Source organism: Acinetobacter sp. LipI_19 (assembly GCF_058242925.1).
On record NZ_JBZAYK010000001.1, the window covers coordinates 3,105,727 to 3,567,099 of the forward strand.

Annotated in this window: 416 protein-coding genes, 11 tRNA genes, 3 rRNA genes and 5 pseudogenes (2 of these 435 cut by a window edge); 202 read left to right on the forward strand and 233 right to left on the reverse strand. The window is 38.1% G+C overall.

The features are described from left to right. The 5 genes from AC4CVF_RS15015 to AC4CVF_RS15035 all read left to right on the forward strand — a co-directional run. Window positions 1-430 carry the 3' portion of a glutathione S-transferase N-terminal domain-containing protein gene (locus AC4CVF_RS15015; protein ID WP_419359144.1) on the forward strand. The gene continues 224 nt to the left of window position 1, outside the view, so 430 of the gene's 654 nt are visible here — the last part of the coding sequence; the start codon falls outside the window, past its left edge; its stop codon occupies window positions 428-430. A gap of 26 nt (window positions 431-456) precedes the next feature. Then, a complete protein-coding gene (locus tag AC4CVF_RS15020; RefSeq protein WP_004722950.1) occupies window positions 457-897 on the forward strand; it encodes a ClpXP protease specificity-enhancing factor in 441 nt (146 codons plus the stop codon). 15 nt (window positions 898-912) lie between these two features. After that, window positions 913-1,572, forward strand: coding sequence for a hypothetical protein (locus AC4CVF_RS15025; RefSeq protein WP_419359143.1), 660 nt, complete (start codon window positions 913-915; stop codon window positions 1,570-1,572). A gap of 457 nt (window positions 1,573-2,029) precedes the next feature. Further along, window positions 2,030-3,001 (forward strand): hypothetical protein, encoded by a 972-nt coding sequence (locus AC4CVF_RS15030; protein ID WP_490789657.1) that lies wholly within the window; start codon window positions 2,030-2,032, stop codon window positions 2,999-3,001. Between the two features lie 14 nt (window positions 3,002-3,015). Further along, complete coding sequence (locus tag AC4CVF_RS15035) at window positions 3,016-3,549, forward strand: GTP-binding protein (RefSeq protein WP_490789658.1); 534 nt, start codon at window positions 3,016-3,018, stop codon at window positions 3,547-3,549. A 743-nt stretch (window positions 3,550-4,292) separates the two neighbouring features. On the opposite strand, the pseudogene AC4CVF_RS15040 reads toward AC4CVF_RS15035, so the two are convergent. From AC4CVF_RS15040 to acnD, 8 genes and pseudogenes are all read right to left on the reverse strand, one after another. Continuing rightward, window positions 4,293-5,008 (reverse strand): annotated as a pseudogene (locus tag AC4CVF_RS15040) (DUF1003 domain-containing protein). Window positions 5,009-5,595: 587 nt separating this feature from the next. After that, window positions 5,596-6,063 carry a hypothetical protein gene (locus AC4CVF_RS15045; RefSeq protein WP_490789659.1) on the reverse strand — a complete coding sequence of 156 codons (468 nt, stop codon included), beginning with the start codon at window positions 6,061-6,063 and terminating at the stop codon, window positions 5,596-5,598. 247 nt (window positions 6,064-6,310) lie between these two features. Next, a complete protein-coding gene (locus AC4CVF_RS15050) occupies window positions 6,311-6,760 on the reverse strand; it encodes a hypothetical protein (RefSeq protein WP_336953335.1) in 450 nt (149 codons plus the stop codon). Between the two features lie 392 nt (window positions 6,761-7,152). Next, window positions 7,153-7,356 carry a hypothetical protein gene (locus tag AC4CVF_RS15055; protein ID WP_336953336.1) on the reverse strand — a complete coding sequence of 68 codons (204 nt, stop codon included), beginning with the start codon at window positions 7,354-7,356 and terminating at the stop codon, window positions 7,153-7,155. A 290-nt stretch (window positions 7,357-7,646) separates the two neighbouring features. Further along, window positions 7,647-8,222: a DUF4126 domain-containing protein gene (locus AC4CVF_RS15060; protein ID WP_151956807.1), complete on the reverse strand. Its 576-nt coding sequence runs from the start codon at window positions 8,220-8,222 to the stop codon at window positions 7,647-7,649. 126 nt (window positions 8,223-8,348) lie between these two features. Next, the gene (locus AC4CVF_RS15065) at window positions 8,349-8,483 is read right to left on the reverse strand and encodes a zinc ribbon-containing protein (protein WP_004722968.1); all 135 of its coding nucleotides are present in this window, start codon (window positions 8,481-8,483) and stop codon (window positions 8,349-8,351) included. A 170-nt stretch (window positions 8,484-8,653) separates the two neighbouring features. Continuing rightward, entirely contained in the window at window positions 8,654-8,806 is a 153-nt protein-coding gene (locus AC4CVF_RS15070; RefSeq protein ID WP_171287899.1) for a hypothetical protein, read from the reverse strand. Between the two features lie 173 nt (window positions 8,807-8,979). Continuing rightward, the gene (acnD, locus tag AC4CVF_RS15075; RefSeq protein WP_490789660.1) at window positions 8,980-11,586 is read right to left on the reverse strand and encodes a Fe/S-dependent 2-methylisocitrate dehydratase AcnD; all 2,607 of its coding nucleotides are present in this window, start codon (window positions 11,584-11,586) and stop codon (window positions 8,980-8,982) included. Window positions 11,587-11,824: 238 nt separating this feature from the next. On the opposite strand from acnD, the gene ygfZ reads away from it, so the two are divergent. Continuing rightward, window positions 11,825-12,547 (forward strand): CAF17-like 4Fe-4S cluster assembly/insertion protein YgfZ, encoded by a 723-nt coding sequence (gene ygfZ / locus AC4CVF_RS15080; RefSeq protein WP_490789661.1) that lies wholly within the window; start codon window positions 11,825-11,827, stop codon window positions 12,545-12,547. A 249-nt stretch (window positions 12,548-12,796) separates the two neighbouring features. On the opposite strand, the gene AC4CVF_RS15085 is transcribed toward ygfZ, so the two are convergent. Beyond that, a complete protein-coding gene (locus AC4CVF_RS15085) occupies window positions 12,797-13,981 on the reverse strand; it encodes a PQQ-dependent sugar dehydrogenase (protein ID WP_419328054.1) in 1,185 nt (394 codons plus the stop codon). A 363-nt stretch (window positions 13,982-14,344) separates the two neighbouring features. Continuing rightward, the gene (locus tag AC4CVF_RS15090; RefSeq protein ID WP_004722984.1) at window positions 14,345-14,590 is read right to left on the reverse strand and encodes a hypothetical protein; all 246 of its coding nucleotides are present in this window, start codon (window positions 14,588-14,590) and stop codon (window positions 14,345-14,347) included. Between the two features lie 175 nt (window positions 14,591-14,765). Here AC4CVF_RS15090 and AC4CVF_RS15095 point away from each other — a divergent pair, with 175 nt between their 5' ends. From AC4CVF_RS15095 to AC4CVF_RS15115, 5 genes are all read left to right on the forward strand, one after another. After that, entirely contained in the window at window positions 14,766-15,023 is a 258-nt protein-coding gene (locus tag AC4CVF_RS15095) for a hypothetical protein (RefSeq protein WP_239046415.1), read from the forward strand. Continuing rightward, complete coding sequence (locus AC4CVF_RS15100; protein WP_004722986.1) at window positions 15,020-15,340, forward strand: low molecular weight protein tyrosine phosphatase family protein; 321 nt, start codon at window positions 15,020-15,022, stop codon at window positions 15,338-15,340. Before AC4CVF_RS15095 ends, AC4CVF_RS15100 begins: the two co-directional genes overlap by 4 nt. A gap of 110 nt (window positions 15,341-15,450) precedes the next feature. Further along, window positions 15,451-17,190, forward strand: coding sequence for a DKNYY domain-containing protein (locus AC4CVF_RS15105; protein WP_490789662.1), 1,740 nt, complete (start codon window positions 15,451-15,453; stop codon window positions 17,188-17,190). Between the two features lie 102 nt (window positions 17,191-17,292). Continuing rightward, window positions 17,293-18,000 (forward strand): DsbC family protein, encoded by a 708-nt coding sequence (locus AC4CVF_RS15110; RefSeq protein ID WP_490789663.1) that lies wholly within the window; start codon window positions 17,293-17,295, stop codon window positions 17,998-18,000. Between the two features lie 222 nt (window positions 18,001-18,222). Continuing rightward, window positions 18,223-19,035: a tetratricopeptide repeat protein gene (locus AC4CVF_RS15115; protein ID WP_336953344.1), complete on the forward strand. Its 813-nt coding sequence runs from the start codon at window positions 18,223-18,225 to the stop codon at window positions 19,033-19,035. 38 nt (window positions 19,036-19,073) lie between these two features. Here AC4CVF_RS15115 and AC4CVF_RS15120 read toward each other — a convergent pair whose 3' ends face one another. The 4 genes from AC4CVF_RS15120 to AC4CVF_RS15135 all read right to left on the reverse strand — a co-directional run bounded on the left by AC4CVF_RS15120 (window position 19,074) and on the right by AC4CVF_RS15135 (window position 24,697). Further along, window positions 19,074-19,997: an AEC family transporter gene (locus AC4CVF_RS15120; protein ID WP_483770284.1), complete on the reverse strand. Its 924-nt coding sequence runs from the start codon at window positions 19,995-19,997 to the stop codon at window positions 19,074-19,076. Window positions 19,998-20,107: 110 nt separating this feature from the next. After that, window positions 20,108-21,235, reverse strand: a complete 1,128-nt coding sequence (locus AC4CVF_RS15125) for an NADH:flavin oxidoreductase/NADH oxidase (protein WP_419328057.1) — start codon at window positions 21,233-21,235, stop codon at window positions 20,108-20,110. A 19-nt stretch (window positions 21,236-21,254) separates the two neighbouring features. Continuing rightward, window positions 21,255-23,378, reverse strand: coding sequence for a TonB-dependent receptor domain-containing protein (locus AC4CVF_RS15130; RefSeq protein ID WP_490789664.1), 2,124 nt, complete (start codon window positions 23,376-23,378; stop codon window positions 21,255-21,257). Between the two features lie 20 nt (window positions 23,379-23,398). Beyond that, window positions 23,399-24,697, reverse strand: a complete 1,299-nt coding sequence (locus tag AC4CVF_RS15135) for a carbohydrate porin (RefSeq protein WP_419359122.1) — start codon at window positions 24,695-24,697, stop codon at window positions 23,399-23,401. Between the two features lie 389 nt (window positions 24,698-25,086). On the opposite strand from AC4CVF_RS15135, the gene mutM reads away from it, so the two are divergent. Together mutM and AC4CVF_RS15145 are read left to right on the forward strand one after the other, a co-directional pair. After that, window positions 25,087-25,938, forward strand: a complete 852-nt coding sequence (gene mutM / locus AC4CVF_RS15140) for a bifunctional DNA-formamidopyrimidine glycosylase/DNA-(apurinic or apyrimidinic site) lyase (protein ID WP_490789665.1) — start codon at window positions 25,087-25,089, stop codon at window positions 25,936-25,938. Further along, entirely contained in the window at window positions 25,935-26,219 is a 285-nt protein-coding gene (locus AC4CVF_RS15145; RefSeq protein WP_004819160.1) for a peptidylprolyl isomerase, read from the forward strand. Before mutM ends, AC4CVF_RS15145 begins: the two co-directional genes overlap by 4 nt. Here AC4CVF_RS15145 and AC4CVF_RS15150 read toward each other — a convergent pair. From AC4CVF_RS15150 to typA, 5 genes are all read right to left on the reverse strand, one after another. Further along, window positions 26,216-26,671 carry a hypothetical protein gene (locus tag AC4CVF_RS15150; protein ID WP_490789666.1) on the reverse strand — a complete coding sequence of 152 codons (456 nt, stop codon included), beginning with the start codon at window positions 26,669-26,671 and terminating at the stop codon, window positions 26,216-26,218. The two genes, AC4CVF_RS15145 and AC4CVF_RS15150, sit on opposite strands and share 4 nt — an antisense overlap. 29 nt (window positions 26,672-26,700) lie before the next feature. Continuing rightward, the gene (locus AC4CVF_RS15155) at window positions 26,701-27,132 is read right to left on the reverse strand and encodes a hypothetical protein (RefSeq protein ID WP_490789667.1); all 432 of its coding nucleotides are present in this window, start codon (window positions 27,130-27,132) and stop codon (window positions 26,701-26,703) included. A gap of 11 nt (window positions 27,133-27,143) precedes the next feature. Beyond that, window positions 27,144-27,782 carry a hypothetical protein gene (locus tag AC4CVF_RS15160; protein ID WP_490789668.1) on the reverse strand — a complete coding sequence of 213 codons (639 nt, stop codon included), beginning with the start codon at window positions 27,780-27,782 and terminating at the stop codon, window positions 27,144-27,146. Between the two features lie 141 nt (window positions 27,783-27,923). Further along, the gene (mscL, locus tag AC4CVF_RS15165) at window positions 27,924-28,355 is read right to left on the reverse strand and encodes a large conductance mechanosensitive channel protein MscL (RefSeq protein ID WP_004723003.1); all 432 of its coding nucleotides are present in this window, start codon (window positions 28,353-28,355) and stop codon (window positions 27,924-27,926) included. A 191-nt stretch (window positions 28,356-28,546) separates the two neighbouring features. After that, window positions 28,547-30,382 carry a translational GTPase TypA gene (gene typA / locus AC4CVF_RS15170; protein WP_336953352.1) on the reverse strand — a complete coding sequence of 612 codons (1,836 nt, stop codon included), beginning with the start codon at window positions 30,380-30,382 and terminating at the stop codon, window positions 28,547-28,549. Between the two features lie 174 nt (window positions 30,383-30,556). Between typA and AC4CVF_RS15175 the strand changes: the two genes are divergently transcribed. The 4 genes from AC4CVF_RS15175 to AC4CVF_RS15190 all read left to right on the forward strand — a co-directional run bounded on the left by AC4CVF_RS15175 (window position 30,557) and on the right by AC4CVF_RS15190 (window position 36,100). Then, on the forward strand, window positions 30,557-31,930 hold the full coding sequence (locus AC4CVF_RS15175; protein WP_004819155.1) for a uracil-xanthine permease family protein: 1,374 nt from the start codon (window positions 30,557-30,559) through the stop codon (window positions 31,928-31,930). A 69-nt stretch (window positions 31,931-31,999) separates the two neighbouring features. Next, window positions 32,000-33,031: a methyltransferase gene (locus tag AC4CVF_RS15180; RefSeq protein WP_490789669.1), complete on the forward strand. Its 1,032-nt coding sequence runs from the start codon at window positions 32,000-32,002 to the stop codon at window positions 33,029-33,031. Window positions 33,032-33,033: 2 nt separating this feature from the next. Further along, entirely contained in the window at window positions 33,034-34,500 is a 1,467-nt protein-coding gene (locus AC4CVF_RS15185) for an amino acid permease (RefSeq protein WP_419328062.1), read from the forward strand. 394 nt (window positions 34,501-34,894) lie between these two features. Then, complete coding sequence (locus AC4CVF_RS15190; protein WP_336953356.1) at window positions 34,895-36,100, forward strand: RtcB family protein; 1,206 nt, start codon at window positions 34,895-34,897, stop codon at window positions 36,098-36,100. 75 nt (window positions 36,101-36,175) lie between these two features. On the opposite strand, the gene AC4CVF_RS15195 is transcribed toward AC4CVF_RS15190, so the two are convergent. The 3 genes from AC4CVF_RS15195 to omp38 all read right to left on the reverse strand — a co-directional run bounded on the left by AC4CVF_RS15195 (window position 36,176) and on the right by omp38 (window position 38,386). Continuing rightward, a complete protein-coding gene (locus tag AC4CVF_RS15195) occupies window positions 36,176-36,706 on the reverse strand; it encodes a cysteine peptidase family C39 domain-containing protein (RefSeq protein ID WP_336953357.1) in 531 nt (176 codons plus the stop codon). Window positions 36,707-36,781: 75 nt separating this feature from the next. Beyond that, entirely contained in the window at window positions 36,782-37,237 is a 456-nt protein-coding gene (locus tag AC4CVF_RS15200) for an OmpA family protein (RefSeq protein WP_336953358.1), read from the reverse strand. Between the two features lie 117 nt (window positions 37,238-37,354). After that, complete coding sequence (gene omp38 / locus AC4CVF_RS15205; RefSeq protein WP_056514838.1) at window positions 37,355-38,386, reverse strand: outer membrane protein Omp38; 1,032 nt, start codon at window positions 38,384-38,386, stop codon at window positions 37,355-37,357. Between the two features lie 484 nt (window positions 38,387-38,870). Between omp38 and AC4CVF_RS15210 the strand changes: the two genes are divergently transcribed. Then, the gene (locus tag AC4CVF_RS15210) at window positions 38,871-39,293 is read left to right on the forward strand and encodes a GspH/FimT family protein (protein ID WP_419328063.1); all 423 of its coding nucleotides are present in this window, start codon (window positions 38,871-38,873) and stop codon (window positions 39,291-39,293) included. Window positions 39,294-39,409: 116 nt separating this feature from the next. After that, complete coding sequence (locus AC4CVF_RS15215) at window positions 39,410-40,585, forward strand: thiolase family protein (RefSeq protein WP_419359111.1); 1,176 nt, start codon at window positions 39,410-39,412, stop codon at window positions 40,583-40,585. Window positions 40,586-40,687: 102 nt separating this feature from the next. Here the strand turns inward: AC4CVF_RS15215 and AC4CVF_RS15220 are convergent, their stop codons facing one another. After that, entirely contained in the window at window positions 40,688-43,405 is a 2,718-nt protein-coding gene (locus tag AC4CVF_RS15220) for a DUF2339 domain-containing protein (RefSeq protein WP_419359109.1), read from the reverse strand. A gap of 162 nt (window positions 43,406-43,567) precedes the next feature. Here AC4CVF_RS15220 and polA point away from each other — a divergent pair, with 162 nt between their 5' ends. Next, window positions 43,568-46,330, forward strand: a complete 2,763-nt coding sequence (polA, locus tag AC4CVF_RS15225) for a DNA polymerase I (protein WP_336953362.1) — start codon at window positions 43,568-43,570, stop codon at window positions 46,328-46,330. Window positions 46,331-46,467: 137 nt separating this feature from the next. On the opposite strand, the gene AC4CVF_RS15230 is transcribed toward polA, so the two are convergent. From AC4CVF_RS15230 to ppx, 5 genes are all read right to left on the reverse strand, one after another. Then, a complete protein-coding gene (locus tag AC4CVF_RS15230; protein WP_004723028.1) occupies window positions 46,468-47,037 on the reverse strand; it encodes a YggT family protein in 570 nt (189 codons plus the stop codon). Between the two features lie 26 nt (window positions 47,038-47,063). Beyond that, window positions 47,064-47,894: a pyrroline-5-carboxylate reductase gene (gene proC, locus AC4CVF_RS15235; RefSeq protein ID WP_490789670.1), complete on the reverse strand. Its 831-nt coding sequence runs from the start codon at window positions 47,892-47,894 to the stop codon at window positions 47,064-47,066. 15 nt (window positions 47,895-47,909) lie between these two features. Then, window positions 47,910-49,271, reverse strand: a complete 1,362-nt coding sequence (gene tilS, locus AC4CVF_RS15240; protein ID WP_419359106.1) for a tRNA lysidine(34) synthetase TilS — start codon at window positions 49,269-49,271, stop codon at window positions 47,910-47,912. Next, window positions 49,208-50,032: an acetyl-CoA carboxylase carboxyltransferase subunit alpha gene (locus tag AC4CVF_RS15245; protein WP_336953365.1), complete on the reverse strand. Its 825-nt coding sequence runs from the start codon at window positions 50,030-50,032 to the stop codon at window positions 49,208-49,210. The genes tilS and AC4CVF_RS15245 overlap by 64 nt, the downstream gene beginning before the upstream one ends. A 102-nt stretch (window positions 50,033-50,134) precedes the next feature. Further along, complete coding sequence (gene ppx / locus AC4CVF_RS15250) at window positions 50,135-51,655, reverse strand: exopolyphosphatase (protein WP_419359104.1); 1,521 nt, start codon at window positions 51,653-51,655, stop codon at window positions 50,135-50,137. Between the two features lie 291 nt (window positions 51,656-51,946). Here ppx and trxA point away from each other — a divergent pair, with 291 nt between their 5' ends. The 3 genes from trxA (at window position 51,947) to AC4CVF_RS15265 (ending at window position 54,527) form a co-directional block, all read left to right on the forward strand. Next, window positions 51,947-52,273, forward strand: a complete 327-nt coding sequence (gene trxA, locus AC4CVF_RS15255; RefSeq protein ID WP_004723035.1) for a thioredoxin — start codon at window positions 51,947-51,949, stop codon at window positions 52,271-52,273. A 344-nt stretch (window positions 52,274-52,617) separates the two neighbouring features. After that, complete coding sequence (gene rho, locus AC4CVF_RS15260) at window positions 52,618-53,886, forward strand: transcription termination factor Rho (RefSeq protein ID WP_336953367.1); 1,269 nt, start codon at window positions 52,618-52,620, stop codon at window positions 53,884-53,886. Between the two features lie 380 nt (window positions 53,887-54,266). Then, window positions 54,267-54,527 (forward strand): hypothetical protein, encoded by a 261-nt coding sequence (locus tag AC4CVF_RS15265; protein ID WP_034609976.1) that lies wholly within the window; start codon window positions 54,267-54,269, stop codon window positions 54,525-54,527. 551 nt (window positions 54,528-55,078) lie between these two features. Here the strand turns inward: AC4CVF_RS15265 and AC4CVF_RS15270 are convergent. The 3 genes from AC4CVF_RS15270 to pheS form a co-directional block, all read right to left on the reverse strand. After that, window positions 55,079-55,375 carry an integration host factor subunit alpha gene (locus tag AC4CVF_RS15270; protein WP_004723042.1) on the reverse strand — a complete coding sequence of 99 codons (297 nt, stop codon included), beginning with the start codon at window positions 55,373-55,375 and terminating at the stop codon, window positions 55,079-55,081. Beyond that, window positions 55,372-57,753: a phenylalanine--tRNA ligase subunit beta gene (pheT, locus tag AC4CVF_RS15275; protein ID WP_490789671.1), complete on the reverse strand. Its 2,382-nt coding sequence runs from the start codon at window positions 57,751-57,753 to the stop codon at window positions 55,372-55,374. The genes AC4CVF_RS15270 and pheT overlap by 4 nt, the downstream gene beginning before the upstream one ends. 131 nt (window positions 57,754-57,884) lie before the next feature. After that, window positions 57,885-58,865 (reverse strand): phenylalanine--tRNA ligase subunit alpha, encoded by a 981-nt coding sequence (gene pheS / locus AC4CVF_RS15280; RefSeq protein ID WP_419328071.1) that lies wholly within the window; start codon window positions 58,863-58,865, stop codon window positions 57,885-57,887. 217 nt (window positions 58,866-59,082) lie between these two features. Here pheS and AC4CVF_RS15285 point away from each other — a divergent pair, with 217 nt between their 5' ends. Continuing rightward, window positions 59,083-60,111 carry a hypothetical protein gene (locus tag AC4CVF_RS15285; protein WP_419328072.1) on the forward strand — a complete coding sequence of 343 codons (1,029 nt, stop codon included), beginning with the start codon at window positions 59,083-59,085 and terminating at the stop codon, window positions 60,109-60,111. Between the two features lie 44 nt (window positions 60,112-60,155). Here AC4CVF_RS15285 and ybiA read toward each other — a convergent pair whose 3' ends face one another. The 7 genes from ybiA to rpmI form a co-directional block, all read right to left on the reverse strand. Next, window positions 60,156-60,704, reverse strand: coding sequence for a riboflavin biosynthesis intermediates N-glycosidase (ybiA, locus tag AC4CVF_RS15290; RefSeq protein ID WP_419328073.1), 549 nt, complete (start codon window positions 60,702-60,704; stop codon window positions 60,156-60,158). Then, the gene (locus AC4CVF_RS15295) at window positions 60,701-61,201 is read right to left on the reverse strand and encodes a GNAT family N-acetyltransferase (protein ID WP_419328074.1); all 501 of its coding nucleotides are present in this window, start codon (window positions 61,199-61,201) and stop codon (window positions 60,701-60,703) included. The genes ybiA and AC4CVF_RS15295 overlap by 4 nt, the downstream gene beginning before the upstream one ends. A 308-nt stretch (window positions 61,202-61,509) precedes the next feature. Beyond that, window positions 61,510-62,040 carry a P-loop NTPase family protein gene (locus tag AC4CVF_RS15300; RefSeq protein ID WP_419330041.1) on the reverse strand — a complete coding sequence of 177 codons (531 nt, stop codon included), beginning with the start codon at window positions 62,038-62,040 and terminating at the stop codon, window positions 61,510-61,512. Window positions 62,041-62,137: 97 nt separating this feature from the next. Then, a complete protein-coding gene (locus AC4CVF_RS15305; protein ID WP_490789672.1) occupies window positions 62,138-62,335 on the reverse strand; it encodes a hypothetical protein in 198 nt (65 codons plus the stop codon). Window positions 62,336-62,470: 135 nt separating this feature from the next. After that, complete coding sequence (locus tag AC4CVF_RS15310) at window positions 62,471-62,848, reverse strand: hypothetical protein (protein ID WP_490789673.1); 378 nt, start codon at window positions 62,846-62,848, stop codon at window positions 62,471-62,473. A gap of 227 nt (window positions 62,849-63,075) precedes the next feature. Then, a complete protein-coding gene (rplT, locus tag AC4CVF_RS15315; protein ID WP_004723060.1) occupies window positions 63,076-63,435 on the reverse strand; it encodes a 50S ribosomal protein L20 in 360 nt (119 codons plus the stop codon). Window positions 63,436-63,446: 11 nt separating this feature from the next. Then, window positions 63,447-63,641, reverse strand: a complete 195-nt coding sequence (rpmI, locus tag AC4CVF_RS15320) for a 50S ribosomal protein L35 (RefSeq protein ID WP_002054552.1) — start codon at window positions 63,639-63,641, stop codon at window positions 63,447-63,449. Window positions 63,642-63,865: 224 nt separating this feature from the next. On the opposite strand from rpmI, the gene AC4CVF_RS15325 reads away from it, so the two are divergent. Further along, window positions 63,866-65,116, forward strand: coding sequence for an MFS transporter (locus tag AC4CVF_RS15325; protein WP_419328076.1), 1,251 nt, complete (start codon window positions 63,866-63,868; stop codon window positions 65,114-65,116). 137 nt (window positions 65,117-65,253) lie between these two features. Beyond that, window positions 65,254-66,009, forward strand: coding sequence for a TonB family protein (locus tag AC4CVF_RS15330; protein WP_419819599.1), 756 nt, complete (start codon window positions 65,254-65,256; stop codon window positions 66,007-66,009). A 98-nt stretch (window positions 66,010-66,107) separates the two neighbouring features. Here the strand turns inward: AC4CVF_RS15330 and AC4CVF_RS15335 are convergent, their stop codons facing one another. The 10 genes from AC4CVF_RS15335 to AC4CVF_RS15380 form a co-directional block, all read right to left on the reverse strand. Beyond that, entirely contained in the window at window positions 66,108-66,533 is a 426-nt protein-coding gene (locus AC4CVF_RS15335; RefSeq protein WP_490789674.1) for a YqaA family protein, read from the reverse strand. A 4-nt stretch (window positions 66,534-66,537) separates the two neighbouring features. Next, window positions 66,538-66,960, reverse strand: coding sequence for a hypothetical protein (locus tag AC4CVF_RS15340; protein WP_490789675.1), 423 nt, complete (start codon window positions 66,958-66,960; stop codon window positions 66,538-66,540). Window positions 66,961-66,997: 37 nt separating this feature from the next. Beyond that, window positions 66,998-67,285 carry a hypothetical protein gene (locus tag AC4CVF_RS15345; protein WP_419359086.1) on the reverse strand — a complete coding sequence of 96 codons (288 nt, stop codon included), beginning with the start codon at window positions 67,283-67,285 and terminating at the stop codon, window positions 66,998-67,000. Between the two features lie 89 nt (window positions 67,286-67,374). Next, complete coding sequence (locus AC4CVF_RS15350; protein WP_336953380.1) at window positions 67,375-67,992, reverse strand: glutathione S-transferase N-terminal domain-containing protein; 618 nt, start codon at window positions 67,990-67,992, stop codon at window positions 67,375-67,377. A 180-nt stretch (window positions 67,993-68,172) separates the two neighbouring features. Beyond that, window positions 68,173-68,505, reverse strand: coding sequence for a DUF7709 family protein (locus AC4CVF_RS15355; protein WP_336953381.1), 333 nt, complete (start codon window positions 68,503-68,505; stop codon window positions 68,173-68,175). 88 nt (window positions 68,506-68,593) lie between these two features. Continuing rightward, window positions 68,594-69,145, reverse strand: coding sequence for a translation initiation factor IF-3 (gene infC / locus AC4CVF_RS15360; RefSeq protein WP_336953452.1), 552 nt, complete (start codon window positions 69,143-69,145; stop codon window positions 68,594-68,596). A gap of 5 nt (window positions 69,146-69,150) precedes the next feature. Beyond that, window positions 69,151-71,073, reverse strand: coding sequence for a threonine--tRNA ligase (thrS, locus tag AC4CVF_RS15365; RefSeq protein WP_336953382.1), 1,923 nt, complete (start codon window positions 71,071-71,073; stop codon window positions 69,151-69,153). Window positions 71,074-71,292: 219 nt separating this feature from the next. Then, window positions 71,293-72,453, reverse strand: a complete 1,161-nt coding sequence (locus tag AC4CVF_RS15370) for an alanine racemase (protein WP_490789676.1) — start codon at window positions 72,451-72,453, stop codon at window positions 71,293-71,295. A gap of 52 nt (window positions 72,454-72,505) precedes the next feature. After that, on the reverse strand, window positions 72,506-73,819 hold the full coding sequence (locus tag AC4CVF_RS15375) for a D-arabinono-1,4-lactone oxidase (protein WP_419328081.1): 1,314 nt from the start codon (window positions 73,817-73,819) through the stop codon (window positions 72,506-72,508). 12 nt (window positions 73,820-73,831) lie between these two features. Beyond that, entirely contained in the window at window positions 73,832-75,586 is a 1,755-nt protein-coding gene (locus AC4CVF_RS15380) for a neutral/alkaline non-lysosomal ceramidase N-terminal domain-containing protein (RefSeq protein ID WP_490789677.1), read from the reverse strand. A gap of 122 nt (window positions 75,587-75,708) precedes the next feature. Here AC4CVF_RS15380 and AC4CVF_RS15385 point away from each other — a divergent pair, with 122 nt between their 5' ends. From AC4CVF_RS15385 to AC4CVF_RS15405, 5 genes are all read left to right on the forward strand, one after another. Next, complete coding sequence (locus tag AC4CVF_RS15385; RefSeq protein WP_336953386.1) at window positions 75,709-76,764, forward strand: AraC family transcriptional regulator; 1,056 nt, start codon at window positions 75,709-75,711, stop codon at window positions 76,762-76,764. A 234-nt stretch (window positions 76,765-76,998) separates the two neighbouring features. Beyond that, entirely contained in the window at window positions 76,999-78,645 is a 1,647-nt protein-coding gene (locus AC4CVF_RS15390) for an acyl-CoA synthetase (RefSeq protein WP_490789678.1), read from the forward strand. Window positions 78,646-78,883: 238 nt separating this feature from the next. Then, window positions 78,884-79,402 carry a hypothetical protein gene (locus AC4CVF_RS15395; protein WP_490789679.1) on the forward strand — a complete coding sequence of 173 codons (519 nt, stop codon included), beginning with the start codon at window positions 78,884-78,886 and terminating at the stop codon, window positions 79,400-79,402. Window positions 79,403-79,739: 337 nt separating this feature from the next. After that, window positions 79,740-81,542 carry an acyl-CoA dehydrogenase C-terminal domain-containing protein gene (locus AC4CVF_RS15400; RefSeq protein WP_336953453.1) on the forward strand — a complete coding sequence of 601 codons (1,803 nt, stop codon included), beginning with the start codon at window positions 79,740-79,742 and terminating at the stop codon, window positions 81,540-81,542. A gap of 192 nt (window positions 81,543-81,734) precedes the next feature. After that, complete coding sequence (locus AC4CVF_RS15405; protein WP_336953389.1) at window positions 81,735-83,516, forward strand: acyl-CoA dehydrogenase C-terminal domain-containing protein; 1,782 nt, start codon at window positions 81,735-81,737, stop codon at window positions 83,514-83,516. A 521-nt stretch (window positions 83,517-84,037) separates the two neighbouring features. Here AC4CVF_RS15405 and AC4CVF_RS15410 read toward each other — a convergent pair. Together AC4CVF_RS15410 and AC4CVF_RS15415 are read right to left on the reverse strand one after the other, a co-directional pair. Then, window positions 84,038-84,664 carry an FMN-binding negative transcriptional regulator gene (locus AC4CVF_RS15410; RefSeq protein WP_490789680.1) on the reverse strand — a complete coding sequence of 209 codons (627 nt, stop codon included), beginning with the start codon at window positions 84,662-84,664 and terminating at the stop codon, window positions 84,038-84,040. 8 nt (window positions 84,665-84,672) lie between these two features. Further along, window positions 84,673-85,086: an ADP-ribosylation/crystallin J1 gene (locus AC4CVF_RS15415; RefSeq protein ID WP_336953391.1), complete on the reverse strand. Its 414-nt coding sequence runs from the start codon at window positions 85,084-85,086 to the stop codon at window positions 84,673-84,675. 176 nt (window positions 85,087-85,262) lie between these two features. On the opposite strand from AC4CVF_RS15415, the gene AC4CVF_RS15420 reads away from it, so the two are divergent. Further along, the gene (locus AC4CVF_RS15420) at window positions 85,263-85,757 is read left to right on the forward strand and encodes a phosphate-starvation-inducible protein PsiE (RefSeq protein ID WP_336953392.1); all 495 of its coding nucleotides are present in this window, start codon (window positions 85,263-85,265) and stop codon (window positions 85,755-85,757) included. Between the two features lie 161 nt (window positions 85,758-85,918). Here AC4CVF_RS15420 and AC4CVF_RS15425 read toward each other — a convergent pair whose 3' ends face one another. Continuing rightward, a complete protein-coding gene (locus AC4CVF_RS15425; protein WP_336953393.1) occupies window positions 85,919-86,413 on the reverse strand; it encodes an RcnB family protein in 495 nt (164 codons plus the stop codon). Window positions 86,414-86,582: 169 nt separating this feature from the next. Here AC4CVF_RS15425 and AC4CVF_RS15430 point away from each other — a divergent pair, with 169 nt between their 5' ends. Next, window positions 86,583-87,032: a hypothetical protein gene (locus AC4CVF_RS15430; RefSeq protein WP_490789681.1), complete on the forward strand. Its 450-nt coding sequence runs from the start codon at window positions 86,583-86,585 to the stop codon at window positions 87,030-87,032. Between the two features lie 76 nt (window positions 87,033-87,108). Here the strand turns inward: AC4CVF_RS15430 and AC4CVF_RS15435 are convergent, their stop codons facing one another. The 3 genes from AC4CVF_RS15435 to znuD form a co-directional block, all read right to left on the reverse strand. Continuing rightward, the gene (locus tag AC4CVF_RS15435) at window positions 87,109-87,855 is read right to left on the reverse strand and encodes a hypothetical protein (RefSeq protein WP_419328088.1); all 747 of its coding nucleotides are present in this window, start codon (window positions 87,853-87,855) and stop codon (window positions 87,109-87,111) included. A gap of 76 nt (window positions 87,856-87,931) precedes the next feature. Beyond that, a complete protein-coding gene (locus AC4CVF_RS15440) occupies window positions 87,932-89,395 on the reverse strand; it encodes a phospholipase D family protein (protein WP_336953396.1) in 1,464 nt (487 codons plus the stop codon). Window positions 89,396-89,745: 350 nt separating this feature from the next. Continuing rightward, entirely contained in the window at window positions 89,746-91,860 is a 2,115-nt protein-coding gene (gene znuD, locus AC4CVF_RS15445; RefSeq protein ID WP_490789682.1) for a zinc piracy TonB-dependent receptor ZnuD, read from the reverse strand. Between the two features lie 137 nt (window positions 91,861-91,997). On the opposite strand from znuD, the gene AC4CVF_RS15450 reads away from it, so the two are divergent. From AC4CVF_RS15450 to AC4CVF_RS15465, 4 genes are all read left to right on the forward strand, one after another. Then, window positions 91,998-92,759, forward strand: a complete 762-nt coding sequence (locus AC4CVF_RS15450; protein WP_336953398.1) for a DUF4184 family protein — start codon at window positions 91,998-92,000, stop codon at window positions 92,757-92,759. Between the two features lie 193 nt (window positions 92,760-92,952). Continuing rightward, window positions 92,953-94,737, forward strand: coding sequence for an aspartate--tRNA ligase (aspS, locus tag AC4CVF_RS15455; RefSeq protein ID WP_490773624.1), 1,785 nt, complete (start codon window positions 92,953-92,955; stop codon window positions 94,735-94,737). Between the two features lie 138 nt (window positions 94,738-94,875). Next, on the forward strand, window positions 94,876-95,094 hold the full coding sequence (locus AC4CVF_RS15460; protein ID WP_004723114.1) for a hypothetical protein: 219 nt from the start codon (window positions 94,876-94,878) through the stop codon (window positions 95,092-95,094). A 10-nt stretch (window positions 95,095-95,104) separates the two neighbouring features. After that, window positions 95,105-95,968, forward strand: a complete 864-nt coding sequence (locus tag AC4CVF_RS15465; protein ID WP_490789683.1) for a lysophospholipid acyltransferase family protein — start codon at window positions 95,105-95,107, stop codon at window positions 95,966-95,968. Window positions 95,969-96,023: 55 nt separating this feature from the next. On the opposite strand, the gene AC4CVF_RS15470 is transcribed toward AC4CVF_RS15465, so the two are convergent. Then, complete coding sequence (locus AC4CVF_RS15470; protein WP_336953401.1) at window positions 96,024-96,830, reverse strand: glycosyltransferase family 25 protein; 807 nt, start codon at window positions 96,828-96,830, stop codon at window positions 96,024-96,026. Window positions 96,831-96,971: 141 nt separating this feature from the next. On the opposite strand from AC4CVF_RS15470, the gene AC4CVF_RS15475 reads away from it, so the two are divergent. Genes AC4CVF_RS15475 through AC4CVF_RS15485 form a run of 3 tightly spaced genes read left to right on the forward strand, consistent with a single transcriptional unit; the run spans window position 96,972 to window position 100,819 of the window. After that, the gene (locus tag AC4CVF_RS15475) at window positions 96,972-97,877 is read left to right on the forward strand and encodes a glycosyltransferase (RefSeq protein ID WP_336953402.1); all 906 of its coding nucleotides are present in this window, start codon (window positions 96,972-96,974) and stop codon (window positions 97,875-97,877) included. A 54-nt stretch (window positions 97,878-97,931) separates the two neighbouring features. Then, on the forward strand, window positions 97,932-98,849 hold the full coding sequence (locus tag AC4CVF_RS15480) for a lipopolysaccharide biosynthesis protein (protein ID WP_419359071.1): 918 nt from the start codon (window positions 97,932-97,934) through the stop codon (window positions 98,847-98,849). 38 nt (window positions 98,850-98,887) lie between these two features. Beyond that, complete coding sequence (locus tag AC4CVF_RS15485; RefSeq protein WP_490789684.1) at window positions 98,888-100,819, forward strand: acyltransferase family protein; 1,932 nt, start codon at window positions 98,888-98,890, stop codon at window positions 100,817-100,819. A 98-nt stretch (window positions 100,820-100,917) separates the two neighbouring features. On the opposite strand, the gene AC4CVF_RS15490 is transcribed toward AC4CVF_RS15485, so the two are convergent. From AC4CVF_RS15490 to AC4CVF_RS15505, 4 genes are all read right to left on the reverse strand, one after another. Beyond that, the gene (locus AC4CVF_RS15490) at window positions 100,918-101,829 is read right to left on the reverse strand and encodes a glycosyltransferase family 32 protein (RefSeq protein ID WP_419328095.1); all 912 of its coding nucleotides are present in this window, start codon (window positions 101,827-101,829) and stop codon (window positions 100,918-100,920) included. Window positions 101,830-101,926: 97 nt separating this feature from the next. Beyond that, window positions 101,927-102,685, reverse strand: a complete 759-nt coding sequence (locus AC4CVF_RS15495; protein ID WP_490789685.1) for a glycosyltransferase family 25 protein — start codon at window positions 102,683-102,685, stop codon at window positions 101,927-101,929. Window positions 102,686-102,695: 10 nt separating this feature from the next. Beyond that, window positions 102,696-103,682 (reverse strand): Stealth CR1 domain-containing protein, encoded by a 987-nt coding sequence (locus tag AC4CVF_RS15500; RefSeq protein ID WP_336953406.1) that lies wholly within the window; start codon window positions 103,680-103,682, stop codon window positions 102,696-102,698. Window positions 103,683-103,720: 38 nt separating this feature from the next. Continuing rightward, the gene (locus AC4CVF_RS15505) at window positions 103,721-104,488 is read right to left on the reverse strand and encodes a glycosyltransferase (protein ID WP_336953407.1); all 768 of its coding nucleotides are present in this window, start codon (window positions 104,486-104,488) and stop codon (window positions 103,721-103,723) included. 237 nt (window positions 104,489-104,725) lie between these two features. Here AC4CVF_RS15505 and AC4CVF_RS15510 point away from each other — a divergent pair, with 237 nt between their 5' ends. Further along, window positions 104,726-105,895: a nucleotide sugar dehydrogenase gene (locus AC4CVF_RS15510; protein ID WP_490789686.1), complete on the forward strand. Its 1,170-nt coding sequence runs from the start codon at window positions 104,726-104,728 to the stop codon at window positions 105,893-105,895. Beyond that, on the forward strand, window positions 105,892-106,914 hold the full coding sequence (locus AC4CVF_RS15515) for an NAD-dependent epimerase (protein ID WP_483770305.1): 1,023 nt from the start codon (window positions 105,892-105,894) through the stop codon (window positions 106,912-106,914). The genes AC4CVF_RS15510 and AC4CVF_RS15515 overlap by 4 nt, the downstream gene beginning before the upstream one ends. 122 nt (window positions 106,915-107,036) lie before the next feature. Here AC4CVF_RS15515 and AC4CVF_RS15520 read toward each other — a convergent pair whose 3' ends face one another. From AC4CVF_RS15520 to AC4CVF_RS15540, 5 genes are all read right to left on the reverse strand, one after another. Next, a complete protein-coding gene (locus AC4CVF_RS15520) occupies window positions 107,037-107,963 on the reverse strand; it encodes a branched-chain amino acid transaminase (RefSeq protein WP_446083285.1) in 927 nt (308 codons plus the stop codon). A 26-nt stretch (window positions 107,964-107,989) separates the two neighbouring features. After that, window positions 107,990-110,740, reverse strand: a complete 2,751-nt coding sequence (gene glnE / locus AC4CVF_RS15525; protein ID WP_336953410.1) for a bifunctional [glutamate--ammonia ligase]-adenylyl-L-tyrosine phosphorylase/[glutamate--ammonia-ligase] adenylyltransferase — start codon at window positions 110,738-110,740, stop codon at window positions 107,990-107,992. Window positions 110,741-110,878: 138 nt separating this feature from the next. Then, entirely contained in the window at window positions 110,879-112,156 is a 1,278-nt protein-coding gene (locus AC4CVF_RS15530; RefSeq protein WP_419328098.1) for a sensor histidine kinase, read from the reverse strand. A gap of 440 nt (window positions 112,157-112,596) precedes the next feature. Next, complete coding sequence (locus tag AC4CVF_RS15535) at window positions 112,597-113,568, reverse strand: aspartyl/asparaginyl beta-hydroxylase domain-containing protein (RefSeq protein WP_336953412.1); 972 nt, start codon at window positions 113,566-113,568, stop codon at window positions 112,597-112,599. 538 nt (window positions 113,569-114,106) lie between these two features. Then, window positions 114,107-114,193: transfer RNA gene (locus AC4CVF_RS15540), tRNA-Leu, on the reverse strand. Between the two features lie 184 nt (window positions 114,194-114,377). Between AC4CVF_RS15540 and queA the strand changes: the two genes are divergently transcribed. The 11 genes from queA to secF all read left to right on the forward strand — a co-directional run bounded on the left by queA (window position 114,378) and on the right by secF (window position 125,852). After that, window positions 114,378-115,415 carry a tRNA preQ1(34) S-adenosylmethionine ribosyltransferase-isomerase QueA gene (gene queA, locus AC4CVF_RS15545; protein WP_336953455.1) on the forward strand — a complete coding sequence of 346 codons (1,038 nt, stop codon included), beginning with the start codon at window positions 114,378-114,380 and terminating at the stop codon, window positions 115,413-115,415. Between the two features lie 147 nt (window positions 115,416-115,562). Then, window positions 115,563-116,585: a hypothetical protein gene (locus tag AC4CVF_RS15550; RefSeq protein ID WP_490789687.1), complete on the forward strand. Its 1,023-nt coding sequence runs from the start codon at window positions 115,563-115,565 to the stop codon at window positions 116,583-116,585. Between the two features lie 88 nt (window positions 116,586-116,673). Then, window positions 116,674-117,699, forward strand: coding sequence for a hypothetical protein (locus tag AC4CVF_RS15555; protein WP_336953414.1), 1,026 nt, complete (start codon window positions 116,674-116,676; stop codon window positions 117,697-117,699). 19 nt (window positions 117,700-117,718) lie between these two features. Next, window positions 117,719-118,288, forward strand: coding sequence for a LemA family protein (locus tag AC4CVF_RS15560; RefSeq protein ID WP_336953415.1), 570 nt, complete (start codon window positions 117,719-117,721; stop codon window positions 118,286-118,288). A gap of 364 nt (window positions 118,289-118,652) precedes the next feature. After that, window positions 118,653-119,369: a nicotinamide riboside transporter PnuC gene (gene pnuC, locus AC4CVF_RS15565; protein ID WP_483770345.1), complete on the forward strand. Its 717-nt coding sequence runs from the start codon at window positions 118,653-118,655 to the stop codon at window positions 119,367-119,369. A gap of 11 nt (window positions 119,370-119,380) precedes the next feature. Then, the gene (locus AC4CVF_RS15570) at window positions 119,381-120,394 is read left to right on the forward strand and encodes an AAA family ATPase (protein WP_490789688.1); all 1,014 of its coding nucleotides are present in this window, start codon (window positions 119,381-119,383) and stop codon (window positions 120,392-120,394) included. A gap of 238 nt (window positions 120,395-120,632) precedes the next feature. Continuing rightward, entirely contained in the window at window positions 120,633-121,049 is a 417-nt protein-coding gene (locus AC4CVF_RS15575) for a hypothetical protein (protein WP_419361114.1), read from the forward strand. Between the two features lie 274 nt (window positions 121,050-121,323). Then, window positions 121,324-122,454, forward strand: a complete 1,131-nt coding sequence (tgt, locus tag AC4CVF_RS15580; protein ID WP_419361111.1) for a tRNA guanosine(34) transglycosylase Tgt — start codon at window positions 121,324-121,326, stop codon at window positions 122,452-122,454. A 134-nt stretch (window positions 122,455-122,588) separates the two neighbouring features. Next, window positions 122,589-122,918 (forward strand): preprotein translocase subunit YajC, encoded by a 330-nt coding sequence (yajC, locus tag AC4CVF_RS15585; RefSeq protein WP_004723156.1) that lies wholly within the window; start codon window positions 122,589-122,591, stop codon window positions 122,916-122,918. A 53-nt stretch (window positions 122,919-122,971) separates the two neighbouring features. Next, the gene (secD, locus tag AC4CVF_RS15590) at window positions 122,972-124,873 is read left to right on the forward strand and encodes a protein translocase subunit SecD (RefSeq protein ID WP_004723158.1); all 1,902 of its coding nucleotides are present in this window, start codon (window positions 122,972-122,974) and stop codon (window positions 124,871-124,873) included. Between the two features lie 7 nt (window positions 124,874-124,880). Continuing rightward, complete coding sequence (secF, locus tag AC4CVF_RS15595) at window positions 124,881-125,852, forward strand: protein translocase subunit SecF (protein ID WP_419329060.1); 972 nt, start codon at window positions 124,881-124,883, stop codon at window positions 125,850-125,852. Between the two features lie 593 nt (window positions 125,853-126,445). Here secF and AC4CVF_RS15600 read toward each other — a convergent pair. The 4 genes from AC4CVF_RS15600 to AC4CVF_RS15615 all read right to left on the reverse strand — a co-directional run bounded on the left by AC4CVF_RS15600 (window position 126,446) and on the right by AC4CVF_RS15615 (window position 130,197). Further along, window positions 126,446-127,153 (reverse strand): XAC2610-related protein, encoded by a 708-nt coding sequence (locus AC4CVF_RS15600; protein WP_483770347.1) that lies wholly within the window; start codon window positions 127,151-127,153, stop codon window positions 126,446-126,448. A 126-nt stretch (window positions 127,154-127,279) separates the two neighbouring features. Beyond that, window positions 127,280-128,734, reverse strand: a complete 1,455-nt coding sequence (locus AC4CVF_RS15605) for an NAD(P)(+) transhydrogenase (Re/Si-specific) subunit beta (RefSeq protein ID WP_151801647.1) — start codon at window positions 128,732-128,734, stop codon at window positions 127,280-127,282. Between the two features lie 3 nt (window positions 128,735-128,737). After that, complete coding sequence (locus AC4CVF_RS15610; protein WP_336953423.1) at window positions 128,738-129,058, reverse strand: proton-translocating transhydrogenase family protein; 321 nt, start codon at window positions 129,056-129,058, stop codon at window positions 128,738-128,740. Window positions 129,059-129,069: 11 nt separating this feature from the next. After that, window positions 129,070-130,197, reverse strand: a complete 1,128-nt coding sequence (locus AC4CVF_RS15615; RefSeq protein ID WP_490789689.1) for a Re/Si-specific NAD(P)(+) transhydrogenase subunit alpha — start codon at window positions 130,195-130,197, stop codon at window positions 129,070-129,072. A 931-nt stretch (window positions 130,198-131,128) separates the two neighbouring features. Here AC4CVF_RS15615 and AC4CVF_RS15620 point away from each other — a divergent pair. The 7 genes from AC4CVF_RS15620 to AC4CVF_RS15650 all read left to right on the forward strand — a co-directional run bounded on the left by AC4CVF_RS15620 (window position 131,129) and on the right by AC4CVF_RS15650 (window position 138,220). Continuing rightward, on the forward strand, window positions 131,129-132,055 hold the full coding sequence (locus AC4CVF_RS15620; protein ID WP_336953425.1) for a DMT family transporter: 927 nt from the start codon (window positions 131,129-131,131) through the stop codon (window positions 132,053-132,055). 24 nt (window positions 132,056-132,079) lie between these two features. Next, window positions 132,080-132,952: a S66 peptidase family protein gene (locus AC4CVF_RS15625; protein WP_336953426.1), complete on the forward strand. Its 873-nt coding sequence runs from the start codon at window positions 132,080-132,082 to the stop codon at window positions 132,950-132,952. Window positions 132,953-133,324: 372 nt separating this feature from the next. Further along, complete coding sequence (locus tag AC4CVF_RS15630) at window positions 133,325-133,756, forward strand: RidA family protein (RefSeq protein WP_004723174.1); 432 nt, start codon at window positions 133,325-133,327, stop codon at window positions 133,754-133,756. A gap of 22 nt (window positions 133,757-133,778) precedes the next feature. Next, the gene (locus AC4CVF_RS15635; RefSeq protein ID WP_490789690.1) at window positions 133,779-134,969 is read left to right on the forward strand and encodes an MFS transporter; all 1,191 of its coding nucleotides are present in this window, start codon (window positions 133,779-133,781) and stop codon (window positions 134,967-134,969) included. 826 nt (window positions 134,970-135,795) lie between these two features. Continuing rightward, window positions 135,796-136,212, forward strand: coding sequence for a lysozyme inhibitor LprI family protein (locus tag AC4CVF_RS15640; RefSeq protein ID WP_336953428.1), 417 nt, complete (start codon window positions 135,796-135,798; stop codon window positions 136,210-136,212). Between the two features lie 140 nt (window positions 136,213-136,352). Continuing rightward, window positions 136,353-136,700 (forward strand): hypothetical protein, encoded by a 348-nt coding sequence (locus AC4CVF_RS15645; protein WP_228270444.1) that lies wholly within the window; start codon window positions 136,353-136,355, stop codon window positions 136,698-136,700. A gap of 257 nt (window positions 136,701-136,957) precedes the next feature. After that, the gene (locus tag AC4CVF_RS15650) at window positions 136,958-138,220 is read left to right on the forward strand and encodes a mechanosensitive ion channel family protein (RefSeq protein ID WP_336953430.1); all 1,263 of its coding nucleotides are present in this window, start codon (window positions 136,958-136,960) and stop codon (window positions 138,218-138,220) included. A gap of 225 nt (window positions 138,221-138,445) precedes the next feature. Here AC4CVF_RS15650 and AC4CVF_RS15655 read toward each other — a convergent pair whose 3' ends face one another. Beyond that, window positions 138,446-139,315, reverse strand: coding sequence for a LysR family transcriptional regulator (locus tag AC4CVF_RS15655; RefSeq protein WP_336953431.1), 870 nt, complete (start codon window positions 139,313-139,315; stop codon window positions 138,446-138,448). A 173-nt stretch (window positions 139,316-139,488) separates the two neighbouring features. Here AC4CVF_RS15655 and AC4CVF_RS15660 point away from each other — a divergent pair, with 173 nt between their 5' ends. Together AC4CVF_RS15660 and AC4CVF_RS15665 are read left to right on the forward strand one after the other, a co-directional pair. Further along, window positions 139,489-140,199: an AzlC family ABC transporter permease gene (locus tag AC4CVF_RS15660; RefSeq protein ID WP_336953432.1), complete on the forward strand. Its 711-nt coding sequence runs from the start codon at window positions 139,489-139,491 to the stop codon at window positions 140,197-140,199. After that, a complete protein-coding gene (locus AC4CVF_RS15665; RefSeq protein ID WP_490789691.1) occupies window positions 140,196-140,510 on the forward strand; it encodes an AzlD family protein in 315 nt (104 codons plus the stop codon). Before AC4CVF_RS15660 ends, AC4CVF_RS15665 begins: the two co-directional genes overlap by 4 nt. A 580-nt stretch (window positions 140,511-141,090) precedes the next feature. Here AC4CVF_RS15665 and AC4CVF_RS15670 read toward each other — a convergent pair. From AC4CVF_RS15670 to AC4CVF_RS15720, 11 genes are all read right to left on the reverse strand, one after another. After that, window positions 141,091-142,239: an MFS transporter gene (locus AC4CVF_RS15670; RefSeq protein ID WP_005207011.1), complete on the reverse strand. Its 1,149-nt coding sequence runs from the start codon at window positions 142,237-142,239 to the stop codon at window positions 141,091-141,093. A 115-nt stretch (window positions 142,240-142,354) separates the two neighbouring features. Next, window positions 142,355-143,422: an ArsO family NAD(P)H-dependent flavin-containing monooxygenase gene (locus tag AC4CVF_RS15675; RefSeq protein ID WP_005207010.1), complete on the reverse strand. Its 1,068-nt coding sequence runs from the start codon at window positions 143,420-143,422 to the stop codon at window positions 142,355-142,357. Between the two features lie 101 nt (window positions 143,423-143,523). Beyond that, the gene (gene trxB / locus AC4CVF_RS15680) at window positions 143,524-144,477 is read right to left on the reverse strand and encodes a thioredoxin-disulfide reductase (RefSeq protein WP_005206995.1); all 954 of its coding nucleotides are present in this window, start codon (window positions 144,475-144,477) and stop codon (window positions 143,524-143,526) included. 17 nt (window positions 144,478-144,494) lie between these two features. Beyond that, window positions 144,495-145,199 carry an arsenical resistance protein ArsH gene (arsH, locus tag AC4CVF_RS15685; protein WP_000174605.1) on the reverse strand — a complete coding sequence of 235 codons (705 nt, stop codon included), beginning with the start codon at window positions 145,197-145,199 and terminating at the stop codon, window positions 144,495-144,497. 5 nt (window positions 145,200-145,204) lie between these two features. Further along, window positions 145,205-146,248, reverse strand: coding sequence for an ACR3 family arsenite efflux transporter (gene arsB / locus AC4CVF_RS15690; RefSeq protein ID WP_005206994.1), 1,044 nt, complete (start codon window positions 146,246-146,248; stop codon window positions 145,205-145,207). A gap of 7 nt (window positions 146,249-146,255) precedes the next feature. Then, a complete protein-coding gene (locus AC4CVF_RS15695; protein WP_005206993.1) occupies window positions 146,256-146,729 on the reverse strand; it encodes an arsenate reductase ArsC in 474 nt (157 codons plus the stop codon). Between the two features lie 6 nt (window positions 146,730-146,735). Beyond that, complete coding sequence (locus AC4CVF_RS15700) at window positions 146,736-147,056, reverse strand: metalloregulator ArsR/SmtB family transcription factor (protein ID WP_005206992.1); 321 nt, start codon at window positions 147,054-147,056, stop codon at window positions 146,736-146,738. A 59-nt stretch (window positions 147,057-147,115) separates the two neighbouring features. Continuing rightward, entirely contained in the window at window positions 147,116-147,550 is a 435-nt protein-coding gene (gene arsC / locus AC4CVF_RS15705) for an arsenate reductase (glutaredoxin) (protein ID WP_490789692.1), read from the reverse strand. A gap of 213 nt (window positions 147,551-147,763) precedes the next feature. Further along, on the reverse strand, window positions 147,764-149,593 hold the full coding sequence (gene feoB, locus AC4CVF_RS15710; RefSeq protein WP_016164803.1) for a ferrous iron transporter B: 1,830 nt from the start codon (window positions 149,591-149,593) through the stop codon (window positions 147,764-147,766). Continuing rightward, a complete protein-coding gene (locus AC4CVF_RS15715; protein ID WP_007481186.1) occupies window positions 149,583-149,840 on the reverse strand; it encodes a FeoA family protein in 258 nt (85 codons plus the stop codon). Before AC4CVF_RS15715 ends, feoB begins: the two co-directional genes overlap by 11 nt. A gap of 10 nt (window positions 149,841-149,850) precedes the next feature. Next, window positions 149,851-151,146 (reverse strand): cation efflux transmembrane domain-containing protein, encoded by a 1,296-nt coding sequence (locus AC4CVF_RS15720; protein ID WP_016164802.1) that lies wholly within the window; start codon window positions 151,144-151,146, stop codon window positions 149,851-149,853. Between the two features lie 86 nt (window positions 151,147-151,232). On the opposite strand from AC4CVF_RS15720, the gene cadR reads away from it, so the two are divergent. Continuing rightward, window positions 151,233-151,625, forward strand: a complete 393-nt coding sequence (cadR, locus tag AC4CVF_RS15725; RefSeq protein ID WP_004655749.1) for a Cd(II)/Pb(II)-responsive transcriptional regulator — start codon at window positions 151,233-151,235, stop codon at window positions 151,623-151,625. Between the two features lie 135 nt (window positions 151,626-151,760). Here cadR and AC4CVF_RS15730 read toward each other — a convergent pair. The 3 genes and pseudogenes from AC4CVF_RS15730 to AC4CVF_RS15740 form a co-directional block, all read right to left on the reverse strand. Then, window positions 151,761-152,559, reverse strand: a pseudogene (locus tag AC4CVF_RS15730) (recombination directionality factor); the annotation flags it as partial. A 130-nt stretch (window positions 152,560-152,689) separates the two neighbouring features. Beyond that, window positions 152,690-153,841 (reverse strand): YqaJ viral recombinase family nuclease, encoded by a 1,152-nt coding sequence (locus tag AC4CVF_RS15735; RefSeq protein WP_241334198.1) that lies wholly within the window; start codon window positions 153,839-153,841, stop codon window positions 152,690-152,692. 122 nt (window positions 153,842-153,963) lie between these two features. After that, complete coding sequence (locus AC4CVF_RS15740) at window positions 153,964-155,013, reverse strand: DUF932 domain-containing protein (RefSeq protein ID WP_241334199.1); 1,050 nt, start codon at window positions 155,011-155,013, stop codon at window positions 153,964-153,966. A gap of 801 nt (window positions 155,014-155,814) precedes the next feature. Here AC4CVF_RS15740 and AC4CVF_RS15745 point away from each other — a divergent pair. Next, a complete protein-coding gene (locus AC4CVF_RS15745) occupies window positions 155,815-156,450 on the forward strand; it encodes a DUF805 domain-containing protein (protein ID WP_486685673.1) in 636 nt (211 codons plus the stop codon). Between the two features lie 87 nt (window positions 156,451-156,537). Next, the gene (locus AC4CVF_RS15750) at window positions 156,538-157,272 is read left to right on the forward strand and encodes a hypothetical protein (RefSeq protein ID WP_486685674.1); all 735 of its coding nucleotides are present in this window, start codon (window positions 156,538-156,540) and stop codon (window positions 157,270-157,272) included. Window positions 157,273-157,372: 100 nt separating this feature from the next. Here the strand turns inward: AC4CVF_RS15750 and AC4CVF_RS15755 are convergent, their stop codons facing one another. Next, window positions 157,373-157,645, reverse strand: coding sequence for a hypothetical protein (locus AC4CVF_RS15755; protein WP_016542031.1), 273 nt, complete (start codon window positions 157,643-157,645; stop codon window positions 157,373-157,375). A 97-nt stretch (window positions 157,646-157,742) separates the two neighbouring features. Then, on the reverse strand, window positions 157,743-158,621 hold the full coding sequence (locus AC4CVF_RS15760; protein ID WP_486685675.1) for a YagK/YfjJ domain-containing protein: 879 nt from the start codon (window positions 158,619-158,621) through the stop codon (window positions 157,743-157,745). Between the two features lie 537 nt (window positions 158,622-159,158). On the opposite strand from AC4CVF_RS15760, the gene AC4CVF_RS15765 reads away from it, so the two are divergent. Next, a complete protein-coding gene (locus AC4CVF_RS15765; RefSeq protein ID WP_005206973.1) occupies window positions 159,159-160,091 on the forward strand; it encodes a hypothetical protein in 933 nt (310 codons plus the stop codon). 99 nt (window positions 160,092-160,190) lie between these two features. Here AC4CVF_RS15765 and AC4CVF_RS15770 read toward each other — a convergent pair whose 3' ends face one another. Beyond that, entirely contained in the window at window positions 160,191-161,168 is a 978-nt protein-coding gene (locus tag AC4CVF_RS15770) for a hypothetical protein (protein ID WP_005206972.1), read from the reverse strand. Window positions 161,169-161,362: 194 nt separating this feature from the next. Here AC4CVF_RS15770 and AC4CVF_RS15775 point away from each other — a divergent pair, with 194 nt between their 5' ends. From AC4CVF_RS15775 to AC4CVF_RS15785, 3 genes are read left to right on the forward strand one after another with little or no spacing between them, the layout of a single operon-like run. Next, the gene (locus AC4CVF_RS15775) at window positions 161,363-161,653 is read left to right on the forward strand and encodes a pyocin activator PrtN family protein (protein WP_005206965.1); all 291 of its coding nucleotides are present in this window, start codon (window positions 161,363-161,365) and stop codon (window positions 161,651-161,653) included. 20 nt (window positions 161,654-161,673) lie between these two features. After that, the gene (locus AC4CVF_RS15780; protein WP_005206964.1) at window positions 161,674-161,952 is read left to right on the forward strand and encodes a helix-turn-helix transcriptional regulator; all 279 of its coding nucleotides are present in this window, start codon (window positions 161,674-161,676) and stop codon (window positions 161,950-161,952) included. Next, window positions 161,949-162,221 carry a pyocin activator PrtN family protein gene (locus AC4CVF_RS15785; RefSeq protein WP_005206962.1) on the forward strand — a complete coding sequence of 91 codons (273 nt, stop codon included), beginning with the start codon at window positions 161,949-161,951 and terminating at the stop codon, window positions 162,219-162,221. Before AC4CVF_RS15780 ends, AC4CVF_RS15785 begins: the two co-directional genes overlap by 4 nt. Here the strand turns inward: AC4CVF_RS15785 and AC4CVF_RS15790 are convergent. After that, window positions 162,205-163,353 carry a tyrosine-type recombinase/integrase gene (locus AC4CVF_RS15790; protein WP_005206957.1) on the reverse strand — a complete coding sequence of 383 codons (1,149 nt, stop codon included), beginning with the start codon at window positions 163,351-163,353 and terminating at the stop codon, window positions 162,205-162,207. The genes AC4CVF_RS15785 and AC4CVF_RS15790 overlap by 17 nt on opposite strands. 133 nt (window positions 163,354-163,486) lie before the next feature. Between AC4CVF_RS15790 and dusA the strand changes: the two genes are divergently transcribed. Next, entirely contained in the window at window positions 163,487-164,503 is a 1,017-nt protein-coding gene (dusA, locus tag AC4CVF_RS15795; RefSeq protein WP_490789693.1) for a tRNA dihydrouridine(20/20a) synthase DusA, read from the forward strand. A gap of 71 nt (window positions 164,504-164,574) precedes the next feature. Here dusA and AC4CVF_RS15800 read toward each other — a convergent pair whose 3' ends face one another. From AC4CVF_RS15800 to AC4CVF_RS15845, 10 genes are all read right to left on the reverse strand, one after another. Next, window positions 164,575-165,468 (reverse strand): LysR family transcriptional regulator, encoded by an 894-nt coding sequence (locus tag AC4CVF_RS15800; protein WP_336953435.1) that lies wholly within the window; start codon window positions 165,466-165,468, stop codon window positions 164,575-164,577. A gap of 268 nt (window positions 165,469-165,736) precedes the next feature. After that, on the reverse strand, window positions 165,737-166,246 hold the full coding sequence (locus AC4CVF_RS15805) for a hypothetical protein (protein WP_490773605.1): 510 nt from the start codon (window positions 166,244-166,246) through the stop codon (window positions 165,737-165,739). Window positions 166,247-166,311: 65 nt separating this feature from the next. Then, the gene (locus tag AC4CVF_RS15810) at window positions 166,312-167,421 is read right to left on the reverse strand and encodes a DUF695 domain-containing protein (protein ID WP_419819631.1); all 1,110 of its coding nucleotides are present in this window, start codon (window positions 167,419-167,421) and stop codon (window positions 166,312-166,314) included. Window positions 167,422-167,520: 99 nt separating this feature from the next. Beyond that, window positions 167,521-168,282 carry a tRNA threonylcarbamoyladenosine dehydratase gene (locus tag AC4CVF_RS15815; RefSeq protein WP_490789694.1) on the reverse strand — a complete coding sequence of 254 codons (762 nt, stop codon included), beginning with the start codon at window positions 168,280-168,282 and terminating at the stop codon, window positions 167,521-167,523. Window positions 168,283-168,418: 136 nt separating this feature from the next. After that, window positions 168,419-171,178 carry an aconitate hydratase AcnA gene (gene acnA, locus AC4CVF_RS15820; protein ID WP_490789695.1) on the reverse strand — a complete coding sequence of 920 codons (2,760 nt, stop codon included), beginning with the start codon at window positions 171,176-171,178 and terminating at the stop codon, window positions 168,419-168,421. 113 nt (window positions 171,179-171,291) lie between these two features. Beyond that, complete coding sequence (locus AC4CVF_RS15825; RefSeq protein WP_419329067.1) at window positions 171,292-172,113, reverse strand: TatD family hydrolase; 822 nt, start codon at window positions 172,111-172,113, stop codon at window positions 171,292-171,294. Further along, entirely contained in the window at window positions 172,113-173,087 is a 975-nt protein-coding gene (locus tag AC4CVF_RS15830; RefSeq protein WP_490789696.1) for an RsiV family protein, read from the reverse strand. Before AC4CVF_RS15830 ends, AC4CVF_RS15825 begins: the two co-directional genes overlap by 1 nt. 226 nt (window positions 173,088-173,313) lie before the next feature. Next, entirely contained in the window at window positions 173,314-174,081 is a 768-nt protein-coding gene (locus tag AC4CVF_RS15835; RefSeq protein WP_336953456.1) for a hypothetical protein, read from the reverse strand. A gap of 140 nt (window positions 174,082-174,221) precedes the next feature. Then, window positions 174,222-175,811 carry a peptide chain release factor 3 gene (locus tag AC4CVF_RS15840; protein ID WP_336953444.1) on the reverse strand — a complete coding sequence of 530 codons (1,590 nt, stop codon included), beginning with the start codon at window positions 175,809-175,811 and terminating at the stop codon, window positions 174,222-174,224. A 964-nt stretch (window positions 175,812-176,775) separates the two neighbouring features. Continuing rightward, window positions 176,776-177,348: a recombinase family protein gene (locus AC4CVF_RS15845; protein ID WP_336953445.1), complete on the reverse strand. Its 573-nt coding sequence runs from the start codon at window positions 177,346-177,348 to the stop codon at window positions 176,776-176,778. 2,024 nt (window positions 177,349-179,372) lie between these two features. Between AC4CVF_RS15845 and AC4CVF_RS15850 the strand changes: the two genes are divergently transcribed. Genes AC4CVF_RS15850 through AC4CVF_RS15865 form a run of 4 tightly spaced genes read left to right on the forward strand, consistent with a single transcriptional unit; the run spans window position 179,373 to window position 184,441 of the window. Beyond that, window positions 179,373-181,061 carry a hypothetical protein gene (locus tag AC4CVF_RS15850; RefSeq protein WP_490789697.1) on the forward strand — a complete coding sequence of 563 codons (1,689 nt, stop codon included), beginning with the start codon at window positions 179,373-179,375 and terminating at the stop codon, window positions 181,059-181,061. Window positions 181,062-181,063: 2 nt separating this feature from the next. Beyond that, entirely contained in the window at window positions 181,064-181,828 is a 765-nt protein-coding gene (locus AC4CVF_RS15855; RefSeq protein WP_336953447.1) for a CatB-related O-acetyltransferase, read from the forward strand. A 31-nt stretch (window positions 181,829-181,859) separates the two neighbouring features. After that, window positions 181,860-183,401, forward strand: coding sequence for a glycosyltransferase (locus AC4CVF_RS15860; RefSeq protein WP_336953448.1), 1,542 nt, complete (start codon window positions 181,860-181,862; stop codon window positions 183,399-183,401). Next, complete coding sequence (locus AC4CVF_RS15865) at window positions 183,398-184,441, forward strand: peptidase MA family protein (protein WP_490789698.1); 1,044 nt, start codon at window positions 183,398-183,400, stop codon at window positions 184,439-184,441. The genes AC4CVF_RS15860 and AC4CVF_RS15865 overlap by 4 nt, the downstream gene beginning before the upstream one ends. Window positions 184,442-184,926: 485 nt before the next feature. Here the strand turns inward: AC4CVF_RS15865 and AC4CVF_RS15870 are convergent, their stop codons facing one another. The 6 genes from AC4CVF_RS15870 to AC4CVF_RS15895 all read right to left on the reverse strand — a co-directional run bounded on the left by AC4CVF_RS15870 (window position 184,927) and on the right by AC4CVF_RS15895 (window position 201,810). Beyond that, window positions 184,927-191,145, reverse strand: a complete 6,219-nt coding sequence (locus AC4CVF_RS15870; protein WP_490789699.1) for an Ig-like domain-containing protein — start codon at window positions 191,143-191,145, stop codon at window positions 184,927-184,929. 362 nt (window positions 191,146-191,507) lie between these two features. Next, entirely contained in the window at window positions 191,508-192,695 is a 1,188-nt protein-coding gene (locus tag AC4CVF_RS15875; protein WP_419328746.1) for an HlyD family type I secretion periplasmic adaptor subunit, read from the reverse strand. Then, a complete protein-coding gene (locus AC4CVF_RS15880; protein WP_490773594.1) occupies window positions 192,692-194,833 on the reverse strand; it encodes a type I secretion system permease/ATPase in 2,142 nt (713 codons plus the stop codon). Before AC4CVF_RS15880 ends, AC4CVF_RS15875 begins: the two co-directional genes overlap by 4 nt. Next, window positions 194,830-196,245 carry a TolC family protein gene (locus AC4CVF_RS15885; protein WP_490789700.1) on the reverse strand — a complete coding sequence of 472 codons (1,416 nt, stop codon included), beginning with the start codon at window positions 196,243-196,245 and terminating at the stop codon, window positions 194,830-194,832. Before AC4CVF_RS15885 ends, AC4CVF_RS15880 begins: the two co-directional genes overlap by 4 nt. A gap of 1,096 nt (window positions 196,246-197,341) precedes the next feature. After that, the gene (locus AC4CVF_RS15890) at window positions 197,342-199,417 is read right to left on the reverse strand and encodes a bifunctional diguanylate cyclase/phosphodiesterase (RefSeq protein WP_336954578.1); all 2,076 of its coding nucleotides are present in this window, start codon (window positions 199,415-199,417) and stop codon (window positions 197,342-197,344) included. Between the two features lie 209 nt (window positions 199,418-199,626). Further along, window positions 199,627-201,810: a carboxy terminal-processing peptidase gene (locus AC4CVF_RS15895; RefSeq protein ID WP_336954577.1), complete on the reverse strand. Its 2,184-nt coding sequence runs from the start codon at window positions 201,808-201,810 to the stop codon at window positions 199,627-199,629. A gap of 196 nt (window positions 201,811-202,006) precedes the next feature. On the opposite strand from AC4CVF_RS15895, the gene nagZ reads away from it, so the two are divergent. Both nagZ and AC4CVF_RS15905 read left to right on the forward strand, forming a co-directional pair. Then, the gene (gene nagZ, locus AC4CVF_RS15900; RefSeq protein ID WP_336954575.1) at window positions 202,007-203,026 is read left to right on the forward strand and encodes a beta-N-acetylhexosaminidase; all 1,020 of its coding nucleotides are present in this window, start codon (window positions 202,007-202,009) and stop codon (window positions 203,024-203,026) included. Between the two features lie 237 nt (window positions 203,027-203,263). Further along, the gene (locus tag AC4CVF_RS15905) at window positions 203,264-204,109 is read left to right on the forward strand and encodes a class I SAM-dependent methyltransferase (RefSeq protein ID WP_490789701.1); all 846 of its coding nucleotides are present in this window, start codon (window positions 203,264-203,266) and stop codon (window positions 204,107-204,109) included. Window positions 204,110-204,199: 90 nt separating this feature from the next. Here the strand turns inward: AC4CVF_RS15905 and AC4CVF_RS15910 are convergent. Continuing rightward, window positions 204,200-204,427: pseudogene (locus AC4CVF_RS15910) on the reverse strand (alpha/beta fold hydrolase); the annotation flags it as partial. A gap of 77 nt (window positions 204,428-204,504) precedes the next feature. After that, window positions 204,505-205,552 (reverse strand): annotated as a pseudogene (locus AC4CVF_RS15915) (alpha/beta fold hydrolase); the annotation flags it as partial. A 303-nt stretch (window positions 205,553-205,855) separates the two neighbouring features. Between AC4CVF_RS15915 and AC4CVF_RS15920 the strand changes: the two are divergent. The 3 genes from AC4CVF_RS15920 (at window position 205,856) to pta (ending at window position 211,117) form a co-directional block, all read left to right on the forward strand. Continuing rightward, entirely contained in the window at window positions 205,856-207,121 is a 1,266-nt protein-coding gene (locus AC4CVF_RS15920; RefSeq protein ID WP_336954572.1) for a glutamate-5-semialdehyde dehydrogenase, read from the forward strand. Window positions 207,122-207,539: 418 nt separating this feature from the next. Then, window positions 207,540-208,757, forward strand: coding sequence for an acetate/propionate family kinase (locus AC4CVF_RS15925; RefSeq protein WP_336954570.1), 1,218 nt, complete (start codon window positions 207,540-207,542; stop codon window positions 208,755-208,757). Window positions 208,758-208,975: 218 nt separating this feature from the next. Next, window positions 208,976-211,117: a phosphate acetyltransferase gene (gene pta / locus AC4CVF_RS15930; protein WP_336954569.1), complete on the forward strand. Its 2,142-nt coding sequence runs from the start codon at window positions 208,976-208,978 to the stop codon at window positions 211,115-211,117. A 149-nt stretch (window positions 211,118-211,266) separates the two neighbouring features. Here pta and AC4CVF_RS15935 read toward each other — a convergent pair whose 3' ends face one another. Both AC4CVF_RS15935 and AC4CVF_RS15940 read right to left on the reverse strand, forming a co-directional pair. After that, complete coding sequence (locus tag AC4CVF_RS15935; RefSeq protein WP_419361063.1) at window positions 211,267-213,453, reverse strand: TonB-dependent receptor; 2,187 nt, start codon at window positions 213,451-213,453, stop codon at window positions 211,267-211,269. A gap of 343 nt (window positions 213,454-213,796) precedes the next feature. After that, entirely contained in the window at window positions 213,797-214,237 is a 441-nt protein-coding gene (locus tag AC4CVF_RS15940; RefSeq protein WP_490789702.1) for a class I SAM-dependent methyltransferase, read from the reverse strand. A 756-nt stretch (window positions 214,238-214,993) separates the two neighbouring features. Between AC4CVF_RS15940 and AC4CVF_RS15945 the strand changes: the two genes are divergently transcribed. The 4 genes from AC4CVF_RS15945 to AC4CVF_RS15960 all read left to right on the forward strand — a co-directional run bounded on the left by AC4CVF_RS15945 (window position 214,994) and on the right by AC4CVF_RS15960 (window position 218,284). Next, window positions 214,994-216,520, forward strand: a complete 1,527-nt coding sequence (locus AC4CVF_RS15945) for a fumarate hydratase (protein WP_336954567.1) — start codon at window positions 214,994-214,996, stop codon at window positions 216,518-216,520. Between the two features lie 82 nt (window positions 216,521-216,602). Then, a complete protein-coding gene (locus tag AC4CVF_RS15950; RefSeq protein WP_490789703.1) occupies window positions 216,603-217,151 on the forward strand; it encodes a hypothetical protein in 549 nt (182 codons plus the stop codon). Window positions 217,152-217,161: 10 nt separating this feature from the next. Continuing rightward, entirely contained in the window at window positions 217,162-217,695 is a 534-nt protein-coding gene (locus AC4CVF_RS15955) for a DUF2059 domain-containing protein (protein ID WP_336954565.1), read from the forward strand. A gap of 55 nt (window positions 217,696-217,750) precedes the next feature. Next, window positions 217,751-218,284, forward strand: a complete 534-nt coding sequence (locus tag AC4CVF_RS15960) for a DUF2059 domain-containing protein (protein WP_419328736.1) — start codon at window positions 217,751-217,753, stop codon at window positions 218,282-218,284. A 60-nt stretch (window positions 218,285-218,344) separates the two neighbouring features. Here AC4CVF_RS15960 and AC4CVF_RS15965 read toward each other — a convergent pair whose 3' ends face one another. From AC4CVF_RS15965 to tig, 4 genes are all read right to left on the reverse strand, one after another. Further along, the gene (locus AC4CVF_RS15965) at window positions 218,345-219,094 is read right to left on the reverse strand and encodes a DUF2846 domain-containing protein (protein ID WP_336954563.1); all 750 of its coding nucleotides are present in this window, start codon (window positions 219,092-219,094) and stop codon (window positions 218,345-218,347) included. Between the two features lie 164 nt (window positions 219,095-219,258). Next, window positions 219,259-220,569 carry an ATP-dependent Clp protease ATP-binding subunit ClpX gene (clpX, locus tag AC4CVF_RS15970; RefSeq protein WP_336954562.1) on the reverse strand — a complete coding sequence of 437 codons (1,311 nt, stop codon included), beginning with the start codon at window positions 220,567-220,569 and terminating at the stop codon, window positions 219,259-219,261. A 36-nt stretch (window positions 220,570-220,605) separates the two neighbouring features. Then, a complete protein-coding gene (clpP, locus tag AC4CVF_RS15975) occupies window positions 220,606-221,217 on the reverse strand; it encodes an ATP-dependent Clp endopeptidase proteolytic subunit ClpP (RefSeq protein WP_004726532.1) in 612 nt (203 codons plus the stop codon). A gap of 188 nt (window positions 221,218-221,405) precedes the next feature. Further along, complete coding sequence (gene tig / locus AC4CVF_RS15980) at window positions 221,406-222,737, reverse strand: trigger factor (RefSeq protein ID WP_004726530.1); 1,332 nt, start codon at window positions 222,735-222,737, stop codon at window positions 221,406-221,408. Window positions 222,738-223,168: 431 nt separating this feature from the next. On the opposite strand from tig, the gene AC4CVF_RS15985 reads away from it, so the two are divergent. The 11 genes from AC4CVF_RS15985 (at window position 223,169) to rdgB (ending at window position 236,540) form a co-directional block, all read left to right on the forward strand. Beyond that, window positions 223,169-225,394: a TonB-dependent receptor gene (locus AC4CVF_RS15985; protein ID WP_419361059.1), complete on the forward strand. Its 2,226-nt coding sequence runs from the start codon at window positions 223,169-223,171 to the stop codon at window positions 225,392-225,394. Between the two features lie 418 nt (window positions 225,395-225,812). Next, window positions 225,813-228,152 (forward strand): TonB-dependent receptor, encoded by a 2,340-nt coding sequence (locus tag AC4CVF_RS15990; RefSeq protein ID WP_490789704.1) that lies wholly within the window; start codon window positions 225,813-225,815, stop codon window positions 228,150-228,152. Window positions 228,153-228,224: 72 nt separating this feature from the next. Continuing rightward, the gene (locus AC4CVF_RS15995; RefSeq protein WP_004726525.1) at window positions 228,225-228,908 is read left to right on the forward strand and encodes a Fe2+-dependent dioxygenase; all 684 of its coding nucleotides are present in this window, start codon (window positions 228,225-228,227) and stop codon (window positions 228,906-228,908) included. 62 nt (window positions 228,909-228,970) lie between these two features. Then, on the forward strand, window positions 228,971-230,071 hold the full coding sequence (locus AC4CVF_RS16000; RefSeq protein ID WP_336954558.1) for an alpha-hydroxy acid oxidase: 1,101 nt from the start codon (window positions 228,971-228,973) through the stop codon (window positions 230,069-230,071). A 279-nt stretch (window positions 230,072-230,350) separates the two neighbouring features. Further along, complete coding sequence (leuA, locus tag AC4CVF_RS16005; protein ID WP_490789705.1) at window positions 230,351-232,048, forward strand: 2-isopropylmalate synthase; 1,698 nt, start codon at window positions 230,351-230,353, stop codon at window positions 232,046-232,048. A gap of 450 nt (window positions 232,049-232,498) precedes the next feature. Continuing rightward, on the forward strand, window positions 232,499-233,659 hold the full coding sequence (metX, locus tag AC4CVF_RS16010) for a homoserine O-succinyltransferase MetX (RefSeq protein WP_004726519.1): 1,161 nt from the start codon (window positions 232,499-232,501) through the stop codon (window positions 233,657-233,659). Continuing rightward, on the forward strand, window positions 233,659-234,252 hold the full coding sequence (gene metW, locus AC4CVF_RS16015; RefSeq protein WP_004726517.1) for a methionine biosynthesis protein MetW: 594 nt from the start codon (window positions 233,659-233,661) through the stop codon (window positions 234,250-234,252). Before metX ends, metW begins: the two co-directional genes overlap by 1 nt. After that, window positions 234,249-234,845, forward strand: coding sequence for a tetratricopeptide repeat protein (locus AC4CVF_RS16020; RefSeq protein ID WP_004726515.1), 597 nt, complete (start codon window positions 234,249-234,251; stop codon window positions 234,843-234,845). Before metW ends, AC4CVF_RS16020 begins: the two co-directional genes overlap by 4 nt. 84 nt (window positions 234,846-234,929) lie before the next feature. Beyond that, a complete protein-coding gene (locus AC4CVF_RS16025) occupies window positions 234,930-235,307 on the forward strand; it encodes a nuclear transport factor 2 family protein (protein WP_105713372.1) in 378 nt (125 codons plus the stop codon). Window positions 235,308-235,334: 27 nt separating this feature from the next. Next, the gene (locus AC4CVF_RS16030; RefSeq protein WP_490789706.1) at window positions 235,335-235,832 is read left to right on the forward strand and encodes a hypothetical protein; all 498 of its coding nucleotides are present in this window, start codon (window positions 235,335-235,337) and stop codon (window positions 235,830-235,832) included. 84 nt (window positions 235,833-235,916) lie between these two features. Beyond that, window positions 235,917-236,540 carry an RdgB/HAM1 family non-canonical purine NTP pyrophosphatase gene (gene rdgB / locus AC4CVF_RS16035; protein WP_419328721.1) on the forward strand — a complete coding sequence of 208 codons (624 nt, stop codon included), beginning with the start codon at window positions 235,917-235,919 and terminating at the stop codon, window positions 236,538-236,540. Window positions 236,541-236,673: 133 nt separating this feature from the next. Here rdgB and AC4CVF_RS16040 read toward each other — a convergent pair whose 3' ends face one another. After that, window positions 236,674-237,549, reverse strand: a complete 876-nt coding sequence (locus AC4CVF_RS16040) for an AEC family transporter (protein ID WP_490789707.1) — start codon at window positions 237,547-237,549, stop codon at window positions 236,674-236,676. A gap of 174 nt (window positions 237,550-237,723) precedes the next feature. Between AC4CVF_RS16040 and tatA the strand changes: the two genes are divergently transcribed. From tatA to AC4CVF_RS16060, 4 genes are all read left to right on the forward strand, one after another. After that, window positions 237,724-237,948: a Sec-independent protein translocase subunit TatA gene (tatA, locus tag AC4CVF_RS16045; RefSeq protein ID WP_004726505.1), complete on the forward strand. Its 225-nt coding sequence runs from the start codon at window positions 237,724-237,726 to the stop codon at window positions 237,946-237,948. A gap of 17 nt (window positions 237,949-237,965) precedes the next feature. Then, on the forward strand, window positions 237,966-238,421 hold the full coding sequence (tatB, locus tag AC4CVF_RS16050; RefSeq protein ID WP_336954551.1) for a Sec-independent protein translocase protein TatB: 456 nt from the start codon (window positions 237,966-237,968) through the stop codon (window positions 238,419-238,421). Then, the gene (tatC, locus tag AC4CVF_RS16055; RefSeq protein WP_056514073.1) at window positions 238,418-239,200 is read left to right on the forward strand and encodes a twin-arginine translocase subunit TatC; all 783 of its coding nucleotides are present in this window, start codon (window positions 238,418-238,420) and stop codon (window positions 239,198-239,200) included. Before tatB ends, tatC begins: the two co-directional genes overlap by 4 nt. A 582-nt stretch (window positions 239,201-239,782) precedes the next feature. Continuing rightward, complete coding sequence (locus tag AC4CVF_RS16060) at window positions 239,783-241,948, forward strand: PhoX family protein (RefSeq protein ID WP_490789708.1); 2,166 nt, start codon at window positions 239,783-239,785, stop codon at window positions 241,946-241,948. 48 nt (window positions 241,949-241,996) lie between these two features. Here the strand turns inward: AC4CVF_RS16060 and AC4CVF_RS16065 are convergent, their stop codons facing one another. Next, complete coding sequence (locus tag AC4CVF_RS16065) at window positions 241,997-242,779, reverse strand: NRDE family protein (protein ID WP_336954549.1); 783 nt, start codon at window positions 242,777-242,779, stop codon at window positions 241,997-241,999. Between the two features lie 94 nt (window positions 242,780-242,873). On the opposite strand from AC4CVF_RS16065, the gene lgt reads away from it, so the two are divergent. From lgt to AC4CVF_RS16080, 3 genes are all read left to right on the forward strand, one after another. Then, window positions 242,874-243,692, forward strand: a complete 819-nt coding sequence (lgt, locus tag AC4CVF_RS16070) for a prolipoprotein diacylglyceryl transferase (protein ID WP_336954547.1) — start codon at window positions 242,874-242,876, stop codon at window positions 243,690-243,692. Window positions 243,693-243,778: 86 nt separating this feature from the next. Next, complete coding sequence (locus tag AC4CVF_RS16075) at window positions 243,779-244,165, forward strand: hypothetical protein (RefSeq protein WP_336954546.1); 387 nt, start codon at window positions 243,779-243,781, stop codon at window positions 244,163-244,165. After that, a complete protein-coding gene (locus AC4CVF_RS16080; protein ID WP_419328715.1) occupies window positions 244,165-244,536 on the forward strand; it encodes a hypothetical protein in 372 nt (123 codons plus the stop codon). Before AC4CVF_RS16075 ends, AC4CVF_RS16080 begins: the two co-directional genes overlap by 1 nt. A 107-nt stretch (window positions 244,537-244,643) precedes the next feature. Here AC4CVF_RS16080 and AC4CVF_RS16085 read toward each other — a convergent pair whose 3' ends face one another. Continuing rightward, window positions 244,644-245,171 carry a hypothetical protein gene (locus tag AC4CVF_RS16085; RefSeq protein WP_004726489.1) on the reverse strand — a complete coding sequence of 176 codons (528 nt, stop codon included), beginning with the start codon at window positions 245,169-245,171 and terminating at the stop codon, window positions 244,644-244,646. Window positions 245,172-245,578: 407 nt separating this feature from the next. After that, complete coding sequence (locus tag AC4CVF_RS16090) at window positions 245,579-246,376, reverse strand: YwqG family protein (protein ID WP_336954543.1); 798 nt, start codon at window positions 246,374-246,376, stop codon at window positions 245,579-245,581. A 174-nt stretch (window positions 246,377-246,550) separates the two neighbouring features. On the opposite strand from AC4CVF_RS16090, the gene thyA reads away from it, so the two are divergent. The 4 genes from thyA (at window position 246,551) to AC4CVF_RS16110 (ending at window position 249,597) form a co-directional block, all read left to right on the forward strand. Then, window positions 246,551-247,393, forward strand: a complete 843-nt coding sequence (gene thyA, locus AC4CVF_RS16095) for a thymidylate synthase (protein ID WP_151801587.1) — start codon at window positions 246,551-246,553, stop codon at window positions 247,391-247,393. Window positions 247,394-247,472: 79 nt separating this feature from the next. Further along, entirely contained in the window at window positions 247,473-247,985 is a 513-nt protein-coding gene (locus tag AC4CVF_RS16100) for a dihydrofolate reductase (protein ID WP_336954542.1), read from the forward strand. Window positions 247,986-248,016: 31 nt separating this feature from the next. Further along, window positions 248,017-249,078, forward strand: coding sequence for an Lnb N-terminal periplasmic domain-containing protein (locus AC4CVF_RS16105; protein ID WP_336954541.1), 1,062 nt, complete (start codon window positions 248,017-248,019; stop codon window positions 249,076-249,078). Between the two features lie 78 nt (window positions 249,079-249,156). After that, the gene (locus tag AC4CVF_RS16110) at window positions 249,157-249,597 is read left to right on the forward strand and encodes an META domain-containing protein (protein ID WP_234622392.1); all 441 of its coding nucleotides are present in this window, start codon (window positions 249,157-249,159) and stop codon (window positions 249,595-249,597) included. Between the two features lie 347 nt (window positions 249,598-249,944). On the opposite strand, the gene AC4CVF_RS16115 is transcribed toward AC4CVF_RS16110, so the two are convergent. Further along, window positions 249,945-254,402: a hypothetical protein gene (locus AC4CVF_RS16115; RefSeq protein ID WP_336954540.1), complete on the reverse strand. Its 4,458-nt coding sequence runs from the start codon at window positions 254,400-254,402 to the stop codon at window positions 249,945-249,947. 216 nt (window positions 254,403-254,618) lie between these two features. Here AC4CVF_RS16115 and AC4CVF_RS16120 point away from each other — a divergent pair, with 216 nt between their 5' ends. Further along, window positions 254,619-255,992: a dihydrolipoyl dehydrogenase gene (locus tag AC4CVF_RS16120; protein WP_419328697.1), complete on the forward strand. Its 1,374-nt coding sequence runs from the start codon at window positions 254,619-254,621 to the stop codon at window positions 255,990-255,992. Window positions 255,993-256,131: 139 nt separating this feature from the next. Here AC4CVF_RS16120 and rrf read toward each other — a convergent pair. From rrf to AC4CVF_RS16160, 8 genes are all read right to left on the reverse strand, one after another. After that, a 5S ribosomal RNA gene (rrf, locus tag AC4CVF_RS16125) occupies window positions 256,132-256,246 on the reverse strand. 182 nt (window positions 256,247-256,428) lie between these two features. Beyond that, window positions 256,429-259,319 (reverse strand): 23S ribosomal RNA (locus tag AC4CVF_RS16130). A gap of 336 nt (window positions 259,320-259,655) precedes the next feature. Next, a tRNA-Ala gene (locus AC4CVF_RS16135) sits at window positions 259,656-259,731 on the reverse strand. Window positions 259,732-259,775: 44 nt separating this feature from the next. Further along, window positions 259,776-259,852, reverse strand: a tRNA-Ile gene (locus AC4CVF_RS16140). Between the two features lie 59 nt (window positions 259,853-259,911). Beyond that, window positions 259,912-261,450 (reverse strand): 16S ribosomal RNA (locus AC4CVF_RS16145). Together the 16S, 23S and 5S rRNA genes with 2 tRNA genes alongside form the textbook arrangement of a ribosomal RNA operon. A 471-nt stretch (window positions 261,451-261,921) precedes the next feature. Beyond that, window positions 261,922-263,007 carry a DUF6670 family protein gene (locus tag AC4CVF_RS16150; protein ID WP_419358891.1) on the reverse strand — a complete coding sequence of 362 codons (1,086 nt, stop codon included), beginning with the start codon at window positions 263,005-263,007 and terminating at the stop codon, window positions 261,922-261,924. Window positions 263,008-263,041: 34 nt separating this feature from the next. After that, on the reverse strand, window positions 263,042-263,869 hold the full coding sequence (gene pssA, locus AC4CVF_RS16155; protein WP_004717950.1) for a CDP-diacylglycerol--serine O-phosphatidyltransferase: 828 nt from the start codon (window positions 263,867-263,869) through the stop codon (window positions 263,042-263,044). 164 nt (window positions 263,870-264,033) lie between these two features. Beyond that, window positions 264,034-264,891, reverse strand: coding sequence for a 23S rRNA (adenine(2030)-N(6))-methyltransferase RlmJ (locus AC4CVF_RS16160; RefSeq protein WP_004717951.1), 858 nt, complete (start codon window positions 264,889-264,891; stop codon window positions 264,034-264,036). Between the two features lie 116 nt (window positions 264,892-265,007). On the opposite strand from AC4CVF_RS16160, the gene AC4CVF_RS16165 reads away from it, so the two are divergent. Beyond that, complete coding sequence (locus AC4CVF_RS16165) at window positions 265,008-265,610, forward strand: 2OG-Fe(II) oxygenase (RefSeq protein WP_490789709.1); 603 nt, start codon at window positions 265,008-265,010, stop codon at window positions 265,608-265,610. Between the two features lie 104 nt (window positions 265,611-265,714). Then, on the forward strand, window positions 265,715-266,242 hold the full coding sequence (locus AC4CVF_RS16170) for a hypothetical protein (RefSeq protein WP_336952147.1): 528 nt from the start codon (window positions 265,715-265,717) through the stop codon (window positions 266,240-266,242). Between the two features lie 130 nt (window positions 266,243-266,372). Here AC4CVF_RS16170 and AC4CVF_RS16175 read toward each other — a convergent pair whose 3' ends face one another. The 4 genes from AC4CVF_RS16175 to AC4CVF_RS16190 all read right to left on the reverse strand — a co-directional run bounded on the left by AC4CVF_RS16175 (window position 266,373) and on the right by AC4CVF_RS16190 (window position 270,688). Next, window positions 266,373-266,627, reverse strand: a complete 255-nt coding sequence (locus AC4CVF_RS16175; RefSeq protein WP_490789710.1) for a DUF2789 family protein — start codon at window positions 266,625-266,627, stop codon at window positions 266,373-266,375. Between the two features lie 232 nt (window positions 266,628-266,859). Then, the gene (locus tag AC4CVF_RS16180) at window positions 266,860-267,846 is read right to left on the reverse strand and encodes a malate dehydrogenase (protein WP_004717959.1); all 987 of its coding nucleotides are present in this window, start codon (window positions 267,844-267,846) and stop codon (window positions 266,860-266,862) included. A gap of 170 nt (window positions 267,847-268,016) precedes the next feature. Then, a complete protein-coding gene (locus tag AC4CVF_RS16185; protein ID WP_419358893.1) occupies window positions 268,017-268,676 on the reverse strand; it encodes a ribonuclease T2 family protein in 660 nt (219 codons plus the stop codon). 38 nt (window positions 268,677-268,714) lie between these two features. Beyond that, window positions 268,715-270,688, reverse strand: a complete 1,974-nt coding sequence (locus AC4CVF_RS16190) for a lytic transglycosylase domain-containing protein (protein ID WP_151801732.1) — start codon at window positions 270,686-270,688, stop codon at window positions 268,715-268,717. 289 nt (window positions 270,689-270,977) lie between these two features. On the opposite strand from AC4CVF_RS16190, the gene miaB reads away from it, so the two are divergent. The 3 genes from miaB to ybeY are packed head-to-tail and all read left to right on the forward strand — an operon-like array spanning window position 270,978 to window position 274,074. Then, window positions 270,978-272,432 carry a tRNA (N6-isopentenyl adenosine(37)-C2)-methylthiotransferase MiaB gene (miaB, locus tag AC4CVF_RS16195; protein WP_004717965.1) on the forward strand — a complete coding sequence of 485 codons (1,455 nt, stop codon included), beginning with the start codon at window positions 270,978-270,980 and terminating at the stop codon, window positions 272,430-272,432. 37 nt (window positions 272,433-272,469) lie between these two features. Further along, window positions 272,470-273,579, forward strand: a complete 1,110-nt coding sequence (locus AC4CVF_RS16200; protein ID WP_490789711.1) for a PhoH family protein — start codon at window positions 272,470-272,472, stop codon at window positions 273,577-273,579. A 9-nt stretch (window positions 273,580-273,588) separates the two neighbouring features. Next, window positions 273,589-274,074 (forward strand): rRNA maturation RNase YbeY, encoded by a 486-nt coding sequence (gene ybeY / locus AC4CVF_RS16205; protein WP_004818840.1) that lies wholly within the window; start codon window positions 273,589-273,591, stop codon window positions 274,072-274,074. A gap of 122 nt (window positions 274,075-274,196) precedes the next feature. Here ybeY and AC4CVF_RS16210 read toward each other — a convergent pair whose 3' ends face one another. Further along, window positions 274,197-275,048, reverse strand: coding sequence for a PHP domain-containing protein (locus tag AC4CVF_RS16210; RefSeq protein WP_333666169.1), 852 nt, complete (start codon window positions 275,046-275,048; stop codon window positions 274,197-274,199). A gap of 44 nt (window positions 275,049-275,092) precedes the next feature. On the opposite strand from AC4CVF_RS16210, the gene AC4CVF_RS16215 reads away from it, so the two are divergent. The 4 genes from AC4CVF_RS16215 (at window position 275,093) to mnmC (ending at window position 278,590) form a co-directional block, all read left to right on the forward strand. Further along, a complete protein-coding gene (locus tag AC4CVF_RS16215; protein ID WP_004717972.1) occupies window positions 275,093-275,707 on the forward strand; it encodes an inner membrane-spanning protein YciB in 615 nt (204 codons plus the stop codon). A gap of 26 nt (window positions 275,708-275,733) precedes the next feature. Then, entirely contained in the window at window positions 275,734-276,036 is a 303-nt protein-coding gene (locus AC4CVF_RS16220) for a YciI family protein (RefSeq protein ID WP_004717974.1), read from the forward strand. A gap of 4 nt (window positions 276,037-276,040) precedes the next feature. Further along, entirely contained in the window at window positions 276,041-276,562 is a 522-nt protein-coding gene (locus tag AC4CVF_RS16225; RefSeq protein ID WP_336952150.1) for an SH3 domain-containing protein, read from the forward strand. Window positions 276,563-276,661: 99 nt separating this feature from the next. Continuing rightward, a complete protein-coding gene (gene mnmC, locus AC4CVF_RS16230; protein ID WP_490789712.1) occupies window positions 276,662-278,590 on the forward strand; it encodes a bifunctional tRNA (5-methylaminomethyl-2-thiouridine)(34)-methyltransferase MnmC2/FAD-dependent 5-carboxymethylaminomethyl-2-thiouridine(34) oxidoreductase MnmC1 in 1,929 nt (642 codons plus the stop codon). 49 nt (window positions 278,591-278,639) lie between these two features. Here the strand turns inward: mnmC and AC4CVF_RS16235 are convergent, their stop codons facing one another. Further along, window positions 278,640-278,954 carry a rhodanese-like domain-containing protein gene (locus tag AC4CVF_RS16235; RefSeq protein ID WP_336952153.1) on the reverse strand — a complete coding sequence of 105 codons (315 nt, stop codon included), beginning with the start codon at window positions 278,952-278,954 and terminating at the stop codon, window positions 278,640-278,642. 91 nt (window positions 278,955-279,045) lie between these two features. Here AC4CVF_RS16235 and AC4CVF_RS16240 point away from each other — a divergent pair, with 91 nt between their 5' ends. The 3 genes from AC4CVF_RS16240 (at window position 279,046) to AC4CVF_RS16250 (ending at window position 280,759) form a co-directional block, all read left to right on the forward strand. Beyond that, window positions 279,046-279,534, forward strand: coding sequence for a YajQ family cyclic di-GMP-binding protein (locus AC4CVF_RS16240; RefSeq protein ID WP_336952154.1), 489 nt, complete (start codon window positions 279,046-279,048; stop codon window positions 279,532-279,534). 28 nt (window positions 279,535-279,562) lie between these two features. Further along, window positions 279,563-280,066 (forward strand): DUF4442 domain-containing protein, encoded by a 504-nt coding sequence (locus AC4CVF_RS16245; protein WP_004717985.1) that lies wholly within the window; start codon window positions 279,563-279,565, stop codon window positions 280,064-280,066. Window positions 280,067-280,237: 171 nt separating this feature from the next. Further along, window positions 280,238-280,759, forward strand: coding sequence for a nuclear transport factor 2 family protein (locus AC4CVF_RS16250; protein WP_336952155.1), 522 nt, complete (start codon window positions 280,238-280,240; stop codon window positions 280,757-280,759). Between the two features lie 81 nt (window positions 280,760-280,840). Here the strand turns inward: AC4CVF_RS16250 and AC4CVF_RS16255 are convergent, their stop codons facing one another. From AC4CVF_RS16255 to AC4CVF_RS16265, 3 genes are all read right to left on the reverse strand, one after another. Then, a complete protein-coding gene (locus AC4CVF_RS16255; protein WP_419327076.1) occupies window positions 280,841-281,209 on the reverse strand; it encodes an acyl-CoA thioesterase in 369 nt (122 codons plus the stop codon). A gap of 74 nt (window positions 281,210-281,283) precedes the next feature. After that, window positions 281,284-281,715 (reverse strand): thioredoxin TrxC, encoded by a 432-nt coding sequence (trxC, locus tag AC4CVF_RS16260; protein WP_490789713.1) that lies wholly within the window; start codon window positions 281,713-281,715, stop codon window positions 281,284-281,286. Beyond that, window positions 281,716-282,612, reverse strand: a complete 897-nt coding sequence (locus AC4CVF_RS16265; RefSeq protein ID WP_336952157.1) for an alpha/beta hydrolase — start codon at window positions 282,610-282,612, stop codon at window positions 281,716-281,718. A 126-nt stretch (window positions 282,613-282,738) separates the two neighbouring features. Here AC4CVF_RS16265 and AC4CVF_RS16270 point away from each other — a divergent pair, with 126 nt between their 5' ends. Continuing rightward, window positions 282,739-283,077 carry a protein tyrosine phosphatase family protein gene (locus AC4CVF_RS16270; protein ID WP_151956787.1) on the forward strand — a complete coding sequence of 113 codons (339 nt, stop codon included), beginning with the start codon at window positions 282,739-282,741 and terminating at the stop codon, window positions 283,075-283,077. 252 nt (window positions 283,078-283,329) lie between these two features. Further along, complete coding sequence (msrA, locus tag AC4CVF_RS16275) at window positions 283,330-283,851, forward strand: peptide-methionine (S)-S-oxide reductase MsrA (protein ID WP_419327067.1); 522 nt, start codon at window positions 283,330-283,332, stop codon at window positions 283,849-283,851. Between the two features lie 431 nt (window positions 283,852-284,282). Here msrA and AC4CVF_RS16280 read toward each other — a convergent pair whose 3' ends face one another. From AC4CVF_RS16280 to AC4CVF_RS16300, 5 genes are all read right to left on the reverse strand, one after another. After that, window positions 284,283-284,687, reverse strand: a complete 405-nt coding sequence (locus AC4CVF_RS16280; protein WP_004717995.1) for an ExbD/TolR family protein — start codon at window positions 284,685-284,687, stop codon at window positions 284,283-284,285. Further along, the gene (locus tag AC4CVF_RS16285; RefSeq protein WP_004818829.1) at window positions 284,687-285,310 is read right to left on the reverse strand and encodes a MotA/TolQ/ExbB proton channel family protein; all 624 of its coding nucleotides are present in this window, start codon (window positions 285,308-285,310) and stop codon (window positions 284,687-284,689) included. Before AC4CVF_RS16285 ends, AC4CVF_RS16280 begins: the two co-directional genes overlap by 1 nt. Window positions 285,311-285,337: 27 nt before the next feature. Next, a complete protein-coding gene (locus AC4CVF_RS16290) occupies window positions 285,338-286,165 on the reverse strand; it encodes an energy transducer TonB family protein (RefSeq protein WP_336952160.1) in 828 nt (275 codons plus the stop codon). A gap of 219 nt (window positions 286,166-286,384) precedes the next feature. Next, on the reverse strand, window positions 286,385-287,251 hold the full coding sequence (gene purU, locus AC4CVF_RS16295; protein ID WP_336952161.1) for a formyltetrahydrofolate deformylase: 867 nt from the start codon (window positions 287,249-287,251) through the stop codon (window positions 286,385-286,387). A gap of 84 nt (window positions 287,252-287,335) precedes the next feature. Next, a complete protein-coding gene (locus AC4CVF_RS16300) occupies window positions 287,336-288,028 on the reverse strand; it encodes a TetR/AcrR family transcriptional regulator (RefSeq protein WP_034611676.1) in 693 nt (230 codons plus the stop codon). A gap of 111 nt (window positions 288,029-288,139) precedes the next feature. Here AC4CVF_RS16300 and AC4CVF_RS16305 point away from each other — a divergent pair, with 111 nt between their 5' ends. The 4 genes from AC4CVF_RS16305 (at window position 288,140) to AC4CVF_RS16320 (ending at window position 292,059) form a co-directional block, all read left to right on the forward strand. Next, complete coding sequence (locus tag AC4CVF_RS16305; protein WP_336952162.1) at window positions 288,140-289,588, forward strand: coniferyl aldehyde dehydrogenase; 1,449 nt, start codon at window positions 288,140-288,142, stop codon at window positions 289,586-289,588. 165 nt (window positions 289,589-289,753) lie between these two features. After that, on the forward strand, window positions 289,754-289,990 hold the full coding sequence (rpmB, locus tag AC4CVF_RS16310) for a 50S ribosomal protein L28 (protein ID WP_000048256.1): 237 nt from the start codon (window positions 289,754-289,756) through the stop codon (window positions 289,988-289,990). A 12-nt stretch (window positions 289,991-290,002) separates the two neighbouring features. Then, the gene (rpmG, locus tag AC4CVF_RS16315) at window positions 290,003-290,158 is read left to right on the forward strand and encodes a 50S ribosomal protein L33 (RefSeq protein ID WP_003654787.1); all 156 of its coding nucleotides are present in this window, start codon (window positions 290,003-290,005) and stop codon (window positions 290,156-290,158) included. 182 nt (window positions 290,159-290,340) lie between these two features. Continuing rightward, window positions 290,341-292,059 carry a cation:proton antiporter gene (locus AC4CVF_RS16320; RefSeq protein WP_336952164.1) on the forward strand — a complete coding sequence of 573 codons (1,719 nt, stop codon included), beginning with the start codon at window positions 290,341-290,343 and terminating at the stop codon, window positions 292,057-292,059. Window positions 292,060-292,294: 235 nt separating this feature from the next. On the opposite strand, the gene AC4CVF_RS16325 is transcribed toward AC4CVF_RS16320, so the two are convergent. From AC4CVF_RS16325 to AC4CVF_RS16345, 5 genes are all read right to left on the reverse strand, one after another. Continuing rightward, complete coding sequence (locus tag AC4CVF_RS16325; RefSeq protein WP_336952165.1) at window positions 292,295-292,573, reverse strand: hypothetical protein; 279 nt, start codon at window positions 292,571-292,573, stop codon at window positions 292,295-292,297. Window positions 292,574-292,681: 108 nt separating this feature from the next. After that, the gene (locus tag AC4CVF_RS16330; RefSeq protein ID WP_004718012.1) at window positions 292,682-293,185 is read right to left on the reverse strand and encodes a DUF6586 family protein; all 504 of its coding nucleotides are present in this window, start codon (window positions 293,183-293,185) and stop codon (window positions 292,682-292,684) included. Between the two features lie 221 nt (window positions 293,186-293,406). Beyond that, window positions 293,407-293,658, reverse strand: a complete 252-nt coding sequence (locus AC4CVF_RS16335) for an RNA recognition motif domain-containing protein (RefSeq protein ID WP_336952167.1) — start codon at window positions 293,656-293,658, stop codon at window positions 293,407-293,409. Between the two features lie 86 nt (window positions 293,659-293,744). After that, complete coding sequence (locus tag AC4CVF_RS16340) at window positions 293,745-295,736, reverse strand: ATP-dependent helicase (RefSeq protein ID WP_490789714.1); 1,992 nt, start codon at window positions 295,734-295,736, stop codon at window positions 293,745-293,747. A 187-nt stretch (window positions 295,737-295,923) separates the two neighbouring features. Next, complete coding sequence (locus AC4CVF_RS16345) at window positions 295,924-297,060, reverse strand: glycerate kinase family protein (protein WP_490789715.1); 1,137 nt, start codon at window positions 297,058-297,060, stop codon at window positions 295,924-295,926. 99 nt (window positions 297,061-297,159) lie between these two features. On the opposite strand from AC4CVF_RS16345, the gene AC4CVF_RS16350 reads away from it, so the two are divergent. Continuing rightward, window positions 297,160-297,609, forward strand: a complete 450-nt coding sequence (locus AC4CVF_RS16350; protein ID WP_336952579.1) for a carboxymuconolactone decarboxylase family protein — start codon at window positions 297,160-297,162, stop codon at window positions 297,607-297,609. 188 nt (window positions 297,610-297,797) lie between these two features. On the opposite strand, the gene AC4CVF_RS16355 is transcribed toward AC4CVF_RS16350, so the two are convergent. The 5 genes from AC4CVF_RS16355 to AC4CVF_RS16375 form a co-directional block, all read right to left on the reverse strand. Further along, a complete protein-coding gene (locus AC4CVF_RS16355; RefSeq protein ID WP_336952580.1) occupies window positions 297,798-298,361 on the reverse strand; it encodes an HdeD family acid-resistance protein in 564 nt (187 codons plus the stop codon). A 136-nt stretch (window positions 298,362-298,497) separates the two neighbouring features. After that, window positions 298,498-299,256 carry a hypothetical protein gene (locus tag AC4CVF_RS16360; protein ID WP_336952169.1) on the reverse strand — a complete coding sequence of 253 codons (759 nt, stop codon included), beginning with the start codon at window positions 299,254-299,256 and terminating at the stop codon, window positions 298,498-298,500. A gap of 70 nt (window positions 299,257-299,326) precedes the next feature. Beyond that, window positions 299,327-301,969, reverse strand: coding sequence for a type I DNA topoisomerase (topA, locus tag AC4CVF_RS16365; RefSeq protein ID WP_419327063.1), 2,643 nt, complete (start codon window positions 301,967-301,969; stop codon window positions 299,327-299,329). 26 nt (window positions 301,970-301,995) lie between these two features. Then, window positions 301,996-302,445, reverse strand: coding sequence for an ammonium transporter (locus tag AC4CVF_RS16370; protein ID WP_419819653.1), 450 nt, complete (start codon window positions 302,443-302,445; stop codon window positions 301,996-301,998). Window positions 302,446-302,551: 106 nt separating this feature from the next. Continuing rightward, window positions 302,552-302,887, reverse strand: coding sequence for a winged helix-turn-helix transcriptional regulator (locus AC4CVF_RS16375; RefSeq protein WP_336952173.1), 336 nt, complete (start codon window positions 302,885-302,887; stop codon window positions 302,552-302,554). 150 nt (window positions 302,888-303,037) lie between these two features. Between AC4CVF_RS16375 and AC4CVF_RS16380 the strand changes: the two genes are divergently transcribed. Beyond that, window positions 303,038-303,784, forward strand: coding sequence for an SDR family oxidoreductase (locus tag AC4CVF_RS16380; RefSeq protein ID WP_419819654.1), 747 nt, complete (start codon window positions 303,038-303,040; stop codon window positions 303,782-303,784). A gap of 103 nt (window positions 303,785-303,887) precedes the next feature. Here the strand turns inward: AC4CVF_RS16380 and AC4CVF_RS16385 are convergent, their stop codons facing one another. From AC4CVF_RS16385 to AC4CVF_RS16420, 8 genes and pseudogenes are all read right to left on the reverse strand, one after another. Beyond that, on the reverse strand, window positions 303,888-304,925 hold the full coding sequence (locus AC4CVF_RS16385; protein ID WP_419327074.1) for a hypothetical protein: 1,038 nt from the start codon (window positions 304,923-304,925) through the stop codon (window positions 303,888-303,890). Window positions 304,926-305,065: 140 nt separating this feature from the next. Beyond that, a complete protein-coding gene (locus AC4CVF_RS16390; RefSeq protein WP_419819655.1) occupies window positions 305,066-306,805 on the reverse strand; it encodes an acetyl/propionyl/methylcrotonyl-CoA carboxylase subunit alpha in 1,740 nt (579 codons plus the stop codon). Window position 306,806: 1 nt separating this feature from the next. Further along, window positions 306,807-308,387, reverse strand: a complete 1,581-nt coding sequence (locus AC4CVF_RS16395) for a 5-oxoprolinase subunit B/C family protein (protein ID WP_336952177.1) — start codon at window positions 308,385-308,387, stop codon at window positions 306,807-306,809. Window positions 308,388-308,406: 19 nt separating this feature from the next. Next, the gene (locus AC4CVF_RS16400) at window positions 308,407-309,213 is read right to left on the reverse strand and encodes a putative hydro-lyase (RefSeq protein WP_336952178.1); all 807 of its coding nucleotides are present in this window, start codon (window positions 309,211-309,213) and stop codon (window positions 308,407-308,409) included. Between the two features lie 19 nt (window positions 309,214-309,232). Next, complete coding sequence (locus tag AC4CVF_RS16405) at window positions 309,233-309,991, reverse strand: LamB/YcsF family protein (protein WP_336952179.1); 759 nt, start codon at window positions 309,989-309,991, stop codon at window positions 309,233-309,235. Between the two features lie 35 nt (window positions 309,992-310,026). Beyond that, a pseudogene (locus AC4CVF_RS16410) lies at window positions 310,027-311,278 on the reverse strand (NRAMP family divalent metal transporter). Between the two features lie 331 nt (window positions 311,279-311,609). Next, a complete protein-coding gene (gene mumR / locus AC4CVF_RS16415) occupies window positions 311,610-312,518 on the reverse strand; it encodes a LysR family transcriptional regulator MumR (protein WP_336952181.1) in 909 nt (302 codons plus the stop codon). Window positions 312,519-312,641: 123 nt separating this feature from the next. Continuing rightward, window positions 312,642-312,887, reverse strand: a complete 246-nt coding sequence (locus AC4CVF_RS16420) for a SlyX family protein (protein ID WP_004718047.1) — start codon at window positions 312,885-312,887, stop codon at window positions 312,642-312,644. A gap of 35 nt (window positions 312,888-312,922) precedes the next feature. Between AC4CVF_RS16420 and AC4CVF_RS16425 the strand changes: the two genes are divergently transcribed. Further along, entirely contained in the window at window positions 312,923-314,833 is a 1,911-nt protein-coding gene (locus AC4CVF_RS16425; protein WP_336952182.1) for an ATP-binding cassette domain-containing protein, read from the forward strand. 122 nt (window positions 314,834-314,955) lie between these two features. Here AC4CVF_RS16425 and AC4CVF_RS16430 read toward each other — a convergent pair whose 3' ends face one another. After that, a complete protein-coding gene (locus AC4CVF_RS16430) occupies window positions 314,956-315,405 on the reverse strand; it encodes a GNAT family N-acetyltransferase (RefSeq protein WP_336952184.1) in 450 nt (149 codons plus the stop codon). 365 nt (window positions 315,406-315,770) lie between these two features. Here AC4CVF_RS16430 and AC4CVF_RS16435 point away from each other — a divergent pair, with 365 nt between their 5' ends. Then, window positions 315,771-315,986, forward strand: a complete 216-nt coding sequence (locus AC4CVF_RS16435; protein ID WP_224964682.1) for a hypothetical protein — start codon at window positions 315,771-315,773, stop codon at window positions 315,984-315,986. Between the two features lie 127 nt (window positions 315,987-316,113). Here the strand turns inward: AC4CVF_RS16435 and AC4CVF_RS16440 are convergent, their stop codons facing one another. Together AC4CVF_RS16440 and AC4CVF_RS16445 are read right to left on the reverse strand one after the other, a co-directional pair. Beyond that, on the reverse strand, window positions 316,114-317,091 hold the full coding sequence (locus AC4CVF_RS16440; protein WP_419327058.1) for an acyltransferase family protein: 978 nt from the start codon (window positions 317,089-317,091) through the stop codon (window positions 316,114-316,116). A 37-nt stretch (window positions 317,092-317,128) separates the two neighbouring features. Then, window positions 317,129-317,680, reverse strand: coding sequence for an O-acetyl-ADP-ribose deacetylase (locus AC4CVF_RS16445; RefSeq protein WP_419327057.1), 552 nt, complete (start codon window positions 317,678-317,680; stop codon window positions 317,129-317,131). A 117-nt stretch (window positions 317,681-317,797) separates the two neighbouring features. On the opposite strand from AC4CVF_RS16445, the gene AC4CVF_RS16450 reads away from it, so the two are divergent. Continuing rightward, entirely contained in the window at window positions 317,798-318,733 is a 936-nt protein-coding gene (locus tag AC4CVF_RS16450) for an LpxL/LpxP family acyltransferase (protein WP_483770379.1), read from the forward strand. A 196-nt stretch (window positions 318,734-318,929) separates the two neighbouring features. Next, complete coding sequence (locus tag AC4CVF_RS16455; protein ID WP_336952189.1) at window positions 318,930-319,493, forward strand: PM1805 family lipoprotein; 564 nt, start codon at window positions 318,930-318,932, stop codon at window positions 319,491-319,493. A 37-nt stretch (window positions 319,494-319,530) separates the two neighbouring features. Here the strand turns inward: AC4CVF_RS16455 and AC4CVF_RS16460 are convergent, their stop codons facing one another. Further along, window positions 319,531-319,848, reverse strand: coding sequence for a hypothetical protein (locus tag AC4CVF_RS16460; protein WP_490789716.1), 318 nt, complete (start codon window positions 319,846-319,848; stop codon window positions 319,531-319,533). A gap of 331 nt (window positions 319,849-320,179) precedes the next feature. Further along, window positions 320,180-321,298 carry an endonuclease/exonuclease/phosphatase family protein gene (locus tag AC4CVF_RS16465; protein WP_336952192.1) on the reverse strand — a complete coding sequence of 373 codons (1,119 nt, stop codon included), beginning with the start codon at window positions 321,296-321,298 and terminating at the stop codon, window positions 320,180-320,182. A 185-nt stretch (window positions 321,299-321,483) separates the two neighbouring features. On the opposite strand from AC4CVF_RS16465, the gene asd reads away from it, so the two are divergent. The 5 genes from asd (at window position 321,484) to truA (ending at window position 327,438) form a co-directional block, all read left to right on the forward strand. Then, window positions 321,484-322,602, forward strand: a complete 1,119-nt coding sequence (gene asd / locus AC4CVF_RS16470; RefSeq protein ID WP_004718072.1) for an aspartate-semialdehyde dehydrogenase — start codon at window positions 321,484-321,486, stop codon at window positions 322,600-322,602. A 161-nt stretch (window positions 322,603-322,763) separates the two neighbouring features. Next, window positions 322,764-324,269, forward strand: a complete 1,506-nt coding sequence (locus tag AC4CVF_RS16475; RefSeq protein WP_490789717.1) for a FimV/HubP-related protein — start codon at window positions 322,764-322,766, stop codon at window positions 324,267-324,269. 47 nt (window positions 324,270-324,316) lie between these two features. After that, entirely contained in the window at window positions 324,317-325,609 is a 1,293-nt protein-coding gene (locus AC4CVF_RS16480; RefSeq protein ID WP_490789718.1) for a hypothetical protein, read from the forward strand. Between the two features lie 48 nt (window positions 325,610-325,657). After that, a complete protein-coding gene (locus AC4CVF_RS16485) occupies window positions 325,658-326,632 on the forward strand; it encodes an asparaginase domain-containing protein (protein ID WP_490789719.1) in 975 nt (324 codons plus the stop codon). An 8-nt stretch (window positions 326,633-326,640) separates the two neighbouring features. Next, complete coding sequence (gene truA / locus AC4CVF_RS16490) at window positions 326,641-327,438, forward strand: tRNA pseudouridine(38-40) synthase TruA (protein ID WP_490773572.1); 798 nt, start codon at window positions 326,641-326,643, stop codon at window positions 327,436-327,438. Window positions 327,439-327,526: 88 nt separating this feature from the next. Here truA and AC4CVF_RS16495 read toward each other — a convergent pair whose 3' ends face one another. Continuing rightward, window positions 327,527-328,537, reverse strand: coding sequence for an AraC family transcriptional regulator (locus tag AC4CVF_RS16495; protein ID WP_004718084.1), 1,011 nt, complete (start codon window positions 328,535-328,537; stop codon window positions 327,527-327,529). Window positions 328,538-328,765: 228 nt separating this feature from the next. Between AC4CVF_RS16495 and infA the strand changes: the two genes are divergently transcribed. Beyond that, entirely contained in the window at window positions 328,766-328,987 is a 222-nt protein-coding gene (infA, locus tag AC4CVF_RS16500) for a translation initiation factor IF-1 (RefSeq protein WP_004718087.1), read from the forward strand. A gap of 360 nt (window positions 328,988-329,347) precedes the next feature. Then, window positions 329,348-329,749 (forward strand): hypothetical protein, encoded by a 402-nt coding sequence (locus tag AC4CVF_RS16505; RefSeq protein WP_419327050.1) that lies wholly within the window; start codon window positions 329,348-329,350, stop codon window positions 329,747-329,749. Between the two features lie 144 nt (window positions 329,750-329,893). On the opposite strand, the gene leuB is transcribed toward AC4CVF_RS16505, so the two are convergent. The 4 genes from leuB to leuC form a co-directional block, all read right to left on the reverse strand. Further along, on the reverse strand, window positions 329,894-330,973 hold the full coding sequence (gene leuB / locus AC4CVF_RS16510) for a 3-isopropylmalate dehydrogenase (protein ID WP_336952198.1): 1,080 nt from the start codon (window positions 330,971-330,973) through the stop codon (window positions 329,894-329,896). A 42-nt stretch (window positions 330,974-331,015) separates the two neighbouring features. Continuing rightward, window positions 331,016-331,585 carry a hypothetical protein gene (locus AC4CVF_RS16515; protein ID WP_336952200.1) on the reverse strand — a complete coding sequence of 190 codons (570 nt, stop codon included), beginning with the start codon at window positions 331,583-331,585 and terminating at the stop codon, window positions 331,016-331,018. Between the two features lie 105 nt (window positions 331,586-331,690). Beyond that, the gene (gene leuD / locus AC4CVF_RS16520; protein WP_419358929.1) at window positions 331,691-332,341 is read right to left on the reverse strand and encodes a 3-isopropylmalate dehydratase small subunit; all 651 of its coding nucleotides are present in this window, start codon (window positions 332,339-332,341) and stop codon (window positions 331,691-331,693) included. A gap of 21 nt (window positions 332,342-332,362) precedes the next feature. Next, window positions 332,363-333,811 carry a 3-isopropylmalate dehydratase large subunit gene (gene leuC / locus AC4CVF_RS16525; RefSeq protein WP_336952583.1) on the reverse strand — a complete coding sequence of 483 codons (1,449 nt, stop codon included), beginning with the start codon at window positions 333,809-333,811 and terminating at the stop codon, window positions 332,363-332,365. A gap of 440 nt (window positions 333,812-334,251) precedes the next feature. Here leuC and AC4CVF_RS16530 point away from each other — a divergent pair, with 440 nt between their 5' ends. Beyond that, the gene (locus tag AC4CVF_RS16530) at window positions 334,252-334,494 is read left to right on the forward strand and encodes a DUF2061 domain-containing protein (protein ID WP_490789720.1); all 243 of its coding nucleotides are present in this window, start codon (window positions 334,252-334,254) and stop codon (window positions 334,492-334,494) included. Between the two features lie 28 nt (window positions 334,495-334,522). Here AC4CVF_RS16530 and AC4CVF_RS16535 read toward each other — a convergent pair whose 3' ends face one another. Then, window positions 334,523-335,146 (reverse strand): glycine-rich domain-containing protein, encoded by a 624-nt coding sequence (locus AC4CVF_RS16535; protein ID WP_490789721.1) that lies wholly within the window; start codon window positions 335,144-335,146, stop codon window positions 334,523-334,525. A 433-nt stretch (window positions 335,147-335,579) separates the two neighbouring features. On the opposite strand from AC4CVF_RS16535, the gene AC4CVF_RS16540 reads away from it, so the two are divergent. Next, window positions 335,580-336,437, forward strand: coding sequence for a LysR family transcriptional regulator (locus AC4CVF_RS16540; protein WP_004718104.1), 858 nt, complete (start codon window positions 335,580-335,582; stop codon window positions 336,435-336,437). A gap of 109 nt (window positions 336,438-336,546) precedes the next feature. Here the strand turns inward: AC4CVF_RS16540 and AC4CVF_RS16545 are convergent, their stop codons facing one another. Together AC4CVF_RS16545 and AC4CVF_RS16550 are read right to left on the reverse strand one after the other, a co-directional pair. Beyond that, window positions 336,547-336,789: a DUF2789 domain-containing protein gene (locus AC4CVF_RS16545; RefSeq protein ID WP_483770383.1), complete on the reverse strand. Its 243-nt coding sequence runs from the start codon at window positions 336,787-336,789 to the stop codon at window positions 336,547-336,549. Window positions 336,790-336,966: 177 nt separating this feature from the next. After that, window positions 336,967-337,617 carry an HAD family hydrolase gene (locus AC4CVF_RS16550; RefSeq protein ID WP_419327047.1) on the reverse strand — a complete coding sequence of 217 codons (651 nt, stop codon included), beginning with the start codon at window positions 337,615-337,617 and terminating at the stop codon, window positions 336,967-336,969. Between the two features lie 184 nt (window positions 337,618-337,801). Here AC4CVF_RS16550 and AC4CVF_RS16555 point away from each other — a divergent pair, with 184 nt between their 5' ends. Both AC4CVF_RS16555 and ptsP read left to right on the forward strand, forming a co-directional pair. Further along, the gene (locus AC4CVF_RS16555; protein ID WP_336952205.1) at window positions 337,802-338,305 is read left to right on the forward strand and encodes an RNA pyrophosphohydrolase; all 504 of its coding nucleotides are present in this window, start codon (window positions 337,802-337,804) and stop codon (window positions 338,303-338,305) included. Between the two features lie 77 nt (window positions 338,306-338,382). Next, entirely contained in the window at window positions 338,383-340,677 is a 2,295-nt protein-coding gene (ptsP, locus tag AC4CVF_RS16560; RefSeq protein WP_336952206.1) for a phosphoenolpyruvate--protein phosphotransferase, read from the forward strand. A 31-nt stretch (window positions 340,678-340,708) separates the two neighbouring features. Here ptsP and AC4CVF_RS16565 read toward each other — a convergent pair whose 3' ends face one another. Beyond that, complete coding sequence (locus AC4CVF_RS16565) at window positions 340,709-340,897, reverse strand: DUF7230 family protein (protein WP_004718115.1); 189 nt, start codon at window positions 340,895-340,897, stop codon at window positions 340,709-340,711. Between the two features lie 327 nt (window positions 340,898-341,224). Between AC4CVF_RS16565 and AC4CVF_RS16570 the strand changes: the two genes are divergently transcribed. Together AC4CVF_RS16570 and AC4CVF_RS16575 are read left to right on the forward strand one after the other, a co-directional pair. Continuing rightward, a complete protein-coding gene (locus AC4CVF_RS16570) occupies window positions 341,225-342,250 on the forward strand; it encodes an OmpA family protein (RefSeq protein ID WP_490789722.1) in 1,026 nt (341 codons plus the stop codon). A gap of 430 nt (window positions 342,251-342,680) precedes the next feature. Then, window positions 342,681-342,875 carry a hypothetical protein gene (locus AC4CVF_RS16575; protein WP_004718119.1) on the forward strand — a complete coding sequence of 65 codons (195 nt, stop codon included), beginning with the start codon at window positions 342,681-342,683 and terminating at the stop codon, window positions 342,873-342,875. A 212-nt stretch (window positions 342,876-343,087) separates the two neighbouring features. Here the strand turns inward: AC4CVF_RS16575 and AC4CVF_RS16580 are convergent, their stop codons facing one another. After that, complete coding sequence (locus tag AC4CVF_RS16580) at window positions 343,088-344,746, reverse strand: acyl-CoA dehydrogenase family protein (protein ID WP_490789723.1); 1,659 nt, start codon at window positions 344,744-344,746, stop codon at window positions 343,088-343,090. Between the two features lie 80 nt (window positions 344,747-344,826). On the opposite strand from AC4CVF_RS16580, the gene AC4CVF_RS16585 reads away from it, so the two are divergent. From AC4CVF_RS16585 to AC4CVF_RS16600, 4 genes are all read left to right on the forward strand, one after another. Further along, the gene (locus AC4CVF_RS16585; protein ID WP_490789724.1) at window positions 344,827-345,462 is read left to right on the forward strand and encodes a TetR/AcrR family transcriptional regulator; all 636 of its coding nucleotides are present in this window, start codon (window positions 344,827-344,829) and stop codon (window positions 345,460-345,462) included. A gap of 499 nt (window positions 345,463-345,961) precedes the next feature. Then, complete coding sequence (locus tag AC4CVF_RS16590) at window positions 345,962-347,482, forward strand: catalase (protein WP_004718136.1); 1,521 nt, start codon at window positions 345,962-345,964, stop codon at window positions 347,480-347,482. 102 nt (window positions 347,483-347,584) lie between these two features. Further along, window positions 347,585-348,031, forward strand: a complete 447-nt coding sequence (locus AC4CVF_RS16595) for a thiol-disulfide oxidoreductase DCC family protein (protein ID WP_490789725.1) — start codon at window positions 347,585-347,587, stop codon at window positions 348,029-348,031. Then, the gene (locus AC4CVF_RS16600; RefSeq protein ID WP_490789726.1) at window positions 348,018-348,416 is read left to right on the forward strand and encodes a DoxX-like family protein; all 399 of its coding nucleotides are present in this window, start codon (window positions 348,018-348,020) and stop codon (window positions 348,414-348,416) included. Before AC4CVF_RS16595 ends, AC4CVF_RS16600 begins: the two co-directional genes overlap by 14 nt. A 2-nt stretch (window positions 348,417-348,418) precedes the next feature. Here AC4CVF_RS16600 and AC4CVF_RS16605 read toward each other — a convergent pair whose 3' ends face one another. From AC4CVF_RS16605 to AC4CVF_RS16620, 4 genes are all read right to left on the reverse strand, one after another. Beyond that, entirely contained in the window at window positions 348,419-349,069 is a 651-nt protein-coding gene (locus AC4CVF_RS16605) for a hypothetical protein (RefSeq protein ID WP_483770387.1), read from the reverse strand. Between the two features lie 64 nt (window positions 349,070-349,133). After that, a complete protein-coding gene (locus tag AC4CVF_RS16610; RefSeq protein ID WP_419327043.1) occupies window positions 349,134-349,661 on the reverse strand; it encodes a hypothetical protein in 528 nt (175 codons plus the stop codon). A gap of 55 nt (window positions 349,662-349,716) precedes the next feature. Then, window positions 349,717-350,847, reverse strand: coding sequence for an MBL fold metallo-hydrolase (locus tag AC4CVF_RS16615; protein WP_490789727.1), 1,131 nt, complete (start codon window positions 350,845-350,847; stop codon window positions 349,717-349,719). Between the two features lie 2 nt (window positions 350,848-350,849). Further along, entirely contained in the window at window positions 350,850-351,788 is a 939-nt protein-coding gene (locus AC4CVF_RS16620) for a cation diffusion facilitator family transporter (protein WP_336952218.1), read from the reverse strand. A gap of 127 nt (window positions 351,789-351,915) precedes the next feature. Here AC4CVF_RS16620 and AC4CVF_RS16625 point away from each other — a divergent pair, with 127 nt between their 5' ends. The 3 genes from AC4CVF_RS16625 to AC4CVF_RS16635 all read left to right on the forward strand — a co-directional run bounded on the left by AC4CVF_RS16625 (window position 351,916) and on the right by AC4CVF_RS16635 (window position 354,634). Next, on the forward strand, window positions 351,916-352,374 hold the full coding sequence (locus AC4CVF_RS16625) for a GNAT family N-acetyltransferase (RefSeq protein WP_419358939.1): 459 nt from the start codon (window positions 351,916-351,918) through the stop codon (window positions 352,372-352,374). A gap of 558 nt (window positions 352,375-352,932) precedes the next feature. After that, complete coding sequence (hcaR, locus tag AC4CVF_RS16630) at window positions 352,933-353,841, forward strand: DNA-binding transcriptional regulator HcaR (protein ID WP_336952220.1); 909 nt, start codon at window positions 352,933-352,935, stop codon at window positions 353,839-353,841. A gap of 121 nt (window positions 353,842-353,962) precedes the next feature. After that, window positions 353,963-354,634, forward strand: coding sequence for a DUF1345 domain-containing protein (locus AC4CVF_RS16635; protein ID WP_336952221.1), 672 nt, complete (start codon window positions 353,963-353,965; stop codon window positions 354,632-354,634). A 137-nt stretch (window positions 354,635-354,771) separates the two neighbouring features. Here the strand turns inward: AC4CVF_RS16635 and AC4CVF_RS16640 are convergent, their stop codons facing one another. The 4 genes from AC4CVF_RS16640 to AC4CVF_RS16655 form a co-directional block, all read right to left on the reverse strand. Then, window positions 354,772-355,377 (reverse strand): glutathione S-transferase family protein, encoded by a 606-nt coding sequence (locus AC4CVF_RS16640; RefSeq protein ID WP_419358941.1) that lies wholly within the window; start codon window positions 355,375-355,377, stop codon window positions 354,772-354,774. A 57-nt stretch (window positions 355,378-355,434) separates the two neighbouring features. Then, window positions 355,435-356,136 carry a helix-turn-helix transcriptional regulator gene (locus AC4CVF_RS16645; protein WP_336952223.1) on the reverse strand — a complete coding sequence of 234 codons (702 nt, stop codon included), beginning with the start codon at window positions 356,134-356,136 and terminating at the stop codon, window positions 355,435-355,437. Between the two features lie 77 nt (window positions 356,137-356,213). Next, complete coding sequence (locus tag AC4CVF_RS16650) at window positions 356,214-356,882, reverse strand: HAD-IA family hydrolase (RefSeq protein WP_336952224.1); 669 nt, start codon at window positions 356,880-356,882, stop codon at window positions 356,214-356,216. A 153-nt stretch (window positions 356,883-357,035) separates the two neighbouring features. Next, window positions 357,036-357,974, reverse strand: coding sequence for an RluA family pseudouridine synthase (locus AC4CVF_RS16655; protein ID WP_336952225.1), 939 nt, complete (start codon window positions 357,972-357,974; stop codon window positions 357,036-357,038). Window positions 357,975-358,742: 768 nt separating this feature from the next. Here AC4CVF_RS16655 and AC4CVF_RS16660 point away from each other — a divergent pair. From AC4CVF_RS16660 to AC4CVF_RS16690, 7 genes are all read left to right on the forward strand, one after another. Next, a complete protein-coding gene (locus AC4CVF_RS16660; RefSeq protein WP_336952226.1) occupies window positions 358,743-362,162 on the forward strand; it encodes an Rne/Rng family ribonuclease in 3,420 nt (1,139 codons plus the stop codon). A gap of 207 nt (window positions 362,163-362,369) precedes the next feature. Further along, window positions 362,370-364,211 carry a long-chain-acyl-CoA synthetase gene (locus AC4CVF_RS16665; protein WP_336952227.1) on the forward strand — a complete coding sequence of 614 codons (1,842 nt, stop codon included), beginning with the start codon at window positions 362,370-362,372 and terminating at the stop codon, window positions 364,209-364,211. 194 nt (window positions 364,212-364,405) lie between these two features. Next, window positions 364,406-364,481: transfer RNA gene (locus AC4CVF_RS16670), tRNA-Lys, on the forward strand. A gap of 92 nt (window positions 364,482-364,573) precedes the next feature. Further along, window positions 364,574-364,649: transfer RNA gene (locus tag AC4CVF_RS16675), tRNA-Lys, on the forward strand. 93 nt (window positions 364,650-364,742) lie between these two features. Further along, a tRNA-Lys gene (locus AC4CVF_RS16680) sits at window positions 364,743-364,818 on the forward strand. A gap of 161 nt (window positions 364,819-364,979) precedes the next feature. Further along, window positions 364,980-365,055 (forward strand) — tRNA-Lys (locus AC4CVF_RS16685). A 789-nt stretch (window positions 365,056-365,844) separates the two neighbouring features. After that, a complete protein-coding gene (locus AC4CVF_RS16690) occupies window positions 365,845-366,039 on the forward strand; it encodes a hypothetical protein (RefSeq protein WP_490789728.1) in 195 nt (64 codons plus the stop codon). A 341-nt stretch (window positions 366,040-366,380) separates the two neighbouring features. On the opposite strand, the gene AC4CVF_RS16695 is transcribed toward AC4CVF_RS16690, so the two are convergent. Then, the gene (locus tag AC4CVF_RS16695; RefSeq protein ID WP_336952229.1) at window positions 366,381-367,052 is read right to left on the reverse strand and encodes a hypothetical protein; all 672 of its coding nucleotides are present in this window, start codon (window positions 367,050-367,052) and stop codon (window positions 366,381-366,383) included. A 325-nt stretch (window positions 367,053-367,377) separates the two neighbouring features. On the opposite strand from AC4CVF_RS16695, the gene AC4CVF_RS16700 reads away from it, so the two are divergent. After that, window positions 367,378-367,638, forward strand: coding sequence for a PspC domain-containing protein (locus tag AC4CVF_RS16700; RefSeq protein WP_004718168.1), 261 nt, complete (start codon window positions 367,378-367,380; stop codon window positions 367,636-367,638). 90 nt (window positions 367,639-367,728) lie between these two features. Here AC4CVF_RS16700 and AC4CVF_RS16705 read toward each other — a convergent pair whose 3' ends face one another. The 3 genes from AC4CVF_RS16705 to AC4CVF_RS16715 all read right to left on the reverse strand — a co-directional run bounded on the left by AC4CVF_RS16705 (window position 367,729) and on the right by AC4CVF_RS16715 (window position 371,292). Then, a complete protein-coding gene (locus AC4CVF_RS16705; RefSeq protein WP_336952230.1) occupies window positions 367,729-368,829 on the reverse strand; it encodes an HPP family protein in 1,101 nt (366 codons plus the stop codon). Window positions 368,830-368,951: 122 nt separating this feature from the next. Further along, window positions 368,952-369,368 carry a lysozyme inhibitor LprI family protein gene (locus AC4CVF_RS16710; RefSeq protein WP_419327036.1) on the reverse strand — a complete coding sequence of 139 codons (417 nt, stop codon included), beginning with the start codon at window positions 369,366-369,368 and terminating at the stop codon, window positions 368,952-368,954. Window positions 369,369-369,807: 439 nt separating this feature from the next. Further along, window positions 369,808-371,292 carry an FAD-binding oxidoreductase gene (locus tag AC4CVF_RS16715; RefSeq protein ID WP_490789729.1) on the reverse strand — a complete coding sequence of 495 codons (1,485 nt, stop codon included), beginning with the start codon at window positions 371,290-371,292 and terminating at the stop codon, window positions 369,808-369,810. 153 nt (window positions 371,293-371,445) lie between these two features. On the opposite strand from AC4CVF_RS16715, the gene AC4CVF_RS16720 reads away from it, so the two are divergent. Continuing rightward, window positions 371,446-371,964 carry an exonuclease gene (locus tag AC4CVF_RS16720; protein ID WP_336952233.1) on the forward strand — a complete coding sequence of 173 codons (519 nt, stop codon included), beginning with the start codon at window positions 371,446-371,448 and terminating at the stop codon, window positions 371,962-371,964. Between the two features lie 56 nt (window positions 371,965-372,020). Here the strand turns inward: AC4CVF_RS16720 and AC4CVF_RS16725 are convergent, their stop codons facing one another. After that, a complete protein-coding gene (locus tag AC4CVF_RS16725; RefSeq protein ID WP_490789730.1) occupies window positions 372,021-373,331 on the reverse strand; it encodes a tetratricopeptide repeat protein in 1,311 nt (436 codons plus the stop codon). 415 nt (window positions 373,332-373,746) lie between these two features. Between AC4CVF_RS16725 and AC4CVF_RS16730 the strand changes: the two genes are divergently transcribed. The 4 genes from AC4CVF_RS16730 (at window position 373,747) to AC4CVF_RS16745 (ending at window position 377,847) form a co-directional block, all read left to right on the forward strand. Continuing rightward, the gene (locus AC4CVF_RS16730) at window positions 373,747-374,139 is read left to right on the forward strand and encodes a hypothetical protein (protein ID WP_336952235.1); all 393 of its coding nucleotides are present in this window, start codon (window positions 373,747-373,749) and stop codon (window positions 374,137-374,139) included. Window positions 374,140-374,245: 106 nt separating this feature from the next. Further along, window positions 374,246-375,223 (forward strand): glycine--tRNA ligase subunit alpha, encoded by a 978-nt coding sequence (gene glyQ / locus AC4CVF_RS16735; RefSeq protein ID WP_004718182.1) that lies wholly within the window; start codon window positions 374,246-374,248, stop codon window positions 375,221-375,223. After that, window positions 375,223-377,292 carry a glycine--tRNA ligase subunit beta gene (gene glyS / locus AC4CVF_RS16740; RefSeq protein WP_490789731.1) on the forward strand — a complete coding sequence of 690 codons (2,070 nt, stop codon included), beginning with the start codon at window positions 375,223-375,225 and terminating at the stop codon, window positions 377,290-377,292. Before glyQ ends, glyS begins: the two co-directional genes overlap by 1 nt. A 171-nt stretch (window positions 377,293-377,463) precedes the next feature. Then, on the forward strand, window positions 377,464-377,847 hold the full coding sequence (locus AC4CVF_RS16745; RefSeq protein ID WP_419819669.1) for a hypothetical protein: 384 nt from the start codon (window positions 377,464-377,466) through the stop codon (window positions 377,845-377,847). 53 nt (window positions 377,848-377,900) lie between these two features. Here AC4CVF_RS16745 and AC4CVF_RS16750 read toward each other — a convergent pair whose 3' ends face one another. Next, window positions 377,901-378,293 carry a hypothetical protein gene (locus AC4CVF_RS16750; RefSeq protein ID WP_336952238.1) on the reverse strand — a complete coding sequence of 131 codons (393 nt, stop codon included), beginning with the start codon at window positions 378,291-378,293 and terminating at the stop codon, window positions 377,901-377,903. A 313-nt stretch (window positions 378,294-378,606) separates the two neighbouring features. Between AC4CVF_RS16750 and AC4CVF_RS16755 the strand changes: the two genes are divergently transcribed. Both AC4CVF_RS16755 and AC4CVF_RS16760 read left to right on the forward strand, forming a co-directional pair. Next, complete coding sequence (locus AC4CVF_RS16755; RefSeq protein WP_336952239.1) at window positions 378,607-379,320, forward strand: hypothetical protein; 714 nt, start codon at window positions 378,607-378,609, stop codon at window positions 379,318-379,320. 205 nt (window positions 379,321-379,525) lie between these two features. Then, the gene (locus AC4CVF_RS16760) at window positions 379,526-380,179 is read left to right on the forward strand and encodes a hypothetical protein (RefSeq protein WP_490789732.1); all 654 of its coding nucleotides are present in this window, start codon (window positions 379,526-379,528) and stop codon (window positions 380,177-380,179) included. A gap of 151 nt (window positions 380,180-380,330) precedes the next feature. Here AC4CVF_RS16760 and AC4CVF_RS16765 read toward each other — a convergent pair whose 3' ends face one another. Further along, window positions 380,331-381,287: a 2-hydroxyacid dehydrogenase gene (locus AC4CVF_RS16765; RefSeq protein WP_419819672.1), complete on the reverse strand. Its 957-nt coding sequence runs from the start codon at window positions 381,285-381,287 to the stop codon at window positions 380,331-380,333. Window positions 381,288-381,322: 35 nt separating this feature from the next. After that, a complete protein-coding gene (locus tag AC4CVF_RS16770; protein WP_056516975.1) occupies window positions 381,323-382,021 on the reverse strand; it encodes a TetR/AcrR family transcriptional regulator in 699 nt (232 codons plus the stop codon). An 82-nt stretch (window positions 382,022-382,103) separates the two neighbouring features. On the opposite strand from AC4CVF_RS16770, the gene AC4CVF_RS16775 reads away from it, so the two are divergent. Both AC4CVF_RS16775 and AC4CVF_RS16780 read left to right on the forward strand, forming a co-directional pair. Beyond that, window positions 382,104-383,207, forward strand: coding sequence for a fatty acid desaturase (locus AC4CVF_RS16775; protein ID WP_336952242.1), 1,104 nt, complete (start codon window positions 382,104-382,106; stop codon window positions 383,205-383,207). Window positions 383,208-383,328: 121 nt separating this feature from the next. Continuing rightward, window positions 383,329-383,772 (forward strand): hypothetical protein, encoded by a 444-nt coding sequence (locus AC4CVF_RS16780; protein ID WP_419819673.1) that lies wholly within the window; start codon window positions 383,329-383,331, stop codon window positions 383,770-383,772. Window positions 383,773-383,849: 77 nt separating this feature from the next. Here the strand turns inward: AC4CVF_RS16780 and AC4CVF_RS16785 are convergent, their stop codons facing one another. Continuing rightward, entirely contained in the window at window positions 383,850-385,139 is a 1,290-nt protein-coding gene (locus AC4CVF_RS16785; protein ID WP_336952245.1) for a hypothetical protein, read from the reverse strand. 89 nt (window positions 385,140-385,228) lie between these two features. Between AC4CVF_RS16785 and AC4CVF_RS16790 the strand changes: the two genes are divergently transcribed. Both AC4CVF_RS16790 and AC4CVF_RS16795 read left to right on the forward strand, forming a co-directional pair. After that, window positions 385,229-386,005, forward strand: coding sequence for a class I SAM-dependent methyltransferase (locus AC4CVF_RS16790; RefSeq protein WP_336952246.1), 777 nt, complete (start codon window positions 385,229-385,231; stop codon window positions 386,003-386,005). A gap of 29 nt (window positions 386,006-386,034) precedes the next feature. Beyond that, entirely contained in the window at window positions 386,035-386,592 is a 558-nt protein-coding gene (locus AC4CVF_RS16795; RefSeq protein ID WP_336952248.1) for a hypothetical protein, read from the forward strand. A gap of 81 nt (window positions 386,593-386,673) precedes the next feature. Here AC4CVF_RS16795 and AC4CVF_RS16800 read toward each other — a convergent pair whose 3' ends face one another. Both AC4CVF_RS16800 and AC4CVF_RS16805 read right to left on the reverse strand, forming a co-directional pair. Then, window positions 386,674-387,081 (reverse strand): protease inhibitor I42 family protein, encoded by a 408-nt coding sequence (locus AC4CVF_RS16800; protein WP_336952249.1) that lies wholly within the window; start codon window positions 387,079-387,081, stop codon window positions 386,674-386,676. Between the two features lie 78 nt (window positions 387,082-387,159). Next, complete coding sequence (locus AC4CVF_RS16805; RefSeq protein ID WP_336952250.1) at window positions 387,160-387,750, reverse strand: hypothetical protein; 591 nt, start codon at window positions 387,748-387,750, stop codon at window positions 387,160-387,162. A 183-nt stretch (window positions 387,751-387,933) separates the two neighbouring features. On the opposite strand from AC4CVF_RS16805, the gene AC4CVF_RS16810 reads away from it, so the two are divergent. Beyond that, window positions 387,934-388,557: a class I SAM-dependent methyltransferase gene (locus tag AC4CVF_RS16810; RefSeq protein WP_336952251.1), complete on the forward strand. Its 624-nt coding sequence runs from the start codon at window positions 387,934-387,936 to the stop codon at window positions 388,555-388,557. A gap of 446 nt (window positions 388,558-389,003) precedes the next feature. Here AC4CVF_RS16810 and AC4CVF_RS16815 read toward each other — a convergent pair whose 3' ends face one another. Beyond that, window positions 389,004-389,471, reverse strand: coding sequence for a Holliday junction resolvase-like protein (locus AC4CVF_RS16815; RefSeq protein ID WP_336952252.1), 468 nt, complete (start codon window positions 389,469-389,471; stop codon window positions 389,004-389,006). A 129-nt stretch (window positions 389,472-389,600) separates the two neighbouring features. Between AC4CVF_RS16815 and AC4CVF_RS16820 the strand changes: the two genes are divergently transcribed. The 3 genes from AC4CVF_RS16820 (at window position 389,601) to sodC (ending at window position 392,295) form a co-directional block, all read left to right on the forward strand. Further along, entirely contained in the window at window positions 389,601-390,245 is a 645-nt protein-coding gene (locus tag AC4CVF_RS16820) for a ParA family protein (RefSeq protein WP_336952253.1), read from the forward strand. Between the two features lie 100 nt (window positions 390,246-390,345). Next, entirely contained in the window at window positions 390,346-391,464 is a 1,119-nt protein-coding gene (locus tag AC4CVF_RS16825; protein ID WP_490789733.1) for an AI-2E family transporter, read from the forward strand. 276 nt (window positions 391,465-391,740) lie between these two features. Continuing rightward, entirely contained in the window at window positions 391,741-392,295 is a 555-nt protein-coding gene (gene sodC, locus AC4CVF_RS16830; RefSeq protein ID WP_336952255.1) for a superoxide dismutase [Cu-Zn] SodC, read from the forward strand. A 45-nt stretch (window positions 392,296-392,340) separates the two neighbouring features. Here sodC and AC4CVF_RS16835 read toward each other — a convergent pair whose 3' ends face one another. Continuing rightward, a complete protein-coding gene (locus AC4CVF_RS16835) occupies window positions 392,341-393,564 on the reverse strand; it encodes a DUF2252 family protein (protein ID WP_336952256.1) in 1,224 nt (407 codons plus the stop codon). 183 nt (window positions 393,565-393,747) lie between these two features. On the opposite strand from AC4CVF_RS16835, the gene yccS reads away from it, so the two are divergent. The 3 genes from yccS (at window position 393,748) to AC4CVF_RS16850 (ending at window position 396,936) form a co-directional block, all read left to right on the forward strand. Further along, window positions 393,748-395,898, forward strand: a complete 2,151-nt coding sequence (gene yccS, locus AC4CVF_RS16840) for a YccS family putative transporter (RefSeq protein WP_336952257.1) — start codon at window positions 393,748-393,750, stop codon at window positions 395,896-395,898. A 30-nt stretch (window positions 395,899-395,928) separates the two neighbouring features. Next, window positions 395,929-396,483, forward strand: coding sequence for a hypothetical protein (locus AC4CVF_RS16845; protein ID WP_419358968.1), 555 nt, complete (start codon window positions 395,929-395,931; stop codon window positions 396,481-396,483). Window positions 396,484-396,648: 165 nt separating this feature from the next. After that, a complete protein-coding gene (locus AC4CVF_RS16850; protein WP_490789734.1) occupies window positions 396,649-396,936 on the forward strand; it encodes a DUF3817 domain-containing protein in 288 nt (95 codons plus the stop codon). Between the two features lie 62 nt (window positions 396,937-396,998). Here the strand turns inward: AC4CVF_RS16850 and craA are convergent, their stop codons facing one another. Further along, window positions 396,999-398,240 (reverse strand): chloramphenicol efflux MFS transporter CraA, encoded by a 1,242-nt coding sequence (gene craA, locus AC4CVF_RS16855; protein WP_490789735.1) that lies wholly within the window; start codon window positions 398,238-398,240, stop codon window positions 396,999-397,001. Window positions 398,241-398,586: 346 nt separating this feature from the next. Between craA and AC4CVF_RS16860 the strand changes: the two genes are divergently transcribed. Next, window positions 398,587-398,979 (forward strand): hypothetical protein, encoded by a 393-nt coding sequence (locus AC4CVF_RS16860; protein WP_336952262.1) that lies wholly within the window; start codon window positions 398,587-398,589, stop codon window positions 398,977-398,979. 34 nt (window positions 398,980-399,013) lie between these two features. Here AC4CVF_RS16860 and AC4CVF_RS16865 read toward each other — a convergent pair whose 3' ends face one another. The 6 genes from AC4CVF_RS16865 to AC4CVF_RS16890 form a co-directional block, all read right to left on the reverse strand. Continuing rightward, the gene (locus AC4CVF_RS16865) at window positions 399,014-399,895 is read right to left on the reverse strand and encodes a pirin family protein (RefSeq protein ID WP_336952584.1); all 882 of its coding nucleotides are present in this window, start codon (window positions 399,893-399,895) and stop codon (window positions 399,014-399,016) included. A gap of 31 nt (window positions 399,896-399,926) precedes the next feature. After that, window positions 399,927-400,691 carry a nucleotidyltransferase domain-containing protein gene (locus tag AC4CVF_RS16870; RefSeq protein ID WP_419819678.1) on the reverse strand — a complete coding sequence of 255 codons (765 nt, stop codon included), beginning with the start codon at window positions 400,689-400,691 and terminating at the stop codon, window positions 399,927-399,929. 769 nt (window positions 400,692-401,460) lie between these two features. After that, the gene (gene ddlA, locus AC4CVF_RS16875) at window positions 401,461-402,558 is read right to left on the reverse strand and encodes a D-alanine--D-alanine ligase (protein ID WP_490789736.1); all 1,098 of its coding nucleotides are present in this window, start codon (window positions 402,556-402,558) and stop codon (window positions 401,461-401,463) included. 57 nt (window positions 402,559-402,615) lie between these two features. Beyond that, entirely contained in the window at window positions 402,616-402,987 is a 372-nt protein-coding gene (locus AC4CVF_RS16880) for a hypothetical protein (RefSeq protein ID WP_004818679.1), read from the reverse strand. A 77-nt stretch (window positions 402,988-403,064) separates the two neighbouring features. Continuing rightward, window positions 403,065-403,880 (reverse strand): DMP19 family protein, encoded by an 816-nt coding sequence (locus AC4CVF_RS16885; protein ID WP_490789737.1) that lies wholly within the window; start codon window positions 403,878-403,880, stop codon window positions 403,065-403,067. Window positions 403,881-404,032: 152 nt separating this feature from the next. Beyond that, window positions 404,033-405,442: an FAD-binding oxidoreductase gene (locus tag AC4CVF_RS16890; RefSeq protein WP_336952266.1), complete on the reverse strand. Its 1,410-nt coding sequence runs from the start codon at window positions 405,440-405,442 to the stop codon at window positions 404,033-404,035. A 373-nt stretch (window positions 405,443-405,815) separates the two neighbouring features. Between AC4CVF_RS16890 and serA the strand changes: the two genes are divergently transcribed. Then, complete coding sequence (gene serA, locus AC4CVF_RS16895; RefSeq protein ID WP_490789738.1) at window positions 405,816-407,048, forward strand: phosphoglycerate dehydrogenase; 1,233 nt, start codon at window positions 405,816-405,818, stop codon at window positions 407,046-407,048. A 281-nt stretch (window positions 407,049-407,329) separates the two neighbouring features. Then, the gene (locus AC4CVF_RS16900) at window positions 407,330-408,202 is read left to right on the forward strand and encodes an EamA family transporter (RefSeq protein WP_419358976.1); all 873 of its coding nucleotides are present in this window, start codon (window positions 407,330-407,332) and stop codon (window positions 408,200-408,202) included. A 41-nt stretch (window positions 408,203-408,243) separates the two neighbouring features. Here the strand turns inward: AC4CVF_RS16900 and AC4CVF_RS16905 are convergent, their stop codons facing one another. Then, a complete protein-coding gene (locus tag AC4CVF_RS16905; RefSeq protein WP_336952269.1) occupies window positions 408,244-408,963 on the reverse strand; it encodes a metallophosphoesterase in 720 nt (239 codons plus the stop codon). 14 nt (window positions 408,964-408,977) lie between these two features. Continuing rightward, complete coding sequence (locus AC4CVF_RS16910) at window positions 408,978-410,414, reverse strand: tetratricopeptide repeat protein (RefSeq protein ID WP_419358980.1); 1,437 nt, start codon at window positions 410,412-410,414, stop codon at window positions 408,978-408,980. A gap of 169 nt (window positions 410,415-410,583) precedes the next feature. Between AC4CVF_RS16910 and AC4CVF_RS16915 the strand changes: the two genes are divergently transcribed. Continuing rightward, entirely contained in the window at window positions 410,584-411,453 is an 870-nt protein-coding gene (locus AC4CVF_RS16915) for an EamA family transporter (protein ID WP_336952271.1), read from the forward strand. Between the two features lie 390 nt (window positions 411,454-411,843). Here AC4CVF_RS16915 and AC4CVF_RS16920 read toward each other — a convergent pair whose 3' ends face one another. The 3 genes from AC4CVF_RS16920 to truB form a co-directional block, all read right to left on the reverse strand. Further along, complete coding sequence (locus AC4CVF_RS16920; protein ID WP_490789739.1) at window positions 411,844-412,305, reverse strand: hemerythrin domain-containing protein; 462 nt, start codon at window positions 412,303-412,305, stop codon at window positions 411,844-411,846. 152 nt (window positions 412,306-412,457) lie between these two features. Beyond that, window positions 412,458-413,225, reverse strand: a complete 768-nt coding sequence (locus AC4CVF_RS16925) for a sulfite exporter TauE/SafE family protein (protein ID WP_490789740.1) — start codon at window positions 413,223-413,225, stop codon at window positions 412,458-412,460. A gap of 110 nt (window positions 413,226-413,335) precedes the next feature. Then, on the reverse strand, window positions 413,336-414,241 hold the full coding sequence (gene truB / locus AC4CVF_RS16930; protein ID WP_336952276.1) for a tRNA pseudouridine(55) synthase TruB: 906 nt from the start codon (window positions 414,239-414,241) through the stop codon (window positions 413,336-413,338). A gap of 138 nt (window positions 414,242-414,379) precedes the next feature. On the opposite strand from truB, the gene AC4CVF_RS16935 reads away from it, so the two are divergent. The 3 genes from AC4CVF_RS16935 to AC4CVF_RS16945 all read left to right on the forward strand — a co-directional run bounded on the left by AC4CVF_RS16935 (window position 414,380) and on the right by AC4CVF_RS16945 (window position 418,005). Next, on the forward strand, window positions 414,380-415,414 hold the full coding sequence (locus AC4CVF_RS16935) for a lipase secretion chaperone (protein WP_490789741.1): 1,035 nt from the start codon (window positions 414,380-414,382) through the stop codon (window positions 415,412-415,414). A 388-nt stretch (window positions 415,415-415,802) separates the two neighbouring features. After that, window positions 415,803-416,777 (forward strand): esterase/lipase family protein, encoded by a 975-nt coding sequence (locus AC4CVF_RS16940; RefSeq protein WP_336952278.1) that lies wholly within the window; start codon window positions 415,803-415,805, stop codon window positions 416,775-416,777. A 262-nt stretch (window positions 416,778-417,039) separates the two neighbouring features. Further along, window positions 417,040-418,005, forward strand: coding sequence for a lipase family alpha/beta hydrolase (locus tag AC4CVF_RS16945; RefSeq protein WP_336952279.1), 966 nt, complete (start codon window positions 417,040-417,042; stop codon window positions 418,003-418,005). Window positions 418,006-418,069: 64 nt separating this feature from the next. Here the strand turns inward: AC4CVF_RS16945 and rplS are convergent, their stop codons facing one another. The 12 genes from rplS to ispH form a co-directional block, all read right to left on the reverse strand. Beyond that, a complete protein-coding gene (gene rplS / locus AC4CVF_RS16950) occupies window positions 418,070-418,441 on the reverse strand; it encodes a 50S ribosomal protein L19 (RefSeq protein ID WP_234623337.1) in 372 nt (123 codons plus the stop codon). 275 nt (window positions 418,442-418,716) lie between these two features. Next, window positions 418,717-419,457: a tRNA (guanosine(37)-N1)-methyltransferase TrmD gene (gene trmD, locus AC4CVF_RS16955; RefSeq protein ID WP_419327023.1), complete on the reverse strand. Its 741-nt coding sequence runs from the start codon at window positions 419,455-419,457 to the stop codon at window positions 418,717-418,719. Between the two features lie 42 nt (window positions 419,458-419,499). Beyond that, complete coding sequence (gene rimM / locus AC4CVF_RS16960; RefSeq protein WP_336952281.1) at window positions 419,500-420,048, reverse strand: ribosome maturation factor RimM; 549 nt, start codon at window positions 420,046-420,048, stop codon at window positions 419,500-419,502. Window positions 420,049-420,075: 27 nt separating this feature from the next. Continuing rightward, a complete protein-coding gene (gene rpsP, locus AC4CVF_RS16965) occupies window positions 420,076-420,333 on the reverse strand; it encodes a 30S ribosomal protein S16 (protein WP_004718284.1) in 258 nt (85 codons plus the stop codon). A gap of 145 nt (window positions 420,334-420,478) precedes the next feature. Further along, on the reverse strand, window positions 420,479-420,946 hold the full coding sequence (locus AC4CVF_RS16970) for a type IV pilin protein (protein ID WP_490789742.1): 468 nt from the start codon (window positions 420,944-420,946) through the stop codon (window positions 420,479-420,481). Beyond that, on the reverse strand, window positions 420,940-421,398 hold the full coding sequence (locus tag AC4CVF_RS16975; protein ID WP_490789932.1) for a type IV pilin protein: 459 nt from the start codon (window positions 421,396-421,398) through the stop codon (window positions 420,940-420,942). Before AC4CVF_RS16975 ends, AC4CVF_RS16970 begins: the two co-directional genes overlap by 7 nt. 12 nt (window positions 421,399-421,410) lie before the next feature. Beyond that, on the reverse strand, window positions 421,411-425,103 hold the full coding sequence (locus AC4CVF_RS16980) for a pilus assembly protein (protein ID WP_490789743.1): 3,693 nt from the start codon (window positions 425,101-425,103) through the stop codon (window positions 421,411-421,413). Between the two features lie 13 nt (window positions 425,104-425,116). Next, window positions 425,117-425,884: a PilX N-terminal domain-containing pilus assembly protein gene (locus AC4CVF_RS16985; protein WP_490789744.1), complete on the reverse strand. Its 768-nt coding sequence runs from the start codon at window positions 425,882-425,884 to the stop codon at window positions 425,117-425,119. Continuing rightward, window positions 425,884-426,930 (reverse strand): PilW family protein, encoded by a 1,047-nt coding sequence (locus AC4CVF_RS16990; RefSeq protein WP_490789745.1) that lies wholly within the window; start codon window positions 426,928-426,930, stop codon window positions 425,884-425,886. Before AC4CVF_RS16990 ends, AC4CVF_RS16985 begins: the two co-directional genes overlap by 1 nt. A gap of 1 nt (window position 426,931) precedes the next feature. After that, a complete protein-coding gene (gene pilV, locus AC4CVF_RS16995; protein WP_490789746.1) occupies window positions 426,932-427,423 on the reverse strand; it encodes a type IV pilus modification protein PilV in 492 nt (163 codons plus the stop codon). After that, the gene (locus tag AC4CVF_RS17000; protein ID WP_490789747.1) at window positions 427,423-427,905 is read right to left on the reverse strand and encodes a pilus assembly FimT family protein; all 483 of its coding nucleotides are present in this window, start codon (window positions 427,903-427,905) and stop codon (window positions 427,423-427,425) included. Before AC4CVF_RS17000 ends, pilV begins: the two co-directional genes overlap by 1 nt. 142 nt (window positions 427,906-428,047) lie before the next feature. Next, window positions 428,048-428,998 (reverse strand): 4-hydroxy-3-methylbut-2-enyl diphosphate reductase, encoded by a 951-nt coding sequence (gene ispH, locus AC4CVF_RS17005; RefSeq protein WP_419358995.1) that lies wholly within the window; start codon window positions 428,996-428,998, stop codon window positions 428,048-428,050. A 134-nt stretch (window positions 428,999-429,132) separates the two neighbouring features. On the opposite strand from ispH, the gene gmk reads away from it, so the two are divergent. From gmk to bfr, 6 genes are all read left to right on the forward strand, one after another. Next, entirely contained in the window at window positions 429,133-429,753 is a 621-nt protein-coding gene (gene gmk / locus AC4CVF_RS17010; RefSeq protein ID WP_336952290.1) for a guanylate kinase, read from the forward strand. A gap of 110 nt (window positions 429,754-429,863) precedes the next feature. Then, window positions 429,864-430,145 (forward strand): DNA-directed RNA polymerase subunit omega, encoded by a 282-nt coding sequence (rpoZ, locus tag AC4CVF_RS17015; protein ID WP_004718302.1) that lies wholly within the window; start codon window positions 429,864-429,866, stop codon window positions 430,143-430,145. Window positions 430,146-430,357: 212 nt separating this feature from the next. Continuing rightward, on the forward strand, window positions 430,358-432,469 hold the full coding sequence (locus AC4CVF_RS17020; RefSeq protein WP_483770404.1) for a RelA/SpoT family protein: 2,112 nt from the start codon (window positions 430,358-430,360) through the stop codon (window positions 432,467-432,469). 93 nt (window positions 432,470-432,562) lie between these two features. Next, window positions 432,563-432,946: a RidA family protein gene (locus AC4CVF_RS17025; RefSeq protein WP_004718306.1), complete on the forward strand. Its 384-nt coding sequence runs from the start codon at window positions 432,563-432,565 to the stop codon at window positions 432,944-432,946. A gap of 186 nt (window positions 432,947-433,132) precedes the next feature. Continuing rightward, a complete protein-coding gene (locus AC4CVF_RS17030; protein ID WP_004718308.1) occupies window positions 433,133-433,327 on the forward strand; it encodes a bacterioferritin-associated ferredoxin in 195 nt (64 codons plus the stop codon). Between the two features lie 314 nt (window positions 433,328-433,641). Continuing rightward, window positions 433,642-434,106: a heteropolymeric bacterioferritin subunit Bfr gene (bfr, locus tag AC4CVF_RS17035; RefSeq protein ID WP_336952292.1), complete on the forward strand. Its 465-nt coding sequence runs from the start codon at window positions 433,642-433,644 to the stop codon at window positions 434,104-434,106. A 116-nt stretch (window positions 434,107-434,222) separates the two neighbouring features. Here the strand turns inward: bfr and AC4CVF_RS17040 are convergent, their stop codons facing one another. Continuing rightward, the gene (locus AC4CVF_RS17040) at window positions 434,223-435,872 is read right to left on the reverse strand and encodes a PglL family O-oligosaccharyltransferase (protein WP_490789748.1); all 1,650 of its coding nucleotides are present in this window, start codon (window positions 435,870-435,872) and stop codon (window positions 434,223-434,225) included. A gap of 560 nt (window positions 435,873-436,432) precedes the next feature. Here AC4CVF_RS17040 and AC4CVF_RS17045 point away from each other — a divergent pair. From AC4CVF_RS17045 to tfpZ, 4 genes are all read left to right on the forward strand, one after another. Next, window positions 436,433-436,867: a pilin gene (locus AC4CVF_RS17045; protein WP_490789749.1), complete on the forward strand. Its 435-nt coding sequence runs from the start codon at window positions 436,433-436,435 to the stop codon at window positions 436,865-436,867. A 161-nt stretch (window positions 436,868-437,028) separates the two neighbouring features. Further along, window positions 437,029-438,453, forward strand: coding sequence for a sulfatase-like hydrolase/transferase (locus AC4CVF_RS17050; RefSeq protein WP_490789750.1), 1,425 nt, complete (start codon window positions 437,029-437,031; stop codon window positions 438,451-438,453). A gap of 105 nt (window positions 438,454-438,558) precedes the next feature. Further along, entirely contained in the window at window positions 438,559-439,068 is a 510-nt protein-coding gene (locus tag AC4CVF_RS17055) for a pilin (RefSeq protein WP_490789751.1), read from the forward strand. A gap of 294 nt (window positions 439,069-439,362) precedes the next feature. Next, window positions 439,363-440,097, forward strand: coding sequence for a TfpX/TfpZ family type IV pilin accessory protein (gene tfpZ, locus AC4CVF_RS17060; RefSeq protein WP_490789752.1), 735 nt, complete (start codon window positions 439,363-439,365; stop codon window positions 440,095-440,097). Window positions 440,098-440,236: 139 nt separating this feature from the next. Here the strand turns inward: tfpZ and AC4CVF_RS17065 are convergent, their stop codons facing one another. The 13 genes from AC4CVF_RS17065 to tpiA form a co-directional block, all read right to left on the reverse strand. Next, complete coding sequence (locus AC4CVF_RS17065) at window positions 440,237-440,803, reverse strand: TPM domain-containing protein (RefSeq protein WP_490789753.1); 567 nt, start codon at window positions 440,801-440,803, stop codon at window positions 440,237-440,239. Then, window positions 440,797-441,900 (reverse strand): TPM domain-containing protein, encoded by a 1,104-nt coding sequence (locus AC4CVF_RS17070; RefSeq protein ID WP_490789754.1) that lies wholly within the window; start codon window positions 441,898-441,900, stop codon window positions 440,797-440,799. The genes AC4CVF_RS17065 and AC4CVF_RS17070 overlap by 7 nt, the downstream gene beginning before the upstream one ends. 85 nt (window positions 441,901-441,985) lie before the next feature. Then, window positions 441,986-442,576, reverse strand: a complete 591-nt coding sequence (locus AC4CVF_RS17075) for a LemA family protein (protein WP_151802279.1) — start codon at window positions 442,574-442,576, stop codon at window positions 441,986-441,988. Window positions 442,577-442,968: 392 nt separating this feature from the next. After that, the gene (locus AC4CVF_RS17080) at window positions 442,969-443,370 is read right to left on the reverse strand and encodes a ribosome-binding factor A (RefSeq protein WP_336952301.1); all 402 of its coding nucleotides are present in this window, start codon (window positions 443,368-443,370) and stop codon (window positions 442,969-442,971) included. Next, window positions 443,370-446,078, reverse strand: a complete 2,709-nt coding sequence (gene infB / locus AC4CVF_RS17085; protein WP_336952302.1) for a translation initiation factor IF-2 — start codon at window positions 446,076-446,078, stop codon at window positions 443,370-443,372. Before infB ends, AC4CVF_RS17080 begins: the two co-directional genes overlap by 1 nt. Before the next feature lie 10 nt (window positions 446,079-446,088). Further along, window positions 446,089-447,573 carry a transcription termination factor NusA gene (gene nusA / locus AC4CVF_RS17090; protein WP_336952303.1) on the reverse strand — a complete coding sequence of 495 codons (1,485 nt, stop codon included), beginning with the start codon at window positions 447,571-447,573 and terminating at the stop codon, window positions 446,089-446,091. Window positions 447,574-447,607: 34 nt separating this feature from the next. Next, window positions 447,608-448,132 carry a ribosome maturation factor RimP gene (gene rimP, locus AC4CVF_RS17095; RefSeq protein WP_490789755.1) on the reverse strand — a complete coding sequence of 175 codons (525 nt, stop codon included), beginning with the start codon at window positions 448,130-448,132 and terminating at the stop codon, window positions 447,608-447,610. 202 nt (window positions 448,133-448,334) lie between these two features. Further along, window positions 448,335-448,411, reverse strand: a tRNA-Met gene (locus AC4CVF_RS17100). A 100-nt stretch (window positions 448,412-448,511) separates the two neighbouring features. Beyond that, window positions 448,512-448,588: transfer RNA gene (locus AC4CVF_RS17105), tRNA-Met, on the reverse strand. Window positions 448,589-448,664: 76 nt separating this feature from the next. Then, a tRNA-Met gene (locus AC4CVF_RS17110) sits at window positions 448,665-448,741 on the reverse strand. 45 nt (window positions 448,742-448,786) lie between these two features. Continuing rightward, window positions 448,787-448,871 (reverse strand) — tRNA-Leu (locus AC4CVF_RS17115). 53 nt (window positions 448,872-448,924) lie between these two features. Then, window positions 448,925-449,266, reverse strand: coding sequence for a preprotein translocase subunit SecG (gene secG / locus AC4CVF_RS17120; RefSeq protein WP_490789756.1), 342 nt, complete (start codon window positions 449,264-449,266; stop codon window positions 448,925-448,927). A gap of 9 nt (window positions 449,267-449,275) precedes the next feature. Continuing rightward, entirely contained in the window at window positions 449,276-450,070 is a 795-nt protein-coding gene (tpiA, locus tag AC4CVF_RS17125; protein WP_490789757.1) for a triose-phosphate isomerase, read from the reverse strand. Between the two features lie 276 nt (window positions 450,071-450,346). Here tpiA and pilB point away from each other — a divergent pair, with 276 nt between their 5' ends. The 4 genes from pilB to coaE are packed head-to-tail and all read left to right on the forward strand — an operon-like array spanning window position 450,347 to window position 454,811. Then, entirely contained in the window at window positions 450,347-452,059 is a 1,713-nt protein-coding gene (gene pilB, locus AC4CVF_RS17130; protein ID WP_490789758.1) for a type IV-A pilus assembly ATPase PilB, read from the forward strand. A gap of 27 nt (window positions 452,060-452,086) precedes the next feature. Further along, window positions 452,087-453,313 (forward strand): type II secretion system F family protein, encoded by a 1,227-nt coding sequence (locus tag AC4CVF_RS17135; protein ID WP_490789759.1) that lies wholly within the window; start codon window positions 452,087-452,089, stop codon window positions 453,311-453,313. Beyond that, the gene (locus AC4CVF_RS17140) at window positions 453,313-454,185 is read left to right on the forward strand and encodes a prepilin peptidase (RefSeq protein ID WP_490789760.1); all 873 of its coding nucleotides are present in this window, start codon (window positions 453,313-453,315) and stop codon (window positions 454,183-454,185) included. The genes AC4CVF_RS17135 and AC4CVF_RS17140 overlap by 1 nt, the downstream gene beginning before the upstream one ends. Window positions 454,186-454,211: 26 nt before the next feature. Then, window positions 454,212-454,811, forward strand: coding sequence for a dephospho-CoA kinase (gene coaE, locus AC4CVF_RS17145; protein ID WP_490789761.1), 600 nt, complete (start codon window positions 454,212-454,214; stop codon window positions 454,809-454,811). Between the two features lie 394 nt (window positions 454,812-455,205). Here the strand turns inward: coaE and AC4CVF_RS17150 are convergent, their stop codons facing one another. The 3 genes from AC4CVF_RS17150 to ppnP form a co-directional block, all read right to left on the reverse strand. Further along, window positions 455,206-456,126, reverse strand: a complete 921-nt coding sequence (locus AC4CVF_RS17150; RefSeq protein ID WP_490789762.1) for a DMT family transporter — start codon at window positions 456,124-456,126, stop codon at window positions 455,206-455,208. A gap of 38 nt (window positions 456,127-456,164) precedes the next feature. Further along, entirely contained in the window at window positions 456,165-456,920 is a 756-nt protein-coding gene (gene rlmB / locus AC4CVF_RS17155; RefSeq protein WP_490789763.1) for a 23S rRNA (guanosine(2251)-2'-O)-methyltransferase RlmB, read from the reverse strand. 159 nt (window positions 456,921-457,079) lie between these two features. Further along, a complete protein-coding gene (gene ppnP, locus AC4CVF_RS17160; RefSeq protein WP_004718357.1) occupies window positions 457,080-457,403 on the reverse strand; it encodes a pyrimidine/purine nucleoside phosphorylase in 324 nt (107 codons plus the stop codon). Window positions 457,404-457,807: 404 nt separating this feature from the next. Here ppnP and AC4CVF_RS17165 point away from each other — a divergent pair, with 404 nt between their 5' ends. The 5 genes from AC4CVF_RS17165 to AC4CVF_RS17185 form a co-directional block, all read left to right on the forward strand. Further along, window positions 457,808-458,020, forward strand: a complete 213-nt coding sequence (locus AC4CVF_RS17165) for a hypothetical protein (RefSeq protein ID WP_490789764.1) — start codon at window positions 457,808-457,810, stop codon at window positions 458,018-458,020. A gap of 342 nt (window positions 458,021-458,362) precedes the next feature. Next, complete coding sequence (gene recN / locus AC4CVF_RS17170) at window positions 458,363-460,024, forward strand: DNA repair protein RecN (protein ID WP_336952316.1); 1,662 nt, start codon at window positions 458,363-458,365, stop codon at window positions 460,022-460,024. Window positions 460,025-460,287: 263 nt separating this feature from the next. Next, a complete protein-coding gene (locus tag AC4CVF_RS17175) occupies window positions 460,288-460,842 on the forward strand; it encodes a YqgE/AlgH family protein (protein ID WP_105714632.1) in 555 nt (184 codons plus the stop codon). Next, window positions 460,835-461,278: a Holliday junction resolvase RuvX gene (gene ruvX, locus AC4CVF_RS17180; RefSeq protein WP_336952317.1), complete on the forward strand. Its 444-nt coding sequence runs from the start codon at window positions 460,835-460,837 to the stop codon at window positions 461,276-461,278. The genes AC4CVF_RS17175 and ruvX overlap by 8 nt, the downstream gene beginning before the upstream one ends. Before the next feature lie 13 nt (window positions 461,279-461,291). Beyond that, a protein-coding gene (locus AC4CVF_RS17185; protein ID WP_483770417.1) for an SDR family NAD(P)-dependent oxidoreductase crosses the window boundary here: on the forward strand, window positions 461,292-461,373 show its beginning. The gene runs 632 nt beyond the window's last position; the window shows 82 of its 714 coding nt (coding positions 1-82); it begins with the start codon at window positions 461,292-461,294; its stop codon lies beyond the right edge, outside the window.

The window sequence follows — 461,373 nt, forward strand, 5'->3', positions numbered from 1 at the left end:
ATACTTAGATGACCGTTATCGACAAAACAAACTTTATGCGGATGCCCCAGCACCACGCGCAGAGCAAAGACAGTATATTTGGCGCTTTGAACAAGATTGGCTTAAACTTGCAGACATTATGCTACGCCACCCAGATACACTTAATGAAGCTGCAAAAAAGAATGCACAAAAACAATTAAAAGATACTTTGGTATCCCTGACCCCACTGTTTCAACATTATCCTTATTTTATGTCTGAAAACTTTACAATTTTAGATTGCATGTTAGCGCCAATTTTCATACGGTTAAAACATATGGGAATTGAATTACCGAAACAGCAATCTCGTCCAATTTTATTATATTGCCAACGGATTTTTAGCCGCCCTGCTTTTTTAAAGTCGATGACTTTTAAAGAGAAACACAGATATAGTGAATTTTTGGCAAAATTCTAGATCGCAAATCAATAGAGTATTTTTTAATGTCTGAACAAGAATTGAACTTAACCCCAACTCGACCATACCTTGCACGCGCAATATATGAATGGATTTGCGACAACAATTTAACGCCATACTTACTTGTTGACGCAACTAAACCCTATACCGATGTACCACAACAATTTGTACAAGATGGACAAATTGTATTGAACATCGCACCACATTCTGTACATATGTTAAATATGACCAATGAAGCAATTACCTTCTCTGCTCGTTTTAGCGGCGCATCCAAAGATATTTATGTGCCTATAAATGCGGTATTAGGCTTGTATGCACGTGAAAATGGACAAGGATTATTCTTTGATCCAGATGAATATGCCAATGTGCAAATTGATGAAGATGTTTTAGAATCAAATACAAGTGAAGAAGTAGAAACTAAAACTGAGGCACCAAAGAAAAAACCAAGTTTAAGAATTTTAGAATAGAACAAGGAGAACTGAATGGCTTTTGATCTCGTACAATACTTTGCTGAGCAGATAAAGATTCAAAAGCCTCAGCTATTATCTCAATTAGAGCCTGCCCAACGTATTGCACATATTGAAGAACTCAATGCTTTAACCTTGGGTAAACTCATTACGCTATGGCGTAAGGATGATGATGCTTTATATCAAGAAATTCTTTCGCAAGATCAGTTATACAGCCAAGAAATTTCTCGACACCTCACCACCTCTACTCAGAATAAATCCAGTTTAGATAAATCTATACTTGAACCTGTAACAACGGAAATTCTTGAACTACAGCTTGCTGAATTAAAGCAACTTGAAACAGCAGGAAGTTTAGGTAAGCGAGGTCTTCGAGAATTGGTGATTGGTCAAATTGAGCACCTATCGGGTCAGGCAAAAGATTGGGTTTGGTCAACAAACGAACTAACCGAACTGATTGGCTCTCAACCTGTGCCTGAAGAAGAGATATCATTAGATGAAACGATGAAGGAGTTTAATCAAATGGTCAATGTTCAAAAAGTAGATCTTCATGCTGATCACAAAGAAGTCATAGTAACCGAAACCGCAAATCCAACCTGGGCTAAAATTGCAGAACCTGTGGTAGCACTTGTAGTTTTATATATTCTTTTTGAAGCAGCGACAAAGCTTTTTGCTTAATTTAGTTTGATAATCAAAAATTATAAAAAGCGATCGAAATGATCGCTTTTTTTCATGTAAAAAATACTTTAGTAATTTTAATCATTTCATGTGATTAAAATCACAGTAATAATATTATAAATGATAAAACATGCACAAACATAATAAATATTTAATTCACTATTAAGTTAAGCTTTTATTGATAAAAATAACTAAGCAATTTATTTAACTTTGAGATAGATTTTTTATAATAACTAATGTTAATTTAAAGCAATGAAACTCTCTAAACTTTAAGAAAAATTAACAGTTTACACAGGAGGATAATAATGTAAGAAATATACTGATTAAATGCCAAGCAATTAAACATTAAAAAAATGATTTTACTGGAAAAAGAACAAATCTAGCGTTAACTTAAACTAATTACGACCGTTAAAAAACAGTTTACACTTTAATTTTTTAATATTAGATAAGTGATATTATGAACAATCAATGTATCAATATCGCAATTTCAGGCTTAGGTTTAACCACCTCTGACGATCTTAAAATAAGGCTTAGAAAAATTTTACCAACCAATATTGGTATAAATTGGACAAGTGTTTCAGATCAAAATATAAATTGTATTTTGATCAATGAGCAGTTTTTTGAAAATAATAATATCCAGAATATTATCCAAAATAAAAATATTCCTTATTTGAAAATTTCAAAACATAGTGAACATAAAGAAAGTGCTGAAGATAATTTACTCTGCATCCCTATTTATGACGAATTCACACTGAAAAACTGGGTCAACATCAAATTACTGCATAAGACTGAAATAGAACAATCTGAACTTAGCCAAATTTCAGATGATGAAGCTAATGATCAACTTGAAATCAAAGAAATTGATTTTTTTGCAGCGCTTTTCCATCACGACAGTCGTAAAGTCATTTTAAATGATCATCTCGGCACGATTGCGATTATCGACCATCATGCGCATCTGGCATGGCTTGAAGCAACTCGTGAAGAATACCAAACAGATCGCTCGATACACTATACGGCAGCAGTCACTGCGGATTTTATAAAAGTTTCACGTAAACGACAATTCAATTTAGAAAATTGGTTATTTAACCTGATTTGGACAAATCCCAATTTAATTACTGTACCTGCAGCTGATAAATATTATCGTCTCAAATTTTGGATTCAACCCATTGAGTTGGATAAGAAATTACTGCTACAACTAAGTGCATGCTTTATTTCTGGGGCAGAAATCCAACATGTCTCAGACAAACTCAACATTCCAGTCGCAACCGTGCAACACTTTGTTGCTGCGAATTTAGCCATCCATAACGCTGAACTGATTTCAGCAAAAGAAAGTCGATTTGATAAAACACCAAGTGATACTGAGCAAACGGAAGAAAAAGGGATTTTAAAAAGCTTTTTTAACAAATTAAAAAGTCGATTTAAATTTTAAGGGATAAATCTACGATGATTATTCAGAAGTACAAAATTGTTTTTGCTGGTTCAATGGGGGCAGGTAAAACTGAAGCGATTAAATCCTTATCAGAAATACCTGTATTAGCAACAGAAGCATTTAACACCGATGATCGTAGCCATAAAAAACTAAACACAACCGTGGGAATCGATTATGGCGAAGTAACGCTAGATGATGGCAGTAAAGTTGGGCTGTATGGCACACCAGGACAAGGTCGCTTTGACTTTATGTGGGGCGTGATATGCAAAGGCGCGATTGGTACGATTTTGTTGATTGATCATAGCTTAGCAACCCCCTTAGACGAACTGGAATATTACCTCAATATTTTTAAACAATATGGTGAAAACATTGTGATTGGAGTCACCCATATCGATGATGATATGAATAAGCCAACGCACCAATACCGTCAATGGTTGATGGAACGCAATCTAAATTTACCTGTGTTTTTTATTGATGCACGCAAGAAAACTGATGTGTTATTGCTCTTAGAAACCTTGATCACCACATTAGAAGTAAAATATTTATAGACTATTGATATGTATTCGCTTGCAGCAGATCTACTAATGGAATCCCCAAAAGAAGGTATTTAAGTAATGAAATAATTACAGATTAAAATTCTGCCGTGAGCGAATAAAATATTGAAACTTATCTCTATTCATACAATTGTATGAATTACCATTTATGGCTTGCTCTAGGTCGGTACATTAATGCATACCTATACTGCGACATCTTAACAATCTATATGATTTTTAGCTTCTTATCGATAATTTCTTAATTGCTTTGTCGGTAAGTTAATGAGATCAAATAAATGGAATTTTACGGTATAATTTTCATGGAATTTTTCAGGATGAGCGGGAAAACAACTCTGGTTTACTTCAACTATTAAAACTTTGTAAGTTTTAATCCTATTGCCTATAAACTTTTGATTTATAGCGTCCTAAGCCGAATCGAGACCTTGTGGGTAAGTACTACACTCACATTGTACGTAACTGGTAGCAATCTACTCTTTTCGATCCCTTACATCCTTGAGATAAATATTAACGAAATCGGTTCGGAATTATTTTCCTAAGATTAAGATTTTCTCGTGAAATTTAGAATTATTTTCCGAAATCAATCACAATCTCAGGATTTTTTATCTTTTATATTTCTAAAATGATTTTTTATTGCAAACTCATTTAAAAAATCGAGAATATATTTCTGTTCTTATCAACAAAGCCACCAACTCAAAAGAGCCGTAACGCTCAAAAGCTTTTTCTGTATTTTTAATCTTTCACTCGCCTTTTTTTACTTCTCTTTTATTCATTTCTGATAATAAATCCAATTGAATTTCCTGAATTTTTGCCAGTTTATCCCACTGATGAATGAGTAAATGATCTATTTTTTCATGTAAATGACGGATTTCTAATTCAGCTTTTAAATTGACTTGATAATCATTTTGGGAGCGTATACGATCTTTGGCTTCTTGACGGTTTTGACTCATCATAATAATTGGTGCTTGTACTGCTGCAAGACAAGATAAAATAAGATTTAATAGAATAAACGGATAAGGATCAGCAGGTTGTTTTACGATCACAACTGTGTTTAATAAAATCCAAACAACTAAAAAGAGCATAAAACAAATTAAAAACGTCCAACTTCCGCCAAAAGTTGCAATTTTATCTGCGAGCCTTTCCCCAATGGTCCATTTTTTTCAAGTTGTGTTTCAGTATTTTTTGTTATTAATTCATGCTGTTGCATACTATTAAGCACTTCATACTCTAGGTTTGACACCTCCCCCTGCTCCGATTGAAGCAAAGATTGCACATACTGCATACGATATTTGATTAAATCTACTTTACAAATATAATCCTGCGCAGAACAATTGGGAAAATCTCGTGCAATTTCTTCAGTAATAACCTTACGTATAGCCCCGAGCGGAACAACATTCGCATGTGAAAAAGTTTGATTACATATCAAGCAAATATGATTTTCATTTTTATCATTCATTACACTACTCTTTATCATTGTTTGGTTTCAATATCTTTCATTATTTGAATAAAGTATAGAACTTATTTTAATGGGATGCTGGGATGAAATCATTTTGCTTTAATGTATTTTTCTGATGTTTTGAATAGGCTTAATTGATGGATCTAATTTGAGATTTTCACATTATTTTTATCGAATTTTTCAGGATGAGTGGGAAAACAACTCTGGTTTACTTCAACTATTAAAACTTGGTAAGTTTTAATCCTATTGCCTATAAACTTATGGTTTATAGCGTCCTAAGCCGAATCGAGACCTTGTGGGTAAGTACTGCACTCACGTTGTACGCAACTGGCAGCAATCTACTCTTTTCGATCCCTTACATCCTTGAGGTAAATATTAGCCAAATCGACTCGGGATTATTTTCCTAAGATAGATTAATTTTTTTATTTTTTAGGAAAATTTTCCTTTAAAAGTTACTTAATAAAGAAAATTTTTCAACAAAGCTTATTTAATGATTTTTTATTGCATAAATTTAAAAAAAAATGCAAATTTATAAATTTGCATTTTAGTCATTCTATTTCAATGATCACACGCTTTAATCTGCTAACTTAAGGCACATCTTTTAGCGAGGTTGTTTTACTATCACGCAAAATATCTTCCAAGCCTTGGGTATCCTGATTTAAAAATGCGGTTAAACTCGCTTTTACCTGTTCAAGTGTACTGTGTTTAATTGCAAATACTTCTTTATTTTTTCGTGTCATCAAGCCAAACAATTCGCGTTGTGGGAAAATCAATTTGATATTGCTTTCTATCTTAAATTCAAAATTCTCACTTTTTGCATAAGCATTTAATGTAATTTTTAAAAATGCTTCTGACGCTGAGTTCAACACTGTAAAAATAGTGTTTCGACCATCCAATTGTAATTGCAAAACGCGTTGACGGCGCCAACTGATACTTTCAAATTTCGCCAATATCTCAGCAATGTCTAAATCGCTCTCTTGCTCCATCTCACACTCATCGGCGTGATTAGGATACTGAATTTGAATTTCAAACTTGTTCATTATTTTATAACGCATACCCTTAAAATCTATTTGTAGTGTAACAACACTCTTTAAAATTAATAGCGACTCCAATCAAAAAATTATAAATTAATCATTGATTTTAAATTACAAATTGTAAAATTTATCACTATATTTAATTTTTATATGCACTAGGTATATTTTATCTCTTGGTCAAACAATCAAGCCCGTTTATTCTTTTTTACAGATCAAGAAGGAAGCTCAAGCTTCCTTATTTTATATAGAAGATGTCAATCTCTAGTCGTTATGCCAAACGATGCTCTTGTAGCATTTTTTTATGCATCAATTGTCGATATTGTTCTGTCATCTCGTCGATTTGATCGTTTAGGAATAAGCTGAGCTGTTCTGAAACTTGTGATTGGTTTAAGTTTTTATACACCACATCATATTTCTTTTTACGTGTTAAAAGCCCCAAAAATTCTTTACTTTCAACAACCAGTTGAATATTGCTATCGATCTGAAAAACAGGGTCTGCTTTACTCGAGTGTGTATTTAACTGGATATGTAAATAAAGTTCTGTCTCCGTGTCCTGTACAGCAAAGGAAATATCAGAATTTTCAACTTGCCCCTGCGTCAGGAATAAACGGCGCCAATTGATCGCATAAAATTTTGCATGAATTTGCTCAATGTCCTCTGCCTCAAATGATACGATATCTTGTGCAGGCAAATTGATCTCGATCTCGAACTTTCTCATTGTTCTCACCTATCCATGTGATGTTTATATTATGAGCTATTAATAGCATTTATATTTTTGTTTTAAAACAAATATTTATGTTAAATCATTAAAATTTATTACTTTTTATCAAATACACATCACAAAAATCAGATTATTTATTGATGAAGTTTTTATTAATTTTTCTATTTTTATATCAAACAGTAAAAAGTATCAGCATACTTTTAATCCCCAAGTTATTTTTAAAACGATGAGTCAGCATAAGCTTTCATCGTGACTTCAAACAATTGACGTTTAAAATATACATTTCAATTGAATAGATATACGCTCTATTCCTTTTAATGTTATGCAGTTCCACCACATAAAGATGGAACTGCAGGTAAAATTGGTGATGGTTAAAGGCTATGAGCTTCTTAACAACAGCAAATACATCCTTTGATTTTTTCACGAGGCCAATTCATCTTTGCTCGTTTAATTGCCAGCTCACTTGTCGCAAAAAATCCCAGTAGATTTTGATTTTCCGCCTTAGGTAAATGCTCACAAGATTTGCTTGCATTGTGTACCTCGTATACACCATTGACTTGCGCATTTACATTGATAATAAATTTGTCCATCATAAAAGTTTCCCCCAATACTCTTAAAAAGACCTTGAGATTAAATCCATAAAAACGATGTTTTTATCAATCCCATAACAAAAGTATGCCTTTAAGGTGCAAAAATCAATCTCTCTTTTATTGATTTATTGTTGGGGAAATTTGTCTTTGTATTCGATTTAGAGTGAATCAAATTTTATGTCAAAAAACAGAAAACACTTAATCCAATTTAATGACTCAACCCAATTGAATTGAGTCATTATCCTCTTTGAATCTTGATAAACACTTGTTTCACAAATGCTAAAACACACTAACTACAATGGATGAACAACGCTTTCTTGTTTTTTCTTTCTTAACCAGCGAACCGCTAGCACCATCAAAATAATACCAACAATCACCACCAATACAGGAACGATAAGTGATAATACCGATACCACTATTGCCCCAATCCACTCACCTGTAGACACCAAAGGATTGGCTATTCCGCCTGTCGTTGCAGTAGATACACCACGAACCGCAACCGTGCCCATTTGTACAGCTGTTGCTGTACCACCACCAACGATAATCGCAGCCGCCCAACTTGCAAACTGTGACATTTCACCTGTACTGACCGCCATGGTGGTCAATGTTCCAGCTACCATTGCTGCTGGCGTGGCAATAGTATCTAAAGCATTGTCGACCCAAGGAATATAGTACGCGCCAATTTCACAAATAGTCGCGACAGCTAAACCAATACATACCGATGGTATCGCTAACCACTCAAAACCTTTCATTGGCTCAAACCAGCCCATCAGTGATGCAACACTCATCACCAATAACGGTACAAATACACGAAAACCGCAGGCGGCACTTAAACCAATGCCAATACATAGACTCAGGATTGTTTCCATAATGATTTATCTGCCTTTTTCTCGTTATCTTTTGAACTATTATTAAATTAACAAAAAGCCCTATCACTGGATAGGGCTTTTGCTTAAAACAGGGAGTATCTGTTTTATCTGTGCGGCTTAGCAATCTTATTTTTTAAATTGATTGCCAAGGCATTTGGTACACTGGGGTAAACGATCTGTACCAATTTCTAAGTAAGTGCGATGTCCGCATTGGACACAAAAATAGAAGCCTGTTCCGGGTTTTTCGCCAGCAGTAACCATTTTTGTTCTCCATAGGTTTTAGAAATGGTGAATAAAGTATAGCCATATTTTGATGTATGTCTACTGTCTATTTCTAAAAATGATGGTGTCATTTTTGCAAGAAATGATTTCAAAAGAAAAATTTATGGTTTTTGAGAGCTACTGCTTAATCATTAAATAGCGCAAACCATTTAAAGCTCTTCTCTTTCTTGAGGTGGTTCATCTGTTCTTTCTTCCTCATAAAAATCATCAGGCATCTGTGACAATACGTTTAAAAGACGCTCAGCTGTGATTGATTCATCAGAATTTACCGTATCACTTTGAGTTTTTCGTAATAAAGACATTTTATTCCCCAAATAAAAACCCCACTGAACAGTAGGGATTTTTTTCAACAATTTCAATTCCTTTTTTCCTTAATCGCCCCCCTTGCGAAGTAATACTTCTCATCTTTAAAAAGAGAAGAACTCCCTCCTTTTTCAAAGGAGGGTTGGGGGAGGATTTAAAGAATAGAATTCAATTAAGCCACTTGCCCTTCCAAGAAATCCTGTGCAAAGCGTTGTAATACCCCACCCGCTTCATACACATGCACTTCTTCTTCAGTATCCAAACGACAAGTTACAGGAACTTCAATCACTTCACTCTTACCATCAACCGTGGCACGCTCAATCACCAAAGTTAAGTCTGTACGTGGTGCAATATTACCAATCACACTATACAGCTCAGTACCATCAAGCTTTAAGGTTTTACGGTCGGTGCCCGCTTTAAACTCAAGTGGTAACACTCCCATACCAACAAGGTTAGTACGGTGGATACGTTCAAAGCCTTCAGCCACAATCGCTTCAACCCCAGCAAGACGAACACCTTTCGCAGCCCAGTCACGGCTAGAGCCTTGACCATAATCCTTACCAGCAATGATGATCAGTGGTTGCTTACGATTCATATAAATCTCAATCGCTTCCCACATACGCATCACTTCGCCTTCTGGCTCAACACGCGCTTTAGAACCTTGCTTAATGGTACCGTCTGAACGAACCACCATTTCATTAAACAGTTTTGGGTTGGCAAAAGTTGCACGTTGCGCAGTTAAATGGTCACCACGATGCGTTGCATACGAGTTAAAGTCTTCTTCAGGTACGCCCATTTTATGCAGATATTCACCCGCTGCCGAATCCATCATAATTGCATTCGATGGTGACAAATGATCCGTGGTAATGTTGTCAGGTAAGATCGCAAGTGGACGCATATTTGACAATGTACGTGGTGCAGCCAAAGCCCCTTCCCAATACGGTGGACGGCGGATATAAGTACTTTGCGGACGCCAATCATATAACGGACTTTCTGATTTTTCTGTCACACCTAAATCAAACATCGGGATATACACTTTACGGAACTGTTCAGGTTTTACAGATTCTTTCACCAGCGCATCAATTTCAGCATCCGATGGCCAAACATCTTTTAGGTAAACTGGATTACCGTCTTTGTCATTGCCCAATGAATCCGTTTCAATATCAAAACGAATTGTGCCTGCAATTGCATAAGCCACCACCAAAGGCGGTGAAGCCAAGAATGCTTGTTTTGCATAAGGATGGATACGACCATCAAAGTTACGGTTACCAGAAAGTACCGCTGTGGCATACAAATCACGGTCAATAATTTCTTGCTGAATCTTTGGATCTAAAGCACCAGACATACCGTTACACGTCGTGCATGCATAGGCCACAATACCAAAACCAAGCTTTTCTAAATCCTCAAGTACGCCAGCTTCTTCAAGGTAAAGTGCAGCAGCTTTAGAGCCTGGTGCAAATGATGATTTCACCCAAGGTTTACGCACCAAGCCCAATTCATTTGCTTTACGTGCCAACAACCCCGCGGCAACTGTATTACGAGGGTTAGAGGTATTGGTACAAGAGGTAATCGCAGCAATAATGATTGCACCATCAGGCATTAAACCATCAGTACGGTTTTCAACTACGCCTGCAATACCTTTCTCTTTTAAATCTGCTGTTGATACACGTGCATGTGGGTTTGATGGACCTGCAATATTACGTGTTACCGTTGAAAGATCGAAACGAAGTACGCGAGGATATTCTGCTTGTTGCATATCCGATGCCCAAAGACCAATTTCTTTGGCATAACTTTCCACCAATTTGATTTGGTCTGATTCACGACCAGTCAAGGTTAAATAATCAATGGTGTTCTGGTCGATATAGAACATTGCCGCAGTTGCGCCATATTCTGGAGTCATATTGGAAATCGTTGCACGATCTCCTACAGACATACTGTCCGCACCTTCACCAAAGAATTCTAAATATGCACCCACTACACGTTCTTTACGCAAGAATTCTGTCAGCGCTAAAACGATATCTGTTGCCGTGATACCCGCTTTACGCTGTCCCACCAATTCCACACCAATTATGTCTGGAAGACGCATCCAAGATGCACGACCCAGCATGACATTTTCAGCTTCCAAACCACCAACACCGATAGAAATTACACCCAACGCATCTGTATGTGGCGTATGTGAATCGGTACCGACACAAGTATCTGGAAATGCGATACCTTCACGGTTTTGAATCACTGGAGACATTTTCTCCAAGTTGATTTGGTGCATGATGCCATTCCCTGCTGGGATCACATCGACATTTTCAAACGCTGTTTTGGTCCATTCAATAAAGTGAAAACGGTCTTCATTACGACGGTCTTCTACAGCACGGTTTTTTTCAAATGCATCTGGATCAAAGCCACCGTATTCCACCGCCAATGAGTGGTCAACGATCAACTGTGTTGGTACAACAGGATTAACTTTAGCAGGGTCACCGCCTTGATCTGCAATCGCATCACGCAAACCTGCAAGGTCGACTAATGCCGTCTGTCCAAGGATGTCGTGACATACCACACGTGCTGGATACCAAGGGAAATCATGGTCTTGTTTACGATTAATCAGTTCTTTTAAAGACTGTTCGAGAATGGTTGGATCACAACGGCGTACCAGCTGTTCGGCCAATACTTTTGAAGTGTATGGAAGTTTTGCATATGCGCCTTGCTGGATGTCTTCTACGGCTTGACGCACATCGAAGTATTCGAGCTGGGTACCTTGCAGTGGTTTACGATAGTTGTTATTCATTAGTTTTGTGCCTCTTGCATCATTTTGTACTGCGTGTCTAATGATTGGCATAGTACACTGTCGAAAACCCATTTCCCAAATCGTTTATATTTCATAAGCTTAGATATAAAAACAGGGGTTTTTGAAATATTTAGTAACAACTTCATTAAAATATTTGCACTAAATCTGCTTTTTTTTGAAAAATAGCGGAAAATAAGATTAATTCTTTAGTATTAGATTTAAGATAAGCGAGCAATTCATGAGCGATCTAGCTTTCTCCTCATTTACCTTGATTGGTGTTGATGCAATCAAATTTCTACAAGGTCAAGTGACTGTAAACGTTGAAGCTTTGGCTGAAAATATCACCCAATACACTGCGATTTGTGATCTTAAAGGTCGTATCCATTTTGGCTTATGGCTTAAAAAAATTAATCCTGAACATTTAGAGATTGTTACGACTCAAGATCAAGCCGAAGAATTTGCCAAACATATTAAAAAATACGGCGCTTTTTCTAAAATGAAGCTTGAAGAAACTGGACGAGTTTTTCCAACATTGAATGGCTCAACGACTGATTTTTCTGCTACAGAAACGGATATTTCAGTATGGCAAATCGCTGCAATTCAAACTGGTCAGGCTTATATAAATCAAGCTATTGAACATGTATTTCAACCACAAGAATTACGCTTACACCAACGTGAAGGAATTAATTATGACAAAGGCTGTTATCTTGGTCAGGAAGTGATTGCACGCCTCTGGTTTAAGGCAAAACCAAAAGCATGGTTACATGTCATTCAAGGTACAGGTTCTGCCCCTGCTCAAGCTGAACAATTGAATAAAGGTGTTCAAGTGGTAAATAGTGCAGCATTTGAAAATGGTTATATTGCGCTTGTGGTTGCCCGTCCTGATGCTTTAGAAGAGTTAGATGTGACTGTTTTAGCATTACCTGAAAGCTTAAGTGGTGATGTGGCGAGACCGCAGTAATTTCTCAAAATTGTCTACAATAATAAACCTACAACCTTGTAGGTTTATTTAGAGAATAAAATGATTGAGTCAATCAAAACAACTTTAACATTAGCAATTGGTTAGCTTCATTTTCATAGATGAATACTTTCCGGTCTAATACTGCTTCCAAAGATTTATCGACAATTTATATTTTTACTTTCACCTGAATTTTTTATTCTCAGCCATGTTCTTTTAACTAACGCCTAAATTTTTAGAAAAGTTCAAAATTTAGGAAGATGCTTTTTGCCGAACATAATAAATCACACCGCTCTTATCATCAGAGAAATAAAATGAATTTTCATCTACTCGATAAATATCACAAGGGCGACCATAGATATTTTTGCCCACTAAAAAACCATCCATAAATGTCTGTAGTTTTTGCCCTTTACGCATAATGACAATTTTATAGCCATGACCAATTGTGGCATCGGTAGAACCATGTAAAGCAACTAAAAAAGAATTTTTGATGGTGTCATCCGTATCGGGATGATCAAAATAGTCAAAACCAAGTGCAGATGAATGCGCTGGGAAATAGGCATAAGGAGGCAATACATTTTTGCAAGCTGACGGACGTTTAAATTTTGGATCTGCCAAAATTTTTCCATTCGACGAATAACATGAAGCCCAGCCATAATCTGCATCACGTTTGAGTGCATAAAAAGTTTCATCAGGCTTATTTTTACCCAAATGATCCACACCTTGATTGGTGGCAAATAAAAAATTACCAACCCATTTCAAACCGACTGCATTGCGTAAACCTGTAGCAAAAATCTTTTGTTGCGAACCATCGGGATTCATTTCTAATACTGTTGCCCGAACTTTTTCTTTCTCGGTACAAGCATTGCAGCTTGAGCCGACAGAAACATAAATTTTCCCGTTCCCACCCACAGCAATTGTTCGCGTTAGATGCCAACCACCATATTTATAACTTAAACCGTAGTCAGGAAAAGTTACTAAAACTTCGGCTTTATCGGTTGGTTTAATTTCACCTTTGGTAAATTTTCGTCGGGTCAGTTGATTAGTTTCCGCTAAATACAACCAATCTTGTCCTGAAGAATCTGTATAAAATTGAACTGAATTAGGGTTCTTCAGCCCCGTCATATAAGGAATAATTTTGCCGAATTTTCCCGTTTCAGGGTTCCATTCATCCAAAATATAAACGATGCCTTTTTTATTATCAGTCAAATCGTGCATATCTGTTACAAACATTCTGCCATCAGGAGCTTTGCTAAAAAAACGAACTCGCTTTAAGCCCTCAGCCGCTGGAATAATTTCGTAATTTGCTGGAAGATTTAAAGAAAAGCGCTTCCCATTTTTTAACTTAACCTGCTGAGGCACAAGATTTGGCTGTTGAGCTAAAATCCCCATTGAACAAACTAAACTTATGAATAAGATTGACAGTACTTTCATCATAGATACGTCTCGATTAATCTTAGGAAAAACAGCCTTCTTTTTTATATTATATAACTTGAAGCACGAGTATATAGTCAAATAATTTTGCTAGAAAAATACAAAGACCATCCAGATACAAGCCATTATCTTATATTGTTTTTAGCCAAACGCCGAAAGTATTGTTGTAGTGGATTAATGCATTCACTCTCGTTTTATGGCACACAGCGCATCAAAAAACAGAACTAAGAAAATAAACAATGACAACATCAAAAATTATTACTTTAGAAAGCCCTAACCACCATCAATACATCGGTAGAGGGCTCATCCAAATGCTTAAAGTATTTTTATAGCACAATTGAACAGTTCACTAATTTTCAATGGATATTAAAACCCATGAAATAATTTATTCATGTCTTTACACAAATAATCCTTAAAATGAAATGCTCGTGCATGTTTTGCATCAAACTTTGCCGTCTGACCATCCTTTTCAAAAATATAAACACGGTCATCCTTACTGACAAGAAACTCACCACCCAGTTTGATCAACAAAGCATCTATCTTATCTTCATCAGCAATACTGTCATCTTGGCTGACTTTGTCATAATTACGTCTAATGCCTTTAATAAACATCATCTACTCGCACGTTCTATTTAGCCAGAATTATACCCTTTTCATTGCCTTTAAAATGGCTCTAAATAAACATTATCAAAATCATTCAGCTTGTTTACCCAGATAAATACTTATAAAATAGCCCAATCATGTGTTATCGCGGCTGCTGAACCCGATCAACTCATGAGTTTTATCTATGGACATTACACAACAATATTTTGAAAATGAATTAAACCGCAATCGCGCTTGGAGACGTAAGGTAAATTATTTACACCGTGGTCGAGATTGCAGACATACTTCAACCCTTTGGAAACCAGAAAAAGACTGGAAATTACTTTGGAACAGATCGTTAAAAAGATCTCGCTCGAAACAATTAAGAATTGAATATCCACGTATTTCTTCTGCCAAAAGACGAAAACAAGCACAATATGATTTTTGGAAGACTGCTGATTGAATACCCTTTTTATTTGTAGTCGTAACCAATGGCGTAGCCCCACTGCCGAGCGTGTCTTTGCAGTGGGCTATGGCATTTCCACACGTTCCGCTGGAACAAGTAAACACGCCAAACATCGTATTTCTGTCAAAGATATTGCTTGGGCAGATATGATTTTTGTCATGGAGCAAAAACATAAACAAAATATCAAAGAGAAATTCCCCAACCAGTTACAACATAAAAAAGTCATGGTATTGGATATTCCAGACGATTATCACTATATGGATGAAGAGTTAATTGAAATTTTAACAGAGGCTATGCAACCCTATTTGCCTTAAATGCTAAAGTCGTTGCCATCAATCTGTATGACCAATTCATAATCAAAATGATGACGAAACAACCTTAAATTGCCATAACTCAACCCGATCAATATTTAACAAAAAAATAAATGATGCAGAATCCACTAAAAGTATTTTCTATCCTTAAAACCTTCATGCTTATCTTAGTGATATGCGCGCTTCTGTTCAGCTTTAGTTTTATATTTAGATTTTCTGACTCAAATTCAGATGAGATTCCTTTTACTGCGACTACAGAAAAACTTGGGATATTTGAAAAATATAACAACCAAATCTATGCCGCTGTACCCAGCAATGGTGATTATTTGATCCCAGAAGCAGATATTCAAAGTTTTTATTTACCCAATGATAATTACCAATACCGACAACTAGGTGCAGATAAACTACATGTCTATTGTGGCAATATCATCCTAAAAGGTGTGCAACCTCAACAGGTGAAGACCATTGGCGATGGTTATTTTACTGCTGGAAAAGACACTTGGTATTGCTCCCCCTCCACCGAACGAAATAAGGATTTAGCTGCGCTTCGAGAAATTTGGCAAATCATGCAACAAAATTTTGCCCTAGGCTCAAAACCACAAAGCTATCTCTACCCCTATTTTAAACTTGAACGAGGCAACTGGCCTTATCGTGTTAATTCCGAAAATGATACGGCAAGTAATGGGACATTCACCTATTTTCAAGGGAAATTGCTTTCTGGAGCCAATCCAGACCAACTCAAACTTGTCTTAGGCGAACGTAACTATGCCTATCGAGCGGATGGTAAAAACGTCTATTACAACAACACTTTGCTCGATTTAAAAGACAATGGAAAACTTTATAGTATTGAAATAGATGGTTTAAATAACCAATATTATTTACTCAATCCTGTCGATGGTATGGTCTATGTCAACGAATTTGCCTTTGATCCCAAATACGCCCCCTATCATCTCTTAAGCGAACATGGCGATCACATTAACCATGCTTTGTTTTATAACGACACGGGGATTTACTATTTTGATCTGAATAAGAAAAAAATGCGTCGCGCAGGTGATAGTCCATTTTTAGGCAAAGCATTTAAAGAAATCGCACCGCTGATTTTTTCTGATGGCACACAACTACTCTATCTACAAGCCAGTGAATATCGCAGCAATAAAGGGTCAGCCTCTTCCAAATCCACCCATATTCTAAAATTAGCTGAGCCACTTCATTCCACATGGCAAAAACTTGGGGATGTAAATTACAACTATGGCACTGTATGGAAAAATGGCAATGCGTTTTACTATTTTGATCAGTTAGGAAATAGCCAACTGGTTAAGGCCACGATTTATCATATTCGCGACCCACAAACGATTCAAAATTTACTGAGAACTCAACCACGCACTGACGATATTCGACAATGGATTGAAGAGCAAAAAATGGTTGAAGCCAAACATGTAGAATTACTCGAAGTAGAGACAACTAACCGCTCAGACAAATATTGGGGCTTGTTGGTTCCAATCATTTTCATAGCATTTTTGAGTATGCTGATGTGGATATTTAAACGGTTTAATTTAAATTTTTCCCCATTTTATATACGCAATCATAAACTGATCGTCAGTAATTTGATGATGACCTCTTACCCATTAGATCAGGTCACATGCGTTGAATTTAGTACCCATAGGACAACAGCGAATGGTAGTCATATTGGGCACTTTCAAATTTTACAGCGTAATGGAAAACGCAGCAGAATCTTTAATTTTAGTACGCAATTACGCTTACGGAGTGACTCACAAGTAGAATTAAATCAATATATCCAACAACTCAGAAATGAGTTAACACGCCATGGTATCCAGAATACAATACGAAATTAAGCGTGGTATCAACTGAATATCGCATTGGCAATTACATGATCTCAATATATTTTTGATCTTTATTGAGTGCACAATATCCACATTATTATTTTGAGCTTTAACATGAAAATCTGGTTATCTCTTCTGACTTTGGGTCTTTTTACCTTTTCTTCTGCACATGCAGATATTCAGACTTTACAGCAAAACTTAAAAACCAAATATCCTGAGATTCAGGTGAAATCAGTACAAAACTCACCAATTAAAGATGTTTATGAAGTCTATATGGGTGGGCGTATTGTTTATACCAATGAAGAAGCAAAATATTTCTTTGTCGGCAATTTAATTGATCTTAAAGAACAAAAAAATCTGACCGAAGAACGTATGCAAGCGCTAAAAAGTATTGATGTAAAATCATTACCTTTGAAACAAGCCATTAAGCATGTCAAAGGTAAAGGTGAACGTGTAATCTACGTATTTAGTGATCCTGACTGTCCATATTGCCAACATCTTGAAAAAGAATTAAAAAATATCGACAACCTAACCGTTTACTTATTTTTATACCCAATCACCCGTTTACATCCAAATGCTGAAAGTATTTCACAGCAAATCTGGTGCTCTAAAAACCAGTACCAAGCGTGGGAAGACTATTTAATTGACAAGAAACAACCGAATTCAAACAAGTCATGTACGACCCCAATTGAGAAAAATATTGCTTTAGCAAAATCACTCGAAGTCGATGGTACACCAACATTCTTCTTACAAGATGGCACCCGTATTTCAGGGGCACGTGAAGCAGGCGAAATTGAATTACTCCTCAAAGCAGTAAAATAACAGCCCAAAGCCTAGAGAATAAAAAATTTCTCTAGGCTTTAATGTTGTTAAAATATCCTTAATTCTTTCTTATTTATAAATAAATTAAAATTTAAATACACTAACTTATACAATAGGCATGTTTACATTTATAATTTTCAAATTATGATAAAAACGTCCTCAACAATGTTCTCACACCATAAATGGAATTATGTTGAAATTAAAACAAGGTATATCGTCAAAATGAAAAAAATTCTATTCGCTACACTACTCAGCTTTTCATGTATTTCTGCATTTGCAGCAGATACAGCTAAAGCGAACATTGACCCTACATTTGCCAAAGCACAAGAGCTAATTCAAGCAAAAAACTATCCTGCGGCGTATCAAGAACTTGAACGTCTTGCAAAGGCTGGCAATGCGCAAGCATTATATAACTTAGGCTATTTAACCCAAACGGGACAAGGTACAACCAAAGACGATAAGAAAGCTTTGAAATATTATCAAGATGCTTCAGCAAAAGGCTATTCTGTTGCAAGCTATGTCTTGGCGCAAAGCTATGCAGTAGGTCAATTGGGCTTAGCCAAAGATGAAAAGAAAGTCCGTGAATACTTAGAGAAGTCCTCTGCTCAAGGATTTGATGATGCTACCGTGGAATTGGCTGTTTTATTATTTTCTGAAGGTACACCTGCATCTGATAAACTCGGCTTACAAAAACTTGATCCTTTAGTGAAAAAAGATTTTGCACCTGCAATTCATGCGAAAGCGCTGTATGACATCACCGATGGCTTAAAGAAGAAAAATGCATCAGCAGTTAATCAAGGTTTAAAATCAATCCAAGATTTAGCTAAAAAAGGATATATTCCAGCATTGATGGCTGTCGGAAATATGCTGACCAATGGCAATATCATTGATCAAAATCTGCCAGAAGCACAAAAGATTTTCTCAGAACTTGCTAAAAATAATGTGCCTAAGGCAAAAGAGTCTTTGGATGTTGTAAACAAACTAATTGCTGAAAAAGGCAAAACACCTGCTCCCAAAGCACCAGCAAAAAAATAAGCAGCTCTTAAAAAATACTCTCGCAAGAGAGTATTTTTTTACCACCAAACACCAATCAAAACACTCACCACAATAAAACTCAGTAAAGTACTAATCATCAATGGTGTCAGTGCTTTTTCATTTAAACCATAGACTTGGCCAAAAATTCCAAATATAGAGGGCATAGGCAAAGCAGCAATCAAGGTACCTGCATAAATCATCTTTTGATCCAAGTCGGTTAAATGAGTCAAGCCTAAATAGACCAATATCGGCATACAGATATTTTTAGAAACCACCAAATAAATGGTTTGTAGATTAAGTGATTGAATCGTAATCCCAACCATTCCACCACCAATAATAAATAACGCTAAAGGTGAGGCAGTCTGACCTAACAAGGCAAATACTTGGTCTAATACATGTGGAATTTGAATTTCGAAGATCGTACAGCTCATGCCAATCATCACTGACAAGAACAATGGATTTTTTAATAAAGCCAGAAATGTTGTTTTTAAAATAGCGGCTAAATTGGCTTGTCTTTGTCGCCCTATTTCTGCCAAGGTTAACATCAGCGGTACAAGAAATACGCTTTCAATGATAACAATCAGTGAAATATAAATCATGGCTTCACTACCCATCAGCAAAGTCAAAATTGCTGCGCCCAGTAACCCAGTATTGGACATTGATGCGCCAAGTGAAAACACAGAAGCATGGGTAAAATGATTGTTAAAAAGCTTTTGCCCTAAAATAAAGGCCAAAATAAATAGAGTAAAAGTAACCCCTGTATAAACAAAGAAATAGGCAGGATACCAAATCTCATGTAAATCTTTTGCAGCCAGTGCATGAAGTAATAAAGCAGGCAATGCAATTTTGATTACAAAAGCACCAATTGCAGTAATTTGCTCTTTAGAGATCAATTGGATTTTGACAGATATAAAACCCAAAAATAACAGGAAAAATACTGGAAAAATTACCGAAAAAATCATTCAAGCCGTTCCTTTTCCAGATCATACAAATAAAGATATATCCTAGAATATATCTTTATTAAGTTTAAATACGTTTAAAGAATAATGAGTGAATCAAAACTGTTATGCCATCAATATGCTGAGAACAGATCTTTGATTCCATGCGGCTGACAACGTAAATATTGTGGTGCAATCGAGATTTTTGCACCCAATTTTGCTGCAGCATGCCAAGGCCAGCGTGGGTCATATAAAATCGCTCTTGCCAATGCAATTGCATCTGCTTCAGCATCTTGAAGAATCTGTTCAGCTTGCTCAGCTTCGGTAATTAAGCCCACTGTTATTACAGGAATATTCACCTGCTTTTTAATCGCATTTGCAAAAGGCACTTGGTAATTTGCAGCCACTTTAATATCTTGTTGAATATGCAATCCCGCAGAAGATACATGGATATAAGCAGCACCAAGTTGCGCTAAAGCTTTTGATAAGCCAATGCTTGATTCAACATTCCAGCTATTTTCTGCATCCATCCAGTCAGTTGCAGAAATACGTACACCTACAGGGTAGTCAGTTGGCACAACTGCTCGAATGGCTTGAAAAACTTCTAATGTAAAACGAATACGATTTTCAAAACTTCCACCATATTCATCAGTTCGCTGGTTAGACAGTGGTGACATAAATTGATGTAGTAAATACCCATGCGCCGCATGAATTTCAATCAATGAAAAACCAGCATCTACTGCACGAATCGCCGCTTGCGCAAAGTCTTGAATAATTGTTTTAATTTCATCAATGGTTAATTCATGCGGTGCAATATCATTCGGGCTAAAAGCAATACCGCTGGCTGATACAGTTTGCCATCCGTGTTCATGGTCAGGCGCAATCTGACCTTTCCCCTGCTTCACCAACCAAGGCTTTTCAGTCGAAGCTTTACGACCTGCATGCGCAAGCTGAATAGCAAAAGGTGTGGGAGCAATGCTTTTTACCTTATTGAGTAAAGCTTTGATTTGATCTCGTTGGGTATCATTCCAAAGTCCCACATCAGCATAACTGATCCGCCCTTCGGCTTGAACCGCTGTCGCCTCAATAATACATAAGCTCGCACCTGACAAAGCGTAACTTGCCCATTGTTGTTCATGCCAATAAGTCACTTCACCCTGATCTGTTGCTGAGTATTGACACATTGGTGCAATAATAATTTTATTGCTGAGGGAGAGTGAACCAAATTGAATAGATTCAAATAACTTTGGTTGAGCAGACATAAATTATTTTCCCAATGAATTAGAACTGTTTAGTGATACTGAGTCCTGCACTCCAGTTAATACCATCAGCAGGTTCAAAGAATCGACTATTACCATCATTTACAATGACTGAACCAACATAATTTTTATCGAATAAATTATCGACTCGAGCAAAACTATGCACTTTCCAATCATTGTTTTTCCAGATATAACCGACATTCATACTGGTTACTGTATAACTTGGTGCAGTATCTGTATTGAGATCGTCTACATAGATTTTATCCATATAACGAACATCTACACCTGCGTTAAAGCCCAGCTCAGGCAACCAACCGAAAGATACAAAGGCTTGATTTTTTGCAATACCAGGAATGTAATTGCCACTTTGGATGACTTTTTTAGGATCACTGTTGGGAATGTCTGCATCAAATGTAGCATCAAGCAAGCTATAACTAGCTTGAGCCGTTAAATTCTTCCACAGCTTTTTATTCCATGACAGCTCTACACCTTGGCGCAGTGTTTTATCTGCATTTTGATAGGTTGCACGTCCATTGAGTGTCCCCGCAGAAACGATATCATCTTGAGTATTACTTTGGAAAACTGCAGCAGTAAAATTACCTAGGCGATTTTGTGCTTTTAAACCAAGCTCATAGTTATCACTGGTTGAAGGTTTAAGCGCAAAATTAATCCCTGCCGTGCCTTGTGTTGGATAGGCCATTTCGGTAAAGGTTGGTGTTTCAAAGCCTTTAGCATAACTGAGATAACTGCTGATCTCAGGAGTAATTTCCCATGTCAAAGCAGCCGATGGAATCAATTTGTTATAATCGGTTTGACCACTATCATCGCCATTCAAACCAATAATATAGTGATCTTTTGACTCATAATGAACATTGCTATAGCGTAACCCTGTATCTAGACGTACAGTCGGCAAAAACTGCCAAGATGCCTGAAGATAAGGATCTAAATTCCATAAAGTATTTCGTTCATCACGGCGCAAGTTGCCTTTTACCCCATATTGGCCATTGGCATTAAAATTCTCATACCCTTGGCGGTCTTCATTCATTGCATCATAAGCCACGCCTACACTGATCCGTGTATTCGGTAATAAGTCTTTGCCAGTCCAACGTAAATCAGTGCCATAAAAGTCTCGTTCGAAATCAATCACCCCACCAGCATGACGTGGATTCTTTTGAGCAGAACTTGGAATGGACTGGTATTGAGTCACTTCACGATGACCAATATAAGCCATACTATAAAGCTCTTGATGATCATTCAGGGGCTTAGTCCAATTGATACCTGTTTGTGTTTGATTAATATCTTTACGAACGTCATAGATATTTTTACTGTCATTGACCTGTTTAGGATTTTGCTTCCATTGCTCGCGTGTCAAACCTTGTGGATCATCAGCGGAAATATCCACATGATTGATCAGCCAATTGATCTTAGAACCATCATCTAAGTCCCACGTGAGTTTGGCATTGCTCAACACTTTTCTTGCGGCACTGTGATCACGATAGCCATCAGTATCAAAATAAGAAGAACTGATCACATAGCTTGGTTCATTGGCTTTATCTGCACCACCTTGTAAGGTGATGTCAGCACGGCCTTTATTGTTACTTCCACCTGAATAACCTAACTCTACCGAATCACGGCCTGTTCCTTCTTTGGTCGTGGTGAGAATCGTGCCCCCAGAGGAGTTTCCATACAGTGATGAAAATGGCCCACCTAGCACTTCAATATGATCTAAACTCGTTAAATCAATATTTGAAGTTTGGCCTTGTCCGTCTGGCATCGTCGCAGGAATCCCATCGACATAAAGACGTATCCCACGGACTCCAAAAGTTGAGCGTGCGCCAAAACCGCGCATAGACAGTTGTAAGTCTTGGGCATAATTTTCACGATTATTGAGCTGTAACCCTGGGATTCCCTTGAGTGTTTCAGTGAGGTTTACCCCAATATTATTTTGATTTTGTTGTTGATCGACTCTATATACCGATGCCGGGGTATTTAATATGTTGGTATCAGAACGTGTAGCTTCAATTTTGATGGTTGGAAGTTGCTGAGTGGAATCTTGAGATTCCACTTCAGCATATAAGCTCTGTGTGATACATACCGTTAAGCAAAGTAGTGTTGTATTAATTTTTAGATGTTTCACTCTTTGCATAAAGGTGTCCTCGAGTTGTATTAAAAAATAATTTTAGACCCCAAGCCAACGACAAATGCATTGTCCACCTGATTGGTTGCACCAGGATGTACCACATACTGCACTAAAGGACGAAGCATGAACCATTTGGCAGGGTAATATGAGTAGTTCAACTCAACATTATACTCTGCATCTTCATTCAACTGTCTTAAATTTGTTCCTGAACGAGCACTATTCACATAGTTAGTATACCGATCGTTCAAATGTACTCGATTTACAGCTAGACCTAGAATATCGTTTGGTTGACTATCAAACAGACCATAGTATTTTAGACCAAGTTGCTGTGAATCATTTACGGCTGTCGTCGTACGATCATGAATGGTGAAGTTACCAAAACTGTGTAAACCACGTTTTCCTATCCCAGTTGAAGTCAACTGCTGTTCAAACGCAAACCAACCGCCGTATGTACGATCTTCAGCCTTAGTTCCTGCTTTATAAGCAACATCGTACTGATTTTGAGCCTCATCAGCAGTATTGTAAAGCGTACCAATACGATAACTGCCTGGTAAATCATTCACACCCTGCTTAGGTGACCACACCACTTCAGAAAGAATATTTACACCATCGGCATGCTTTGTATCCAAATTCCAGCCTTGTCGCTCTAAAGCATTATCAGGGTTGTATTCAAACACCCCCACTTGTGCAAATAGTTCAGGATTGATGTGATATTTTAAGCGTGCGCCCCATTGTGAGACTGGTGTGTTATACCAAAGCTTACCTTGCCATTTCCCCATCTGTGCTGCACAAAATGCATTGCCTTGGAAATCACAAGCCATGGTATTGAATTCAGTACCTAAACCCATACGACCTAAACGCAGGCTTAGTCCTTGATCCTTAAAATTCTTTTCTATATATAATTCGCTGAGACGGCTCCCCGAATTACCACGGCCCCAATTGGCTTGCGAGTTTGCCCACTGAGGTGCATCTGGTGCTTGGATACCTCTGAGTGAAGTACTTTCACCTTGACGTGCTGTAACTAAAGCACGAATAGTCACATCATTCCAACCCGCCAGCTTCCCCATATCTAAAGTTGTACCCAGTCCGAATTGTGTCGCAAATGTTGGCGCTTGGTGCGCATCATAACCACCCTCAGCGAGATATGAACTGTCCATGGCAATCGTGCCATCAAATTTGATTCCCTTTTCTGCAAATTCAGTCCGACTCCCATTCCAGTCACCCGTCATGGTCGAGCCATGTAAATTAAACGCATCTTCAGCTGAGGCAAAAGACATTATGCTATATACAGAGATTGCCAATAAAGGATAAGCAATTTTTTTCATGGGAAAGCCTAATCAGGAACAAAACGAATAAAGATAAACCAGCCAACTCTCAATCACTTTAACTGTCTAAATTTAATAGAAAGTTCCAGCTTTAAAATGACTATTTTTCCTGAAATATCGAGATAAAAAGAATTATTTCAGCAAACAATTCACTAGAAATTTACACATTTTTTTACATATAACTATCAGATATTTTTTATCAATTGGAAAACTTTATTTTATTAATAAACTTTATATTATATAACAATGGCTTAGGAATAACATTTCAATCTTATTCAACGATCATCTCTATAATTTCAACCTAAAGTCGTAGGCTCAACAGAACCGCCCTTTAATGCAATCCAATTCTTGCATACAATATTCAGTCCTCACACCAATGTGACAAGTGCATGCCTGAATTACCAGAAGTTGAAACAACAAAAAACAGTTTACTCCCCCTGATTGACCAGAAAGTTCTTCATGTTCAAGTACGTGAGTCACGGTTACGCTGGCCAATTCCCGAAGATATTCAACGACTTCAAGGTCAGAAACTCGTTCGCTTAACACGTCGTTCAAAATATATTTTGGCAGAGTTTGAAACCCATAGCATGTTATGGCACTTGGGTATGTCAGGGAGTTTTAGAATCTGTGATGAACATGAAGCGCTTAGAAAGCATGACCATCTGATCATTCAATTTGAAGACACACAGCTGCGCTATCATGATCCCCGACGCTTTGGTTGTATCATTTGGCTGAATGAGGAAAGCCAAACAAAATTGATTGATACTTTAGGGCCTGAACCATTGAGTGATGAATTTCATGCCGAATATTTAGCAGAAAAGTTTAAAAATAAAAATGTCGGCACAAAAGTTGCAATCATGGATAATCATATTGTTGTGGGTGTAGGTAATATTTACGCAACTGAAAGCTTATTTAATTTAGGGATTCACCCTGCACAGCCTGCTTCGAGTTTGACGAAAGCGCAAATTCAAAAATTGGTCATCGAAATTAAACGAATTTTAAAGCAAGCGATTGATTTGGGTGGGTCAACCTTAAGAGACTATAGCAATGCCATGGGTGAGAATGGCTACTTTCAGCAGACCTTATTGGCTTATGGACGTGCGGGTGAGATGTGCATTAACTGTGAAACCACTTTAGAAAATTTAAAGTTAGGACAAAGAGCCAGTGTGTTTTGCCCACAATGCCAGCCATTAAAGATCGCGAAGAGCATCCCCCAAAAACCACGAGGAAAAAGTAAATGAAAACTGCAATCGTTCGACATATTCTCGTCAAAGATAAGGACTTGGCAGAACAACTTAAGAAGAAGATTCATGATGGTGCTGATTTTGCCAAAGTGGCCAAACAGCATTCCACATGTAATTCAGCAAAACGTGGTGGTGAACTGGGTGAAGTGAAAAAAGGACAGCTTGTTCCTGTGATTGATAAACTTGTATTTACCGCTGCTGAACGTGTACTCCATGGCCCAGTAAAAAGCCAATTCGGCTTTCACTTGGTTGAGATTAAATTTCGCATGGATTTTTAGTTTAAAGATTTACATTCTTGGTATGAAGTTGAAATGATATCCCCTTGTCTGGCAATTCCCATACTCGCACCTCGCTCAAAACTCATCCATGCCTTAGTAAGGGGCTGACTCGGTTGATTTATGTATCCATACAATCCTTTTCCTTGCCCTTGAATAATACAGATTGGCTGATTCATAAATAACTTCTGAGTATTTCCACTTAGAATTTGAACTGTTTGCTCTATTACTGTTTCGGAATCATCATTTCGCTCTAATGACTTAGAAATGTCTTCCGCAGACTTTATTGTCAAATGCAAAGGTTGCTCAAACACAAGCGCTTTAAAGCGTTCAGGTAATGCTTGATAAGATGGTGATGGTTCTTCATCACCTTTATAATGATGATAATCCTGAATATGACAATGAATCTTCTTAAATTGTGAACGTGCACTTCCCATCGTTTGTGACCATGACATTGAACTGGCTACATCCTCAATATCTTTAATTAAAAATGCACTCTGAGCGTTTTGCAAATATATAAAGTTTTCAAAATCTGCACTTTGATTTGCCAAGGGTCTGACTTATTCAATTTTTCCGTTTTTAAAATGATTTGGTCATTTCGTTTTATATATTGACCCGTTTGCAATTCAATATCTGAAACTTCATCTATAGGAGAGTACTTGACATCATCAAAGCTTAATATTTCAAATCTGTTGTTTTTTATTCCAATAAAGGTATATAAACCAAATGCATAGCGACCAAAATAAATCCCTTGAACCTGATCATTAGAATCATATTGTTCACATATCGAGATCACTTGAGGGCGTATTTCTGGGCTGAACTGCTTAATAAAATTTTCATCAACTTTAACTTGGGCTTGGCATCCATAGATTAGAAAACTCGCCAAAACAATAAAAATCTGAGCTGTTCTAGTCACTTTAAACCATCCTATATTTTTGAATCAATTTGCTCAGGTTTAAACTCATGGATAAACTTCGCATAATCATCAATATATGATCTAAATGCTTCTTCGCGAGTGGTAAAGTAAAATATTTCATTACCATTTCTAACGATGGTTTCAGGAGATTTACCATTACAGTAACCCCCAGCTGAATAGACAGCAGACTTAAGCATTTGAAAACTTTGCTCAGCAAGCTGTTCATCCTTAAAAGCAAAAACCAGCAAAACAAAATCTGGGCGATATTGTTTTTCATCACCTAACTTAACTTTACTGATTGCCTTATAAGAGCGGATGCCCTCACCTTTTACTTGAATCACCCTATTCAGAGAACAATCATTTTCAGACCAAGAGCTACCACTGTCTTTTTCTATAAACTCAAAATTGGCTTTTAATAAACGTGTTTGTAGTGCCAACAGTAATGTTTCATTTTTATCTACCGAGTCGGTTTCTATAGTGACGTAGCGGGTATCTTCATTTGGCATTTCATTAAAAGTTAAACCACTAGCAGGTCGGCTTTGGTGCGCTTGCGTAGATGTTGGAGTATCAGCGGATTGCTGCTCTTTTGGATGCTCTGAACATGCATACAAACTGATAAGTATTGCCATAATCCCTATGTTTTTTTTCATCAGCCCCATCTCTATTTTCTTGCTTGCATAAAAAACGGTACTAGATCGTACCGTTTCATTCAACTCTTTTACAATGATTTAATAGCTTTATCAGGCTTTAGACATATTAAAATACTGTAATTTGAATCAATTGGATGAAGATTAAGCTTCAGGGCGTTTCTTTAATTCATCACGAATTTCACGCAGTAATGCAATATCTTCTGGTGTAGCAGCAGGCGCTTCTTCAGCAGGTTTACGAATTTTATTGAGGAATTTAACCAACAAGAAAACCACCCACATTAAGATCAGGAAGTTCAATACAATTGTGATGAAATTACCATAGGTTAGTACGTTAATCCCAGCTTTGGTCAATTCATCCAATGATGAAAGGTTATTTGGGTTATCGCCCAGTACGACAAATTTTTGAGTAAAATCAACACCACCACCCGTAATCACTGTGATTAAAGGCATAATCACGTCTTTCACTAATGAGTCGATAATTTTATTGAAAGCACCACCAATGATGACACCAATTGCCAAATCCATCATATTGCCTTTAATGGCAAATTCTCTGAACTCTGAAAGAATACTCATACTTTAACTCCACGCCGATTTTGCGTATTTTTTATGTGACGAAGTATACATTATGTTTCAACATATATTTCCGCCTAATTTACTCGCTTTTTATTAAAAACCAATATCCTTTTACATTTATATAAAAAAACCGCAATTTATTAAAAAATTGCGGTTTTTTCTAGAAATTAAATTATTTCCAGTTTGAACGCTTAGCCACGTGAAGCACGTTTACGTTCATTTTCAGTTAAGAATTTTTTACGAATACGAACTGATTTAGGTGTTACTTCAACTAATTCGTCATCTTCAATAAATTCTAATGCTTGTTCAAGCGTGAATTTAATTGCAGGTGTTAACGTTAACGCTTCATCTGTACCAGATGCACGCATATTAGTTAACTGTTTCGCTTTCGTTGGGTTCACAGTCATGTCGTCTGAACGAGAGTTCATACCCACGATCATACCTTCATAAACTTCTAACTGTGGTTCAGCAAATAGACGACCACGGTCTTGTAAAGTGAACAATGCAAACGCTAAGCAAGTACCGTTAACCATTGAGATCAACACACCGTTTTGACGTTTCGCAACTGCACCTTGTTTAGCAGGCCCATAATGCGAGAAGCTAGAAGTCATGATACCAGTACCAGAGGTAATGGTTAAGAATTCAGAACGGAAACCAATCAAACCACGTGATGGAACAGTTGCTTCAATACGGATACGGCCTTTACCGTCAACTTCCATATTGGTCAACTCACCTTTACGGTTACCCATTTGTTCCATAACAGAACCTTGATGTTGTTCTTCAACATCAAAAGTAACGTTTTCGTATGGTTCTTGAGTTTCGCCATCCACTTCTTTCATGATCACTTGCGGACGAGAAACACCCATCTCGAAGCCTTCACGACGCATTGTTTCAATCAATACTGAAAGGTGAAGTTCACCACGACCAGAAACTTTGAAACGGTCTGGACTGTCAGTATCTTCAACACGTAAAGCAACGTTATGAATCAATTCGCGATCTAAACGCTCACGGATATTACGTGAAGTTACAAATTTACCTTCTTTACCAGCAAACGGTGAATTGTTTACTTGGAACGTCATCGAAACTGTAGGTTCATCTACAGACAATGCAGGTAATGCTTCAACATTTTTAGGATCACAGATTGTGTCAGAAATGTTCAATGCATCTAAACCAGTGATACATACGATATCACCCGCTTGAGCAGAATCTACATCTACACGCTCTAAACCATGGTAACCCATAATTTTCAAGATACGACCATTACGTGTCTTGCCATCTTTATCGATCACAGTCACTGGTGTATTGGTTTTTACTGAACCACGTTGAATACGGCCAACACCAATTACACCCACGAAACTATTATAGTCAAGTGATGAAATTTGCATTTGGAATGGACCATCAATATCAACTGCTGGTGGTTCAACGATATCTACGATTGTTTCAAACAACGGTGTCATATCTTCAGCTAATTCTTCAGGAGAAGGACCAGCAACACCACGTAAGCCAGAAGCATATACGATTGGGAAGTCTAACTGTTCATCACTACCGCCTAAGTTATCGAACAAATCAAATACTTGATCGATAACCCAGTCTGGACGAGCGCTTGGCTTATCTACTTTGTTGATGATAACAATTGGCTTCAAACCACGAGCAAACGCTTTTTGTGTTACAAAGCGAGTTTGTGGCATTGGGCCTTCTTGTGAATCGACAAGAAGAAGTACGCAGTCAACCATAGACATTACACGTTCTACTTCACCACCAAAGTCAGCATGTCCTGGGGTGTCGACGATGTTGATGCGGTATTCAGTATTTGTACGCTTGTCTAACCATTTGATCGCAGTGTTTTTTGCAAGAATGGTAATACCGCGTTCAGACTCAAGCGCATTCGAATCCATAACACGCTCAATCTCACCCGCGCGGTCACCGAGTGCACCTGATTGTTGTAAAAGTTTGTCGACAAGAGTCGTTTTACCATGGTCGACGTGCGCGATGATGGCAATATTACGGAGAGTTTTAATATCAGACATGTAAATTCGATACGCTTTAAATTTGAGGGCAAATTATACAGAAAAATCTTAACTTTTAGTAGTGACAGTTTATTGACAGTTACAAGTTTTTTTCACAACAGCAGGCTTTTTATTTTGTAATAGTGTGTAAAGCGATTAGAATAGCGCCATCTTGCCACTTCCAATTGCTGTGCCATGTCCAATTCTAACCCCTCTCCCAATCAGAAACAGGCTCAAATCGATCTTGTTTATGGTCTAGATGATCGCCCAAAACCACTCATCGCTTTTTTTGCGGCTTTGCAACATTTACTTGCGATTATTGTTCCAATTGTAACACCCGGTTTACTGATTTGTTTAGCTTTAGGTGTTTCTCCTCAAGATACCAATATGATTCTTTCCATGTCATTGGTGATTTCTGGAGTGGCAACATTCTTACAATGTAAAAAAATTGGACCATTTGGTGCAGGGCTACTGATTGTTCAAGGTACAAGTTTTAACTTTATTGGTCCAATGATTGGGATTGGTTCTGCCATGGTTGCTGCCGGCACACCAGTAGAAGCAGTTATGGCATCTATTTTTGGTGTGGTCATTGCAGGCTCATTTATTGAAATGGGTGTTTCTCGTATTTTACCTTGGGTAAAAAAGTTGATCACACCATTGGTTACAGGAATTGTGGTGCTGTTAATTGGTTTAACCTTAATTAAAGAAGGCTTAATCAGCATGGGCGGTGGCTACCAAGCCATGGAAAGTCATACGTTTGCCAGTGCCGACAATCTCATTATGTCATGTACAGTGTTGGCAATTATCGTTCTTCTCAATCGCTTCAAAGTAGTTTGGGTGAAAAGTTCTGCAATTCTCATTGCTTTAGTGATCGGCTATATTCTTGCGGGCTTTATGGGCTATTTGGATTTTTCTGGTTTAAAAGATGCCCCATTGATTCAAATTCCGACACCAATGCATTTTGGAATTAGCTTCTCATGGAGCTTATTTATTCCTATGGCGTTTATTTATCTTGTCACGTCATTAGAAGCAATTGGCGATGTCACCGCAACCTCTAAAATTTCAAATCAGCCTGTAGATGGCCCAGTGTGGATGGAACGAATTAAAGGTGGTGTATTGGTCAATGGTGCCAACTCTTTCCTTGCAGGGATCTTCAACACATTCCCAAGTTCTGTCTTTGCACAAAATAATGGTGTAATTCAGTTGACGGGTGTTGCAAGTCGTTTTGTTGGGATTTGGATTGCAATCCTGCTTATCATTCTGGGGTTATTCCCTGCTGTGGCTGGTATCATTCAGGCGGTACCGCAAGCGGTACTGGGCGGTGCGGTTATGGTAATGTTTGGTGCAGTTGCTGCTTCAGGCATTAACATTTTATCGGGAATTCAACTAGACCGTCGTGCACTACTAATTATTGCTATCTCTTTGGGTCTCGGCCTAGGGGTTGCGCAAGTTCCTCAAATTTTGGAACATTTGCCAGAATTACCGCGTAATATTTTTAGTTCTGGTGTCGCAACTGGCGGACTCGCTGCATTAATTTTGAATTTAGTTTTACCCGAAACTAAAAAATAATAAATCTATTCTTTATAATGCCCAGCTTAGACTGGGCATTGCGCTAATTTTTATTGATGGATGGTGAATATGGAGCCAAAAAGCGAAGTTGTCATTCGACAGCATGACTACCTTTCTGGACGCGTGCTATTTGTAAATGCAGCAAAGGATGATCTACTTTCAAATTTAGCTCATAACATCGAAGCAAGCATTTGGACTTGGAATTACAATGAGTTTCAATATTTTCAGAATCAGCAGGCAAAGGTACATTTTGGTACTGACCTGCCAGAAGCTGAATTTGATCAGGCTGTTGTTTTTGTTCCAAAATCAAAAGAGCTACTCAATTATATCTTGCACAATTTAGTCAGTCGTTTAGCCGTTGGCGCTTCGATTTTCTTGGTTGGAGAGAAAAAAGGTGGGGTAGAACGTGCTGCAAAACAACTCCAGCCTTATGGTCAAGCCATCAAGCTTGATAGCGCACGTCATTGTCAAATGTGGCAACTCACCACAGATAAAACTGTAACTGCAAAGCCATTAGCAGAATGGGCGCAAGTCTATAATGTTCCAACACCTGCTGGAGAACTTAGCATTTGTGCACTCCCTGGTGTGTTTAGCCAAAATCGTCTCGATATTGGAACTGGGGTTCTTTTACCTTATCTCAAGCAGGTCACTTCTGGAAAAATTGCAGACTTTGGCTGTGGTGCTGGCGTCATCAGTGCTTATCTCAGTAAACTTAATCCGAAAAATCGCATTTTTGCTTTAGATGTCGATGCTTTTGCTTTAGCATCAACACGAATGACCTTTGAAAAAAATAATTTACCTTTAGAACAACTTGAAATAAAAGCAGTCACAGGGATTGAGGATGCACCATTGTTCTTACATGCGATTGTGAGTAATCCTCCATTTCACCAAGGTATTCAAACAGATTACAATGCCAGTGAAACGTTATGTAAAACTGCTAGACGACATTTAAAATCAGGTGGTGAATTATGGATTGTGGCAAACCGCTTCCTAAATTACCCATTACTCATTGAGCAGAGTTTTAGTCAATGTACGACTAAAGCAGATCAACAAGGCTTTAAAGTGCTGTTCGCCAACACTCAAAAAAGTAGTAAGGAATAACGATGAGCGAAACAGATCATCCCCAACAACTCCAGCGGAAGCTAGGAGCACGACATTTAAACATGATCGCCATTGGCGGTTCTATTGGTACAGGGTTATTCCTTGCTTCTGGTCAAACGATTGCCACAGCTGGTCCTGGTGGTGCATTACTTGCTTATGTTCTGATTGGTATCATGATTTATTTCTTGATGACCAGTTTAGGTGAACTTGCAACCCATAATCCAACATCAGGTGCATTCTTTACCTATGGTAATAAATATGTAGAAGAAGGTTTTGGTTTCGCACTGGGCTGGAACTACTGGTATAACTGGGCCATTACTGTTGCATTTGAATTGGTTGCCGTTCAATTCATCATGAAATTTTGGTTTCCCGATATCCCTGGATTTTGGTGGAGTGCGCTATTCCTTGCGATTATCTTCTTTATCAATGCATTAACTGTAAAAGGTTTTGGTGAAAGTGAATTTTTATTTTCACTGGTTAAAGTGATTGCCATCATCTTCTTTATTGTCATTGGCTTATTCATGATTGGTAAAATCATGTTAGATCCAACAGATTCAATTAGCAAAAATTGGACTGTTGGTGAAGCGCCATTTGTCGGTGGTTTTCAAGCCTTAGTCGGTGTGGCAATGATCGCTGGATTCTCTTTCCAAGGAACAGAGATGGTAGGCGTTGCAGCGGGTGAATCTAAAGATCCGAAAAAAACCATCCCTATCGCCATTAAACAAATCTTTTGGCGTATTCTTTTATTTTATATCTTGTGTATCTTTATTATTGGTACATTGGTTGCGTATACAGATCCAAACCTTGCACTTGCTGCGGAAGGTGATGGAAACATTACCCTGTCACCATTTACCCTGTTATATGAAAAAGCAGGTTTAGCATTTGCAGCGGGCTTAATGAATGCCGTGATTTTGACTGCAATTATGTCTGCTGGTAACTCAGGTATGTATTCATCAACACGTATGTTGTTCGATATGGCACGTGAAGGTAAAGCACCACGAGTTTTCTCTAAACTCGATCTTCGCGGTGTACCCATGAATGCACTGTATGCAACCACTGCAATTGCAGCACTGTGCTTCTTAACCACCTTTATTGGTGAAAGTGTCGTGTTTACATGGTTGTTAAACATGTCAGGTATGTGCGGATTTATTGTCTGGTTAGGTATCGCAATCTCACATTATCGCTTCCGTAAAGGCTATTTAGCACAAGGTTATAAACTTGAAGATTTAGCTTATCGTGCAAAATTCTTTCCTTTTGGTCCGTGGTTTGCATTTGTTCTTTGTGCCATTATTATTCTTGGTCAAAATGCAGAAGCTGTGCTTGATGGAAAATGGATGAGTGTATTGTCTACTTATATTAGTATTCCCTTGTTCCTTGTTATTTGGCTTGGTTATAAATGGAAACACAAATCCAAATTGATTGCTTATGATCAAATGGATGTACAACCGATTCAAGTCGAAAAAGAGTAAATCATTTGATATGAATAAAGCAGCTTTTTAGCTGCTTTATTATTTTTACATAAGTAATTCCACCTGAATTAAAAATTAATTTACTATGTTTTATTGACAAAGTTTTTTTTATTTATAGAATGATGCCCATTGGATAGTGTTCAATCAGAATTTTCACCCTTGATTTTAAATCAAAAAATATAGGAGTACGACATGCATCAATTTGAGAAAACTTTAAAGTAAGATTAAGCAGTCGTCTACTCACGGGCACTGAATTAATCAAAGTGTCCGAATGTCAGTCAAACCTAGCATTCGCTAGGTTTTTTTATTGTCTTTAAAATCTGAATAGATCATTGCTTTGACAATAGAATTTTAACCACCTTCGGACAATAAAAAATTTGCTTCGAGAAAAAAAATGAGCATACAAATGATTTTAAACGCCAAAGCAGAATATGGCGTTCCTGTAAAAATTTATACAAAAGATGTGGATGAAGAAAGCTTAACGCAACTGCGAAAAATGGCACAATTACAATTTATTCATTCGCATATCGCAGTCATGCCAGATGTACATTTAGGTAAAGGTGCAACAGTGGGAAGTGTTATTCCAACCAAGAATGCCATCATTCCTGCTGCGGTTGGCGTGGATATCGGTTGCGGTATGAATGCATTAAGACTTAGTCTAAAAGCATCCCAGCTGCCCGATAATTTAAGTACTTTACGCAATGCTATTGAAAGAAAAGTACCTGTCGGCTTTGAAATGCACAAACAAATCAAAGCCAAGGCTTCTACACTTTCACCCTTAGATAAAAAGCTCCAGCGAATTACAGATAAACACCCTGCTTTAAAACGTATGTTGCGCAGTTTTGATGTTACATGGCAAAAGCAACTCGGTACCCTAGGTGGTGGTAATCACTTTATTGAATTGTGTTTTGATGAAAATGAAGATATCTGGATCATGCTACATTCAGGTAGTCGTGGCTTAGGGAATGTGATTGGTACTTACTTTATCGAACGTGCCAAGAAAGAAGCGCAGCATCGTTTTGGTCACGTGCCTGATAAAGACTTGAGCTACTTTGCAGAAGGATCAACGAATTTCGATGATTATGTGGAAGCTGTAGAATGGGCACAAGAATATGCTTTTGAAAACCGACGTGAGATGATGCGTTTAATTTTAGAAGCGATCCGCCCTTTATTACCAAGTTTTCAAATGACCAAAGAAGCGATTAATTGTCATCATAATTATGTACAGAAAGAACTTCACTTTGGTGAAGATGTCTTTGTTACACGTAAAGGTGCAATTCGTGCAGGGCTCGATGAATATGGGATTATCCCCGGTTCAATGGGCGCGCAATCTTTTATTGTTAAAGGCAAAGGTAATCCAGATTCGTTTTGTTCATGCTCACATGGCGCAGGACGTAAAATGAGTCGCTCTAAAGCCAAGCATTTGTTTAATCAGCAAGATTTAATTGCACAAACAGCAGGCATTGAGTGCCGTAAAGATAAAGGTGTGGTTGATGAGATTCCAAGTGCCTACAAGGATATTCATCAAGTTATGGCCAATCAAAATGATTTGATTGATGTGGTCCATACACTAAAACAAGTATTGTGTATTAAAGGCTAAAGCCGAAATAGCCCTCAATTTTTATCACAAATCTCAGTAAATTTCGATTTACTGAGATTCACATTTTTAATTGGATTAACAATAACGTACAGGTGGAATATCGGGATAAATTACAATCACTTGCTGACAGATTCCCTCAGCTAGCCGTTGTTGCTCAAAGACCGCTTTCGGCATGGCTTCAAAATTATCATAGAAACAAATTTCCTGATCATTTATCGAATAAACCAACGAATGATTTCCAATGCCTTCTAAAGTGTCATAAAAAACAATGATATTGCACCCTTGTTCAGTATAGTCTTGAATTTCTTCATAGCTTAGCGCTGGACTGATCTGCAACTCTAACCTTTTCGCGTCTTGATAACGGACTATTTCTTTTTCATGAATATTTGAGTCTTCATCTGTATAAAAAGCGAGATCAAAACCTAATTTTTTCAACCCAACAGCTAAGCCAATCGTAAAAGTACCATCTTCTGCATCGTGATGACAAAGTTTAACCAGCTGTTGAGTATCTAACTGAATTGAGTAATTTTGCAATAACATCCAAACAGCAAAAATACCGCAATTTGATTCTAGGTCTAATAAGGCTTTAGGCAGTTGTACACTCATTCAATTTTCAAACTTGTAGAAATCACAATCAACAATTATAACGTTATAAGATTGAATTATGATGCTTTATCAAAATTACTTAATTTTTAAAGTCACTGTTACCCGTCTATTTTTTACTCGACCTTCTGCCGTTTTATTATCAGCAATTGGCTTTATTGGTCCTAAACCAAGTGTAATCAATTGCTCTGGATTCACTTGATATTCATTTAATAGAAAATCTTTCACAATATTTGCGCGTGTTAACGATACTTTATTATTTGTAGCCAAAGAGCCTGTACTGTCTGTATGACCTTCAATGTAGAGAACAAAATTTTTATTGTCTTTCAATAATTTTGAAGCAACAGACAAAGCGGGTTTATACTCAGCTTCAATATCTATCGATTTCGGTTGAAAATATATAGACAGCCCATTTTTCAATGACTTCACTTCATTTGGATATTGTTTTTGGATTGAGACACGATTTGGATTTATTGATGTCGACGTACAGGCATTTAATGCCATGAGTACCAGTCCTAAAATGATATATTTCATCGTTAACCTGTAATTATTAATTTCTGATTCAGTTTTATTTAAATATTCTATAATTATAAGGACTTTAAATAAAAAAGCGACTCAATTGAGTCGCTTTTTTATTCACTAAATAAAGGATTATTTAGTTACAGTACGGCTACCAGTGATTGTCGCGAATACACGACGGTTCATAGCACGACCTTCTTTAGTTTTGTTGTCAGCAATCGGTTGATCCCAAGCGAAACCTTGAGTAGACAAACGAGATGCATCAATGTTGTACTCGCTTACAAGCGCTGATTTAACAGAGTTAGCACGAGCTAAAGATAAACGTTCGTTTAACTTACGTGGACCAGTGTTATCTGTATGACCTTCAATACGAGCAGTCGCATTCGGGAATGTAGTTAACGCATCAGCAACTTTAGCAACTTCTGGCTTGTATTGATCTTTGATGTTTGATTTGTTTGTATCAAAGAACACACGAAGTTCCATGTTCAAATCTTCAGTAAGAACTTGTGGAGCTGGTTCAACTGGAGTTGGAGCAACTGGAACCACTGGAGCAACTTCTACTACAGGAGCAGCAGGCTTCAAGTGACCACCAAGAACTACGTTAAGACCTGCAAGAGCAGTATAGTTCCAGAATTTTTCGTCAAAGTTATAAGTACCACGAGCTTCAGTACGAAGAGATAAAGCATCGTTTAAGCGCCAGAAAGCACCAACACCAGCATTACCTAAAGTACCTTCTTCGTTGTTATGGTAAGACATGTCATCAAGTTTATACTTGTAATGACCAGCACCTAACAATACATACGGTTTGATTTTACTGTCATAGTTTTTAGTGATCAAATCAGAAGTAGCATAAAAGTTACCGTTGATTTGAGTTTGCTTGTATTCAGAACCAGCTACGCCAGTACCGTCAAGGTCACCTTTAACTTGGTTATATTCAGCTTCAAAACCTAACCATGGAGTAAGTTCTACACCAAGTGCAGCACCAACGAATAAATCGTCTTGTAATTCAGGGCCGTTAGTTAACTCGCCTTTATCACCACCATTGTTGTGTTGAGAGTCTTGGAAAGTGTAACCAAGTAGTAAAGGTGTAACAGTTACACCAGCATTAGCAGCAGCGAATGGAGCAGCAACAAGCATAGCAAGTGCGATACGACTCAATTTCATGGATATCCTCCAGAGATAACAATTGTTGTTCAAGCTTAGCCTAAAATTTATTGGCTATCCTGAGATAAATTTTAATACCCCAGTATTATTTTTAAGCTACTCACGTTGAATCATACAAACACTTGAGGCTTTTTCCAAGTGCTTGATAACTTTAATCAAGTAAATTATTGACAAAATTACTTACAATTTCCGTTGTAATTCGGTAACATTTTACTCAATTTTTTTGCGTGGATCGCTTATCTTTTTGCTACATGCATTTTAGCAGTAAAAGAAACCGATAGTAATAAATATTTTACTACGTTAACATTTCAATTAAATTTAATAGAAAAATCATTATTTTTCAAATAAAAAACAAGACTTAACAGAAGACCTAATGATGTATTTTTATTGTAAAGAGCAAGGTCTTACCTTATTCGAACTAATTACCATAATCTGTATTATTGCAATTATCAGCTTAATCTGCTTACCGCATTATCATAATTGGATGCAGAAACAAGAGATTAGGGCTGTTTCAGCACAAATACAGCAACATGTTTCTTATGCAAGAAGTCAAGCTTTGGTCCGACATACAACTGTGGTCATTTGTTCATCTGAAGATTTAATTCAATGTGAAAAAGATAAATGGAATAAAGGATTACTTATTTTTACAGATAAAAATAAAAATAAACAGATTGATGCTGGAGACCACATACTCCTAAAAACTGAAAATAAAATTAAATATGGCACACTGAGCTGGATTGGAAGTGCAAGCAGTAGAGATGCGTTAACTTTACAAGGTGATACTGGCCTACCCAGAGGTTCACCTGGAAGTTTCTATTATTGCAGTCAATATGATGTCGAAAATAATAAACGATACAAAATCGGACGAATGGGAGCTATAAATTTAGGACCACGACCCGAATGTTAAAAACTGTTCTCTACGGTCAGCATATATTCAATACCTAGACTTTATTCTTACACTATTTTTTATATACTGCTTAGGTTTTGGATATATTCACAGAATAATCATTTGGAGATAGAACAATGACTGACATCGTAATTGTTAATGGTGCCCGTACAGCTATGGGTGGTTTTCAAGGAAGTCTGACCAGTTTGACTGCACCTGACTTAGGTGCTGCGACAATTAAAGAAGCCATTGCCCGTGCTGGATTACAACCAAACGATGTACAAGAAGTCATTATGGGGTGTGTATTACCTGCTGGTTTAAAACAAGGTCCTGCACGTCAAGCGATGCGCAAAGCTGGCTTACCTGATACAACGGGTGCTGTAACCATTAACAAACTGTGTGGTTCAGGGATGAAAGCAGTCATGCAAGCTGCGGATTCGATCAAAGCAGGTTCGGCAGACGTCATTGTTGCTGGCGGAATGGAATCTATGACCAATGCACCGTATCTTCTTCCTAAAGCCCGCAGCGGATATCGCATGGGACATGGTGAAGTAAAAGACCATATGTTCTTTGATGGTTTAGAAGATGCTGAAACGGGTCGCCTAATGGGTTCATTTGCACAAGATATGGCAAATACAAAAGGCTATACACGTCAACAAATGGATGATTTTGCGATTCGTTCTTTACAGCGTGCACAAAAAGCTATTACTGAAGGTTGGTTTAAAGATGAAATCGTTTCTGTGACGGTTTCAAGCCGTAAAGGCGATGTTGTTATTGATCAAGATGAACAACCATTTAATGCCAATATCGAAAAAATTCCTACCTTACGTCCTGCATTTGCCAAAGATGGAACTATCACGGCTGCGAATGCCAGCTCAATTTCAGATGGCGCATCTGCACTTGTATTAACTTCTGCGGATCATGCTGCTGCAAAAGGGCTCCAACCATTAGCAAAAATTGTTGCATATGCTTCAAACTCACAGCATCCATCTGAGTTTACCATTGCTCCTGTAGGTGCAATCCAAAAGGTCCTGAATAAAACCGGTTGGGATGTTCAAGATGTTGATTTATGGGAAATCAATGAAGCATTTGCGATGGTCACTATGTGCCCAATCGATGAATTTAAACTGGACGCTGAAAAAGTCAACATTCACGGTGGTGCATGTGCCCTAGGTCATCCTGTTGGTTCTACAGGTTCGCGCATTATTTTGACCTTAATTCATGCTTTAAAACGTACTGGCGGTAAAAAAGGGATTGCGGCCCTTTGTATTGGTGGTGGTGAAGCGACTGCTCTAGCAATTGAAATTCTTTAAGTATCTCAATACTTAAACTTAAAAAGAGGCATTTACTATATAGTAAATGCCTCTTTTATTTTGCTTTCAACTGAACAACCTAAATTATCACCCAATCCATAATTAATGATTTAAATTTTTCTGATCAGGAATCGGGGCAATATAAGCAATAATCAGCATCACAAAACCCGCCCCCAAGAAAGAAACCACTCGAGTTAATGTTCCAATATGTGATAAATCAAAAAGCACCAATTTTAAGGTGACAATCACCAAAATACTCCCCCCTAAAATCCATAAAGGACGTAAAAACTTACGACTGGCAAAGCTCATTGCGATAAAAGCTAAGCTCACCCAAAGCAAGGTTAAGCTCAGTTGTGTAGTGGCATCTTGCCATAGACTAAGTTGATTATAAGGAGTAGCAAAATACACATGTAAAGCTCTTAAAATGATATAGCTACTCAGCCACAACAAACTTAGAACACACAGAACAGCAAGTATCCCATGGTCTATTCCCTGCTTTATACCTTGCTTAAATTGAAGATACAGCATCCAGAAAAAACCAATTAACATGGCGATACTAACCAAATCAAATGGATTTAAGATTGGTAATAAATATCCTTGAAATGCTTGCTGTGAAAATAGCTGAGAACAAATCATCCAAATCAGCATCAGTAATAAACTACTTCGCGTCTGCCAGAACATCGTCCATTCTGATTTTTTCTGAAAGAAACACCATCCACAAAACACTAAAGGTAAAATGACTACGCTGATATAAGGCATCGTTGCAATCAAGCTAAGACTGCTTAGACTTAAACTAACTAAAACACCTAAACTCAGCCATTCACTTTCAAACTGTATCCCTTTTGCAGGTCTTAACCAGACTGTCGCTAGCACTAAACCTGAAACTGAGATACCCCATCGTTCAATATCACTGGTCCATAACAACATGCCATTTTTACTAATATCCAATAATAAAATGAGTGTGAATACATAGACGGGAATTACCCCAATCCATTTTGGAATCAACCATGTTGATCTGGCCTTTAGCCACAACATCAATTCATTCATCAACAGATAAGCGACAACCACAATCAATACAGTGTATATATATCGATTTTCTCCCTCTAGGTGATCAAGCAATAATGCAAGAATCATCGTGGTTGCAGAAATCATCAGCAGGCTTAAAAACAAGGTCGTTACTGAACTGATCTGTTTGCGAAAATCATCACGACTATTTGCCAATAACACCACAGCGATATAGCTTAAACTTAAGCACCAATACATCGTGGTTGGAAAATCAGGCAATTCAAATAAGTAATAAAGGCTTGAACAACCTGCAACAATCAACAAGGCTATCGCCATATAACGACTGATCACTGATTGTCGATATAAAGCAAAGCCAAAAATACATAAGCCTTCAACAGCCCAACCCACCACGCTCCACTGACCATGCAGAAGAATCGGTGGAATTAAAGCAATAAAGATCAATGCCAAACTAAAATAACTTTGAGAAATCAGTTGAATAGATTGATTACGTTTAGAAAGTTGGTAAATTCCTGCAAACACCACAGCAAAACCAAGGCTAAATCCAGCAAGGATAAGCTCTTGGTGAAAATACATTAAATATATAAATAAATAGCCAATTATCGGTGCCCCAAAAATCAACGCAACATCTAAACTGGGTTTAAGTTTAAATTGCTCCAGGTCCTGTTTGGCGATCAATTGACTGAATCGAAAACCAAGCCAAATGAATACGGAGAGATGTGCAAAAATGAGTATTGTGAGTAACTGTTTTTCTTGAATATATCCATAATAGAACGCATAACCACCACCAATGATGACTGTCACTAAAAATCCGATCTGATTTAAATATTTCCAAGGTCTTAAGGTACTAAGTACAGCAATTGCAATGTTAATCACTAAATAATAAGCCATCAGTTCCGCCACCGTTGCATTTCGCACAGGCAACGTAAATGGCGCAATATATGCGATAAGGACTGCCATCAATGCCAATTCCACGCTTTGCTGCTTTAAGCTTAAACTCAGTGTCAATGCCATAATTACAGCAAAACATAAACTTGCCAGATAAAGACTCGGAAGCAACTGATTGTAATAGGCAAAGAATAAGGTTAAAAATAATCCAGCAAGCCCCAACCCCTCTATTGCTAAGGCAAAACTACGATTTTTATTTTGTAGCAACACTCCCAATGTGGTGATTGCTCCACTGGACAAAGCAACGATTGAAAGTTTGACTGCTAAACTTAATTGCCAATGCTCTGTCGCAAAACGTAGCAATAACACAATGCCAATCACCAAAACCAAGATCGCAACTTTTAAAACAGGATTTCCTTGAAAAATCCATTGGCGAATTTGTCCCATTAAGTTCAGGGAAGAGTCTTTATTCATCGCTATACTTTGTTTAATCGATAGCGGATGGTTTAAATCTGGGGATGTATGTTCTGAAAAGTTCAAATGTTGAATTTGTAATTGTACTTGAGTTAAATAACGCTCTAAACGGCGTAACCAGCGTAAGAAAAAGAAAATCCAAGCTGTGAGACCTAAACCAACCATCCAGCTCAAATGCAGTGTTAGCCCTACAACAGCAACAATCGAAGAAATATACAAAGGCACTTTTGAAGTGCTTTGTAATGGAAATAATGTCTGCTGTGCAATCTCTTGCAATGGATCTTGAATCGCATCAACATACTGCATCACACTCATGACAAATGCTAAACCACTGATGTATGTCAATATTCGTGCATCCAAAAACCATGCACTGACTGCAATAATGATCAACATCATTAACCAAATGATACGAATTTCACTCTGCCCTTTGAGCATATTTCATCTTTCTCGATCCTGAGTAACTCGATAATACAACAGCCTTGCTTGATGATTATGTGAATTCATCAGATATTCAGTAACACAAGGATGACTGTTGCATCTTCGCAAGCGTAAAAAATCACGTACAATAAAGCGGTTATTTGAATTAGGAAAATATCAATGCCACCATTTGTATTGGTCGATGGGTCATACTTTTTATTTCGTGCTTTTCATGCACTCCCACCTTTAACCACATCAACTGGATTACAGACCAATGCGATTCGTGGGGCAATTTCTGCAATTCAAAAACTGATGCGTCGTGTGCAACCAACACATATGGCGGTTATTTTTGACACACCTGAACCCACCTTTCGTCATGTGCTGTCACCGATATATAAAGGTGACCGTCCAAGCATGCCAGAAGAATTGTCACAACAAATTCCTTATTTGCATGCCTTGATCCGTGCTTTAGGTATTCCATTACATACGCTTCCTGGTGCTGAAGCTGATGACATTATTGGAACCTTGGCAAAACGTGCTGAAAAAGCTGGTCATCAAGTTTTGATTTCTACGGGTGATAAAGACATGGCCCAGTTGGTCACTGATAAGGTTACCCTTGAAGACAGTTTTAAAGACAAACCGATGGATGTCGATGGTGTAATCGAAAAATTTGGCGTCCGCCCAGATCAAATTATTGATTATTTAACCTTAATGGGTGATGCCTCTGATGGTATTCGTGGCGTACCGGGTGTAGGTGCAAAAACTGCCGCTAAACTGTTAAATGAGTATGGTACGATTGCTGGTATTTTGGAAAATGTTGATAATATCAAAGGTAAAGTTGGACAAAGTTTAAAAGACAATGTTGAAGGAATTACGCTTGATCATCAACTAGCAAGTATTGTTATCGATCTCGATTTAAGTTTGACCTATGATGATTTAAAGCTGTGTGAACCTGATGTTGAAGCATTGCGTAGTTTGTATACTGAACTTGAATTCCGTAATCAATTACAATCGCTTGATCATCCCAATAATCCAAATAGCCCCGCCTATAAACAAACAACTCAAAGTATTAGTAAAACCGAACAACCTGTTGAAAGTGAAATTACAGATCAAGCCACAAGTTCAAGTGTTGATGACCGTCTTGGTGAAGCCACTTATCATACTATTTTAAGTCAAGAAGCATGGGATAAGCTCTTCCAACGCTTAAGCACAGAAAAACGTTTTGCAATTGACACTGAAACCACAAGCTTAGATTATCGTATTGCTGAAATGGTTGGTTTTTCAGTAGCTTTTGATGCCAATGATGCTTATTACATCCCCTTAGCACATGATTATGAAGGTGCTCCTGAGCAACTCAATCGCGATGCGATTATTCAGCAAATCAAACCGATTCTTGAAGATCCAAGTATTGAAAAAATTGGACATCATTTAAAATATGATGCGCATATTTTTGAAAATCACGGTATTCATTTACAAGGTTGGTATTTTGACACCATGCTGGCCTCTTATGTATTGAATGCAGTGACAACACGCCATGGTATGGATGATGTTGCGCGCGTTTATCTGAGCCATTTGACCACAACTTTTGAACAAGTTGCAGGTAAAGGTGCAAAACAAAAGACCTTTAATCAAATCGAGATTGAAACCGCTGGACATTATGCAGCAGAAGATGCACATGTCACATACCGCCTATATGAAGTTCTGGAACGTAAGCTGAAAGAAATTCCTGAACTGATCAATATTTTACATCACATTGAAATGCCTGTAGCCAGTGTTTTGGCAACCATGGAAGAAAATGGGATAGAACTTGATCTAAGCTTCTTGGATCAGCTCAGTGTAGACTTTGCCAATACCATTCAAAATCTTGAAAATCAAATTATCGAAATTGCAGGCGAATCTTTTAATGTCGGTTCACCCAAACAAGTCGGTGAAGTTTTATTTGAAAAATTAGGCTTAAAAGGTGGCAAAAAAACGGCAACGGGACAATACAGTACCTCTGAAGCAGTTTTAGAAAAAATCGATCATCCAATTACTGAACTAATCATTGAGTATCGTGGTTTAACTAAGCTTAGAAGTACCTATACCGAAGCCTTAGTGAAACAAGCCAATCCCGATACCCACCGCGTCCATACCAGTTACCATCAAGCATTAACAGCAACAGGACGCTTGTCATCAACCGATCCAAACCTACAGAACATTCCGATACGTGAGGAAATTGGTCGTCAGATTCGTAAAGCCTTTATCGCACCTCAAGGTCGTGTACTTTTGGCAGCCGATTATTCACAAATTGAATTACGTTTAATGGCGCATTTCTCACAAGATGATGCTTTAGTTGATGCTTTTCAAAATGGGCAAGATGTACACCGTCGTACAGCATCTGAGGTCTTGGGTGTCGCGCTAGAAAATGTGACCTCTGATCAACGCCGCCAAGCGAAAGCTGTTAACTTTGGTTTATTGTACGGTATGTCTGAGTTTGGTTTGATTCGTCAACTGGGCTTTACTCGTGAAGAATCGCAAAACTATATTAAGCAATACTTCCACCGTTATCCGGGTATCTATGAGTATATGCAACGTACCCGCCAAGTCGCACTGGAACAAGGTTTTGTAGAAACCATTACAGGTCGTCGCTTATATACACCAGATATTGATGCTCGAAATATGATGGTGCGTAAAGGTGCGGAACGTGCTGCGATTAATGCCCCACTCCAAGGCTCTGCTGCTGAAATTATTAAAATGGCGATGATTGAAGTCAATAAAATCTTACCTCAAAATCAGGCGAAACTTTTACTTCAAGTACACGATGAATTGGTGTTTGAAGTTGATGAGGCTATTGCAGATAAATTGGCTGCACAGATTAAAGATGTGATGCAAAAGGTCGTTACCTTATCGGTACCTTTAGTTGTTGAAGTCGGTCAAGGCAAGAATTGGGGTGAAGCACATTAAGCCTTTAGACTATTCCCTAACTTTCTAGAAAAAGTTAGGGAGAGATCATCTTTTGTTGAAAACATACTCAATATTATATTTTTAATACTCACAAAAAAAGGACTCTATTGAGTCCTTTTGCTATTTAAACTGGTAAGTTAAAGGCCTGTTAACAACGCAATCGCAGCATAATCCATAACTTTTTCAGCAATGATCAATGCCAAAATCGCTAGAATTGGAGAAAGATCAATCATTCCCATATTTGGCATGATACGGCGGAACGGCGCCAATAATGGCTCGGCAAGCTCTTGAATCACTTCAATATAAGGTGATCTCGACTGGGTAAACATCACCACCCAACTAAGAATAATGGTCGCAAAAATTAAATAGCGACAAAAACGAATCAGGTCTTGGATCATGGTTACAAAAGTTAGAATGATCAAATGTACAGGACTATTAGGTATTGCACCTTGCAAGTACATCATTCCAAAAATCTTAAGCAGATATAACACCACCAGCAAAACTAATGCAGCTGTATTTACTCGCCCTTTGGCTAAAGGCGGAAAAATTCGACCAAACATATCCACAATTTTTGTCGCTTTGACTGTCGACATCACCACTGGATTGTATGGACTCACCATGGCCAATTGCATTAAAAAACGAAAGAATACGAGCAAAATCGCTACGTTAATAATAATGCCAAAAATTTGCGCAGAATTTGCACCCATACTGGAACGTTCCTAAAAATCAATAATTATTTAATGCTGTCACTTAATTCTTGAGCCAGTTCCTGACTACGCTTCTGCGCAGCAGCTAAAGCTGTCTGAATATTTTGAGAAATTTGAGCACGATCAAATACTTCTAAAGCAGCTTGTGTAGTACCGTTTGGAGAAGTCACATTTTTACGCAATTCCGATGGCGCATTTGAGCTGGTAATTGCCATTTGTGCTGCACCAAGTGCTGTCTGTAAAGTTAAAGCGGTCGCAACCTTTTCATCTAAACCCATATTTTTTCCAGCGCGAATCATGCTTTCCATCATATAGAAGAAATATGCAGGGCCTGAACCAGAAACAGCAGTCACAGCATCAATTTGCGCTTCAGAAGTCACCCAGATCGTTAAACCTGTCGAAGCAAGTACTTGTGTTGCCAATTCGCGGTCTTTAACACTGACCTCTTCTTGAGCAAAAATACCATGTGCACCAGTTTGAACCAAAGCAGGTGTATTCGGCATAACACGAACAATACGCTCACTACCCGTTAAGTCTGAAATTGTTTGAATTTCAGCACCTGCAACAATTGAGATCAATAATTTATCTTCGAGTAAACCTTTTAATGGTTTAAGCACTCCACCCAAAACTTGAGGTTTTACAGCAAAAACAACGATATCGGCGTTTTTAATTGCTGCGATATTATCGTCAGTCACATGCACATCTTTTTCTTGTAGCAATTGTCGAATATTTTCAAAGGGGTCAGAAACTGTAATACGTGTTGCAGGTAATCCACGACTCAACAAGCCACCGATTAGGGCTTGTGCAATATTCCCACCACCAATAAAAGTAATATTACAATTTAACGCTGCACTCATGAATCACGCTCGACCTTAGTTTTTTAACTCAGAGATTAAATTTGGTTGCCATCCACCCACTTCACAATATTCAGATTGCGCCAACCAAAAACCATTTGGTGTAAACACACCAAGCATAACATTATCTACACTTAATATTTGAATTGTATGACGCATCCACGGAAAAATATGTGCTTCTTGAATAGCTTTTTTCAAAGGCCAAGCACCTACTCTGCCATAAAGATGAATTTTTTCACCACCTAAACGCGGCTTTAATGTTAGCTTATGATTGAACAGTGCAAAAGCCAGGCCCATTTTAGAGCTTTCGATCTGAAACACACCAGATGTGAATTGTAGTTGTTGATGAAGCTGAAATTGAACTTCCTGTTCTTGAGGCAATTGTTTAGATTTTGACGCTAAATATTGGTTTTGCTCAATTCGGTAAAGCTGATTTTGATAGCGTAAATAATAAAAATGATTCCAATGTAAAGCGGCTTGCGCATCTGTCTTAGATTCAATTACCTCATCTTGTAGCCTTTGCACCATGTCCAAAGCTGGGCGATATGTCCCTTCACCTTTCATCCACATTGAGAGAAGTTGCCGCTGTCTAGCAGGGGAAAGTGATGCCAATTTGGCTAAATCCAATTGTGTAGGATGACCACAGAACTTTAAATCCTGCTGTACTACCTCATTGAGAATTTCATCAGCATCTTGCATTAAATAGCTAGTACGTGCCAATGCTTGCTGCATTTTAGGATAACGACTTTGCAAAATATGCCAAAGTTCATGTCTACACCATGCACGGTCATAATGTATATCTAAATTGGAAGGATCATCCACATAATCGATTTTCAGTTGCTCAACCCATTGGCAAATCTGCTCACGGGAAGTATCAAGTAAAGGCCGCCAGATCAGCAATTGATCGCGCTGATCGATGGATTGCATTGCTGATAGACCTGTAACCCCCGCACCTGACAACAAGCGTAACATTAACGTTTCGGCCTGATCTTGCTGATGGTGAGCAAGAACCAATACCTCATTTTTATCTATATGCTGAAAATAAGCCTGATAACGCACTTCACGTGCTTGATTCTCAAGATTGCCTTGAGCGACTTGAACTGGCTGAAGAATATAAGGAATATTAAGCGCTGTACATTGTTGAGCAACAAAATCAGCCCACTCATCACTGACCTTTTGCAGTTGATGGTTGACATAAATTGCACGAATTCGCTCAGGAAAAAGCTGTGCCATCAGATGTAGCAATAGCATGGAATCCATACCACCGCTACATCCGATTAAGAAACGGGTATCTTCAGGAAATTGAGAATACTGTTTTAAGAAGCAAGACCTAAATTGTTGCTGCCAAACTTCATTAAACGTTGATAACGTGCTTCGCATCGTTCTTCCGCAGTCATTGGCTGTAATTCATCAAGCGCTTGTTTTAACACATCCTTAAGTTTTTCCATAACCTCAAAAGGATGCAAATGAGCGCCATCACCTTCATCAACCACATATTCAACAATGCCAATTTCTTTCAGTTTATTGGCAGTTAATGCAAGTGCTTCACTGGCTTGTTCAGCTTTATCCGCAGTTTTCCATAGAATCGATGCACAACCCTCAGGAGAAATCACAGAATAGATACTATGCGAAAGCATAATGACGCGATCAGCAACACCAATCCCCAAAGCACCACCAGAACCGCCTTCACCCAAAACTGTCGCAATCACCGGCACTTTAAGGCTTGAAAGTTGCGCCAAACTTGTTGCAATTGCTTCCGCTTGACCACGCTCTTCAGCACCAATACCAGGATATGCCCCCATCGTATCGATAAAAGTAAATACAGGAAGGTTAAAGCGTTCCGCCATATCAAGTAAGCGTTGAGACTTTCTGTACCCTTCAGGATTACACATCCCAAAGTTATGCTGTAATTTTTCACGCGTACTACGACCACGGTGTTGACCCACAACCATCACTGGTAGACCGTTAAAACGGGCCAAACCACCCACCATTGCACCATCATCACCATATAGACGATCACCATGCAAGGTATCAAATTCAGTAAAGATTTCGCCTACGTAATCCAAAAATTGCGGACGCTCAGGGTGACGTGCAATTTGAACCGTTTTCCAAGCTTGAGATTGAGCAGCTTTATTTTTCATAAGTCGAGTATTATCCCTAATTCACCGATGGATTACGCATCGGAAGTTTAGGTTTAAGTGATATGAAATGATTGATCATTCCATCATCACAAAACCTTTAAGTTAATCGATAAACTGTTCCGACTGAATATTCAATTCAATGTCCCAATGCTTAAATTGCACTTGCTCATCATGCAAATCTGCAACCAGCAATGGCCATTGTTTGGCATCACCAGAAACGCTAAGTTGCCATTGTTGCTCATTCTCTACCGCCAATTCAATGGCAGGAAGCATCTCATCGCTACGACTATGATTCAGTAAAACAGCAAGACGGAGTAACAAACACAAGTACACAAGCTTGTTGCCGCCCACTTTTAGCACTTCTAATTTGGCATCTACTCGCAATTTACGACGATGATGAGCGACCAAATGTGACAAATGGTTTTGATCAATTTGTGAAAAACCAGGAATGTCTGAATGTTGTAATAAGTAAGCACTGTGTTTTTGATAACCACTATGGCTAATGGCTAAGCCCATCTCATGCAAATAAGCAGCTCGACGCAAAAGATCACTATCATCACTGTTTAAATTTAATGTACTGGCCACGGCATTAAACAAATGTTGTGCTGTTTCTACGACACGCTCAGCTTGTTTTGCATCTGCACCATAGCGTCCCATCATTGCCTGTACACTACGATCCCGAATATCTTCATGTTGGAAACGGCCTAATAAGTCATACATTACACCTTCACGTAATGCCCCATCAGAATATACCAGCTTATCAATATTCAAGACTTCAAAAACAGCATAAAGGATCGCTAAACCCGCAGGTAATACAGCTCGACGGTCTTCTTTTAAGCCTTCAAACTCCATATCTGAAATATTTTTAAATTTCAGCAATTTATCTTTTAACTTTTCTAAACCTTCTCGAGTAAGATTTTCTTGCTCATCACTCCAGCCCATATTGACAGCAATTTGACGACACGCTTTGATGGTTCCACTAGAACCGACCACAGTATCCCAACCCGCAGCTTTATAGGTATTTGCAATCGAAGACAATTCTTTTCGTGCAGCAACCACAGCTTTATCAAAAGCCTTGTTATTAATATCGCCCTCGGCAAAATAGGCTTTAGTAAAAGCAACACAGCCCATTTGTAAAGATTCGGTATGAATCGGCTCAAACTCTTCACCAATAATCAATTCAGTAGATCCACCACCAATATCGATCACCAGACGACGACCACTATTGGCCATAGTATGCGAGACACCCAAGTAAATAAGTCGGGCTTCTTCTCGTCCCGCAATAATTTCGATGGGTTTTGGCAGGATCTCAGCTGCTTTTTGAATAAATTCATGCCCATTTTTAGCTTGACGTAGAGCATTTGTCGCTACAATTCTGAGGCGAGTGGGCTGTACTGAACTTAAACGTCCAACAAAACGCGCTAAGCAAGCCAAGCCTCGTTGCTGTGCAGCTTCAGTTAAGTTTTTATTTTCATCTAATCCAGCCGCAAGCTGAACCTTTTCTGACATAGAAGCAACTTTCTTAACTTCACCATGATCCACACGAGCAATTGCCAAATGGAAACTATTTGACCCCATATCAATCGCGGCAAGTAATTCTTCATCAATCAAAAAATCAGACATTATTTATACAAACTCATACTGAATTGTTGCTTAGATTAATTCACATACACGCTTTTTAAAAGCCATTTATTTAGACAATTTGATGAGTCATTATTTTTTCAGCATATATGACAATTATGTGACAGTTTCACTGATTTTCTAAAGATCCGATTGTAAATATCGTGAGCATCAATTGGACAAACTCACAAATTAGAATGAAAATTTAAGCATCCCCCTACATTGTTAAAGATGACTATGTAATACTTATATCCATAGATAGATTCATCTTTAAAATATTTTGGAGCAAAATCCATGTCTGGCAATATCGTAAATACCACTGATGACAACTTTGATGCAGATGTACTTCAATCTGATATCCCTGTAATCGTAGATTTCTGGGCTGGCTGGTGTGCACCGTGTAAAGCGATTGCACCAGTTCTTGAAGTACTTTCAACTGAATTTGAAGGTAAAGTTAAAATCGTTAAAGTTGATGTGACTGCATGTGAAGCAACTGCTGTCAACTATAACATTCGTAACATTCCAGCGTTATTGATGTTCAAAAATGGTGAAGTTGTTGCTCAACAGATTGGTGCAGTGCCAAAATCTAAATTAACTGCATTCATTGAAGAAAATATTTAATTTGCTGAATTTATACATTATTTGTATAAATCTAGGAAAATGAGAAATACGCTTGATTTTCTAGCGTATTTTTTTTCGACTATAATTTGACAAACTTGTTGATCTAACTTATATTCCATGCTCAAGGAACATTAGGATTCTCTTCCTGTTTCTTAAAGGACAACACATAAGATCGCCGTTCGGCAACAGAAATTGTTTTACATATTTCTCCTCGAAAGAACTACATAGATTCTGAGTTTGTTTTTGTGTCTATACAACTTCAACTCACCTATTACACTGCTGGCGACTTTTGCTTCTTTTCTCTTTATCTGTGTTCCACACATCCTTATTCAATCTGACCATTTATGAATTTAACTGAACTCAAGAAAAAACCGATCGGCGAACTCATTAAAATTGCTGAGTTTATGGGCCTTGAAGGAATGGCTCGTAATCGTAAGCAAGACATCATTTTTGCCATCCTCAAACGCCATGCAATGAATGGCGAAGAAATTTTTGGTGATGGTGTTCTTGAAATTTTGTCTGATGGTTTCGGCTTTTTACGTTCCGCTGCAGGTTCTTATCTTGCAGGTCCGGATGATATCTATGTTAGTCCTTCACAAATTCGTCGTTTCAATCTACGAACGGGTGATACGATTACAGGTACGATTCGCCCACCTAAAGAAGGTGAACGCTACTTTGCATTATTAAAAGTTAATCAAATTAACTATGACACTCCTGAAAACTCACGCAATAAAATTTTATTTGAAAACCTCACACCACTTTTCCCAACTGAGCAATTGGTTATGGAATTAGGTAATGGTTCTTCTGAAGATTTGACAGCGCGTGTAGTGGACTTAGTTGCACCCATTGGTAAAGGTCAACGTTCAATTATCGTAGCACCGCCAAAAGCGGGTAAAACAATGTTATTACAGAACATTGCTCAATCTATTGTGCGTAATAATCCTGAATGCTTCCTGATTGTACTTTTGATCGACGAACGTCCTGAAGAAGTGACCGAAATGGAACGTACTGTGCGTGGTGAAGTTGTTGCATCAACATTTGATGAATCTCCAGCTCGCCATGTACAAGTTGCTGAAATGGTGATTGAAAAAGCCAAACGTCTGGTAGAGCACAAAAAAGATGTTGTAATCTTACTTGACTCAATTACACGTTTAGCACGTGCTTATAACACGGTTGTTCCTTCATCTGGCAAGGTACTTACGGGCGGTGTTGATGCACATGCCTTAGAACGTCCTAAACGTTTCTTTGGTGCTGCACGTAATATCGAAGAAGGCGGTTCTCTCACCATTATTTCTACTGCCTTGATTGAAACAGGCAGTAAAATGGATGAAGTGATCTACGAAGAATTCAAAGGTACAGGTAACCAAGAAATCATTCTTGATCGCCGTATTGCTGAAAAACGCGTCTTCCCAGCAATGAATATCAAAAAATCGGGTACGCGTCGTGAAGAGCGTCTCATGAACGAAGAAAATCTTCGTAAAGTATGGATTCTTCGTAAACTTCTTCATCCTATGGATGAATTAGTGGCGATGGAATTCTTATTAGATCGAATGAAAGAAACCAAAACAAATGATGATTTCTTTGATCAAATGAAACGTAAAGCTGCGAACTAATTCGATAAGTATTTAAAAAGGCTACTTTAATAGTAGCCTTTTTATTTGGTTGACATTATTTACATAAATATACAATCACCGAGCTTCAACGTTACAGAACATTGCAAATATTTAAATATATAAATTGTTGACCAATATTTTTTATATTTATTAATAGCTTATTTATCAACAAACCAATCTAAAAGTGCAACTTGATTGTAAAATACTGTTAAAAAAACATCACTTTTTCATCAATTTGGTCAGTTTTTTTAAGATTAACAGTAGCAATTCAAAATGCGCAGTGATAGCATATTCGCATACCAGTTAGACTGCTCATGCAAAAAGCAAAAAACAGGCTAACTTGGGTTTTTTGTCTCAATTAAATTTATGAGAGTGATGCCATGTTATTCAAAAAAATCGCTATTGCTGCTGCAGTTGCTACTACTTTAGCTTTCGTTGGTTGTGCTAAAAAAACTGAAGAAGCTGCTGCTGACGCAAATGCTGCTGCTTCTCAAGCTGTAGAAGCTGCTTCTGAAGCTACTGCTGCTGTTGACGCTGCTGCTGCATCTGCTACTGATGCTGCTGCTGACGCTACTGCTGCTGCATCTGATGCTACTGCTGCTGCTGCAGACGCTTCTGCTGCTGCTTCAGCTGCTCAATAATAATCGCTTAGATTGTTATCAAGAAAAGAGAACCTTTTAGGTTCTCTTTTTTTTGCTATATTTTTTGTTAAAATTTGATTAATCAGAAACAAGCCATATTACCTTCAAGTTAAACCTCTTTAGACCGTACTAACACGAATCCCTTAGAACTATATTTTACTTTTATTATCATCCTTTAAAATAACCGATCTAATCGGATAATCTTAGCCAACACTATAATGTTTTTACTTATTTGTGTTTTTACAAAGACGCTTAGAGTTTTCTCAGATTATAGTTATTAGCCATAAGAGCTTTGCTTATCAACAATTGCAACACATTCTCCCGCCTTGTTTTAACTAAAACTTCGTCTACTTAAAAATCCAGTTGATCATTTGATATTATGATAAAACGATATCAATCCTTGCTACAATCATTCCAACAAAGCTAGTTTATACAACTCTAGCGGCATTTATTTTTGCAATAAAAAAACCCCAAGCATATTGCTCAGGGTTTTTATCTTACAAAACTTTTTAGATTACAGAGCTTTCATCTTACGACATAAAGAGCACCAATTAATCTTCTTGTTCTGTTCCCACACGTTGTCTAAATTTTTGACCTGCACGGAATGTTACAACACGGCGTGCTGAGATTGGAATTTCTTCTCCAGTTTTAGGATTTCGACCTGGACGTTGACGTTTGTCACGTAGCTCAAAATTTCCGAAACCTGAAAGTTTAACTTGTTCACCTGCAATTAATGCTTGGCTAATCTCGTCAAAGAACAACTCGACCATTTGTTTTGCTTCACGACGGTTTAAACTCGTAAGCTCACTTAAATGATCAGCCATTTCTGCTTTTGTTAATGCTGTCATGAGGCCCTCAATGTCGCTTGATAAGTGTCTTCTAACACTTGAATAATATGATCCATACCGGATTTAATCTCAGCATCTTCGAGTGTACGTGATGGATGTTGCCATAACAATGCAAATGCCAATGAGCGTTTACCTTGTTCAACACCTTGCCCTGTATACACATCAAATAACCAAGTAGAGTCTAAAAGCTCTCCACCCGTTTTTTCGATAAGTTGCTGAATTTCACTAACATTAATCTTATCACTAATTACAAGCGCAATATCACGTCTAACCGATGGAAATCGTGATAATTCTGTAAAATTAGATACATAAGTTTGCAAAACAGCCGATTGGTCGAGCTCTGCGATCCAAGTTGTGCTCAAATCCAGTGCATTTTCCAAAGATGGATGTAGGCGACCTAAATAACCTACTGACTTACCATCCACGAGAATTTCCGCAGACTGACCTGGATGTAACCATTCACGATCAGAACGAACATATTCAACTTGAACACGTCCAGCTGCTAAAATTTCTTCGACCTCGCCTTTGAGATCAAAGAAATCCATAACTTGAGCTTTTCCATGCCAAGATTCAATTTGTTTTGATCCTACGGCAATCATAGCCAAAGTTGGAATCTGTTTCAAATCTTCTATACTTTTCGCGTTTTGATAATCAAAACGTAGCCCTAGCTCAAAGAAACGTACACGACTTTGTTGACGATTGATATTGTACTGAACACACGGAATTAAGCTTGAAAGAAGAGTTGAACGCATTACCGCCAAGTCACTTGAAATGGGATTTGCAAGCGCTAATGGATTTACTTGTGAATTCAATTGTTTTTCAAGTTTTAAATCTGCAAAACTAAAACTAATTGCCTCTTGATAACCGAGTGTTACTAACGTTTGACGTAATTGAGTCAGTTCAAATTGATCCTGATGTTGAGCAAGTTTTACATCAATCACTGGCAGACTAATTTGAATATTGTCATAACCATGTATACGCGCAACTTCTTCAATTAAATCTTGATAAATTGCCATATCGTAACGGTGTGATGGGGGAACAACAATCCATTCACCTTCAGCTTTTACAGTCACATCACAACCTAAACGTTGCAGTGCATCTGTAATAAATACAGTAGGAACTTGATAACCCAGCAATTGATCGACTTGCGCTTGATTCAATTCAATTGCTTCACGTTTAGGCAATAATTCAGTTTTTTCAGATACGGTAATTGGACCGAAATCACCACCTGCAAGGGCTTGAATCAATTGTGAAGCGCGTTGCATTGCAATCATAGGCAATTCAAAATCCACACCACGTTCATAGCGTTGTGACGCATCTGTATGCAAACCATAACGGCGTGCACGACCTGCGATATGTAATGGTGCAAAGAATGCAGACTCAAGGAAAATCTCAGTGGTTTCATCTGTAACAGATGAAGACAAACCACCCATGATGCCTGCGATCGCCAATGCTTTTACATCATCTGCAATCACCATAACATCTTCGGTCAATTCAATTTCTTGTTCATTTAACAAAACAAGCTTTTCATTTGCACTTGCCTGACGCACATGCACTGAACCTTGAACCTCATCACCATCAAACGCATGCAACGGTTGACCAAGTTCCATAAGTACATAGTTGGTAATATCAACAAGAATACTGTGTTGACGAATACCTGAACGTGCTAAAGCTTGCTCCATCCACTCTGGCGTAGGTGCTTTGGTATTTACATTTTTAATTAAACGGCCTAAGTAACGAGGACAACCATCCGTTGTCACAACAACTTGCTTCTGGTCAGCAAGCGTAGCAGCAACGTCTTGAATCTCAGGTGCGGTTACAGGTAATTGGTTAATTACACCAATTTCACGTGCTACCCCAAGAATACTAAAGCAATCACCACGGTTTGGCGTGATGCTGATATCGATAACATGATCATCAAGATTTAAATATTCTCGAATATTTGTGCCTACAGGTGCATCAGCAGGAAGTTCTAACAGTCCATCAATTTTATCTTCAAGGTCAATTTCTGAAGCGCCACAGAGCATTCCTTGTGATTCAACACCACGAAGTTTGCCTTTTTTAATTTTAAAATCACCTGGGAGTACTGCACCAATGGTTGCAACTGGTGCTTTCATACCAACACGTACATTTGGTGCACCGCATACGATTTGCAAAGGTTCGCCCGAGCCAATATTCACGGTGGTGACACGTAAACGATCTGCATCAGGATGCTGTACAACAGTTAAAACCTCACCAATCACCACACCTGTAAATGGTTTAGCTGCGGGAACTAGTTCATCAACCTCGAGTCCCAACATGGTCAGTTGATCAGACAAAGTATCGCTATCAATTGCAGGGTTGACCCATGTGCGAAGCCAATTTTCGCTAATTTTCATTTCTAAAACCTATATTCAATATCTATGAATTCCTCTCTGACTCTTTTTTAAAAAGAATCAGAACCCTTCGTCTCGTTATCTTGGACATCCCCTCTCCTCATTAGGAGAGGTCAGGGAGAGGTATAAATTTGTTAAGCAAATTGGCGTAAAAAACGCACATCATTTTGGTAAAACATACGCAAATCATTGATGCCATAACGCAACATTGCGAAACGCTCTACACCAAGACCAAATGCAAAGCCTTTGTATTTTTCAGGATCAATACCCGCAGCTTGTAGAACATTTGGATGCACCATACCGCAACCCAAAACCTCTAACCAACGGCCACGCTCATCCATAATATCCACCTCAGCACTTGGCTCTGTGAATGGGAAATAAGACGGACGGAAGCGTACTTTTAAATCTTTCTCAAAAAATTCATTTAGCAGATTAATCAACAAACCTTTTAATTCTGCGAAGCTGGTATTTTCAGCAACGTATAAACCTTCGATTTGATGAAACATTGGAGAATGGGTTTGATCTGAGTCACAGCGATAGACACGCCCTGGACAAACGATACGAATCGGTGGTTGCGAGTTTTCCATTGTGCGTACTTGTACACCTGAGGTATGGGTACGTAGCAAATGGTTTGCATCAAAGTAAAACGTATCATGCATCGCACGTGCAGGATGATGTCCTGGAATATTCAATGCTTCAAAATTGTGATAATCATCTTCAACTTCTGGCCCTGTCGCAACAGTAAAACCCGCTTTGGTAAAGAATTGACAAATACGTTCTTGAACCTGAGTAACAGGATGAATACTTCCTACAGCTTGCCCACGTCCAGGCAAAGTAATATCGATTGTTTCACTTGCTAGCTTTAATTCTAATTCAGCTTTCTGTAATTCAGTTTGGCGTTCAATCAACGCTGTACTGATCGCTTCACGTACTGCATGAATTGCAGCACCCTGAACTTTACGCTCTTCAGGGTCCATTTTACCAAGTGCCTTAGATTGTTCCGCAAGCTGGCTTTTTTTCCCTGTAAATTGCACTCGTACTTGGTCGAGTGTAGTCAGGTCTTGAGCTGCTGCAATCGCAGCGAGCGCTTCAGTGGTCAGGGCTTCCAGTGACATAGTAACTCTCAAAGCAATATTTTAGAAAAATAATATAACTCTATATTCTAACAGTTTTTATGCAGTCGAATGAAGTTTCCGCTTTACAAAAAATACGATTAGTCACAACTTATTCTAAATAATTTGTATATTTCCCTGTTTGATTCCTGTTGAAATGCTAGAACTTTGATTTATAAAAAGTATAAAATGGATTTAATGTCGCTGAGATCTATAAAAAATGGCACTCGATCAAATCTGGAAACGTCAACTTACACTCGTCACTTATGGCAATGAGTATCTCACTCAAGGGATTAGTTTTTCTCGTTGGGTCAATCATGCCATTTTTAATCAGCATGCTTTTGGCTTCCGTGATTTAACCAACCAGCACCTATTGGCACAGCATTTTCAGATTTGGCTTGAAGGGCTGAAGAAACAAGGCGTGTATCGACTCAGTCTACATAGCTCTAGTATTTTAAATGATGAACAAAATCCAAATGCCAATGTTGAACTGTTAGCCATCCCCCACTTTATTGTTAGCCATGATCAACAAAAGAAAACCGCATGGATTTTTGGTAAAGAATTGGCTGAATGGTATAGCGCAGACAATGATTACGAAGCACCTGAAACGCAACGTCCCAATTTACGTACCGAGATTTTTTGGCGATATAATCTGAATGCAAAATTAATTAAACGAATTGAACAAGATTTAGTTCAACCCAATTGGGATGATATTCAAGTTTATACAGACAGTGAATTGTTCGATACCCAATATGCCAAAGGTTTTCCAGAACCTGTAAATAAAGATTTACCTTATTATGGATTAGATGAAACGCTATATACCACCGAGGATACAAGTCTTAAACTTGCGCTGTTACCCACTGACTATCAAGCTGATTACGCACACGAAACCTTCTGTCGTATCGATGCATTAGAATGTTTTATTTCTGCAAAATTAAAGCATCCCTATGATGAAAATGAGCAAATCATTAGTCCTGAAGAGCAAATGAATTTGCGCCATTTCCTCCAAAAAGTTGAAGATTTAAAATCAAAATTTATTGTTAAAGTTGCAAATCATTATAAATCTGCACGCTTAACGCCAAAACAAATTGCTTCGCCTTTTGACATGCATGACAATATCAAAATCGAGCAGCGTCAGGCTTTTAGCAACAAGACAAATCCTGAGCATAAACCAGGTAAAACAGGTGTTTTTGCATTAATTATTGTGACCATTTTAATCTGCCTTGCAGCTTATTATTTTGGACTATAATGTCTTATCTATTTGATAAAATGAATCTTAAAAAGAAAGCAACATTAAAGTTGCTTTCTCACTTCCATTAAGGCGAAACCCAAAAGATTTAAACCTTGCCATGCGTTTGGATTTGTCGCATTAACATGATCTGCTGCAAGTCCAATCCCCCAAATTTGATCTACAGGCGAGGCTTCAACAATGATCTGATCTGAGGTACTCAGTAGAAACGCTTTAAGATCATTGTCTTGAGAAAACTTAGCCAAATTACCTTGAACCACAATTTCATAACGATGAGCAATCCAAATCTCATCTTGATAATTTTTGACCAAACGACCTAATGCTTTTATTTTCTTAGGATCGTCTGTTTGTAAAATTTTCTGAAAAATATTCTCGTCATTAAATAGTTTGGCTTTCTGCGCCATCATATACTGTTCTGTACTTTGATAATTGACACCTTCAATTTCAAATTTTGCAGGAAACCATTGACTTAAACAGCTCTTGTCTATTTTTCCAGAAGTCTTTTGACTATGCCCCCAAAAACACAAATAACTATACTTTTGCCCGTTCTTTACTTGTTCTTGTAAAGTTGTTAAAAATTGAGAATCACTCATTTTATTGTCCTATGATTAATATCCCACTGATACGATACTTCTGTTATGCCATCACCATAATCAGAAAGAATCTCCTCTCCAAGTACATTTCCCCCTAATTTCTCATAGAAATGACGGCTTGGATTTTTATTGATCACGCCCAAGCGAATAAATTGATAATGCTTAGCTTGAGCATATTGATAAAAGCGCTCAAACATCTCACGACCAACACCTTGTTTTTGAATTTTCTTTAATAAATAAAAAGCATTAATTTCTGCGATATTATGCGTTGTATTAAAATAACCACTTAGAAAACCAACAATTTGGCCATCTTGCTCATATACCAGTACATGGTGATCTTGATGCGAAAAAATCTGTTGCCAAAGCTGTACTCGCTTTTCGATATCTGCGCGATCTATAATTTCTTGCTTAATCATACCAGTATAGGTTTCATTCCAGCTTTGCAAATGTACTTCAGCAATCTGCTGAGCATCACCTATAACAGCTAATCGAATCATATCATCCTCATTTAATTGGGACTTATCTCGAAACCAAACTTTATACCCTTCAAAAAATTAGGTAAAAAACTTTTTTATATTGTTTAATCTTACATGTTTGTATCTGTCGCGCGATGTCATGGATATCAGCAACGGGGAAATTACTGCACATACCCCACCCAATCCAAGATGTTTATCACTTTGTATGCTAAGTAAAAACACAGCTTTCTGTAGAGCAACTTAAGATATCAGCTACACAAATATATTCAATCAATACATGGTATAGCAAGATAAGTTAACTTTTAGAGGCACTAGTGAGTTATGACGCGTCAAATAGACGCTAAAAATTGATCAATATCTTTTCGCGATTTTAAATGGATAAATCGAATATGTGAATATTGAGGATCATTCATCATCGTTATATATTGCTGACGATTTTTTTGATGCGTTTTAATCATCCACCAAATAATCGAATCACGACTAAACATTTTACCAAAATTTTCACGATTATTTGAACTCTCCCAAAGTCTGTTTCTAAAAATAGCACGCCGAACAGCTCGTTGTATGGATTGGTAAAGATTGATGTAAAAAGGAATATCTAACCAAATTACGGTATCGATATCTTGCCATTTGATATGCGTGGTTCGCGTATAATTACCATCGATGACAAAGCCAGATTTAGCTTGATCTAATTTGGTCTGAATTTTCTGAAAAAATATAGTATCGGTAGACTCTTGCCAATCATCCAACCAAAATAAATCATCCATTTCAATGTAGATGAGTTTTAATTTTTGAGCCAATTTTATTGAAAATGTTGTTTTTCCTGACGCAGAAGTCCCCACGACATTGATGCGTTTCATAGATTTAAGAACTCTCTAGAAATAAAAAGTAGCCAAACAAGCTACTTTAAATCACGCAACAACCCACTCATGATTCAATCATTTTAGATGATGTATATCAAAATAAGGGGCGTATGGTGAGTATCACTTTATGTTCATTTGCATGTTGATTGATATAATGATCCACTGCTGTGACTTCACCTTTAACTTCAGCATCTGCACCATACATCACTTTTAAAACTTCCCCAACTCTGGGTAATAATTGCAACTCAACTTCAATTGCACCTTGTTGTAAACCTTCAATCTCAACACGCATATCTGCTCCATCATTTTCTATTGTTCATTGTTCTACTCTATGCGAGCTATTTCTAAAACAATAATGCTTTCACGTTGATATTGTGTAATGTGTATGCAAAGTTATTTGATTGTTTAAATCATTCACAAGGCCTGCTCAATCATCATAATCCAAATTATCCTCATCAATATTGATAAAATTTGCTGGTGGTGTAATTTCAAACCTGATGGCTTTAATCGTAAGATGATTGAGTAATTTTGCTTTTGCCACACGATGCATACCATCCATCACCTTGCCATCAGCAGATAGAATAATTGGATAACTTAAATCTGCCTGCTGTATCAATTGAAAATGTTCAATCATTTGCTGTGTTGTTGGATGTGTATCTGGAAACCAATACGCTTCATTGAGTTCTTGTATATTAGACAATAGAACTTTATCGATTGGGATGTCTCGGCTTAGTTCAACTAGATGATGTACATCCCAAATATAAGTGTCTTCACCAACTTGGCGAAAATGATATTGTTTACGCATAAGACTAGATTCACAATTTGGTCAATTCAGTGCCATAACAAAATAGTTAGAGCATTCATAATGACAGATTTTACTTCAACAGAAATTTCAATGATTAGTGCTGTATTTCAACAATCAAACTCAAAGGAAACTCAGCTCGAAAAGTTCCTGCAATAGTCTGAAAACAAACTTTTAGCTATAAAAAAAGACCGCTATAAAAGCGGTCTTTTTTTAATCATCAAAGATGATTAAGCAGCTAATGCGCCTTTAGCTTTTTCAGCTAAAGCAGCAAATGCAACTGAGTCATGCATAGCGATGTCAGCAAGTACGCGACGGTCGATGATCACTTGAGCTTTTTTCAAGCCATCGATCATACGGCTGTACGACAAACCATTTTGACGAGCACCAGCATTGATACGCGCAATCCATAAAGCACGGAATTGACGTTTCTTTTGACGACGGTCACGGTAAGCGTATTGACCTGCTTTAATTACTGCTTGGAACGCTACACGATAAACACGTGAACGCGCGCCATAGTAACCTTTAGCACGAGCAAGAATTTTTTTATGACGGCGATGAGCCTGTACACCACGTTTTACACGAGCCATTTATAATCTCCTTAGATGTATGGGCACATACGACGAACTGAATTCATGTCACTTACGTGAACCATGACACAACCGCGCAATTGACGAATACGTTTAGCAGATTTTTTGGTCAAAATGTGGCGTTTGAACGCTTGTTTACGCTTGAAACCGTTAGCAGTCGCTTTGAAACGCTTAGCTGCACCACGGCGAGTTTTTAACTTAGCCATAACAACCTCTTTAAACACCTGTTCGGTACGTTCGCACCATTGCGACAACGACCTGCAGGTAAGGGAGGCAGTATTCTAAATCATCTCTGTACAAAACAAAAGCAAAACATCCAACAATTTCACATTTCTCCAATGTAATTTTCGATATAAATTCCACCTAGTTTTATAAGAAAAATCAGGATTAAATCTTTATAATCATCACATCATGATAAAACTGGACAGTTATGACCCCTGCACAGGATGCTTTTGCTGCGCTTCGCTATCGAGATTTCTCAATTGTTACCATCAATCAATTTTGTTTAACACTCGCAATTCTAATTCAAGAAATTATTGTTGCCTATTCACTCTATCAAATTACCAAAGACCCACTCACCTTGGGTCTGATTGGACTAGCAGAAGCAATCCCGTTTATTGCACTGTCGCTTTGGGGTGGTTATTTTGCAGACAAGCTGAATAAACAAACTATTATGAAAGTTTGCTTATTTTTCTCCTTCCCTTTGCCATTGGTGCTTTGGTGGTTATTTCACAGTTATGATCATGGGCAAATTGGTGTGACTACACTGTCTTGGGGGATTTATGCGGTTATTTTTGGTTTGGGTACCATCCGGGGGTTCTACAATCCATCAGCAACCTCGTTAAAACCATTTTTAATTCCTCGTGAACTGTATGCCAATGGTGCAACATGGACCACGATTGGATGGCAAAGTGGCGTCATTATTGGCCCAATGCTGGGTGGTTTTATGCTGGCAGGAATCGGTCGTGAAAACAGCTTACTCTCGGTAGCGGTACTTTTATTTATTTGCTTCTGTCTGATTAACTTGTTAAAGAAGCGTACTTTTCCCACCATGGAACAAGACAATCTTTGGGGCAGTTTAAGTGAAGGCTTTCGCTTTATCTGGAAAACTAAAATTGTACTGTGGGCCATATCTTTAGATTTGGTTTCAGTCTTGTTTGGTGGTGTGATTGCCCTACTTCCTATTTTTGCAGAAGATATTCTTAAAGTAGGACCTGAAGGTTTAGGTTATTTACGTGCAGCCCCTTCTATTGGCGCGTTAATAACCATGATCGCTTTAACCAAATTTCCACCCACACATCATGCTTGGCGAAATATGCTGATTGCCGTTGCAGGTTTTGGGGTGTTTACCATTATTTTTGCATTCTCAAGCAACGTATGGCTTTCTTTATTTGCTTTGGCTATGACAGGTGCTTGTGACAGTATCTCAGTGGTTGTACGCCAAACCATTTTACAAGTTTACCCTCCTGAAAATATGCGTGGCCGTGTCGCCGCAGTGAATGGGATGTTTGTTTCATCGAGTAATGAATTGGGTGCATTTGAATCTGGGCTGGCTGCAAAATATTTAGGAACAATCACTGCCACAGTATTTGGTGGATGTATGACCTTGGCCGTCGTCGCAATAAGTTGGGTAAAAACCTCTGATTTATTTAAAGTAGACATTACCAAAGGCCAAGAGTAATGTGTTTGGCTGAATAAAAAACAGTAAAAAAATGCACCTTCGGGTGCATTTTCTATTGCGAGAATACAAAATTCGATAAATACTTTGCGCAATTAAACTACTCTCATGCGTATTAAACTGCATGGATTGCCAAACCTATGAATAAAGCTCTTTTTACCACTTGTTTATTGTGCCTTTCAACCTATAGCTATAGTGCGGATAAACTTCCTACAATAAAGGTCAAAGGGGAGCAATCTGAACAAAATGATCCTCAGCATTTAACTACACGTATACAATGGGTCAAATTTCCCCAAATTCACTATCAAATCGCTGAATTAAAAGATCAAGATCGTTCAGCGATCATTCGTGTAAAAGCCAATAATGTTGGTGAAGTCACAGATGCTGATATCCAAGAGAGTACAGGCATCCGTGCATTGGATCAGAAACTTGTAGATGCTGTGGAAAATGCAAAAGTTAAACCCTATTCAAAAAATGGAAAAGCCATTGCTTTAGTCGGTTATCAAACATTTACTTTAACACTAGAGAATGCAACGGATCATGTTCAGCGCGCTAAGCAATGTACCTATAGTTTTAATTCAAAGAATTGGAACAAACAACAACTCGATAAGTCGGTTCCCTTTGCTTATTTAAAACAACCACAACTTACATTGGATCAACCACTATTAAAGAATAAAGATCGTACAGTAAAGTTTAAATTTAAAGCCAATAAACAAGGCGAAATTACCCAAGTTAAGCTAACTCAACGTTCTGGTATTAATGCACTTGATCAACAAGTACTTGCAGCCGTAGAGCATGCATCAATCAATGTAAAACGTTCTTACCGGACTTTATGGATTTATAAACAATCTAGCTTCAATGATGTGATTCAATTTAAAATCAATGAATGTAAATAAATTCATAAAGATGCGTCTTTTAAGGTTAAAGATAGTTTTGTGTCTTTAGGGTCTGTTGACATTTCATAAATGGCTTACCAGCAGCCCCTAACTTTCTATTAAAATAATCCGATATACACCAAATAGATAAAAACATATCTACCAGCTTTTGCAATGGTTACGATCAAAAGAAAACGCCAAAAGTTCTCTTTCATTAGCCCTGCAATCAGTGTGATTGGATCTCCAATAATAGGTGTCCAGCTTAATAACAGAGACCAAAAGCCATACTTTTGATATATTTTTTCCGCTTTGAGCATATTCTTTTCAGAAACAGGAAACCATTTCTTATCTTTAAACTGCTCGATTTTAAGTCCCAAATACCAATTCACGCATGAGCCTAAAACATTGCCAATCATTGCAACAACAAGTAATAAATATTCAGAATGCTGGGGTTGTATCAATAATCCAAGCAATACCGCTTCAGACTGCAACGGGAGTAAAGTAGCAGCACCAAATGCTGAAAGGAATAGTAAAAAATAAGCCATAAAATTAGCTAAAGTTGGGTTTAGGTTTTAAGGTATAAGTCAAGAATGACAGGATAAAGGGAGCAAGAAAAGCCAACCAAAATGAAAGGTCTGATTTAAAAAACTTCTGCAACAATGTGAGTTGAGCTTTACCCTCTGAAATCGCTTGCCAATCGATTTTGATATGAATAAAGCCGTAGAATAAAACAATAAAATAAAGTGAAAGCAAAATGACTAAGATCATGGTATTCAAAATGCTTTGCTGTAATTTATTTTGAAAAATGCCAAAGAACATAGCAAAAACCAAGCCTGAAACACTCACGATGCTCAAAATAATAAACCAGAAGTAATCATATGCGGAGTGATACTGCAAGATGCTACAAAGCATTGCTGTGATTAGCATCACGGCAAAAGAGATGAGTAAATGCCAAACAAAGTTTTGCTTCATACTCACCTCCTTGTTCGATTTACTACTTACAATTCAATCATCCTAAATCTAGCATTTTTTTTGTTTTACGATACTGAAAATGTGCCCAAATAATCGCCAATAACATAAAGATAATCCGAGACCATTGATAACGTTGCGCAATCGGGTCTATCACACTTCTAATCAGGGCTGACGCTTGACCATTTAATTCCTCTAAAATATTTTGAATATGCACAATTTCCGCAATATAGAGCATTAAACAACCGGCAATACCAAAAATGATACTCCAGTAAATTTTTGGATTCGTTTCTAATATTTTCGTAAAGTTCAAAAAGAAATCTTTCATGACTAAAGCCTACCAACCATCCAAAAATCGATTATTTAAAAAATAAAAAACCACGTTACGTGGTTTCTCATCTTAACATAAAATACATTTCACACTTTTATTGATAGCGCTCTTTGTATCGCTGGGCGCGCAGTTAAACGCTCAATATATTCTTTAACATAAGGATAATCCTCTAGCTCTATTTGCTGCCACTCATAGCGTAATACCCACGGTAAAATGGCCATATCTGCAATCGAATATTCACCAGCCACATATTTTTGTCCAATGAGCTGCTTATTTAAAACACCATACAAACGTTGAGTTTCCGTAACATAACGATCAATTGCATAAGGAATTTTTTCTTTAGCAAATTTACCAAAATGATGGTTTTGCCCTAACATCGGCCCCAGCCCGCCCATTTGCCACATTAACCATTGTTCAACTTCAACACGATCTTGCTCATCGCTTGGATAATACAGGCCTGTTTTACGACCAAGATATTGCAAGATTGCGCCTGACTCAAATACTGAAATCGGCTCACCATTTGGGCCATCTTGATCGACAATAGCGGGAATTTTATTGTTCGGTGAGATACGAAGAAAATCGGGCTGGAATTGGTCATTCTCTAAGATGTTGATGGGGAAAATCTGATAATCCAAACCCATTTCTTCAAGTGCAATGGTAATTTTATGGCCATTGGGCGTACCCCAATAATAGAGATCAATCATATTTCATCCTTCTGCGTTTTCACGTATTTTCTGAATTTTATTGCGTTAATCGGTTACTTTTATAACATGAATTTGCTTAATTCAGTATGCTATAAAAAGAGATTATTCTAATAATCTATTCTAAAATTATGTTATTGCATTTTATAAAATACAGCACGTTCTCATATTATGATACTAATTTCAAATATCTACTTCAGCAATTGCATCTATATATGTTTTGGCCTTTTCACCCACAAATTTACGCCCAGCATTGTTTCCCAATATCCACTCATCGGGATTAAATAAGTCAAATAAACCGACTTTCACTAAGGTAGGGATAGCGAGTATCAATTCTTGCTCAATCTCTCCACGTAAACCTGAGTTATACAGATTGATATTATGCAACATGGTTGCCACTGTACCAGTTTGTACAGCACTACCATCCTTTAATTTAACCACAGGCAAGACCTCACCTGCTTGAATAATTTTTTGGTTAATACTCGATAATTCATTTGAATTTTGGATAGATGACATATCAATTCCACTCGATTCAGATTGATTTACTACCATTTTAACGTAAAAAAGCACTGCTTAATGCAGTGCTTTTTTAACAGATGAATAATTACTTTTTCTTTTTAGGTCCAAGTAACATACCCATTTGACGGCCTTCCATTTTTGGTGCTTGTTCAACAATACCAAACTCTGCTACGTCTGCTTCAATTTTTTGCAATTGTGCAAGACCCAACTGTTGGTGAGCCATTTCACGACCACGGAAACGTAGAGTAATTTTGACTTTGTTGCCTTCTTCAAGAAACTTCAGAATAGCACGCAACTTAACATTGTAATCACCAATGTCTGTACCAGGGCGCAACTTGATTTCTTTCACTTGAACTTGATGCTGTTTCTTTTTCGCATCTTTTTGCTTTTGCTTCAGATCAAATAAATGTTTGTTGAAATCCATGATTTTACAAACAGGTGGCTCTGCATTCGCCACGATCTCAACAAGATCAAGATCAACCTCTTCAGCAGCACGCAAAGCTTCAGCAAGTGAAACGATGCCTTTTTGCTCTCCATCTGCAGCAACGAGACGCACATCTTTCGCTTTGATCTCATCATTTAATGCAGGACGATTACTTTTAGCACCTTGTTGTTGGTTACGGTCAGGCTGTTTAATCTTTCTTACTCCACAATATACCGGCCGCGTTCGGCTACGGCTGCTTTCACTAGGTCAATAAATGCGTCTATTGACATAGTACCTAAATTTTTTCCAGAGCGAGTACGAACATTCACAGTCCCTTCTTCTACTTCTCGATCTCCAAGTACCAATAAGTATGGAATACGCTCTAGTGTACGCTCACGAATCTTAAAGCCGATTTTCTCATTTCTCAAGTCTGAAATTGCTCGAATTCCATTTTCTTTGAGTTTTGCGACGACTTGCTCACAAGCTTGTGCTTGAGAATCCGTAATATTCATGACACATGTTTGGATCGGAGCCAACCATGGTGGCATAAAGCCTGCGTAGTGTTCAATTAGTATACCAATAAAACGTTCAAAACTGCCAAGAATTGCACGATGTAACATCACAGGATGGTCACGATCGTTATCTTCTGTTACATATGAAGCGTCTAAACGTAACGGTAAGTTAAAATCACACTGGATTGTACCGCACTGCCAGATACGTCCTAAACAGTCTTTTAATGAAAATTCAATCTTTGGACCGTAGAAAGCACCTTCACCAGGTTGTTCTTCCCATTTAAGATTTGCAGCATCTAAAGCATCTGCTAAAGATTTTTCTGCAACATCCCAAAGTTCATCAGCACCCACACGTTTTTCAGGACGTGTAGACAATTTCATTTGTACTTCTTCAAAGCCAAAATCTTTATAAACATCTAAAGTCAGTTTAATAAAGTCTGCAACTTCTTTACCAATTTGTTCAGTTGTACAGAAAATATGTGCATCATCTTGAGTAAAGCCGCGTACACGCATAATCCCGTGTAACGAACCTGATGGCTCATTTCGGTGACATGAACCAAACTCTGCCAAACGAATTGGAAGATCACGGTAAGATTTTAAACCTTGGTTAAACACTTGAACGTGACATGGGCAGTTCATTGGTTTTACCGCATAGTTACGACTTTCTGAATGTGTCGTAAACATATTTTCTGCATAGTTGGCAGCATGACCCGATTTTTCCCACAAAGTGAAGTCTACAATTTGTGGTGTTTTAATCTCTTGGTAGCCATTGTCTTGTTGAACTTTACGCATGTATTGTTCAAGCACTTGGTAGATCGTCCAACCATTGGCATGCCAAAACACCATACCTGGCGCTTCTTCTTGCATATGGAATAAATCTAAAGCTTTACCAATTTTACGATGATCACGCTTTTCAGCTTCTTCAATGCGCTTGATATAAGCTGCTAATTCTTTTTTGTCTGCCCAAGCAGTACCATAAATACGCTGTAATTGTTCATTCTTCGCATCACCGCGCCAATATGCGCCAGAGATTTTAGTCAATTTGAATGATTTTAAAAATTTGGTATTCGGTACGTGTGGACCACGACACATATCTAAATAATCTTGATGATAGTACAAGCCCATTTGAGTTTCTTCAGGCATGTCAGCAATCAAACGTAACTTATAATCTTCACCACGTGCAGTGAATTCAGCAATCACATCATCACGAGGTGTCATTTTTTTAATGACATCATAATCCTGATCGATGAGCTTTTTCATGCGCGCTTCGATTGCAGCCATATCATCTAAAGTAAATGGACGGGGCATCCAGATGTCATAGTAGAAACCTTCTTCAATGACAGGGCCAATCACCATTTTTGCTTCAGGGAAGAGTTGTTTTACCGCATGACCCACCAAATGTGCACAAGAGTGACGAATAATTTCTACACCGTCTTGATCTTTTGGAGTAATGATTTGTAAGGTTGAGTCTTCGGTAATTAAATCACTTGCATCGACTAAGCGACCATTTACTTTCCCAGCAACTGTATTTTTAGCCAGTCCAGGTCCAATACTTTGAGCAACTTCCATAACGGAAACAGCTTGATCAAAACTTTTTTGATCGCCATTTGGCAATGTGATAATAGGCATATTTAAAAATCCTTAAGGAGTGATGCCCCGTACAATGGAGCATGTCACCGCGAGATTATGATCGAGGAAAATCCTCAAGATAAAATCGGTGGAACAAAATAAAAGTGTGTCAAATTTTACACCTTTACAGCATATTTATAAACCTTTGTCTTAAAATTATTCTTTATTCTGATTTAAATTGTACTTTTGATTATCCATCGACTCTCCCTTTTTAGCAAATTACTCTCTAAAGGTTTCCCACGCTTCAAAATCTCGATTTTTATAACAATATAATTTATGAAATTGAGGAATAATCGCTTCGCTTTGCGTGGGTCTTAAAAATACAAAATCATCAACAGCTATTTCAGTATTTTTAGGCACATTAACCATTTCTTGATTGGTACTTCGCCCATAAAGTGCATGCGGATGAATCCCCCGCGGATAAACATAATGGGCCATCCAATATCCACCATACACAAATAAGGCTTTAGAGCTATGTGGTAATTTATCTAAAACGGCTAATCCAGGTAACTGGGTAAATGGCAGCACTTTTAAAACAGGGGTTGAAATCCATAGTGCAGCTTGTAAAACACTTAAACCATCACTGTCAAAGTCACTTGGTTTGAGTAACATAGAGCCAAAAGAAAGATCATTACAGACACTTTGCTCCACGTGGAGGTAAAATGTAGGGCTACCGCCACCGTTAAAACAAAGATTAGCTCGCCATAAATGTGGAAATTGCTGTTGAATAATATTTTTATAATTTTGATAAATGTCTTGTGACTCTCGATAGGCAACATCAATCTTTTTAATCACTGAAGGCAGCTTCGTCACATGAGCATCATACCCCATCAAGCCAGCAAGTGCTAAATACTCAGGATGTTGCTCAATCAATCTTAATATTTCGATCAGTGCAAAATCAGAACGAACACCACCGCGATGTAAACCCACATCAATTTCAATATTGATTTTAAGCTTTAAACTAAACTGTTTTGCAACATCAAGATATTGTAATAAACGTGCTTTAGAATCAATTAACCATTGTATATCGGCTTGTCTGCAATTGTGATTCATCGCATAAAAATGCTGAACTATACTCACAGGCATCGGTTTCCCAAACAATACATCTGCATCCGAAAAGTTCTCAAGGATGGGGGAAAGCTGTGGCATGTGAAATAGCATAAATCGTTGAGTCGAAAGCTTTAGACTAATGTTTTTTAATAATGCTAAGCATGCCAAAGACTTTACCACGAGGCGTGGTTGCAAATGGCTAGCGTATTTAAGCTTTTTGGCAACGTACTGTAGATTTTGTTCAAGCGCCTGATCATCAACAATTAATCGAGGTAATGCACCATTTGACTGTTTTAAATCACGATTTAATTGCTCAAAAAAGTTGTTCATAGTCTACCTTTATGGTCTATTTTAGTTTTACCCATTCACTTAATTTTATCCATTATTCAGATAAGAATAGCTTTTCTAAATAAGGATTTAAAAACTTTCCGCTTGGATCAAGTCGTTCTCGCAACTGCATAAAGGCATCCCACTTAGGGTATAAGGTCTGAAGTTGTGTTGCTGTCATACTATGCATTTTCCCCCAATGTGGTCGTCCCTGATAATGTTGCAAAATCGACTCAACTTCATCAAATAATTGTCTAGGTGCTTGCTTATGATATTGGTGTACTGAGATGGAAATAGAGTCCCGCTGATAAAACGGACTCAACCAAATATCATCACCTTTGACAAATCGAAACTCCACAGGGAAAAAGGTTTGTATTTTTGAGTTTTTTAGCGCTGCTAGAACAGCTTGCAAACATTCCACACCCAATTCAACTGGAACCTGATATTCCATTTCATTAAATTTCGTTTCACGCGGTGTCGGGAAAATCTTGCCTGACCAATCAACAAATGTGCTTGGCTTAATAAAAACGCCTAAGAGCTTTTGTAGTTTTGGATTCAATGCCGGAAAAGATTTGGTTAACTCGCAACATAAGGTTAATAACGTATCTTCAGATGGCCATGATTCAGTTCTTGGTTGAATCTCATCTTCAGTAATATCTAAGGTTTTTAAAATCAACTTATCTGCATGAGAAAATGCAAAACACTCAATATGCCGATATTGTGCTTTCCATTGGTCAATATTTTGAATAAAGTCTTGGACCGCGCACAGTCTAACTTGCTCTTTGAGTTTATAACGTGGTTTATTTTGCATGGTGATTTTAGTCAAAATCCCTAAACTCCCTAAAGACACTCGTCCTGCAGCAAAAATATCTGGATTTTCATGGTGATTACAATGAAGTGTTTCTCCTGATGCTGTGAGTAATTCAAATGCTTGTACATAACCGGAAATGCAATATAAGCCTATGCCAGTACCATGGGTTCCTGTTGAAACAGCACCAGCTAAACTTTGCTGGTCAATATCACCCTGTTGCATTAATGACTGTTGCATCGGTTCTAAATATTGCCCTAAATTAAATAATCGTGTTCCCGCCCAAATACTGGCTTGAGCAAATTCAGTATTGACTTGATCCACACCAGAAAGACCATCCAAAGACAGCAATGTTGCATCAGTACACACCAAAGGTGTAAATGAATGACCTGCTCCCACCACCCGAATCTTTGCTTGGGTTTCGACAATGTGTTTTAACTCGTCAAGACTATCAGGCTTTAAAATCAGCTCAGGGTGAGACTGTTGATAGCCCGACCAATTGTTCCATTTTTGCTGATTTGATTTGTGCTTGTTTGGTGCTTGATTAATCAACTGATTCATAATGCTCATCCTTTAGCGTACAGCAGTTTTTAAATTGCCGTGATTTGTTCTTTTTTCTATTTCGTGTAGTGGAATCGTTGATGGGCGTGTGACTTGATCATATTCGCGTTGAGATTTATCTAGATTTAACTGCGCTGCTAATTGCCAAAATTTGTACTGAATTGCAGCATGTGTCCATTGGCCATATAAGGTATGTGCACCTTCATAAGCTTGTTGCTGATATTCTTCATTGGTGGTGATATAGCCCATATAATCATTGCAATAAGACACCAAACCAACCTTTGAAATACCCCGATAGATTGCAAACTGTTTTGTCACAGTCTGAATCACTCGTTGCCCTGCTGTTGTAGTTATTTCTCCGGGGCAACAAATCAAGGCCAATTGACCAATTTGGATTATCTGTAGCGGAATAACACTCGGAACCAGTGGGCTATCTTGAATGGCACCAGCTTTGACTTGGCGATTCATTTCTGCAATTAAAGGATCAAAAATACTTGGGGGAAAATCTAAATGTTGACCCAACAACTGATTGTCAGGACTTTCTAAAACAATCTCTTTCGGGAATTGTGAGTCATAGAGTGCTTTATATTTGCTGTAATGTGGAGAATTCGAGTTTACTAAACGTTGCTTACGTACTCGCTTAGCCAGTAAAGACATCACTTTAAGAATCGCTTTAGGTGTCCCCTTACCATCTATAGGCGTTCCCCCAAAGAAGCCGACACCATGACAAGCTGCACTGGTTTTAGCCCCTTGGATTCCCTGACTAAATTCACTTGGCACATCAACTTGACTCAGATCTACATAGGATAAAACAGCATCGATACCACCTTGGAGTAAACATGCTTCCATTACTATGTTGGTATTTTTTTCAATCGGTGTAGTCAGTGCTTTAAGCGCAATTTCACTTTGAAAACGCCCATTTTGCTCAGCATATTGATATTCTTTTTCACCCTTAACTTTCTTGCGAATCGCATCTTGTTTAGGACCATGAAAATGTGGCGATACATCACCTGCTGTTGCTTGTGCAAAAATTGCAACAGGTTGTTGAATGCCTTGTGTTAATAAGTATTGCTCACTTAATGCCGAAGCATAGCCTTTATTATCACCATCATGTGCTTTGAGTTGGCTACTCAAACATGTTGCATGCACCCCAAATAATGAAATAAAAGAACATAATTGATCGTCCCGATAAAAACCTATTAATTGCATTTCACGGTTTAAGGCGAGATGAGTTTCTGCTTCGGTTCTTTGAATCACATCTGGGTTACGATTATAAGCCTGTAAGGATCTATTCCATGCCACAGGAATATCGTGAGGAAATTGACAACATTGATAACGAATTTCAGTTTCTTTCTCTGTGCCTATAGCATTGGAAATACTGAGCATGACCGCATTAACCACAGTTTCGAGATGCTCTGCTACAAAACCCGGAGTCGGCATATTATATAACGCTTCATACGCACAACCGCCTGGCCCAGAGTGAGTATGCGTTGCCATCAATACCAAATGCTGTTCATTAAATTGGTCTGTAAATTTTTGCTTTAAGCGCTCAACAACGCCGCTTCTTATCGCATATGTAATACAACCAAAATCTAGACAACAAAAAATAATCGGCTGTTCTAAAGCTAAACTACGAATACTAAATGATCGAGCAAACAAAGCTGTACGCTTTTCATAAGCACGATGCGACCACATACCATAACCAAACATGGCATAACCTTGCGGCTGAATGTTTATTTCTTGCTTATCCCACCCCACCAAAAACATATGCGATCATCCTTTATCTTTTTTATATCAGCGAACACGAGAAGTAGATTGAATCTTAATCAAAAATATGCGATACCAACTAGGGTAAAAGCAACAATAATATGGGGGGCGAAGCGGACTTTATGAGCTTGCAGCAAAAGGAAATTGCCAATTCTCAATTTTATATTCCACCAATGATATTGACGAGTTTGATTCATTATGCCGAACAACGACACTGGCAATATGACATTTGGTTTACAGCACAAAATTTAGATTTGGAAAAAATTCGCCAAGGGCATGGTTTTGTTGGTTTTTCAGAACTATGTGAGGTTATTCATCTCGCAGTTAAAGATACTCAGCAACAAAATTTAGGTTTATTGCTGGGCAGTAGTGAAGGTCAGATTTCAATTGGTATTTTAGGCTTTGCCATGCAAGCCTGCAAAACAGTAGCTGAAGCATTGGAGACCGCACTGCACTATCATCCCATTTCAGGTAGTGTCTTAGATTTAACCGTCAATCTTGTTGATGATTATTGTGAAATTGAACTTTCTGAGCGAAGTAACTGTGGTGAGCTAAAAGCATTTTTCTGTGATGAAGTATTTGCCAGTATTATTACCTGTGTCAATATGATGCTAGACGATAGCTATGAGTTGGTGAGTCTGGAACTTAGCTACGATCATTCAGCATACCTCAATGATTATAAAAGAATTTTCAATTGCCCAATTTATTTTAAATCGACTAAAAATATTATCAGATTTAACAAAACACTCTTGTCGAGAAGACTCAAAAACTATAGCCCTGTCAATTATCAAAGCGCAATTCTGATTTGTGATCAAGCTTTAAAACAATTTGATCAAATGAATCAGCACAGTTTGGCAAAGGTATTAGCACATTTGATTGAAAGCCATCTACCTGAACGCTTTGATATGCAACTAGCAGCGCAATATTTTCATTTTAGCGAACGTCATTTACGGCGTTTACTACTCAATGAGGGGCTAAATTTTCAGTTATTAAAGCAACTGGTGTTAGAAAAAAAAGCCAAACAGTGGATTGAAGAAAATCAATCGATTAGTGAAATCAGTTTCAATCTTGGTTTTAGTGAGTTAAGGGAATTTCGTCGTGCATTTAAAAAATGGACTGGATCTTCGCCAACGGAATACAAAAAAGCGAAACTGATGGGTTCAGTTATTCGTATTTAAATGATGAGATTTTAAATAAGATTCTGAATAAAATCAGGATTAATATTTACATCAAATGTCCAAAATATTAATTTAATTCAATAAATTAAATATTACAAAATATTTAAACAATGGTAAAGATGTCTAACGATGCATATTTAGCTGAAATACTCGACTAAAGCCTAAATGAATTCTTATAGGCTTATGCATATCTTTTAAACACGGAAATTAGAACAAATATAGATGGAGCTAAACATGGTTAGTGCCTATGATCAATTACCACGTACCCCTGCAAACTTTGTAGCATTATCACCTTTACGTTATCTAGAACGTGCAGCCTACATTTATCCAAATCAAGATGCGATTGTACATGGCGCTCGTCATATCTCTTGGCGTGATACCTATACCCGTTGTCGTCAATTTGCCCATCAATTACAAAATCTTGGGATTCAAAAAAACGATACTGTTTCTGTTCTTTTACCCAATATTCCTGCGATGGTCGAAGCACATTTTGCAGTACCCATGGCTGGCGCTGTTTTAAATACCCTCAATACTCGTTTAGATGCCAAAACCATTGCATTTATGTTAGAACATGCTGAAACCAAAGTCCTATTGGTTGATCCAGAGTTTGCGGCTTTAGCTAAAGAAGCTGTAGCGCTTATTGATCAACAAATCTATATCATTGATGTTGCAGATGAGGAATACGAAAATAATGAGGCTACAGCGCGTATTGGTCAAATTGAATATGAGGAATGGCTAAAAGGTGGCAATGCAGATTTTGAGTGGCATTTACCTCAGGATGAATGGGATGCGATTAGTCTAAATTATACCTCAGGGACCACAGGCAATCCAAAAGGAGTGGTTTATCACCATCGTGGTGCTTATATCAATGCTGCCAGTAATATCATTGCCTGCGGTATGACGCCACGTTGTAAATATTTATGGACACTTCCGCTATTCCATTGCAATGGGTGGTGTTTTGCTTGGACTGTTGCCGCCAATGGCGGTACCAATATCTGTTTACGTAAAATTGATCCTAAGTTGGTTTATCAACTCATTGATCAATACAAAGTTGACTATTTCTGTGGTGCACCGATTGTCCTTTCAATGTTGATCAACACTCCAAAAGAGCAACAAATTAAATTTAAACATCATGTAGAAGTAATGGTGGCTGGGGCTGCACCGCCTGCGGCAATTATTGAAGGAATGCATCATATCGGCATTCAAGTCAATCATGTCTATGGTCTCACTGAAACTTATGGCCCTTCTGCATTATGTGCCTCTCAAGCAGGTTGGAGTGAACTGTCTATTCAAGAACAAGCTCAACTACACTCGCGCCAAGGTGTACCTTATCCATTACAAGATGGTATGCGTGTGTTGGATGCTGAAACGATGCAACCTGTGCCTAATGACGGCAAGACCATGGGAGAAATCATGTTCCGTGGCAACATCGTCATGAAAGGCTATTTAAAAAATACTAAAGCCACAGAAGAAGTCTTTAAAGGTGGCTGGTTTCATACCGGTGATTTAGCGGTTTGCCAACCTGATGGTTATGCAAAAATTATGGACCGTTCAAAAGACATCATTATTTCAGGTGGTGAAAATATCTCATCTTTAGAGGTTGAAGAGGTTCTTTATACTCATCCTGCAATTATGACAGCGGCAGTGGTTGCGCAACCCGATCCGCGTTGGCAAGAAGTTCCTTGTGCCTTTATAGAACTTAAACAAGGTGCAGAGACCACACCTGAAGAGGTGATTGAATTCTGTAAACAGCATTTGGCACGCTTTAAAGTCCCTAAAAGTGTAGTGATTTGTGAGATTCCAAAAACATCGACAGGTAAATTGCAAAAATTTATCTTACGTGACTGGGCAAAAGAGCGCTCCGTGGGCGAGTTTAATTAGCCTACCCGTTTGAATCATCCAATTTACCCTCCTCTTCCCAGTAAAAATAAACGACTGTTTTTATTTAGAAGATCATCTTGGAGAGAGAGGTAAATTGCTGAAAGAATAAAATAAATTGGTAAAAATGGGCTTAAAACTTTAATTTCTCATTTCTCGACTTCATTTTAGAAATTATGCTTTTCTTGTCGCTTATTGATAGCATCATTAAAACTTTTTGATCATTTAAACATAGTAAACGATGAATAAACTTCGTACAGAAATAGAACCCGATTTTGAAACAGCACAACAACTTTATCCAACTGTGTTCGAATTGATTACCAATTACATAGACTATTGCGATGAGTTTGGTGATGAAGATTCGCTTGAATATCAAAAACTCAGTGAAACACTTACAGAAATTACCAGTAAAGACATTTCTCAATATGAACTTTGGGAGTGGTGGGAAGCCGAAGGTATTGAAAATTTAAGCTTTGATATTTGCCTACCTGAGCCTAAAATCATCCACAATATTTCAAAACAAGAACTTACTGAAATTGTCCAGCGGATTAAAAGCTCAGATTTTAATACTCAACACGCAAATGATTTCATCAATGCTTTTTACCTCCGTACCATTTTCTCAGGCGGGTATTTTTATAACTTTTTAAAACTCAATTTTAAAGCATTTAAACATCAATTGTTTCAACGTAATAAAGATCAAGCAGGACGATACTTTGAATATTCGGTAGAAGACATTGTGGATCAGCTTTGGAGTCAATGATTGCCATAAAAATATCACCATCAACAAAACATGCAATTCGTCTATTGGTTTAAATCATTGAGAGGCATATTTTGACTGGCATTTTATTGGACACAAGTTTTTACGATTTTGACTATTTGTATCCTTATTTTTCAATGAAAAGTGTTTACACTCAATATACTTACAGCTTTCAAGCCTTTTTTCTTTGACTTTACAGTCACAGAGAATTAACCATGAAATACTTGTACGTCACTATAAGATGTTGCACGATGTAGCGGAACAAATATGTGTCATAGAAGACACACGTCGTATTTATGAAGATTATAAATCTGGTTTAACCAGTATTGAGGAAACCGATATGCCACAATACAAAGCACCCTTACGTGATATGCACTTCGTTTTGCATGAGTTATTAAATGCTGAAGAACATTACGCGAAACTCCCTGCATTCCAAGAAACCGTAAGCCGTGAATTGATTGATCAATATTTAGAAGCTGGCGCGGATTTCTGTGAAAATGAATTATCTCCACTTAACCAAATCGGTGACAGTGAAGGCTGTAAATGGAATGATGGTGTAGTCACCACACCTACAGGCTTTAAAGCAGCCTATGACAAATATGTAGAATTAGGCTTCCCTTCTCTTTCAGTTCCAGAAGAGCATGGCGGTCAAGGTTTACCTGGTTCTTTAGCAACAGCTATTTCTGAAATGGTGGGTGCGGCAAACTGGGCGTGGGGTATGTACCCAGGTCTTTCACATGGTGCGGTTCGTACGATTGAGCATCATGGTTCTGCTGAGCAAAAAGCAACATATTTACCTAAACTTGTTTCAGGTGAGTGGACTGGTACTATGTGCTTAACAGAATCTCATGCAGGTTCTGACTTAGGAATTATCCGCTCTAAAGCTGAGCCACAAGCAGATGGTAGCTATGCAATCTCTGGCGAGAAAATCTTTATCTCTGCTGGTGAACACGATATGGCGGAGAACATCGTTCACATCGTCTTGGCGCGTTTACCAGGTGCTCCTAAAGGTACTAAAGGTATCTCGTTATTCATCGTACCTAAGTTCAATGTAAATGCAGATGGTTCTATTGCAGACCGTAATGCAGTTCGTTGTGGTTCAATTGAACACAAAATGGGTATCCACGGTAACGCAACGTGTGTGATCAATTTTGATAACGCAAAAGGTTTCTTGATTGGACCTGAAAACCGTGGTTTACATGCAATGTTTACCTTTATGAACACTGCACGTATTGGTACTGCTGTTCAAGGTTTAACAGCATCTGAATCATCTTTCCAAGGCGCACTTGCATATGCGAAAGATCGTTTAGCAATGCGTTCACTTTCTGGTCCTAAAGCACCAGAGAAAGAAGCTGATCCAATCATTGTTCACCCAGCTGTACGTAACATGTTGATGACGCAAAAGGCATTTGCTGAAGGTGGTCGTGCATTGGTTTACTTCTTATCTCAATATGCAGATATCGTAGAGCAAGGTGTCACTGAAGAAGATCGTAAATTTGCTGACAACATCTTGTCATTATTAACACCAATTGCAAAAGCGTTCTTAACTGAAACAGGTTCTGAATCAGCGAAACACGGTGTACAAGTATTTGGTGGTCACGGCTTTATTTCTGAACATGGTATGGAGCAAATTGTACGTGATACACGTATCTCTTGCTTATACGAAGGTACAACTGAAATCCAAGCACTTGATTTGTTAGGCCGTAAAGTATTGGGTACGCAAGGTGCAATGTTGAAAGACTTCACCAAGATCATCCATAAATTTGCTGAAGCAAACAAAGACAATGCTGAACTGAAAGAATTTGTTGAACCACTTGCTGCTCTAAACAAAGAGTGGGGTGATTTAACCATGCAAATCGGTATGAAAGCAATGCAAAACCCGGATGAAGTTGGCGCAGCTGCGGTTGACTACCTATACTTCTCTGGTTATGTAACACTTGCATTCTTATGGGCTCGCATGGCGCTTGTTGCACAACAAAAGCTTGCTGAAGGTTCTACTGAAACTGGCTTCTATAATGCAAAAATTAAGACTGCGCGTTTCTACTTCAAGAAAATCTTACCACGTGTTCGCTCACATGTTGACGTGATCGCGGGTGGCTTAGATCCATTGATGTCATTAGACGCAGAAGACTTTGCATTCTAATTAGAATGTCGAGTTAGGCATTTAAAAAACTGTACTCAAGAGTGCAGAAATAGAGAAAGGACGGTCATAGCTTTGGCAGTCCTTTTTCTTTATAAATAGAGCGTTATTTACTTAGACCATCTAACAACATACATGTTTGTTGGTTAAACTGATCTAAGTCTACAGATTCAAACAATAAACAGGTGAACGAACATGCCAATTTATAATGCGCCACTTGCAGATATGAAATTCATTCTGAATGACGTTTTCAATGCAGAGCAATTCTGGCAAGCCAACGAAAAGCTTGCACATGTTGATGCGGCAACGGCTGAAGCAATTTTAGAAGAAATGGCTAAATTTGCACAAAATGTTACGCTTCCTTTAAACCGTACAGGTGATGAAGAAGGTGCTCATTATGAAAATGGCAAAGTCACGACACCTGCTGGTTTTAAAGAAGCATTCCAACAATATGCTGAAGGCGGTTGGATTGGCCTAGGTGCTGAAGAGGAATGGGGCGGCCAGGCAATGCCAAAAATGCTGACTGTACTTGCAGATGAAATGTTATTTGCTACCAATCCATCATTCATGCTCTACCCGCTTCTCTCTGTCGGTGCTGGTATGGCGTTAAACAGCTATGCATCTCAAGAGCAGAAAGAAACCTATTTACCTAAAATCTATTCAGGTGAATGGTCTGGAACGATGTGTTTAACTGAACCTCATGCAGGTACAGATTTAGGGATTATCAAAACTAAAGCTGAACGCAACCAAGATGGTACGTACAACATTACTGGTACTAAAATCTTCATCACTGGTGGTGACCATGATCTTGCTGACAACATCATTCACCTTGTTTTAGCAAAAACACCTGATGCACCTGCGGGTTCACGCGGGATCTCACTCTTTATCGTGCCTAAATTCCTTGTTAATGCTGATGGTTCATTGGGCGAACGTAATACAGCGGGTCCTGGTTCAATTGAACACAAAATGGGAATCAAAGCGTCTGCAACATGTGTCATGAACTTTGATGCAGCCAAAGGCTTCCTTGTTGGTAAAGAAAATGAAGGACTAGCAGCGATGTTCGTGATGATGAATTACGAACGTTTGTCGATGGGTATTCAGGGCCTAGGTGCTTCTGAATATGCATACCAAAATGCAGCACAATATGCGACTGATCGTGTACAAGGTCGTAGTGCAACAGGTGTTAAATCACCAAATAAACCTGCTGACAGCATCCTTGTACATGGTGATGTACGTCGTATGTTGCTCAATGCGCGTGCCAACAATGAAGCTTCTCGTGCATTTGCTGTTTACGTTGGTCAACAACTTGACATTACTAAATTTTCAACCGATCCTGAAGCTGTAGCGAAGGCAAATAATCGTGTTGCGTTATTAACACCAATTGCTAAAGCCTATTTAACGGATACAGCTTTTAATGCCACGATTGACGCGCAAATGGTGTTTGGTGGCCATGGCTATATTCGTGAATGGGGCATGGAACAATGTGTTCGTGACTTACGTATTGCACAAATCTATGAAGGCACCAATGGCGTTCAGTCACAAGATTTAATTGGTCGTAAAACAATTAAATGTAATGGTGAATTCATTGCTGAATATATTGAAGAAATCCGTGATTTTGCCAATGGTCTAGATACAGACTTAAACTTCATTAAAGATGCGACTTTAGATATTGCAACTGAAGTAGATATGATTACGCAGCATATTTTAGAACGGGCTAAAGAAAATGCTGATTTCGCAAATGCTGCGGCAGTAGAGTATTTACATGTCGTTGGGTTATTAAGCTTCTCTTATATGTTTGCTCGTATTGCCAATGCTGCAAAAAATAAGCAAGGTCAATTCTACCAAGACAAACTTGCATTGACTCATTACTTCATCCAACGCCTCTTGCCTGATTTAAATGCACGTGTTGCTAAAATCAAAGCAGGGGCAGAAGTTATTATGAATTTCAGCGAAGATTATTTTACGAATCAGGCTTAATTTCATCATCAACTGAAATAAGACATTAAAACGCCCGATCATTCGGGCGTTTTTTTATTTACAACTAATGCTTTTTTTTTAGAAAATTTACTGTTCTATAGTCAAACCACCTAATTATTCATACAAGTAATTTCTATCAAGTCATTGATCAGAAATGAAATTTACGTTTTTGTATCAACTTTTAGAAACTGTTGATTATCAATTCAATTTTGTACTTTTGAATCCTAGATGATTATCCTACCGTGGAGCGACATGGATGTCGCTGTTGGGTGGGGGTACAGGACGTACCCCTCGCCCATGAGCAAAAACAAAGCACTGCTTTGTTTGCAGCGCAAGGTTTGGCATCGCCTACGCAAAGCAATTTAAACTTTGGTTATAAGATGTGACATTGCAAGCTTTTTATACTCAAACAATTTTATTTTTCCATACAGTTGATTTAATTAAAAATATTAATTAAGAAAAATTATATCGTGTGGCTATAAAAGTTGACCGCAATATAAATCAAGTTGCATCAAAAAATCTTACTTTGGATAAAACTTCCGAATTGATTCAGCCATCTCTGAATTTTGGGTTTGCAAAGCATTTGCTGCACTTGTGGCATCCACAGCACTGCGATTTTGACTGACTTTAAATTTTCCTAAGATTGAATCTATTTCGATCTCAATCGCCACAATTTTTTCTAATTGCTCTTCGATATAATCATTCGGCGCATCCCCCATTTTCCAAGGTACAATCTGTGGTGCTTCATGCTGACGTGTCAATCGCGCCAAAATACCCCGCAAATATTTTTCATCATCTATTTTTCGAATTGTTCCCTTCACATGCACAACACGATAATTCCATGTCGGTACTTCCCGATGATGCTCAAATTTTCCTGGATACCAACTCGGTGAAATATAACTTTGCTCAGCATGGAAAATCACATAAGCCGATTCAACCTGTTCTAACAAGTTAAATAAAGGATTGGCTTTGGCGATATGTCCACGTAACAATCCAGACTTGCCAGCTGAACGATCCAATTCAAAAGGAATATGATTCGCTTCAATTTCACCGTCATAATTAACCATCAAACATCCCAATGGATTCTGTTCAATTAAATCGAAAAGTTCAGTGAGATTCTCTTGTTTAAAATGAGTAGGAAGATACATATTTTTTCCTAATACTCTTTCGAGCCATCTGGGCTGGTTTTAAATATTTCAGGTAATTCAGCATTTTCAGTAAAAGCTTCACCTTTAAAAATATTAACCACTTCAATTTCCCCTATAATTTGCTGATTAAACTCGTCTAGTCGCTCAGCTGGGATCCATAACTCCTGACAAAAATCATCACCAACCGTATGTACTTCAAACTGAGCCAGATACTCATCATTCAATTCAAACCGTGTGACATAGCCAATATAACCACTTGCTTGATCTTTGGTATTCCAATCTAAAGCAATTTTTTCAGCATACTTCTGATTTAAAACAGGATAGAAAATAGGTTGCCAATACAATCTTGGTGGGAAATTTTTAAAGCCACTCTTTTCAATCAATTGATATTCAAAAAGTCCAATTGGTCGGTACAAATACATTGTTATTCCTTTAATTGTATTGAAAATAATCTATCTATAGACTAATCAGGTGAAATGATCAATTTCTTAATTAAATAGTTGTTATTTATTCGCCATAAACATTTTACTTCACTTTTCATGTGCATGAAATTTGCATAGTGTTTAATGATAAAGAACACACGCAAATGGAGGATGTTATGAATAAAGATCCACGTATAGAAAAAATAGAAAACCTCCTCGATAAATTGGGCAATATTGCAGTAGAAGCATTTCATTATATTGCGTTGTTTATCATTGGCTGTATGATCGCTTGGTCAGCGGTACATACAATTATTGAAATTTTAACCATGAAACAATACGCCAGTATTGATGATATTTTGTTGTTATTCATCTATTTGGAATTAGGCGCAATGGTGGGGATCTATTTTAAGACCAATCACATGCCTGTACGTTTCTTAATCTATATCGCAATCACCGCACTCACGCGATTACTAATTTCAGATATTCAGCATGACCATAAAGCCGATATGGATTTAGTGATTATCACAGGGTCAGTTTTAATCTTAGCCATTGCAATTTTGATAGTGAGATATGCTTCTTGGACATATCCTTCTGTTATTCGTGATAAGCACACTGAAAAATCATTACCACACGGTAAAACACCGCGACCAGAAGACGATGAGTTGGCTTAGTCTGCCCCCTCTCCTCTTAATCTAAACCTAAGCCCTTCTTCCTAAGCAAAATCAAAACAATACTTTATTGGAGCGCAAAACAACAAGGAGAAGGGGCTTTTTAATATGTTAAAACTCTTGTATGCATTCATATTGATCATAATGACGTTTTTAAATCATGTTCAACGATTATTAGGCACTTGTAAATAACGACCATTTTGGAAAATCCAATGCATACCAACCTGAGGATCAGGTAAACCATAACGGCGCCAATCACTAATTAAGGTGTATTGTGAGCTTTCTATATGACCGCCCTCTCCATTTACATAACCATAGCTAGTACCGGAATACTCAGTCTGAGTTGGAAACTGGTGATTATAAATAATCGTCACACCATTTTGTGGTGGGTAACTTGGATATGGGGCATTTGGATGCGGATAGGGCCTATTTGGATAACTTGGGTACGTTGAGGAATGCTGGTATTGAGGTCGAACAGGAATCTCCTGTGACATTTGGCGGCCATATTGATCTGTATATTTATAGGTCGTTGTTGGATATTTCTTTTGAGGCCGCTCAACACTGCGATAATTCGCCCAATCTTTAGCGTCTGCCCATGTCATTGTTGAAGTTGCTGAAAGCATCAACATCAAGACACTTAAACTGAGTATCTGTTTCATTTCAACCTCCAAACTTGAACGTATACACAACAGCTTAATATATCATTCAAGATAAATAATGGATGAATTGCAGTCAAAATTTAATCTTCTTTATTGTTTATACATCAACTTAAGTAAATTCTGACATCAATCTGATAAAATATAATTTTAATCTAATGAGTGCTGTATTGTGGCTGAACTGAGCTTTGACCGTTTACATCAATTTTTTTGCAAAATCCCAAGTGTGCAAGAAGCATTTATTGATAGCTATGGTTCAGATGGCAAACAAGCATGGTGGTTTAAATTTCAAATCAATATTGACCACCCTTTAGCCTGGCAAACTGTGCAAGAACTTGGTCACGTTTTAAATTATATTTCTAAAAATGAACGTCTTCCGACTCAGTTTTTACCCGTATCTCCTCCTCCGTATATGAATGGTGAGGCGAAACAATTTTTAGCTTGGGTGATTCAATGTAACCATGCAGATTTTTCACCTGATGTGGTGTGTGACTGGTTAGAGGCACGTCTCCCAAAACCTGTAGATGATGAAAGCCAATGGAAAATCAAAACTGATTTACATGCGTTAGATCATATTTCAAATAAAGATTTGGATGAGTTAGTTCCACCAAATCCGCAGTAATTCAATCTACATGAATCTCAAAAATTTAGAATTATGCGGTAAGAAGCTCAAATATCGACTTGAGCTTCTTACTCACTTATATTTTTAATTTATTTTGCAAATGCAGTACTTCTGCTTTCAACCAATTGAAATACCAACTATCAAATTTTTGTCTACTTCCACTCTCATCCAATATAGGCGCAATCCCACCCCATAGATCTCGAGAATCGATCCATATCTCACCTTTTGATGGTCCAGTAATGACTAAAAAATAATATTCACCACAACCAATTCCACAAATAGGCAAAATCCCATTGAGCTCAAAGTTTTCATAATACTGATCACGTGGATTTTCACCATGATGCTGAATAAATCTTTCAAACTCTTCGGTTGTTGGTTCGATGCGCTGAAATAATTTATCTCTAAATTCAGTATTATACTTTTCTAACCACTGGTTAAACTGCTCAGCAAGTTCCTCCCAATTTTCCAAATTATATGCATCGACAAATGGAAATGGTGTTTGCAGGTCAATTAAAATATCCCCCAAAATTAGACATTGGTCCTTATGGAATATTACTTTTAAAATTCCCAGATCAGGTCCTATCCCAGCACTTTCCCAGGTATCCCCTGTACCATTACCAATTTCAGTTAAAAATCTTTTATATTCAATTGGTATTTCAACTTGATTGAGTGTTTCAAACTTAGAGAGCATGTCAATGTCAACCTGAGTGGCTAACGATTTAAAAATTAAATCTTTTTGCTGAATCGATAATTGTTCTTTTTCAATAAACTTTTCTATCAACTGCTGATAAATATTTAAGTATATTTTTATTGTTTCAATCATTTACTCTAACTCTGCTTATCTTTTTCTTATCCACCTAGACTCCCTCATTGATAAAGGAATCTAGGCAAAATAAATACTAAAACGTCGACAAACCACTCCATTCCATAAAATGGTAAACCCCGTATTTAAGTTTTGACTCATCAGCGTATTTGCTGTAATCCACACTCATTTGACGACCATTTAAGTTTGACCAAGCCGTATTAAAATACTGTTCAGCATCGATAAAGACTTGTTGTTGTGGATTGCCAACCACGCGTAAATCAGTTTCCAAATTATAATTTTTTAAATTACGTGCGGTAAAGTTGGCAGAACCTAAAATCATTTCCGCAGATTGCGCATTATGCTTTACGATCATCTTACTATGGCACTGCTCACCTTGGGTATTACACCAACGCACATCAATTCCTGCGTCATTTAACTCTGAAGCCACTTGACGGTTTGGGATACCATTTTTTTGACGACCAAATGCATCTTTATTGGGATCAAGCAAGATACGTAATTTCACTCCACGTTGCTTGGCAGCAACTAAACCTTTAATAATTTGGCGCTCTGACAAATAAAACATGGCTAAATCAATTTGATCATTGGCTTTTGCTGACGCCAACATGTTTAAGACTGCATCATAAATTGCTTTTTCAGTGAGTACTTGAACCTGAGGATCATTCGGATTTTCAGGTAGTTTGCCAAAGGCAACAAAAGGCGTATCTCCTCCCGACATATGCGCGACGGTTTGTTCAGTATTTAAAATATCTGTTGCAGTTGCCCCGTCAACCATTAATGCAATGTTAGAGTGACGTGAACTACCATCATGAGGATTGGCGGATGTGACGATGGTTTTCCAACCTTCCGCTGTATCGACCACGATGGTTTTACGATGATTGGCTTTAAAATTAAATAAATTTAAATAACTACGGACTGTAATTTTTTCTTTACCAAATGGATTATTCAGCCAGCCTTTATTTGGATTATTGCCAATATCCTGACAACATAAATACCATATTCCAGACCAAGTAGGATTAGATGCGCGGAGTGGTGTTAAATTCGTTTCAATCACATCAATACCGCCTAAACGTAATTGACGATATTGTTCAGGCTGAATTCCACCATAAACAGAATTGATAGGATCGGTAATAAACTTAATTTCTAAGCTTGGGTTTACAATTTTTTCATTAATCAAGGCTTGGGTTAATTGCTTGGTTAATTCTCGTTGCTGAACTTTAGAATCGCCGACTTCACTGTTAAATAGAAACATATCGATCACAATGGTGGTCTTGGCTTGCTTAATCAGCTGTAACACTTGATCAAAGATATGTTGATCAAGTTGCTGCTTCCCTTGCGCATCAATATAAGTTTCATCGGCAATAAATTTTACATTGGCATGACGCAATGGTCCGGTAAAATTCAGCCCTTTAGGAAGCGGTTTATAAACATGATAAATCGCAGATGAGAGATATCCTAAGGCCAATATGCCGATAATAATGCCGAAATAGCGACGTTTTGACCAATTCAGTTTGTTTTGAATTTTATTGAAGATACGCATAAGAAAAGACCTAGACCAATTTAGGATCTATCAACATTTCATATATAACTTGCGTTGTCGGCTAAAATTGAGCAAACGAGGCATGAAATGAAGAGAATAGCGAGACTATTTTCAAGTTTCATAACGATGTTTGAGATAATTTTAACAACAACCCTTGAGGGACTAGAGTGTTTTTTGATGCTACATCGTTATGACCTACTCATTTAGATCACTAAATTTCATAGATCATGCCTTGTATCCTCTAAAAAACACTCGTTGTCGCAAATACAGATGAAGTATTGGCAGACCCTTAGAGCCTAGGTCGAATTCCTTTATTTTTCAATAACGATTTGGTGAATGATTGCAAATAATTAGAACTTATAGTCCATACCTATGACAAAGTTACGTCCAATTTGTGGAATATTCGATAAGAAAGAAGTGTGTTCATAAATCTTCTCGTCCAACAGGTTGTTGGCTTTAAAGAATACTTTCGCTTCTTGTTTGTTGGCCAAAGGATATTGATAAGCAACACCTAGGTTCACCATGTTATAACCTTTGGTTTCTTGTTCATAAGACGCAAATTTATCTTGGTTAAACACATGTGAATATTCTGCTAAACCAGACCAACGCTCATCAAACTCAGCATTTACACGAGCGCCTAAACGACCAGCAGGAACACGTGGTGCATTTTCATCTTCAATTTTACCGCGTACATAGTCACCAAACAGGCTGGTTTTATACACATCATTCCACTGATAAGCGACTTCACCTTCTGTCCCGTAGAACTTGGCTTTATCTTGACTGTATTTGATCAAACGGAAGTTTTCGTATTGATCCAAAGTTTTGGCATAAATATAGTTATCAAACCAATTTTGATAGATATGTACATGATAGCTCAACTTGTCATTGTCATAATGAAGACCTAATTCCACATTGTTTGACTTCTCTTTATTTAAGTCTTGATTGCCCAATTCATAAGTATTGGTCGCATAATGCTTTCCATCAGCATAAAGTTCTTGTGCTAAAGGCAATCGCTCTTGATGAGAACCCATTAAAGAGAGCGTGTAATTTGGTGCAAATGCCCAATTCACAGCACCAGAATATGAGAATGCATTACCATCAAAGTCTTTTTGAGCTGAATCAACATCCACTGTTTGATGATCAAAACGAGTCCCTAATTCCACATGAAAATCACCAAATTGGCGATGCTCTAAGCCAAATACACTATATTTTTGGGTTTTATTTGGCGCAAGAACCGCTTCTTCACCTGTGATATCTAATTTTTGCTGGCTGGCTTGAACACCCCACACGCCTTCCCAAGCAGCAATCGGATTGTGTAACAACTCAACACGACCTTCATAACCTTTGCTCTTGAAGGTTGTCATTGCTGTACTTCCTTCAATTTCATCATGTTGATAGTCGGTATAACTTGCTTGTGCACGAAGTTTTTTAAAGCCAGCAAAAGGTTCATTGAGCTCAGAACGGAAATCATAACGTTCTGTTTTCATATCAATCCATGGCCCTGCTTCAGCATGATCATGCTCTTCCTCACCATGCCCATGTCCATGTCCTTCATCATGGTCATGGCCTGCATGATCATCATCGTGCCCACCACAGTGGAGTGATAAACCATGTAAATGGCATGACTCATATTCATGACTATGTCCAGGTAAACCGTATTGATCTTGGCGGTTGCTATAAGACACACCCGCAAAACCACGTTCACCGATCCAAGATAAGCCCACATTTACATTTTCAGACTCTGAAAATGTATTGCCAACTCGACGCTCTTTTGTACTATGTGCATGATCACCATGTTCTTCTGTTACGATATAGTTCGGGGTAATGTAATCATTGGCATCACGTTTTAAACCTTCTACACGTAATGCAACATTTGAACCTAATCCAACAGTCACCCCAGCATTTGCCATTTTTTCATCGTTGCCCGTGTTATAACGCAGACCAACATTGCCTTCATAACCATTTTCAGGCATCGCTGTCGGAATCTTGCTGTCAACCACATTGACTAAGCCACCCACAGACCCAGCCCCATATAATAATGTTGATGGTCCACGAATAACTTCAATTTTTTGTGCAAGTTGCGGATCTACAGTGACAGCATGATCTGGTGACAAGCTTGAAACATCCATGGTTTCTGTTGCATTCTGAGTCACTTTAACCCGCGCACCCTCTTGCCCACGAATTACAGGACGACTTGAGCCAGCCCCAAATGTATTGGAATAAATCCCTAGTTCATCTTTGAGTGCTTCGCCTAAGGTCGTGCCAGCCTGTTGTAGTTTTTCACGTGAAACAGTTTCATCTGCAACACCAAAATCTTGGCTTGAACGGACCAAGGGATGCCCAACAACTGTAATGGTCTCTAATTGTTGTGGATTTTTTTCAGTATTGATTTGATCTTCCGCCCAAATAGAAGTTGAAATAACTGCAGAAATGGAAAGTGTTAGGGCGCTTTTGGTAAAAGACATGGGATGCTCTCAAAGCTCAGTATTTTTGGATTACGTTATATTATAACATTTCAATATTTTTGCAATAAAAAACATTTGCTCTTTGGCTTTTTATATAGAATCAGATCAAAACCATTGCTTAACTTTTTAATATCCTAATGCCCTTCACACTTTCACATGCTATTTTAGCGCCGCCTTTGTCCAAACTTTCAGGAAATCGCTTACCGATTGCTGCACTCGCAATTGGCACAATGACACCAGATTTGTATAGAGTATTGGTTAAAACTGAAATTTATTTAAATCATCAATTCAAAGGAATCATCTATCCAGATTTATTGGTGGGATTATTGTTCTGCTTGCTTTGGTATAGTTTATATCGCCCATTATTATTTAAGTTTTTAGCCATTCAAAAACCATTAAACATTGCTTCTTTTTCAAATTTTTTTCAATTTCTAATTTGGATAGTGTTGGCGATTATCTTAGGTACAGCAACTCATATTATTTGGGACGGTTTAACCCATTTAGATTTTCGAACTTTCGCTTTTAAAGAGTTTTTAGCCCAACCTGTCAGTATGTTTGATCGTATTTATCCTATGCATAAAGTCCTACAAATCGGCTGTTCTGTTGTGGCTTTACCGTTTTTAATGTGGATGGGGTTACATTACTTTTTTAAATATAAAGTCAATCAAATACGAAATCCTAAAATACAAATATTCTGTATAGCCTTATTTACAACCTCTTTTTTTAGCGGTTGCATTTATTATGTTTACATTGCCAAAATCACAGGATTAGCTCCTCAAGACACTGATTTGTATGTACTGATTGGTTTCTTTATGAAAACCTTTACTCAAGCTTCTGTTCTTTGTTTTACTTTTGGCTGTCTACTATTTCATTATTTAAATTATAAAAAATATTTTTAATGATGCTCTATTTGCCGATTGAGTCACTTAAACTTTCTCGGAATTAGCTTAAATTTATTCTGCAATGTGGTAGTTTTTGCCCCAAGTCCTTGTGACTCACCTCTCAAAGAGGCATAATCTCACATTACATTTTTAGGCGATGCGCTGTTTACGTACTCGCTTCCTTAACCCATATAGTTGGATTTTTAACGCTATGATGCGAACTCATTATTGCGGTTCTTTAACCGAAGCTCAAATTGACCAGACTGTAACGCTTTGTGGCTGGGTACATCGTCGTCGTGACCACGGTGGAGTGATTTTCCTTGATATGCGTGATCGTGATGGTCTCGTTCAAGTCGTCATCGATCCTGATACTCCAGAAGCATTTGCAACTGCGGATAAAGCACGTTCAGAATATGTATTAAAAATTGTAGGACGTGTACGTCGTCGCTATGAAGGCACCGAAAATGCCAATATGGTGAGTGGTCAAATCGAAGTTTTAGGTAAAGAAATCGAAGTTCTTGCTGCATCTGAAACTCCACCATTCCCATTGAATGATGAAAATGCCAATATTTCTGAAGAAATCCGTCTGAAATATCGTTTCCTCGATATTCGTCGTCCAGAAATGATTGACCGCTTACGTTTCCGCTCTAAAGTGACCACGTTAATTCGTAACTACTTAGATGAAAACGGCTTCTTGGATGTTGAAACACCCATTTTGACACGTGCAACACCTGAAGGTGCGCGTGACTATTTAGTGCCTAGCCGTGTTTCAAATGGTAGCTTTTATGCGCTCCCTCAATCACCACAATTGTTTAAACAATTGTTGATGGTTGGTGGTGTAGATCGTTATTACCAAATCGCAAAATGTTTCCGTGACGAAGACTTACGTGCCGATCGTCAACCTGAATTTACTCAAATCGACATCGAAACATCGTTCTTAAACGATGACGATATTATGGATTTGATGGAAGGCATGACCGTTAAGATGTTCAATGAACTTCTTGGTGTGAAATTCGACAAATTCCAGCGCATGACTTATGCCGATGCAATGCGTGATTATGCATCTGACAAACCAGACTTACGTATTCCTTTGAAACTTGTAGACGTTGCGGACATGATGCAAGACGTTGAGTTCAAAGTATTTGCAGGCCCAGCAAAAGATCCTAAAGGTCGTATTGTGGCACTTCGTGTACCTGGTGCAGGCTCATTGCCACGTAGCCAAATCGATGAATACACTAAATTCGTTGGAATTTATGGGGCGAAAGGCTTAGCTTATATTAAAGTCAACGAACTTGAAAAAGGCATCGAAGGTCTTCAATCTCCAATCGTTAAATTCATCGAACCAATCGTGCTTGATTTGTTAAAGCGTGTTGGTGCTGAAAACGGTGACATCGTATTCTTTGGTGCAGATAAAGCCAAAGTTGTAAATGATGCAATGGGTGCTTTACGTATCAAGATCGGTCATGACATGAACATGTCAACAACCGAGTGGGCGCCACTTTGGGTCGTAGACTTCCCAATGTTCGAAGAAACTGATGATGGTAAATGGACATCTGTTCACCACCCGTTCACACTTCCAAAATCAAGTGTTGAAGAAGTGAAAAGCAATCCTGGTGCAGCACTTTCTGTTGCTTACGATATGGTATTGAATGGTACCGAAATCGGTGGTGGTTCATTGCGTATCTACACTTTAGAAATGCAAAAAGCAATTTTTGAAGCTTTAGGTATTGGCGAAGAAGAAGCTGAAGAAAAATTCAGTTTCTTATTAAATGCTTTAAAATTCGGTGCACCGCCTCATGGTGGTTTAGCATTCGGTCTAGACCGTTTAGTGATGTTGATGACAGGTTCATCATCTATCCGTGACGTGATTGCTTTCCCGAAAACCAAAACTGCTGAGTGTCCATTAACTCAAGCACCTGCACCAGTTGAACCAAATCAATTGCGTGACTTGGGTATTCGTTTACGCGAAAAACCGAAAACTGAAGAATCTAAATAATTTTTAATTGTTTCATCAAAAACCCTGCTTTATGCAGGGTTTTCTGTTTTTCATATGCATTTTATTTCGATAGGTTCTAATTGAGATAAGTTCTCATAAATGGCATACTATCGCTGTTAACTTTTGAGGTGAAAACCTATGGCTATGCGACCTAATGTACTTCGTCATACAATTATTATCATTGTATTTTCAGTGGTTCAATGGGGATTTATGCGTTATATCCTAAGCCATCAGTTGTTTAATTTAGATACTTATCAACGTATTCTATATTTCAGCATGAGCAGTTTTATTGCTGGTTTCTTTATTATTTCAGCACTAATTTATTTGGTGTTGAAAGGCAATGCTGATCGCGACTAATATTAATTAAATGTATAAGCTACTTAAAACTTTCTCTCGATTACCTCTAGGGATGATACAAAGTATTGCTAGAGGTGTGGGGAATTTATTGTTTATGAGTAATTCTTCAGCAAAACGTACCACTGCATTGAATTTAACAGCAGCGTATCCCGAGCTTGATGAACAACAACGCAATCAACTGATTAAGGCCAGTTTAAAAAGCCAATGTATGACTTATGCAGAGTCAATTAAAATTTGGGGATCTTCTCCAGAATTCGCCTTAGCCCAAATTAAAGAGGTTTATAATGCTGATATTTTTCTCAATGCCTTGAAGAATCCCAATGGCTGTATTGGTGTGGTACCCCATTTTGGAGCATGGGAGCTCATGAATGCGTGGATCAACCAACATACTCATCCTGTTATCATGTATAAACCAAGTAGAGATAAAGACTTAGATCGATTTATGTTAGAGTCTCGCCAACGCTTAAATGCAACATTAGTACCCACTGATGATACTGGTGTACGGGCCTTATTTAAACATTTAAAACAAGGTGGATTTACTGCCATCCTTCCCGACCATATCCCCAAAGAGTCTGGCGGTATTTATTCTGAGTTTTATGGGCAAAAAGCATTTTCATCAACTTTACTTTCAAAGCTTGCTGCAAAAACCCAATGTTCCGTCGTGGGTTTAACTTGTGTTCGCCGCTCTGATTTCTCAGGTTTTGATTTACATTTTACCGCACTATCACAAAATATTAATTCTAAAGATTTACAGCTTTCAGTCGATACCTTGAATAAAGAAATGGAACGAATGATTAGTATTGCTCCTGAACAGTATTTATGGGGCTATAAACGATTTAGGAAATTAGAGGGTGGCAGGAATTTGTATAAATAAGCAAATTCATGTCCACCAAACAGAACTTCAAAAATTAACAGCTAAAACATTAGTTTCAACGAAATTTTATTTTCACAGTCCGAATGCCTTGTCTAAATTTTGCCAGCTTAATCATCATTTTTTGAATTTGTCTAATAACTCTTGAACATTCTTTTTTCAATTTATCACTAAATTTCAATTTTTTCTTTTTCAGATACTTCCCTTTTCTAATATTTCTAACTTCTTCCAAGGCACTTGGAAACTGTGTATTACCATTCGTCAATATCATATCCTGAATACACAATGCGGGGCTAAGCTGATACACTTCTAGCTCTGGGCACTCTCTAAACAAAAAATGATCCACAGGGATTAATGCTTTCGATTCAACAATAAAATTCAGCAATTTTTTTGCTACATCTTGCGATATGATATATCCGCCACATCCCATATGCGCTTCACGTAATAACAATAGCTTACGGGCATCGGGAGCCGAGAGATTATGTTGTTTTAACGCTACACCAATTTTTTTATAAAAGACCTCTAACTTAATCACAGAACATTCTTTTGGAATCCATACATCATCCAATAAAAAATCTTTTGCATGATCACCTAAATAGATATCATCTTCAAATATTGCAATATAATCGAGTTGCTCATCTATTGCTTTTTTCCATAACAGCATATGGCTCAGCAAGCAACCGACTTCATTTTGGTGTAAAGCTGTTGTATACCCGACCAGGCCAAGTTTAGATGTCGCGATGTCTATATTCACAGGCGTAATCGCATCAAAAAATTCAAAATCTACTTCTTGTTTTGTAAATTCAGCTACAATATGCTTACGGCGCTCTTGAGCAGTTGATAAACTAATGACAAATTTTTTCATAAAAACTCTTACAACAATTACTCATAAATTTAATTTTGAGATCGACTCCACGATAAAGATCAATGTTCATTTAAATTAATCGCATTTAGCGATATACTATACGGCACCACTCTAATAAATGTGATTTAGGGGCTATAAATAATGATTAGTGAAAACATTAAAATTTTTGTAGGTTGCGATCCAAATAACTGTGATCTTGAACAACTCATGGTATTAGAACATAGTGTTCGTAAACATACACAGCATAATGTTGAATTTATTTGGATGCAACTTAGTCATGACATAAATAGTCCGTGGTATAGCGACCAAGAAACAGGTAATGGATGGTCTACAGAAAAATGGGCAACACCTTTTTCTGGTTTCCGTTGGGCAATACCTGAGTTATGTAATTTCACAGGTCGCGCAATTTATATGGATGCTGATGTGGTCGTACTCTGTGATATTGCAGAACTTTGGTCACACCCTATGAATAATGATGCAATCGTTATCGCTAAAGGCGGGAAAAGTACAGCGCGTTTATGTACTTGTGTATGGGATTGTGAGAAAGCCAAACAATACCTCCCACCACTTGATGAAATCCGCACGAATCCAGAGAGTCATAAAAATTTAATGCGTCTTATCAAAGACAAGCCTCAATTAGTTGAACCTTATCAAGATTCTTATAATAATATTGATGGTGAAGACTTAGCGATCGAACAAATTAAAGTATTACACTACTCGGACATGGGAACTCAATTTAGTCATAAATATGCAATTCCACGTCTTGCCAAAGCGAATCAAAAACATTGGTTTGATGGCAAAATAATGCCTCATCCTCGCCAAGATTTAGTTGAGTTATTTGATCAATATTATGCGGAAGCACTAGAGCTTGGCTATAAACCTGAAAATTATTTAATTGAACCTTTTGGAACTTTTTCAAAAGCAACTCAAATTAACTACCAAGGGAATAAAGTGACTCGCCCAGACCAAGAAACCAATTGGTTGAGTAAGCAAATCCGAAAAATTAAAGCTAAATTTAAAAAGCCCACATTTACTTTAGATGGATAAATTGTCGAATAGACATTTTATCCATCTTCAATCCTTTTCTCATTACGACTCTATATGAACCATAAAACACCAAAATCGATTCAATTATTCTTTTCAAATTTTGTTTTAAGAAATATCTATAAATTTATTTATAAACATAGCCATCCTAAAACACATCGACATAATCGTAAATACTGGCCTTATTATTCCGTTAAAAGGAATGAACTTGGTGGAATTGATCAGGTGTATTTTCGTAAGAAACTCATTGCTGACAATTCAGTTATGCCTACACGCTCTTGTAAAAAAAGCATGCTGGTTGCAACTGGTCCTTCCGTTCAAAAATGCCCAGAAGATGTTTTTAAAAGACAAGATATAGATTATATCGGAATTAATGGTTCAATCTCATTGGACTATGTTCAATTTAAATATTATGTCATTATCGACTTTAATTTTACTAAAAATCGTTTTGATTTAGTACTCAAAGTACTTCAAAGTCAATGTACTTTTTTCACCACTCATCGCTGTCTAGACATCATTCTAAGAAGAATCAATCCTGACCAAATTAAATGTCAGATCAAAGTCATTGAAACGATTACGGATGGTGTAACTGAACGATTTTTAGGTCCCCGTCTCACTATTAATCCCCATCAAGACTATTTTTATTTAGAAGATGGTAAAGGATTCTCTCTGCATATTCGTGATTCTATTTTTGATTATTTCACAGTGTCATATGTCGCATTACAAATTATTTATTCTCTGTCTTATGAAGAAATTTATTTAGCAGGTTTAGATATGAATAACTTTAATCAACCACGTTTTTATGAAAAAAGCGGTAACAAACAACCAACGATGCTTGACCAATACTTAACGGAAATATTTCCAGCATTTGAGGCCGCTTCTCACTATTTAAACAAGCAGAATATTAAAGTTTACAATCTTTCACTGAAAAGTGCGATAGAGTCTTTTGAGAAATTAGATCCAAAGCTTTTATAAAGTTTTGGATTCACCTTAGCTCTTAATTTGTTTTTAATATGCAAACCAAAAATTTCCGTGATGATATCAACGGGCTTCGCGCCTATGCTGTAATACTTGTTGTTCTATTCCATTTTGGGGTTTCAGGATTTTCTGCTGGATTCTTAGGTGTCGATGTTTTCTTTGTTATTTCTGGTTATCTAATGACCAAAATCATTATTGAGAACCTTGAAAAAAATAGTTTTTCTTTTATAAACTTTTATTTAGCAAGAATCACACGAATTTTTCCTGCACTTTTCTTTGTCATCTTAATCATGACAATTTGCGGATGGTTTTTTTTCATCCCAGAAGACTTCAAACTGTTTGCTAAAGATGCAAAATATAGTCTAAGTTTTTTATCTAATGACTTATATTATCGTCAAGCAGGTGATTATTTTGCAGTAAGTTCTCATGATAAGGCCTTACTTCATACATGGTCTTTATCAGTAGAATGGCAATTTTATATATTATTTCCTATTCTTGTTTATTTATATTTTAAAATTATTCAAAATAAAAAATTCTTAGGAATATTTTTAATTTTATTATGTATTTCATCTTTAAGCTTCTCAATTTATATCTCTTCTAAAGACTCAATCTATGCTTTTTTTAAGCTCACCTCTCGTGCTTGGGAGTTGCTTGCGGGTGGCTTGGCTTATTATTATTTTAGAACATATACGCCAACTCAACCCATAAAATATTTTTTTGAACTTGTTGGTTTTTCATTCATTGCACTAAGCTTAGTCCTGTTTGGTCAAGATACAATCTGGCCAAGTTATAACGCATTAGTTCCTGTAATTGGAACGATGCTTATTCTTATTGCTAACCAACAAAATTCAGTTTTCACCAAATTTAAATTTATTCAAAATATAGGCAGTGCTTCTTACTCTATTTATTTGTGGCATTGGCCAGTTGCCTTTTTACTTGGATATTTTTTCTTTGAAAAAAACATAGTCAATATTAGTCTAGGGATTCTGATCTCTTTTATTTTAGGCTGGTTAAGCTATAAATATATTGAAAGTTCAAGAAAATATTTAGTCAGTATTAAGGTATATTACTCCTATTTATTATTCTTTATCATCCTGATCTCTTCATCCGCACTCTATTCATATATAAATAAAGACGGTTTAAAAAATCGTGCCGATTCACTCTATTTAAAACACAATGAAAAACTTGAAATGCCAAAGGTTTCCAATGGCTGGTGTTTTTATAATATTAAAGATGATCACAGCCTTAAGGTAGGTCAACAAGGACTTGAATGCCATATTGGATCGAAACAAACTGATGCTCAAAAAGTACTTTTATTTGGTGATTCTTTTGCTGGACATAATATTCCCTTTTGGCATTATCTGGGTAAAAAACTCAACTTAAATATCCATGCAATTACTACAAATTGGTGTTATCCAAGTACGGATGATCAATTCACAGGGGATAAGAATTCAACGGCCTACCAGCAATGTATGATTAATCGAAATTACTTAAAAAACAATATAGATCGATATAGTGTATTAATTTTTGCAGGTCGCTGGTCCGATATTGTGCAACAGCATCAAGAACAAAGTTTTAAAAATTTGCTCGAACTAGCGAATCAATCACATAAGAAAGTGATTGTAATGTCTGAGCCTTATGCATTTGATGCAAACATTAGCATGTTATACAAACGGTCATTGTGGTTACATCGAAATTTCAATCTAAATAGTTATTTTGATAATGTTAAAGCTAAACAGCAAAAAAATACTTCACGGCTCATTACAGATACGACTCAGCACTATCCAAATACGTTATTGCTCACTCAAGCAGATTTGTTTAAACCAAATCATATGGCAAAAGAAAGTATTCCTTACTCTTTGGATGGTCGCCATTTATCTGTTTTTGGTTCATTGTCCTCTGAAGAGTATTTTACTCAACAGCCTAAATATAAAGTACTTAAACAGTTTTTATCTACTTCAAACTAGTTAAAAATTTGGGTCAGCTAGGATTTTAGTCTAAATAAGCTTTGATTTCAGAAAAGAGATCAAAGCTTATTTTTTAACATGATTGAATGAGTTCTAAGTTAAAAATCAATAAAAGATCCTTTAAAATACATTCCTTTATCATAATATTGGCATAAATAATTACGCTCTTTTCCTGCAAGTTTTATTAACTTAGGATATTCTTCAGCTGGATAATTAATTGCCATATCAATCAAAATCTTTTCTTTTACCCAGCGATTTTTCACTTGGTAGTAAAAGGCATTTTCATCACAATCGATTAAAGTAATGCTTGGGAAAGATCGTCTGAGCACTTTCTGACATGCGACATAAGCCACTAAATATTCCAAATTACTAATTCTTTGAAAAATATCTTTGCTATTTTTTTCAGTTTTTTGAATATTTTGTACATAGCATTTAGGCGTTTGTTGAATTGCTAAATATAATTCATCATACCAATGCTTAAAGAAAACATTTTTTTTAACACTTGCCAATAACCAATTCTCCAATACTGGATAATCGATATTCGTAGTATTTTTTTTTCGGTAATAAGAAAAACATTCTGTCTGATTATTTTGCATCAGTTCAGTAATCCAATCCAAATTATCATAAAGAATTATACTGGCATCTAACCAGATCCCACCATGCTGATATAAAAGATCAAATCTGAGTAGATCAGCCTTTTGTTGAGGCGTCGCATCCTTCAATAAAGAAAAGTCAATATCACTGTACTCACTTACATTTTTTGGGTTAAGTACATATACTTGATAAGATGGGTTTTTTTCACGAATATTTTCGACACATTTTTCTACAAACTCTGGGAAACGTCCTTCCCAATAAATCCAAATTTTTTTAGGTAACTCAATAGAAGTAGTAACAGGATTAAAAATGAGCTGTCCTGCATAATTATCAATTTTTTTATTGGTATGTCTAATTTTATAATAGTACATCATATGAAATTTAGCTAAATAAAATAATTTTTTAAAAATTTTCATATAATAGATCCACAACGTTTACCTAAAGCAATACTGATAAAAATACATTTTACACAGTATATTTAACCAACAATTATCCAATTACATCTTAATACAATTAAAAATAAAGATGTTTAAGAGCATATACCCGATCACGCCACATACGTTTTTGCTTCTTAAAACCATAAGAATGGTCACGATTTTCTTTCTCTTTACGAGATATTCCCTGTGTTGCAACTGTACCTAAAATATCGCTGTCCAAACCTGCTGGACGAACAAAAGCAGGCCAAACACCTAATCCTTTTCCACTCTTACTCAACCAAGTTTGGAAAAAGATATCAACAGGCATCGCAATTGTTTTACCTTGTGCAATAAACGCCTCAGCACCCTTTCGTGACCAAATTAACCCCAAACCACGAATAGGAAAATAATAAGCGTGCCACAATGAATAGTGATCAAACTGAGTAATGTCTTTGGCTAACTTTTTCTTCTTCGCAGCTAAATTAATCAGATACCAGTCTAAGTCTGGATGCGTATCTAAATAATTTAAAACTTGATCCATAGACTGTTTGAAATCAGCTGTAATTTTCATATCATCTTCTAGGACAACAAGATAATCTGCATCACTTGCTAAAAATTTCTGAGCACAGCCATAATGACTGAGATAACACCCTAGCTCAGAATTGAGTAACCGTCTTCCTAAAGTTTGCTGCGTCAACGCATCATCATAATCCTGAAAAGATGACAATCCTTTGCCACGTCCATCGTAAGCAGAAAAACGCTCAAACTCCCAGTTTACCGCCTGTAACTGTTCTGTTGCGCGAGCAAGTCGCTCATCACTACCATCTAAATTTATCAGATATGTTTTAACTTTCATGATGGGCTTCCTACGATAAAACTTTGGCTGAAATAACTGATTTAGGTAAATAATCATATAATTTATCGATCATCTTAAGACGTACCTGTTCAGCATTCTCAGAATTTAGTTGATCTAAACTTTGGATACAACCATATTTAATATTGCCTTGATTCAATGCTTCTACAAACTCAGGTAAGCTTTCAGCATTCTTCAAATAAGCCAAAGCTAAATCAGATTTTAAAACTGCTTCATTTTTTTGAATCTTTAAATGATTCATCAATGAAATCGGATTTAGCTGTTCGACACTTCTAAATTTATATTTAATCTGTGTTTCTAATAGGTCTGGATGATGCAATAAGTATTCACTTAAAATTTTACGATCTACGCAATGTGGATAATGGTGGATTTCAAAAAATTCTTTAAAGCCTAGAATATCAGCACCCAGCATTTGTGCAATCACATGACCAGGTTGAATCGGTTTATTAAATTTTCGATTTAAAAACTGACGATATTTCAGCTTAGCCTTGTAACTAAAACAACTTTTCCAGTGTCCATAGGTGACGATTTTATTGGCTTCAAGAAAATCTTCAATTTGAGCAGGTGAATTGAAAAAGAAGTCATCATTTAAGTAGATAAAATAATCTGAAAGCCCGTTAATATTCCATAACATGCTTTCAATTGACCGGGTGTTAAACGTGGGTAGAAATTGCGTATAACCAGCAAAAATCTCACGATGATCAACGACACGAATTTTATTTGCATCACAAAGACCTTGTGTTGCAAATTCATTTAAAAATTCAGGCTGCTGATTATCTGTAACAATGAAAATATGACGGCAAAAAGGTACATACTTCAATATAGATGCAATGTTGTAATAGATCTCATCATTACTAGCAAAACGTGTATCGCTCACAGCATCTGAGGCATCTCCACCTGTGAGGTATTGATGACGTTTACGTTTTAACTCAACATCATTGCCATCGACCCAAGCAATCACGATATCAAGGTTTTGCATCTATATTGTTCTCAAATTTTCTAATGATCTAAATAAAATTACTGCCAAGCGTCTTTAATCCAGTCTGAAGGCAACACATAACGATACCATTTACCACCACCGCCAGTCACAGCATCAGGTGGATTAATTTCCCCATGGAAAATAATAATTTTGGCATCTTGTGGCTTTACTGGTGGCTTAAAATAAGCCAATGGTAATTTTTGCAAGCAATGGTATTTATAACTCTTACACCAATCTTTTGGCCAGTAGCTTAGTTTTTGCTGCTGATCGACATACCACGATAAATACTCTTGTTCATTTCGGAATTTATGACTAATTTCTTTAAAGTTTTCACGAAAATACGGCAAAATTTCAGGAAAGGTGCCCAACTTAAAACGATAAACTGAGCTATTTCCGGTCACACGCCAAGGACGTTTCCAATCGTGAATAATTAGAAATTCACCGGGATAAGTAAAGAAATCATCAATATTGTCTACAATGACCACATCAAGATCTAGAAATAATAAATTGCCTTTTAAACCATATAAATTGGGTTCAAAAGTAGATAGTTTATTCCATCCTCGCTCAGGACTTCCTTCAGGTAATGCTAATGGCGGAATTGGAAAGCATTGAACTTCGGGATTAATACCTTCCGTACGATCAGTCAAACACACCATTTGGAAATCAATTGTGGTATGTCGTTTCACCATGTTATATAGGCGATTGACATACTCAGCACCATACTTGCTGCCCCACTTCATACACAAAACGATATTCTGTTCTGATTCAACTAAATTCGACTGTAAATTTGATTCATTGACCTGCATGCATCAATCTTCCACCTGAGCAATCGCCATATCATACCATTACCCTCGCCAAGTTACTGTATTCGATTGCATATGCTGAACAATTTGTTTCATGAGAATATGCTATGATGCGTTAACAATTCACATTGAGCATGATCATTTTAATTGTTCGATATTTTATTGAGCAATCTTTTTTGAATGAATGCACTGTGAAATTGAATACAACTTTTGCAAGCACATTTTCTATATTAGGTTTTTATGAAAATAGCAGTCGCTGGAACAGGTTACGTTGGCTTATCCAATTCAATGATATTTGCACAACATCATGAAGTTGTTGCAGTAGATATTTTAGAATCTAAGGTTAACTTGCTCAACAATAAAATATCGCCCATTCAAGATGCGGATATTTCATTATTTTTAAAAGAAAAATCATTAAATTTTACAGCTACGACAAATTACCAAGCAGCGTATTGCAATGCAGATTTTGTGATTATTGCAACACCAACGGATTACGACACCAAAACCAATTATTTTAATACGCAAAGTGTCGAAAGCGTAGTTCAGCAAGTCTTAGAGGTCAACCCCAATGCAGTGATGGTGATTAAATCAACTGTCCCTGTCGGCTTCACCAAGAGTTTAAAAGAAAAATTTCACACTGAAAATATTATTTTTTCTCCAGAATTTTTACGGGAAGGAAAGGCATTGCATGACAATTTATACCCTTCCCGCATTATTGTTGGGGAAAAATCTGATCGGGCAAAACTGTTTGCTGACTTATTGATCGAAGGGGCCATCAAAAAAGACAGCCCTGTTTTATTTACCGATTCAACTGAAGCTGAAGCAATTAAGTTATTTGCCAATACCTATCTCGCTATGCGCGTTGCCTATTTCAATGAACTGGATACCTATGCGCAAATTTTTGGCTTAGACACTCATCAAATTATTGATGGTGTTTGTTTAGATCAACGTATTGGTAATCACTATAATAATCCATCATTTGGTTATGGTGGCTATTGCCTACCCAAAGACACCAAACAACTTTTAGCCAACTATAATCACGTTCCAAGTAATTTGATTCAAGCCATTGTTGACTCAAACAGCACGCGTAAAGACTTTATTGCAGACTCAGTGATTGCACGTAACCCCAATAAAGTTGGTATTTATCGCCTAGTGATGAAAAGTGGTTCAGATAATTTTAGAGCGTCCGCAATCCAAGGTGTGATGAAACGCATCAAAGCCAAGGGTATTGAAGTGATTGTCTATGAACCGACTTTACAAGAAGACCAGTTCTTTAAGTCCAAAGTCGTCAATGATTTAGTACAATTTAAACAGCAAAGTGACGTGATTATTGCCAATCGGGCTTCTAATGACTTAAGTGATGTATTAGATAAAGTCTATACACGAGATATTTTCGGAGCAGATGAATGAAAGTCCTCGTCACAGGTGCAGCAGGTTTTATTGGCTTCAATGTTGCAAAAAAACTTTTAGAACGTGGTGATGATGTTGTTGGCTTTGACAATATGAATGATTACTATGACCCCGCATTAAAACAAGCCCGATTAGCGGTTCTCAAAGATACGGCGGCACAAACCCAGCAAATATTCACTTTTATTCATGCCAATCTTGCCGATAAAGCAATCGTTGATCAATGTTTTCAAGATCATCAATTTGATCGGGTGATTCATTTGGCTGCACAAGCTGGTGTCCGTTACTCATTAGAAAATCCATTGAGCTATGTCGAAAGTAATTTAATTGGCTTTACCAATCTTATTGAAGCATGCCGTTATGCCAAAACACCACATTTAACTTATGCCAGTACCAGTAGTGTTTATGGTGCAAATACCACCATGCCATTTAGTGAAAAACATGGCGTTAACCATCCTGTACAGTTCTATGCCGCAACGAAACGTGCCAATGAACTCATGGCGCACAGTTATAGCCATCTCTTCAATTTACCAACAACAGGCTTACGCTTTTTTACTGTCTATGGTCCTTGGGGCCGTCCAGACATGGCTTTGTTTAAGTTCACCAAGAACATTATTGAAGACCAACCTATTCCTGTTTTCAATCACGGCAACCATACCCGTGACTTCACTTTTATTTCAGATATTGTGGAAGGTGTGATTCGTTCAAGTGATCAAATTGCGCAACCTGATCCAAATTGGAACAGCAAAAATCCTGATCCATCGACCAGTTATGCGCCTTTCCGTATTTTCAATATCGGCAACAACAATCCAGTAAAATTGATTGAATATATTCATGCTATTGAAAAAGCCTTAGGCAAAGAAGCAATTTTAGAATTACTTCCATTACAACCAGGTGATGTGCCGGATACTTTTGCGGATAGCAGTGCTTTAGAACAGATGGTCGGATACAAACCATCGGTCTCTGTTGAAGATGGTGTTAAACAATTCGTAGATTGGTATCGAGATTTTTATCAAGTTTAATTAAGGCTTTTATTTAGTTTAAAGCTAAATTTTAGCCTTTGAATTTTTTTTCAATTATTACAACAGCCAGATCTAAGCAAAAAAAGGATTCCTCTAGGAATCCTTTTTTTGCATGCAGCCACTTATTTTACATAAGTCAGCCAATGTGCATATTTTGGATCTTTACCTTGAACAGCATCAAAGAATGCTTTCTGAATCTTCTCAGTAATCGGACCACGAGCGCCTGAACCAATTTCACGATCATCATATTCACGGATCGGCGTCACTTCAGCAGCAGTCCCAGTAAAGAATGCTTCATCACCAATATAAAATTCATCACGGGTAATACGACGTTCAACAACTTCAATCCCCATATCTTTCGCAATGGTGATAATCGTTTGACGCGTAATCCCATCCAATGCCCCGCCAGCAATGTCTGGTGTATGTAATACACCATCTTTTACTAAGAATACATTTTCACCTGAACCTTGGCATACATACCCTTGAGGGTCCATAAGCATCGCTTCATCATAACCAGAATGTGCCACTTCTTGGTGTGCAAGAATAGACAAAGTATAGTTACCTGAAGCCTTGGCTTTACACATGGTCACGTTAGGGTGATGGTGCGTAAATGATGAGGTTTTAACACGAATACCTTTCGCCATTGCTTCATCGCCAAGGTAAGCACCCCAGCTCCATGCAGCAATTGTCGCATGAATGGTATTATCAGTTGCAGCGATACCTAATTTTTCCGAACCAATGAAAATAATTGGGCGTAAATAGCATGACGCCAATTTATTTTCACGGACAACATCAATTTGAGCTTGTTCAAGAGTTGCTTGATCAAATGGAACTTTCATTTGATAAATTTTTGCAGAATTTAACAAACGTTTTGTATGGTCTTGGAGACGGAAAATCGCAGTACCGTTAGGTGTTTCATAAGCACGGACACCCTCAAAAACACCCATACTATAATGTAATGTATGAGTTAAGACGTGAATTTTAGCTTCACGCCAATCAACCATTTGTCCATCTTGCCAAATAAAACCATCACGATCAGCCAAATTCATGGCGCACACTCCAAATTTTTACACAATTATTCACTTTCCAAAGCGAAACTCGCTGTTGGATCAATTAATCTTTGCCATAACTTGCAAACGACCTCTCGGGTATCGTGCCAATCCGCAGCACTCACTTGCATATTATGATTTGCAAGTGCCAAACGGTGGCTCTCGGCGCGTTCACTGAGATAAGCTTGAATCAATGCGGATACATCGTCGCTGGATAAGCAACCTGCCTTTGCGGCATCTTCAAGGATTCGTACGTTGTCGGAATAATGGGCGAGATCAGGATTCGTCCCACTCCAGGCTAATACGACATACTGTGCCATAAATTCGATGTCAACGATACCACCTGCATCCTGTTTTAGATGAAAAATTCCATCTTTTTTCTGATCTTTTGAGGAACCCAAATGATCTTTCATCTTCTGACGCATGTTCAGGACTTCTTTGCGAACTGTCTCTTCTTCTCTTGGTAATGTGAGAACCCTACAGCGTAATTCTTCAAATTTTGCTCTTAAGCTTTGCTCACCTGCAATTGAGCGTGCTCGAACAATTGCTTGATGTTCCCACAACCAGGCACTTTTGAGTTGATACTGTTCAAATGCCTTTAAACTGGTGACCAATAAGCCTGCTTCACCAGAAGGGCGTAAACGGGTATCAATTTCATAGACTCGACCATCTAAAGTTTGTGTGGTCATCAGAGACATAAATTTTTGCGCAACACGCATGGCAAATTCAAAGCCACTAATGGCCTTTTGACCATCAGTATCTGCTTGTTCATCCATATAATGAATAAAAACTAGATCGAGGTCTGAACCATAGCCTAGCTCAATGCCCCCTACTTTGCCATAACCAATCACAGCATAGGCCATATGGTCTAATGAACAACGCAGGCCTTCTGCATCGACAGGATAACCATGACGCTTAGCAACTGTCTGATAAGCCAAGTTTAATGTTGCAATCACAGAAACTTCTGCAATATCTGTTAAAGCATCCGAAACTTTCATCAACGGGCTTTCTGCCAGCACATCGCTTGCAGCAACGGTAAGCACATTGGATTTTTTAAATAAGCGCAATACTCGCATTTGATCTTCAACTTGATCGATTTCAATACGCAGTAATTGCTGGCGGAGCGAATCTTCCAAATAATCTCGTCGAGGCAGTTCAAAATCCATGGATAAAAACTCATCCAGAAGAACAGGATAATGAGTCAACTCCTCACAAATCCACGGACTAACTGTCGCCATTTTGACCAAACGTTGCAACGCCCCTTTGCTTTCAATCAACATCACCAAATACACGGTACGGCGCATTACAGATTCGACCAACGGCATCAATCGCATTAAAGCCACTTGCGGACTATTCGACTGTAGGACTGCTTCAACCAAATGCGGCCAAAATTCTTTTAAACGCTGTACAGCTTTAGCAGGCAGTTTCTTGATTGCATGACCATACCAAAACTCATGAATCAGATTTTGTGCATTACGGTCTAAGATCTCATTGAGCTGGCTTTCCAACTGACTAAAACTTTCAATCGGAGAATCAAGTCCTTTTTCTTTAATCAAATGCTCAAATTGGAAAGTCACCTTGCTGCGCTTTTGGTTGAGAAAATCAATAAAAGCAGCCCAATCATCAAAACCCAAGGTATCAATTATTCGCTGACGAAGTTCAGGTTCTGTAGGTAAAGATTGTGTTTGCTGGTCATTCAAGGCTTGAATAGCATGCTCTACACGTCGTAAAAATAGATAAGCCTCTTCAAGATCCTCAACGGATTGATGATCGAGTAATCCCGCCTCACCCAAATGTTTTAGGCTAACAAGGCATTGGCGGTCTTGTAACTCTAATTTTGCTCCGCCATAAATCAGCTGAAAAACCTGCACAATAAATTCAACTTCACGAATACCACCTGCGCCCAGCTTAATATCGTCTGCAATGTTACGCCGAGCCACCTCACGTTCAATCATGGCTTTCATTTCACGCATGGCTTCAAAAGCGGTGTAATCTACATATTTACGAAAAACGAATGGGCGGGTCATATCCAATAAACTATCACCGTCTTGTCCACCTGTGATAATACGCGCCTTAATCCATGCATAACGTTCCCACTCGCGCCCATGCTGACTTAAATATTTTTCTAAAGCCACATGACTTATTGCCAGTGCTGAACCATCCCCCCAAGGACGTAGACGCATATCCACACGAAATACAAAACCATCTGCAGTAATATGATCTAATAAATAGATCAGCTTTTGCCCCCACAAGATGCAAAATTGCTGTACATCAATACACTTACGACCATTGCTTTCTCCTTGCTCATCAAAGGCAAAAATCAGGTCAATATCACTAGATAAGTTCAGCTCTTGTGCCCCAAGCTTGCCCATCCCAATGACGATCAAATCTTGAAGCTTGCCGTTATAACCTATCGGTTCGCCATGTTTTGCCAGCAAAGGAATCCGAGCAAAATCTTTTGCTGCAATGATACAGGCATCTGCAAAATCAGACAGTTCTCGTGTCAACTTCACCACATTGGTCAGTTGGTTAGCATCTTGCCAAATCCAACGAAACATTAAGCGTGCACGAAGAATACGTAAGACTTTCATCCACGTATTTTCATCTTGAATATTGACTAAATGATCGTAAACGAGTTGTTGAATTTGTGCTGTACTGAGCGATTGTTGAAATTGATCAATTGCATAATCATGTTCTAAAGTGGCTTGATGTAGACTTAATACTTGTTCTGCATACTGACTTGCATGTAATGTTTTTTGCAATTGCTCAATGTTCATTGAAAAGCCTGTACTTATGTTTTATCAGCTTATTTATAGCAGTTTGCTTTACATTTAGGGAGGTTTTTGTACTTTTCTTAAAAAACAAAGCTCAAAAAACCACCACTCACAATCAATCTAAATTATTCAAATATAAAATTATGAAATTTTTATTTTATCTTGCTTGATTTCAGGACAAACCAAAGCTTGATGGGTATTTTTTGCAGCAGGTAAAGCAACAATAAAAGTCGTTCCCTCACCTGTTTTAGAGCTTACTGAGATTTTTCCATGATTGAGATCCACAAACCGTTTACATAGAACCAGCCCTAATCCTGTTCCTCGCTCCCCAATCGTACCTTTTATACTGGCTTTGATCTGTGGTTCAAACAGCTGCTCAATTTGCGACTGAGTCATTCCCAAACCAGTATCATGAATAATAATTTCTATATCTTTTCCTACTGGATGCGCAACAATGGAAACTTTTCCAGAACCATCAGTACGGGTAAACTTCAAGGCATTCGAAACCAAATTCTGAATCACCGAGGTCACCATATTCATATCTGCAAAAACACTTAAATCTTCAGCAACATTTTCAATCAGTTGTATATTTTTATTCACTGCCAAAGGCTTAAGCACATCGTAAACAATCTTTGTGGTCTGTTTTAATTTAAAATTAATTGGGTGATAAACAAAGCGCCCACCTTCTGCCATCGCCCAATTGAGTAAGTTTTCAAGTAAGGAATAGGTCGATTGCAAGGTATCGTGCAAATAATCTGCAATATCCTGTACACCTTCTTCACTCAAAGTTTCACGCTCGTTTGCTAAGACATCTGAGAAGCCAATCAATCCATGAAAAGGCGCACGTAAATCATGAGCAATAACTTGGAAAAACTTAGTTTTACTAAAATTTAAAGCGCGTTCTTGTTCATATAACTCATAGTAATCTTGGGATTCAGATTTACGCTCTAAGATCGTCACCAAACCTAAGCTAAGTTCTTCTAATAAAGCCTGTTGCTTGCTTGTAAATGTTGTTTTTTTATTATCATAGAAATAAACATGTGCAATAGAGTCGTTATCTTCTAACTTAAAATCGTAGCACAATAAACGTTGGTGTTTTATCCCAATTTCAACCATATATTGTGAGAATTTTTCATAATTTTTATGCATTTCTGAAACGATGCACTGATTGCCAAAATATGGTGATAAGCTCAATTTACAAGCAATAGATGCTGCTTTAAAATCACTACTTTCATCGGCAACCCAAATATAAGGTTCATTATGAAAAGTAAAAAAAGCATTTTCTACATTGAGAACAGCACGAGCTACACGTAAATAACGTTCAATTTTATTGTCTGTGGTATAAACACCTAAAATCAACGATAGTTGACAAGCACTAAGCTGTTCAGTCTGATGAGCTTCTAAGAATTCTAATTTCATGTTTACCTCATTTGCACTTTCAGTTAACACGCTAGTTATTTAAATCGCCAACGTTTAAATATCAACTTCTTCCAAACACATACAAACTTGAAAACATCGCTTTAGAGAAACACTTACAAATGTTCACATAAAACAATATAACAGCAATACAATCAAATAAAAACAATGGGATGAAATTTTCGATAAATTTCACATTTTATTTAACATGCACAATCAGTTACTGCTTTATATATTTTTATGATTTAAATAGAAAAAACCAAGCTTTTGATAAAAACCTCTAATTTAAATCATCGCAATCAAACCATAAAGTATTTATCAAGCTATTGGCATGTATAAGTGACAGAGAGGTTGCAAAGATCAAAGACAAAATAGCGAAATTCAGCAACAACTTTACTAAAGTTATCTCTCAAATGATTGAGGAAATGAGTTATTTTAATCCCTTAAAAAAGCATTTCGAAAAAATAGATCATCCCATACAAGACGATAAAAATGATGGATAGCAGGCTCATATTTAAAATGAATTTGAGTATTTTATAAGTTTTGAAATGCTTTTCACGAAATTGTATTGAATACTGTCTAAATGGTGCAAAAAATTTAAAAATAGCACTATACACCCCTCTTTTATCTTCAGGTGTATTTGGAACAACAGTACCTTTAACAAGAATACGATAAGCGCTGTTAAAAATTCGTCCAAATATGTTCATTGGACGATCAACATCACACATCAGAATCAATCGCGCTGAATTCGCTGTATTATATGCAAAATGTGGATATGTTTCATCAAAGACAAAGTCTTTACCATTGAACCAAGTACTAGTTTGTCCATCAATATTAATTTGACAAGTTTCAGAGTTAGGTGTCACCAAACCGAGATGATACCTAAAGCTACTAGCAATCGGATCAGCGTGTAAGCTCAGTTCAGAACCCGCCGGTAACAGTGAAAACATGGCACCTCGAATAGCAGGAACTTGATTAAGTAACTCCAATGTCTTAGGACATAATCTTTGCGCAGAAACATGCGTTGTTCCGTACCATTTTAAGTAAAATTTACTCCAACCACGTTTGTAAAAAGTGCGAAAACCAACATCATAATAACCGTCTGCTCCAGGTGTCTTGATCACTTCAAATATACCCGATGACTCTAATGCTATTGCTTCATCTCTAATAATTATCCAATTGGCTCTAAGTACTTCAATATTTTCTAAAAAATCAGCATCCAATATCGGTTTTTTTGCAAAGCTGCGTGTCGTCATATAAAGAACACAGTTAAATGGTGCAAATATTGGCCAGCTTTTTCTTAAATATTGTGAGAGTGAGTCATAACGTACATTTCCTCGCCAACGGTATACATAAGTCATGGCTGCTATCGAATACACGATTAAACCAATGATGATCATAATACTTAGATTCATTATAATTTTACTCCGATTATGATTTATGAATCCCCATGATGTGTCCTTGATTTTCCTTAAATAAAGCCAATCTTCTTTGCTGAACAACCTGCATAAAGATCATTTAGATATTTTTTGAAATAGCGAGAAAAAATAAAATAGTTTCAAATTATTTAAAATACTTTTAACTATAATTAATTAATTTTCTTATAGGCAAGAAATATGTACACCTTTGGTTAAGTTTTAAATGATTGAAATTAAAAATTTTAACTGTTGTTGTTAAGTGATCAGGCGCTATTTCTCGCATACTGATACTTGTTATAAAAATGCGTCATTAAAGAGGGAGCGATGGAACACTAGAAATTACGTAATTTTAATTAAACATCGAAACCATCATTTAAATGCCAATCTATTAATTGGTCCATACTGATCAAAATCAGTTTTTTTCTTTTTAAAGCACTCATGTTCTTATTTGGTTTCTTAAGTTCTGATAGCACCAATTTCAAACAATAAAAAAAGCCCTCAAGTCTAAATATGCTTGAAGGCTTTTCATAATATATGGTCCCGAGGGTCGGACTCGAACCGACACGTCATCGCTGACAGTGGATTTTGAGTCCACCGCGTCTACCAATTTCACCACCTCGGGAGAGGTTGTGTGCGTATAATAGCGCGTTTCATTTTCTTGTCAACGACAAGTTTTCACATTTGTTTAATTTTAAGGCAGATCTGGTTTTTTTGGATTATAAAACATCAATTTCAGCCATTAATTTGAAAAACGACTATACTAGCGGCAGTTTTTAAATCCCAAATGTCAGTTTTTCTTCCTCATGATGCAACTCTCCGATTTTAATTTCGAACTTCCCGACGAACTCATTGCGCGCTACCCACTTGAAACACGTAGCGCTTCTCGCCTTTTACATCTCAATGCAGAGGGTTCATACCAAGATCTTCACTTCACCGATGTTTTTGATTTATTCAATGAAGGTGATTTATTGGTACTCAATGATACCAAAGTGATGAAAGCACGTTTAAAAGGTAAACGCGCCTCTGGTGGTGCTATTGAAGTTTTGGTTGAACGTATTTTTGATCAGACCATTGCACATTGTCATATCAAAGCCAGTAATTCGCCTAAAGCAGGTGCTGAGTTATTTATTGGCAAAGATGAAGTTAAAGTGACGGTAACAGGGCGTCATGAAAACTTATTTGTGGTGGAATTTTCTCAGCCTATTTTGCAAGTTTTAGATTTATATGGACAATTACCTATTCCGCCTTACTTTAACCGTGAAGCAGAAGCCATTGACACAGAACGCTATCAAACCGTGTTTAACGATCCAACCAAATTGGCAAGCGTAGCAGCACCGACAGCAAGTTTGCATTTCGACCAAGCCCTATTAGAAAAATTAGAGCAAAAAGGCGTAAATAAAGCTTTTGTAACCTTGCATGTGGGTGCTGGAACATTCTTACCAGTACGCACAGATCAGATCGAAAATCACATCATGCACAGTGAATGGTGTGATGTGCCTGAAGCAACTGCAAAATTGATTCAAGAAACCAAAGCACGTGGCAACAAAGTAATTGCCGTCGGAACGACAGCAACACGTGCCTTAGAAAGTGCAGCGCAAGCGTCTGGGGGAAAAATTGCCGCATGGACAGGCGATACACAAATCTTTATCTATCCAGGGTATCAGTTCTGTGTGGTTGATCGCTTGATCACCAACTTTCATTTACCAGAATCTACCTTGTTAATGTTGGTATCTGCATTATCCAACCGTGACAATATTATGAACGCATATCAACATGCTGTTGCAAGCAAATATCGTTTCTTTAGTTATGGCGATGCAATGTTGATTGAAAACGCAAATGGCTAAGGTCTAACGAAGCGCAACCTATTTAAAAGTTATTGCTTAGTCAGACTACCAATATGCAAAGTGTGGTTTAAACACGACACTTTGCATTCAAAATCATTTTTTCGTTACAATCAGGCATCTAAGCACTTGCCACAATAATGAATAAAGATGAATGATTTACTCACAAAAATTCAAAATGCTTTTAGCCAACAACACGCCAACAATGGCAAGACTCAGCACAATATACATGCGATCAATCAGTTACTCTCATCAAATCAAGATTTTGAACAGATCATTACAAGCTTAAAGAATTGGCAAGATGATCCGAGTCTGTCTATTCAAAATTATACTTTTTGGCTTTTTATCGCGATTGCGATTGGCTTATTTGTACTGGCTATTTTTACCCACCCGATACTCTTACTAGCAACAGTCGCTAGTGTGGCTTTTGCTTTCTATAAGCGCACTTCGACAAAAGCCCTCAATCAATTGATTGAGGATACTCATCAAAAGAACCTAGAAGTGAAATATCAAATTCGCTTCTATCCCAATGCCTTTGATGAAAATATTGAGTCTCCCTATAATTTCCCGTTATTTGGTTTAGGGGATCATGAAAATACCATTGGTCATTGCATTTATGGCGCTTGGCAGATCAACAGTATCAACTATCCATATATGCTGTTTAATTATCATTATGTGGATGAAGTCGAAACTCGTGATTCAGACGGTAAGAAAAAGATTGAATATCGTCATTATGATTTATGGGGGATCATCCTAGAGAACTTCCCTGCTCAAGGTATCAGTATTTCATCTAAACAAAATCGAGCCTGCCGTCTTGGCGTAAAATGGTCGAGTGGGGATATTCGTTTCGACAATCAGTACCAATTAAGTGGTACAAATGAAATGCAACTTGCCAAATTTTTCACACCAAATCATGTATTAATGCTTGAACAAGCCATGGCTTATTTTAAAGGTGATTTTTATGTTCAAGTCCAGCGCCCTACTTTGTGCTGGCTGTTTAAAACGGATATTACCAAACCGCAGATGCAAGTCGATAAAGTTCAAACTGTACATGATTTAGCTGCACAACTTGAAAGTATGAACATGCCTAATTATGAACAGCTAAAAGATTCAATGATCACAATTCTACAAGAAATCCAACCCCATTATGAGACAAATAAAGTTGAACAATAAACAATTTACTTTGTCGATACAATAATTTATCGCATACTTATCAATCTGGAATTTGAACTTTAATATCCTTTAATCATGATGATTTGCCATGCCTATAGAAACCGTTGAGCGATTACTTCACCTACGTACAAGAAAAAATAAACATGTGATGCGCAATATCGCTCGGCTTTGGGAAATTGGACAACAGGCTCAATCTGCACAAGATATTTTAGATGGGTTACATCCGTGGGGAGAATGTAGAGAATTATTTTTTCATAACCTCATCCCCAGACTGCTATTTATGATTGGGGTAATGACTGCACTTTTTGGTTGGCTGATTCATCACTATATTCCCTATCCACTGAGCCTATTAGCAGCCTTGTTATGCTGTTTTGGTGCTTATTTAATTTATGAGCAAAGCGATCCAATTGATGAAGTCATAAATTTTTTAGAACAGCGCATGATGTTTCTCCGCTACGAATTAGATTTCAATAAAACTCCAAGTCATATCTCCACAACAAGCAATACCTTTTTGGTCATGAGCAAGTTAAAACAAAGTTTTCCATTGTTTTCGCAAGGCAATGTGTTGAACGAGATTGAACAATTTGCATCCACCAAATGGTTTGATGGTGAACAAGAACATCATGTGATGTTGTTTCAGTATCATTATGTCGATGAGTTTTCACTGCCCAATACTCAGGGTGAAAAACAGAAAATTAAGGAAACCCATAAAAACCACTGGGGCGCTTTTATTTTTCAATTACCCGCCCTCGGCTTTGCTGCCAGTAATAAACACCATGAATTTATTCCGCCCTATACCCAAATATGGAAAACTGCGGATATTCTGGTCAATCAAAATTTATATATTTTTGGCTATGATCAACATCAACTTGCCCGTACCATTAGTCCAAGTATCACCTTAAAATTAAGTGATTTTTTTCAACACTATTCAGGTGATATTGTTTATCATTTTGAAGAAAATATGCTGTGCTATATGGGAGATCAAGATCTCTTTCGCATTCGTCGTAAAAAACAAAAGCTTCAGGATATTTCAGCACTTCGTGGACATTTAAGAACATTAACCATGCCTGAATATGAAAAATTTAAACAGTGCATGCTAAACTTGATTTCATAAATTAAAAGGAATAATCAAAATGGGTTTAATCATATTTATTGGGATTTTTATTGTTCTGATCGTTTGGGGTATTCTGGTTAGAAATAACATTGTGCGTTATTTCAATGCGACACAACGTGCATGGGCTGAGGTTGCCAATTTTGAACGCCAGAAAGTAAAAACACTGGAAACTTTAGAGCAAACTTTGGTGCAATATACACAGTTTGAAAAATCAACTTTAGAAAAAGTGACCGAGTTACGTCAGCAAATTTTGAATCTAAATCTAAACAATACCGATGTTTCTCAACTGCAACATGTTGAAAAACTCAATCAAGATTTAATGAAAAGTTTAAATGTGGTGGTTGAAAATTATCCTGAACTCAAAGCGGATACTTTGTATGCAAAAATGATGGATGATATTCAAGAACAAAATGAAAATGTCGGTGCAGCAATCACCATCTTTAACCGTAATGTTGAAGAATTTAATAACACCATCGAAATTTTCCCCAACAATATGATCAATACCATTACTTTGGCAAAGAAAACAATTCGTCCATTTTCAGACAATGTGGTCACTCAGAATTTTGATTACAAACCTAATTTTAACTAAGGTCTGTAGACAATTCGTCGAAGTTTGCGACTACGTGTGTTTTTTAAGCGATACTAGCTACGAAATACGAAATTTAGTTATTCTAAATGATGAAAAATATCGTTTCGCAAGGTAATACGTAGCGGTAAAAACATGCTAGTCTCAAAGAAATGTTGGGAAGATTCTTTGATCAAACATCCCTTGATTAAATACATTAAAAATGAATCATGATAATGCATATATAAAAGGCTTGGTAAAAAACAATAGGCAACAATCCAGTCCTTGCATACGATTAAACTGAAATTTCAAATCGTCTGTAAGATTTAAATCCGGTATAAATTACCAGCAAATAACACCAGCAGCATTCGTTAGAATTACAAACCCTATGTTGAAACTCTTTTTTCCCTCACCCTTTCGACTTCTTTTCAAAAATTGGAATGTATTTGAAATTGTTTGGCTTTTTAGTTTTATTTTCATCGGCTGTATCATTACCTTAGTTCAACAGGATACATGGTTTAATTTCGTGGTATTACTCAGCGGAATTCTCTGTGTGGTATTGGCAGCAAAAGGCAATATTCTCAATTATAGTTTTGGTTTATTCAATAGCTGTGCTTATGCATGGATTTGCTATAACAACGGGCTTTATGGCGAAATGGGACTGAATCTCTTGTTCTTTGTCCCAACTGCTTTGATCGGCATGCTACTTTGGCAGAAACATACCACAGAAAAACAATTACAGCAGGCGTATGTCCTTCGGCATGCTTATTTGATTTTGATCATCCTGAGCAATATAGGTTGTATTGCTATACTCGGTTACCTACTTGCCCAAATTTCCACTCAAAATACGCCTTATATAGATGCAACCACCAATATTCTTGCAATCTCGGCAACGATTTTGATGCTGCTGCGTTTTAAAGAGCAATGGTGGTTCTATATTGCATTAAATATATTCAGTATTTTAATGTGGGCGATCCGAACCCTTGATGGGAGTGGTGATGGTGCAATGATGTTATTGATGTGGTCGGCCTTTCTGATCAATGCCATCTACGGTTACTATAATTGGAATAAACTTGCACAAAACCATTCAAACTCATCCTATTGAATTTAACAACTATGAAAAAAATCGGACTGACACTTGGTAAATATGCCCCCTTACATGCAGGGCATGTACATGTATTTGAAACAGCATTACAGGAAGTGGATGAGCTATATGTATTGATCTATCAAAGTTCAATTACAACCATTCCCTTGAACATTCGCGCCCAATGGATCAGAGATTTATTTCCTCAAATTTATGTGATTGAGGCATGGGATGGGCCTGAGGGTTATTCCAATGATCGGGCTTTTGAAATAGAACAAGAAAATTACATCATTCAAAAGCTCAATGGTGTGAAAATTTCGCATTTTTATAGTAGTGAATTTTATGGTACGCATGTCAGCAGGGCACTCAATGCAATTGATCGTAGAGTGGATGAGCCACGTCTACAGGTGCCGATCTCCGCTACAATGATTCGAGCAAATGCCTTCCAAAATCGGAAGTTTATTCCCAACTGTGTCTATGCAGATTTGATTAGCAAAGTCGTCTTTGTTGGTGCTATGTCTACAGGCAAGTCTACCTTAGTTGAAGCACTTGCGAAAAAGTATGCAACAACTTTTGCCCCAGAATATGGGCGTGAATATTGGGAAACTTACCAAGTTGATCGTCGTATCGGTTTTGAGGATTTCAACATTATTGCAGATCGTCATATCGCCTACGAAGATCAGGCCACTTTAGATGCAAACTGTTATTTATTTGTAGACACCAACGCGATAACCACAGCGATGTTTTGTATGGATTATCATGGCCGACTACCGGAGCAGCTCAAACAACTTGCACTCGAAAATGCACAGCGCTATGACTTATTTTTCTTATGTGAAGATGATATTGCTTATGACGACACCTGGGATCGTAGTGGCCCACAAAAAAGAGCTATTTTTCATCAACAAATTATTGCAGATCTCAAACAACGTCGGATTCCATACATCGCTTTAACAGGAAGTTTAGAACAAAGGATTGCCAAGGTTGAACAAGTGTTAAATCAGTTTGATAAATTCAATAATTTTTTTGGGTCAGCTTTAAAGCCATGATCAGGAATAGATTATGGCGATTGAGCATAGTTGACTCGAAACATATTACCTAAATCACTACAGGGAAATTTGAATAAAAATTTAGCCATAATTGTGTTTATTTTCAACATAAAAAATGACATTTCGATCATTTTCTGATATTTTCAAACCGCTAAAAAATGACTATTTTTAGAACAAAACGATCAACTAAAAATGATCAACTTAATAAAAAGACAATCTAAAGATTGGAGTAAATCAAATGTTAAAAAAATTATTCATGATGTTATGTCTGTGTTTTCTCTGGCAAGCGCCTGCTCAAGCGAAAGGCCTGTTAGTTTTCAATACAGGCGATGAAATGTTTAAGGTTGGACCATTTCCACAAGAAATATTAAGTCAATATGATGATCTTAAAAGTTTAAATGCAGGATATAAATGTAGTCACTTTGGAGTCTTATGGGCAGATGTCAAAACTTGGGACTGCACCTTGGTCGGCATGACTGATGCAGAGCCAGATACTTTTTATGAATTGCCTGATGATGTCATTGCAACATTAGGTAAAAATCCTGAATACCAAGAAAATAAAATGCAACGTAATTTTTGGAATCATTATGGGATATTTATCATGATTCTGGGAATTATCGCCTTGATTATTATTGGTCGTAAGGCAAAAGACTAATTTTCTATCTTGTCCAAATCTAAGTTAAAAAGCGAACCACTCTTCGCTTTTTAATTGTATAAAAATAATACCTTGATATTCAAACAATAATTATTCAACTATAAAAAATGATTCTTGCATTAATCTATTGATGTTCACAGCGCTAAATCAATAATTTTAAATTTAACATTATGAAAAACAACATGACTGGTATTCGACCATAAAATCAGGGAAAATAGCCCCCTTTTGCAATTATCAATCAGCGAACTGTTTTTTCGCCAGATTTAGGTTATTTATGAAGTTTGAAAAATTAGGTCAGTCGGGGCGTGCTCGTCGTGGTCGTTTAACTTTAGAACATGGTGTAATTGAAACACCTGTGTTCATGCCTGTGGGAACTTATGGCACAGTTAAAGGCATGTTGCCACGCGATATCGAAGATATCAAAGCACAAATTATTTTAGGCAATACCTTCCACCTTTACTTACGTCCTGGACTAGATGTTATCCGTGAACACGGCGGTTTGCATGAGTTTATGAAATGGGGCAAACCGATTCTTACTGATTCAGGCGGCTTCCAAGTATTCAGTCTGGGTGCTATGCGTAAAATCAAAGAAGAAGGGGTTACTTTCCGCTCACCTATCGATGGTTCAAAAGTCTTTTTATCTCCTGAAATTTCAATGGACATTCAACATACATTGAACTCAGATATTGTGATGATTTTTGATGAATGTACGCCATACCCAGCAACCCATGAAGAAGCACAGAAATCGCTTCAACTGTCATTACGTTGGGCGAAGCGTTGTAAAACACAGCATCACGATGTTTTAAAAAATAGAAACGCATTGTTTGGAATCATTCAAGGCGGAATGTATGAAGACCTTCGTGAAGAGTCTTTAAACGGTCTTAAAGAAATTGATTTTGATGGCTTTGCGATTGGTGGTTTATCTGTGGGTGAACCCAAAGAAGAAATGATCAAAGTTTTGGATTATCTGCCTGCAAAAATGCCAGAAAATAAACCGCGTTATTTGATGGGTGTGGGTAAACCAGAAGATATCGTTGAAGCAATTCGTCGTGGTGTCGATATGTTCGACTGTGTCATGCCAACTCGAAATGCACGTAATGGTCATTATTTTGTTACCGATGGTCTGGTTCGAATTCGTAACAGCCAATATCGTCATGATCAAAGGCCACTGGATCCACATTGCGACTGTTATACCTGTACCAACTTCACCCGTGCTTATTTATTCCATTTAGAAAAATGTGGTGAAATGCTCGGTTCAATGTTGGGCACGATCCACAATTTACGTTATTACCAACGTTTTACCCAAGATATTCGTGATGCTTTAGATCAGGGAACTTTTGATGAATACGTGACTGATTTCTATCAACGTCGCGGTTTAGAAGTTCCTCCTTGTCCTGCTGACTAATGCCCCAATATAAAGTTGAATTGAAGATTAATTCAACAGTATTTGCGCTGAAACCCAAGACAAGGTAAATTGCTGAACAAGTCAATTTAAAAGCCATGAAAATGGCAGATAATTTTTAACATTAGGAAATTAGAATGAGCTTATTTATTTCTTCTGCTCACGCTGCAGCAGCGCCTGCACAAGGCCCAGGCATGATGGCAAACATATTGATGATTGTGGTATTTGTTGCAATCTTTTATTTTCTCATCTGGCGTCCTCAAGCAAAACGTGCAAAAGAACACCGTACTTTAATCGAAAGCTTAGGTGTTGGCAGTGAAATTGTCTTTGCAGGCGGCTTAATGGGTCGTATCCTAAAAATTGATGGCGACTTTGCAGTGGTTGAATTAAGCAAAGGAAATGAAGTCAAAGTTCAACGTGCAAGTGTTATTTCAGTACTCCCTGAAGGCACATTAAATAACCTTTAATCATAAAACGGTCGTGCACTTAGCACGACTTTTTCATTTTAAGAAGAAAGCGAATGCGTTACCCTGCATGGAAATATATATTGATTCTAGTGGTACTAGTGATCAGTACATTATATGCGCTGCCGAGTTTGTATCCTGACGAACCTGCTGTTCAAATTTCTGGTGCCAAGGCTGGTACCACAATTGATCAGTCTGTCATACAAAAAGCAGAGCAAATTTTAAAAAGTGAAAATATTAGCAGTCATGATAATACCTTCACCAACAATGCTGCCCTTCTGCGTTTAAATACGTCTGAAGCACAGTTAAAAGCAAAAGATGTCCTCAGCAAAGGTTTGGGTGAGAACTATACCGTTGCATTAAACCTTGCACCAACCACACCTGAGTGGTTGCAAAAAATTGGCGCTAAGCCAATGAAGCTTGGCTTGGACTTGCGTGGTGGTGTTCATTTCTTACTTGAAGTAGATATGGATAAAGCTATTGCACAACGTATGGAAACCTCAGCAACAGACTTACGTCGTGAGTTCCGTGACAATAAGATTAAATTTAATAGTCTTTCATTGAACAACAATACCATTACGATTCAGTTTGCAAATAATGATGACCGTGCAGCGGTAATGGACTTTTTACGTCGTGATGGGAATAAGTTCAATCAACAAGCTTTAGCAACGGATACAGGTTCTACGCTTAAGTTGACCTATAACGATGCGACCAAGCAAGACATTCAATCTTACGCACTCAACCAAAACTTAACGACTTTACGTAACCGTATTAATGAGTTAGGTGTGGCTGAAGCATTGGTACAAAGCCAAGGTAGCAACCGTATTGTGGTTGAATTGCCTGGTGTACAAGATACTGCCGAAGCTAAACGTGTCTTGGGGCGAACTGCAAACCTTGAATTCCGTTTAGTGTCTGATTTAAATGATCAATATATTGACCGTTTCACAGGTAAATATAATGGTCAACCTTTACCGCCAGGTACTGAAGTTTTTGCTTACGAATCTTTGGACAGTGGTCGTGAACTGTTATTAAATCGCAGCCGTATCCTTACGGGTGAACGTGTACAAAATGCATCAAGTGGTTTTAGCCAAGATAGTGGTGGCGCTGAAGTAAATATTACTTTAGATACTGCTGGTGGTAAGTTGATGTCAGATGCAACCCGTACTGCTGTTGGCAAACGTATGGCGGTTTTGTTTATTGAAAATAAACAAAAAATCACCTCTGTTGCTGATCCAGTTACAGGTGCGATGACAGAAGTTCGCACACCATATACTGAATCTGTGGTGATCAATGCTGCAAATATTCAAGCGGTTTTAGGTTCATCTTTCCGTATTACCGGTTTAGATTCTCCTCAAGAAGCGGCTGAACTTGCATTGATGTTACGTGCTGGTGCTTTAGCTGCACCAATGTACTTTGTAGAAGAACGTGTTGTTGGTCCAAGTTTGGGGCAAGAGAACATCGACAAAGGCGTATTATCAACTCAAGTTGGTTTCCTGCTTGTTGCAATCTGGATGATCGTGTTCTTCCGTCTATTTGGTTTAATTGCTGATGTAGCATTAGTGATTAACTTGGCAATGCTTCTCACTATCATGTCTTGGATCGGGGCTTCACTGACCTTGCCAGGTATTGCAGGTATCGTCATCACCATTGGTATGGCGGTCGATGCCAACGTACTGATCTGTGAGCGAATACGAGAAGAAATGCGCTGGGGGGCCTCACCCAAACAGGCCATTATTGCCGGTTATGATCGAGCCTATAACACCATTCTCGACTCAAACTTAACCACATTCTTGGTTGCATTTATTCTGTTTGCAATTGGTACAGGTCCGATCAAAGGCTTCGCTGTAACGCTGATGATTGGTATTATTTGCTCAATGTTTACTGCAATTACAGTAACACGTGCAATTGTCCAATTGGTATATGGCAGAAAACGTAACTTGAATAAGTTGAGCATATAGGAGATCGATGATGACTGATGTGACTCAACCGAAAAAGAAATATGGTCGCCCTGATGATGAGCATGTAATTAATTTCATGAAGATTGCCAAACCAGCGGCAATCATCTCAATCCTTTTGACCATTGCAAGTATCTTCTTTATTGCAACCAAAGGCTTAAATCTTGGTTTAGATTTCACTGGTGGTGTTTCTGCAGAGTTGAACTATCAATACGCAGCAAAACCAGCAGACGTTATTTCGAATTTGGATAAAGCAGGCTTTAAAGATGCAGTTGTACAAACCTTAGGTTCAAACAAAGACTTAATTGTACGTATGCCTGCGCAAGACCTCAAAGTTGAAGACTTAAGCAATACCATCACTAAAGCGGTTCAACTGCCGAATAACGCTGCTGTTGTTCATAAGGTTGACTCTGTCGGTGGTCAAGTCGGTAATGAGCTATATTTACGCTCTGCAGGTGCTGTAGCGCTTGCAATGCTACTTATGCTGATCTACGTGACCATTCGCTTCGAGTTTAAACTTGCAGTGGGTGCAGTGCTTTCATTATTGCACGATGTGATCGTAACGATTGGTATTTTTGCAATGATGCAATGGCCATTTGATCTTACTGTTTTAGCGGCTATTCTTGCCTTAATCGGCTTCTCGTTAAACGATAACATTGTTGTATCGGATCGTATCCGTGAAAACTTCCGTAAGATTCGTGGCGCGACACCGTTAGAAATTGTGAATATTGCGTTAACTGAAACCTTAAAACGTACCATTCATACCTCGATGACATTATTGCTGGTTGTACTTGCAATGATGTTCTTGGGTGGTGATGGCTTACACTGGTTCTCAGTTGCTATGTTTATTGGTGTATTTGTAGGTACGTATTCTTCAATCTATATCGGTACTGCATTTGCATTGTGGCGTGGTCTTAATCGTCAAGACTTTATCGTACAAGTTAAACCTGAATTTGAAGATGAAGAGCATATTCCTCATTAAGTTTCAGTTTTAATTAAAAAAGCTCATCTTTGGATGGGCTTTTTTATGTTTAAAATTTAACATCACACCGTAAAAGAAGTTGTTCTATTCATAAGACCTTACTCTGCCCCACAATTCAGCATCACGCTATAGTCAACCTATCAAAAAACTCATACATAAGAATATAATTTCTCTTAGTTAATATTTTTTAATTAAATCAATTATATGGAAGAATAATTTTTTGATTATAAAAAAGCTTGCAATGCCACACCTTACATTCAAAGTTTAAATACCTTTGCGCAGGCGATGCCTCACTTTTCAAAGATGACAAAAATCTTTCGTTTAACAGGGCTCTTGCGCTGCAAACAAAGCAGTGCTTTATTTTTGCTCATATACCCTCACCCAACGACGACATCCATGTCGCCCCACGGTAGGATAACCATCTAGGATCCAAAAGCACAAAAAACCAATTGATAACCAATAGTTTCTAAAAGTTCATACAAAAATATAAGCTTCATTTCTGATCAATGACTCGATGCAAGTCACGTGTATGAACAATTAGGTAGAGTTTGGCTATAGGTCAATACAAAATAGCGATACGAGGTAAATTGTGACTACTGAGCATAATATTTTGCAGTTGGATAATACTTGGTCTTTTCCTTCCATTTTCCATTGACCAGATTGCGATCTGTGACTTCAACTTGATCACCTCTTGGTGAAGTAGCATCCTCAATAAACTCTCGAACCAGCAATAAACCTTTTCTAGGTACAACTTGATACTCAGAACGAATATGGTAGCAACAGCCACTTTTATTAAAGGCGATGATGCGTTTGCGCTTTTTGTCTAGCTCGAACATGCCTAAATTTTCTTGAGTGAGTGCAGACAGTTCCTGACTCAAAACAAATTTATTCTTGCTTTGATTAAATACATAAATGTCATACACAGGACCGCCATAAGAACCATAATTACCGTTTCTAATCGCGAGGTCTTCTGTTCCATCGAAGTTAAAATCATCAAAAATCAAAGGACTTTGTTCACCATAAAGCTGTATAACATTGACACTCGGTTTAAACTTTTCGTCTAAATACATAGTCAACTCATCAGAGTGAAATGTTTGAAATACCGCTTTACTGCCCTTTTTTAATAGCTTTACTTCGGCCTTAGCCCCACATTCATCTTTTTCACATGCAATATCAATTACGGCATCATAGTGTTTCGAACCATCTTGAATTTCAAAAACTTGTGCATTCGTTATAGACAAGGAAAATGCCAAATAGATGCCTAAGCTGTTACAGATTATTTTAAATGGTTGATTCATCATTTTTTATTCAGTCGATTTTTATCAAAATCATAACATCAAACTGTGAATAATAAAAAACCGCCCGAAGGCGGTTAGGCTCCCTCCTTTCTCAAAGGAGGGTTGGGGTGGATTTAATCCAAGAGCAGCTTAGTGCCCACCACCATTGATTGCTTTCGTCATCTCTTCAACAACTTTCTTGGCATCACCAAAGATCATCATGGTTTTATCATTGTAGAATAAGTCATTGTCTAGACCCGCATAACCTGTTGCCATAGAGCGCTTGATCACCATAATGGTACGTGCTTTATGTGCTTCAAGAATCGGCATACCATAAATTGGTGAGCTTGGATCATCTTTAGCTGCAGGGTTAACAACGTCATTTGCACCAATTACCAGTACAACATCAGTCGCTGGGAAATCAGAGTTGATCTCGTCCATTTCCAAGATGTCTTCATAAGCAACATCAGCTTCCGCCAACAATACGTTCATATGACCAGGCATACGACCCGCAACTGGATGGATTGCAAAACGAACTGTTACACCTTGCTCTTTCAAGATTTCACACAATTCTTTCACTGCGTTTTGTGCACGACCTTGCGCCATACCATAACCCGGTACAATCACAACGCTGTCAGCATTTGACATCAAGAAACCCGCATCATCCGCAGAACCAGAACGGTAATTACGTTGAACTTGCTCACCTTTATCAACCGATGCTACAGCCGTACCACCCATCGCACCACCAAACAATACATTGATGATTGAACGGTTCATTGCTTTACACATGATGTAAGACAGAATCGCACCTGATGAACCCACCAATGAACCAGCAACAATCAACATGTTGTTTTCAAGTGTGAAACCAATACCTGCCGCAGCCCAACCAGAGAATGAGTTCAGTAGTGAAACCACAACTGGCATATCACCGCCACCGACTGGTGCAATCCAAACCCAACCAAATGCCAGCGCCAGTGCAGTCATCGCCCAGAATGCTTGCATGTTACCTGTGGTAAAGAAGTACACACCACACGCCAGCATAGCGAGGAAAATAATCGCTTGAACGGGTTTAACCCAAGCACCTGAAATGGTTTTTGCCCATTTCTTTGCAGCTAACTTACCATAAGCAAATACAGATGCAGTAAAGGTAATCGCACCTACGAAACAACCGACGAATAATTCAAATAAATGAACTTTACTCATATGTGCATGCTGTACACCAGCAGCCGTTAAAGCAGATTCATTTTGAGCAAACAAAGCAGTCAGTTGGTTATTATGTAAAATTGCAGCAATTGCAATCAGTACCGCAGCCAAACCGACAAGTGAGTGCATCAATGCCACTGTTTCTGGCATTTGTGTCATTGGAACTGTACGTGCACGAGCAATACCCACAATTGCACCCAACACCATGGCACCACCTATCATCCATACAACAGGATGATCTGCGACAAAGAATGTGGTGATTACTGCAATCGCCATGGCAATCATACCGTAACGGTTACCAGCAATCGCAGTTTTAGGACCTGAAAGACCACGTAAAGTTAAGATGAAAAGGACAGCACCTACAAGGTAGAACCAATCCGCATATTCTCGAATAAATTCCATAGATTAGCCCTCTTTTTTCTTTTGTTTTGGCTTAAACATTTCAAGCATACGTGCAGTCACTGCAAAGCCACCAAAAATGTTAATACTTGCCAAGAACACTGCAATTGCACCAAGTACACTAACAACATTCACGGACTGGAATTGTACACTTGCCTCTACAACACCAGGAATTCCAACAGTTTGTATCATCGCACCCACAACGATAATTGAGGACAATGCATTGGTTACTGCCATTAACGGCGTATGCAATGCAGGTGTTACACCCCAAACCACGTAGTAACCAACAAAGATGGCTAAGACGAAAATAGTAATAGTTTCAACCATGATGACTCTCCTTAACCACGCTTCAGCAGTACTTGACCGCCATGAGTTACTAGAAGTGCTTTTTGAATTTCGTCTTGTTGATTGATCGCAAAGTTTTTCTCTTGATCAAACAAAGTTTCTACGAAATTGAAAACATTACGTGCATACAGTGCCGAAGCTTCTGTCGATACTGTAGAAGGAATATTTGGAATACCTAAAATCGTCACGCCATTGTCAGTGACAACATTTTCACCATTCTTAGAGCCTTCAACGTTCCCGCCTGATTCAACCGCCATATCTAGGATGATTGAACCCGGTTTCATTTTGGCAACAGTTTCAGCTTTGATTAAGCGAGGTGCATCACGACCTGGCAACAACGCAGTGGTAATCACGATGTCTGCATTTGACACGGCTTTATCTACGATGATGGCTTGGTCTTGAATATATTGCTCACCTGGCATCCAGCCATAGCCATTTTTAGCGGCATCAGCAGCTTTTTGTTTTTCTTCATCAGACATCGGTACATCTAACCACTTACCACCAAGCGATTCGACTTGGTCACGTGCAGTTGGGCGTAAATCTGTTGCTTCAACAACTGCGCCTAAGCGTTTTGCAGTTGCAATGGCTTGAAGACCTGCGACACCCACGCCCATAATCACGATACGAGCGGGTTTTACAGTACCTGCAGCGGTCATCAGCATTGGGAACATACGTTGATATTCCGCAGCGGCCAGTAACACCGACTTATAACCTGCAAGGTTGGCTTGAGAAGACAATACATCCATATTTTGCGCACGAGACAGTGTTCGTGGCAAAAGCTCTAACGCAAATGCAGACACTTGTTGTGACGCAAATTGGTCAAGTTCAGTATTACGGTATGGGTCAAACATTGCTACCACAGCTGTTCCTGCGGCAAGCTTTTGAATTTCCTCACCTTGTGGTGCACGAACTTTCAAAATAATTTGACTACCTGTATAGGCATCATCTGTAATTTTAGCGCCGACTTGTTCATAAGCACTGTCAATATAAGCCGCATTTTTACCAGCGCCTCGTTCAATGACAATACTATGACCAGCACTAATCAACTTTTTTACTGTCTCTGGCGTAGCGGCTACGCGGTTTTCACCGACGACAGATTCTTTTGGGATTCCAATCTGCATGAGCGTTCCTCAAGCTAATTTTTCTTCAAGTAAACATCGTAAATAACCCGATGTTTCCCCCAGATGCGTTGTTATGAATTTTTGGATTCTAATTGAACTTTTTTAAAATACCACCCAATATTTATTTAATAAATACCCATATTTTGAACTGATGATTCATAAATATAATTGTGCGACATACCCTATATTTAATTTACTGTATTTTTCTTGCATTATCCTGCTCAGTTTTTTTGACATATCCTGTCTCCAATTTTTAAAAACGATGTTTTTTTAAGCTTATCTGGATGTTTTAAGCTGCTTACCCTACCCTACCGATTGGCATTTACAGCAGTATGATTCACTTTTAAGCATTCCAACTTGCTGTTTAAATACTCCATAAAACAATAGATTTAGCACAAAAAAGAACATCCCTATTGACCTTTCTGACAAATTACATGGTTTTTTTATCAGCTTATATTGGCCTTTTCTATCATTTTTTCCGTCAAAAATGTAAGTCGGTTTTTATAACATTTTTTAATTTCATTAATAAAAAAAAGTACTTGGGATAACCATTAGAATTACACTAGACCCGAGCCTAAAGCAATTACAAAAAATTTTAGTTTTTTTTTATTTGCCATTTTGTCAGTTAATAATACTCGAACAGCTTGAACCAGTCATGGTGATATTGCACCTTTTTTGTGCAAAAAAATAACATATAGAATTTGAGTAATTTATAAACAAGAATTTCAAGATTGATTTTTATACATTTTTTGTTTACATCTCTTTAAATGACACTTAAATCCACAAAGAATTAAGTAAGCAATTGTGCTTTATATTCCTTTTATTGCGCCAATTCATTCTTTTTTTGTATTTCCACTGATTGAAAACAACATTTATACTGCTTGTTCAAATTTACATGTCGTATAGCGACATTGTCAATGCAGTCAAATTCATGAAACTTTCGTTATCCAGTACTCAACTCGGTTCGATTTTCGCACTTGGTGCGGCTTTCTTATTTAGTACCAAAGCTATTTTTATTAAACAGGCTTACGCATTATCGCCATTAGTCGACAGCACCGTGCTCATGGCATTGAGAATGGCAAGTGCCCTGCCTTTTTTCCTTTTATTGTGTTGGTTCAATCGCCATCACAATAAAAATATGACAGGAAAAGACTGGGCCTTCTTAGTTGCTGCTGGTTTGATGGGCTATTACCTTTCAAGTTGGCTCGACTTCGCTGGTCTGATGTATATCAGTGCTTCGTTAGAACGTATTATTTTATTTCTCTATCCAACACTGACAGTCATTGCCACAAGCTTTATTTATAAGCAAAAACTCAACTTTAGAACCATCCTAGCGATTGCATTAAGCTATGGTGGTACAGTGATTGTGATGCTGCAAGAGCAAAGTACAGTACCCCATGAAGGAAATTTCTGGCTAGGCGTGAGTTTAGTCTTTGCCAGTGCGGTCTGTTTTGCGACGTATTTACTCATGACCCCGCGTTTAATTCAAAAATTTGGTTCATGGAATTACACTGGTTTGGCATTAAGCATTGCATGTTTTGGTACGCTAACCCATTTTATCATTGCAACTCCCCAGCCGATTCAACTGCTAATTCAACTTCCGACACAAGTCATTTGGTATGGTATCGCCTTAGGCTTATTGGTGACGGTTTTACCGACGATTTTGGTCGCGCAAAGTATTTCTCGTTTAGGTGCTGCACAAGCAGCTATGATTGGTTCGATTGGCCCGATCCTAACCATTATTTTGGCTGTGGCTTTGCTCGGTGAGCATATGAATGCGATACAATGGTTTGGTTGTTTACTGAATATCATCGGTGTCATGATGATTACTTTGTCTAAAAAGAAACTTGCACACTAAATTGTGCAGAAACTTGGAAGGAATATGCATTTTAAAATTGTATCGCCGAGTGCCTGTGTAGATGTTGAAAATATCCAGTTGGCACAGTCGCATTTGGAACAGTTAGGTCATACAGTCAGCTTAAGTGAACATGTATTTTCACAACATCGCTATTTGGCAGGTACAGTTGAACAACGTATTCAAGATTTAAAACAAGCATGTATAGATCCAGACATTGATGCAATTTGGTGTGGTCGTGGTGGTACTGGTGCTGCCATGTTATTGCCATTTTTAGATGAGTGGATTTTAAATAAACCCATTATTGGCTATTCAGATACAACGGTGTTATTAAACTATATCGCGATGCATCATGGACAATCTTTACATGCGCCTGTATTTCAGGAAATTGCCGTTAAAAATTTAGACAATAGCTCCCTGTCGTATGATGCTTTAAAAACCATTAGCCTGTTATCAGCGGATATAAACCAACACGGTCATTATCCCTTATCCAGCGCAAATGGTTTTGCTCAAGATCAGCACATTGAAGATGTTAAAATCTTAGGCGGGAATCTTACTGTACTGTGTACTTTACAAGGCACACCGTCTGCGTTAAAACTGAATCAGCCGAGTGTTTTACTGATTGAAGATGTAGGCGAACCGTATTATCGAATTGAACGTTCATTGACTCAGCTCCTACAAAGTATTGATACTTCAAACTTAAAGGCTTTGGTCTTGGGTGATTTTTATCAATGCCCACAAAAAAATGTCCCGCAAAGTATTGTTGAGATTGTGAAAGAACATCTCGATCCACTGCACATCCCACTTTACCAATGTGACTGGTTTGGTCATGGTGAAGTCAACCGTCCATTTTGGTTAGGGAAAACGGGCAAGATTGTAGATTCACAACTCATTATTTAACGGCTAGGTTATTTAATGACTGAGTTATTTAAAGTACAGTGCCATTTCAGCACATTGAATATAAAAAATAGCCAATAAATTGCACAAGATATGCCTCTATGGAATCCTAGTCAGTGCTTACTGGGATTTTCTAAGAGTATCAAAGCAAAGATAAACAACCTATATACTTTTAATACTGAGCAATACTTCACTTGTATGCCCTCTCTTCTGATCACTTTTCTATATGACGGTTTTCTCGTTTAACAGCCCGTTGAATGTCCATTCATAAATACGATCAGTTGCTTCGGTTTTTTCTAGGTATTTTTACTTGACCTTAAGTTAACTTGAGTTTTGATACTAACGGAAATTTCCAGTCAATCAAAAGAGTCATCCATGAATTCCAGATCAGAATCTGCACAGATCAAATCGTTCCAAATGATTAACCCAAATACACTTTATAATCCAACAGCATTTGCGTATAGTCATGTGGCCGAAGTACGCCATTATTTACGTATTTTGCATATATCTGGACAAGGTGGTGAAAACCAACAAGGACAATTATCCCAAGATTTTGCACAACAAGTTCATCAAGCTTTTGTCAATCTGCAACATGCCCTACAAGCGGCTGATGCATCATTATTGGATATTGCTGTTTTAAGAGTGCTTGTGGTCGATCACAGTACCAAAAAACATCAGTTTTTAATTCAGGAAATGCAACAACTTTGGAAAGATCAACCTTTCCCTGCGTGTACACTGATTCCTGTCCCGTGTCTTGCTTTACAAGGAATGCTCATTGAAATTGAAGCAACTGCCTATTGTATGTAACTCCAAGAACTAGGATATTTTTATGAATGCTCAACTCGATATTAGCCAAAATAAAGCATTACTTTGGCTGATGGCGATTGCCTGCGGTTTATGCGCAGGAGCAAATTATTATAGTCAGCCGCTGATTCACTCGATTCAACTCTATTTCAACATGCCAGAATCACAAGTGGCACTTACAGTGACCTTTGCTCAAGTGTCTTATGCACTTGGTCTTTTATTCATTGTGCCCATGGGTGATATCGTCAATAAAATCAAATTTATTCCGTGGTTAATGTTTTGTGCTGCGATTGGTTTATTGATGTGTGCTTTTGCAGTCAATTTACCCATGCTTTGGGTTGGCACAATTATTACAGGTCTATTTTCAGTTGCGGCTCAGGTGTTAATCCCTCTTGCAACGATGGCAGTTAAACCCGAAAAAACAGGAGAAGTTGTTGGCTTTTTAATGAGTGGGCTATTGGTTGGATTACTACTTTCCACCAGTCTTGCCGGTTTGTTGTCTAACCTGTTTAACTGGAAACTGATTTACTTTATTAGTGCGGTATTGATGTTAATACTTGCCTATTTATTGAAAAAACGTCTGCCGCATGTACCTGTGTTTAAAATGAGTTATGGCAAAATTTTCTACTCGATGGGTGTGCTGTTAAAAGAAGAACGTCGTTTAATCTATCGTGCAATTATTGGTGGCTTTGCATTTGCAGCCATGAGTATTTTATTTTCAACGATTGCTGTTTTACTAACTTCTGAACCGTTTAAATTACCTGATGTTTTGGTTGGTGTTGCAACGATCATTGGGGTATTTGGTGCTTTAGCCACTGCAAAAATTGGTAAAATTGCAGACCGTGGACATACCAGTATCCTGACATGGATTGGGGTAGCGTTGATGATCATCAGTTGGGCGCTGCTTTATTTCGGTGGAAAGTACCTCACCAGTTATATTTTAGGGTATGGCCTGATTAGCTTTGGACTCGCTGTGGTTCATACCAGCAATCAAAATATCATTTTCCGTTTACGCCCAGATGCGAAATCTCGGATTAACTCTATCTATATGACAGCCTATTTCACAGGTGGTGCATGTGGTTCTGCTTTAGGGGTTTATGCATGGCATCATGGAGGTTGGACCATGACTTGTCTTGTTGGTGTATGTCTGGTTATGGGGTCTGCACTATTTTCTCTGCTAGATCGTCTATATCTCAATAGAGCACAGACCATTTAAAGCATTCTAAAATCACAATCCTTCAAAATTTGAGGGATTTTGATTTTTTAAGAGACTTATTATTTTAATAAAAAAACGGATACCCAAATCATTCTATTTGAATAATATTCACTGTAACTATTGTGTGAAAAAACCGATCATAATATATTCATACAAATAATATTCTAACGTGGGTTTGACCTAGCTATATCTTTAACTTATTGAAAAAAATGATCTTGGCGGAGTCTTGTTTAACTCTCATCGAATTTCAGGATCAGCCTGCGGCTTGCCCTACTTTTCTTTTGGGAAAACTAGGCAAAACCATTGTCACCCGCAAAACTCGTCGACGACCAGCAATGCATTTAATAAATCACAGAAACAATACTTTATGAATGAAGTCCTGCCTCAGACAGTTGCGGATGACGTTTCCGAGTATCATATTTCATCAAGACTTTTATATCGAACTCAGGTTATTCTATAAAATTCAAAAAAATGCGATGTATACAATTTTAATTTAAATGGATATACGGGTTACTATCTTGAAGCTATATGAATAAATAGTTGAGGAGCAGAATTATACGGAAGATAAATTTTAGAGCTTTAAAGAAATTTGTACAGGGCAATCTATGTTTTTTGGAAAAAATATCCATGATTATTCAAGTTTAAAATTGGTACACTTTGGTCAAAATGATAACCCTGTTTGTCTTTGCTAAAGCGTGATTGACGATACTCAAGCAAAGTTTTATTTAGCTCGCACAGTAGCGAACATTGATCCTCAATCAATCATACAGCACAATAGTTTGCCTATAACATACATCCTGATAAATCAACCAAGAGCTTATCCCTTATGAAAAAAATACGATTAGCATGCTTACCGATTAGTTTTTTATGTACTTTTTCAAGTTTGGTCTTCGCTGCGCCAATAGGTAATGAAAACTTATTAAGCCAAGCTTTTATAAACTGTGACAACAGTGCCCAAGGTATCATTGAACAGGCAACTTGTCTAAAAGATGAGGCTAAACGTCAAGATGCGCGATTGAATAGTACCTATAAAAAATTACAATCGCATTTGAATGCTAACCAGAAAACAAAACTGGTTGCATCGCAACGCATTTGGCTACAATCACGTCAAAGTGATGCTGAACTGGAAACAACGCTGTATGGTCAATCACAGCCAGACAACTTGCAAACTGAACTTAATGATATACAGCGTATCGCAGGCCGTACTGCACAATTGCAACGCTATCTGAATTTACTTCAATAATGCGAATTAAAGCATAGAGATATTCAAGAACACATAGCGAGATCAATATAAAACTAAAGGTTAAATATATGAAAAAAATTAAAAGTATTACATTGTTGTTCATCTTTCTTCTGCCTTTTGCAACTTTTGCCGATGATGAAATGTCTCGTCCCCTTCCAGATGATTCTTATATTCATGCCAAATTAAGCAGCAGTTATGGCCAATGTATAAAACAAAGTGGTGCAGTAACATTTGAAATGCAAAGCTGTATGGACCAAGAATATGCTCAACATAAGAACCGCGTTCAACAGGCCTTTGCCAAAATCATCAGTCGTCCAGACAGTGTGAAAAAAGACCGGCAGATGGATGAAATCGCAGCATGGTGGGAAAACACCGACAAGTATTGTAATTGGGATCCGAAAACCGAAGGACAAGGACAAATGTTAGATGCACAGTCTTGCCGTCTGAACCGTATTGCCAATCTTGCGGATAAAATCAGCCACTATTGAGTCTCACAAATTAAAACTGAGCATCCCATCGTATTCAATAAAGTACTGTTGATTGGCATATTGTAATCCGTGATACTGGGCTTACCTATGCCCAACGGTTGCATACTTATCTTCACCTACTCACTTGGACTTTCTGAGAGTCTGTCAATCTTGTTGAGTAAGTAATTGATGCCCGAATGTAGCTAAAAAGTATTTTTATAAATTATTGTCATTCACAATCAATACAATAGCGTATCTGCTATTTTGAGGTTGTACTTTTGGATAAATTTGCCTTCTTAAAGAATATTCAGGAATGGTCTGATCAGTATCCATGGCTAGAGATGCTAACATCATTATTCATTCTAATTTTTTTCGCTTTTGTCGCAAATTATATTGCAAAACAAGTTGTTGTTCGTGGGATACGTAAACTTATTTCAAAAATGAAGTTTGCACATAGTGAAATTTTTTCTCAGCATAGTGTTATCCGCAGAGTGGCGAATATTGTTCCTGCCATTGTTATTTTAAATGGTATTTCCACAGTTCCACATTTGTCCTTAAAAGCGGTTGGCCTGATACAAATGGCTGCACAGGCTTTTATCTTCCTGACCATTGCACTGGCCATCAGTGAACTTTTAAATGTTTTCAATCTGCTTTATCAACGTAATCCAAAATCACTGAATAAGCCCATCAAAGGCTATCTTCAACTGATCAAGCTGATTCTGTTTATCGTTTGTGGTCTGCTAATCTTGGGTACTTTCTTAAAGAAAGATGTTTTTACCCTGCTTGCTGGTTTTGGTGCGATGGCAGCGGTATTGTTACTAGTTTTTCAAAATACGATTCTGTCCTTGGTAGCGTCGGTGCAAATCTCTTCCTACGATATGGTTCGTATCGGTGATTGGATTGAAATGCCAACATTAAATGCAGATGGTGATGTTATTGATATGTCCTTACATACCATTACTGTACAGAATTTTGATAAAACCTTTACCACAATTCCCACCAATAAGTTGGTCACGGATACCTTTAAAAACTGGCGTGGGATGAAATTGTTGGGGGCGAGACGAATCAAGCGCTCAATCTTTATTGATCAAACCAGCATTCATTTTATTACCCATGAAGAACAACAGAAATTAAAAGCTTTCCTGTTACTGGATCAGTATTTGGATAATAAACAATCTGAACTGGACAGCTTTAATCAGCAGTTTGAAGATCAGTCAGTCTATAACCAGCGCCGCTTAACCAATATTGGAACATTTCGGGCCTATGTGGAGTTCTACTTAAAACAACATGCTGGTATTGCTAAAAACCAATCCTTAATTATCCGTCAGTTACAACCGACGAGTGAGGGATTACCACTGGAAATCTATGCATTTGCCAATACAACGGTATGGAATGATTATGAGGCAATCCAGTCTGATATATTTGACCATCTGATGGCAATTATCCCTGAGTTTGGGCTAAAAATTTATCAAGCGCCTTCTGGTTCAGATCTACGCTCATTGTCAAAACATGCTGAAAGTAGCTCGGAACTTCTGTTCTGAGTTGTTGGTCAGGGGGTTCTGCCCCTGATCATTTACATTAAAAATGCCCATGCGATAAGCATGGGCTTGCTTGCAATGAACGAAGATTGCAAATAGAAAAGCTTTCCTCTATTGCTTTTAATGTATCTTTTAAAATTACTACCCCCCAATATTGGCAAGACTTAAAAATTAATTTTATACATAGATTTTTTCAAGTTTATGTGAAATATCTAAATAAAAACCTTCTTAATAGGTAATGGATTGCCTTAATGTCTTAATTAACAGTTCATATAAATGATCGACCGCTTTTGAATTAAGCGAGGCTCTACTTCTATATACAGATGCTTCCATGGGTGCTAATGGGCCTAGTCTATGCTCCGCTCCCAAAATTTCTAAATGCTGAGGGGCGCTACATTGTGTGAAAACTGCGACGGCCAAACCACTTTCAACTGCTGCAATTTGCCCGATTAAACTTGAACTATTATAAACCACACGATAACGGCGACCTTGCAATGCAAGCGAATTGATCGCACTTTTTTTGGCTAAACTGGTACTTTCATAAACAGCAATAGGTATCGGATCTTCACGCCATAATTCAAATTGGGGAGAACCTACCCACACCATTGGCTCATGAAACAATAAAGTGCCTTGACGGGGGTTATCCCTTGAAATCAAAGCTAAATCAATCTCGCCATTTTCTATACGTGGGATCAATGAAGTCGATTGTTCACAAATAAATTCTATTTCAACGCCGCTATGACGTGGTGCAAAACGCTTAAGCACAGGCGTTAGATATTTAGCAGCGTAATCATCGGGTACACCAAGTCTAATCCGACCAGTTAACTCTTCTCCATTAAAAGCCATTTGTGTTTCATGGTGTAGATCAAGTATCCGTCTTGCATAACCTAAAAGAAGTTGTCCTTCAGAAGTGAGTTGAATTTGTCTATGCGTTCGAACTAAAAGTTGGCATTTTAAAGCGCATTCCAGTTTTTTTAACTGCATACTGACAGCAGACTGTGAACGGTATAGCTCAGGTGCTGCATTTGAAAGAGAACCTGTATCAACAACTGCGACAAAACATTTTAACCAATCAATCTGTAGATTTTGTAGATTCATGATCACCCCCAAATTATTCGATTTTCGAATAGTATATGTAAGAATTATGCGCTTTTCATTCTAACTTTCTAAGTCCATAATTTATTAAGAAAAGAAGGAATTTCCCCTAATTTTCATCAGCGATCATTAGGTATATAGCTCACTAGAAAATTTAAAAAGATAAGGAAATTATTTTGTCGAATGTTGACCCAGATATTTACAGTTTAAGTTATTCCCAAGTTTGGTCAGGCTTTAAAAGCCTTCTTCCAATTTCATCTTTCGTGGTGATTTTTGGGGCTGCTTTCGGCTTAGCTGCAACGCAAACAGGACTAGACAATAGCTCTATCATGTTAATGAGTAGCTTTGTTTTTGCAGGAGCATCTCAATTTGCGACTTTAGAACTATGGGGTGCGCAAATATCACTGATTCCCTTAATAGTCACAGTTTTCTTTATCAATGCTCGGCATCTTTTAATGGGCGCATCTCTTTATCCTTGGTTACGTCACCTGCCTCCCATCAAACGATACAGTATCTTGCTGGTTATTTCTGATGCCAATTGGGCACTCTCACTACAAGCATTTAATCGTGGTGAATCAGGGATGGGCTTATTGTTTGGAGGGGGCATTGCGCTTTGGCTCGCGTGGGTTTTAGGCACAGGACTGGGTTTCTATTTTGGTAATGTCATTCATCATCCTGCACTACTGGGATTAGATATGGTCATGGCTTGTTTTCTACTGGCGATGGTTGTGGGTGGACAAAAAAATCTCAGAATACTCATCATCTGGGCAATCGCTGCCTGTAGTTCATTACTAGCCTATTGGTACTTACCAGAAAATAGTCATGTCGTTGTGGGTGCCTTATTTGGCGGAATTGTCGGAATTTTCTGGAAAGAGAAACGGGTATGAACCTAGAAATTAGCACTACTTATCCCTTGATTATTATTTTTATTATGGCCGTTGTGACATTAGCCACTCGCTGGGGTGGTGTTTTAATTATGTCTTATGTTCCTATTAGTGATCGTGTACAGCGATTTATTAACGCAATGTCAGGATCTGTACTGGTTGCACTTTTGGCCCCCATTGCGATTGAAGGTGATCATGGCGCTCGATTAGCATTACTGACGACATTGATCGTTATGCTATTGCTTAAAAACCCGCTGTTGGCGATTGCAGCAGGAATATTGGCAGCAGCTTTATTCCGTCAGTATTTTGTATGAAATGATAGAGAGTTCAAGAGATTTAGGGCATTTATAGCTCATGTTATTGCGTACTTGTAGTGCTAAGCCACACCGTATTTTGTTCAACCAATATGCTCTACCAACACACTAATTTTATTTTTAAGCGGTTTCACCAAGTTGATAACGCTTTAATCAAGCCCCATAAATCTTACTTTCTCACATTTAAAAATCACCATCATAATCAAAATTTTAATTCGATTTACAAATTCTATCTTTTGAGTATGGCTATTGATTTTAAAATAAAGCACGTATAATCCGCACTTGCTTTTTTTCTATCTTTTTCAGGTTGACTGTATGTCTGAGCTCCAATCTTTAACGCCTCGTATTTCGGTCGCCCCGATGATGGATTGGACATATTAAAAAAATAAAACGATACTAATCAAAAAGATAAATCAAAAAACAGAAACCGTGGTGTATATTTGGAGTAATTTTTTATTTTATGTATCCAAACATAACCACTACTGCATACCCGTTGCTGATACTACCTATATCATGCCTCTCCTATCGAAAGATTTAAAAGTTAAGCTTTGAGCCAGATGTTGCTTCCATTCAATTGAGCCTACTCTGTCACTTTCTCAGCCTGATGAACAGGTAGTTTCAGCGTACCAAGCAAGGTGATAAAAACTAAAGCAGTTAAAATTATTAATAAGATATTGATTCCCCACTTTTCAAGAATAAACGCAGAGATGAGAGGTCCGAAAGCCAAAGCAATCATGATAGGCCGCCCCAATAAACCCATTCTAATTGCATACCCCTCCTGCCCAAATAGTGCTAGAGGTAATGTGCCTCGAATAATTGTAAGAATACCATTCCCTGCGCCGTATAAAGCTGCACCAAGCAAAGCTAAGACATATCCATCCGCGAACAAAAAAAAGAGACCAAAGAAGCTAATCAATACACCCAAACGACTCGACCAACTAGGATGTAAGTTTCTAAACAAAGAAAACTCCAGCAATCTCGCTATGATCTGCGCGGGACCAATCATCATCCCAATCGCAAGGGCTGTTGATACACTAAAGCCAATTGTTTTTAGCATCGATAATAGATGGACTGAAATTGTCGCCACTACAAAAGATTGTACCGTCAAAATAGCGGCCACCAACATAAATAGTCGATTATCTTCTTTGTGTACCGTGGTTTGGTTATTGAGCTCTTTACCATGAGTTTCCGTGCCTTGCTCTTCTCTAGGAAGTAAAAAGTAATGCAACGGTAGACCTAGAAGTAGATGAAACAATGCCAGAATAAAACAACTGATTCTCCAACCGTATAAGCCTTCTAAAAATACAATTAGCGCCCAACCGATGGTACTGGCTAAACCGCCTAATAATGTCACACCAACAATCGCCGTTTTTGCATCGTTACCAAGTAATCGACCCAATGTTGAAAATGCGGCATCATACAGGCCAAATGCCATACCAATACCGAGCATTGTCCACGCAAAATAATAAATAAGTAGATGAGTAGAAAGCCCTAAACATATCAGCCCGACAGCAAAGAATATTGAACCAATAGACAGTGCTTTTCTTCCACCAAATTGCTCGATAAACCGCCCAACTTTTGGAGAACAAATACCTGTAACTATAAATCCCCAAGACAACCCAGCAATCACTAAAGTTAGAGACCATCCTGTGTCTTTGGCAATAAGATTAGCTAGTACTGCGGGTAAATAAAAAGTGGAACTCCACGCAAGAATCTGCGTGAAGCCCATGACAGCAATGAGTTTGTATTTTTTTGAATGAAGTAGCATCACAATAAAGAAATATCCATAAAGTATTGAGGGGCAATGCAAACCTTTCTATACACTGCCTTAAAATGCATAGCTCTTAAACATTAGCCAAATAAGCATCTATTTCATCTACCGTTGCTCTTGCTGTTCTAGAAACCCCAATTAATGTTGCAGATGCCATGCCTGTCCATTCCCCATAGCCAACCAACCAAAGGTTATTTACTTTTATTGAGCGTCCATCATTCACAGCAACTGTCTGATCAGGTTCTACTACATCAAGACTTCTTAAGTGATTCAATGAAGCTTTAAACCCTGTACACCAAATCACAGCATCTACAGCTTGTGTTGAACCATCAGCCCATATAACTGAATTCTCTTCAAATGCAGTAAAAGGTTCTCGGCTATGCAATACGCCACGTTCGCGTGCCTCTTTTACACTGTCAATCATGACAATATCACCTAGACCACCAACGGGCTGATCAATCACACGACCTTCCTGTTGGGCTTTTAAACGTTCAGTTGCCCGAAGAAATAAAACACGCCCATCAACATCATCAGATAAAAATTGAGGTGCTGTTACTGTGACCCAAGTGGTATCTGCAACTTTTGAGACTTCGGCAAGAATTTGTGCCCCTGAGTTACCACCACCAACTACGATCACTTTTTTATTAATAAAAGGCTCTGCATTTACATAGTGTGCTGAATGCGTTTGTAATCCTTCAAATCGTTCATGTCCTTCATAATGCGGAATATAAGGCTGACTCCATGTCCCAGTAGCACTGATCACCGCTTTTGCTCGCCAATATTGATCACCAGCATAAACATCTAAGTAACCAGCTTTTTGTTCGATATGATCGACATGAACTGGTCGAATAATCGTAAATTGATAGCGTTGCTCATATGCCGACAAGTAGTCAATCACTTCATTTCGCGTTGGGTAGGTTTGTTCAGTTGTTGGCATCATCCAACCTGACAACGAGCTCCAAGTATTTGGAGAAAAAAGACGAAGCGATTCCCAAGCATGTGACCACGCACCGCCCGCCTGAGATTGATCATCTAAAATAATAAATGGAATTTTCTTACGTTTGAGGAAATAAGCTGTAGCAAGTGCTGCCTGACCACCACCAATAATGACTACATCGACTTCAGCTTGTAATTGAGTCAAAGCATCTCTCCTATTATTTATTGTCATAATCAAAATTGAACGCCCAGTCTGCAACAGACTGGGCGTATTTCATACAATTTTCAAACATTTAAATGAGTCTTTCAATTACTCAATTGATCAAGATACTTTTCAGCATCCAAAGCAGCCATACAGCCTGAGCCTGCCGAGGTAATTGCTTGACGATAAATGCTATCAGCAACGTCACCCGCAGCAAATACACCTGCCACAGAGGTTGCTGTTGCATTTCCTGAAGTGCCACTTTGTACTTGAATGTAGCCATCACGTAGGTTAAGTTGACCGTCAAACATGCCTGTATTCGGTTTGTGACCAATAGCAACAAATAAGCCCTGAACTTCAACATCTTGTGTGCTTCCGTCCGAAGTTGACTTCAAGCGAACTGAAGTAACACCAGTGTTGTCACCTAAAACCTCATCAACTTGATTGTTCCAAAGAATACTAATTTTGCCTTCTTTTTCTTTGGCAAAAAGATGATCTTGTAGAATTTTCTCTGAACGTAAACTGTCTCTACGATGAACTAAGGTGACATGTTCAGCAATATTAGAAAGATAAAGCGCTTCTTCAACTGCGGTGTTACCACCACCCACGACCATAACTTTTTGGTTCTTATAGAAAAAACCATCACAAGTCGCACAAGCACTGACACCTTGACCCATGAATTTAGCTTCTGATTCAAGCCCCAAGTATTGTGCTGTCGCACCTGTAGCAATAATCAGTGCATCACAAGTGAATTCTTCCATGTCGCCTTTAAGCACAAATGGACGGACACTTAAATCAACTTCATTGATGTGGTCATACACAATCTCTGTGCCAAAGCGTTCAGCATGGGCTTGCATTCGCTCCATAAGTACAGGACCAGTTAAACCTTCTGAGTCACCCGGCCAGTTATCTACCTCAGTGGTCGTTGTTAATTGACCACCAAGTTGTATACCCGCAATCAATGTGGGTTTTAAGTTTGCGCGTGCTGCATATACAGCAGCACTATAACCCGCAGGTCCTGAACCTAAGATCACTAATTTAGAATGTCTCTTTTGCATTTCTAATCACCTAAAGTTTATAAGCTACGTTGATTGACACGCTTAGATAATTCTTCTGCCGACTCTTTTCGCTCTGAATAACGATCTGTGAGGTACTGACTTTGTCCACGAGTGAGCAAGGTGAACTTATATAGTTCTTCCATTACATCGACAATTCGATCATAGAAGGATGAAGGTTTCATCCTTCCATCTTCTTCAAACTCTAAAAAAGCTTTTGGAATAGATGATTGGTTAGGAATGGTGATCATGCGCATCCAACGGCCTAAAATACGCATCTGGTTTAAGCTGTTGAAGGACTGCGAACCGCCACTAACCTGCATCAATGCCAAAGTTTTTCCTTGCGTTGCTCGAATTGCACCGCCTGCTAATGGTATCCAGTCAATTTGTGATTTAAAAATCGAACTCATTGAGCCATGACGTTCAGGTGAGCACCACACCATCCCTTCTGCCCAAGCGAGTAAATCATGTAACTCTTTCACCTTTGGATGCTCAGTGTCCGCATCTTCAGGTAAGGGCAAACCTTTCGGATGAAAAATTTTTACTTCAGCACCAAACTGCTCCAAGATACGCCCTGCTTCCATCACCGCCAATCGGCTGTATGAACGTTCGCGGTTAGAGCCATACAGCAGCAAAATACGTGGTGGATGATCCAGCTCTTTAGCTTGCACTTTTTCTAAAGTAGGTTGATCCAAAAGATTCATATCTACATTCGGGAGAGTCATAGAAATTACACCTCTTCTTTAAAAAACTTTTTTCTGAGCCATAAAGACACGCTAACTAAAGCAATCAATACTGGCACTTCAACCAACGGACCAATCACTGTGGTAAATGCCACAGGTGAAGCTAAACCAAAGGTTGCAATCGCTACAGCCAGCGCTAACTCAAAGTTATTTCCAGCAGCAGTAAACGAAATTGCTGTTGTTTTAGGGTAGTCATTCCCCATCCATTTGCTCATAAAGAAGCTAATGAAGAACATCACGATAAAGTAAATCGTCAATGGAATGGCAATACGCAAGACATCTAGTGGCAAGCTCACTACATCGTTCCCTTTGAGGCTAAACATCGCCACAATCGTGAATAATAAAGCCAACAAACTCAGTGGACTGATCTTAGGTAAAAAGACATTTTGATACCAATCAAGACCTTTAGCTTTCACTAGAGTGAATCGTGTAATAAAGCCAAGGAAAAATGGAATTCCCAAATACACTAATACCGCATGGGTAATCGTCCAGAAATCGACATTGATCACTTGCCCTGCAACACCAAAATATGGCGGTAAGAAAGTCAGAAATAACCAAGCATAGGTACTAAAAAACAAAATCTGGAAAATACTATTGAATGCCACCAATGCAGCTACATATTGGTTATCACCACAGGCTAAACCATTCCACACCAAAACCATCGCAATACAGCGAGCTAAACCGATCAAGATCAAGCCTGTCATGTACTCTGGATAGCTATGCAAAAAAATAATGGCTAATGCAAACATCAGTACTGGTGCAATCACCCAGTTCTGTACCAAAGACAAAGTTAAAGTTTTTTTATCTTTAAACACTTGTGGTAGCGCTGCATAATCCACTTTGGCTAACGGTGGATACATCATCAGAATCAAACCAATCGCTATTGGAATATTGACAGAATCAATACTCATTTTATCCAAAGCGACGGAGGCTTGCGGAAAGAACACACCTATCGCAATCCCCAATGCCATGGCGATAAAAATCCATAGAGTGAGGTTACGATCTAGAAAGGATAATCTTTGTTGAGCCATGATGTTCTCATTCAATATGCGAAATTTGATTGATTGCTGCAATCAAATCTGGGCGAGACATATGAGTTGTATCTATTGCCAATAAAGCGTCTAAGCGGCGGTTGATATGATCAACAGTAACTTGGAATGCTTTTAATTTTTCTTCTTTCGGCAAATCTAAATGTGAAGGATCAGCCAAGCCCCAATGGGCCTTGATCGCTCCACCCAAATATAGTGGACACGCTTCCTGAGCTGCTGAATCGCAAACAGTAATCACCACGTCAGGTTGATATTGTTCACAATCATCAATGGTTTTGCTCCACAAACCATCTGTTGAAAGACCAAGATTCTCTAAAGTTTCTATGGTCAATGGATGTACTTGCCCTGATGGCTTACTACCTGCACTGTAAGCTATCCACCCTTCAGGCGCGCGGCTGTTAAAAAGAACTTCTGACAGGATGCTACGGCAACTATTTCCAGTACACAAAAAAAGAAATTTCATACTCTGTTACTCACAATAACTATTTATTTGGATATTTTGGGAAGCTTTATTCGCTATGGTTTGACTGCTTACCAAAAGATTCAGAACGTCATGGCACCACATTGGTAATTGCGGATTAATGCTGTAATACACCCATTGGCTTTGTCTTCTGTCCTGTAAGAGACCAGAAGAACGCAATAACGCTAGATGCCTAGAAATCTTTGGCTGACTCAGTTGCAACTTTTCAGTCAAATCACAAACACATAATTCTTTATTCTCAGCGACTAAAGTCACGATATTGAGTCGAGTTTCATCTGATAAGCATTTAAAAAAATTAACTTGGTCCATTCTTAACTCCCATTCACTTATTTGGATATGCGGATAATCACATACAAAAAGTAAAATTTTTAATTCACTCGTTGACCATTTTCATCAATCACTTTTTCACCATCCTCTTTCATGAAGGCACCCTTCTGAGGTAATGGTAGAATATCTAAGACAACTTCAGAAGGACGGCTTAAGCGAGTGCCTAATTCAGTAACAACAAATGGTCGATTAATCAATATTGGATGATCAAGCATAAAACTAAGTAACTGCTCATCACTCAAATCACTACGATCAAGGTCTAAATCCCGATAAGGATCTACATTCTGGCGAATGGCCTCTCTTACTGTTAATTTTGCATCCTGAATCAATTTAACTAATTCGTCATGACTAGGTGGTGTAATGAGATATTCAATCACAGTTGGCTCAATCCCTGTATTACGGATCAAAGCCAAAGCGTTGCGAGATGTCCCACAAGCTGGGTTGTGATAAATCGTCACAGTTGATGAAGTTGTCATCGAATTGAGCTCTTTTGATAATTTATAATATCTTTATATTCGAATTACCATATATATGCAATACCATATATTAATTTTTTAATAATGTCTTAGAAAATAAATAAACACCATCAAAAAATGCTTATCACTATCAATTGAATGGCAATCATACAACTAAATTAAAAGCCTCTTTAGAAGGAGGCTATTGATTTATGTCAATAGCCTCCTTCTAAATTAAAATCGACTTATGACTTGATAAGTTATAAAAGAGAATAGGTAAGCCAACGAAAATAGATAAACAGCCATTACGACTGGTTGTTTCCAACTCCCTGTTTCTCTTCGAATAGTTGCTAGTGTTGCTAAACAATGCGGGGCAAAGATAAACCAAACCAACAATGACATACCTGTCGCTAGCCCCCATCCATCTGGTCCAGATATTTGAGATAATAAGGTCTGGGTAACTGCATCTTCATCACCAGACATTGCATAAATCACTCCTAATGCAGCAATAATCACTTCACGAGCTGCCATTGCAGGAATCAAAGCAATACAAATTTCCCAAGTAAATCCAATCGGAGCAAATATTGGATGGATTAGATGCCCTAACTGTCCAGCAATACTATAATTGATTGGTGGCATTGTTGGATTATCAGGTGGTAATGGAAACGTTACCAAGAACCATAATAAAATAGAAAGTGCGACAATAATTCCACCAACTCTTTTCAAGAATATAGTCGCTCTATCATAAAGTCCCAAAGCTACATTTCGCACATCTGGAATACGGTATGTAGGTAATTCAAAAATGAAAATACTTTCAGTTTTATCTTTTCTTACTAATTTCAGAAATAAAGAAACCAATAAAGCAGATACAATTCCTGACATGTAAAGCCCGAACAGAACTAGACCTTGTAAACTGAGCCAACCATAAACCAACTTGTTTGGAATGAATGCAGCGATCAGCAAAGCATATACAGGTAATCGTGCAGAACACGTCATCAAAGGTGCAATCATAATCGTTGCTAAACGATCTCTCTCAGAGCTAATACTTCTAGTCGCCATGACTCCGGGAATTGCACAAGCAAAGCTTGAAAGTAGTGGAATAAATGAACGCCCACTTAAACCAGCTTTAGACATCAGCTTATCTAACAAAAAAGCAGCTCTAGGTAAGTATCCCGATTCTTCTAAAATTAAAATAAAGAAAAACAAGATCAGAATTTGAGGCATATATGCGAGCACACTACCAGCACCTGCAATTACACCATCAATGATCAAGCTTCTTAAAAGTGGATGAGTGATCAGTGGTCCTATTGCCCCACCAAACCATGCAATCGAATCCTCAACAAAGGAAATTAATGGTTGAGCCCAAATAAAGACAGCCTGAAACATTACAAACATGGTAAAGGTCAATATTAATAATCCAAAAACTGGATGTAAGAATATTTTGTCCAAGAAAGCCGTTCGTTTATCACCATTATCATTTTTCAAGATGACTTGTTTTGTAATATATTTGATTTGGTCAAAGTGACTCAGATCAGAATGATAAGGGGCAACAAACAAATTCTTTTGATCCAATTGTGTCAATAGCCCCTGAATGCCTTTTGTTTTTACAGCTACTGACTCAACAACAGGAATACCTAAAAGCTGAGATAGCTTCGTTGTATCAATTGCAATCCCACGCTTTCCAACCTCATCCATCATGTTAAGAACAAGTAACATTGGTCTGTTTAAAGCCCTGACTTCAAGTACAAGACTTAAATGAAGATGAAGATTCGTAGCATCGACAACACATACAAAAATATCAGGTATGACTTCGCCTTTTAATTCACCAAAGCATACTGCTCTAGTTACCTCCTCATCTAAACTGCTAGGTTTTAAACTATAAGTCCCAGGCAAATCCAATACTCGAACGGTATCACCAGAAGGTAGTTTAAAAAATCCCTCTTTCCGTTCTACCGTTACCCCAGCATAATTTGCAACTTTTTGACGAGTCCCTGTGAGGGTGTTAAAAAGTGATGTTTTACCGCAATTAGGATTACCAACCAGTGCAATATTTTTAGTTTCCATTGGTAATCTCTACAAAAATTCGTTCTGCTTCATTTTTTCTTAAGGCGAAACGTGAGGTTTCGATTTGAACCAACACAGGATCACCACCAAAAAGCCCTTTCGCAAGCACTTGTAAGGATTCACCTACTCTAAAGCCCAGCAGTTCTAAACGCTCCAGAACAGGATCATTTTTATCTTGATACTGTTCACCCTTTTTAAGATCAATGATTTTTACAGTCTGGTCTTCCTTTACTTGAAATAAATTCATTGTCTGCACCCTATTTCAACGCCAAAATCTTTCGAGCGCCATTCAGTACAAACAGTGAAACAAGAATACCAATAATCAAATCTGGGTAAGCTGAACCAGTCCATGCGACAAGTACACCTGCTAAAATAACCCCCATATTTACTATTACGTCATTAGCTGAAAAGATCCAACTCGCTTTCATATGGGCTCCGCCATCTCTATGCCCAGAAATGAGATACAAGCACGTCACATTGGCAATAAGTGCTAAGAAGCCAATAATGATCATCAAATCTGACTCTGGCTCACTACCGAACATGAAACGTCTGACAACATCAACAATAACGATCAAAGCTAATAAAAGTTGAATCCATCCTGCAAAATGAGCTGCTTTTAATTGGTATTTTGCCGCTTTCCCTACCGCGTAAAGTGCTATACCGTAAACCGCCGCATCAGCAAACATATCAAGAGAGTCCGCAATGAGACCCGTCGATGCAGCAATAATTCCACTTATGAATTCAATAAAAAAAAGAATACCATTAATCGCTAGTAATAATTTTAGGACTTTCGCCTGCTTAGTCGGATCTGGTGTTTCAGGCAATTCCCCAGTGGCTTTTACTGTTTCCACGAGCTTTGCACCAAAACCGAGGGCTTCAAGTTTTGTGGTAATTTCATTAATCCCATTTGTATGGAAAACAACTAACTGTCTTTGTGCCAAATCAAATGATAAACCTTTAACTTCATGCAAGGGAGAAAGAGCCATTCTGACCATTTGCTCTTCTGCCGAACAATCCATCTTCGGAATTAGAAAAGTACTGGCTTCTTGTGCGTGCTCTTTATTTTCATATGCTTCAGTTTTATTTAATTTTGCTCCAAATCCAAGAGCTTCAAGTTTTGCAGTGATTTCATTATTTTCACCATTATGCAGAACTTTTAGGTTTCGGTTTGGCAAATCAAATACCAGCCTCTTAACATCTACTAATGAAGATAAAGTCATCCGAACCATTTGTTCCTCTGCGGAGCAATCCATTTTCGGGATGTTATAGTCACTGATGAAAGTCGCTGTATCTTCACTCCCCCGAATCGGTTCAGGTGAAGTTATCGAATCCGAACCACAACATGAATTCGACTGCGTAGAACACGGCTGGTTACTACCGCAAGTATCTTTTTCATCAGAGTTAGCTCCTTGCTGTAACTCATTACCACAACAAGAGCTTTTACTTACTTCAGTAACTGAATCTTTACCTTTACAAGAATCTGTTTCTGATTCATTTTGTTTTTGCTTGGTATCGTCACAAGAACTTTCTTTATTACAACCGCAACCACTCATTGATGTGCCTATAGTCATATCTTCACTTGTTGCATATTAAAATCCCTATAGCTACTATAGAGTCAAGCTAGTTTTGGTTGATTACCATGTTCTTAAAAATAGGTGAGTTATCTGAGAAGACCTCTTGTTCAGTATTAACAATTAGGTTCTATGAAAAAGAAGGTTTAATCCCACCACCTGAAAGAAATCAGGGCAACTATCGACTGTATTCAGAAAACTATATTGATAGACTAAAATTTATTGTCAATTGCCGAACATTGAACATGAATCTTAGTGAAATCAAAAAATTATTAACTTATAAAGATACGCCTGCCCAAAATTGTTCTGAAGTAAATGAACTTATTGATTCTCATATTAGAGATGTACAAGATAGTATTAGAAACCAACAGAAACTCATTGAGCAGTTGTTAGAAATTCGGAAAACCTGTGACGGTTTATGTACTGCTGATAAATGTGGCGTATTAAAAAATTTAGCTTGAGCTAGTTATAGCGAAGGGAACTTTTAAGTTCCCTTCGCTATTAATTTAGTGCTTTAACACTACGAGATAACTCTTGTTCCATTGTCGTTACACACGATAAAGCGCCGCATTGGTGAGGCTCCTCTTTCTCATTTGAATGATAGAACTCCTCAACAATATCCAAGCCCTCTTCACCACCCACCTCAAAACTGGCATTGCCATAACCCTGTCGTGCCACATGATCCAAAGCCTCCTGATAAAACCCTGCTGCCTTACTCTGTTCATCGATCTGCTGAGCTGAGGTGATAGCATCATTTAAGTTCACTCCATCACGTAAAGTTAAGTCCACGTAATAGATCGGCGTACGATAACTCTGAGTTGTACTCTTACCTCTTAGAGTCAGTTGCAAAGGTAAGCATGAGAGTAAGTCACCTGATGCTGCATGGTAATAACGAAGCCGCGCTGCCAAAGTTCGAATACTATTATAACCTGTGGTTCTAAAGATGAATGTACCGAACTCATCCGATTCATCTAGATTGACGTAAAGTCTGCCATAAGGCTTGCACAGCCCACCCTGTGCCAATGGGCATAGATCAGGTGATGGGCATGGGTGTTGCTCAATGCCATTTTGTCCGAGTCGCTGACAAGTTTCCCCATTACCTGAGCAGATTAAGCGTCCTGTTTGTCTGTCAAACAAACTGTATTCAGCCCGTAGATTCAATTCTGGATCGTTAAAGATCATCCTGACTGGAATGCTTCTAAGTTTTTGGTTTTGTGCCTTGGCACGTAGTTGTTCATCAAATGGATGTTTGACCCATCCATCCTTATTCTGGATTTGGCTAGTAATGGTAAATTGGTCATCTTTTTCAGGGAGACGTTTACCGTTCTTTTCAACAACTTTGCCAATGCTGATACGACCAAGTACAGGTGGTGTGATGGCTAAGCCTTTAATCATGATGATCTCCTCAATATAGATGTATAAATAAAATTTTGGGCATAAAAAATCCCATACCTGTGAGGTATGGGATTAATTGATTTGATATGTTTGCTGGAGGAAATAAATGATGGATTAAGATAGATCTGCCTTATCCACCATTCGCATAAATCTGAAATCTTCGTGTTCCTGATTTAGTTTGAGGGAATTGCTGTAAATATTCAGGGTGCTGTTTCAGCAAAACTTTACTATCTAAAGTGATCGAGTCCTGTGACTTTTTCCAAGTGACTGAGCCACCTGTAAACACTGCCCGTTCCGCATCTTTCATCATCATTTGTAGTTGATGTTTAAGTTCATCAAAACACAGTTGGTGCTGTTCAACCTTGTGTCTCTCCTCAAGCAATTGGTTAAATAGGTAGTTGGCTTGTTCATTTTGGGTCAGGTCTTCCACCAATAAAGGAATCTGTTCTGGGTAAAGTTGCTGCAAGGCTTTGGCTGCTGAGTCGGATGCATCTACACTTGGAGGGATACCCGATTCCACACATTGCCAGAAATGCCGTTCAGCATTGATGATGTGCTGGATCACGGTTTCATTGCGAGTCACTTTATAGATTTTGGTTTCATGTCCACAGATCAAGGCACAGATATGAGCGGCTTGTTTACCTGTCACAGCCAATTGATGTTGTACTTGGCATAAGACATAAAGCGGTACACCATCCCGCCAAAGCTTAGAGCCGTACTCGCCTACAGTTTTGCATTCCAGAATTTGTACTTCATCACAGCCAACGACGGCATAATCCAGATTGGCGAGCATAAAGTGTTTATCGTCATCTGGATGCTGAAGTACTGCGTTGACTCGACGCACCTTATTGTTGGTGTGCATGCTGTAATATTCGGCAACAAGCGGTTCAAGTTGTTTGCCCCAGTACAAGGGTGCATAGCCTGCGCTTTCATCTTCGATGTTTTGTTGCATCCGTCCTGTTTTAATCATCCAAAGTTCTAGCATCGACATATAGGGATTTAGTCCACAAGCGGTTGCTGCATCACTACTACCAATACCCTGTTTTCTAACTTCCAGCCATTGCTGGTAATTCATCAGTTTGGTACTGGCGAGTCGTTTGGCTGTGGGTGGTTTGGATTTTCGTGGTGGCTTGTTTGCTGATATAAGTGATTGGCTGTTGGATGGGTTACGTTTAGTTCGGGTTCCCACTTCAACCTGTTGAGTCGGTTGGCTTAAATTAGGTAAATAGGGCAGTAGCGGTGGATTATTTAGGGTGTTTTGAATCTGGGTATTCGAGTTCATGATTATTCCTGCATATTATAAAAGTTAGGTAAAATTTGAATTGACGGCATAAAAAAGCTGCATCTTTGAATGCAGCTCAATAAAATTAAATTGGTGGGTATGTTCTGCTTAGGCTAAATCGTTTAAGCAACGAGTCTAAGGGCTTGTTCTAAAGCTCTCTGCTTGATGGCTGCACCTGCGCCAAACCAAGCTGAATCTAAACGATGATCTGTGCTCATAGCACGTCTTTCGTGATCGACGAACTCCGTCATAGAACAAAGCAATCCATAAGCAGTATCCTTAGCAGAACTGAGTTCAGCCCCTCGCCCATGTCCGTTAAACATGGTCATCACTTTAGACATAGCCCGTCCATTGGGTTCAGTTTTATTGTCTGCTTTGGATGGGCTTGTTTGAGTGGGCATGGCAACATTTCGATAAAATTGAATAATACTTTCATCCTGTTCAGCCATACTGAGGTTGGTATTGTTAAACACTGCATCAAAATAGGCTGCTGCTTCCTGCTGTGTCACTTTACGCTGACTGAGTTGCTTCATTTCATACATGTGTTCATCCCATGCACGTACTGAAATACCGAGTTGTTGTTTTACTTTCTCCGCATCAAACTTGGTGCTGTGTGGAACTTTGACCACACCAACATTGCCTTGTTGTCCCTTCAAGGCAATCGCCAAAGTGTTGTTGCAGACGACTCGAATGCTGGTGAATTGTGCGGTAGTTGCCAACGTTCCATCACAAGCGGTTGCCAACAAAATATAGCCATTGCTGACATCTTTTCCTTTTAAAGCTGAGCTTTGCCCTGTTCGAGCTAGTGCCCAAAACTTTTTGCCACCTTTGAGTACGCCTGCGGTTTCCAGTTCAAAGCCTGATTGTTCAGTTAGGTCTTTATAGAAATGTAGAATTTCCATTGGCTGGACTTCCTGAAAGCGTTGGCTCACTACCGATAGCGGTACATGGGTATCTGATCGATACAAAACCCGTTGTTCTTCAAATGGCAAAATGATGCTTTGCCCACGTTCATTTTGTGCCATATAGCTGACATCGGAAGATTCAATTCGCCAGTCCATACCCGCTTGTTGTGCCCACACTTCTAAGGGTTGATTTTGGGTCAGTTGATTCCCTAAACCATGCCAAGGTGTTTGCCCAACGAATGCCATTGTTTCGACTAAATGTGCCATAAACTTTTCCTTGAATAGATCAATCTTGAATTGTTTCAATTTCAGATTTTGTGCATAAAAAAAGGTCTGCTGGGGGAGCAGACCAAAGTGAGAAGTCATTGAGATGCATGTGAATGCATTCATTCACTTAGATGGTATATATCTGAAATTTATTTAAATTCTTTTGACTCATCATTTGATTTTTCTGAATCAGTAAATTGACGTGATCTTTTACAGGGATTATCATTCACTTGCTGGCCTACATTGCCAGTCGGTTTTGACAGACCGTTTACCCAAAGCACACTAAAAGGTTAATCTTTTTGGTGGGCGACCCTGCGTGTCCCCTCTGCGGCGGAACGGGAGGGGGACACCTTCGGGTGTGCTGATCTTTTTGGGTATCAGTCTGTCAACCCTCTTTCGTTTCGCCACCATTATTTGACAGTGATGCGGTGAAACTTCTTTATACCCAAAGGAGTCAACCATGACTAATCTCTATTCTTATTTCTGGGCATCAGCCCTATCCTTCGTTGATAAAATCCAAAACACTAAATTATTGAGCTATCACGTTTTTAATATTAAAGCGCTCAATTTATAACAGGACGTTTGGTACATCACAATTCCAGCTTTCAGCCGCCTTATCTATTGATTCAGGTCAGATTTGTGCTGCCATAAAAAAGAGATTCACTGTCTATGTGAATAAGAATAAAAGCTGCTTTGTGTTGTGAGGTTGAGCATGTTTGAACACTGACGGTAAATAACAATCAAGATCAATTTACCTGTAGGTCTACACATCTCTCCGATACATAAAATAAGGACACGAAGATGAAAGGCAAGATTTTAGATTTCACGATTCAAACCAATATGGGAATTATTCTGGGTAATGACCAAAAACGTTATAACTTTGTAGGTAGTGAATGGAAAGAACAGCACGGACCTGTTCGAGGCAATGAAGTTGACTTTGATGTAAATGCTGAAGGTCAAGCTACAGGTATCTACCTTGATTTCATGACAGCGTCTACATCTACCACCCAAATCAAAACATCTGCACCCTCTCCAACTTTTGTTTATGGCAATCCAAATGATTCAACAAAAGCAACCGCCAACAACATTGAAAGTATCCTTACAAACTATCAACAAGCCATTCTGACCTGCTTTAAAAAGTTTGCAGATTTTAAGGGCCGTGCTAGACGCAGTGAGTTTTGGTATTTCGAGCTATTTTGTGTACTGATGAGCCTAGCCTTTAGCTTTATAAGTGAAGATGCGGCAACCATCGTCATGTTACTCACGTTCATTCCAAATATTGCGGTCAGTGTCAGACGTTTACATGACATTGGACGTTCAGGTTGGTGGATGTTAATCGCCCTTGTGCCCATTGTAGGAATACTTTTATTACTGTTCTGGGCTGCTCAAGAAGGCGAACCTACAACAAATGCCTATGGTGAATCACCTAAAGCCTAGTCAATAAAAATCATTCCACCGTATCTAAATAGAATCTGTACATCCATGCCTGCACAGCCCATGCATGTACACGTTTTAGGAATCATCATGAATAAAAAAATCATCATTACCTTAATCACAGCTTGTTTAATGCAAGCTTGTACTAAAAATGAATCTACAGAAAACGCATCATCAAATAGCGCTCAAACAGAAGCTATTAACGCCAATACATCTGACTCTCAAAAGTTCATTGATCAAGGCAAAAATGACATTGCAACCTATGGTAAAGAGACCTTGCAATACCTTCTTGATCAAAAATACCCTGATCGCTATACAGCCTTTTCAGTCGATAATGTTAAATTCCTACGTCAGCAAACTGAAGAGCTTTTTCTTTATACATGGAACATCCGTTTTTTAGATAATCAATCGGATGATGTCTATGGTTGTGATAGCCAACAACTTTCATGGAGCAAGCAAACCACTGACATTGAATCTACTTTAAATGATGAGTGCTTTAATATCATTGAGCGGGGTAATACTCCTGCAAATCAAAATGAAACCACTTCGACAATTCCTGCAACCTCTCCAGTTAAAATTGCGTTAGAACAGAATCCACACCACTCTTTTATAACAATGATCAAAGTTCAATCACTCGTTGATGACGTATCCATTTCAAATGTCATAGTTAATCGTGGCAACTGTCCTTTATTGCAAAAAATAAATAATCCAATACGGCTTGGTTTTGGACAAATGATGTCAGTGGATACAAGCAACTGTGGTAGAAATAAAATTATTGAAGTGGTTATATCTACAAATCAAGGAGACTGGAAGTTTGGATCATAAGTATTGGAACATTTGAAATACTTCAATGCATGAGTTTAAATATTGTTAGCATGATGCATGGTTTAGGGAGGCGTTGCCTCCCTATTTTATATACTCTCCCTTAATAAAAAGAGTGCCCACAATGCTGACATTGAAAGCAAGACTGCACAGTTTGAGTTGAAGCAGAACCAAATACTGAACCTAACAAACCACCGACCACGGCCCCTGCTATCCCTCCAATGAGAGGTGACACAGGTAATGTTTTTGATAATGCTGCACCCATCGTGGCAAATGATGCTGATGATGCCAAGCTTGGGGTACCAGCCTGTGAATTACTGTTTTGTACAATACGGATCACATGCTCTGAATGGCAATACGGACAATTGATTTGCATAAGATACCTCTGGAATAAGAAAGACTTAGTACGATGCTAAGCCAATAAAGAGAAGATGTTTCTCATCTAGATGGTACATATCTGTTTATGATTTCAATTAACGCTGTGACATGCCAAAGGTACGCATCCTCCTAGAGGTCTTCACTCTAAGGTATTGCTCTTTTTCAGGTTTTGCTAAATAAGAAATTGTTGAACGCATCTTACTGGCTTGATAAGGCACATTGCTATAAATCACTCCTATGCCAACAATGTCCTGCTCTTCATATTGCTTTAGGTATCTACGATCATGGCAATTAAAATAGCTTCCTTTACCACCCGTAGTATCTTCCCAAAATTCACCTACGGCTTTGGCTATACTCCATGCACTCGTGCGCTTACGCTCATTTAAAACTAATGCCACATGGCAATGGTAGCCTTTTCTTTCCCCCTGCTCTAATGCCCATACCAGAAGTAATATGTCTTCTCCATAAACTGAACGATTGATTCTTCTCCGTAGTTTTTCTAAATCATGATCAACCTGTTCGATATCAGGATTTACTTTATAAGCTAAATCCACCCGTACAACCAACAATGCAGAATAATCCCTCTGCAACTCACATAACCGATCCTCTAACTTCTTAGCATTTAACCTTTCGTTATAACGATGCTGCCGCATTTCATTGAAGTGATCAGCTCTAGCTTGATTGAAATACCTTTGCCAGTCTCTAAATGAAGTTTGCTTTAAACGATTGTAAAGGGAACTTGATGTTTCATATTTCAGATCGTAGTCATGCAAAAGACTACAAATGAGATCGATTAAGCATGCGTAGCTAAAGTCAGGGTTATAGACGTGATGGAAGTCTAAAAGAAGGTCTGTGAAGTTTTCATAGAATGATCGTGGTTGTCGTGTTGAATCCATACCTGATAGAACAAACCTTTCAATTTCTATCAATAGTGATGCTTCATTAATTTGATTTTGGTTAGGTTCTACTTTCATGCTCACTTACCTGTAGTTTAGGACTACATGAAGTGGCTGATGTGTAATTAATTACTTAAAGGCTTGAATATCATTATTGAATGAATAAGAGGTATATAAGGATATGTTTGTTAAGTACTATGTTAGTATTATTAACTAAGTCATTACACCTACTCTATAATGTGTTCCGCTAGTATGGTTTTACACTTCTGATAGGTTTTTTAAAGTCAACAAGTGTGATATATAGATAGTTCAGTGAACATGATCAGTGATTTGTTTTATGTCAAGTTATCCGACGCTACAACACCTGTACTAGTTTTATATTCAAACTGATTAAACTTAAACACGTGCAGCAACCAAGTTAAAACAGATTCATCATTTACAGAGATTTAGTACGGATTACCAATACAAGTTAATAGCATAACCATTATATACGTTACTTGAAGCTTATCTAAAAATAATACGAAATCAACTGAAATCTCCCTAGAATCGCTCCTGAAACTCCCTCTACATTTGGCTAAACTCCTCGGAAAGCTTACTGTCAGAAGGAAATTAGCCATGTATCAAAGCTCTACCAACACAGAACTAAAACAGTTCATTAAGCAATGTTCCGATGCAGATATGATCTGGGTTCTACATGTGATGAATAAAGAAGATATGGAACGTCGTGCTAGACTGAGGATTACGAACATAGATCCTGATTTAGTCCAATTAGATATTCAGATGTTAAACACTCTGAATCATACTGATGAGATAAAGAATAAGGTTTTAAGATTATGTGATCGCATTAATGAAAGAGAAGCTTTCGATTTATTGGATATTTTAAAATCCTTTCTGAACACATTAGAAATACGAGGCAGAGACTTTTCAAAATATGAGAAAGACAAGCGTCTATTGTACTTTGCACTTAATAGAATCTCCATGAATGAGCGACTATATGATGACTTACTTAATATACATAATGAATATTTTAGATTCCTCTATGCGGTCTTTATACTACCCGACTATTACAAATATAACCGCCCTCTTGATAATCTCGAAACTCGTTTTAGTCAAATACTTAACACAAAGCTTCTCCACTTCAAAAACTTCGATAATGATGATTTCTATCTATGGGCTAAAGGTTATATGGATCAAGATAAAGAAAATGCCAGAGTACACAATAGCAGCAGCTATAAGCCATTGAATCCAAAGGAGTATAGTGTTGTCATCAATGCTATCTTTGACAGTCTATTAGATAAAGATACCAATATCTACAAAGCTATTAAAACTCAGATCTCAAATGCTTGGCATCAGAAACGCCATAGGGCAAAAAACAAAGGTCGAAAGCATCATTACCATCTGACTGATAAAGCTCATCGTAGCTTAGAGATATTGGCGGAGAAGAATGGTATAACCAAAGAAAAGATGATTGAAAGCCTAGTCAATGAGCGCTACACCAAAGACTGTATGGACTTTAACGGCAATGATCTTTACTCACTTACACGTTAAGTATCTCAGTGCATAAACATTCATGGATGGGACATCCCATCCATGATTTGCTTAAAGGAGGTCGCTCACCTTCAAAAATCTTGTATAACTAATGATTTATCAACTGGGTTCAATGCATTGCACTTTTATAGTCTTCTCAAGCCTCAAAACCTTCATTAACACATCGTCAAGAGAAGTAGTGTTGTATGGCAATATGTTATCTAACGTCTCAAAAGGATAACCGTGATTTAACCCATCCTCAAGCTGTTGCATAAAAGTTGATAGCTTAACAATTTCTTTTTCCATCTTCACTTTCCTTGATGCTGTTAATGCCTCTTCCTGCTTTTCTTCATTCAGTTTTATTATCCTAGCCATACTTAATTTCTTCTTTTTCTGGATCCATGCTTCATCATACATTCTAAACTGATACATGATTTCATCCATGTTCTTGCTAACCGCTTTCGATACATTCTTGTACTTACCATTACTCTGTACCTGTTTCACCAATAAATCAAAAAAAATTTTCTTCTTTTCCTTTACTGCTTTCTGATACTCACCTTGAGTGCTTCTGCCTTTAGCAATCCGTTGTCTTAAGGATGGATTCTTAATTCCATAAGTAAGTGTGTCTATACCAATATATTGATGAAGTATCTCTTTGTAAGCCTTAGACCCTTCTTTATCATTCAGATTACACAACTCTCCTCTCAATGCTGTTATTTGATCCAGCAGGCAAATCAATTCACGAATCGAATATCCAAATTTTAGATCTAAGAAGTCATATTTAGGATCGTTACAGCTCTCCTCCATCTCCCTATAGATAGAATTATATTCCTCCACTGTAAAATACAATTGTTGCTTGAAGTGTTGTGAACCAAGATTTTGCTTTCTTTTTATTTTTACTTCAATCCCAATAATAGGCGCCCCTCTCCAGTCTTCAATTGTTTTTGGCTCAGGTCTACCCTCCATATCAAAATTAATGACAAGCTCAACATGCTTCAAACCATTATTCAAATAATCTTCCAACCAGACAATATTAAGATATTGGTTCAATATCTCAGCTTCCAATTCATCCATTGAGCTTTTATCAAATACTTTCATAGCGACTTTGTTCGATTTAAACCATTAATCATACCTACCCGTGCAGATTGTACATTTTTATATTTTCAAAAAGTTATTTTTACGGCTGTTGATTCCTTATTTACACCAACCCTAAAGTGAATAATAAGAAACGTGATCACACACCTACACAACTTTAAACACTCTTGTCCATAGGACATGAAAGGAAATGAATCATGGTTATAGATTTAACAACCCGCGATTACCTATTTTTAAAATACCGATCAGTACACATAAAACTTGAAGATGTTGTAAAGGAATATTATCCGAATCTAAGCAAGGAGAACATGTTAGCAAGGGCCCGTGAAAAACGATTTCCATTTACATGTTACCGAATTGATGAAAGTCAGAAAGGGGCATTTTTTGTAAATCTACAGGAGCTTGCTGAAGCGATTGATCATATTTACCGTACCCAGTACTCGATCTTTCAAAACAAAGTACAAAAAGCGATCCAGTCAGTAAGTTGAAAAATGGTAGGAGAAATTAAATGTTAGAAGCTCGCTATCGTGTAAAGGACTTAGTGAACTATACTGAACGTCAAGCAAAGGACTATGTGGATCGTAGTGGACATAGACGCAGACTTTCATACAGGCCTGCTAGCAAAGGCTTGTTGAATATAGCAGAATCCACTTTTTGGAAAATGGTTCGTAGTGGAGATTTTCCTAAACCCACCTATTTAACATCTAGCATACCAACTTGGGCAGAAAGTCAAATCAGTATTTGGCTTAGGGCAAGAAGTAAAAAGGTGGAGGTTAATTTTAAATGAGCACATTCCAGATGAGTATGAACGAATACTTGTTTATAAAATATCGCTCCATAACAGTTGAGCTTATGATAATCGTCAAAGACTATTATCCACATTTAAGTAAAGCCGAAGCATTGAGAAAGGCAAATAACTGTGAGTTTCCTTTTTCAGTATTTAAACTGGATAAAAGTAAACGTGCCCCATTTCTAGTGCACGTTAAGGACCTAGCCAACTTTTTAGATAAACAATACTCTGAAGCCTCAAAAGATTTTGCTACGTTTCATCAATGAGGCGTAGCACCTCCTCAAACTGCATTACATTTCTTCTAGCCTTTACCGAAACATATCGTTGGAGGCTACTCCAAGAATCATGCAAACTTACTTTTTGAATTTCAGGAATCGTAAAGCTTTGTTCTGCAAGTCTAGTACATCCTTCATGTCTTAAATCATGAAAGCGCAGATCTTCAATCCCTAGCATTTTGCAAGCCTCTCTAAACTCTTTCCCCAAACTCTTGGCATTCAGAGGTAAGAGTAAATTTTCATTGTGACCTAATTTAAGCATTCTGCTACGAACCTCATGATCCATTAAACGGTCAATCATCGTTTTGCAGGGTTCTAAGACATCAAATGACTTGTGGTTTCCTTTTGAGCCATTAGGATTTTTCAAATCATGAACTTTCCAAGATGAATGATGCTGATCATAATCATCTAAGCTTAAACGGGTTAATTCCGCTTCACGTCTACAAGAAAAGATGGCAAACCAGATAACTAAATGCATCGGGTACTTCGTTCCATACCTATTAATTTTCCAACGCTCAACAAAATACTTTGTTAAAGCTATTAATTCCTCATTGGTTGGTAACCTATCTCTCTTGTTACTAGAAGAGATTTGACGAGTTTTTCTCAGTTGTGCCGTAGCTTTATCAAAACTGTTTAAATCAATATCTATATCCCACATCACGGCGGCATGAGCCAAGACACCACGAATATGCAGCAGCTCATGTTGCTGTGTACTTGTTGCAATTGGATCTAAATCTAAGTGAGTAACCCCAGCTTTTCTTAATGCAACATGATCTGCCAAATGTACTGACTTTATTTTTGTGATAATATTGCGTGCTATCGGAAACTTCTTAATTAAGAGTAGAGAATAGCGTTTCGTCCTTCCGTACTCGCTCCCAACTTCTTCCAAATATTTATCAATGGCATCTGCCAAAGTTAGGTCTATAAGTTTTTCTTTGCCTAACAGAATGTCTGGATTTTCTTGAATCTCAACTTCTCTTTTCTTAAGCCAGTTTTCCGCCATTTTCTTTGAATGGAACGTTTTGCTTTCAGAATAGACAGGATATCCCTTTCGATTAATACGGATAGCGGCACGGTAACTCACACTACCATCTGCCCCTTTTCTAACTGTAACAGACCCCATAATTTACACCGTGAACTATTTTTTCCATTATGGTGTAAGATTTGGTGTAAATGCAAACAGCAAAACCTACATTCACAGGTGTTACCATGCGTTTACGCAGATTCAAATACTAGATTTAAGGGTATGATTTTAAATGACTATTAACAAAAACCTTGAAACCATTAGTAATCCAAGAATCAGCGTAGCACCGATGATGGATTGGACAACTCGTGACTATCGTTTCTTTGCACGTTTGTTTAACCCCAATATTATCCTCTATACAGAAATGGTCACCACAGGTGCCATCATCTATGGCGGAGCAAATCGTCATTTGGACTATAACCATGAAGAACATCCAATTGTTCTACAGCTCGGTGGTTCAAATCCTAAAGATCTTGCAACGTGTAGCAAAATGGCTCAAGACTGGGGTTATGACGAAATCAATTTAAATGTGGGCTGTCCAAGTGACCGCGTGCAAAACAATAAGATTGGTGCCTGCTTAATGGCAGAGCCTGATTTGGTTGCAGAATGTATTGCTGAAATGCGTAATGCAGTTGATATTCCAGTTACTGTAAAACACCGCATCGGTATTGATGACATGCAATCTTATGAAGAGATGCTACATTTTGTCGATACAGTTGCGAAAACTGGATGTGATAATTTTATCGTACATGCCCGTATTGCCTTGCTTCAAGGTTTATCACCAAAAGAAAACCGCGATGTTCCACCACTACGCTACGAAGATGTTTATCGTTTAAAACAAGAGCGTCCTGAGTTGCTGATTGAGATCAATGGTGGGGTTAAGACTTTTGCTGAAACTCAAGCACATTTAAAGCATGTTGATGGGGTCATGATTGGGCGTGAGGCTTATCACAACCCTTACCTCTTGGCAGAATTGGGGCAACTCTGGAACTTAGACTTACCTGATCGCTTTGAAATTATCGATCAAATGCTGCCTTATATTGCCAAACGTATGCAAGAAGGCGCACCTCTATCGATTATTACGCGCCATATTTTAGGCTTATTTCAAAACCTTCCTGGTGCGCGTAAATGGCGTCAAGCTTTAAGTGGCGGTAATGCCAAAACATTTGCAGATGTTGAAAATGCCATTATCAATATTAAAGAAGCCATGAAGCGAACAGAAGATTATATTCGAGAACAGTCTGTCTGATCACGACTGAAAATTTCTACGATTCAATACAGTCTTAATCCACAGCTATCTTTTCAATCAAACGATGGTCTTTAAAATCGTTGAAACTGTTTGATCATGTATTCATTACATCGCTGAATGACACCATCTGCATTTTTACTCCAGACCATCACAACAGCAGACCATGCATTTTCAGCATCCAAAGCAATCAGTCGTACCTGTTTAGGTAGAATATGTCTAAATTCTTCAGGAACAATACAAATTCCAATTTCAGCAGCCACCAATTGCAATTGTGAAACTTTACGGGACTGAACCGCCGCTTTCTTTGGAGAAAAACCAGCACTTAAGCAAAGGTTTGCAACCAAATAACTTAAACCTCCCCGTTCTGCATGTGGTGTAGAAACAAAATTTTCATGCTTTAACTGTTGGATTTTGATACTGCGTTCTGAAGCTAAAATATGATTTTGATGTAGTGCAACGTATAAAGGTTCAGGGTAGAGCGTGGTTGTATATAACTCATCTAGGCGATTTAAAACAGGTGGGCGAATAAAACCAACATCAATATTTCCTTTCATCAGTGCAAGAATTTGGTCTTCAGATGACAAGGTGTTGATTTCGAAATTAACATTGAGATGCTTTGCGGTTTGATCAAATATTTTGACTTTTTCTAAGCTCATGCTAATGCTACTTGAGTGTGCAATTTTGATGAGTCGATTTTTTCCATCTGCAATATCTTTAGCATTTTCAATAATATGATCTAAGTTAAGCAAATTATTTTTAATTTGAGCATAAAAGAACTGTCCGGCTTGGGTGAGTTTTATTTTTTTATCACTGCGGTCAAAAATTTCAAATCCTACTTCGTCCTCCAAAAGCTTAATCTGGCGACTTAAAGCAGATTGGGCAATAAACAACTTTTCAGAAGCCGCAATAAAACCACCTTCTTCCACAATTCTAATCAAATAATTAAATTGTTTGAATGTCGCCATATCCATCTCAAAATTAGATCAATTCTGCTTTTTTCTATATTAGATTAGATTTTTTGATTTCACTAGACTTTACTTAAAGCGACTTACATCAGAGAGAAATAGTATGAGGACATCCAAACAATTACTGGTTTTTATTTGTATTATTTGCGCTGTTGTTTTACTCAATCTTTATGATGGTTTTATCGCAAAACAAACGGGCAAAGTGCCCCAACAGCATGAGTTTATTTATTTGCAGGACTGATTGAGCGGAACAGATAAAGTATGTTTTTTACAAACGCGTGCAAGATTTCACCAAAGCATACTTTTTTATATTGGTGACGCATGTTGTGGTGCTTTTTTTAAAATCATATTGGTAAGTAATATATTTGCCAGCAAGATCATCACTCACAAAGGCGTCTTTTCGAAAATGAGCACGTATAATACAGCCGTGTAAATCAGGTGCTGCATACACGTTTATACTTTCAACATATTTGCTGTGTTGTTGAATATTGACCTCCCAGCCCAACAGTTGCTTGATCTTTTGAAACTCTTCCTGTTTGCTGATCTGTTGGATATTTTGCAAATTACAGACTTGAATTGCATTTGCTTGAGGTTGAAGGATTGACCAGCCCAGCAAGTTCTGTATATCACGCATTATTGTTTTAGCTTCATCCAATTGGTTGACCGCCTGAAAATGACGAACCGTTGAATAAAGGTAATATGCAATCCCGCCAATCAACAAGATCGCCAATAGGGTTATTTTAAGATCGAGGATAGGTCGATTAAAAAGCCATTTCATTCTCTAAGCTGTCCATGTTTATGGTCTGAATGCTATAGAGCATTTCAAGCGACTTTTCAGCATAGTTAACAACCAAACTTATTTAAACAACGCCAATATTTATCTTTAAATAGGCTGACATCGATTTCAAAATTGTTCTGATATTTTTCAACCACCTGATCTATAACTTTGGCGGGTTTTCTAAACTCTTTACAAGCAAAATACATAGTTCTTAAGTTATTACCCGTTTCGCGTCCAATATTTAAATACCCTTCAAAATCTTTTAGCTCATTTAATAATTCTTCTTCAATCGTGTTAAGCAACTCATAATCTGTAGCAGATGGCATACCACTGGAGTTCTGACCAGCATAAGGTATTTCAACCAGCATCATCCAAGGGTGAGAAGCCTTTTGATCCCATGTTAAAAGGGTACTATTTAAGATCGCCACCAAGGGCAAACTTTCATTGGTCTCCCCCTCCAAACTGATATATTCATCTTCATCAGTACTTGAACGAGTTATTTTGTCTAAGCGAGAAATTTCACCGTTCTTTAAAATTAAAATATTCTTTAAACGATCGATAGGCATTAATTCTTTTTCAGCATCTTGTCTGAATTGCAGCGAAACTTGATCTAGTTTTGTAATCGAATCATATTCGCCCAAATAATTATCCAAAAAGATATAAACTGCTTGTAAGAATTCAGCTTTTTGAGCTTCATTATATTGATCATGCACAACCACGAGATCAATTTCATCTGGATATTCTTCATGGTCTTTTAAATAAAACGATAGCGTTTTTTGACTAAACTCATGACCATGCATACCAATACTGGTTTGCTGAATATCACTTGCGGGTTTAAGTGCGGTAAATTTCCAGCCGGGAATTTCAGGGGCTACTGCCACCAATTCCTCTACAAATACAATGTTTGCCACAACACCATCTGGCGTTAAAATTAATTCAGCTGTTTGTGAATCAAGCATCCCGGTAAGGAAAAAAATTCCACCATGAACTTTGGCCAATTCAGGCGATAATTTATCAAAGAAATCCGCCTGAATCGTATCTTGATTTAACTCATCCACAATACGGTGAAAATCCTCTTGATGCTGTTCAAACCATTGCCAAAATTCAGCATAGCGGTTTCGATTGATTTGTATTTGTTGTTGTTTCTTTCCAAATAACTTTTTGAAAAAACTCATTTTGATTGTTCTCTGTTATTGCGTTTATTTCAGATTAATTTAACTGAATTTTTATGATTTTTAAATGAACCTAAACTTTTACTTAAAAATACCAAGCGCTTATTTGATCCGATCTAACTTTTTCAACACTTCTGCAACGGCGACCATCGCAAAACTAGAAGTCACCACCACAGCCGAGCCATATCCACCACAGCGCAAGCCTGCACTCGCAGACACATCAGCACTGGAAAAAGGATTATCAATTGAATAAACACAAGTAATACCAAATTTTTCTTTTGGTTTCTTACAAATGCCTTTGGCGCGCAACTGACTCCGCAATTTAGCAAGCATCGGATCTTGTTCTGTTTTAGATAAATCAGCAACACGAATTTTTAGAGGATCTAGCTTACCACCGGCCCCACCCGAAACAATCAAAGGAATTTTATTAAAACGGCAATGTAGCATGAGTGCAAATTTTGCCTTAACGTCATCGATGCAATCTAAAATAATATCAGGAACATTTTCTAAAATTTCTTTCACATTGTCAGGGCTGAGATAATCATCAATCAAATTGATCTTGATCCGAGGATTAATTGAACGACAACGTTCCGCCATGACTTCAATTTTCTCATGACCTAAAGTAGAGGTCATTGCAGGCAGCTGTCGGTTGATATTTGAAGCAGCCACTGAATCCATATCGACCAGTGTTAACTCGCCAACCCCTGTACGTGCTAAGGCTTCGACCGCCCATGAGCCGACCCCACCAATACCGATCACCATGACATGACTTTTTTCATAGTGATTGAATGTCTCTTCTCCATAAATTTTGGCTACACCTGCAAAACGGCGCTCATATTCATCATTTTGGAAAAGTTCAGTCATGTCTAATATCAACTCAAAAATACCTCGTTATTTTACTCATTTATAAACAGCGTGTCTTGCTTCAACTCAATAAAAAAAGCCCTGCATTCTATACAGGGCTTGGAGAACTGAAATAAATCGTGATTTATTGATTAGGCTATGAAGCGATTAAATTACGCAGCACATAATGCAAGATACCACCTGCTTTAAAATATTCCACTTCATTCAAAGTATCAATACGGCATAACACTTTGAAACGATCTATTGAACCATCAACACGTTTAACCTCCACATCTAAACTTTCATGTGGTTGTATGTCATCAGAAAGTCCATAAATCGACAGTTGCTCACGCCCAGTTAAGTTGAGTGATTGACGAGTTTGACCATCCACAAATTGCAACGGTAAAACCCCCATACCAACCAGATTTGAACGATGGATTCGTTCAAAACTTTCAGTAATTACCGCTTTTACTCCTAAAAGATTGGTGCCTTTCGCCGCCCAGTCACGTGATGAGCCTGTACCATATTCCTTACCTGCAATGATGACCAACGGCGTACCATCTTGCTGATACTTCATCGCAGCATCGTAAATGGCTAACTTCTCATCTGTCGGGATATAGAGGGTATTGCCGCCCTCTTCACCATTGAGCATTTCATTCTTGATACGAATGTTGGCAAAGGTTCCTCGCATCATCACTTCATGATTGCCACGACGAGATCCATAAGAGTTAAAGTCCTTTTGATCGACACCCTGCGCTTCTAGATAACGACCTGCTGTACTGTCTTTCTTGATATTCCCCGCAGGAGAAATATGATCTGTTGTGACTGAGTCGCCAAGAACGGCCAAGATATTTGCATTGAGAATATCTTTAATTGGTTTCGCGGGTTGATCAATGCCTTCAAAGAATGGAGGATGACGAATATACGTTGAGTTTTCATCCCATTCATAGGTTTCAGAGTCAGGGATTCGAATTGCTTGCCATTTTTCATCACCATCAAAAACTGCCGCATATTCTTTATGGAACATCGCTGTATTGACTTTTTGCAGCACCTCATCAATCTCGATTTGACTCGGCCAAATATCTTTTAAATATACTGGTTGTCCTTGCTGATCATGCCCCAATGCTGTGCTGGTAATGTCACTACGAATGGTGCCCAATAAGCCAAATGCAACCACTAAAGGCGGTGATGCTAGCCAATTGGTTTTTACCAAAGGATGTACCCGCCCTTCAAAGTTTCGGTTGCCTGAAAGTACCGATGCAACATTCAGGTCGTGGCACTGAATAGCATCTTCAATCGGTTGGGGTAATGGCCCTGAATTACCAATACATGTGGTACAACCATAACCAACCAGGTTATAGCCCAACTGGTCTAAATAAGACATCAAACCTGCCGCTTCTAAATAATCGGTTACGACTTTAGAGCCTGGTGCTAGAGAGCTTTTCACCCATGGCTTACGTTGAATGCCTTTTTCGATGGCTTTTTTTGCCAACAAACCCGCAGCCAACATCACACTTGGATTAGAAGTATTGGTACATGAGGTAATCGCAGAAATCACCACATCCCCATCCGTCAATGGGTAGCGTTTACCGTCAATCACACAATGTGGTTCTTCATTTTGTAATGCAGATTGTTTTGAATCAATGGCGTTACCGGCCCCACCCTCATTGGCTAAACGTTCTTTTTCCTCACCTTTAGCTGGCTTAAGATCCAGCGCCATTAAGTCACTAAAAGTTTGTGGGATATCAGGCAATGCCACTCGATCTTGCGGACGTTTCGGGCCAGCAACACTTGCTACAACGGTTCCCATATCCAATGCAAGCACATCGGTAAATACAGGTTCATCCCCAGTATGACGCCATAAGCCTTGTTCTTTACAATAAGCCTCAACCAATGCAATACGGTCTTCTTTACGACCCGTTAAACGCATATACCCTAGAGTGATTTCATCAATCGGAAAAAAGCCACATGTTGCACCATATTCGGGCGCCATATTGGCAATGGTTGCACGGTCTGCAAGCGGTAGAAATGCGAGCCCATCACCATAAAATTCAACAAATTTACCCACCACGCCTTTTTTACGTAGCATCTGAGTAATAGTTAAAACTAAATCCGTTGCGGTAATTCCTTCACGCAATTTTCCTGTCAATTTAAAACCAATCACTTCAGGAATCAGCATTGAAATCGGCTGTCCAAGCATGGCCGCTTCGGCTTCAATCCCCCCCACGCCCCAACCCAATACACCTAAGCCATTAATCATCGTGGTGTGTGAATCTGTACCAACTAAGGTATCGGGAAATGCAAATACCTCACCCTCACTTTCATCCAGCCACACTGCTTGAGCTAGGTATTCTAAATTGACTTGGTGACAAATCCCTGTTCCAGGTGGTACCACACTAAAATTATTAAATGAAGACTGCCCCCAACGGAGGAATTGATAACGTTCTCCATTGCGTTGCATCTCAATTTCAACATTTTCTTCGAACGCATGATCTGTCCCAAAATGATCCACCATCACAGAGTGATCAATGACCAAATCTACTGGAGATAAAGGATTAATTAAATTGGGATCTTTATTGGCTTTTTGTACAGCTGCACGCATCGCAGCCAAATCTACAACAGCAGGTACACCAGTAAAATCTTGCATCAATACTCGTGCAGGGCGATACTGGATTTCTTGATCTGAAGTTTTATTGTTCTGCCAATCGACAATCGCTCGAATATCGCTTTGCCTCACTGTTACATCATCTTCAAATCTGAGTAAGTTTTCCAGCAGTACTTTGAGTGATTTAGGCAATTTTGAAATATCACCTAAACTCGCTTGAACCTGATTTAAACTAAAAATTTTATAATTTGTATTCCCTACAGTTAAGTTTTGCAAAGAATTTAAACTATTGATATGACCATATTTTGCCATTGGTTAAACCTCCAGCTTGGCGTTGACTTTCTTATTGGCTACTTGGAGTACTTCTTTAAATCTAAGACAAATAATTATTTTAGGTGTTGTTGATTGGTTATTTTTATTCAAATTTACATCGGTAAATGTAAGCATTCATGTGAGTTTTTCCACAATACACCTGCAAGTGTTGTTCGTTCAATTGCCAAGCTTTCAGCTAAACCCGTCAAGACAAAAGGCAAATTCACCGGCGTATTACGGGTATGCTGCTGGTCAGATGTCTGGCAACACAACGGTGTCATATCTGGACAATCGGTTTCTAGTACTAAATGTTCCGCACCAACCGCTTGTACAACTGTATGCAGTTTTTTCGCATTTGGATTGGTAATTTGCCCTGTGATACCGAGTTTAAAGCCTAATTTAATAAAGGCTTTCGCCTCTTCTACCCCCCCACTAAAAGCATGTGCAATACCACCATGTTTAAACTGGTGCTGTTTCAACATTGCAAGAACTTCAGCATGTGACTTACGAATATGTAGAAGAATTGGCTTATCGTATTGCTGGGCGAGTTCAATTTGGGCTGAAAAAAAATCTTGTTGTTTTTGAAAAATTTCAGCTTGTTTATGCTGTTTAAGAAACGTGTCCAAGCCTATTTCACCAACCGCAATACAAGCTTCAGTTTTCAGTATATTTTCCAAAGCATTTAAATGCTCTAGGCGGTGTTGTTCGATATAAAAGGGATGCAACCCCGGTGCAAGATGGCTTCGGGGTGCATTATTTAACTGATTTAAAAATTGTTGAGTGTCAATCAAATCTTGAAAGCGTTCATATAAAAAACCAATCAAAATCAAATGTTCTACACCTACCTTTTTTGCTTGATAGGCCAATTGTTCTCGATCCAGATCAAAATCAGGAACATCAAAATGTGTATGTGTATCAAACAAAGGCCAAGGCATTAGGATTTCGCTTTCCCACTTGCAACAGGTGCAGAACTGCTTGGCTGATCAACTTGCATCTCCGCTGGGAAATATTGACTTTTCAACACGCCTTTTAACTGATCGTAAGGAATCATCAAGCGCGGTAAGCCAACAACATAAGGCCCGATATCATATTCACCATATTGTAAAATCAGACCTTGTTTACCCAAATAGAAATTGTCTGATAATGTAAACTTCCACGCCTGTTCATATTCATTGACGCTTTCAGCAAGTTTTGAATCGATAACCCAAGTTTTAAATGCATCATGTGCCAATTTTTCAAATTTAGCTTTTTGATTGGCTTCAATGATTTGATCCAAGCCAACTTGTTTTTTACTCACCAAATCAAAGTTAAAATAGGTTTGCGCAGATGCCCCATGTGCGCCGCCTAAATAACTACTGGTATTTAATACCACCGTCGCTAAAGGTTTATCTGAGTTTAAAATTTTAGGACTTAAACTAATCGTGATCTGGCCACTTGCCCCTAATGTTTTAAGCTCTTTATCCATCTCAAGGAATGAATTTGCATAAGGTTGTACACGCTCTTGCAATTGCTGAACAGGGGTTTTATTGACTTGCACTTCACTTGCTGAAGCTTGTGAAGCCGTTTGTTGCTGATCTGCGTCTTTTTTCGCTTTACTCAATTGCGCGATATCCAGCATTTTATCCAGATTATCTAAAATCGCTTGATCAATCGTTTCATCAACAAAAGCCTGATTACTTTTTAGTCTTTCTATAGAAAACTCAGGGCATGTATTGCCATTACACTCAGGTAATGTCAATTTTACTTTTTCTGTATCGCCCTGTAATAACATTGAAGTATCAGGCACTTGAGATGCAGCACTTTGATCAACTTTTGGCTCTGCTTTTTTCGAGTCAGATTTTTGACATGCAGTTAACCCTAAAGTGATCACCAGAATTGAAAGCGCTAAAATACTTTTTTGATTTAACATTTCACAAACCTATCCAATGAATCAAGCCAAGATTTTTTAATCTCTATATTCATTAGCCTATTCTTCTCTATACAAATCCTCAATCAAAATTTGTATGAAAATTGAAGCGTTATGCAATAAGTGGCTCAAGTTTATTGATCGCTGAGTCAATTCAACAAGGACCAATTAATCTTAACCGCTCTGCTTTAAAATCCCGCTAAAATTGGCAGAATGATCAAGATACACCTTAGAACATATGTTGATACACTTCAGGCTTAAGTATTTTTTGCGTCTGTTCTTTGCTCAAATAAATATCCAGCTGGGTACCATCTTCGACAATTTCATTGGCGCGATAATGCAATCCAACACCTTCACCATCAAAGAACCAATCGGCTTGTCCCCAATATAACTTTTTAGGCGCATTCTTTTTCACATCGCTATTTTGCTTTTCCAACCATTCTGCATATTTTTCTTGGACCCAAGTATTCAGTTGGTTCTGATGTTTGGCATCAATCACATCTAAAATACTTAAGCTTTTCTTCAATTTCCGGTCAGCAACAAAAAAGTATTGTCGTTCTTTGATACTGACATCTGCTTGTAAACTATTGACTGAAACTTGCAACAAAACATACTGATTACGTTGTGAAGCCATACGCGTTTGCATATGCAGTTCAAACGCTTTATTTTTCGGGAATTCTTCTTGCCAAGTATCTGATTTTTTGACAAAAGCATTAATGGCCTGTTGTAAGGTCATGTTCTGTTTTAAATCAATCTGTGCCTGAATCACGTTGGACTGACTATTTGCAATCCACTGATTTAACCAATTGTCTTGAGTCTTAATGGTTTGAATATCGATTTCAATGCAATTATTTTTTTCACAAAACGGTAAGGCATAATCAGCTTTGGTTTCTTGAATATTTAAATAAGGTAAGACTTCAGCGGCTTCTTGTTTCGGTTGGAATACAGAACCATCTTTGTCCTGATCTTTTTTAGAATCACATGCAACCAAAACCATTGTACTTAAGCAAAGCACTGAAATTATTTTTTTTGAAAATTGCACTGCATAAATCCCTTTGGACAAAAAGCATTGTATTTTGATACAAAAACAGCTTCACAAGGAAGCTGTTTTTACATTTTGCAATAAGTTAGCTGAACTTAATGCTCACGTGTAGAACGGAATTGAATATCTGGATAACGCTCTTGCATTAATTGTAGATTTACTCGGCTTGGTGCGAGATAAGTTAAATGCCCACCACCATCGACAGAAAGTTGGTCATGTGCCTTTTTCTTAAATTCATTAAATTTCTTTTCATCATCACAAGAAACCCAACGCACTGTGTTGATGTTCACTGGCTCATAAATACAATCTACTTTGTATTCTTCTTTCAAACGGTATGCCACTACATCAAACTGAAGTACACCTACAGCCCCAACAATCAAGTCATTGTTGATTTGCGGCATAAACACCTGCGTTGCACCTTCTTCTGAAAGCTCTTTTAAACCCTTTTGCAATTGTTTAGATTTCAATGGATCTTTTAAGCGTACACGGCGGAACATTTCAGGTGCAAAGTGTGGAATCCCCGTAAAATGAAGTTTTTCACCAGAAGTGAATGTATCACCAATCTGAATCGTACCGTGGTTATGTAAACCAATGATATCACCAGGCCAAGCTTCTTCAAGTTGCTCACGTTCACCCGCAAGGAATGTCAATGCATCACTGATACGTACATCTTTACCAAGGCGTACATGATTCATCTTTAAACCTTTCTCATACTTACCTGAACAGATACGCATGAAGGCAATACGGTCACGGTGTTTTGGGTCCATATTGGCTTGGATTTTAAATACAAATCCACTGAAGCCTTCTTCCGTTGCTTCAACAGTACGTTCATGTGTTGGATGCGCTTTCGGTTGTGGTGCCCACTGAATAAATGCATTTAATACATGGTCAACCGCAAAGTTACCCAAAGCGGTACCGAACAGTACTGGGGTTTGACGCCCTGCTAAAAACTCCGCTGGATCAAGTGGATCATTCGCCATTTGCACCAGTTCTAAAGACTCTTCAAATGAAGCAAAGGCCAGATCACCGACTTTTTCACGAATGTCTGGATAGTCATATCCATCACGGATTTCAATATCTGTAATAGTCGAACCAAAACCTGCTTTATATACATAAAGCTTATTTTCAATGATGTTATATACACCAGCGAAGTCACGCCCCATACCCAATGGCCAAGTAATCGGCACACAACGGATTTTAAGCACGCTTTCAATTTCATCAAGCAATTCTAATGGCTCACGGATTTCACGGTCCATTTTGTTGACGAAAGAAATGATCGGGGTATCGCGCATACGACACACTTCCATCAATTTGATGGTCCTTTCCTCGACCCCTTTTGCACCATCAATCACCATCAACGCTGAGTCAACGGCAGTTAAAGTACGATAGGTATCTTCAGAGAAATCTTCATGCCCTGGAGTATCAAGTAAATTGATGACATGATTTTTATAAGGGAACTGCATGACTGAGGTGGTAATCGAAATACCACGCTCTTTTTCCATTTCCATCCAGTCAGATGTCGCAGAACGGTCAGACTTTCGACTTTTAACCATACCTGCAACTTGGATTGCTTTACCCCACAACAACAGTTTTTCTGTCATTGTGGTTTTACCAGCATCGGGGTGGGAAATAATAGCGAAGGTACGTCGCTGAGCGACTTGCGCTGCTAATTCATCTTTAAACATAAAAAATCTACAATATGTACACAGTTATGTACACATTTATAAATATGTACTTGAACTGGAAAATGGGAATTCAAAAATTGGCGATATTGTATCAGATTTAGCGTCGTTTTTAACGGTTGTTGCTATATCATTAAGCACTTTGATGGAGCATATTTCTGAAAAAAATTCTGAAATGGAATTAGACATACAGACCTAAAAGCAATACAGCACGTCATTTATACTAACTATTTCGTGATTAGTCTGAAGATAAAACAAAGTAGCCTTATAAATCAATTAAGACTATATTCTTTAGCAAAAATCTCAGATGGGAATTGATTTAAATCAGTTAGCATCTTACTTTTCGGATTAGCCCTTTAAGCGATCTAACTAAGTAACATGTAACAGCGCAAAGTCAATGACATAAGCCCAACCTATAGGCAAGCAGACAAAAATCTGCGACTCGTTTTCACTCTCTTGAATTTATCCAATAAGATCTGCAGAAAAATATTATTTTCCAATATTGCGACCAAAATAATTGGCCACAATACTTTTTTCCAATCGTTTATATCCAGAATTTTAAAGTTTTCCTCATAGGAATAGATACCAAAATCAAAGTGATTCTTAACGCTATTATTATCATTTGCATAAGCTAACCCACTACAAAATAGTAGAGCAATAATTTATAGCTACTTTTTAGTTACATGTCACATCATCTCATTCCTAATAAGTAAAGCGCCAATAGTGAATCAAAAATTTGAATTTTTCCCAAAAAAAATCTTTGTTCACTGAATCCATTTTAGTTTGTATCATTATAAGTTCCTCTCCATCACTCTGCTTTTTTGTAAATCATATTATTTTACTGAAAATACTTTTTAAATTAAGTTTATAAATTATAGAATAACGAGCTTAAATTTTTAAATAACATAAATTTAATTAGCCCGTTATTTTTAAACCGGGTATAATTAAGGCTATATTTTTAATAAATTTATTTTTTTGCTGCTTTATCTAAAATCCTTTGTATAACTGTGCGAGTCACTGTAAACCGTTTAGCAAGGGAATAAACGCTCTCACCTCTTTTAAATAGCTCAAGCACTTGTTTTTTTTGATCATTTGTCAAAATTTCTGGTCTTCCAACTTTTTTAACGATTTTATTTTGTTTTTCAGTATTAAAATTAAATAATTTTTCGAATTCAAAACATAACCTTAAGAAATGAAGAAAAAAAATTTTCATGTCTCCATTGATCTCACTTTTTGAGTAGTCTAAACAAATTAATCTTATTTTTTTTTGATGAATTTTATCTGTTATAGATAAGATTTCTTCAAAGCTGCTACCTAAACAATCAATACTTTTTATTACCAACAAATCATCATCCTCTAAGGAATAATCAATCAAATTTAATAATTTATCTCTAAAAATTATTGACTTATTAACTGAAACTTCCTCAAAAACCAATCGATTTTTTTGGATTTTATAACCATATTCGTTAAAAAATGAAAGAAATTTACCTGATTCAAACTCTGCATTGGGTTCAATTCTAACATAGGCATACGTACGCATATTAATACACCAAAAAGTAACAAAAATAAACGCAATAAAACTAGCATATAAGTTTTTTAAAAAACATGATACAAATCACACTATTCTTTTAAACAATGTATAAAACTGACGAAATTATTTTCAAAAGCAATCAAAAAAAAACCAAAAAAAACCAAAAAAACCCTTAAGAAAAAAACAAAAACAACATATAAGTCAATAATATTATTAGCTTATTTTTAACCATGATGAATAATTAAAATTTACGAGGCGTAAGAAAGGACATTCTAAAGTTCTCTAAAGATGCAATATATTAAATATATGAATTAAATCTAATGTTTTTTAAAACATATAAATAAAACAAAAGAAATGTCTTTACCTTTACCCAAAAATACGCTCAGATACTGTAAAACTTAAAAAATATAATATCAGAGCAATATAAAAAAACTGCAAAGATAAAAATAAATCACATTAAAAATAAATAATTTAAATAAAAAAACACTTTAACACTGACTAAAAATCAACGCCAAAATTAAAAAAATCTTTAAATACACAATGTTTAATTAGATTTATTTAAACACTCGAACAAAAATACTCGATTATTTAAAATATAATTTTAAAATACTTTAATAAAGTATACTAAAAACAACATTAAAAATTACTTAACAGAAAATTAAAACAGTTTAAAGTAACTTAAAACTTTGCAAAATATAGAAAAAGAAGTAAACACCACTAATTATCATCCTATTATTAAAAAATTAAAAGTTAAAGTTGCCCTGAGACATAAATTGAAAATTTGGTATGAGATTCTTAATTCAGAAGATTTATTCAGTATGGTTATAGGAGCATGTACTTCGTTGACCTAACTTTAAAAATGCTTTGCTGACAATTTATCGCTGAAATAATTTAATACATTGCATCTTGGTTTCGACCAATTTAAATAATAGTACCCAACAATATTCCATATTATTCGATTCAAGTATTTGACTGTTTTGAGTAGATCATTGCACTTAATGTAAGTCTTCCTAAGGCTTGGCATTTTTTTGGGTGAAATTACAGCAGAAGCATGCCATCTAAAATTGCTTGTCTACAGTGTTATGTATCATGAACTCCATCTATATAGTCTGAATCAATTCGATCATCTCATGGAATTGGATCAAGTTGATTACCGAGCGCCTGTTAATCACTAAGATTATTTGTCTAAAGCTAAGCAATAAGTATTTGCAGGTTTTCAGCATCAATACCCATATGGATTTTATGCCATTACCGATGATATTCTGGTTATTATTTCTTAGTCTTCTTTCGCCATCACCTATGAGTTTTAATGAAGTCAATCAATGCTTTTGGGGTGACCAATATCAATATTACTTTATCATTTTCATGATGATAAAATAATTTCTGACTAACCAATTTAATCCACAAAAAATGAATGATACTTTTATCTAATCCCGTGGTCATTTCTCAAGATAACTTGAATAATAATTTAATCATTAAGACAGCACAGAGTAGCAATATTTGAGTAGATTTAATTTGTTCTTGCTGCCTTTTGGTTGCGCACACCACTAATTTTGCGAACAAATCAGATCGAGAAATTTCATCTCTTTAGCAAAGTTTAGCTATAAGAAAGAAAATTGATCATTCGATAGATTTAGGTATAGGCTTATCCATCTGAATAATTATATTAATGAATATGCTTTGAAGATCAGTTTTTGTAACAAAGCCTCTTTAAAATAATCCAATATAAGTGTAGAGAAATAAGCTTAATTAAGAGAACCTTAATACCAACTTAAAAACCATATTTAATTAAGAATATAAAAACTATGCTTTTAATCATATATAGGTTAAAAACATACCATAAAAAATTTAATAACAATCATCAGCAACATACAACTTCAAAACTAAAACATTGATTTAAATAAATTTTAAAACCAATATGAAATATAAAAAATTTATAATTTACAACATATTGAAAAAAAAAATAAAGCATACAATAATTATTTGTATTTCACAAAGTCATCAAATTAGAAAACAATTTATATAGGATTAAAATGAGCACACATCTAGATAACCTAAACCAAATTAGTGCTAAAATTTCTTATTTTTTAAAAAAAACAATTAATAACAATGATACAATCTTAACGGAAGAAGAGAGGGATAATAAAATTATTGTTTTTATTTCTTATGGATCAAATGATATCAGAGCTAAGGTATGGAATACTGCACCATTAAATGCAGATATTGCAATTAAGAAAACTCTAAATTATATAAAAAATATCTATGAAAAAAATAACAAAATATCCAATTACTTAAAAATTGATATTGTTCACGACTTAAAAAAAATAAAATTCAAAGATCTTTTACAAATCATTAGTGAAGAAAAATTAAATAATTACTTTAGAAAAGGCATTGCATTTGATGAAAATTTCAGTATTGCTTTATTAGAACAAGAAATTTATGGAAATGCAATTATTCAAGGGAAAACTTGGGATAAAGCAAGTTCATTTAATGAGATTAATTTAAATAAATATTTAAAGCACAAATATAATATAAGTTCTAGAAGAAAAATCAAAGACCAAGATTTAATTTATACATTTAGAAGTAAAGGTATTTTTTTTAAAAATTTAGATTTTTATGAATTAAACTATGACTATATAAATAATGGTATTAGAACTATTGATGATAGTGAAAAAAGACAAAGTATATTGGAGATAATTAAAGATAATTGTATATATTTAAATTCGCAAATTGATCAAGAAACAGGAAAATTTATTTATGGATATATCCCTGCTAATAATGAAAGATTAACCAGTTATAATAGTATTCGACATTGTACTTCCTTATACTCTTTACTAGAAGCATTTGAAGTTTCAGAAAAATTTATAAATTATGATAAAATCAAAAAAGGAATTAACTATACTATTAAAAATCTTATTAAATACCCCACGGACCAATCTTCAGCATTTATTATCGAGCAAAATAAATCTAACATTGAAATTAAATTAGGTGCAAATGCAGCTGCAATTTTAATGTTCACTAAATACCAGGAAATTACAGGAAGTACTGAATTTTTATTACTTACCGAAAAGCTAGCCAATGGCATAAAAAAAATGATAAAGCCAAATGGTAAGACCATACATATTTTAGATTATCCTTCATTAGAAGTAAAAGAAGAATATAGAGTAATTTACTATGATGGTGAAGCTGCTTTAGCCCTTTTGAGACTATATCAATTAAATAATGATCAAGAATTACTAAAAACAGTTAAAATTATGTATGAGCATTTTATTGATAATGATTATTGGAAATATAATGACCATTGGCTTAGCTATTGTACAAATGAGCTTAGTCTATTATGTCCTGAAAAAAAATATTTTGAATTTGGAATTCAAAACTATTTACCATATTTAAAAAGATATAAAAATCGAAGAACGGCTAGAGGAACTTTTCTCGAAATGCTTATGGCCTCTTACAAAATGGTTTCTCGACTCCCTCATCAGGAAGGTAATGAGCTATTCGAGAAATCAAAATTCTCTGAATTATGTGATGTTATAAATACGAGATTAGAATATCAACGGGTAATTGGTTATTTCTATCCAGAAATTGCGATGTATTTCAAAAAGCCAAATATTATTTTAAATAGTTTTTTTGTTAGACAAGAAAATTTTCGCACAAGGATTGATGACAACGAACATAACTTGTCTGGTTATATTGCTTATTACTTACACTTTAAGGATTAACTATGAAAAATTATAAAGATGCTTTATCAAATGAAACCACTCAAATTGAATTTTTTAAAGTAGAAAAATTACTTCAGACATTAAATATTAATATGCTCTTCTTAAAAAGAAATCCAAATAGGCTTATTAACTTAAACAATGATTTAAGAATTGAAGGGCATAATAATTTTTACAGCAATATCTTAAATTTATGTACTATTGGTGCATTTTCTTATTCTTCTTCAAATTTAGGTTATGGTGTTTCTATTGGACGTTACTCAAGTCTAGCTACCAATATTAAAATTATGGGAGCACACCATTTCCCCGAATGGATATCTACTTCACCTCACTTTTATGCTGAAGATTATCATAGTACTGATCCTCTAAAGGTAACCCATCTTCAACGAACCAAACGAAATGTTACTATTGGAAATGATGTATGGATAGGTGCTGATGTCGTTTTGAAGAGCAATATTAGCATCGGTGACGGTGCTATTATTGCATCTAACAGTGTAGTAACTAAGGATGTTGCACCTTATATGATAGTCGGTGGAAATCCAGCAAGAATAATTAGACCCAGATTTAGTGATGATATTGTTGAAAAATTAAAAACTTTAAAATGGTGGAGATTCCATAAAAAGGATTTAAAAGAATTAATGTTTGACCATCCTTACTTTTTTATAGATTCTCTTAGAGAAAAAATCGAATTAGTAGGGCTAAAGGAATACACTCCTCCAATTTTCACAAAAAATGATTTATTAAAATCGACCCACATTGAAAACATATGATATTAATCAAAAAATTACAGAATATTCTATTATGAAAAATCATTATTTCTTTTTATTTCCTAAAATTGATGAAAAAAAAAATGGATTGGTTTTTGCCCTATTAAAACGTGCAAAAATACTTCATGAAAAACTTGGTATTGATCCAATCATTATTACAACTGATTATGATCGTTCTTTGGCACAAAACTATTGGAACTTAGTTTCCAGTAACCTTGCCCCATCCTCTATTGGTTACCTTAATTTATATGGAGATTTACAAGGAACCCCCTTACGACTAGCTGAAAAAAAATATCATAAAAATGATAAAAAAATGTTCAATGAAAATATATCAAACACACAGATTTTTGATACTTTTAATCAAAGACTTCATGACAAAAATAATAAAAATTATCTTTATGAAATAAGACAAAAGGACTCACCTACTTTACGTTATGTAAATACATTTCAACAAGGTATAAAAAATGGTCGGCTCATTTATGATAGCTATGGCCATCTTAGTTGTATTCAAACTATAAGTTTAGAAACTCAAACAGTTATAACCGAAACATATTTTCATATTAAAGGCTATCCAGTAATTATTAAGAATTACCAATTAAATGAGAAAAAGAAGAATATCCTTTTAAACATTTTTTTATTAGATGAAAATGGTGTTATCACTGAGGTATTTGATCTAGAGTCCCAACTCATTCAATACTGGTTTTCAAAAATATCGAAAAACTATATAAATGATCTCATGTATATTCTAATTGATCGTGCCATTCATTTTTATGAACCCCTGAGGCACATCAAGCAAAAAAATATGCGTTTTATTGGCACAATCCATGCGACTCATTTAAATGGGGCAGATATTTATCGAGCCAGTATTAATCGTCATTACCGTAGCTATTTTGAACATAGCGATGAACTGGATGCATTGGTTATTTTAACTGAACGGCAAAAAGAACATATTCAACAACGATTTGAGATACATGAAAAATTATTCGTTATTCCACATATTTATGAGAAGTCTATCAAGCACGTAAAATTTACTGATCGCAATCCCCTATCCTGTTTAACCATAGCACGTTATGACAAAGCAAAAAACTTGGATAGCCTTATTCGAGTATTTAAAGAGGTTATAAAGGAAATACCGAATGCGTATTTAAATATTTATGGTTTTGGTGGCGAACAGACCTTTCTGCAAAATGAAATAGATAGTTATCAGTTAAATAATCATGTTAAATTAATGGGCTATAACGAAAATACAGATAGTTTATACGATCAAGCAAGTTTATTTCTTTTTTCAAGCCGGTCAGAAGGTTTTGGCATGGCAGTTTTAGAAGCTTTATGTCATGGCTGCCCAGTTGTTAGTTACAATATTGATTATGGCCCATCAGATATGATTAATGATGGTATCAATGGTTTCTTAATTCCATTTGAAAATGAAACATTATTTGCTCAAAAAATTATTTCTTTACTTAAAGATGAACAAATGAGACAAAACTTTAGTGAAGCTGCATATGCATGTACTCAGCTAACAGACCAAGAACAATTTGCTCAAAAATGGCAAGCTCTTTTTGAAGCAATTCGATGATAAAGCAACTTTCATCAAATAAAGGTCTGATTTTATTATTCTCTATGCTTCATTTAGGCTTTTGCATCAGTGCAAAAGCCGATTGCGGCGCTAGTCGTCCTTCTGCAGTAAGTCAACTTGACAATGTCTATTATGGCAATAAAAATCTCCGCATTTTTTATACAATATCTGGAGAAAACGCCCTTGAATTTCCTGAAGATCAAAACAAAAATAATGTACCCGATTATATTGAAAATATTGCGATTCAAGCAAATTCAATACGTAAAGCTTGGACGTTGCTAGGTTATCAAGATCCGTTAAAAAGCCCGCGTTATAAAGAAAGAGTCCGATATATTGATATACAAATACAAAAATTAAATGGTCTCGGTCTAGCTTATGACGAGCCACATCAACATATCAATAATCCATTAAAGCAGAATGCATGTGCATTAGTTATATTAATTAGCAATAATATTCCGAATCTAACTACAAACTCTTCTACAGTTGCCCATGAACTATTTCATCTTTACAGCTATGGATATACAATGTTTAAGCAGCCTTGGCTTACAGAAAGCCTAGCGGCATGGTCAGAAGGATTGATTAGAAAAGGAAAAGTTGGCGCTTATGGAGAGAGAAGTTTACCTAAAAATCCAGAAAACTTTGACAAATTTATATTGAATCGTACCTATAAAACTTCTCAATTATGGAGCCGACTCACTACACTTATTGATATATCTAATGGGCAACTTGATCTACCACCTATGCTGCTACAAACAAAGTATACTGACGGTCAATTTGTTTTTCATGATCAATTTCTAAAAGGTACACTTTTTATGCGTACTTTTCTTGAGAACCTTGGCAATAGTGATCGACGAATTTCTAATCTAAATAATTGGAAACTGTACCGCTGGAAGGAAAGTCAGCAAAGATCTTCTCATTTTGACCCACAGGTATTAGAAACTTTGTTAGAAACGCTAGAAAAATTAAATAAAAGTAATGCAGAAAAAAAAGAATTTCAGATCTTGTTAAGAAAAGTAATTAAAGATAAGAACCTTAATTAAAAGATTTATTTTCATTGTGATAATTATTTAAATCAATGCCGCACAGAATTAAGTTGACACCTTCTAAATTAAACTTGGATAGTATGCCTAGTTATAATAATCCACTGAGATAACTGATTAGTTTTTCGTATTATTTTTTTCGATTAAGTCAAATCCAACCTATAAAATAATGGATTTTCATATAATAATTTAGACATGCTTTAGTCCAACAGGTAAATAGCATACTAAAAGTAAAAATTTACTTTATAAAGCCAAATATCTTAAAGCTATTAGACCAATAGTTGCAGAATCTATAGAACTTTATGATATTCGTAAATCGAGTACTTCTATAGAATACAATATTAAAAGACAGATAAAACTTATTGGCTTTTGTGTGAAATAACGATTAATCCATTTCAAAACAAGACAACCATTTTTAGAAAACAAAAAAGAGAAGGCACTTATGCCTTCTCTCCAATTTGTATACTTATATCAATAACAATCAATTAGAACAGAAGCTGATTATTATTTAATAACTCATCCAGTGTTGTATCTGTATTTTTCAATACAATAAGGTCAGTTGAGTTATAGTTATTTCCAGTGCCATCACGATCAATACTAATCAAAGTATTACCCTCGCCATCAGAAATAACAGACACATAATTAGCGATATTGTCTGCATTAGCGCCATCTAATAGTGCACTAACATCCACTTTATCTCCTTGTGCCAGATTGAAGTCAGTCCACTCATCCTTACCATTACCACCCGTTGCATCTGCAACGTTCAGTAAGTTATAGATAACGGTATCTGCTCCAGCTCCAGTCGTAATAACATCATGGCTAGCAGTACTCGTAATGTTTTCATCACCAATACTCGCTGTAGAGATATCATCACCGGCACTTGTCTCATAATATTCATCAGCATTAATAGCTAATTTTGAGATAGCTTCATCATTACTATTTGTACCAATTTGAATAGTTAAATTAGCATTATCAGATTTACCCGTTACTGGATCTATCACAGTATATTCAAACATTTCTGTCTTACCAATTACTGTAACATCACTGTTTGGTGTATACGTGTAACTACCATCTGGTTTAATCACTAGTGTGCCATAATTACCCACAAGGGTTGTTTCACCTGTTATAGCTTGACCAGCTACTTCAGATATAATTGCACCAGCAGGCACATTATCCTGACCATGAATACCATCAGTATCAGTAATCACATTACCACCAACTGAAGTTACATTGGTTATGATAGGATCCTGAGCAGTGTCATAAGACTTGATAATAATATCAGTCTCAATAAAACCAGGTAGAGTGATAGCATTAAAGCTACTCATATCTATTTTATATTGTCCACTTGCTAATCCAGGTAATTCAAGTTTAGCGACTTGACCAAAAACTCCAATAAAGTCAAAGATTCCGCCTGATGAACTGTTACCAATTTCAACCCATGAACCATTCTCAAATTTAGACACTTTAACTGCAACACTATCGAAGAATGATGCCCATGATCCTGACTTGATTTCTAATGTAACATCAGCTATCTGATTTTCTTGAACACTGAATTGGGTTGAACCACTCGTTGTACCAATGACTATTCCAAGGAAACCAATGAGCCAATTATAAGAGATTGCGTTGTCTAAGGTCGTTTCTGTAACAGGATACTCAAAATCAACCCCTGCTTCTACGAGATTGTCTACTGCATCAACTGGAATATTTGGTGCTGTAACTTCTGTTGGAGTAGATTCATTGCCAGCAACATCTTTTGCAGTCACATCGACCACTTCACCATCATTTAACGAATCCGTAAACACGACAGTATAATTACCATTTTCATCGGTAACCGCTGTACCCAATACGTTGCCGCCTTGGTCTTTAACCGTCACTGTTGAACCTGGTTCTGCCGTTCCACTTAAATCCGAGCCATCATGATTAAATTCAGCAGTTGGTGCATCTGGTGCCGTTGTATCATCAGCTGTTGCTTGAGTAGGTTCAGATTCATTGCCAGCAACATCTTTTGCAGTCACATCGACCACTTCACCATTGGTTAATGGTGTGGTTAGATCTACTGTATAGTTGCCATTTTCATCGGTAACCGCTGTACCCAATACGTTACCGCCTTGGTCTTTAACTGTCACTGTTGAACCTGGTTCTGCTGTACCTGTTACTTGCGTTCCATTATTAACAACATCTGCTGTCGGAGCAGTTGGCGCAGTCGTATCATCAGCTGTTGCTTGAGTAGGTTCAGATTCATTGCCAGCAACATCTTTTGCAGTCACATCGACCACTTCACCATTGGTTAATGGTGTGGTTAGATCTACTGTATAGTTGCCATTTTCATCGGTAACCGCTGTACCCAATACGTTACCGCCTTGGTCTTTAACTGTCACTGTTGAACCTGGTTCTGCTGTACCTGTTACTTGCGTTCCATTATTAACAACATCTGCTGTCGGAGCAGTTGGCGCAGTCGTGTCATCAGCTGTTGCTTGTGTTGGATCTGATTCATTTCCAGCAACATCTGTTGCAGTCACATCTACTACTTCACCATTGGTTAATGGCGTAGTTAAATCCACTGTGTAGTTGCCATTTTCATCGGTAACCGCTGTACCCAATACGTTGCCGCCTTGGTCTTTAACTGTCACTGTTGAACCTGGTTCTGCTGTACCTGTTACTTGCGTTCCATCATTAACAACATCTGCTGTTGGAGCTGTTGGCGCAGTCGTATCATCAGCTGTTGCTTGAGTAGGTTCAGATTCATTGCCAGCAACATCTTTTGCAGTCACATCGACCACTTCACCATTGGTTAATGGTGTGGTTAGATCTACTGTATAGTTGCCATTTTCATCGGTAACCGCTGTACCCAATACGTTACCGCCTTGGTCTTTAACTGTCACTGTTGAACCTGGTTCTGCTGTACCTGTTACTTGCGTTCCATTATTAACAACATCTGCAGTTGGCGCATCAGGTGCAGTCGTGTCATCAGAATCACTGTCTGAGTCGCTGTCAGAGTCCGAATCACTGTCTGAGTCGCTGTCAGAGTCCGAATCGCTGTCAGAGTCCGAATCGCTGTCAGAGTCCGAGTCACTGTCAGAATCCGAGTCACTGTCAGAATCCGAGTCGCTGTCAGAGTCAGAATCACTGTCAGAGTCCGAGTCACTGTCAGAGTCCGAGTCACTGTCAGAATCCGAGTCACTGTCAGAATCCGAGTCACTGTCAGAATCCGAGTCGCTGTCAGAATCCGAGTCGCTGTCAGAGTCCGAGTCACTGTCAGAATCCGAGTCGCTGTCAGAATCCGAGTCACTGTCAGAATCCGAGTCGCTGTCAGAGTCCGAGTCGCTGTCAGAGTCAGAATCGCTGTCAGAGTCCGAGTCGCTGTCAGAATCCGAGTCACTGTCAGAATCCGAATCGCTGTCAGAATCCGAGTCGCTGTCAGAATCCGAGTCGCTGTCAGAGTCCGAGTCGCTGTCAGAGTCCGAGTCGCTGTCAGAATCCGAGTCGCTGTCAGAGTCAGAATCGCTGTCAGAGTCAGAATCGCTGTCAGAGTCAGAATCGCTGTCAGAGTCAGAATCGCTGTCAGAGTCAGAATCGCTGTCAGAGTCCGAGTCGCTGTCAGAATCCGAGTCGCTGTCAGAGTCCGAGTCGCTGTCTGAGTCGCTGTCAGAATCCGAGTCGCTGTCAGAATCCGAGTCGCTGTCAGAGTCAGAATCGCTGTCAGAGTCAGAATCGCTGTCAGAGTCAGAATCGCTGTCAGAGTCAGAATCGCTGTCAGAATCAGAATCGCTGTCAGAATCAGAATCGCTGTCAGAATCAGAATCGCTGTCAGAGTCCGAGTCGCTGTCAGAGTCAGAATCGCTGTCAGAGTCCGAGTCGCTGTCAGAATCAGAATCGCTGTCAGAATCCGAGTCGCTGTCAGAGTCAGAATCGCTGTCAGAGTCCGAGTCGCTGTCAGAATCCGAGTCGCTGTCAGAGTCCGAGTCGCTGTCAGAATCCGAGTCACTGTCAGAGTCAGAATCGCTGTCAGAATCCGAGTCACTGTCAGAGTCCGAGTCGCTGTCAGAATCCGAGTCGCTGTCAGAATCCGAGTCGCTGTCAGAGTCAGAATCGCTGTCAGAGTCCGAGTCGCTGTCAGAATCCGAGTCGCTGTCAGAGTCCGAGTCGCTGTCAGAGTCCGAGTCGCTGTCAGAGTCAGAATCGCTGTCAGAGTCAGAATCGCTGTCAGAGTCCGAGTCGCTGTCAGAGTCCGAATCGCTGTCAGAGTCAGAATCGCTGTCAGAGTCCGAGTCGCTGTCTGAGTCAGAATCGCTGTCAGAATCCGAGTCGCTGTCAGAGTCAGAATCGCTGTCAGAGTCCGAGTCGCTGTCAGAATCCGAGTCGCTGTCAGAGTCCGAGTCGCTGTCAGAATCCGAGTCACTGTCAGAGTCAGAATCGCTGTCAGAATCCGAGTCCGAGTCGCTGTCAGAGTCAGAATCACTGTCAGAGTCCGAGTCGCTGTCAGAATCCGAGTCGCTGTCAGAGTCAGAATCGCTGTCAGAATCAGAATCGCTGTCAGAGTCCGAGTCGCTGTCAGAGTCAGAATCGCTGTCAGAGTCCGAGTCGCTGTCAGAATCAGAATCGCTGTCAGAGTCTGAGTCGCTGTCAGAGTCAGAATCGCTGTCAGAATCCGAGTCGCTGTCAGAATCCGAGTCGCTGTCAGAATCCGAGTCGCTGTCAGAGTCCGAGTCGCTGTCAGAGTCAGAATCGCTATCAGAATCCGAGTCGCTGTCAGAGTCCGAATCGCTGTCAGAGTCAGATCCAATATCTACAATGACTACTGTTGGTAATGAATTATTCCCTGCTGGGTCTGTCGCGATTGCCTTAACTTCATCACCATCATCTAAACCAGGATTTGGCACTGTCCAAGTTCCATCTGGACCAGCAACAACTGTGGTTTTGGTGCCATCTGGGTAAGTAACTGTGACTGTTGAACCTGGCTCAGCTGTACCTGTAATAGGATCTTTTCCATCAATTGGATCTATTACAGGAGCTGTTGGTGGAATAGCATCTACAACGACGACCGTTGGTAATGAATTATTCCCTGCTGGGTCTGTCGCGATTGCCTTAACTTCGTCGCCATCTTTTAAACCAGGATTTGGCACTGTCCAAGTTCCATCTGGACTCGTAACAACTGTGGTTTTGCTGCCATCTGGGTAAGTGACTGTGACTGTTGAGCCTGGCTCAGCTGTACCTGTAATAGGATCTGTTCCATTAATTGGATCTACTACAGGAGCTGTTGGTGGAATAGCATCTACAACGACGACCGTTGGTAATGAATTATTTCCTGCTGGGTCTGTCGCGATTGCCTTAACTTCGTCGCCATCTTTTAAACCAGGATTTGGCACTGTCCAAGTTCCATCTGGACTCGTAACAACTGTGGTTTTGCTGCCATCTGGGTAAGTGACTGTGACTGTTGAGCCTGGCTCAGCTGTACCTGTAATAGGATCTTTTCCATTAATTGGATCTACTACAGGAGCTGTTGGTGGAATAGCATCTACAACGACGACCGTTGGTAATGAATTATTTCCTGCTGGGTCTGTCGCGATTGCCTTAACTTCATCGCCATCTTTTAAACCAGGATTTGGCACTGTCCAAGTTCCATCTGGTCTCGTAACAACTGTGGTTTTGCTGCCATCTGGGTAAGTGACTGTGACTGTTGAACCTGGCTCAGCTGTACCTGTAATAGGATCTTTTCCATTAATTGGATCTACTACAGGAGCTGCTGGTGGAATAGCATCTACAACGACGACCGTTGGTAATGAATTATTTCCTGCTGGGTCTGTCGCGATTACCTTAACTTCATCACCATCTTTTAAACCAGGATTTGGCACTGTCCAAGTTCCATCTGGACCAGCAACAACTGTGGTTTTGCTGCCATCTGGGTAAGTGACTGTGACTGTTGAGCCTGGCTCAGCTGTACCTGTAATAGGATCTTTTCCATTAATTGGATCTACTACAGGAGCTGTTGGTGGAATAGCATCTACAACGACGACCGTTGGTAATGAATTATTCCCTGCTGGGTCTGTCGCGATTACCTTAACTTCATCACCATCTTGTAAACCAGGATTTGGCACTGTCCAAGTTCCATCTGGACCAGCAACAACTGTGGTTTTAGTACCATCTGGGTAAGTGACTGTGACTGTTGAGCCTGGCTCAGCTGTACCTGTAATAGGATCTTTTCCATTAATTGGATCTACTACAGGAGCTGTTGGTGGAGTAGTGTCAGGTTTTACTGAAGATTTACCATTATTACTATCATTATCATTCGCCCACCACAAAATTCCTGCAGCAGTTAATGGTACTGATAACCATGCCCATGGGGAGCCTGCACCATCATGATAAAGTAGTGGTTCTATATCATCTATATAACTATATGTGATATTTTCTAATAATGCGCCATTACTATCTGTAAATTGCACCCAAACTAATTTATGGTTGCCATCTTCAAAAACTAAACTATTATCAGTTGAATAATTACCGCCATTAAAAAAATCAACTATTACAATTTTATCACCATTTTTTAAAGTGATAATTGCATTCCTACCATCTTGTTTTATTTCAGAAACATCATCTTTATTGACCTTTATTAAAACTACGGATGCTTCTGAAAGTGAAACATTATCTTTTGTTGTGGTTTCTAAGACCTTATGGCTTTCCTTAGAAACAACTTGTATTTCTGACATATTTTCTGCCCCTTAAAGGATTTTATTTAAATGAATCCAATTTAAAGCTCTTAAATAAAAAGAGCCCAAACTATGGAATAAATTAGATAAAATAAAGGCAAACCTCAACACGGAAATAAATTATATACATGAATTTCATCACACAAAAAAAATAAAAATGCAGTATATTTTTTAATCTCAATTATTAAATTAGAGATATTTATTAATTTTCAATAGTTTATTTTGTTTTAATGTATAAAATACATTTATTAGACTATTATGTTTTAAAATCCAAATAATAAAATTCATATTTTAAAATAATAAAAACATTTTAAAATAAGTATGAATTTTTATATTAAAAATTCATACTTATATTTTAAAATTTATCTTTCGCGCAATGCTTCTTTTACTTTATTAAATGGTTTTAATAAATAATCCAATATTGTTTTCTCACCTGTACGAATATCTACAGTCGCCACCATACCTGGTGTAATTGCAAATGATTTTTTTTCTTTATTATAAAGTTTGTCAGAATCCGTACGAATATATACTCTATAGTAAAACTGATCTTGCTTTACTTCATCTCGAATAGTATCAGGAGATATCACTGTCACTTTACCTTTCAATCCTCCATAAATTGAATAGTCATATGCTGTAATTTTTACTAGTGCTTCTTGTCCGGGATGAATAAAAGCGATATCACGTGGCAAAATTCGAGCCTCAATCAAAAGCTTTTCATCAATTGGAACTATCGTCATAAACTTCCCATTTTGCGGTATAACACCGCCATGTGTTGTCACCGAAATTTCTTTCACAACACCGCGCACGGGGGCTCTAAAAATAGCCCGATCCAAACTATCGGTCCTCCCCACAACCACTTGTTGTTGAGTTTGGATATCCATATTGGCTTTAGCTAATTCTTCCCGTGCTTTCACATAATATTGATTTCGAACATCATTCATTTTATTTTGTAAATCATTTGCCGAACGACGCAAGCGTAAAACTTCAACTTCACTCGCAGCTCCTTTAGCAACCAATGGCTCAGTCATAGTTAACTCTTGCTGTACCAACTGTAAAGCCTCTTTGTACCCTTTCAGGGTTTGCTCCACATCCTCTCGTCTAGACTGATACAGCGCCGTTTCTTCACTTACCAACATTGAATCTGTTGTAACAATCTTAGGGAAAACTAATGGTGTTCCATTCACTTCTGCACGTAAACGAGCTGCTGTTGCCTGAGCTGCCACCAGTAAAGATTGGGATTCACCAACATTTGATGCAAAACGAGTAGGATCTAACTGTGCCAGTATTTCACCTTTTTCAACAATATCACCTTCTTGTACATTTAATTTGGTGAGAATTCCCCCTTCCAAAGATTGTATTACCTGCTCTTTAGAAGAAGGGATAACCTTTCCTACTCCTGTAGATACTTCCTCAAGTTTAAATATCCAAGCCCAAATACAAAAAATCAGAAAGCCAATACCTACAATCCAAATGATTAAGCTCACACGGGGTAAAGATGGTTCAGTATAGGAAACATTCATTGAACGATCTTTTTCTTGTTGCTCGCTCATGAATTATCTCCTTGTTTAACATTATTGTGTTGAATAGTTGATTGACTTAATATCTCGTCTCTTGGCCCATCCATGACAATTTTTCCATCATTAACGACAACAATGCGATCAACTAGTTCTAAGACAGCCCGGCGGTGAGTTGCAACAATAAGCGTTCGATGAGCTAACCAATCTTTTAAGTGATCAATTAGTTGTTTTTCTGAGACATCATCAATGGAAGCTGTAGGTTCATCCAGCAAGAGGATATTTGGTTGACGAATGAGTAACCGAGCCAAAAGAAATGCTTGTTTTTGCCCTCCAGAAAAACCAATACCTCCTTCCAAAATCAGATGGTCAAGTCCTTCCTTCTTTTCTTGAATAAAAGCAAGAGCTCCTGTAACAGTCAAAGCATTTAATATGTCATCGTCTGTTGCTAAAGGCGCACCTAGGGTCAAATTTTCTCGAATCGTGCCGTAGAACAAATATGCATTCTGATTGAGTAAGCCCATATCACGTCGTACATCAGATGGATCTATTAAAGATAAATCTAGACCATCGAGATGAACTGCACCTTGATTGGGTTCCTGCATACCTGATAGCAATTGCAACAAAGTAGACTTACCTGCGCCATTACGACCTAATATGGCGACTTTTTCACCTGATCGAATTTTTAAATGACGAATCATAAGACTCGGTTTAGGATCCTCATCTCCATATTGAAACAAAACATTCTTTAACTCATAGTCCCCATTCAAAACAGGCTTGTGAACTAAATGAGAACGCTCAGCTTGATCAATAGGTCGCTTCATCAGCTCATCTAAACTTTGTTTCGCTATTTTAGTCTGCTGTAAACGTCCCAAGATTCCTGTAATCTGGGCAATTGGAGCGAGCATTCGTGATGACAAAATTGAGCATGCAACCAAAGCACCCGTTGTCATTTCACCATCAATGACAGCAAAACAACCCACTAAAACAACCATAGCGTATGTTAAGCCCTGAAGTTTTTGCGTCCAGGCCATCAAAGTGCCGACAATTTTACGTTGCTTCATCCCGATATCAGCGGAAATCTCATTCATATGGTTCCATTGATTTTGGAAACGAGATTCTGCCCGCAATAACTTGATATCTTCTATACCCTGAACCACCTCTACTAATATTGCATTTCGAATAGCCGACTCACGCATCCCCTCTTGTGCTAACTGCGCCAATTTTTTCTGTACCAAAATTGCGGGTAAAATCATAAGTGGGATAACCAACAACATCACCCAAAATAGATTTCCACCAATGAAAGCAAAAATGAACAGAAAAAGAAAAAAGAAGGGTAAGTCAGCAATTGCACCAATTGTAGTTGAAGTAATAAGTTCTCTAACACCTTCCAGTTCACGGATTTGAGAAATAAAACTACCCGTCGATTTTGAGCGATCTTTATTCTTAATTCTTAGTGCATGTCCCAAAACGCGATCTGAAATACGTAAATCAGCTCGTTTACCAATAATATCAGACAGATAGACACGAGATACACGTAATACGAATTCAAAGATCGCCGCAATTAATACCCCACCAGCTAATACCCATAATGTTGAAATAGATTGTGAAGGTACGACACGGTCATAAACCTGCATAGAAAATATAATGGTTGCCAATGCCAATATGTTTGCAATCAAAGAGGCAAACATTATATCTATATATCGCTTCCAATCGCGTAAGGCAATCGACCAGAACCAATTTTCTTGATATGGCTTAATATATTCATCAATGCGAGCATCAGGAATTGAAGTCTCTGGCCTCAAAGTGTATACATACTTGATTTTATCTTTTAATAAATCTATATGAATACTTTGTGATAAACCTTGATCACCACTAAATTGAATATTAACATTTCCTCGCTTATCTGCTTTATCAACGACCCCAACTTGTCCATCATTTAGTTCAAAAATGACAGGTAAAAGCCATGGGTTTAAAAGCTCTACAGAAAAATTAGATTTACGTAGATTTAATCCAACCTGACGGGCGATCAATAGTAAAATGTCATCCAGCTTTTGGTTTTGATTCCATTCCAATTGTAAGCGAATTCTTTCTTCTGATGGCTCAATCCGATAATACTTTGCAACCGTGAGTATTGCTTGTAACCAGGGTTGATAATTTTTTTTTGTCGTCATGGCTGAACTTCGAACCCCTGAATTGAAATATTGTTTAAGCCATAAACTTGTCGCGAACGACCTGTTGCGGCAATATACTGAACAATACTGTTATAGATGTCATAACGTGCTGTCTCGAGCTCTGTATTTGCACTATGGATTGCTTGTTCAGCATTAAGTAAATCAACCAATGAACGTGTTCCCAGCTTATATTGTTCCTGATATAGCTCTCGGGTCCGAACGGTTGTTTCTTGTCTATTTGCTAAAACTTGTATTTGGCGCTGTTTGTTTTCAATTTGTTCACGACTCGTTCTAATCTGATTTAGAACATCTCGGTATACTGAGTTCACTTCTGATTTGGCAGCTTCTTCCGCATAACTCGCCATTTTAACTTGCGAAGAATTAGCCCCCCCTTGGTAAAACTGACTGGTCGCTTCAAGCATAATGGAACTATAAAACCCATCATCTCTACCATTATTCGGATTACGACCATTTAAGGCCTGATTTAGCGAACCTTTAACCGCAAGCGTTGGATAACGAGTTAATCGGGTTTGTTCTTTTTGGGCTTTTGCAACTTCTACCTTAGCTAGAGCTACAATCATTTTAGGAATGATATTAAATTGAGGTTCACCATATAAATCAGATTGCATAACAAGATCGTCAGGAATCAGCCAAACCTTATTAAAAATATCTACACCAAGAAGAATGCGTAAATGTTGCTGATATTGGCGTAACAAAGATTGTTGAGCAATTAAACTTGATTGCGCTGACTCTAGATAAGATTGAGCTTGAATTGGGTCAGCTTGACTACTGATTCCAGCATTTGCGCGTAAATTTGCGATATCCTTAATTCGTTGAATACCCGTTATTTGTTGCTCAGCAATTTTATTTAATCGTAAATAGCGCTGAATATTAATAATAGTTTGGGATGCATCTAAAGCGATATCATCAATACTGACTAAGACATTTGCTTGTTCAAGTTGTACCTTAGCTTGCGCTACTGAAACTCCAGACTTTATTTTCCCGAAATCATAAACCATCTGGGTTGCATTTAAACTGAGTAACTGGCGGCCACGCTCTCCTGTTATTAAATCTCCAGTACTGACTCCTCCTGATAATTGCGGATAATAACCAGCTTTTGCAAAATCAACGCCTGCATTTTCTGCTGCTAAATTAGCAATCGCCTGTGAAATATCAGGATTCTGTTGAATTGAATAATGGATAGCATCAATTAAATTAATAGAATCATGTGTTAAAATATTAGGTACAGTAGGAAAAAAACCTTCATTTCCAATTTTTTGAAATTGACTTTGATCTACTTGCAAATTGCTTAGTTTTTGCAACTCAACAAATTTATAACTTTGATCAGTTTCAGGAGCAAAAAGTTGAGAAATTTTATTCTTTAAATTTTTCTCTGGTTTGGCTAATATCATTTCAGCCTTCACAGTCGATGCAATAAAAATAATATAGAAAATTATAAAAAAATTACTCGTTAAGCTAATTATAAATAGAAACTGATTTTGGTGAAAAAACGTATTCCTCATTGAACTTCTCATCTTTTAAAATATTAAAAAACAAGAAAATAGCCAGCTTATATCCATGAATTTTAAAACCTTACTTCTTTTATGAAATTTTTTAGAGAATAATTTAAACTAAGAACAAAAAAACATATGCTTCAAAAAAAAGTAACTAACACCAACACAACTTGTTATTTTATATAAAATTTAGTTGATTAAAAGGTGTTTAATACACCAGAAGCTTTAATGCACATTTAAAACAGATATATTTCATAAATCAAAAAATGATCATATTGAGTGAATAATATTTTTATTGAAAGTTTCTTCTCCCTTTGAGATAAAGCTAGAATGAGAAAGGATTTCACGTTGATTTATAATTTTAACAATCGCTTGTGAATGATGCCTAAAAACAAACTAAATAGAATTATCATGATAAGATAATACATATTAATACTAAAAAGCTGTCATTTAATTTAAATAAAAAGCATCTACTTAAGACTTAAGATATTTCACATTCAGAATAAAACATATAAACCAATTAATATTAAAGATAAAAAATAACTTCTAACTCTAAATTAATATAGCTAAAAAAATTTTTACAAGAGGCTCAATATATAAATTAATTTTTATTACTTCAGATTATTAAAAAAAGATTAACTATTATCATCCGGCTCCTTATAAAACTTAATTCAAAATCAACATCTATTTGATTTTTATTCAATATTAGCAAAAACAGTAAGTACGGTTTAAAAAAAATCCTAAACTAACAAGATAAAACTAGTATCTTTTTAAAGCGAAGAAACTAATAAACACTACTATAAAAATATTTAAAAAATTTTATTATATTTAATAAAAAGCTGACTTAGGACTTAGAAAATCGATAAATCGACTAATATTGCTGAGAAAAAAACTACTATATTATTTTAAATTTCAAGTAAAATCAGATTATAATCATCTTAAATTTAGTTTTAATGACAGTTTAAATTCGTCACATGATTCAATATTTTTATATTTAAGGTACAGCTTTAACCATACTATAATTAGTTTCTAAACGATCTACCGGTAGCGGCATGCCTAACAAATAACCTTGTAATTGCTGACAACCTAAGCGTTTAAGAATCTGCGCCTGTTGTTCAGTTTCAACACCTTCTGCCGTCACCACCAAACCCAAACGAATCGCCAAATGAATAATACTTTCTAAAATGATTTGTTCTTTTGAACCTTCACACAAATTACGGATAAATTCTCGATCTATTTTTAATTCATCTACTGGTAAATCTTTTAAATACAAGAAACTCGAATGGCCCGTTCCAAAATCATCAATTGCCAGTCGGATACCTAAATTTCTTAATTTCTCAAAGGTTTGAATACTGTCATCAATATGATGCATCGCTGTAGATTCAGTAATCTCAATAATTAAATTACCATTCTTGACATGGTATTTTTGAATCAATTTTTCTAGAGTTTCAATCAAATGCTTATGTTCAAATTGCACGGCTGAAAGATTTACTGCAATCGGACCAAAAGCATATTTTTTATCTTCCCATTCTTGAATTTGCTTACATGCTTTTTCTAAAGCCCAATAACCCATACGAATAATCAGACCCGTTTGCTCAGCACCATCAATAAACATGCTCGGTGCAAGTAAGCCTAGGGTTGGATGCTTCCAACGGATTAAAGCCTCTACGCCACAAATTTGGTAGTCGGCTGTGAATTTAGGTTGATAAAATAGAATAAATTGTTGTTCTTCTACTGCTTTATATAAATCATTGATGAGTTTAGATTGACTTCGACTTTGGTGTTGTTGGTCTAAAGAACTGCTATAAACACTAAAAGTATTACGACCCTGCTCTTTCGATTGCATCATGGCTGAATCAGCATTAATCAATAAATCTTGTAAGTTCTGCCCATGATCTGGAAAAAATACAATTCCAATGCTGGCAGAAATATTGATTTCTTTACCTGAAATTTGAAACCCATCTTGTATTTTTTGTAAGAATAATTCAGCAATTTCTTCAGCTTCATTACGATTAGAATCTTCAAGAATCAGAATGAACTCATCTCCACCAATACGAATAAGTCTTTGTCCGTCCTTGAGCAAAGGATATAAACGCTGTGCGAGTTTAACCAGAAGTTCGTCACCTATATGATGACCAAACGCATCATTGACTGATTTAAAGCGATCTAAGTCAATATAAATAAACGCAATTTTAGTCTGTATTTCTTTATAACCTAAAAATAAAGCATCTGTGTATTCAACTAGAAATAATCGATTTGGAAGTTTAGTCAGATTGTCTTGAAGTGCTAAGTCTTCAAGCTCTTTATTGGCTTGTAATAACTGTAAACTACGTTCTTCTAATCTTCGTTCTAAAATCGCTACACAAAAAGCAGAAACAAGGATCAAACTCGCTACAAAAATAATGGTAAACAATAAAATACCTTGTCCTTCGTGTAGTTGACTTCCAAAATGTTTTTCATGCACCGATGAGATCGTCGCCGCAGCCATACCAATATAATGCATTCCCACAATACTGAGCGCGATCATGATCGATACAGCAATTTTATAGAGCATCTTATGATTAAAAGAATTCTTATATTTAAAGGCGAGCCAGAAAGACAATCCTGAACCACTTATAGCCATGATGACTGAGAGCATCACTAAAATAACATCATAATCAACTTGTTGATTTGGAATATTTAAACCCAGCATGCCGATATAGTGCATCCCAGAAATTCCCAACCCCATCAACAATCCACCCAAAATCAGCCGTACAATAGGCAAAGTTTCTTGAGTTGTCAGCCAAATCGCAAAAGTCGACGCCAATGCAGCAATAATATATGAAATCACTGTGAATGTTAGATCAAAGGAATAACCTTGTGGTAGATCACAAGCCAACATTCCGATAAAATGCATTGCCCAAATTGCAAACCCAAAAACCATGCCACTCAAGCATAATATAATTTTTTGTTGGCGAGGCGAATGTTGCGTAAATATGAGTTGTTCTAATGAAATAGCTACGTAACAGATGATAACTGCAATACATGCAGAGCCTATTACGAGATTACTATCATAACTCATATAACTCATAAAAATTTACTTCCAGTAATGAACCTATTTTTGTTATAAGCAACCTTTATATATACAACCTAAAATTGCGAGAAGGTTCACCTTTTTTAAAGAGCGTTCGTTTTACTTAAAATATCACTATCCTATTGAACGTCAAGTTATTTTTTAAATCGAAATAAAAAAGCATACCCGAGATATGCTTTTTTATTTTACCTAAATAGAATTTTTAGTTATTTACTTGTTAGATGTGCCAAATCTAACAGAACGTTGGCAGCTTCATTCACAAAAGTCTCTTCTTCTGGCAAAGCTGGGCGCTGGTTTACTTTCATTTTTGCTCTCGACTCAGCCAAAGCATCCAAACTTGCTTGGTAGCTTTCCCAATTTGAATATGGTTTTAGTCCTGTTTCAGTACGGCGTTTGTTCTCTGCAGCCAATGTTCTTGCTTCAAGCGCTATTAACTCCGCTTTACGTTTATCAATATCTAGAGAGATTCGTTTCTGATCTTTAGCTTCTTGAGCAATCGCTTTACGCGTCTCTAAATATTGGAACTGAGAATCGCCTGCCGTACGAACTTTTGATTTTTCACCAAGCTGTGCCACATAAGGTTGAATTGAACCTTCACGTTTAAATGGCGCAGTCGGAATCGTATCCCATTTCAGGGCATTTTTCGCTTTACGCTCACCAAACTCTTCATCGTAAATATCAACCAATTTGATATCTGGTATCACACCTTTGTTTTGTGTGCTTCCACCTGTAACACGATAAAATTTACGCTGAGTTAAGGTCGCTTGACCATAAGCAAGACTATCTAATTGAACTTGTGCAGTTCCCTTACCTGTTGTTGTGCTTCCTAAAATAACTGCACGATCGTAATCTTGGAGTGCAGCAGAGTAAATCTCACTGGCAGAAGCTGATGCTAAGTTAACCAAAACAGCCAAAGGTCCTGAATAAGTTTGAGCACCACCGTCGGTGTCTTCAAACACACTCACATTCCCGTTACCGTCACGGATTTGAACCACTGGGCCCTCTTTAATTACCTGCCCAATCATTTTGGCAACTTCTTCTAAAGAACCACCTGGATTATTACGCAAATCAATAATAATGCCTTCAACATTTTGTGCTGCAAGTGACTTCAATGCTTTATTGGTATCTTCTGAAACAGAGCGATATTCAGTACCTGCACGACGTGCACGATAGTTCAAATAGAAAGATGGTATTTCTAAAACACCAAACTTATGCTTTTTACCATCACGTGTAAGTTCCACAGTCCGTGAACGGACACCAGCATCTTCTTCTTGAATCACATCACGAGTAATTGTGACAACTCGCGCTTGACTCATAGAAGCACCAGCAGCTAACAATTTCACTGAAACTTTGGTTCCACGTTTCCCACGTATCAATCCAACAATTTCGGAACTTGGCCAGCCAATCACATCGACCATCTTATTGCCATCTTGTGCAACACCAATAATGCGATCACCCGATTTAACCTGTCCAGTCTTACTTGCCGGCCCACCATCTACAATAGTTTCAATCTTGGTGTAGTCTTCATTACCACGCTCAGGACGAATCGAAACACCAATACCTTCAAGTTGTAAGGTGGTTTGACGATTCAACTCCATGGCATCAACAGGTGGAAAATAATTGCTGTGCGGATCGTAGGTCAAGGTCATTGCATTGAGGATACGTTCCAGTACATCATCACTCTTGGTTCGTCCAATACGCTCTAGTTGGCGGGTATACCGCTTGGTAAGCGTTTGAACCGGTGTAAGATCTTCTGATGCGGCCAAATCCTGACCATTGGCCAATGTTGGATCATCTTTTAATGCTTTTTGTTTGGCTTGATCTTCTTGCTTCGCAATGGTGAGATTGATTAACTGTGACACCAACATCTTACGCCAATAGTTTTGCAACTCAGCTTTGCTTGCAAAAAACGCAGCTTTTTCACGATCGGCATCAATAAACTCATTCGGTTGATTTAAGTTCTGTGTCTTTTTGAGTTCAGCCAATTCAAATTCATAAAATTCTTTTAAACGCGCACGATAATGCGCATGAATCGCAAATGGTCCAGACAAATCACCTGCTTTTAGTTTTGCGCCAAGTGTTGCACCATACTGTTTTTTATATTGTTCAATTTCTGAAGCTAAAAATAATGTGTGCTCTGGATCGAGGCTATCAATATACATGTCTAAAATACGATTTGATGTGGTTGCATCTAAACGCATATTCAAATAATGCTGACGGTCAATCAATGTTGCAAGTTGACGTGTCACTAAAGCTTGATCTTGTGAAGGATGAATCGATTGAGACACGTTTGTAGCATTGGTTTCCGCCATTGCCTGATTGATGGTATGGGTAAAGAATAAACCACCTGTTGCAAGTGCTATAGCGCAAGCGAGAGTTTGAATTTTCATAAATTCTTAATACTTCCTTGGGTTTTCCAATTTCTATATCGTTTTTCAATCTGAACTCAACAGTTTCAATATCTTAAACGACTTTATCTGTTTATGTTGTGTAGTTTTAGCATAATCTGTACTGACTAAGTGTAGCAAATCATTGCAGAAATCGGGTATTGTTTCCCAGTTTAAATAAATACAACCGTGGATTCCTATGATCGGCGCATTGATGCTTGATATTGCAGGCACAGAACTTACTCAAGAAGATATTGAACTATTACAAACTCCGCAAGTCGGTGGCATGATTTTATTTTCAAGAAATATAGAATCACCTGCACAAGTTCGCGCATTAACCGATCATATGCGCCAAATTCGCCCAGACATTCTTATTGCAGTTGATCAAGAAGGGGGGCGAGTACAACGCTTAAAACAAGGGTTTACTCTACTACCAGCTATGGGGCATTTTGGTGAGCTTTACTTAACTCAACCTGAAAAAGCATTAACACTGGTTGAACAATGTGGTTGGCTCATGGCAATTGAAGTGCTTGCTGTCGGGATTGATTTTAGTTTTGCCCCTGTTTTAGATCTCAATGATATAAGTGATGTGATTGGCGATCGCGCCTTTGCAAAAAATGTACAAGATATTGTGCCCCTAGCTAGTGCATTTATGAAAGGGATGCAACGTGCTGGTATGGCAACTACAGGCAAACACTTCCCTGGACATGGTTCAGTTAAAGCAGATTCTCATGTTGCTGCAGCAATTGATCCACGTGAATACCAAGATATTTATAATAATGATATGCAAAGTTTTATTCAGCTACAAACCCAGCTGGATGCACTTATGCCTGCACATGTTATTTATGAAAATGTAGATCCAAATCCTGCGGGCTTTTCACCCTATTGGATTGAAACGATTTTACGTCAAGAACTTCAATTTGATGGTGTGTTATTCTCAGATGATTTAAGTATGCAAGCTGCTTGTGTCGCAGGCGGAGCAGACGCACGTATCCGAGCTGCTCTCGAAGCTGGTTGCGATATGGGCTTGGTGTGTAATAATCGTGAATCAGCATGTATTGCATTGGCTGGAATTAACAATCTACCATTACCAAATCAAGCACGTTTAGAACGTATGCGTGGCAAAATTCCAGATATCACCATTGGTGAAAAATTTGAGCTTGGAAATGAATGGCAAACTGTCAAAAGAGTCATTGAAGAATTTAAAAATTCACTTTAAAAAGAATAGAAACACATCTATATGATGTTGATCTAGAAAAATTAACATCTCTTTCTTTTTATAAAAAGAAAGAGAAAATTTTAAGCTTTTTAACAGTTTAAAAAGCTTAAGATGCATATCTCTAAATAGTGCATTGGGAAGGATAAAAAAGAAGAACTGAGTAAAATTAAATTTTAGTCTTCTTTTTAATTGTTTTCGTAATCATCGAATTAGAAAAAATATAAGTTAAGGATAACTATGTCAGACCAACAACTTTCAAAGCACCGCCATATCTCATTTACAGCCCATTACACAGGCTATATTTGGTATAAAATGGGAATTTCTCATCCATTATTTGCTACATCAAAGGGTAAAACTTTAGCGATGATTGCCCATCCAATAGAAAGTTGGGGAGAAAAATATGTAGGCGGCAGTATGCGTACCACACTCAAACAACGTCATACTATGTTAGATGAGCGCTTAGCTAAACTGATCGAACAGTCTCCTGACTTACAAGTATTAGAAATAGCCGCAGGACTATCACCAAGAGGTTGGTGGTTTAGGCAACATTATCCCACGATTGATTATCGTGAATTAGATTTGCCCGATATGGCAAAAACTAAGCAAGCAGCGCTTAAGCAAATTGATAACGCGAGCCCAGATGTATTGTCTGTAGATTTATTTACAGACGATTTTAAAAAAGCCTTTGACGTATTTGATCCCCAACGACCGCTCGTTGTGATCAGTGAAGGTTTAATTAACTACTTTACCAAAGCACTTTTACAACAATTGATTCAATCGATTTCCCAGTACGGACAAGACTTCAAGAGCTTACATTATCTCACAGACCTCTATCCTGAACCTGTAAAAAACAAACTGGCTAAAGTGATTTGGAATAGTAGCAAGCTATTAAAAATCATGTCTCGAAGTGCTTTTACCTTTCACTTTATCAATCCAGAACAAGTGAGAAATTTTATCTATCAAGCTGGTTTTCAAAAAGTTGAAGTAATCCAGCCTAGTTCCTATTTTAATAAAAATTCAATTAAACACGATGCTGAAGAACATCTAGGTGATTTGGTGTGGATGATTGATGCACAACGATAAAGCAATCATTTGTTGCTATGATCGAGACTTGAACTCCTAACTATAAAAAACCAGTGAAAAAGACTGGTTTTTTAACAGAACAAACCATGACTACCTTAAAGCTACAGCATTTTCTTGTTCAATACACACCGGTACTGTTTGAGTTTGGCGCGCGATAAAGCGTAATAAGCGATCTGCATTTTCAAAGCTACCATGCTTAAATAGAGCCCGAACACCAAATTCAGATGTTTCAAAAATCAAACATTCAATCGCAAACTCACCTTCATCATCACTTAAGTTTAAAGCCAAATCACGGGTATGTTCATTGACAAAAGCTAAATCCTGTTGATGATCAAGGCTTATCAATAGACCAAAATAATTTAAATCAATCACATCTACCTGTATCACTCTATTTGAATGGCGGTGGCTCAACTGGCGATGCGGATCAAGCACTTGAATACGTTGTTCTCCACGGCGCTCGATATGTTGCATTTGTTCCCGTGTGAAATTAACAATGCCATCTAGCCCTTGAATAGAATCACCTTTTAAATAAGTAGTGAATAAGGTCATGGTTTCTTTACGACGCTGTAATTGTGGAACATGATCTGCATTGGCAATCAATGCAAACTGCATGTCTGGACATTGCAAAGCAAAGTTTGCATTTTCATGGGGTAAGGTAAAACTGTCGTATTGACCACATGCCACCAGCGTATTGACTTGAGGGACCGGCACATGGTTTAACCGCAATAAGCGATTACAATTGATTTCATAACGTTCTTGTTCTGTATGAGAAAACTCAGCCATTTGCTTAAAGAACAATCTTTTTGCTGTAGGCGACATTCGGGTTTTGTCTAATTTAGCATGATTGACTAAATACAAAATGACCGCTTGACCAAACTCCCCCATACGTTGTTCTTTCATCAGCATCAATGATTCTTCTAACAGCATCCGCCAGCTTTTACGCGTTTCTTGCATGACGCCCATCAGGATCATTTTCTCGACCAATTCTGGACGTTGATCAACAAAAAATGAAGCAATCACAGAACCTAAAGATATCCCCACCACGGCAACCTTTTCAATCGCGACAATATCAAGCCACTGTCCCAACATACGAGAAAGATCTGGTAACTCTAATGTACCTGCTGATAAGCCAGAATCGATATTGGTGATTTGTTGATTGGCGCCCATTGAGGGCAAATCAATCAGAATGACTGGGCCACTTTCAAAAAACTGCTCGACACAATATTTATATGAGTTAAAGTTTTGGAATGCTCCACCCACAATCACAATAGGGGTATTGTGAATTGTTCGTGGATCTGCGATCGCCATATACTCAATTTTCCAGCCATCAATCCAAGTTGTTCTTGGTTCCTGCTTAAAACTATTTTTGTGGTATATGTCGAAAAAACCAAAGCTTGATAAAGATTGGTGTGATTCTGTGTCCATTTGGATAATGGAATTCATATCCTTCCTCCATCCTTGCTTTATTCTTTTAATATGCAAGATTTTGACCCGCATTATTCTTTCAAATTCGTGATACGTATAAATTCTGTATCACTTCAATGTCCTTATTGTTTCATTCTTACAGATGTGTGATTTATACGCAATCGCTAAATTGACCGTTTATCCAGTTTAAATGGCAAAAGACTTTGCAAAATATTCTGAGTTCTGGCAACACAAAATAAGTTTATTTCAGTGAAATACTTCCTTGGCTTTACTTAGACTGCTACTATCAAAGGGAAATTTTTAATGATCAAATAAACTGCTATGCAAGACTCAATTGAACAGTATATGCAAACTGTAGGGAAGCAAGCACGCCAAGCCGCTAGTGTTTTGGCAGGCGCAACTACACTTGCAAAAAATAATGCCTTATCTGCGATTTATACTGCTTTGGAAAATAGTCAACCGCAAATCTTGGCCGCCAACCAAATTGACATGAGCAAAGGTCGTGACAATCAATTGGATAGTGCTTTACTTGATCGTTTAGAACTCAACCCCACACGCTTTAAAGGAATGTTACAAGGCTTAAAAGATGTCATTGGTCTTGTCGATCCGATTGGTGAAATCACGGATCTTGCTTTCCGCCCAACAGGTATTCAGATTGGTAAAATGCGCGTGCCTTTAGGTGTGGTCGGCATGATTTATGAATCACGCCCAAACGTTACCCTTGAAGCTGCCTCACTTGCGTTAAAATCTGGCAATGCCATCATTTTACGTGGTGGCTCTGAAGCATTGAATTCAAATCAAGCAATTGCTGAAGCCATCCAACATGGTTTAAAAGCAGCGGGCTTACCTGAAACTTGTGTACAAGTGATAAACACCACTGACCGTGCAGCCGTGGGCCAATTAATTACCATGTCTGAATATGTTGATGTGATTGTACCTCGTGGTGGTAAAAGCTTGATTGAACGCATCACCAATGAGGCAACCATCCCAGTGATTAAACACCTCGATGGAAATTGCCATGTTTTTGTTGAAGCTCAAGCTGATCTACATAAAGCACTTCCTATCGCATTAAACTCCAAAACACATCGTTATGGTGTATGTAATGCAATGGAAACTCTCTTGGTTGATGAAAAAATCGCTGAGGAGTTTTTACCACGTATCGCCGAGCTTTATGCAGAAAAAAACGTTGAATTACGTGGTTGTAGAAATGTTCAAAAAATCTTAGGCAACGCTGTAAAACCAGCAAGTGAAGAGGATTGGTATGAAGAATATCTAGGCCCAATCTTAGCAGTGAAAATTGTGACAGGGATTGAGGAAGCCATTCAACATATTAACAAGTATGGTTCACATCATACTGATGCAATCATCACCGAGAACTTTAGCTTAGCGCGTCAATTCTTGACACGCGTAGATTCAAGTTCGGTCATGGTCAATGCTTCGACTCGTTTTGCTGATGGTTTTGAATATGGCTTAGGCGCTGAAATTGGGATTTCTACAGATAAAATTCATGCCCGTGGTCCAGTTGGTCTTGAAGGATTAACCTCTCAAAAATGGATTGTTTTGGGAGATGGTCAGATTCGTCATTAATTCCAAGCATGAATAACTCGACTCAGCATTTATCTTAACAATAAATGCTGAGTTTTTTACTTTTAATACATCGTTAAAATATAACTAAATTCAATTTTTTTTATAAAAAAACAATTAATTAAATTTTAAAACACCAAAACAACATCATTTTTATAGGACAAGATTATTTACAAGAAACTATATAATGCAGATAGATAAAAACGGCAATGAGTGATAATTTTTAACAATCAATTGATAAATATTAATTATTAATCAATATCAGGTCGATAGTCCAAAAGTCTAATCACCTAAAGTCTATCTAGGACAAAAAAACTACACATGGTACAACATGACTGCCGATCTAATTTGCCCTATATAAACAAGCATAATCAGATCAATCAGGATGACTTTTTTAAATTATAATTTCGGGTATTCAAACGTGTCTACATCAGTATTAGTAATTAACTGCGGATCTTCATCAATCAAATATGCGCTTGTTTCTGAACGTCGTGAAGATCGAATCTTTGGTTTAGCAGAAAACCTAGGTTCTGCTGATGCACGTATTAAAGGAATCACGGCGGGTAATCAGCCTCTTGAACTGTCAATTCCTTATGCAGACCATGAAAAAGCTTTAGAAACTATCTTAGGTCGCTTATCACAATATAAGCCTCAAGCCATTGGACACCGTGTCGTTCACGGGGGTACCTTAACCAAAGCGGAATTATTGACACCTGAAATTGTAGAAAAAATTCGTGAAGCAACACCGCTTGCACCGCTGCATAATCCTGCTCATTTAGTCGGTATTGATGCGACAATGCGCCTATTCCCTGAATTACCACAGGTTGCAGTATTTGATACAGCATTCCATCAAACCATGCCTGCACATGCATATCGTTATGCTTTACCAAAGTTTCTTTATACACAACACAATGTTCGTCGTTATGGTTTCCATGGTACCAGTCATGCGTATGTTTCTGAACGTGGTTCTGAACTTGCGGGTAGCTACAAACATGGCGGTTGGTTAACAGCACACTTAGGCAACGGTAGCTCAACTTGCGCAATCTGGAACGGTCAAAGTGTCGATACATCCATGGGACTTACCCCGCTCGAAGGCGTGGTGATGGGCACACGTAGTGGTGATGTTGATCCTAGCATTCATAGCTTCCTTGCTTCAAACTTAGGTTGGGATATCTATAAAATTGATAAAATGCTAAACAGCGAATCAGGTTTACTAGGCCTATCTGATCTTTCAAATGATATGCGTACCTTGATTGATGCCTCAGAACAAGGCAATGAAGATGCAACTTTAGCGATTGAAGTATTCTGTTATCGTTTAGCCAAATCTCTGGCTGCATTAAGCTGTGGCTTACCACGTATCGATGGTTTGTTCTTTACTGGTGGTATTGGCGAAAACTCTGCCTACATTCGTGAAAAAACTGTTGCTTACTTACCTCACTTCGGTTTCAACCTTAGCAAAGAACAGAATGATGGTTTAAAACGTGGAACAGAAGGTCGAATTGATGCAGGAACAGGCCCTCAAATTTGGGTAATTCCAACCGATGAAGAAGGTCGAATCGCTAAAGAAACGGTTCATGTTGTAGAACACGAGGTACAACAGGCTGCAAAAAAGCCTGAATCTGATATTGCGACAGCTTAAGCTGTCGTAAGTCTTGTACGAGCTTTGCGTGTACATGTTGAAATAGCAGCATACTCAAGATCATTATTTATAATGATCTTAATCAGATTTTTGATATAAAGCTATTTTGTAATCGTTTAAGCTGGCATAAATATATAAACCAGTCTTGTAGATGATTGGAGATATTCATCTTCAATTTATCCATGAATTCACACTATTTACTGATTAAAGAATCGTCTATGAAAACAATTTTATTGGTTCCGACTGGGGAAGGCGTTGGCTTAACGTCGGCGTGTTTAGGTTTGGTCTATGCATTGGAATGCCACGGTGTTAAAGCCGGTTTTTTAAAACCATTTTCACAAGAATTAATCACTGAACCAGATCGCACAACTGCGCTTTACCGTCATATTTCAAAATTAGATACAGTTGAACCAATAGCTTATGTAAAAATCACACAACAGCTCAATGATGGTGAAACAGATGAACTCCTTGAAGAAGCGGTCAGCTTACAACGCCAAATTGCAAAGTCCCATGACATTGTGATTGTAGAGGGCTTAGTACCAACTGCTCGTGATGCTTTTGCCAGTGATTTAAATGCCTCTTTAGCGCAAGCTTTAGATGCCAAAGTCATCTTCGTCAGCAATGCCAATATCGAAAAACCAGAACAAACTGCTGAAAAAGTTGAAGCACAAGTACGTAATTTTGGTGGAGCATCATCATCGCGTAATGCGGGCGTATTGTTTATGCGTACTCGTGGTCTACCTGCTGAATCTGCACAAATTCCAGTAACCATTGATCCAAGTTTACGTTTAGTTGCAGATACTGAAAAATTTAAAACTGAAATTCAAAAAACTTATGCACACATTGGTTCAGCAGCATTCCCAATTATTGGCTTAGTTCCATTCAGTGATACCTTAAGTGTGCCACGTATTTCAGACCTAGCTAAACAAATTCAAGCCACATGGATTAATCAGGGCAAAGCTAACACACGTCGTGTGTTGCACAGTAGCTTAATTGCTTCAAATATTGAACATGAGCTACAAAAATTCGTTGCAGGCGAACTGATTATCAGTGCTTCTGATCGTATTGATGTGCTATTGGCGAGCAGTTTAGCCACCAGCAATGGCATTCCACTCGCAGGTTTAGTTTTAACTGAACATCATGAGCCAAATCCATTGGTTTTAGAATTCTGCCAGTCTGCAATTAAAAATGGTCTACCTATTTTACATACACCACTCAGTACCTTTGAAACAGCACAGCAGCTTGCCAATTTAAGCAATGAAATTCCTGTGGATGATACCGAACGCGCAGATCAAGTGACCCGTTTCGTTTCAAGCCATATTGATCCAGCATGGCTGACCCAGATGTTGAACGGTGACTATAAACCTCGTTTATCCCCTTCCGCATTCCGTCATGAATTGGTACAAAAATCAATTGCTGCAAAAAAACGTATTGTACTGCCCGAAGGCGATGAACCTCGTACTATTCAAGCCGCAGCGATCTGTCAATCACGCGGTATTGCGCAATGTGTATTGTTAGCAAAACCTGAAGCGGTACTTGAAGTCGCCAAAGCACGTAATATCGAACTTCCTGTGGATTTAGAGATTATTGATCCAGATCTGATCCGTGAAAACTACGTGACGCAAATGGTTGAATTACGTAAAGGCAAACTCAACGAATTACAAGCACGTGAGCAACTGCAAGATACTGTGGTCCTTGGTACGATGATGCTGGCACTTGATCAAGTCGATGGACTGGTTTCTGGTGCTGTACATACTACCGCCAATACGGTGCGCCCTGCATTCCAGCTGATCAAAACCGCACCAGAGTACTCATTGGTTTCTTCAATCTTCTTTATGCTGTTGCCAGATGAGGTTTATGTATACGGTGATTGTGCAATCAACCCCGATCCAGATGCTGAGCAATTGGCAGAGATTGCAATTCAATCCGCAGACTCAGCAAAAGCATTTGGTATTGACCCACGTATTGCCATGATTTCTTATTCAACAGGAACCTCAGGTGCAGGTGCAGAAGTCGAAAAAGTAGCTAAAGCCACTGAAATTGCCAAACAACGTCGTCCAGATTTATTGATTGATGGCCCTTTGCAATACGATGCTGCATCCGTTGAAAGTGTTGGCCGTTCTAAAGCCCCTGACTCTCAAGTTGCAGGTCGTGCCAATGTCTTTATCTTCCCTGATCTCAATACGGGCAATACGACTTATAAAGCGGTTCAACGCTCTGCCAATGTCGTCAGTGTTGGTCCAATGCTGCAAGGTTTAAATAAACCTGTAAATGATTTGTCTCGTGGAGCATTGGTGGATGATATTGTGTTTACCATTGCATTGACAGCGATTCAGTCAGAACAACAAACTACACATTAATTCTCTACTAATAATAAAAACCACCCAAATCAATTGGGTGGTTTTTATTATCGACTTACTATAAACGCATGCATCATGCTTTCATCTGACCAAACGATTAGATTGCTATCATGGTAATCAGGCAACCTCTTTTCCGATGAGATTAAAGTTTAGAAGAAATAGTTTAAACGGAATAAATAATTTCGAGGAGTCCCTGGCATTGCATTTGAACGCCAATATTCTTTATCCGTTAAATTATTTACAGCAATCGTCGCGCCCCATTTATCGTCTTTATAACCAATTGCAGCATCTACACGAGTCCAATCTGGCATTTTGATGGTATTTTCATCAGAAGTATAATAATCCCCCATATAGGTTGCACCAACCTCGCCATAAATTTTTTCGGTAGGAAGATAACGTACAAATAAATTGCCTGTATGCTTGGACACATTGCGTAAATTATTATCAACTAATTCAGGTCTTACATCATGTTTAGTAATTTTGGCATCTGTATAACCATAGCCACCTCGAACATAAATATTATTCAGTGCCTGACCAATAAAACTAAACTCTAATCCTTTAGATTCATTTTCACCAATAACAACATAAGGCGAGTTATTATCATCTGGATCTTTACGCGCTCGAATATTATGTTTTTTAATATTGAATACAGATAGTTGGGTGTTTAGCTTAGAATCTAGCCAATCACTTTTGATACCCACTTCATATTGATCAAGATATTGTGGCTCATAATTAAATGCGCTTAGGTCATCAGTTGCATTTATAACATTGACGCCCATATTACCACCAAAGGGTGAAAAACTTCGACTATAAGATGCATATAGACTTTGCTCAGGGACGGGTTGCCATACAAAACCTACATTTGGACTAAATGTCTCGTCTTTAACTTCGCGTGATTGTCGATATGAGGTTGAACTCTCTAATTTATTTGTGGTTTTTGATTCATAGTAATCATATCGCCCGCCTAACATCATTTTAAACTGATCATTGAAGCTAATAAGATCTTGAAGGAAAAGCGCATAATTTGTTCCTTCATTATAATTATGCGAGGTAGTAATATGCCCTGTACCACGGTTACTAAAACGATCACCTGTTAATGGATTAACAAACCCATAAATCAATGAGCCATCCTTGTTTTTATTTGATAGTAAGGGTTCTCTCTGCTCATAAGACCAGTCTGTACCGACTAGAATATTATGTTTAATTGTCCCAGTATTAAACTCACCAGTTATATCCCAAGTATTGGTTGTGGTTTTATTGGTTGTCTGTTGCCAATAATAAATTTGATTGATATAACCTTTATAACACCCTTTATTTGTATTCGTTGGCTTCACGTCAGCAGTACACATAGAGCCTAAATAAAAATGATCAAAATTTTGTTCCGACTCACGATGGCTTAAGCCCCAATGAAATTTCCAATTTGGTGCAAATTCATATTTAACATCTGTACGCATTGTTTGAAGAATATCTTCTACATAATCACCAGGTTGAGCAAACCCCATCTTAATTGAAGTTCCTGCAGGCAAATTATCATAAGCAGGCCCACGATCAGGAACTCGATTTATATTGTCGTAAGTAAATTCCGTTGTCCAAAGTAGCTTTTCATCATCACTACGATAAGTCACACTTGGAGAAATCATTTCCTCATTGGCGCCAATTTCTGAACGGAAACTATTGGTATCGGACTTTTCACCAACCAAACGTACAGCCCAGTTATCATTAAGTACTTTATTAATATCAAGCGTTCCGCCAACATTGTCATAAGAACCCACGTATGCCCCAACTGAGCTTCCCGAGTCAAAATTTGCATATTTGGTGACCATATTGATCACACCACCGCCGCCACTACGGCCATATAATACAGATGCAGGACCTTTTAAAATTTCAATTCGTTCAACATTGGCGGTACTGCGACGTATTTGTCCACTTTCACGCACACCATCACGATAGATATCCCCAGAATCCGCACTAAACCCACGCAGCATAATACCATCACCACGCATATCGTAACTGGTTGAAACGCCTGGTGTGCCTTGTAGCATGACACTCAAATCATTTGCACCATATAGCTTATATTTAGAAACATCAATTGTATCAATCGTTTGTGGTATATCTTTTTTATCTAAACCATTTCTCGTAACATTGGCTTGTTTATAGTCCACATATGTTTTTATTGGGTCACCATCATTCATTGCTTCAATTACAATCGTGGGAAGCGTTGCTGTACTTTTTTTCTGTTCTTCACTGCTATCTGTATTTGCAAATGTTAGAGAGGAAACGAAAAGTCCTCCCGTCGACAGCATCATTAAAGTTAAGCTTTTTTTAACAAAAGGCATGATTACACCGAAAACATAATGAGAATAGTTATCATTATAATACAATTTCTCACCAAAATTTACAATAACATGCTAATTTAACTACAAAATAATCATAGGTAAATAAAATAAACGTGAAAAGTACATTAAAGGAGATAGGCTTTTTTTTCTTATTTAGAAATTTAACTAAAAAATAACTTTAATACTCACAATTAAAATAGATGAGTCTCTTAATTTGAGAATCTTAAAATTTTTAGATATTTTTAATTTATTGCTTAATTTATTTTCATCTAGGTATTTTATATTCGCTTGGCTAACCAAACAGTATGTCCTGTACAATTACGGTCTTCTGCAATCATCGCTATCACTGCAAAATTATACTTTTTAAATAGTTCGTGGTACTCAGCCGATGATAAGCTCGCATGATACAGAGCATCACCAAACATCTCTCCAATCGCCTCCCCTTGGGATGGTCCACTGCTAAACATTGAAGTAGCACCAGCTTTTGTATATTGATTAAAAATTTCAAACATATTTCTCTGATCTTGTGGTGTAAGATGAAAAAACTATCCCAAGCAAGTATTGCATCAAACTTGCGATCTAAATTTACTGTTCGCATATCAGCTAAAATCCAAGTGTGCTCAGGAAAATTCTGTTTCGCCATTTCAATCATCACATCAGAACTATCAACACCTGTCACTGTATTCGCTTGCTCAATCAAATAAGCAGTAATGGGCTTTGCTGAACCACAGCCCAAATCCAGAATATGAGAGTGAGCTGGAATTAAAGTTAAAAAGCGATCCAACCACGCTTTTTCATAAAGAAATTCCCCACGTAAATCAGTCCATGCACGGGCATTTTTTTTAAAATTTCAATAATATTTTCCGCAAGATGTGTATAGTTTTCCATATTGTTGTTATTCAGCCCAAGCTTCCGACTTCAAAGAGTATTGAGCTTTTTACCCTGTAAAATCTGAAATTTATTTCAATAAGATTATTCGATTGTCTCCTTTTAAGTTCAATTATTTTAAGGGAGAATTACCCTGTTTTTGTATGAACTTTAGAAGTTTTGGCAATGAATAAGTTTTTGTATTTTTGAATTCTAGATAGTTATCCTAGCGTGGGACGACATGGATGTCGCCGTGGGCGGGGATACAGGACGTACCCCTCACCCATGAGCAAAAACAAAGCACGGCTTTGTTTGCAGCGCAAGGTTTGACATCCCCTACGACAAGTGAGGCATCACCTACGCAAAGATATTTAAACGTTGAATGTAAGGTGTGGCATTGCAAGCTTTTTTATAATCAAACAATTTATTTTTCCATTCAATTGATGTAATTAACAATACTAATTAAGAGAAATATATTTATGTATCTAAGTTTTTTGACAGGTTGAATATATATAAAGTAGAAAAGTTGACTTGATCAACCAAAATATAAGCTGAGTTTCTCAAATAAAATCATAAAACTTTAGGCTGAAATTAGATCTAAGCCACCACAAAACAAGCAATATCACGTATAATTTAGCCCGCTAGCTAACAGCCCGCTCAAGAGATTTTTGATATGACAACTATTATCAAACAAGATGACTTGATCACATCGGTCAAGGACGCGCTTCAGTTCATTTCGTACTATCATCCACAAGACTTTATCCAAGCGATGAGCCGTGCTTATGATCGTGAAGAGAACCAAGCTGCAAAGGATGCAATTGCACAAATCTTAATTAACTCACGTATGTGTGCAGAAGGTCATCGTCCAATCTGTCAAGATACTGGTATTGTTAACGTCTTTGTTGACGTGGGCTTAGATGTTAAATTTGATTTAACCATGAGCTTAGATGATGCGATCAATGAAGGTGTCCGCCAAGGTTACTTAGAAAACTCCAACGTACTCCGCGCTTCAGTTTTAGCAGATCCTGCTTTTGGTCGTAAAAATACCAAAGACAATACACCTGCTGTAATTCACTACAAACTCGTTCCAGGCAATAAAGTCGATATTACTGTTGCAGCGAAAGGTGGTGGTTCAGAGAATAAATCTAAACTGGCAATGCTTAACCCTTCTGACTCGATCGTAGATTGGGTACTTAAAACTGTACCAACGATGGGTGCGGGTTGGTGTCCTCCAGGAATGCTCGGTATTGGTATTGGTGGTACTGCTGAAAAAGCCATGATGCTTGCAAAAGAATCGCTCATGGAAGAAATCAATATGGACGAGTTACTTCGTCGTGGTCCTCAGAACCAAATCGAAGAACTGCGTATTGAAATCTTTGAAAAAGTAAATGCATTGGGTATCGGTGCACAAGGCCTTGGTGGTTTAACCACAGTGCTTGATATCAAGATCAAAGACTACCCTTGTCATGCTGCTGGTAAACCAGTGGGTATGATTCCAAACTGTGCTGCAACACGTCACGCTCATTTCCAGTTAGACGGTTCAGGTATTGCACATATTCAAGCGCCTTTACTTTCTGATTACCCTGAAGTGACTTGGGATACCTCAACATCTAAACGTGTTGACTTAGACAATATCACACAGGATGAAATGAACTCATGGCAACCGGGCGATACTTTATTATTAAACGGTACTATCTATACAGGTCGTGATGCCGCGCATAAACGCATGGTTGATATGTTGAATAAAGGCGAACAGTTACCTGTAGATCTTAAAGGTAAATTCATTTACTACGTAGGACCTGTAGACCCTGTAGGCGATGAAGTGGTAGGCCCTGCTGGCCCAACAACAGCAACTCGTATGGATAAGTTCACACGTCAAGTGCTTGAAGCGACTGGCTTGTTCGGTATGATTGGTAAAGCGGATCGTGGTCCTGCTGCTGTTGAAGCGATCAAAGATAATAAGGCGACTTATTTGATGGCTGTTGGTGGTGCTGCTTATTTAGTATCTAAAGCCATTCGTGAAGCAGAAGTTGTTGCATTTGCTGACTTAGGTATGGAAGCTATTTACAAATTTAAAGTACAAGACATGCCTGTATCTGTTGCAGTTGATGTCAATGGTACTTCTATTCATGCGACTGCACCTAAAATCTGGCAAGCCAAAATTGGTAAAATCCCAGTGGTTGATGCTGTTGCACAATAATCTGATCTAAAGCTTAGATTAAGCTTGAGCATCACTTAAAAAGCACTCTATGATTAGAGTGCTTTTTATTTTGAGTCAGATCATGAACTTTATAAAATATATTTTTTTTCCTGGGTTATTTGTATGCTTGATCTCTATTCAAAGTTTTGCTTCAAACACAGATAGTGACGTCGTTGAGCGACTAGCGCAAGGTATTATTATCAATCAGATATGGCGCCTACAATACAATGAAAGTGCAAAAAGGATTTATCAAAATCAAGCAGAAGATTTAATCAAAAACGGATTAAGTACAATAGAACTCACTGATGAAGAAAAACAAATCATCCCTCAAATTGTAGAAATTTATCAGGCAATACCAGAAAATATTCTCCGAGATCCACAATTTATCGCTCAAACCAAACAAATTCTTTTAGAATCGTTAAGTTCTCAAGAAATTGAAATGCTCTATCAGCGTGATAAAAGGTTGAGCCAAGAGCTGTACACAAAACTTGCCAATATTGACACAGAAATATTCATAGAAAGCAATGCTGCTATTCATAAGGCAGTCAATGACCCTCAATTTATCCAACAATATCGCAATAAAATTGGAGAAATTATTCAGCAACTGCATCATTTAGATGAAAATAAATAAAGGAAAACCTATGAAAATTAAGCAGTTCGTTTTAACTTTAAGTTTATGCTGCATCACAGTGTCAAGTTTTGCATCTCCAGCAACAGATAAAAGTGTCGACAAGTTGATGCAACTTTCCAATATCTCAGAGATTTTCAAACAAAGTACCCGCGATATGCAACCTTACTTTGACGATCAAGCAGAAGCACTTGTCCGCCAAGTGACGGGTGCCCAAACATTGAATATCGATCAACAAAATGCAGCACTACAAATTAGTGCGCTGTATAGTGATCTTCAACAACAGCTGGTAACTGACCCCGAATATCTCAACATGTTTAAATCATTATTTAAAAAGACCTTTACAGAAGAAGAAGTTCAAGCCAATATCGCTTTTTTAAGTACACCGATTGGACAATCTATCAATAAAAAGATGAACACCCTGATGACAGAAGTCATGCAAGAAACCACAACGTTTTCTCAAGAAAAAATGATGAAAGTAGAAAATCAAAAAGCATTGAAGGAAAAAATGGAAACGATTTTAAAGCCAATTCTTCAGGTTGATTAAGCTTTCACTCAATCATTTTATGATGTTAATTATAGCAGGATCCTATAGGTATTTTATGAAATTATTCCAACACTTACTACTTGCAAGCGCATGTATCACCACAAATTTTGCTTTTGCAGCGCCCGCTTCAGATCAACAAGTTCAACAATTATTGAAAGTCATGAATATTGATGAACTGCTGCAAGAAACATTACAACAGATTCGTCCTCAGCTAGATCAACAGGCTTATCAAATCATTCAAATGACGGTCAAAAAAGATCAGCTCAATCCACAAGAACAAATTGTAGCAAATGAACTTGCTGACAAAATGTATGAGCAAAGTAAAAAAACTGTTGCTTGGGATCAAATCAAACCCGTTTATCTTAAGATTTATAAAGACATATACAGTGCTGAAGAAGTTCAAGCTCAAATTGATTTTTATTCAAGTGCTATTGGACAGTCAATTTTGAAAAAAACACCTCAAGTTGCTCAAGAAACCATGAAAGTCATGAACAGCCAACTGATTAAAAGTGTACAAAATGCATCTGAAGATTTTAAAGAAGTAACTAAAAAATTAGATGCTTTAAAAAAGTCTGCAAATACTCAATAAAACAAATAAGAAAAGAGAGCTTCGCTCTCTTTTCTATATCAAGCAGCATCTAGCGATAGATTACCAAGTCATTGGATTCCAAAGTTTAAACTGCTGCCCCAAATGTACGTCATCACTCACTTTGTATGGCTCACCTTTGATTTTTTCTTTAGGTTTGATCAATCGTCCATCCGCAGTCATTTCTGCGACAAAATTAAGACCAGGTGTCTTCAATTGAGTCATTGAAATTTCTTTTAGTCCTTGTCGGGTAGGCATTTGCATTAAAGGCCCTACACGCAATAACCCAGCTTCACCATTTGGCCCACCGCGAAACTTTTCTTCTTCATATTTGACAAAATACTGCCCGCCAGCTTCCACTGAGAAGTAAGCAACTTTGGGTTTCTGGAAATGAAAAACAGTTAATGGACGACTGAGACTTAACTTATAATCCCCCTCAGCCAGTTCAATCCAGTAGTAATGATTACTGATCAAGCTTGGAATTTTCTTACCATTCAGAAAAAAATTGTTTGGAATAATTTCTTGTCTATTCCAACGACTATCAGGTCGATAAAAATACACAATTGCAGCTTGAGGGTTCTGAGGTTTAACCAGCTTAAAATACTGCCCCGGTTTTTGATTGACCCAAGACCCTGTAGAAAATGATGCAACTTTATATTGTTCCAGCTTTTCATGAACCAACGAATCTTCTTTTTTGAAATCGATTGGCTCTAAAGTTGAAACAACTTTTGCTGGTTGCTGTTCAACAGATTGGTGACTTTGACAAGCTGCCAACCCACAACTGATCAAAACGACTAGACCGATGTAACGCATGATTTTCCCTCACCGCGTATTTTTTATTTTCGTTTTTAATAAACCCTATTGTCTACAGCCAGCTTAACATTTCAATGACCATTTAAAAATAAAAAACGTGCAAATAGTCAAGCTACTTGCACGTTTCAGATGAATTGCACTGAGGATGTATCAGAATCCAGCTTTTAAGCTGACTTAGTATCCAACACCTTCAAGTCTACTTTTTCAACTTCAGTATTTTCATGCTTGGGTTGACGTTCAGGCTTAAACTCTGGCTCAGCTTTATCGTTGATAACAGCTTCATTGATAATCACAGTACCAACGTCTGAACGGCTTGGTAAGTCATACATCGTTTCAAGCAATACATTTTCCAAAATAGAACGCAGACCACGCGCACCTGTATTACGTTCTAACGCCTTTTTCGCGATCGCACGTAAAGCAGAATCTTCAAAAAGAAGGTCTACATTTTCCATCTCAAAGAGATATTGATACTGACGCGTTAATGCATTTTTTGGTTCAGTTAAAATCTGCATCAACGCGTCTTGATCAAGTTCTTCAAGTGTCGCAATCACAGGTAAACGACCAATAAACTCAGGAATTAAACCAAATTTCACCAAATCTGCTGCTTCAACTTGACGGAATAATTCAGATACTTTCTTACTATCGTCTTTATTCTTTACATCTGCTGTGAAACCAATGCCACCTTTTTCTTGACGTTGTTGCACAACTTTTTCAAGACCAGAGAATGCACCACCGCAGATAAACAAGATATTTGCAGTATCGACTTGAATAAACTCTTGCTGTGGATGTTTACGTCCACCTTGAGGCGGAATTGACGCAACCGTACCTTCAATCATTTTCAACAATGCTTGTTGCACGCCCTCGCCAGACACATCACGTGTAATCGAAGGGTTTTCAGATTTACGGGTAATCTTGTCAATTTCATCAATGTAGATAATGCCCTTTTGTGCTTTTTCTACATCGTAATCTGCTTTTTGCAAAAGTTTCTGAATAATGTTTTCAACATCTTCACCAACATAACCAGCTTCGGTCAAAGTTGTTGCATCCGCCATTGCAAAAGGTACATCAAGCAAACGTGCAAGTGTTTGTGCTAGCAATGTTTTACCTGAACCTGTCGGTCCAATCAGCAAAATATTACTTTTAGCAATTTCAACTGCATCTTTAGGCTTATGCCCTGTCTGAGATACTTTTAAACGTTTGTAATGGTTATACACTGCAACTGAAAGTGTTTTCTTTGCTGTGTCTTGACCAATTACATACTGGTCCAAAGCCGCACGAATTTCATGTGGTTTTGGCAATGGACGTGTTGCCCAATCGCCTGTTTCCACCTGTTGACTCGTTTGCACTAAGTCTAAGCACACATCCACGCATTCATTACAAATATATGCGTCCTCGCCTGCAATCAGCTTACCGACTTCAGACTGCGTTTTACCGCAAAATGAACAATGCTTTTGTCCTTGAGGAAGATCGGACATTTTCACTCCAAATTCTTAAATCTTATCTATAAATGTTTAGTCTTGAGGTCGTTTACTTAATACCTGATCCACTAAACCATATTCTTTTGCTTGCTGTGCAGTCATAAAATTATCACGATCTGTATCTTTAGCGACAGTTTCGTAATCTTGACCACTATGTTCAGCCATTAAACGATTTAAACGTTCTTTGATGAATAAAATTTCACGTGCATGAATTTCAATATCCGATGCTTGACCACGGAAACCACCCAATGGTTGGTGAATCATCACACGCGCATTTTCCAAGCAATAACGCTTACCTTTTGCACCAGCATTTAATAAGAAAGCCCCCATAGATGCAGCTTGCCCCATACAATAGGTCACTACATCAGGCTTAATAAATTGCATCGTATCGTAAATTGCCATACCCGCAGTCACTGAACCACCAGGTGAATTGATATATAAATGGATATCTTTATCTGGATTTTCAGCTTCTAAAAACAGCATTTGCGCGACAATAAGATTCGCCATGTTGTCTTCAACTTCACCAGTTAAAAAAATCACACGTTCACGTAAAAGACGTGAAAAAATATCGAAAGAACGCTCACCACGTGAAGATTGTTCTACGACTACTGGCACCAAAGCGCTTTCAATTGATGGAACATACATACGTTATTTATTCCTGAATTCTTGTTACTTCACTCATGTTCACAATATGAGGGATAATTGCTGAAAATGCAAAATATTCCCAACTTAATATCAGATATTTTTTGCATAAGTATTGTGAATGGAATGATTAAATCCATGTTTAAGCTCATAAAAAAAGGCGCCAAAGCGCCTTTTTTAGATCAAACAACTTAGCCTTGTTGGCGCGCTTGTTGCTCTTTTAACAAATCTTGATAGCTAACAACTTCATCAGTTACTTTAGCAGCAGCTAAGATATGATCAACAACTTGATCTTCTAACACTACGCCTTCGATTTGAGCACGTTGTTGCTTATCAGTTTTGAAATATTCGATCACTTCAGTTGGATCTTCATAAGAAGAAGCCATATCTTCGATATAAGCATCAACACGTGATTGATCTACTTCAAGTTTAGCATCAGCCAATACTTTGCTTACCAATACACCAAGTTTAACTGCTTTTTCAGCTTGTTCTTTGAACAATTCATCTGGAAGCATGCTGCTGTCAAATGCTTTAGCACCTTGAGCACCAAACTGTTGAGTAAATTGCTGAATCATTTGTTGACGTTGACGGTCAATTTCTTGAGCCAACATAGATTCAGGAACTTCTACGTCATTTGCAGCAACAAGTGCATCAAAAGTTGCACCTTTTACTTGATTACGTAGGCCATTTTTTACTTCACGTTCCATGTTTTTGCGAACGTCAGCTTTTAATTTCTCTACGCCTTCTTCTTCAGTTAAACCGAAGATTTTAAGGAATTCAGCATCAATTTCAGGAAGTTTTTGTTTTTCAACAAGTTTAACTGTGATTTTGAATTGAGCCGCTTTACCTGCTAAGTTTTCAGCTTGGTAATCTTCAGGGAAAGTTACATCAATCACTTTCTCTTCGCCTTTCTTCATACCAACGATACCGTCTTCGAAGCCAGGGATCATACGACCAGAACCTAAAACAAGTTTAAAGTCTTCAGCAGCACCGCCTTCAAACTTCTCACCATCAACAGTACCTTCAAAATCGAAAGTTACTTGCATGTCTTTTTTAGCCATGCCTTTAGTTTCAGTCCATTCAGCACGTTGCTTTTGAAGGTTTTCAAGCATTGCATCAACGTCTTTATCTGTTACTTCAGATGATTTACGTGATACTTCAAGACCTTCAAATTTAGCTTCAACTTCAGGATAAACTTCAACTGTAGCTTGATAAACTAAAGCATCATCTTTGTTTTCAACTTTGTCGATGTTTGGCATACCAACAGCGTTGATTTTTTCTTGTTGAATTGCTTCAAATACTGTGTCACGAATGATGTCGTTTACAACTTCTTGGTAAATACCAGCGCCGTATTCACGACGTACAACGTTTACTGGCACTTTACCTTGACGGAAGCCGTTGATCTTCACAGTTTTGGCAGTGCGTTTCAAGCGAGCTTCAAACTGCTCGTTAATACGGCTCGTCGGTACAGATACATTTAAACGACGGGCAACGCCCGAAACCGCTTCAGAAGTTACTTGCATGGCTTCCTCGATAGAATTTAATAATTACAGTTTTTCAAAAAGTGCCACATTATATGACAACATTTGAATATATACAAAACACCTGTGTAAATCATTTTATTTCGGTCACGGATTTCCCCATTATGTCGCTTTTTTAAACAAATCCCCTTCTTTGAAGTCAAAAGCCAGAAATCCGCATATTTTGAGAAATTTACCAAATTCAAATGCTTTAGTGACAATAGAATAAATTTATTTACATTTTGAAATATCTGGAAATAAAAATAAATAAATAAAATTCAAAAAGTTAAGTGAAAATTCAATACATTTTCAATTCATTTTCTCATCATAAACTTTTAAAACTATCGACAAATTCAATTTCAAACAGATGAAATAAACAATAAGAATCATTATTATTCGCATACAAATTTGCACTACTCTTAGTGAGTTTAAGTATGTCTTTTATCAAATCACGCAAAAAGATTGTTACTACAGCAATCGCTTCATCTCTTTCAGTTATTGCAACGTCAGCCATCGCTCAAGACGAAATCGCAAAACTACCAACAATTAAAGCACAAGCAACGACTGAACAAGGTTTAAAAGTAGATCAGTCTGCCAATACAAAATTTGTTGCGCCACTTCTGGATACACCTAAATCTGTATCTGTTATTTCAAAACAACTGATTCAAGATACTCAAGTAACAACACTGGCAGATGCACTTCGTACAGTTCCAGGAATTACTCTTGGCGCTGGTGAAGGTGGCAACCCAAATGGTGACCGTCCATTTATTCGTGGTTATAACTCTGAAAGTTCTATGTTTGTGGATGGTGTGCGTAATTCCACTTCGCAAAACCGTGAAATGTTTGCAGTAGAACAAGTAGAAGTTATTAAAGGGTCAGCATCTTCACTTGGTGGTGCTGGTTCGGTTGGTGGTAGTGTAAACATGATTTCTAAAGTCGCTAAAAAAGGCGATGCTTTAGAGGGTTCTGTTGCGGGTGGTACAGATAACTACCAACGTATTACCCTAGATGGCAATAAAGATTTTGGTAATGGGATTGCTGCTCGTATTGCTGTAATGGGACACCAAAATGAGAAAGCGGGTCAACATGACGGCGCAGAATATAAACGTGCTGGTATTGCACCAAGTATTACTTTTGGCTTAGATACAGCGACTCGTGCAACGTTAAGTTATTACTATTTAAAGTCAGACGATACACCAGATTCGGGTGTGCCATATAATTATGATGCTTCGAAAAAAGCAACTTTTGGTAAGCCTGTAGATGTTAAACAAGGCATTTACTATGGTTTACATGATCGTGATTTTCAAAAACAAGAAAACCAAATTGGTACAATTAAATTAGAACATGATTTAACTGACAATTTAACCATTACCAATACTGCAGTGTATAACAAGTCAACGAATGATTATCTTTGGACTCAACCAGATGACTCAAAAGGTAATGTCCTAAATGATAAAGTTTGGCGTCGTATTAACTCACGTATTACTGACACAGATATTTTCACAGATCAACTTGCATTGACTGGTAAATTTAACACTGGTGCAATTAAGCATAAGTTTAATGTTGGTGCAGAATATAGTGATCAAAAATCAGATAAAGGCAGCTATACAACTACTTATCCAGGTTATACAGGTACTACAACTGGTGGTTTCAACAGCGATTGTAAAATCAATGATGCGTGGTGTACGTCTTTAACAAATCCAAATTCGAAAGAAGAATGGTTAGGTTCTGCAGTTGCTAATCGTAATACCACCACGACTACAACAAAAGTTACATCAGTTTATTTGCTTGACAATATTGAATTTAATCCACAATGGCTACTTGATCTAGGTGTTCGTTGGGACAAATTTGACACTGAGCAAGTGACGAATGCAACAGGCGCAAAACTAGAAAATAATAAAGACTTTTTTACTTACCAAGCTGGTTTGACATATAAACCTATGAAAAATGGTTCAATCTATGCAAGCTATGCAACATCAGCTAACCCAGTGGGTGTTGATGGTGGTGATGGTTCAGAAGCGATCGGACAAGCTTATATGGACTTAAAGCCAGAAGAAGCGCGTACGTATGAAGTTGGAACTAAATGGGATCTTTTCAATGATCGCATAAACTTAACAGCTGCTGTATTCCGTACAGAAAAACAAAATACTCGTATCCAATTAGATGCTGGTACCTACACCAACGGCGGTGAAAGTAAAGTTGATGGTATTGAGCTTAGTGCTACAGGTAAAATTACAGACAAATGGGATATTACAGCTGGATACTCTTATCTAGACAGTGAAATGACCAACCCTGGCCCGTCATGTAATCGTGCTGGGACATGTACATACCCTAACCCTGCGAAAGGCAAACAACTTCCTAACGTACCTAAAAACTCTGCAACACTTTGGACAACGTATCAAGTGCTTCCACAGTTAACTGTTGGTGCTGGTGCATTAGGTATGGACAAAGTCTATGGTGATGCTGCAAATACTAAGTATGTATCTGGCTATGTACGTTATGATGCAATGGCTCGTTACAACATTAACAAAAATGTTGATTTACAGCTTAATGTAAACAACCTTTCAGACAAGCGTTATTTTACTAAAGCCTATGCATCTCACTATGCAACTGAAGCTGAAGGTCGTAATGCTGTTTTATCAATTAACTTTAAATATTAATAGTTAATATTTTAAAAATTAAAGTGAAATGGCTCCTGCTCATAGGGGCCATTTTTTACCGATAATTTAGCTCGTTGTGTCTTTTATTAAAGATAAATCTCATTGTTATTAATCCTCACTAAAAAATAATTCTATAACTTCCAATAGTTACTTTTTACCAAAAAGTAAAAATACTTTAAATTTCAGCAATATGATCAAACTCCATCAATCATATCCCCTATAGTTTTCTTTAATTATATTTAATAGATTAAACAGTTTTTCCGTATGAATAATCATTTATACTTATTGTTAATGAAAATAATTATCATTAGAATTCGCAACAATGGTTACATACCCTAACAATTTCTCCATTATTGCGACATGATGTTTCCTGAGCAGTATTGGGTAAGTTTGATACAACCTGCGATGGACGCAAAAAATGGCTCAAAAATACTCTGTAAAAAACAAAAAAGTTAAAACAGTTGCACTTGCAATTGCTTTACCCAACCTAGCTTTTGCAGCAAATGAAGACACAACAGTACAACTTCCTACTATTCAAGCTCGTGCAGAACAAAATACTGCATATTTAGCAGCAAAAACATCTTCAACTAAACGTACAGAAAACATTTTAGATACCGCTAAAACTGTTCAGGTCATCACGGAAAAAGCACTCAAAGATCAAGGCTTACTTTCACTACAACAAGCTCTTGCAACAACTCCAGGCATTAGTTTTGGTGCTGGCGAAGGTGGTGGTGGTTATGGCGATAAAATCAACCTACGGGGTTATGATGCAACCTATAACACAACTGTAGATGGCTTACGTGATGCAGCATTAACCAACCGTTCTGATTTATTCAACTATGAAGCTGTTGAAATCATCAAAGGTGCGAATTCTGTTGAAAATGGTGTAGGACAAATCAGTGGTGGTGTCAATTTAGTCTCTAAAACACCTAAGAATCGTGACAGCAATGAAGTTACTTTAGGTTTTGGTTCAGATAGCTATAAACGCTTTACCGGTGATTTTAATAAAGTTGTAGATGAAGATTTAGCATTTCGTTTAAATATAATGGGGCATCAAAACACCTATGCGGGTCGTGATGAAGAAATGAAACGTTGGGGAATTGCGCCATCGGTTACTTTTGGAATCAGCGATACGACCAAGGCAACTTTATCTTACTTATATCAAAAAGATGAAAATGATCCACAGTACGGCGTTCCTTATTATAATGGCAAACCTGTCAAAGGGATTTCAGATAAAAATAACTATGGCTATAGCAACTTAGATCAACAAGATATTGAAAATCAGGTTGTCACATTTAAAGTAGAAAGCGAGATCAGTCCCAACGCAAAACTGAACTCCATTACTCGTTATAGTGATATTCAACAAAAAGCAACTGTTTCTGCACCACAAGGAACATTTTGTTTAGCAGATGGCACATCACCAACAGCACTGACCAATACCAACCAAACTGGATATAAAAATTGTAATGTAACTTCTGGTACAACCACGATTACTGTTCCAAAGGGTTCATATTATATTTCTGGTCCACGTGGTTATTATCGTGATACCCATAATAAGCAATTTGCCAATGACACCAACATCAATGTGCAATTCAAAACTGGGGTTATCGATCATGCTCTTGTTGCTGGGGTTGGCTTTAGCCGTGAAGACTATGAGATTACCACAGCTGGCTTTTTATATAATTCAAATGGTTCATCAGCAGGCAGTTCTATTACTAACCCGCTTTACATGGATGTGTACAATCCAGATAACTTTTGGCATGGTCCAACAAATTTCCGTAAAACAGCTGTTGCTGAAGGCTACTTAAATGTTTATTCAGCGTATTTGTTTGATACTTTAAAGTTTGGTGAACAATGGTTACTTAACCTTGGTGTGCGTAATGATTATACTGACGGTCAATATCGTTCAGATACTATTTCAACAACTAATGCAGCGGTAACTCGTGGTCAAAACTATAAACAGTCTGATAATTTAATTTCCTATAATGTAGGTTTGACATTTAAACCAACACCAGCAACTAGTCTTTATTTGTCTTATGCTAATGCTCAAAAGCCGGTACAAAATACTGCAAGTGGTGGCTGTTCTCAAACTATTACCAACAATGCAATCACAGCAAATTCTTGCAGTACAGACCCAGAAAATGCAGTTGCCTATGAAGTGGGGGCAAAGTGGCAAGTAAATCCTAACTTCTTAGTGTCTGCCGCAGTATTTCGTAATGAACAAGATAAAGTCCGTGTAACCAATGATATACCTGGACAACCAGATGCCAAATTAGATGGTAAAAACTATGTACAAGGTGTTGAACTTGGTTTAGCCGGTGAAATTACGCCAAAATGGAACATCACAGCTAGTGCTGCTTATATGGAAGGAGAATACGACCAAACTAAAGTCAATGGTTCACCGAATATTGACTTCCAAAAAGGTGACAAATTGGTCAATGTTCCTAAAGTTTCAGGCAGCTTATGGACAACGTATCAATTCAATGATCAGTGGCAAGCTGGCTATGGCTTAACCTATCAAGGTGAAATGTATTTAAGTACACGTTCAGCGACGAATAATCTTGTGCCACAGGTCAAGTCTGAAGATTATGTGATTCACAATGCTTCTGTAACGTACAGCTACAACAAAGATTTAAGTTTCCAATTATTGGGGCAAAACTTAAGCGATGAGAAGTACTACACCCATATCCGTAACAATGGTTGGGCAATGCCTGGTGAGGGTCGCAAAGGCGTATTCAACATCAACTATAAGTTCTAAGATTTAATCAATCTATGTTAAAATTCAGCGTCTGATTCATCAGGCGCTGTTTCTTTTTTGGGGAAGAAAATCATGATTTTACATATTCCAAATTTACTTAGTCTGGATGAACTAAATCATTGTCGTCAGACACTTTCTCAAGCAGAGTGGACAGATGGAAAAGTAACAACAGGCTATCAATCTGCACATTTAAAAAATAATTTACAACTGGCTCAAGATTCTCAACAAGCATTAGAACTTGGACAAATCATTCAAAATGCTGCCAACGCAAATCCTTTGTTCTTTAGTGCCGCACTTCCAAAAACATTTTTACCTCCGCTGTTTAATTGTTATCAACACGGTGGAAATTTTGGGATGCATGTTGATAATGCTATCCGTCGCCATCCTCAACTCAATCAGTACTTAAGGACAGATGTGTCTTGCACTGTTTTTCTCACCAATCCCGATGAATATGATGGCGGCGAACTGGTGATCGAAGATACTTTTGGTACACAAGAAGTAAAACTTCCAGCTGGCGATGCAATTGTCTATCCTTCTACCAGTTTACATCAGGTCAACCCAGTCACTGAAGGTGCACGTATTGCCTCGTTCTTTTGGGTACAAAGCTTTGTATCATCCGATGCGCAACGACGAATTCTATTTGACTTAGATCAAAATATTCAAAAGCTGACCATCGAGCTATCTGCTACACATGAGCAAGTGATTAGTCTTACAGGGATCTATCACAACCTTCTACGTGAATGGAGTGATTTATAAGTTTTAGCTTGCAAGTCATTATTGTAATGAAAGTGTTTTGTATAAATTTGGACAATCAATAAATGAGTAAAAAAATCCAAGCACCACTCACTCAAATTCCAGCATATTTACAGACCATTGCGGATTACGAGAAACAAGCAGAACAGCATCTGCCTGAAAATACTTGGCACTATTTGCAAGGTGGGGCGATGGATGAGCAAAGTGTTCAAGAAAACTTACAACAATTTAAAAATATTCAATTGATTCCAAGACTGCTCAATGACTTAACTCAAGGCTCGACCCAATGTGAGATTTTAGGACAAAATTTTCCTCATCCAATTTTTCTTGCACCGATTGGGCATCAACAATTGTTCCACCCTGACGGCGAAGCTGCGGCTGCACTAGCGGCCGAAGTTTTAGAAAGTAATATTGTACTGAGCACTTTCACCAATACCGATATGCGAAGTTTAAAACAAGAAAACCCTTTGAAATGGTTTCAATTGTATTGGCAAGGTGATCGTGAGAAATCATTGGCCTTAGTTCGACTCGCAGAACAACAAAATTTTAAAGCGCTTGTGATTACAGTAGATTCACCGCATACAGGGATTCGTGATCGTGAACGTCGGGTGAATTTCCAATTGCCAGAAGGCATGCAACACCCCCATACCCCCACCCACATTCCTCTACCCGAAATTTCTGAGCATCAACATCCAGTATTCAATGGCTTAATGCAAATTGCACCCAAATGGGCAGATATCGAATTTATAATTGCCCATAGCCATTTGCCTGTAATTTTAAAAGGTGTGCTACATCCACTCGATGCAAAAAAAGCAGTCGAAATCGGAGTAAAAGGCTTAATCGTTTCCAATCATGGTGGGCGGGTACTCAATACGAGTATTTCCCCACTGATCGCCTTAGCAAAAATTAAGGCCGTTGTTCCTCATGATTTTCCTTTGCTTTTGGATGGTGGAATCCGTCGTGGTACAGATATATTTAAAGCATTGGCATTAGGCGCATCTGCGGTGCTGATTGGCCGTCCTGCGATCTACGGGCTCTCTGTTGCTGGTGCTTTAGGTGTCGCCCATGTGATTAAAATTTTAAAGGAAGAATTTGAAATTACCATGGCATTAATGGGAACAGCTACCGTAAAAGAAATCAATCAAGAATATATTTTTCAAGATTAAGACATTCAAAGAAAATTTTTCTCTCAACTGATATTTTTTATGCAAATTAAGGAAATTATTTCCAAGATAATTGTTTTAGAATTAATCTCAAGTTAAACCATTTGTAAGTTATCAGTGTTTAGATTTATCTCGTGCTACCCACGTATAAGTTTATGAAAATTTATAAGTGTTTTCATCATAAAAACACTTGTAAATTGAACAGATAGACACAATCTATATTTGTAGTAAGTTGCCTTTACCCAAGAGACGAGCAACAACAACTACACAAGGAGTTACCTCATGATGTTGGCTGATCCAAGTAAAAAATATCGTCGCATGTACCAACGTGTAGACTTGCCTGACCGTCAATGGCCAAATAACGAAATCAATAAAGCGCCAATTTGGATGAGTACCGACCTTCGTGATGGTAACCAAGCGATTTTCGAACCAATGAACATCGAACAAAAATTCAAAATGTTTGAAATGTTGGTCAAAATTGGCTTTAAACATATTGAAATTGGCTTTCCTTCAGCTTCACAAATTGATTTTGATTTCACCCGTAAGTTGATTGAAGAAGGTCATATTCCAGATGACGTTTATATCGAAGTCTTGGTGCAAGCCCGTGATCATTTAATTGCACGCACCTTTGAAGCCTTACAAGGTGCGAAACGCGCCATTGTGCATATCTATAACTCAAACTCACCCACTTTCCGTAAAAAAGTATTGAATGTTGATGTCAATGGTGCAAAGCAATTGGCAATGAATGCGGCAAGCAAAGTAAAAGAATATGCAGCCAAACAGCCTGAAACTGAATTTATTTTTCAATACAGTCCAGAATGTTTTACAGCAACAGAATTAGAGGTTGCTAAAGATGTTTGCGATGCAGTAACTGAAATTTGGGAAGCATCACCTGACAATAAAGTCATTTTAAATTTACCTGCAACTGTTGAGGTTTCAGGTCCACATGTCTATGCCGACCAAATCGAATGGATGCATCGTAATTTGCAACGTCGTGATGGTGTGATTATTTCAGTACATTGTCACAATGATCGTGGTTGTGGTATTGCAGCATCTGAGTTAGCGATCATGGCTGGTGCTGATCGTGTTGAAGGTTGTGTATTTGGGAATGGTGAACGTACTGGTAACGTTGACGTTGCTGCAATTGCATTAAACATGTACACACAAGGTGTGGCATGTGAGTTAGATTTTTCAAACATTAATGAGATTATTGCCACAATAGAAGAATGTACTGGCTTGCCTGTACATCCACGTCACCCATATGCTGGTGATTTGGTCTTTACCGCTTTCTCTGGTTCTCACCAAGATGCAATTAAAAAAGGCTTTGAGTTCCAAAAAGACGAAGAAATTTGGGATATGCCTTACTTACCAATCGACCCTAAAGATTTAGGTCGTGATTATGATGCGGTGATCCGTGTCAACTCACAGTCAGGTAAAGGCGGTATTGCCTACTTATTAGAGTCTAACTATAACGTGGTTTTACCTCGTCGCTTACAGATTGAATTCTCACAAATTGTTCAGCAAGTTGCAGATGAAGAAGGTGTTGAAGTTTCAGCTCAACAAATTTGGACCTTGTTTAAAGACACCTATGTTGCTGCAAAAGATGCACACTATTCAGCGAAAAATTATAGATTGTCAGATGAAAATGGTAGCCAAGTGATTGAGCTTGATGTGGTCATCAATGGTGAAACTCAGCGCTTACGTGGTGAAGGGAATGGTCCAATTTCTGCGATTTTAAATGCACTTCAATTACCAATTGATGTCTTAAACTACGAAGAACGCAGTATCAGTTCAGGCGCACATGCAAAAGCATTGGCATTGATCGAACTTCAAGTCCAAGGTACAGGTAAATCTGCATTCGGTGCTGGTGTGCATGACAATATTGTTACCTCTTCAATTGAAGCAATTATAGCGGCAACCAATCGTTTGATTGACCAAGGTGTTTTAAGTACTGAACAAGTCATCGCTGCTGCTGTATAAGCGATATCAGTTAAAAGACTTTAGAAAGGATGCCCCCTAGTGGTATCCTTTCTTTCATTCATGGATATTAGCAAGTGACTTTCTCGAATAGCTTTATGCCTCTCAAAGATAAAAAATACGTGGAAATTTCATCCATGATTGTTTGAGATCAGACAGCTGTGAATGAGTAGCGAGTAAGTTCCGTAGTGATTCATAAGATCGTTCTGTTGCAAAGCTTTGCATTTCATTTTCCAAAATGGAAAATAAGTTAAAGCCAGTGAAGTGAAGACATTCCATTTCGACTCACTATCGCTCTAGACATCATCACTTATTCTGAAAGTGAACTTTAATGATAAAACACTATTGTGAAAACCATGGAATATCATTAATTTATTAGCTATATAGATGTCTTAGATATCTCTAATATTCGTAATTTATCGACCTTCTAAAACTTTAAGGTGAACATTTCCAGTGTCTTTTCCAGCTGATTCAGTGGGGCTCGTTACTCCACAAAAGTTTGAATTTGAAGAACCGTTAGAGCTTGAGTGTGGTCGAGTATTGCCACGCTATGAAATCATGGTGGAAACCTATGGTGAGCTCAATGCAGATAAATCAAATGGAATTTTGATTTGCCATGCACTTTCAGGACATCATCATGCGGCTGGCTATCACCACGAAGACGATAAAAAAACAGGCTGGTGGGATGCATGTATTGGGCCAGGTAAAGCCATTGATACTTCGAAGTTTTTCGTGGTCGCACTCAACAATATTGGAGGTTGTAGTGGCTCAACGGGACCCACTTCACCTAACCCTGAAAATGAAAATCGCCCTTATGGTCCTGACTTTCCATTAGTGACAGTACGTGATTGGGTTAAAACCCAAGCCCTACTCTCTGACCGCTTAGGGATAGATGTTTGGTATTCAATCATTGGTGGTTCTTTAGGTGGCATGCAGGCTTTACAATGGTCTGTGGACTATCCTGACCGTTTACAAAAATGTGTCATCATTGCCAGTGCACCAAAGCTTTCCGCACAAAATATTGCATTTAACGAAGTAGCACGTCAGTCTATTTTGTCTGATCCAGATTTTCACAATGGCCGTTATTTAGAACTCGATAGTTATCCAAAACGTGGCTTAATTTTGGCACGTATGGTGGGTCATATTACCTATCTTTCTGAAGAAGCCATGAAACAAAAATTTGGTCGTGATTTAAAATCAGGCAAGTTTATGTATGGTTTCGATGTTGAGTTCCAAGTTGAAAGCTATCTGCGTTATCAAGGCGAACAATTCAGTCGAAACTTTGATGCCAATACTTATCTGATCATGACCAAAGCCTTGGATTATTTCGATCCATCACGTGAATATGAACAGTCACTCACTAAAGCCCTATCAAATACCAAATGTCGCTTTTTAGTAGTGTCATTTACAACAGACTGGCGTTTTAGCCCAGAACGCTCGCAAGAGATTGTCAACGCATTGATTACCAATCAAAAACCTGTGAGTTATTTGGATATCGATGCTGAGCAGGGCCATGACTCATTCCTATTCCCTATCCCCTTGTACGTCAAATCCTTACGTGCATTTTTAGGTGGTATTGAACACCTTAATTCAACACCTAAGGAGGCTTTGTAATGCGTATTGACCAACAGCTTGCAGAAAAATGGATCAATGCTGGTGCGAGTGTGCTCGATTTAGGTTGTGGTGATGGCGAATTATTGTCACAAATGAGCAAAAAACAGCAAATTCACGCTTATGGGCTAGAAATCGATCAAGAAAAGATTGCAATTGCCGTCAGCAAAGGGTTAAATATTATACAACAAGACTTAAACCTCGGTTTGGGACGCTTTGCCGACCAGTCTTTTGACTATGTGGTTATGGCACAAGCTTTGCAAGCTGTAGATGCACCTGATGTGCTTCTGCGCGATATGGTGCGTGTGGGGAAACAAGCAATTATTACGTTTCCTAACTTTGCGTATTGGAAAACACGGTCTTTCCTTGCACTGAAAGGCAAGATGCCTGTTTCTGATGCCTTACCGTATATGTGGTACAATACACCTAATATCCACTTATGCACCTTTCGTGATTTTGAAGCATTATGTGCTGAAAATCAGATTCAAATTATTGATCGACTCGCTGTAAATGGGAACCAACAAGGTAGCTTTTTAAGTAAAGCCATACCGAATTTGTTCGGCGAAGTCGCTATTTATCGAGTGAGCGCTCTATGAAGAAATTATTATTAGGCAGTACGTTATTTTTTGGGCTAGTGAGTATTCAAGCCCATGCGGACTATGTACCGCAGCAACAACAATCTGTATCAGCAATGGCAGCACAATATGCACATATGAATGTGACAGATTTGCAAAAAGCAGCCAAAGCTGGTCAACCTGCTGCACAATTTTATTTAGCAACACATTTCCAGGCTGGTACTGGCGGTGTATCTAAAGACCTTAAACAAGCATTTACATGGTTTAAAGCTGCGGCTGACCAAGGTATTTCTGCGGCTCAGTTGAATGTTGGTCGTATGTATGCTGATGGTTTAGGCGTTTCTAAAAGCGAAACATCTGCGCGTCAATACTTTGAAAAAGCAGCAAGCCACGGCGATAACCGTGCAAGCTTTAATCTTGCGGTGATGGAAGAGCAAAAGAAAAACTACATGGGCGCTTATCAGTGGTATGAGCTTTCTACACGTGATGGTATGTTAGACAATAAAGTGATTAACATGTCGCAAACCAAAAAAACTGCTTTGGCTGCTAACTTAACTCAAGACCAAATTCGTACTGCAACACAACGTGCAGATCAATGGATTCAAGCTCAATAATTTGATTTTCATCGATCATAAAAGCACCTTCGGGTGCTTTTTTTACTGCTATCCATTTAAGTATTTCAACTGGGATTGTTGACAATGCAAGACCTATTCAAACAATTAATTCAATATGAATGCGGGTTGCATCATCGTGATCGTCAAAACTTTCAAATACTTGATCAACGGTTACATCCAGATTTTAAAGAAATTACCAAATCAGGGTGGGTTGTGCATAAAGCCCAAATGATTGAAGCACTTTTAAACGATACAGATACCGACATCATTCAAGCACAGGATTTTCAAGTTCAGTCGTTATCTGATCATAGCGTTTTACTGACCTATCAAAGCCATCAAATCAATGTGGCAACTCAAGCTCAATACAATGTGGCTTTACGCAGTTCAATTTGGGTTATGAATGATCACGGTATATGGCAAATGATTTTCCACCAAGGCACCACTTGTGCATTTGAGAAGTAAATCGAGTTCTTCTATGTATGGAAAAATATGCAAAAGAAAAAATATTATGCTTCACGCAAACAAATAATTCCTTTGGCGATTTTTGCTGGAATTTTGGCCTGCCCCTTTTGGGCTGCGACCGTGCTTTTAATCTTGGAAATATTTGAATGGAAGAATGGCTTAAAAAGTCTCTTTTCGCTATTTCTTGTTACGCCATTGGGTCTCATTACTTATTTTTTCAGTAATAAAGCTATTCAGATATTTAGCAATCAACGTCCTATTTTAACCCTCTCCCAAGACATGATTAGAAGCATTGATTTTAAAGGTAGAGTGATCATTAAAAAATACATTAAAATACCAGAGATCTATGAAGTTGAGCTCAAAAAAACCTTACTTGATCGACAATACTATTTACTTTTTATCATGAAAGATAACAGCAAACAGAAACTCAATGTTGGACTAGGTTTTATGAAAAATGAGGATGTTCTCGATTTAAAACAACAGTTAGACAAACGCATTAGCGCAAAAGCAAAACATATCCAGTAAAGCGTAAAGGACGAGAGAATTTAGCCGCATTTTATGACACAGATTAAGTTAAAATAACTCAATTTTAAATTTTGAGTCTGCATCATGTCATCAAAAGATTGGTTATCACAAGGAACACTGGTACTCGCAAGCAATAACAAAGGCAAAATTGCTGAATTTGAAAAATTGTTTGCTGAATTGGCTTTACCCGTTGAAGTGATTCCTCAAGGTCAACTGAATATCGAAGACGCGATTGAAGATGGCTTAAGCTTTATTGAAAATGCAATTATCAAAGCACGTCATGCGAGCCGTATTTCAGGTAAACCTGCGATTGCTGATGATTCTGGGATTTGCGTTCCCGTATTAGGTGGAGCACCTGGAATTTACTCTGCACGTTATGCAGGTGAACATGGCGATGATGTAGCCAATAATACAAAATTGCTGGAAAACCTTAAGCCTTTACGCCAAGACGATCAAGCGATTGAAGCAATGTTCGTGTGTGTATTGGCATTGGTTGAACATGCAGATGACCCTTTACCACAAATTTTCCAAGGGATCTGGCAAGGTGAAGTACTAGAGCAAGCTCGAGGTGAAAATGGCTTCGGTTATGACCCACTGTTCTGGTTACCCGAGCTAAATATTTCAAGCGCAGAAATGAGTAAAGCAGAAAAGAACAAAATTAGCCATCGTGGTCAGGCGATGCAATTGTTTAAAGCAAGCTTGAAATAAGCAGTTAAAACCAGCCGTTTAAAATCATACGATTTTGTTAGATTCCTCCTCGCCTTTGAGCAAAGGAGGAATATGATGGATATCGCTAAAACTTATCTAAAACGAAGCAAAATAAACCAATCAACCGATAAAACTATAAAAAATGAATCAACACACCATATAGGATGCATACCACACAACTGACTATCGTTCCCGAAGCAATATATTTTGCTGAAACCGCAGTGCCTTGATAGTGGGTTTCCAATGCGACAATATTGGCAGCTGGCGGTAAACAAAACAGTAAAAACATCACCCCAATATATTGATGGATCTGTGGAACTGGTAAAAAGAAATAAGCCAGACTGCACAATACAACACCACAAACTAACTTTAATATTGCAAGCTTAGTACTGGACAGTAAATCCTCGATATGGACTTTAGTTTTTCTTAACCACATCCCCAATACACACATCCCGGTAAAACTCATACTCCATTTAGCCAGAGTATAAATCCAATTAATCCAATCATTTGCCTGAAACTGTTGCACATCAAAACAACGTAAAAGCCCGGCAATGATCAAGGCAATCACAGGTGGCGATTGCAGTACTTTTTTGATAAGCAATTGTTTGGATTGCGGGGCTGAACTTACCGAAGTCACCGCCCAAGAGTTTCCAAAAATTGAAACCCCGATATAGAGCGGTATCATCAGCATACTATTGTCTGGGCCAAATATAGCCAAAGCAATCGGAAAGCCGAGCCATGCCATATTGGTATAGCTAAAACACAATGAAGCTAAACGATCTTTAGACAGCGTGAGATAAATAAAGAAAAGCGTAAAGCATGAGAAAAAAGCAAATAAGATTAAAGCAATACTACCCGATTTATAAAATACCATATTGTAAATAATCACAATCGGGATAAATAAGCGAGCCAGTAGCAAAGACATGAATGATTTTAAGTTTACTGAAAATTTGCTATTTGCCAGTATCAGCCCACAGATAAATGATAAAACTGGAAATAACAAAGCCACAATACAACACCTTATTCTCAAATCATGAACATACTAGCATTTTCCAAATACAGATGATGTTTAACATATCAAAATAATTTATAAATATTGTCTGTCTTTAAATTGAAATATTAGTGTCACTTTTTTGTCATGGATAACTGTTGTTATAGCTGTTATTAAATAGGAGTTAAAACTATGGCTGGATTATCGATTTGGCATGTACTTATTTTTGCAATTGTTGTGATTCTACTATTTGGTACATCAAAGCTGAAAAACTTAGGTAAAGATGTTGGTGGTGCCGTCAAAGATTTTAAGAAATCAATTAAAGAAGAAGAGGCAACAACTGCTTCACTGACTGAAACGCGTACTCTAGAACATCAAACAAGCAATACTGATGTGAACTCTACAGTAAAACACTAATCGGTGAGGCGTAGATCATGTTAGATGTTGGATTTTCAGAACTGTTAGTGTTTGGGATCATTGCTCTGTTGGTATTGGGACCAGATAAACTTCCTGAAGCTGCGCGTTTTGCTGCCAAATGGTATAGCAAATTTAAACGTGCAATTAGTAGTGTCCAAAATGACATCGACCGTGAATTACGTCTTTCTGAATTTAGAGAACAAATGCAACAAGAGATGCAAAAAATTCAAGAACTTGAACAAAAAATGCAGGCTCAGATGCAGGAGTTACAGCAACAAAAAATTGCTGTAGAACAAGAAAGTCATCTCGCAATAACAGACAATAATAAAATTCACACGACTTATCATAAACTTGATATTACGGTTCCCGCTATTTATATGTCAAAGACTTGGTTAGATAAACAAAACTGTACTGTAACTCGACCACAAATTGTTCTTGTTAAAGAAGTACCGCAATTGAAGGTGGCTGTATGAGCGACTCATTAGCACCACAAGTACATGATGCCTCATCTACCGAGACGCCGCCTTTAGATGCGATGCCGATTACTCAACACCTGATGGTGTTACGTAAGCATTTATTTAAAATTGTTGGCGCGCTCATCGCTATATTTTTTTGTTTATTGCCATTTGCCAATAAGACCTATATTGCGTTATCAGAACCACTCAGAAAACAATTACCTGCAACCTCAACCATGATTGCAACTGATGTTACAGCAACCTTCATGGCGCCGTTTAAGTTAAACTTCTTTATTGCGCTGATGTTGGCGATGCCCTTTATCATCTATCAACTTTGGGCGTTTATTAAACCTGCATTATACGAAAAAGAAAAAAATCTAGCATTTCCATTGTTGTTTGGCAGTATTGTGCTGTTTTATTCAGGGATCGCTTTTGCTTACTTTATTGCATTGCCATCCATCCTGCATTTCTTTATCAGTGTTTCACCAGAAACCGTCGCGCCAATGACTGACATCAATAGTTATTTAAGCTTCTGTCTAAAATTATTTTTGGTCTTTGGTGTGACCTTTGAAATCCCAATTATTACTTTAGTTTTAATTTTAGTTGGCTTCGTCACCACTAAAACATTGGCTGAAAAGCGTCGCTTTATCGTGGTGGGATGTTTCTTCGTGTCTATGTTTATTACCCCACCAGATGCAATTTCAATGATCATGCTCGCAATTCCAATGTGGATGCTATTTGAGCTGGGTTTATTGCTGGGTAAAGTGATTGAAAAACGTAAAACTGTAGATGCTTAACTATCAAAATAAAAAACTTTTTAATATTTAAATGACTTCTTTTGAGGTCATTTTTATTTTAAGTTTGTTAAATTCTTTTTTAGAAACAATTATTAAAACAAGTCTATTGCTTAATCTTCTGCCCTTTTATTCAAATACATTAGATCTATTTCACAAGTCGAAAAATGATCATGTTGAGTGAATTATATTGCGATCGAAAGTTCCTTCTCCCCTCGGGAGACGGTTAGGATGAGAGCGATTTTATACTGATCTATGCTTTTGATAAGCGTTTATAAAAGAAGCCTATTATTAAGAGCTCTTTGTTAAAAATCTCTATTTTTTAAAACAATTGAAAGTTAATCCAGTTTATTCAATTCACCAAGCAGATATCATGCTTAATCAGTCATAACCTAATTCTTATAGAAATTGAACAACGGAGTAATGGTCTAAATATAAATATGACAATCCTATTACTTTCTTAAAATAAGATTAAATTTAACCAATATTAAATATAAGAGTAAGAGATCTTACACATTTGTTCTGTATGTTTTTAAGCTGAATCAAAATCACATTTAATCAAGACTTAAAGCCAAAGGGAATCGTATGACAGACCTCACGCCATATCATGAAAATCAAGAGTTAGATAACAATACTTCGAATAACACGCATTTCCGTGACATTTTAGAACAACGGATTTCTCGTCGTAGTTTAATTACAAAAACAGCAAGCGGTGCAGCTGCTCTCGCTTTAGCATCGAGCCTAGTTGGTTGTAATGATGACGATGACAATAATTCAACACCCACCACGACAATTAAAAAACCTGAAAAATTCACCTTTAACCCTGTTGCAAAAAACCTCAATGACATCGTCACTGTTCCTGCGGGTTATGAAGCAAATGTGCTTTATGCTTTAGGTGATCCATTAATGCAGACGATCCCTGACTGGGATGATAACAATGTTCCTTCAGGGGTCAGCTTTACAGCGCGTTCAGGCGATTGTCATGATGGTATGAGCTATTTTGGCTTAAATTCCAATAGCTCTAAATATGATGCTAAAGCGTCAAACCGTGGCTTACTGGTCATGAATCATGAATACATTAATCAAACCTTCTTACATCCTAAAGGTGCAACAAAAGTAAATGGTCGTCGCCCAGAAGATGAAGTGATTCGTGAAGTCAATGCGCATGGTGTTTCCGTCATTGAATTAAAGAAAGATGCAACTACACAAAAAGTAGAGATTGTTAAAAGCTCTCCATTTAATCGCCGTATTACAGCGTCAACGGTCATGGACTTTGCAGGCACAGTTGCAGGTTCAGACTTGGTGAAAACCAAATACTCAAGCTCAGCAAAGCAAACACGCGGCACACATAATAACTGTGGTAATGGTTATACCCCTTGGGGAACTTACCTCACCACAGAAGAAAACTTTATTGGATACTTTGTGCGTAATAAAGGTGATGATGCAAAACGTAGTGCGGCTGAGATCATCGCACTGAATCGCTATGGTTTAAAAGATGGTGCCAGCTCACGTTATGGCTGGGAAACCGCGATTGGGGCAATCGAAAGCCAAGACTTATATGACCGCTGGAACTCTTCAATTACTGCTGACTCCGCAGACAAAGATTATCGAAACGGCGCAAATACCTTTGGTTGGATTGTTGAAATCGATCCGTTCGATAGTCGTTCAAACCCCGTTAAACGAACATCTTTAGGTCGCTTTGCGCATGAAGACTGTCGCTCAAGCCGTTTAATCGAAGGAGAAAATCTAGCCTTCTATATGGGCGATGACTCACGTGGCGAATATATCTACAAATTTGTATCTGATGCGAAGTGGGATGCAAAAGATGTAAATGGTGGCTATCGCGCTGGCGATAAATATATGAACAGTGGCAAGCTATATGTTGCGCAGTTCAATAATGATGGTACAGGTAAATGGATTGAATTGGCGTATGGTAAAAACGGTTTAAATGATAGCAATACCGTCTATCCTTTCAAGTCTCAAGCCGATGTCACTACTTTTGCACGTTTAGCCGGTGATTCAGTCAAAGCCACTAAAATGGATCGTCCAGAATGGGTTGCGGTGAACCCAGAGAATGGTGAAGTCTATGTCACACTAACCAATAACTCGAACCGTGGTACAGCACATGCATTAAATGCCGCAAATCCACGAAACTATAGCGACCCAGAAGGTGGTAAAGGCAATGTAAATGGTCACATTATCCGTTTCCATGAAAAAGATAATAAAACTACAGCTGAAAGCTTTACTTGGGACATCTACCTCTTTGGTGCTGAAGCAAAAATGGCCAGTAACATCAACTTGTCTGGGTTAAATGATAATAATGATTTATCTTCACCAGATGGTATGTGGTTCGACCCACGTGGTGTACTTTGGATTCAAACGGATGATGGTGCTTATACAGATACCACCAACTGTATGATGCTTGCTGCACTCCCTGGTAAAGTCGGTGATGGTGCAAAAGCAATAACATCTGCTGGGCAAGAAACGATCGTGGGTAAACAAGTCACTGATGAAAACCTGCGTCGCTTCCTAACAGGTCCAAAACAATGTGAAATCACGGGTGTCACCATGACACCCGACTACAAAGCCATTTTTATCAATGTTCAACATCCAGGTGAAGACTCACCTAGCTTTGATAAACCATCAAGTAACTGGCCTGCATCACAAAAAGATCCAAGCAACAAGACTGCTCGCCCACGCTCGGCAACGGTCGTCATTACTCGTAAAGATGGCGGTGTAATTGCGGGTTAATTAAATTTATTTTTTTAAAGCCATAGTGATAAAAGTTGCTATGGCTTTTTATTTTTCGATAGCACGCTGAATCTCGACTAACTCCCCCATATGTTCACCTTGTTGCGTTTTTTCAACCCAATCAATCTGAGTACTGCTTATTCTTAAAAAGTTGGAACAGCGTGTCCCATAAATTGGGCTTTGAATAAATGTTGAAGACAACAACGCTTCCATCTCAGGATTAATTCCAGTATTGGGCAGTAAATCAGGAATAATTTTTCGTTCATCTTCTAAAATATCCCAAACAGCGAATTGTAGATCTTGCTCAGAGATAGAAGGGACTTGCAACATGGGTAAAAATTCTTGGGTAAAGCGTTTACGTAAATGCTTGGTTTTTTCCCAATCATCTGACATCAAGCCATTTGAAACGACAAATACACCTTGGGATAACACTTGTGGGGCTTCACCGCGATTACTCATATAAACAGCTTGCTGTCGATCACCCACAAATAAGTTAAAACCCGCATAATCTCTTTGCTGCTTTTCCAATGCTTGTGCAAAACGAATTGGTGTTTGATCTGACGCTAAAAAGGCTTGAATCAAATAGCCACGCGTAGTGGGATAAGTTTGTTTATCAGCACCATCACGATAATTGGTAATCACTGCCCAACGTCCCTGTGGTGTAACCCCCATCCATGTTCCGCCTGATTGCAAATCTTGCCCTGCAATAATCGGACTGTTCGCCCATGACTGTAATTGAGTGCTTGGACGATGGTAGAATTCGTCACGATTTGAAATTAAACAAACAGGTAAATCATCCAAAACTTGCCAAGCCAATGCCACAATACACATAAAATACATTCCATGAAGTTTACACATTGAATGTACAACATTTTTAATATGTTTCAGCTAAAATCTGTGCAAAATAGAAAATCAAGGATTAGGAATGCTCACCTACCCGAATATTGACCCAATTGCGATATCACTGGGTCCACTCAACGTCCATTGGTATGGGCTGATGTATCTCTTGGCATTTTTATGTGCTTGGGGACTTGCTACTTATCGTGCTAAACAACGTGCTGACTGGAACTCTGAAATGGTTTCAGATCTGGTGTTCTTTGGTGCACTTGGAGTTGTGCTCGGTGGTCGTGTAGGCTATGTTTTATTTTACGAGTTTAGCAAATTTTTAGCAGATCCTATCTGGCTATTTAAAGTTTGGACTGGTGGTATGAGTTTCCACGGAGGCTTCCTTGGTGTAATGATCGCCATGCTTTTGTGGTGCCATAAATACAAGAAAACTTGGTTTGAAACACTAGATTTCATTGCACCCTGTGTACCGACGGGCTTGATGTTTGGTCGAATTGGTAACTTCATAGGTGGTGAATTATATGGTCGTCAAGTTTCTGACCCTAACTTTGCGCTAGGTATGATCTTCCCGACAGATCCACTACATTTGGTTCGTCATCCATCTCAGCTCTATCAAGCGCTGTGTGAAGGACTGCTGCTGTTCCTTATTCTATGGTTCTATAGTGCTAAACCACGCCCACGTTATGCCGTATCTGCAATCTTTCTAATGGGTTATGGCTGTGCTCGATTCTTTATGGAATTCTTCCGTGAACCTGATGCGGATCAAGGTTATATTTTGTTTGGTTGGATGACCAAAGGTCAAATCCTCTCATTCCCAATGATTCTGATTGGATTATGGTTAATTTGGTATGCTTACCAAAAGAAAATTTTTGACTGGGGTCCACAAAAAAATAATTAAGCCTTATGAGCTAAGTTGAAAAAGGTGAAGCTAAGCTTCACCTTTTTTATGCTAAATTATCATTATCCAATTTAAACGAAATCACTATGCTTGAATTTTGGTTTGATCCTAAAGTCTCGGTTGCAAAGAAGCTCATTTTTCTTATTTTATTGGTACTGGTCACTATTGGACTCTATTGGTACCAGCCTTTAACCCTTGATAATATTTTACTTTTTGCAGGTACAGGTATTATTTTTCTGATTTGTCGTTACTGTAAAGTTCATTTTGCAGCCCAAAACCCCACAGGATTTCTTTATCGTTTATTGACCTGGATTCCACTGGCTTTAGTTTTGGCATTGGTTTTTAAAAATATGAACAATGGTGAAATTTTGATCCCAGGCGCTCAAGGTATTGGTTTTATGGCTCTAGCAGTTTGTATTTTTTCACCACTATCCCTACTCAATCAAAATTCGTCTGAACAAGTCTCTAAATAATGTTAGATTTTTGGTATTCAGCGCGCTGTAGTCGTGAAATTAAAGTCGTCATTTCAATCTTAACCTGCGCAATAATTTATTATTGCACCACGATTGAGAAGTTAAGTCCAACGTTTACCGTGATGTGTTTAGCGATTGGAATCTCTACACATTTATTAAGAATGCTCGGGCTAAAAATCTCTAAAAATAATGTCTATACTCAAGGTTTCAAAATTTTATTTTCCATCTACCCTTTTCTTGCACTTATGCTTTTAATGGCTTTTTTACCTGCACAACATAAAATATTGACATCAATTCAAGCCCTTGGCTTTGCTGCTTTAGGTCTATTTATCATGTCAATTTATCAAAATCGCGCAAAACGTTTTGACTAAAGATGTTGTAAAAAAAAGCATTGCAATAAAAAAGGAAGCCTTTCATTCCAAAAGCTTCCTTTTTTATCTTTTAATCCGTAATAGATTAAATGATTTTGACTGTGAAACTAAGCAGCTAAACGATAATACTCATAGGTTACATTTGGGTCTTTATACACATCGTAACTACGCTGTCTAAAGTCAGAAACCCATTGAGAACCTGTAAATCCAGCAATATGGCCATAACGATGGCGACTGGTACTGTTGATGATATAAATATCACCTTCTTGAGGATTATCAAAGTCAGGACGGATTTGCTTATAACCAATCTCAGTTAAAGTCGAACCCCAATCTGAAGCCGCAACTGGATGATCAGAAAAACGTGCACCAGCTGATTCAAGCGCTATACGCACATATCTTGCACAACGATGTGCAGTAGTACTACGTGACATACTGACAAGTTTTTCAGTAAATTTACTAATATCGATTAAGCTTTCTTTCTTAAATGCTTCAGTTTGATTTTTAAAAGTTTCAAATGCTTTATTTTTTAAGTATTCATCTGGTCGAAAATTATTATTTTGATTTTCCGATCGAATCTGAATATGAACCGTGGGATTCACGTATTCATTCATATTAACATTGTGGTCGTAAATCATGCATTGTCCTCAAACTGCCCTTTTGAATTGATTCAAACTACCTTGTTTAAATCAATAACAACTTTTCACAAGCCATGAATAGTAATCAGCAATTCTTAAAATGTAGACTTAAAACATGTAAAAAAATATGTAAGTGTTAATAAATCTCATTTGTAACGCCTCAAGCTACTGAAACTGCTGACATTACACAATTCATCACTTGGGTTTGTTTGTTTAAAAATTAATCAATAGAGGTTTACTGGGCCGTATCATTAAAATATTTTCTTAATCTAATCAACACATTAAACTGTCAATTCAGTCACACTTTTGTTTTATGAATTCAGCAAAATCGTATGCCAAAGAAAGATTTTTTCAATAAAAAGCTGATGTTATCAACATCAGCTTTTTAGAAATTATGCCGTCGGTGCTTAATAACAATCCCAGTTATACACCACTTTAGAGAAATCTCTTTTTTCAAGATCATCCGGATGAATAAAGAAGTTCCCTACACCTGAGTCGCCCCACATGATCTCAATACCTTCAGCTTCACCTGTATCGATCTGCAACAGTAAAATATAATCTTGAATAGATTCATTGTATTCACGCGGATCAGATTGAGTAAAAAATGGATATCCACCTAAACGATGACCGCTTGCGGAAAAAACTTCACTGTACTCATCACAAAACTCTTCTTCATTATCTTTTTCATAAGGGTCTGTGACTTTTTGAGCAAAATCAAAATTATTCATATCAATATAGCTTTCAGCCTTCTCAAACTGAATCGCAGACTGTCCTGCGATAGGACTATAAATATCGTCCTCAACAAAACTTGGAAAATCGCTTTGTAAAAGTGCAAGATCTTGCTCAATCTTGTCATAAAAAACCACCCGAAAGCCATCTTGCTTTTTTTGATCATCAAAATTGAGACCATATAAATCATCATGCGGATTGATAAAAAACTGTAAAATTCCAGACTTTGGATAATGTTGATTTTCTGGCACTTCTGCAAAATTGATCTGCGCCAATAATTGTAGGTCATCCCCCTCCGCGCTCTGCGGATATTGCGTCTCTACAGGTAAATAGGGATTTCCACCCACTTTGCTTTGCCAAATCTGTAAATCTTCAGTCGGCACTAATGATATTTCTATACTGTCTTTTTTTGTCGCAATAATTTGCGTTTTATATGGCTGTAAACATGCTGGGAGCTCATTCAAATTTATACTCATTTTCAAATACTCTTAGTTTTAGCTGTTAGATGGATGCAAAACAGAAAATAATCTAGCTTAAAAAGAAACTCAGATTAGTATAAACTCTGAAGCTATTCAGAAACATTACGAATGGGTAATCATGCGACATAATCTGTCATTTATGTCGTATGGACGCCCCAAATTGGACACTATATGAAAGCGTATTTAGACCTTCTACAACATATCCTAGACGATGGCGGTGACAAAGGTGATCGTACTGGTACTGGTACTCGTTCTGTATTTGGTCATCAAATGCGTTTTGACTTGTCAAAAGGGTTTCCGCTACTAACCACTAAAAAGGTTCATTTCCGCTCAATTGTGATTGAATTGCTGTGGTTCCTAAAAGGCGACACCAACGTTCAATATCTTAAAGACAATAAAGTTTCGATTTGGGATGAATGGTCTACCGCTGAGCAGACTGCCCGTTTTGGACGCCCTGAAGGGGAGTTGGGCCCAGTCTATGGTCATCAATGGCGTAACTTTGGCGCTACGCAAAAAGATAATGGTTTGTTTGAAAATGATGGTTTTGACCAAATCAGTTGGTTGGTCAATGAAATCAAGACCAATCCAAACTCACGTCGTTTGATTGTGTCTGGCTGGAATCCAAATGAAGCAGGTAAAGTTGCCTTACCGCCATGCCACACTTTATTCCAATTTTTTGTTCAAGATGGAAAGTTGTCTTGCCAACTTTATCAACGTAGTGCAGATGTTTTCTTAGGGGTGCCATTTAATATTGCCAGCTATGCTCTACTGACTCATATGGTTGCTCAAGTTTGTGGTTTAGGCGTAGGTGATTTTGTCTGGACTGGCGGTGATACACATTTATATGTTAACCATTTTGAACAAGCGAAACTTCAGTTAACACGTGAGCCCTTACCACTGTGCCAACTCAAATTAAATCCTGAAATTAAGGATATTTTTGACTTTAAATTTGAAGATATTGAAATTACAGGTTATGAGTCACATCCTGCAATTAAAGCACCTGTAGCTGTTTAAATATTTTAATTCAGTCTTTCCTTATTCCCTCCTTGCAATAGGAGGGAAAATTTTCCAATGGATAATAAGCGAATTCATTATGACATTTAAAAACTTTGAAATTGTGCATGTCGTTGCAATGGATCAACAACGCTGCATTGGTAAAGCGAACGATCTTCCATGGCATATTTCAGCAGACCTTAAGCACTTCAAAGAAATCACCCAAGGTGGTGTTGTGGTGATGGGACGTAAAACGCTTGAATCGATGGGACGTGCATTACCTAAACGTGTCAATTGGGTGATTACCCGTGATCAGGATTGGAGTTTTGCTGGAGTTAAAACGGCCCATAGTATAGATGCTGCTTTGGAGCAAGCGATTCCTGATGTATTGGTCTCAGAAAAACCTGCCAGTATCTTTATCATTGGTGGTGGTGAAATTTTTAAACAAACCATGCACATTGCTGATCGTTTAGAGCTCACCCACATTGAACTCGATGTACAAGGTGATGCGTATTATCCAGAAATTCCAGCGGAATTTAAAAAAGTTGCGAGCGAGTCACATGTTGATGACAAAACAGCTATTGCTTTTGAGTTTGCAACATACCGAAAATAGCACTGAACTTTATGAATAAAAATAGTGGCTTATGGATAGCTTAAAAGCAAGATCAATACTGCATACACTTGGAATGGGGATAATCCATTCCTTGTTTAGCTTATTTGTCGTATTGAGCAGCCTGTGGTTTTGTTTCGCAATTTGGATTCAACACCCCTTAGGAAAGATTTTCAGTTATATCATCATCCCTATTTGGATTATTTTTGCACTGAGTATTCTTGGAATCTATTTTACTAAAAATATATTTAGCCGAAAAACTGACAGTTTGATCTATATCATCGCCTTTATTGTCAGCTTAGTCTGGTACTTTAATATTCCTGCGCAACAAGATCGTCAATGGAGTCCTGAAGTTTCCAGAATTTTTACTTACGAGCAGCAAGGTCATCTTGTCACGATTCATAATGTCCGTAACTTTAATTGGCACTCCCCTGATCAATATGACGAACGCTGGGAAACCAGAAGCTACAACTTAGATGAGATTACAGGCGTCAATATCATCACCTCTTATTGGATGGGACCACAAATTGCCCATACCTTGGTTAGCTTTGATTTTTTAAATCAGCGCCCACTCGTTTTTTCCATTGAAATTCGAAAAGAAAAAAATGAAAACTTTTCTGCAATTGGTGGTTTTTTTAGACAGTTTGAGCTAAGTCTAATCGCTGCAGATGAAAAAGATATTGTTTATACACGGAGTAATATTCGAGGTGAGCAGGTTTATTTTTTCCCGATTCAACTACCAAAAGCAGAAACCAAAGCATTGTTTGAAGAGTATCTTTTGAAATCTTCCGCTTTGGCAGAACATCCAAAGTGGTACAACACCCTAACCAGTAACTGTACAACTTTGGTTTTTGATATGGTTCAGGCAATTTCCCCTGAAAAATTACCAACAGATTATCGTTTATTGGCTTCAGGTTATTTACCCAATTATCTTTATGATTTGGGTGCATTAAATCATCAATGGTCAATCAAAGAATGGTATAAAAAAGCACATATCAATCCAAGAACGGCTGAATATGCTCAGTTTAAATATCAAAATAGCGATAACTTTTCTAAAGTGATTCGTTTTGGTTTACCTGATGAACATGCTCAATAATGTATAGCTTTAGTCAGCTCGTCTTTATGGTTTAACTCAATTTTGTTTATATAATCATTAAAAATTAGGAGAATACGCATGTTTAAATCCATACTCGCAACCACATTCATCACAGCAACGCTCTTATTTTCTGGATGTGCATCTACACCAAGTGCTGATCAACAAAGCCAAAATTTAAGTTTGTTGCAAAACAAAAATTGGACACTCACGCATATTGGTGCAACAGAATATAAAGCAACACCAAATGCTCACAACGTACCAAGTATTCAATTTGGTTCAGATTTACGGGTAAGTGGTGCAGATGGTTGTAATCGTATTATGGGTGCATACGCCATCAAAGGACAGCACTTAACCTTAGGGCAACTCGGCTCTACTCGGATGTATTGTCAGGACACTATGAAACTCGCGGCTGACTATACTGAAGCACTCAATAAGGTGAAAGGTTATCAAGTCTATGACAAAACGTTAAAGTTAGTTGATCAATATGGGAATCGTGTTTTGCAATTTACAACGCCATAACATCGTCTAAGCAGTTATTTATATACACAGTTTAAAAGCTTAAAACGTTAGGCTTTTAAACACCTCAGATTATAGAATCCAATATCAACAATGAAATTGAATAAAAATTTTAACTCAATCAATGAAAGACAATAATTTTACTACACACGCTGTCTTATCATTGGGATTAGAATAACAACAACTTAAAATTTGGATATTTCTATGAAGTTCATTGGCCTTATCTTGATCTCATGCCTAATTTTATCTGCATGTAGTTCAATGAATGTAAAACCTACGGTTGGGGTAAGTATGGGAACATCTATTAAATAAAAAAACAGCGCCGAAGCGCTGTTTTTTATCAATAAAAATTATGGGCATGTAGTCGTATTGATACCATAAGGACTGTTTAAATTTGGTCCGAATGTCCCATCAGTACTGTAATCAGATGCAACTGAAGCCAGCCCTAAATTATATGTCGTTCTAAATGGTAATGTCGCAACTTGTGATGATGCGCCAATTTGTACATTAAGCCATTGAGCATAAATCTTCGGATAACGAATCACAAAATCAAATTTCCCTTCAGCATCCGTTGTATACGTTGCCGTAGCCCCTTGTCCTAAGAATGTTGGTACTTTAACGGGAATGCTGTTTACTTCATTATTGGTAATTGCACTATATGGCGCGGTTACAGCACAACTATGTGCTGAATTGATTGTTGTTAATGCAGGAAAGTCATCAGTCGTATCTGCTGGCGTTCCATTATTGTTCATTGGAATACCATTACTTAAATAAATATTTGGATTGTTCAAGTTATAATAACCACTACCAGGTCCAACCCATTTTAATACTGGATCAGAGCCAGGCACAGGTGCTAACGCCCAAATGTAACGACCTTTAACATAATTAGTTGGATTAATATCCATTTCCACTTTTTGATTCGCTAACGGCTTACCATCAAAATCGACAACACTTACTGATAAATTTTTCGTGTAGTACACACCGTCATTTGAAGATCCCGTTTCTGTAGGATTAACACCGATAACAATTGATGCAACTGGATTCTGCACAACTGACTGCACAACATCAATACGTGAAATTTGAGTTGCGTCTAAATACCCAGCTTCACTGAATGTCGCTGTTAAATTTAAATCATCAGCATCAAATGCTGCTGCAGTATATGTCGCATTACGTGCACTTTCATCAACCTTAACTTTAAATACTGCTTGTCCATTTTGGTCGGTTGTTAAACCAGATGCACCAACAATAAGTACCCCATTTCGAACAAAATCTTTGATATTCAAGTTGACATATTTATTCGCAACACCACCACCATTTTGATCGACTAAAGTCACCGTAACATTTGCTAGATCATTACGCACATTTAGTGTTGCTTTATTCGACTCGATTCGTAAATTATAACGCGCAGGTTGAGGTGCTGTTGGTGAAGGTTTAAATGCCGTTAAACGATAAATCTGTGTTGTTAAGGCACCATTTGTATTGGTATTACTTGCTGTGAGTTCAATACCACTTGCCAATAACAAGTCTCCATCAGCAGTATTACCATCCACTTCCACAGAGAAGAAAGCATTACCATTTGAGTCAGTTTTTACAGTCTGTGGTTTACTTGTATTTGTTGGGTGTCCATCTCCTGGTGTTCCAATAATCAATGTCGCAGAATTATTCGCCGCTAAGGTTACATCTTCATCTCTAACAGGAAGACCATTGTTATCAAGCAATTGCACTTTAACAATTGTTTTATCACCAGCAACACTTAAACTTGCCTTAGAAGAATCTATAGTTAAATGATTTGGATTCACTGCCTCAAAAACACTAAATTCTAAGGTAGATACAACATCAACACCCTTCGGATTTTTAATCGTACCTTTGATTTGAATTGCTTTAGAACCTAAATCAATTAATGCTTGTTTAGCAGCACTTGGAATATCTTTTGGAATCGTAATCGTAATCTGTGTTTGACCATTTGCTGCTGTGACTAGCGAATCATTACTTAAACGAATTCCTGCATCATAAGCTTCTTTATTTAAAGCTAAATTTACAGGATAGCCTGTATTAGCACCTAATTCATCTTTAACTGCAACTTGAACTTGATAACTTTTGCCAAACTCTAATTCTTTTTTATCAGCAGTTAAACGCAAGTTTACAGAATCTTGAGGGATAGCAACCTGAATCGAACCCGTCTGCTGAATACGATCACCATTATTACGATTTGTACCCACGACAGCAAACGTGATGCCATTCTTGATTAAGCTCGCATCATAAGCACCTTCAGCAACTCTAATGGTAAATTCAGCTTCACCCTTACTATTTGTTGTTAAATTGGAGTCTGACAATGAAACTCGAGAACCCGCTAAACTTGATAATGCAATCGCGACAGATGTATTTGGAATAATTGTTCCATTCTCATCTTTAGCAATTACTTTAACACGGACTTCTCCACCCAATACAGAAACGGTTTGAACATCATAGCTCAGACTTAACGCAGCCAAATCTGGAATGATAACCACAGGTTGAGAGATCTCAACTTTACGTGTAACGGTATAAGCAGAGCCATCGGTACGTACTCCTTTTACAGCCACGGTAAGGCCATTTGCAACTAAGTTTGCCAACTCACTTATATTATTGGCTTTCACCTTAATCTTAAACGTTGCTTGACCTTGGTCATTCGTTGTAAGTGTTGCCGCCGTAGCGAGGCTCGCTCCATTACTTGTCGCCGCATCATTTAGCCCGATAGACACTTTTTGATTCGGCAGCGCCTTACCATCTGTACCCAACGCATTAACGGTTACATCGAAGGTTTGTTCGTTATTTGCGGTTAAAATGAGGCTACCCAACATATCAATATTCAAGTGATCTAAATCAATTTCACCTTGAGCTGTTGGTGCTTTGAAATTGAGATTGACTGTACTTGCCGCGCCAACTCCATTGGTTGGTTTAGCAATGAGGCCTAAACCATTCTCAACTAATGCTTTTTGGGTTGGACTTCCACTTGCTTTATACTGATAGGTAAAGGTTGCATAACCTGTTGCATCCGTAAGTGCATCCGCAGAACTGGATAGACTTAATCCTAGGCTTTGCAACTCTGAAACTGAATATGCCTTTGAAAATCCTAAATTAACAGTCTCTCCTTTTAATGCACTACCTTTTACACCTGTAGCTTTCACTTTGACTACAATGGTTTGATCCTTAGTGTAATCATAGGCCACATTAATCGGGTCTATTGCAAGATAACTTAATGCTTCCTCTGACTTCGCTTCATCTTCTACTGTAATCTTAATGCTGTTTGTTACATTATTATCGGTGGTAAATGTTGCAGTAATACCTGCCGCAACTAAAGCTTCAACAGCTGCCGGCGTTTTAGCATTGGTTTTTAAGGTGTAAGTGACATAACCTGTTTTAAATTCCTGTTCTGCACTTCCATCAAAAGTAACACCATTAGAATTCGCTTCAGCATTTAGGCTCAGTTTGACCTTACCTTGAGTCGCGGCTTCACCTTTATTATTAATTCCTTTAACAGTAATGGTAATCGAATCATTTTTTGCATTAATCTGATACGAAGATGCAATTTCAAGACGTTGAAGTGCCTGCTGGTTTGATGCTCCAGTATCAGCAGTTGTCACTTTAACTGTTGCTGTTGCAAAAATATCTGCGGAGTCACTATAAGTCGCTTTTAAGTTAATTCCTTGTTGAGATAAGGCAATCGGATACGATGATGCAGATTTAAGGGTAAATACTGCATAGCCTTTCGCATCAGTTGTCACTTCTGCCTGATCAATCGTGACACCATATACAGCACTACTATCTGTAAAAGATAATTTTACTTTTTTATTGGTTAAAAGATTACCATCACTATTTTTTGCAACAACAGTAACTTGCGTCGTTCCACCTTGTGCAACGATAGGGCTATCTTGAGTAACTATTTCTAATTTTTGAACAATTTGAGAAACATCTTTAAAAGTAACTGATGCTTTTGCTTGGCTCTCAGCTTTAAACTCATCCACTAATTTAAAATCTAAACTTGACGAGGTTAATACAAGTTGAGCAATGTCAGCTGCCGTTAAATCACTATTCGCAGTAATATTAAAGGTTGCTTTGCCTAGCTCATCTGTTTTTAAGGTAGAACCATTTGTAATCGAAAATTTACCTTGCATTTCAGCAGGTAAAGCTAAAGATACAGATTGATTCGCTTTTACACCACCATTTTTATCTGTGACTTGGGCAGTAATAGAAGCTGAACCTTTTGGTAAATTAAGCACAACTCCCTGTTGGATTTTAAGATTATATTCACTTTGAATCGTGCTTGTTTTTTTAATATTAAGGGTATAAACCTGTTTAATTGTTGTTCCATCTACAGTTGCAGTCAGCTGTACTTTTCCAGAATTCGCATTCAGTGTAGGAATATTTAATTCAAATACCGCAACACCATCATCACCAGTCGTTACTTGAGAACTCTTACTTGTTACACCTAATTTTTCACTATCTGTAATCGATAAATTTACCAGTTTAGCAGCAACACCACCTTTATCACTGTTCAAGGCTTGAACTGAAATTAATACTTTAGAATTGTCATAAGCAACATCAATTGGTTTAGCTTCAGCATCTTGTAGCGAAAGCCCCAAACTTTCTACAACTTTTTTAGTATCCGTGGTTGAACCATTACCACCATTTTCTGTACCTGTTCCACCATTATTCTTATCATCCCCATAATATCCACCACCTCCACCGCCGCCACACGCCACTAAAGCTAACGAGGACGCCAGAACTGTTGCTTTAACCCCTAATTCTTTAAATTTTGTTAAGTAAATCATAATTTCATCCATTGTATTTAGTATAAGTTTTGCCCTAAAAATACTTTTATGGCTTTTACACGAAATGTACTCAAATCTACAAAACTTTTCAATCTAATACTTGTGATATATTGAAAAAATATAATTTGACGACACTCTTTATATGAATATTTTTTATAAATTGCTATTAAATCTTTAATTAATATTTCTTGTAATATAATTAAATGAGGAGAAGATATGTACGACATCATCATCATCGGCGCAGGTACAGCAGGTATTAGTGCATATAAAGAAGCAATCAAATATACATCTAACATACTGATTATCAATAAAGGTCCATGGGATACAACCTGTGTCCGTGTTGGCTGTATGCCAAGTAAAGTTCTCATTTCAACTGCAAATCGAATGTATGACATTCAAAATGCTAAAGAAGTCGCTTTAGAGGTAAAAGCAGAGATCGATACACGTCAAGTTATGCAACATGTCAGAAATTTACGTGACCGCTTTGCTCGTGCGACGCTTAAAGATGTAGAAAGTTGGGAAACTGCACATAAAATTGATGGCGAAGCTAAATTTGTAAATGCAAATACGGTTGAGGTCGATGGAAAACATTATCAATCTAAATCATTTATTCTTGCTGTAGGCTCAACACCGACTTATAACCAGGATTGGAAAAATAAAATAGGCAATAAACTGATCACATCGGATGAAGTATTTGAACTTGAGACTTTGCCTAAATCTATTGCCGTAATCGGTAGTGGTGTGATTGCAATTGAAATGGCTCAAGCAATGCATCGCTTAGGCGTAAATACGACTATTTTTGCAAGAAGCAAAAAAGTAGGGGTATTGAGTAGCCCTAATTTACAAGAAATTGCACAAACGGAATTATCCAAAGAACTTAATATAAAATTTGAAGTTTTACCTGATTCAATTCAAGATCTTGAAAATGGTGTTGAAATATCATTTATCGAAAATAATGAGTCTAAATCCATACAGGTTGACTATATTTTAAATGCGACTGGTCGTGCTACAAACTTATCAACCTTATCCCTCGAAAATATTGATCAGGCATTCTCAGATTTAAAACAATTACCGGTTCATCACAACACTAAACAATTGGCTGATTTTCCAATATTTATTATTGGTGATGCTTTCACTCAAACACCTTTACAACATGAGGCTGCGAATGAAGGAAGAAATGTCATTTCAAGTTGTTTAAATTTCCCCAATGTATACAACTTAAATAACCTATCACCTTTAGGTATCGTGTTCTGTAGTCCTGAAATGGGAATTGCTGGTCAAAGCTTTGCCTCACTATCAAAATCAAACATAGATTTTATTACAGGTTTTGCTTCTTATGAAAAGCAAGGTCGTGCATTGGTTTTAGGTAAAAATAAAGGTGCTGCTGAAGTTTATGTAGATCAGCAAAGCAGAAAACTCTTAGGTGCTGAACTTTTTGTTGAATCTGCTGAACATATGACTCACTTACTCTCTTGGATCATTTCCGAAGAACTAACAATTGATGAAGTATTAGCAAAACCTTTTTATCATCCAACTTTGGAAGAAGGCTTAAGAACAGCATTAAAACATGCCCGAAGACAACTTAAATAACGCTTTTACCTGAAGCTCTATTTTGAAGAATAGAGCTTTTATATTTTCTTCCAAACATTTCTATTTCATTATGCCACTAAACAGCGCACATAAAAAAACACCCCGTTCTCGCTAGAGACCGGGGTGTTTTAGATTTAAAAGCTGGCGATGACTTACTCTCACATGGGTAACCCCACACTACCATCAGCGCTAAGAGGTTTCACTTCTGAGTTCGGGAAGGGATCAGGTGGTTCACTCTTGCTATTGTCGCCAGCAAACTGTTATGGACTTGTTCGGGTCTTATTTAAATGCCTTACTTCGTACCAAATGAGTTTAACAGAACATTTGAGTTGAATATTTTAACTAGCTTTACAACTAAATCAAGTATGTTTGATCTTTTATGAATCAAATGATGCTTACTTCTTTCGAAGTTCGTATACAACTGCTTGGGTGTTGTATAGTCAAGCCTCACGAGCAATTAGTATTGGTCAGCTTCATGCGTCACCGCACTTCCACATCCAACCTATCAACGTCGTAGTCTTCAACGGCTCTTTAGAGGACATAAAGTCCTAGGGAAATCTTATCTTGAGGTAGGCTTCCCGCTTAGATGCTTTCAGCGGTTATCCCTTCCGAACATAGCTACCCGGCGATGCGACTGGCGTCACAACCGGTACACCAGAGGTTCGTCCACTCTGGTCCTCTCGTACTAGGAGCAGATCCTCTCAAATTTCCAACGCCCACGGTAGATAGGGACCGAACTGTCTCACGACGTTCTAAACCCAGCTCGCGTACCTCTTTAAATGGCGAACAGCCATACCCTTGGGACCTGCTTCAGCCCCAGGATGAGATGAGCCGACATCGAGGTGCCAAACACCGCCGTCGATATGAACTCTTGGGCGGTATCAGCCTGTTATCCCCAGAGTACCTTTTATCCGTTGAGCGATGGCCCTTCCATACAGAACCACCGGATCACTAAGACCTACTTTCGTACCTGCTCGACTTGTGGGTCTCGCAGTTAAGCGCGCTTTTGCCTTTATACTCTACGCGTGATTTCCGACCACGCTGAGCGCACCTTCGTACTCCTCCGTTACTCTTTAGGAGGAGACCGCCCCAGTCAAACTACCCACCAGACATGGTCCTCGTCCCGGATAACGGGACAGAGTTAGAACCTCAATATTACCAGGGTGGTATTTCAAGGATGGCTCCATAGCAACTGGCGTCACTACTTCAAAGCCTCCCACCTATCCTACACAAGTAAGATCAAAGTTCAATGTCAAGCTGCAGTAAAGGTTCACGGGGTCTTTCCGTCTAGCCGCGGGTACACCGCATCTTCACGGCGAATTCGATTTCACTGAGTCTCTGCTGGAGACAGCGCCCCCATCATTATGCCATTCGTGCAGGTCGGAACTTACCCGACAAGGAATTTCGCTACCTTAGGACCGTTATAGTTACGGCCGCCGTTTACTGGGGCTTCGATCAAGAGCTTCGCTTACGCTAACCCCATCAATTAACCTTCCAGCACCGGGCAGGCATCACACCCTATACGTCCACTTTCGTGTTTGCAGAGTGCTATGTTTTTAATAAACAGTTGCAGGGGCCTGGTTTCTGTGGCTGCCAATAGCTCAAGGAGCAAGTCCTATCACCGTCAGCAGCGTACCTTCTCCCGAAGTTACGGTACCATTTTGCCTAGTTCCTTCAGCAGAGTTCTCTCAAGCGCTTTGGTCTACTCGACCTGACCACCTGTGTCGGTTTCGGGTACGATTCCTGTGTAACTGAAGCTTAGAGACTTTTCCTGGAAGCATAGTATCAGCCACTTCGCTAGTAAACTAGCTTGCTATCAGCTCTCAGCATAGAGCACCCCGGATTTGCCTAAGATGCATGCCTACTGCCTTTCACCTGGACAACCAACGCCAGGCTGACTTAACTTTCTCCGTCCTCTCATCGCATTACACAGAAGTATTGGAATATTAACCAATTTCCCATCGACTACGCCTCTCGGCCTCGCCTTAGGGGTCGACTCACCCAGCCCCGATTAACGTTGGACTGGAACCCTTGGTCTTTCAGCGTGCGAGTTTTTCACTCGCATTGTCGTTACTCACGTCAGCATTCGCACTTCTGATACCTCCAGCATACTTCTCAATACACCTTCATCGGCTTACAGAACGCTCCCCTACCACGTATACTAAGTATACATCCGCAGCTTCGGCATATAGTTTTAGCCCCGTTACATCTTCCGCGCAGGCCGACTCGACTAGTGAGCTATTACGCTTTCTTTAAAGGGTGGCTGCTTCTAAGCCAACCTCCTAGCTGTCTATGCCTTCCCACATCGTTTCCCACTTAACTATAATTTTGGGGCCTTAGCTGGCGGTCTGGATTGTTTTCCTCTTGACTACGGACGTTAGCACCCGCAGTCTGTCTCCCGGATAGTACTCATAGGTATTCGGAGTTTGCATCGGTTTGGTAAGTCGGGATGACCCCCTAGCCGAAACAGTGCTCTACCCCCTATGGTATTCGTCCGAGGCGCTACCTAAATAGCTTTCGGGGAGAACCAGCTATCACCGAGTTTGATTAGCCTTTCACCCCTATCCACAAGTCATCCCCTGGCTTTTCAACGACAGTGGGTTCGGTCCTCCAGTTAGTGTTACCCAACCTTCAACCTGCTCATGGATAGATCACCCGGTTTCGGGTCTATACCCAGCAACTAAACGCCCTATTAAGACTCGATTTCTCTACGGCTCCCCTATACGGTTAACCTTGCTACTGAATATAAGTCGCTGACCCATTATACAAAAGGTACGCAGTCACCGAACAAGTCGGCTCCCACTGCTTGTATGCATGCGGTTTCAGGTTCTATTTCACTCCCCTCACAGGGGTTCTTTTCGCCTTTCCCTCACGGTACTGGTTCACTATCGGTCAGTCAGGAGTATTTAGCCTTGGAGGATGGTCCCCCCATATTCAGACAAGGTTTCACGTGCCTCGCCCTACTCGTCATCATTATATGTGCCCTTTCGTGTACGGGACTATCACCCTCTACGGTAGCACTTCCCAGAGCTTTCCGCTAAAACACATATAACTTAATGGGCTGATCCCCGTTCGCTCGCCGCTACTGAGGGAATCTCAATTGATTTCTTTTCCTAAGGGTACTGAGATGTTTCACTTCCCCTCGTTCGCCTCGCATGACTATGTATTCATCATGCGATACCTACCTTATGGTAAGTGGGTTTCCCCATTCAGAAATCTCCGGATCACAGGATATTTGCCGCCTCCCCGAAGCTTATCGCAGGCTATTACGTCTTTCATCGCCTCTGACTGCCAAGGCATCCACCACATGCACTTAATTACTTGACTATACAACCCCAAACAGTCGCTAATCCCTACAAGGAGGATCAACAATGTGGATTCAACCACTTCTATTTGTTGCCTGTGAACTTAATCACTATACAGCTTCAATTTAATTCATATACCAAAACGCTTGATTCAGTTTTATCGCTAGTTCTCATTTCATTCAATATTAACAATTGCTTGCTAACATCAACTAAAACGAGTTAAACAATTATTTCAACTCAAATATATTCTGTTAATGATTCACTACCGCCTCGTCAGCGAGTAGTTAACTGTGATAAATCACAGAACTTAATAAGCTATCGGCTTACTAAGTTCTGTAATCACTTAGTCTGTAATTAGTGGTGGAGACTAACGGAGTCGAACCGTTGACCTCCTGCGTGCAAAGCAGGCGCTCTACCAACTAAGCTAAGTCCCCAGCTTAAGATCTTAATATATCTGCTCTTCTGTGTTCAGTAGACTTGGTGGGTCTGACAAGACTTGAACTTGTGACCCCACGCTTATCAAGCGTGTGCTCTAACCAACTGAGCTACAGACCCTCAGATACATCAATGAAGAACAACTTGTTGTGGATTCTTACCAATCGTCAATCTTTCGTTAAGGAGGTGATCCAGCCGCAGGTTCCCCTACGGCTACCTTGTTACGACTTCACCCCAGTCATCGGCCACACCGTGGTAAGCGTCCTCCTTACGGTTAGACTACCTACTTCTGGTGCAACAAACTCCCATGGTGTGACGGGCGGTGTGTACAAGGCCCGGGAACGTATTCACCGCGGCATTCTGATCCGCGATTACTAGCGATTCCGACTTCATGGAGTCGAGTTGCAGACTCCAATCCGGACTACGATCGGCTTTTTGAGATTAGCATCCTATCGCTAGGTAGCAACCCTTTGTACCGACCATTGTAGCACGTGTGTAGCCCTGGTCGTAAGGGCCATGATGACTTGACGTCGTCCCCGCCTTCCTCCAGTTTGTCACTGGCAGTATCCTTAAAGTTCCCACCCGAAGTGCTGGCAAATAAGGAAAAGGGTTGCGCTCGTTGCGGGACTTAACCCAACATCTCACGACACGAGCTGACGACAGCCATGCAGCACCTGTATGTAAGTTCCCGAAGGCACCAATCCATCTCTGGAAAGTTCTTACTATGTCAAGACCAGGTAAGGTTCTTCGCGTTGCATCGAATTAAACCACATGCTCCACCGCTTGTGCGGGCCCCCGTCAATTCATTTGAGTTTTAGTCTTGCGACCGTACTCCCCAGGCGGTCTACTTATCGCGTTAGCTGCGCCACTAAAGCCTCAAAGGCCCCAACGGCTAGTAGACATCGTTTACGGCATGGACTACCAGGGTATCTAATCCTGTTTGCTCCCCATGCTTTCGTACCTCAGCGTCAGTATTAGGCCAGATGGCTGCCTTCGCCATCGGTATTCCTCCAGATCTCTACGCATTTCACCGCTACACCTGGAATTCTACCATCCTCTCCCATACTCTAGCTTCCCAGTATCGAATGCAATTCCCAAGTTAAGCTCGGGGATTTCACATCCGACTTAAAAAGCCGCCTACGCACGCTTTACGCCCAGTAAATCCGATTAACGCTCGCACCCTCTGTATTACCGCGGCTGCTGGCACAGAGTTAGCCGGTGCTTATTCTGCGAGTAACGTCCACTCATCCTAGGTATTAACTAGAAGAGCCTCCTCCTCGCTTAAAGTGCTTTACAACCATAAGGCCTTCTTCACACACGCGGCATGGCTGGATCAGGGTTCCCCCCATTGTCCAATATTCCCCACTGCTGCCTCCCGTAGGAGTCTGGGCCGTGTCTCAGTCCCAGTGTGGCGGATCATCCTCTCAGACCCGCTACAGATCGTCGCCTTGGTAGGCCTTTACCCCACCAACTAGCTAATCCGACTTAGGCTCATCTATTAACGCAAGGTCACAAGTGATCCCCTGCTTTCCCCCGTAGGGCGTATGCGGTATTAGCATCCCTTTCGAGATGTTGTCCCCCATTAATAGGCAGATTCCTAAGTATTACTCACCCGTCCGCCGCTAGGTCAATTACCGAAGTAATCTCCCCCGCTCGACTTGCATGTGTTAAGCCTGCCGCCAGCGTTCAATCTGAGCCATGATCAAACTCTTCAGTTAAAAATCATTAGTGACTTAAGGTCACAATTCTGGCTCATCAATGTTCTGACAAATTCTCTCAAATAAACTTCGAGTAATTTAAACCAATCAATCAATGATAATATTTCGATCAATCAATTAGTAAAAATCCACACAAGTTGTTCTTCATATTCTCTTAATGATCTTCTCAATGCTTCGTCAGCATCAAGCTAGGTCGGCTATACTACTCTCTATCTCTAAAAAGTCAATCTATAATGTTAATTATTTTTTCTAACAAACCCAACTCTAACCTCATCTTAAAATCTCAATTCGAAATCTTAACAACTTAATCAAGTGCCTGATTTATCAGAAGTTTTATTTAACATCACCGCCGATGGATGTGCATTCTACAGCATTCCATTCCCAACACAACCCCTTTTTTTAATTATTTTTCATTTTTTCTATCACTTGCTTATTTATTATTCTAAATTGATCTTTTTTTTGTTTTTTGAGCTATTTTTTAAGCATTATCAGCACTGGATTGCTCGATTTGTTTGATAACTTATTGTCTTTGTCTATTTCCTGCCATTTTAAAGGACGACAATCTATATATTCACAGTAACCACTCTCACCTTGATAATATTCTTCATTGAGATGTAGTTGATAAAAAAAACTTCCAACATAACCCGCGGCTAAACCAAATTTATAATCCCCACGACTTTGTGCTTGAATATCAATTTTGGTATTTTCATCTTGATATTGCCATTCGAACTCGCGTGGTAAATACATCTCCTGATGATTTACTGTTGTGACTTTAGGGAACACACGGTGAATATTGAAACAGACCTGTCGATCAAGCATTTTTGTTTCATTGTTTTGAATATCTCGAATATAGATACGTGAATGTAAAATATTATTCATCTGATCACGACTATGCATAAAAATAATCTGTAATTCATCATTCACTTGAATCAATTGATATGTATATAGTGCATAAGGTAGATAAGGGAAATTTACTGTTTTCATATATTCAAAAACAGCATTTTGTTCAATTTCATAATTTTGATCTTTGTATTGAATTGTCCCTTTACAGTGCGCAACCAAAGACCAGTGCTGCGCAAATCCAAATTTCAAATGAATAAAATGAGAAATTAAAGGCAATGTCGTAATACTTAAATTCACACTCAATTCGTCATCTAGTCTTTGAAAAGTAAAATGAGGAACTTTTCCAAACACTTTTTCTTTTTGACCAAACGCATAGGTTACATTGCAATTTTCATCGGTGTGAAATTGGCATTCATGCTGAATTGAGTATGAGCTTAGCTGCCCCACCATATGAGGGCTAGAGCTGACCAGCAGGGTTGCTGTATCTAAAGCAGTTGTCGAGATTTCATTGTTATTGCAAAAAACAGGACTATTGGGCTGTCCAATCAAACTAAAAAAATTGAGGTAATGCAATGGTGCAGGTAGATCGGCAAGCACTAATTTTTGATGAATAATTTTATATCTGTCTTGAGGGGGATGACAGCAAAGTTCTATAGGCGTTTGAGCTTGATTCAGCTGTTTAGACTGATCTAAGAAATCTTGAAACAACCGCATATCAAGCCCCCTTACCCTTTTATCTTTTTACACTTTATTCAACAGTATTCTTTCTCGCTAAGAATGTTGTCACAAAACCAGAAATCGCATAGATAATCGAAATGACTAAAATCCCTACAGGAATATTATAAGTGATTGCTGCAAGGATAAAAACTGCTATAGGCAATACAAAGAATGGAACACGTTTGCGGTCTACAGTTTTAAAAGAATAATATTTGATATTTGAAATCATCAACAAACCTACTGCAATGATAACAAATGCATTGGTCGCTTGAATCGCAACATCTTTTAAATCAAAAATATAGGTAAAATCTTGTCCAACCCATACCCATGCAATAATAATAATCGCTGCTAATGGGCTTGCGACACCAATGAAATAACGCTTATCGACCACACCAATTTGTACATTAAAGCGTGCTAAACGAAATGCAGCACATGCGGTATAAACAAAACAAGCAGCCAAGCCAATCCGCCCTAGATCATGCAAACTCCAGCTATACATTAAAATCGCAGGGGCAACACCAAATGCCAACAAATCTGAAAGTGAATCGAATTGTTCACCAAAAGCACTTTGTGCACCAATTGCACGAGCAACACGACCATCCAAACCATCAAATAGTGCTGCAAGGAATATTGCATAAACAGCTTGAGTGAAGTCACCATTCATACTAGCAATAATCGAATAAAAGCCAGATAACAACGCAGAAGTTGTAATCAGGTTTGGCCACAAATAGATTCCGCGACGTTTGACCTTCTGCCCTTCATGGGTATGCTCTTCTTCTTCCACTTCAAAAGTAATGCCATCAAATCCATGGTCTTGATTAGAAGAGTTTGGGCTTTCTGGTTTATTTATATTTGTCATTTTTTGAATCCTATCTATGGCTCTGATAGAGCTGTTGATATCTCACTTAAATATTTTATCACATTCATTTTTAAGTGAAATTGATGTGAATTACTCAATTTATTTCGTCTTAATTTGTAATTCACACCATCGTTCATGTTTCTGTTGATATCCAATCGAATGGATCATTCACCCACTAACCAGCGAACAGCAGCATGTCCACCATTTTCACTCATACGTAAATGTGGGAACAACCATTGCAATGCCTCATCAGCATCGTTAGAGAATTTCCAAGGTGGGTTAATCACCAACAAACCACAACCATTCAACCCAACTGGTGTGTCATCTGGCCAAACACAAACTTCACAGACCAACTGACGGCGAATCCCTGTTTTCATCATTTTCTTTTCAAAACGATCAATCATGGCACGGTCTTTAATTGGATACCAAATTGCAAATACACCTGTTGGCCATTTTTTATGTGCAGTGGCAATCAACTCGACCAGTTGCGGAAAGTCCTTACGTTCTAATTCATAAGGTGGATCGATCATCACCAAACCACGTTTTTCTTTGGGTGGAATAACCCCCAAAAGGCCTTCATAAGCATCACGCTCATGTAAACCCGCGCGTTTATCACGAATATTAAAATACAATTGTTGAAACACATCACGCTGCATTTCAAAAATAGTCGCTTTATCAATATCACGCATGCCTTCAAGCGCAAACCAAGGTGAACCTGGATAAGCACCTTTACCTGAACCTGCACGCATATCTTCAACAATTTTAAGATATTGTTTTACACCTTCAGGCGCATTACGTTTAATCGACTCATCAAGCTTAACCAGACGATGAATACCGGTTAAGAATTCTCCTGATTTTTGTGCTTCAGAAGTAGATAAATCATATTTACCTGCACCACCATGTGTATCTATATAGCGATATGGTTTGTCTTTAGTATTTAGACGTGTCAAAAGTTGCAGCAATAACACATGTTTCATGACATCGGCAAAGTTGCCTGCATGGAAATGGTGACGGTAATTCATGTTTCGATTAATTCCTGAGTTCAATAATCATTTTAACACGAAAAAATATTTCTTCACTGTCCATCGTTTGTTCTAATATAACAACATATCTTTATTGCACTATTTTTTGGTAATTTATGGAAGCCCTGCTACTCCCAAAGTCATGGAATGTTGATCAAATTCTTGATGATTTAGATCAACATGGATTTACCATCATTGATAATGCTTACTCCGCTGAATACGGACTTGAACTGGTTGCAGAATGTACTTCAAATTTAAATCGCTTTCGTGAAGCAGCAATTCAAAATGGTGTGATCAGCAATATTCGCAGCGACCATATCTTGTGGATCAATGAAGAGCTTACGATCGCACAACAACATATTGATGCACTTAAACAACTCTCGCAAATTTTAAACTACTCATTTTATTTAGGCATTCAGGATGTAGAAGCACATTTTGCCTGCTATAACGCTGGGGAATTCTATGCACTTCATCGTGATAATCCACAAGGTAAAAATGGCCGTATGATTTCTACGGTGTATTATTTACACCAAGAATGGCAGGATGACTGGGGTGGAAAGTTACACTTACAGGATAAAAATAATGTGTGGCATATTATAGAACCCCAGCCTAATCGTATTGCTATGTTCCAAAGTGATTTATTACATGAAGTGCTAGAAGCCAAACATCAGCGATTATCAATTACCGCATGGCTAAGAAGTGACAATAAAGTGTTGTAATATACTCAGTTTTCGAATTTGCAATGCTGTATCTCTATGCGCCAAGCTTTAAATTATTGAAATAGGCCTCATAATACTCTTCATAAATTCAGAGGATTCAGCACATGTTTGATAATACAAAACAAATCATCTCGCGTATTGGGGAAACAGATCAATTGTATTTGTCAGGCAATACACCTGAACTTGCACTTGAACGTGGGGACTTACGCTTACAGCTGGTCACTAAAAGTCATTCAAAGCAGGAACAAATCCATTTTTTGCAAGAAGCAATTGTGTTGCTTGAAACTGCACGATTTGAATATGAAGAAATGCCAATGTCAGTGTACATTCAGCTTTCTTTGCATTTGGCCAAAGCCTATATGATTTACTTTGAATTGACTAAAGAATCACGTTATGCATTGATTACTCAGCAGATATTAAAACCACTGGCGCAACATCATCATGCTGATATTTACTTTATGTTGGCTTATGCATCTGTGAGTAAAAATGAATTTGCATTGACTCGTCACTGGCTGAGTAAATATATCAAGACTACTGATTTTGATTTAACATTACTGCAACAACATACTGCATTTCGACCTGTTCGCAATGAGACATGGTTTAGTCAAATGATTCAGTCTAAATTGCATTGATCAGCAGTATTATGCCCATTCAAAATGACACTATTTTTTATTGATTTTGATCAATACTAATTTGATCGATGCGAAATAGAAAAGATGGCCATTTGGCCATCTTTTTGTTGCTCTGGGGAAAACTAAATCATTAAGCTGTTAACTTATACGCATCTAGATGCAATTGTTGGTTTAACTCATCAATCCAAATCGCCCAATCATCATCTTGCACCAAATGACTAATTAACAAGTCACGCTGAGATCTATTCCAAAATGACGCTTCATGTAATGAAAGATTTGCTGGCAATTGATGAGTGCGTACATATAGCTCAATTGCTGCTGGACTATTTGCCAAACCAAGTTGAGAAAATAGTAATTCTAAGGATGGTGTGTTCGTCCTGATCATATTGCCTCCTTATATAAATTTATTTGTCATGTTTTATTCAATTAACTTATAAGAAAATAATTTTAAAAGATAGTCTAGATTTTATTTTTCTTGTTTCAATTTGTGATTAAAAAACAAACAAAAGTTGGCTTAAGTTAAATTATCGATTCTCAGAATGTTTGACTTGAATCTAAAAAAAGCACCCTAAATAGAGTGCTTTTTCAAATTTAATCTTTAAAAGATTAAGTTTTAATTATTTAAGCATATCAGCAATAGCTGCGCGCTCTTCTTCAAGCTCTTGAAGTGTTTTGTCCATACGTTCACGGCTGAATGCATCAATTTCTAAGCCTTCAACACGTGTGTATTCGCCATTTTCACAAATCACAGGAACACCGTACATCACACCTTCAGGAATTCCATAAGAACCATCAGAAGGAATACCCATTGTTACCCACTCGCCATTGGTGCCAAGCGCCCAATCACGCATATGGTCGATCGCAGCATTTGCAGCTGAAGCAGCTGAAGAAAGACCACGCGCTTCAATGATTGCAGCACCACGTTTACCAACAGTTGGAAGGAATACATTTGCGTTCCAATCAGCATCGTTGATTTTGTCTTTTAAGCTTACGCCATTTGCAGTTGCAAAACGGTAGTCCGCATACATTGTTGGAGAGTGGTTACCCCAAACTGTAAGATTTTTGATATCCGCTACAGCAACACCTGCTTTTTGAGCAATTTGAGTCAACGCACGGTTATGGTCAAGACGTAACATTGCTGTGAAGTTCTTCGCTGGAAGATCAGGAGCAGATTTCATTGCGATATAAGCATTTGTATTTGCAGGGTTACCTACAACAAGTACTTTAACGTCACGGCTCGCAACTTCGTTAAGTGCTTGACCTTGACCAATGAAGATTTCACCGTTCACTTTTAACAAGTCAGCACGTTCCATACCAGGACCGCGTGGACGTGAACCAACCAATAACGCGTAGTCAGCATCTTTAAATGCAACTTTTGGATCATCAGTACCGATCATGCCAGCCAATAATGGGAAAGCACAGTCATCTAATTCCATCATTACGCCTTTAAGCGCAGCTTGAGCTTTCTCAAATGGAACTTCTAACAATTGCAAAATAACGGGTTGGTCTTTACCAAGCATTTCACCGCTAGCGATACGGAATAATAAGCTGTAACCGATTTGACCAGCTGCGCCAGTAACGGCAACGCGAACAGGTTGCTTCATGTAATTATCTCCAATGAGGATCGTTAATGTGATTAAACGGTTAAATCCGTTTTAATCGAATTATCATAAACGGCAAAGATTGTACTCCAATCCTTTAACAGTTGCATGTAAAAGAGAATGCTTTTCAACAAAAGTATGATAGGAAATATAAATAAAATACCTCAGAAGAATTAATAAGTCCCTTTGATTGAGAATGTATTTGGGCAGTTTGAAACAATGTGATTTGAACATTGTTTATACTGACCATTGACCCGATAACACACTTGAACCTCGGTTAATACAGGGTTTGATGATGAACTTTGACAAGTAAAACGGATACTATCGTTATTCATTCCCGGGTTTAATCTAACGAATTGAGTTTTTAACGCATTATGTTGTACATTCTTATTTTCAGAGCTGGTTAAATCTGTAGGAATCTTCAAACGATCTGCTAAATTAATCACTGTTCTAAAATATTGACTCGCGTTCATTGGAACACAGCCACCCACACTACGCCACAATTGAATACGCGCATTTTCCTCAGGCATTACCCGTGCAACGACCTTGGCTTGTAGAGGCGTTAAACTTGCAGATGTATTGGTGGTGCAATTCCGCTCTGTCGTTTCAGGCAATAAACCTGTGATTGTTAATGAATAACCTTCGAGACATTTGCGTTGTTTTTGTTTAGAGGAATCTAATGCACATACAGCAGGTGTCATCTGGACTTGCATGACATAGCCTTGTAATTGCGGTGCAGCATGTAACTGCATATTGAGCCCAAAAAATCCCACAAAGCATAAGGTCCATGCTAAGCAAAATTCTTTCAATTTACGCAAAATTTTGAAAATCATTGATTTACCAACAAAGTTTCATCCAAGTCTAAATAGTTTTATTGTGAAACACGGGTTGGAATAACAGGCATACGACTTTCAATCGCTTGAGGCCCTTGTCCCAACAATATTCCATAATGTGCTGCATTGGTCATCACATTTTTTACATAGTCACGTGTTTCATTCAGAGGAATAGATTCCGTATATTGATCAGCTGAAAGATTTTGATAATCTGGCTGCCAACGTTTCGCACGATTTGGCCCAGCATTATATCCTGCTGTTGCCAAGACAGGGTTACTGCTTAATTGACCATGAATCATGGACAGATAGAAAGTACCATAGCGAATATTGGTATTGGCATCACTGAGTGCAGCAGGATTATAAGTTTCACCCATTTGTTTTGCCACCAACTTTGCAGTGCCTGGCATGATTTGCATCAAACCACCTGCACCAACATGTGAGCGAGCAGCAGTCACAAAACGACTTTCTTGGCGCATTAAACCATAGGCCCAAGCTGGATCAATACCCGCATTACGGCTATGACTTACCACCAACGACTGATGAGGTGTGGCATAACGATAAACATAGTTATGTTTTTTCTCAGTACGTTCTGCTGCGTAAATTGCACGATCATACCAACCCATATCAGTTGCACGTTTTGCGGCAGCAAGCAGCAGCCCATCATCATGTTTTAAGTATGCCTGACGTACCGCCCAGTTCCATTCCCTATTGGTATATGTTGCAGGCGCATTAATATTTCGCAAAGTAAATGCACGACGGAAATGAATATCACTATTTAAGCGTTGCTGATCATCAGTTGAAGGCTGTTCTCTGGCAGGGCTATCATTATATTTTTGCCCCAAATGATCTTTGGCAAGCAAATTATGATAATCATCACCCGACATTGCCAATCGTTGATAGATATCTTTGGCGGTTCTTTTAGATTGTGCATCATTGCGTTGTTCTGAAGCACGTGCCAACCAATATTGCCAACGGTCTTCTTGCTTTTGTGTCACACTCATACTGTCTATTGCACGAATTACACTTTCCCAAGCCCCAAATCGAATGGCTTGTCGTGCGTAAACTTCTGCTTCTTCTGCACTGAATGGCACACCATAGCTTGCATCAAAATTTTGCAGTACTTCACGATTAAAATTATTTTTCATAACGGTCGTTCCGCCGATATAACCGACAGTACGATAAATATATTTTTGTACATCCGCTGGTACACCCTGAACCAACTTAGGTACTGACTGCAAAGCGCTGGTTAAATCCGTATCTGCTGCACGACCCAGTGCATAAACCAAATAAGCATAATCTTCTACATTGTTTTTTGGTGCAGACCATAAATAATTTAATGGATTGGCTTGGATTTGGTTCAATTGGGTTAATGATAAATTAACCCCAATCGTTTGTGCGGTAGCGATAGCTAGACCAGACTGCCCTGCTCTCAGTTGTGCATATAATCGTTGTTGACGATCTTGAGCAGTCATGAGTGGGCTGCTAAGCATCATGCGGCCTAAACCATTGCATGATTCAGGTTGAGAATTGGTTGCCAACCAAACATCTTTAAATTCAGCATAGACCAAAACGTCACCAGTTTTCGCACGAACTTGAGCAACAGCACAACGTTCTGCTTGATCTGGATTAGAGACATATTGCAATACAGGCTGCGCACTGGCGTAATCTGCTTGTTTAACCTTTTCTTCGACATAATCCGCAGCTAACTTTTCCGCCATCGCCGATTGAGGATAACGTTGCGCAAAGCTAATGATATTTGCAGAAGGTTGAAAAGCGAGATTTGAATTCAGTGACCAATACTCAGGATAATAGCCCAAAGCATCATTTTGCATTGAAGAACGGTATTGTTCTAAAGCGCTTGGATTATTTGCATTACGTAAAGCATCATTAAACTGCTCTTCAGCAGCATGAGCCACTTGCAGGCTTGTACATGCAACTGTTCCTAAAAGGTAAAGTTTTAATTTATTTTGCTTAAGTTGCTGCTTTAACACCGTTTTTCTCTCAACCTGCATGATGTGCCTTTAACATACTGATGCACTTATTTGTGCCTAGTTTAATTATTCTAATCCATTTCTACTGTTGTGTTATGTAACCTTATGATTCATCATTAATATTGTTCTCTATTTTTTCTTCATAATTTTCATTTTCAATGCCCTACAATTCAATAAATGGCAATAGACGCTAAATATTTTCCTGAGTTCACTCTAAATACTATAAAATGGCGCGCCTTTTATGAGTCTGTTAAAATAGCAGGCTTAGTACACATTCAAAACTCCCTTTATTCATAGGAAAGACGCCTCCATGACGGTTCAAACCTTCATTCCCAATGGTGCCAAAGCTGCCTCAGAAAACACTGTAACCCAGCCACAGCACACCCCAGCCGACGGTGCAGTAAAAAAACTGTATATCGAAACGCAAGGGTGTCAGATGAATGAGTATGACAGTCATCGTATGGCAGATCTTTTAGGCGACTCACACGGTTATATTTTAACCAAGGATCCAAGTGACGCAGATATCCTGTTAATGAATACCTGCTCAATTCGAGAAAAAGCCCAAGAAAAAGTATTTTCTGAGTTGGGTCGCTGGCGCAAATTAAAAGAAAAAAATCCTGATCTCGTCATCGGTGTTGGTGGATGTGTTGCTTCTCAAGAAGGCGACAACATTCAAAAACGTGCACCGTATGTCGATATGGTTTTTGGCCCTCAAACATTGCACCGTTTACCACAAATGCTGGATCAGCATGTTGAGCAAATTGAAAAGCCGAAGAAAGATAAAATTAAACTTGTAGATATTTCATTCCCTGATATTGAAAAATTCGACTTTTTACCTGAACCTCGTGTTGAAGGTTACAAAGCGTTTGTTTCAATCATGGAAGGTTGCTCGAAATACTGTTCTTTCTGTGTGGTTCCTTATACTCGTGGTGAAGAAGTTTCTCGTCCTTTGGATGATGTCTTGGCAGAAATCGCCGGTTTAGCTGAAAAAGGCGTTCGCGAAATCAGCCTTTTAGGACAAAATGTAAACGGCTATCGTGGTGAAACTTTTGAAGGTGAAATTTGTACCTTTGCAGATTTATTACGTTTGGTTGCAGAGATTCCAGGAATCGGTCGTTTACGTTATACAACATCACATCCGCTCGAATTTAATGAAGATTTGATTCAATGCTACCGTGACCTACCACAAATGGTTTCACATCTGCATTTACCAGTACAAAGTGGCTCAAATGATGTGTTACAAGCGATGAAGCGTAACCACACCATTGATGTCTATATCGAAAAAATTGCCAAACTGCGTAAAGCTCGTCCAGATATGCATTTATCTTCAGATTTTATTATCGGCTTCCCCGGTGAAACTGATGCACATTTTGAAGAAACCTATCAGTTTATCCAAGATTTAGACTTTGATCATTCTTATAGTTTTGTTTATTCAAAACGTCCTGGCACACCAGCGTCTGAATTACCTGATGACACCTCTGATGCAGTCAAGAAAGAACGTTTAGCCAAAGTTCAACACTGGATTAAGCAATCAAGTATTCGTAAAACCGATGCGATGTTAGGCACCATTCAACGTGTGCTGGTTGAAAATGTTTCTAATAAAGATCCAAATTTATTGGTCGGTACAGCTGACAATACACGTTTAGTAACATTTGTAGGTGACGCCTCTTGGGTCGGACGCTTTGCAGAGATTGAGGTTACAGAGATTAAGACCCTAAATTTAGTTTATGGAGAACTCTTGAATCTTGAGCCTGACGTGGCGTAATGTAAGGGTATAGACTTTACTTTAAAAAGGATATCTCTTGACTGCAGCGATTCGACGTACAGTAGCTTTTCCAGGTATTTCAGTTGAACGTTTAAAAAGCATGTTAGGTGCTTATAACGGTCATCTGAAACAAATCGAACAACGTTTAAATGTCAACATTTCTCATCGCAACGATAACTTCTATATCGATGGTGATTTAGAAGCCGTTGAGAGAGCTGAAGGTTTATTGCAGCGTTTACATGCAGAAGCTGAACTCTCTCAGCAAATCAGTGCTGATACGATTCATTTGATGATTCAAGGCAGCCAAACTGACCGTGAGTTACAAGACGACCTTTCAGACAATGAGCATACCGGTTTAGATGATGTCTGGTTGCAAACGCGTAAAGGTCGAATTAACCCTCGTGGTGCCAATCAAAAACGTTATGTACAACGTATTCTACAAAGCGATATTTCTTTTGGAATCGGCCCTGCAGGTACAGGTAAAACCTATCTTGCAGTCGCTGCTGCGGTAGATATGCTTGAACGTAATGAAATTCAACGTATCCTTTTGGTTCGCCCTGCTGTTGAAGCTGGGGAAAAACTCGGTTTCTTGCCGGGCGATTTAAGCCAAAAGATCGACCCATATCTACGCCCGCTTTATGATGCATTGTATGAAATGCTGGGCTTCGAAAAAGTTGCAAAACTGATTGAGCGCCAAGTGATTGAAGTTGCACCACTTGCTTATATGCGTGGTCGTACATTAAATCACTCCTTTGTAATTCTCGATGAAGCACAAAACACCACCCCTGAACAGATGAAGATGTTTTTGACCCGTTTAGGTTTTGGTTCTCGTGCAGTGATCACTGGGGATATTACACAAGTCGATTTACCACGCGGGCAACAATCGGGTCTTGCTCACGCATTGCGTATCATCGAAAAGATCAAAGAAATTCACATCACTCGCTTCCATTCCCGAGATGTCGTTCGTCACCAGCTGGTACAAAAAATTGTAGAGGCTTATGAAGGATGGGACAGTGAACAATACCGTTTAAGTGCTGAAGCACGTGCAGAACGTAAAGCACGTCAAGAAGCCTTAATTTCTGAAAATGATTCTGCCGCAGATGCTCAACATGAGGAACATACTGCTGTAAATCAGGAAAATGTTTAAGGACTGTTTTTGAAACTTAGCTTATCGTTACAACAAGCGTTTGAAGCACCAGAATTGGTGCTCAAACGTGTCTATGTAAAAAAAGTCATTGAAACAACGCTACGTCATATTGATGTAGACCAAGATTGTGAAATCGGAATTGCGTGTGTTGATGAAGATGAAAGTCACAAATTAAATTTTGAATATCGTGAAAAAGACAAACCCACCAATGTATTGTCTTTTCCAAGTGAGATTCCAGAAGAAGTTTTACCCATGCTCGATGCATTACCCATCGGTGATTTAGTCATTTGCATCCCCGTGGTTTTACAAGAGTCGATTGAACAGCAAAAGACACCGATCGAGCATTTCACTCATATGTTGGTTCATGGCACCTTACATTTAATGGGTTATGACCATGAAACTTCTGATGATGATGCTGAAGAAATGGAAGCACTCGAAATTGAAATCTTGAAAAAACTAGGCTTTGAAAACCCTTATACTGTTAAAGAAAGTTGATTTTATAATCAACCCCAAATCCCTCTGCTCTAGAGGGATTTTTTGTTTCATTCAAATGAGATGCCTTTCAAAAACAGATCTCATTCGAAAATCTAAGTATTTGAATACATCATCACGGTGTATTATCGGAAACTCTCCCAAATCCCTACTTGCCCTTCTTTGACGCGTGGAATATTGCCTAATTTAATCCAAGGCATATTATCACCATGAAAATCACTCCCCACAGAGACTTTTAAACCATATTCAGCAATCATTCGATCAACCATTTGTCGTGTTGAAGCGGGTTCCATTGCGGGTGGAAGCTCAACAGCATCCCCACCATATTGTGCAAAGATTTCAATTAAATAACGGGTATTTGTTGCTGATAGATCATAACGTGTTGGATGTGCCAATACTGCAAAACCTTGACTCTCATGAATCACTTGAATGGTTTCTGCTAAACCTAAACCATCAAATTTCACATAGGCTTTTTTACCTTCCTTAATGTATTTATCAAATGCCTGCTGTGCGCGCTGAACAAAACCCTTTTCTACAAGGGTCTTGGCAATATGCGTCCGAGTAATCCGATCAGGTTCACCATCTACCTTTGCCACAACTTCTGCATAAATATCCTGATGAATCAAAGGAATTAGCAAATCACAGATTTGCTTGGCTCGCTCAGCACGAATTTTCTTCTGTTGCATTAAAAGCTGTTGTAATGGTTCAGGATTTTGCATATTGAGTGCAACAATATGCACACCATAACTTTTTTTAGTCTCAGGTCTAGACCATTGACTAGAGATTTCCACACCTGAAATGATTTGAATTGGTTGATTTTTTGCAAATTGTTCAGCTTGTATTAAGCCATCCATGCTATCGTGGTCCGTCAATGCAAGTGTATGTATGCTTTTCTCGATGGCAGCTTGAACCAATAACTCTGGAGTCAGAGTTCCATCAGAAATATTACTGTGAGTATGTAAATCTATGCCTTGCATCTTTTATACTATCCCATCAACCTGAACAGACTAGATACTTTAACATGAAAGCACTTTTAGACTTTGTGCCACTCATAATTTTCTTTTATTTATACAAAACGGTTGATCCTAAAAACACCGATCATCCATTATTACAATTGATCGGTTCAGCAGGTGGTGTAAACAACAACAACATCCTTGTTGCAACTACAGGTCTGATTATTTCAATGCTTGTGGTCTATGGTGCGCTATTTATTTTCCAAAAATTCCGTCTGGATAAACAACAATGGTTTGTTTTGTTCATGACCGTCATTTTTGGTGGAATCACCTTGATGTTGAGTGATGATTTTTATATTCGTCTCAAAGCTGCAATTTTGAATTTAGCCTTTGCTGGCGCTTTCTTGCTCTCTCCTTATTTTGGTAAAGAAAAGAAGCCACTCATTCAAAGGTTATTTGGTCCAGTCTTAAACCTGACTGAAAAAGGTTGGAAAAATCTAAACTTTGCATGGGCTGCGATGTTCATTGTCATGTCTTGTTTACATATTTTCTTCGCATTTTTATTTGCAGGTGGAAAATATTGGGGCGAATTTACAGCATTTGGTGACATGATTGTCATGTTTTCCTTTATTATTATCCAGTTTGTTATATTACGAAAACACTTTAAATCTACCGACGAATAAAGTGTTTTAGAAAATCGAGAAATATCATGCCATTATTTGTAATTACTTGTACCGATCAAGCAGGTACAGTAGAAAAACGTCTTGCTGTGCGTCCACAACATTTAGCTCGACTCGAAAAGTTAGATGCTGAAGGCCGTGTCATCGTGGCCGGCGCGATGCCGATTGATCGTGAAAATCCACAAGCAGGTTTTTATGGCAGTACTTTAATTCTCGATTTTGACAGCCGTGAAGCTTTGGATGAATGGTTAAAAGACGAACCTTTCTTAAAAGAAGGAATTTATAGTCATATTGATGTTAAACCATTCAATAAAGCATTGCCTAAGGGATAACATAATGCGCGTTGTCGTCCAAAGCTTACTTAGTCTGACTTTAAGTTCTTTTGTACTTTTATCCCCCCTTGTCTCGGCTGAGCCTACTCAATCTTCAGCGACTCAAGCAACGACGGCAGCGCCTACTCAGGTGGCCCAACCTGTTGCACCGCCAAAACCGAGTATTATTCCTGCTGTAGCAGGTGCAAATTCCAGCATCCAAACGCAGGCTCAAGCGCAAGAAAATAAACCTTTAACGGCTGAACAAATTAGCAAAGAAAAAGCATCTCAAGATGCCAAAGCTAAAGCTTTGGTTAAAGACCAAGCAACACGTTTACAGCAACTTGAAAAGGCCAATTTAGAAGCCCTTTCACAGAACCAAGAATTACAACTCAAAAATGACAATCTGGGTGTACAAGTTCAAGTTCTACAAAGTGAACAAAGTGCGCAAATGTTCTTATATGGTGCTGCGACCATTGCTGTTGGTGTTTTACTTGGCTTTTTAATCGCAAGCTATATCTATACCAAACGTCGTCGTCAGTGGTAAGCCCACTGCTTTGACTTTGTGCTTAGAAAGTTTCACGCTTTAACCTGATACTGCGAAATGTCAGGTTTTTTCATTTTAATTATCAAAAGGTAATCTGCTTTGTCAAATGCCATTCAAACTGCCGATTTAGACTGGCAATGTATTGATGGAATTGAAGTTCCAATTTCCAAACAATTTGGTGATGTCTATTTTTCTAAAGACAACGGGTTACTTGAAACCCGACACGTATTTTTGAATGGTAATGATCTTTCAACACGACTTGCAGATTTAGATGATTTTGAATATTTCTGTGTTGGTGAAACTGGCTTTGGTACAGGATTAAATATTTTGGCATTGTGGCAACTTTGGCACAATGTTCGTCCAAAGAATCACAGCCACTTACATGTAATCAGTGTAGAAAAGTTCCCCTTGTCTAAACAGGATTTAACCCGTGCGTTAAAGGTGTGGACTGAACTTCAACAATTTTCTGATCAGTTGATTCAACACTATCCATTGCCCATCGCAGGTTGTCACCGTTTAAGCTTTCCAGAAGCACGTTTTTCAATTGATCTGTGGTTAGGTGATGCACATGATGTATTTCCAGCAATGGTTAAATCTCAACAAGTGAACGCATGGTTTTTAGATGGATTTGCCCCCTCTTGTAATCCAGACATATGGGAAGACAAAGTTTTAAACAATATTGTCAGACTGTCAGATTTTGGAACAACTTTTGCCTCATTCAGCGTAGCAGGTGTGCTTAAACGGGGTCTAAAGCAGCATGGAATCACTATTTCACGTCCGCGTGGTTTTGGTCATAAACGTGAAATGCTACAAGCCATTTGGAGTGCGCCTGAACAAGCAGTCGAAGAAAATCAATTGCAGTCAATAGATCTTACAGCACAAAACATTCAAAAAAAAATATGGAAAACTCAAAACAATTTACATCAACGCCACATTGCCATCATTGGCGCTGGAATTGCAGGTTTAAGCTGCGCATGGGGATTTGCCCAAAGAGGACATCAAGTTACAATTTACGACCAATCAGCGCCTTTAGCAGGTGCTTCTGGTAACCCTCTGGCCTTATTAAATCCGAAACTCTGCCCTATCGAGCAAAGTTCGGAACATTTAATGACCTTGGCTTGGCAACATGCTTTGCAGCATTATCCAAAATTTCAGGCTTTTCGTCCTATTGCCGTTCAACAATTAGCACAAAGAAATACTGAGCATTTATTGGATTTAGCAGCGCAGTATCCCCAAGGTTTACTTAAAAACCAAACATCCGATGATTTAGAGCTAAAAACCACACTAGAGAGTTTACAGCTCACTCAAGCAGGTTCAATTTATCCTCAGCAACTCAAAGACCAAATTCTTGAACATCCGCTGATTCAATTTAAACATGCTCACATTCATAGTATTGCTCAATCGAATCACCATCAATTAACACTACAAGATAGCCAACACACAGATCTTGGTGATTTTAATCATGTGATTGTATGTTGTGCCAAAGAAAGCCATGCTTTTTTTGAGCAGTTCCCGATACTCAACCCGATCCGTGGACAAGTCAGTTGGCTCAACAATGTTAAACACCGATTAGATCCGCAATATGCCTACAGTTATGGAGGCTATTGTATGCAGCTTGATGAGCAGCATTTGATTTTAGGTGCTTCTTTTTATCCCAATCGTGATGACACTGAAGTTTTGCTTGAAGACCATGTGCATAACTATGAACTTATCCACAGTGTGTTTCCACAATACGCAGAATCGCTCTGCAAAGTAGATGAATGGCAAGGTCGTGCTTCAGTACGTGCTCAAAGTCTGGACTATTTTCCATTACTGGGAAAAGTTGAAGCTGAGAAAGAGGTTTATACATTTTCTGGGCTGGGCTCTAAAGGTTTTTTATTTGCGCCCTTGTGTAGTGAAATCTTGGTAGCTTTGGTCCTTCATCAAGCTTGCCCGGTTTCTCAAAATTTATTGCAAAAATTAAATCCAAACCGCTTTCAAAAGAAAGTAAAAGAGAAAAAACCTTATTTTAAACCGATACAACCATGATTCTTTTTTATTGATTATTTGTAATAAAAAAGCGCCTTTCGGCGCTTTTTTACGAACCCTGTTCTAATGGGAGGCCTGCATCACGTGCTGCACGTGTTCCCCCCATAAGCACAACGTAATCACGAGAACCATCTAAACTCTCTAATTTTTCAGCAGCTCGAGGCGCTTTACTTCCACCACCACATAAAATGTAAATGGACTGATCCGAATTCACTTGAGTTAAGCTCTCAGCACTTAAACCATCTATAGGCTGATTTACAGCACCTTTAACATGGCCTTCGGCAAAGGCTTTTGCATCACGAACATCCCAGATAACGGCATTTTCTGGGAACTCAAATGTTGTAATTTCTAATTTACGGATCATTGTGCACTCCTTTGATGTAAACAACACTTGGCAAATGAAGAAAACATCCCTAGCATCTCAGATATTCTTTCCATTTGTAAAGGTCTAAACTATGCCATCTTTCGATATTGTTTCAGAATTAGAGATTTTTGAAGTAAATCACGCTGTTCAAAACACCCAAAAAGAAATTGCAACACGCTTTGACTTCCGTGGTCAGGACGTTTCAATCGAAATTAATGAAAAAGCCAAAGAAATTAAAATTTCAACTGAAAGTGATTTCCAGTGCGAACAAGTCTATAGCATGCTCGAAAATCATTTCTTTAAACGTAAAGTTGATATTCAAGCCCTTGATCCACAAAAAATGACGGCTTCAGGTAAAAACATTGTTCAAGTGATCAAGCTTAAAGACGGACTTGACTCAGATACTGCAAAAAAAATTAATAAAGCCATTAAAGAAAGTGGTGTCAAAGTGCAATCTTCTATCCAAGGTGACAAGATACGTGTAACTGATAAAAAGCGCGATACATTACAGCAAGTTATGGCATTTTTAAAAGAACAACAATTCGGTGTACCTTTACAATTTAATAACTTCAAAGACTAAGCTCTTTAGCAGCACTATAGGTTAAGACATGACTCAGACCAACCGTTTATCTAAACTTGTGAAAGCTACCTCTAAATTCCCTAAAGGCATTCGTAGTACGCTCTGGAGTAAGGCGTTTGGTCGAGTTGTGCCTATGGTGGGTACAGCCAATATTAAATACCTAGAGGTCAGCCATTCAAAAGTTGTGGTTGAAATTAAAAATCACCGTGCTATGCAAAACCATATTGGACAATTACACGCTGTTGCAATGGCGCTGATTGCTGAAACAGCAACAGGCTTTGTCACAGGTATGAATGTTCCTGATAGTTCAATTGTATTGATCAAAAGTATGCATATTGAATATAAACGACCGTCTAAAGGTGATATGACAGCAACAGCGACATTGAGCAAAGAACAAATTTTAGAAATGCAAAGCTCTGAAAAAGGTGAAACGCTAGTTCCAGTCACCATTATGGATGAGTCTGGAAAAGAGCCTGTCGAATGCCAAATGGTGTGGGCTTGGGTGTCAAAAGAACGCCTGAAAAAGAAATAAGTAAAAATCTGCAAATGTAAATAAAACTTACTGTTTAGTAAGTATAAAACTTACTAAAGTACAAATAATGAGTGACGATTATTCACTATATTCATGCTTACTTCCTTATCAAGATGGTGTTATTTCCACCACCATCTTGAACTATTGAGACTTGAACTATAGAGGATAATCATGCGATCAGCTACGCCAAGAAAATTTATTGTACTCAGCCTAACTCTAAGCCCTATTATATTTCTCACTGCATGTGCCCAAAATCCAAGTCACGTTGCTACTACTACAATGAACAACACATTACCAGCAAATTCAACAACCCAACAAGCGCAACAAAATAAAGCTATTGTGACTGATTTTTATGAGGGTGTATTTCAAAAGCATCAAGTCAAAACATATGCAGATCGTTATATTGATGATCGGTATATTCAACACAATCCACGTGTTCCAGATGGCAAAGCACCTTTTGTAAATCACTTTACTCAGTATTTCCAAAATAATCCAGAAGCAAGAAGTGTAATCAAACGTGCAGTAGCTGAAGGAAATTTAGTGTTTTTACACGTTCATTCAGCTCAAAATCCACATGATCGTGGTGTTGCAATTGTCGATATCTTTAGAGTCGAAAATGGAAAAATTCTTGAACACTGGGATGTACAACAAGCTGTTCCCGAATCAAGCGCTAATAGTAATACCATGTTCTAATAAGATATTTGCATAAACCATTCAAAACACATATTCCATAAAAAAATCCCAAACAATGTTGGGATTTTTTATATCGAGTATTTATGCACTTTGCGAAGCTAAATACTTCTGTTTTACATCTTCAGATATTTGACGTTTATTTCCCGCAACATCTACAGCGACAAAGGTAAATACACCAGCAGTCACTCGTTTGGCAGCACGAGAGCTGTCATGACTATCCCAAACTTCAATCTGCATTTGAATCGATGTATTACCGACCTTTAACAGCTTGGTATAACAGCTGATCACATCCCCCACTTTTACAGGAACAAGAAAAGTCATCTGATTAATCGAAATCGTTGCACAGCGCCCTTTACTAAAGCGTTCTGCATGAATTGCGCCAGCCAAATCCATTTGTGAAACAATCCAACCACCAAAAACGTCACCACTCCAGTTTGTATCTGCTGGCATTGCGATGGTTTGTAAAGACAGTGTACCTTCAGGTTTTACATGAGAATCTGACACAATAACTCCGAGCCCCTAAATTACTTATGGGCATTCAATTGTTGATCTAACCATTCTTGTAATTGGTTAGCACGTAACGCACCACTTATTCTAGCAACTTCCGTGGTTTTATTCATTAAAACCAAAGTTGGAATGCTGCGAATATTAAATGCACTACTTAAGCGTGGATTCGCTTGGGTATCAATTTTAGCAAAAACCACATGAGGGTTATTTTTTGCAACCTCAGCAAAATGTGGTGCCATCATTTTACAAGGACCACACCACTCGGCCCATAAGTCAATCATAATTGGCAAATCACTATGACTAACAAAATTACTGAAATTTTGTTCATTTAACTCAATAGGAGCAAGTGCAATCAAATTTTGATGACATTGACCACAAGTGGGTTGAGCATTTAATTTATCTTCGGGAACTCGGTTTTTTGCGCCACATGATGGACATACAATAATCATCTAGCTCACTCCAATATGTTGATGTAAAAACTCTAATTGGGTCAAAATTGATTTTTCCAACCATTTCCCATGATAAATATCAAAATGCGCCATATCCCATTCATGATATTGCACAAAAGGTGCAATATTTGTTGCAGTTTCTCGGCTAGATTCAATAGGGATAAAACTATCTTTTTTAGCCGCAATAAATAGCACAGGAATATTAATACTTCTAACGGTCTGAATGGGTCTAAAGCGAATTAAATTAAAAAATACACGTGCTGGAACTTCACCACTCCAAAAGTAGTCTGGATTTACAATTGACATATAGCCGTTATAACTATCTTTAGTCGGAATAAAGCATAAATCAAAGGGGTGCACCACAGGTAAAGTTCGTGGAAGTATCCCAACTTTTGCCCCCATATAATCTTGACTGGATATTTTTAATGCCTTGGGTAACTGTTGAATTGGAAATAATTTTGCAGTTTCTGCCCCATCCACATAAGGCACTTGCACCATAATGGCTTGGACACTTTTTAGCTCACTTGCAAGACTAAGTACATAGCCGCCACTCAAAGAAGTCCCCCAAAGCACTATTTTTTTTGGATTAATTTTCTTTTGTGTTGCGACATAACTCACCACGGTTTTCCAATCATCCAACTGATTTTGCAATGAAATGAGTTCACGAGGAAAGCCTGTACTTCCTCCCCAAAAACGATAATCAAACAGCACAACCGCGTAGCCTGCCTGTGCAATTTTTTGCGCATAGCTCACCAACTTAAATTGTCTTAAACATGCAAATCCATGAGCCATAATAATAACAGCAGGTTTTTTTAGATTTTTAGGTCGATAAAAATCTGCCGCTATGACTTCTTGTCCAATGGGGATATATAGTGGTTCAACTGTATATGCGTACATACACACTCCATTGCGTTATCTTTTATAGATATTTCTTTTATAAATCTTTTATCGTTCAAACTCAGTTCTGAGCTTAATGCTATTATATATAGCATATTGGATTTTAAATCATATAGGAGTGACGAAATGAGTGAAAATGTTGGTTTTGCTGGTCAAATTGGTCCAGAACATATTGCTCAAGTGGCAGAAAAAGGCTTTAAGTCTGTAATGAATAATCGTCCTGATTTGGAAGGCGGAACTGAACAGCCCACAAGTGCTCAAATTGAAGAAGCTGCACGTGCAGCAGGTTTGGACTATGTATTTCTACCTGTCGTTGCTGGTCAAATCACAGAAGTTGATGTCAGAAGCTTTGCTAACCGCTTTAACGAGCTTCCAAAACCAGTACTTATGTTTTGTCGTACAGGGAATCGTTCAAATAATCTCTATCAAATTGCAAAACAAATGGATTTATTAGACGACGAATAAATTATCATGAGTAAAAGGCATTCTATTGAATGTCTTTTGATTCGACTTAAATATAAAAGTTTAAGTTGTTAACAGCAATTTAAGTAGATTGCTCTTTTAAAATTTTGCAACAATTTAAACAGATCTCTTTAGTGAATCAAACAGGTATTGTACCTATGCTTAAATGGTTATATGACAAACTAAGCAAGTTCACGATATGATCTTTAGTATCGTTTCATCTTTTCTATAATTTAAAAATAAAGGGATCTTCACATGCAACAGGCTCTATTTGGTGGTGGCTGCTTTTGGTGTACCGAAGCCGTATTTTTACAGCTCAAAGGTGTCAATCACGTAGTCAGTGGTTATGCTGGCGGGCATACTCCCAATCCAACTTATGAAGCAATTTGTAATGGGGATACCAATCATGCTGAAGTGATTTTGATTGAATTTGATGAACAGCAAATCAGTTATCAGCAATTACTCACGGTTTTTTTTGCAATTCATGATCCAACCACATTAAACCGCCAAGGTAATGATATTGGAACACAATATCGTTCGGTGATTTATTACTTTAATGAACAGCAAAAACTTGAATCGGAGCAATTTATTGAACAGCTCAAAGCAGATGGCTTAAATATTGTGACTGAACTCAGTTCAGCACCCGCCTTCCATCCTGCCGAAGAATACCATCAAAACTTCTTTGCCCGTAATCCTGCACAAGGTTATTGTAATTTTGCCATTCCGCCAAAATTACTCAAACTCCATAGCCAGTTTCAAGACTTACTCAAAGATTAAGTATTTTAAATACTCAAACTATTAGACTTCTTGTCAAACTAAGTTTTTGAATAATTTCTAGGAGTGCTTAAGCTTTATCAAGCATGAAACTTTTACTATTGCAGAAAGATAAATCTCTAAAGATCAAATTTATAATGCCTTGCTTTACATTTATAGTTTAAATCACTTTTCGTAGTGGGATGGCAAACCTTGCATTGCAAACAAAGCAACACTTTGTTTTTGCTCATGTTGGATGGGGTACGTCTGTACCCTCCTCTAACTTAGCGACATTTATGTCGCCTCACGATAGAAATACCATCTATGTTTTACCAAAATTTAAATGCATATCAATTTTTAATGCTCAATTTTTGGTTCACACAAAAGTCTGTTTTTAAATCAACATAAAAAAACCTCCTTAAAAGGAGGTTTTAAAATATTTGTAATTATTCAAATTAATTATCACTCATAAATGCAAGATCATTTAATCCTGCTTCACTTGCACGAGACATCACTTGTGCAACGGTATCATAGCGAGATTCTTTATCCGCTCTTAACTGAACAGCTGGTTTTACTGGCTTTTGACCTTCTTCATCAAATCGTTTAGCCAATTCATCTAAAGTGATGACTTTATCATTCCAAGCCACATCACCATTCTGATTGATACTGATGGTAATTGCTTCAGGTGGAGGCGCAATCACTTCAGCTGTGGTCTTTGGTAAAGTTAATGGTATCGATGGGTTAGCAACGGTGGCTGTCACCAAGAAGATGATCATCAATACCAACATAATATCGATCAGCGGAATGAGATTCATCTCATTCATGCCAGAATCGTTGTCTTCTCCCAATTGAAAAGCCATTAAGCTTGACCTCCAACTAAACCTTTATTTGTAGATTCAGATTCAACTTTTTGCGTTGAAGAATCTTGTTGTAACATCGTATCAATTAACAAACCATGTGCTTGATCTTGCAACTCATTTGACAATGTCCGATTAAAACGTACGCAAATGTTATATGCCAATACTGCTGGAATCGCAACAGCAAGACCTAAACCCGTCATGATCAGTGCTTCACCAACTGGTGTTGCAACTTGAGCTAAACCGGCTTGACCACTTTTACCTACAGCAACAAGCGCATGGAAGATTCCCCATACTGTACCAAACAAACCTACAAATGGTGCAAGTGAAGCAATCGTTCCTAAAACTGAAACACCTTTTTCTGCATTGGCTTTTTCAGCTGAAATTTGACGTAGTAACGCTTGTTCTGCAACTGCTTTACGTTGATCAAAGCTTAATGGCGCAAGCTTGGCTTTTAAGGCTTTTAAAGCCTGAGCAAGGTGATCCTGAGCAACCTGCTTGAGTTGACGCGTGCCTAGAATACGCAAAATGAACACAGTCCACGTTGCAATAGACATTGCCAATAAAACAAAATACAGTGTCTTACTGACCGCATCAGCATGTTGCCAATAAACTGAAAAGTTCATATGCACATTTCCTAATTCTTAAAAAAATTATTTACCTTTAGAGACCGACAACGCAAAATCTTGCCTAATTTTAAACGGCACACCCGCACCATTTTCTTTATAAGCTTTAAATTTTGCAGATTGAGTCTGCTTAACAACATAACTATCTAAACTTGAATTACCGCTGGATTGAAGAATACGAACATTGGTAATATTTCCGCCCGCATCCGCAGTAATTTCTAGATTTACAACCTTGGTTCCATCTTCTGGAGACATCAGTTTAAGTAATTGCTCTTTTGCGATACGTGGACTACGACTCCAAGACACCTGACCTTCGTTTACATTACGCGGCGTGTTTCTTTGCTCTTGATCACGACGTTGGCGATCGCGCTCATCTTGTTCACGTTTTTGACGGTCACGTTCATCTTGTTCACGTTTCTGCTGTTCCGCACGCTTTTGATCATCTAGACGTTTTTGCTCATCTTGACGTGCCTTATCCTGCTTCTGTTGCTCTTCTAAACGCTTTTGTTCTTCAAGCTTTCTTGCCCGATCATCATTTTCTACAGGTTTTTTCTGCTCAATGATTTTTGGCTTAACCACTGGTTTAGGCTCAACTTTCTTCTCTATAGGTTTTGGTTGAACTTTAGGTTTGATGGGTTCAGATGGAGGCGGCGGCGGCGGTGGAACATCTTCTTTTAACTTTAAAAACTTGATTTTTAAAGGTTCTTTCTTTATTTGAGGCAGTTCAAATGGTTTCATATGACTTACCCCCCACAACACACCTGCGTGCCCGACAACAACTGCTAATACTGCAGCAAGGACTTTTTTCTTCATCGGTGGTGGCGTTTGAAGTGGTGCAATGGAAGACTGACTCATAAGAATCTAAATACCTAAAATTGAGCAAACTACAAAAATATGATTTTATAGATTAAGCTCATCGGATAGAACAATTAAAGTGCAACAATGATAAATGAGAAGTGTTTTCATTTGCAACTGGTTTTTCAATATTTTTAATCGATTTTACAAATTAAAAATAAAAAAAGGATGCATAAAGCATCCTTGTTTTACGACTCATATTAAATGTATATTCATATGCTACTGAAAAACAACAGTCTTATTACCATCGACAATAATACGGTCTTCTAGATGCCATTTTACCGCTCTAGCAAGTACATTACGTTCAACGTCTTGGCCTAATTCACGCAGTTGATCCACAGTAAAATCATGGTTTACTCGCTCTACATCTTGCTCAATGATTGGACCTTGATCCAGATCTGCAGTCACATAATGCGCTGTTGCCCCAATCAATTTAACGCCTTTTTCATACGCCTGTTTATATGGATTTGCCCCCACAAAAGCAGGTAAAAATGAGTGATGAATATTGATCACTTTCATTTCCCATTTTTGTACAAACTCTTCATCAAGAATTTGCATATAACGTGCGAGAACTAATAAATCATTGCCTTGCATCAACTCATCGATCTTTGTATAGGCTTCACGTTTATTTTCTTTATTAACAGGAACCACATAAAAAGGAATACCAAAGTTTTCTACAGATTCACGTAAGTCTTCATGGTTTGATACCACTTGGGTAATTTCACAAGGTAAGCCACCTCGAGAATGACGCCATAATAACTCAAGCAAAGCATGGTCAACTTTAGACACCAAAATACCGACTTTTTTAATGTCACTGACCAAAGCCAAACGCCAATGCATACTATAACGTTCAGCCACATTGCTTGCGAAAGTTTGAATGAGACTCTCTCGACGAGATTGCAAATGATCGAGTTCGAACTCAACACGCATAAAATAACGCCCGCCTTGAGCTTCAGTTGCGTATTGATCAAGCGCAGTAATGTTCGCGCCCTGATGATACAAAAAGCTCGATACAGCTTGCACGATTCCTGGCTTGTCTTCACAAGTAATCAGTAGACGCGCTGTGTTGGCAGTAGTCATGTTCATGTTGATGGATATCACTTATAAGTTAATTTAAAAACAGCCAAATATTTTAACGCTTTTTCATCAGCTTTCAATCTTGATTCAGCCTCAATCACGTTTTACAGCAGATAAACTGGCAAATAATTCCGAAGAACCGAAGCTTTCTAGCAAGCGTTCATAGGTTTCACGACTTTCGCCACGTAAATAAGGGCCTTCCAAAAACACCATCTGGCGCAATGCTTGCCAAATCCATTTTTCATCTAAATGGTTCGAATCACTTAAATGCCCAGACATATAAAGAAAATTTGTCCAGTTGGTCAGCACGATCCAAATATTGATGATGAGTGCTTCAATTTCAGAAGGTGTCATCTGCATAAGTCCCGCCTCAACAAAGGCATGATAAATTTTTTGCCCTTGTTGCATCACCTTGCCAGCGAAGCGAGGGTAAATTTTTCTAAAGTCATCATTATTTTCAATTAAATGATAAACATCACGATGTAGAAAGCGATATTCCCATAGCTGGCTGCTTAAAACTTGGAAATAACGGATTTTATCATTCGCATTGACTCCACGGTCATCGGGTAATGACAGCATATCTAAAGTTTCTTTTTGGTATTGTTCCATCAATTCTTTGATGATTTCTTGTTTGTTTCGAAAATGATAATACAAATTTCCAGGACTGATCCCAAGCTCTGCTGCAATATGATTTGTTGTAACTGCACGTTCGCCGCGCTCATTAAAAAGTTGCAGACTAATCTGCAAAATTCGGTCTTTCGTTTTCAAAGTTTTGGAGCTCGACATCCTATTACCATTTTTAACCGTTAGCACAAGCTAACATAAAGTGACTTGACTATTTAGAGTATTTACTCTAAAAATTATATTATATTAACCTATTCGTAAATGGTGTTTGTCATGAACAGTCATACAAAAACAAATTCAATGACTTCTTACTCACCTGAAGTTCAACGTATGCATGACATTCTTGAACAACAGAAAGTCGCTTATCAACGCTATCCTGTTCCTACAGCAAAGGAACGTATTGAACGTTTAGCTCGCTTAAAGAAAGTTCTCGTAAAATACCAAGATCAATTTGCAGAAGCAATCAATCAAGACTATGGCAATCGTTCGATCAGCGAAACTAAAATTGGTGAACTACTCACATGTTTAGAACAAATTAAATATTATAGCAAGCATTTAACAGCATGGATGAAACCATCTAAGCGCCATGTGTCTATCTTACACCAACCAGCCAAAGCTTGGGTGCAATATCAGCCTTTAGGTGTGATTGGAATTATTGCACCATGGAACTATCCATTGTTACTTTCTGTTGGTCCACTGATTTGTGCATTGGCTGCAGGAAATCACGCAATACTCAAAATTTCAAGTTCATCTTCTAATTTTGGCTTCGTACTTGAAAATGCACTCTCAGAAGCTTTTCCACAAGAATTGGTTGCCGTGGTGAATGGTGGTGGTCAAATTTCAGATGCATTTTCACATTTAGCATTCGATAAAATCATTTTTACTGGCTCTACCAATGTCGGTAAAACCGTCATGTCTGCTGCTGCCGAAAATCTAGTGCCTGTTATTCTTGAGCTTGGTGGTAAATCACCTGTAATCGTACATCCTTCAAGCGATCTCAATCTGGTCGCTGAACGTATTGCTTTTGGTAAATTATGGAACTCTGGTCAAACCTGTGTAGCACCAGACTATATGTTCCTACCTAGAGGAAAAACTGCCGAGTTTATTGAAAGCTTTAAACAAGTTGCAACAACAATGTATCCAACGATTCGTGACAATCAAGATTATACTAGTATTATCAACGATAAGCAGTATAACCGCGTTCAAGGTTATTTAGAGGATGCACGACAGCAAGGTGCTGAGCTGATTGAAATCAATCCTCAAAATGAAGAATTAGCAAGTGTACGTAAAATTGCGCCCACATTCTTAACAAGCGTCCTACCAACAATGGACATTATGAAGAATGAAATCTTTGGCCCAGTTCTTCCTATTATGGAATATGATCAAATTGACGATGTGATTGACTTTATTAATGGCAGACCGCGTCCACTTGCTTTATACTACTTCGACTTTGACAATGCCCGCGCAGAATACGTTTCCCAACGTACCCATTCTGGGCATTTCGGTCAAAATTCCGTAGTTACCCATGTTGCACAAGACGATTTACCATTTGGTGGCGTTGGCGCATCTGGTATGGGCAAATATCATGGCCCAGAAGGTTTCTTTGGTTTATCACATGAGCGTTCGGTAATGTCTATTCCTAAGCTATTTAGCTTAAAATTCATATTAGCGCCTTATGACAAAGCCCTAAATAAGATTTTAGAGAAAACTTTCTTACGTTAACTGATCAAGGCATGATCTATCAAATTGGATCATGTTGCGTTTTGACGAATTCCGCTTGTCTTTTAAGCGGAATTTTGGTATAAAACGCCCCTTGAATGAATTCAATCCGTTTTATTTTGACTGGCCATACAGATTTGCTGTTGGCTAAATCAATGGAGTTACACCATGTCTAAGGTTTGCCAAGTTACCGGCAAGCGTCCAGTCGTTGGTAACAACGTCTCACACGCCAACAACAAAACTAAACGCCGGTTCGAGCCGAACCTGCATCACCACCGTTTCTGGTTAGAAAGCGAAAAACGTTTCGTACGTCTTCGTTTAACCACTAAAGGTATGCGTATTATCGACAAATTGGGCATTGAAAAGGTTGTTGCTGACCTTCGTGCTCAAGGTCAAAAGATCTAAGGAGTCTGAACCATGCGTGATAAAATTCGCTTAGTTTCTACTGCTGGTACAGGTTATTTCTATACCACTACTAAGAACAAACGTACTATGCCGGAAAAAATGGAAATCAAAAAATTTGATCCAAAAATCCGTCAACACGTAATCTTCAAAGAAGCTAAAATTAAATAATTTTAGTTTTCTTAAAAAATACGATCCATTTGGATCGTTTTTTTTGCCTTTTTTTTCTTCGACTTGTTAAACTCTTTAACGAATTTGGCACTGATTGTGCATTTTATATGGCTTTATACAAAGTCATTACCTTAAGAAATGATTTTTTGAATGATTTCTCCTGAAGATTTAAGGAGTATTTAGTGCCTCATGATGTAGATCTGATTATTTTACTTGCAGTTGGTTTTGGTATAGCACTGATTTTTGGCTATATCGCTGCACGATTACGCCTACCACCTTTGATTGGTTATTTAATTGCGGGAATTATCATCAGCCCCAATACCCCAGGTGTTGTTGCAGATATCGCGCTGGCCAATCAGCTTGCTGAATTAGGTGTCATGTTCTTAATGTTCGGTGTTGGGATGCATTTTTCACTGAATGATTTAATGCAAGTCCGAAAAATTGCCCTTCCTGGTGCGATTTTACAAATTGCTGTTGCCACATTACTCGGTATGGCTGTTTCCATTTTTTGGGGTTGGAGCTTTGGCTCTGCGCTGGTCTTTGGCTTAAGTTTATCTTGTGCAAGTACTGTGGTTTTACTCAAAGCATTAGGCGACAAAGGACTACTTAACTCTGTAAATGGTAAAATTGCCGTTGGTTGGTTGTTGGTCGAAGATCTGGTCATGGTTTTAGTCCTCGTTCTACTGCCTGCAACAGCAGTACTTTTAGGCGGACACACCATTGCAGGGCATGAATCTGATCAAAATATTTGGTTAACACTCGGTATTACCCTATTAAAAGTGACAGGTTTTATTGCATTTATGCTGATTATTGGGAAACGACTTGTCCCAATGATTATGCAATATGTGGCACGTTTAGGCTCTAGAGAGCTTTTTACATTAACTGTGGTCGCAGCAGCAGTATCCATCGCATATGGCTCATACGCAATCTTCGGTGTTTCTATGGCACTTGGAGCATTCTTTGCCGGGATGGTGGTTAAGGAATCAGATTTTAGCCATCGTGCAGAAGAGGAAACCTTACCTTTACGAGAAATTTTTTCGATCCTATTTTTCGTTTCTGTCGGAATGTTATTTGATCCGCGTATCCTTGTGGAACAGCCTCTGCATATTTTAGCGGTCATCGCCATTATTATGATTGGTAAGACGTTAGCTGCAATGGCATTGGTATTATTTTTCCGTTATCCCATCAACACAGCATTAACAGTGGGTGCCAGTCTGGCACAAATTGGTGAGTTTTCCTTTATTCTCGCAACTTTAGGCTTATCGCTGGGATTGCTTAGTCCTGAAGCACAAAACTTAATCTTAGCGGGTGCTTTATTTTCCATCACGCTCAATTCATTCCTATTTTCTGCGATTGAACCAGTACAAAACTGGATCCGTGAGCGTTCGCATTTAGCACGCTTACTTGAACGTAGTGGTGACCCATTGGCGATGCTTCCAGATGAAGTCGATCAAGCGTATTTACGCGATCAAGTGGTGATTGTTGGTCATGGTGAAGTCGGACGTCGTATAACCAAAACATTGATGGATGATGGCATCAAAGTGGTTATCGCTGAAGAGAACCGCGAGATTGTAGAGAATTTGCGTGAAAAAGGCATTGCTGCGGTTTCTGGTCGAGCAACTGAACCCAGTGTATTGATTCAAGCCCATATCCAACATGCACGACTATTGGTGATTTCACCGATGGATATTGTAGATATTCATAAAATTGTCGATACGGCCAAGCTACTTAATCCAGAAATTCAAGTGTTAGTCTGTGCTGAAAATAAAGAAGAAGCTGAAGTGATCCGTAAAGACAATGTTGGTGAAGTGTATTATGCAAAAGAAGAAATGGCGAAAAACATGAGTAATCATATTTTAAACCAAATCCAAATTGCTCATCATCATGAACCCACACATTGAAATAGGGCTATCGTCAAAACTCACTTAAAGCAACTGAACATTTATTTGTGAAAGTTTGCTTATTCGTGGTGTTTACCTCCAATAGTGGCATGAATGCCACTATTGGACAAAGATATAGCTTTTATAATTTGATATCTTCTTTTGATATCCTCTATGAATATCATGCTATTGACATACAAAGAAAAACGCACTCGAAAGTGCGTTTATTGTATTTATTCTAGAATAAATGAAATCACTAGCTCATAAATTTTGGTTGTTCATCTACAACTTCAGCGTGCCATTCATCTGCCTGTTTTTCAAGTAACGCAAATAATGCAGCTTGAATCATCTGTTGCGCAATCGCTGGCGTTTGATCACCCAGTAGTGCTTTCACTTCTTCATTAAATTGAATAGTGACCAATGGCTCTTTTTCAGAACCTGCATTACGCAGTGCCAGCTCCCCACCTTCGAGCTGTACCAACTCCAAAATAGCTTCCTGATTTCCAAATAACTCTTTTAACTGTTCGATAGACATAAATCCTCCATGCTCAACATGGGGCAAGGTGCTGAATGCACTTTGCATCTTGTAGATATTTTATATAGTCATTTAAAACAAAATTTCAAGTATATCTGATCAAAAAGATCAGAATTCAACCATTTCATTACGAAAACCATCAATAAGCTGCGATAAATCTCGGTGCCACTCTCTTAGAATCTTTGTATCAGGCAACCAAGCTTGTGGTGTTTGAGTCACTTTGATAATTAAGTTTGATGATGTTTCATCTTCTGGTTCTGGTGCACTTGGCTCAGGTGCATACTGACAAAGTCGATATGCTCTTTTGAGTTCGGCAATAAATCCTTCTTTGGCTAATTTTTGCATCACTAAAACTTCTGGTGATACTTGTCCTTTAGCCGCCATATTTTCTTCGATTGACTTTAAGGTTGGGGAAAAATCATTTAAACGGTAATAACGTACCAACTCTTGCAGAAAGGCTAAAACCGCACCATGTAAATGAAATACTGCTGCTTCACGATGTGCTTGAGCTTGTTGAACATTTTCAGTTTGTTCTCCTTGCATACATGCAAGACGAGCAAAGTAAAGTTTTTGATTGGTACGGTCTGCATGAAAGCGAGCTACACGTGACATGGAAGTTCCCTAAGATTTTGGCATTCTTTACAGTCTTAGCTTAATCTTTATTGAACAAAAATCACAATGAATTTTATCCATGTTGTATGTCAATAAAATAGATAGCGCTCGTTTTTACAAAAATATCAGTTTAAGTTTTTATTTTTATCATGATTTGGCGAGATCATTTAAATACTAAAATAAAAAAAGGAGCAATAAATGCTCCTTAGAATATCTGCCAATTATGCTTCTGGCTTATCTTCCGCTGCTTTTACACGAATTCCATGACCATGTAAGCGCAAAGTATTCAAAGCTTTAATCGCTTTGACTGCTTCTCTACCATGTGGCATTTCAACAAAAGCAAAACCTTTCGATTTTCCTGTTGCCGTATCAAGCACTAAAGTACAAGTATCTACTGTACCATATTGCTTAAATAACTCTAACAATTCAGCTTCAGTTACAGTACGTTCTAAATTACGAACTAAAATTTTCATCTCACAACCTTAAAATATAAACGAGGCAAAAAACATCAAAAAGCACTCGCCTACCTACTTTTTGAATGAAAAACGATTGCTATAGTTTAATCTAGATCTATACCAAAATCTAAATTAATCGCCCGACGTTCGATTAAGGCACTTTTTACAGTTTGCTCTCGCTGTCTGTAGTGGGTTTCTGTAGTACATAAATTTCGAGTTAAGTCATTGAGAAAATAACTTTCAATCTTACGACCTTGTTCATCCGTTTGCGTATGGGCCCAAAAACTTAAATTTTGTTTGGTTAAAATAAGTTCATTTTGGGCGCGTGTTAAAGCCACATAAAGCACACGACGCTCTTCCTCAACTTCATCGAAATTTCCTTGAGCACGTGCATTAGGATATTGCCCCGCAGAGACATTTGCCACATAGCAAACCTTTTGTTCTGTACCTTTCGCAGAATGGATCGTAATTAAAGTCACCACATCATCTTGCGACTGACGTTCAATTTCACTGATTGAAACAGGATCAAGCACATATTCTTCTAAGAACTCGCTCAGTTGGGTATGTTTAGATGCCAATTGCTTAACCAAATCAAAATCACCCACCCGTTTATGCCAATCTTTTTTGGCATAATTTTCTTCAAGTTGATTGAGAATAGCCTCTACACCGAGTTTTACACAGGCTTCAACTTCAGTTTTCAATACACTCATTTGCTTCATAATCAGCAATGTATTGTCAGGAATGCGTCCAAACTTTTCTAATTTTTCTGTGATTTTCTCAATATCTGCATCAAGTAACAGTTGTTGCGCCAGCTTACTCGCACCGACATCGCCCACGCCATTCCACAAGGTTAAAAACCGCATCCATGCAATATCATCCAATGGATTGGCAATAACACGCAATAAGCTCAGTAAGTCTTTAACATGCGCTGTTTCAAGTAACTTCATCCCACCAATAAATCGGTAAGGAACATTGGCTTGGATAAAAGCAGCCTCAATATGTCTTGCCGCAAAGGCTGAGCGCACCAACACCATGTGGTCATGCCAAGCTGAACCTTCTAATAAATGTCGCTCTTTGATGTCGATCGCGATCCATTTTGCTTCATCAAACTCGTTTGGAAAAACATGCATTCGCGGTTTAATGCCTTCACCACGATAAGCTTCAAGTTTTTTATCGTAATGAATATCGCTTTGATCAAGCAACCAGTTTGAAAAATCTAAAATTTCTTGAGTAGAGCGATAATTTTTTTCTAATTTAAAAATCTCTGCATCTGGTACACGTTCTTTAAAATGGTGGATATTTTCAAAATCCGCACCACGAAAACCATAAATTGACTGTGCATCATCCCCCACACAGAACAATGATGTTTTGTCTTTTAATGGTTCAAGAATCGCCCATTGCAAAGGATTGGTATCCTGCATTTCATCAACTAGCATGTACTGACATAAGCCCGCGACATAATCTGCTAAGCCATCCGACTGAGCCAAAGCAGAAGCAACCACGGCGAGAATATCGTCGTAATCTAGAAAACTACGTGCCCGCTTTCGGGTTTCGTACTCTTTCATGATTTCAGCAATTTGGTCTTTATCATCTAAAAACTCAGGCAATTGCTTTTCTAAAGCCAAACTTAGTTTTTGCCGAGTATTGCGTGCAAAGGAATATAAATCACAAAGCTGTTGTGGTTTAGGTAAGGCGTTGGGATTCTTTTTATCATCCTTTCCACGAATCAAACGGAACAACATCAATTGATCATCACGATCTATGATCGAAAATTGATCTAATCCAAAAGCTTTTGGCACACGTCTAAGTAAATACATGCAAAAGGTATGAAATGTAGATGCGCGTAACCCTTTGGCCTGATCACCTAAAGCAAGCTCTACCCGCGCCACAATCTCGCTGGCAGAACGGCGGGTAAATGTCAAAATTTGGATTTGATTGGCAGGAATGCCTTGATCAATGAGATATGCAGCTCGTGCCACAATGGTTTTGGTTTTGCCACAACCTGCCCCAGCAAGAACTAGACTATGTTTTGTTTCAGTCGTAGCAGCTTGTTTTTGTTGAGGGTTTAATTCATTAATCAGGTTGGCTAAACTCATTTTCACTCATCATTTTATGGATGGCTGCTAGTTTAGCAGAGCTATAGTGAAATTATGCATTTTAACCCAAGAATCAAGTCGTGAATTGACGCTTAAATCAGGACATACCAATGAAGAAAAATTCAAGACAATAAAATTCATCACCCATAGCAGAGATTAAAGGAGAGCTTCGATAATAAAAACAACCCTATAATCTTAACAACCGAGCCACACTCTCACAACAGCGTTCTAAATTTTGCTCACCATGCTTTAATGCTGTTGCTAAATCACATGCACCATCAACTATTCCAAAAATTGCACTAAAGCCTTCTGCATAAAGCTCATCGACGCCTTCACCGATATGCCCTGCAAAAGCAATCACAGGTTTATTCAACTGCTTGGCAACTTGCGCCACACCAAAAGGCGTTTTGCCAAACTTGGTTTGAAAATCAATACCGCCCTCACCAGTAAACACATAATCCGCTTGTGCAATTTTATCCTCAAGTTGGGTTTCTTTAATCACGATTTCTATACCAGAGCGTATTTTTGCTCCTGTAAAAGCCATAAGTCCGAAACCCAAACCGCCTGCAGCACCAGCACCCTGAATATTTGCCACATCCACATGCAATTGTTGTTTCACCAACATAGCAAAATGATCAAGATTTTGATCTAAGATCCCAACCATCTCAGCAGTTGCTCCTTTCTGTGGTGCAAAAATAAAAGAAGCACCATTTGGACCACATAATGGATTGTTTACATCACTGGCAATAATAATCTCAGTCGCTTTTAAACGCACATCGAGTTGTGAAAGATCAATGCTTTTGATCTGTTGAAGCTGCCCACCACCCACATCTACAGGATGGTTGTTTTCATCTAAAAATTTTGCCCCTAAAGCCTGTGCCATCCCAGCACCAGCATCATTGGTGACGCTCCCACCTAGACCAATAATGATTTTATCAACACCCAAATCTAAAGCGGCTTTAATCATTTCCCCTGTACCCAGAGTTGATGTCACCAAAGGATTACGTTGGGATTTTTCAATCAAATGAATACCATTTGCCATCGCCATTTCTATAACAGCCGTTTGACCGCCATCAATTAATCCCCAATAGGTGGATATTCGTTGCTGAACCAATGGACCAGTGACCTCAATATATACTTTACGACCACTTCGTGCAGCGACCAAAGCATCGACTGTTCCCTCACCACCATCTGCCATAGGTACATGAATAAACTGTGCATCAGCAATGACTTTTTCAATGCCACGTTGCATTGCAAAACAAGCTTGTTCGGCTGTCATACTTTCTTTAAATGAGTCAGGCGCAAGAACAAAAACTTTAGACATGAGCAAATGCATTTTGATGAGATTCAAAAATTAACATAACGATTTTTCGAGTATAGATAAACTAATAAATTCATAATTAAGACTAAAGAAATGACAACTATGCAACGTGTAAACCTTGGGAAGACCGCCCCAGAACTATATAAAACGGTCATCGAGCTTGAAAATTTATCTATGCAAAAAGTTCAGCAAGCTGGGCTTGATGTTGGATTCTCTCATTTGCTCAAATTAAGAGCCTCGCAAATTAACCAATGTGCTTTCTGTGTTCGTATGCATACCCAAGATGCAATTAAAGCGGGCGAGTCAACCGATCGTATTGCCTTGATTAGTGCTTGGCGTGAGAGTGAATACTTTACTGAAAAAGAACGTGCGGCCTTAATTTTAATTGAAGAGATTACTTTAATTGCCAATCAACATTTTCCAGATAACGCTTATGAGCAAGCTGCACAGCATTTATCTAGTGATGAAATTACAGCGATTGAATGGATTGCGATTGTGATCAATACATGGAACCGTATCGCCATTTCTAGCCAGTATAAAGTTGCAAAGTAAGCTGCGTTTTAGCACTTTAATCAATTTATCTAGGCAACACTTCGCTTTTCAAGCGTGTTAATTAAGATAAGATTTAACAGAATACTGCTCTAGTTGCATAAATATTTACGCCAAAATGCAAAATGCCTGATGTCATTCATCAGGCATTTTATTAAAAGCGTATACGATTTCAAATATCAAGTGAAACCTTAATGACTCGCTGGAGGGATGTGTTTAATTGCTGCTGCGAAGGTAAGATAGTTCACTCCTTGGAATAAAATATCCACACCTAAAAATAATCCGAGTACCCAAAAAGGAGAATCAGGTGATGCCAAAATAATTGCGCCTGTTGCCAATGTTAAAAGCCCTGAAAATAATGTCCAACCCCATCCAGACATTGGTTTCAACATAAAAGCATTAAAAATACGAATAAAACCGCCAATCAATAAAGCAATTGCCAGTAAATTGGTTAATACCACTGCAGTGGTAATCGGAGATTTAAAGGCATAATAACCCGCTGCGATATACAACACACCAAACAACGCCCAAAGCCAACGGAAACCGCCATCAAAAATTTTAAATGCTGCAATCAGGTGTAAAGCCCCACCGATCATCATTAAAGCACCAAACAATGCAACAACTGTCAATGTTGCCATACTCAGTGAAGCCAATAGCACTAATCCAAAAATCACCAATAAAGCTCCAAGCAGAAGATACCATTTACGGTTTTCATGGAGTTGATGACGAACTAAATCATTTCCTACAGTACGCATATTCTTCTCTTGGTTGTTATTCATTGATTTTATTGTTGATCTAATTCAGTTGTTTGTCTGTATAAAATCTGCATCTATACGAAAATAAAGCTTTATTTGAGCAGAATCTTAGCGATAAATTGCACAGGTCTATATGCTACTTCACCCATCCCATTTCTTGTGCAGTGAGTCGACTGATCATAGTATCTGCTAGTTCTTCAGGTGTTTTGCTTTTACTTTCTGAAAGCGGAATATATCCACCCATGATTTCTGCACGTGGTTGCGGGTAGCGTGGTTGTTGCTCAGGATTTGCATAGCCTGTTGGATAGAGTGGCTGCCCTGTTTTAAAATCATATTTATCTTTGGCGCCAAAGGTATGTAACAACTCATGTACAAGAACAACCTTATTACTCGAACTTTGCTTTCGCGATGCAAATAGATTCACCGAGCCAATACGTCCTCGTTCCAATGCAGTGGAGTGCTTCAATACTTTCAGCAACTTCGGATCATAATAATTTAAATACAGGGTCACCGATGGTGAGCCATCTTCTCCTTGATGCTGTTTCCATGCATAAAATCTAAATTTTAAGCTCCACAGAACTGTATCCAATATACGGCCTGATTCTGGAAACTTAGGTGGCAAAGTATCTAATTCACGTCCAAGTTGAAAATGGAACGAAATCGGTTGTCCACGAAATACTTGAGACTGCAAACTTAAATAATGTTTAATTTCTTCAAGATCATCTGTTGAAATTTGCTGAATATAGACTGATGTGGAGCGTTGACCATCTGCATTAATTGGATGTAATAAAACAAAGATGGGCTTGCTCCAATCTTGGTTCATATCACGCCAAGCATTCACTGCAACAATCAGCAGAATGATCAGTAAAATACCAACTCGAATCTTTTTCCACATTGATTATATTCTCAATTTTTAATTGCAATAAAAATGCTGACCTAGGCCAGCATTTTTAAATATCTATGAATTAAGCTTCTACCCATTTCCCATCTTGGTAGACCAAAGACCATTTGGTTTGTTTACCTTCTGGGGTCTCTGAACCAATATATTGCGCTTGGTTTTTACGGCTAAACTTAACCAATGTTGGATTACCATCTGGATCTTGATCAGGTGCTTGCAAGATAAACTGATACTTAGGATCAAGTTGATCTGCAACTGAACGTAACTCCGCAACCTTCGGTGCACGTGTTTCGCGTACTTTAGGGAATTTGCTTGCAGCCAAGAATAACCCCGCTGCTCCATCACGTAGAACAAAGTAATCATCATGTTTGACTGAACGTAAATGTTCCATTTTGATTGGGTCGACACGAGGTGGCGCTGGCTGACCATTTTTCAGAACTTTACGGGTATTGTCACAACTCATACAAGCGAAATATGGACCAAAACGACCTGTTTTTAACTGCATCTCGCCATCACATTTATCACATGGAATGGTTGGACCATCATAACCCTTGATTTTGAACTCGCCTTCTTCCAGCTCGTAACCATCACAATCCGGGTTATTACCACAAATATGTAACTTGCGACCACCATCAATCACATAGCTGTCCATTGCCGTACCACATATTGGACAACGTTTTTTCGACATTAAGTCAGCAGTTTCAGCACTGTCATCATCAGAAAGTATAGCCAACGACTCAACTGGTGTTAAATTCAACGTCCCTTTACAGCGTTCTTTTGGTGGCAAGTTGTAGCCAGAACAACCAAGGAAGACACCCGTTGTACCAGTACGAATCTGCATCGGACGTTCACATTCTTTACAGTGAACAGCTTCAACTTCTACAGGTTGATTACGGCGCATACCGTTTTCACCCTGTGCTGTAGTTAAACGCTTTTTAAAATCACCGTAGAAACTATCTAACAGCTCTTTCCAATTACGTTCACCATCTGCAACTTTATCCAATTGACCTTCCAAATCTGCAGTAAATGCATAATTCATCAGGTTATTAAAATTCTCGTCTAGACGATCGGTAACAATTTCTCCCATCTTCTCTGCAAAAAGACGCCGATTGTCGAGTTTGACATAGCCACGATCTTGAATCGTAGAAATAATCGCAGCATAGGTAGATGGACGACCAATACCACGTTTTTCTAATTCTTTAACTAAAGATGCTTCAGTAAAACGTGCAGGGGGTTTAGTGAAATGTTGAGAAGGATCAAGTTTCTCAAGTTTTAGAATTTCACCCACTTTGACTGCTGGTAATAAAACATCATCATCAGACTTGTTCTGACCACGCACTTTGGTAAAACCATCAAAAACTAAAGTACGACCTTTGGCCTTGAGTTCTACACCATTGGCATCAACCAAAATCGTTGAGGATAAATACTCTGCTGGAGTCATTTGACATGCAACAAATTGACGCCAGATCAAATCATATAAACGTTGTGCATCACGCTCAACACCCGCCAAACTATCGCCTTTTAAGGCAACATTGGAAGGACGAATCGCTTCATGGGCTTCTTGCGCATTGGCTTTATTCCCATAACGATTTGCTTTAGCAGGTAAGTACTTTGCACCAAATTCAGTTTCAATATGATTACGCACCATACTGACAGCATCATCACTCAAGAATGTTGAGTCAGTACGCATATAAGTAATAAAACCAGCTTCATATAAGCGCTGTGCCAGCATCATGGTTTTCTTCACTGAGAAACCTAAGCGAGTACTAGCAGCTTGTTGCAAAGTTGACGTTATATAAGGCGCACTTGGATTGACCTTAGTTGGCTTATCTTCGCGTGTTGCAACTTTATATTCAGCATTTTTTAAAATTTTCAATAAAGCATCAGTTTGCGCTTTATTTTGTAATTTTAATGTTTTGCCAGCTTGCTTGACTGCTTCTAAACGAATTTCATCTTTTGCAGATTGGGTATCTGCAAAAACTTGCCAGTATTCTTCAGGAATAAAGGCACGAATCTCACGTTCACGCTCGACCACCAATTTTACCGCAACCGACTGTACACGCCCTGCAGAGAGGCCACGCGCAATCTTTTCCCACAGTAATGGTGAAACCATAAAGCCAACCACGCGGTCGAGAAAGCGACGAGCCTGTTGCGCATTCACACGGTTTAAATCTAGTCGTGTAGGTTGCTTAAATGCTTCTTGAATGGCATTTTTGGTAATCTCGTTAAAGACTACACGATGGTAACGGCTATCATCACCACCAATCACTTCTCTTAAATGCCAAGCAATCGCTTCCCCTTCTCTATCCAAATCCGTTGCGAGATAGATTTCATCTGCATCTTTGGCCAGTTTTTTCAGTTCAGCGACGACATGTTCTTTGCCTGGAAGCACTTCATATTTAGCTTTCCAGCCATGCTCAGGATCAACCCCCATACGATTGACTAAAGCGGATTGTGCCTTTTCAGCCTTCTGTTCATCCGTCAATTTGGTACGTGTTGCTGGTTTTTTTTCTGTCGATTTACTTGAACCACCTGTAGGCAAGTCACGAACATGACCTACCGAAGACTTCACAATGTAATTTGAGCCTAAATATTTATTAATCGTTTTCGCTTTTGCAGGCGACTCCACAATCACTAGTGCACGTTTTTTCCCAGCATCAGGAGAATTTGCTGTTGTGCTTTTGGATGTGGACCGAGGAGCGTTCGCCATAATAAACCACTGTTCCTATTATTAAGTTAAATTTCAGCCAATGTAAGTAAATATGCCTTCATATCATCAAGCTGTGTTGCTCTGAGGTCAGATTCTTCATCCCAATAAAGCCCTACACAGTTGGCCTGCATATCAATAGCATAAATCCCTTTTAATGCAATGGGAAAATCTTTAAATTTCTCATCACCGAGGACCACTTGAAGCTTTTGCTCTGCTACACGGGCGCGCATCAAAGCTAAGCGTGCATCTGGAATAAGTACACTATAATAAGCCACCATACTCGCACGAGACTCTGTTGCCATTGGGATTTTCGTCCACTCTGGTGCAGCCACTAAACGTGGGTGTAAGCCCATCTTACGTGCTTTCTCTCGCATTAAACCTAATGCTTTTTCTCTAGGGCTTACGCGTAAGCCAAAAATCGAGCCCAATACAAAAACAATAATAACGAGCGCAACCCAAAGACCAGTGTGTTCCATAGTTCACCTTTTAATTCCTATATTAGAGTTGCATAAGCTGAATATAAAACGCAAGTTTAAAATTAAAATTACCTGCAATTACTCATTTTGAGGTCAGTTTAATCTCTTATTTTTCATTCATATTTTTTTCATAAAACTCCATCCAGATTCCCAATGACTGAATAGAGTTTTCCAACGTTTGTCCCAATTCGGTGATTTGATATTCCACTCTAGGTGGTACTTCTGGGTAAATCTGCTTTGTTATAAGTTGGTATCGCTCAAGCAATTTTAAATGTTTCGATAGCTCTTTTTGGGGAATAGGCGCTAAAGCCTTTTGTAATTGGCTAAACCGAACAGGATGTTTTGCTTCAATAAGATGATAGACAATCGGCAACACCCATTTTCCTGAAAATAATGCAACAAATCGCATAATCGAACAATTTTGCTCATATTGCAGTGTCATTATTTTTCACCTTACATAAAGCTACATTTTATAGTATATGAGTTTAGTCTATTTCAAACCAAACAACGACTAAGTCACCAATTGGTAAGTACTTACTTTCGCAAATAAATTTCCACAATATAAGAGTCTTTAGACAATTTAGTGAACAATATGCGATTAAAGAATAAAACGGTTTTAATTACAGGTGCAACCAGTGGAATCGGTTTTGTAGCCGCACAACGAGCAATAGAAGAAGGTGCTTTTGTTGTATTTACAGGCAGAAATCAAGACCAAATTTTGCAAACACAAAATCAACTCGGTACGCAAAGCTTGGGCATCTCATGTGATCATTCCAATTTAGCATCTCAAGATAATTTCACTCAAAAAATACAAGAATTATCAATTAAATTCGATGTAATTTATATCAATGCTGGTAATGTCACACATGAGGCATTTGGTCAATGGACAACTGAACAATTCGATGTGATTTTCAACACCAATGTAAAAGGCCCATTTTTTCTTATTCAAAATTTGCTTTCAATGATCAATCCCCATGCCTCAGTCATTTTATGTGGTTCGACCAGTATTCATATTGCCTTAGAGAAAAGTAGCGTTTACGCCGCATCTAAAATCGCTTTACGCTCTTTAGCCAAAACATTATCTAGAGAGCTTTTAGCGCATCAAATACGTTTTAACTTACTCTCCCCAGGACCAACTTTAACACCAGCCCTTAACAAAGTCGCCAATACCCCCGCTGAGACCGAACAACTTAAAGTCAGTATTGAAAATCTGGTACCAATTAAAAGATTGGCAGATCCTATAGAAATCGCCAATGCCTTTATTTATCTTGCTTCAGATGAAGCTAAATTTATAGTGGGTAGCGAACTATTAATAGATGGAGGTGTCGCAAATTTATAAGAACGTACAGACTTATCAAAACAGGATCTATAACTCAATAAAAAAGCGTTTAACATTAAATCTAATCGCTTTTTTGTTTTGCTCTGATAACTTCAAGTTTGGTCTAATTTAAGTACATTTCATGACTATAAACAACTTCATGACCATTCCAGTAAATATAGCCTTTTTCAATCAACTCTTTAAGCAATAAACGAATATCTGACTTTGGAAACATTTGTTCCAATAAATCTCGTAACGCATAAATATCTTTAGGTTTATCTGTTTTTAGATCATTCAATTTATGGATGACTTCGATTTGTACAGGATCTATTTTTTCAAAGTTTTTAAATAAAACATTGTGTACCAAACTCACCGAATCTTGCTGATCAACTTCTTGTAAAACTCGATCCGAGTCCGCACATAATTTTTCTAAAAATTGATCAATTTTTTCAATTTTAATATTAGCTTGTGCTACGGATTCTGTCTCAGTTAGGTTTACTAAAACAGGAGATTCAATATCAAGAGCTGTCCATTGCTTCAACACTTTTTTACGGTAAGCAACTTGATCATCAAAGCGTTTGACAATTTTCAAATTGATTAACATTCCAACAAGATGTTGAGCTTTTTCTGGAACAATTTGCAAAATATTAACAATAGAATTTTTCAATTTCTCAATCGTATTTGGTTTGCCAGTCATTTCTCCCAAAGCATCACAATACTTCTTCACCATGATTAAATATGGCTTATTTTTAATCGCTTGTAGACTTGGTATTGAGTATTTGTTGCGTTGACGCTCTAGCGTCGACTGAACTTGAATAAAACTGCAATCAAGATCAGCACTACGCATTAGATCTAACAATAAGCGACAGCTTGGCACTGCAGAAATTACGTCAATCTTAATTTCAGGTTCTAATAATGCCAATAGTTGTCCCACCACAACTGCATATTCATATTCTTTTTCAGATGCATTCGGTACCTCTAAAATCACCACCTGGCCACTGCTCACCCAGCCTGAAAACTCAGTTAAGTCTTCTAGAGAGTACTGAAATTGCCCTGTGCAATTGAAAAGATAGAGTGTCGGGTAATGTTCAATAATCTCCCTCAGGATATTGGCTGTAGGCATATTATTTTCAAGATCGAGAAGAACAGCTTTATTCGGCATGGTCAAAAATTTTGCGACTGAACAGTGCCAAGCATTACAACTAGCTTTCAACAAAAGGTCAAATAAAATTGGAAATTTAATCCTAAACTCCCAATTCCACCTGATTTAAATTTATAAGTTTTAAATTTTAAAGATAAATATCATTGGATTGTTGCAATCACTTGATCTGCATAACAGGTTGAACCTACCTCTTTAAGCAATTGAATTAGACCATCTTGATGAGCCAAAACTTGAACTTCCATTTTCATGGCTTCCATAATTGCCACAACTTGCCCTGCACTCACTTGCTCTCCGGTTTGGACTTTCCATGCAATGATGACCCCGTTAATAGGCGCTTGTAAGTGCTCAGGTTGAAGCGCTAACTCTGGTGTTTGCGTCTGTTGTAGATCAGCCTGAACTGCACCTTGAGCAAACATCCCTGCAGGTAACCCTAGACGATGTAATTTTCCATCTATTTCAATATAACTCAAAATCATAGGCTGTTGATGCTGAGGAATCGCACGTCGAGTTGATTTTAAGTCTTGTTTAAAGTCATTTTCAATCCAACGCGTATGTACTTTAAATTCGTCGATAAAATCAGGCTCATTCAGCACGGCTCGATGAAAATCTAAAACTGAAGCCACACCCTCAATTTTAAACTGCTTTAAAGCACGTTTTGCGCGGCGTATTGCGATTTCACGCGTTTCCCCCGTCACAATCAGCTTTGCCATTAAAGAATCGAAATGGCTGGAAACCAGAGAGCCTGTGCGCACGCCAGTATCGACACGCACACCATGACCAAAAGGTGCTTCAAATAAACTTAGTGTACCAAATGCTGGAATAAAACCACGGCTAGGGTCTTCTGCATTGATACGAAACTCAATGGCATGACCTTGTGCTTTAGGGGTTTCTTTGATCGATAACTCTTCGCCCAAAGCCACCTGAATTTGCTCAACCACCAAATCAACGCGCGCTGTTTCCTCCGTCACAGGATGTTCAACTTGCAACCGCGTATTGACTTCTAAAAATGATAGCGTCCCGTTTTGACTCAATAAATACTCGACTGTCCCTGCTCCAACATAATGAGCAGCCTGACAAATATTTTTTGCTGAAGTTAAAATCTCTTGGTAAATCTTGTCACTGATAAATGGTGCTGGAGATTCCTCAACTAATTTTTGATTACGACGCTGTAAAGAACAATCGCGTGTGCCTAAAACCACAACATTTCCATGTAAATCAGCAATAACTTGCGCTTCAACATGACGTGGATTATCTAAGTATTGCTCAACAAAACATTCACCTCGACCAAATGCAGCTTGTGCTTCACGTACAGCAGAGTCATAAAGTTCTTTCACTTCTTCAAGTTTCCAAACCACTTTTAAGCCACGTCCACCACCACCAAAGGCTGCTTTAATTGCAATTGGCAATCCATATTGTTTTGCAAAAGCTAAAGCCTCATCTGCATTGTTCAAAGGGTCTTGTGTGCCTTGTACCAATGGAGCACCTACTGAAGCAGCGATTTTACGTGCTTCAATTTTGTCACCCAACTTGGTAATTGCTTCAGGAGATGGACCCACCCACTTCAATCCTGCGTCAATCACGGCTTGTGCAAACTCAGCCCGTTCTGACAAAAAACCATAACCCGGATGCACCATCGTGGCTTTTGATTTTTTAGCAATATCAATAATGGCATCAATATTTAAATAGGTTTCTTTTGCAGTTGCCCCAACCAAACCCCACGCTTCATCTGCAAGTTCGACATGCAAACTGCCAATATCGTCATCTGCATACATCGCCACTGAAGCAATGTCCATATCCCGACAAGCATGGATAATACGCACAGCAATTTCACCACGATTGGCAATCAATAATTTTTCATTTACATATTTTTGCTGGTTCATCTTAGTTCTCGATATCTACAAATTCGGCGATTTTTCTAAATTTGATATGGCAATCCGCAGGTATTTGTGCCACCAAATCCCAATGATGCTTGGCAACCGAAGCAATCACAGGATAACCACCTGTTAATGGGTGATCATTCATAAACAATACAGGTTGACCATTGGGTGGAATCTGCAAAGCACCAATACATGTGCCTTCGCTTTCCAATTCATGGTGAATCTTACGTGTTAAGGGTGCTTTCCCAGATAAACGTAATCCCACTCGATTACTTTCATGAGTCACTAACCATGCTTGATTGCACAGTTTTTCAATACTGCTTTGCTCAAACCAATCCGTTCGAGGTCCCATCACAATATCAAGTTCAATCGTATCGCCAAGGGACGGGAGATTGGATTTTGGCACTTCGTTGATGCTGATATTGGATGGGACAACTTGACCTTGGTAAATGACATCACCCGTTTTTAAAGGGGCTGGACCAAGAATGGCTAAACTGTCAAAAGAACAGCTATTTAAAATGGGTTGAATATCCAAACCACCACGAACCGCAAGGTAATTGCGTAACCCTGCACTCGGCGTTTGAATTTGAAATTCATCTCCCTCATCCAGTGCAATCGCTTGATAACTGTCAAAATCTACTTTTTGACCATCTGCAAATTTCACATGGATATTGGAAATTGCACCTGCCACGCTAATGACAGCTGAATTTTGCATGACTGCTTTTAAACCACCATTGAGTACCTCAATCACAGGCGTATCCGTTGGATTCCCCACGATTCGATTGGCACAATGCATCGAAACCACATCCATCGCACCTGCTGTCCCCACACCGATATTGCTGTGCTGAAAACGGCCTTCATCTTGAATCGAAACTTGCAAGCCAGATGCCGTGATTTTAAATAAGGGGTGTTTTAAAGTTAAATCTTGTCGTGGCGTGATTTGCTTGGGCACATCCACAGATACAGGCCGATGAGTTATATCCTCAAAATGCACCCGCATTCCTGGTCGTAAAAGCGCAGGATTTTGACGCTCCAAATCCCACATTTTTTCTGACGTTGTTCCAATCAATTGCCAACCACCTGGACTATCTTTTGGGTAGATACCCGAGTATTGCCCAGCAAGTCCAAGTGAACCTGATGGAATTTTTTTACGCGGTGTCTTTAGACGAGGAACGTCTGTAAAGGGCAGATCAAGGCTACTCATATAAGCAAAACCTGGAGCAAAGCCAATAAAGGCAACGTCCCAAGTACTTTGATGATGTTTTAATATCAGATCGGCTATAGAGAGGCCTTGCAGTTCCGCCACTTGTACTAAATCTTCGCCATCGTAACGAATCGGAATAATCACTTCCTGCGTATTGCGATCAAAACCTGAATCAAGGTTTAACGTACCAATCAAAACACTCAAGGTTTTAAAGTCAGTCTTGATTTCGTTAAAACAAATTAAAATTGTTTTTGCAGCAGGAATTAAATCTTTGATTCCATTCAAGTGTAAATTTTGCAATTTACTGTATAACGCCAAAGTTTCTTCTAAACTAGAAAGCTCAATCAAGAAACTGTCGGAATTTACCGATAAAAATCGCATTTACTGATCCTTTCTTGTCTTAACGCATCCACGCACGATCAGGTATGTCTGTAATCAACATATGTCCTGGTGCATGGCTAATGGCAAATGGGATTTTCGAGTTCATGATTGCCGCTTGAGGCGTTACACCACATGCCCAAAATACTGGAATTTCACCCTGTTCAATACGTGAGGCATCACCAAAATCTGGCTGATTGATGTCGCGTATTCCTAAACTTTCAGGATGACCAATATGTACGGGAGCACCATGAACACTCGGCATACGCGCCGTAATTTTTACCGCCTCAGCTATTTGATGGGCAGGAATGGGCCGCATAGAAACCACCATATTCCCTGAAATACGTCCAGCAGAAAGGCATTCGATATTACTCAAATACATCGGTACATTGGTCTTGTCATGGATATGACGCACTTCAATCCCTGCGTCTTGTAAAGCTGTTTCAAAGGAGAAACTACAGCCAATTAAAAAGGTCACTAAATCAGGATGCGCGTTATAAAGCTCACTCGCATCAGTGAGCTCATCAACCATTTCACCGTCTTTCCAAACACGATATCGTGGAAAATCAGTGCGAATGTCTGTGTCAGCAGCCAATCGAGAGTGGTATACGCCTTCTTCCAAAACATCTAACACAGGGCAACTTTGTGGGTTACGCTGGGCATACAACAAGAAATCATATGCCCAGTCTTTGGGTACAGAAATCATATTCACTTGTGTCATTCCAGCAGCCATTCCTGCTGTGGGTTGATCAAAACCCGCACGAATTTGTTGTCGCGCATCCAATGCAGCTTTTAGTTGAACTGGATCGACTTTAATCTCTTTAAACATGTGTCTTGTCCTTATTGTTTTATGCACAAAATGAACGAACTTGAATGTCGTTTTTTAACAGCTCAGCTTTAATCGCTGCGGACATTTCTAATGCGCCAGCAGTATCACCATGTAAACAAATCGTATCGGCTTGAATTGGGGTAAAGATGCCATCAATTGACTCAACCCCGCCATTTTTTAACATCGCAACCACACGTTTTGCCACAAACTCTGCATCATGCAAAACAGCACCCTCCAAACGGCGTGAAACCAGTGAACCATCACGGTTATAAGCACGATCAGCAAAGGCTTCTGAAACCACTTTTAGACCTGCCTGACGTGCTTGTGCAACCAAATTTGACCCAGCCAAAGCAACCAGTACCAATGCTGGGTTATACATTTTAATGGCTTCAATCACGGCTTCGGCTTGTACGGGATCTTTGGCTACGGTGTTATACAATGCCCCATGCGGCTTGACATATTGCACTTTGGAGCCAGCAACTTTTGCCAAACCATCAAGTGCCGAAATTTGATAGAGCACATCTGCAATCAGCTCGTCTTGAGACAGATCCATATTACGGCGACCAAAACCAACCAAATCTGGGTAGGAAACATGCGCACCAATCGTGACATCTAATCGCACTGCTTGTTGAAGCGTTTTCAATATTCCCAATGGGTCACCTGCATGGAAGCCACAGGCAATATTAGCACTACTGACAACAGGTAAAATTTGCTCATCATTGCCCATTTTCCATGAGCCAAAACTTTCACCCAAGTCACTATTTAAATCGACATACATTGTGATCATTCCTTTTCAATTGAGTGTGAAGTTGATTAAAGCTTGGTGAGGTAATTAAATACCGTCGTGAATGACATATAACCCATCCACCATGTGAGTAAGCAGGTTAATACACCCAAAACCAGCAACCATTTTGGATAATTATAATTGCCCATCATGTCTTTACGACATGCCGCAACATAGACAAAAATCGTTAAACCAATTGGTAATACCAAACCATTAAAACCACCCACAAAGATCAATAAGCCCGCTGGTGTTGCACCTAGAATCACGTAAAGCAACAGGGCTAAAGAGATAAAGCTAATCGTGAGGTAATTGGTATGTTTGGTGGTTAAGTTCTTTTTAAATGCGGACATAAACGAAACAGAGGTATAAGCTGCACCAATTGTGCTACTGATTCCCGCTGCCCAAAAAATCAAGCCAAACAGTTTAAAACCAAATGTACCCGCAGCATATTGGAATGCTTGCGCAGCTGGATTGGCATCGTGACTTGCTAAATCGATATTTGCGCCGCTGACCACAACCCCTAAGAATGCCAAGAACAATACATAACGCATGATCCCGACCACCACAATACCTTTGGTTGCGGCTCTGGCAACTTCATCAATATTTTCTGGTCCTACAGCACCTTTGTCCAATAAGCGATGCGCGCCTGCGTAGCAAATATAACCGCCCACTGTACCGCCAACAATGGTTGTAATGATGGCGAAATCAATTTGATCAGGTGCAAAAGTTTGTTGAACGGCTTGCCCCACAGGTGGCATGACAATAAATGCAACGATCACGATCAAAACAATTTTGAGTAAACCCAAAATAATCATGCTCTTGTCCATCGCCAGTGTGGCTTTTCTGGAGGCAAAAATCAGAATTGCCAAAGCACCGCTCAGCACGCCGCCGACCTTGGTATCCAACCCAAAGAGTGCATTTAAGCCCAGTGCAGCACCTGCAATGTTACCGATACTAAAGAAAAACCCACCTAAAATAACCAGAAATGCGAGTAAGTAACCACTCCCCGGTAAAGCTTTATTGGCAATATCAGAAGCGCGCATTTGCGTTAAGGTAACTACACGCCAAATGTTTTGCTGAACAACGTAATCAATAATGATCGAAACTAGGATTGCAAAGCCAAATGCAGCACCTAATTTCACTGTGAATACAGCGGTTTGGGTTAGAAAACCTGGCCCCATCGCCGATGTTGCCATCATAAATATAGATGCAACAATTGCCCATTGGCGGTCAGATAAAAAAGAAGATTTCAATAAAGACATGTAGGCGTTCCTCATCCATTTGAGCTTAATCAACGCTATTTCAAGTGAAACAAAGAACATCTATTTTTCTAAAATATGAAATTCTTTAATCCTTTAAACTTTTAAGATTTTTTGGTTATGCTGAACCAAATCTGTATTTCAAATAAAAGCATAGGCGAAGGTGAGTCACAATAAGACTTTATCCAAAATTTATTAAACGTAAGATATTGAATTCATATATTTTTATTATTTTTAAAATCATTTAATAATGAATATTTATCACTTTCTATAAGTTCTCATTATCAATATTTCATATTTTTGCAATTTTTAAATCAAAACCAAAGCCGAATAAAATGCCGTTTTATTCTTCACTATCTAATTTTATTATTCAGCTTTTTCATGGCATTTTCCGAAGTTAAAACCGCTAAATCGGTCAACTTTTCTTTTAATGCGGTGTTATTGCCTTGTGTATAGATTGCGGTAAAGTGGAATGTCTTTAATTGGATTGGCGTATCCAAAATTTCCAATCGCCCATCTAAAATTTCTTTGATTGCCGTTAGTTTAGGTACCACTGCAATCCCTAAACCTTGTTCAGCTAAACGTAATAATGTGACCAATGAATAACTTGTAATGGATAGAGGTTCATCTATCTTTTGTTCTTTCATTTTGGCTTTAAGCTCTTTATAAGGATAGGTAATTCTTGGATAGGTTAAAATGGTATGCGACATCAATGCCCGCAATGACATCTGCCCGATTCCACCTTTAAATGAAGGTGATGCCAGAAAGCTTAATTCAAAATCACACAATGAACGTTCTATACATTCAAAAGGCAAAGTTGGCCCCAGTAAAAACGCCATATCCAAATCACCGGTGCGTACACCTTCTTGTAAATCTGGAGTTAAATTCACCACGATTTCAATGGAAACTTTTGGAAACTCTTGCTGGACTTGCTCCATATATTCCACTAGCCAAGTATGGACAATCGTTTCGGAAACCCCTAAACGAATCGTTCCTGTTAAATACTGACTTTCTGTGAGTTCAGCCACTAAGTCTGTTTCCAGTCGCATAAACTTTTCAGCATATTTAAATAAGGTCATGCCTTTATGCGTGGCTTTGATTTGACGAGAACGGCGATCAAGCACTTTAAAACCGAGATCATTCTCAATCGCAGTAATTTTTTGAGAAATTGCAGGCTGAGTCGTTTGAAGCTTTGTTGCGGCTTTATTAAAACTGTTTAAGGTCACCACCCAATAAAATGCTTCGAGGTTTTTTAAGTTCATAATCCATCTTAACCCACAAATTTAGCGCTTGCGTTATGCAAATCCTTTGCCAATACCACTGCTATGTGTGAATTTACTCTTGATTCAGCACACCTCAGCCACTCATATTTTACTTTCGTTAGATCAATAATGCGGAGGTCGATTGGTCATTGGGTCAAATGCTGCAATACCTTCTGACAAATCAGCAGATTCTATACGTTGGTAAATTAACTGCATTTGTTTTTTTAAATCAGCGATTTCCAAGCTTTGTTGTGCTACTTGATCATTTAATTGTTCGACTAAATCATCTAAAAATGCAATTCGGACTTGCAAATCTTCTATGGGTGCGGAAAATGACGCCTGATCATCAATATTTTTATGTTTAGTCATTTTTAGTCCTCAGTGTGGGATGTTTAGGAAACCGTATGGCCTATATTACTATAAGGGATGTCCAACTTGCGTTTGGTGGACCTGCCCTGCTCGATGGCGCAAACTTCAATTTAGAACGAGGCGAACGAGTCTGTCTGATTGGTCGTAACGGTGAAGGTAAGTCTACTTTACTCAAACTGATTGAGGGAAGTTTATTGCCTGATCAAGGTGAAATTGCATTACAAAATGGTATTACAATTTCTATGCTTGCTCAGGATGTACCGATGGATTCGGGCAAAGTTGCAGATATTGTTGCCGAAGGTGCAGGAGAAGCCGCGCTCGTCCTAAAAGAATACCACGAAGCCAGCGATGCTTGTGTATTAGGTGATATGGAAGCTTGTGATCGTATGGGCAACCTACAACATAAGCTGGATTTGCTCGATGGTTGGGCATTAGAAACCAAAGTAAATTCTATCTTGAGCAAAATGGGCTTAGATCCTGAAGCGGATTTAGCTGATTTATCAGGAGGGCGTAAACGCCGTGTACTTTTAGCACGTGCATTGTTGACGCAACCTGACGTTTTATTACTTGACGAACCAACCAACCATTTGGATGTAGAAAGTATTGAATGGTTAGAGAAATTCTTACTTGATCAAAACAATCTGACCCTGTTATTTATTTCCCATGACCGTGCTTTTGTTGACAGTATTGCGACTCGTATTGTGGAATTGGATCGTGGTATTTTACGTAGTTATGAAGGTAACTACTCACGCTACCTCGACTTAAAAGCACAACAAATGGAAGCTGAAGAAAAGCAGAATGCGCTTTTTGATAAACGCTTGGCTGAAGAAGAGACTTGGATTCGTCAAGGCATCAAAGCACGTCGTACCCGTAACGAAGGTCGTGTACGTGCATTAAAAGATTTACGTGAACAATCTAAAGCACGTCGCTCACAACAAGGTAAAGTGAGCATGGCAACTCAAGAGGCAAATCGTTCAGGTAAATTGGTGTTCGATATTGAACACTTAAGTGTGGCTTTTGGTGATAATGCACCAATTATTAAAGATTTCTCTGCATTAGTACTACGTGGCGACCGTATTGGTTTAGTGGGTGACAATGGTGTAGGTAAGACCACCTTGATCAAAGCAATTTTAGGTGCACTTGAACATGGTGGTTCGGTAAAAACAGGTACACAACTTGAAGTGGCTTATTTTGACCAATTACGTAATGCGCTAGATCTTGAAAAATCAGTAATGGCCAACGTGTCTGAAGGCTCAGACTTTGTCGATGTTAATGGTGGTCGCCGTCATATCTACAGCTATTTACAAGACTTTTTATTCTCGCCTGAGCGCGCACGTACTCCTGTCAAAGCACTTTCAGGTGGTGAGCGTAATCGTATCCTTTTGGCGAAGTTATTGCTTAAACCGTCTAATCTTATCGTAATGGATGAGCCAACCAACGACTTAGACATGGTGACTTTAGAATTACTTGAAGAAATGTTGAGTGATTATAAAGGGACTTTGTTATTGATCTCTCATGACCGTGCATTTATGGACAATGTTGTGACATCAACTTGGGTATTTGATGGTAAAGGCAATATCGATGAATACATTGGTGGCTATCAAGACTATCTAGAACAACGTCCAGATCAGCGTGTTGTCGATCAGAAAAGTGATGTAAAAAAGGCCATTGCTAAAGCGGAAGCTGCTGCGACGCCTGCTGAACCAGCTGTTAAAAAAGTGAAGTTGAGTTATAAAGATCAACGTGCTTTAGAACAGTTACCCGCAGAAATTGAAGCTTTAGAAAAAGAACAAACTGAACTAACTGCAAAACTTGCAGATGGTTCTTGGTTTGTGACTGATGCAGATGCAGCCACCAAAGCGTCGCAACGACTTGGCGAGATTGATGAACTGCTGCTTGAAAAAATGGAGCGTTGGGATGCATTAGAAGAAATGACCAAAGGTTAATTCTTATAAAATCTTTCAATAAAAAACTCCGCAAATATGCGGAGTTTTTATTGAGCCTGCCGACATTGAAACCAACAACATTGATCAATCATCTTATAGATATACAACACATATTTTCAGCTTTATGTATTAACCAGATTTAAGGACATTGGAACATAACGTAACCCATGATTTTCAATGGTTTCATCTTTCACCACAAAGCCAAATCGTTCATAAACAGGTTGTGCATTACAGCTTGAATTTACCGTAAATACTGAAACACCAGACTTTTTCACCTCCTGCAAAATAAAGTCCCACATTGTTCGGCCAATTCCCTGAGCTTGCTTCTCTTTCGATATAAAGAAATGAACCAAATGGGCCGGATTCTTATACGCAATAACACCGATCATCTGCTGATGATCGCTATAAACAAAATAGTGAATTTCAGGATTCTCAAGCATTTTTTCAATCATACTTGCGGAAAACAGTTGTCGCCCACTGTCATTAATTGCAAACTCATCAATAAAAGGCGCAATCAATTGAGTAATTGCAATTAAGTCCTTAATGGTTGCTCTTCTGATTGTCTTATTCATGTGAGGGGCATTCCAATAGTGGAGTAGCAGTAAAAGATCAAAATGCTCAATTTAAGTCTGTAATCAGAATTTCGTTATCTAAATAATACTTGAAATGATATATAACAAACTCCTTCATTTTTAAAAATAAACGCACTTATTTAAATGGCTTAGTTCAAGTTAAAATGACGGCAATACTTTACTAATTAAAATTAAATAAAACTTAAAAAATCAAAGCACTTACCATTCCCCACTCATCTTACCAATGATCATTTCATTTATACTGAATTTCGCTACAAGCACTTCATGATGTTTCCATACAAATCCACCAAGATATGATTATCGAATCTAGTTCAGATCTCGAATTATTTAGTGAGAATATGATCATGAAAAAAGTTACATCATTACTTGTTGCAGCATTCACCACAGCAATTTTCGCAGGTTCTGCAATGGCAGCAACTCCAGCACAGCATTCGACTCAAGCGGTTAAAACCCATCAAATGCAAAAACAACATAAAGCTGGCCATAGCCAAAAACACCATGCCGCTGCACAAAAATCAGCAACAGCAAAAAAAGTAGAGGGTAAAGCAGCAACCAAATAATCCACTTTAAAACGTTGTTTTAAAACTGTCGCTTTATAAAATTATGATCCTCATGCTTAAAAGCTACACCAACAGTGTAGCTTTTAAATTTTTAGCGAATGCTCTGGATCGCTTCAAATCCATTCAGCTACTTTAAACCAAACTTCTCAGCAGGCTTGATTAACCATAAGGATAATTTTCTTAATAAAACATCAAAAAATTGCTGTTGTAACATCCAGCAAGTCAATACAGATAAACCAATACAAATCCCAATTTCCACAAAAATATGAAAATCCAGTTGCCAATAACGTGCAATCAACATCACCACAAAACCATGTAGCAAATACACCGCCAAAGTGTTTTTCCCAAGTTGCACACAGCCAATATTCAATAATTTTGTCCATGCAAACATCGCGAAAATGCCCAAACTCGACATCAATAGACAGCCTATTCTGATCCACGTACCATCCCACATACTTACCTTAAGCTGCTGATAACTTAAACTGCCATATAACCAAAATGGGTTGATTTGGGTGAAATATACCAAGCTTGCAATGCCCATCACGATAAATCCAGCTAAAACTTGAGTGAATTTAAATTGCTGAATTTTCTCGACAATGGTTTTGCCATAAAGCGCACCCACAATAAAAAATGGAAAGAAGCTAAAAATTCTTCCGATAGAGTATTGGTAATTGTTCCAAGGGCTTAAACCGATACATAAAGCAAGAATCAGTGCAATCGGCAGTGCAAATTTTGTTTTTATCAAAAAATGGGTAAGCGTTGTCCATACCATCATGCCCAACAGATACCATAAGATCCAATAAGCTCGTTCAAAAAAATTCCAACTAAGTTGAAATTTACCTGACCAGATGGCATCAAATGCAGGAAATAGAATTTGAAAGGGCAAATAGAGCGAGACAAAAAATAAAATATTCTTAAACCACTTACTGTCTTTAAACAACATGCCCGAAATAAAGATAAAAGCAGGCATATGTACAAAATAAATCGTACCTAATAAGACATGATCAAGCGGATCTTTCCAACCGATCATGCGTTCTAGAAAATGCCCGAGCACCACAAGAAATATCAGTGTTGCCTTACAACTGTCTAAGTAGGTATTTCTCATCGCAAGGTTGTCTAGAATAATCAGTGAATAACTGTAATTATATACCTAAAACATGTACGTGCTTTTGGTCAATCTCAGCAAGATGCTGGCGATAGATTTTAAAATTTTCCAAATCAAAACACACGAAACTGACTTCCTCTAAATTGGTCGTCTGGGTTAAAAACTTAGTCACGCTGTTTATGGCAATAAATGCTGCCTCTGATTTGGGAAAACGATACATGCCTGTTGAAATATTCGGAAATGCCAGTGTTTTTAGCTGATATTGCTCAGCGAGTCTTAAACTGTTCAGATAGGCTTTTGCAAGAAGTTCATTTTCAGCATGCTGTCCATCTTGCCAAGTGGGGCCCACGGTATGAATCACATAATTACAGGGCAACAACCCCGCTGTGGTAATCACTGCTTCACCAATTGCACACCCCCCCTGTCTGGCCCGAATCTTTTGACAATCCTCCAAAACAGCTACCCCACCTTTACGATGAATCGCACCATCCACACCACCACCGCCAAGTAACGAGCTATTGGCAGCATTCACAATTGCATCCACCTTTTGAACTGTAATATCACCTTGAATTAACCGAATTATTTTCACGTCATGCTTCCTTGCTTATCCTCAATGAGAGTGAATGACATCTTGAATTTTCTTCTTTAAACCGCTTCATGCTACACTCCTTTCAGTTTTAACTGCCCCAAAATTTACAAAACTGCTATGAGTAAAAAGCATCAATACGAGCCTGGAAAATTTTATTGGGCATTTTTACATCCGAAATATTGGGGAATCTGGATTGCGATTGTATTTTTGATGATGCTCGCAATTATGCCTTGGGCAATTCAGTATCGCTTAGCAACACTGTTGGGCAATATTGCCTTTGACCGACTGAAATCGCGTCGTGAAACAACAACGCGTAATTTAGAAGTCTGCTTTCCAGAATGGTCGCCTGAACAAGTCATCGACAATTCAAGACAAGTCTTTGTTGATCAAATGGTCGGGGTCTTTGAAACCTTAAATGCATGGTACTCACCACAATGGTTTAAAAACCGTGTCAGTATTCAAGGTCTAGAGCATATCCGACAAGCCAAACAAAATGGTCAAGGCATACTGTTACTCGGCACTCATAGCACCATGCTTGATGCTGGTGGTTATTTATGTGCACAATTTTTTGAACCCGATGTCGTGTATCGCCCACAGAATAATCCTTTACTCGATATGCTGATTTATCGTTGTCGTGCAACGATTTATAAAGCGCAGATTGATCATGATGATATGCGTGGATTGATTCGCCATCTGAAAGAAGGTGATGCGATTTGGTATAGTCCAGATCAGGATTTTGGATTAAAACAAGGGGTGATGGCACCCTTTTTTGGTACGCCCGCTGCAACGGTAACGGCACATCGACGTTTATTGAAAATATCAAAAGCTGTCGCGATCCCACTGTATTTCTATCGTGATGGTGATATAAAAGATCCAAAATACCATGTACTTATTGAACCTGCTGTTGATCCATTACCCAGTGAAGATGAAATGGATGATGCGATTCGTGTCAATAAAATCATTGAAAATCAACTACGGATCGCGCCGACACAATATATGTGGTTTCATCGTCGCTTTAAAACACGTCCCAAAGGCTATGAGAAAATTTATTAATTTTGAAAGCTTTCGTTTTTAACAATCAGGAGATATAAAAATATCTCCTTTTTTATTTTGGTCATCTAGCGTTTAAATACCATCGTTCATGGCGAACTGCGTCTAGTTACATATGCCCACTTTCTTGATTAAACAATGCGAATTAAGATTTATCAATAATAAGCTAAATACATTCAAATTTAAGGAAAATAAAACCATGAATATCATCAATAAAGTTCTTTTTTCATGTTTGATCAGTTCCAGTTTGATATTTACTGCATGCTCAGAGCAAAAAGCAGATATCGCCCAAAACAAAACCTCAGAAACTACGTCTAGGGTAACAACTCAAGGCAATTGGAAAAGCAAAGCGACTGAACTGAGTACAGCCAACGCAACAGAGATTACAACAGACTTGGCTCAACTTAATCAGATCATCAATCATGCAAATACTCAAGCACTTCAATTAAGAGCGGAGCTTCAATCAGCTGCTTCCCAACCTGAAAAGCGCCAGCAGATTTTACTCAAAGCCAATGATATACAAGCGAAAACTCAACAACAAATTATGGCATTAAATTTAAAAAGTAGTGAAGTACAAAGTCTACGCACACAGATGATTGATAATTTAATCACCAGCCAGAAAATGTATACGCTTTCAACAGCCTCAGATTTTAATCCAAATGCACCCAGTGATGAATTTAAGCAACTTGGTAAACGTTCAATAGCGCTTCAACAAAAAATTTCTGCTGAAATAGACGCCTTAAATCAACACTATGGAAAATAAAAACAATCTGGATCATAAGCGGGTTAAGTAGAAAGACCTAACCTTTCCATACTCGAAAACGTGCCATCGCCCAAATCACATAAGGCCAAAAAATCATATTGACTATACTATGGATACTTTCCCAAATACGCCAATAGCCTCTACCAAAAATATCTGCGCGTGCATTAAAGATTTCAATTACAAATGCAAGCACAACTGTGGTGATAATCGCAAAATTTGATTTAAGTTGTCTTTTATGAATTGCAGCAACAATAAAATAAATGATTAAACCTGCATAGATAAATAAAGCATCACTACTTAAACCTGTAAAATGTTTAAGACTTGAAGCGAATTCTTGAACTTTTGCGAGAAACATAGCCACTCTTTTTTATTTTCAATCTTGTCTGTTCTAAATTATATACCACAAATAAAGCATAACCCGAGTTCTGCATCCTGCAAAACTCGGGTTCATGAGGTTGTGCTTTCACATCTTATTCTTATTTTCTTGGTTATCCATTCCAACATCAAATCCTTGATGATTACTCCATCGACTTCGTCTTCCTTAGTGAGATTTTCCGTTCTCATTCCCTGTGTCGATAAGTAAAGATTAAAACGAATATGCTTTTCATGCTATCCGCTTAGGGCCTAAATCCATGTAAGTAATTGCTTACAAAAAATAGCCATTTTTTAATTTTTTTGTCAGACAATCAGGTTCCAACTTTATAACTTTGCGCAATTTCATCGGTTACCCGCTTTTCCTCTTTCTCTGCTTTTTCAATTCCTTCTTGAATCGCCTCTTGCGCTTCACGCTCATCCGCGTCTGTTTGCTCCAACTCTTCTTGAGTCTGCTCAAAAATACGTCCTGTTTGTAATACTACATAAATCGGAAAATGATCTGAACCCACATGAGGCAGCCGTTGCATATGCACTAAAGCAAAATCTGTACTATGAAATAAATGATCCAAAGACCATCTCAAAAACTTATAGTCAGCATGGAAAGTGTTGATATATCGACGCCCCACACGTGGGTCAAGCAAACCACTGATACGCTGAAATAAACGCGTTGTGCGTGACCAAGCAACATCGTTTAAATCACCCATAACAATACAGCTCTCATCCAAGTCTTTAATCTGATCCCCCACAATAAGCAATTCAGCATCACGTAAAGTCGAGTCTTTGGCTTCTGTTGGGCTTGGTGGTTTGGGATGTAAACAATACAGTTGCACTGCTTGCCCAGATGGTAAAATCACCGTGGTATGAATAGATGGAATTTCATCACTGAGAATGAATTTAACCTCTGTATCGACCAACTTGAGTTTGCTATACAAATGCATCCCATAGAGGTTGTCTAAAGGTATAGCCACACGATAAGGATAGTCTTTTTCAATTCGAGCTAGTTCATTTTGCCAAGTTTGATCAGTTTCAAGCGTCAAAACAATATCAGGCTGGTGCTGTTCAATTTGCTCAAGCAATAAATGATATTGATCATTCGGTGTCAGTACATTCGACACAATCACTGAAATTTGCTGATCAGGATTAAGCTGATCTTTCGTCACCTGTTTAACTTGTTTCTTCCAAACGAAGGTATAAGGCAAAACCATCTTTAATTGAAAAGCTAAGGCAGCAATCAATAAAAATAAAATCACCTCACGGATCAAGTCCCAGGGCGCTGTCCAAAACAACATCAATACCATTGCAATCAGACCAACAAATAATATCTGCAAGCGTGGAAAATCAGCACCTCTAAACCACCATTCATCACGGGGAATCAGTGACCAGAAACTTAGCCAAATCACAATCGACGCAAGTACTTCTATCCAAATCATATTTTGTCACTCTTATATTCTTAATTTTTGCATGATTCATAAATTAATATCAATTTTGCATGTATCATAAACAAGATATATTGCACAATATAGTGGTGTTTTCATTGTGTATGCTATTGCAGTTACACACCCTTTTGATACACTCAAACCCCCTTTTATTTTTTAACGCACCGAGGCAAAGTGGCATGAAAGTAGGTCTGGTCGGTTGGCGCGGGATGGTTGGTTCTGTCCTTATGCAACGTATGGTTGAAGAGAATGATTTTGCTCATTTTGAGCCATTCTATTTCTCTACCAGTAACGCAGGTGGTGAATCTCCTGCTTTTGGTGGTAAAACTGCTCCAGCACTTATGGAAGCGACGGACATTACCAGTCTGAAGCAAATGGATGTCATTATTACCTGTCAAGGTGGCGACTATACATCAGAAGTCTTTCCTCAGCTAAAGGCTGAAGGTTGGAAAGGCTATTGGATTGATGCAGCTTCTACATTACGTATGGATGATGAAGCAATTATTGTACTCGATCCAGTCAACTTAAATGTTATCAAAGACGGTTTGGTCAATGGTATTAAAACATTTGTTGGCGGTAACTGTACGGTTTCGTTAATGTTGATGGGCATGGGTTCACTCTTCCAACACAATTTGGTGGAATGGATGACGGCGATGACTTATCAAGCCGCTTCGGGTGCTGGCGCGCAAAACATGCGTGAGCTGATCACAGGTATGGGGTATTTATATAACAATACTCAAGACTTGTTAGATGATCCACGTTCTGCGATTTTAGACATCGACAGCCGAATTGCCGAATTACAACGTGGCGAAGGTTTTCCTAAAGCAAACTTCGGTGTGCCTTTAGCGGGTTCGTTGATCCCTTATATTGATAAGCAACTTGAAAGCGGTCAATCTAAAGAAGAGTGGAAAGGTCAAGTTGAAACCAACAAGATCTTAGGTAATGCTCAGATTGTTCCAATTGATGGTCACTGTGTACGTATTGGTGCAATGCGTTGTCACTCTCAAGCCTTAACATTGAAATTGAAAAAAGATGTTCCGCTTGATGAAATTGAGGACATGATTCGTCAGTCTAACCAATGGGCAAAAGTGGTTCCAAATACACGCGATGCGTCAATGACGGATCTTACCCCAGTAGCTGTGACTGGTACTCTATCTGTGCCAGTAGGTCGTTTACGTAAATTAAATATGGGTAAAGAGTATTTAGGCGCATTCACTGTTGGTGACCAATTACTTTGGGGTGCCGCTGAGCCTTTACGTCGTATGTTACGTATCTTAATCGACTATAAAAATGCTTAAAGTCACAAAAAACATAGTTACATAAAAAAGCCGATCTATCTTGATCGGCTTTTTTATGTAACTATGTTTATGTAACTCTAATGTTAATATTTTACATATAGACTACAGCTAAATATTGTATTATGGGGATGCCTTGAACTTTGTCAGAACAATGGATAGAGATGACTGTATATAACAAATTAAAAATTGCCATTTTAGCCATCATGACGTCGCAAGCGGTGAGTGCGATTACAATAGACCCGATCCAAGTTCAATCAGGGTCTGGTGATCTGCTTTATGCTGAAATGAAGTTTAGTAATGCAAATTCAAATGAAAAAATAGAAGTCGGATTAGCCGATGCAGATGATATTCAAAATATTGGTATTTCAACGCAAGCACCTGGACATTTAAATTTTTATACTCGTCGTTCTGGAGATGGCACTGGGGTGATTGTGATTACCTCATCTCGCCCGATTGTTGAATCTGAATTAAATATATTATTAAAAGTCAAAGAAGGGAGTGCGACCCATATTCAGCAAGTCAAAGCCCCATTGACCCGTGGGCGTAGCAACATTCCTGCTCCAATGAGCAATGCTTTAGTCAAAGAAAAGCCTCTGACACCTCAAATCATCGTCAGCGAAAAGGATATTGCATTAAATTTACCAACCAGTACGCAATACCACGTGACAACACCAGAAGTCTTAACTCCACCAGCTATAGCAACCAAAGCAACGATGACAACGGATTCAGCTGGTACTTTGGCGATTAATGTGATTGCACCACCAGCACTCAAAACAGAACAAAAACCAACCACAGTTGCAACAAACACACCGCCTGCGGCTACAACCAATACTCCAAACCTTCGTCAAAGCAATCATCAAAGCAGTGCTCAGAATATGCCACAAACAACGGCGGTAACTGTACAGCAAGCGCCTCAACCTCCAGCCGAAAAAGCACCAGTGCCATCTGCAAAAACTCAGACCCCACCCGCCAAATTAGACGAGCAAAAAGCAGAATCACAAAAGCCAAAAGATTCCAAAGCTGAGACCAAGCAAGCAAAACCGAATGAATCTCACGTAGAGAAATCGAAAGCAGAGTCACAAAAAGCGCTCAAACAAGAAAAGGCCAATAAAGCATTAGATAAACAACCTAAGCATATTGTTCAGGCCAATGAGTCACTGTGGAAAATTGCATCGCGGATTGCAGCAGAAACCAATCAAAGCGTTCCAGAAGTCATGCGACAAATTAAAGCAAATAATGCCAATGCCTTTATTCAAGGTGATGTAAACCGTATTCGTCGTGGTGCTGCGCTCAATCTTGCAGCAAGCTATCGTCAAATACCACAAAGCAAAAATAAAGTTGCAACGGCTGGACCTGAAATTGCCAAAAAGCAATCGGGTTCTGCCAAATATCGCTTAGATCAAGCAGAAATGAGTTTAGTCGCAGACAATGAACAACCCGCTGTTCAGAGTCAAGGAAAGCAAAATACACAGTTGAATCAGACCACTACTGAATTATCTACAAAAGTTATGACATCTCGTGAAAAAACGGTTAAATTACAGAAGAATGTGAACCAACTTGCAGCAGGTTTACAACAAAAGAATCAGCGAATTCAATTATTAAATGCTCAGCTTGCCCAATTGCAACAGCAATTAAAACAGCAGAATGCAAAGAAACCAAATAGTTAGGATATTCAAAAATATTGATTCATTGTGCTCAATGAAGGGGAAATAAAATGTTGTTGTATGTGATTCCATTTGTTCTACTTTTGGTCGTGGCCATCGTTTTAAAAAAACGAGAAGATGCCAATAAAGAAAATACCAGCACCAATAACAAAAAAAGTAATCATAAAAAGACATCGAAAAAAAATGTAGCGCGTACCGCACGTACCTCACAGAAACAACATACGACTGTTGTTGAAAATGAAGTTGTTGTTAAACAAGCAACAAAACCATTAAGCCCCGAATTAAAAAAGAATATTGAAAGACTAATTGAAGAGAAAAACTATTTCTCTGCTGAAGCAAAGATCAATCAAGTTTTAAACCAAGACAATGCTCAACATGAACTTTATCTTTATCTTTTAGATGTACATCTTGCACAAAAAGATGAATTTGCAATGAACCAATTGATTAATCATATTCGTTCATTGGGCTTAGACGAAATCGTCATTCAAGCAGAAGAACGACAAAAAGCCAATCAAGCGGATCATCCGATTGAATCCATAGCTTTTGAGCCTTCAAGCCCTGTAGTACCTGAAATCAAAAATACAGCTGCCTTTGATGCCTTGATTGGAAATACAGAAACGATTTCACAACCAACAGTATCTGAAACTCAAAATCTTACCCATGTCGATGCGCTAGAATTTAACCACTCAACTGTCACTGAACAGAAAATTGATACAACTCAAGAACCCGTTGAGCCTTTAGAATTTAATTTAGATCCGGCTTCTCAAAAAGAAACAACACCAACAACTGAGTTTTCTTTCGAAACAGCACCACCTGCCCCAGAAGTCAAAACTGAAGCTGTCAAACCGTTAGAATTCACGTTTACAGCAAATGAACCTACAGCAGTTCCAGTTGAAAAAGCGGCAGAAGTTGAAATCGCACCAGAATTCAAACTTGATTTTGCTGAATCGATTACGCCAGTAGCTACTGAAGAAAGCACACCAGTACGTGATTTTGAATTTAAACTCACGCCTACTGAACCAGAGACACAGCCCACTTTTAATTTTGATCTAGATCCGAAACCTGAAACAGTCGAACAAGTGCATAGCACAGCAACACTTAGCCTTGAAACGCCTAGTGAAGCTGAAACCAGTATGGCCATAGATGCAAACGACCCATTACTCAATTCATTCCCTGAGCTGGCTCAAGTGAATGAAGTTCAATTAAATTTAGACCTTGCTCAACAATATCTAAATTTGGGTGCATATGCTTCCGTTCGTGAGCTACTCTCACAAAATGAAGCAGCGTATACCGCTGAACAACGCCAACAATCACAAAATTTACTCAATCAAATAGCTTCTTAAATCTATTCGTCTTAAGATAAAGCAGTCATGAATGGCTGCTTTTTTATTATGAACAAAAAAATTGCTTTAATTTACATGGGTGGAACTTTTGGCTGTATTGGGGAGCCTTTAGCACCGATGCCTGATGCTGAGTTTATTCCACAACTCAAAAAGGTCTTAGCACCTCAGTTTAAAATTGAGTGCTTTAAGGCGCCCAGTATCAAAGACAGTAGTGCATGTACAGCCATTGACTGGCTTATGCTGATTCAACAAATACAAAGCCTACAACTCCAAAATTTCCAACACTTTGTCATTATTCATGGCACAGATACGCTCAGTTATGCTGCGGCGACCTTATCACGCTTTTTAGCTGAGTCCTGTCATGTCGTCCTTACTGGAAGCCAATATCCACTGCTCAATATTCAAGGGGACAATACTCGAGAATTCACCGATGCGCTGGATAATTTAAATACTGCACTGGATGCCGTCACTCGACTTCCTGTAGGCGTGTATTTGGCTTTCTACCATCAAGTGATTCATGCCAGAACCACATTAAAAGCCCATAGCACTGCTTTAGATGCGTTTAAAGGACTCAAAGCAGAACAACAAATAGCGGTAGATCATTCCGTCCTTCAGGTACAACTTTCACATCTCGAAAAAGCCAAATCGCTGAATATCGTCAATTGGATGATGGTGCCGACTGAAATATTACAGTTTGAACGTAATCTGGAAATTTTCTCCAAACATGCTCCGCATTTTCTGATCATTCAAGCTTATGGGGTAGGTAATTTAGCCGTAAATGCGAGCATTATCCAAAAAATTAAAAGCTTGCAGGAAAATGGCTGTCAAGTCATTTTATCCACTCAAGTCCCTCTAGGCGGCATGGATCAGCGCTATGCGATTAGCCATTGGATCAAAGATTCAAAAATTTTAGTCAGTGATGCACTGAGCCAAGCAGATCTTTATGCCAAAATTGTTAAAATTTATTTACAATACCCCTCTTCGGAACAATGGCACGACCATTGGTATGATCATCCTGAATAGAGGTATTTATGCAACGTTTTGCAATTGGTATTGAGTTTTGTGGCATGCGATATAAAGGTTGGCAAACTCAACAGCCTGGCGTACGTAGTATTCAGGAAACCATGGAAAAGGTGCTCAGTAAAATTGCCGACGAGCCTATTATTTTACATGGTGCGGGTCGTACTGATGCGGGTGTCCATGCGACCAATATGGTGGCCCACTTCGACACCAATGCGATTCGGCCTATACGTGGTTGGTTAATGGGTTCAAATAGTCAATTGCCCAAAGACATTTCAATCCAATGGATTAAAGAAATGGATAACGATTTCCATGCACGCTTTAAGGCAAAGGCTCGTCGTTATCGTTATGTGGTCTATCAATCGGCAAACCGCCCTGCCTTATTACATAAACAAGTAACACATGCCTATTATCCACTCGATGTGGATAAAATGATTGAAGCGGCGCAAAAATTTCAAGGCACGCATAACTTTGAAAGCTTCCGCGCTGCTGCATGTCAGTCCAATCAGCCTGTACGTCATGTCAAACATTGTCGCTTAATTCGTCATGGCAATTATCTAGTATTGGATATTCAAGCAGATGGCTTCCTACACCATATGGTACGTAACATCATGGGTTGCTTACTTGAAATCGGTCAAGGTCTATATGAAGTGGAGCACATTGATGAAATTTTTGCGGCACAAGATCGTAAAGCGGCAGGAATCACCGCACCACCAGATGGGCTTTATTTTATTCATGCAGATTACCCTGAACAATTTGAATTGCCTAAAATGCCTTTAGGGCCACATTGGTTAAATATGCCTGAATAATTTTTTGGGGCTGCATATAAAAAATCCTTCTCAATAGAAGGATTTTTTATATTAAAACTGTTCAGTTCGTTTCCCACAAGCATACGATTTAACGCTGCTTACGCTTTCTATATTCCACAGGCGTTTCATTGGTCCAGCGTTTAAATGCACGGTAAAAAGTACTTGGCTCAGAGAATCCAGTCAAATAAACAATACGCTCAACACTTTCAGTGGTATTGGCCAACAGTTTCTTGGCTAAGCGACAACGATAATCAGAAAGAATTTGCTGAAAACTGGTATTGGCTTCCGAAAGCTGTGTACGTAAACGACGTGGGGTAATGCTGAGTTGTGCAGCAACAGTTTCAAGGGTTGTTTCACCACTTTCCAAGGTTGAACCTATCGCACGGCGTACTTCACCCACCAAATCATAACGTGCAAGCTCTTGCAGTTTTTCAATTGCAAGTTGTTCATGCAATTGCAATAACTCAGGCTCCGCTTGCCACAATGGATATTCTAAAATGGAAGGATCAAAATAAAGACGTGTCTCTTTTTGTCCTAAACTGACAGGACAACCATAAACACGATAATACTCACCATCAGAAGCGCCATTGGCAAAATTAAAATCGATGTAAATCGGTTCAAATCGTCCTTCAGTGATAAATTTAAAGAAGCGTAAAATCCCTGAAATAGCACATTCTGAAAAATGACGATTGACGATGTTCTCACCCCAAGGCTGTTCACCATTGGTTAAATAACAACGTCCATCATCATCAATGATCAATTTGGCATGAAATGCATCGCTAATTAAACGTTGATAAGCCAAAGCACGCTTTAAGCCTTCGCCAAAATTTTCACTTGAAATAAACAGGTGTTCGATCACTTGCCCACGATACAGTGGCAAGTGCTCTCCGAGATGTAAACCAATATCTGGATCATTACTGACTTCCTCCGCAGCGACCCAAAATGCAAATTGTGCATTCAACGGTGTTCGAGCATTTTGGTCAACCTGACCCAATGCTACCCCAGCCTTTGATAATATTTCTTCTGTCGGCAATCCTGCACGACGGATCGCTTGATAGCCTAATCGTAAAACAACCGAAGCATCAGTTAGCTGACTCACGCAGTGCCCTTCCTTGTATGTTATTCATTTATACTTAAAACATTTAATTTAGATTACAGTCGATTGACCAAACTGACAATATTTATCCGCTTTTTTTTGTAGAAATTGTTTAACAATATGTTCGCTTATTTTCAAGTCATCTACCGCCTTGTAATGCCGAATATTCTTGTCTTTCTGTAAAAAATTGCCTATAATTTGCGCCTTTCCAATTTGATCATCAGGTAGGCTATGGCCAATAAAGAGGAACTTATCGAGTTCGAAGGCGTTGTCACCGAAACGCTTCCTAATACTATGTTCCGTGTGCGTTTAGAAAACGGTCACGAAGTGATTGCTCACATTTCTGGTAAAATGCGTAAACACTATATTCGTATTTTAACAGGCGATAATGTAAAAGTTGAAATGACACCATATGACTTAACTAAAGGTCGTATTACATATCGTGCACGCTAAGTTTTAGTGTAAGCAAAAGCCACTTTTAGGTGGCTTTTTCATTATCCACAAAATTTACCCTCCTGCTTACGCTTTTTAGTCGTCTAGCAATTATATATCTGACACATTAAAATCTGTTTCATATACCTATTTATCACTTGTAATCCATTTACTTCAAAGTTGATAGCACTAATTTGTTCTAAATTTTTAATACAACTGATCTTTTCACAGCTTCATCAGTTCTGTCTGTTTGACTCTATTTGGTAAAATTTATACGACTTGGTTTGCCCTGCAACCGATCTACATACATATGCGTGTATATTTATTATACTGAATAGAGATCATTTCTAAATTAAGTTAACTATGGATCAGGTGAAGCTTATGAAAATATATGTATGCATGTTTTTGTTCGCCTCTATTGCACTTGTTGGATGTAACAGCTTAAACACTCGACCTGCAAATTTAGATGAATATTTACAACAATTCATTGGTAAAAGCAGTGCTGAGATTCAAAGCAATTTAAACTTTAAGGCGATGGGTTATCAGGTAAGCGATAAAATCCAAACCACTAATAACGCGTTAAGCTATACCATCCTTAGACCAATCAATATCCCCATGGCAGGAGGCAATGCGACTGTAGGGTCAAATGGGATGGGTATGCCAGTGATTCGTTATGATACTATGGGCACGCCAAGCTATGACATTAATTTCAATTGTAAAGTTACTTTTAAATTAAAAGATGGTGTTGCTGAATCTGTTGAGTATTTAGGTCGAGCCTGTTAGCTATTTTAAAGCGAATCTAATACCTATCGGTATAATGGTGAGAATATGGTTAGACTTTTATCAAAACTTATCAGAAGCTAAAATTTAAAATAAAAAACACAGCTTAAGCTGTGTTTTTTATTAGCAAGTATCTAAAACAAGTGCTTAAGCAATCACTGCAACGACAGCCTCACCCATTTCAGCCGTACCCACTTTACGCATACCATCAGACATAATATCACCAGTACGCAAGCCTTGGTCTAAAACTTGCCCTACAGCATCCTCAATGGCTTTTGCAGCCACTTCTTCACGAAAGGTGTAGCGTAGCATCATTGCCACAGAAAGAATGGTTGCAAGTGGATTGGCAACGTTTTGGCCTGCAATGTCAGGAGCAGAGCCATGACAAGGCTCATACATACCTTTGCCATTCTCATCTAAAGAGGCAGATGGAAGCATACCAATAGAGCCAGTTAGCATTGCTGCTTCATCGGAAAGAATGTCACCGAACAAGTTCCCAGTCACGATCACATCGAATTGTTTTGGCGCACGGACCAATTGCATTGCTGCATTGTCAACATACATATGTGAAAGTTGAATATTTGGATATTGCTGTTCTTTGAGTGCAGTCACTGTCTGCTTCCAAAGCTCAGTTACTTCAAGTACATTGGCTTTATCCACTGAACAGACTTTACCGCCACGTAAATTTGCCATTTCAAAAGCAACTTTTGCGATACGTTTAATTTCAGACTCTGAATAAACGTCAGTGTTATAACCTTGCTTCTCACCATTTTCGAGTTCACGAATACCACGTGGTTGACCAAAGTAGATGCCCCCCGTCAGCTCGCGAACAATAAGGATATCTAATCCAGAAACAATTTCAGGTTTAAGACTAGACGCATCCGCCAATTGCGGATAAAGGATTGCAGGGCGTAAGTTAGCAAATAGATTTAATTCACTACGAATTTTCAATAAACCACGTTCTGGACGAATTGAACGTTCAATGTTATCCCATTTTGGACCGCCTACAGCACCTAGTAAAATTGCATCTGCTTTTTTCGCTTGTTCCGCTGTCACTGCTGGGTAAGGTTCGCCATGTGCATCAATTGCTGCCCCCCCTAACAAACCTTGTTCCCATGTTAAACCTAAATTAAATTTATCATTAACACGTGTCAGTACTTTTTCAGCAGCAGCAACGATCTCAGGACCGATACCATCACCTGCCAAAATCAAAATTTGTTTAGACATTTGTAGTTCCATTTATTTTTCAGTATCTATACTGATGTGAGATTAAATCTTCTGTTCAACAAATTCGCTCACGCCAGTCACCGCATTATGTGGACGACAAAAACGGCGAATTGTCCGTTTTTCTTGAATCATATCGACACATAGTGGCGTCGGTGAAGAAACATTCAGCAAACTTCCTGAACCCTGTGACCTTAAGCGATACATCTTAAATGTGTATTTTTGATTTGCTTTAAAATCATGAATAACATGGAAAATTTCAGCATGCTGTTTAGTGATTGGATAGAATCGAATCACCATCTCATATTGCTGAGGTGGAATCGTTAAATAAACACCATTTTGATCTAAAGGCTCACCCGTTAATTTGAGATAACCCTTTTGAATGGCACTACGATTGGCACGTTGTGCACGTTCATCCATGATAATCACATCATTTAAGCGCGCAAATTCACAATGTTCTGCACCTGAACAATAGACAGAAACTGAATTTTGGCTGACATGTTTATTTTCAGCTTGCTTGATACGCATTAAATCAACCATTTGAGTAGATTGACATGCACTAAGCATAAGGCTTATTAAACCTATTAAAACACTGCAACTCAAAAACTTAGTCATTGCTCAACCCCAACCCTCACTTCACTGAGTTAACATTCATTTTGTTATACTCGCATGTTAGCAAGAGTTAGGCATTCACGCTATGTGTAAAATGTTCGCTGAAAATTAACCTTGAATTTCAGCAAATACCCAAGGGCGTGATTGTTTAGTTTTTTCTTCATAAGCACGAATTTCATCCGCAGCCTGTAAAGTCAAACCAATATCATCCAAGCCATTCAATAAACAGTGTTTACGGAATGGATCGACTTCAAATTTAAAAGCTTCACCACTTGGAGTACGAACTTCTTGAGCTTCTAAATCAATGGTTAATTGATAGCCTTCCTGAGCAGTACATTCTTTAAATAATTGATCAACAACATGTTCAGGCAAAATCACTGGCAACATACCATTTTTAAAACTGTTATTGAAAAAGATATCCGCGTAGCTTGGTGCAATCACTGTACGAAAACCATACTCTTCCAATGCCCAAGGCGCATGTTCACGACTTGAACCACAACCAAAATTGGCACGAGAAATTAATACAGATGCCGCTTGGTAACGTGGCTGATTCAAAATAAAATCAGGATTCTTCGGACGTTTAGAATTGTCTTGCCCCGGATAACCTTCATCTAAATAACGTAATTCATCAAATAAGTTATCCCCAAAACCAGTGCGTTTAATTGATTTTAAAAACTGTTTTGGAATGATTAAGTCGGTATCTACATTGGCACGGTCTAAAGGTGCAACAATACCCTGTTCAACGGTATAAGCTTTCATATCTTTGCTCCTTAAGCCTGATTAGAATGAACGTACATCAACAAAGTGTCCTGCAATTGCTGCCGCAGCTGCCATTGCTGGACTCACAAGGTGAGTACGTCCACCATTGCCTTGGCGGCCTTCGAAGTTACGATTTGAAGTTGAAGCACAATGTTCACCTGGTTGTAACTTGTCAGCATTCATCGCCAAACACATTGAACAACCTGGCTCACGCCACTCAAAACCAGCTTCGATCAAGATTTTATCTAAACCTTCCGCTTCTGCTTGTTGTTTCACTAAACCAGAGCCAGGAACAACCATCGCCTGTTTAATACTTGACGCTACTTTTTTACCTTTCGCCACTTCTGCAGCAGCACGAATATCTTCAATACGTGAGTTGGTACAAGAACCAATGAATACTCGGTCTAATTGAATATCAGCCAACGCCTGACCCGCATTTAAGCCCATATATTGATAAGCACGTGTCCAATCATTACGCTGTACATCATCTTTAGCCTGCTCCAACGTTGGAACAGCTTGAGATACAGGAATCACCATCTCAGGAGAAGTCCCCCAAGACACTTGCGGTTCTATTTCTTCACCATTTAAAACGACGATCGTATCAAAGTATGCATCCTCATCAGAATGTAAAGTATTCCAATAAGCAACTGCTGCATCCCACTGCTGGCCTGTCGGTGCATAAGGACGATCTTTAACGTACTCAATCGTTTTATCATCTACTGCAACCATACCCACACGCGCGCCGCCTTCGATTGCCATATTGCAAACTGTCATACGTCCTTCAATCGACATATCACGGAATACCTGACCTCCAAATTCAATTGCATGCCCTGTACCGCCAGCAGTGCCGATTTTACCAATAATTGCTAAAACCACGTCTTTTGGAGTGACGCCTTGACCTAATGTCCCATCAACACGCACCAACATGTTTTTCATTTTCTTCTGTACTAAACATTGGGTTGCCAATACATGTTCAACTTCTGATGTTCCAATCCCGTGTGCCAAACACCCAAATGCGCCATGTGTCGCTGTATGCGAATCTCCACATACCACCGTCATACCTGGTAAAGTTAAACCCTGTTCTGGCCCAACGACATGTGCAATACCTTGACGAACATCGTTAATATCAAACTGCACCACATTAAAGGTTTTACAATTATCATCTAAAGTCTGAACTTGGATACGAGAAGTATCATCTTCAATTCCAGCAATTCCTTCTGAGCGCTCTTTGGTTGATGTGGGAACATTATGGTCAGGTGTTGCAACGTTAGCACTTAAACGCCAAGGTTTACGCCCAGCAAGTTGTAAGCCTTCGAATGCTTGTGGAGAAGTCACTTCATGCAATAAATGACGGTCGATATAAAGTAATGCTGAGCCATCATCACGTTGTGTTACAAGATGGTCATCCCACAATTTGTCATACAAAGTTTTTACTGATTCTGTTTTTGCTTTTTGGTTTTCGCCTGCCATGTCGAAATGCTCCACTGGACTGGGTAATTCTTTCATTAGCTCAATTATAACCACGTTTTTACATAAATCTAATTTATCATTTTTATTAATTTAAAAACTTTTTGGAATTAATTTTATCAAAATAAATAACCTGTAATCACATCCATAAATTATTCAACTTCTCTTTTGTTTAATCAATTATATATTTTCAATAATTTTAAAGGAATTCGGTTAGTCAACAATAAAAACCGAGAAATTAGCAAACAAAGTTGAGGTGTAAACTAAACAATAAGCAAGTTCATCATTTAAAAAAATGGATAAATGAGATAGAAACAATCGCTATGCAATACATAAAGAATAGAATATCGTTTTATCCAATCAATATTAATCAAAAAAACCTTTTTACATTACAATTGATAATGATTATTATTTAACTAATCGATAAATCAGTGGTGAATCTCATGGCGGGTATCCAGAATTTCTTACAAAACAATCAACGTGTTTTCAAAAAAACCTTAAGTTATTACATTATGCACATCACCGTAGCAATGTTAGTTGCTTATGCAGTAATAGGTAATTTTTGGATGGCTGTGACATTAAGCTTACTTGAGCCGACCGTACAAGCATTTGCATTCTTTTTCCATGAAAAGGCTTGGAATAAACGAGACCAAAAAGCCGCTCAAAGTACTGAAATCAAAATCTAGATTATATGTTTTGCTGGGGCTGGAGATGCTAATCACCACCGCCTCCTCCGCAGCTGCTACAACTGCTACAAGAAGAAGATGAAGAATCTGAGCCTGTACTATGAGAGTGGCTCGAATCACTTGAGGAACTTGAACAAGAGCTCGAAGAACATGATGATGTTGCAGAAGCCTGCGGAAGATCTGAGGCTGAACTCATCATTTGGCTATACATCGTAATCATAAAAGGTAAACTAAAAATTAAGCCTTGCTGCCAGCGAATATAGGCATCAACCTGAAAAAGTCGCGGTAAAACTTGAGTGCTTTGTGGATTCAAACGATGTAAATAACATGCGCCTTGCCAAGTATTGAGTAGTTGCTGTCTTTGAGCAGCTTGTTGTGATTCAGTTGCTTGTAAAGCATGTGGTTTATGAATCAGTTTATAGCCTAAAAAACGTTGAGTCATCGACTGATAAAACTCATCAAATTCTTCAATTAATATATGCCATAACGCGTCCACTGAATGCGAAGGCATTGCATATGCTCCCTTACGCCACAAATGAATTGCCAAATAGTCTTTAAAACCTTCTTCAATCAAGGGATAGTAAGATTGTCGAATATTCGGATGTCTTTGTTTAAAAGCAAGCCAAATATTATTTGGGATTTTAAAACTCACCAAATCTCTCATTTTTCTTAAGCGATTTAACCGAAGCTTCAACCAAATTATGCTGAGAATAGCGACGATAATGATGGGGAAATAGATATTAAAAAAATATACACAAATTAAACCCAAACCAGAAAATATGAGTATCGTGATAAAAAATTGAAGCCAAGTTTTAGAGAAAGTATATCTAGTATAATGTTGAAAATAGTGAATGGCGGTGTTTGATGATTGATTCAAATAGCTTTCCTTTTGTTGTTTTTATCCGCAGACTATAAATGAGCTTTGCTCAAATTGTATAGCAAAAAGTTGTATTAAAATTTTTCCAACGCGTGAATGGAAGCAATCACTTTGTACAAAATAAAAAAAATTGAAAATTACTTTGATTAATTCTTAAAGTTTCTAAATAATGAATTACGCATAAAAATTCTTTATGGATGAAAATATTATGAATCTCGCTGCTTTTGAAGCTTTTGTCAAAGTTATGGAAACTGGTTCTATTTCTATGGCAGCAGAACATCTGTTTATTACTCAGCCAGCTGTCACCAAACGCATACATAGCTTAGAAGAATATTTCGGCGTCAAACTTTTTGAGTCCGCAGGTCGTGGAGTCCAAGCCACACATGCAGCGCATTCATTATTACCTAAAGTAAAAAACTGGTTAAATGAGTTGGGAGATATTCACCATACCTTAAGTCATGAGCAAGGCGAAGTTAGAGGAAAACTCAAGATTGGCACCAGTCACCATATTGGCTTACACCATTTACCACAACATTTAAAAAAATATGTACAACACTTTCCTGAAGTTAAACTAGATGTACATTTTGTGGACTCTGAACAAGCACATGAACAAGTGCTCGCTGGGGATTTAGAACTGGCATTTTTAACCCTTCCGCCACAAGGTGATGAGCGTTTGCGTTATATCACGATTTGGAATGACCCTTTAGTTTTCGTGGTTGCACCCTTCCATCCTTTGGCACAAAAAAAGAATCTTAAGCTTGAAGATCTGATTGAATACCCAAGCTTATTGCCAGCAGCACAGACTTATACCAGCCAAATCACATTGGCAGAATTTGAAAAGAAAGGTTTAAAGCCGAAAATCACCATGAGCAATAATCCACTTGAATCTATTCGTATGTTGGTTTCAATTGGTTTAGGCTGGTCTGTTTTACCTAAAACCTTATTAAATCAAGACTTACAACAACTTGATATTCGTTTCGAAATGAACCGCCAATTGGGTATGGTTTGGCATCCTGGGCGAACACAATCTAGAGCTGTACAGGAATTGATTGAGATGATGAAATAATCCCTGCAATAAAAATCCCTTATCTTGTGACTCAAGATAAGGGATTTACATATTACACAGGAATGATCTTACTAATTATTCCCTTATAAAATCTTCATTGCACAATTTTTTACTTTACTGAGTCCTCATGTAGAGACTCGTTTAACTGATCAACCACTAATGCCCATTCACCATCAGATTTAATTTTTTCAGCAAGAAACTGACGTTGTCCCTCACTCCAATAAGATGCGTCTGTAATTAATGTATCTGCATCCAACTGGTGATTTGCAATAAAACTTTGAATCGCCTCTTCGCTAGAATCCAAACCGAGTTGTTCAAATAAATTGGTCATTCTTGGACGTGTCTGGCTCATTATATAATCTCCGTCAGTTTTAAAAGTGCTCAAATCAACATAGCATTTTTATAATGAAAATGAAGTACAAAATCTTCATTTATAAAAATTTTTACAAAACTTAGCATTTTTAACAAAACCATGAACCTATAAAAAAAAGTGATCAACACTGCTTTAAATCACAATAATCAATCTATCTCAAATCGACCAATCTTGGATATCCCACCCCTGTTCTTTGGCGAAGTGCTCAAGACGATCATCAGGATTTACTGCAATCGCATGATCAGCATATTCCAATAAAAAACGATCATTAATAGAATCTGAATAAGCCCATGATTCAGTGACAGTACGTCCATCGAGCCATTGATCTAAACGTGCCAATTTACCTTTTTGGTAACATGGGACATTAATCACTTTCCCTGTGTATCTCCCATCTTTTATTTCAGCATTGGTCGCAATAATTTCGCTGATACCAAATTCACGGAAAATAGGTGCTGTAATAAAATCTGAGGTTGCCGTAATACCAACCAACGCATGTCCTAAATCTTTATGTTTTTGAATCGCGGCAAAACCAGCTGGACGCATTTGTGGGCGGATCACTTTTTGCATAAACAACTGATGTAACTCAGTTAAATAAGTATTATCGTGTTGAGTAAGAAACTCAAAAACAAATTCATTATAAGCAATTGGATCAAGCTTACCTGCTTTATAATCTTCATAAAACTGATCATTCATCACACGATGTCGGACTGGATCGACCAAGCCTTCATTGACTAAGAACTCTCCCCAAGAATGGTCAGAATCTGTATTTAATAAGGTGTGATCTAAGTCAAACAGCGCCAATTCCATGAAAATACTCGTTTAAACTGAAATTTAAGAAAAAAATTGTAAATCTATCACCGCTAGTCGATAGAAATTCGTTAAGATCATAGCAATTTTAAAACATTATTACTTTGACTTTATCGAGTTGGACAAAAGAGTGTATGTCCCCATATATAAAGTCAAATGAAATTAACAAATTTTAGGTAGCCAAATGATCGACTCAGAAGGTTTCCGACCCAACGTCGGGATCATTTTGGCAAACGATATTGGACAAGTTTTATGGGCAAAACGCATTGGACACAATGCTTGGCAATTTCCTCAAGGAGGTATCCAGTTTGGAGAGACTCCTGAGCAAGCTCTATTTAGAGAACTACGAGAAGAAGTTGGGCTCCTACCCGAACATGTCCAAATTATTGCCCAGACAGATGACTGGTTGCATTATCGTTTGCCGCTTCGATACATTCGCTCGGATTCCGATCCGATTTGTATTGGACAAAAGCAAAAATGGTTTTTACTGAAACTCACAGCTTCAACGAAACATATTCAGTTGAATCTCTCTGACCCGCCGGAGTTTGATCAATGGCAATGGGTTAGTTACTGGTATCCGCTTGGACAAGTGGTGAATTTTAAACGAGATGTATATCGTAAAGCGATGATGGAGTTATGTATGCGAATGCCGAAATATACAGCTGAAATTTCTTCAAAATATGAATGATTTTTCAAGGTAGTACTGTTATAAATAATACTGATGAAGTCGCTTTAAAACATAGCTTAAATTAGGAGCATACATCCATGTCGAACATGCAACTGGACACATTAAGACGTATTGTACAAGAGATCAATGCGTCAGTCAGTTTGCATGATTCCTTGGAAATCATGGTCAATCAAGTTTCCGAAGCCATGCATGTTGATGTTTGCTCTATTTACCTTTTAGATGAACGTAACCAGCGTTACGTACTCATGGCAACCAAAGGCTTAAATCAAGAATCTGTAGGGACAGTTTCCTTACAACTTGGCGAGGGTTTGGTTGGTTTAGTGGGACAACGTGAAGAGATTGTCAACTTAGACAATGCGTTTAAACATGAACGGTTTGCCTACTTCCCCGAAACAGGGGAAGAGATCTATAACTCGTTCCTTGGTGTTCCAGTCATGTATCGCCGCAAAGTGATGGGCGTGATGGTGGTTCAGAACACCGAACCTCAAGATTTTAGCGAGGCAGCAGAATCATTTCTGGTGACCTTATGTGCGCAACTCTCTGGGGTAATTGCCCATGCACATGCAGTGGGTAATATTGATGTTTTCCGAAAACCCAGCAATTCATCTAACTACAAGACCTTCCAAGGTTCATCTGGTGCAGGCGGTATTGCACTTGGCCGTGCCATCATCCTTTACCCTCCGGCAGATTTAGCTTCGGTACCAGACCGTGATGCCGATGATATCAGTGAAGAACTTAAGCTTTTAGACCAAGCCATTGCGTCTGTACGCAATGAAATTCAATCGCTTGATGACAAAATGCAAGATTCGCTCATGGCGGAGGAACGTGCTTTATTTAGCGTGTTCTTACGTATGTTGGATGAAAATGCCTTACCTGCTGAAATTAAAGAAATTATTCGAGATGGAAGCTGGGCACAAGGTGCAGTTAAAAATGTGATTGAACGCCATGTTGCGCTTTTTGCGCAAATGGAAGATGACTATTTACGTGAACGTGTATCTGATTTAAAAGACCTTGGACGCCGAATCCTAGCTGCGTTACAAGAAGGCGATACCAGCCATAAAGAGATCACCTCTGAAAGTATTTTAATTGGAGATGAGATCAGTACGGCTGCTTTGGTTGAGCTCCCTGTAGATAAAATTGCTGCGATTGTGACCTCTGAAGGCGCTGCCAACTCACACATGGTGATTGTCGCGCGCGCGCTTGGTATTCCAACTGTCGTGGGTGTTACTGAACTGCCGGTAAATACGCTTGATGATGTCGAAATGATTGTCGATGCTTATCAAGGTCGGGTTTTTGTCAATCCACCACGTCGTTTACGTACACGTTATAAAGAGATCCAAAAAGAAGAAGAACAAATTGCCAAAGATTTAAAGCAATATGAAACCAAAGATGCCATTACCCCTGATGGTGTTGCAGTAAAGCTGTATGTAAATACCGGTCTCATGATTGATGTGGTACGCGGAGTTCAACGTGGTGCAAAAGGTGTAGGGCTTTATCGTTCTGAAATTCCATTTATGCTGCGTGAACGTTTCCCAGGCGAAGAAGAACAGCGTGCGATCTATCGTCAACAGCTCAGTCACTTTGCCAACAAACCTGTGGTGATGCGTACACTTGATATTGGTGCGGATAAAGACCTACCATATTTCCAAATTGAAGAAGAAAATTCAGCGTTGGGATGGCGTGGCATTCGTTTTACCCTTGATCACCCTGAAATCTTTTCCTCACAAATCCGAGCAATGTTAAAAGCCAGTATCGGCTTAAACAATCTGCATATTTTATTGCCAATGGTTACCAGTGTCAGTGAAGTAGAAGAAGCACTTTACTTACTGGAACGTGACTGGATTGCAGTTCAGGAAGAAGAACAAGTTAAATTTGCCAAACCTAAAATCGGCATTATGGTTGAAGTACCGAGTGTACTTTTACAAATTGGTGAATTTGCTGAATTGGTCGATTTCTTCTCAGTCGGTTCAAATGACTTAATACAATATTTATTGGCAGTTGATCGTAATAATCCACGCGTATCTAGTGTTTATTCACACTTCCATCCTTCTGTACTCCGTGCTTTAACACGGTTGGTTCAAGAATGTCATAAGTATGAAAAACCAATCAGTATTTGTGGAGAAATGGCGGGTGACCCACTCTCAGCCATTTTACTTATGGCAATGGGATTCAATACCTTGTCGATGAGTTCAAGTAATATTTTGCGTGTGCGTAAAGCGATTTGTCATGTATCAATGACAGATGCACAAAAGTTATTAGAAGAAGTAATAGCGATGAATAACCCACTCATGGTCAAGAGCTGGATGGAGTATTACTTTAAGCATCATGGTTTGGCCGATATGGTGAAATCGAATCGTTTGGTCAATATTTAATTATTTATTTTTATTAGATTTTTATAATTATTTAAGCAAAAATTGCAGTCCACAAAAAAGGCCGATAATCATCAGAATATCGACCTTTTTTGTGTTTATCATAACCCCGTTTTGCATTCTTTTTACGATCTACAAACACTTGGCTTTTGTTGACTTCATGCATGTGTTTGGCCACAAAGTTGTGAATCACAACCTCTGGCATTGCTTTTTTCTTTGCCATTTTCTTTACCTATTTTGCTGTATACCACTTGATCAGTGGGAATCTGATATTACGCTTTTTTGTGTAGAATACAAGTATTTGTATTGATCAAGTTTGTGACTATTTTCTATTGCACTCTTTTTAACTATTGCATCAAGGCAAATTTGCAGACTTATCTCAAATTGATTTTAATCATCAAAAGATCATTTTTAATTTAATTAAAATTTTACAAATCAGATTGAAAACTTCATGTAATTCATGAGTATTGTTATCTATAGTATTTAAAGAAATTTGAATATAAATATGCTCAATAAAATATAGGGTGATGAGTTAGAACTGGAGGATCATGTGTTCAATCAAAAGAAATTATCGAGTTTTCTACTATTATTGGTTATTCCTACACTTGGTTTAATCGCATGTAGTAAACCTGAGAAAGCAGAAGTCATAACAACTGAATCAAGTGCGAGTTCTGTACCATCTGAAACTGCGAAAACTGAATCTACAGAGAACACTTTTGATCTCTCCAAGATTCCAATTTCAAATATTACACTTGGTCAGTTTCCATATATTTCTTTGCCAAATGGTTATCAGTTTCACGAAGCAACGACCGTAAATTTTGAGAAAATACCATTTTGGACAGGTCAACATATCGAAAATATTGAAGGTCAATTATATAGTGCAGCCATTCAACAAAATGAAAATTATAAAGAAGGAAGTTTTTTAGAATTGCAACGTAATTTGGAAAATGTAATCCAGCAATTGGGTGGCAAACAAATTACACAGAGTAAAATTCCTCAACAAGAATTAGAAAAGATCCCACAAAAATTCCAAGTCGATTATGTTGCAGGATTGGGAGATATTTTTAATAACCCGACACAGACCTTTGTGATACGTCAAGCCAATAAAAATATTTGGTTCCAATTGACACAGGCAGGGAATGGACATGCTGGCCTATTCGTCGCAGAAACTAAACCTGTTGAAATTACAGCTAAAGCATTAAATTCAGGCCAACTCAAAACAGCTTTGGATAAGGACAATAAAGTCAATATTGAGGTTAACTTTGCCACGGATCAAGCGAATATTTTGCCTGACTCTCAACCCCAAATTGAACAAGTCATTCAACTGCTAAAAAACAACCCTGAACTCAAATTGAGTATTAATGGTCATACAGATAATTCAGGTAATACCAAACATAATCAAACGCTTTCAGAACAACGTGCAAATGCTGTTGTTAAAGCTTTAACCAATAATACTGGAATTCAACAAAGCCGTTTAACAGCCAAAGGCTTGGGAGATACACACCCTATTGCGAATAATTCAACTGAAGACGGTAAAGCTTTAAATCGTAGAGTTGAGCTGATCAAATCTAATTAATTCTGTGAAATGCTGAGTTCAATGAACAAAGAAAACTCATTATAAATAAATGGGTTTTCTTTTAAAAATAGCTCACTCACTACATACCCGATGTCCTCAGTAAAACTCTATCTAGCAATCGTTTTACATGCACAGCTTGCATATCTAACATTTCAGCAACTCATCCATAAAACATACTATAAGGTGTTTTAATAAAAGCATCCGCTTGTAATCTACTGTTGATTCTTCCGCTCATAAACAAATTTTTATTAAAAGATAAAAACTGCCATAACAACAACTTATTTACTGAAATAAAAACTTAATTACAACAAATTTCAATAAAAAACATAAATATTAAATATTTTCAACAATATAAATTTGCCAAACCCAAAAAATGCATATATATTGTATATACATTTTTTGGATTATCACCTTTGGGGATAAATACGTCATGGCTGAATTACCCAAAAAGACAAAGGTGAATAAAAAAGATGGGCAACTCTTAATTCGCATTAACAGTGCTGAGCGTGACCAGTTTTTACAACTTTGTGAAACGATGGATACCAGTGCAGCGCGTGAGTTAAGAAAATTTATCCGTAGTTTTATCAAAAAACATCAGCCAACGGATACTCAAACTAAGGAGTAACATGATGTCTAAGCAAGTTAAATCTTTAAAACAGAAAATCAAAGCACGTTTGGAAAAAATCTCCAAACACGAAGGTAAATTGAAAAAGCTCAAAAAAAAGCTTAAAAAACAAAAGTAATTTCGATTACACATCCCAAGCTTGAACTTTGATAAAAGTGGCTTAAAAAAAGCGGCATTATTTACATAATGCCGCTTTTGCGTTTTCGAAGGGATTAAGCTAAAGCTCTATCTAACAAACGTTTTACATCCACAGCTTGTGCATCTAACATTCCGACCACGCGTCCATAAAACGCACTATAACGTGTTGCAATAAAAGCATCCGCAACAAAATCTGGTGCATATTGTTTCAGCAAAATAGCTTGTGCCAAGATGACCAAACGACTGACTAAGCTACGTGCCATAAATTGCAATTCATCTACTTGTAAGCCATTAAATAATTTAAATAAAGCTTGTAATTCATCTTGTAAAATTGGATCTTGAGATGCAACTTGTGCAAATGATTTAAATAAGACTTCAATTGATTCACGGTCACGTTGAATTGCACGTAATACATCCAAGCACATCACATTACCAGAGCCTTCCCAAATGGTGTTTACAGGGGCTTCTTTAAAAATACGTGCCATGATTCCTGTATCGACATAACCATTGCCACCGAAGACTTCCATCATCTCACCTGTCAACTCCACGGCACGCTTACACACCCAGAACTTTGCTGCTGGTGTCATGATTCGTCTCCATGCCAGAGATAATTCATCATCACTCTCATAGCAATGCGCAAGATGAAAACTCAATTGCATGGCTGCTTCTGTTTCCAAAGCTAAATCCGCCAATACCGCTTGCATCAACGGTTGTTCCGCCAAATGTTTACCAAAGGCTTTACGCTGACGGGTATAGGCAATACATTGCACCAAAGCCTGACGTAACATCGCACTTGAACCGACTGAACAGGTCAAACGTGTATAGTTTGCCATTTCAATAATCGTGGGAATCCCGCGCCCAGCTTCACCGATCATAATGCCCCAAGCATTTTTAAATTCAACTTCTGAGCTTGAATTACTGCGATTACCCACTTTATCTTTGAGTCGTTGTACTTGAACCGGATTTTTTGTCCCATCTTCTAGCCAACGTGGTACAAAAAAGCAGGCCAATCCATCTTGTTCAGTTTTTGCCACGACTAAATGTGCGTCACACATTGGTGCGGAAAAGAACCATTTATGTCCTGTCAGTAGATATGCTTGCCCACGTCCTGACTCAGCTACAGGAACAGCCCGTGTTTCATTGGCGCGCACATCTGACCCGCCCTGCTTTTCCGTCATCCCCATACCTAACCAAATTGATTTTTTCTGAGAAATCGGAATGTCACGTTCATCGTATTCAGTCGATAAGAGCTTTTCACCAACTTTTGCCCACAACTCAGGTTCATTTTGAATTAAGGGAATACTACCTAGCGTCATAGAATTAGGGCATAGATTGCCACACTCGACTTGTCCACTCAGGAAAAATCGAGCCGCCCAATCGACCCATTTTGAACTTGATTGTGGATGATTAAATGGATGTGCGTGTGTGTCAAATTGTCGATTTAGCCGCATCCATTTATGCCATGCAGGATGAAACTCTAGAAAATCTTTACGGCGACCACGAGCATCAAAACTATGTAATTCAGGAGTATGTCGATTGGCCAAATCGGCATATTCATAATATTCAGTAGAACCCGCAATCTTTGAAAACTCAGTTAGGCATTGCTGATCCTGACTGCCATAACGTTGCAAAATTTCTTGTAAGACTTGATCTGTAGTCAATAAATTATAGTTTTGCAGTTCGTCAAACTGATTGCTGATTTCATGTGTTTGCCAATTCTCTGCTGTGTTCATCCTGAATTCCTGTCTTGTTGTTTTTACCAATTGCATTCAGTATAGAAGAAAATACCTTCAAGGATGTTCGGATTATTTTTATGGCTTTACCTGCAATCAATGTGCGTCGTAAACCCCGCCAATCAAGGGCACGTATCACGCAAGAAGCGTTGATGGAAAGTTTTGTTCGGCTTTTACATGAACATCCTGCCAATAAAATTACCATTCGTGAAATTACTGATCTTGCTGGTGTGGGTTTAGGGACGTTCTATGAGTATTTTTCTAAAAAAGAAGATTTGATTGCTTTAACCATTCACCAACATGTAAAAAGCAATGCAGAAGTCTTAAAAAGTTATGCACAAAGCGTGTATGACTTATCCACAAAATCAGATTTTCAAAGCTATTTACAGCAAATTATTCATTTTCAACTTGAGCAAATTCAAACACAACAATTTTTATGGGCCCAGTCTTTCTTATTAGAACGACAGGTTTCCAGTATTGAAACGTATCAAAAAAGTTATGCCATGATGGTAGAGATGTGGCAAAACATGCTGAAACCTTTTATTCAGGATGATGAAAAACTCAAACAGATAAGTCTAAATGTACAACGAATTTGCTATGGTTTTGTCTCGCAGACATTGTTGATCGAACCTGAGTTTAAGGATTGGAAAGTTTTGGAAGCGGATATGGTTCAAATTATAAATAGCGTTATATGTATTAAAAAACAGATTTTCTAAAATTGAATGCAATCAATTTTCGCTCTGCAAAATATTCTCAAATGGATGAAGACAAGTTGGTTGTATCCAAGTCCATTTTCACCAAAAAACACAAGCTATTGATTTTTATATTTTAAACCATCATTATTATTGTAAATAAAAGCTGAATTATTATTTTACCTATCAGTACGCAGAGCTCTGCCCCATTAATCGCCAAAACAAATCAATAACAATATTTTTATCAATTTCACAAATATAAAAAATCACTCTAAAGTAAAGTTATCGCTTTAAAACATTGCTTGCTCTTCCTTGATCAACAATATTTTTAAAGCAGATAAAGACCGGTAAGTTGTTTCTAAAAATAAATGACAAATCATTTATTTTTAGATCAATTAGATTTAACAATTGTGCACTATATTGGTTTTTCAATTACGGTTAATGTCATGTAATAGCGAATATTCTTTATCTATTCCATCTATTCAAAAATGAATACATGATTAATTAAAAATGGAGAAATAGAATGAGCCAAGACTCAAAAAAATGTCCTGTAACCCACCTGACAACGGCTTTTGGTGCACCTGTTGTAGACAACCAAAATAGTTTAACGGCAGGCGCACGTGGTCCTCTACTGGCACAAGATTTATGGTTAAACGAGAAACTGGCCAACTTTGTACGCGAGGTTATTCCTGAGCGCAGAATGCATGCAAAAGGTTCAGGTGCTTTTGGTACATTTACCGTAACTCACGATATTACTCAGTACACACGCGCTAAAATATTCTCACAAATTGGCAAACAAACAGAAATGTTTGCACGCTTCACCACTGTAGCTGGTGAACGTGGTGCAGCAGATGCAGAACGTGATATTCGAGGTTTTGCACTCAAGTTCTATACCGAAGAAGGTAACTGGGATCTCGTTGGAAACAATACTCCCGTCTTTTTCATGCGTGATCCGCGTAAATTCCCAGATTTAAATAAAGCCGTAAAACGTGACCCCAAAACCAATCTACGTAGTGCAACCAACAACTGGGATTTTTGGACGTTATTACCTGAAGCTTTGCATCAGGTGACGATTGTGATGTCTGATCGTGGTATTCCAAAAAGCTTCCGCCATATGCATGGTTTTGGTAGTCATACGTACAGCTTTATCAATGCAAACAATGAACGTTTTTGGGTCAAATTTCATTTCCGCACCCAACAAGGCATTGAAAATTTAACCGATGCTGAAGCGGAAGCGGTTGTTGCTAAAGATCGTGAAAGTAATCAACGTGATTTATTTGATTCGATTGAAAATGGTAACTTCCCAAAGTGGAAGCTTCAAATTCAAGTCATGCCTGAAACAGATGCAGAGAAAGTCCCTTATCATCCATTTGACCTTACCAAAGTTTGGCCTCATGCAGATTATCCACTGATTGATGTGGGTGAGTTTGAGCTGAATAAAAATCCTGAAAACTTCTTCCTTGATGTAGAACAATCAGCTTTTGCACCAAGCAATTTAGTTCCAGGTATTAGTGTTTCACCTGACCGTATGTTGCAAGCGCGATTATTTAACTATGCCGATGCTCAACGCTACCGTTTGGGTGTGAATTATCAACAAATTCCTGTCAATGCTGCACGTTGCCCTGTTCACTCTAATCACCGTGATGGTCAAGGCCGTGTCGATGCAAACTATGGCGGTTTACCACACTATGAACCGAACAGTTTCAGCCAATGGCAAGAACAAGCTCAGTTTAAAGAACCACCATTAAAAATCAGTGGTGATGCAGATTATTGGGATTTCCGCCAAGATGATTCGGATTATTTCAGCCAACCACGCGCTTTATTCAATTTAATGAATGATACGCAAAAACAAGCACTGTTTGATAATACGGCGGGTGCAATGGGTGATGCACTTGATTTTATTAAGTATCGTCATATCCGTAACTGTTATGCATGTGATCCAGCGTATGGTGAAGGCGTGGCAAAAGCCTTGGGCTTAACTGTTGCAGATGCACAAGCTGCACGGGATAGCGATCCTGGTAAAGGTCATCCTGGTTTTCAATAAGTCTAGTTCAATAAAAGTCATTCAATAGAAACCGCCTTCGGGCGGTTTTTTATTTTGTATAAATGCACTATATTGAAGAAACTCCCAATTGCGAGTAAAGCCATGCAACAGAAAATTGAAGCGCTAATTCAACAACATGACATCATTTTATTTGATGAAATCTGTGTGTTATGTAATGGCTGGGCAAAGTTTTTAATCAAATATGATACACAGGCACAATTTAAATTAACTTCGGTGCAATCACCTTTAGGACAAGACATCTTAAGACATTACCAAATGCCCACTGAGCAATTTGATAGCATGTTGGTGATTAAAAATGGGCAAGCCTATAGTGAATCCACTGCGTTTTTAAAAGTGATTGAAAGCTTAGGACCACCCTTTTCATATTTAAAAATGGGGTACGGGATACCTAAATTTATCCGAGATTTTCTATATTGCCGAATCGCTTTAAATCGCTATCGTTTATTTGGTACAAATGCACAGTGTTTACTGCCTTCATCTAAAAATAAAAAACATTTTTTGGAACATAGCATTGATGCAAAATTCTAAAGTACTTCAGAATGCCTTATTGACCATTCATATTTCACTGGCTGTATTATGGTTTTATCAAGGGCTCATCCCTAAAATTATATATAAAGTCATCGAAGAGCAACAATTTTGGCAATTTACAGGGATTCAATTGTTGCCCATTCCTAGACTTATTGAACTCTCAGGATTTGGAGAAATAATATTTGGTGGATTATTTCTTATTTTTAGACAATCAAATCTTCTGCATTATTTAAATATCATCGCGATGCTGTTGTTTTTACTGGTTGTTGCGATCGTTTATCCACACTATTTTGCGCGGGGTTTTAATCCTTTCATCATGAATACCGCAATGGCCACACTGTCTATTGTCGCAATTCAACTTCTCAATGCTCAAAAAGCCGAATAAACTTACATTCGCATATTTGTACCAAACTGCTCTTTCCATCCTTTGGTTTCAGTCGCAATTTGCTTGGCAAGTTTGCTTTTCACTTCTTGAATTAAGCGCACTCGTTCCTGTCCATGTACAAATCGACCTTTATAATCACTTTGCATGGTTTGAATATATTCATTCAGTGCACGTTGTTGTTGTTTGGTTTTGGGAGCGGTATGCAAAAATTGAAGGTATTCCTCATCTGGGTTTGTGCTAAGCGGATCACCCAAAATATCTTCAACATATAGTACAGCACTGACTAATTCCACTTTACCCTTTGCATCCACAGTATAGGTTTGTTTGCGCACACCATAAGGATAGGTCCAGAGTCCCTGCCGATCACCCGAAGCCCAGTAGCTATAAAAAATAATCTTATTATCTTTAATCTCATAATCACCCAATTCAATCTGGAGAATACTACAGTCACCCGTGGTTGAATAAATTGTATGCGTGAGCAGCTTTTTATTATCTCGATATAATTCAATATCTTTTCGTAATAAATCAACATCATCTTGATTCATCCCTGTTTTCAACTCAAAATTATTTTGATTAATTTGTATATTTTGAGTCTCAGCAAAAGCTGTACTAGATAATGCCAGTAACATCAATAAAGTTTGGATTATTTTCATTATTCATCTCCCTTGATTTTTCAATCAGGAATCAACACTATTTTTTAGTCTGGGTAAATACCCCCTAATCCTGACACAGCTTTTGCAAAACTGGAAGTATTTCACCTGCCTGACTAAAGGGTTGTGTCTGACGATAATGCTCGACCTTTTTAACCAGTTTATAGTTTTTATCATCCTGACTTTTAAACTGCTCAAGTCGTGTAAATGTCCGATCCTTACACAGTACTTGATAATAATTAATCATGTATTGCCTTTTTGGGTTCACACTTTTAACCCAAGCTTGAATAAGTTGATTCCCATCAGATATTGTGGTGATACTTTCAAAAAATTGATTATTTGAATTTTGATGAATTAATTTCCATTCATCACCCGTTTCCAAGTCATATTTTTCATTGAGAGGTTTGATACTCTCTGTATCATCTGCTGCTGGACTATCTTCTTCGGCTGTTGCCATAGTCATCTGATCTCCATCAGCACAAGGCTTATCTGAAACACAATCAGCCCCAGCCGCTTGAGTTAGGTCTATAGATTTTGCAGCAACTGAGCTCATCACCAAGCAAAACAACAAAGTACTCGATAAGATTTTTATCATTTTTAGTGTTCTCAATTTTTTAGCGCTCTCAATTTTTATGGCTCAATAAGACTCACTACACCACCAATTTACGGCCTTCACGAATACAGTAGAATGGATTAATCATTTTTGATGAATTCTTCATAGCCTTTTGTAAATCCTGCTCAGGCTGTTCCCGCGCTTCATCCGTCAATTGGAAAGTACGGTAATGAATTGCCAAAGAACGCTTGGCTTGTAAATCTAAATGCGCCTGAAAAGCATCTTGTGGATTCATGTGCATATATTTCATTAGCGCTCTTGGTTCATACGCACCGATTGGCAATAACGCAATTCGCGGTGAACCTAACCGTTTTTGAATTTCTTTAAAATGCGGTGAATACCCCGTATCGCCAGCAAAGAAGAAATGACCATGTTGCGATACCACAGAAAAACCACCCCACAATGCAATATTCTGATCACGTAAACCACGACCCGAGCCATGCTGTGCTGGGGTATAAATAATTTTTAAGTTTTTAAACAATGCAGATTGCCACCAGTCCATCTCAATCACATGGAACTCTTTAGGCAAGTAACAGGCATTGCCCAAACCTGTATAGATTGGCATGGCAAACTTGTTGTGTAGCCATCTTAAAGAGGCTAAATCCATATGGTCATAGTGATTATGACTGAGTAAAACTGCATGAATCTCTGGCAATTGTTCTAAAGCAATTCCAGCAGGAATCACACGTTTTGGTCCACGCCCATGTTTCGGACTAACATAGTCGGCCCAAACAGGATCAGTTAAAAAGTTATAGGGACCAATTTGAACCAGTACAGTCGCATGACTCACAAACCAGATTTGCCAATCATGTTCATCAGCATCTGGTCGATTCTGAGGTAATACGCGTGTTGCCGCATAGAATTCTGATGATTCTTTTTGGGTATCCACATTCCAAGTATATGATTTTCGGGTACCCAGCCATTTCATCAAATCCCAACGGCTACGCCCTTGTGGTTTACCTACTTCATTAAAGAACCGTTCACCATTGTGCTGATTTGAACCAATCACACTAAATACAGGTTTATACCATGTATGTGACAGACAATTTTCAGTATCAATTCGATAATGCAATTGTTGAACTTGCTGAGATGGAACAGTCTTATTTTGCATTGTGTTGTCTTGTACCGTTGTATCTTCAAGACGTACCATTGGCTCTTGTTTCGACATGATTACTCTAAACGCCCTTTCATTCTTTCAAGCCATACTTGCTGTGTTTGTGGCTTCACGAATAATGCCACGATTTCGGGATGAATACTTTTAATCTTTGCTTCAATTCTGTTCACACAGACTTCGATATCATCTGAAGTTAAACTATCTTTAAACTCTAAGCTTAAAGAAGCAATCACTTGATGTGCGCCCATTTGTTCAGTCAATACGCCATTTGCTGAATGTACGGCAGGATCTTCTTGAGCAATTTTCAATACATTATGACGCAGTTTTGGATCTGCTGTTTCACCCATCAACAACCCTTTGGTTTCCCTTGCCAAAAGCAAGGCTGATATAGCCAAGACAACACCAATCAGTACCGAAGCCACACCATCTAAAACGGGTAAATTAAACTGCTGAGCACAAAATATTCCAAGCAATGCAATGATTAAGCCAATTAGAGCTGCTGAGTCTTCAAATAAAACAGTAAAGGTTGTCGGATCTTTACTGCGACGGAATGCTTCAAAATATCCCATCTGACCTTTGGTCTTTTTAAATGTTTTCAACGCAATAAACCATGAAGCTCCTTCACAAAGCAGCGCAAACCCGAGTACCACATAGTTGACCAATGGGGATTGTATAACTTCTGGATGACGAATATGTTGAATACCCTGATAAATTGAAACTACCGCACCTAAAGCAAAAACCAACAGTGCAACAATAAAGGCCCAAAAGTATAACTCTCTTCCATAACCGAAGGGATGATGATAATTTGCAGGCTGTTGTGATTTTTTTAAACCATACAGCAATAAGATTTCATTTAAAGTATCTACGACAGAATGGACTGCCTCACTGAGCATCGCTGAACTATTTGTAATATAGGCGGCAACAAACTTAACCAGAGCAATGGCTAAATTGCCCAAAAGTGCTGCATATACAACAATTTTGTTGGAATCTGACATTTATTGTCCTGTTTTTTATCATCAAATACATCAATTTGATTTTTATAGCTGTCCTGCTTCATATTAGCGAAACTATCTGTGATTTTTCTTTATTTTTTGTTGTTTTTCACAATTGAGTGAATCTTTTATGGAACCCAATTTAACCAATATTCTAAATACTCCGTCGCAGTCTCATCCACAATTATTGAAAATTTGGGAAGCTTCTGTGCGTGCGACTCATGACTTTTTAAATGAACAACATATTTTACAAATTAAAACACTCATCATTCAGCATCATTATTTTGATCATGTGCAGTTGTTTCATGTGGAACGTGAAGGTCAAATCGCTGGGTTTATGGGACTGGCTTATCAAAAGATTGAAATGTTATTTATTGACCCTAATTTTTTTGATCAAGGCATCGGTTCAATGCTCATTCAAAAAGCTTTTGAGTTAGGTGCACATGAAGTAGATGTCAACGAACAAAATATTCGTGCTTTGGAGTTTTATAAGAAACATAACTTCCAACAAATTGCGCGTTCAGAACTTGATGCTGAAGGTAATCCATTTCCAATTTTGCATTTAAAATTAAAGAAGCCATCCGTCTAAACGTTTTGAGATAAAGCGATATCAAAAACATCAGCATGAACGCTCTCATCAACTCTAGAATCTCTAGATACATAAAGCTGACTTTACCCAATCTCAAAGTCAATTTTATGAAATTCTCAGTATAATCATGTCTATAAGACAGATTAAAACAACTTAAACCAGTGCAATCAAACACTTTTCAAGTGTTCGTTCATATAAATTAGGATCGCTTTAGATTAATGGCGAGATATGGCCATTATGTAGATTAATGAAAGTCTTGATATCAATTCTTTCATTCCTGCAAGTACGCTTTTGACAAGCAAGAGCCATAGATAAATTGATTCAACTTTGTACAAATGATTGCTTCTAGGATAGAGCTTAGAGAAATATTTTTTATTTTTATTAAGATATTTTATAGATTATTCACCATGTTATTTTCTATATTAAAATAACAATGAATTTTAAAAGTTCATTTATTTTCTAAATACTATAATCATCTTCACCTGACAGTTGTTTATAGATTATACTATTATAAAATATTAGTAAGACATTTTTTGGATTATTCTTTGGACGCGTTATATGGAATTACGACATCTGAGATACTTCATTACTGTGGCTGAAGAACTAAACTTTAGCAAAGCAGCACTGAGACTTTATACGGCACAACCCTCACTCAGCCAACAGATCAAAGATCTTGAAGAAGATGTCGGTGTTCGACTGTTAAATCGGACAAAGCGTAAAGTTGAACTTACCGAAGAAGGCGCTGTTTTCCTTGAACAAGCACGCTTAACCTTAGCGCAAGCCGATAAGGCTGTTGCGATGGCCAGACAAGTTTCCAAAGCCAAACAGCAATTGTTAAGGATTGGGTTTGTGCCCGTTGCTGAAATGAAAATTTTCCCTTATGTATTGCCTAATTTAAGGGTACAAAATCCTGATCTCAAAATTGAGTTATTTAACTTAAATAACCTTGAACAAATACGTGCAATGAAAAAGGGTGAGCTAGATATCAGCTTTAGCAGACACAATTTTCATAATGAAGAATTTGAAAGTAAATTTGTGCTGCGTGAGCCGTTAATTGTTCTTTTACCCAAAGACCATCCTTTAGCAAAGCATGAACGTATCCCTGTTAAAGCATTAAATGCTATCGACTTTATTATCCCTGCCGAAGAACAATCCAGCACCTTACATAACACCATTTTAGAATTTGCCAAACACAATAATATTGAATTGAATATCGTCCAAAAAGCTGACAATATTTTACTGAATATCAACTCAGTTGGAGCGGGCTTAGGCTGTACAATTTTGCCGAGTTATATTGCGCCATTGACCACCAGTAACACCGTCATTCGACCTTTAGATATTGAACTGCCCTATCTAGACTTGTATGTGAGTTATCGAAAAAGTGCTGGCTCGGTTGCTATACAAAAGTTCATCGAATTATTAACCAAAGTATTTTATTTGGATATCAATCGCTTAGAGCAAGAATAAGAGCACTGCTCCAAAATTAACACATCATTGTTTTTTAAATAGGACGGCTTAAACACATAAAACTTATGTCCATTTTTTTTACGCAAATACATCTCAATTTTTAACTTAGGCGGTGTCCATCATGATAGGACGTGCATTTCATCAATTTCGATCAGGTATACAGTCTCGCCCATACTTCTTTATTAGTTTTCTACTCACTGCAGTTGTATATATGGGGATGTCTTTTGGTACAGATTGGCAGTGGTCAACCAATTTGTTATTCAGTTGGAATATTGCCATTTTGATTTATCTCATCCTAACGATGAAAATGCTCTGGGCAACCAATCAAGCGCATATTTTAAAGCGTGCTCAACAGCAGGATGCTAGCAAATGGATCATTTTGCTGTTGGTTGTGCTCTCACTCATCATGTGCTTTATTGCCATTATTATTGAACTGGCACATTTGCCCGATGTGACTGGAATTAAAGCAGGACATATCGCTTTAGCGATTTTTACCATTATTTTTGCATGGTTATTTATGCATACCATTTTTGCTATTCATTACGCACATGACTTTTATTTGGCCGTAGAGAATCGACAGGATGGAGGATTGGACTTTCCGAAAACCCCTAAGCCAACCTATCCTGAATTTTTATATTTTAGTTATGTCATTGGTACTTCTGCACAAACTGCAGATGTATCTATCACTTCTCGCTCAATGCGAGTTTTAAATATTCTACATATCCTTTTGGCATATGGATTTAACACGACGATTTTGGCGATCTGTATTAATGTTGCTGCAGGTTTTATTTAACAGAAGTAAAAAATAGTGGGATTAACACCAAAATCCAATCTCCAAAGTTTTTTATAATTTTCTGCGCTTGAATATGACTAAAAACCTCAATACAAACCCAGTATGAGATCATGCTAAGTTTGCATCGTCTTGATGATTTAGTCGCTAAAAAGCACTTGATTATTTCTTAAGTTTTTTCTGCTTTTGATTGAATTAAGATACTTTTCAATTGCAGGATGGCTTTCAATCTCTGCCATCTTCAATTGCCAAAATAGCATGGAGCCAACAAACACATCGGCTACCGTAAATTGCTCACCACATAGATAAGGTTGAGCCTGCTCCAAGCCCTGAATTAAAGCCGTATAGCTGTCCTGAAAGTTTCCATAGCCAATATGCATTTTTTGTTCATCGGTAACCTCAACCTTTAATGCGCGATCCGTTGTGGCTGCATCCCACGGTCCAGCAGCAAAGAATAACCAACGGAAATACAAACCACGTTTTGGATCATCCAGCGCTGGTGCAAGCCCTTGATCAAAAAACTTATCTGCCAAATAGGCGCAAATTGCAGGCATTTCATAAATCACCACATCGCCATCGACTAAGGTGGGTACTTTGCCAAATGGGTTAATGTTTAGATAAGATTCCGACTTCATTTCAGTGTGATAAGCCAACTCAATTTTTTCAAATTCAGCCCCCAGCTCAATCAGTAGCCATTCAATAACAAGACCTCTAGACTGCGCGTTGCTATATAGTTTTAAGCCCATTTTTCCATTCCTTTATAGTGGTGTATTGAATATAAAGGGCGGCTGTGTCAGTTTTTGTCAGGAGCTTTTTAGCATGGATTTTTTTTGCAGCTCTTTTTGCCACCATGCCTGAAAAAGATGGCGCTTAAACTCTGGGTAAATGATTTCAGTCACATTTAATTTTTGTATACGATCTAAACGAAAATTTCGAAAATCTTCACGTAATTCACACCATGCAGCCAACAGCATTTTGTCATTGAAATATCCTAAAACAAAAGGCCAAAGCATACGGGTAGAAATATTTTGTTTTTCATCTAAATAATGCACTTCGATCTTGACCTGATATCGAATAGCTAGACGTACTTGTTCGACAATTTTTTCGTCAACCACAAGCCAATGGTTGATAGACCGAAGCATGGTTTCATCAATCAGCTCTTGTTTATTCTTGGGCAATACTGCATTAAGTTTGGCCAAAACTGAATGTGCAGCATTTTTCAATGCTGGATCTGGCACTGACCTTAACCAATGCAATGCCAAGAACACTGCTTCGACTTCTGTTTCATCCAAACTCATCGGAGGCAGTAAAAAGTTTTCTTTCAGCTGAAATCCTAAGCCCGCACTGCCCTCAATATTAACACCTTGGTCACGTAAACTTTCAATATCCCGATAAACACTTCGGACACTAATCTCCAAATGTTCTGCTAAGCATTGCGCGGTAATGGGATAACGCTGTTCACGTAAAAGTTGTAATAAAGTGAGTAATCGAATAGAGCGGCTCATGGTCAATTTTTTTATTATAACTCGTTGGTTTTATCTAAGTTTACGCTGAGAGCAATCTGCAAACAGCGTAAAAGCAACTAAGCAACTTCAGGTGCCTTAAGCTGTTGAGCTAAAAACTGATGTAAATGATCGACGTTATCCGCGATCGTCAGCGGATTAAAACGCTGTAATACATCAATCGCATGTACCCCATAACTCACCCCAACACGTGGCATAGCAATATTCTGTGCCATTTCTAAGTCATAAGATGTATCACCCACCATAATGGCTTGCTCCGCCTGAATTCCAGTATAATCTAAAATTTCAGCCAACATCAATGGATCGGGTTTGGATTTGGTTTCGCTGGCCGCACGGGTGATCTCAAATAAATTCTGACTCTGGGTCTGAGCCAAAACACGATCTAAACCACGACGGCTTTTTCCTGTTGCGACTGCCAATTTGATATTTTGATTTTTTAAATCATGCAACATTTCAGAAACGCCAGCGAACCACAAATCATCTTTGGAATGCTCAACATAATGATCACCATAGCATTTTAAAATTTCAGTATGTAACTCTGGAACTTGAGGAAATAACACTTGAGCAACTTCAGGCAACCCCAAACCAATAATACTTTTCGCAGCATCAGCTGTTAACGGCTGCTCAAATTCTTTTGCAGCCACCAACAAACTCGCCACAATTTGCCCAACTGAATCAAATAAAGTGCCATCCCAATCAAAAATGATAAGCTTTACAGGTTTTTGCATGAATTATTTCCAATATTTGCTCAGTGTACGCATGACTCATTTTTAAATCTTATACGCTTTACATGACAAGCTAACGCATTTTTAAATACAAAGGGAACTTTTCATATAACAAGTTCCCTTTATGTAAAAGATAAACTGAGCAGCAAGATAGAATCAATCTTTCTTTTGTGCTCTTAATTGTGCAACCAAGCTTTGCATATCTTCCGGTAAAGGCGCTTCAATCACAGGATAACCTGGAATTTCTAATCGCATCGCATGTAAGCTTAATCTCCGAGCTTTTGGTCCACGATATTCTGTTTCATGACCGTACTTATCGTCACCCACCAAAGGATGACCAATACTTAAGCCATGCACACGAATTTGATGGGTACGACCCGACAATGGAGAAGCATAGACCAATGTTGCGTGCATAAAGCGCTCTGCCACTTTCCATTGTGTCTTAGATTCTTTACCTTCATCTGAAACACGTACACGACGTTCACCATTGGACAATTCATAGCGCAATAAAGGTTGATTAATCAACTGTTGGTCTAAGCTCACTTGACCTTTGACAATTGCAGCATAGGTTTTTTTAATTTTATGCTCACGCAACAAGTCTTGTAGCGTTTTCAAGGTGCTACGTTTTTTACTCACCATCACCAGACCTGAGGTATCACGGTCAATACGATGAATCAATTCCAAATATTTTTTACCTGTCGCCGCACGTAAGCCTTCAATTAAGCCGTATGCCACACCGCTTCCGCCATGTACTGCAATTCCAGAAGGTTTATTGATCACCAATAAACCTTCATCCTCATACACCACACGGCTAAGCAAGCTTTGAGCAACTTTATCGGATACAGGTACATCAGTTTCATCTTTTTGCTCAAAGCGAATAGGTGCAACACGGATTTGATCGCCAATTGCCAGCTTAGTTTCTGCTTTTATACGCTTTTTATTGACCCGCACTTGACCTTCACGAATTAAACGATAAATACGGCTTTTCGGCACACCTTTCAGGCGAGTAAATAAGAAATTATCGATGCGCTGGCCTTCTTGATGCTCGTCTACTTCAAACCAAGTTACATTTTGCCATTGTTGCGTAGAATTCATACAGTTAGGTGATCCAATAAAAAACTAAAATTTGATTAAAAACTGATCATTTAGACTATGCTTTTCATACAAAATAAGCATATAGCCCATAGGCAGATGATTCAAGGTTTGCTATAGTCAGCGCACGGATACCACCGTAAGTGAAATTTAGTGCCACCCTTTTTTAAAAATGAAAGCGTGACACATACGATAAAATTCACGACAGATGCGGAAAGGTCCCAAAAGAATATGCCGACGCCGAAGGCTTTATTATATCGGCAAAAAGACAAACTGTTGCGTTTAATTGTACTTAAAGTACAGAAATCAGTTTGTTTAAAAATATATGTCGCCAACCCAGACGTTGGTTTTTAAACATAAACTGATGCACATCAGGCAAGTCGCTGTAGAGTGTTATTCAGGACATAAGTGTTTGAGGCATTGGAACTGCACAATTTGTAAAGGTACGATGATAATTCCGTATCAAGACGCTCTCACAAAAGTTGAGATGCTCTTCGAGCAATGTGATAGTGAAAGACGAATCAAATCAGTCATCCAATGCACCACTTAAGTGCCAGTGAAAACCTCAAAACTTTAATCGTGCAAAGATTAAAGAAGTATTGCAGCATCAATACAGGCATCAAACCCAACCTTGCTCAAAACAAGTGGGTAAATTACTCAAATCATATTGGATGTATCCGTGATTTGGGCATTGATCCAATATTTTAGATGTTCGCTTCACTTAAAAAGATAGCGAGTTGTTGGTGTGAATCACTATTAGGTGTTACACCCATGAAACGTATGTTGATTAATGCAACACATGCCGAAGAAGTTCGCGTTGCACTCATCACTGGTCACCGTCTTTACGATTTCGATTTAGAAAACCGTACACGTGAACAAAAGAAAGCCAATATCTATAAAGGCCATGTCACTCGCGTAGAGCCTTCTCTAGAAGCTGTATTTGTAGAGTATGGAGCAGGTCGTCAAGGTTTCTTGTCGATGCGCGAAATTGCCAATACTTATTACAAGGCAGATCCTCGCCAAACTTCAAATATTCGTGAACTCATCACTGAAGGCACAGAACTTCTCGTTCAAGTTGAAAAAGAAGAGCGTGGCAACAAAGGCGCGGCACTTTCAACCTATATATCTCTTGCTGGTCGCTATTTAGTATTGATGCCGAACAATCCGAAAGGTGGTGGTATTAGCCGTCAAATTTCGGGTTCAGTTCGTGAAGAACTTAAAGAAATGTTGGCGTCATTAAATACCCCACGTGGTATGAGCGTGATTGTTCGTACAGCAGGGATTGGGCGTTCACAAGAAGAACTTCAACTTGACCTTCAACATTTGCTAGATCTTTGGGCTCAAATCCAAGGTACTGCAAACTCTGGTCCATCACCAATGCTTGTTCATCAAGAAGCGGGTGTTGTGACACGTGCTATCCGTGACTATTTACGTGATGATGTTGCAGAAATTTTAATTGACTCAGAGCAAGCCTATAACGAAGCCTATAACTTTGTTAAAGCGGTTATGCCAAATCAATTGGATAAGTTAAAAACCTATACTTTAAATGAACCGTTATTTGCGCATTTTGGTATTGAAAGTCAAATTCAAACAGCTTATGAACGTGAAGTTAAACTTCCTTCAGGCGGTTCAATTGTGATCGACCAAACTGAAGCACTTGTTTCAATTGACATCAACTCAGCGAAATCAACACGTGGGCATGATGTAGAAGAAACTGCACTCAGTACCAATTTAGAGGCAGCGGAAGAAATTGCTCGCCAATTACGTTTACGTGATATTGGTGGTTTGGTTGTGATCGACTTTATCGATATGACCAAAGAACGCAATCAACGTATGGTTGAGGCCAAACTTCGTGAAGCGACGCAAAGTGATCGTGCCCGTATCCAGTTCGGTCAATTATCTCGTTTCGGTTTAATGGAAATGAGCCGTCAACGTTTACGCCCATCTCTTGAAGAAGCTACTGGTTATGTATGCCCTCGCTGTCATGGCACAGGCATGGTGCGTGATTTACGCTCACTTTCTCTTTCAATTATGCGTAAAGTTGAAGAGATAGCATTACGTGAACGTCAAGGTGAGGTTCAAGTTGAAGTGCCTGTTGAAATTGCAGCATTCTTGTTGAATGAAAAGCGTCACAGTCTGGTTTACTTAGAACAAACGTCAAATGTTCGTGTGACTGTATTGCCACATCCACATTTAGAAACTCCACATTACGAAATCTCATATAACCCTGAAGGTTTTGCGCCAACAAGCTATGAGCGTACTGAAGCTACACGTTCAAGCGAAAAAGAATTGGGCTATGAGTCATCTGAGTGGCATTTGGAAGAAGAGCAAACGCAACACAATACTGCACCGGCTCAAGCGCAAAACAATAAGCAAAATAGAAAACAACAACCTGCTCAACCACAAAAAGTTCAACAAACGGTTCAAGCACAAGTTGCTCAACCAGCTTCAAGCCCATGTGCTTGGTTAGAAAATCTGTTTGTCCAAAAGCAAGCGGCAACAGTTGACCAATCACGTTCTGCAAACAATGCAGCTGCGGCAATTGAACAAATGATTAATGGCGGTGCTATAAGCCGTGGTCAATTTGGTCAAGTGAATAATAATGTTGCTCCAACAGCGATTGAAGCTCAGGTTATTCCTGAAACCAATGCTTATCTTTCACATGCACCTGTTCAAAAACAAGAACCGCGTGAATATGAAAAACAGGGCGAGAAAGAAGAAAGAGCGCCGCGTAATAACAACAATAAAAACAAAAATCGTAACAAGCATAAAGAGCCACGTGAACAAAATACTGATCAACATCAAGTGATTGAAGAAGTGGTTCAGGTGCCTCGTCAAGAGCAACGCCAAGAACAGCGTCAGGAACAACGTGATCAACGTCGTCAGCAAAAGCAGCCACGTCAACAGCATGATCAAAATGCTGAAGCAACCCCTGCTGAACAAGCGGTTCCACGTCGTGATCGTAACCATCAGCAACGTCCAAACCGCCCAAATCGTCATCGCGATAGCAGCGTGTTTAATGATGAGCAACAACAAGCGCCAAATAACAATGCGCCAGTAGAGCATAATCAAACTCAAGAGCAACAACCTAAAGTTGAACTCATTGACACACCGAAGCATGCAGCTCTTGAAACAGCTTTAGTGGTCAATCTTGATCAAGCTCAAAGTGAAATTGTGGCATTAAACCCGCAACAAGTTGCTGCGCCAGCAAGCAACAAACCGAAGCGCCATGATCGCAATGAAAAAGCTGAAACTGTTGCTAAAGCACCTCGCACTGTAGACGCTCAACCAACTATTGCGCCTGCTGTAGAAAGTCAGACCGTAACTACTGAAGCAAAAACACCTGCAGCAGAGGTTCGAGTAGAACAGCCTGTGCAACGTGCCAGCAATGACCCGCGTCAAAAACGCCGTCAACAACGTGATGCTGCTCAAGCAAAAGCAACAACCCCTAAAATCGCACCTTCTCAAGTACCGACATTAAATCAGTACACAGTGGGAACTTTGATTCGTCATGTTTATGGTGATGACTGTGCGGTATTGATTGAACAGTTTGGATTAATTCCAACATTCAATCGTGCATTGGTTAAGTTTACTGAAGAATATTCAGCGACCTTAACTGTGGAAGAAAAGACCGATGTACAAACCAAGCAGCCTGTAACACGTGATGTTGCTATCTCTAAAGCAGCGCCAGAAGCACAACCTGCTGATGTCTTAGACTTAACGCCACCAAAGCCTGAGAATGATCGCCGTGTAGCGAATGATCCTCGTGAACGTCGTCGTTTAGCAAAACAAGCAGCTGTACAAGCAAAGCAAGAGCATCAAGCTGAACTTGAGCAACAACCAGAAGAAGTGGAAACTGAGACTCAAGCAAGCCCAGTTGAAGCAGCACCTGTGGTTACTCAAAAAGAAGAAGTGCAAGCTGAAACACCCGTAGAAACTACAGTTGAAACAGCGCCTGCGGAAGTTGAAGTGGTCAAAGAAGCCCCAGCTAAGCCAGTTGAAAAAGCAATTGTTGCAACTGAAAAGGCGAAAAAGCCACAACAATCACTTGCTTTAGATACGACTGCTGAAGTTGGCATAGATGAAGATGCCCAAAAGGCAGACAATGTGGCAACAGATGAAAAACCGGCCCGTCCTCGTCGCCCTCGTGGCCGTCCGCCAAAAAAAGCGACACCACCAGCGGATGAGTAATGTGTAAAAATTTGCTTAAAATGTAGCGATTAAAGAGAACCTAGTCATTTCGATGGCTAGGTTTTTTTGCTATTTTGAAGAGATTATCAGGACATTTGTCAGATTAGGTTGATTGCACTAGTCTTATACGATTAAAAAGACAAATGTAATGTGAGTCGATGATACTCTAAAAATTGTATTGGATTACGAAAAATAAATAGGATTGATATGAGTCAAACAACACAGGCCGATCTCATCGGATTTACTGATGTCGCAGAGCGCTTACCACAGCTCATCAATAAGCTTCCCAATATCCTGACTGGACTTAAACAAGCTTATATCAGAACACCCAATACGCCTGCTGGGCTAGGTCTTGCTTTTGAACGTGCTGTAAAACGCAATCCTTATGGTGATGCGTTATTATTTGAAGATCAACGCTATAGTTATAAAGAGCTGAATAACTGGGCCAATCAAATTGCACACTTTTATCTTTCTATTGGCATAAAAAAAGGCGATGCGATCACGGTGATGATCGAAAATCGTCCTGAACTGATTGCGACCGTGATTGCACTGGCAAAAATTGGCGTAACAACAGCTTTAGTCAATACCTCACAAACAGGTAAAGTGTTGACACATAGTATCAACTTGGTCAATCCTGTTGCGGTGATCGTCGGTGAAGAATGCCGTGCTGCGGTAGATGAGATTCGTCAAGACTTAAACATTGCTCTAGACCGTCTACATTGGTTTGCAGATCAAAATACAATGCAAGAACCAGGTACAGCACCTCAAGGCTTTATCAATCTCGCTGAAAAAATTCAACAATTTCCAAAATTCAATCCTTCGACTACACAAAGTGTCAAAGGGAAAGATGGCTTGTTTTATATCTATACCTCTGGCACAACCGGTTTACCTAAAGCTGTGGTATTTACCAACAGTCGTTGGACATTGGCCTACGGAACATATGGTCATGTCTTAAACTTAGGTGAAGATGACGTGATGTACTGCACTTTACCGCTTTACCATGCAACAGGTATGGTAGTGTGCTGGTGTGGTGCAATTGCAGGCGGTTCAGCTTTGGCAATCCGTCGTAAATTCTCTACCTCTGCATTCTGGTCTGATGTCAAAAAGTTTAATGCGTCGGCAATTGGTTATGTCGGTGAACTTTGCCGCTACCTCATGGATGCACCTGCTTCAGAACTTGATCATACGCACCGTGTCACTAAAATGATCGGTAATGGTATGCGTCCAAATATTTGGGGCAAATTTAAAGAACGCTTTGGTATCGAAGAAATTTTAGAACTTTATGCCTCTAGTGAAGGAAATGTAGGCTTCAGTAATGTTTTTAATTTTAACAATACTGTTGGCTTCTCACCTACACCTTATGCCATCGTCCAGTTTGATAAAGAAAAAAATGAAGCCATTCGCGACAGTCATGGTATATGTCAAAAAGTCAAAAAAGGTGAAGTAGGCTTATTGATTGGTAAAATCACCAAGCGTTCCCCTTTTGATGGCTATACAGATCCTGAAAAGAACAAGTCAGTGATCATGAAAGATGTCTTTAAAAAGGGCGATTCTTACTTTATTACTGGTGACTTGGTTCGTGATATTGGTTTCCGACACGCTCAATTTGTCGATCGCCTTGGTGATACTTTCCGCTGGAAAGGTGAAAATGTTTCGACCACTGAAGTTGAAAATATTTGTAGTGAATACCCTAAAATTACAGAAGCTGTAGTTTACGGCGTTGAAATTCCAAATACCAATGGTCGAGCAGGTATGGCTGCCATTACTTTACATGATGGGGAAGAATTGACTGAACAGGATTTAAGCCAGCTTGCAGCCGAGTTTAAAAAGAACTTGCCAGCCTATGCAGTTCCAGTATTTTTACGTATCCAACAAATTGTAGAAACGACGGGTACATTTAAATATCAGAAAAATAAATTAAAGGAACAATCCTTTAATCCTGAAAAAACCTCTGATCGTATATTGGTATTACTGCCAAGTGCCAATGCCTATTGCGATGTCACTCCAGAGGTTTTTGCCAATATTGAAGCTTATAAATACCGTTTCTAAACTAAAAGCCCTGATTTCAGGGCTTTTTTAGTTCATTTTGTGTTATTTATAACCGAACGTTGCAAACTTTCTTAATTTTTACTTGCGCTCTATCAATATCTTGCTAAAATACGCTCCATCAAAACAAAGTGGTGTTTAAAAACTTTTTAGTTTTCTTGCACTACATATTCAAGCCTAGCTTGGATGAAGGTTCAGGGTCGTTAGCTCAGCTGGTAGAGCAGCGGACTTTTAATCCGTTGGTCCCGCGTTCGAATCGCGGACGACCCACCACTTAATTGTTTTGACCTGTAAATGGATAGCGATAGAAAATTTTCAATTTTCACAAATATCGAGTAAAGCACTGCTTTACACGTCCTCACTCAGGGTCGTTAGCTCAGCTGGTAGAGCAGCGGACTTTTAATCCGTTGGTCCCGCGTTCGAATCGCGGACGACCCACCATCTTTATGTTTTAACCTGTAAATAGATACCGATAGAAAATTCTCGATTTTCACTAATGTCGGGTAAAGCATCGCGCTTTACACATCTCCCTCAGGGTCGTTAGCTCAGCTGGTAGAGCAGCGGACTTTTAATCCGTTGGTCCCGCGTTCGAATCGCGGACGACCCACCATTCTTTCTTAGGGCTTCTTTCTGTACGGTTAAAGTACTACAATAGAAACGAAACCTGCAAATATTCCGACCAAAACCAAACATCTGCATTAGATGCTTCGCCACCCTCGAAAATTTTGCTTCATCATTTGTTCTCGTTTAACTATGGCTTAGACACGTTCAGGGTTGTTAGCTCAGTTGGTAGAGCAGTAGACTCTTAATCTATTGGTCGTGGGTTCGAACCCCACACAACCCACCAGATTTTTAACAAACTTATCCTCATTAAAATAAGTCCACTTAAATTTTTTACAACAGCACGATGTCATCAAATTTATTGTTTTATCATTCAATCAATACTAAAAATTAATACTCAAAAATATAAACTTAAATTTGAGTCAACTGATTCAACTATAAATAGCCAAACCTACAATCGTAATCAAATGACACAACCCAACCAGATCGTAAATCAATCACGTATATTAGCGTGACACCGATTTTCAAGAATTGCCTGAATCTTACTATTTTCCATAGATGTTATGGACATAAGGAATCTATCCCATAAATAAAAAAGTTATAACCAATCTGAGAATTGGGTTAAATTTTATATTCAGTATCAGGCCCTAAGTTTTTTTAAATTAGGGCTAAAAGAGACTGAATAGTGTAGTAGTTACTCCATCGCAAAGAAATCAAAATTATTTATGAAATCACCTTAAAATTTCAAATCAAGAACATCTAATATTTTGAAAAAATTAAGGCCAGAATAACCATGAACAAATTAAAGAAAAAGTATCCCAAGCCTGTATTTGTTCAATATTCAATATCGATATATACATCTGCTTGAATATCACTTGAATTGAGTAAAACAATGGGTTAAAAACCAATCAACAATCTGTAGTTGAAAAATGACGTTTAAATAAAAAGAATTTTTACGAAAAGTAAATCAATATGATTAAACCAATAATTTTATCGGTAATACTGACAACAATGGTAACCCATTCTGCTGTGTCCACAGAAATGGAACATGCAGCGGGTCTTAGCTTAAGTGGTTATGCCGCACTCGCAACAGACTACGTTTCCGTGGTCTAACCAATCTAATGATCCTACGCTACAAGGAAGCTTTGTACTGTCACATGACTCGGATTTTTACGGTGGAATCATTACTGCCGATACGGACTTCGGTGATTCAGCATCACTACATTTTGAATTTACCTCATATATTGACTATAACACGGCATTAAATTGATCTAAACAAATTAAACCTCTACTAGATTTGAGCTATAACCCATTTAACTACCTAGGTTGGTCAGATTGAGCATGGCATGAGTTTTCAGCACGTTTAACATTTGATAACGTATTTTGGGGTAAAGATAGTCTCTTAACCCATATTAATTATAGTAATGACTAAATTGAATTTATAGGTCATGCATAGAACTTAACCTTAGGCTATTCAGTACCATTGGCTGAAACAGGTTTTGGTCTGACTTCAAGTATTGGTTATTCTATCATTCTAGATAAAGGCTCATTGTTTGATCTTATTTTTGATTGTTTAGCTTTTCAATTATCAATTATTTAACTACTAATATTTTAATTATCAAATTTCTTTAACACATAGGCTTTTGTTGGTGCGGTATGGTGTTGACTAAAATAGAGCCGATTTTCTTCAGTTCCATTAATAATTTTATCAATATCCATCACCAAATCATTTTGTTCATCCACTTTATAATAGAACTGGATCCCTTCAATTCGGTTAATCACGATTTCATGATTTAGCTCATCATAGATCCAAGTATTTTTTTGATAAGCACGATTCGATTTTATATCATTATTTTCGTATGTTATTTTCCCCATATAAACAAAGGTGCGATGTGCAGTGCCGTCTGGAAGTAAGTTAATAATAAACTCTGCACTGCCTTTATCACATTTGGCGAATGGATCTTCACAGCTCATTTGTACATGATAACGCCCCACAAATGCCTCAGCTTTTGTAGGAAGTTCCCCACTTTGCTGATCTTGACTCTGCATATCTACTACAGCAGGTAGAGTTGCTTGACCCGCAAGGTCTGTTAGTTTTTTTCCTTCGCTTGAATGAGCATGTTGCGGTGTTTCTTGTAACGCAAGCTCACTCGATGAATTTTGTGTGTCAGATGTACCTTGTTGTTTATCATTTGATTTTGAGGAATCACAAGCACTCAGTACTGTACAAATACTGATACCTAGAATTCGAAAAAAATTTACTTTATGAAAAGTTAAATACATAAATCCAAATAACCCAATTGCACAGCACCAGCAACATCAAATATTAACCTACGTATATATTATTGTGTTACACCAGTTCTCGAAATCTTAATGATGTATTTTTTACAAAAGTATAAAAAACGTATTTGTCTCAACCACCCACTACAGAGGTTTGGACACTTTTTACATTATTTTTAATGATTTAAGTGGCCCTGTTACACAGTCTTAACAATTTTAATCGGTGATTCACTTGAAGAATCAAACAGAAACGCCACTATTTAATAATATAAATTCATTTTTAAATTTTTAATCATGAATGATGATGAATTATTTTAAGGAGATTTAAATGGCCAATTCTGGTTTATATCGTTCAAGCCGTCACAATATGATCGCCGGTGTAATGGGCGGTATTGCTGAACGTTTTGGTTGGAATGTAACATTGCTGCGAATTATTTTCGTGATCGTTTCATGTTTGAGCGCAGCTTTTCCAGGTATTCTGGTGTATTTGGTGCTTTGGTTAATTATGCCCAAACAAAAATTGCAGCTAAATGAACCGCAAAGCTATGAGCGCCCTGTACGAACTATTTATGAAGAGAAGACCCATTAATTGAATTTGATTTAAAGGTATTACCCTTTTCAGCTACAACAGTTCCCCCAAACTGCTGTAGCTTTTTTTATATCGCATCTTTTTATAGTATCATTGTGCATTATTTAGTTGTTGCTGCAATGCTGCGATCATATCTGCGCGACTAATGATCCCGACCATTTTTTGATGATCAACTACAGGGATATAATTAAAAGAGCGTTCAACGAAATAAGGCACCAAGTCTTGAATTGGTTGCATCGGCTGTACAGTGACCACTTGTCGATTCATAATTTGTTTGACCAAATTTTCCCAAGGGGCACGAGCATCAGCAGCGCGTTTAAACCATTCTACAATTTCATACAATGCCAATGTACCAACCAACTCCCGATCAGTATTGATCACTGGCAAACTCATCAAATTCACACGTTTAAACTTATCTAAAGCTTGATGAATATCATCTTGCTCATCTAGGCTCATGACATCTTTGCTCATAATATCTTGGCAAAGGTATTGATGTACTGCCCTTGCATTGGCCTTTTCTTGTGCTTCTAAAATGATTTTTTGTAAGTCATACTCACTAATATCTAAAAGCTGTGTCTGTTGTTCTAAAACATCTTGAATATCTTGCGGTTGAATGGTGACTTTCTGTGTCGGCGTTGGATCCTTAGAACGTGTATTGAGCTGTGCAACTTGTGGATATTGCTTTCCCAACATACGATTAAAAATGATCGCAATCACCAGCAGCAAGACTGAATTGAGTAATACTGGGTAAAAGATAAATTGATAACCCAACTGATGAATAGAAGCGCCACCCAACACGGCAGTAATCGCCACCGCACCACTTGGCGGATGCAATGAATCTGTACTCATCATCAAGAAGATCGACAATGCAACAGCAACACTAAATGCCTCGGTTGGATTGGAAATAAAGATGGTACAAGTCACGCCGACTAAACCTGCGATGGTATTCCCCACCACCATATTCCAGGGTTGTGATAAAGGGCTTGCGGGTACAGCAAAGAGCAATACCGAGGACGCGCCCATCGGTGCGATATACCATGCATTAAATCCACCGAGTACATACCAACTGACCAATGATGACACTGCTAATCCAAGCAGTGCACCAACACCACAGACTAAACGATCTTTTAGCGGTAAAACTTTAAAATTGGGTTTTAAGGTATTTAACCATTCAAGTTGCGTATGAAACACGACAGTCCTGCGCTTTAACACGTTTTAAAGTGTGAATTATACGATGTTGTGATTATAAGATATATTTATTATCTATCTTAAATGGATAAATTTTCCAAGGATATTTCTCATCCACTGATTTTTCACTGAGCATATTCAGTCAATTGATCAAGTCTTTTCCCATATTCTTGCATTGGACAAAACTCATACATGGGTGAACCAATATAGCTTCCAGCATTTTGGCACTCCTGATCAACATAAGCTTTCCATAAGCGTTGTGATTTCATGATATCGTTATAACGTTCTTGCTGATGGTCTATCTGGCTCTGTTTTTTGATCTGATCGAGAACTTTGACAATTTCCTTTTCATAATATGCCCTACTCTGATTACTACACGATTCAACCACAGCATTGTTGATGTTTCCTAAAGCCAGTTTTTCGATAGTTTGTTCAACACATTGGTTATATACATCGGGTGAAGCAACACTCTGTTCTGCATAAGCCGATATTGAACAAATAGTTGTAGATAAAATCATCATGATTATGCATGCTTTTATCATATTTATTCCTTTATTTTTTTGATCATGACTCAATATAGCAATAAATCGATTTTAAAGGCTTTGTTTTTAGCACCCAGTCTGAGCTTAATCCTATTGGTCGCGTTTTTCCTTTTTATGAATCATCAATATGATATACAGTCTCTACTCACAATATTTGGTATTAGCTTAATCGTTTATCTGATTTATTGCGTTATAGTCATTCCAGTTGCTTATGTCATTTCACTTTGGCTTGCACATCAGTATTGGCTTAATTTTTTCAGTATTTTCGTCGGTTCACTATTGATGTGGTTAATTGTCAACATCATTGGCTATCTTGTTTTTACTGGATCATTGCCTACACCACTATGGAAACTATTGAGCGATTGGTTTTTTTATGCAATTTCTGTATTTGCAGGGTGCTGTTATTGGGGTTTATTAAAAGTATTTTCCAGACCATCATTCACGACTCACGATAATGTAGATAGAACTGATTACTAAAAATCTCCTCTGGATCATATTTTTTCTTCAAACTAAAAAAAGCATCCGTTTGCGGATAGGCTAAACGCATCTTGTCGCGACTCACATGTAAGCGATAAGGCAAATAAAATGTGCCTTGATTTTTAAGTGTAATATCAACCAATTGCTGAGTCAGTTGTTGCATATCCTGCTCTTGTTGTGCAGTCTTCTTTTGATTAAACAGAAACACCAAGCCAAAAACATCCTCTCGGGCATAATTCATAAATGCATCATGATCATGTTCAACTTCACGAATCGTGATATTGAGTAGATCCACTTTTTTAGTTTTTAAAACGGGCTTGAGATCTTGAATAAACTGAGCCAAGTGCTGCTTTGGAATAAAATATTCATGCAATAGATCGGTTGAATGGATATCTTTATTTTCAATCAAGGCGGCATCTTCACTGAGAATTTCATTACGACTAAATGTCGCATAAGGCGATACTGAATTCAGACTACTTTCTAGATCCCAACGTAGCCGTTTGCCGTATTCACTATCAACAGAACCACGAAACACAATTCGCTTGGTTTCAGCATTTTTACTTTGTTGTTGTGATAATGCCAAAGGTTTTTTATCAATTTTTTCAAAATAGTTTAAGGTTGCCTGCTGTAAAAAATGTTTATCTGAAATACGTAAACGACCATAAGCAAATTGTACATTTGGATTATTACTGACAATCTTTTGGTACGCCTTTACATAGTCTTCAGGTAAAACTGAAATTGATTGAAATGTTAAAGCAACATTATCAATAACTTTTAATTTTACATCGAGAATAATGCCAAATAATCCATAGCCACCAATTACCAATTTAAATAGTTCAGGATGTTCTGTACGACTACATTTTACAATATCTCCCTCTGCATTCATCAAGGTAAATGATTCAACACTGGATGAAATCGGGGGTGAATTCTTTTGCCATCCATGCCCATTGACACTGATCGAACCGCCAATCGAGAAATTACTAAAAGATTGCATCACTGCGATTGATTTGCCATAGCGGTCTAGATACCGAAGGGCCTCTTCCCATGTTGCACCCGAGCCAATCGTGAGAATATTAGTTTTCTCATCAAAGCTCATATGTTTATAGGGCAACATATTCAGTGCTATACCATCAGGGTAAATCGTATGCCCGCCCATACTGTGCTTAGCCCCTGCAATCGAGACTTTTAGATGATGTTCAGCTGCATATTTAAGCAAAGTTTTAAGCTGTCGTTGAATCACTTCGGGTGTACTTTCAACATCCACAATTTTATGCACTTTTGTCAAATTAAGATGACTGGCATCATCCCGATAGCCTGTAGGAATATGCTCAATTCCTTGTTGCTCATTGATTTTTGTTTTAAAAAGGTGAATTGCAGGAATAGAAATAACTGCCAATACAATAAGGAGAAGGCTTAGCCAAAGTTTGTTTTTCTGTACTTTTTGCATAATCAATGATTTAAAAATGTTTTAAATTTATTCAATAATTTATAAGCTATAAATATTAAAAAAGCAAAATACCGATAAAGTTTGTCAGCGATTAAAATCATCATTTATAATGACTTCCAGCATAAAAACAATATCTTAAAATAAGGAAAATATATGGCTTATATTAAGGTGGACATCGAAGCAGATGGTCCAATTCCCGGTGATTACTCAATGATTGCGCTAGGTGCAGTGTTGGTCGAAGATCACTTACATCAACAATTCTACGGTTTACTTAAACCAATTTCCGAGAATTATATTCCTCAAGCTCTCGCAGTTTCAGGCTTTAGTCGTGAAGATACCCTAAGCTTTAACAATCCTGAGCATGTTATGAAAGACTTTGCCAAGTGGGTGAGCAAAGTCAGTAAAGATCGCCCTATTTTTATTAGCGATAATAATGGTTTTGACTGGATGTTTGTCTGTTGGTACTTTCATCATTTTACTGGCAGTAATCCGTTTGGATTTAGTTCACAAAATTTAGGCTGTTTGTATAAAGGACTGGTCAAAGATAGCTTTCAAAGTTTTAAGCATTTACGCAAAACAGCACATACCCATAACCCTGTTGACGATGCCAAAGGCAATGCTGAGGCTTTATTGGCATTGAAAAAGGATTATGGATTGAACATTAAGTTTTAGATATAGCTCAGATTAGTGAGCCATGACTCAAGACTAATCTTTGCTAAAGAAAGTTTTTAATACATTCGCTGCATTAATCGCAAATCTTCAGGTTTTGGAATCTCACCTGTTTGTCCTAAAGCATGATATTTTTTAGTTAAATCTTCACGAACTAACTTCGCTTTTTCAGGATTTTTACCAATGCCTTTGATTCCATTTTCCAAACGATCTAAAAAGTAGATACCCACTAATATATTGTCGTGTTCATAATATTTTTGATACAACTCCATCGCTCTTTTTGGATCTGCCTTGATCAAATTCCCTTGCTCATAATAGAGTGGTAGGTTCAACTGTGCGCGTTCATGCCCTGCTTCAGCTGCTTTTGCCAACCACTCCATTGAAAGTTGAGGATTGTAAATTTTCCACTGCTCCTGAGCATATAATTCTGACAAAGTAAAATAAGCAGATTTTGGGTCTTGATCATGCTTTGCGTTTTCAGTTTCTTCAAATAACTCTATTTCATAAGTCAGATCTTCAAACTTTTTATCCGTTTTTAATAATCTTACAATTGCCTGTTGTGCTGGAATGTTATTTTCATCTGCTCGGGTCGCAATTTTGTAATAATTCATAGCTTCACCCAAATGTGCTTTTAAATAAGGCTTTTGTTCTGCCATTTGTCCCATCATAAAACCGACAAAACCACCTGCATCAAATTGTAACGAATAGATACGCCAAGCTTTTTTCCAATATTTTAAAGCCTTTGCTTCATTCACCTCTGTGCCTATACCATACGCATAGGCATAACTTAAATATGCCCATATTGGAGTAGGATAATCATCATTATCCCCCATGTGTTTTTCGATGGTATGAAATATACGAACTGCTGTTTCTTTTCTATCTGGATCAGCACAATGCTGATTAAGTACAGGGTAGAAAATATAGGCTTCTGAATTTTTCTTTCCAACTGCATCAAGCAGCAACTCAAAAGCCTGTTGTTGATCAATAGCAACTTTATCGCCGTAATATAATTTTTGTGCTTTAACCATTAGGTTATAGGCTTCTAATTCTTCAGGCTCTACTTCAGATACATCTTTTTGGGTCGGTTTCATCTGCTTTTTCTGTTCTTCTGAGAGCCCCAATTGACCAAATAAAGTCTCTAAAGTTTGATTAATCATTTTTGCATTTGGATAACCTTCTATGGGTGATTGAACATACAACTCCCACAATACTTTTTGATCAAATCCTTTATTTATTTGATAAAACTCTTTAAAAATAGGCGCTGTTTGTGGGGCGAAACAAGGGGCTTCTTCTATATTTACTGCATAATTTGATGTTGTAGATATAAAACCTAAAGTCGCTATGCACATAAAATAATTGAATTTTTTCATATTAAGATTGCTCATTTTGATATAAAAATTAAATTTATAAATTTTTAAAAAAGTATTTTTAAAATTATATATAAAATAATTCAATTAGTTAATTTTATTTTAAAACAAATTATTCAATATTTTGACAAGAACCGCTAGCATTGAAAAACCCTGCAGTTTGAAAATTAAGTTTTAATTAGCCCTTTCTAATTTTGTTACAGCCCAATAATGATCTTGTGCATTTTATCATCCTCTAAATTCGCCCCTATGATTTCTAAATAATTCATTTACTTAACATTGAATGAAGCATTGTGACATCGTCATGATGAACTTCCGACATTCAGCTTTTGAAGCGCTCTCTACCTTTAAAAAGTTCATGAATATAAATTTTTTATGTTAATATCAAATATATAATTTAACTTATTTAATTTTACCAATGAACAAAATAACCCATTTCATCATTTTAGCTTCTTCGTTTTTCCTTGCTGCATGTAGTACATCAAATGAACCCGTAATTTTAGAAACAAAGCAAATTGCAATGACGGGCGAACCATCAAGCACACTTGAACTTACCCTAATTAAAAAAGATAAAATCTGTATCTTAAAAGCAAAAACCACTTCTAAAAAAACACCCACAATAGAAAAAGATTGGGCTTTTTTTAGGGAAGATCTCATTTTAATATCTGAAAATTCAAGCTCGGAACCCGTAATCAATAGCGATGCTTCAGATGCAAAAATTGAAGAGCACATTGAGGAAATGAAAATAAGAAAAGAGGCCAAAGAAATGAAAAGTTTTATCTCAAAAGAAAATCTGAAAAAATGCACATAAGTTGATCTGCGATAAGAATCAATATTTATAGACTAACCTTTGCCACACCTCCCCAAAATCCTTATACTTAGAACCAATTTTTTCTAATACTTATAGTGGATGCTGCATGAGTCGCGCCATATCGCATATTGATACATTCCAAGGCTTAATTCTTGCCTTACAAAACTACTGGGCTGAACAAGGTTGTGTGGTGTTACAACCTTACGATATGGAAATGGGCGCAGGGACATTCCACACTGCAACATTCTTACGTGCGCTTGGGCCAGAAACATGGAACGCAGCATACGTTCAACCCTCACGTCGTCCTAAAGACGGCCGTTATGGCGAAAACCCAAACCGTTTACAACACTACTATCAATTCCAAGTGGTGCTTAAACCGAATCCTGACAATATCCAACAACTGTATCTAGACTCTTTAGAAGCGATTGGTATTGACACGCTTACACATGACATTCGTTTTGTAGAAGACAACTGGGAATCTCCAACATTGGGCGCTTGGGGCTTAGGTTGGGAAGTGTGGTTAAACGGTATGGAAGTGACTCAGTTTACTTACTTCCAACAAGTTGGTGGGGTTGAATGCTACCCAGTCACAGGTGAAATCACTTACGGCCTTGAACGTCTAGCAATGTACTTACAAGGCGTCGATTCAGTTTATGATTTAGTTTGGACCAAAGGCCAATTTGGTACAGTCACCTACGGTGATGTATTCCATCAAAACGAAGTAGAGCAATCAACTTATAACTTTGAATATGCCAACGTTGAAAAAATGTTTGAGCTCTTCGATTTTTATGAAGCTGAAGCAACCCGTTTAATGGAAGCGGAACTTCCACTTCCAGCATATGAGCAAGTCATCAAAGCATCACACAGCTTTAACTTACTCGATGCACGTGGTGCTATTTCTGTCACTGAACGTCAACGTTATATTTTACGTGTGCGTACTTTGGCACGCTCTATTGCACAAAGCTATGTGGCTGCTCGTGCCAAACTCGGTTTCCCAATGGCTGAACCGCATTTACGTGACGAAGTGCTTGCACAGTTAAAGGCACAAGTTGAAGCAGAAGCAAAAGCTGAGGAGAATAAATAATGTCTAAACATACCGTTTTATTCGAACTTGGCTGTGAAGAATTACCACCTAAAAGCTTAAAGACCTTACGTGATGCATTACAAGCTGAAACGGTTAAAGGTTTAAAAGACGCTGGTTTGGCATTTGATTCAATTGAAGCTTATGCAGCACCACGTCGTTTGGCATTAAAAATTGTCAATGTCGATGGTGCACAAGCAGACACTCAAAAGCGTTTTGATGGTCCTGCCCGACAAGCAGCTTATGATGCAGAAGGCAAACCAACCAAAGCCTTAGAAGGCTTTATGCGTGGTCAAGGCATTACTGCGGATCAAGTATCAACTTTCCAAGCGGGTAAAGTTGAAAAAGTTTGTTATTTAAAAGATGTGAAAGGTCAAAGTCTTGACGCTTTACTTCCACAAATTTTACAAACCGCACTGGATAACTTACCCATCGCAAAACGTATGCGTTCTGCGGCAAGCCGGACTGAATTTGTTCGCCCAGTGAAATGGGTGGTCTTGTTAAAAGACAATGATGTGATTGATGCAACGATTCAGGATCATAAAGCGGGCAATCTGACCTATGGTCACCGTTTCCATGCCCCTGAAGCGATTTCATTAACCAACTCAGATGATTATTTGCCGAAATTAAAAGCAGCACATGTCGTAGCTTCTTTTGAAGAGCGTCAAGCGATCATTGACCAACAAGTTAAAGCTTTGGCTGATGAAGTTAATGCGATTGCCATCGTTCCTGCGGACCTGCGTGATGAAGTCACTGCATTGGTTGAATGGCCTGTTGCGTTACGTGCAAGCTTTGAAGAACGTTTCCTTGCCGTACCTCAAGAAGCTTTGATTACCACGATGCAAGACAACCAGAAGTATTTCTGCTTGGTCAATGCAGCGCATAAATTACAGCCTTATTTCATTACTGTTTCCAATATTGAGTCTAAAGATCCGACTCAAATCATTGAGGGTAATGAAAAAGTGGTACGCCCTCGTTTGTCTGATGCAGAGTTTTTCTTCTTACAAGACCAAAAGCAACCACTTGCTTCTCGCAAAGAAAAATTAGCCAATATGGTCTTCCAAGCACAATTGGGCACACTTTGGAACAAGTCTGAACGTATTGCAAAATTGGCTGTGGCGTTATCTGCAATCACCGGTGCAAATCCTACTGATGCTGAAAAAGCTGCACTGCTTGCAAAATGCGACTTAACTTCAGAGTTAGTCGGTGAATTCCCTGAACTTCAAGGAATCGCGGGAACTTATTACGCACGTATTGAAGGCGAAAATGATGAAGTTGCTGAAGCTTTAGGTGAGCAATATTTACCTAAGTTTGCTGGCGATGTTCTACCAAAAACGAAAACAGGTACAACCATTGCCCTTGCTGATCGTTTAGATACCCTCACAGGTATTTTCGGGATTGGTCAAGCACCGACGGGTTCGAAAGATCCATTTGCTTTACGTCGCTCTGCGATTGGTATCTTACGTTTGGTGATTGAAAATAATCTTGATGTTTCGATTGAAGAACTGATCAAGCTTGCTTTGGCTGCTTATGGTGATGTATTGAAAGATCATACGAAGACTTTAGCCGATGCTGTCGCATTCCTTGAAGGTCGTTACCGTGCTAAGTACGAAGACCAAGGTGTTGCTGTTGATGTGATTCAGGCTGTTCAAGCACTTTCGCCAAAATCTCCACTTGATTTTGATAAGCGTGTGACGGCGGTAAATCATTTCCGTGACTTGCCAGAAGCTGCTGCTTTGGCTGCTGCCAATAAGCGTGTTGCCAATATCTTGGCAAAAGAAGCTGCACCTACAGGTGAGATTGTTGAAGCTAAATTAGTTGAAGATGCTGAAAAGGCGCTTTATACCGAGATTCAAAATATCAAACCTGCAGTTCAACCACTTTTGGACGCGAAAGACTACACCACTGCGCTTTCTAAGTTGGCTGCGCTTCGTGCACCGATTGATGCATTCTTTGAGAATGTGATGGTGATGGCAGATGATGCAGAACTCAAAGCAAACCGTTTACGTTTACTTGCACAGTTACGTGACTTGTTTACAAGCGTTGCAGATATTTCGGTGTTACAGCACTAAGTAGAAATATAAATTATAACCCGCTTCCGAGCGGGTTTATTTTTAGTTTTCGCTTTCCAAAACGCATAAATAAATGAAAACATAACAATAAAAATTAACAATCTAAAACTAAATATTCCCAATACATTGTATAGACTCAATTGATCAAGTTAAGTTTAAGATCAAAAGCATATGAATTCTAAAATATTATTATCTATACCTTTAATAGTGATCACTCTCACCGCCTGCTCAACCACACTCACCAATCCAAACGCTCCAACTGTTTTAGAACAACATAAAAATATCTCTGCTGAACCAAGCACAAAACATAACCTTGCCAAACTCATCAAACAAACAGACAACTGTGTCATCGAATTTACTGGCAACTTTGAAACGGGTAAAGCCACAGAACATTGGATTTTTAAAGGTGATCAGCTCATCTCTGCATTTTCAAATGTAGATGCTGAAGTCGAAAATAAACAAACTGTTTTTGACCCAAAAGATGCTGAAAAGCAAAAAAACTTCAACTCACTTAAAAATAACTTTAAAATATCAAATCTTGAAAAATGTAATTAATCTCAGTACTTCGCTTTAATACTTCGTTGAAGCTAAAAGGGCTAAATACAAAGTTATTTCGCTCTTTTAGCCACATAATTCACAGGATATATCCAAATGAGAACGCCAATCAATCCAATCACAGCAAAAATGAAACTATTTGGAAGGTAATTAGCAAACCAATAATAAATTGGATTTAATCCCAATTTAAACGAATTCATCATTGTGTATAGCATTGCAATTATTAGCACATGGGGCAAAATCAAATGCCCAATAAATAGCTGATATTTCTTAAAATATTTTGCAAAATAAAAGCTTGGAATCAAGTAAATTAAAAATACCGCGCCCATAATGCCCCAACCCATTATTTGATGGCTGGAAGACAGTTCATCGCCACAACCACAGGCAAAACTCGGTTTTAAACTCAATATAAAGGTGAGAAATATCAGGATTATTATATTTTTCATTATGATGATTAAATCAACAATTTAACCCAAAGCTTATGTCGTTTTTGTTTTAATAACAAGCTGGAAATTATTACAGAAAATTCTTTTATCATCATTCTCACATTCTTATAAGCATCAGAATTTAAAAAATAAAAATTGCAAAGACTCCCAAACACGTTTAGTCGTAACATTCATTCACAATTCTTACACTATTGTTAAAACTCTGTAGATAAGCTGTTGCTGTTTTATCTCAAAGACTATTTTTATACATATTTCACATTATTATAGGCAACACTCAAACTTGAACTCATTCAGGTACAGGATAAAACTAATTATGAAAATGCTTAAAACAACAGTGATCGCCACAGCACTTCTTGCCAGCTCTCCTCTTTTTGCCAATACAGATGTAAGTGCAAATGCTTCTGCTGAAGTCGGAACCAATGGAGGCATTCTAAGCAACATTGGTCAAGGTATCCATAACACTGCAGATAAAGTTGGTAATGGAATTGAAAAAGGTGTTGATAAAACCCGTGATGTGTCTAAAGACGCTTGGGATGGCACTAAGAATACTGCTGCTAAAGTAGGTACAGGAATTGAAAAAGGTGTCGATAAGACCCGTGATGTTTCTAAAGAGGCATGGGATGGCACTAAAAATGTTGCTGATAAAGTCGGGACAGGTGTAGAAAAAGGTGTCGATAAGACCCGTGATGTTTCTAAAGATGCATGGGACGGCACTAAACATGCTGCTGATAAAGTTGGAACGGGTGTGGAAACAGGTATAGACAAAGGTAAAGTTGCAACGAAAGGTGCGTGGGAGAATACCAAAAAACTAAGTTCTGAAGCTGGGCATAACACCAAAGAAGCAGCGGTTAAAGTAAAAGACAAAACCAAATCAGCAACAAGTAAAACTTGGCAGAAAACCAAAGATCTAGTTAAACCTAAACCAGCAAATACAGGTGCAAAAGTAAATTCACAAACCCATGTAAAAACACCAGTAGGTAGCGCTAAAGTCGCCGTATCTACAGACGCTAAGGTTGCTACAAAATAATTTAAACTTAATGCCCATTTAGAAAAGCTCACTCAGGTGAGCTTTTCTTATACATCAGCCAGTAATATGCTATGCAATGTATACATATGTTTTCTTGCTGTAGGATTCTTCTTTCAATTTTACTTTTTATCTAAATAAAACAGTATGATAACCCCAATCTACACTGAGCGAATCGCTACAATCATCATAAAGGGATCAAAACATCATGAAGATGATCAAAAGTCTATGTGTGATCACTGCAATACTTGCAACACCATCACTCTATGCGCAAACCAATACTCAAAATCAAACCCAGCCATATGGTGATAATCCAAATATTTTTAAAGTATTGGCACATAAGACCGGTGAAGCTGTACAGAATACCGCTGAAAAAGTAGGTGATGCGACCGAAAAAGGAATTCAAAAAATTAAACCGTCTTTGGATGAAACCATTGAAAATACCAAAAAATATACCACTGAAAAAGCCACCGAGGCTCGTGATAGTACCCGCCAAGGCATCGATACTGCGGTAAAAAAGGTTGAACAAACCAAAGATCGAGTAATGGGTAAAACTAGTTTAAATGTAGCGATTGAACAAGGCAGTTTAAGTCAGTCTTCGACCACACCCAATACGACGAATACTGTAACTGCTGCAACTACAGCAAACGTTCAAAATACGCCGATCACCACACAACCTGTTCAACCCGCAGTTCAAAATCAATTACCCAACAATGGGCAAGAAGAACCTGAAATTAAAAAACAGTCATTACCAATCGAGAAGCAAAAGCGTGATGTCAACACCAATACCACAGGTTTAAAAGATACCAAATCAACCAATACGCAAAGTTCAACAGATGATGAGGTTGGTGTACCAAGATAATCAGTTAAACACACTTAATTCTTAGCACGCCACACCTTGCGCTACCTATGCTCAAGGTGATAGCAGTAAAACGAATATCGCTATTTAATAATGTTTTTAACTCTACCTTTTAATCGCACCTTTTTTTAATTGTGCTTTTAAATTAGGGCCTTTATTCATTCACTTGACGAATCACTTTACCCTGCTTAAATGCTTCAACATTTTCAAGCATTTGATTCACAATACGTTGACGTGCATCTACACTGCCCCACGCACTATGCGGTGTGATAATCAGGTTTGGAATATCTTCTGCTAGTAATACATTTCCGTGTGTCGGCGGTTCGACAGAAAGTACATCAGTTGCCGCACCTGCAATTTTGCCTTGTCTCAATGCATCGGCCAAAGCCTGTTCATTAACGATACCACCTCGGGCACAATTGATTAAAAATGCAGATTTTTTCATTTTATCAAATGCTTGGCTATCAATTAAATCACGTGTTTCATCTGTTAGAGGACAATGTAGAGAAAGAAAATCGACTTGCGCAAGCAATTCGGCAAAAGGTATTCGATCCTTATGCGTTGGTCGATTGGGTAATGATGCGACCAAAATTTTCATCCCAAAAGCTTCTGCCAACTTGGCAACCGCTTGACCCAGCTCACCATAACCAATGATGCCAAGAGTTTTCCCAGATAATTCAACAATTGGAAAATCCAGTAAGCAGAAAATTGGCGATTTGTTCCATTCGCCTTGTTTAACTGCATGCTCATATTTGAGTAAAGATGTCGCTAATGCCAACATTAACGTCAGTGTATGCTGTGCAACTGCAGATGTGCCATAGCCCTGACAATTACACACGACAATACCTTTTGATCGTGCAAAATCTAAATCAATATTGTTGGTCCCCGTGGCCGAAATCAAAATTAATTTTAAATTTTTACATTGCTCCATCGCCTCAGCATTCACAATCACTTTGTTGCTGATCACCACGTCTACATGTTGAATGCGTGCTAGAACTTGCTCTGCTGTGGTCGATGGATAAAGTATTAAGTCATCAAAAGCTGCTTTTAGCTGACCAAAATCCAAATCCTGTTTATCTAAAGATTCATAATCTAAAAATACAGCTTTCATTGCTTTTCCTTAATGATAGAGAGCCAGTTTTACGCTTATGAAGCAGATGCTTCTGGAAAACCAAAAGAATTATTCTTTAAAGCCAGTAAGTATGCATTGGTCATACGGTAGGCCTCTTGAATAATGGCTTCAGAAATATAGCTTTCGTTGTAATAACCATGCTTCATACAAGTAAAAACCAATTCCATTAAAATCGTCAATGTATCTGGCTCTTGAGGTACATATTCATCCACTTTAATCATTTCCAGTGCTTTTCGTACGCCATGACTGACTTTTTTTAATTCTATTTGGTATTCCAGATAAGCTTGGCGGGTAAAAGGTCCACTTAAAATCAACAAGCTTGCTGTTTCAGATTCATTAAAATATTTGGCTGTGGTACGAATCATACTTTCTGAGAGTAACTGCCCGTATACTTCTATCGGTGCATTTGGATTTTCCGTCAACACTCGAACAGCCGCCTGTCCGAGTTGTTTAACTAAATCGTTTAAATGCGTCAGTGCAATGTGACGAAAAATATCGTATTTCGTCGGAAAGAATTGATAAATACTGGTCCGTGGAACGCCAGATGCATTGGCAATCTCGGGAATCGAAATCTTTTCAATTCCAATGGATAACAGTAACTCTTGCGTGGTTGCCAGCATCTTATCCATTCTTTTTTGGGAACGTTCTTGTTTTGGTTGACTCACCTTTTTCGTCATTTTTTTTAAAACTGACGTTGACGTTATTTTAATCATCAGATAATCTCTCATAAAAACCAACAAATGTTGGTTTTAAAAACTTCCTTGTAGTACTACAAAAATATAGAGGAAACCGGAGATGAATTTACCCCTTTCCGATGTACAAATGTCCATACAAAGCAAAACTAAACTTTTTGCTGATCCAGAAGATGAACAACGTAGCCACCGAATTCGCAAAGCAATTTTGGAAGCTGGAAATCAATTACGCGAACGTCATCCTTGGCTGGTTCAGCACCAAGACCAAATTGGCCTAGCCATCCTTGCAACAGCTGTAACAGGGATTATTTTCAATATAACACAATACACTCGTGGGAAAATGCCTTGGTACGTGGCAATTCCGCTTTCTGCATTTTGGATGTCGCTCTTACATGAACTAGAGCATGATCTTATTCACCAAATGTATTACCGTAAAAACAAAAAAATCAATGATGCCATGTTGGCAGCCGTTTACGCCTTTCGCCCTAGTACCGTGAACCCGTGGATACGTCGCGAGGTACATTTACATCACCACAAATCATCGGGTACTAAAACAGATTTAGAAGAACGCGGTATTAACAATGGTGATCAATGGGGCTTAAAACGTTTGCTGATGACTGGTGACAATATGTTGGCGATCTATTTACGCCCCATCACCATGATGAAAACCACCAAGCGTTTTATTCATGCGCAAAAGCATTTATCCCAAGCCGCTAAACTCAAATTAAAAGCAAAACTTTCTGCGAGTTATGCACCCTTTGGACATATTCATTATGCCTTATGGCATGGTTTCTTATTGATCAATGCTGCCAAATTGGCAATGAAAGCCGCGGGCATAGCGCAACCTAAAAATAGCGTATGGAGACTTGCAGACAAAACCACAAAGTTTTATGCCGTTAGCATTGCAGCACCAAATTTCTTACGCACCTTAAGTCTGCATTTTACCAGTTCCAATATGCATTATTATGGCGATGTTGAAGATGGCAATATCGTTCAGCAGTGTCAGGTCTGGACAGATTGGCGGATGAAACCTTTACAGGCCTTTTGTTTTAACTTTGCTGGTACACATGCGATTCACCATTTTGTTGTACGTGATCCATTTTATATTCGTCAAGCCATTGCCCAAGACTGCTATCCAGTGATGCAAGCAAATGGGGTCCGTTTTAATGACTTTGGGACGTTTAAACGAGCGAATCGTAGGTTCTAAACTTGATAACTGATATCTTCGTCTTATTCGTTGATAAAAACCTTTGGCATGGATCTTTTATATTTTAAAACACCTGATTACGCCTTATAGTGAATTAAACAATCAAAAAAAAGATCTTACAATGAATTGGACAGCTTATCTGTCACTTATGCTCGCTCTGCTTTGTTTTGGCTTATATTCACCAGTCTATGCAAAAGCATATGTTTTACAGTCGATGAATAACGTGGATGAAGCTGAGTTTAGAAGTTCTGAGGGAAATGAATTTAAACTGATTAAATTAAATCGGGGTTGTCGTATTCAAGCTCGATATTATTTGGAAATGGAAAATCGTGTGTTTAATTATACTTTCCTTCATCAACCATCCATGAAGCAAAAACTGCTCCATGCCACGCAAAAAACCTTCCGTTATCACTATAAAAACGGTGAAGAAGGTTCTCTGGCAGCAGTGACTGATATTTATCAACATTCCAGCGAAGTCTATAAAGTCAGTGACTTAGAGGTTCAAAATGAATTTAAAAAATATAGCGCGTTATTTCCAATCACCTATTTAAAGCAATGTAACTAAAGCTGCATCTGTCTATTTAAATGGCTCAAATGTCAAATCGTTAGACACCAGATGGTGTTTCAGCTCAACCGCTGACTTTAAGCAACCTTAAAGTGGCAAAACTCATTTAAGCTTTCATCATCAAAACTCACCAAACCTTGAATATCACAACTCATATAAAAGTTTTTATAGGTCAACACATAAAAGTCTGTGGTTTTTTTAATCACAATTGGATTCATATCCAAAGACAAAGCTTCATCTTGCTTAAATAATTTGGTCACACGGCGATCATTCATACAAATCAAATAGGTTTGCTTTTTGATTTCTACCTGTGCCAAACCATTATTTTCAACATGTAATGGAATAATGTATTTTCCATTCACATCAATTACTTGTTGATCATAGCTTTCTAGCTTTTGTGTGATCACGTTAAATACTAAAATATTGCCAAAACTGTCTTGTAGCTGCGTTTTATCTTCAAAAGCAAAATTGACTTGAATACCCAGTTTCTGCAAATCTTGCTCATCCACTCGCTTATTGGTCAATAAAATACGAGTAATGGTCTGCTTTAAACTGGCATCAAAGAAAGTACTATCCAGTTGAATATCTGTACCTTTTAGAATTTTACCCAAAGCTTCGTTATGTGTCCCCAATAAGTGAGCAATCACACTACGATAATAAAATTTGCTGTTTTTCTTTACTTCACGAATCTGCTTATAAAAATAAGTTTGATCGTATTCACGTTCAATAAAATCATGCAGTAACGCAGAGTTGGCTAAAACTGCAATCGCATCATGACCAGTATACGGTAAATGTAACGTATGCAATTGAGGGATCAATGGCTTAATTTTTAAATAATGTTCTTTATCATTTTCAAAATAAGGGTCATAAACAATGATGTATTCACAGTCTGCAACGATATCTTGTGCCTGAATACGCATATCCGCATTTAATTCAGCATCATAGAAATCTGTATAACGCTTGTCCTCAACCTCTAAAGGGTCGATAGAATATTGCGGAACCATGGCAACAACACGATTCATTTTTAAAGCTTTGGCATATTTGATTGCCGCATAGCCACCCATCGAACCGCCATAACCCACGATATTTTTAAATTGTTTTAAAATGGGATCTAGGTGCTCTAACAATGCCACCATGCTTGAAGCAGGAAACCAAGACTTCTGTTTTGGCATAATCCCGACCACAGCATAGTTATATTTCATCAAAGACTTTTCAGCATTGATGGAAAGTCCTTTGGCTCTAGAAATCAAGTCACCAAATGACAGAACTAAAGTGTCAGAATCGCCTTGTAAATAGATTGCTCTAATATGATCATCTTCAAAAATTATTTGCTTATCCATTCGCACACCGAGCATTAGCTCTATCATTGGCTGAAATTAAATAAATAGGCACTTGCCTATTGATTGCATCAAGTGTCATATTTTATAGAGTCTAGTCAGATAAAAAAGCGCAAAATATGACACATTCCTTACATCCTGCTGCTCAAAAAGGCTTCAGTACTGCTGCAGAACTTTATCAACAAGTCAGACCCAATTACCCACAAGATGTGGTCAAATGGTTAAAAGAAGATTTAGCCCTTGGCTCAGATTCAAGTGTTGTTGACTTAGGCGCAGGTACTGGAAAATTTCTCCCTTACCTCAAACAAGCAACGACCAATATTATTGCTGTCGAGCCCGTCACAGAAATGTTGGAACAATTGAAAATAGTACATCCTGATGTGCAAACGCTTCAAGCAAAGAGTGATCAAATTCCGTTAAAATCTGAAAGTATTGATGCTGTTTTGTGCGCGCAGTCATTTCACTGGTTTGCCAATATTGAAACTTTGAATGAAATTCACCATATTTTAAAACAGAATGGTCATCTTGGTTTGGTCTGGAACCAGCGTGATGAGACGATAGACTGGGTTAAAGCATTGGCAGATTTGCTCGCAACAATCGAAGATGACACGCCACGTTACCATAGTGGCCAGTGGAAATTGGTGTTTGAAAATCAATTTTTATTCCAACTTGAAACAGCCAAAGTCTTTTCACAAGTACAAACTGGAACCGTAGAAAATGTAGTGAGCAAGCGATTATTATCCACCAGTTTTATTGCTGCGATGTCTAAACAAGAACAACTCAAGCTAAAACACAAATTCGAACATATTGTCTTGGAATATACGGGTAAACATGCGCAAGATGAAATAGACTTCCCTTACGTTACCTATGTTTATAACTTTAGGAAACTGCGCTAATCGAAACGCTTTAATGAGGAATGTTTATCATGAATTTAATACTTCGCCCTTTACTCCTTTCAGGTTTACTCACATCAGTCGTTTTCATGGCAGCATGTTCTCCTAAAGATAGCCCACAGCAGAATAATTCATCTGAACCCAAAGATGCCTCTCAAGAGATCATGGATCAATTGAAAACCAAACCGATTAAAACCTTTCCAAGTACACCAGACGATGCTCACGATATTGCATTGCTTGAAGAATATGATCAAAAATTTACTGAAAATAATAATGCTTTAGAAGCTGATCTTAAAAAACGTGCTTCTGATGGAAGCCTTACTGAAGAAATAGATCGTCAGCTTAAACGTGATGGTATTGAATCTGCACTGAATATGCTCAAAGAGCTGGATCTAAAAACCGAACAAGGACGCTATATTCAAGGGTTACGCTATCAATATTGGGAAAATCAAGCCAAAGTCTATGATGAGAAAAAGCAATCTGCAGATGGGGAACTGAAAAATCCAAGTGATGCAGTCAAAGGTATGGGAGAAATGTTAAGTGCTGATGAGCAACTTGATCATTGGAAACAATTGACCGATAAAAGATAAAAAAACAAATGCTTTAATCTGCTCTTGTGCGCTAACAGATCGCACAAAAGCAGAAACGCTGATCAAGATTAAAACTCAATGCTAAGAAACTCGAATGCGACAACGCCATTGTTGATCAGGTTGTTTTGAAGACTCCCATGAACGAATATGCACCAATTCAATATAGTCTTGTCCTGGTTTTTCAGCTTTAAACCGGAAAGTTTTTGTTCCACCTACACCCACTGCCCCCTCTTCACTGTCATTTTGCAAATAGGTTTCTTCTGTTTTAAAAATTTTAAGTGGTTGTAATAACTGCCATTGATAACCTGTGCTAGGATTTTCAGGTGCATTGAAAACAAGTACCTCACCTACTTTCATATCCATCAAAGTTGGGCACTTTTGTTTCAATGTATACTCATGTGTTTTACCTTCCACTGTAGGACTTGAACTTTGACAAGCGACTAAGCCCAAACTGCAAAACAACAAAGTAAAACCCACTAAACCTTTCATTTATCACACTCTTTATGATCAAATTGGCTAAAATTATAGCAAACCTTATCATCTTCTCTGATGTGGCTCAATTTGAATTTAGATATTTTGCTTTTCCAACCACTGAATAGAATTTACACGAATCAGTTTACACGCCCCATCCCCCACACCATTCCAATCTAAAGCAGATTTCCACACCAAATCTTTATCATTCACTTGGACCAAATCGCCTGTTAAGCGAACGAGATCCCCGCGCTTTACCTGTTTGATTTGCTGAGCAATTTTAGGATTAGCCGGGATAATATGCATGTTACTGACCAATTGAGTTGCTAATTGAGCTGGAATGGGTGGTCGAGCCATTTTCCAATTTAAGAAACGGTCATATTGATTGATTGAAATCTGGCGGGCAATTTCAGGTTCAGTAAATAAACCACGAGTTACCGCATAATCAATTGGAGAAAATTTTGCTTGCTCATCATCTTTATATTCTTTTGAACCGAGAATCCGAAACTCCCCATGAAAGGGTTCTAAAACAGAAATTTTCTGATGTTGATCTATTGGCGCCAAACCATTGGCAATATTAAATGCTGGGTTACTTGTTGAAACTTTAGAGGAATCAGTAGATTGAAAAGCATATACCTGAAAAGTACTCAGTGCCATCAACGCTGCACAGATTAACTTTTTACTCATAATATGCTCCTCAAACCACAGTTAAAAATTGTACAAAATCTATAATCCTAGTATTAATATAAAAACTTAAAATAAAAATCGAGTTTCGGTAACAAAATACAGAGATTTCGTCCTATTTTTGTCTTATATTCAAAGTATGCTTTGGTTAGAATTTAGCTTATCCCCATCTAATTGCATAAAATTATGATTTATAGATTTTACCAACAACGTATCTTCCCGCATTTACTCAATCAAGTGATGCAAACACCCAGCATGATGGATGGACGTGCAGAATTACTTGGAAAAGTTCGAGGTGAAGTCTTAGAAATCGGTTTTGGCACAGGTTTAAACCTGCCATTTTACCAAGAGGTTGATCAAGTTTATGCACTTGAACCAAACCGCGATGTATACCAACTTGCTCAGAAACGGGTATTTGATGCACCCTTTCATGTACAACATATTCAAGCCAGTGCCGAAAAGTTACCTTTTGCAGATAATTCAGTCGAGAATATCGTCAGTACATGGACTATGTGCAGTATTGCCAATTTAGATAAAGCCATTCAAGAAATTCATCGGGTTTTAAAACCTCAAGGTACACTACATCTAATTGAACACGTTCAATATCATGACAATAGCACCCTAAAAAAATTGCAAGATATTTTAACCCCTATACAAAAGATTATTGCCGATGGTTGCCACTTAAACCGTAATATTGAACTTGAACTTTTAAATGCCAATTTTAAGTTTTCTGAAAAATATTATTTTGATGCTGAAGATCTGCCAAAAATTGGACGGCGTATGTTTATGGCCAGAGCACACAAGCTCTAAGCTTTCGTGGTTTAATAGAATAGATAAATTTAATAGAAAATTTGCGATAGTCAAACCACCTCATTATTCAGACAAGTGATTTTCATCAAGTTATTGATCATCAATGAAGCTTATGTTTTTGTATGAACTTTTAAAGGTTTTTAGCAATGAATAAGTTTTTGTATTTTTGAATCCTAGATAGTTATCCTACCCTACTGGGACGACAGAGATGTCGCCGTTGAGCGGGGTTACAGGACATACACCTCGCCCAATGAACAAAAACAAAGCACGGTTTTTTAGCGCAAGGTTTGGTATCCCTTACGAAAAGTGAGGCATCACCTACGCCAAGATACTTTAACTTTGATTGTAAAGTATGGCATTGCAAGCCTTTTTATAATCAAATAATTTATTTTTTCCATACAATTGCTTTAATCCAAAAGCTGCACACTCAATTACACTTTTATCCTCTAATCTTGAAAATCAATCCGAATCGTTTCAAAGCGTACTCGCCCATCATGAATTGCTTGAGCAATCGCTTGCTGTCCTTTAGTCAAACGTGCCCCACCACTCTTAATATCAATCAACACCACTTCAATATCCTCTGCCAAACCTTCACCATCTCGAAAATCGGTATAACCATCAAACACGACATAATCAATAGGATCACCTAAGAACTTGGCATCACTGGGTAAATAACGAAACTCAGGCATGATTGGTGCAAGTTGTTCCGCCATTTTGCCTTTCAGCACAGCACGACTGGTATTTACACTACGCTTTTGCGCGCTTGCTAAAGCCTGCTGATGCTCTAACTCCAACTCAGCAATATACTGTTCGTACTCTGCTTTTATTTTGCCATTACGCGTACTTGATAACACGATTGTGGTTAAAACGATGCCAATACACGCACCAATTAACATCGCCATCCAGATGGACATGCTTTTTCCTTTAACTCGATATCTTGCACAATGTAAACAACTACTAAAGTTTTGTCATGTATAACCTATATGCTAAAAATTAATGCTAAAGTAAGGTGAAGGTTAGCTTACAGACTTAATTGATCAATCATGAAAACAATACTTGTTGCAAATTTAAAAGGCGGTTGTGGGAAAACAATTACAGCAATAACATTAGCGACAGCGCTTGCACAAAAAGGCTATAAAGTGGCCTTGGCTGATGCAGATGGACAAAAATCTGCACTGCAATGGTTAAAGCAACGCCCTAACACTGCAGCAACAATTCAAAGTCTGGATTGGCGTCATGAAAAATCAATTGGTGATGCACCTAAAAACCTAGATTATTTAGTAATTGATGCACCAGGTGCCTTAACTGGTGAACATGCAGAACAACTGATTAGTGAGTGCCATGCTGTAGTCACTCCGCTACAACCTTCTTTTTTTGATATCGACAGTACTCGACGTTTCCTTAAACACATCCAAGACATTAAAAAAATTCGTAAAGGCAAAGTTTCTGTATATCTGGTTGCCAACCGAATGAAAGCCAACAGCTCTAGCTCGAAAGATATTCAGCAATTCTTTGATAAAATCGAACAAAAACCTGTTGCATGGATATCCGAACGTACTGCCTATAGCCAATTGGCGATGCAAGGTTTAAACGTTTTTGATAAAACCCAAAAGAACTTTTTAACCATTCAAGAACAATGGCAACCCTTACTTGATGCTTTAATAGACGATCCAAGCGATTGGTTCTAAAACCAATTCAATAAAGATCAGATAAAGTAGGGTTAAAATTTGCCACACTTTATTTTTCAGTTAATATTGAGTCAATCACTCACAATTTTTAGAGTAATTCGTGCAAGATTTCACTTCGAACTTACAACGTATCTTATTGTTTGGATTATTGTTTATCCTTATTTTTCTAGGTTACGATATTCTCAAATACTTCATTGTACCTGTGTTATGGGCCTGTATTATTGCCTATATGACTTGGCCAATGTACAAACGCATCTTAAGAATGTTTGGTTCGAATCGACCTACCCTCAGTGCATCACTCATGATTACGCTGGTGGTTTTGGTGGTTGGAATTCCACTGACTTTTGCCATTTTTATTTTACAACATGAAGGACGAAATCTTTATTTCGACCTCCAACGCCAATTATCTTCAGGTCATTTGACTGTTCCAGACTTTATCCGTGAACTCCCCATCATCGGCAAAGAAGTTAGCCGTACTGTACGTGAAATTAATGCTGATCCTACCAGCCTTTCACAAACCATTGGTCTTTGGATTCAAGGCCATATGAACTATGGTAAATTCGTCTTGAACGAAATTACCAAAAATCTGGTTAAGCTAGGTTTTGCAATCATGTCTTTATTCTTCTTCTACCTAGATGGTCAAACCATTTTGGAGCAAGTCAGTAAAGCCTTACAAATGTTAATTGGTCCACGTATTCACCATTATCTTGATACCATTTCTGAGACGACTCGGGCTGTGGTTTATGGTGTTGGTTTAACTGCCGTTGCTCAAGCATTTCTTGCTGGTGTGAGTTATTTTGTTGCAGGTGTACCCAATCCAATGGTCCTTACCATTGTGACGTTCTTGATGGCACTGATTCCATTCGGCCCTCCTGTTGCTTATGGTGCAGTTTCATTATGGCTTTTCTCACAAGGTCAAACCATGGAAGCAATTGGTGTAATGGCTTGGGGTGTTTGTATTGTCAGTACTGCTGATAATGTGATTCGACCTTTGGTTATTTCAGGTGCAACCAAGATTCCGTTCTTGTTGATCATGTTTGGTGTACTTGGTGGATTAGCAAGTTTTGGACTGGTTGGACTGTTTATTGGCCCTGTCATTCTTGCAATTCTCTTGGCAATTTGGCGTGAGTGGTTACATGAAACTACTGAATCAGAGAGCCTCATGCCTGATGCAACAATGGCTTATGACATTGATGAGGATAAACCCACCAAATCCTAAGCTGAATGCCAGCAAGTAAACGTTAAAATGCAATAGTTATAACCACTATATTCGCCAATAAGCATGAGTTGGCGAATATATCTTGTATAGCTATCTTTAATATCGCAGATATACTACGTAATGATTTTCTTCATTTATTTTAATCAACATAATCAATACCAATCAAACTCTCTGTTAAATAAATTCATACAATCAGACATTTAATTCACATTGTTTATCCTGTTGGGCTTTGTTTGAATAGTTACTAATCATAATCAAATACTTTGGATGCGTTCAATGACATCTACTTTTTTTAAAACTTCTATACTTTGTACATGTATCACCCTATTTACAGCAGCATGTAGTACAACAACGGTCAACCCTAAGCTTAAAACACCATTACAAACAGTAGATATTCATGCTGTATCTGCACAAGGCATTGGTTCAAAAATTGGTACAGTGAGCTTGCAAGACTCTCCAAATGGTTTAACAATCAACACTCAACTTAGCCACTTACCTTCGGGTTATCATGGTTTTCATATTCATGAAAAAGGTTCATGTGCACCTGCTGAAAAGGATGGAAAAATGGGCGCTGCTTTAGCTGCGGGTGGGCATTTCAATCCTCAAAAAACTGGTCATGGCACCCCGAATGATGGACATATGGGGGATTTACCTGTACTGAATGTAGATTCCAATGGAAATGCAAAAACAACCTTAATTGCGCCACGTTTAAAATTGGCAGATATTCAAGGCTTAGCCATCATGATTCATGCAGGCGGGGATAACTATTCAGATCATCCAAAACCCCTTGGTGGTGGTGGAGATCGTATAGCATGTGGTGTGATTCAATAATTTGATCATAAATTGTGGATAAGTCTGCTCTTATCCACATCTTTTTTATTTCAGATGTGAAAGCGCATAACGACGGCAATGTTCCAAATAACCAGCCTCATGTACACTCATCAATTCAACAATACTCCGCCATAGCCAAAATGGTGCCTCGATGGTTTTTGATTGATTGCGTTTTAACTCTTTTATCCAAGCATTGCGTACTGGATCATCCATCTGTCGAGCATGTGCACGACCAACCACAAAAGCCAAATAGAAAGCCAAGTCTTTGGCTTCAACTTCATTGACCCCTTCTATTTCGAGTTTTAAATCTTGTGGCAATAACTCTCGAATAAAAATCGAAGTATCTAAAAACTTACTTGCTCGCATCCGCTCCCCTAAAAATGGTGATAAGTGTCTTGCACCTTCAACAATTCTTGCTGCATTGTCTTTTGGCATCGGTGTATTTGAATAACGTGGTGCAAGTGCTGTTGTGGCTTCTTTCAGATCCATTAAACATAGGCCTTTCCCATCTCTGACAATATGATTGGATGAATCCATCAGTACGATATAGCGCAATAGGCCTAAAGAACTGCACCCTTTAACCCAATATGCTGAATCGATGACTTTCAATTGAGCGGATTGATCACGCTGGCCAATCATTGTGACCAAGTCCTGAATATCAGGCTGATTAAAAACACTGTGGATTTCGAGATGTTCTTTTTTCAATAGGGGCCAAAATCGTTTCCCCAAGATGATTTCTGGCTTTAAAGCTTCTAAACGCTCTCTTGCTAAATTTTTCCAGGTTCGCTTCAGTGCTTTCTGCATTGCACTATGCACAAGGACAGGTCGCTGTAATTTACCAATCCCCTGACCATTGTGTGCTAAGGCATAAACATAACCCGCGTAAAGCGCTTCAATCATCTGTGCGGTAACGACCCCAGGTAAATCAGAGCTACGTACAGCCGTCGCTAAGGATAGTCCTAAGCGGATAACATCATTGGCTGGATTACCAATCACGGTTTGATCTAAATCACGAATCTCAATATCAATTTTACCCTCTGCATTGGCTACAGGACCCAAATTACCGGTATGGCAGTCCCCACAAATCCAAATCGCTGGTCCTTGTGGTATCGAACTTATTTCCGCTTGCTTTAACCAATCATAATATTTGGCAGTATTGCCTCGTACATAGGCATGGATGGAACCTGCCATTTTTAAATTACGACGTTCTGTTAATTCAGCATTGCGGTAACGCGGTTGTTTTATTTCAGTGTTTTGCTTTCTTGGCATTTTTACTATTTTAAGTACTTGATCACTTATTCTGAGTTTTTTTAAGCGTTTAAGTAAGGGCTCAACTGTATATAAAATGTTGAATATTACCGTTTCTTTTTTACATTTCTACATGCAATAAATCATATCGCCTTATCAGAAACGAGTAAAATATTGAAACGTCCAAGCCACTGAATAGACACTGTGAATAGCTATCAGCAAATCTTTCAAAATATAAAATCAAATTCGACTTTGATTTATTGCATACAGATTTTGATTGTTTTAACTGGAACAACGCTTGGCCTGTATTTTCTAGGTTATGATCAACTTATTGTACCGATTACACTTGGCGCAATTGCAACAGCACTCACTGATTTTGATGACCGACTCAGTATTCGGTTAAGAAATCTAGGCTTGGTCTGTGTGCTGTTTTTTACTGTCAGCAGTATTTTAGATTTTTTACATTCCTATAAGCTTTTATTTTTAATTTACTTGTCGCTTTCCAGTGGGGCTTTTATCTTAATGGGTGCCTTAGGGCAACGCTATGCCACCATTTCATTTGGTACTGTGCTCTTGTCAATTTATACCATGTTTGGCTTAGGTGAATATTCTGAGTGGTATCAACAACCCAGTTATTTTGTCATGGGTACATTATGGTATGGCTTGACCTCTATTATTTTCTACTTGCTAAAACCGACACAGGCTGTACAAGACAACCTCTCTAATAGTTTCAATCTTCTTTCCGAGCTTTTGACATCAAAAGCAAAACTATTTGATCCTGATAATGTCGACAATATTGAACAGCTTTTATTTGACCTATCTTTGCAAAACAGCCAGTTGGTGCAAAACTTAAATTTAACCAAAGCCTCATTACTCACCCGATTAAAAGCCTCTCGTGCAAATAAAAACACCATCTACTGGCTCAACTTATATTTTTTGGCCCAAGATATTCATGAGCAAGTTACTTCCAATTATTTGCACTATGAAAAGATCCAACAGAACTTTAGCCGCACAGATTTAATTTATCGCATTCAAAAAAATGTCCGCTTACAAGCGCGCAATTGCCAACAACTTGCTGAGGCAATTTTAAAGCGTCAAATCTTTCAAACGCATCCTGACAATAGTATTGCTTTAGCACATTTAGAAAACTCAATGCTGGAATGGATTCAACAAAATCCACATAATTTAGAAGTAAAAAACTTACTGTTGGTGTTAAAAAATCTCAAAAATGTGCAAGATCAATTTATTAATCTGAGTATTGAACAAAGTAATTATCAGCAAAGTTATAGCCACCATCGAGATAATCTAAATTTATTGGATGATGATATCCATGATCTACCAGACCTTTGGCTCAAGATTAAACAACATTTAACCCCAAATTCTGCATTGTTTCGCCATGCGGTGCGAATCTCATTTGTGTTTGCTGTCGGGTACACAATTTCCTTACTACCCTTCGCAAAAAATGGCTATTGGATTCTACTCACGAGTTTATTTGTCTGCCAGATCAGTTATTTTGCCACCAAAAGTCGTTTAAAACTGCGCACTTTAGGAACTGTATTAGGCGTACTTTTAGGTATTCCCATTTTATATTTTATACCTAGTATAGAAGGACAGTTACTTCTCACTATTATTTTTGGGGTATCCTTTTTCTACTTACGTTCAAAAAAATATGCCATGGCGACTTTAATGGCAACCCTAATGGTTTTGTTGATCTTTAATTTAAAAGGTGCAGGCTATACCATTATTTTACCACGTATTATCGATACTATTTTGGGATGTGTAATCGCATGGTTTGCGGTCAGTTTTATTTGGCCAGACTGGAACTTCCGTGATATTTCCAACAATATTCGTAAAAGCAGCAAAGCAACATTAGACTATTTCGATGCGGTTGTTGAGCAATATCAACAAGGCCGAACCAATAGTATTGATTATCGTAAAGCACGCCGAGCTGCACATAATGCACAGATTGAATTATCCACGATGATTTCCAGTTTAAGTGCTGAACCCAATCCAAATCAGGATTTAATTCACAATGCATTTAGATATTTGGTCTATAGCCATAGCCAGCTCAGTTATGTTTCTGCTTTAGGCAGTCATCGTGAACATGTGCATGATCAGCAGATTTTAGATTTGATGTTGTGGTGTAAAGACACGTTAAATGATGTTTTGCTTAACCAATCCGCTGTAAATGAAGCATTAATTGAAACAAAGCTCACTGAGATTCAGAACATCAATGATCAAGAAAATTTATCAGATAATTTACTTTTGGTGCTTAAACAAATCAGTTTATTATTGGAAACCTTACCTGAGTTGTTAAAACTAAAAACAACTTTACTTCGATTAGAAATTAAATAGCAAGAATCACAAAATATTTTGAGACATCACATGAAATTTAAAATTTTCCTAACGTTTTTATTTTCTGGATTGGCTATCGGTGCTATGCCCAATGCTTTTGCAGATTCTCAATTTAATCAAGACTTACAGCAATTTTTAGAGTGTAAAAAGACACTGAAAAATTATTATGACTTAGGTTTTGACTTTGAGGATGATTTGAAAAAGAATGGCTGGATCAAACAAGGTGAAGAATATAGCTATGTCAGTAAAGTCCCCATTACGGTATTCGGTCAATCTACAGATCAAATTAGCTTAGTTTCTGGTGGGATGCTGGCTGTTTTAAAAAATGCGAACACCCAAGTTCTCGCGAAAAAGTTTCAAATTTCTCAAAACCCTTTCTTTAAAGATATGCCTTATTTCTCAGGAGAGAAAATTGTAAAAACAGATCTTGAGACCAAAGAAATGGAAAAATCTTTGCGTAAACTGACTTTAGCTGAATCTAATCCAGTTGTAGATGAAGGTGAACATAAGACCTATATCGGTTGTGTTTATATCACTGAATTTGAACAGCAACGGCAGGATGCAGCAATCAAAGCATTACAATAATTTATCCTGAATATCGGAGCAAACTTTTGGGTCGGGAGGCTAAAATATTATTCTCCAGAATGATCATCAATTCATTTAAATGAATCAATTTTATTTACTCATTTTTTAAAATAGTTTAGATAATTCGGTTAGACTCAAGCTTCATTCTCATTTGATTAAGTGACCATGAATATCAAATCTTTACGTATTGTTGGTTTTCTCGAAGGCATCTCCTTTCTCCTTCTTCTCTTTATTGCTATGCCTTTAAAATATATTTGGGATACACCAATCTATGTAAAATATATTGGCATGGGGCATGGTGTGCTATTTCTTGATTTTTTGGCAGTTTTATTGATGGTCTGTGGAAAACAGAAGTGGTCTATTAAGATATTTATTTTAGGTTTGATTGCTTCAATTTTACCTTTTGGACCTTTTGTTTTTGATCATAAATTAAAAGCATTACAACAGCCTTAACCTGTTTTATTTATGAAGCAAAGCCCCCTCTCCTTTTATAGGAGAGGGGAACTCAAGTGAGCTTAAAATTCACCATTTGCTTTACGTTGCAGCATAATTTTTTTCACTATTCTACGTGGAATAGTGAACCACAAAGTAATTAAAGCAAAGCATGACAACGCATAAGCCCAGAGATGGAACTGTTCATACAGAATTCGAATCAGTTCAATTACAAAAAAGAAAGTGAACATCATCAACACTGAAACAGCAGCAGCGACAGTCCCTTTAGAAACTTCGGATGACATTAACGCAAAACGATAAAGCACTGAAAAACTAATTCCTTCACCAAAACTGACTAAGGTCATCCCTAAAATAACGCAATAAAGAAAATATTCGCGCCAAATTATTCCTGCCACAACAATTGAGGTACCTAACAGCATCAAAGGTAAGCCAATCAAAACTGTTTTACCTAGCGGCAAACGATCAATCACTTTAATCAGTGCAATATTGCCAAGAATCAATCCACCCAATACAGGAAATTGTGCCAGTCCATATTGCATACTACTGAGTCCCAGTTCTTCAACCAACATCACAGGAGATAACGCAATCCATAGCATTAAAGGCATCGCCACCATCGGCAAACCGAGGGTCAGGCCCATGAAAGTCTTGTTTTTTAGGACTTGCATATAATCATCCCAAATATAACTCAAAGGCTTTTTGGGAATACTGGTAGTACGTGATGGCATTTTGGCTTTTAGACCAAACCAACTGAGAAAAGCTAAAAAAGCAATCGCAATAAATCCCCAATGCCATGACACATGATCAATCAGGAAAGCACCAATGACTGGGCCAATCAAAGGGGCAAGCAAAGAAATATTTGCCATCAGTGCCATGACTTTAATGGCATCACGCTCTTCAAAAGTTTCTTGAATCGCAGCATAACCTACCGCTGCGATCACAGATAAACCAAAACCTTGCAAGAATCTTAAAACAAGAAAACTTTCAATATTGTGGGTAAACAGAATTGATAAACAGGTGATAACAAAAAATGCAACACCTGACAATAAAACTTTCTTACGTCCTAAACGGTCAGACAAAGGTCCGAGTATCCCTGCGACGCATGCCCCGCCGAGGAGATAAAATGACATAGATGATGGTGCCCATGCACTACTCACACCAAATTCCTTGGTAATTGCGAGCATCGCAGGTTGGACCAAATCATTACCGATATAAACTGAAAATTCAAATAACACCAACGCCAATGGAAACATAAGCGTAGCGCGACTCAAACTTGCAGTTTGTTGTTTTTGCACTAAATTTTGCATTGTTTTCTACATATCATTATCGGCTTGCATCGCTCACACTACTTTTTTTAAAGATAAGTGTACGCCCAATGACAAGCACTGAAATATAAATATTAAATTGTGGAATTTACGTTGAATAAAGGCAGTTCAACACCGTATTCACAAGGTGTCTAATTCAATAGGTAAAGTAATTGCTGAAACTATATTTGTGAGATTTTTTAACTTGACCCGATCTATAAGAAAGCTCATAGAAGTACACACAGGTAAAGTTTGGGTAGTCTAACACAGACAAATTTTCAGGGGAAGTTGAACATTTATTATTCTTCAGCTACTCTAAATACTGGTTAAGCTGATATAAATAATTTAAATGAAAAATAAAAATCCTGTATCACTGATCATTATTGGTCTGATTTTATTGTTGATTAGTGGAGGACTTTATTTTATAAGTTCTGCACCAAATATTAGCGCTGAAGATCAGGCTCGATGTGAACAATTGGTTCAAAAGAAATATGCGGAAGATTCGAGCTCAGTGATTGAAAGCTGTAAAACAGATACAGGCTTTGTGGCCTTGATGGATGTTCAGGCCAATGGTACTGGGTCGGCTGAAGATACGGCAAAGGCAATTAGTTCAGCCAACCATAAAGAATTGGGTTTTGGTATATTTGGCAAGTTCTTGATGGGATTATGCGTAGGTGTCGGAATTGCGATGCTAATCAAAGGCTTGATTGCACTCAAAAACAAACAACAATCGATAAATTAGCTATCAAAGCAAATTATAATTCACATAATTTGCTTTATTCATCATGTAGCACTTTTGATTTGATAAATGTGCCACGTTTAATATCATCATATGCTTCAAGAATTTCAGCGTAGCTATTCATCACAAAAGGGCCATGACCGTTGATGGGTTCTTGAAGCGGTTTGCCTGTCAGCAGCAGCAATTTACACTGTTGCAATGCCGTAATTTCTAAGTCTTGTTCTAAGCTCGACATGACGGCAAGCCCTTGCTCTTCAAATATCTCATCTTCAGCTTGAAACAATGCCTTGCCGGTTCGTAAATAAACCAGTGTGGTTTCCCCTGCACCAGCGGGCAATCTCACCTTATGCCCTGCTTGGATTTCAATATCTAAAACATGAAGTGGCGAATGCGTTTTTGCTGGCCCTTGTTGTCCTTGATAATGCCCAGCAATCACCCGTACCGTTCCTGCGCTATTCGGAAGTTCAATCACTGGAATATTTGCTTTTCGTAAACTCTGATAACGTGGTGGGTTCATTTTATCTTTAGCTGGTAAATTCACCCACAGTTGCACCATTTCAAAATAGCCACCCGTTTTTGAAAATACCTCACTAAAGACCTCTTTGTGTTCTACACCGGAAGCTGCGGTCATCCATTGCACATCACCCGTTGAAACAATACCACCACCACCCGATGAATCACGGTGTTCTAATTCACCAGCAAAAATCAGGGTAACCGTTTCAAAACCACGATGAGGATGCTCACTCACCCCTTTGCGTAAATTGGTCGGTTTTAAAACACCAGGTCCTAAATGATCCAGTAACAGAAAGGGAGAAACCGTATTGCCTAATTCATAGTGCGAAAATACAGAAAGTACAGGATAAAAATCTCCTATCGCAAAGCGGGTGTCATTACGATGAATAAAGGCAAGGGTTTTCATAGTGTCACTATTCTCTGATTGAGTAAAAGCATTAGCCATAAAAATGTTGTTTTAAATTAAAGCTATATTCGGTGAGATATTGCTTTAATTTTTCAATATCATTAGTAGGTTCAATCGTTCTTAGATTAAGGGCTTCAATTTTATCTTCTAACAGTTTTAAGATCTGTGCTTGTTCAGCGACAGGTAATTGTGCTTTTTCTTTTTGCTGTTTTTTGATTTCTAAATAATCTTCTGCCCAATGACGTAATGGATCATGGGAGTCGATTTGATCAAACAATTGCGTAATCTGGAGTTCAGGCATAATTTGCTGTGTTGCCAACTCTGCTGACATCAGACCACGAATAGAATAAAACACTTTTTTATAGGTAAAGTTATCTGCAGTTTGCATGACATGCATACCACCTTTAGCCAGCGACAAGTAATGATAATACAGAGCTTTATAGTCTATTCGTTCAAGTAAGCCATCTCTAAAAATTTCCCATTCAGGAAATTGATTGAAATAGACAATATGTGCACGTACCCACTCTAAAACAGTCGGATTACTTTTTGCCAAAAGTCCAAACATTTTATTTAAGTCGAATGAAACGAAATCAAAGTCGCCATCCATGATCTCGATTAAATCACGGTGTTGGCGATAATCGTAATATTGTGCCTTGGAGGGTAGATGAAAACCACGCACATCGTAATCACTGTCTGGACTTGCCATGCCCCATAAACGACTACCGCTTTCGATATAAAACAGTGGATGTTCATCTCGGTTTTGGAATAAGTTTTGAATTTCTTGTTGGATGTTCATTGTGTTCACATTTTGGGTAAATCTATAGGTTTTATAACATCAATTTCAGTGCTTTTTAAATTTTCTTTGAATTCAAGATCGACTCCCCTTTATTTTTAATTTAAAAGTTTTATCAATAATCGCTTTAATTCATCATGATACTTACCAGCATAATTTGCTTTATGTTGGATATATAGCCAAGCCTCCTAATTATTCATACAAGTGATTTACATCAAGCCATTGATCATAAATAAAGCTTATTTTTTGTATGAACTTTTAGAAACTGTTGGTTATCAATTCATTTTTTGTACTTTTAAACCCTAAATGATTGTCCTACCGTGGGGCGACATGGATGTCGCCGTTGGGCGGGGGTACAGGACGTACCCCTCGCCCAACATGAGCAAAAACAAAGCAGGGCTTTGTTTGCAGCGCAAGGTTTGGTATCACCTACGAAAAGTGAGGCATCGCCTATGCAATGGTATTTAAACTTTGAATATAGGGTGTGGCATTGCAAGCTTTTTTATAATCAAACAATTGATTTCCACATGTAATTGATTTAATTAAAAATATCAATCAAGAGAAGTTATATTCTTGTGTATGAGTTTTTTGACAGATTGACTATCATTCAACTTCTTGTATCAGTCAAAAATGCGAAAGATCAAAAGCATTACCTACAATTAAAATATTCATTTATTGTGATTTGCCAAATAAAAAACGTACCAAATCTGATACGTTTTTATCCAGCATTTCTATCTATTTTCAATAAGAAATATAAAACAGCCAAAGATAATTATCCTTTAGCTACAAATTTTGAATTTCTTAAAACATTTTCATGACGCTCTAATGCTAATTCTATGAGTTGAGTAATTAATTCAGAATACGTGATTCCACTTACCTCCCAAAGCTTTGGATACATACTGTTATTAGTAAAGCCAGGTAAAGTATTTACTTCATTTAGTAAAACATCGCCATTCTCAGTCAAGAAAAAATCGACACGTGCAAGTCCCAAACAACCTAAAACTTTAAAAGCTTTAATCGAAATCTCACGAATCTTATTACTTTCCTCTTCTGAAATTGAAGCAGGAATCACCACTTCAGAAGATTGATTATCTATATATTTTGCTTCATAAGAATAAAAACTAGACTTTACAACCACTTCACCACAAACACTGGCTTTGGGATTGTAATTACCCAAAACACCGCATTCAATTTCACGACCTTTAATAAACTTTTCAATCAATACTTTGCTGTCATATTGAAATGCGTTTTCTAAAGCAACAATAAACTCTTGTTCGTTTTCAACTTTACTGACACCCACTGAAGAACCTTGATTCGCAGGTTTCACAAAGACTGGAAGTCCTAAAGTATTTTGAACCTCATGGAAACTCACTGCGTCTGGCTGGTAAGCATGAACAGTTAAAAATGGTGCAACCGCAATCCCAGATCCTTGTAACAAACGCTTGGTGACATCTTTATCCATACAAATTGCAGAACTTAAAACATCTGAACCAACAAAAGGTAGATCTAAAATTTTAAGCATGCCTTGTAATGCACCATCCTCGCCTAAAGTCCCATGAATGATAGGAAAAATAACATCTATGGGTGGTAATCCTTGCGCATTTTCAATTTCAAAGATTTGAGATTGTTTTGACTGCAAATAATCTTCATGTTCACGAGGGGCGAGAGAAATTAATTTAGGATCGTGGTCATATTCTAAATAATGAGTAACATCCAAGATACGCCAAGCACCATCTTGGTCTATTCCAATCAAACTAAGATCAAACTTTTGCAGATCTATTGCATCCACGATATTTTGTGCTGATTGTAGTGACACACGATGTTCTGATGATTTTCCACCAAAAATTATTCCAACTCTAGTTTTTGCCATTTTTGTTTGTACCCTGATTTTAATCTTCCAAATCTTTAAATCCCGATAAATAATTGATCAAGGACATTTTGCCTTTTGGAAGGTCTTGGTGTTCTTACCACGATAACACTGATATTCCTTCTGCATATCTATACGTTTCCACTGACCATCAATATTTTTAAAGCTATATACGCTACGAATAGAACGTACTGAATCATCCATCAAACCCGTTTCAGTCAACTTCACTTCTGCAACAGTAGGTGATTCCACACTATTAAAATATTGGCGCAACTCAACAGTCGCGAGATCCTTACGTAAATCAGGACGTTCATTTAAAACCTGACTTAATGGGGTCTCTGAACCACCCACTTTATTCATTAAATTTTGTGTTGTTGCACAGCCAGATAAAGTCACTAAACAAAATACTGAAATTAAACTCAAACGATTCATTCTGATCACCCTAAAACTAAAAGCATAGCCTAATGATGCTATGCTTTTTAAACGTACACTATTTAAAAACTGTGTCTTTATGACTCAGCTGCAATATGGCTAACATCGAGCACTATGATTTGTTGATCATTTTCATCAAACATCAAGGCTTGATTACCTAGATCCAGCATATAAAAATGCCCTACATTGGTTAGAAAATGCCAAGCAACAATCTCTTGCCCATTATACTCATGTGATGGATCACCAATGGTAATACGATCTAGTTCCTGACCTGCTTGCTGGCATAAGGCTTGAATAATTTTAAAATAACGGGGGCTGTTTTCAGCTGCCTGCTGTTTACGTTGTTCTAAATTTGGAATTTTGGCTGTAACTTGCTCGATAATCGCCAAGATTTGATCTTCATCGACAACCTGTAGCTTTGGATGCTGTTTTAACCATCGACTATTGATTTCAATCAAATCTTCACTATCATTCAATGCATAAAATTGGTCATCAAAAGCATTGAGAATATCTCGCTGCTCATTTTTTCCAAAGTATTCACCCTCTAAGAACTGTTCTAATTGCTCATCCGTAAACTGATCAATTAAATCCGCACTTTGCTCAAAGAGAGCCGAATGCCCAGTCGCATTCATGGCTTTTAATCCTTCACGAACATGTTTCACCATGAACGCATCCCAACCTGTGTTATAAACAAATTGTGAAAAACCGCCATTATTCACTTGAGCAAGATAGTAATCGACAAAATAACTATATAAAGCCTCTGCGGATACTTCATCATATTCAACATAATGTTCAAATAAGCCATTTAAGGTATCAATATTGGACATAATCACATCATAGTGATCATCACTATCTAAACTTTGTTTAGAAATTAAAATCTTATCAATGAGCATAGTTTTCAGTTTCTTATCAATATTTAAGCGCAATCAACATAACAAATTTTCGGCAACAAATGGCGACAAGCATGTAACTTTATTTTATCTTTTGTTTGGCAATAAAAAAGCGCTTCTCTCGAAGCGCTTGTACAAGCGAGCTATTTAAATCATTACAGATCAAATAACTTACCTGGGTTCATGATGCCATTTGGATCAAACACTTTCTTCAAGGCTTTCATATATTCAATTTCTTCAGCAGTCCGCGTGTAATCCAGATAAGGCTTTTTGGTCATGCCTACGCCATGCTCTGCAGAAATTGAACCGTCATATTTCTTCACAGTTTCAAATACATACTTATTTACTACCTGACATTTGGCAAAGAATTCATCTTTAGATAAATTCACAGGTTTTAGAATATTTAAGTGCAGATTTCCATCCCCAATATGGCCGAACCAGCAGATTTCGAAATCAGGATAATTTTCAGCGACAATCGTATCAATTTCCTTAATAAAAGCAGGAACATGTGTAATCAATACTGAAATATCATTTTTATATGGGGTAAATGGTGCAATCGTTTCAGAAATATCTTCACGTAAACGCCATAAGCTTTGAACTTGTTCAAGATTTTGGCTCATCACCCCATCAAGCACCCAACCTTGTTCCATACAATGCTCGAAAATTTCCATCGCAGCATCCATAATCGGCTCATATGGTGCTTCAAATTCAAGTAAAACGTAGAATGGGCATTCTGTTTCAAATGGACGTTGCACATGACCACGATCCAAAACTTTTTTCATCGCAAGTTCACCAAAGAACTCAAAAGCAGTTAAATCAATTTTGCTTTGAAATGCGTGCAATACTGGCATGATTGCATCAAAATCAGGAACTCCCAATACCATCACTTGTAGATCATGTGGTTGACGTTCAAGTTTAATTTCAGCTTCGGTCACTAAACCTAAAGTCCCTTCACTACCAATAAATAAATGTTGCATTGCATAACCTGTAGCATTTTTAATCATGCCTTTGTTTAAACGCAATACATCACCTTTACCCGTCACCACAGTCAGACCAAGTATCCAATTACGAGTCATGCCATATTTGATGACTTTAATCCCGCCGGCATTGGTTCCAATGTTACCACCCAATTGTGATGAGCCCGCAGAAGCGAAATCAACGGGATAATACATCCCTTGTTCTTCTGCATAGTTCTGCAACTGTTCCGTCACCACACCCGCCTGAATACGCACCATACGATCAGCTGGATAAAATTCTAAAATTTGGTTCATTTTGTCGAAACTCACGACAATTTCACCATTGGCAGCAACAGCACCTGCCGATAAACCTGTACGTCCACCCGATGGAGTAATCGCAACATTAAATTGATTAGCCAATTGAACAATAGCTTGCACTTGTTCTGTGCTCGATGGAAAAACGATGACCGATGGCTGAGGATCAAAATGCTTAGTATGGTCTTTGCCCCAATTTTCTAAGCTGTCAGCATCGGTTTTAATCCGGTTTTCACCGACGATTTGCGTCAATTGGGTCAATAATTCAGGTGCTATCGTTACTGGAGCATTCATCGTTTTGCGGACCTAGCAAGAAGTAAATAAGTGGTTGTCGTACTATAACATTCGAGATTTTAAATCAGTCTGTGAAAATTTTTCAGCATTTTTTTACAGCTGAAATCGTCAATTTTACTGATTTTAGCAGTATTTTACCTAGATGACTGCTGAGGATAAAGCACAGATTTGATTCACATTATCCACACTTTGTGTATAAAGTGGCTGCAAGCACTATAAAAATCAATGCATTAGCATTTCATTTAATTTTTGAATAATGCTTATCAGAAATCGTAGATAAAATATCCACTGTCCTGTCACAATCAAAATATCTATAGAACAAGGTCTATGGTATCATATTGCGACTAAATTTGGCCTTTGTAGCGGAGCCGTAATGAGCCAACATCTTTCACTACCTAAAGATAAAATTCGTTTCTTGTTGTTAGAAGGCGTTCATCAAAACGCAATCGACACGTTAAATGCTGCCGGATATACCAATATCGATTCCCGTAAAACTGCGCTTGAGGGTGAAGCGTTGAAAGAAGCGGTTAAAGATGCACACTTCATTGGTATTCGTTCCCGTACACAATTAACTGAAGAAGTCTTTGCAGCTGCGAATAAATTGATCGCAGTGGGTTGTTTCTGTATTGGAACAAACCAAGTGAATTTAAATGCAGCCATGATTCGTGGTATTCCTGTATTTAACGCACCATACTCAAACACTCGTTCAGTTGCTGAATTGGTTCTTGCAGAATCTATTCTTTTACTTCGTGGTGTGCCTGCTAAATCTGCTTCAACTCACCGTGGTGGTTGGAACAAGTCTGCTGTAGGTTCATTTGAAACGCGTGGTAAAACTTTAGGTATCGTGGGTTATGGCTCTATTGGCTCTCAACTTTCAGTTTTAGCTGAAAGCATGGGTATGCACGTCATTTATTATGATGCAGTGACTAAGCTTCCTATGGGTAATGCACGTCAAGTCGGTTCTTTAGATGAACTCCTTGCAAATGCAGATGTTGTTACACTGCATGTACCCGATGTTCCTTCAACACGTAACTTCTTTGCAAAAGCTCAATTTGCGAAAATGAAAGAAGGTTCAATCTTCATCAATGCTGCACGTGGTACATGTGTAGTTATTGAAGATTTAGCAGATGCAATTAAATCTGGCCATATTGCTGGTGCGGCTGTTGATGTGTTCCCGAAAGAGCCTAAAGCCAATGGTGAAGAGTTTGTTTCTCCACTTCGTGGTCTAGACAATGTGATTTTAACACCTCACGTTGGTGGTTCAACCATGGAAGCGCAAGCTAACATCGGTCTAGAAGTTGCTGAAAAATTTGTTGCTTATTCAGATAAAGGTATGACTTTATCTGCAGTAAACTTCCCTGAAATCGCACTTCCATTAACTGAAGGTAAACACCGTTTACTGCACATTCATAAAAACGTGCCAGGCGTGTTATCTAAAATTAACAACCTGTTTGCTGAACACGGCATCAACATTTCTGGTCAGTCATTAATGACTAAAGGTGATGTGGGTTACTTGGTGATGGATGTAGACGCAACTGCATCTCAAGAAGCGCTTGATACACTTCAGGAAGTTGAAGGCACAATCCGCGTTCGCGTATTGTTCTAAGACGACGAAAGCTAGAAAACCACAGGTATTTGCCTGTGGTTTTTTTATTGGGCTTATAAATCTGGTTGAGGTCTTTCTCTTTCAAATGACTTCTTTCGTTAGTTAAATGATTTGATCAATAAACTATTTAGCATCTTCTCTCCCTCTACTCTACAAAGACAGTGTACTATCTAGAACTCAATAGGCTTTCAAATTACATTACTTTTTCATATAAATTGTTTTAAATAAGAAGTCTATTGCAGATATTTTCCGCCAAGTCCTGAGTCTAAATTCTAGAAAGAATGCCAAATTTTAAAAATGCACCACACCTTCAAGCTATAGTTTTATTGTTCATTGCCATGATCAGTATGCAAAGTAGTGGTGCATTAGCAAAAACATTATTTGATCAATTTCCAGTAATAACCATTTCCGCTATGCGTTTATTACTCGGCTCATTGATTTTAGCCGTGATTTTTAAAATTTGGCAGGTCAATTTTAAACAGGTGAAATGGTCATCCATCATCAGTTATGGTATTGCCCTTGCAGGAATGAATGCTTTATTTTACTTATCGATTCATCGTATTCCGCTCGGAATCGCCGTAGCGTTTGAATTTATTGGCCCGCTCAGTGTGGCTCTATTTCATGCACGGCAAAAATTCGATTTTATTTGGGTCGGACTTGCGATACTTGGACTAGTTTTACTGTTTCCATTTGATCAGGCAAAGCAAACTCTCGATCCTATTGGCATTGCCTTTGCCTTAGCTGCTGGCACTTGCTGGGCGCTGTATATTATTGCAGGTCAACGACCTTCAGGAGTTTCTGGAAACCATACCGTATGCTTGGGGATGTTTGTAGGTATGTTGTGTTTAATGCCAATTGCCTTATTTTCAGGGATGCCTTTAAAAGTTTTTGAACCTTCAAATTTAATTTATTTTATTGCGTTGGCGATCTTAGCAAGTGCATTGCCGTTTTCATTGGAAATGATTGCATTAAGAAATTTATCTGCTTTAAGCTTTGGCACGTTAATGAGCCTAGAACCTGCAATTGCAGCATTTTCAGGATTTATTTTCTTAAATGAACAATTATTATGGACACAATGGTTAGCCTTAGCCACTATCATTAGTGCATCGATTGGTTGCACCGTAACCGCACAAAAAGCACGGGATATAGAATAAACCATGCCAAAAATTGAAATAAATGATGGATGAGAGTTAACTCATGATTTGAGCACAAAGACTTGGTTTTCTATTGGCACATTTTGATCTATTTCAACAAGCGTTAATTCACTTCCAAAACAAGCACCTGTATCTAAAAAATAGCAATTATGCTTCTTGGTGACAAAATCAACTACTGTATGCCCTAGAAAAACCTGTTCCACACCAACAACAGTTGAATAACGCATAAAGCGTTTATTTTTAATTCGCCCTCTGCCCCATAAAGCCAACTCTCTACTTTTAGACCGTGTTGCAACTTTAAATGCATCCCAATCATTTACATCAATATCCGCATGCACAAAACCATATTTCTTATTTTGATAAATGACTTCTAACAGTATGGGTAAAGTGTTTAATTGATCTATGACTTGTTGTTGCTGTTCTGAACTTAATGCATAAAACCATTTTCCACCATGATGCGTATGCATATCTTTCATCATTGGATCGATCTGCGACAGTAAGCACATTTCTTCATGATTACCTAAAATGGCTTTAAACCAAGGCTCAGTAATCAGTTGCAGACATTGCAAACTGTCAGGACCTCGATCAACAAGATCCCCCACAGCAATCAATAGATCTTTTTGAAAATCAAATTGAATTCGTTCAAGCTGTTGCATCAACATATCATAACAACCATGTAGGTCTCCCACCACAAACAAGCGCCCTGTGTGATGGGTATAGGTTTCAACATGAGATAGGTTGTGTTGCGATAACTCAGACATAGATTGATCTTTGATTAAAACTCAATTGAAGCTGCTTCAATATGCTGGTTTTTTTTGGCTAAATCCAAATATTTGCTGGCAGTTTTTTTATCTTTACGCACCCCGATCCCATCTTTATAAATTTTAAATAATTCAAAATAAGAGTCGATATCGCCATGATCAGCCGCTTGTTTAAACAAATCTGCACTTTGGCTTAGATCCACCTCGACACACTTACCTTCCTGATACATTTGCGCCAGCAGAAAGAATGCACGTGGAACTTTTAGTTCTTTGGCTTTATTTAACCAAAGTAGTGCACCATCCGCATTGTTTTGACGTTGTTCAAAAATCGACATACACAGCATAGCCTGCACATGCCCTTTCTCTGCGGCTGAATTTAATAATGGGAGATGATGTTCATGTTCTAACGGTAATAACATCGACAATTCAAACTGTGCGTCTGGATGGTTTTGCATTGCAGCACGTTCTAACCAAGAAATGCCTTGATCAAGATTTTTCTCAGTTCCCATCCCATAACGTAAACACTGCGCTAAAGAGTATTGAGCTGGAACATTGCCTGAAACCGCAGCATGTAATAATAAATCAAAAGCCAGCGTTGCATATTCTTTTTGCTTTTGCTCAGTTTTGGCATTTTCCGAGTTTTTTAACAGCGTCACGGCGGCTAAATAGGCGGATTCAATATGTCCATTTTTTGCCGCTTTAAGTAAATGTTCTTGTACAACTGTGGCATCCACTTTAGCACTTTGCTGTTCGATAAGTGCACAAACATAGCAACCAAATGGATCATTGTTTTCTTGTGCGAAATTGGCATATTTAAAAGCGACATCAGGGTTGTTTTGTTTTAAATAACTAAATGCCAATAAAGCACAGGCAAAATAATCTTTTTCTGCAATTTTCAATAATTCATTTTGAACTTTGATTGGATCAAAGCCTGAAAATTCGACCAAAAACTTCAAACTATTTTGATGCTGATTTTTTAAATAATTATCTAAAAGTAGTTGATAAGCTAACTGTAAATCTTGTGACAATTGCTGTTGGGCATAAACAAAAATCGCTTCTGGGTGATTCAGTTGAACCGCCCGTTGTAAATGAATTAATGCTTGTGCTTTTGTCAGATGATCGGTGGCATTATTCAACCCTAGATAAGCAAGTTCTAAATGGGCAAGTGCATGATTAAGCTTTGCTGCATGTTGAAAAAAAAGAATGGCAGACTGAACACTTTGATTCAGATAACGGCCTAAAACATGCCACTGCCCTAACAAGGTACTTGCAGGTGCAAAATTCTGATTGGATGCATTGACCAACAAATCAACACGTGCTTGGGCATCTTGCTCATTTTGAGCAACCCCTTGTTGTTCTAGTTTAAGTACGTCGATATACCAAGCTTCTGCTTGTGAATGTTCTGTTCCATTTAAGTCTAAATTTTCAGTTTTATTCGTATTTCCTGACATCTTTTATTCCTAACACATGTGCCATTGCAAGTATAATCATCCCCATCTTACAGATGAGTTAGCTGAATCTCAAAGGGAAATGTTGAATCAACATTCATCTATTCTCGAAATACTTAAATAAAACCTAGAAAGTGTTAAAATCTGCGCAATATTTTTCTTCACCTTAGATATGCCAAACTCTCAACTCACTGCTGTGCTTTTCATGGTCTTATCTATGGTGGCTTATCAGATCAGTGCCTCATTTGCAAAACAGTTATTTGAGGTTTTAGATCCGATTACTGTGGTTACCTTAAGATTATGTTTTGCTTCTATTTTAATTATTTTAATGTTCCGTTCTTGGAAAATTATAAAACGTTTACCTTATCTCAGATGGAATGAACTGCTCTACTATAGTGGTTCAGTCTGTTTGATGAATGTGCTGTTCTATGCCTCTTTAGGGAAATTACCTCAAGGCATTGCAGTTGGTTTAGAGTTTTTAGGTCCATTAACTTTGGCACTACTTTCGATTAAGCGAAAAGGTGACTATATTTGGGTGTTTCTTGCCATCATCGGTATTACACTGATGGTGCCTTGGCAAGATGCGACACAACATAATTTTTCCTATCTTGGTGCTGCTTTTGCTTTGGGTGCGGGCATATGCTGGGCGAGTTATATCTATTTCGGGCAAAAAGTTGTACGACAAAATATTGGTATGCATGCGCTTAGTATTGCAATCGTCTTGTCTGCCTTGGTTATGCTGCCAATCAGTGCCGTTCACAACCCAGATGCCTTACTACAAACACAGTACTGGGGCAAAGCCTTGCTGATTGCACTTTTAGCAACCGCCATTCCTTATGCCTTAGATCTGCTTGCTTTAAAACAATTAAGCAAAATGAGCTATGGTACTTTATCGAGTCTATCTCCAGCTCTTGCCGCAATTTCAGGTATGGTATTACTGAATGAACATATTACTGCTTGGCAAACCGTTGCTTTAGTCTGCATTATGATTGCATCGGTAGGAGTAACATTTAGAGCGGCGAAAAGCTCAAATGCTCATTAAAACATTATCAATGCTAACACACTGCCAGTAATACATAATCCCGACCATATTTACGCGGTTTTTAGGAAGAAAAGAAGATCAGCGTAAATAAATGATATAGCCAACCTGTCAATAAACTCAGACACAAGAGCATAATTCTTATTACTTAATATTCCAAATTAAATCAATGATATGTAGAAATAAATTATTTAATTATAAAAATTTGGAATGCCACACTTTTCGTAGGGGATACCAAATCTTGCGCTGCAAACAAAGCCCTGCTTTGTTTTTGCTCATGTTGGGCGAGAGATACATCATGTACCCCCGTCCCACGGCAACATCCATGTCGCTCCACGGTAGGATAATCATCTATGATTTAAACGTACAAAAATGAATTGATAACCAACAGGTTTAGCCCACCAAGCGGATAAGGTCTTTTGCTTTATACTTTTTATATTCGGATAAATACTTCTTCGCTAAGATTAATTTTTGATTTTCATCTAAAATTTTTAAGGCTTTTTGAAAAAAAGAATGTTCTTCTTGTTGAATATGATGCGCGATGATTTCAGATAATCGTTTCGCTAAAACCAACCAACGTGAGTGGCTAAAATCAGTTTGTTCTAGCGACTGTAATATTTCATCCATCTCATGATGTTCAGCAAGTGCCAAACGGGTAATATTTAAACCTGAATCCGTCATCATTAACGGCATATAAAAATAGCGATCTTTCGCAACCGCATGGGCAAATAGTTCATTTTTTAATAAATTAAAAATTTTCCTTCGTTCAGGGCTATCGCCTGAGGTATGCGCTAACTGTTCTGACAAATCCTTCTGAATGATATGGCTTTCTCTCAAAGCCTCAAATATATTCATCTAAATCCCTCTTTTTATGATATTTGCCTTCCATTGCTTCGGTTTGTAATTTTCGATCAAGAAACCAACAATATTAGAAGACTAATCAAAAAAAATCCTGACAAAATTTAAGCTTTTTTGTATCAAAAAAATTAACGAGAGAATCTGCGAAATTACGCAATAAACATTTGATAGGCCAAGCGACAAATCAAAATGCTGACCAAAATCAAAAATAAAATTCGAATAAAACCACTGCCATATTTCAGCGCCATTTTCACACCAACCAATGAACCACATACATTGGCAACAGCCATCAGTAGACCCAATTGAAATAACACATGTCCAGTGGGAATAAAGAAACTCAGTGCGGCAAAGTTAGTCATGAAATTACCAATTTTTGAAAGCGCCGACGCATGTAAAAAGTCAACTTTCAGATAACGAATAAAATAGAAGATGAAAAAACTACCTGTGCCCGGTCCAAATATCCCATCATAAAAGCCAATTAATAAACCACCCACACCCGCGATTAATAACATTTTATGGGTGATTTCTTGTTGAAAATGGACTTGTCCAAATTGCTTTTTAAAAAATGTATAGATTGCGATCACAATCAGCATAAACAATACAAATGGTCGCAAAATTTCTTGGGGGATAAGTGAGACACAAGCAGCGCCAGCAAATGAGCTAATAAATGCCGTGATTCCAATCACCGCCAACAGTTTCCACTGAATTTTGACTTGTTTTAAATATGAAAAAGCAGCCGATGCTGTTCCACAAATCGAAGCCAGTTTATTGGTTCCAAAAACTGTAGCAGTAGGATAATGCGGTAAAGCCCCCATTAATGCAGGAATTTGAATCAGCCCTCCACCTCCAACGGCAGCATCAATTGCCCCTGCACTAAAGGCAAAGAACACCAAACTGAGGATGATATCAAATTCCATAACATTCACTTATCTTTTAAAGGCGTCTATTAACGCTGGGAGACTTAACCGTACTTTGGCTTAATCAGGTTTAAATTTAAACTGAGTAATTTTCTAACGATGAAACGGAATTAAAGATTTAAAACACGTTTAGGCACTAAACGTTTTGTATCTGTAATTTCTGCCAATCCTAAACATTTATCAGCATCAAAAACCAAGACTTCGGTTGAGGCAACATGTTCAATATTGCTTTCCATACCGCGGCAAAAATATTCCGCACGTCCTTCAGGTACTTGAACTTTAGGGAAATGATCGATTGGTGCATATACAGGTAGCAACAAAGCTTCACGCGCTTGTTCAGTCAGGCTTTCCAGATATTCAATGGTATATTCCGGAATCAAATCAAAATGACCAGTTTGAGTTCGATTTAAATATGTTAAATGACCAAATGTCCCCAGTGCTTTGGCAATGTCTTCGCCCAAAACACGAATATAAGTTCCTTTAGAACAGGTAATATCCAGGGTCAGGCTGTGTGGGGTAAACTCAAGCAACTCAATGGCAAAAATATGAATCGGCCGTGCATCACGTTCAATTTCAATTCCCTGACGAGCCAACTCATATAAAGGACGACCCTGTTTTTTTAAGGCTGAATACATCGGAGGAACTTGTTGAATATCCCCAGTAAATTGAGCCAGAACCTGTTGAATACTTTCTTGGCTTAATTCAGGGACATCTTTTTCAAGTAAAACTTCGCCTTCTACATCACCAGTTGTCGTGCTATGGCCTAACTGAATGGTTGTTTGGTAGCGCTTGGTAGAATCTAACAAATAATGTGAAAATTTAGTCGCTTCACCTAAGCAGATTGGTAACAGTCCTGATGCCAAAGGATCAAGCGCTCCTGTATGCCCTGCCTTTTGAGCTCGATATAACCAACGTACTTTTTGTAACGCGGCATTTGAACTAATGCCCAAAGGCTTATTCAATAAAAAAACACCACTGATATGGCGACGCGGTATTTTCTGAGCTTTTGAAGACATATTGGTCTGAATACGGAGAATAATGCGCTATTTTAGCAAAAACCATTCGTCTATTTTTACAAATTTTCTGTTTGAAATTTAGAATTCTATGGCAAATTTTATTTTCAATAAAAAGACTAAAAATTGTAGGAATATTAGATGGATCTATCTAAAAAAATGATTGGGATAATCATTGGTAGTCTCTTGATCATTCTTTTAGCCGTGATTTTTTGGCTAAAACCCAATACAGAGTCTACTGAAACAACATCAACATCTGAAAAAGCACTTCAGCAGCAGACTGGACCATTGACTTCAACTCAGCTCGCTGCATCTGAAGCACAGAACTTTGCCAGTAAAAGCCAACAAGATACGCAAATCAATTGTCAAATCCGCGCTGATGCTTCCAATCGTTTAATTGTTAATGAGCAGACCAAAGATTGTTTTGAATATTTCATTACACAATATGGTGAAAAAACCATTGAGCAAATCAAAGCAGATTTTCTCAGTTATACCAAAATCAGCTATAAAGAGCCTGTGTTATCGCAATTAAATAATCTATGGACACGTTATATCGATTACAGAAGTAAATTAGGCGATTTACCAGCACCCACTGCAGATAAAGAAAGTGCAAAGTACTATCAGCAGATCTTGGTCAACACTCAAAACTTAAGAAAAAAATTCTTCTCAAATTATGAAATTCAAGGCTTATTCGGTACACAGGACACCTATGACCAATATACCGTAGACCGTCTAGAAATTATGGATAATCAAAAATTATCTACGGCTGAAAAAGCGCAAAAACTCAAAGAACTTTTCGAGCAACTTCCAGAAGACTGGAAAGAAAACTTAAAACAACTAAATCAACTTGAAGACTTAAGAAAATTGACAGCGGAGATTAAGGCACGTGGTGGTTCTGCGGAAGAGCTTCGTCAAATGCGCACCAATCTAGTGGGACCAGAAGCGACACAACGCTTAGAAACACTTGATGTACAAAGAAGTGATTGGAAAGGCAAAGTTAATCAATACCTTGCTGCGCGTGACAACATCCTCAAAAGTAATCTGAGTGACTCAACCAAACAGCGTGCTGTAGAACAATTAAAAGCACAACAATTTGCAAATCAGCAAGAACAACTCAGATTACAAACTTTCGAAACAGTGCATGACCAAGGAGGCAAACTACCTTTTGCGAATTAGTCTATAAATATTTAAAGCAGCCATAAAATGATAAAAAGGCAGAAACAAAAAATATTTAATTCTGAGTTTATGCCACATTCTACGTCTTTGATTTTAAATCTAAGCGTAAGAATTTTATGGAATTTCACATATCAAAGATGCTGTTAAATTTGATGGTATAAATTTGAAAATAATATTTATGACAATCTCATAGGAGGGTTAACAAAGACTAGAAATTTGTTAGGGATTAACAAAGCTTTAATGCAACTCGCACTTTTGGTTTCGGGTAATAATGAAAATGATGACATACCCATTGCTTGAAATCATAAGGGTTGTAAGCAAATTTTAGCTTGCAACATAGACTACTTGTTGATCAATAATTCACTTAAAACAAAAAGAGTATTTTAAAATGAAATTTAACATCAATATTCTCGCCCTAAGTTTAATCATTGGACTCAGTTCGATGACTGCATCTGCGTCTGGATTACAAACGGTAAACCCACGTTATGTTAGTTCAGACTATGCAAAAACTAAATACCCCATTGTCTTTAATCATGGAATGTTCGGTTTTACCCGTCTTGGAACCTCATCCTTTGGCTTAGATTATTTCTATCAGATCCTCCCTGATTTAGCCCGTAATGGCGCAAAAGTTTATGCGACTCAAGTTTCCCCATTGGAATCGACACAAGTTCGGGGTGAACAGCTCTTACAGCAAGTCGATGAAGTGATCGCACTGACTGGCTCGCCCAAGGTCAATCTTATTGGGCATAGTCATGGTGGACCAACAATTCGCTATATAGAAATCGTTGCACCAACAAAAGTCGCCTCTTTAACTGCTGTTGCTGGAACAATTAAAGGCTCTAAGGTCGCTGACGATATTGTAAATAATCGAGGTGTAAATGCGCTTCTCACAATTCTCGGTCAATATATCTTAGCACCTGTGATTACACTGCTTGAAGGTAATCCTTCCCTTTCTATAAGCCTTAATAACTCTTTACAAAGTATCAGTGAGAAAGGCTCTGCTGAGTTCAATGCAAAATATCCAAGTGCTGCAATTCCAAAAGACTGTGGCGATGGTCAAAAAGTGACAGCCAATGGTATTTATCATTATTCTTGGACGGGTACGGCTCAATTCACCAACATTTTGGATGTTGTTGATGGCGTAATCTCTACGCTGGCACCGTTGTCTTATAAAAATTTAGATAATGATGGTTTAGTTAGTCGTTGTAATAGCCATTATGGGCAAGTAATCCGAGACAATTACCGACAAACTCACTTGGATGAAGTCAATCAAATTTTAGGACTACATGGCCTATTTTTTGCGCCAAACCCGCTTGATCAATACCGTCAACATGCCAATCGTCTGAAGTTACAAGGCTTGTAAATATTGCCGATGAGAGGCGATAAAATGTACTGTTCATTCAGTCTATTTTATAGTTGAATAGTTAATGATTCTGGAACCATTTTTGATACTCAACATCGTATTGAATTTCGAATTCCAGAATCTGATTTGAACTTAGATTTAAAAACCGAAGAAACCAAAGTTACAATCCAAAAAAACATGATCAAAATTAATATATTACACTCAATAAATTTAAGATTGAGGTATTAAAACCCCCAAATAATAAAATAGATGGAGCTTTAAAATGAAATATGGACGTATTATCGCCAGTCTACTTCTGACGAGTACATTAACAACTGCACATGCATCTAATGCGCAACAAGTGACTGTTAGCAAAGTAAATTCTGAGTATGCAAAAACCAAATATCCTGTGGTATTTGTGCATGGTATGGCTGGGTTTATTCGTGTTGGCGATGTTTTAGGATTAGATTACTGGTATCAAATTTTACCAGATTTGGCTCGTAACGGCGCCAATACGTGGGCCACACGAGTATCTCCTTTTAATTCTACCGAAGTGCGTGGTGAGCAATTGGCACAACAAGTGGAAGAGATTCTAGCAATTACTGGCAGTCAAAAAGTCAATCTGATCGGACATTCTCATGGCGGTCCAACCAGCCGCTATGTCGCAGGTATTATGCCTAATCAAATTGCTTCTGTCACAGCTGTTGGCTCTCCACAGAAAGGCAGTCCTGTTGCAAACCTAGTCTTAAGCGTAGAAGGCACACCGATCCAAGGCCCATTGGTAAGTATCGTAAACTTATTTTCAAAAGCAATTGTCTGGGCACAAGGTCTTAATCCCAATGAACTCCCTCATGATGCCTTGGCGGGTGGGAAAAGCTTAACTATTGAAGGTTCTGCACTCTTTAACAGTAAATTTCCCATGGGTGTCGGTAACACAACTTGTGGTGAAGGGGCATATCAAGAAAAAGGAATTCAATTTTACTCATTTACCGGCAATACGGCTGTTACAAATCTTCTAGACTTGGATTCTGCTCTACTTGGTACAAGTCTATTGATTAACGCTGGTCGTGATAATGATGGTTTAGTCTCACGATGTAGTGCTAAATTTGGTAAAACTATTCGGGATGATTACCGCTGGAACCACTTAGATGAGGTCAATCAAGTTTTAGGATTACGTGCAATTTTTTCACCAGACCCAGTGCAGGTCTACCGTGAACATACCAATCGTCTAAAATTACAAGGGCTTTAACAGAAGCAAGAAATAAAAAAATGCGCCATTTGGCGCATTTTTTAGCTGTAAAGCAAAGTTAAAATTAACCTTGTTTACGTGCTGGTAATTTTTCACGAATACGAGCAGCTTTACCAGACAATTCACGTAGGTAATAAAGCTTAGCACGACGAACGTCACCACGACGTTTCACTTCGATTTTAGCAACGATTGGAGAGTGAGTTTGGAATACACGCTCAACACCAACACCGCTAGAAATTTTACGTACAGTGAACGCAGAGTTCAAGCCACGGTTTTTCTTCGCAATTACTACGCCTTCAAAAGCCTGAAGACGCTCACGCTCACCTTCTTTTACTTTTACTTGAACGATAACTGTGTCACCAGGAGCAAAAGCTGGGATATCAGTTTTTAACTGTTGGTTTTCAATTGCTTGAACTAAAGGATGTTTACCACTCATTGTGGGAATCTCCGTTTTGCGGGACAGAAGAGGTCTGCACAACCGCTGGGGATAGAGGCTAAATCGCGTATCAACCCGTTTATCTTTCCCTTTACTTCTGATGTTACTCAGATCAATAAAGAGCCTAATATAAGTACTTAAAAATAAGTATTTTCTCGAAGCCGACTTCTTATGGAACTTAAATTCCTCAGGGCAATAATCATGAATTATTGCTATTTCCTGACTTAGAAGTACAGCTTCTGACTCGCGTTCAAACAAACATAATCAATGCTTGCCTACCCTCGCTCATCTTTTAGCCATTTTTTTTGCTGCTTGGTCAACTCAACTTGTTCCACCAACTCAGGTCGGCGTTCTAAAGTGCGTTGATAGCGTTGCAAAAACCGCCATTTTTCAATATTGGCATGGTGCCCTGACTTAAGTACTTCAGGAACATCCAAACCTTCAAAATGATCTGGCTTGGTATATTGTGGGCAATCTAAAAGACCATCCACAAAAGAGTCCTGCACTGCAGATTGTTCATCTGACATGGTATTCGGCAAACGTCGAATAATACTGTCTAATAAAACCATCGCAGGGAGTTCGCCACCTGATAATACGTAATCACCTATTGACCATTCCTGATCAACATATTTTTGGATCAAACGCTCATCAACACCCTCATAACGTCCACACAGTACAATTAATCCATCATATTCAACAAATTGCTGTACTGCTGGTTCATTTAAGGTCTGTCCTTGCGGTGACATATACACCACAGGAACCTGAACTGCACCTGCTTGCTTTGCAAGTTCTTTCGCATGGTGGATGGCTTTTGCCAATGGCTCAGCCATCATCACCATACCAGGACCACCACCAAATGGACGTTCATCCACTCGTTTGTAGTTACCTTCAGCAAATTCTCGCGGATTGATACAATGAACTTGTACAATGTCACGCTTTGCTGCTCGCCCGCTAATACCGTACGCTGTAATCGCTTCAAACATTTCAGGAAAAAGCGTAATGACTGCAAAAAACATCGCAGACTCCTCTATTTTCCTGCTGCGCCAATCCTTATCGGATTAGAAATCTACGCCCCAATTGACATAGATACGACCAGCTTCGAGATCAACGCGTTGTACCACATCTTTATGCCATGGAATCATTCGCTCTTCGCCATCGATGCTATCTGCTGTTGCACGAACAACCATGACATCATTGGCGCCTGTTTCAAACAATTCATGGATTTGACCAAGATTTACTTCCTGCTCTTCATCATTCAGACCTAATACAATTAGCCCCTTTAAATCAGACCAGTAATACTCGTCCACGCCTGCTTGAGGCAGTTGCGATTTTGAAATCCAAACATTAGCACCAACTAAGTTATCTGCTGCAGTGCGATCACTCACACTTTTCAACGAAACAACCAAGCCTTTGCCATGTGGTTTCCAACGTTTTACGTCTACAATTTGCCAACCTTCTTTGGTCTCAATGTACCAAGGGAGGTAGTCAAATATGTTGCTCATAGGTTCTGTATTGGAATAGACCCAGAGCCACCCATTTAATCCATATGCTGAACGTAGCTGTCCAATCTGAATACGATCTTCGGGCACATTCTGTGCTGGTGTCATGGGCTTACTGCCTAATTAAAGGTTTAATTATGCAGTAGCTGCAGCTTTCTTAGCTTGAGCAGCTAAAGAAGCAACACGTTCAGACGGTTGAGCGCCTTGAGCAACCCAATGAGCAAAACGATCAGCATCTAAACGAAGTTTTTCTGCTTTACCTTGAGCTGTAGGGTTAAAGAAACCAATACGTTCGATGAAACGACCGTCACGCGCATTGCGGCTATCAGTTACGATTACTTGATAGAACGGACGTTTTTTAGCACCACCGCGTGCTAGACGAATTACAACCATGATAGAACCTTATAGTTTTTACGGATTATCCTTGTACCGACCATCGACACATTTCAAACCCCTTTCATAGAGGGCGATATTTTACGTTATCTTTGGCTTGAAAGAAAGATCAAATTTTATTTATCCACAATTTTGAATTTGATTTTTATCTGCCATCCCAATTTGTGGTTGCTGATGGGGTGCAAGGTGCTCCACCATTTATATCTGTACCTTTTGTCCAACAACGCTCGCCGCGTGAGTTTAATACAATATCACCATCCCCCTTTTGCCCTCCAGTTGAGACAGGAGTAGCTATAATAGACCATGAATTAGATATAACTTTCCCTGCACTGTCTACTGGTGAAATACTTACTGTGTATAAAGCTGTCCCTTGAATAGGATAATTAGCTTCAATGCCTAAATCACTTTTATTTGCACCTATCAGGGTAAAATTAGCGATTTTATATTGTTGAATTTGAAACGCGATTTGTTGCATTGAGGCTTGCATATCTACTCGTTTGGTACGTCTCACATACTCCTGATACGATGGATAAGCAATAGTAGCCAAAATTGCAATTATCGCAACAACAATCATAAGCTCAATCAATGTAAAACCGCTTCGCTTATTTACCATGCCTCAGCCCCATCACAAATATAGTCAATTGTTTTTCCTATTTTTTTACAACGCAACCCAGTACTACTTAACACATAACTAAAGTTTTTATCATCGTTCGATAACGCTCTAATGATGTAATCTTGACCAGCTGCTGCAGCATTTGTTAATGGCCTAGAAGAATCAGTTCCATCCATGACTGTAATCGAATATTTTATAGCGCTTCCTGTTGATCCTATAGGAATAACAAAAGGATTTGGGGTCAGAGAAAAACCTAGATAATTAAAATTACGGCTTTTATTGCGCTCTAAAAGAGTAGCAATTCGCTGAATTTCTTGTTGTGCCTGAGCTGCGGTGGATCTACGAACAAAACTTTGATAGTTTGGGATGGCGATTGCTGCAAATATTGCAACAATTATCACTACGACCATGAGTTCAATTAATGTAAATCCCAAAGAACGAGATTGTTTCATCATACATTCGTCCTACCTTGAAAGCTCATACCAACGCTGAGGAATTAAACACATTTTACTCCCACCCGCAGATATGATTCCATCTTTAACCAGAACTCCCCGATCACCCGTAGAAATACAGTAATTTTTGTTATTACTACCATCATCAGGTTTAGGATTTGGATTATTTTTAACCTCACAATCTTCTTTAGCTGAGTCGCAATTCTCTGGATCTGGTTTTGGGTCTGATACAACTGTTGTAATCTGCAAGCCTGGACCAATTGAGCAACCATCACCTGTAGAACACTCTATATTGGTAGACTTTGGGCATTGGCCAAACGGCATACAAAATTGTTGAAGGAAACTTTCACCTTTGACACCAGCCCCACAAGCACCAGAAAGACCATCTTTACTGCCATCAAAAACCGAAACAAACATACGATAATTTAAGACAATTGGAGTAGAAAATACTTTTGCACTTTGTAACTTATTGGATTTAAATCGATAGTACCAACCGTTCGTGGTAAATGGGGCAACTATAGTTGTGTCATCAAGTCTCTTAGCCTGGGTTATTTCATTTAAGTTTGCCAAAGTAGAGGTATTGGTGAGATATGTATAACCTGACTTAAATAAGTTTTCAGCAACGACATCTTTATCATAAATATTATAGACAATATCATAATCATAACCAGCCGTTCCCACTGTATATTCTTTTAATGGTGCACTACGATTTCCACTACCAATTGAAATAACAGCAAAGTTTTGCCCAGCCTGTTTATAGGTTGAAAATGCGGGCATTTCATAAAAACGAGAGTTTGCACCAGCAGTTGAAGAATTTAAATTCAGCAATAAACGCGGTGTTTTTACAAGTGCAGTATCTGATCCCGCATTATTATCAAGATCGATACGAAACATCTGCCCTCCCAAATCACCAAAATATAGATGGTCTGCTAATCCATCATTATCACGGTCTTCTGCTCGAATTTCGCTGACCACACTATATTTTAAATTTGGATCATTTGTAAAAGTACTCGCACCTTGCGCAGTAGTCGCATTTGCACTTCCCCACCACAATAAGTTTCCATTATCTGCATCAAACATATATACACCACCACCAATCTTACTGGTTTGGTTATATGTATCATTCTCATAACCTGAATATGCTTCTTTTACCCCAGCTGTGTTATGTGCATCACCATCAATCCCACCTGCATCATAACCACCACCAACAAACATAACTCTCTTGCGCTTTTTCCCCCAATTGACCCAAGCAATTGTTGGCTTAGACCAACTTTGTCCCATATATTTAAGTGCCTCAATAGAGTTACTTGAACCATTGTAGTAAATTTTCTTATCTGCTGGAGCGATTTGAAATTGTAGTTTTGGACTATTAATATTACTTAAATCCAATGCATAGTAACTACGTCCGCCCATACGTAAGCCACCATATGCAAACTGTTTGCCTTTTTGGTTATTACGTCCAGTACCAACCGTTAAAGCACCATTCGAATCTGCCACATACTCTGTATAAGTTGTCCATGGCCCATCAACGCCATAATATAATTTATTTAAAGCACCTGTAATTTCTGTCTTTGTATAATCTAAAAATGCATTTTTTTGATTTACCACCATTTCATTGGGTACAAAAGCAAATTTTTCTTTACCTGTTTCAGCATCTACAACATGTAAAAGCCCTTGTGTTGTTCCAAAAAGAACATAGTCTTCTCGCTTTGAAGATCCCAATTGATAATTTGTATAAGTAATTTTACCTTTATTGGTAATCAAAATTGGCGAAGAATGCATTACGGCCCCAACTTGCCGAAGTTCACTCGTATTTGCTAAAGATGTCGAAGTAATTGAATCTGGGTTTTCTGCATCTACCTTATAACCAAGTAAAGAAATTAAATAACCTCTGTTAACATCATATTTATAGTCAGTTGTTAGATCTGAAACTTTTACCTGTCTTAAATTTGTACTATTGACGAATTTGGCTGTGCTTCCAGTACCATCTATAACGCGATTGGTTAATAATTTACGATTTTCCGTATCAGCTGTAGTACGCAATTCTAATTGAGACTTCACGCCTCCCATTAAAGCAAATTTAATACTTCCAACAGTATTTTCATCTGCATCTTTCACACTCTCTACAACTGCCTTCGCCCAATAATCATAGTTATTTACAAGCTTCCCAGCTGAATCTGTAATTGCTTTATCATTTTTATCTTTTAAAACGCCTCTAACAACTTTATATTTTTTTAGATTTCCAACCCAAAGTTGATAGTCTTTATCAGGCGTAGGTTGAAATTGAGGATAAAACGCATTTTGTAAAAGCACAGAAGGGTTTAAAGAATCTTTTGGTACAGTTGGAGCTCCTGTGGTTACTTTTGGAATTTCACCGCCTAAACCATTAATAAATGTATTAATACTGTTTACAACATCTTCTGAGTTAGCGCCTGAAAACCATCCCCCATCGCCACGCACGCCCCAAATCGCCGCTTGTTTAACATTATAATCCAACGATGAATTATTGATTTTTGCAATATATTCTTCTTGAGTCAAACCAGTATCATTTTTGGGAACACCATTAGCCCCACTAAATGAACTACCAAAACCAACAACAGCTGTTTTATACTTTAAACCTGCTGGATTTTGACTAGAAGTTAATATTTTTGTGACAAAGGATTGTGTTGTATTCCAACCATCAGCACCATCATCTCCCCTTGGCGGTGCTGCAACAGTTGACATCCCAGCCAAAGCCTTATTCATTAAATTTTGTGATCCACTGTTACCGTTAGGATAGCCATCTGTCAATACATAGATCCCTTGTCCACTACATGTTGCAGTTTCTGGATCTGCGATTTGATTTCGAATACTTTCAGGTGCAATATAATTATTTCTGCTCTTATTTACATCGCTGTATGCATTGCTAAAACCACTGTTTGAAATACCTTGAGTTGTAGACCCCATCATATAAGCTGCAGCTTCTGCATAAGCATTGGCTGTAGGTGTTCCATTATAGGCTGTTAAATCAGCTATTCTCGTGAGTAAAATTGTTCTTTGGTCCGCAGTGCTGGGTATTGCTTCACAACCTGCCTTACCTGTTTGACAATCCAATCGCCTTGCGGCTGTTAATATAAACCCAGTTTTACTATCTCTGTTTGAATAAGCGGATAATCCTATTACTTTGTCACCAGAGACTCTTTCAATACCTTTTGCAGGGTTTCCTTGTAATAGATCAAATAAGCCATCCTTTAAACGTGTAAGCCGATCGTAACATCGATAATCACCATTGGACTGTCTTTCACAGCCTGTACTGGTATTGCTAACACCAGCAGGGGCTGAAGCCGCTCTTACATAACAAAAATTTCTAGGATAAGATGGCGTTGTTGATGACGTTACATAGTAGGCAGTCTTATTATTAAATGATGTTAAAGAATTACCATTATTAGGTGAAGCTGTTTGACTTGAAGTACCACAATCTTTTAATCCATAATCATCTGAAAAACTAAAGCCACTATTCGATTTCATGGACCCCATACTTCCCGAGATATCCAATAACAACATCAAGGTAATATCTCCAGCTTTAGCTTGCTGATAGATATCAATATCACTGGCTTGTACCACACTGCTTACGACTAGCCCCGTGCAAAAAGCACTCATGCTCAAAGCAAGAAGTCTTTTATGAAGTATTACATTACGCTTCAATTGTTTATTGTTAATTTTCATAATCGACTCCCCACTATGAAGCACTTTCTTGTGCAAGGACATACTCACTCACTTGTGTTGTGAACGGTACATTTAAATTTTTTAAACAAGTCGTTATATCTTGTTTATTCTCATCTGAAACCGTTGTCGGAGATACATCTGCTGGAATTGTTACATCATTCATTTTAGAATGTAGGCAATCATTAATAGCCGTACGATCAGCACTCGAAATACTTGGCATAATAGATACTGCAAAGATTTTCACAGGCTTACTTTCTTCAAACTTCGAAACCTGTCCATCTGTACCTGAGACTCGATTTGAAAAAGGGCCACCAACATTTTTGGAAGGAAATTTCACAGAAACTTGTGTTAATACCGCACGACGTCCACTGGTAAACCAGTTTTTATCTTGTTTTGTCGCATCACAATAACCCTCTGTTCCTAAATCATTATTGGTTGGAGCTTTCCCCTCCGTCCATTGCATAATACTTGCTCGAGAAATATCAAAAAAAGAGCTTTGGTCTCCTCGATAACAAAACACCAATTCTTTATCTTTATCTGTCTTATTGTTGATATAACCAAACATACCAATACCCGTAAGGCTTACACCTAAATTACTTGGCTGTTCAGCTTGAAAAAAAACAGCATCCGAGTTCTGGGTCAATAATTGTTGCACTTGAGCATTTGTTGCAATATTTAATGCCACCATACTTTGTCGAATAGCGATAGTTCCAATGATCGTGATCGCAACTAAGAAAACTAACACAACAATGAGTGTTGCCCCTTTTTGGTTATTTTTCATTATTGTCTGTCTCCTATTGCATTTCTTAGCGCAACAGTTTGAGATACAACCTGTCTGACATATTTTGTATTTTGTGTAGAAACTTTAACGGTTATGGTTTTATCTAACACAGTAAATTGTTGATCATTTTTAATCGTAGCTTCTGCGCCTACAGATTGTGTTGAGCGGATAAGCATTCCGAGTTGTAAAGACACAATTCTTGGTTTATTGATTGAAGTCAAATTCATATAGTCATTGACTGAATAGTATCTACGACGATTTAAAATATCATCCTGAACACCAAGCAATACTCTAAAATAATCAACACGTTTCATCACGATTTGCCCCGCTCCTCCAAACCCCGCTATTGATGTAGGATTAGTTATATCAGCAGAATAATTACCTGAATCACAGGCTAAAGCTAATGGTTTATTCGGTTCGCTACTACCAGCATTCGCATCAGCTCTTAAAAAGTAACGTTGCACAATCACTTGTTTTCCATCAGCTTCAGAAAAAACTAACTCTTTCCCCTCACAGTCAAAGCCGCCGACCCAAACATTAGCACCCTTTCTTTTTTCTAGTTGATAGATGGGAACATATTGAATAACAAGCTGATCACTTGCTAAGTCTGTGCTTGATTCTTTTACATTTGATGCGCCTGTCCACGAATCCCCAGAGCCTACTGTGACGCCTGTACCAGGACTTCTGGATAATAAATTAATATTGGCCGTATCCCCCACGATCGTGCCGACTAAATTACTTGTAATTAATGGGGGGGTCTTAGATGTATCTTTATGAGGGTTTGCAGAAGATGTCAGTACAATTCCACCATTTACAGTTGCATCATTAATGACCGACTCATCTGTATATAAGTTGGTTAGCCTTAGATCATGAGTTATATAATTTAAGCCAAAATTAGCATTATCTTGAATATCGGATACGCCTTGTTGTAAGGATAAGCTTTTCCCGCTAGTTAAAAACAATAATATTGCAGCGGCAGAAATGATTAGCCCCAAAGTAAGAGAAATCATTAACTCTATGAGTGTGAAACCTTTTTGATTTATCACTTTAATAGGTCTCCATAATTACACAGGTTGAATTTGCATTATATGCATTGCCATTTGTGCAATCACCAGCATTAGAGCCATTTGTTGCGCTTGAGTCTCCCCACGCCACATAAATACAACTTCTATTATTTGTATTTTGACACCCCATAATATTAATCGTCATACCTAAACTTGCAGCTCGATTACTGATTTGTGAAACATCAAAATCAGCCAAATCAGTGTCAGTACAATTGGCAGTAATACAGTTTGTTTTAAAACCTTTTTGATTCGTTGCAGTTTGTATTTGTGCTTCATAAACTGAAAAAGCATTACGATTGACACGTATTCTTTCAGCCAGATCCCGAGCTAATGTAATCGCTTGGATTCGTGAAGTACTTTCAGCAGAAGCCTCTAAAGCTCTATATTGCAAGGCAACATAACCCAAAACACCGATTGCTAAAATTAATAGCGCAACCAATATTTCGATCATACCAACACCTTTTTGATGCTTCATTAACACGCCCCCTCAGATATGATTTGAATCGTCCCCATTCTAGTAACTGTTATTGTTTTTGACTTCTTATTCGTTCCAATACTGCTACTACAAATCGTAAAAACAGTATCAGATGTCTCAGGGCTCACAGAGGTAGGATGATCGGTATCAGAGACAAAGACCCCACCCGTGATTCCAAATTGTATTGTAGTTGGAGATCCTGTTTTTAATACCGATTTCCCCGAAGGTCTCCAGTTCAACTCCTCATTTGTATCTACTGCATTTGCTAAAGGCGCCAAATTAACAGTAACGTAAGGTCTTCTCTCAATAACCGCTTTTGATCTTGCTTTATTCATAACAACAATAAGTTCTTCCGCACTTTTTTTTAAATTTTGTTTTTCAAGCATATCGCCAAAAGAGGGCGCTGCAATCGATGCAACAATTGCCAGAACAGCAATCGTCACCATTAACTCAATTAAGGTGAATCCCCGATTATTTTGCATTGCTACTCCCCATTGCAACAAAACTTTACCCTATTAAAAATCATAGCTTAAATACTTACAAAACCAATACAAGTTGGACGAAAGGCATAAAAAAGCAGATAACTGAAATCTCAGCTATCTGCTTAAAAAATAAAGTTTAAATTTAAGCTTGAGTTACATGAATCCGTAGCTCTTTTGGCAAACTAAATGTGATGTTTTCCTCACGACCATTTAATTCTTGTGGCGCGGTCGCACCCCAATCCTGTAAACGTTGAATTACTTGCTTAATTAAAATCTCAGGTGCAGATGCCCCTGCTGTCACACCAATCTTATGATTTGAGTTAAACCATTCTTGCTGTAACTCATCTGCATTATCAATAAGATAAGCATGCTTGCCCATACGTTCAGCCAACTCACGTAAACGATTCGAATTTGATGAGTTTGGAGAGCCAACAACCAACACCACATCACATTGTGTGGCTAAATCTCGTACAGCATCTTGGCGATTTTGTGTGGCATAGCAAATATCATCTTTACGAGGCCCTTGAATTTGAGGGAATTTATTGCGTAAAGCATCAATCACTTTAGCAGTATCATCTATAGATAAGGTTGTTTGGGTCACAAAGGCTATTTTTTCAGGATGATGTACTGTTAATGAAGCAACATCATCTTCATCTTCAACCAAGTAAATTTCACCACCATTTTTTTTGTCATATTGCCCCATGGTACCTTCAACCTCAGGGTGACCTTCATGACCAATTAAAATTGCTTCAGTTCCTTCACGGGCATATTTCGTGACTTCAATATGTACTTTGGTGACCAATGGACAGGTTGCATCAAAGACTTTTAATCCACGGCGCTCTGCTTCTTGTTGAACTGCCTTAGATACGCCATGTGCACTAAAAATAACAATATTATCGTCAGGCACTTCATCCAACTCATCCACAAAAATTGCACCACGCTGACGTAGATCGTCAACCACAAATTTGTTGTGAACCACTTCATGACGTACATAAATAGGTGGATTAAAACATTCAAGCGCACGATTGACGATGGCAATTGCACGATCTACACCTGCACAAAATCCACGCGGATTAGCCAATACAATTTCCATAAAACCCTCAATGCTCACTTCAATGGTTGGATATATTTTATCGATTAAACACAAACAATGTGTAAAAACAGTTTTGTTTGTGTTCGCTCTACTCTAAAATAGAGAAGATATTTTATCATATCAGGAAAAATATCATGTCGGGTCTATTGTTTGTCGTTTCTGCGGCATCAGGAACAGGCAAAACATCTCTCGTTAAAGCGCTGCTTGAGCGTGTGAGCAATTTACACGTTTCTGTTTCACATACGACTCGTGGTCAGCGACCTGGCGAACTCGACGGTGTTCATTATCACTTTACCTCTAAAGAAAACTTTCTTGATCAAGTGAATCAAGGTGGTTTTATTGAATATGCAGAAGTTTTTGGTAATTATTATGGTACTGCGCAAACAACGGTAAGAGACCAATTGGCGAAAGGCCATGATGTGCTACTTGAGATCGATTGGCAAGGTGCAGAACAGGTTCGTAAACTTTTTCCTGAATCTAAACAAATTTTCATCCTCCCTCCTACTCAATTTGATTTACGTCAGCGTCTTTCAAATCGTGGTACAGACTCGGTTGAAGTCATTGAGCATCGTTTAAGTTGCGCGGTGGAAGACATGCAACAATATGTCAATTTTGAGTACATCATTATCAATGATGATTTCAATAAAGCGTTACATGATTTGGAATCTGTGATCAATGCCAACCGCTTAAAAATAGATCAACAGGCAAATCGTCATCAAGCTTTAATTACCAAACTGATTACACCCCAGTCTTAATCGTATTTCAATGCTTTCTAAATAAGCTTCGATTAAAACTTGAGTCTATAGTGAAAGCATTTTATACTGCACAGTCTATTTAAAAAATTTGTATTCAAACGAGAACTCTTATGGCACGCGTAACCGTTGAAGATTGTTTAGACCATGTGGACAACCGCTTTGAGCTTGTACTAGTGGCAAGCAAACGCGCGCGTCAATTGGCACGTCAAGGCATTGAACCGACTGTTGAGTGGGACAATGACAAGCCGACTGTTGTTGCATTACGTGAAATTGCGATTGGTCATGTGACTAAAGATATCTTGAAGCAACGTGATCAAGATTACCAAACGTCTAGTCTTGACCTTGCTTTATCAGCAAACAATCTTAATCTTGAAGGTTTTTCTTTCCAATAAGCTAAGCCTTTATAAAAAGCCTAGTTTTTCAACTAGGCTTTTTTATTTCAGTTATTTTGCAAAAAGTTTTGCCAATCAATCGACAAAATTCAAATTATTTGTTAAAAAAAATAGATATATTTGATGTCTAGAAATTGACAAGCGGCTCAATATGCTTTTCATTAAAGCATTAGGAAAAATATTTCAAATTTGTAATTTAAGATAGGTGTTCTATGCCAGGCCAACAGGTCAGCCAATCCAAGCAACAGCTGAATGTAATTATCGACGCTTACTTAAAACCAAGCGATGTCGAGCGAGTACTTGTGGCTTGTGATTATGCTGATATTGCGCATGATGGTATTACACGTAAAAGTGGTGAACCCTATATTTTACATCCGATTGCGGTGAGTTGTATTTTGGCACATATGCGTATGGATGCTGAAACACTCATGGCAGCACTATTACACGATGTGATTGAAGATACTGATTTCACCAAAGAAGATATCTCTGAAAAATTTGGTAAAACCGTGGCCGAATTGGTCGATGGAGTTACCAAACTCAGCCATTCCAGCGATAAAGAATATAATAAAGCAGCATCTTTTCGTAAGATTCTACAAGCCACCTTACAAGACCCACGTGTCATTATTATCAAACTCGCTGATCGTTATCATAATATGACAACACTGGGTGCTTTACGCCCAGATAAACGAGCACGAATTGCGCAAGAAACCTTTGATATTTTTGTTCCCATGGCACGCCTTGTCGGTATGAATGAGATGGCGGATAACTTAGAACATTTGTGTTATCAAAATCTCGATCTCGATATGTACAATGATGTACAAGAAAATTTACTCAAAACCAAACCAGAGCGCTGTAAATATCAATCGGTTTGGGAACAAAACTTAGCTGAACTGCTCAATAATTATAATATTCAAGGACGCATCAAAAAGAAAAATAACAATATCGAACTATTACGCCACTTTGTAAAAAACGAAATTGACTTACAAGAACTCACCCACAGCCACGCTTTCGAAATTATTTTACAAAGCATTGCCGATTGTGACCGATTGGTTGATGCCTTACGAGAAAATTTCCAAGTCATCGACTATGAAGACCACATCCGTCGGCCATTACCAGGCGGAAACCAATCTTTGATGATCAAACTCAAAGGTGAGCGCACAACATTGTCTTTAACCATTCAAACCGAGCTGATGCGCAAAGCTGCGCGCTTTGGGGTGGTTCTTGGTGAAAACGCTCCACAGGCATGTCGTTCAGCGATTCAAGCGTCGATGAAGAATTTAGATATTCTTGTCGGGGGAGAGTGTGCAAAGACTACATTTAGCGACCTCCTTGATTATCTACATCAAGAAAAAATCTGGGTCTATACACCACACGGACAGCTACATGAATTGCCTCAAGGTGCTACAGCAGTTGATTTTGCATATTCAGCAAGTCTGTTTTTAGGTAACCATGCTGTTGGTGCTAAAATTAATGGTGAAATTAAACCCCTTTCAACACCTTTAGTCAGTGGTCAGGTGGTTGAAATTATTACCGATGTATTGGCAACACCAAATCCAGACTGGTTAAGTTTTATTAATACCCAAAAAGCACGTCGTGCGATTCAGAACATCTTGCGTGACCAAGATCCCGATGAACAACGTTTAGTGGGGCAACAAGCGCTTAACCGTGCTTTAAAATTATTTAGTCGCTCAACTAAAGACTTGTCTGAAGCAGATTGGAAGGATTTATTAGAGTGGCGCCATGTATCTAATAAAGACACCTTATTTGAACAAATTGCAGTCGGTGACCTACTACCGCAACTAGTCGCCAATCATTTATTTGCTCAATCCAAAGCCACTGAGGAACACGCTTCTAAGCGCTTGATTCAAGGTACCGATGGTGTCGATGTTAAGTATGCGCACTGTTGTAACCCTGTATTGGGAGATCCAATTCAAGGACATTTATCTCGTCGTGGTTTAATTGTACATCGTGCACGTTGCCATAATTTATTGCATGAGCAACATTTACACCCTGAAAACATCATGTCTTTGCACTGGACGTCGGAAGAAGAAGACGATGTTAACTTCAATGCTTATTTGAGTATTGACCTTGTTTTAACTGATGAACAAATTTCAGAATTGATTTACTTATGTCGTAAAGCAAAAACTGGGGTTGAATCAGTCCGTTCTCATGAAGATAAAACTTATGTGAATATCGTGGTCAATAATCGTAAACAAATTGCGCAAATCATTCGTGAATTACGTATGCAATTTGGTTTTCCTCGAATTAGTCGGATGTCCATGCCCGTTTCAATTAACGAGGCGCTAAAAGCAAAAGCGTGCTAAATTAAGATCTGTAATGTTTATCGAGAGTCTTCGATGCACTTTGCATGCTATTCATCCTTTATGATGAAATGATTTGAAATCAAGGAGAAATCAATGTCCCGCCAAGTGATCCATACTGAAAATGCCCCTGCTGCAATTGGTACTTATTCACAAGCTATTTTAGTAGACAATACATTATATCTATCAGGGCAAATTGGCTTAGATCCGTATAGCATGGAGTTGGTTGAAGGCATTGAAGCGCAAATTCGACGTGTTTTTGATAATTTAAAAGCAGTGTGTGAAGCCGCAGGTGGTTCTTTAGCAGATATTGCAAAGCTCAATATTTTTCTGACTGATTTATCAAACTTTCAATTGGTTAACCAAATCATGGGCGAATATTTTGCTCAACCTTACCCTGCTCGTGCAGCATTAGGTGTTGCATCATTACCTAAAAATGCGTTGGTTGAAATGGATGGCATTGTCATTATTCCTCAATAATAGCAGCCAAACTAATTGTTTGATTTTAAATAATTTAAAAAATAAAACTAAATACTACCGATCAGGTGGTATTTTTTTATTCAAAAAGCCAATAAAGATTAATGATATTTCAAATTAATCCCATTGACAAATGATAACAATTATCAATAATATTAGATATCGCATTTAACCTTAGGGTTGAGTTTCATGTACGTTTGTTTATGTCGTGGTATTACAGATCAAGATATCAAAGATGCAATGGCAAATGGTGCAGAGAGCTACCGTGAAGTACGTGAATTATTAGACTTAGGCACGTGCTGTGGTCGCTGTGCTCCTGAAGCAAAAAGCATTATCAATGAAGAGCTATCACTTATTGCAGCACGTATTTCTGTTGCCGCATAGTTTTAAATCCAAAGATTCAAGCATAAAAAGTTTATATAAATAACGACAATAAATAAGTTTTTTAATGATCCCCAGATCATTCTCCTCCCCCGCTTCGACTCAAGGCGGGTTCGTTTTTTAATCAATCTCTTTTAGCCAAAACGACATCCCTACTGTTTTTGATTGCGATTTTCATTTGCCGTTCCATAAACTACTCGTAACCCTCTAAAAAGTTGATTAATATAGAGCCATATCGAATTACCTTAATCATTAAATTTCAATGACTCAGTTTAAATTCACATTAAGGTACACAATTAGAATGGAGTTTTAGCCATATGCAAGGCAATCGAGATGTAATTAATCAACTCAATCAAGTGCTTTACCATCACTTGACTGCGATTAACCAATACTTTCTACACTCGCGTATGTTTAATGATTGGGGAATCGAAAAACTTGGTTCGGCTGAATACAAAGAATCTATTCGCCAAATGAAGCATGCGGATAAGATCATTGAACGTATTCTTTTTTTAGAAGGCTTGCCTAATCTTCAACATTTAGGAAAGTTGTATATTGGTCAACATACGGTTGAAGTTTTAAACTGTGATGTACGTAAAGTAAAAGAAAACATAGATGCATTGAAAACAGCTGTTGAGCTGGCTGAAAGCAACTTAGATTATGTGACTCGTGATCTTGTTCAAGAAATTCTTGAGAAAGAAGAAGAATTTTGGGATTGGACAACGACCCAACTAGATCTCAGTGAAAGTGTTGGTATAGAAAATTATATTCAAAGCCAACTCTGATTAATTTTTAAATATCACAAAAAAATCCCCCAATTTACTGGGGGATTTTTTATTTTATTTCAAAATGTAGTGATACAAACACTATAGTCATCACAATTCACTTTTATGAAAGGGTATTATTTTCCTGCAACAGATACAGGTAATAGATCCTGATATGATTTCTCTTGCCCATGCAGTGTCTTCAAAATCCATAACTGATGCTCAGCTTCAACTTTTTTACCATTAAAAGCCAAGACCTGTGCATATTTCTGAATATCATATGCTGAAGCTAAGTTTGCCACCATGCGCCCCATATATTGCAACTGCTGATCCGACATTTTGCTATATGGATTTAGACCAATCCACCAGACACGCTCCTTAAATTGCGTCAGCAACAAAATATCTTGATTCATCACTGCTTGCTGTGAAGCACTTAAAGGTGTTTTCTTATTTACGAATACGCTTTGTTGGCGATATAAGATATAGTCTCGATAAATCACCCCCACCAAGACCAAACCAATCACAATAATACTTACTGCAATCGAAGACTTTAAGTTCACTGCAGGCAAGCGAGGATATTGAGCCTGAACGACACCTAATAAAAAACCTAAAGGAAGTAAGAAATATGCATAGTGAATTGGGTATTCCAATAAAGCATGAATCAAAATGGCACAGACCATCAATCCCGCTGCAATTGAAACTGCATCTTTGATGCCTTTATTTAACCAATACAGCCAACATGCGACATAAACAATAATTAATCCACCAATCGGAATACCATTCCAAATCAGCAAATCCAAAATCACGTTATGTGCCGTTTTATACCATTCATGTGATGGATATAAATCAAAAGCGGCGATTTGCGCCATCCCCGTTTGGTTCCAGCCATAACCAAACCAAGGCTTTTCTGAAATTGCGACTAAGGCTTGATTCCACATATCTAAACGGAGATAACCTGAAGATGCTCGCTCGACTACTGAAGCTGTCTGTGTTACTTCTTGTGTTGATACAGAGGCAATCCACTGATTCAGCATTGGTAAGCAAGTAATCAACGCAATAAATACACCACACCATGCGAGTAATTTTACAAAACCAAAGCGTTTAGTTTGACCGAATTGTTTGATGATCAAATAAATCAATGTGAACAAACATACCACCCAGGCAGTACGAGATTGGGTTAATGCAATGGTCAATAGAAAAATAAAAGTTGCTGGTCCTAGTATGTAATTTGGCAGTATTTTCTTTTCATAAAAGTATAAACATGCAAATATTCCCATACACATAAACGTTGCCAGATTATTCGGCTGGGCAAAGTTTGCATATGGACGGTTTTCGCGTAACCTATTCATTAATGGGCTAAAATAATCATTTATATTTAACCATTGGCAAATTGCAATAAAACTTGAAAGCATCGCACCCGTAAAAACCACAAGACTAAATACTTTAAAGACTTGTTCTCTTTGTCCCTTTTCACCTACTGCTAAGTTATAACCAACAATCAGCATCATCCAGAACATGACAATATAGGCTGTACAGAGCAATGCATTACTTAAATACAAAATCTCGCCAAAGCCCCATTGAATCAATGGAATTGCCAATATAGGTAATATAAGCAATTGTGGTTTCGGTATTTTTAAGTCTTTATTTAGAAAAGCACTGAGCAACACTAAAGCAGATAGAAAAGTAAGTGCTTCACTACCAAAGGTTGTCCAAGGCATTTTATGGATCGGTAAAAGCCATGCAAGCAAAAGCAATACGGCTGAAAGAAGATAAGGGATGGCTTTCATAGGAAAAGTGAAAAGAAAAACTGAGGCTATTATAAGCTCAGTTCTAGAGGTCTATACAGTTATTTCCATGCTTATATTTCCCTGCTTAGCATCAACTTTAAAAGACGATATATCGAATATTACTCAAGAAAGGAATTCAAATTGCATGAAATCATAATGACATACATAGCTTATAAATATTCTTTTAATCAGAATAATAGAAGGTCAATAGGATAAAGCATCCTTAAATATCATTTCCAATTCATCCCATACTTCAATGAGCAACTACTCTTCTAGTAGCATGAAAAAATTAGCAATACATTTGTTTTATAAGTAAATTTGGTTATTCAATCAAAATAATTTTTTATTTTCGAGCAATTGCAAAAATTAAACTGACATTAATTGTCACTTTTTTACACAAGATTACATCCAAAAAACAGATAAAAATAAAAATCTTGTAAAACATTACATTCTCACTAGAATCTAATTGTGTCTGATAGCCATTGATTTTTTGATATTCAATAGCTACATAAAATTGCTTAATAAAGCTATAAAAATTTTTAAAACATTGGAGAAAAGTTATGAATGCTCAAAAAGGCTTTACGCTTATCGAGTTAATGATTGTTGTCGCTATTATCGGTATTCTTGCTGCGATTGCTATTCCTGCTTATCAGGATTATACAGTGCGTACTAAAGTATCTGAAATGATTGTTGGTGCTTCTTCACCAAAAAGTTTAATCAGCGAAGCGTTCCAAACTGATGGTGTAAATGGAGTAAAAGCAGCGGCTACAGAGTATAATGCTCGCGGTTCTAGTGAAAAATCAAGTAAATATGTTGGAGATATCGCAATTGATGATGCCACTGGTGCGATCACAGTAACGTCTGTTGGTAATGGCGATAGTGGTTTACCAGCAGCAGCACAAGGCAAGACTATTGTCTTCACTCCAAATGTGCAAAAAAAAGGCCTTGGATCAAGATACAGTGGGTTCAATCGATTGGGCATGTGCTTCAGATAAAAAGACTACGGCAACCGACCGTGGTTTAACTGCGATCACTGATGGAACTATGCCTTCAAAATATGTACCATCTGAATGTCGTTAATATTTAGTTTTGTAATAAATATTTAATTAAAGACTGGTTCGCCAGTCTTTTTATTTATAGGTATATAAAAGATCTTATGCGAATAATAAGCTATCTAAAACAGGATTTCCCTTTACCTACTCTAAGAGATTTTGGCTATATATTTTTGCTTATATGCTTACCAAATATTATTTTTTTAACTTTAACCTTTTATGCCACAGTTTCTCGCCCACTATTTAATATAGATTATTTAATTGCATTATTCTTGATATTATTACCTTATAATGCATTACGTTTTTTGGGAATATTACTTTTAATATTGGGAATGTTTGCCGATATTTTGATGTTCGTGGTCCAAATCTTTCCTTTTATGGATTTGGCAGCGGTTCGCTATCTCATATCTTTTATTCCACAAGCTCCCAGTAATTACCTGGTTTTAATGTTGTTTTTCATATTATTTATGTTGAGTGTGGTATTTGTATCTCTTTATTTTTCTAGCCCTAAACGCTTAAAACCGCCTTATCCTCATTTTATAGTATCCCTTTTACTTATTATTGGTTATGTTGCAATGACATTAGGTTTAACCTATACCAATTTTAAAGCGATCTTAGGTCGAGATAACTATTATATTGCAAATAGTCAGACATTACTTTATAAAAAAATCATTCAAGATGATTTTACCAGTTTAATTAATGTTGTCCCAAAACTTGAACCATTAGACGAACGAAAAATTCGAATCGCAGAACAATTACAATCCCCCTATTCAGATAAGATTTTATTTATTGTGGCGGAATCATGGGGAGAACTGCGCAACCCTCTAGCACAAAAAGAAATTTTAAAAAATGTTGAAGCACAACAGCATTACTTGGATTTTATCAATTCGGGTACTTCTCGAGCATTAGGTGCGACTGTAGTAGGAGAGTTAAGAGAATTATGTGGTTTAAAGCTTGCGAATAGTGGTTTTGCTTTAGGGAAGCTGGATAACAAGCAATATGTAACCTGTTTGCCAAATATACTGAAAGCAAAAAACTATCAAACCATTGCATTACACGGCACAAGTGGTTTGCTTTATGACAGGGTGGAATGGTATCCGAAAGCAGGTTTTCAACAGGCTTTATTTGGCGAAAATTTTATGCAATTACGTCGCTGTGCTGCATTTAAAGGGGCTTGTGATAGTGCACTGATGGGGGAGGTAGTAAATATATTTCGACAATATCAGAAAAAACAACTATTTTTTTATTGGATGACACTTACATCTCATCAACCTTATGCAAAACAAGATATTTATAATAATCGCTTTGACTGTAAGAAATTTGCTATGAATCCCAAGGGAGATGCTTGTCGTAATGCACAATTACAAACACAGTTTTTTGATGATCTTGCACAAATGATTCAAAACCCTGAACTACAAGGTACGGAGGTTATTGTTGTGGGTGACCATCAACCCCCAATGTGGGGGGAAGACGACATTTCACAAATTATTCCATGGAAAATTAGCTGGTTGCATTTACGGGTTAAGTAGAATAAAGGTAAAAAAGTTTTAAGTTAAACCATTTTAAATCAAATAAATAGATATCATTATGGTTGTTAGTTAATATTTTTCAATTGATAGTTGGGAAGCAGGACTATGTCAAAACAACAAGGATTTACCTTAATAGAGTTGATGATTGTCATGGCAATCATTGCTACTCTTGCAACAATAGCAATCCCTGCTTATCAACACAATACAGTTCGAGCAAAAGTTAGTGAAGCACTCATACAGGCAGGCTCTGTGAAAGTACAAGTCAGTGAAGCTTTTGTTGCGGGTGGAATGCCAGCATTGGTAGCCCTTTCAACCAGTTATAATGCAATTTTAGCCAATGAAAAAGCAACCAAATATATTGATGATATTAAAATAGACAATAATGGCGTGGTTACAGTTACTTTAACTTCCAATGTGGACACAGGAATCCCTAGTGATGCTCAAGGTGAGACTCTCGTCTTAACTCCAAATGTACAAGGTTCAAAACTTGCAGGAGATAGTGGTAGTATAGATTGGGCATGTGCTTCTACAAGTAATGATAATGCAACTACTCGAGGTTTGATTGCAGAAGTAGGTACATTACCTACAAAATATGCGCCCCCAGAGTGCAAATAATTTAATAAGATGAATAACTTTAATCAATATATCAGTGGATTAGAGTGCTTTAAGGGTGATGCATGATAGGATTCAAAGTTATTAAATAAAGAAGATAGCTTATCTTATGAAGCTGTTAAGCCTTACGGAATTAGAGAATATAATGATTTTCGTTAACAAGTAGAGGCTATTGAGTTTGAATTTTCAAATAGAAATATCTCTTTTAAATGAATTAATTGGTAGTTCCGTTAATTTTAAGTCATTCAAGGTCATACTAAATAAGCTCTAAATTTAAAACAGGAATATGCAATTGTAATGTCTAAACGCTTAAAATTTTTTCTCTCGCACTTGGTGATCTCAGCGTGTATAGCATTGCTCGCGCTTGGATTATTTTTCTTTATGTGGTATCCATCATCACTTACTACTGCTGTTGGTGTCACACAAATCTTTTTGATAATGCTCGTGATTGATTTCATCATCGGCCCAATACTTGGATTATTAGTTTATAAAGAAGGCAAGAAAACACTCAAGTTTGACCTCAGTGTAATCATTGTTATTCAAATCGCAGCACTATGCTATGGGGGGTATAGTATTGAGCAAGGTCGTCCTACATGGTTGGTATATAATGTCGATCGTTTTGAATTAGTACGAAAAAATGAAATAGTAACAGATCATCTTGATCAAGCTTTGCCACAATACCAACAAGTTTCATGGTTTAAGCCACAATATGTTGCTGTTGAATTTGCCAAGGATAAAAAACAACGTGGCGATGATATGTTTGCTGAAGTTTTGGGCGGGATTTCATTGGCACAAAAGCCCGAACGCTATGTCGATTTTGCTCAAGCAAAACCACAGATTAAACATTCGGCAAAAAAATTATCAGAACTAAAAAAATATAATGAAGCTCAACGTGTCGAACGAACTCTGCAAAAATATTCACAAGCCGATGGCTTTCTGCCTTTAAAAGCCAATGCAATAGATATGACAGTATTAGTGAACACAAATACTGGTGAAGTAGTAAAAATTGTAGATTTAAGACCTTGGAAATAGTCTAAATGCTTAACGTGCTTACCCATATATAATTACGGAGTAAAATTAAAGTTCAGTAGTACCTTACAAACTGATTCAAAATTGCATTTTTACCTCAGTTCATATAAAAGTAAAAAATGCACTTTACTCCAAACTTATTTTAATTCACAATGATTGGATTGTTTGATAATTCATTTACATTATTAATTTGACTATATTTATTCCCATAAAATAAATTTAAAATTTGACCAATTTCTAAAACACCATTACTCACTGCAGTTCGATAATTTTTGTTTTTAAGTTCAGCAATCATCACATCACAAATTTGTTGCCACGTTTGCTGTGTAGTGGCTTGATGAATTCCACGATCTATCACAATTTCGACTGTCTTTTCACACAAGTTTAAATACAGCAATACACCACTATTATACTCAGTATCCCACACGCCCAATTCAGCAAACAATTGTTGCGCTCTTAAACGCGTATTTTGATGATATGCCTGATGACTTGGAATATGCCCTTCGATCACCACTTGTATTTCACCGATATGACCTTCTTCTGCCTGCTTCACCGTTTGTGCAATTGCATGCTGATCTTGCTTTGAAAAATAGCGTTTCGAGGCAGGCATATATAAAACGTGCTTTAACCAACGTTTAAAGCTCGGTTGTACCTGTTCCTGTAACTTCGGTTCAGTTACAATTGCTGTTGTATCTGTTTTTGTTACCATGAGCCTGATGCTCCTCCACCGCCGAAACCACCACCGCCGCCACTATAGCCCCCACCACCGCCACCGCTCCCACCACGTCCACCACCAGATAAGAACATTTGGAAAATGAGTTGTGCCAGTGATGTAATCAATAAAAAGAATATACCAAAACCCAAAACTAAGCTCATTACAATCCCTGAGCCATAAATAAGACCCGCAGCGGTTGCTGTTACTCCTGCAACAGCCGCGCTTAAACGATTGCCCACAATAAATGATGCAAAGATACCAATCACCAAAATCACCATAGCTGTGGTCAAGGTTCGATCCTTTGCTTCTTGTTCTTGCAACGCTTGGTTTTGACGCTCTTTTAGCTCATCTGCGGCTTGTTTGGCAATTTCAGGGTCAAGGTTTAAAATACGCTCAATTTCATTGACACCCGCCTGTAAACCTTGAGCATATTGTCCTTGCTTAAAATCCGGTGTGATTTGATTGCGTATAATGCGACTAGCCACAATGTCGGGGAGTACACCCTCCAAACCATAGCCTGTTGCAATATGGATTTTATGATCATTGATTGCAACTGCAATCAATAAACCATTGTCTTGCTTTGCTGAACCTAACTTCCATTGCTCAGCAACACGCATTGCAAAATCAAAAATACCTTCTTGCCCTGTGGTTGGAACAATGATAATCCCAATTTGTGCTTTACCTTGGCGATAAATATCACGAATTTGTTTTTCTAAATTTTGCTTTTCAGCTGTAGATAAAACATTGGCTTGATCAACGACAGGCTGGTTTAATGTGGGAATATTTCGAGCACTTTCACCCTCTGCCATATCATTGGCAACTTGTGGTACGTTTTGTACGGGACTTTGGGGTGCTTGCTGTGTAGTTGGAGTTTGTTTTTGAGCATCTGTGGGTTTTGAGCCGATCACATTGGGCAAATTGGCATTGGGTACTACTTTACCCAAAACAATTGCGTCTTGTACCTCCTGCTCATCTGTGGCTGTCGCAGTTTCAGCCCAAACACTCGATTGAACAGAAAGGATCAGTCCAAAAAATACAAATAATATTGTACTCATGTTTTTCATTACTGATTTTTCTCTCCATTCAATCATAGTTCACCTTTTATTGAATAATGAAAAATATTCTCACCCTATCTTTTATCTCAAGCGTTAAAGACAGAGAAATAAAATCACATCATTAATTAAAATTAACTGTTGGCGCTTTCGATGCACCTGCTTCAGCACTAAAGTTCGGTTTAGCTTTCATACCAATCACTTTGGCAGTCATTGCTTGAGGGAATTGACGCACATAGGTATTGTAATCTTGAACAGATGCAACATAACGTGTCCGTGCAGTACTAATACGGTTTTCAGTCCCTTCCAATTGAACCTGTAAATCACGGAATTGTTCATTGGCTTTTAAATCTGGATAATTTTCTGTCACCGCTAAAAGACGTGATAATGCACCTGTCATTTGTGATTGTGCTTCTTGGTATTTTTTAAACAATTCGGGATCGTTCAATACTTCTTTGTCTACTTTCAAACCTGCGACATTGGCACGTGCCTCAGTCACCTCAGTTAAAACTTTTTCTTCATGGGTTGCATAACCTTTGACCACATTCACCAAGTTAGGGACTAGATCTGCACGACGTTGATATTGGTTTTCAACTTCAGACCATGCCGCATTTACAGACTCATCTTTAGCTTGCAAAGTATTATAGCCACAACCTGAAAAAGCTAAGGTGCTTGCCAGTGTAAGTGCAACTAAACCTTTTTTCATTGAATTCATTGCCAATTCCTCAAAGATATTTATTTGTATTTGTTGATATCTCTGCATTCTATACAGTTTAAGGCAAAGTTTTGTTTAATTTCTGCTACCTAGCCAAAGATGAAACAATTAAATTTTTGCATGTTTGATAGAAATTGCTGAAGAATGCCTTAAACCAAAACCTTTTTAAATGTTTAAAATTATCTAGACCTGACTAAATTAACTTTGCATTGCTATCGCCCAAATACTCTGCGCGTTGATCAAGCTGCTCTAGTGTTTTACTCATTAAATTATAATCTGATCATCAGCAGATAAATTTTTAGCTTTATTTTTTTATTTAAATTATTCATTTAGAGTTTAAACATCTTTTAAAGATACAAAAAAGCCACCCTCAGGTGGCTTATTGTTTAAGTTTACTTTTCTTCTTCGTCTTGTTGCTCAGGCAAATCTTTCACTGCTTCTGCAATTAAACCAAACATATAGTTACCATAGGCATTGGTTTTATCATAATGAAAGCGCAAACGAGGCGTTATACGAGTTTTGATACGACGACCTAATTCGTGGCGTAAGAAACCAGATGCTTTATTTAAGACATCTAAAGTTTCTTTATTTGCCACTTCACTTTGCTCATCGCCAAGTTCACGCCCCATCACGGTAACGTAAACTTCTGCATAACCTAGATCTGGACTCACTTTCACCGCAGAGATGGTCACAAGACCACCTAAGCGAGGATCTTTAAGCTCTTGGCGAATCAGTTCTGACAACTCACGTTGTACCGTATCTGCCATACGCTTAAGACGTTGACTACCCGCCATTAAAGACTCCGTTTAATCAACTGAACATCATACACTTCGATTTTATCAAGTGCTTTGATGTCTTTATAACCTTTTACTGCAAGACCACATTCCATACCAGCACGAACTTCTTCAACCACCTCTTTATAGCGACGAAGAGATTCAAGCTCGCCTTGGAATACCACAACATCATCACGTAGTACACGGATTGGTTTATTACGATGCAATACACCTTCGAGCACCATACAACCTGCAGCAGCACCAAACTTACTTGAGTGGAATACTTCACGAACTTCTGCAACACCCAAAATTGTTTCACGGTGTTCAGGTGCAAGTTTTCCGCTCATTGCTGCTTTCACATCATCAATAAGTTGATAGATGATTGAGTAGTAACGAATATCGATACCATCTGCATCTGCTTTTTGACGCGCGGTATTGTCTGCACGTACGTTAAAGCCAAGAAGTACCGCTTCTGAAGATTCAGCAAGGGTCACATCAGACTCAGTGATTGCACCCACGCCCGAACCGATTACACGTACTTTAACTTCGTCAGTTGCAAGATCAGCAAGTGCAACATGTAACGCTTCCAAAGTACCACGAACATCAGTTTTAAGAACAACATTTACAATCGGCACATCTTTCTTGCCCATTGATGCCATAATGTTCTCAAGACGCATTGCACTTTGACGTTCAAGACGTTTTTGACGCTCACGGTCCATACGCGCATCGGCAACTTCACGTGCTTTTTTCTCGTCATTAACAACAAGAACTTCATCACCCGCCATTGGCGCTTCTGGAAGACCTAAAATTTCAACTGGAATTGAAGGACCTGCAGATTGAATACGTTGACCATTCTCATCGGTCATCGCACGAACACGGCCGTAAGATGCGCCTGCAAGAACCAAGTCACCTACTTTCAGTGTACCGTTTTGAACAAGAATAGACGTTACCGCACCACGGCTATTGTCTACACGTGCTTCAATTACAACACCTTGTGCAGCACCTTCTTCAGACGCTTTCAACTCTAACATTTCAGCTTGAATTGAAATCAAATCTAGAAGTTCGTCGATACCTTGACCTGAGTGTGCTGAAACCATTGCAACTGGTACATCACCACCCCATTGTTCAGGCACGATTTCTTTGGTTGTCAATTCATTCAATACGCGATCTGGATCAGCTGATTCTTTATCCATTTTATTGATTGCAACAATAATTGGAGTACCCGCAGCACGTGCATGGTCAATTGCTTCCGCAGTTTGTGGCATTACACCGTCATCCGCTGCAACAACAAGTACCACGATATCAGTCGCTTTGGCACCACGTGAACGCATTGCAGTAAATGCAGCATGTCCAGGCGTATCCAGGAAAGTAATAATTCCTTTATCCGTTTTAACGTGATAAGCACCAATATGCTGTGTAATCCCGCCCGCTTCGCCTTGCGCAACTTTGGCACGACGAATCCGATCCAGTAACGATGTCTTACCATGGTCAACGTGACCCATGATTGTCACAACTGGCGCACGTGTTGTTTGTGCACCACGTGCTTCTTCAGCTGCTTCAAGTAAGTTATCTTCAGCTTGTGTATCAGATACACGAACTGGGTTGTGACCCATTTCTTCAACAATTAATGCCGCAACTTCTTGCTCAATGGCTTGGTTCTGAGTAACAAGCTCACCCATTTTCATCAGTGATTTAATTACTTCACGAACTTTAACTGCCATTTTTGCTGCAAGGTCTGCAACAACAATAGTTTCTCCAATTTCAACGTCATAAACTTGCTTTTTAACTGGTTTCTCAAAACCATGTTTATTCGCTTGACTGGTTTTTAAACCACGTTTATGCGGGTTATGGCTGAAAGATTGCTCTTCCTGACCACGACGACCACCTTTCTTAGGAGAACGTGTATTTGCAGTATTGGTACCACGTTTGATTTCACGGTCTTCTTTTGCAAATGAATCTTCATATGCTTGACCAACCAAACCTGCAGCCAACGGTGAATCATCAACTACACGAATCGTTGTCGCAGTTTCATCAGAAGAATACTTAGACGCCATTTGACGCATTTGCTCAAGCGTACGCTGTTGAGCTTCTTCTGCCGACTTACGACGAGCTGCTTCTTCAGTCGCTTTCAGTTGTGCTGCTTGAGCTTCACGTGCACGTTTCTGCTCAGGGGTTTCAATTGTTTTTACTGTTGCTTTAGTAATCGGCTTATTGGTCGATTTACGTTTTACAACAACAGCTGCTTTTGGTGTTTCTTTTGCAGCAGTTTGTTGTTTTGCAGCAGCGCGCATTTTTTCTAAATTCGCTTTCGCTGAGCTTTCAGTCTTTTCAACTCCAGCCACAACAGTATTTTGCTGTACTTTTTGAGTTGACGTCGCTTGAGCATTTGCTTGAGCTTTAGCCAAAGCTTCCGCTTTGATTTGTTCAGGATCTGGCTTAGTAAACGTATGTTTCTTACGAACTTCTACGTTAATTGTCTTCGCTTTACCTGAAGTACTCGCAACTTTAGCCGTACTTGTCGTTTTACGTTTCAACGTGATTTGTCCTGCTTGTCCCGTATCTTGACCATGTGCTTTTTTCAAATGGTTCACGAGAACATCTTGCTGTTCAGTAGAAATTTTATCTTCAGCCTGTTTTTGTGGCAATCCAGCTTCACGCACCTGATCAAGGAGCTTTGCAACAGGAAGTCCTACGCTGACCGCTAACTCTTGAATTGACTTATCCGTCATGTATTACCTCCTAGTTAAACCATGATTCACGTGCTTTCATAATCAATTGACCTGCTTTCTCAGCGCCTAAACCGTCGATATCAGAAATATCATCCGTTGCTTGGTCAGCTAAGTCATCGATTGTTACCACACCACGTGCTGCTAAAGCATGCGCAATTTCAGAAGTCATTCCTTCCATCGCAACAAGTTCTGGACTTGGGTCCTGAATATCTTCTTGTTGCTTTAATGCATCAGCCAAAGCTGCTTCTTTTGCACGACTTTGTAGCAATTCAACTGTATCTGCATCTAATTCGATTTCATCGAAAGTTTCCGCAGGCACATAAGCAATTTCCTCAAGTGAGGTAAAGCCCATTTCTACTAAAGCCATTGCAAGATCTTCTTCAATATCAAGACGTGTTACAAACATGTCTAAATACTGTTGAGCTTCACTTTGTTGACGAGCACGGTACTCATCTTCAAGCATCATATCTAATTTATAACCCGTAAGCTCTGATGCTAAACGGACGTTTTGACCTTGTGATCCAATTGCTCGCGCAAGTTGATCACTGGTTGCAAAAATAATGTCTGCTGTACGTGCATCTTCATCAATCACAATCCCGGATACATCCGCAGGCTCTAAAGCACTTGCGATATATTGAGCCGGATCATCAGACCACACGACAACATCAATACGTTCACCATTTAATTCAGACTGAACCGCTTGGATACGTGTACCACGCATACCAATACACGCACCGACTGGATCAATACGATGATCGTTGGTCTTAACCGCAATTTTTGCACGTACACCTGGTTGACGTGCTGCTGCTTTAATCTCAATGATTTCTTCAGAAATTTCAGGAATTTCTTTTTTCATTAATGCAATCAGCATTTCAGGTTTAGCACGTGACAACAATAATTGCGCACCACGACCTTCACGGTTCACATTATAAAGAATTGCATTCATACGCTGTTTAGGGCGAAGAATTTCTTTAGGAATCATTTCTTCACGTGCTAAATAGGCTTCTGCGTTATCACCTAAGTCTATAATGAAGCCATCTTTGGTTTGTTTTTTCACTTCACCGTAGATCAGTTCACCCACTTTAGCTTCATAAGCATCCGCCACTAAAGCTCGTTCAGCTTCACGAATTTTTTGCACAATTACTTGTTTGGCAATCTGTGCTGCAATACGACCAAAATCAATTGATGGTACTTCTAACTCACGGATATCACCAATTGACCATTGAGCAGGATCAACATCAGAAATCGCATCTTGACATGCTGGCATTTCATGATCTTCATCAGCAACAACTTCCCATTGACGGAAAGTGCTGTAATCACCTGTCTTACGATCAATTTCTACACGTAACTGAGCTTCTTCCGAATTCGTTCCTTCGTAGAATTTCTTTTTTGTCGCTGCAACCAAAGCCTGTTCAAGCGCTTCAAAAATTGCTTCACGACTTACACCTTTCTCATTACTTACCGTTTCAACGACGGTGAGAATTTCACGTGCCATAAGTCACCTATTTATTCAGATTTCTATTTCTGGATTAATCCTGAAAGATCAAATTCGCTTTGTCTATATTGTTGCTATCGATCTCAAGTACGTGCTGTTGTTCAACTTCAACTTGAATGAATTCATTTTCTAAATCTACAGCAATTAATTTTGCTTGGAATTTACGGCGATTTTCAACTGCAGCAATCAAACGCAATGCAACTTGTTGTCCGATGTATTTTTCTAACTGTGCCAACTGGAAGAATGGTCGATCCCAACCTGGAGATGATACTTCTAAAGCATATTCGCCTGAAATTGGATCATGTACATCTAATATTGCACCAACTTGCTGAGTCACACGTACACAATCTTGTACGCCAATACCACGACCCAATTCTGCTTCACCCTCTTCATTAATCGTTGGTTCAGCATTTTCCACCACATCTTTATCGATATAAATACGCAATAAAGAACGCTTACCTTGAGGAATAAATTCGATTCCCCAAAGTTCTACATCACAAGCTTGCACTGCAGGAGTGATTAGGTCTTGAAGTGCTTGAGTTTTATTTGATAGCTTCATTTACTCTCGTCATATTTGTGCGATTCAATCGCTCATCGGACTAATTCAAACTTACTATAGTGAAGCATGTCTTTTTGACCAATTGATGTCCACACCACACGATAGCCAATAAAAAAGGGCGTAATCGCCCCTATTATCGCACAGTAAACCGAAGTTCACTATGCAAAAAAGACCCACCTATCTGTGAGCCCTTTTAGAAACTTGGTAGCGGGAGCTGGATTTGAACCAACGACCTTCGGGTTATGAGCCCGACGAGCTACCAGACTGCTCCATCCCGCATCAGCGTTGCAAAATTATACACAAGAAATTTAATTTTTTCAATCCATCATTGACAGATACATTGAATTTCTTGCTTGATTAAGTTGCACCTTAATCAAAATGGTAGCGGGAGCTGGATTTGAACCAACGACCTTCGGGTTATGAGCCCGACGAGCTACCAGACTGCTCCATCCCGCAACAACATTGCAAATTCACACATAATATAAATTTTTCAACTTACATTATCATTAACTAAGTTGCATCTTAATTAAATTGGTAGCGGGAGCTGGATTTGAACCAACGACCTTCGGGTTATGAGCCCGACGAGCTACCAGACTGCTCCATCCCGCATCAATGTTTTTTTCAGCTGCTAACACCAACAATCTGGTTCATTGTTGGTGCGGAAGGGGGGACTTGAACCCCCACGCCCGAAAGCACTACCACCTCAAGGTAGCGTGTCTACCAATTCCACCACCACCGCAGCTGTGACGCATTCTAGTCGCATCATTCAGAAAAAGAAAGAACTAAATGGCATTATTCGCCAGATTTTGGTGCAGTTGGTGAAGTTTCACCCGTATTGGCGGGTGCAGGTGCTGTGGTTTGAGAACTACTCTGTACAGATTTTAAACCATAGGCATCCGACGTTTGTTTTTTAGCAAACACCGCTAAACTTAAACTGGTGATAAAAAACAAAGCTGTGAGAATTGCAGTTAAACGGGTTAAAAAGCTTGCAGAACCCGAGGCACCAAATACAGTTGCAGCGCCACCGCCACCAAATGATGCACCTGCATCTGCACCTTTACCGTGCTGAACGAGGATCAGCCCGATCATCAAAACGGCCAAGATGATATGTACAACCAGCACAAATGTATGCATGCTGAACTCCTATTCTTCTGTTTGAGCAAATGCTTGAGCAATTTTATAAAATGACTCAGCATTAAGTGATGCACCACCAACCAGTGCACCGTTGATATCTGGACATGCAGCTAACTCTACTGCATTTTCAGGCTTGACACTACCACCATACAAAATCGCGGTATGTTGAGCTTGAGCCGTAATTTGAGTTAAACCTTCACGAATTTTTGCATGCATTGTCTGTGCATCTTGCGGAGAAGCAGTCTTACCTGTTCCGATTGCCCAAATCGGTTCATAGGCAATGACAATATTGTGCCATTGTTCTACTTTTACAACTGCTGCGAGATCGCAAATTTGTTGTAAAACCACTTGCTCTGCCTGCCCTGCTTCACGTTGTTCTAAGCTTTCACCCACGCAATAAATCACGCAAAGCCCTGCATTTAAAGCATTGGCTAATTTAGCTTTAATTTTTTGAACATCATCGCCAAAAATTTCTCGGCGCTCTGAATGCCCAATCAACACATAATCAATATGACTGTCTTTAAGTAACTCAGCACTGACTTCACCGGTATAAGCACCTGTGCCTGCCATTTGAGAAAGATCTTGTGCGGCAACTTTGATGGGTGAATCTGCATCGTTAATTAATTTTTGTACAGACAATAAAGCAATAGAAATAGGTGCAACACCAATATGACATTGTTTTTCTGTAATCGGTGTTTGTTGTAAATACTGATTTAAATCTTGAATGAGCTGTTGCGAATTCGCTTGCATTGGGTTCATTTTCCAATTGCCGACAACCCAAGGAGTAATAGTCGAACTCGACATACATCTAACCTTTTATCGAAAATGTGCATATTCTACACGGAATTTATATTTTTAAAGTATTTTTTCTTTATCAATTCAGTCATCTTATTTAAAGTCATGTTTTAATAACAACGCAAGAAACATAAAACATTTCAAAGATAATGCTAAAAAGCCTCATTGGCTCAAATTATTGTTAAATATGTTTCTATAAAAATACGTTTAATTCTAGATATTTCTAAGGATCATCGTATAATTTTCGTATTCCAATTATAAAATGAAATTTAATGTGTTTTGGGGATGTCTATGCAAAATGGTTCACCTAAGTTTTCGGGGTATATCCGTCGCTTAGTCGACGAAGGTTTTTTATCTGCCCAGCAAATGAAAGATGCGTTCAGTAACGCTCAAAAAAATAAAGTGAGTATCGTTGCTTATCTCAGTGAAAAATTAAATATACCACCACTGATCATTGCCGAAATGATCTCCGTTGAGTTTGGAGAACCTATTTTTGATTTGGACAGCTTTAATCCTGAAATGCTGCTCAAGGAGATTGTTGATCCGAGCATAGTTACTAAGCACAAAGTGATTCCTTTGCTGCAACGCGGCAATATTTTATATGTCGCCACCAGTGATCCGACCGATATAGAAGCACTGGATGCCATTCGTTTTAATTGTGGTCTAAATATTGAACCGATTATTGTTGAACACCATAAATTAGAAAAGTTATTAGAAAAACACTTTACAGTAGAAGAAAGTTTTAACTTTGGTGATGAGGATTTTGATGTTGATGTCATTACTACCGATGACCAGCCTTCATCTGAAGATGATGATCAAACATCTGAAGAAGAAGCGCCTATTGTTAAATATATTAATAAACTCTTGGTCGATGCGATTCGCATGGGGGCATCAGATTTACACTTTGAGCCTTATGAGAAAAGTTATCGTGTGCGTTATCGTGTAGATGGTGTGCTTAGAACGATTACCAATCCGCCCTTACAACTGGCAAGTCGTTTGGCATCACGCTTAAAAGTCATGTCCAGAATGGATATTTCAGAAAAGCGTGTCCCGCAAGATGGCCGTATCAAATTAAAACTCTCAAAAACCAAAGCGATTGATTTTCGTGTGAATTCATTACCCACATTGTTTGGTGAAAAATTGGTGCTGCGTATTCTTGATCCATCAAGTGCCATGTTGGGTATTGATGCGCTCGGATATGAAGAAAAGCAAAAAGCGTTATTTATGGAGGCCTTAGAGAAACCTCAAGGCATGTTACTGATCACGGGGCCAACAGGTTCTGGTAAAACTGTTTCCCTGTATACTGGCTTAAATATCCTGAATACAGAAAGTTCAAATATCTCTACGGCTGAAGATCCAGTGGAAATTAACTTGGAAGGGATTAATCAGGTCAATGTCAATCTCAAGGCAGGTCTCACCTTTTCAGTCGCACTGAAATCATTCCTGCGTCAAGATCCTGACATTATCATGGTCGGAGAAATTCGAGACCTCGAAACTGCTGAAATTGCGATTAAGGCGGCCCAAACGGGTCACATGGTGATGTCTACACTACATACCAACAGTGCGCCAGAAACGTTGACCCGTTTACGCAATATGGGAGTACCCTCATTTAACATTGCCACTTCAGTGAATCTTGTGATTGCGCAACGATTGGCAAGACGCTTATGTAATCATTGTAAAGCACCTGTTGAAATTCCTAGACAGAGTTTGTTGGAAATGGGCTTTACTGAACAAGACTTAAGTAATCCTGAGTTACAAATTTTTCAACCTGTAGGCTGTAGTGAATGCCGTGAAGGCTATAAAGGGCGTGTCGGGATCTATGAAGTCATGAAAGTAACACCTGAGATTTCAAAAATTATCATGGAAGATGGCAATGCACTTCAAATTGCAGCGGCATCTGAGAAATTGGGGTTTGATAATCTAAGACGTTCAGGCTTAATTAAGGTCATCAATGGCTTAACTTCTTTACAAGAAATTAACCGTGTGACCAGCGAATAAATATAATCAATATTCAAGGAAATTATAATGGCAGCTAAAAAAGTTCAAATGATGCCTACATTTGCTTATGACGGGATTGATCGCAAAGGGATCAAGGTCAAGGGAGAGTTATCTTCTCGTAATATGGCACTCGCCAAAGTCACCCTGAGAAAACAAGGCATCACCATTAAAACCATCAAAGAGAAAAAGAAAAATATTCTTGAAGGTTTAATGAAAAAAGGCATTTCCACTTTAGATATTACCATTTTTACTCGTCAACTCGCCACAATGATGAAAGCGGGTGTACCCTTAGTACAAAGCTTTGAAATCGTTGCTGAAGGCTTAGAAAATCCCTCTATGCGTGAAATTGTACTTGGAATTAAAAATGAGGTCGAAGGGGGAAATACCTTTGCAGGGGCTTTAAGAAAATATCCACGTTACTTTGACAATTTGTTTTGCTCCTTGGTTGAATCAGGTGAACAATCCGGTGCCTTAGAAACCATGCTCGATCGTGTTGCGATTTATAAAGAAAAAAGTGAACTTCTTAAACAAAAAATTAAAAAAGCCATGAAATACCCAATCGCGGTAATTGTTGTTGCTGTGATTGTCACGATTATTCTAATGGTCAAAGTTGTCCCTATATTTCAGGATTTATTTAGTTCCTTTGGTGCAGATCTGCCAGCATTTACGCAGATGGTGGTGAATATGTCCAATTGGATGCAAAAATATTGGTTTATTTTGATTATCTTTATCGCTGTTGTGATTACAGCGTTTTTAGAAGCAAAAAAACGTAGTCAGAAATTTCAGAATTTTCTAGACCGAACAGCACTGAGACTGCCTATTTTTGGCGATCTGGTTTATAAAGCCATCATTGCACGTTATAGCCGTACACTGGCAACTACCTTTGCGGCTGGAGTACCTTTAATCGAAGCTTTAGAATCCACAGCAGGCGCAACCAACAATGTAGTTTATGAACAAGCGGTGATGAAAATTCGTGAGGATGTTGCCACAGGACAACAACTTAATTTTGCCATGCGGGTCACCAATAGATTTCCCTCTATGGCCATACAAATGGTGGCGATCGGAGAGGAATCGGGTGCCTTGGATGCGATGCTAGATAAAGTTGCAACCCATTTTGAAAATGAAGTCGATAATGCTGTAGATGGTTTAACCTCAATGATGGAACCGTTAATCATGGCTATTTTAGGTGTACTTGTTGGTGGTCTAGTTGTTGCCATGTATCTCCCAATTTTCCAAATGGGCTCAGTAATTTAATGCAAGAACTTTTAAATTATTTGATTCAATCACCAACAGCACTCTATCTGACTGTTGGTATTTTAGGCTTATGTGTGGGTAGTTTTTTAAATGTGGTGATTTATCGCACACCTAAGATAATGGAAAAAGAATGGCGACAGGATTGGCATGCTGAGTGCCAATTACTGGCGGGTTCACAACAGATTGTGATTGATGATGAAGAACTCAGTCTCAGCCAACCAGCCTCTACCTGTCCCAAATGCAAAACCTCGATTCGCTGGTACCAAAATATACCCGTCATCAGTTGGTTAGCTTTAAGAGGGAAATGTGCTTCATGCCAAAATCCAATTGGCATGCGTTATCCATTTGTTGAGCTTTTAACTGCGGTGTGTTCATTGACAGTCGTTGCTGTTTACGGCCCAACACTACAAATGGTTTTTGGTGTACTGCTGACTTGGGTGCTGATCACGCTAACATTTATTGATTTTGACACTCAATTACTTCCAGACCGCTTTACTTTAACCTTGGCCGCCATAGGTTTAGGTATTAACTCATTTCATCTTTATACAACAGCAAGTGCTGCAATTTGGGGATATATTATTGGTTTCCTCTGTCTCTGGATTGTCTACTATCTATTTAAAATAGTCACAGGTAAAGAAGGCATGGGTTATGGTGACTTTAAGCTACTTGCTGCACTTGGCGCTTGGATGGGGCCATTGATGTTACCGTTAATTATCCTACTTTCTTCTGTGGTGGGTGCGATCATTGGTATTATTTTACTTAAGATTCGTAAAGAAAATGTCCCTTTTGCTTTCGGTCCTTATATTGCCATCGCAGGATGGATTGCATTTCTATGGGGTGAGCAAATTATGAAAGTATATTTGGGTCAATAATTTCAACACAGTATTAGGAATGCGCAATGACGGTTATCTTGGGTTTAACAGGTGGAATTGGTAGTGGTAAATCCGCAGCAAGTCAGTGGTTTGAAACCCAAGGGATTACAGTGGTTGATGCAGATATTGTAGCAAGAGAAATTGTTGAAAAAGGACAACCCGCACTTCAAAAAATTAAACAGATTTTTGGGGATTGGGTGTTATTAAGCAATGGTGAACTTGATCGTCGTGCATTGAGAGAACATATTTTTAAAGATCCACAGGCACGACAACAGCTTGAATCGATTACCCACCCAGCAATTCGCGCTGAGATTATTCAACAATTACAAGCAGCAACTAGCCCTTATGTGATTTTGGTTTCTCCCCTGCTTTTTGAGACCAACCAACATGAACTCACTCAACGCACGCTATTGATTGATGCCAGTGAAGACATGCAAATCTTACGTGCTTCACAACGAGATGGACAATCCATCGAACAAATTCAGAAAATTATTGCAGCCCAAATGCCACGTCATGAAAAGCAAAAATTAGCAGATGATATTGTGCTAAATGATGGGCATATTGATCATCTATACGCAAAATTAGAGTCTTTACATCAACAGTATCTCAAACTCACAACAGCTTAGTAAATAATTGAAGCTTTCTGAATCAATAGACTACTTGCATCAGTCAAAATGAGTATTCAATACTTTTAAATATTGATGAAACATAGATGGGGTATCTATCGTGAGGCGACATTTATGTCGCCATACTGGCTGGACGTACCGGGCGTACAGAACGCTCCCCTTACCCAACATGAGTAAAAACAAAGCACGGCTTTGTTTTTAGTGCAAGGTTTGGCATCGCCTACACAAAGCGATTTAAGCTTTAAATGTTAAGCGTGGCAATGCCAATTTGATATTCACGCACTTAATTTCAATGTAAGGGTAAAAGTTTCATGGTTGATAAAGCTTAATCACATTTAAAAATCATCCCAAAGCTTATTTTCGTAAGCTCTAATGATGATTAATTAAAAATTGCTTATTGATTTGGTTTATTCTCATCCAACTGCTGCTGCAAACTGTCTTTATGGGTAAACCAACGCCACGGTTGTAAAGCACCAATCCCCATACCAATCAAACCACACATCATTGCGAGGCTTATAGGTTCATTTAATAAAGGTACGGCGATAATTGCGGCAATAAAAGGCGCAAGTGTGACAATACTGCCTGTTTTAAAAGCACCTAATCTTTTAATTGCTTCGACATACGCCAAAGTCGCAATGATCACCACAAAAATACCATGAAAAAGCGTTTGCATGACCAAATGTGGTGTGGACACTTGATCTAAGTGTTTAGGTAAAAACAACAAATAAATCGGGACATAAACGATCGCCGACCATATCGCAACACCTGCCATGGCGTGCCATGCGGAAAGTTGCCATTGACGCAGCAATACGGTAAAAGTCCCCCACCAAATTGCACTGATAAAAAACAATAAATCCCCAAGACCAAAAGCAACACCTGTTTCGGTATACATCAGAAAACTCATTGCAGAAATGGCAGCCAGCATGATGCTTAAACTGATCCATATATTTTTATCAAACGGCTGACGATAAAGTAAAAAACCTGCTAAAGCCGTGCACAATGGAATGCAGCCATTTAAAAAAATGGCTGCATGTGCCGCAGGCACAAAGTGAAATGCGCTATATGAAGTTAAACAATATGCAACACCACCAATCATCGCCAAAATGAAGGGTTGTTTGTTCAATAGAAAAGCTGTGTCTTTTTTATAGATTAAAATCGGCATCAGTATACAAAATGCCAATGAAAAGCGTAATGCCGTAATATCCCATGGGCTGATATGCCAGATTGCATTCAGTCTTGAAGTAATCGTAAAACCTCCCCAAATACACATTGTGATGGCTACATATATGTAGCCTTGAGTACGGGAGGTCATCATGATACTTCTCTAATTTTACCGATACAATTTAAACTAAATCATTCACTTTGTTGACGTTGACGGCATGCCTCATACAACGCCATACCAGTAGCCACACTGACATTTAAACTTTGTAAATTTCCAGTCATCGGGATAAATACGGTTTGATCACATTGTGATTGAGTAATTGGACGTAACCCTGTGTCCTCTGCGCCCATCACAATACATACAGGTGTTCCGGTAAAATCAAACTTCTGGATAGGGAGGGCTTTTTCATCAAGCATGGTCCCCACCACACGAACATTATAATTATCTTTGATTTGTCCAAGCGTACGCGCCAAATTGGTCACTTGAATAAACTTCACCTTTTCAGCACCACCTGCTGCAACTTTGCGTGCAGTTGGGGTTAATGTTGCCGCACGGTCACGCGGTACAATCACCGCCTCTACACCCATAGCTGCCGCTGTACGGATACATGCACCTAGATTATGCGGATCTGTAATATGGTCTAAAGCCAATATCAAAGGTTGCTGGGTTGACTCTAAAAGCTGATCTAAATCTTTTTCATTCAATACAGGATGTGGGCGAACAGCTGCGACCACGCCTTGGTGAAAAGGTTGACCTGCCAACTTTTCCAAGCTATCTCGGCTTGCTTTTTGCACACTGATACCAAAAGGCTCTGCAAGCTGAAGAATACGTTGTAACCGTTGATCATCACGACCTTTTAAAGTAAATAAGGTTAAAACACGTTCAGGTTCTAACTCCAATAATGACTCCACTGAATGAACGCCATAATAATATTCGGACTTCGCCATGAACAACCTCATTAACAACAGGATGATAGAAATGAAAAATCCTGCAAAGCCAACTTTACAGGATTTTATGTGATGCTCTAGTTTAACCGATTTAGCACAAAAATTCTTTGCCTAATTTAAAAACAAAAGCATAGCTTTACTTTAAGCAAAGCTTTTTAATTAACCTTCTAAATGGCAAACGTAGTCTAAAACATCATCCGTTTCAATTTTAAAACGACTATTACCAGGCACATAAAATGACTGACCTGCACGGAACAACTCACTTTCTTCACTGTCTGCGATTTTAACACGACATTCACCAGAAATAATTTCCATGCGTTCAGGCACATGTGTTTCAAATGTTAAAGCTTCTTCTGTTGGAAGAATGACCCCTAAAGTCTTTTTGGTTCCGTCTTCAAACTGCACAGTGTGGCTAATACATAAACCGCCAAAATATACATTAGATTTTTTAACTACTGATACATGATCGTACTGAGCTGACATGCGTATTCTCCAGATAATGCGCATTTATAAAAATTATGTTCGATGTAGTTTAATGTTGCTCTGCAAACTAATCAATCTATGTTTTTACTGTTGAGCTGTTTCTATTTTTGTCTGCTTTATCAGACCGCTTAGATCAAAGCTTAAGCTTCCTTAACAATAAAGACCAAAACCACAATACTTGTCAGCAAAAATGCCACCCTATGTATGCTCAATTTATTTCCTACTTAGAGTGAAGAAAAGTCTTGTTTCAAGATTGGCCCATCTCTATAAATTAAAATTACGTCTTGCTTTGGAGGAAAACGAGGATGAGCAGATGCTGATTTATGCATTAGTCAAAAATGAGCATTCAATACTTTTAAATATTGATGAAACATAAATGGTCTTTCTATCGTGAGGCGAGATGGATGTCGCCATGTTGGGTGGAATTACAGGACGTGCCTTTCACCCAACATGAGCAAAAACAAAGCATGGCTTTGTTTGCAGCACAAGGTTTGGAACCTCCTACGAAGAGTGAGGCATCGCCTACGCAAAGCGATTTAAACTTTAAATATAAAGCGGAGCATTGCAAACTTGATCGTCATACACTTCATTTCTATGTACTGGTAGAAGTTTCATGATTCATAAAGCTTAAACACGTTGAATAAAACATCCAAAAGATTATTATCAGAAGCTCTAATGTATATGTCTAAAATTCAAGATGCATTCAAATATAAGCTCAATACAGGATAGACTGTGACGTTGATAAAAAATGTAGATATTTGCATCATTTTTTTATTTTATACAATAAGCTTTATCTATTTTGATGTTTTTACTGGCATATTCAGCAAAGGAAATTACATTTTCATCTTAAAATTATTTAGAATGCTTAAAATTACTTCGTATTAGAATACGTTCTGACTTGTGACCACAACAAAACTTCACTATCTTAGAACTTCACCGTTCGCAGCTTGGATGCGTTTATGCTGACACACTTAAATCTGATCAATTTTGCTTTAGCCGATAACCTTGCTATTGATATCGAGCAAGGGTTCAACGTGCTTACAGGTGAAACAGGTGCGGGTAAATCATTATTATTAGATGCGTTGTCAGCCTGTTTAGGGGAACGCACTGATACCAATTATGTGCGTTATGGTGCCGAAAAAGCAGATATTACCGCTGTTTTTAGCTATCAAGCACAGAGTCCAGAAGCAAATTGGCTCAACACTCATGAATTAGATGATGAATCTGGTGAAATTCATTTAAGACGGGTGATCTTTGCAACAGGTCGCAGCAAGGCATGGATCAATGGTCGTCCCAGCAGCCTCGCTGAATTGAAAGAACTTGGACGTCTCTTGGTACAGCTATACAGTCAGCATAGCCAACAACAACTGCTTGAGCCACCCTACCCGAAGCATTGGTTAGATCGTTATAGTAATTTTTATCAACCTGCTCAAGATGTGCGGGATGCATATAGCACTTGGCAAAAAAATATTCGTACACATCAAGCGGCGATTGACGCACAAGCCAATCGCCTACAACGCATTGACACTTTAAAATTACAACTTGAAGAACTCGAAGATGTCATTCGTATTGATTATAAAGAAATCGAACAAGAGTTTGATCGCTTAAGTCACCATGAACACATTATGCAAGACTGCGGCTATAGCTTAAATGTTCTTGATGAATCTGAACAAAATATTACCCAAGAAATTTCTTCGATTATTCGACGTTTAGAATCCCATGCTGGACGTAGTGAACTTCTGTCTGAAATTTACAATTCATTGATCAATGCACAAAGTGAAATTGATGATGCGACGGCAAATTTACGTCAGTTTATAGACCGTCAAAGTTTTGACCCTGAACGTATGGATGAGTTAAATACGCAACTTGAAGTCTTTCATCGCTTGGCACGTAAATACCGTATTCAACCCAATGAACTCAAACAGCAATATGAAACATGGCAAAATGAATTAGAGCAACTACACCAACTTGAAGATCCTGAAACCCTCGCTGAGCAAGTTGAACAATCTCATCAAGTGTTTCTCGAGAAAGCACAACATCTAGATCAGATTCGTCGTGATGCCGCTGAACCTTTAGCCAAGCAACTGACTGAGCAAGTCAAACAACTGGCGCTACCAGAAGCACATTTTGAATTTAAATTTGAACCGCTGGAACAAGTTTCTGCTGAAGGTCTAAGCTTTATTCAATTACTCTTTACTGCCAATAAAGGTATTCCACCTCAACCACTGGCACGTGTTGCTTCTGGTGGAGAGCTGTCACGTATTGCACTGGTCATGCAAGTGATGAATGCTGAAAAAACTGAAGCAGAAGTCTTAGTGTTTGATGAAATTGATGTCGGGATCAGTGGCGGTACCGCTGAAATAGTCGGACGCTTATTGGCAGGCTTAGGACAACATGTTCAAATTTTATGTATTACCCACCAAGCTCAGGTTGCGGCCCAGTCCGATCAACACCTATTGGTTAAAAAATTACAAACAGATCCTGCTAGTAGTACCATCGTTGCACTAGAGGAAGAGCAACTTATTTTAGAATTGGCACGAATGACAGGTGGCATTGAAATCGGTGAAACCACCTTGCAACATGCTAAACAATTAAGACAGTTGAAATTTCAACATTCTTAAGACATTTCATAAGAAAGAACACTCAGTTAAAAGCCCTATTCGCTGGCACAGTTGTCAGCGCTTTTATTAGGGTTTAGAGGCACATTTTTATTTGGATACCATTTTGTTCATATTTTATACATATTGATTAAAAACTTAGGCTGTTTTTGCAGGCTTTTGAAATATTCACAACCTATTGATATTAATTGTGCTATTTATATAGATATAGATTTTATTTGAACAATTAAAATTATTTAAGCGGATTGAAAAGGAGTTGCATATCGGTGCCAAAACAATATCTTTCTCATCGCTGCTTGATTGCACCACCTGATCTTGCTGATGATTTCTTTGCCAATACAGTAATCTATCTTGCTCGTCATGATGAAGATGGTGCGCAAGGTATTATTATCAATCGACCTTCAGGTATTCAAGTCAAAGAACTTTTGAATGACTTAGAAATTGAAGCAGATAATGTGCATCCGCATGAAGTCCTACAAGGTGGCCCATTACGCCCTGAAGCGGGTTTTGTGATTCATACAGGACAACCAACCTGGCATTCATCGATTGCCGTAGGTGAAAATCTGTGTATTACCACCAGCAAAGATATTTTAGATGCGATTGCACACAACGAAGGTGTCGGTCGTTATCAAATTGCATTGGGCTATGCCAGTTGGAGCAAGAATCAACTTGAAGACGAAATTACCCGTGGTGATTGGCTGATTTGTGATTCAGATATGGATTTGGTCTTTAATTTGCCTTATACCGACCGTTGGGATGCGGCTTATCGTAAAATAGGGATTGATCGTACTTGGTTATCTTCTGAGATTGGACATGCCTGATTTAAATTCCCCACAACTGATTATTGCATTTGATTTTGGTACACAAAAAACGGGGATGGCTGTAGGTTCTTCCATTATTGAAAGTGCAACACCACTTGCACTTTTTCCAATGAAAGATGGCATCCCCAATTGGGATGAACTGCTGAAGATCATCAAACAGCATCAACCGAACTTATTTCTAGTCGGCTTACCATTAAATATGGATGATTCTGAGTCAGAATTATCCACACGCGCACGTAAATTTGCACGACGTTTACGTCATCAAACCAATATTGAAACATTCATGGTCGATGAACGCTTAACCACACGTGAAGCACGAGATGAACTGGATCATTACCAAGCTCAAGGACGAGCAAAAAAATTAGCAGCGGATAGTATTGCAGCTGCTTTATTTATTGAAAGTTGGTATCGAAATCCTGAAGGAATTACCCCTTAAACTGAGCATTAAAATGTCTAAAACCTATGTCATCTACGGTGTAAGCAAAGGCTTGGGGCAAGCCATTCTACGCGCAGTACCTCAAACACAAGATC

Coding starts and splice junctions, on each gene's coding strand:
- AC4CVF_RS16485 (WP_490789719.1), top strand. CDS start 325,658: ATGAACAAAAAAATTGCTTTAATTTACATGGGTGGAACTTTTGGCTGT.
- pnuC (WP_483770345.1), top strand. CDS start 118,653: ATGTTGAAACTCTTTTTTCCCTCACCCTTTCGACTTCTTTTCAAAAAT.
- AC4CVF_RS16000 (WP_336954558.1), top strand. CDS start 228,971: ATGAGTAAAAAAATCCAAGCACCACTCACTCAAATTCCAGCATATTTA.
- AC4CVF_RS16870 (WP_419819678.1), bottom strand. CDS start 400,691: ATGAACATCCAACAAGAAATTCAAAACTTATTCCAAAACCGAGATGAA.
- AC4CVF_RS15375 (WP_419328081.1), bottom strand. CDS start 73,819: ATGAATCAGTTGATTAATCAAGCACCAAACAAGCACAAATCAAATCAG.
- AC4CVF_RS16120 (WP_419328697.1), top strand. CDS start 254,619: ATGTACGACATCATCATCATCGGCGCAGGTACAGCAGGTATTAGTGCA.
- leuC (WP_336952583.1), bottom strand. CDS start 333,811: ATGGCAGGCGAAAACCAAAAAGCAAAAACAGAATCAGTAAAAACTTTG.
- nusA (WP_336952303.1), bottom strand. CDS start 447,573: ATGGCACGTGAAATTCTCACCGTCGTTGAAACGGTAAGTAATGAGAAA.
- AC4CVF_RS16780 (WP_419819673.1), top strand. CDS start 383,329: ATGAATTGGACAGCTTATCTGTCACTTATGCTCGCTCTGCTTTGTTTT.
- arsC (WP_490789692.1), bottom strand. CDS start 147,550: ATGACAACTTCATCAACTGTGACGATTTATCACAACCCAGCTTGTGGG.
- rpmI (WP_002054552.1), bottom strand. CDS start 63,641: ATGGCTAAGTTAAAAACTCGCCGTGGTGCAGCTAAGCGTTTCAAAGCG.
- AC4CVF_RS16235 (WP_336952153.1), bottom strand. CDS start 278,954: ATGATCCGTAAATTAGAAATTACAACATTTGAGTTCCCAGAAAATGCC.
- AC4CVF_RS16595 (WP_490789725.1), top strand. CDS start 347,585: ATGCAACAGAAAATTGAAGCGCTAATTCAACAACATGACATCATTTTA.
- AC4CVF_RS16335 (WP_336952167.1), bottom strand. CDS start 293,658: ATGAAAATTTTAGTTCGTAATTTAGAACGTACTGTAACTGAAGCTGAA.
- AC4CVF_RS15765 (WP_005206973.1), top strand. CDS start 159,159: ATGTATCAAAGCTCTACCAACACAGAACTAAAACAGTTCATTAAGCAA.
- AC4CVF_RS16655 (WP_336952225.1), bottom strand. CDS start 357,974: ATGAATTCTACGCAACAATGGCAAAATGTAACTTGGTTTGAAGTAGAC.
- truA (WP_490773572.1), top strand. CDS start 326,641: ATGCAACGTTTTGCAATTGGTATTGAGTTTTGTGGCATGCGATATAAA.
- AC4CVF_RS16355 (WP_336952580.1), bottom strand. CDS start 298,361: ATGCGTACTGTAGGAAATGATTTAGTTCGTCATCAACTCCATGAAAAC.
- AC4CVF_RS15385 (WP_336953386.1), top strand. CDS start 75,709: ATGAGCTTGCAGCAAAAGGAAATTGCCAATTCTCAATTTTATATTCCA.
- AC4CVF_RS16100 (WP_336954542.1), top strand. CDS start 247,473: ATGACATTTAAAAACTTTGAAATTGTGCATGTCGTTGCAATGGATCAA.
- AC4CVF_RS15085 (WP_419328054.1), bottom strand. CDS start 13,981: ATGATGAAAGTACTGTCAATCTTATTCATAAGTTTAGTTTGTTCAATG.
- topA (WP_419327063.1), bottom strand. CDS start 301,969: ATGGCGAACGCTCCTCGGTCCACATCCAAAAGCACAACAGCAAATTCT.
- AC4CVF_RS16345 (WP_490789715.1), bottom strand. CDS start 297,060: ATGTCTAAAGTTTTTGTTCTTGCGCCTGACTCATTTAAAGAAAGTATG.
- ppnP (WP_004718357.1), bottom strand. CDS start 457,403: ATGTCAGCTCAGTACGATCATGTATCAGTAGTTAAAAAATCTAATGTA.
- AC4CVF_RS15600 (WP_483770347.1), bottom strand. CDS start 127,153: ATGATGAATCAACCATTTAAAATAATCTGTAACAGCTTAGGCATCTAT.
- AC4CVF_RS15125 (WP_419328057.1), bottom strand. CDS start 21,235: ATGTCTGCTCAACCAAAGTTATTTGAATCTATTCAATTTGGTTCACTC.
- AC4CVF_RS15555 (WP_336953414.1), top strand. CDS start 116,674: ATGCCTATAGAAACCGTTGAGCGATTACTTCACCTACGTACAAGAAAA.
- AC4CVF_RS16540 (WP_004718104.1), top strand. CDS start 335,580: ATGAATCTCGCTGCTTTTGAAGCTTTTGTCAAAGTTATGGAAACTGGT.
- AC4CVF_RS15960 (WP_419328736.1), top strand. CDS start 217,751: ATGAAATTATTCCAACACTTACTACTTGCAAGCGCATGTATCACCACA.
- AC4CVF_RS16605 (WP_483770387.1), bottom strand. CDS start 349,069: ATGAAAATAATCCAAACTTTATTGATGTTACTGGCATTATCTAGTACA.
- AC4CVF_RS16300 (WP_034611676.1), bottom strand. CDS start 288,028: ATGTCGAGCTCCAAAACTTTGAAAACGAAAGACCGAATTTTGCAGATT.
- infA (WP_004718087.1), top strand. CDS start 328,766: ATGGCCAATAAAGAGGAACTTATCGAGTTCGAAGGCGTTGTCACCGAA.
- rlmB (WP_490789763.1), bottom strand. CDS start 456,920: ATGGCGAAGTCCGAATATTATTATGGCGTTCATTCAGTGGAGTCATTA.
- AC4CVF_RS16940 (WP_336952278.1), top strand. CDS start 415,803: ATGAAATTTAACATCAATATTCTCGCCCTAAGTTTAATCATTGGACTC.
- AC4CVF_RS15145 (WP_004819160.1), top strand. CDS start 25,935: ATGAAAACTGCAATCGTTCGACATATTCTCGTCAAAGATAAGGACTTG.
- AC4CVF_RS15400 (WP_336953453.1), top strand. CDS start 79,740: ATGCCACAATACAAAGCACCCTTACGTGATATGCACTTCGTTTTGCAT.
- glyQ (WP_004718182.1), top strand. CDS start 374,246: ATGAGTCGCGCCATATCGCATATTGATACATTCCAAGGCTTAATTCTT.
- AC4CVF_RS15195 (WP_336953357.1), bottom strand. CDS start 36,706: ATGAGTGTACAACTGCCTAAAGCCTTATTAGACCTAGAATCAAATTGC.
- msrA (WP_419327067.1), top strand. CDS start 283,330: ATGCAACAGGCTCTATTTGGTGGTGGCTGCTTTTGGTGTACCGAAGCC.
- yajC (WP_004723156.1), top strand. CDS start 122,589: ATGAGCTTATTTATTTCTTCTGCTCACGCTGCAGCAGCGCCTGCACAA.
- AC4CVF_RS16020 (WP_004726515.1), top strand. CDS start 234,249: ATGAAGAAATTATTATTAGGCAGTACGTTATTTTTTGGGCTAGTGAGT.
- AC4CVF_RS15390 (WP_490789678.1), top strand. CDS start 76,999: ATGGTTAGTGCCTATGATCAATTACCACGTACCCCTGCAAACTTTGTA.
- AC4CVF_RS15490 (WP_419328095.1), bottom strand. CDS start 101,829: ATGAAAATTTTTAAAAAATTATTTTATTTAGCTAAATTTCATATGATG.
- AC4CVF_RS15505 (WP_336953407.1), bottom strand. CDS start 104,488: ATGCAGGTCAATGAATCAAATTTACAGTCGAATTTAGTTGAATCAGAA.
- AC4CVF_RS16775 (WP_336952242.1), top strand. CDS start 382,104: ATGAATTTACCCCTTTCCGATGTACAAATGTCCATACAAAGCAAAACT.
- AC4CVF_RS15470 (WP_336953401.1), bottom strand. CDS start 96,830: ATGAAAAAATTTGTCATTAGTTTATCAACTGCTCAAGAGCGCCGTAAG.
- aspS (WP_490773624.1), top strand. CDS start 92,953: ATGATGCGAACTCATTATTGCGGTTCTTTAACCGAAGCTCAAATTGAC.
- AC4CVF_RS15825 (WP_419329067.1), bottom strand. CDS start 172,113: ATGCCTTGGCCTTTGTTTGATACACATACACATTTTGATGTTCCTGAT.
- AC4CVF_RS16090 (WP_336954543.1), bottom strand. CDS start 246,376: ATGAGTATAAATTTGAATGAGCTCCCAGCATGTTTACAGCCATATAAA.
- AC4CVF_RS16600 (WP_490789726.1), top strand. CDS start 348,018: ATGCAAAATTCTAAAGTACTTCAGAATGCCTTATTGACCATTCATATT.
- trxC (WP_490789713.1), bottom strand. CDS start 281,715: ATGATTATTGTATGTCCATCATGTGGCGCAAAAAACCGAGTTCCCGAA.
- AC4CVF_RS15420 (WP_336953392.1), top strand. CDS start 85,263: ATGAATAAAGATCCACGTATAGAAAAAATAGAAAACCTCCTCGATAAA.
- AC4CVF_RS15160 (WP_490789668.1), bottom strand. CDS start 27,782: ATGAAAAAAAACATAGGGATTATGGCAATACTTATCAGTTTGTATGCA.
- AC4CVF_RS16110 (WP_234622392.1), top strand. CDS start 249,157: ATGTTTAAATCCATACTCGCAACCACATTCATCACAGCAACGCTCTTA.
- AC4CVF_RS16430 (WP_336952184.1), bottom strand. CDS start 315,405: ATGAATAAGACAATCAGAAGAGCAACCATTAAGGACTTAATTGCAATT.
- thrS (WP_336953382.1), bottom strand. CDS start 71,073: ATGCCTATTATCACATTGCCAAATGGCGATCAAAAAAGTTTTGATCAA.
- AC4CVF_RS15745 (WP_486685673.1), top strand. CDS start 155,815: ATGAAAGGCAAGATTTTAGATTTCACGATTCAAACCAATATGGGAATT.
- AC4CVF_RS15850 (WP_490789697.1), top strand. CDS start 179,373: ATGAGCACACATCTAGATAACCTAAACCAAATTAGTGCTAAAATTTCT.
- AC4CVF_RS16390 (WP_419819655.1), bottom strand. CDS start 306,805: ATGAACCAGCAAAAATATGTAAATGAAAAATTATTGATTGCCAATCGT.
- ygfZ (WP_490789661.1), top strand. CDS start 11,825: ATGAGCGATCTAGCTTTCTCCTCATTTACCTTGATTGGTGTTGATGCA.
- AC4CVF_RS15115 (WP_336953344.1), top strand. CDS start 18,223: ATGAAAAAAATTCTATTCGCTACACTACTCAGCTTTTCATGTATTTCT.
- AC4CVF_RS15760 (WP_486685675.1), bottom strand. CDS start 158,621: ATGAAAGTAGAACCTAACCAAAATCAAATTAATGAAGCATCACTATTG.
- tilS (WP_419359106.1), bottom strand. CDS start 49,271: ATGCGAAGCACGTTATCAACGTTTAATGAAGTTTGGCAGCAACAATTT.
- AC4CVF_RS15895 (WP_336954577.1), bottom strand. CDS start 201,810: ATGAAAATTCAAACTCTCGCTTGCGCTATAGCACTTGCAACAGGTGGT.
- AC4CVF_RS16065 (WP_336954549.1), bottom strand. CDS start 242,779: ATGTGTATTGTGGCATTGGCTTGGCAAGTTTTGGATGATTTACCTGTT.
- pheT (WP_490789671.1), bottom strand. CDS start 57,753: ATGAAAATTAGCGAAAATTGGCTTCGCACATGGGTCAACCCTGCAATT.
- trxA (WP_004723035.1), top strand. CDS start 51,947: ATGTCTGGCAATATCGTAAATACCACTGATGACAACTTTGATGCAGAT.
- AC4CVF_RS16945 (WP_336952279.1), top strand. CDS start 417,040: ATGAAATATGGACGTATTATCGCCAGTCTACTTCTGACGAGTACATTA.
- rpoZ (WP_004718302.1), top strand. CDS start 429,864: ATGGCACGCGTAACCGTTGAAGATTGTTTAGACCATGTGGACAACCGC.
- pilV (WP_490789746.1), bottom strand. CDS start 427,423: ATGAAGCATCAAAAAGGTGTTGGTATGATCGAAATATTGGTTGCGCTA.
- AC4CVF_RS17020 (WP_483770404.1), top strand. CDS start 430,358: ATGCCAGGCCAACAGGTCAGCCAATCCAAGCAACAGCTGAATGTAATT.
- secG (WP_490789756.1), bottom strand. CDS start 449,266: ATGCATACATTTGTGCTGGTTGTACATATCATCTTGGCCGTTTTGATG.
- AC4CVF_RS16575 (WP_004718119.1), top strand. CDS start 342,681: ATGGCTGAATTACCCAAAAAGACAAAGGTGAATAAAAAAGATGGGCAA.
- AC4CVF_RS15920 (WP_336954572.1), top strand. CDS start 205,856: ATGCAAGACTCAATTGAACAGTATATGCAAACTGTAGGGAAGCAAGCA.
- AC4CVF_RS16835 (WP_336952256.1), bottom strand. CDS start 393,564: ATGCCAAGAAAGCAAAACACTGAAATAAAACAACCGCGTTACCGCAAT.
- rimP (WP_490789755.1), bottom strand. CDS start 448,132: ATGAAGCTATCAAATAAAACTCAAGCACTTCAAGACCTAATCACTCCT.
- AC4CVF_RS16915 (WP_336952271.1), top strand. CDS start 410,584: ATGCCAAACTCTCAACTCACTGCTGTGCTTTTCATGGTCTTATCTATG.
- AC4CVF_RS15325 (WP_419328076.1), top strand. CDS start 63,866: ATGACCCCTGCACAGGATGCTTTTGCTGCGCTTCGCTATCGAGATTTC.
- AC4CVF_RS15120 (WP_483770284.1), bottom strand. CDS start 19,997: ATGATTTTTTCGGTAATTTTTCCAGTATTTTTCCTGTTATTTTTGGGT.
- AC4CVF_RS16920 (WP_490789739.1), bottom strand. CDS start 412,305: ATGAATATATTTGAGGCTTTGAGAGAAAGCCATATCATTCAGAAGGAT.
- AC4CVF_RS16845 (WP_419358968.1), top strand. CDS start 395,929: ATGAAATTTAAAATTTTCCTAACGTTTTTATTTTCTGGATTGGCTATC.
- AC4CVF_RS15340 (WP_490789675.1), bottom strand. CDS start 66,960: ATGAAGCAAAACTTTGTTTGGCATTTACTCATCTCTTTTGCCGTGATG.
- AC4CVF_RS15515 (WP_483770305.1), top strand. CDS start 105,892: ATGAAAGTCCTCGTCACAGGTGCAGCAGGTTTTATTGGCTTCAATGTT.
- AC4CVF_RS16585 (WP_490789724.1), top strand. CDS start 344,827: ATGGCTTTACCTGCAATCAATGTGCGTCGTAAACCCCGCCAATCAAGG.
- sodC (WP_336952255.1), top strand. CDS start 391,741: ATGACATCTACTTTTTTTAAAACTTCTATACTTTGTACATGTATCACC.
- AC4CVF_RS16265 (WP_336952157.1), bottom strand. CDS start 282,612: ATGTACGCATATACAGTTGAACCACTATATATCCCCATTGGACAAGAA.
- AC4CVF_RS15475 (WP_336953402.1), top strand. CDS start 96,972: ATGATTAGTGAAAACATTAAAATTTTTGTAGGTTGCGATCCAAATAAC.
- AC4CVF_RS17135 (WP_490789759.1), top strand. CDS start 452,087: ATGGCAGCTAAAAAAGTTCAAATGATGCCTACATTTGCTTATGACGGG.
- AC4CVF_RS15700 (WP_005206992.1), bottom strand. CDS start 147,056: ATGGACCAAGTTAATTTTTTTAAATGCTTATCAGATGAAACTCGACTC.
- AC4CVF_RS15560 (WP_336953415.1), top strand. CDS start 117,719: ATGGGTTTAATCATATTTATTGGGATTTTTATTGTTCTGATCGTTTGG.
- AC4CVF_RS16405 (WP_336952179.1), bottom strand. CDS start 309,991: ATGTATGTCGATTTAAATAGTGACTTGGGTGAAAGTTTTGGCTCATGG.
- AC4CVF_RS17025 (WP_004718306.1), top strand. CDS start 432,563: ATGTCCCGCCAAGTGATCCATACTGAAAATGCCCCTGCTGCAATTGGT.
- AC4CVF_RS16755 (WP_336952239.1), top strand. CDS start 378,607: ATGAAAATGCTTAAAACAACAGTGATCGCCACAGCACTTCTTGCCAGC.
- thyA (WP_151801587.1), top strand. CDS start 246,551: ATGAAAGCGTATTTAGACCTTCTACAACATATCCTAGACGATGGCGGT.
- metW (WP_004726517.1), top strand. CDS start 233,659: ATGCGTATTGACCAACAGCTTGCAGAAAAATGGATCAATGCTGGTGCG.
- AC4CVF_RS15995 (WP_004726525.1), top strand. CDS start 228,225: ATGATTTTACATATTCCAAATTTACTTAGTCTGGATGAACTAAATCAT.
- AC4CVF_RS16970 (WP_490789742.1), bottom strand. CDS start 420,946: ATGGTAAATAAGCGAAGCGGTTTTACATTGATTGAGCTTATGATTGTT.
- AC4CVF_RS15890 (WP_336954578.1), bottom strand. CDS start 199,417: ATGAGTTATATGAGTTATGATAGTAATCTCGTAATAGGCTCTGCATGT.
- AC4CVF_RS16350 (WP_336952579.1), top strand. CDS start 297,160: ATGCAACGTGTAAACCTTGGGAAGACCGCCCCAGAACTATATAAAACG.
- AC4CVF_RS16980 (WP_490789743.1), bottom strand. CDS start 425,103: ATGAAAATTAACAATAAACAATTGAAGCGTAATGTAATACTTCATAAA.
- typA (WP_336953352.1), bottom strand. CDS start 30,382: ATGTCTGATATTAAAACTCTCCGTAATATTGCCATCATCGCGCACGTC.
- AC4CVF_RS17000 (WP_490789747.1), bottom strand. CDS start 427,905: ATGCAAAATAATCGGGGATTCACCTTAATTGAGTTAATGGTGACGATT.
- AC4CVF_RS15810 (WP_419819631.1), bottom strand. CDS start 167,421: ATGAGTTTTTTCAAAAAGTTATTTGGAAAGAAACAACAACAAATACAA.
- leuA (WP_490789705.1), top strand. CDS start 230,351: ATGATGTTGGCTGATCCAAGTAAAAAATATCGTCGCATGTACCAACGT.
- AC4CVF_RS15785 (WP_005206962.1), top strand. CDS start 161,949: ATGAGCACATTCCAGATGAGTATGAACGAATACTTGTTTATAAAATAT.
- AC4CVF_RS16225 (WP_336952150.1), top strand. CDS start 276,041: ATGCGCGTTGTCGTCCAAAGCTTACTTAGTCTGACTTTAAGTTCTTTT.
- AC4CVF_RS16105 (WP_336954541.1), top strand. CDS start 248,017: ATGGATAGCTTAAAAGCAAGATCAATACTGCATACACTTGGAATGGGG.
- AC4CVF_RS15105 (WP_490789662.1), top strand. CDS start 15,451: ATGATGCAGAATCCACTAAAAGTATTTTCTATCCTTAAAACCTTCATG.
- AC4CVF_RS16805 (WP_336952250.1), bottom strand. CDS start 387,750: ATGAGTAAAAAGTTAATCTGTGCAGCGTTGATGGCACTGAGTACTTTT.
- AC4CVF_RS16795 (WP_336952248.1), top strand. CDS start 386,035: ATGAATTTAATACTTCGCCCTTTACTCCTTTCAGGTTTACTCACATCA.
- AC4CVF_RS16715 (WP_490789729.1), bottom strand. CDS start 371,292: ATGCAAAAAGTACAGAAAAACAAACTTTGGCTAAGCCTTCTCCTTATT.
- AC4CVF_RS15740 (WP_241334199.1), bottom strand. CDS start 155,013: ATGGCACATTTAGTCGAAACAATGGCATTCGTTGGGCAAACACCTTGG.
- AC4CVF_RS15190 (WP_336953356.1), top strand. CDS start 34,895: ATGAGCATACAAATGATTTTAAACGCCAAAGCAGAATATGGCGTTCCT.
- purU (WP_336952161.1), bottom strand. CDS start 287,251: ATGAACATGACTACTGCCAACACAGCGCGTCTACTGATTACTTGTGAA.
- AC4CVF_RS15955 (WP_336954565.1), top strand. CDS start 217,162: ATGAAAATTAAGCAGTTCGTTTTAACTTTAAGTTTATGCTGCATCACA.
- AC4CVF_RS15630 (WP_004723174.1), top strand. CDS start 133,325: ATGAATTCCAGATCAGAATCTGCACAGATCAAATCGTTCCAAATGATT.
- AC4CVF_RS15615 (WP_490789689.1), bottom strand. CDS start 130,197: ATGCAGATTGGAATCCCAAAAGAATCTGTCGTCGGTGAAAACCGCGTA.
- glnE (WP_336953410.1), bottom strand. CDS start 110,740: ATGAACATTGAGCAATTGCAAAAAACATTACATGCAAGTCAGTATGCA.
- AC4CVF_RS16240 (WP_336952154.1), top strand. CDS start 279,046: ATGCCATCTTTCGATATTGTTTCAGAATTAGAGATTTTTGAAGTAAAT.
- AC4CVF_RS16850 (WP_490789734.1), top strand. CDS start 396,649: ATGAATATCAAATCTTTACGTATTGTTGGTTTTCTCGAAGGCATCTCC.
- trxB (WP_005206995.1), bottom strand. CDS start 144,477: ATGCAAAAGAGACATTCTAAATTAGTGATCTTAGGTTCAGGACCTGCG.
- AC4CVF_RS15410 (WP_490789680.1), bottom strand. CDS start 84,664: ATGTATCTTCCTACTCATTTTAAACAAGAGAATCTCACTGAACTTTTC.
- AC4CVF_RS15130 (WP_490789664.1), bottom strand. CDS start 23,378: ATGCAAAGAGTGAAACATCTAAAAATTAATACAACACTACTTTGCTTA.
- AC4CVF_RS15330 (WP_419819599.1), top strand. CDS start 65,254: ATGAATAAAGCTCTTTTTACCACTTGTTTATTGTGCCTTTCAACCTAT.
- AC4CVF_RS15270 (WP_004723042.1), bottom strand. CDS start 55,375: ATGACAGCATTAACAAAAGCAGAAATGGCTGATCATTTAAGTGAGCTT.
- lgt (WP_336954547.1), top strand. CDS start 242,874: ATGCTCACCTACCCGAATATTGACCCAATTGCGATATCACTGGGTCCA.
- ispH (WP_419358995.1), bottom strand. CDS start 428,998: ATGGAAATTGTATTGGCTAATCCGCGTGGATTTTGTGCAGGTGTAGAT.
- AC4CVF_RS16290 (WP_336952160.1), bottom strand. CDS start 286,165: ATGAGTCAGTCTTCCATTGCACCACTTCAAACGCCACCACCGATGAAG.
- AC4CVF_RS15110 (WP_490789663.1), top strand. CDS start 17,293: ATGAAAATCTGGTTATCTCTTCTGACTTTGGGTCTTTTTACCTTTTCT.
- arsH (WP_000174605.1), bottom strand. CDS start 145,199: ATGACTCTCCCGAATGTAGATATGAATCTTTTGGATCAACCTACTTTA.
- AC4CVF_RS16455 (WP_336952189.1), top strand. CDS start 318,930: ATGAATATCATCAATAAAGTTCTTTTTTCATGTTTGATCAGTTCCAGT.
- AC4CVF_RS16270 (WP_151956787.1), top strand. CDS start 282,739: ATGAGTGAAAATGTTGGTTTTGCTGGTCAAATTGGTCCAGAACATATT.
- AC4CVF_RS16115 (WP_336954540.1), bottom strand. CDS start 254,402: ATGATTTACTTAACAAAATTTAAAGAATTAGGGGTTAAAGCAACAGTT.
- AC4CVF_RS16420 (WP_004718047.1), bottom strand. CDS start 312,887: ATGACTAAACATAAAAATATTGATGATCAGGCGTCATTTTCCGCACCC.
- AC4CVF_RS15870 (WP_490789699.1), bottom strand. CDS start 191,145: ATGTCAGAAATACAAGTTGTTTCTAAGGAAAGCCATAAGGTCTTAGAA.
- dusA (WP_490789693.1), top strand. CDS start 163,487: ATGACTATTAACAAAAACCTTGAAACCATTAGTAATCCAAGAATCAGC.
- AC4CVF_RS16210 (WP_333666169.1), bottom strand. CDS start 275,048: ATGCAAGGCATAGATTTACATACTCACAGTAATATTTCTGATGGAACT.
- AC4CVF_RS15655 (WP_336953431.1), bottom strand. CDS start 139,315: ATGAATCTACAAAATCTACAGATTGATTGGTTAAAATGTTTTGTCGCA.
- AC4CVF_RS16925 (WP_490789740.1), bottom strand. CDS start 413,225: ATGGAATTTGATATCATCCTCAGTTTGGTGTTCTTTGCCTTTAGTGCA.
- AC4CVF_RS16615 (WP_490789727.1), bottom strand. CDS start 350,847: ATGTCGAAACAAGAGCCAATGGTACGTCTTGAAGATACAACGGTACAA.
- AC4CVF_RS16330 (WP_004718012.1), bottom strand. CDS start 293,185: ATGTCACGTGTAGCTCGCTTTCATGCAGACCGTACCAATCAAAAACTT.
- AC4CVF_RS15465 (WP_490789683.1), top strand. CDS start 95,105: ATGTATAAGCTACTTAAAACTTTCTCTCGATTACCTCTAGGGATGATA.
- rpsP (WP_004718284.1), bottom strand. CDS start 420,333: ATGGTTGTAATTCGTCTAGCACGCGGTGGTGCTAAAAAACGTCCGTTC.
- AC4CVF_RS16660 (WP_336952226.1), top strand. CDS start 358,743: ATGAAACGTATGTTGATTAATGCAACACATGCCGAAGAAGTTCGCGTT.
- AC4CVF_RS15425 (WP_336953393.1), bottom strand. CDS start 86,413: ATGAAACAGATACTCAGTTTAAGTGTCTTGATGTTGATGCTTTCAGCA.
- AC4CVF_RS16625 (WP_419358939.1), top strand. CDS start 351,916: ATGGAACCCAATTTAACCAATATTCTAAATACTCCGTCGCAGTCTCAT.
- AC4CVF_RS15310 (WP_490789673.1), bottom strand. CDS start 62,848: ATGCGTAAACAATATCATTTTCGCCAAGTTGGTGAAGACACTTATATT.
- AC4CVF_RS15625 (WP_336953426.1), top strand. CDS start 132,080: ATGCATTTTAAAATTGTATCGCCGAGTGCCTGTGTAGATGTTGAAAAT.
- omp38 (WP_056514838.1), bottom strand. CDS start 38,386: ATGAAATTGAGTCGTATCGCACTTGCTATGCTTGTTGCTGCTCCATTC.
- miaB (WP_004717965.1), top strand. CDS start 270,978: ATGACGGTTCAAACCTTCATTCCCAATGGTGCCAAAGCTGCCTCAGAA.
- AC4CVF_RS16545 (WP_483770383.1), bottom strand. CDS start 336,789: ATGAGCCAGACACGTCCAAGAATGACCAATTTATTTGAACAACTCGGT.
- AC4CVF_RS16505 (WP_419327050.1), top strand. CDS start 329,348: ATGAAAATATATGTATGCATGTTTTTGTTCGCCTCTATTGCACTTGTT.
- AC4CVF_RS16250 (WP_336952155.1), top strand. CDS start 280,238: ATGCGATCAGCTACGCCAAGAAAATTTATTGTACTCAGCCTAACTCTA.
- AC4CVF_RS16325 (WP_336952165.1), bottom strand. CDS start 292,573: ATGTCTATCGAACAGTTAAAAGAGTTATTTGGAAATCAGGAAGCTATT.
- AC4CVF_RS15575 (WP_419361114.1), top strand. CDS start 120,633: ATGTTAAAAAAATTATTCATGATGTTATGTCTGTGTTTTCTCTGGCAA.
- AC4CVF_RS15150 (WP_490789666.1), bottom strand. CDS start 26,671: ATGTCATGGTCACAAACGATGGGAAGTGCACGTTCACAATTTAAGAAG.
- AC4CVF_RS15350 (WP_336953380.1), bottom strand. CDS start 67,992: ATGATTGATCTCTATTATTGGGGTACGCCCAATGGCCATAAAATTACC.
- clpP (WP_004726532.1), bottom strand. CDS start 221,217: ATGTATGTTCCATCAATTGAAAGCGCTTTGGTGCCAGTAGTCGTAGAA.
- AC4CVF_RS15510 (WP_490789686.1), top strand. CDS start 104,726: ATGAAAATAGCAGTCGCTGGAACAGGTTACGTTGGCTTATCCAATTCA.
- asd (WP_004718072.1), top strand. CDS start 321,484: ATGAAAGTAGGTCTGGTCGGTTGGCGCGGGATGGTTGGTTCTGTCCTT.
- pheS (WP_419328071.1), bottom strand. CDS start 58,865: ATGTCACTGGAAGCCCTGACCACTGAAGCGCTCGCTGCGATTGCAGCA.
- AC4CVF_RS15440 (WP_336953396.1), bottom strand. CDS start 89,395: ATGCGTATCTTCAATAAAATTCAAAACAAACTGAATTGGTCAAAACGT.
- AC4CVF_RS16085 (WP_004726489.1), bottom strand. CDS start 245,171: ATGATTTACGACCACAATGTTAATATGAATGAATACGTGAATCCCACG.
- AC4CVF_RS15065 (WP_004722968.1), bottom strand. CDS start 8,483: ATGGTTACTGCTGGCGAAAAACCCGGAACAGGCTTCTATTTTTGTGTC.
- rimM (WP_336952281.1), bottom strand. CDS start 420,048: ATGACACCAGCACAGAATGTGCCCGAAGATCGTATTCAGATTGGACAG.
- AC4CVF_RS16720 (WP_336952233.1), top strand. CDS start 371,446: ATGGCTTATATTAAGGTGGACATCGAAGCAGATGGTCCAATTCCCGGT.
- AC4CVF_RS16080 (WP_419328715.1), top strand. CDS start 244,165: ATGTTAGATTTTTGGTATTCAGCGCGCTGTAGTCGTGAAATTAAAGTC.
- rho (WP_336953367.1), top strand. CDS start 52,618: ATGAATTTAACTGAACTCAAGAAAAAACCGATCGGCGAACTCATTAAA.
- AC4CVF_RS15055 (WP_336953336.1), bottom strand. CDS start 7,356: ATGATGGACAAATTTATTATCAATGTAAATGCGCAAGTCAATGGTGTA.
- AC4CVF_RS15355 (WP_336953381.1), bottom strand. CDS start 68,505: ATGTCATCTATCCAAAATTCAAATGAATTATCGAGTATTAACCAAAAA.
- AC4CVF_RS15755 (WP_016542031.1), bottom strand. CDS start 157,645: ATGCAAATCAATTGTCCGTATTGCCATTCAGAGCATGTGATCCGTATT.
- AC4CVF_RS16635 (WP_336952221.1), top strand. CDS start 353,963: ATGATAGGACGTGCATTTCATCAATTTCGATCAGGTATACAGTCTCGC.
- AC4CVF_RS15715 (WP_007481186.1), bottom strand. CDS start 149,840: ATGAATTTATTTCAAGTAAAGGAAGACCAGACTGTAAAAATCATTGAT.
- AC4CVF_RS17045 (WP_490789749.1), top strand. CDS start 436,433: ATGAATGCTCAAAAAGGCTTTACGCTTATCGAGTTAATGATTGTTGTC.
- AC4CVF_RS15265 (WP_034609976.1), top strand. CDS start 54,267: ATGTTATTCAAAAAAATCGCTATTGCTGCTGCAGTTGCTACTACTTTA.
- AC4CVF_RS16360 (WP_336952169.1), bottom strand. CDS start 299,256: ATGTGGAAAAAGATTCGAGTTGGTATTTTACTGATCATTCTGCTGATT.
- AC4CVF_RS16180 (WP_004717959.1), bottom strand. CDS start 267,846: ATGAAGCAACCTGTTCGCGTTGCCGTTACTGGCGCAGCTGGTCAAATC.
- AC4CVF_RS15045 (WP_490789659.1), bottom strand. CDS start 6,063: ATGCGTTATAAAATAATGAACAAGTTTGAAATTCAAATTCAGTATCCT.
- AC4CVF_RS16750 (WP_336952238.1), bottom strand. CDS start 378,293: ATGAAAAATATAATAATCCTGATATTTCTCACCTTTATATTGAGTTTA.
- AC4CVF_RS15695 (WP_005206993.1), bottom strand. CDS start 146,729: ATGAAATTTCTTTTTTTGTGTACTGGAAATAGTTGCCGTAGCATCCTG.
- AC4CVF_RS16620 (WP_336952218.1), bottom strand. CDS start 351,788: ATGTCAGATTCCAACAAAATTGTTGTATATGCAGCACTTTTGGGCAAT.
- AC4CVF_RS15800 (WP_336953435.1), bottom strand. CDS start 165,468: ATGGCGACATTCAAACAATTTAATTATTTGATTAGAATTGTGGAAGAA.
- AC4CVF_RS15885 (WP_490789700.1), bottom strand. CDS start 196,245: ATGATATTAGCCAAACCAGAGAAAAATTTAAAGAATAAAATTTCTCAA.
- AC4CVF_RS15640 (WP_336953428.1), top strand. CDS start 135,796: ATGAAAAAAATACGATTAGCATGCTTACCGATTAGTTTTTTATGTACT.
- AC4CVF_RS15945 (WP_336954567.1), top strand. CDS start 214,994: ATGACAACTATTATCAAACAAGATGACTTGATCACATCGGTCAAGGAC.
- AC4CVF_RS16480 (WP_490789718.1), top strand. CDS start 324,317: ATGTTGTTGTATGTGATTCCATTTGTTCTACTTTTGGTCGTGGCCATC.
- AC4CVF_RS16975 (WP_490789932.1), bottom strand. CDS start 421,398: ATGAAACAATCTCGTTCTTTGGGATTTACATTAATTGAACTCATGGTC.
- AC4CVF_RS16725 (WP_490789730.1), bottom strand. CDS start 373,331: ATGAAAAAATTCAATTATTTTATGTGCATAGCGACTTTAGGTTTTATA.
- AC4CVF_RS15175 (WP_004819155.1), top strand. CDS start 30,557: ATGTCCAATTCTAACCCCTCTCCCAATCAGAAACAGGCTCAAATCGAT.
- ppx (WP_419359104.1), bottom strand. CDS start 51,655: ATGTCTGATTTTTTGATTGATGAAGAATTACTTGCCGCGATTGATATG.
- AC4CVF_RS15530 (WP_419328098.1), bottom strand. CDS start 112,156: ATGAAATTAGAATTCTTAGAAGCTCATCAGACTGAACAGCTTAGTGCT.
- AC4CVF_RS16860 (WP_336952262.1), top strand. CDS start 398,587: ATGAAAAATAAAAATCCTGTATCACTGATCATTATTGGTCTGATTTTA.
- AC4CVF_RS16395 (WP_336952177.1), bottom strand. CDS start 308,387: ATGCGATTTTTATCGGTAAATTCCGACAGTTTCTTGATTGAGCTTTCT.
- AC4CVF_RS16060 (WP_490789708.1), top strand. CDS start 239,783: ATGACAGACCTCACGCCATATCATGAAAATCAAGAGTTAGATAACAAT.
- arsB (WP_005206994.1), bottom strand. CDS start 146,248: ATGGCTCAACAAAGATTATCCTTTCTAGATCGTAACCTCACTCTATGG.
- truB (WP_336952276.1), bottom strand. CDS start 414,241: ATGTCTTCAAAAGCTCAGAAAATACCGCGTCGCCATATCAGTGGTGTT.
- AC4CVF_RS15285 (WP_419328072.1), top strand. CDS start 59,083: ATGGCACTCGATCAAATCTGGAAACGTCAACTTACACTCGTCACTTAT.
- AC4CVF_RS15520 (WP_446083285.1), bottom strand. CDS start 107,963: ATGAATTTGGCTGATCGTGATGGTTTTATTTGGCAAGATGGACAAATG.
- AC4CVF_RS17070 (WP_490789754.1), bottom strand. CDS start 441,900: ATGATTGAATGGAGAGAAAAATCAGTAATGAAAAACATGAGTACAATA.
- queA (WP_336953455.1), top strand. CDS start 114,378: ATGCAACTCTCCGATTTTAATTTCGAACTTCCCGACGAACTCATTGCG.
- AC4CVF_RS16375 (WP_336952173.1), bottom strand. CDS start 302,887: ATGACACTGCAATATGAGCAAAATTGTTCGATTATGCGATTTGTTGCA.
- AC4CVF_RS16165 (WP_490789709.1), top strand. CDS start 265,008: ATGGAAGCCCTGCTACTCCCAAAGTCATGGAATGTTGATCAAATTCTT.
- AC4CVF_RS15185 (WP_419328062.1), top strand. CDS start 33,034: ATGAGCGAAACAGATCATCCCCAACAACTCCAGCGGAAGCTAGGAGCA.
- tatA (WP_004726505.1), top strand. CDS start 237,724: ATGGCTGGATTATCGATTTGGCATGTACTTATTTTTGCAATTGTTGTG.
- AC4CVF_RS15720 (WP_016164802.1), bottom strand. CDS start 151,146: ATGAGTGGTTGCGGTTGTAATAAAGAAAGTTCTTGTGACGATACCAAG.
- AC4CVF_RS15805 (WP_490773605.1), bottom strand. CDS start 166,246: ATGAAATGGCTTTTTAATCGACCTATCCTCGATCTTAAAATAACCCTA.
- recN (WP_336952316.1), top strand. CDS start 458,363: ATGCTGACACACTTAAATCTGATCAATTTTGCTTTAGCCGATAACCTT.
- hcaR (WP_336952220.1), top strand. CDS start 352,933: ATGGAATTACGACATCTGAGATACTTCATTACTGTGGCTGAAGAACTA.
- AC4CVF_RS16340 (WP_490789714.1), bottom strand. CDS start 295,736: ATGAGTTTAGCCAACCTGATTAATGAATTAAACCCTCAACAAAAACAA.
- serA (WP_490789738.1), top strand. CDS start 405,816: ATGAGCCAACATCTTTCACTACCTAAAGATAAAATTCGTTTCTTGTTG.
- AC4CVF_RS16475 (WP_490789717.1), top strand. CDS start 322,764: ATGACTGTATATAACAAATTAAAAATTGCCATTTTAGCCATCATGACG.
- AC4CVF_RS16695 (WP_336952229.1), bottom strand. CDS start 367,052: ATGTATTTAACTTTTCATAAAGTAAATTTTTTTCGAATTCTAGGTATC.
- AC4CVF_RS17165 (WP_490789764.1), top strand. CDS start 457,808: ATGTCGCCATGTTGGGTGGAATTACAGGACGTGCCTTTCACCCAACAT.
- AC4CVF_RS16190 (WP_151801732.1), bottom strand. CDS start 270,688: ATGCAGGTTGAGAGAAAAACGGTGTTAAAGCAGCAACTTAAGCAAAAT.
- AC4CVF_RS15735 (WP_241334198.1), bottom strand. CDS start 153,841: ATGAACTCGAATACCCAGATTCAAAACACCCTAAATAATCCACCGCTA.
- mumR (WP_336952181.1), bottom strand. CDS start 312,518: ATGAACTTAAAAAACCTCGAAGCATTTTATTGGGTGGTGACCTTAAAC.
- tpiA (WP_490789757.1), bottom strand. CDS start 450,070: ATGTCGAGTTCGACTATTACTCCTTGGGTTGTCGGCAATTGGAAAATG.
- AC4CVF_RS16370 (WP_419819653.1), bottom strand. CDS start 302,445: ATGGAACACACTGGTCTTTGGGTTGCGCTCGTTATTATTGTTTTTGTA.
- AC4CVF_RS16580 (WP_490789723.1), bottom strand. CDS start 344,746: ATGAACACAGCAGAGAATTGGCAAACACATGAAATCAGCAATCAGTTT.
- AC4CVF_RS16730 (WP_336952235.1), top strand. CDS start 373,747: ATGAACAAAATAACCCATTTCATCATTTTAGCTTCTTCGTTTTTCCTT.
- AC4CVF_RS16650 (WP_336952224.1), bottom strand. CDS start 356,882: ATGCAAAAACCTGTAAAGCTTATCATTTTTGATTGGGATGGCACTTTA.
- AC4CVF_RS15095 (WP_239046415.1), top strand. CDS start 14,766: ATGGACATTACACAACAATATTTTGAAAATGAATTAAACCGCAATCGC.
- AC4CVF_RS15200 (WP_336953358.1), bottom strand. CDS start 37,237: ATGAAATATATCATTTTAGGACTGGTACTCATGGCATTAAATGCCTGT.
- AC4CVF_RS15090 (WP_004722984.1), bottom strand. CDS start 14,590: ATGTTTATTAAAGGCATTAGACGTAATTATGACAAAGTCAGCCAAGAT.
- mutM (WP_490789665.1), top strand. CDS start 25,087: ATGCCTGAATTACCAGAAGTTGAAACAACAAAAAACAGTTTACTCCCC.
- AC4CVF_RS15860 (WP_336953448.1), top strand. CDS start 181,860: ATGAAAAATCATTATTTCTTTTTATTTCCTAAAATTGATGAAAAAAAA.
- AC4CVF_RS15835 (WP_336953456.1), bottom strand. CDS start 174,081: ATGGTTTTGGTTGCATGTGATTCTAAAAAAGATCAGGACAAAGATGGT.
- infB (WP_336952302.1), bottom strand. CDS start 446,078: ATGACGGATAAGTCAATTCAAGAGTTAGCGGTCAGCGTAGGACTTCCT.
- feoB (WP_016164803.1), bottom strand. CDS start 149,593: ATGGAAACTAAAAATATTGCACTGGTTGGTAATCCTAATTGCGGTAAA.
- AC4CVF_RS15830 (WP_490789696.1), bottom strand. CDS start 173,087: ATGTTAAATCAAAAAAGTATTTTAGCGCTTTCAATTCTGGTGATCACT.
- AC4CVF_RS15210 (WP_419328063.1), top strand. CDS start 38,871: ATGCAGAAACAAGAGATTAGGGCTGTTTCAGCACAAATACAGCAACAT.
- rplS (WP_234623337.1), bottom strand. CDS start 418,441: ATGAGTGGTAAACATCCTTTAGTTCAAGCAATTGAAAACCAACAGTTA.
- AC4CVF_RS17065 (WP_490789753.1), bottom strand. CDS start 440,803: ATGGTAACAAAAACAGATACAACAGCAATTGTAACTGAACCGAAGTTA.
- AC4CVF_RS16565 (WP_004718115.1), bottom strand. CDS start 340,897: ATGGCAAAGAAAAAAGCAATGCCAGAGGTTGTGATTCACAACTTTGTG.
- leuD (WP_419358929.1), bottom strand. CDS start 332,341: ATGAAAGCTTATACCGTTGAACAGGGTATTGTTGCACCTTTAGACCGT.
- AC4CVF_RS15935 (WP_419361063.1), bottom strand. CDS start 213,453: ATGCCTTTTGTTAAAAAAAGCTTAACTTTAATGATGCTGTCGACGGGA.
- AC4CVF_RS15880 (WP_490773594.1), bottom strand. CDS start 194,833: ATGACGACAAAAAAAAATTATCAACCCTGGTTACAAGCAATACTCACG.
- rpmG (WP_003654787.1), top strand. CDS start 290,003: ATGCGTGATAAAATTCGCTTAGTTTCTACTGCTGGTACAGGTTATTTC.
- AC4CVF_RS15435 (WP_419328088.1), bottom strand. CDS start 87,855: ATGATTGAAACAATAAAAATATACTTAAATATTTATCAGCAGTTGATA.
- AC4CVF_RS15370 (WP_490789676.1), bottom strand. CDS start 72,453: ATGAACAACTTTTTTGAGCAATTAAATCGTGATTTAAAACAGTCAAAT.
- ruvX (WP_336952317.1), top strand. CDS start 460,835: ATGCCTGATTTAAATTCCCCACAACTGATTATTGCATTTGATTTTGGT.
- AC4CVF_RS16220 (WP_004717974.1), top strand. CDS start 275,734: ATGCCATTATTTGTAATTACTTGTACCGATCAAGCAGGTACAGTAGAA.
- AC4CVF_RS16765 (WP_419819672.1), bottom strand. CDS start 381,287: ATGAAAGCTGTATTTTTAGATTATGAATCTTTAGATAAACAGGATTTG.
- ybiA (WP_419328073.1), bottom strand. CDS start 60,704: ATGAGTGATTCTCAATTTTTAACAACTTTACAAGAACAAGTAAAGAAC.
- AC4CVF_RS16800 (WP_336952249.1), bottom strand. CDS start 387,081: ATGAAAGGTTTAGTGGGTTTTACTTTGTTGTTTTGCAGTTTGGGCTTA.
- AC4CVF_RS16160 (WP_004717951.1), bottom strand. CDS start 264,891: ATGAATTACCGTCACCATTTCCATGCAGGCAACTTTGCCGATGTCATG.
- AC4CVF_RS15855 (WP_336953447.1), top strand. CDS start 181,064: ATGAAAAATTATAAAGATGCTTTATCAAATGAAACCACTCAAATTGAA.
- AC4CVF_RS16030 (WP_490789706.1), top strand. CDS start 235,335: ATGCAAAAGAAAAAATATTATGCTTCACGCAAACAAATAATTCCTTTG.
- AC4CVF_RS16985 (WP_490789744.1), bottom strand. CDS start 425,884: ATGAAAAATAACCAAAAAGGGGCAACACTCATTGTTGTGTTAGTTTTC.
- AC4CVF_RS17140 (WP_490789760.1), top strand. CDS start 453,313: ATGCAAGAACTTTTAAATTATTTGATTCAATCACCAACAGCACTCTAT.
- AC4CVF_RS16785 (WP_336952245.1), bottom strand. CDS start 385,139: ATGATAGAGCTAATGCTCGGTGTGCGAATGGATAAGCAAATAATTTTT.
- AC4CVF_RS15035 (WP_490789658.1), top strand. CDS start 3,016: ATGATTATTCAGAAGTACAAAATTGTTTTTGCTGGTTCAATGGGGGCA.
- pta (WP_336954569.1), top strand. CDS start 208,976: ATGAAAACAATTTTATTGGTTCCGACTGGGGAAGGCGTTGGCTTAACG.
- AC4CVF_RS16645 (WP_336952223.1), bottom strand. CDS start 356,136: ATGAGCCGCTCTATTCGATTACTCACTTTATTACAACTTTTACGTGAA.
- clpX (WP_336954562.1), bottom strand. CDS start 220,569: ATGTCCGATCTTCCTCAAGGACAAAAGCATTGTTCATTTTGCGGTAAA.
- tatB (WP_336954551.1), top strand. CDS start 237,966: ATGTTAGATGTTGGATTTTCAGAACTGTTAGTGTTTGGGATCATTGCT.
- AC4CVF_RS15495 (WP_490789685.1), bottom strand. CDS start 102,685: ATGAAAGTTAAAACATATCTGATAAATTTAGATGGTAGTGATGAGCGA.
- AC4CVF_RS15060 (WP_151956807.1), bottom strand. CDS start 8,222: ATGGAAACAATCCTGAGTCTATGTATTGGCATTGGTTTAAGTGCCGCC.
- AC4CVF_RS16905 (WP_336952269.1), bottom strand. CDS start 408,963: ATGTCTGAGTTATCGCAACACAACCTATCTCATGTTGAAACCTATACC.
- AC4CVF_RS15670 (WP_005207011.1), bottom strand. CDS start 142,239: ATGGGCTTCACGCAGATTCTTGCGTGGAGTTCCACTTTTTATTTACCC.
- tfpZ (WP_490789752.1), top strand. CDS start 439,363: ATGTCTAAACGCTTAAAATTTTTTCTCTCGCACTTGGTGATCTCAGCG.
- AC4CVF_RS15070 (WP_171287899.1), bottom strand. CDS start 8,806: ATGTCTTTATTACGAAAAACTCAAAGTGATACGGTAAATTCTGATGAA.
- AC4CVF_RS16460 (WP_490789716.1), bottom strand. CDS start 319,848: ATGTTTCTCGCAAAAGTTCAAGAATTCGCTTCAAGTCTTAAACATTTT.
- AC4CVF_RS15480 (WP_419359071.1), top strand. CDS start 97,932: ATGAACCATAAAACACCAAAATCGATTCAATTATTCTTTTCAAATTTT.
- AC4CVF_RS15230 (WP_004723028.1), bottom strand. CDS start 47,037: ATGGGTGCAAATTCTGCGCAAATTTTTGGCATTATTATTAACGTAGCG.
- AC4CVF_RS16865 (WP_336952584.1), bottom strand. CDS start 399,895: ATGAAAACCCTTGCCTTTATTCATCGTAATGACACCCGCTTTGCGATA.
- AC4CVF_RS15030 (WP_490789657.1), top strand. CDS start 2,030: ATGAACAATCAATGTATCAATATCGCAATTTCAGGCTTAGGTTTAACC.
- glyS (WP_490789731.1), top strand. CDS start 375,223: ATGTCTAAACATACCGTTTTATTCGAACTTGGCTGTGAAGAATTACCA.
- AC4CVF_RS16425 (WP_336952182.1), top strand. CDS start 312,923: ATGGCCTATATTACTATAAGGGATGTCCAACTTGCGTTTGGTGGACCT.
- AC4CVF_RS15395 (WP_490789679.1), top strand. CDS start 78,884: ATGAATAAACTTCGTACAGAAATAGAACCCGATTTTGAAACAGCACAA.
- AC4CVF_RS15865 (WP_490789698.1), top strand. CDS start 183,398: ATGATAAAGCAACTTTCATCAAATAAAGGTCTGATTTTATTATTCTCT.
- acnA (WP_490789695.1), bottom strand. CDS start 171,178: ATGGCAAAATATGGTCATATCAATAGTTTAAATTCTTTGCAAAACTTA.
- AC4CVF_RS17030 (WP_004718308.1), top strand. CDS start 433,133: ATGTACGTTTGTTTATGTCGTGGTATTACAGATCAAGATATCAAAGAT.
- AC4CVF_RS16770 (WP_056516975.1), bottom strand. CDS start 382,021: ATGATTAAAATAACGTCAACGTCAGTTTTAAAAAAAATGACGAAAAAG.
- tatC (WP_056514073.1), top strand. CDS start 238,418: ATGAGCGACTCATTAGCACCACAAGTACATGATGCCTCATCTACCGAG.
- AC4CVF_RS15020 (WP_004722950.1), top strand. CDS start 457: ATGTCTGAACAAGAATTGAACTTAACCCCAACTCGACCATACCTTGCA.
- AC4CVF_RS16245 (WP_004717985.1), top strand. CDS start 279,563: ATGACTCAGACCAACCGTTTATCTAAACTTGTGAAAGCTACCTCTAAA.
- AC4CVF_RS15550 (WP_490789687.1), top strand. CDS start 115,563: ATGAATGATTTACTCACAAAAATTCAAAATGCTTTTAGCCAACAACAC.
- AC4CVF_RS15135 (WP_419359122.1), bottom strand. CDS start 24,697: ATGAAAAAAATTGCTTATCCTTTATTGGCAATCTCTGTATATAGCATA.
- secF (WP_419329060.1), top strand. CDS start 124,881: ATGATGACTGATGTGACTCAACCGAAAAAGAAATATGGTCGCCCTGAT.
- AC4CVF_RS17050 (WP_490789750.1), top strand. CDS start 437,029: ATGCGAATAATAAGCTATCTAAAACAGGATTTCCCTTTACCTACTCTA.
- AC4CVF_RS16935 (WP_490789741.1), top strand. CDS start 414,380: ATGGATCTATCTAAAAAAATGATTGGGATAATCATTGGTAGTCTCTTG.
- rdgB (WP_419328721.1), top strand. CDS start 235,917: ATGTCATCAAAAGATTGGTTATCACAAGGAACACTGGTACTCGCAAGC.
- AC4CVF_RS15965 (WP_336954563.1), bottom strand. CDS start 219,094: ATGCGTTACATCGGTCTAGTCGTTTTGATCAGTTGTGGGTTGGCAGCT.
- AC4CVF_RS16285 (WP_004818829.1), bottom strand. CDS start 285,310: ATGAACTTTTCAGTTTATTGGCAACATGCTGATGCGGTCAGTAAGACA.
- AC4CVF_RS16400 (WP_336952178.1), bottom strand. CDS start 309,213: ATGTTTAAAGAGATTAAAGTCGATCCAGTTCAACTAAAAGCTGCATTG.
- AC4CVF_RS15815 (WP_490789694.1), bottom strand. CDS start 168,282: ATGACTGAACTTTTCCAAAATGATGAATATGAGCGCCGTTTTGCAGGT.
- AC4CVF_RS15215 (WP_419359111.1), top strand. CDS start 39,410: ATGACTGACATCGTAATTGTTAATGGTGCCCGTACAGCTATGGGTGGT.
- AC4CVF_RS15405 (WP_336953389.1), top strand. CDS start 81,735: ATGCCAATTTATAATGCGCCACTTGCAGATATGAAATTCATTCTGAAT.
- AC4CVF_RS16185 (WP_419358893.1), bottom strand. CDS start 268,676: ATGATTTTCAAAATTTTGCGTAAATTGAAAGAATTTTGCTTAGCATGG.
- AC4CVF_RS16380 (WP_419819654.1), top strand. CDS start 303,038: ATGCGATTAAAGAATAAAACGGTTTTAATTACAGGTGCAACCAGTGGA.
- AC4CVF_RS17040 (WP_490789748.1), bottom strand. CDS start 435,872: ATGAAAGCCATCCCTTATCTTCTTTCAGCCGTATTGCTTTTGCTTGCA.
- AC4CVF_RS15620 (WP_336953425.1), top strand. CDS start 131,129: ATGAAACTTTCGTTATCCAGTACTCAACTCGGTTCGATTTTCGCACTT.
- AC4CVF_RS16745 (WP_419819669.1), top strand. CDS start 377,464: ATGAATTCTAAAATATTATTATCTATACCTTTAATAGTGATCACTCTC.
- AC4CVF_RS15025 (WP_419359143.1), top strand. CDS start 913: ATGGCTTTTGATCTCGTACAATACTTTGCTGAGCAGATAAAGATTCAA.
- tig (WP_004726530.1), bottom strand. CDS start 222,737: ATGCAAGTAACTTCTGAAGCGGTTTCGGGCGTTGCCCGTCGTTTAAAT.
- bfr (WP_336952292.1), top strand. CDS start 433,642: ATGCAAGGCAATCGAGATGTAATTAATCAACTCAATCAAGTGCTTTAC.
- AC4CVF_RS16170 (WP_336952147.1), top strand. CDS start 265,715: ATGTTTGATAATACAAAACAAATCATCTCGCGTATTGGGGAAACAGAT.
- AC4CVF_RS16790 (WP_336952246.1), top strand. CDS start 385,229: ATGACACATTCCTTACATCCTGCTGCTCAAAAAGGCTTCAGTACTGCT.
- AC4CVF_RS15645 (WP_228270444.1), top strand. CDS start 136,353: ATGTCTCGTCCCCTTCCAGATGATTCTTATATTCATGCCAAATTAAGC.
- AC4CVF_RS15610 (WP_336953423.1), bottom strand. CDS start 129,058: ATGGTTGAAACTATTACTATTTTCGTCTTAGCCATCTTTGTTGGTTAC.
- ptsP (WP_336952206.1), top strand. CDS start 338,383: ATGTCGAACATGCAACTGGACACATTAAGACGTATTGTACAAGAGATC.
- AC4CVF_RS15300 (WP_419330041.1), bottom strand. CDS start 62,040: ATGAAACGCATCAATGTCGTGGGGACTTCTGCGTCAGGAAAAACAACA.
- AC4CVF_RS15500 (WP_336953406.1), bottom strand. CDS start 103,682: ATGCAAAACCTTGATATCGTGATTGCTTGGGTCGATGGCAATGATGTT.
- AC4CVF_RS15840 (WP_336953444.1), bottom strand. CDS start 175,811: ATGTTTAAAGATGAATTAGCAGCGCAAGTCGCTCAGCGACGTACCTTC.
- AC4CVF_RS15875 (WP_419328746.1), bottom strand. CDS start 192,695: ATGAGCGAGCAACAAGAAAAAGATCGTTCAATGAATGTTTCCTATACT.
- AC4CVF_RS16385 (WP_419327074.1), bottom strand. CDS start 304,925: ATGCCGAATAAAGCTGTTCTTCTCGATCTTGAAAATAATATGCCTACA.
- cadR (WP_004655749.1), top strand. CDS start 151,233: ATGTTCTTAAAAATAGGTGAGTTATCTGAGAAGACCTCTTGTTCAGTA.
- AC4CVF_RS16810 (WP_336952251.1), top strand. CDS start 387,934: ATGATTTATAGATTTTACCAACAACGTATCTTCCCGCATTTACTCAAT.
- AC4CVF_RS16440 (WP_419327058.1), bottom strand. CDS start 317,091: ATGAGAAATACCTACTTAGACAGTTGTAAGGCAACACTGATATTTCTT.
- AC4CVF_RS15845 (WP_336953445.1), bottom strand. CDS start 177,348: ATGCGTACGTATGCCTATGTTAGAATTGAACCCAATGCAGAGTTTGAA.
- AC4CVF_RS16255 (WP_419327076.1), bottom strand. CDS start 281,209: ATGCCAGCAGATACAAACTGGAGTGGTGACGTTTTTGGTGGTTGGATT.
- secD (WP_004723158.1), top strand. CDS start 122,972: ATGCGTTACCCTGCATGGAAATATATATTGATTCTAGTGGTACTAGTG.
- AC4CVF_RS15770 (WP_005206972.1), bottom strand. CDS start 161,168: ATGAAAGTATTTGATAAAAGCTCAATGGATGAATTGGAAGCTGAGATA.
- leuB (WP_336952198.1), bottom strand. CDS start 330,973: ATGTCTAAACAAATTTTGATTTTGGCAGGTGATGGTATCGGTCCTGAG.
- AC4CVF_RS15780 (WP_005206964.1), top strand. CDS start 161,674: ATGTTAGAAGCTCGCTATCGTGTAAAGGACTTAGTGAACTATACTGAA.
- AC4CVF_RS16880 (WP_004818679.1), bottom strand. CDS start 402,987: ATGAATCGTTTGAGTTTAATTTCAGTATTTTGTTTAGTGACTTTATCT.
- AC4CVF_RS16900 (WP_419358976.1), top strand. CDS start 407,330: ATGCCAAATTTTAAAAATGCACCACACCTTCAAGCTATAGTTTTATTG.
- proC (WP_490789670.1), bottom strand. CDS start 47,894: ATGAGTGCAGCGTTAAATTGTAATATTACTTTTATTGGTGGTGGGAAT.
- AC4CVF_RS16700 (WP_004718168.1), top strand. CDS start 367,378: ATGGCCAATTCTGGTTTATATCGTTCAAGCCGTCACAATATGATCGCC.
- AC4CVF_RS16885 (WP_490789737.1), bottom strand. CDS start 403,880: ATGCTCATTGATAAGATTTTAATTTCTAAACAAAGTTTAGATAGTGAT.
- AC4CVF_RS16910 (WP_419358980.1), bottom strand. CDS start 410,414: ATGTCAGGAAATACGAATAAAACTGAAAATTTAGACTTAAATGGAACA.
- mscL (WP_004723003.1), bottom strand. CDS start 28,355: ATGAGTATTCTTTCAGAGTTCAGAGAATTTGCCATTAAAGGCAATATG.
- AC4CVF_RS15535 (WP_336953412.1), bottom strand. CDS start 113,568: ATGAATCTAAGTATTATGATCATCATTGGTTTAATCGTGTATTCGATA.
- pilB (WP_490789758.1), top strand. CDS start 450,347: ATGTCTATGCAAAATGGTTCACCTAAGTTTTCGGGGTATATCCGTCGC.
- AC4CVF_RS16280 (WP_004717995.1), bottom strand. CDS start 284,687: ATGGCTTTTCAATTGGGAGAAGACAACGATTCTGGCATGAATGAGATG.
- ddlA (WP_490789736.1), bottom strand. CDS start 402,558: ATGGCAAAAACTAGAGTTGGAATAATTTTTGGTGGAAAATCATCAGAA.
- AC4CVF_RS16150 (WP_419358891.1), bottom strand. CDS start 263,007: ATGCGGTTGTTTCAAGATTTCTTAGATCAGTCTAAACAGCTGAATCAA.
- AC4CVF_RS15990 (WP_490789704.1), top strand. CDS start 225,813: ATGGCTCAAAAATACTCTGTAAAAAACAAAAAAGTTAAAACAGTTGCA.
- AC4CVF_RS17075 (WP_151802279.1), bottom strand. CDS start 442,576: ATGAATTCAATGAAAAAAGGTTTAGTTGCACTTACACTGGCAAGCACC.
- AC4CVF_RS16590 (WP_004718136.1), top strand. CDS start 345,962: ATGAGCCAAGACTCAAAAAAATGTCCTGTAACCCACCTGACAACGGCT.
- AC4CVF_RS15950 (WP_490789703.1), top strand. CDS start 216,603: ATGAACTTTATAAAATATATTTTTTTTCCTGGGTTATTTGTATGCTTG.
- AC4CVF_RS17055 (WP_490789751.1), top strand. CDS start 438,559: ATGTCAAAACAACAAGGATTTACCTTAATAGAGTTGATGATTGTCATG.
- AC4CVF_RS16435 (WP_224964682.1), top strand. CDS start 315,771: ATGAAAAAAGTTACATCATTACTTGTTGCAGCATTCACCACAGCAATT.
- AC4CVF_RS16815 (WP_336952252.1), bottom strand. CDS start 389,471: ATGTCCATCTGGATGGCGATGTTAATTGGTGCGTGTATTGGCATCGTT.
- AC4CVF_RS15665 (WP_490789691.1), top strand. CDS start 140,196: ATGAACCTAGAAATTAGCACTACTTATCCCTTGATTATTATTTTTATT.
- rplT (WP_004723060.1), bottom strand. CDS start 63,435: ATGGCTCGTGTAAAACGTGGTGTACAGGCTCATCGCCGTCATAAAAAA.
- AC4CVF_RS15750 (WP_486685674.1), top strand. CDS start 156,538: ATGAATAAAAAAATCATCATTACCTTAATCACAGCTTGTTTAATGCAA.
- AC4CVF_RS16690 (WP_490789728.1), top strand. CDS start 365,845: ATGCCGCACTCGCAACAGACTACGTTTCCGTGGTCTAACCAATCTAAT.
- AC4CVF_RS16025 (WP_105713372.1), top strand. CDS start 234,930: ATGCAAGACCTATTCAAACAATTAATTCAATATGAATGCGGGTTGCAT.
- AC4CVF_RS15305 (WP_490789672.1), bottom strand. CDS start 62,335: ATGCGTGTTGAGATTGAAGGTTTACAACAAGGTGCAATTGAAGTTGAG.
- AC4CVF_RS17150 (WP_490789762.1), bottom strand. CDS start 456,126: ATGATGACCTCCCGTACTCAAGGCTACATATATGTAGCCATCACAATG.
- polA (WP_336953362.1), top strand. CDS start 43,568: ATGCCACCATTTGTATTGGTCGATGGGTCATACTTTTTATTTCGTGCT.
- AC4CVF_RS15635 (WP_490789690.1), top strand. CDS start 133,779: ATGAATGCTCAACTCGATATTAGCCAAAATAAAGCATTACTTTGGCTG.
- AC4CVF_RS15905 (WP_490789701.1), top strand. CDS start 203,264: ATGTCAGACCAACAACTTTCAAAGCACCGCCATATCTCATTTACAGCC.
- AC4CVF_RS15605 (WP_151801647.1), bottom strand. CDS start 128,734: ATGGAATTTATTCGAGAATATGCGGATTGGTTCTACCTTGTAGGTGCT.
- AC4CVF_RS16820 (WP_336952253.1), top strand. CDS start 389,601: ATGAAAACAATACTTGTTGCAAATTTAAAAGGCGGTTGTGGGAAAACA.
- AC4CVF_RS16305 (WP_336952162.1), top strand. CDS start 288,140: ATGAACAGTCATACAAAAACAAATTCAATGACTTCTTACTCACCTGAA.
- AC4CVF_RS15345 (WP_419359086.1), bottom strand. CDS start 67,285: ATGAAAGATTTCTTTTTGAACTTTACGAAAATATTAGAAACGAATCCA.
- AC4CVF_RS17080 (WP_336952301.1), bottom strand. CDS start 443,370: ATGGCGGGTAGTCAACGTCTTAAGCGTATGGCAGATACGGTACAACGT.
- AC4CVF_RS15180 (WP_490789669.1), top strand. CDS start 32,000: ATGGAGCCAAAAAGCGAAGTTGTCATTCGACAGCATGACTACCTTTCT.
- AC4CVF_RS16175 (WP_490789710.1), bottom strand. CDS start 266,627: ATGATCAGGACGAACACACCATCCTTAGAATTACTATTTTCTCAACTT.
- AC4CVF_RS15050 (WP_336953335.1), bottom strand. CDS start 6,760: ATGAGAAAGTTCGAGATCGAGATCAATTTGCCTGCACAAGATATCGTA.
- AC4CVF_RS16465 (WP_336952192.1), bottom strand. CDS start 321,298: ATGATTTGGATAGAAGTACTTGCGTCGATTGTGATTTGGCTAAGTTTC.
- coaE (WP_490789761.1), top strand. CDS start 454,212: ATGACGGTTATCTTGGGTTTAACAGGTGGAATTGGTAGTGGTAAATCC.
- AC4CVF_RS15450 (WP_336953398.1), top strand. CDS start 91,998: ATGCCCTTCACACTTTCACATGCTATTTTAGCGCCGCCTTTGTCCAAA.
- acnD (WP_490789660.1), bottom strand. CDS start 11,586: ATGAATAACAACTATCGTAAACCACTGCAAGGTACCCAGCTCGAATAC.
- AC4CVF_RS16760 (WP_490789732.1), top strand. CDS start 379,526: ATGAAGATGATCAAAAGTCTATGTGTGATCACTGCAATACTTGCAACA.
- AC4CVF_RS15245 (WP_336953365.1), bottom strand. CDS start 50,032: ATGAAAAATAAAGCTGCTCAATCTCAAGCTTGGAAAACGGTTCAAATT.
- AC4CVF_RS16550 (WP_419327047.1), bottom strand. CDS start 337,617: ATGGAATTGGCGCTGTTTGACTTAGATCACACCTTATTAAATACAGAT.
- rpmB (WP_000048256.1), top strand. CDS start 289,754: ATGTCTAAGGTTTGCCAAGTTACCGGCAAGCGTCCAGTCGTTGGTAAC.
- pssA (WP_004717950.1), bottom strand. CDS start 263,869: ATGACAAATATAAATAAACCAGAAAGCCCAAACTCTTCTAATCAAGAC.
- AC4CVF_RS16215 (WP_004717972.1), top strand. CDS start 275,093: ATGAAAGCACTTTTAGACTTTGTGCCACTCATAATTTTCTTTTATTTA.
- gmk (WP_336952290.1), top strand. CDS start 429,133: ATGTCGGGTCTATTGTTTGTCGTTTCTGCGGCATCAGGAACAGGCAAA.
- AC4CVF_RS16530 (WP_490789720.1), top strand. CDS start 334,252: ATGGCGGGTATCCAGAATTTCTTACAAAACAATCAACGTGTTTTCAAA.
- nagZ (WP_336954575.1), top strand. CDS start 202,007: ATGATCGGCGCATTGATGCTTGATATTGCAGGCACAGAACTTACTCAA.
- AC4CVF_RS16515 (WP_336952200.1), bottom strand. CDS start 331,585: ATGACTAAGTTTTTGAGTTGCAGTGTTTTAATAGGTTTAATAAGCCTT.
- AC4CVF_RS15415 (WP_336953391.1), bottom strand. CDS start 85,086: ATGTATTTGTACCGACCAATTGGACTTTTTGAATATCAATTGATTGAA.
- AC4CVF_RS16640 (WP_419358941.1), bottom strand. CDS start 355,377: ATGGGCTTAAAACTATATAGCAACGCGCAGTCTAGAGGTCTTGTTATT.
- AC4CVF_RS15460 (WP_004723114.1), top strand. CDS start 94,876: ATGGCTATGCGACCTAATGTACTTCGTCATACAATTATTATCATTGTA.
- AC4CVF_RS15485 (WP_490789684.1), top strand. CDS start 98,888: ATGCAAACCAAAAATTTCCGTGATGATATCAACGGGCTTCGCGCCTAT.
- AC4CVF_RS15985 (WP_419361059.1), top strand. CDS start 223,169: ATGTCTTTTATCAAATCACGCAAAAAGATTGTTACTACAGCAATCGCT.
- AC4CVF_RS15220 (WP_419359109.1), bottom strand. CDS start 43,405: ATGCTCAAAGGGCAGAGTGAAATTCGTATCATTTGGTTAATGATGTTG.
- trmD (WP_419327023.1), bottom strand. CDS start 419,457: ATGTTTTTTGCAGTCATTACGCTTTTTCCTGAAATGTTTGAAGCGATT.
- AC4CVF_RS15775 (WP_005206965.1), top strand. CDS start 161,363: ATGGTTATAGATTTAACAACCCGCGATTACCTATTTTTAAAATACCGA.
- AC4CVF_RS16610 (WP_419327043.1), bottom strand. CDS start 349,661: ATGATAAAAATCTTATCGAGTACTTTGTTGTTTTGCTTGGTGATGAGC.
- AC4CVF_RS15295 (WP_419328074.1), bottom strand. CDS start 61,201: ATGATTCGATTAGCTGTTATAGGTGATGCTCAGCAGATTGCTGAAGTA.
- znuD (WP_490789682.1), bottom strand. CDS start 91,860: ATGTCTTTTACCAAAAGCGCCCTAACACTTTCCATTTCTGCAGTTATT.
- AC4CVF_RS15790 (WP_005206957.1), bottom strand. CDS start 163,353: ATGGGGTCTGTTACAGTTAGAAAAGGGGCAGATGGTAGTGTGAGTTAC.
- tgt (WP_419361111.1), top strand. CDS start 121,324: ATGAAGTTTGAAAAATTAGGTCAGTCGGGGCGTGCTCGTCGTGGTCGT.
- AC4CVF_RS16555 (WP_336952205.1), top strand. CDS start 337,802: ATGATCGACTCAGAAGGTTTCCGACCCAACGTCGGGATCATTTTGGCA.
- AC4CVF_RS16890 (WP_336952266.1), bottom strand. CDS start 405,442: ATGAATGCTCCAGTAACGATAGCACCTGAATTATTGACCCAATTGACG.
- AC4CVF_RS16450 (WP_483770379.1), top strand. CDS start 317,798: ATGAGTAAAAAGCATCAATACGAGCCTGGAAAATTTTATTGGGCATTT.
- AC4CVF_RS16710 (WP_419327036.1), bottom strand. CDS start 369,368: ATGATAAAAGCATGCATAATCATGATGATTTTATCTACAACTATTTGT.
- AC4CVF_RS15570 (WP_490789688.1), top strand. CDS start 119,381: ATGAAAAAAATCGGACTGACACTTGGTAAATATGCCCCCTTACATGCA.
- AC4CVF_RS15335 (WP_490789674.1), bottom strand. CDS start 66,533: ATGGCTTATTTTTTACTATTCCTTTCAGCATTTGGTGCTGCTACTTTA.
- craA (WP_490789735.1), bottom strand. CDS start 398,240: ATGCAAAATTTAGTGCAAAAACAACAAACTGCAAGTTTGAGTCGCGCT.
- AC4CVF_RS16665 (WP_336952227.1), top strand. CDS start 362,370: ATGAGTCAAACAACACAGGCCGATCTCATCGGATTTACTGATGTCGCA.
- AC4CVF_RS16075 (WP_336954546.1), top strand. CDS start 243,779: ATGCTTGAATTTTGGTTTGATCCTAAAGTCTCGGTTGCAAAGAAGCTC.
- AC4CVF_RS15380 (WP_490789677.1), bottom strand. CDS start 75,586: ATGTTTTTGGTGGGGTGGGATAAGCAAGAAATAAACATTCAGCCGCAA.